The sequence below is a fragment of the Burkholderia sp. S-53 genome (assembly GCF_025560745.1).
Classification (GTDB): Bacteria; Pseudomonadota; Gammaproteobacteria; order Burkholderiales; family Burkholderiaceae; genus Burkholderia; species Burkholderia pyrrocinia.
Genome location: NZ_CP090483.1, coordinates 3,009,941 through 3,462,024, shown reverse-complemented (window position 1 = coordinate 3,462,024; position 452,084 = coordinate 3,009,941). Strand labels below are relative to the sequence as shown.

The following is a 452,084-nucleotide window of genomic DNA, read 5'->3' as shown; positions in this document are numbered from 1 at the left end:
ACTTGCGACGCTGTGAATTTCAACGGTGAGCGTCGGCGCCCGATCGAACCGGATACCGATTGCGGATGTGGACATCCCGGCCCCGACGCCACTCGAAACGCTGTGCATTCGAACGGTGAGCGCGCGAGCCCGATCGGCCGAAGGGCGCGGCATTGTGGACATCCCGCGCTCCCGACCAATCGGAACGCTGTGTATTCCAATGGTGAGGGTGACCGCCTCCAGCCGCCGAAACCCTTGTCGCACGGGGCGCGAGCGCCCACCGGCGCGCCGGCCGGTTGCTTGCGCACCCGCACCGGTGGTTCCGGCAACCCACCCGGCCGTCCCGACACCCCGCCCATCCCGCTCCGCCACCGCGCGCGAAAACTCTCTCAAATCCCGGTAAAAAGCTGCGCAGTTTTTCTCACAGCGGGCCCGTCCGAGCAAGATGAGAAAAAACATTCTCGTCTGCGCGCGAAAAAATAGAGCCATTCGCTGCCGGCGCCCACACGTCGCCCGACGCCCCGCCGCGCAGCCCAGAACAGCACAATCAGGAGACATCCCCCATGACCGCCCGCTTGCCCATCGACGGCACGCCTGCCCTGTCCGACTACCGCCTGACCGACAACCTGACCGCGACGCGCGGCCGGATCTTCCTGACCGGCACGCAAGCGCTGGTCCGCCTGATGCTGATGCAGCGCACGGTCGACACCGAACAGGGTCTCAACACCGCCGGCTTCGTCAGCGGCTACCGCGGCTCGCCGCTCGGCATGGTCGACCAGCAGCTGTGGAAGGCGAAGAAACTGCTCGACGGCAGCGGCGTGCGCTTCCTGCCCGCGATCAACGAGGAACTCGGCGGCACGGCCGTGCTCGGCACGCAGCGTGTCGAGGCCGATCCCGAGCGTACGGTCGAGGGCGTGTATGCGATGTGGTACGGCAAGGGCCCGGGCGTCGATCGCGCCGGCGACGCGCTGAAGCACGGCAACGCCTACGGCTCGTCGCCGCACGGCGGCGTGCTCGTCGTCGCGGGCGACGACCATGGCTGCGTGTCGTCGTCGATGCCGCACCAGAGCGACTTCGCGATGATTGCGTGGCACATGCCGGTCGTGAACCCGGCGAACATCGCCGACATGCTCGAATTCGGCCTGTACGGCTGGGCGCTGTCGCGCTACTCGGGCGCCTGGGTCGGCTTCAAGGCGATCTCGGAAACGGTCGAGTCGGGTTCGACCGTCGATCTCGACGCGCTGCAGACGCAGTGGCCGGCGCCGGCCGGCTTCACGCCGCCGGCGGGCGGGCTGCACAACCGCTGGCCCGACCTGCCGAGCCTCACGATCGAGGCGCGCCTCGCCGCGAAGCTCGACGCGGTGCGCCATTTCGCGCGCACCAACAGCATCGACAAGTGGATCGCGCCGAGCGCGCAGGCGAACGTCGGCATCGTCACGTGCGGCAAGGCGCACCTCGACCTGATGGAAGCGCTGCGCCGTCTCGACCTGACGGTGGCCGACCTCGACGCGGCCGGCGTGCGGATCTACAAGGTCGGCCTGTCGTATCCGCTCGAGATGACGCGCATCGAGACCTTCGTCGACGGGCTCGCCGAAGTGCTCGTGATCGAGGAGAAAGGCCCGGTCATCGAGCAGCAGATCAAGGACTACCTGTACAACCGCACGGAAGGCGCGCGTCCGCGCGTGCTCGGCAAGCACGACGCTGCCGGCGCCTGCCTGCTGTCGGAACTCGGCGAGCTGCGCCCGTCGCGCATCCTGCCGGTGTTCGCCGAATGGCTCGCGCGCCACAAGCCCGCGCTCGACCGCCGCGAGCGCGTCGTCGATCTCGTCGCGCCGCAGATCCTGTCGAACGAGGCCGACGCGGTGAAGCGCACGCCGTATTTCTGCTCGGGCTGCCCGCACAACACGTCGACGAAGGTGCCGGAAGGCTCGATCGCGCAGGCCGGCATCGGCTGCCACTTCATGGCGTCGTGGATGGAGCGCGACACGACGGGGCTGATCCAGATGGGCGGCGAGGGCGTCGACTGGGCCGCGCACGCGATGTTCACGAACACGAAGCACGTGTTCCAGAACCTCGGCGACGGCACCTACTTCCACTCGGGCATCCTCGCGATCCGCCAGGCGGTCGCCGCGAAAACGAACATCACGTACAAGATCCTCTACAACGATGCGGTCGCGATGACGGGCGGCCAGCCGGTCGACGGCAGCATCTCGGTGCCGCAGATCGCGCGGCAGGTCGAGGCGGAAGGCGTGTCGCGCTTCGTCGTCGTGTCGGACGAACCGGAGAAGTACGATGGCCATCACGGGCTGTTCCCGAAGGGCACGACGTTCCATCACCGCAGCGAGCTCGACACGGTGCAGCGCGAGTTGCGCGAGACGCCGGGCGTCACCGTGCTGATCTACGACCAGACCTGCGCGGCCGAGAAGCGCCGCCGCCGCAAGAAGGGCGAATTCCCCGATCCGGACAAGCGCCTGTTCATCAACGACGCGGTGTGCGAAGGCTGCGGCGACTGCGGCGTGCAGTCGAACTGCCTGTCGGTCGAGCCGCTCGAGACGCCGCTCGGCCGCAAGCGCCGCATCGACCAGTCGTCGTGCAACAAGGATTATTCGTGCGTGAACGGCTTCTGCCCGAGCTTCGTGACGGTCGAAGGCGCGGCGCTGAAGAAGGCCGCGGGCGCGGCGTTCGACGAAGCGGCGCTCGCCGCGCGCGTCGACGCGCTGCCGGTGCCCGCGACGCATCTCGATGCGGCGCCGTTCGACATGCTCGTGACGGGCGTCGGCGGCACGGGCGTCGTGACGGTCGGCGCGCTGATCAGCATGGCCGCGCACCTCGAAGGCAAGAGCGCATCGGTGCTCGACTTCATGGGCTTCGCGCAGAAGGGCGGCTCGGTGCTGTCGTTCGTGCGGATCGCCGCGAACGACCGATGGCTGAACCAGGTGCGGATCGACACGCAGCAGGCCGACGTGCTGCTCGCGTGCGACATGGTCGTCGGCGCGAGCGCGGAAGCACTGCAGACGGTGCGTCACGAGCGTTCGCGGATCGTCGTCAACACGCACCGGATCCCGAACGCGTCGTTCGTGCAGAACCCCGATGCGAACCTGCATGCGGACGCGCTGCTCGAGAAGATGCATCACGCGGCCGGCGACGGCTACCTGTCGAGCTGCGACGCGCAGGCGCTCGCCGCGAAGTTCCTCGGCGATTCGATCGGCGCGAACATCCTGATGCTCGGCTACGCGTGGCAGCTCGGCCTCGTGCCGGTGTCGCTCGCCGCGATGATGCGCGCGATCGAGCTGAACAACGTCGCGGTGCCGATGAACAAGCTCGCGTTCTCGATCGGGCGGATGGCGGCCGGCGATGCGGCGGGCCTCGATGCGTTGTGGAACGCGCGTCACGCGGTGGCCACGCACGCCGCGCCGGACACGCTTGCCGAACTGATCGCCGATCGCGAAGCGCGTCTCGACGCGTATGGCGGCGCGCGCTACGTCGAGCGCTACCGTGCGCTCGTGAACGCGGCGGCCGCGAAGGGCGACGATGCGCTGACGCGCGCGGTCGCAACGACGTTCTACCGGCTGCTCGCGGTGAAGGACGAATACGAGGTCGCGCGGCTGTACACGGACGACGCATTCCGCACGGCGCTCGAAGCGCAGTTCGAAGGCGTGCCGGGGCAAGCGTATCGCGTGAAGTTCAACCTCGCGCCGCCGACGGTCGCGAAGGCCGGCCGCGACGGCAGCGTGCCGAAGAAACGCGTGTTCGGTCAGTGGATGTGGCCGGTGTTCGGCATGCTGGCGCGCGTGCGCAGCCTGCGCGGCACGTGGCTCGATCCGTTCGGCCGCACCGTCGAGCGCAAGATGGAACGCGCGCTCGCCGACGACTACGAGACGACGATTGCCCGTGCGCTCGCCGCGACGACGGCCGACAACGCGGCGCAGGTCGCGCAACTGGCCGACCTGCACGCCCGCGTGCGCGGCTTCGGTCACGTGAAGGTGCGCAACCTGGCCGGCGTGAAGCGCGCGGAGCGCGAACTCGCGTTGCAGCTCGGCATCGATGCGGCGACGAGCGCGGCCGTGCAGCACGCGCTCGACGAGATGAAGGGCGCGGGGATGCTGAAGGGGATTCCGGTCGTCGTCGCGAAGTAACGCGAACGCGGGCGGAGGTGAACACGGCGACGCTGCGGCGTCGCCGTTTTGTTATGCGCGGTTGCTTCCGGGCATTGACCGGCCCGTCAGAGAATGCCTTTCTTGCGCGTCGACAGCGCGGTTTCCGACAGGTCGATCTCGCGGATCAGCTTCGTCAGCGTCTCGTCGGAAATCTTGCTGTCGCTGCGCAGCCGGTACAGCACCGAGCGCTCCGCGCGGATCGCGGCGATCCGCATCTGCAGCTCCATCGTCTCGGACTGCTTCGCTTCCGCGCGTGGCGTGGGGCCGTCCTCGGCGAGCGCGGCGAGCCGGCGGCGGTACTGGTCCATCACGCGCGCCGAAATGTCCGCGCAGCGCGCGGCGCCCGATTCGTCGAGATCGGCCGAGATCGCGTCGTGCGACGAGTCGATCGCGCGGATCGCGGCCTGCGCGGCGGTCGCGCGTGCGGTGCGCTCCTCGTCGGCGAGCGGGTTGCGCGACGAGCGCACGCCGCGCAGCAGCAGCGGCAGGCCGATCACCGCGACGACGAGCGAGCCGAGGATCACGGCCGACGCGACGAAGATCGCGGTGTCGCGCCCCGGCAGCGGCGCGCCGTCGGCGAGCGCGACCGGGATCGACAGCACGCCGGCGAGCGTGACCGCGCCGCGCACGCCGCCGACCGTCATCACCGCGATCGTGCGCACGCCGGCCATCGTGCCCGCGAGGCCCTGGCGCGCGGCGCGGCGGCTCGCGATCCAGCGCAGCAGCCAGACCCACAGGAAGCGGATCGCATACAGCGCGAGCATCATCGCGCACACGTTGAAGATCATCCGGCCGACCAGCGCGTCGCTCGTATGGTGCGCGTCGACGAGCGCGCGGCCGATGATGTGCGGCAACTGCAGCCCGAGCATGATGAACACCATGCCGTTGAACACGAACTCGATCATCGCCCACGTGCTTTCGGCGCGCACGCGCGACGCGACGGTGCTTTTGCGCGAGAAGCTCGTGTAATTCATCATCATCCCGGCCGACACGGCCGCGAGCACGCCCGACAGGTCGAGGTGCTCGGCGAACAGGTAGGCCGCGAACGGCACGAGCAGCGTCATCACGATGCCGGGGGCCGGATCGCCTTCCTGCTCTGCGTTCAGGAAACGCGTCGACAGCGTGCTGAACACCCACGACACGATCGCGCCCGTCGCGAGCCCGCCGGCGGCGACGATCACGAACGTGACCGACGCGGCGCGCAGCGAGAACACGCCGGTCAGCGCGGCCGCGATCGCGAACTTCAGCGCGACGAGGCCCGACGCGTCGTTCATCAGCGCCTCGCCTTCGAGGATGTGCATCAGTTGCGGCGGGATCCGGCCCTTGCCGGCGATGCCCGACAGCGCGACCGCGTCGGTCGGCGACAGCACGGCCGCGAGCGCGAACGCGATCGGCAGCGGCAACTCGGGAATCAGCCAATGCGCGAAGTAGCCCACTGCGAGTACCGTCATGAACACGAGCCCGAACGCGAGCATCAGGATCGCGCGGCGCTGCAGGTACAGCTCGCGTTTCGGAATCCGCCAGCCGTCCGCGAACAGCAGCGGCGGAATGAACAGCAGCATGAAGATTTCGGGATCGAACGTGACGTGCAGGTTCAGCTTCGGCCACGCGAGCATCGCGCCGAATACGATCTGCATCAGCGGCAGCGGGAGTTGCAACGGCAGGATGCGTGTGACGGCGCCGGACAGTGCGACGGTCAGCAGCAGGATCAGGACGGTGAAGACGATTTCCATCGATACGGCGAATACGGGGAATGAAACGATCGTACGGAGTGTAGCGTGCTGACGTGACCGCTGCGCTCGAGCGGCCGGTGCGTGCGCACGAAAATGGTGCATCGGGCGCGTGCCATGATGGTGCGGCGGCCCGGCGCACCCGCGCGGCGCATGGGTTGTTCGTGCCTTGCACGGAGCTTGCTTGATGCTGGTCAGCCGTCCGGCACCGACCGGACAACCGAGGGTCCAACCAAGACATTGCACGCGCCGTCCGTTTCGTCGGACGCCGCGTTCGAGTGCTTCACCAGGAGGAAGGCATGACGATCGTGCAACAGGAGCGTCCGGCCGCCGCGTCGCCGTACCGTTTCGAGCGGGAGATGAGCTCCGGCCTCGAACGGCTGGCAACGCAGCATCGCGACCTGACGCTTACGACCGTGTTCCAGCCGATATTCAGCCTGTCGCACCAGCGTGCGGTCGGCTACGAGGCGCTGTTGCGCGCGCACGATGCGCTCGACCGCCCCGTGTCGCCGCTCGACGTGTTCGGCGAAGCCGCGCGCCAGGGCGAACTGCTGCAGCTCGACCGGCTCGCGCAGGCGCTGCATCTCGAGAACTTCGCGCTGCTCGGCGCCGAGCGCGAGTGGCTGTTTCTCAACGTCCATCCGGGCGTGCTCACCGACCCGTTCCAGGCGGCCGCACTGCTCGCGAACCTGAAGCGGCTCGGCATGCCGCCGCGCCGCATCGTGCTCGAGGTGCTCGAACAGCGCGCGGAAGACGTCGAGCGGCTCGCCGAGGCCGTGCGCGAATTCCGCACGCACGGCTTCCTGATCGCGCTCGACGATTTCGGCGCCGGCCACTCGAACCTCGAGCGGATCTGGCAACTGAACCCGGACATCGTGAAGCTCGACCGGATCATGCTGTCGCACGCGGCGCACCGCACGGGGCTCACCGCGATCCTGCACGGGCTCGTGACGCTGCTGCACGAGGCCGGCAAGCTCGTGCTCGTCGAGGGGATCGAGACCGAGCACGAGGCGCAGATTGCGCTGTCGTGCGAGGCCGATTTCGTGCAGGGCTACTACTTCGGCCGCCCGGCGCCGGGGTTGCCCGACAGCGTGACCGCGACGGGTTGCATCGGCGAGCTGACCGAGCGCTTTCGTCTGCAGACCGAAGCGCGCGAGCGGCGCGATGCGCAGCGAATCGCGCCGTACCTGCGCGCGTTCGAGCGCGCGGCCGAGCGTCTCGCGGCCGGCGAGCCGCTCGACGAGGTGTGCTGGAATTTCCTCGCGCTCGACGCCGCCGCGCGCTGCTTCCTGCTCGACGCGCACGGCCGGCAGTCGGGCCGCAACGTCGTGCTGCGCGCCGATCGCGCGCTGAGCGAAGCACGCTTCTCGCCGCTGGCGGATGCGCAGGGTGCGAACTGGCTGCGCCGGCCGTATTTCCGCTCGGCGATCGCCGAGCCGGGGCGCGTGCAGGTCACGCGGCCGTACCTGTCGATCAACGAGGCGCAGCCGTGCGTGACGCTGTCGGTGGCCGTGCGCGTCGGCGATGCGCAGCGCGTGCTGTGCGGCGATATCGACTGGGTCGACGACGAAGCGGACGCCGGCTAGCGCCGCGCGCGCACCGCATGCGGCGATCCGGACGAGCGGGGCGCATCGGCCCGGGCCGGCCGTTGCGTTCCCCGTGTGCTTCCCCGACAATGGCGCGATCGCGGCCGTCGTGACCGCGATCGCGCCGCTCCGGGGGCCACCATGGCGGCGAATAACAGGACAACACAATGAAAAGACCGATTTCGCTGACCATCCTCGCGTGGATCATCATCGTCACCAACGCGATCACGTGCGTCTATACGCCGTTCTCGATCGGCATGCCGACCACCCAGGCGCTGCTGTCGCACTACCTGCTGCCCGTCTGGGCGACGCTCGGCATCAGCGTGATCATCGAAGCCGCGAACGTCGTGATCGGCATCGCGATCCTCAAGGGTCGCGAGTGGTCGCGCAAGGCCTATATCGCGACGTCCGTGCTCGGTTTCGCGTTCTCGTTCGTCAACATGCCGACGTCGATGTTCGCGGTGCTGATTCCCGGCTTCCTGCTGTTCGCGCTGTTCGTCTACCTGCTGTTCCGGCGCCCCGCGACTGCGTATTTCCGCCAGGCACTCGCGTGAGCTTCGTGCGTAACGCGCTGGCGATCGTGCTGTTCGCGATCGCGGGCATCTGCGTGAGCGCCGCGCAGACGGTCACGTTCATGAAAGTCGGCCATGCGGGCGCGACGGCCGCATTCGTCGCCGTGCTGTTCGCGGTGTCGGCCGTGCTCCTCGCCGCGGGCGCGTTTGCCGGCACATTCCGGCCGCGTGCGCGCGGCGCGGGCATCGCGCTGCTCGTCGCGACCGCGACCACCGCGTTCGGGGCGCTCGGCTGGGCGATGCTCGTGCTCACACCGAAGATCGTCGACATGATGCAGCAGAGTGCGTACTTCGACGCACGGATGTTCAGGTTCGCGCCCGGCGCCGCGGTGACGGCGTTGTCCGCACTGGCCGGCGTCTGGCTCGTGCGGCGCGGCTGACGCGTACGGCGGCCGGCCCGCTGGCGCCCGTCGCGCCGCTCGGCTAGGATGCGCGAATTGTCCTGACGAATCGCGAGCCGCCGATGACCCGAAACGCCGCTTCCTCCGTCCTCCTCGAGGTGATCGCCACGACCGTCGGCGATGCGAAGGCCGCCGCCCGCGCGGGCGCCGACCGCCTCGAACTCGTGACCGCGATCACCGAAGGCGGGCTGACGCCGAGTGTTGGCCTGATCGAGGCCGTCGTGGCCGCCGTGCCGATTCCCGTCAACGTGATCGTGCGCCCGCACAGCCGGTCGTTCGTCTACGACGCCGACGACCTGCGCGTGATCGAACGCGACGTGCGCGCGGCCGTCGCGGCCGGCGCGAACGGTGTCGTATTCGGCGCGCTCGACGCGCACGGCGACGTCGATCTCGGCGCACTGGCCCGCATCGCGGCCGCCGCGGATGGCCGCGCGCTGACGTTCCACCGCGCGTTCGACGTGTCGCGCGACCTCAACGCCGCGTTCGACGCGCTGCTGCGCGTGCCGGCCGTCACGTCGGTGCTGACGTCGGGCGGCCACCCGTCGGTGCTCGACGCGGCCGCGACGATCACGCGGATGGTGCGGCACGCGGAAGGGTCGACGTGCACGGTGCTGGCCGGCTCGGGGCTCACCGTCGAGGCGGTGGGCGATTTCGTCCGGGCCACCGGCGTGCGCGCGGTGCATTTCGGCTCGGGCGTGCGGCCGCGCGGCGAGGTGCTGGCACCCGTCGACGAACAACTCGTCGAGCGGGTGCGCGCGGCGCTCGACGGCGCGGCGGCGCACGTGTGACACGCATGTCACGCGCGCGGCGGCCGCCGCACGCGCAGACACGACGCACGAAGACACGACGCACGAAGACACGATTCGAGAGAGAGGGCCACATGACGGACGCAACACACGACCCGCAGGGCGGCGACGATGCCGCGCCGGGCTGGGAAGCGATCGACGATGCGCTCGCGCGCCTCTATCCGGGCCAGGAGCCGAAGCACTACGGCACGCTGGTCAAGTGGCGGCTCGGCGGCCCCGATCCGCTCGACGGAATCAGCGTGTGGAAGCGCGCGGAGCCCGTGCCGCACTGGCATTTCGTCACGTACGGGTTGAGCGAACTGTATGCGAAGGAGTCTGACGATCCGGCCGTCAGCGGCTTCGGTTTCGAGCTGACGATTCGCGTTGCGTGCAGTGCGGACGACGACGAGCCGCCGCGCTGGGCGTTCAGTTTCCTGCAGAACCTCGCGCGCTACGTGTTCCAGAGCGGCAACGCATTCGACGACGGCCACTGGATGACGGCCAACGGCCCGATCGCGCTCGACACCGGCACGGTGCTCTGCTCGATGGGTTTCGCGTTCGATCCGGAACTGCCGGCGATCGACACGCCGCACGGCCGCCTGGCGTTCCTGCAGGTCGTCGGGCTGACGCTCGACGAGGAGCACGCCGCGAAGCGCTGGCGCACGCGCGCGCTGCTCGACACGCTGCTGCCGCACCTGCCGTTGTGGGTGACCGATCTCGGCCGCGCGTCGCTGCTCGAGCGCGCGGACGTGCGCGCACAAGTGGATGAAGGTACGCAGCGCGACGGCTCGTCGAGCGGCTACCTGTTCACCGACGTGCTGGGATGGGAAACGCGCAAGCGGCTGCTGCGCGCGCCGGTCGTCGAGATTACCGTCGGCGCGCGGCAGGTCGAGGAACTCGTCGCGCTGCTGCCGTTGCGACTGCCGTTCGACCGGCCGTTCCGCCTGGTCGGTCACGACGGCGCGGTGCGGTTCGTCCACGGCGACGCGAACGGCGTGACCGACGAGGACGGCACGCTGACGCTGCGGCTCACCGATGCGACGGTGCAGGCCCTGGCGCGCATGCTGAAGCCGCGCGCCGGCGAGTATGCGATCGACGGGCTCGACGGCGTGCGCTGGCGCGTCGAGAAGACCGTGATCCGCGACGCGCACGGTAACGCGGTGCAGACGATCGGGTGAACAAAAGCCGGGGCATGCCCCGGCTTTTTCGTTCGCAGCTCCGGCCCGACGGCCGTTTCGCTTACGCGTTTTCCGACAGTGCGTCGGCCTGGCTCGCGCGGATGCCGAGGCGCTCGAACAGCGCGCGGTCGCGCTGCGTCTGCGGATTGCTCGTCGTCAGCAGCTGGTCGCCGTAGAACATCGAGTTCGCGCCGGCGAGGAAGCACATCGCCTGCATCGCGTCGTCGAGCTGCTCGCGGCCGGCCGACAGGCGCACGACGGCCTTCGGCATCGTGATGCGCGCGACCGCGATCGTGCGCACGAATTCGAACGGGTCGAGCGGCGCGGTGCCTTCGAGCGGCGTGCCTTCGATCGCGACGAGGTTGTTGATCGGCACCGATTCCGGATACGGGTTCAGGTTCGCGAGCTGCGAGATCAGGCCCGCGCGTTCGCGGCGCGATTCGCCCATCCCGATGATGCCGCCGCAGCACACGTTGATGCCCGCGTCGCGCACGCGGTCGAGCGTGTCGAGGCGGTCCTGGTACGTGCGCGTCGAGATCACCTGGCCGTAGAACTCCGGCGACGTGTCGAGGTTGTGGTTGTAGTAGTCGAGGCCCGCGTCGGCGAGCTGCTGCGCCTGTTCGTCCTCGAGCATGCCGAGCGTCATGCAGGTCTCGAGGCCGAGTTCCTTCACGCCGCGCACCATCTCGGTCAGCGCCGGCATGTGGCGTTCCTTCGGGTTGCGCCACGCGGCGCCCATGCAGAAGCGGCTCGCGCCGTTCGCCTTCGCCGCGCGCGCGGCGTCGAGCACCGTGTCGACGTCCATCAGCTTCTCGGCCTTCAGGCCCGTGTCGTGATGCGACGACTGCGAGCAGTAGCCGCAATCTTCCTCGCAACCGCCTGTCTTGATCGACAGCAGCGTCGACAGCTGCACTGCGTTTGCGTCGAAGTGCTCGCGATGCACCTGCTGCGCGCGGAAGATCAGGTCGTTGAACGGCAGTGCGAACAGCGCGACGACGTCGGCGACACGCCAGCGCTGCGGGGCCGGTGCGGCCACGGGAATCGCGTCGGGTTGCACGGCGGCGGTCTGGGCTTGAGTCATTTCGTTTTCCTGTCCTGGGCGGGAGTGGGGATTCGGTTGGGTCAATGCTGCGCGGTGCGCAGCGACTCGACGAGCGCGGCGATGTCGAGCATCGCCGCGGCGGATTCGGGGGCGGCCGGCGTCATGTGCGGAATGCGGCCGATGAGCGGCGCGCGGTGCTCGCGCGCGAGCCAGTCGCGCAGCGTTGCGACGTTTTCGTCCGGATACGACATCGCCGGGTCGACGTGGTTCGCGACCCAGCCCGCGAGCGTGAGGCCGCGTTGGCGAATCGCGTCGGCCGTCAGCAGCGCGTGGCTGATGCAGCCGAGCCGCACGCCGACCACCAGCACGACCGGCACGCCGAGCGCGACCGCGAGATCGGCCATGTCCTGCGTGTCGTTCAGCGGCACGCGAAACCCGCCGGCGCCTTCGACGACGACGATATCCGCGCGCGTCAGCGCCTCGCGGTGGCACGCGACGATCGTGTCGATGTCGAGCGTCACGCCTTCCTGCGCGGCGACGATGTGCGGCGCGGCGGGCGCCTTCAGCAGGAACGGCGTGCGCAGTTCGGGCGGCAGCACGACGTTCGCGGCCGCGTCGAGCTGGTCGGCGTCCTCGTTGTGCCAGACGCCGTCGCGCTCGTATGCGCCGGCCGCGACCGGCTTCAGCGCGGCCGCGCGCAGGCCGAGCCGCGCGAAGCCGTGCAGCATCGCGGCCGACACGAAGGTCTTGCCGATTTCGGTGTCGGTGCCGGTGACGAAGAGCGAAAGGGGCGCGTTCATGCTGCGGCCTCGCTGGCTTCGATCAGCGCGGTTTCGAGCCGTGCGAGATCGTCGAACGAATGCGCGGCCGACAGCGACACGCGCAGCCGCGACGTGCCGGCGGGTACCGTCGGCGGCCGGATCGCGGGCACCCACAGGCCGTGCGCGTCGAGTGCGCGCATCGCCGCGAGCGTCGCGTCGTTGCTGCCGATCACGAGCGGCTGCACGGCCGTGTGCGAATCGACCGGCTGCCAGCGCGTGTTGCGCAGCAGCGCGCGGGTGCGCTCGATCAGCGCGGCGAGGTGCGCGCGGCGCGCGTCGCCTTCGTCGCCCGCGATTACCTTCAGGCTGGCCGATACCGCATGCGCGACGGCCGGCGGCGCGGCCGTCGTGAAGATGTAGCTGCGCGCGCGCTGGATCAGCCATTCGATCACGGTCTCGTGCGCGATGACGAAGGCGCCCGCGACGCCGGCTGCCTTGCCGAGCGTGCCGACGTAGACGAGATGCGGCGAACGCAGCGCGGCGGCCGCGAGTGCGCCGCGGCCCTGCGGGCCGAGCACGCCGAAGCCGTGCGCGTCGTCGACGACGAGCCAGGCGCCGTGGCGTTCGGCCAGCGCGACGAGTTCGGCGAGCGGCGCGAGGTCGCCGTCCATGCTGAACACGGTGTCGCTGACGATCAGTTTCGTTTCGGCATCCGACGCGTCGAGCAGCGCGGCGAGCGCGGCCGTGTCCGCGTGCGGGTAGACCTGCACGTTCGCGCGCGACAGCCGCATGCCGTCGATCAGCGATGCATGGTTCAGCGCGTCGGAGAAAATCGTCGCGCCTTTGCCGGTGAGCGCCGTCATCGCGGCGAGGTTCGCCATGTAGCCGGTGCTGAAGTACAGCGCGCGCGGCGCGTCGGAGAAGCCGCCCGCGAAGCCCGCGAGTTCGTCCTCGAGCGTCGCGTGCGCGCGCGAATGGCCGCCGAGCAGGTGCGAGCCGCCGCTGCCGGAGCCGTAGCGCTGCGCGCCTTCGCCGAATGCGGCGACGAGCGCAGGATGCGCGGCGAGGCCGAGGTAGTCGTTGCTCGCGAAGCCGACGATCTCGCGGCCGTCCACCGTCATGCGCGCGTCGCACGCGGTGTCGGCGATGCGGCGCACGCGGCGCAGCCCTTGCGTGTCGAGATCGGCGAGGCCGCGCTGCAGGGTGTCGAGCAGGGATGTCGTCGTCATGCAATCTCCGCGAGCGTTGCGTCGAGCGTGTCGCGCGTTCGCTGCGCGAGCCACGCGATGTCGTCGTCGCTCATCACGTACGGCGGCATCAGGTACACGGTCGTGCCGATCGGGCGCAGCAGCAGTTCGCGTTCGAGCGCGCGTTCGAAGAAGCGTCGCGAGAAGCCGCGCGCCGCGTCGCCGTCGAGCGCGACGTCGAATGCGAACAGCGTGCCGCGTTCGCGCAGGTGGCGCACCTGCGGGTGCGCATCGAGCGGCGCGAGCGCGGCGCGCATCGCGGCCGACTTGCGCGCGTTTTGCGCGAGCACGTCGTCGCGCGCGAACAGGTCGAGCGTCGCGACCGCGGCGCGGCATGCGAGCGGGTTGCCCGTGTACGAATGCGAGTGCAGGAAGCCGCGCGTCGTGTCGTCGTCGTAGAACGCCGCGAACACGTCGTCGCGCGTGAGCACGAGCGACAGCGGCAGGTAGCCGCCGCTGATGCCTTTCGACAGGCACATGAAATCGGGCCACACGCCGGCCTGCTCGCACGCGAAGAAGGTGCCGGTGCGGCCGCAGCCGACCGCGATCTCGTCGGCGATCAGGTGCACGCCGAATTCGTCGCACAGCGCGCGCAGCCCGCGCACGTACGACGGATCGTGCATCGCCATGCCGGCCGCGCACTGCACGAGCGGCTCGACGATCAGCGCGGCGATCCGGTCGCCGCGCTCGACGAACAGGCGCCGCACGTCCGCGAGCGCGCGGCCCGCGACGTCGGCGGCCGTCTCGCCCGGCAGCGCGCCGCGCGCATCGGGCGACGCGACGACGTGCGCATGGCGGATCAGCGGGTCGTACGCATCCTTGAACAGCGCGACGTCGGTCACGCCGAGCGCGCCGATCGTCTCGCCGTGATAGCTGTTCGCGACGCACACGAATTCCTGCTTGTTCGCGCGGCCGCGGTTGCGCCACGCGTGGAAGCTCATCTTCAGCGCGATCTCGACCGCCGACGCGCCGTCCGACGCGAAGAACGCGTGGCCGAGCGTGCGCGCGGTGAGCGCGTGCAGCCGCTCGGCGAGCTCGATCGCGGGCTCGTGCGTGCAGCCGGCGAGCATCGCGTGCTCGAGCGTGTCGAGCTGGTCCTTCAGCGCCGTGTTGATGTCCGGATTCGCATGGCCGAACAGGTTGACCCACCACGAGCTGATTGCGTCGAAGTAGCGCCGGCCGTCGCGGTCGTACAGCCACACGCCCGCGCCGCGCGCGACCGGGACGAGCGGCAGGCGCTCGTGGTGCTTCATCTGGGTGCAGGGATGCCAGACCGCGCGCAGGCTGCGCGCGACCCAGTCGTCGGTGGCTGGCGTACTCAAGGCAACTCCGAAGGGTAAAACGGCCGCGCGGCATCGACGGGATGCCGCGCGGCAGATTCCAAAACGCGCTGAGATTAGCGTGTTCCGCGACACGTTGCACTAGCGGTTACAAACGCCGCAAAGCCTTGCCGGGCGGGAGTTCGGTGCAGATCGGAGCGGCTCGGAACGGTACGGTTCAGATGCCCGGGAATGCGCGCAGATGACGACGTTCGAGTGAGACCCCCCGACAGAAAAAAATCGCGGGGCGGGGCGCGGCGCGATCGCGAAAAATCGGGGATCGAAGGAGGGCGCGGCGAAGCGGAACGATGCCGGGCGCGAACCGCGGCGGCGGAATGGTCAGCGGAATCCGGGGTGAGAGCGGGCCGCCGGAACGGCAGGAGGTGGCGTGATGGCGTGGCGATGGCGCGAACGCGCCGTATACGACAACGCGCGGCGACGCGCAATGCGATCACGCACGGAAGAAATGGTCGGGAAGCGGGAAGGAAGCGAAACAGGCGCGGCGTACGGCCCGCCGCGCGTCAGCGCGAAGCCAGCGCGCGCGCGTCGGTGTCGTGCGTGTTGGCGTCGCCGTTGTCGGCCGTCTGCGTCGTGTTCGTGTTCCACACGACGCGGTCGTTGACCGCATACAGCCGGCACGCGCCCGCGCCCTGTTTCGCGCAGTTGTCGAGCGCGAGCGCCATCGGGTCGTCGCCGCCTTCGGCCCACGACCACGCGCCTTCCGAGGACACCGCGAACGCGCGGCTCGGATGCTGGTTCAGGAAGCGGCGATAGCCTTCGCGGCCGGCTTCGTCGACATACGGCACGGCGTTGACCGCGTCGATGGCCGCATAGCCGGTGGCCTTCGGCTCGTGCGGGTTCGCGACCGCATAGCGCACCGAGGTCGGCAGGTTCAGCTTCTCGAGGAACGTGTTGACGGCCGGCCACCAGACCGGCACGCCGTCGCGATCGACGATCAGCCGGTGCGCGTCGTCCTTGTAGCGGCCGAAGTCGATGAACTGGGCCTGCGTGCCGTGCGACACGTACGCGTCGTGCATTTGCGCGACGAGCCCGGGCGTCCACACCGAATCGTTGTCGCCGTACAGCCACAGCGACCGCACGGCCGTGCGCGCGCCGTACTGGTCGAATGCGTCGACGAGGTTGCGCTGCCAGCCGTCGCAGAGATCCTGGCGCAGCCCGCCGGAGAAGTTGATGATGCCGCGCACGCCCGGTGCGGCTTCGGTGCCGTACGCGACCGACGCGAGGCCGCCGTGCGACGTGCCGGCGACGACGATGCGCGATGCATCGACGTAAGACTGGCGCGACATGTAGCGCACCGTCGCGTCGACGTCTGCCGCCTGCGCGAGCCCGTTCTTGCCGACGTTGCAACCTTCCTGCTGGTACGTGCCGCCCGAACCGGCGAAGCCCTGGCGGTTCGGCGCGATGACCGCATAGCCGCGGCGCACGAACTCGCGCGCGAACGCGAGCGGCCGGCTGCGCGGCTGCAGATGGAGATCGCCGGTGTTCTTGCCGTGGTTGAAGACGACGAGCGGGAACGGGCCGGGGCCGTCCGGCTTGAAGAGCGTTGCCTCGAGCGTGACGGAGCCCGAAGCATCGGCGGGAATGCGGAGGATTTGCTCGTTGAGGTCGGCCGCGACTTGCGGCAGGTTCGAGTTGCCGTAGTCGAAGCGTTCGGCGTGGGCGAGCGACCCGCTTGCGGGGCCGGTACCCGTATTGGCGTTCGGCAGCGTACCGGCCTGAGCGGCCGACAGCGTACAGGCCGCCATCCATCCCACCAACACCTTGCTGAACGCCATTCGTAAGCCCTGCCATGCAACTTGACCAATCTGACGGCCATCGTAGCCCGACAAAATCGGGTTGTGCAATGCGGGAATTACCCGGCGTCTGACACAGCAACTATTTATCAGCGTTCACTTACTTCGCCGTCGACATAGCGCCAGAAACCGTGCTCGTCGCGCTCGAAACGGCTTGTCTCGTGGAGCCGGTAAGCGCGTCCGCCAACCTTGTAGCGGGCCACGAACTCGACCTCCGCGTGCCGTTCGTCGAGCGGCGCATGACGTTTTACCGCGAGCCCGAGCCAGCGCGGCGCGTCGGGCGCTTCGGGGTCGGTGTCGAGATCGGGCGGGCAGGTGCGCGCCGCCCACGTCGCGCGCAGGTAGCCGGTCGCGCCGAGCACGTACGCGCTGTACCGCGAACGCATCAATTCGAGCGCGGTCGGCGCGGCTTCGCCGCCGTCGATGAAGCGGCCGCAGCAGGCCGCATAGCGCGGGGCCGGCGCTTTGCCGGCGGGAGCAGGGGACGCGCCGCCGCACGGGCACGCGTCAGGTCGGTTCAAAATCATGCGAAACGGGAATTAACGACGCTCGGTTGTTACCGCGGATTACCAGCTCAGCTCGATGCCGTCGTACTGGAAGAAACGGCCGTTCGCCTGCGACACGTCCGCACCGGCTTCGGCGATCACGCGGCGCATGCCGGTCACGCTGGTTTCCGGATCGATCGCGGCCTGCGCGCCGCCCATGTCGGTGCGCACCCAGCCGGGATGCAGCGAGATGCACGCTGCATGGCGCGTCTGCAGCGACGCGATGCGCAGCAGGTCGTTCAGCGCGGCCTTGCTCGCGCGGTACAGCCAGCCGGTCGTGCCGGTCGCCTCGGCGATGCTGCCCATCCGGCTCGACACGACGGCCAGCACGCCGCGCGCATCCTCGACGAGCGGCAGCAGGATCGGCAGCAACTGCATCGGCCCGCGCACGTTCGTGTGCATCACCGCGTCGAAATCCTCGGCGGTGATCGTCTCGACGCCTTCGGTGCGCGGCCCGTAGACGCCCGACACGAGCACGGCCGCATCGAGCCGTTCGCCGTCGAGCTTCCAGCCGAGCGCCGCGATCTGCTCGGGCTGCGCGATGTCGAGCGCATGCGCTTGCGCGCCGAGCGCGCGCAGCGCGGCGAGCGATGCGTCGTCGCGTGCGGTGGCGATCACGTTCCAGCCGTCGCGCCGGTATTGCCGGACGAATTCGCGGCCGAGGCCGCGCGATGCGCCGACGATCAGTACGGTTTTCATGTTCGCCGCTCCTTTGCAGTGCCGTGGTGACGGCGTCAGGTCAGTTCGATGCAGGTTGCCGTTGCGTCGCCGCCGACGCGGAGCGCGTGCTTACTCCGCGTCCGTGCACGGCTTCAGCGTATCGACCACCGCCTGCGCGACTTCGTTCATTTGCGCGGCATCGGCGACGACCATGTCGTTGTCGGGTGCATGCTCGCCGCCTGCGGTGAGCGCGGCGACGCAGCGCTTGTAGGTTTCGTCGAGCGCCTCGAAGTTCGACACGGCCATCCCGAGGTTGCGCATCCGGCCGTCGTGCACGCCGTACACGAGCCCGTGCACGGTGAGCGACTGGCCGCGCGCCCATGCGTCGTTGACGATCGTCGTGCGGCACACGTTGACGACCTGCTCGATCGCGTTCAGCTCGATCAGGCGGCGATAGCGCGCTTCGCCCACCGGCCATTCGTCGAGCAGCGCCGCGTGGCGCTCGCGCACGTCCTGCACGTGATGCAGCCAGTTGTCCGCGAGGCCGACGCGGCGGTTGTGCAGCGCCGCGTTCACGCCCGAGCAGCCGTAGTGGCCGACGACCATGATGTGCTTCACGCGCAGGATGTCGACCGCGAACTGGATCACCGACAGGCAGTTCAGGTCGCTGTGCACGACGACGTTCGCGATGTTGCGGTGGACGAACACTTCGCCCGGCGGCAGGCCGATGATCTGGTTCGCGGGCACGCGCGAATCCGAGCAGCCGATCCACAGATATTCCGGCGCCTGCTGGTCGGCGAGGCGCGTGAAGAATTCGGGATCGTCGGCGAGCTTGCGTTTGACCCACGCGTCGTTGTTGTCGAACAGGTGTGAAAGTGGGTTGTCTTGGGTGTTCATCGGTGTGGATTCCGTGTGCGGAAATCAGGTCGATATCGGATTCGGTGTAACCGGCGTCAGGCGGCGCGCTGCGCGTCGCCTTCGCCGTCGTTCTGGTCCGTCGCGCCGAAGCGCTCCGGGTAGCGCACGCTGAAGCGCAGCGCCGCGTCGTACGGATAAAAATCGGGCAATTCGCCCTGCAGCAGCTTGTCCTTGCTTGCCTGCCACAGCGCGGGATCGAAAAAGTCCGCGTGATGCTTCATGAACACGCCCCGCACGCGCGGGTCGCCGAGCAGGAACGGCCCGTAGGTCTCCGGAAAGATGTCGTGCGGGCCGACGGTATACCACGGTTCGCCGGACAGCTCGTCTTCCTCGTTGCGCGGCGGCGGCACGCGGCGCACGTTGCAGTCGGTCAGGTACTCGATCTCGTCGTAGTCGTAGAACACGACGCGGCCGTGGCGCGTGACGCCGAAGTTCTTGTACAGCATGTCGCCGGGGAAGATGTTCGCCTTCATCAGCTCCTTCACCGCGTTGCCGTACTCCTTCACGCCGTGCTCGATGTCCGCGTCGGTGCCGTTCTGCAGGTACAGGTTCAGCGGCGTCATCCGGCGCTCGATGTACAGGTGCCTGATCACGAGATTGTCGTCCTCGTATTCGAGCAGCGACGGCACTTCCTTCTCGAGCTCGCGCACGAGCGCATGATCGAGCCGCGCGAGCGGCAGCGCGACGCTCGAATACTCGAGCGTGTCGGCCATCCGCCCGAGGCGGTCGTGGCGCTTCACGAGCTGGTACTTCTCCATGATCTGCGCGCGCGTCGTTTCCTTCGGCGGCGGGAACTGATCCTTGATGATCTTGAACACGTACGGGAACGACGGCAGCGTGAACACGAGCATCACGAGGCCCTTGATCCCGGGCGCGATGATGAAGCGGTCGCTCGAATGCGACAGGTGGTGCAGCAGGTCGCGGTAGAACAGGTTCTTGCCCTGCTTCTGCAGGCCGACCGACGTGTAGATCTCCGCCTTCGGCTTGCCGGGCATGATCGTGCACAGGAAGTCCACATACGCGGACGGCACGCCCATGTCGACGAGGAAATACGAGTGCGAGAAGCTGAAGATGATCTGCAGCAGGTCGCGGCGCAGCAGCACGGTGTCGAGCGCGAGCAGGCCCGGGCGCACGTGGCGGATCGGCACCGCGAACGGCAGCACGCGGTCGGCATTGATGATGCGGCCGACGATGTATGCGCTCTTGTTGCGGAAGAACAGCGACGACAGCACGTGGATCTGGAAATTCGGCGCTGCGTCGAAGTGGCCGAACTCGTCGTGGATCGCCTGCATCACGCACGCGATGTCGCGCGAGAGATCCTCGAACGGCGGGTCGAGCTGGAAGTTCGTGACGATGCGTTCGAGCGTGACCGCGAGCCCGTCGGTGCCCGGATAGTACGCACGATAGGTCGGTTTCGCGGCCGGCTCGTCGTTCTCGAGATACTCGGTCGAGATCGCCGGGCGCACGAAGATGAAATCGTTGCTGAAATACGAGCGGTGCAGGATCTTGCAGCACACCGAATTGAAGAACGTCTCCGCGCACTCGGGCTGGCGATGCGACGTGAGCAGGCCGATGTAGTGCAGCTTGATCTGCTGCCAGACCTCGTCGTCGATGTTCTCCGCGTCGTATTCGTCTTCCAGCACCTCGACGCATTCCTGCACGCGATCGTCGTACGACGTGATCCGCTCGCGCGCGAGCCGCTGCAGCCCGTGCCAGTCGGTGTGCTCGAACAGCGTCTTGGCCTCGACGGCCGCTTCGCGGAAGATCCGGTAGTGGCGATCGAAGTATTCGAGCATCGTCTGCGCGACGTCGAAACCGATCTGCGACGACAGCAGTTTGGGAAAGTGATTCATCGCGTGCAGGCTCGTTCAGGAGGGGCTGTAAGCACTCGCCATTTTAGCGCCCAAGCGGGCGGTTCAAAGACTTTGCGGCGACGCGTGGCCGGCCGGCAAGCGGCGGGTTGTCCGTCGTTGGGCGCCGTTCGGTGCTTCTTCGCGTAAAGATACGGGTACGGAACCGATTCTGACACGAACTTTTTTTGACGGACCGATGGCCGCCGGGCACGCGTTTCGCGCGACGGCGATAGAATCGACGCACCGCCTGCCGCGGCTTGCCGCTGGCGCGCATTTGCACAGATAACGACGAGACGCCCCACCGATGAACGCACTGGAACACCAACTCGACTATCCCTTCGCCGACACGCTGCCCGCCGCGGGCGACACGTTCGAGGTCGCGCCCGGCGTGCGCTGGCTGCGCATGCCGCTGCCGTTCTCGCTCGACCACATCAACCTCTGGCTGCTGCGCGACGAGATCGACGGGCAGGCCGGCTGGACGATCGTCGATTGCGGGATCTCGTCGGACGCGATCCGCACGCACTGGGAGCAGATCTTCGACACGCATCTCGACGGCCTGCCGGTGCTGCGCGTGCTCGTCACGCATTGCCACCCCGATCACTTCGGCCTCGCGAACTGGCTGTGCGAGGGCGGCGACAAGGGCCGCTGGAACGTGCGGCTGTGGATGACGCTCGGCGAATACATGTTCGGCTGCCTGATGGCGGCCGGCAACGGCTCGAACGCGGGCGGCGCGGCCGCCGCCGATCATTTCGCGCGCCACGGGCTGACCGATCCCGCCGCGCTCGACAAGCTGCGCAACCGCCGCAGCTACTACTCGGATCTCGTGCCGGCCGTGCCGCCGCGCTACCGGCGCCTGCGCGAAGGCGACGCGGTGACGATCGGCGCGCGCACCTGGCGCGTCGTCACCGGCTACGGCCATTCGCCTGAACATTGCGCGCTGCACAGCGAAGCGGACGGCGTGCTGATCTCCGGCGACATGGTGCTGCCGCGCATCTCGACGAACGTGTCCGTGTTCGACCTCGAGCCGGAAGCGAACCCGCTCGCGCTGTACCTGCAGTCGCTCGGCCGCTACGAGACGATGGCACCCGACACGCTCGTGCTGCCGTCGCACGGCAAGCCGTTCCGCGGCGTGCGCACGCGCATCGTGCAACTGCGCGAACACCATGACGCGCGGCTCGACGAAGTGCGCGTCGCGTGCGCGGAGCAGCCGATGAGCGCGGCCGACATCGTGCCGATCATGTTCCGCCGCCGCGAGCTCGACATCCACCAGATGACGTTCGCGCTCGGCGAGGCGCTCGCGCACCTGAACCTGCTGTGGCTCGCGGGCGAACTCGTGCGCGCGCAGGGCGACGACGGGGTCATTCGCTTCGTGCGGCATTGAACGTGCATGCCGGCGGTAGCGTATCGGGCGCTTTTGTAGAATTCCCGGTATTCGAACTCGATACCCGTCGCGACCCATGCCACGCAATATCTCCCTCGCCGACGTCATCACGCTCGCGGAAATCCGGGCGCTGGCCGATCCGCAATCCTTTGCGCGCGGCAAGGCCTATTTTCACGACGGCGTCGTCTCGAGGCTGACCGAGCGCGGCGGCGTGCTGTCGGCGACCGTGCGCGGTACGTATCGCTATCACGTCGAGTTCGCGGTGAGCGACGACGGCGGGCTGGGCTACGCGTGCAATTGCCCGGTCGGCGACGAAGGGGCGTTCTGCAAGCATGCGGTGGCGGTCGCATTGTCGTGGCTCGAAAACAGCGGCGAGGAGGTCTTTCACGACGAGACGCCCGAACCACCCGCGCGTTCGCGCCGCAAGCGCAAGACCCATGCGGAACTGATTCGTGACTACCTTGAGACGCTCGACGAGGATGCGTTGCGGAATTGGCTGCTCGACGCGGCCGAGCGCGATCGGTCATTGCGCGACAGGCTGCTGTTCGACGCACGTGCCGCGAATGCCGGCGACGCGGCAAGCCTGCGCGCCGCCGTCCGGCAATTGACGCGCGTGTCGCGGCCGCTCGGCTGGGATGAAGCGCACACGTACGGAGAGGCCCTGTTCGAAGTGGCCGACATGCTGCGGCGGCAGTTGGCGGGCCCTCATGCCGCGCAGGTGGTCGAGCTGGCGGAACTGGCGATTGCGGACGCCGAAGCGAGCCTCGAACAGATCGACGACTCGGACGGCAGCGTGGCGCCCGGCATCGAAGAACTGACCGGTGTGCACCTCGATGCGTGCGTCCAGACGCGGCCGGAGCCGATGAAACTGGCCGAACGCCTGTTTCGCCTGCAGGTCGACGGGCAGTGGGATACGTTTCGCGGCGTGCTGCCGGCCTATGCGGAACCGCTGGGCGATGCGGGATTGCGCCGCTATCGGCAACTGGTCGAGCATCAATGGGCCGCGCTGCCCCCGCTGCCGGCCGGGCGGGACGGTCGGCGCTCGTACGATTCGGTGCGCTTGAATCTCGAGCATGCGATGGAATCGCTGGCGAGGCACGACGGCGACGTCGACGCGCTGATTCGCATCTGGTCGAAGGATCTGTCCGCGTCGTACCGATTCGCGCAGATCGCGGAATTGTGCGCGGAGCATGGCCGTTTCGACGAAGGGCTGGCGTGGGCCGAACGCGGGATGCGCGAAACGAAGGATCGGCACGACGATCGCCTGCTGGGCTTCTGTATCGACGAGTATCTGCGTCGCCGTGCATTCGATCGGGCGGGCGAACTCGCGTGGCAACGCTTCGCGCACCATCCGACGGCAGACGCATTCCGTGCGCTGATGAAGGTTGCGAAGGCGACGAAGCGATGCGACGTCGTGAGGGAGCAGGCGGTTTCGCATCTGTTGTCTCTTGCGCGGAAGCAGGAAACGCAGGCGGGGACCCGTACCGCTCGACGATATTGGGAGCCGTCGGCGCGTACCGAACTGGTGAAGCTGCTGCTCGCGGAGCAGGACAACGAAGCGGCGTGGGGCGCGTTTTGCGGCGGACCGGTCTCGACCGCGGTCTGGCCGGCGATGGCGGCGGCGCGTGCGAAGACGCATCCGGACGACGCGATCGCACTCTATCATCGGTTTTTACCGGTTGCGGTCGAGCATGGCGGTGGCAGCGCGCGGTACGACGAGGCGTTCGGCATCGTGCGCGATATTCGCGCTTTGCGGGTCGCGCATCGCCAGCAGGCGGCATTCGACGCGGAGCTCGACGCGATTCGCAAGGATTACCGGGCCAAGCGCAACTTCATCAAGTTGCTTGCGACGCTCGATTCGTGATCCGGCCGGCCGGATCGGAGGACATGGCGATGAATATCGATCTCGGCGCCGTTGACGACGCCGTGCTTGCGCTCCTTTATTTGACCCTGCACGACCGCAATCGCGCCTGGAAAACCTTCGATTGGGCTGCATTGAATCGACTGCATGAGCGCGGCTTGATCGGCGATCCCGTCAACAAGACGAAATCCATCATGCTGACCGATGAGGGCTTGAGAGAATCGGAGCGGCTTTTCATGCGGCTGTTCGTCGATTCCGGCGCTACGCCGACAGGCGACCCACGATGATCTTCAGTTATACGACGGGTTCGTAGCGCCACCCGTCGCGATGCCATTGCATCGTGTGCGTCGGCTCGAGCGCCGCAAGAAACGCGGCGTCGTGCGACGCAACCACGATCGCGCCGGGGAAGCCGGCCAGCGCGCCTTCGATCGCACGCACCGATTCGAGATCGAGGTGATTGGTCGGCTCGTCGAGCAGCAGCAGTTGCGCGGGCGTGCCGCGCCACAACGCGCACGCGAGCGCGGCCTTCAGCCGTTCGCCGCCGCTCAGTTGCCGTGCGGGCTGCGTCGCACGCGTCGCGTCGAGCTGCAACAGCGCGAGACGGCTGCGCAGGTCGCCTTCGGCGAGCGGCGTATCGAGCAGCCCCAGTTGCGCGACGATCGAGCGCCCGGGATCGAGCAGCGCGAGACGCTGATCGAGATACGCGGCGCTCACGTGCGTCGTGCATGTACCTGAACGCGGCGCGAGCTCGCCCGCCAGCATCCGCAGCAACGTCGACTTGCCGCAGCCGTTCGGGCCCGTCAGCGCGATGCGCACGGCGCCGCTCGCCGACCACGTGATCGTGTCGGCGTCGCCCGCGACGCGCCACGGCAATTGTGCGCACTCGAGCGTGAACAACTGGCGGCGCGCGCTGACTTCCGTGCCCGGCAGCGAGACGAGCACCGGCGCGTCGGCTTCGACGCGCGCGGCCGCTTCCTGCACGCGCGTGTCGAGCGTTGCCTTGAAGTCGCTCTGATGACGCCGGACCGTCCCCATGATCGCGCGCGCCGCGCCCTTGCGGCTCTGGCGCGCCATCGACGACAGGTTGGCCGTCTTCGCATCGCGCAGCGATGCGGCCGCATGGCGCTGGATCGTGTCGTGCTCCTGTTCTAGCCTGCGCCTGACGCGGCTGCGCTCGGTGCGTGCGTGATCGAGCGCCGCTTGCGCAGCGTCCCGTTCAGCGTCGCGCTGCGCGCGGTAGAGCGCGTAGTTGCCGCCGTACGAGCGCGCGCCTTGCGGTGTCAGCTCGACGATGCGCTGCACGCCGGCGAGCAGCGCACGGTCGTGGCTCACGATCACGAGCCCGCCGCGCCAGCCGTCAAGCGCCGCACGCAGCCATGCGCGGCCCGGTGCGTCGAGATGGTTGGTCGGTTCGTCGAGCACCAGCAGGCCGGCGCCGGACAGCAGCGCGCCGATCAGCGCGACGCGTGCGAGCTGGCCGCCGCTCAGCGCATGCGCGGGCGTGTCGGGCCGCACGTCGTGCAGGCCGGCCGCGTCGAGCGCCGTGCGCAGGCGTTCCGCGAGATCCCAGCGATCGCCGATCAGGTCGAAGTCGTGCGGCTCCGCGTGACCATTCGCGAGACGCGCAAGCGCGCCGAGCGGTGCATCGAGCGCGGCGAGCTGCGCGACGGTCCGCGAGCCGGCCGCTGCATCGTCGTGCTGCTGCGCGACGTAGGCGATCGGCACATGCCGGTCGATCGTCCCCGAGCTCGGCGCGCAGCGGCCCGCGATCAGTTGCGCGAGCAGGCTCTTGCCGACGCCGTTGCGGCCGACGATGCCCGTCGGCGTGCGATCGATGGAAAGGTCGAGCGAATCGAACAGCGTGAAGCCGTCGTCGAAGCGGAAGGAAACGTGATGAAGCGCGACGAGCGCGCCGGTGGGCGTGGCTGCAGCCATAAGCACCTCCGAAAATGCGTGAAGACCTTCGCGCGGCGTGCGTGGCACGGCGGCGAAAACATTTCGGGAAGGCTTAGTTGTTCACTTTGGCTGGCGTCCGGTATGAGGAATAGGCGCGCAGTGTAGCAAGCGAAGCGCGCGGGCCGCAAGCGAGCGGCGCGAACGCCGTCGCTTGTGCGCCACGGGCGTTGGATCGTCGACGCAGATCACTTGTTGTGCGCGCCGCACCTTGCCAGCGCCTGGGCGAGCGTTTGCCCGTCCGGGCCGAGCGGCCTGTCGAGCGCTACGCGCCGGATCTCTTCGGCCGCCCGCGTGTCGCCGGCATGTGTCGCGAGCAGGTTCTCCGCCAGCGCGGCGGACAGGCAGGAAGCATCGAGCCGTCGCGCAATGGCGACGTTTCGCCGCGCTTCGTCGAAGCGGCCCTCGTGTACGCAAAGCACCGCCAGGCCGCCGTGCGCATCGGCGAAGCCGCGATCCAGTTCCGCTGCACGCTCGAAGCGGATACGCGCGGCGCCCGGGTCGTCGTCGAACAGATGAGCCCACGCGGCGGCGACCCATGCGCCGGCATGAATTTTCAGCAGATCCGCCGCGCGGTCGAGTGTACCGGCGGCGTCGGTGAAGCGTTGCTCCGCGAGATCGACGAGGCCGATGCCGAGCGTGGCGCGCGCGCCACCCGGACTGATTGCGAGTGCGCGGCGGAACAGGGCGCGCGCATCGTCGATCGAGCCCACATCGAGCGCGAGCAAACCGCGAACGGTCAGGCCGTCGGCCGTATCGGCCGACTGTTCGGCGTAGCGTCGCGCGCCGTCGAGATCCGCCGCGTCGAAGAGCGCGGTTGCGAGTGCGCCATACAGTTCCTGGCTCGCTGCGCGACTGTCGGCATGGTGCCGACCGAGCGCAATCGCGTCGTCAAGTTGCCCGAGATGATGCAGCACGCGCAACTTCAGCGGAATGGCGCGAGACTCGCCGCTCAGTGTCGCGTCGTCGAGCAGTTCGACCGCCTTTCCGAAGCGGCCGAGCATCGCATTCGCATAGGCCGCGTTGTAACGGATAGACGCATCGTCGTGTGTCGCGAGCAGCGGTTCGAATGCATGCAGCGCGGCGTCGAACCGATGCTGCGACAGCGCAGCAAGGCCGCGCAGGTTCGCAAGCGCAGCGGGCAGTGGAGCGCGGGCGGCGTGTCGATCGAGCAGTTCGTCGCACAGTGTGAAGCGGCGCGCGTCGAATGCTGCGGCGGCCGCATCGGCGAGCAGGTTGAGATTGCCGGGATCCGCTTCCAGGAACGAAAGCAAGCGCTCGACGCGGTGAGCGCCCGGTGCAGGAGAAACGGACGAGGTTGACGGTCGGGTAGGCATCGTCAAGATTCCTGATCGATGGATGCATTGAATGAGTTAACCACATGGCATTGTGAGCAGCACGCATAGTGGCTGACGTCTTCAGCATAACAGCGCACCGGTGAATTGACCAAATTGCGTGGGTGAGACAATTCCGTCTCGAAATCAGGCGAATAATCCACGCATCGTACTGTTCAGATTGATTCGGATTCGTACGAGCCGGTGGCGTGTCGCGCGTCTGAAGCGGGTGGATTGTCGTTGTGCGGAAAGCAAAAAAGTGAAGCTGAATACGGGCATCAATTTAGTTGCGATTCCTATTTTTTGAGATAAGTAAGGTGCAGTCGATAAAACCGTCGACGAAATCGCTCGAACGCGCAAATCGTTAAACAACCATCGAATTCCCCAGACAACCTGTTCACGGCGTGCCTGTTTCTTCCGGCAGCGCGTCATTCCAATCACGAACGGAATCGAGGGGCACATGGTAGCGATCGTCACGGGTAACGGGTTGGGCTTGCAGTCGTCGTCTGCATTGGGTCTCGGCGCACGCGGCCAGCTCGGCGAAGCGTCGGCTGGTCAGGCGGGCGAGCGGATCTACGTCAATGCGGCCAACGGCAACCTGATCGTCCAGGATCGCGACCTGATGCTGATCGGGCGCGGCGTCGACAGCGCGATCCATCGTGCATACAACAGCCAGGGAAAGTTCGCAGCCGACGGCTGGCGCCCGGGCAGCGCACGCACGGTCGGCGCGTTGTCCGGCAAGCAGAACGAGGCGGGCAGCACGATCACGCGCACCGACTGGGACGGCTCGACGGTCGTCTACGGTTATGACGTCCAGCGGCGGCGCTATGTCGCGACGAGCGGCACCGGTACGCGGGCGACGCTTGCCTATGACGCCGGAACGCGACATTGGACATGGTGGGACGGCGACAAGCGACTGTCCGAAATTTACGACGCGACGCGTGGCGGTCGCCTGGTCTCGGCGACGGATCGTGACGGCAACAAGGTCGGCTACGCCTATGACGGCACGGGCCAGTTGAGTCGCGTGACGACAGCCAGCGGCGAATCGACGTATCTGGACTACACGGCCGGCCGGCTCGCACGGCTGCGCACGGTCTGGATCGGTACGAACGGCGCGCAGCGCACGTCGACCGCGGTGCGCTACGGCTATGATGCGGCCGGCCGCCTGAGCACGGTGACGGTCGATCTGACGCCCGACGACAACAGCATCGCGGACGGCAAGGTGTTCACGACGACCTATCGCTACGACGGCGATAGCGAGCGGGTGGCGTCGATCGCGCAATCGGACGGCGCCGAGGTCGGATTCACTTATGCATTGCTGGGCGGCGAATACCGGGTGACGAGCGTTGCGCAGCGGGCTGACGGCGGCGTCGCGCGGGTCACGCGCCTGGCCTACGATCTCGGGGCGCGCCAAACGACGATTACCGATGCGCTCGGCGCTGCCACCGTACTCGCTTACGACGACGCAGGCCGGCTCGCCGAGATCGTGCCGCCAGTGGGCGGCACGCAGCGGTTTCATTACGACACGGCCGGCAACGTCGTGAAAGTGGAGGAAGCGGGCGGCGGCATCGAATACCGTTACGACGCGCACGGCAACCGGGTTTGGCAACGCGACGCCGCTGGAGGCGTGATCGAGTGGCGCTACGGCGAAAACGATGAACTGCTCGAGCAGACCACCCGCCTCGGTGGCGGCGAATCCACCGTTACCACCTATGTTTATGACGCGCGACGCCATCTCCGCTTCGTTGTCGATGCGGAGAGGCGGGTGACCGAATACCGGTACAACGGGGTTGGGCAGCAGGTTTCGGTGCTGACCTACGCCAGTGCCGGTTACGCGGAGGCGAGCTTCGGCGAAGCCGATCTGGCTCGCTGGGTAGCGGGCCTGGCCGACAAGAGCACCGGCACCCGCACCGACACGGCATACGATTTCCGCGGCAACGTCGCGAGCATCACGCGTTATGGCCGGCTGCTGAAGGACGGCTCGGGCGACGCGCGGGCAGGGGCGGGCGACGTGACGCAGACGCGCTACGTCTACGATCCGGCCGGCCGCCTGCTGCAGCGCTTTGTCGGCGCGCCGGGCAAGCAGCAGGCCGAGCAGTTCGTGTACGACGGTCTGGGGCGAATGTTGTCGGCGCGTCGCGTCGATGGAGCGACGACGCTTTATCGATACGACGACGCGCGGCACCAGACAATCGTCACGTTCAGCAACGGGCTCACGCGTACGTCGACCTTCAATGCTGCCGGAGAACTGGTGGCCGTTGCCGAGTCCGCAGCCGACGTGCTGCTGTCGCAGGTTGGCTATTCCTATGACGCCGCAGGCCGGTTGCGCATGGAAACCGATGCCGTTGGACAACGCACGCATCACCTGTACGATGCGGGCGGCCGCAAGATTGCGCAGGTCGATGCCGAGGGCGGATTGACCGAGTACGTGTACACGCCTGCGGGACAAGTTGCGCGCACGATTCGCTACGCGACGCCGCTTGCGGCCGGCCAACTGGCCAGCCTTGCGGATACTGGAGGACTCGATGGCACGGCCGCGCTCGACCGCGTGCGTTCCGCTGCCCATGCGGCCGACCAGAGCGAATGGCGCGCGTACGACGGCGCAGGCCGCATTGCGCGCAGCGTGACCGGCGACGGGGCGCTGACCGAGTACCGATACGACGATGCGGGGCGGTTGCTGCAGACCATCCAGTATGCAAGCCGCGTCGGCGTGAGTGGGGGCGACCCGGCATCCGGGCGGTTGCCGGCAGTATCGGCGGCCGACCGCACTACACGCTATTTCTACGACGGCACCGGCCTGTTGCGCGGGCAGCTCGATGCGGAAGGCTATCTGACCGAATACCAGTACGACATGGCGGGGCGTCGTATCGCGACGATCCGCTATGCGACCGCGGCGACCGACATCGATCGCGCGTCGACGTCGGTGGCCGATTTCCGTCCCCCGGAGAGCCGCAACGACATTCGCGAGCAGGCGAGCTACGACGCGCGCGGTCTGCTGCGCACGGAAATCGATGGTGAGGGGCACGCGACCGTCTACGAGTACGACGAGTTCGGTAACGTCGCGCAGCGTGTCCGCACCGAGCGGGCTGATCCGAGCGCCGCTCGCAAGTTGCAGACCGTGCGCCTCACGTTCGAGGCAAAGCTGATCCGGCCGAGGCTGGACGGCGTGGTCTTGAAGGTTCGGGTCGATGGCTACGAAGTCGGCAAGGTGGAGGTGATGTCCACGACCGCCCGGCGCTATGTGATCGATGTCGCAAATCTCGTACCGGCGGAGGATCATCGCGTCGAGTTCGTTCTCGCCTTATGGATGGACGAGGTGACGGTCCAGAACGGGATGTTTGGCGAGCGCGCGTTCGCGCAGCCCGGATCGAAGCCGAACGGCCAGCCGTCGAGCGTGTTCGAGAAAGGCCAGAACTATCTTCTCGATGGCGCCGGGACGGAGAAATACTGGCTTGCCGCGTCGATGAAACAGGAGCGGACCACGTACCGATACGATGCGATGGGCCGCCTGCTCGAACGGACGACGAGCGCGATGCGCGGCGCATCCGCGACCCGCTATACATACGACAGCGAAGGACGCGTGACGAGCGAAACAACCGGCGGCCGCACGTCGCGCTATCGATACGACGTGCAGGGCCGGCTGATCGCGCAGCTTTCAGGCGCGGGCAGCGAGGCCTTGGCGGCGCTCGGGGACAAGCCGACCACGGCGCAGGTCGACGCGGTGTGGCGGACCTGGGGCGAGCACTATACGTACGACGTGGCGGGACGGCGGACATCGTCGACGGACGCGAACGGCAATCGCACGATCTACTACTACGATGCGGCCGGGCGCATCACGCATCGGGTCAATGCACTCGGCGAGGTCGCCGAGCAGCGCTACGACGCGCTCGGCAATCTGACGCAAACCATTGCCTATGCGAAGCGCATGTCCGGCGACGTGTCCGGGGCGCTGACCGGAGGCGTGCTGACGGAAGCCGTGCGAAGGGCGGTTTTTGTGCTGGGCGACGGGAGCGTGTCGCGAGCGACGTTCGGTTATGACCGCACAGGCCGTGTTGTGTGGAGTGCCGACGCGCAGGCGTTCGTCACGTGGCGAACGTATGACGTGTTCGGAAACGAGATCTCCGCGCGCCAGGAACTGTCCGCTGGTGCACGGTCGACCCGTACGACCGACTATGACCGGCTCGGTCGCGCGATAAGGACGACCGTCGATCCGGGCGGCCTGAAGCTCGTCACGCATGCGGCGTACGACGCGTTCGGCCGCGAGATCGAATCGACCAACGCAAACGGCGTCGTGCGGCGCCGCGAGTACGACCGCAACGGCAATACGGTCGTTGTAACCGACGGTCTCGGCCGACGGAGCGGGATGACCTACGACGCGTTTGGCAACGTGCTGACGCGTACCGACCGCACCGGTGCGACGACGCGCTACGTCTACGCGCCGGAAAAGCGCCAGTTGACGGTTTCGATGGACGACGGCGTCGAGACCACGACGACTTTCGACGAATTCGGCCAGACGGTTGCGCTGACCGACGGGCGGGGCCAGACGACGCGCTATGCGTATGACCGGGACGGTCGCCTCACCGGCACGACGACGCCAACAGGCGTCACCCGCCAGCGCTTCGATCGCGCCGGCCAGTTGATCGAGACGGTGGACGGCCGCGGCGTGCGGACCACCTGCGCGTACGATGCCGCCGGGCGCGTGCTGACGCGCACGCTCGATCCGGGCGGGTTGAACCTGACGACGTGTTTCGAATACGACGCCAAGGGGCAAGTGGTTCGGACCACGGAACCGTCGGGAACGGTCGTCGTGACCGAATACGATCTGAACGGACGCAAGGTCGTCGTCGTGACGGATGCCGGCGACGGGCGGCTCAACCTGCGCACCACGTTCGAGTACGACGCGTCCGGCAAGGTGCTGACGACGACGGAGGGCACGGGTGCGCGCACGACCCGTCACGAGTACGACGCGGCGAGCCGCCTGATTCACACGGTCGTCGATCCGGATGGCCTCGCGCTCGCGACTCGCTACGAGTACGACGGAAACGGCAACGTAACGCGGATGATCGACGCGGCGGGCGGCGTGACGCGCTACGGTTATGACGCGGAAAACCGGCGGATATGTGAGGTCGGCCCGACAGGCGCGATCGTGCTGAGCCGCCTCGACGCGGAAGGGCGCGTGGTTGCGCGCACCGCGTATGCAATTCCGAACGCCGGCTTGCTCGGTGACGCTGGTGGTCCGCTGTCGGTCGGCGACATGGAGGCGCGCATCGCGGCGTCGCCCGACCGCGACCGGACGGTTCGCCATGTCTACGACGTCAACGGGCGGGTGCGTTACACGTTCGACGCACTCGACGCGTTGACCGAATTCCGCTACGACGAGAACGGCAACGCCGTCTTCATGGCTCGGCATGGCCGGATTATCGACGCAACGCAGTCGTTGACCGAGGCGTCGATCACGAGGCATTTGCGAGGTATCGGTCTCAACGATGACCGGGACGCGAGTCGCGTGACGCGCACCGTTTACGACTCGGCCAACCGGGCCGTCTTCGTCGTCGATCCGCTGGGCTACGTCACGCAGAATCGTTTCGACACCAACGGCAATCTGGTCGAGCGCATCAATTTCTGGTTTAGCGGCTGGAAAGTGATGAGCGGTTTTATCGAACCGAGCGAAAAAGACATGCTCGACTGGGCGAAAACCGGGAAGTTCATGAGCACGCGCGTCACGAACTGGCGTTACGACAATGCTGGCCGGGTGACGGAGAGCATCGACGCGGAAGGCTACCGGACGCGCCACGAATACGATGGCGCACTTCTCCGGAGAACAGTTCGCGATGGCGAGGTAGTCGATCGAGAGCGCGGCAAGCTGGCCGGTGTATTCGAGAAGCTGCTGCCCACGAAACCATCGATTGCCGCGACGGCAGTAACGGAGTATCGGTACGACGGTGCGGGGCGGGTGACCGACGTGATCGACGCGGCTGGCGTCGCCACGCATTACGTGCTGGACGCGTTTGGCCGCGCCGTGGAAACGATTCGCGCAAACGGCACCGATCGACAGGTGTCGACGCACGCGACCTTCGATGCTGCCGGGCGCATGACCCGGGAAGTCCAGGCATCCGGCACGTCGGTTGCCGCTGCCGTCGCCTACCGGTATGACGCGCTTGGCAATCTGGCTGTACGCGTCGATCCGCGCGGCGTCGAACTGGCGGAAACCGACAGCGACTGGGCGCTCGCGCAGCGCAAGGCACTCGGCTACGTCGATGCGCAGGGCCGCGCGCTGGCCGCCGCCGCGCTGACGGCTGCGCAGCGAGAGGAACTGGCCGACCGGTACGCGACACGTTACCGCTACGACGCGGCGGGCAGATTGATGGAGGAGACCGATCCACTCGGTCATGCGGATCGAACCACGTACGACGCGTTCGGCGACGCGGTTGAGCGCGTGACGAAAGGTGTGGCCGCGAAGCTGTTCTACGATGGGCTTGGGCACGTCGTCGCGCAGGTGAATCCGGACGGCGCGGTGATTCAGACCGAATACAGCGCGTCAGGGCAGCCGGTTCGCGTGGCGCGCTTCGCGAAAGGCACGCTCGACTGGATGGCGATTGCCGCGAACGGCAACGCGTCGGCGGTGCTGTCCCGGCTGCAAGGCCAGCCCGAGGCCGTGACGCATCTCGAATACGACAAGCTCGACCGGTTGGTGAAATCGACCGACGCCGAAGGTGGAAGCGAGGTTTATGGGTACAACGGGTTCGGCGACCGTACCAGTTATCAGAACAAGGTCGGCGCGGTGTTCGAGTACGGCTACGACAACCGCGGCCTGCTGATCTCCGAGAGGCTGCCCGTCATGTCGAACGGCAGCACGGTGGAGAACCGCCATCTTTATGATGCGGGCGGCCGCCGCATTGCGACGATCGAGGCGGTGTACTCGCCCGAGCAGCGCACGACGCGTTTCGAATACGACGCGCTCGGTCGTCTGATCCGCCAGACAGGGGATGCGGTAACCGTGCGCACGGCGTCGGGCGACTTGCGCACGGTGGAGCCGGTCGAAACCCGCGGATACGATGCGCGCGGCAACCTGATCCGGCAAACCGACGCGAACGGCAACACGACCACCTGGTATTACGACGCCGCGAATCGCCGGACCGCCGAAGTGAGTGCGACAGGCACGCTGACGCAATGGACCTACGACGCGGCTGGCAACCGGACTGTCGCACGCGTGTTCGCCGATGCTGTCGTGCCGACGGCCGGCGCCGAGCCGCCCGCCCCGATTCATGCGGACCGCGTTCGCGAGACGCGCTATCGCTACGACGAGAACAATCGGCTGATCGAATCGCGCGTGCTCAACGTGGCGACCGGGTATTTCGATCCGTCGGCGGGAGAGACGCAGCGGGGCGAATACTTCATCACGACGGGCAGCGAGCTCGTCACGCGCTATCGCTACGACGGTGCGGGCCGGTTGATCGAGCAGACCGATCCGGCCGGCAACCGTACGCTCAGCCTCTATGACCGCATGGGCAACAAGATGCTCGAGGTCGACGGCGCCGGCTACGGAATTCGCTGGGAGCGCGACGCCGAGGGGCGCGTGCTGACGGAGACGCGTTTCGCGGCACGCTATCCCGATCCGATCGCGCCGAATCCGGCACTGGCCGACACGCTCGCGGCGAACTGGCCGACGAGCGCCGACGATCGGGTAACGCGCTACGTGTGGGACGGCAACGGACGGCTCGTCAGCGAAACGCGGCAAGGTGTGCAGCATGCGGCGGTCGACGCGAACGGGCGGCTCGCGGAACGGATTGCCGACGCGACGACGCGGTACGCCTATGACGCCGAAGGCCATCTGCTTCGCAAGACGGACGCGAACGGAAGCCAGTTCGATTTCACCTACGACGCGCTCGGCCGGCAGACGAGCCAGACGCTGCCGCAGTTCGTCGATCATCTGAACCGTCAGGTGCGGTCCAGTATTTCGTTCGAATACGACGGCTTGAACCAGGTCGTCAAGGAGACGAAGCATGGCGACTCGGCTCAGGTGACGACATATAAGTACGGCGCGGGCGGGCGGTTGGCGTCAAAGACCAACGCACTTGGCGTGGTCACGCAATTCGGCTATGACGCGGCCGGGAACACGGTGCTGGTCAGTTTTCTGCGTGCGGATGCGGATGGGCGGAAGCAGCGCGACGAAACTGCGATCGGCTACGACGCTGCGCATCGTGAGATTTCGCGGATCACGCGCTCGCGCGATCCGGGTAGCAATGCCGTGCTGGCAGGTGGCGTGCTGCGTGAGCAGCGCTACAACACGTTCGGCGAGGTCGTCGGGCGCCGGACGGGCGGCGGCGGGCCGAACGGCGAGTGGCAGGAATATGCGGATTACAACAATGCCGGTTGGGTCGTGCGCTCGAATTTCGGCGACGGCGTGTCGCGGCTGTTCCTGCACGACCGCAACGGCAACGCGACGCTGAAGGTCGAGTCGATGGAGACCGACCTGCGCGGCCATGCGATCGAGACCGGCGACGATCTCGTCGGGCTGCTCAAGCGTGCGGACATGATGCAGACGTATACGCGGTATGACGCGCGCAACCAGGTGATCCAGGTGCGGCAGCCGAAGACGTCGGGCGGGGCGCCAAGGGTGAGTTTCAGTCCGGTGGATATTCCGATTGAGGGGGGGCGGTTCGCGAATACGCAGTTGACGATCAGTGGGTGGTTGCCGAAGGGGCAGAGTGTCGTGGGGCCAGCGCAGCCCATTGAGTCCGGCTCGATTATCGGGAGCGGTACGGCTGGCCTTGGCCCTGCGTCGCTCGCGGTGAATTGGACACCGGGGGACAGGTCGCTGATCAATATGCGCTTTTCCGTCGACTCTATTGAACTGAGGCTCCAGGATATCCCTGGCGACTATAAGCTGGAAGCGCGCGTGTCGTGGGAATTGACGGACAGTAGCGGCGGCTTCCCTCAGGCAGGTAGCCTGACGTCGGTGCTTCCGTCAAACGGTGGGGCCACCAAGATTCCTTTGGGGCTTAAATTTGACCGCAAATCCAGTGCCGGTAGTCTGTTCAAATACAAGCTGGAAATATATGCCACGCCCAGGAGCGGTAGCGGTGGTGCGGAATTGGTCGGGTCAACGGATCAGCAAGGCAAGCTCACGATGCCGGCGAGCGGCAGTTTGCAGGAAAATGCGCCGGCAAGAACAGGGGAGTCGCTCGTCTACCTGCGTGTTCCGACAAGCCCGTTGACTGTCCCTCAGCGTGCGATCGTTGGGTTGAACTGGACGACCAGTTCGCCGGCGAACCCGTTGATGGTCTCTTTTGTCGTCCATTCAATCGATTTGGCATTGCCCGATCTCACGGGGCAGTACGGTGCTTACGACCTCGAGGCACGCGTTTCATGGATAGTAGGTAATCCAGAATATAACCCTCAAACGGGAAATTTGACGGCCGTGTTGCCTTCAGGTGGCGGTTCGGCTGCGATCCAGATCAACCGTGGATTCTGGTGCAACAATCGCTACTCGGACTTCAAATACACGTTGGAGATCTACGCAAGGCCGAAGAGCGGAAACGGTTCGCCTGAACTGATTGTATCGACCACTCAATCTGTGCCGATAATAACTGTCGTTAGCGATCACATGGTCCTAACGTCAAGGAAAGACGGCGAAGCGTTTATCGACCTGAATACCTCGCAAAATCGATTGACGCTTGCGCAGCATTCGCTTCCGGAGGGTGCCCGAGGCGCGCTTTACTACCGATCGGCCGGTTCGAACTTGGCTTTCCAGCAGTTGCCGAAGGCTGCCGACAGCCAACCCAACTCGTTCAGCGTCAATTCAGGGGGGCTGCCCGCTGGCGACTACGAAATGATTTTCATGGCCGTGTCGGACGGAAGCGACGGGCGAGAACCCGGCACGCTGTTGCGTCGAGATGGCTACACAGTGCATATCTCGCGCACGGGCAATTCTCGAATCGAATCGTCGCCGATCGCGCTCGACACAGCCACGGTGCGTCCGTCATTCTTGACGGACACCACTGGCAATTTCGTATGGACCGCGCCACGCACGCTTGACATGTATGCGTTGCGAACCAAGGAAGGCGTGATCGCCGATGCAGTCGATGTGCGAATTCGTCGGGCCGGTTTGGCCGGATATCTGGATGAATGGAGACACATCGAGCGTGATGCCGTCACGGGCGCGTTGCGACTCGATCTGGCGGCGCTAGGAGCCAGCGAATACCAGATAGAGATGCGTCTTCACAAAGGCGGCGCATATCTCGATACACTTCGCAGCCAGGTCCGGATTCCCGACGACGGCCGCGCACCGGAGATTTCGGTCAACTATCTAAGCAACGCGCGCGGTTCGGCGACGTTCCACGCGCAGCCGGCCGACACCGATCACTTGATGGTGTCCTGGGAGCACGGCGGGGCGACCCATTACCGCAAGGTCGAGCGTGTCGGCGGAGATTTCACGTGGGATACGTTGGCCGAGGGGGACCTGCTCCCGTCTGGCACCTACTCGATCAAGTTCACCGCATACGATGCATATGGCCGTCCGCTGTCGATGGGAAAGGGCAATATCCTGATCGGGGGCGAAGGCGTATCGAGCGCGACGCTCGAAGGCAGCGAACTGCCCTGCATCTTCGAATTCAGTCCGCAGGACGACCACGGCAGAAGGCTCGAGAATGCCCAGACGCTGGTTCTCTACTACCGTCCGGCGCCATACACCCAAGCCGATTACGACAAGCCTTTTTCCGAGGCGATCCTCACCCGCGACGGCGCCGGCCGCTTCCTGTTCGACGCGACATCGCTGCCGACCAACGCCGAGTATGAATACCGCTATCTCGCGAAGGACGCGCAAGGCAACGTGCTGACCGAACGTCAGAGCTATTTCCTGACGGGCACGCGAAACAATCCGGTGACCAACGTGGATATCGTCGGCGTGATCGACGAAACCGCGAAGGACATGACGATCGACCGGATGCAATCGCACAACGCGTTCAGCGAAGTGTCGGCGGAGCGCGACGGGCGCGGCAACTGGACCTATTCGTCCTACAACACGATGGGCCGGCTGACGCTGAAAAGCGAGCCGGAGATCGGCGTCACGCTGGCGGACGGCTCGAAAGTTCGCGTCGCTCCGGAAACGCGCTTCCACTATGACCTGACCGGCAACCTCGTCGGCATCAAGGACGCGAACGGCAATCTGTCGACGCACCAATGGAATTACGGATTGGCGCAGCCGGCGGTCGCGCGGTCATGGGATGCGCTCGGCCACGACAAGCGCTTCGCGTACGACGTGCAAGGCAACCTGCGCGTCCAGTACGACGAACTGAACCGCCGCACCGACTTCACCTACGACCTTGGCGACCGATTGATCCGTATCGATCGACCGGCGCTGACGAGCGGCGCGAGCGCGGGGCGGCGCAGCACCGACCGCTACGAATACGACGCGGCCGGCAACCGGATCGCGCACATCGATGCAGTGGGCGGGCGCGAGCGGACCTACTACGACAGCGAGGGTCGGGTCGTTCGAACGGTGAGCGCGGCGGGCCGGACGATGCGGTACGACTACCGTTGGGCGTCGGCGATCGGTACGGCGGGCGGCGGCGCGAGCGGCGGCTGGATGAAGACGACGACCGACGCGAACGGCCGGACGATGACCGACGAGACGGACCTGTTCGGCCGTCTGATGAAGCATACGGATCTTGGCGGACGGGCATTCGACTACACGTACAACCTGGCCGGCCTGCTGACGCGGCAACGCGGCACGAGCGGCCAGGACGTGAGCTACGAGTACTACTCGCACGGGTTGGTGCGAGCGATCCGTGACCGTGGCACGCAGACGGAGTCGTTGTACGAGTACGACGGCGACGGCAACCGGACGGCGGAGTTCTTCCGCTCGATCTCCGGGGCGTATGTGTTCGCGCAATCGTACGTCGAATACGACGCGGCGAACCGCGTCACGGCGATCAAGGACGACGCGTACCAGGTGCGCTACGAATACGACGCGGTGGGCAACCGTCGGCGGATGACGGCGGATTACACGGACCTCGTCGGCTACCACAAGAAGACGCAGGACTACTGGTACGAATACGACGCGTTGAACCGCTTCACGGTGACGATGGGCGTGCTGTCGGACGGCCGGATTATCGCGGGCCCGAAGGGCGGAGACGGCGTGCAACTGGGCTACAACGCGGCGGGCGAGCGCGTGCTGGCGGTGTATGCGTCGGACGGCCGGACCGAGCGCTACGAGTACGACGCGAACGGCTACCTGACGAACCAGTCGATCAACGGCGTGATGGTGCGCGAGCGGGAGAACGACCTGCTGGGCCGGGTGACGGGCTACACGGCATACACGGCGGACCGTTCGAAACGAACGGAGCAGGTGACGCGGCAATACGACGCGGACGGCCTGCAGACGAGCGAACGTGACGTGCTGGAAGGGGCGACGACGCGCTACGTGCGGATGTCGGACGGGACGCTGGAGCGCACGGAGCGTCGCCCGGACAAGGGCGACGGCACGACCGTGACGACGACGCATACATACGAGTGGTGGGACGGCGCGAAGCAGAAGGCGACGGTGTCGCAGGGGACGAACCCGAACGCGCCGGGCTGGAAGCCGGCGTCGAGCTACTACAACTACGACGTGAACGGGAACCTGAAGTCGGTGTACGACGACGGGGGCGGGCAAGGGGGGAAGGCGCGGGCGTTCAGCTACTGGACGGACCTGCGTGGGCAGGTGCAGCGGCGTGACGAACTGGTGGGGGTGTCGATCGCGCCGGACGGGGTGATCACGGGCGCGCAAGGGGACCGCAAGCACAACTATTACTACCTGAATGGCCACCGGGTGGGGAACGTCGGGAACGACGGAGTCGAGAAGGTCGACTACGTGCAGGAACTGGCGGGGAAGCTGGGCAAGGGCAAGGAGAGCCAGTACCGGGTGACGACGCCGGTGAGCGTGGCGGACTTCGACGAGAACTACCTGCGCATCGACGGGACGTATCCGGGGACGAGCCCCGGGACGTGGACGGTGCGCGAGGGTGAAACGCTGAAGTCGATCGCGTCGGCGTTGTGGGGGGACGAGACGCTGTGGTACGTGCTGGCGGACGCGAACGGTCTGAAGAGCACGGACGAGCTGAAGGCTGGGCAGACGCTGACGGTGCCGAACAAGGTGACGAACGTGCACAACACGGCGAGCACGTTCAAGCCGTACGACCCGGGTCAGGCGATCGGGGATACGCAGCCGACGCTGCCGGACCCGCCGCCACCGCCGGGAAGGGGAGGCGGGTGCGGCGGGTTCCTGCCGGTGATCGCGATCGTGGTGGCGGTGGTGGCGACGGTGATGACGGCAGGGGTGGCGGCCTCGGTGATGGCGCCGACGGCGACGGCCGGGATGAGCACGTTTGCGGCGGGAACGGGGGCATTGACCGGCACGTTGGGGGCAGCGGGTGCGGGTGCTGCCGCGATCGGTGGCGCGGTAGGTGCGGTTGCGTCGCAAGGTGTGATGATTGCAGGCGGAGCGCAGAGCGGGCTGGACTGGAAGGGCATCGCGCTGGGAGCGGTGGGTGGGGCTGTGACGGCGGGCGTCGGGAGTGCGCTGGGCTTGGCGAATACGACAGCGTCAGCGGTAATGCAAGGCGCGGCGCGCTCGGTGGCGACGCAGGGCATTGGTGTGGCGACGGGGTTGCAGCATAGCTTCGACTGGAAGGGCGTGGCGGCGAGCGCAATTGCATCCGGGGTAGGATTCGAGGCAGGACGAATGATTGGCTCGTCGATGTCCGGTACGAATCCGGACGTAGGGCGGTTCATAACAAGGGTAGGCTCGGGCGTGGCCGCAGGTGCGGCGAGTACGGTGGTGCGAGGCGGGAGCCTGGGGCGCAATGTCGGGGCAATCGCGATGGATGCGATCGCTTCCACCGTTGGCAATATGGTGGTGGATCAGGTGCAAGCTGGCTCCGTTGGGAAAACCAACACGAAGCCGATGCATCCCGACGACGCTCGATTCTTGGGTGCGCTGACCGGTGCAATTGAGGCGTACAGCAATACGCCGAGCCCGTATGCAGGGGCTCAGTTTGCTGGGCCCGGTGCACTGCCACTTGATGCAATCAATGTAACGGCATCGGGTTCGACAAGCGGTCTGGGCGCACTGTATGGAACTGGTTACGACGGCGCATTTGCGGCGTGGTTGGGTGATACCCGGCTGAATCTGAACGATGCGGTGTTTCGGTCGGCGATGAGTGAAACGGGTACTGGCATCAGGCTCGCGCAAACCGACGGTGGTTTCTGGCGTGGTCTTGCGGGTGGCACGCGCAATGTGTTCGAGACGCCTGCTCCGCTGTCGGAAAAGATTGGCGCTGGCGTGCGGGCGGTGGGCGCGTTCATTGCGGATCCGCTGATTGAATTGGGTAATCAGTATCGGGACGTGTTCTCTGCGGCGGGCGGTGCGACGGGCGGTTGGCGCAGTGGCTTTGCGCAGCAGGTATCGGACGGGAGCTACGGTGGAGCTGCACTGACTGAATTGGGCATGGTTGCCGGCACAGCACCGATGGCCGGAGCAGCGCTGAGAGGGATCAGCTTGGCCGCGCCTGCGGCAGTTGAGACCTTCGGGCCGACGATTAATCGTGCGATGAACAGCTACATGACGCGTAGCGGAATGCAGCTGAATGTCGTAGAAACAGGGTCATCCGGGATAGGTAGAGTTGGCTTGGTTGATCTGTCATCTGGTGATGTTGCGCCCGGTTTCTATCGTGCAGATCCGGCTCAGATTCGGTTTACGCAGTCAGATGCCAGTCCATTTTTCTCGAAGGGCGGTACGATTGACGGCCTAGTTTCGGACCTCCGGTCCGGCAAGGTCACCGCAGACCAAGTCGGCAATCCGCTTCAGGTTGTGATGCACGAGGGCCTTCCGTTCTCAATCGACAATCGTCGCCTTGTTGCGTTCAACTTAGCAGGGGTGAAGGATGTTCCGATCCAGATTGTGACTTTAGATAACCCGGCGGTGGCCGCACGTTTCTTCGATCGATTTGATCCGATTGGAGGAATCGGGAAGAATATCGTTCTTGCTCCGAGTTCTGCGCGAACACCGGCTCAACTACTGCTTAGGGATTCGGGATTGATAAAGGGGGTTCAACTTGGGCACTGATGCGAAAGAGGTTCTTGCTCCGCAAGACTTCGAGACTTGGCCGATTTGGCGTTACGACGATGAAGATGATCTATATCATCCGGTAACGAGCGTTGACCAACTTCCTGAATCGGAGCGAGCGTTGTCTATTCGTGCGAACTTCAAAACACCAGACGGTCGATCGTTCGCTGGCTACGTTGTTGGCATTGAGCGGGTCTTCTCCTTCGGTTTGTTTGGGGGAGGCCGTGTATTCCATGTCAACATGAATCTACCGGATCTCTCTGCTAAGCAACTGAATGCATTCCTCCAGGTGCAGTCACGTGAGTCTGGCCAGACATTCGAATCCCTGTTCCCATTGACGTACGCTTCTTCGATCAACGAAAAGCCGTTCGTGGACTTCAGCGGCCAGTTTGACGGTCTTCCAACGACGAAACATTAGACGAGTTCGTCGCATATAACGAACACGAACGTCCGCTTAAGCGGGCTTCGTTGTTTGTGCGCTCGACGCGTCAGAAGATCTGTTTTGCAACGCGCCGGCGCCCCTCGTCATCGAGGTGCATTACGCGAATTCCGGCAATCGCGTGACGCAGCCAGTCATCGGCAATAGCGCGTGTTCGTCATTCGCGGCGGCCGCTGGCGAGGCCAGCAATTGCCGCATTCCAGCACTGACCGTTGCGCTATCGTCGGTCCCGTTTGCAGCGGAAATATCGTGTTGGTCCAAAACGCACCACTCCCTTGAAATAGCACAGACAAGACACACGCGCCAAAACGCGTGCAAACCGGTCGCTCAGGCAAGCGTGGTAAGGGTTGAGGTGCACCACGTTGCTGAGCGGTGAAACGTTGTCGAGGCGGCCCCGGATCGCGAGGCTTCTCGAGTCTAACGCCAGACTTTTGGTCCTTGGCCCAAGCGAAGGGAGAGATGAGTCAAGCGTTCTTGGAGCGGTCGCAATTGCCCAATGGACAATGGTTTGGTAGCTCAAGTGGTGTTGACTTTCGTTTCTTTCTGCCAACGAATAACGCACCATTGTGGCGCGGTTATCCAATTTTCACACCATGAAAATCGTCGCAGAAGTATTTAAATTGTCAAGTGGCTCCCTGATCCCGCAGTTCTACTGCCACGATGAGAATGGCATTGTAGTAAGGGAGGTAACTGACACGCTCCTCGATTTGGTCGCCGAATCTCTTCCGAATCAGCTCGAGCGGCTGGTGACTATTATGGTCTCAGCGCAGCAGGGGAGATATGAACGCACTGATCCTTTGCTAGCCGATTGGAGCGTGAATGACAAGCTTGTCTGGATTGGACCGCCTCGGGTTGAGTCTGGATTTGTCCTTATTTCGAATGAAAATATCCCTGATTTTTCCATGGGCGACGGAGAGCCTCAGAAGTTCTCAATAGAACAATTCATGGGAGCAGTAGCGCATTGGATTAAATTCTACAAAATGCTTGCTGAATTCGGGAAGGAGGGCTTCGTAGGGAAGCGGTTCGAAGGCGTGATTTGATGCTGTGCACCAGAGTTGCAATACAGGGACGGTCATTTTGCACCGAACCGCTTCACGGTGACGATGGGCGTGCTGTCGGACGGACGAATCGTCGCAGGTCCGAAGGGCGGGGACGGCGTGCAACTGGGCTACAACGCGGCGGGCGAGCGCGTGCTGGCGGTGTACGCGTCGGATGGCCGAACTGAGCGCTACGAGTACGACGCGAACGGCTGCCTGACGAACCAGTCGATCAACGGCGTGGTGGTGCGCGAGCGGGAGAGCGACCTGCTGGGCCGGGTGACGGGCTACACGGCATACACGGCGGATCGTTCGAAGCGAACGGAGCAGGTGACGCGGCAGTACGATGCGGACGGCCTGCAGACGAGCGAGCGCGACGTGCTGGAAGGGGCGACGACGCGCTACGTGCGGATGTCGGACGGGACGCTGGAGCGCACGGAGCGTCGTCCGGACAAGGGCGACGGCACGACCGTGACGACGGCGCATACATACGAGTGGTGGGACGGCGCGAAGCAGAAGGCGACGGTGTCGCAGGGGACGAACCCGAACGCGCCGGGCTGGAAGCCGGCGTCGAGCTACTACAACTACGACGTGAACGGGAACCTGAAGTCGGTGTACGACGACGGGGGCGGGCAAGGGGGCAAGGCGCGCGCGTTCAGCTACTGGACGGACCTGCGCGGTCAGGTGCAGCGGCGTGACGAACTGGTGGGGGTGTCGATATCGTCGGACGGAGCGATCACGGGGGCACAGGGGGACCGCAAGCACAACTACTACTACCTGAATGGCCACCGGGTGGGGAACGTCGGCAACGACGGAGTCGAGAAGGTTGACTACGTGCAGGAACTGGCGGGGAAGCTGGGCAAGGGCAAGGAGAGCCAGTACCGTGTGACGACGCCGGTGAGCGTGGCGGACTTCGACGAGAACTACCTGCGGATCGACGGAACGTATCCGGGGACGAGCCCCGGTACGTGGACGGTGCGGGAAGGGGAGACGCTGAAGTCGATCGCGTCGGCGTTGTGGGGGGACGAGACGCTGTGGTACGTGCTGGCGGACGCGAACGGTCTGAAGAGCACGGACGAGCTGAAGGCTGGGCAGACGCTGACGGTGCCGAACAAGGTGACGAACGTGCACAACACGGCGAGCACGTTCAAGCCGTACGACCCGGGTCAGGCGATCGGGGATACGCAGCCGACGCTGCCGGACCCGCCACCACCGCCGGGAAGGGGAGGCGGGTGCGGCGGGTTCCTGCCGGTGATCGCGATCGTGGTGGCGGTGGTGGCGGTGGTGATGACGTACGGAGCGACGTCGCCCTACATGGCTTCGTTGGCCGGCTCGGCGGGATTGACCGGCGGCGCAGCGTCGACGGCTGCTGCGGTGGGCGCGGGGGCGGTGGCAGGTGCGACGGGCGCGCTGGCAAGCCAAGGGGTGATGATTGCGGGCGGCGCGCAAAGCGGGCTGGACTGGAAGGGCGTGGCGCTGGGGGCGATGGGCGGGGCGGTTGCCGGAGGGGTGACGAGCGCGATGCCGGCCGGGTCGTTCGGCACGGCCGCTGCCCAGGGCGCGGCGCGCTCGGTGGCGACGCAGGGGATTGGTCTGGCAACCGGGTTGCAGGATCGCTTCGACTGGAAGAGTGTGGCGGCGAGCGCGATTGCGTCGGGGGTGGGCTACGCGGCGAATCAAGCGATCGGTCAGCTGCAATACGGTGATGCGTGGAAAGGGATGACGCCGTCGGCGCTGCGGGCGGATACGTTCAACGCGGCGGTGCGCGGATTCGGTGTTGGCATGGCGGCCGGGGCGGCGAGTACGGTGGTGCGGGGCGGGAGCCTGGGGCGCAATGTTGGGGCGATTACAATGGATGCGATCGCTTCCACCGTCGGCAATATGGTGGTGGATCAGGTACAAGCAGCGTCGCTCGACTCGACAACGCGGCGTACGCAGGACGCGATTGCTGCGGTCAACGGACAGATTTTGCCGGGTGGGCTAGGTGGAGTTGGCAGCGGATTCGTGGCACCGGAGTCGACCTACAGTAATGCAGCCTTGCTGTACGGCGCATACGGTGGTCTGGTCGACACGACGCCGACAACCTACAGCAGCGCATCAGTGTTGTATGGCGTTGGAGGAGGCGCTCCGGCGGCTCCTACAGTGCTGGCTGGACAGCCTTTTAGAGCGCAGTTTCCTGATGCTTCGCCGGGCATACAGGTAGCCGATGCCAGCGAATTCTTTGCGAAGCTTGGAAAAGACGCCACCATGCGAACGGACGCCATGTTGGCGCCGTATAAGCTCCCACCTCTCGATCCGCTGGCCGGACAGCCCAAGCTAGTGCCGATGGACGCAGCCGCTTCACGCGCGAGTTCAGGTGCTACGTTCAGGCGTTTTATGGAGACGCAGGGCACGCAGCCGATTGGCGGGCTGATGGCGAATGCGGCGATCCAGGCAACAGGAAACACTGGGTATGCAGTGGCCGTTGCTGATGCAGCGGGGCCTCTGGACGCATTATGGGCACCGGCCGGAGGACGTTTCAATTCAGTCGCGAGCGTGCGTCGCGGACAGCCCGCACTCGAAAGTGTGGGCCCTTCCGCGACTTTGTCACGTATCGAGTCGAGATTTGGAGCTTCTACTAGAGAGGTTGGTTTTATCGTTGATTCCGCTTCCGGAAACATACTGACGGTTGCGAGGCAGTCGTATGGTCAATCAAGTGCAAGTTTCAAGTTTGGGCCTGAACAATGGGCACTGGCGGAAGGGAACTGGATTACTCACAATCATCCGAGTGGTCTGACGTTAGGGATCGAAGATCTTGCCGGCGCGGTCGCATCCGGTGCACGTGGAATTCGCGCTTCGACAGCAATTGGCACATATGAACTAACTTTTGACCGATCGTTTGGTGCTGCATATCGTAGCGATTACGCTGGGGCATATGGCTTCTTGCACGCTCAGACGAACGAAATCGGAAGAGGCATCATGGCAGATATTCGGTCTGGAGCGATGGCGGTTCCACAGGAACTGCAAGGCGCACAGCGTCGAGGATTCCTGGCGGACGAAATGTGGTTCCGATTTTCGTCTCAGATGCCTAACCTTAAGTACAATTTTTATCCGAGGTAATATCAATGGATCGCAAACTTCCGGGAAATCTGGATGCGGCAGCAAAATTTGGGCTCAAGCTTCTCGATGAGAAAAGTAGACGAGAAGTTTCCAAAATTGGGATTTTCAATCCACACATGAAATACGAAACCGATTTTATGATGGTGATTGGAGGTGGCTTGGGAATTGTCGATCGACAGAACATCGATTTGTTGCGTGATATCGAAAATAACCATTCAGATCAACTTCATTTTTTAGAGCTGCAAGAAGGAGAGGTGGACGTCGAGGTCGCGATGAGAATCGTCATGGCGGCAATTTCGCGAGAAGCGCTAAAGAAGGTCTAGGGAAACGCTGATTTAATCGTCCGCACGCCCCGCGAACCCTTGTCGGGCTGTGCTCCGTGACACGCATTTGGCCTTTAATCAGTGTTTCCTTAGCGGAGTTTGCGGCCGGTGCTACAGGGCGTTACGTGACTGCCTATCAAGATGGGCATCTTGGAAACACTCTGTTGAATGACGCTGGCAGCGCGGTGCATGGTGCAGTGATGTCGTCGCCAGTCGGGCTGGTGAATGCTTTGGCTCATAGGAGCGAGTTGGGTGGGTACGAGCGACTTGGTGGTGCAGCGCTCAATGCCGCACTTGTGGCAGGCGGGATCAGCCGATTGGGTGGTATCTCAGAAATAATGGCAATGAATTCCGGTGGAGATCGTCTCATCGGAATGATGGGGGCAGCTCGGATCAACAACTCTCTTGAGTTTAATGCAATTGTTAATGACCTAAAGGCAAAAGGTGTGGATATTAGTTATCGTTCAGGTCAATATGCATACGGACCAGCACCGAGTGGTGGGCGCCCAGGCAACATCATTTTTGATCGAGACGCCTCAATATCAGCTATTCGACATGAGTATGGGCATTTCCTTGATGACGCGGCTCTCGGATTCCCCGGTCAGCGTTTCTACTACGAGAATCCGAGCGCGCGATTGGCCACGGAGCGTCGACAGTATTTGGGAGAGATTCGTACGGCTAGAAGCTTGGGCGATGCTGCTGCTCGCCGTCAGCTTATTGAAGATTACTTGGGCGAGAAAAGGTACCTCATTGATAACTACTACTTCAATCCTTACGGCTTTAGATAATTGGGGGTTGTGATGTTGTTTCCTGAAAATCCAGACAAACGGCCGATCCTTTGGGATGCGCTGGCGAAGCAATTGGTGCAGATCGAAATGTGCTTCGTCATCGAAAGAGGGAGTGGAGATTCTTCTGCAGAAGCGCGGCTGCTAAATGAAGAAATGGCGAGAGAGGCGATCGAACGTTTGAGGAGTTCTCAGATTTGTCGAATTAGTGCCGATCGTGGAATTGCGATGTCGCCTCATTTTTCTGGAACGGTTAATGGTAATTCGATTTTTATAAATGAGATGATCTGCATGCCGGATATTGGGGGGGGCACGATTCGTCTCGATCGACTTCGACATGACATAGAGGTGGTTGTGTTGAATCTGCTGTTTGCTCGCGATGGTGCAAGCAGAGTGACTATTCCCTTGCATTTGAATCCTTGGGGCATGAAGGATGCCGATGTTGTATCGACGGATCAAGGATTGGTATTTGAAAAGAAAGTGTGAATAAAAACTAGACGCCAGAAAATTCTCGGATTGAGCGTCGAAGACATGCGCATTATCAAAGCTCTGAGAGATAAGGGGATTTAAAGTGCGGAGGGGATTTTATATTCGAGATGTCTTTCGCTTGTCGAGCGGTGTGACTGTGCTGGCTTGCGAGGGGGGGGCAATTTGGACGGGGAGATTGCTGGTCGCCGAGCGACACTTCTGGTTAAAGGCGGGATTCGTCAAAAAAATAGTTATAAGGGGGGCGACATATGCTCAATCAATCTGCGAACGTTGACCAACGTGCGTTCGAGACTATCGATGTAGTTGAGCTACGGGACGACGAGATACGTAGCGGAGTTCGGATGGTGCTGTCTGATTAGTTGGTCCCGAAAGTTGAAGGTCGAAGACTGTTTGTTTGCAACCAAGAGAGGGAATTTAATAAATGCAGTTGAAGAAATTGATTCCACTGGGTGTTTCGTTTTTGATTCTGGCAGGCTGCGCATCGGTGCCGATGGGCGATCCACAACGCGATGCCGAGCTGAAGACGTTCAGCGCGCCGCAGGATAAGGCGGCGATTTACGTGTATCGGAACGAAAGCATGGGAGGTGCCGTCAAGATGACGGTGACGCTTGATGGTAAGACTCTGGGCGATACTGCCGCGAAGACTTACCTGTATAGCGAAGTTGAACCCGGTCGCCATCAGTTGGTCTCGAAGGCGGAAAACGATTCGACGCTTGATGTGGATACGGTTGCCGGAAAGATCTATTACGTCTGGCAGGAGGTCAAGATGGGCATCATGTACGCTCGCAGCAAGCTGCAACTCGTTGACGACACGACTGGGCAAGACGGGGTGAAAGAATCGAAGCTGGCAGTTCTGAAATCAGAGCAAAGCGGCGACGCAAAGTGACGTGCTGTTGCTGCTGGCGCCTGCATCGACACCCGCGGATGTGGGCGTCGATGCAGTGTTCAGCCTCTCTCTGCAGTGTCAGCGAAAAGGCTCGTTGACGTGCATCCCTCGGATTCCGTGGAGTCAGACATCATGCGCGTACCAACCCACGTACGAAACAGTCGCTCAGTCAAGTATGGCGTGGGTTTGGGCGCACGACATTGCCAAGCGGAGAGGCGTCGCCGTGGCGGCTGCAGATTTCCTTGTCTATATCAATGGTCAGAGGGCTGATGTTGATAACGCCCTGAATGAGCCCCGATTCGCGATGAAAGACGACCACCAGAACCTCCCGACATCCGTCGACATCCCCGGCGGCAAGCGCACCGATTTTCCCGACGGCAGCCACCTCATCGAGGGGCCCGACGGCGAAAGATACCTCGTCTCCGAATCAGGCGAAATCAACGCGACCGTTCCCGAAATCCGTCGGGTGCAGATCGACGATCTCTCGCTGATCCTTCGGCACGAGATCGCCCACGTGCACGAAACGACGTCCCACACCTTGCACTTCGTCGGAGGCGGGGTCTTTTCCTACCTGCATCAACGCGGCGGCCCCGGCATGTCGATCCATGCAAACCGCATCGTGTTCCGGACGCTACCTGGCGGGGCGATCGTAGTGTGCGGCTCGGCCCCAAGCAATGCACCGGGCAGGGCGCCGAGCGCTACCCGCTAGAAAACACCCGTGGGTTTCACCGCCCTCGACGCGATTGCCCGATCTCGCGCACCACGTCACCCACCAGCGCCGACGCGCTCCTGTCCTCCATGACCCCCTTGCACGCCCAATCCACCATCTCCTGAAACTCGGGTTCGTTGGCGAGCCTCGGGCCGAATTCGTACCGCAGCGCGACGTCGATCACAGCTCGCGACAATCGCGTGGCGTCGTCGATGCCGGCGGCGTGCAGCGCACTGATCCTCTTCTGTAATAGCGTACGCAAGTCCGCAACCGCCGCGCGTGCGTCGATCGGGTTGCCGTCTCGTACAGCCTTCGGGCCTGCCTGCCGACTTGCCGGACGCCGCGTCCGGTCGACGATCTGCTGCCGCAGCAACGCCAAAACTCGATTGATTGTCGAAACGGGATCCATGAACACTCCGATGGTCGTCAATGACGCGTCCGTGACGCGAGATAGCCGGACAACAGAAGGTGCCCGCTCATTGCTTCGTCGTCGACCTTTCGCGTCAGCGTCTCGAGGTGCGCGACGATCGTCTCGATGTATCCATCAATACCCGGATAGCGCTGGTTCACCGCGAGCCCGCGCTTCAACCAGTCCAGCGCGGCATCGAATCGGTCGTCGCACAGCGCCAGCAGTCCCGTCTTGAACAACCACAGCGCATCGTGTTGCGACAGCCTTTCGTCGAGCGTCGCCCAGACGGCCGTTGCCTCGGAAACTTGCCCGTCGAGCAAATCGATCATCCCGAGCATGAAGCGCGCAATGTCGAAATCCGGTGCGAGAGCAATGGTCCGCGTGAAGTCGGCACGCGCTTCGTTGCGGCGCTTCTGCCCGGCGTAGATCGACCCGCGCAGGAACCATAGCCGATGATCACCCGGCCAGTGCGCAAGCGCAGCGTCGAGTTGAACGAGCGCCTCGCGGTCGGGGCCGCTCATCAGACGGGCAATGTCGTCCATCGTATCGTCGTCGCACAGCATGACGTCATCGTGGTTGCGATTCATCGAGATCTCCTTCATCCGATCACATGCAGGTGTTCCGGCTCCCCAAGCCGCTTGCGCAGATCGGTGAGCGCGGCGCGATGCAACTGCGAAATCCTGCCCTTGGTAAGGCCGAGGATATCGGCGATCTGCTCGAATCCAAGGCCGTGAAAATAGTGGTACTGAATGATTTTTCGGGTCCGTTCTGGAAGATGTCCGACCGCGTCGACCAACCGGTCTTTCGTCTGGCGCCACGCAATGCCGCGATAGGCCGCCCCGGGCAGCCGCAGATCGTCAGGGTGCGCGACGTCGTTTGGCGGTGCGACGAGCCCCGTGCCATCGAGCATGAAGCCGAGCGCGAGCCCGGCCGCCAGTGCGCCGAGTGTCTGGAACGTGTCGCGTACTGCCGGTTCGTCGTCGGTCTGGAGCGACGCGACCCGCTCCCGTCGCACACGCCGCGAGAACGAGATCTGCTCCTGGCCATCGGTCAGTTTCTCGACCCCGGTCAGGATCGCGCCCTTCACGCGCGTCGTACAGAACGTTTCGAACGCCACGCCGCGCGCCGGATCGAAGCGGTCGATCGATTCGAGCAGACCGATGCACGCGAGCTGGACGAAATCCCGAAACTCGACGTCGTCGCGATGCCGTCCCGCATAGAGCCGCGCCGCGATGGCGCGCGCATAGGGCAAGTAGTGCGCAAACACGGCTTCGCGGGTGCGTGCGCAACGATCGGCGGCCCACATCCGCCACAGCTCCGCTTCGGGCCGTGCGGTACCGCCGTCGGCTGTTCGCGGATTTCGGTTGCTCGCACCCGCCTGCGTCATCGGAATCCTCCAAGTACCGCTCGCAGCACGAGGCCCCAGCCATCGATCAGCACGAACAGCAGGATCTTGAGCGGCAGCGAGATGGTCGCGGGCGGCACCATCAGCATGCCGAGCGACAGCAGCACGGCCGACACCACGAGATCGATCAGCAGGAACGGCAGCAGCACGACGAAGCCGATCTGGAACGCGACGCGCAGCTCGTTCAGGATGAATGCGGGCGTGAGCTGCAGCAGCCCGACGTCGCGGGCCGTATCGGGCAGCGGCTTGCGCGACAGCTCGTACATCAGCCGCAGTTCATCGTCGCGCACCTGCCGCAGCATGAAATCGCGCAGCGGCGCCGCGCCGGTTTCGAGCGCCCGGTCGATGCCGAGGTGGCCGGACATGAAGGGTTGCAGCGCGTCGTGGTTGAGCGTTTCGAACGTGGGCATCATCACGAACGCGGTCAGGAACAGCGCGAGGCTGATCAGCACGGGCGTCGGCGGCGTTTCGGGCATGCCGAATGCATGCCGGATCATCGACAGCACAATGACGATGCGGATGAAGGCGGTCATCGAAACAACCAGTGCCGGACCGATGCTCAGCAGTGTCAGCATTACCGCGATGCGCACGGCCTCGGATGTCCCCTCGCGATCGAGCGAGAAGGGCGTGCCGGGCGGCGCGGCAATCGCTGCAGCGGCATGCGCGGTCAGTCCGCAGAGCAGTGCGCAGACAAGCAGCAGACGTAGTCCTCGGGACAACGTGGACAGAATGGGCACGCCGGACGAGAGGCGCGGCGTCACGACGTCGTCTCCGGCGCCGGGCGCGAGTGCGCATCGAGCAACGTGATTCCGCTGGCGTCGAGGGCGAGCAGTACATGTCGTTCGTCGTATGCAACGACGTGAAGCGTGACGCGGGGCGCCAGCCGCACCGTGTCGACGATCTTCAGACATTTCTGGCCGGCTGGCGTCCCGACCCCGTCGGCTCGGCCGAACCCGTATCGACGCAGCAGGAAAATCGCGGCGACGCCGAGCACGATGCACAGGACGAGCGCACCGCCGATCCTGTACAGGTCGACACCGTTGGCAAGCATTGGCCCAAGCGCGATCGTGGATGGCGAAGGCGTAGCGGCCACGGTACCGGATGCGGCAGCAGTCGGCATCGGAAGCGATTCCGCGGTCAAGGCGAACCCCGACATTCAGCGCTCCCGGATGACGTCGGTGATCCGGATGCCGAACTGGTCCTCGACCGCGACGATCTCGGCACGCGCAACGGTCCGCCCGTTGAGGTGAACCTCGACACAGTCGTCGATCCGGCGGTCGAGCGTGACGACGGAGCCCGGCTGCAACGCCATCAGATCCTTGATGGAGATATCCGACGAGCCGAGATGGATGTCGAGGGAGACGGTGACGTCGTGGACAAGGTCGAGACCGGGATGAACGGTCGGGCACTCGGTATCGGATTCGGCAGGCGCTTCCTGTTCGGGAAGCTCGACGCGCATGACGGCGGGAAGCGCTGAGGTGGCGTGAAATGTCATGGATGTTCCTTGGGTTCTGAGAGCGAGTGCAGTTGAACGGAAATCTGTTCGCCGACACGACCGAGGCGACCGACGCCGAGCGCCGACCCGCCAGCGTCTCCGGCCTCGAGCGAGATCGAGGGATCGAGTCGTTCGGCGACGACGATGACGTCGCCGGGTGCGAGAGCGAGCAGTTGCGCGATGGGTAGCGCCACACAGCCGATTCGCGCGTGAATGCGCGTCCGGGTCGCTTCGAGGGCCACCGCGCGCGGTGTCAGCACGTCAGGCGGAGCGGCTGGGATGGCTCGGGACGCTTGTCTGGCCCACCAGAACGGCGCGGCGTAGATGATCGATAGCGACGCGTCGGCGGTGCCGAGCGCTAGCCGGACGTGAATGCCGCCGTAGCGAAGTTCGCTTGTCGCCGTCGCATCGAGTGGCGGCAGACGTCGTGCATCGGGGGCGCGCTCGCCAGCGACGGTACGCAGCGCGTCGGCCATCGCATCGGTCATCGATCGTTCGAACGCGCACAGCACGCTGGCGCAGGCATGGGATCCGGTTGCGGCGAACTCATCGGGCAGGTCGAGCGCGCGGCGCACGAGCCGATCGAGCGCGGATGGCTGGATCGCCCACCGGACATGCGGCCCGCATGTCCAGACATGGCTGGCCGGCGGCCAAGGCGGCGGCTGCATGGGCGCGATCTGCTCGACGCTGTCCACGTGAAGCGCATCGTCGCACCATGCCTGCAGCCAGGGTGCAACGGCATGTTCCGACAGCGACCGGGCCTCGGCGAGATCGTGCTCGGCGAGCGGCCGCCAGCGCGGGATCACATCCGTCATCCCTGCCCCCGCATCTGGAACAGTTGCATGATCATCTCGTTCGATGTGCTCACCACTTGCGATGCGGCCTGGAAACCGCGCTGGATGAGGATGAGCTGGCCGAACTCGCCGGACAGGTCGACGTTGGACGCTTCGGTTGCCCCGGCCCGCAGCCGGCCGACAAGCGGATCGCCGCTCTTCGCGTGGCGTGGCGGCGGCAGGTGCGTCGCGTCGAACAGGCCGGCGTTCCGCTGCACGAGGCGCTGCGGGTCGGTGAACCGCGCGAGTGCGACGGCACCCACCTCGGCCGTCTGGCCGTTGGTGTAGCGCAGCGCGAGCTGACCTTCGTCGTCGATGCTCATCGATGCGAGCGTGCCGGCTGCATAGCCGTCCTGTTTCGCTACGCGCAGCGTCGAGGTGGCACCCGACGAGAACGCGGTTACGCCCGTGGAAAAATCCAGCTTGACCGTGAGCCCCGACGACGGCAGCGTGACTTCGATCTTGTCCTGGCCCGGTTCGGGAATACCGCCGTGGAACTGCAGCGTGCCGATCTGCAGCGGCGTGCCGTTGCTATCGGTAACGGTGACTGTCCAGCGTCCCGGCATCACGGCGGCGTCCGGCGCGAATGACACCTTCAACGTGTGCTTCGCTCCGTTCGCGTCGTAGAGATCGACGTCGGAGACGGCGAAGTTGGTCGACCCAGGCGACAGGTTGTCGGTGAACCGGACTACTTGCGTCGCGCGCGGCGGGTCGAGCAGCCGGCCCGCGAGCGAGACGGGCGAGACCGTGCTGGCCGCGTCGAGTGCGGTGAGTTTCAACCCGTTCGAGCGTTCGGTCAGGAAACCGTCGTCGTCGATCTGGAATCGACCGGTTCGAGCGTAGCGGATCGTGTCGCCGTCGCGGAGCGCGAGCAGGCCGTCGCCGTCGATTGCGAGATCAAGCTGTCCCGTGCTGCCGCGCAGTTCGCCCTGCCGAAAGTTCAGCGCGGCCTGTGCATATGCGACGCCGCTGCCGGAGCGCGTCGCCTCTCGCGCGGTCGCGCGGCCGTCGTAGAGATCCTGAAAACACGGAGTCGACGACTTGAAGCCTGGCGTGTTCAGGTTCGCGACGTTGTTGCCGACGGTCTGCAGGCCCTTGGAGTAGGCCGTGAGACCGCTCATGCCGATGTAGAGACTGTCGAGCATCGGCGCCTCCTCAACGGACCGTCAGGATCTGCGACACCGTCGCGTCGGTGAGAAACTGCCCGGCTTCGGACTCGATCGTCAGCTTCGATTCGCCGTCCTTGAACGACAGGCCCTTGACGATGCCGGAAATCGTGCCCGTGTCGCCGCGCACGTCAACCTTGCGCCCGAGCAGGCCAAGCGTCTGCGTGGCCGATTGCACGGACAGCAGATTGTCGATCGTCGATGCAATCTGGCGACTCTGCTCGAGCGACGTAAATTGGGCGAGCTGCGACACGAATTCGTAGTTGTCGACCGGCTTGAGCGGATCCTGATAGGTGAGCTGGGTCACGATGATCCGCAGCAGCGACTGCAGGTCGAGCCCGGTTGGATCGGTTTGTGTGCGGCCGCCGGGCACGGGGCCGAGGGAGTCAATCGCCATGTGTTCCTCCTGGGAATAGGTTCGTCGCGATGAAAAGCCTGCCGTTGATGAAGAGTCGCGCGTCAGGCAGGCCGAGTCGGCGCAGTTCGGCGAACGTTCGCTGTGCGAGCGTCGCGTCGTCGATACCGGCCGCGCGGATCGCGACCGAAATACCGGCCCCGCCCGTCAGCACGCTGAGCGTGCATGGCGGCATGGCGGCGGCTGGTGCGGCTGCGCCAGGTTCCAAGGCGCGCGCACGCTGGCTGGCAACGCGCGCCGGTTGCGGATCAGGAGCCGGCCTTGCCCGGTAGGAGGCGGCTGTGGACGTCGCGTGAAACGGGCGCGCCAAGGTATCGGGCGGCGCATCAGCTCCTGCGGGGCGGGGTGGGTGGCTCGACGTGTGAGCCGGGCGATCGGTGGCCACGGAACCGGGTCGCGCGTGTGTGCGGTGCCCGGTACCCGGTTGCAGTGCCGTCGTTTCGAACGGCGCTCGAATCACCGCTGAAGCATCGGCGGTATGAAGGATGGACGGTGTCGCCGGCGATGACCCGCGCAGCGCAGCGAGCGGGCGCGACATCTGTGCCTTAGGCGTGGGGCCGGCTGCCGCCCCACGCCACATGTCTCGCTCGAGCCGGCGTAGCGTGTGCGCAAATGCCGACGGCGCGCCCTCCCGGCGCGGCGCTGCCGCGGTGTCGGCCGGGACACCGTCGTGCGAGTGTCCGGTGGCGGTCGGCGCAACGCTCACGGACGCCTCCGACAGGTCGACAGCCAGTCTTCGAGCCGCGCGTCGTCCGCCTTGTCGCGCGCGCGTCGCTCGGCGACGCGCGCCTGCGCGACGAGCCGGTCGGCCGCGTCCGCGCATTGATGGTGCCGCTCGAGTGTCGGATGGTGCGCATCGACTTGCGATGTGGCGGCGCGCGCTTGTTCGGCGAACGTCAGCCAGGTACCGTGCGCCGCGTCAATCGCGCCAGCGCGATTGCGCAACAGATCGATAGGCAGGACGGCGCTGGCGAGGCCTGATCGACTCGCCCGCGCGATGGCCGCCATCCGGTTCGCGGCTTCGCGTTCGCTTGCCTGCGCGGCCTCGCGCGCGTCGGCAAGCCGCTTGGCTTCGATGCGCTCGCGCGACAATTGCAGCGCGCGGAGATGGGCGATCCGCGTCGCGGCGGTCAACGGGGCCGTGGATTTCATGCGGCGGTCTCCAACAGGGCGGCGAGCATCGCGATGGCTTGTTTCCGTTCGGTCGGGCGATCAGGGGCCTGCTGCAGGAACGCGAGCAACGCGGGGCGCAGACGCAGTGCGCGATCGAGTGCGGGATGACTGCCGGCCGTGTAGAGCCCGGATTCGACGAGGGGCTTCGACGTCTCGTACAGCGCGAGCTGAGCGATCGCGTCGGCGGCCAGCGCGCGTTCCGCATCGCTCGCGACATACCGGCTGACGCGGCTCACGCTTTTCGGCACTTGAATCGGCGGGAAATGTCCCTGCTCCGAGAGTTCGCGGCTGAGCACGATATGGCCGTCGAGCAGCGCGCGCATCGTCTCCGCCATCGGATCGTCGATCTCGTCGCTTTCGGTCAGCACGGTCATCAGCGCGGTGATCGCGCCGCCGTTCTTCAGCGCGCCGCAGCGTTCGACGATTTTCGGCAGCGCGGCGAACACGCCCGGCGTGTATGCGCGTAGGGTCGGCGGCTCGCCGGCGGCGAGGCCGGTTTCGCGCAGCGCGAGCGCATAGCGGGTAATGGAGTCGATCATCAGCAGGACGTGCGCGCCTTGTGACCGGAAGTATTCGGCGATCGACAGCGCGGCCGGCACGCTGCGCGCCCGCAGCGCGGCGGACTGGTCGGAGGTCGCGACGACGAGTGTCGAGCGCGCTCGCTCGGCTGCGGACAGCGTTCGGTTCCAGCATTCCTCGGCTTCACGGCCGCGTTCGCCGACGAGGCACAGCACGCGGACGTCGGCGCGGACGCCGCGCGTGAGTGAGCCGAGCAGCGTCGTCTTGCCTACGCCGCTGCCCGCGAACAAGCCAACGCGCTGACCGACGCCGAGTGTCAGCAGCGAGTCGAGTGCGCGTACGCCAGTCTCGAGCGGCTGCTCGGGGGACTGCCGCGTGAGCGGTGGAGTCGCGACGCCGGCCAGCGGCCAGGACGCAGTGCAATGACCGAGCGGCCCGCCGCTGTCGAGCGGGCGTCCGAGGGGATCGACGACGCGGCCCAGCCAGGCGTCGCCGACGGGAAGTGTCGCGCCCGTCCGCAGCGCATGGACTTCGTCGCCGATCCGGATCGCGGCGGCGGTCGAGTACGGCGCGAGCGTGACGCGCGTGCGTTCGACGTTGACGATCTCGGCGAGCGTCGGCTCCGCGCGTTCGCCGCCGATCGCGCACAGCGAGCCGAGCGGCGCGCCCGGGCCGTCTGCCTCGACGAACGTCGGCATCACGCGCGTGACGGCGCCGGTGCGTCGCACGGGATCGGTTGCGCGGACCGCTGCGACGTACGCGTGTTCAGGTGGCGTTCGGATCGTCATCGCTGCGTAACGGGTCGAGGGCGGCCAGCAGGCGGCCGCATTGGCGGGGGAGATCGAGCTCGGCGCGGCCGGGTGTGAGGCCGAGCCGGCACGCGCCGGCCGGCAGGTGCGGATGCGCGGTGACGACCGAATCGGGCGCGGCCGTGGCGAGCGGCAGCAATGCGTCGTCGTCGGGAAAGTCGGCGCGCGACACGTCGACAGTCAATACCGTGCCCGCTTGCATGTATGCGACGTGGTGCCGGATCGTTTGCGCGATCAGAGCCGGATAGCATTCGGTCGCACCGAACATCTGTTCCAGCGCGGCCCGGGCGACGTCGAGCGCAAGGCTTTCGAGCGACGCGAACCGCTCCTGTAATGCGGAGCGCGCTTCCTGCAAGCCGCGCGACAGCACATCGATGCGTGCGTCGTCGTCGCGCTTCGCACGGGCATCAGCCGCGCGGCCGCCTTCGTCGACACCTTTCAGGTACGCCGCTTGCTGCGCGCTTTCGAGCGCGGCGCACGCCGCTTCGAGTTCGGTGACCCGGACGGTCAACTCGGCGATTTCGGCCGTGCGCGAGTCCGGCGAGGCCAGCGGCGCGTCCGACGCCGGTCGTGGCGTATGCGCGGTTTCCGCGGCCAGCCGCTTGTGCCCGTTTTCGAGTCGCACGCGATGCGCTTTCAGCAGGGTGCTCATCGGTGTCTCCCCAACCAGCTTCGAAGTCGGACGCGCAGCGGGCCCGGCGTCGGGACCGGTGCCGACGGTGCGGCTTGATTCGTCGCAACAACCGCCAGAGCGGCGTCGCGCAGCGCGTCGGCTGCGCGCGGCGAGAGACGGAATCCGGCGTGTTGCGCGACATGGCCGGCCAGCGCTTGCCGGCGCGCTTCGGTCAAGCGAACGAACACGCCGTCTCGTTCGAGATCGTCGAGCCCGGCCGCAATGCGTGCCGACAGTTCGACCGGCAGCACCGCGAGCGCATCCGTGAGCCGGTCCGCGCGCGTCCGGGCCTCTGCATCGTCGGGCGCAGTTGCGAGCGGCACCGCATGCCCCGTGATCGCGCGCGATGCCTCGTTGAGCAGCGGTCGCAGTCGTTCGCGCTCAGCGATGGACAACATGGTCCAGACCGACTCGACGTCCTCGATCCTGCAGCGGGCGAGTTCCGCCACCGTACGACGCAGCCGGCGCACCTGGTCAACGGGCATCATGCGGATCTCCGAGCGATTCGCCAGGCTCGGCGAGCAATAGCCGCAGGCGCGTCGCGTATTCGGCGCGCTGTGCGTCGTTCAGTTGTCTTGGTCGCGCGTGCCGCGTACGGAGGCTGCGTCGTGTTGCCCAGGCTGCCGCGATGCAGCATCCCGCTGCTGCTGCGAGCAGCGCACCCGCTGGCACGCTACCGATCTCGACGATGTGTCGCCAGAGTGATTCGGCCCGTCGCAGCGCGTTTGCGGGTTCGACGATCGGCCGGCCTTCATCGCGTGAGGTCGATATCGACGCGGGGGACAGGGGGGACGCGATCGGCTCGAGGCGCGTGTCCGCCGACTCGGCCGAGGCTTCGCGCACGAACGTCGCGAGCGTATCGCCGCGCGCGGGATCGAGACCGATCGACGCGGCGATGACGTCGCGCAGGCGGGCGACGCGCTCGGCCGGCATCGCGTTGTCGAGCACGATGCCGACCGACAGTTTGCGTATCGCACCGGGGCTCCGGACGATCTGCTCGACGGTTCGCTCCGAGCGTGCGGTCTCCGGCGCTGCCGGTGCGGCAGGCAGCGGCGGCAGGCTGGTTGCCGGCGACCCGGCGGGCGCGCGATGAGTCGGCAGGCCCGGCGTGCCGTCCGGACCGGCAGACGACTGCGTGAGGCCGGATTCGCGGGTCGTGCGGATCTGGTCGAAGTCGAGCGTCGCGTCGACGCTGAGCGTCGCGCGGTTCGCGCCGACGATGGGGGCGATCTGCGCGAGAATCTTGCGCTCGTAACGCTGCTCGACGGTGGTTTTCAGCGCGAACTTCGGATCGTCGACGTCGATGCCGCGCACATCGGCGGATGCGCCGCGCTGGTCGAGTACCGAGACGTCGGCGGCCGACATTTCGGGCACGGCCGCCGCGACCAGTCGCTGGATTCCTTTGACGACGTCCGGTTCAAGTACGTGGCCATCGCGAACGAACAGCGCGACCGATGCCTTGGGCCGGTTGCGGTCGCGGCGAAACAGTGATGCTTCCGGCAGGCTCAGATGCACGCGTGCGAGCTCGATCGAGTCGAGTGTCGCGATCGTGCGAGCAAGTTCGCCCTGCAGTGCGCGCTGGTAATTCACCTTCTGCGCGAACTCCGTCAGGCCGAAGTCGCTCTGGTTGAAGAGCTCGAAGCCGACAACGCCCTGCAGGCGCAGGTCCGCGCCCGTCAGCTTGACGCGGGCCGCGCGCGCATCGTCAGCCGGTACGAGAATGGCGGCCGTTTGCTCGTCGTAGCGAAACGGTATCTTTTCCTTGTCGAGCTGCGCCGCGACTGCGGCGGCGTCCTGTGGCTTCAGGTCGCGCGCGAGGATCTGATACGACGGGCGCAACGCGAACCAGGCGGCGAGTCCGGCGCAACCGACCACTGCGGTGAGTGCGCCGGCGACCGCGAACTGGCGCATGCGCGAGCCGGTTGCGAAATAGGCGCCGAGGCGCGAGATCGGTCGATTCATATCACAGTTGCATCCGCATCAGTTCCTGGTAGCCCTCGACGAGCCGCGCGCGCACGTTGAGCGCGAATTGCAGCTTGAGCCGCGCGTCCTCGAGCGCGAGCACGACCTGATGCGGCGGCCGATCGTCGCCGAGCGCGAACGCTGCGCCGGCCGCCTCGGCGGTGCGCAGCGCGCGATCGACATTCCGCACCCCGTCCATCAGCAGCGTTTCGAATCCGTCGGTTGCGAGCGAGGAGGGCCCTGCGAGCCGCGGTTCCGCCGCGTATTCGGCGATGGCGTCGACAGGCGTCATGACTGCCCCCCGATGTCGAGTGCACGCAGATACATCGAGCGCGCCGCGTTGAACATCACGACATTCGCTTCGTAGGTGCGCAGAGTCTGGACCAGCAGCGCCATTTCGGCGGCATGATCGAGACCCGGATAGCGAACCAGGCCCTGCGCGTCGGCGTGCGGATGCGCGGGGTCGCGTACTACGCGAGGCGGCATGTCGAGGGTCTCGGCGCCGAGCGCGCGCGTGCCGGCGAGCCGGTCGGCAGGCACGGTGCCGGACGCGTGCCGCAGCGCGTCGGGGAAGGCCGGCGCGACGTTCGGCGCCGATACGAGCCGCAACGGCCGATACGGCTCGGCGGTAGGGGCAAGGGCGACGCCCGCGTTGGCGAAATTCCGGGCGATGAGTTCGAGGCGCTGACGTTCGACGTCGAGCCCCGAACGCGCGATCGCGAAGATCGTGTCCGACATGGTCAGCCTCCACGCACCGCGAGCTGCCTGAGCTGCAGCGTGCGTGCGACCACGCTCGCAAGCAGCGCGTAGCGTGCCGATGTCTGCGACGCGTCGGCGATTTCGCGATCGAGCCGAACCGTGTCCGGCGATACGAGCGTTTGCGGCCGGACGGCCTCGACGCGCGCGTATCGCACCGTGTCCGTATCACCCGGCCGCGCGGCCGCGGCGGCCGACAGCGCCTCCTCGAATGTCACCCGCAGCGGCGAAAAGCCCGCCGAATTTGCGTTCGCGACGTTGTGCGCGATTACGGTCGAGCGCGCGTACAAACCGTCCATCGCCTTGCCGGCGATCGCGGCGACCCATTCCATCGACATCGCTTGTTCCTCCTTCATTGAATGACGAGTTCCGCATACAGTGCGCCTGCCGCCTTGACGGCCTGCAGGATCGCGATGACATCGCGCGTGCCGATGCGCGCTTTCGAAAGCGCATGAACCAGATCGCCGACGGTGCCGCGCGGGAACGAGATGGCGACGGTCTGGCCCGCTTCGTCGACCGACAGTTCGCTATTGGCGATCACGAGGCTGCGCACGTCGCGTCCGGTCAGCGTGACGAAGTTCGGCTGCGATGCCGAGTACTCGGTCGTGACCGATACCCGGATGTCGCCGTGCGAGATCGTGACGGGCGCGATCCGCGTGTCTCCGCCGGCGACCACCGTGCCGGTGCGCTCGTTGACGACGACTCGCGAGCGCTGGTCCGGCGCAACCGACAGCGCTTCGATGCGGGCGACGAACGCGGTGAGCGCGGCGGGATCGGCGGGCGCGTCGATCTCGACGACGTCCGCGCCGATCGCGCGCGCGGCCTGCGTCCCGAGCGTGCCGTTGACACGCTGTGCGATGCGTTGCGCGGTGACAGGATCGGGCTCGCCGAGCACGAAGCGCAGCGTGCCGTCCTGCGCGGCGAGCGCGGCGCGTACAGCGACTTCGACCGTGCCGCCACGCGGCACGATGCCGACCGTCGGGTGGTTCTTCAGCTTCAGGTTGCCGTTCGCGTCGTACCGGTAGCCGCCGACCGACACGGGGCCTTGGGCAAGCGCATAGATCCGCCGGTCCGGCCCGCGCAGCGGCGTCATGATCAGCGTGCCGCCAGCAAGGCTGCGCGCATCGCCTATCGACGTGACGTTGACGTCGATGGCGTCGCCAGGGTGGGCGGCGGGCGGCAGCGCGGCCGTGACCATCGCCATTGCGACGTTGCGGCTCTGGATCTGCTCGTGGCCGACGATGAGGTCGAACTGCGACAGCAGGTTCGCAAGTGCCTGACGGGTTGCCTGGTTGCGCGGCGAATCGCCGGAGCCGGCGAGGCCGGTCACGATGCCGTAGCCGACCAGCATGTTGTCGCGCCAGCCGAGGAAGCGGCCGATGTCCTTGAGCCGCACCTCCGCACTCGTGCGGGCGGTGGCCGGCGGCGCGCAGGCGACGACGAGCGCGAAAGCGATGAGCAACTGCGCGTGGCGCAGCGACAGGAGGAAGCGGGTCACCATAGGCCGAGCCATGCGAGAAAGCGCGGAATGAGCCCGGGCCGCGTGCGGTCGGTGATGAAACCGTCGCCGGTGTAATCGATGCGGGCATCGGCGAGCCGGGTCGACAGCACGGTGTTGCCGGGGCCGATGTCGATCGCGCGCACACGTCCGTTCAGACGGATGCCGGTTTTCTCGCCATTGACGTCGATGCGCTGCTCGCCCGAGACGACGAGGTCGCCGCCCGGCAGCACGTCGACGACGGTGGCGCTCAGTTGTGCGAGCAGGCGGCCGGTGCGCTGGATCTGCCCGCGCCCGCCGTAGTCGTCGCCGGCGCCAACCTGGGCGCGGTTGTTGCCGGCGTAGAGCGTCGAGACGCTGCCGTTGACCGAGAAGCCGGCGCGCGTCGACGTGTCGGCCGTCTGGCTCGCGCTCGACTGCTCGTAGACGAGTACCGTGACGATGTCGCCGATCGCGTTCGCGCGGCGATCGGCGATCAGCGGCCGGAAGTTGTCCGGTTGGTAGAGCGTGTCGGCGCGGGCGGACGGTGCCGTCATCAACGTGATGCAGGCGATCGTCGCAGTCGCGGCGAAGCGGTACGGCCGCGCTGCCGCCGCGCGCGCGGGGCGGCCATTCGTGAGCCGGCTCATCGCTTCAGTCCGTTCGCGATGGCCATCAGTTCATCACCGACCTGCACGAGTTTTGCGCTCGCGGCATACGCGCGCTGGTAGAGCATCAGGCCGGCGAGTTCATCCGCGAGCGCGACGTTCGACGCCTCGCTGAAACGCTGCGCGAGCGTGCCCGTATTGTCTTCGCCGGGACGTGCGCGGATGACGGCCATGCCGTCGCCGGCGAGCCGGTAGGTTCCATCGCCGAGCGCCTGCAATGCGTGCGGATCGGCGGGCTGCACGAGCTCGATCCGGCCGATTTCGAGCGGTGCGGCCTGGTTTGGGAGGACGGCGAGCACTTGTCCGTCCGGCGTGATCTCCAGATGCTCGGCGTCTCGCGGTACCGAGATTGCCGCCTTCAGCGGGACGCCGTTCGACGCGCGCAGATAGCCGTCGTCACCGACGCGCAGCCGGCCGCCGCGCCATAGCGCCGAGTCGCCCTGACCCGCGTCGAGCTCGATGAAGCCGTTGCCGCGGATCGCGACGTCCCAGGCATCGTCCGTTTGCCGCAGCGTGCCCGCCGAGAACACCGGACGCATCGACGCGAACACGCCTGCGCCGTCTGCGCCCGGCCGGGACGCGAACCGCCCGCCCGATGCCAGCAGCGCCGAGAAATCGATCGCGCCGCGCTTGAACGCGGGGGTGTTCAGGTTGGCGATATTGTTGGCCGTCGTGTCGACGGCGGTTTGCTGGGCGACGAGACCTGTCGCGCCGATGTAGAACACATTGTTCATCTCACATGCCTCCGAGGCGTTGCAATACGGTGCCCATCAGGTCGTCATAGGCATGCACGAGCTTTTGTCCGGTTTCGACGCGGCGCATTGCTTCGACGAGCCGCACCATGTCGTCGGCGGCATTGACGTTCGAGGCCTCGACGAAACCTTGGGCGAGCCGCGCCGTGGCGATTTGTGTCCCGTGTGCGCTGTCAGGTGCGTACAGGCCGTCGGCGATACGCCGCAGGCGAGACGGCTCATCGAAGGCCACGACGCGGATCATCGAGGTCGAAACGCCGTGATCGATCACGGTGCCGTCCGGATCGACGCGCCAGCCGTCCGTGCTTACGATGACATCGCCATCCGTGCCTTGCAGTGGCCACCCGCCGGCTCGCGTGACCACGCGGCCATCGGGCGCGCGTCGGAATGTGCCGGCGCGCGTGTAAGCGGGGCCGGCGTCGGTCGCCACCTCGAAAAAGCCGTCGCCTGCGATCGCGAGGTCGAGCGGGTCGGCGGTATGGACGAGCCGGCCAGCCGAAAAGTCGGTGACATGGCGGGGCGGCGGCGCGCCGACAGCATTCGCCAGCATGTCCTGAAAGGCGACTTCGCGTCGGTAGCCGGGCGTCGCCACGTTCGCTAGATTGCGTGTGGCCGTCTCCAGGCGCTGCGTTTCGAGCGAGATCAGGTGCATCGACAACGTCATCAGATCATCCACGGGAACTCCTCGGGAGCAGTGCTGCGTCTAAACGGCGAGAGACGGGGTTGGCGAAGACTGCGGCGAACTGGCGTGCGAAGAAGGAGGTGAAGCGGACGGCGGATCGATGCCGACGGTCGCGAACGCGCGTAGCGCGACGATGTCCGGAACTTCGTTGACCGACAGCACGACGAGTCGCGGCGCGACGCGACGGGAGAAGGTCTTGAGCGAGCGTCGGATATCGGGCCGGCACAGCAGCGTGGGCGTGTGCCCTTGGCGCATCATCGTTTCCACCTGCGCGAGCAGGCAGCCGAGGAAGGGCTCGGCGATCCGCGGGTCGAGCACATGCGCGCCGTGGCCGTCGGCACCGGCAAGATTGCGTGCAATCTCGGCTTCGAGCGCAGGATCGAGCGTCAGGACCGCGAGCGCGTCTCGATCGCCCTGCGCACGCTGGCAGATTGCGTGGCCGAGGCGCTGCCGCACCGCTTCGACGAGTAGCGCCGGGTCCTTCTCGCGACGCCCGACGTCGGCGAGCGTCTGCACGATCAGGTCGATGTCGCGGATCGGAACTTGTTCGGCGAGCAGTGCCTGCAACACCTGCTGCACGTCGCCGACAGCCAGCACGTTCGGCACGATCTCGTCGACGAGGCCGGGCTGGCGTTCGCGCACGCCGTCGAGCAGCGCGATCGTTTCCGTTCGCCCGAACAGGCGCGCCGCGTGAGCCTTGACGAGTTCCGTGACGTGCGTCATGAGCGCGGTGACGGGATCGACGCACGTGTGGCCGAGTGCCTTGGCGCGCTCCTGCAGCCCGTCGTCGATCCAGACAGCCGGCAGGCCGAACGCGGGATCGCGCGTGATGGTGCCGGGCAGCGTGCCGGCGGCGCCGGCGGGATGAATCGCGAGCGTACGATCCGGATACGTGGCGGCTTGTCCGAAGCGGGTGCCGAACAGCCGTACTTCGTATTCGTCGGGGGGCAGATGTGCCGAATCGCGGAACACGACGGCGGGTGCGACGAAGCCGCTGTCGTCCGCGTACTGGTCGCGAAATGTCGCGATGCGCTCGGCAAATTCTGCCTGCATCGGCTGCCAGGCAGCCGTCAGTGCCGCGCCGAACACAACCTCGACGGCGGGTAGCGCTGCGGGGGCGTCGGCACGTGGGAGCGTCGGGGGCGGCGTGCCGTCTTCTTCCGCCGCCGCGCGCCGTTCGCGCGTGCCGGCCCAGACGCCGAACGCGGCGAGCGCGAGTAGCGCGGCAGGCCACTTCGGCATGCCTGGCAGTGCAACGAGCCCTGTCAGCGCCGCTGCGACAAGCAACTGGATCTTCGGGAAGCGCGCGAGCTGGCGCAGCGCCTCGTGGCTCAGCGCGCTGTCGGCGGACGACCGGGTGACGATGATCCCGGTCGCGACCGAGATGATCAGCGCGGGAACCTGCGTGACGATGCCGTCGCCGATCGTGAGCAGCGTAAACGTGCGGACGGCCTCGGGGAACGGCATACCCATCTGGGCGACGCCGACCGCCCATCCGCCGAGAATGTCGATCAGCAGGATGACGATGCCGGCGATCGCGTCGCCCTTGACGAACTTGCTCGCGCCATCCATCGAGCCGTAGAAGCCCGCTTCGCGCTCGAGCGTCTTGCGGCGGCGCTTCGCTTCGTCCTGGTCGATGAGGCCCATGTTGAGATCGGCGTCGATGCTCATCTGCTGGCCGGGCATCGCATCGAGCACGAAGCGCGCGGCGACCTCGGAGACGCGCTGCGCGCCATTGGTGACCACCACGTACTGGACGACGACCAGGATGAAGAACACGATCAGGCCGATCACGTAGTTGCCCTGCACCGCGAATTCACCGATTGCGCTGATCACCTGGCCGGCATTGGCGCCGGACAGGATGAGGCGCGTCGCTGCGACGTTGAGCGACAGGCGGAACAGCGTTGCGATCAGCAGCAGCGAAGGAAACGTCGAGAATTCGACCGGGCGGGTCACATAGAAGGTCAGCAGGAGGATCGTGAATGCGAACGCGAAGTTGATGATGATCAGCAGATCGAGCGCGGCGGCGGGAATCGGCGCGAACAGAATCAGCAGGATCGCGCTCGCCGCGAACACGAGCGCGAGATCGGACTGGCCACGCAGCCGGTGCCCGAGCCAGGTCATCGGGCCTGCTCCCGCGTGCGACGGACGCGCAGATAGACGGCGGCCGTTGCGGAGAACAGCTGGGACGGGATTTCGCGCTCGAGCGCGCCGCGGCGAAACAGCTGACGTGCGAGTGCCGGTGCCTCGACAATTTGTACACGATGGACGAACGCGAGCTTTTTGAGGCGCAACGCGAATTCGCCCGCGCCTTTTGACACGACGGTCGGTGCGGCCATTTCGGCCGGCGCATAGCGGAGGCCGACTGCGTAATGCGTCGGGTTGGTCACGAGCACGTCCGCGCCACGTATGCCGCGCAGGCTGCGGGAGCGTTGCAGCAACTCGCGCTGCAGCTGCTTGCGGCGCTGCTTGATGCGCGGATCGCCCTCTTGCTGCTTGAATTCCTGTCTGACTTCGTGCCGGCTCATCCGCATCTGTTTCGCGAACCGTCGCCGAACGATCGCCTGATCGAGAACTGCGAAGAGCGCGGCAGCGATCAGTAATTGCACGGCGAGCGCGGACCCGGCCGAGCCTAGCGCGCGGGCCAGGCCGGGCACGGTCAGCCCGGCGTGCGTCGCGGCGCGCACTGCATCGGCGATGCACCGCCAGGCGAGCGCGCAGTAGACGACCAGCTTGACGCAGGCCTTCGCGGCGTCGATGACGATCTGCATCGAAAACAGACGCTTGAGGCCGGCGGCCGGATTCAGGCGCGAGAAGTCGGCCTTCAGTGCGTCGGGCGCAAACAGGAAGCCTGCCTGCGCGAGCGCGGCGACGAGCGCGCCGCCTACTGCGGTGGCGATCAGCGGCACGACGATCGCCAGCCATTCCGGCAACAATCCGCCGAACCAGTGCTCGATCGCGCGTCCGTCGGCCGCGATGCCGGGGGCGTCGTTCAACATGCGCGTAGCGAGTGCGGCAAACCGGACTGCCATACGCTCGCCGGACAGCCACAGATAGCCGGCGCAACCCGCGACGGCGAGTACGATGCCAAGCTCCTGGCTACGCGGCAGGAGTCCTTTCTTTCGAGCCCGGGTGAGCTTGTGGCGCGTCGCCTGCTCGGATTTTTCCTGTTCCTGGTCCGCCATCAGCTCTCTCCCGGGACAAGGGGGAATTCGAACGCCGCGCGCAGCAGCCGCAGCGTGACGGGCGCCAGCAGGCCGATCGACAGTGCGGTGACGACGATCGCCGCGATCGCCTTGATCTGCAGACCCAGCATCAACGCATTCATTTGCGGGAGGGTGCGTGACAGGAACGCGATCGACAGGTCGATCAGGAACAGCGCGAGCATGGCGGCAGCGACGGCGGCGATACCGATTCCCATCACGGCGGCGAAATAGCCGATGAATGCGTGCGGCGATGCGATGATGCGCGCGGTGCCGGGCGGCATCCGATCGATTGTGGCGGCGATGAGTCGCAGCAGTTCGAGATGCGCGCCGCTCGCGAAGAAGATCGCGCCGGAGCCGAGCGTGAGGAGCGTGCCGAACAGCGGCGCGCGTTCGCGCGAACCGGGATCGATGATCATGGCGAGGCCGAATCCCGCCTGCACGTCGAGCACGCGTCCGGCGAACGATAGCGCGGCGAATGCCGCCTGAAACGGAAATGCGAGTGCGAATCCCAATGCGAGTTCGGAGATGGCGCATTCGACGAGCGCCACATGATCGTCGCGAAGAGCGGCGGGAAGTGGCGTGGCGAATGCGCCGGCCAGCGCGAGCGCGAGGCAGATACGGATCCGTGCCGGGATGCGAAGCCGGGCAAACGGCGGCGCGAGCACGAGCAACGGCCCGATGCGCAGCGACAGCAGGAGTGCGGCCGTCGACCAACCGACGAAGGATTCGACTGTCATCGCTCAGCGGAGATCGGCGATGCCGGTGAACAATGCGGTGGTGAAGCCTGTCAGGCGACCGAGCATCCACGGGGCGAGCATCACGATGACAACGCCGGCGACGATGAGCTTCGGCACGTAGCTCAGGCTCATCTCCTGCAATTGGGTGACGACCTGAAAGATGCTGACGAGCAGACCGGCAATCAGCGTCGCGGCGAGCACGGGGCCGGCGATCAGGATGCTGTTCCAGACGAGCTGCGCGAGCATCTGTAATGCTTGGCTTTCTGACATCGGCCATCTCCGTTGCTGAATAAGTCTTCGGTTATTAGTTAGTGTTGCGATGTTTCCGAAGCAGCAAAGTGTATAGAGCGATTGGCCAGCGTGATATATGACGAATACTAAATCGACCCCATTCGGAATAGTTCTTTGTTGAATTTCAATAGGTCAATTGATTGGAGTGGCAATTAAATTGAATTAATATGAATTGACGAAGATAAAAAAAGCCCGGCCGCACAATGCGGCCGGGCCGGATGTCCAGGTGAGACAGTGTCGATCGTGCCGGCTTACTGAACGCTCACCGTCGTGAAGTTCTGCCGCCCGAACGGACTCACGTGGTAACCGCTCACGTTCGTGCGCGTAAGCGCCGCCGCGGTCGGGTAGCCGAGCGGGATCCACAGCGCCTGGTCGTGGATGATCTTCTGCGCGGCTTCATACAGCTTCGCGCGCTTGGCCTGGTCGGCGGTCGACTTGCCGTCGGCGATCAGCTTGTCGAGCTGCGCGTCGCAGAAGCGCGCGAAGTTGATGCCCGACTTCACCGCATTGCAGCTGAACAGCGGCGACAGGTAGTTGTCCGGATCGCCGTTGTCGCCGGCCCAGCCCATGAACAGCATGTCGTGCTGGCCGAGCTTCGCCTGCTTGATCAGCTCGCCCCATTCGATCACCTTCACGTCGGCCTTCACGCCGATCTTCGCGAGGTCGGCCTGCAGCAGCTCCGCGCCGACCTTCGGGTTCGGGTTCAGCACGCTGCCGGTCGGGCGCGTCCAGATCGTCGTCGAGAAGCCGTTCGGGAAGCCGGCCTGCGCGAGCAGCTGCTTCGCCTTCGCGGGATCGTACGCATACGGCGAGACGTCCTTCGCATAGCTCCACGTGTTCGGCGGATACGGGTTGTTCGCGGCCGTCGCGGTGTTGTCGAACACGACCTTCAGGTAGGTCGCGCGATCGAACGCGAGGTTCAGCGCCTCGCGCACCTTGTCGTTGTCGAGCGGCTTCTTCTGCGTGTTCAGCGCGACGAACGCGGTCATGAACGCGGGCGTCTGCACGACCTTCAGCGCGCTTTCGCCCTTCGCGGCGAGCACGTCCTGCGGCTTCGGCGACAGCGCGATCTGACATTCGCCGGCCTTCACCTTCTGCAGGCGCACCGACGGGTCGGGCGTGATCGCGTAGATCAGCCGGTCGACCTTCGGCTTCGTGCCCCAGTACGTCGGGTTCACGTCGTAGCGGATCAGCGCGTCCTTCGTGTAGCTCTTCAGCACGAACGGGCCCGTGCCGACCGGCTTCGCGTTCAGGTCGGCCTGCTTGCCGGCCTTCAGCAACTGGTCCGCGTATTCGGCCGAGTAGATCGACGCGAAGCCCATCGTCAGGATCGGCACGAAGGTCGCGTTCGGCTCGTTCAGCACGAACTTCACCGTGCTGTCGTCGACCTTGGTGACCGACTTCACGAGCTTCACGAGGCCCATCGACTGCGCGTGCGGGAAGCCGCTTGCGCCGGCCACCTTGTGCCACGGGTTGGAATCGTCGAGCATCCGCGCGAACGTGAACACGACGTCATCCGCGTCGAGCGCGCGGCCCGGCTTGAAATAGTCGGTGGTCTGGAACGCGACGTTCGGGCGCAGGTGGAACGTGTAGGTGAGGCCGTCGGCGCTCGCCTCCCATTTGTCGGCGAGCGCGGGCACGACCTTTTTCGCGGCTTCGTCGTACGACACGAGCGTGTTGAAGATCACGTCGGCCGATGCGTTGGTCGTGACGAGCGAGTTGTACTGCACGACGTCGAAGCCGTCCGGGCTCGATTCCGTGCAGACGGTGAGCGGCTTGGCGGCGGCGAGGCCGGGGGCGGCGAGTGCGGCGGCGACCGCGGCCGCGGCGAACAGCTTGACCTGCATAGGATCTCCCACGTGGCTTGTGCTTTTTGCTGGGTGACGGGATGCGGGCGCGGCCCGGAAGCGGACGGGGCCGGCGCGGCTGGCGAATAGCATACCGGCAAAGCGCGCGGCGCGTGAAAAAAGGCGCCGGAACGCGGCGAATTGGCCGAAAAACGGCTGCGTTCGCGACGGAACGGGTGTTGATGCGGCGGAACGTGCCGGGGAGGTGGCGGGAGAGGCGGGAGAGGCGGGAAAGGCGGGAAAGGCAGGAAAGGCAGGAAAGGCAGGAAAGGCAGGAAAGGCAGGAAAGGCAGGAAAGGCAGGAAAGGCAGGAAAGGCAGGAAAGGCAGGAAAGGCAGGAAAGGCAGGAAAGGCAGGAAAGGCAGGAAAGGCAGGAAAGGCAGGAAAGGCAGGCGGCGGGGAGGGGAGCGCGGTGCCCGTCAGGGAGCGCGGCGGGAGCGGCGCTGACGCCGCGGGAAGTGCCGCGAAACCGAAGCTTCGATGGGGCGATGCGGCCCGGCGCGTGTCGCGCGGGCCGGCCCGCCGATGCGTCAGTGCGCGCCGGCCTTCGGCTTGCGCGGCGCCTTCTCGAACAGGCGGTCGTACAGCCAGCGCGGCAGCACGTGCAGCACCTTCGCGACGACGCCCATCTGCCACGGAATCACGCGGAACGCGTGCTGCCTTGCGATCGCGCGCGCCGCGCGTGCGGCGAAGCGGTCGGCGTCCATCAGGAACGGCATCCGGTACGGGTTGTGCGCGGTCATCGGCGTGCGGATGTAGCCGGGCGCGATCGTCACGACGCCGACGCCGGCCGGGCGCAGCTCGACGCGCAGCGATTCGAGATACTTGATCGCGGCCGATTTCGACGCGCTGTACGCGCCGGAGCCGGGCAGGCCGCGCACGCCGGCGACGCTCGCGACGCCGACCAGCGTGCCGTGGCGCGCGGCCGTCATCGGGCCGACGAACGGCTCGAACGTCGCGACCATCCCGTAGTAGTTGATGTCCATCACGTTACGGAACGTCTCGAGATCGCCCTGGCCCGTGACGGCGCCCTGGCTGATGCCCGCGTTCGCGATCACGACGTCGGGGCAGCCGTGCGTCGCGATGAACGACGCGGCGGCCGTCGCGAGCGCGTCGGCATCGCGCACGTCGGCGGAATAGACGGAGATGGACAGCTTGGGGAAACGCCGCGCGAACGCATCGAGCGCATCGGTGCGTCGCGCGACGAGCGCGAGCGTGGCGCCCTGGCGGGCGTATTCCTCGGCCATCGCGAGGCCGAGGCCGCTCGACGCGCCGGTGATGAAGACCTTCAGCGGAGTAGTCATGCCGGCGCGCGGGCGGGGATCAGAGCTTCTTGTCCTGAACCTGCTTCACGAGGAAGTCGAGCACCTGGGCGGTACCCGGGATGCTGTTCGTGTAAGCGGGGCCCGTCTTGTACTTGCCCTGGATGACGACCGTCGGCACGCCGTCGATCGCGTAGTCCTTCAGCAGCTTGGCCGACTGGTTCACCTCGCCCTGCACGCTGAACGAGTTGTACGCGTCCATGAACTTCTTCTTGTCGACGCCCTGCGTGGCCAGGAAGTCGGCCTGCGCCTGCGGCGTCAGCAGGTAGTTCTTCTGCTTGTGGATCGCGTTGAAGATCGCCGGCGTGACCTTCTCGGAGATGCCGAGCGCGGACACCGCATAGAACAGCTTCGAGTGCGGGACGAAATCGTCACGGAAGGCGACCGGCACGCGCTTGAAGTCGATGTTGTTGCCCTGCTTCTTTACCCAGGCCTCGATCGTCGGCTCGAATTCGTAGCAGTGCGGGCAGCCGTACCAGAAGAACTCGATCACCTCGACCTTGCCGGCCGGCGCGGACACCGGCTGCGGCGACTTCATCACTTCGAAGTCCTTGCTGGCGACCGGTGCGGCGGGCGTTGCCTGGGCGAAGCCGGCCGCGAGGCCCAGGGACAGAAGGAGCGTGCTAAGCAGTTTTTTCATGTTGTGAACGTCGAATCAGTTGCTCGGGTAACGAAACGTAACGGGTTCTGCGTGGGCTCGACCGGCTGCTCACTGCTTCGTGAAGCGGATCACCGCCGTGTCGACACCTGCATCGGACAGGCGCTGACGGGCCGAGTTCATATCCTCGAACTTCGAGAACGGGCCGACGCGCACGCGGAAATAGGTCACGCCGCTGACGTCGCGCTTCGACACCTTCGACTCGAAGCCTTGGAAGCCGAGGCGCGCGCGCTGCTGCTCGGCGTCGCCTTCCGTCTTGTACGCGCCGACCTGCAGGAAGTAGCCGGTATTCGCGTCGTTCGCGGTCGGCGGCTTCGCTGCCGCGGCGGCGGTGGCCGACGACGTCGGCTTCGGCGTGTTCGCGGCCTGCTGCTGTTGCTGCTGCTTTTGCGCGGCGGCCTGCTGCGCCTGCTTCTGCGCGGCGAAGCGCGCGAGGTCGTCCTCGCCCGCTTGCTGCTGCGGCGGCTGCGGCGTCTTCTTCGGCGGCGTGGTGTCGGCCGGCTTCGGCGCGACGGCGACGCCGTTACCCGACGACGTATTGTTCGACGCGGTCGTGTTGCTCGAGCTGCCGGTGTTGTTCGAGCCGCTCGACCCGTTGGCCGACGGCGGCACTTCGACGATCTGCGGCTCGGGCAACAGGCCGCCCTGGGTCTGGTTCGCGGCCTGGCCGGGCGCGGTATTGGGCGGCGCGGGCTGCGCCGCCTGCGGCACCGGCTGGCCGGGCGTCTTGCCCTGCAGCGCGCGGTTCGGATCGAACTGCTGCGGCTGGCTCGCGGCGTTGTCGGCCGGCGGCGGCGCGACCTTCGACACGAACGGCGACGGCGAACGCGTGATGTAGAGCGCCACCACCACCGCGATCGCGAGGCCGACGATCAGGCCCAGCACGATTCCAAGAAATGTTCCTCCGGCTTGTTTCGATTGCTTCGAAGTGCGGCGTGGTTGTGCCATTGCTTGAGTCACCTGCAAAAAGAATCGTGAAAAGGCCGCGGCGGGCGCTCCTGCCGCGGCCATTCGCTGCCCGGTTCGGGCCGCTTGCGTCCTTACATCTTGGCGGGCGCGGACACGCCGAGTACCGCCAGACCGTTTTCGAGCACCTGCCGGGTCGCGGCGAGGAGCGCGGCGCGCGCATTGCGCGGCGCTTCGTCGTCGACCAGCACGCGCTCCGCATTGTAGAACGAGTGGAATTCGCCAGCGAGATCGCGCAGGTAGAACGCGACGGCGTGCGGTGCCAGCTCGTTCGCGGCGTGCGTGAGCATGTCCGGATACTCGGCGAGCTTCTGCATCAGCGACGCGGCCTGCGCGCTCGTGAGTTGCGACAGGTCGGCGCCCGGCAGCTGCGCGGCGTCGACGTTGTAGCGCGACTTCAGTTCGTTGAGCACCGAGCAGATCCGCGCATGCGCGTACTGGACGTAATAGACCGGGTTTTCGTCGTTCTGTTTCAGCGCGAGGTCGATGTCGAACACGAACTCGGTATCGGCCTTGCGCGAGATCAGGAAGAAACGCACCGCGTCGCGGCCGCGCGTGATGGTCGCCTCGTCGATCAGGTCGGGCGCCGCTTCCTGGCCCGCCGCCGCGCCGCCCGACCATTCGATCAGGTCGCGCACCGTCACGTAGCTGCCCGCGCGCTTCGAGATCTTCACTTCCTGGCCGTCGCGCATCACGGTGACCATCTTGTGCAGCACGTAGTCGGGATAGCCCTTCGGGATCCCGACGTGCAGCCCCTGCAGGCCCGCGCGCACGCGCGCGATCGTGCCGTGGTGGTCCGAGCCCTGGATGTTGATCACCTTCGTGAAGCCGCGCTCCCACTTCGTCACGTGGTACGCGACGTCCGGCACGAAGTACGTGTAGGTGCCGTCCGACTTGCGCATCACGCGATCCTTGTCGTCGCCTTCGTCGGTCGTGCGCAGCCACAGCGCGCCGTCCTGCTCGTAGGTCATGCCGGCCTTGATCAGCGCGTCGACCGTCTTCTCGACGCGGCCTTCGCTGTACAGCGACGACTCGAGGTAGTACTGGTCGAACTTCACGCCGAACGCCTGCAGGTCCATGTCCTGCTCGCGACGCAGGTACGTGACCGCGAACTTGCGGATCGCGTCGAGATCCTCGACGTCGCCCGTGCCCTTGACCGGTTCGCCGTCCGACGCGGCGACCGTTTCGCCGTTCAGGTAGTCGCGTGCGATGTCGGCGATGTATTCGCCGTTGTACGCGGCTTCCGGCCAGCCCGCGTCGCCCGGCTTCAGGCCGCGCGCGCGCGCCTGCGTCGAGATCGCGAGGTTGCCGATCTGCACGCCCGCGTCGTTGTAGTAGAACTCGCGGTGCACCGCGTAGCCCTGGCTCGCGATCACGTTCGCGAGCACGTCGCCGAGCGCGGCCTGGCGGCCGTGGCCGACGTGCAGCGGGCCGGTCGGGTTCGCCGACACGAATTCGAGCAGCACCTGCTTGCCTTTCTCGCGATCGGACGTGCCGAACGCGCGGCCCTGGTCGAACACGGCGGAGATCACGGCCTGCTTGGCGGCGGCCGACAGGCGCAGGTTGATGAAGCCGGGGCCGGCGATTTCGGCGGCTTCGACGAGCCCTTGCGCGGCCGGCTGCGCGGTGAGCGCGGCGACGATCTGCTCGGCGAGCTGGCGCGGGTTCGCGCCGAGCGGCTTGGCGAGCTGCATTGCGACGTTGCACGCGACGTCGCCGTGCGCGGCGACCTTCGGGCGCTCCAGCGTGATGGCCGGGGCGACGAACGCTGCGTCGGCGCCTTTCAGTGCGTGTGCGACCTGCTTGACGCTATCCGCGAGCAGGGCTTCGAGGGTCTGTTTGTGTGCTGGCAGCATGCTGGTAGAAGGCTTCGTTGGTGGCGGCCGGAAACGCCGGCCCGCCGGCGCGCTTTTTAAGCGCGCGTTTCAGGGATCGCAGAATTTTAACAGGTGCTAATATGCCGCTCAGGCGGCCCGCGTCCGCGAGGCCGGACGCCGGTCTGCCGGCGTTCCCCAACTTCGCCGCGCAGGCACAACAAGATGAAAAGGGATTTGTCATGATTACGTTCAAGAGCAAGGCGGCACAGGATCTCGACGTGCTGAAGGATTTCGCCGTGTATGTGCTGGGCCTCGTCGGCAAGCAGCTGGGCGAGCGCGGTGTGATTACGCACGACGAGCTGGACCACGCGATCGCGAAGCTGGAAGGCGCGGTTGCGCAGGCGAAGCAGGAGCGCGCCGAGCACGCCGGCCATTTCCACGAGGACGAAGCCGACCACGCGCACCACGAAGTGCCGCCGAGCCTGGCCCAGCGCGTCGCGCCGTTCCTGACGATGCTGCGCGAGGCGAAAGCCGGCGAAGCCGACGTGCACTGGGGCTTCTGAGCTTCCTTGCCCGGCAGTACGAAAGGTTGAGTATGGCAAGAAAAAGCCCGCTTCCGAGCGGGTTTTTTCTTTTTGTCTGAAGAAAATTGCGCCGGGCGGCGGCGCGCGTCGAATGCGGGGCGGCTGCCCGGTGCCTGCCTTGACCGAAAGGCGAAATTCCTTATAATTCAACGCAAGACTATGTGGAAGCGGGTGCGAAAACATAGCGCCGCCCGAGCAATCGGGTCCCACCTGGAGTGGGTATTTCGTCGAAAGACGGAAAGAGAGTCCCGCATGCGACGGCTGCCGAAAGGCGGCCGTTGGTTTTTCTACGCCCGGATCTTGCGGCCTTCCAGGCTTGCACGCAGCAACGTGCGCAACGCGACCTTCCGGGCCTCCCGCTGGCGTCTGGTCAGGTCGCCATCCAGCATGTAGGCCGACTGGACGCGCAGGATGAGCCGGCGCTTTCTGGTCCGGTCCTTCGAAACCTCGAAGAACACCGCGTACACGCGTTGCGTGCCGTCCGACGAGACTGTCTCCACCGTCACGAAATTGGGTTGCCGTTCGTCCGCGACGACGATCCGGCGCGTCGCCAGCCCGACGATCACGTCGTGCAACAGTCGCCCGACGTGTGATACCGGTCCGCGCAGAGCACGCGTGTCTCGCGGCCGTCATCGCAGATCTCGTCATCCGGAATGGTGTCGCGGGTCCGCCGGTCCCATTTGAAACTGCGCGTGAAGCAGTGACAGGAGAACAGGGCCAGAACCGTCACGTCGAAGCTGGTGTCCAGATCGCATGTGAACGTCAACGGACGCAAATGGCTCAGGTCCCAGCTTTCGCCGCGGTAGCGCGTCGGCGGGAACGGGCTGGCTGCGTCGATCGGTGTCTCGGTGATCCGGATCTCGAAGGTCGGCATGGCGGGGCGAATCTCGGGCGGAGGTCGGGAGGGTTATCCAGGCGCCTTTGTCTGAAAGCTCGGGCTTCTGCGCTCCAGTCGCTGAATATCGAGATTAGGTATCCTGATTGATTCGGGCGTCGTACGACGCGCCCCGTGACTGGGGCGCGTGACGGCGTGGCGCGGCTGGCGCGCCGCGGTCCGATCGGTTAAAGCTGCGGTGCGAGCGCGCGGCGCGCGTCGTCGAGCGACAGCGCCATGCGCCGCGCGTAGTCCTCGAGCTGATCCTGCCCGATTTTGCCCACCGAGAAATAGCGGCTGTCCGGATGCGCGAGGTAGAAGCCCGACACGCTCGCGGCCGGCAGCATCGCCAGCGAGTCGGTCACGCTCATGCCGATCTCGTCCGCATGCAGCACGTCGAACATGTCGCGTTTCACGAGGTGATCGGGGCAGGCCGGATAGCCGGGCGCCGGGCGGATGCCCGCGTACTTTTCGGCGATCAGCGCGTCGTTGTCGAGCGTCTCGCCGCTCGCGTAGCCCCACAGCTCGCGTCGCACGCGTGCATGCATCGCCTCGGCGAACGCTTCCGCGAAGCGGTCGGCGAGCGCTTTCAGCATGATCGCGCTGTAGTCGTCGTGGTCGGCTTCGAACTGCTTTTCCTTCACGTCGACGCCGAGGCCGGCCGTCACCGCGAACATCCCGATGTAGTCGGCGACGCCCGATTCCTTCGGCGCGATGAAGTCGGCCAGCGAGCGGTTCGGCCGCATCACGCCGTCGACCACCGGACGCACGCTCTGCTGGCGCAGGTTGCGCCACGTGAGCAGCACTTCCGAGCGCGACTCGTCGCTGTAGATCTCGATGTCGTCGTCGTTGACGGTGTTCGCCGGCAGCAGCGCGATCACGCCGTTCGCGCTCAGCCAGCGGCCCTGGATCAGGCGCGCGAGCATCGATTTCGCGTCGGAGAACACGCGCCGCGCCGATTCGCCGACGATCTCGTCGTTCAGGATCGCCGGGTACGGGCCTGCCAGGTCCCACGTCTGGAAGAACGGGCCCCAGTCGATGTAGTTCGCGAGCTCGTTCAGGTCGTAGTTCTTGAACACGCGGCGGCCGATGAACTTCGGCTTCACGGGCGCATAGCCGGCCCAGTCGACCTTCGTCCTGTTCGCGCGCGCTTCGGCGAGCGTGACCATCGGCTGCGCCTTGCGGTTCGCGTGCTGGTCGCGGATGCGATCGTAGTCGGACTTCAGCTCGTCGAGGTACTTCGTCGCGCCTTCGTCGGACAGCAGGCTCGACGCGACCGACACCGAACGCGACGCATCGGGCACGTAGACGACCGGGCCCTCGTAGTGCGGCGCGATCTTCACGGCCGTGTGCACGCGCGACGTCGTCGCGCCGCCGATCAGCAGCGGGATCTTCTTCACGCGGAAATAGTCGTCGCGCTGCATTTCGGACGCGACGTAGGCCATTTCCTCGAGGCTCGGCGTGATGAGGCCCGACAGCCCGATGATGTCCGCGCCCTCGACCTTCGCCTTCGCGAGGATCTCGTTGCACGGGACCATCACGCCCATGTTGACCACTTCGAAGTTGTTGCACTGGAGCACGACCGACACGATGTTCTTGCCGATGTCGTGCACGTCGCCCTTCACGGTCGCGATGACGATCTTGCCCTTCGCGCGCACGTCGCCGCCCGCTTCCGCGAGCAGGCGCTTTTCTTCCTCGATGAACGGGATCAGGTGCGCGACGGCCTGCTTCATCACGCGCGCCGATTTCACGACCTGCGGCAGGAACATCTTGCCCTGGCCGAACAGGTCGCCGACGATGTTCATCCCGTCCATCAGCGGGCCTTCGATCACGTTGATCGGGCGACCGCCCGCCGCGTCGATCTTCGCGCGCACTTCTTCGGTATCCTCGACGATGAAGGTCGTGATGCCGTGCACGAGCGCATGCGAGAGCCGTTTCTCGACCGGCTGGTTGCGCCACTCGAGGTTCTCTTCCTTCTTCGCACCGCCGGCCTTGAACTTGTCGGCGATCTCGAGCAGGCGGTCGGTCGAATCCGCGCGGCGGTTCAGGATCACGTCCTCGACGCGCTCGCGCAGCTCGGCGTCGAGGTCGGCATACACGCCGAGCTGGCCGGCGTTCACGATGCCCATGTCCATTCCGGCCTGGATCGCGTGATACAGGAACACGGTGTGGATCGCCTCGCGCACCGGGTCGTTGCCGCGGAACGAGAACGACACGTTCGACACGCCGCCGCTCACCTTCGCGTACGGCAGGTTCTGCTTGATCCAGCGGGTCGCCTCGATGAAGTCGACCGCGTAGTTGTTGTGCTCCTCGATGCCGGTCGCGACCGCGAAGATGTTCGGGTCGAAGATGATGTCTTCCGGCGGGAAGCCGACTTCGTTCACGAGGAAGTCGTACGAGCGCTTGCAGATCTCGGTCTTGCGTTCGTACGTATCGGCCTGGCCGGTTTCGTCGAACGCCATCACGACGGCGGCCGCGCCGTAGCGGCGGATCAGGTTCGCGTGGCGGCGGAACGCTTCCTCGCCTTCCTTCAGCGAGATCGAGTTCACGATCGCCTTGCCCTGCACGCACTTCAGGCCGGCCTCGATCACGTCCCACTTCGACGAGTCGATCATGATCGGCACGCGCGCGATGTCCGGCTCCGACGCGATCAGGTTCAGGAAGCGCACCATCGCCGCCTTCGAATCGAGCATCGCCTCGTCCATGTTGATGTCGATCACCTGCGCGCCGTTCTCGACCTGCTGGCGCGCGACGGCGAGCGCCTCGTCGAACTGGCCGTTGAGGATCATCCGCGCGAACGCCTTCGAGCCGGTGACGTTGGTGCGTTCACCGACGTTGATGAAGAGCGTTCCGGACGTGACGTTGAACGGCTCGAGGCCGGCGAGGCGCATCATGTGATCGGTCATGGCGGTGCGGATTCTGGTGATGAAGGGCGTGGGGCGGTCGGGTCAGGCGTTGTCGCTGTACTGGTTCGGCCAGCGGCGCGGCTTCACGTCGGCGAGCGCCTTCGCGATTTCGGCGATGTGCTCGGGCGTCGTGCCGCAGCAGCCGCCCGCGAGGTTCACGAGCCCGGCCTGCGCGAATTCCTTCAGCAGGCCCGACGTGACGTCCGGCGTTTCGTCGAAGCCGGTGTCGCTCATCGGGTTCGGCAGGCCCGCGTTCGGGTAGCACGACACGTAGGTGTCGCACAGCTTCGCGAGCTCGGCGATGTACGGGCGCATCAGCGCCGCGCCGAGCGCGCAGTTCAGGCCGAACGTGAGCGGCTTCGCGTGGCGCAGCGAATTCCAGAACGCCTCGACCGTCTGGCCCGACAGGATCCGGCCCGACGCATCCGTGACGGTGCCCGAGATCATGATCGGCAGGCGCTCGCCGGTGTCTTCGAACAGCTCGTCGAGCGCGAACAGCGCGGCTTTCGCGTTCAGCGTGTCGAAGATCGTCTCGACGAGGAACAGGTCGACGCCGCCGTCGAGCAGCGCCTTCGCCTGCTGGTAGTACGCATCGCGCAGCTCGTCGAACGTGACGTTGCGCGCGCCCGGATCGTTGACGTCCGGCGAGATGCTCGCCGTCTTCGGCGTCGGCCCGATCGCGCCCGCGACGAAGCGCGGTTTGTCGGGCGTCGCGTATTTCGCGGCCGATTCGCGCGCGAGCTTCGCCGATTCGACGTTCATCTCGACGACGAGATCTTCCATCCCGTAGTCGGCCTGCGCGACCGTCGTCGCGCCGAACGTGTTGGTTTCGACGATGTCGGCGCCGGCCGCGAAGTACTGGTCGTGGATCTCGCGGATGATCTGCGGCTGCGTGAGCGACAGCAGTTCGTTGTTGCCCTTGATGTCGCGCGGGAAATCCTTGAAGCGCGCGCCGCGATACGCGGCTTCGTCGAGCTTGTAGCGCTGGATCATCGTGCCCATCGCGCCGTCGAGGATCAGGATGCGCGATTTCAGCAGCGCGGGCAGTGCGGCGCCGCGCGTGTAGGGCGCGTCGAGCGGGACGGAAGCGGCGAGAGGAGTCGCAGACATGGGCGGAAGACCGGCGAAGACGGGAAAACCGTCATTGTAGCCGGTGCGCCTGGCCGCCGCCCGGCCTCGCGCCGTGCCGGGCGGGCGGCCAAATGAAAACCCCCGCCGGCGAACCGGACGGGGGCATGATCGGAGTGCTCGCGGGCGCCGCGTCGGTGCGCGGCGAATGGCCCGGCCGCGCGAGGCGCCGGGCAGTGGGCCGTCAGTGCAGCACGACGGGCATCATCATCAGGCTGTCGAATTGCCCGAGGAATTCGTCGACTTCGTCGAGCGACGGTTCATCCTCGATCAGCTGCTTCACGTGCGCGCGGAATCGTTCGGCAAGTTCGCCGTCGATGAAGATCTCGCGCTGCGCGTTCTTGTCGACGATCTCGTATCCGCCGGCATTCATCAGATGATGGCCGGCCTGCGGCGCAAATTCGACGACGCAGTAGTTGGGGCTGTTGTAGATCATTTGCATGGCGGCACTCCTCTTCGCAGTGGCATCTGGCCTTGTTGTCCCCTAGGTGGGGCGAGCCTTGCCGGTTTCAAGGGGCTTGCGCTGCACACCCCGGTCCCGTTGCGTGGGGTGTATCGGTTAGAAGCCGATGTCTATGAAACGTTTCTTATTGTCTGCCGGTGTACGGAAATAGTTGTTAAAGAGTGTCATCGGCCATTTCGCGGAAATCTGTAATCGGTCGAAATTGCCGATCCCTGTGCGTTCACTGTGCGACAGGCGACGACGCCGGTGGTGCGGTCGGTTGCGCGGGCGGTTGCATGATGGCAGACGGTGCGGGTTGCGCCGGTTCCGCGGACGGTGCGGCCGATGCATCGGGCGTCGATGTGCCGGCGGGCGCGTTCGTTGCGCCGCCGGTGGGCGCGGCATCGGACGGCGTGGCCGGCGCCGCGAGCCGGCCGTGCCACAGCAGCTCGATCTGCGCGCCGTTCGGTTCGCTCTGCACGAGCCGCGCGGGCAGCCAGCCGAGCGATGGCGCGAGCCACATGTCGATGCGGCGCGTGTCGCCGTCGCGGCGCGGCAGGCGCATGAAGTGCCGCGCGTCGATGATGCCGGCCTGCGTCTGCACCTGCTCGTCGCCGATCACCGTGATCGGCCAGGTCTCGCCGCTGTTGTTGTCGATCACGAAGAACTGCTGCGTGACGCCCGGCTTGTACGCGGACGGGTTGCCGCGCAAGAGCCCCGACAACTGCATCAGCATGCTGAAGCGGTCCTGCACGCCGTCGGGCAGCGGCGCGTTGTTCGGCGTGCGCGTGAACACGACCTGCCGGATCTCGCGGTTGAAGATCGCGATGTCTTCCGGCCGCTTGCCGCGCTTCTCGACGTAACGGTCGGGCGCGACGCCGAACGCGTCGATGCGGCCTTCGCTGCGGTAGGTGAACGGGCCGACGAACGGCACCGGCATCGATACCGACAGGTCGTAGGTGTGCCCGTCGGTGCGCCAGTGGATCGTGCCGATCATGTTCTGCATCCCGTTGTAGAACGTGTCGTACTGCAGGTCGCCGGACGGCGGCGCGGCGAACTTCACGCCGTTGGTCGTGGGGCCCGGTGTCGCGGCGCTGCTGGCGCCCGCGGCCGATGCGGCATGCGCGCCCGATGCATCCGGTACGCCGCTCGCCGCGGACGCGGCAGCCGGCGGCTCGCCGTGCTCGGCCGCCTGCGTCGACGTGAGGACCGGCTCGGGTGACGGTGCGGGCTTCGGTGCAGCGGCCTTGGGTGCGGCCGGCGCGGGGGCGGACGGATGCTCGACCGGCTTCGGCGCGGCAGGAGCGGGCTGGCGCTCGATCGGCTGCGGCTTCAGCAGCTCGATCTGCACGGGGATCTCGGCGGGCGCGGGCGGCGTGAACGATTCGCGATTGCGCATCAGCCAGATCGCTGCGAGCGCGTGCAGCACCAGCACGACGACGAGCGCGACGCCCATGCGCAGCCAGCGGCGGGGCAGGGCGTGACTCGGGCGGATGTCGGCAGGCTGCATGGGCTTCGGAACGGGGTCGGGGTGGTCGCGTGACGTCGGGCGTGCAATGCGTGCCACAGGAATCGGACCGTCGGAGGCGCCACGCGTTCGCGGTGCGTGGCGGGTACCGCGTATCGCGTACCGTGCGCGTCACGCGTCGCGTGCGTCGGGACTATAGCCGAGTTCGTAAGACAGTTTCTGCGCGCACGCGCGCAGGGCGGTGTCGATCTCGCCGCCCCACGCAATATCGAACGAGCCCTCCTGGCCGAGCGCGACGATCGCGAGCGCGAGTTCGCCGACCGCGTCGAACACGGGCATGCAGAACGCGTGGATCGTCGGCAGCAGCATCCCTTCGACGCGCGCGGCCTCGTGCTCGCGCACGTCGGCGAGCACCGCGTCGACCTCGTCGAGCGTGCGCGGGCCGCCGTGATGCGGCGAGCGGCGCGTATCGGCGAGTTCGCGCTCGAGCATCGCGGCGGTCTTGCTGCGCGGCAGGTACGCGGCGAACAGCAGCCCCGTCGCGGAGCCGAGCAGCGGCATCACGTCGCCGAGCTTCAGCGAAGCCTTCGCGGGATGGCTCGATTCCATCCAGTGCACGATCGTCGGCCCCTGGTTGCCCCACACCGCAATGCCGACCGTCTGGTCGAGGCGGTCGCGGAACTCGGTCAGCGCGATCCGCGCGAGCTTCACGCCGTCGACGCGCGCGAGCCGCGCGAGCCCCATCTGCAGCGCGAAGCCGCCGAGCTCGTAGCGGCCCGACACGGGATCCTGCGACACGACGCCGAGCCGCGAGAAGCTGACCAGGTAGCGGTGCGCCTTCGCGGGACTCATGCCCGCGCGCTGCGCGAGGTCGCGCAGCATCATCGCGCGCGGCTCGCTCGTCAGCACGTCGAGCAGGCGGAAGCCGACCTCGATCGACTGGATGCCGGAACGGACCTTCTCGCCGTGCTCGCCGGAAGCGGCGTCGTCGGTGTCGGAGTCGGCGAGATCGTCGTCGGGAAGCGGGCTGGCGGGCATGGGCAACGGGTGCGCGAAGTGCGGCAGGAATCGGGGCGAACGCGGCATGCGCGATCGTCGCGCGCCGCATGGATTCACCATCGTAAAATAGATTCCTTCCATCGTCACTACAACGGCAGAACTCCCTATGAAACTTGCTTCGCTGAAGGACGGCACGCGCGACGGCCAGCTGATCGTCGTGTCGCGCGACCTGCACACCGCGGCGATCGCCGACGCGATCGCGCCGACGCTGCAGCGCGTCCTCGACGACTGGGCGTTCTACGCGCCGCAGCTGCGCGACCTGTACGACGCGCTGAACCAGGGACGCGCGCGCAACGCGTTCGCGTTCGACCCGGCCAACTGCATGGCGCCGCTGCCGCGCGCGTTCCAGTGGGCCGACGGCTCCGCGTACGTGAACCACGTCGAGCTCGTGCGCCGCGCGCGCGGCGCGGAGATGCCGCCCGAGTTCTGGACCGATCCGCTGATGTACCAGGGCGGCAGCGACGATTTCCTGGGGGCCCGCGACGACGTCGTGTGCCCGTCCGAGGAATGGGGCATCGATTTCGAGGCGGAAGTCGCGGTGATCACCGGCGACGTGCCGATGAGCGTTTCGCCCGACGATGCGCTGAAGGCCGTGCGGCTCGTCACGCTCGTGAACGACGTGTCGCTGCGCAACCTGATCCCGGCCGAGCTCGCGAAGGGCTTCGGCTTCTTCCAGAGCAAGCCGGCCACCGCGTTCGCGCCGGTCGCCGTGACGCCCGACGAGCTCGGCGACGAATGGCGCGACGGCCGCGTGCACCGGCCGATGATCGTCCACTGGAACGGCAAGAAGGTCGGCCAGCCCGATGCGGGCACCGACATGGTGTTCCACTTCGGCCAGCTGGTCGCGCACGCGGCGAAGACGCGCAACCTGCGCGCCGGCTCGATCGTCGGTTCGGGCACGGTGTCGAACAAGGACGCGAAGCGCGGCTACTGCTGCATCGCCGAGAAGCGCTGCCTCGAGACGATCGAGCACGGCGCGCCGCAGACCGAATTCATGCGTTACGGCGACACCGTGCGCATCGAGATGTTCGACGCGGCCGGCAAGTCGATCTTCGGCGCGATCGAGCAATCGGTCGCACCGCCCGACGGCGCGGCGTAAGCCACGCAGGGCACGCGACGCCCGCGCGAAACCCGGCCCCGGCCCGCGCGCCGGGTTTCGCCTGATGTTTGCCCGCGCGGGCTTGGCTACACTCGATTCAAGCGCCTCGCAAGGAGCAGCAAATGGCCGATCTCGCCGCGTACGGCGGTTACGAAGCACTGAAGGTGACGCGCCGCGACCATGGCGTGCTCGATATCGTGATGAGCGGCGAGGGTGCGAACCGCAGCGGCCTCGCGACCGCGAACGCGCGCATGCATCGCGAGCTCGCCGACATCTGGCGTGACGTCGACCGCGATCCCGACACGCGCGTCGCGGTGATCCGCGGCGAAGGCAAGGGCTTTTCGGCGGGCGGCGATCTCGCGCTCGTCGAGGACATGGCGAACGACTTCGACGTGCGCGCCCGCGTGTGGCGCGAGGCGCGCGACCTCGTCTACAACGTGATCAACTGCAGCAAGCCGATCGTGTCGGCGATGCACGGCCCGGCCGTCGGCGCGGGGCTCGTCGCCGGGCTGCTCGCCGACATCTCGATCGCCGCGAAGGATGCGCGCATCATCGACGGCCATACGCGGCTCGGCGTCGCGGCCGGCGACCACGCGGCGATCGTGTGGCCGCTGCTGTGCGGGATGGCGAAGGCGAAGTACTACCTGTTGCTGTGCGAGCCCGTGAGCGGCGCGGAGGCCGAGCGGATCGGGCTGGTGTCGCTCGCGGTCGAGCCCGCCGACCTGCTGCCGAAGGCGTACGAAGTGGCCGAGCGGCTCGCGCACGGTTCGCAGTCGGCGATCCGCTGGACCAAGTACGCGCTGAACAACTGGCTGCGCACGGCCGGGCCGACCTTCGACACGTCGCTTGCGCTCGAATTCATGGGCTTCTCGGGCCCCGACGTGCAGGAAGGCATCCGCTCGCTGCGCGAGCGGCGTCCGCCCGACTTCCCCGGCGACGCGCCGTTCTGACGCGCTATGATCGAACCACGCGCGGCTGCGCGACGCATGGCAGCCGCCTCGCTCCCCCAGTCAACCAGGATGCCCGTATGACGACCGATGCCTCCGGCGCCAACCCTTTCGCCGGCTTTGCCGGCTTCAAGCCCGCCGACATGATGGACCGGATGTGGGACATGATGCGGATGTCGCCGTTCGGCGGGATGACGTCGTTTCCGGGCGCCACGCAAGGGCTGCCGCCGTCGCTGTCGAGCATGTCCGACATGATGGCGCCGCTCACGAGCGTCGAGGAACTCGACAAGCGGATCACCGATCTGCGCGCGGTCGAGCAGTGGCTGAAGCTCAATCTCGGGATGCTGCAGTCCGCGATCCAGGCGCTCGAGGTGCAGCGCGCGACGCTGGCGACGCTGCGTGCGTTCGGCGCGTTCGCGCAAAGCTCGATGTCGGCGGCCGAGGAAGCGGCCGTCGCGGCGGCGCAGGCGGCGAAAGCCGCGTCGGCGTCGCCGGGCGATGCGGCGCCGGCGGCGGACGGTGCGGACGCGCCGCCGGCAGGCGACGCCGCACAGCAGACATTCGACCCGGCCGGCTGGTGGAACCTGCTGCAGACGCAGTTCAACCAGCTCGCGAGCCTCGCGATGGCGCAGCCGGGCATGCAGCCCACGGCGCCGGACGACGTGCCGCCGGACGCGGCCGCCCCGCCGGAGCAGGCTGCGAAGCCGGCACGGGCGGCAGCCACGCCGCGCAAGCCCGCCGCGAAGCGCGCGAAGCCGGCCGGTTCGGCCGCGGCGAGCGCGGCGGCCGCTTCGTCGCCCGAAACCCGTCCGCCGAAGCGTTCGACGTGACGGGGCACAGCTAGCAGGTCGATCATGCGGCTCGCGCTCGTTCTGATGGGAGGCGGCGCACGTGCCGCCTATCAGGTCGGCGTGCTCAAAGCGCTGGCCGAGATCGCGCGCGAGGCCGATCCGGACCGGCACACGCTGCCGTTCGCGGTCGTGTGCGGCTCGTCGGCCGGCGCGATCAACGCGACGTCGATCGCGAGCCACGCGGACGACTTCTCCCACGGCGTGCGGCGCCTGCTCGAATTCTGGGAGCCCCTGCGCCCCGACTACGTGTACCGCACCGACTGGCTCGGTATCGCGGCCGCCGGCGCGCGCTGGCTCGCCGCGATGACGTTCGGCTGGGCGGCCCGCCGTTCGCCGCGCGGGCTGCTCGACAACGCGCCGCTCGCGCATCTGCTGCAGCGCGAACTGAGCTTCCACCGGATCGAGCAGATGCTCGAGGCGCGGCTGCTGCACGCGCTCGCGGTGACGGCGCTCAGCTATTCGAGCGGCCGGCACCTCACGTTCTACCAGGCGGCCGAGCCGATCCAGGCATGGCGGCGGGCGCAGCGCACCGCGCGGCTCGTCGACCTGTCGGCGTCGCACCTGCTCGCGTCGTCGGCGATTCCGTTCGTATTCCCGGCCGTGCCGCTCGTGCTCGACGGGCAGATCGAATACTTCGGCGACGGTTCGATCCGGCAGATCGCGCCGCTGTCGCCGGCGATCCACTTCGGCGCGGACCGGATCGTCGTCGTCGGCGCGGCCGACCCGCGGCCCGAGATACCGGCCGCGAACGGCGCCGGGCTGGTGCGCGGCTATCCGACGCTCGCGCAGATCGGCCAGCAGGTGCTGGCGAGCGTGTTCCTCGACTCGATCGGCTCGGACATCGAACGGATCGAGCACATCAACCGGATGATCGAGCACCTGCCGCACCAGGTCGAGGTCGACAGCGGCTGGCGGCACGTCGACGTGCTCGCGATCGCGCCGTCGGAGCGCATCGAGCTGATCGCCGCGAAGCACCTGAAGCAGATGCCGGCGGCGATGCGCGGGCTGCTCGGCGCGGTCGGCGGCAGCCAGCCGGCCGGCGCGTCGTTCGCGAGCTACCTGCTGTTCGAGGAGGCGTTCACGCGCGAACTGATCGAACTCGGCTACGGCGACGGACGTGCCCAGCGCGACACGCTCGCCGACTGGATTGCGCGGGCGGACGGCGGCAGCGGGCCGGCAGCCGGCACGCCGCCGGAAGACGGCCTCGCGACGGGAGAAATACGGGTCTGATGTGCGCGGATGGCGCGAGGTTGTGTTTTTGCGACGGTCGGGCGCGACCGATCGCCGCACCGGGATTGGCGGCGCGCGACCGGGCAGGCGTCTCGGAAGCGTCATACACGCGTGATATCATGGCCGCCGCCGTATACACCACATCGAGCAGCCCGCCGATCCGGCATCCGCACGGGAACCCTATGGGGACCCTTACGGGAGCCCGCCTGGGGCAGGGGACGGGCTCGCCAACGAGCCGGCCAGCGCCGGCCCCCAACTCAGGCAAGCGCGGCCGGTTCCGTTCGGACGGAGCGTGGCTGCGGCGTGCCCAACGGCGGCGGCGCGGCCGCCCGGCTGCCGGACGCGGAATCAGCGTCCGGTCGGTCGGTTTCACGCGTAAAATTACAGTCTTGGCTGCAAAAAGCGCGCTTGGTGCGCCTTTGCGGCAACAGTCACGTTTAGAGAAGTCGCATTGCGCAGAACAGGGGTGGGACCATCATGAACACGATGCTTTATCCGGAACTTTACAGGTCGCTCGAAGCTGTCCGCTGGGACATGGAGAAGGACATTCCGTGGGACAAGTTCGACGCTTCGCTGCTCACCGACGAGCAGGCGAAGACGATCAAGATGAACGCGATCACCGAATGGTCGGCGCTGCCCGCGACGGAAATGTTCCTGCGCGACAACCAGCACGACAGCGACTTTTCCGCGTTCATGAGCGTGTGGTTCTTCGAGGAGCAGAAGCATTCGCTCGTGCTGATGGAATACCTGCGCCGCTTCAAGCCGGAAATGGTGCCGACCGAAGAGGAACTGCACGCGGTGCGCTTCCAGTTCGACCCGGCGCCGCCGCTCGAAACGCTGATGCTGCACTTCTGCGGCGAGATCCGCCTGAACCACTGGTATCGCTGCGCGGCCGACTGGCATACCGAGCCCGTCATCAAGCAGATCTACGAAACGATCTCGCGCGATGAAGCGCGCCATGGCGGCGCGTACCTGCGCTACATGAAGAAGGCGCTGAACAACTGCGGCGACGTCGCGCGTGCCGCGTTCGCGAAGATCGGCGTGCTGATGGCGTCGGCGCGCCGCACCGAGAAGCCGCTGCACCCGACCAACCTGCACGTGAACCAGGCGCTGTTCCCGCGCGACACCGTGCAGTCGCGCCTGCCCGATCCGGAATGGCTCGAGCGCTGGCTCGACGAGCAGATCCGTTTCGACGGCGAGTGGGAAAAGAAGGTCGTCGAGCGCATCCTGCACAACCTGTCGATCCTGTTCGAGCGCACGTTCGCGACCGCGCAGGAACTGAACCGCTATCGCAAGGAAGTCACCGGCCGCCTGCAGGCCGAAAGCGGCCCGTCGTCGGCCGCGCAGCCGGCCTGAGGCCGGCGGGCGCTGCAGCCGGCGTGAGTCGCGCCGGCAGCATTGCGCCGTTTCGCGTCCGTTGCATGAAGCCCGCCCGGCCGGTCCGGCGGGCTTTTTATCTGGCGCCGCCGCTGCGTCCTGCCGTCGGGGCCGCCGCGCGCGCCATCGTTCATTCCGTCCGATCTCCATCATGTCCGCCACCTTCGAACGCAAGCTGATCACCCGCGACGCCCTCGTCGCCCTGCGCGCGTCGCTGCCGTCGCCCGTCGTGTTCACCAACGGCGTATTCGACATCCTGCATCGCGGCCACGTCACGTATCTCGCCGATGCGAAAGCGCTCGGCGCATGCCTGATCGTCGGCGTGAACTGCGACGCGTCGGTGCGCATGCTCGGCAAGGGCGACGACCGGCCGATCAACCGCGAGGACGATCGCGCGGCGCTGCTCGCGGCGCTGGAAAGCGTCGACTGGGTCGTGAAGTTCGAGGAACAGACGCCGGTGTCGCTGATCGAGGCCATCCGTCCGGACATCCTCGTGAAGGGCGGCGACTACGACATGGATGCGCTGCCGGAATCGGCGCTCGTGCGCAGCTGGGGCGGCCGCGCGCTGGCGATTCCGTTCGAGCACGACCGCTCGACCACTGCGTTGCTGAAGAAGGTCCGCGCGCAGCAGCCCTGAGCGCGGACCGGCGCCGTCAGGGCGCGGACGCGGCGAGCGGTGCGGCCGTGACGGCCGGCGACGCGATCGGGCCGCCGACGAGAGCCTGGTCGGACGCGTGCGCCAGCGGCGTCACGCGCAGCGCGTCGGGTTGTACCTGCCGCGACAGCACGCCCGGTTCGCGCGGGCCGGCTGCCGGTAGCGGCCCGAACACGCCGCGCGCCACCACGAACGCAAGCATGTTGGCGAGAAAGAGAACAGCGATCAGCCAGCGCAGCATCGTCGACACTCCTTTTCGTTGTTCAGTCGTTCACTCGGATCGGCCGCATGGCCGGCCTTTTCGTCGTTTCCGTGACTGTTCGCAACAGTCAGGCAACGCAGCTGTGACCTTTGCGGCGCGGCCTGCCGTCTGTATCGCCGCCGCGGCGCGCATCTCCACCGTCATAGCGACGAAGCCCTGCATGGGCATTCGTCGAAACCACCGCCGCGACTGCGACGCCGGCAAATTTCTGTCAATCCTGCGCCGCTTCCGCGGCAATCAGCGCGAGCCCGGACAGGATCAACGCGTCGTGCCGCGTGTGCGGGACCGTCAGCGCACGCGCGACGTCGTCCGCCGCGCCGCCTGCCAGCACGAGCCGCACGGGCGCCTGCCACGCGGCGGCGAGATCGCGCCACGCGCGTTCGATCAGCCCGGCCTGCGCATACAGGCAGCCGGCCGACAGCGAGCGCGGCGTATCGACCTGGAACGGCTCGGCCTGCGCGCCCGCGAGCAGCCCGCTCGCGATGTCGGTAGTCAGCGTCGGCAACTGCGCGGTGTGCGTGCCGAGCGCGCGCATCATCAGCGCCCAGCCCGGCGCGATCAGCCCGCCCGTGAAGCGGCCGTCCGCGCGCAGCGCCTCGAGCGTCGTCGCGGTGCCGAACGTCGCGATCAGCAGGTGCTCGCCCGGAAAGGCCGCGTGTGCGCCGATCAGGCCGGCCCAGCGGTCGCTGCCGAGTTGTTCGGGTGTCGTATAGCCGTTCGTCACGCCGCATTGCGTGTGACGCGAGCGTATCGTCGTGCGCGGCAGTCCCGGCCAGCGGGCGTCGAGCAGTGCGTCGATCCGTGCGGCCACGTCGGCGCCCGCGACGTTCGAGATCCATGCGCCGCGCGGACGCGGCAGGTTCGACCAGTCGGGATCGGCGCCGCCGTCGCGCGCGTGGCCGAACGCGCCCGTGTCGACGAGCGTGCGCTGCGCGTCGGCGAGCGCCCACTTGATCCGGCTGTTGCCGGCGTCGATCAGCAGATGCGGCTCGCTCATTGCGCTTCGCGCAGCGACACGTCGCCGGCCGCGATCGCCTGCACGCCGTTCGGCGTGTCGAGCAGCAACTGACCGGTCGCATCGATGCCGGTCGCGATCCCGCGCGCGCGTTCGACACCCTGTTCGAGCAGCACGACTTCGCGCCCCGCATACGCGTGCAGCGCGTGCCAGCGCGGCAGGAACGGCGCGAGCCCGTCGGCGCCGAACTGCGCGAGCGCGGGCGTGAGCGCGTTCAACGACGCGGCGAGCGTATCGGTGAGGTTGGCCGACGCGCACGCGATCGACAGCGCGGCGGGCTGCAGCCCGCTCGCGAGCGTCGCGTCGCGCGCGCGCAGCGCGTCGACCTGAGCAGCGACGGCTTCCGCACCGCGCACGTTGATGCCGAAGCCGATCACGACGGCGGTCGCGTCGGCGGTGGTCCAGACGGTTTCGATCAGGATCCCGCCGAGCTTGCCGACGATGCGGGGTGTGCCGTCGTCGGTAGCCGTCAGCAACAGATCGTTCGGCCATTTGAGCGCGACGCGCGTGCGGGCGTCGAGCGGTAGCGCGGCCAGCCCTTCGGCGAGCGCGACGCCGATCGCGATGCTGAGGCCGCCGAGCGCGTCGACCGGGCGCGGCACGATGCAGCCGACCGAGCACAGCAGCGCGTTGCCGGGTTGCGCGAACCACGGGCGGCCCTGCCTGCCGCGGCCTGCCGACTGCTCGAACGCAACGCGCACGAGCGGCGCGGGCAACGCGTTCGCACTGCGCGGCAGCGCCTTGAGCCGCGTCGCGACGTCGGCGTTGGTCGAGCCGGTGGCGGCGACGATATCGAGCGGCCACGCACGCGGCGCGGCGTCCAGGTGCGCCTCGAGCCGGTTGCGCGCGATGTGCGCGTCGCCGGAATCGGGCGTGTCGGAGGAGGTGGGGGCGTTCATGGTGACTATTGTAGCGACAGGGGGCGAGGGGCGCGTCGGGATGCGGGGAGGCGTTTGTCGGGGCGCTTGCCTGGATCGTCGCGACGCGTTGGCTCGAATTTCGTTGCCGTCAGGCGAAGATGTCGTTCATTCAAGCGGAAGTGCATCGTCCAGCAAAGTGAAGTCTGGCCCGTTCTCGCCGGATGATGAGGAAAACATAGTCGACCCATATAAATTGATTAGGATTTCGAATTCGTCTGATTGATTCCATTTTGCTGATTGGGCATTTTGGATGCCAGCCATTGACGACGGGGAATCCAGATGAGCAACGGGCAAGAGTCGCCACCATCTTCTTCTACGGTTATCCGCCGGCTTGCTGCGGAAAGCAGCGGGAGTATCTGGGCCGGCAATAAGGCAGTCATCGAATCGGGACCGGTTCGTCCTTATGCGGATACGAAGCGTTCGAGTGCAACGGTTCGAGGCGAGCCTGCATGATTCGTTATTTCCTCGCCAAAGGCGACCGCGGCGGTAACGCCGTGATTACGGAAGGGCTGGAGTCCGTCACATGTTCCAATCCTCCCCCGCGCGTACAGATCGCCACGCTCTACATGAAGACCTACTGCGCAGCTTGCAAACAGGAAGGGTTCATCGCGCCGGAAGGTCCGCGTTTGCCTGGTACGGGGCCCAATGGCAAACCATGGGCATTGAGCGGCGATATCAATGTATGTGGATGCAACCCGCCTCCTGTGTTCTATGCGGAGCGGGGCATGAAAATGATCGTGACCTCCGAAGAGGCGAGGGCGTCCGAGAAAGACAAGCTAGCTCAAACAGCCGATGACAAAGGGGAAGTCGTAGCGACACGAGCGGACGTCGCGCCCTGCTACGACGAACAGGTGCGTGTCGGCATAGGCACCACGTTACCGCAGAACTATCCATATCTGATCGAAATGAGTAACGGGCGCACCTTCGCAGGGTACGTGAATGGTGATGGCGTGTTGCCACGTATCCATTCCGAGACCGCCGACAGTTACACGATCTATTGGGGCGAAGACGCTCTTGTACACAAGGACTGGACGCCATGCCAAACAGCCCTACAACGGTAAGAACGAACACGACGCCCGATTCCATCAAGGGTGTGCAACTGAGGGCGGTAACATTCAAGGAGCTGTGGGACGCCTACCCGTCGGGTAACCCCTATGAGAATCCAGCTTATACCAATCAATGCGCCATTCGCATAAGCGTCACCTTTCATCGAGTTGGCATCGAAATGAAGTCTTTTTCGTCGAAACTGGTTAAGCCGCTTGGTGGTCAGTCGAGCATCGGGCGAATCCTGCTGAATGGAAAAGCAACCGCCACGCGCGCCAATGAACTCGGGGAATGATTGAAGCTGCAGCCTTTTGCGGGCCTGGGGAGGGCGGAAAACGTCACTGGGCCGGACTGGGAGCCGAGGGTCAAGGGCCGCACCGGCATCATTATGTTTGACGGCTACTGGGAGCGCGAGGGAGAAGCTACGGAAAACGCTAGCGGAGGGCACATTGACCTGTGGAATGGGAATCGGCTGACGATAAGCAGTCCATTCAATATATTCGCGACAACTGGTCGCTTGCTCGGACGACATTCGTTTAGACCAGGGCATGCATTCGGTTGGTCGGACTTGAGGAACTCGAGGCGTATCCTGTTTTGGGAAGTTCGATGAGGCGGATCGGATTTGCTGCAACTTTCGCGGCGCTTGGGCTTGCCAGTCTATGGTGGTGGTCCGCCGCCGATGCCGAAATCTGTCGGCGTTTCCCGCAACTTTGTGTTCCAAGTGGTTGCAAGGAGATTGGGGCATGCGCAATCGGTTTTTGGGATGGGGTGGTATTCCTTGCCGCTATCTTTGGGCCGTCGATCGCATTTGGCGTTGTAGCAGTGTTCTTTGCCGGGAAACGGCGCCGCTGGACACAGTGGGCAGTGGTGGCTGGGGGACTTGTCGCGGCGCATTGGTTTGTCATGCTCGTATTCAGACTGATATGAAACACGTTCGTCAAGAGCCGTCGAGACCGATCTGCTCGCAATACTCAGCCTTTTCGTCGATGGGCCGAAATTGTTGAGAACGGTAATTGGGGCAATTGCTGGCGCGATCATAGTCACGCTTGTTTGTTGGGGTGGCTTATATTTGTTTGGCGTATTGGTTCTTCATGGGAAAGGAAGTCTATTCGATGCGAACCCCCAAGTTGCAAACCTGTTTTTTGCTGGTTGGTTTATGTCCGTGGTTGTGGCCTCGGTAATTGGCGGCTGGCGCAGGCATGTATGGGAACGAAGTCGGGCAAGAAAATAGCGGAAGGCGTGACAATTCATGCCGACGTAGGGCTGCCTTGTATTTGATTGGGATGTTCGATCAAGCGGGGGGCTGGACGACGACTTGGCTCGCACAGCAACGCAAGCACTTGCAGTTGGCGTCCTGCATCACCACAACCTCACCACCGCTATCGTTTGCGGAACCCGGTGTCGTGATTGCACCGGCGCCGTCGTCATCTTGATATTCCCGATCGGCGAGGCTACGTTCGATATATCCGCTCCGGCGGCCCGCGCGGCGAGTGCCAGGCATCCTCGTCGTTGCCGCATCGAGGGAAATGGCAATGAACAAGCTTGATTCGTGTTCGAGCCTGTCCAGCCTGTTCGAGCGCTTTCGCCGCAAGACGACCCGGATCTCCGATGCCGTCGAGCCCCCGATGACGCGCGCCTGTCGCCGGCTGATGGACTCGCTCGCGTCGGCAAGGTCGGCGGTGCGCTAAGGTATGTCGCATGCGCACCAGCACTGACGCGGCGGCGGACCGTTTTCAAGGAGGTGGCCATGCAACTCCACATGCATTCGCACCATTTCGCGCGCCGCATTCCGGTGTGGCGAGCCGCCGTGATCGGCGGGTGCTTGGCCGGTGCGGTTTTCCTCGTTATCCAGGTCGTCGCGGCGGCAATCATCGGACACGACGCGTGGGCGCCGCTGCGCATGATCGCGGCCATCTACTTCGGCGACGACGCGCTCGCGCCGTCGACCACCGTCGAAGTTGGGACGCTGCTGGCTGCGCTGGGCGTGCACTTCGCGTTGTCGATCGTATTTGCGCTAATCCTGGCCGTGATCATCGCGTGTTTCAGCCTGGATTCGAGCGTCGGGATGGCCAGCGTGACGGGGGCCGTGTTCGGCGTACTGCTGTACGTCGTCAACTACTACGGTACGACTCAGTTGTTCCCGTGGTTCGCCGACGGGCGAGGCTGGGTGAGCGCGCTCGATCACATCGTCTTCGGACTGATCGTGTCCGACGCGTACATGCGTCTGGAACGACCCGCGCAGAGCGGCGCCGCCTGACGGGATGCCGCGACGGCACCCGGCCAGGCGGCAGGGGCGCATCACGGCGCGACGACCGGGTGCTTCAGCGCATGCGCGGTCTCGATCCACTGCGCGTGGAATTCGTCCGCGTCGGGCTGGAGCCCCAGTTCGCCGTTGCGATAAGCCATCGCGAGTGTCTGCACGGCTTCCGGCAGCTCGTGTTCGGCGGCCCGGCGATACAGCGCGAGCGCGCGCGCCTCGTCGCGCGGCACGCCGCTGCCGTCGCGGTACGCGTTCGCGAGCATGAAGTCCGCGGCCGGGATGTCCGCGCGCGACGCGATGTCGAACCAGTGCGCGGCCTGCACCGGGTCGGCGGCGATGCCGTAGCCGCTGCGATAGATCAGCCCGAGGTAATACGCGGCGGCCGGGTCGCCCTGTTCGGCCGCTTCGCCGAGCAGCGTGCGGGCGCGTGCGTAGTCCTTCGGGATGTCGCCGCTGCCCAGCAGCAACGCTTTGCCGAGCGCGAGCTGCGCGCGCCGCGCGGCCGGCGCGTCGGCCTTGCCGTCGGCCTGCGCGGCGGTTTCCAGCCAGCCGCGCCCCTCGTCGCGCAGCCCCGGTTCGCGCGCGTCGACGAGCGCGATGCCGAGCGCCGCCTGCGCGGCGCCCGACCCGCGACGCGCAAGCGTACGCAATTGCGCGAGCGCATGCGGCTCGACGGCCTGCGTGACCATTGCCTGCCACTCGTCGAGCTGCGCGGCGCTCGGCACGGGGCCGGCGCCGCGCAAGCCGGTCGCAGCGACCACGGCCGCGACGGTCACGGCCGCCGCCGCGAGCAGCGCGGCCGGCGGGAGTTTCGCGCGCAGCAGGCGCCGCGCGGCGGCGGCGAAGCCGGTTTCGGCCGGCCGCATCGTCCGGATCGGTTGCATTGCGTGTCTCATTGCGTGAGGTCGATCTCGTAGGTGGCGAGGTTCTTGCCCGAGCCGTCGTCGGCCGCGATCTGCGTGATGCCGGTCAGGCCGGCCGCGGCCGCATCGCCGAGGCGGTTCGGCGCGGATGCGAACTGCACGTGCGCGACCGAGCTTGCGAGCTTCGTGAAGCGCCAGCTGCGCTGCGCGCCGTCGGCCGCGCGCGTGATCGCGCCGCGCTTCTTGATGAATGCGATCAGCACGTCGCGGTTCGCGTCCGGCGACGCGAAGATCGTCTTGCTGCCGTCGAGGCCCGGGAAGTTGCCGCCGCCGCTCGCGCGATAGTTGTTGGTCGCGACGATGAACTGCGCGTTCGGGTCGATCGGCGCGCCCTTGTACGTCAGGTTCCTGATCCGGCTGCCGGCCGGCTGCGTGACGTCGATTTCGTACGCGAGATCGGCCGACGTGAACATGTCGAAGTTGTAGCCGGGGAAGCTGCTGACGAGCTTCTGCACGGTCGCTTGCGTCGGATCGATCCGGTTGAAGCGTTTCGCGGCGGTTTCGAGCCAGTTCTTCACGTCGGCGCCGCTCACCTTCACCGCGTACACGGTGTTCGGATACAGGTACAGGTCGGCCGCGTTGTTGATCGCGAGTGCGCCCGGCGCGACGTCGGTGTAGTCGCTGCCGCCGCCGAAGCCGCTCTTGAACGGCGCGCTGACCGACAGCACCGGCAGCGACGCGTATTGCGGCAGGTTCGCCTGCACGTAGGTCTTCACGTAGTCGGCCTGCGCCTCGTTGACGATCTGGATCGCGCCCGGGTCGCCAACATCCGCGAAGTACGAGTTCATCCGGTAGTCCGTCGAGCCGATCGGCGTCTTCACGTAGTCGATCGTCGCCTGGTGCTCGGCGGCGATCGCCGCGGATACCGACGGATCGGCCGCGACGTAGGTCTTGTCGGCGTTCTGGATCGGCCGCGCCTCGACGGTCGTCTGCGACTTGTCGACGCTCCACGTCTTGCCGTCGAACTTCAGGCCGAGCTTGATCACGCCGAGGTGCTTGCCCCAGTAGTTGGCCATCACGGTCGGCACGCCGTTGACCGTGCCCTTGACCTTGTCGACGCCCGGCAGGTTGAACTGCGACACGGTGCTGTTCGCGTCCGGGAACACCTGGTGCGAGTGGCCGATCAGCATCGCGTCGATGCCGGCTACCGTCGACAGCCACCAGCTGCCGTTCTCCATCGTCGGCGTATACGCGGAATTGTCGAGGCCGCCGTGCGAGATCGCGACGACGAGATCGGCGCCCTTCGCGCGCATCTCGGGAATGTACTTCTCGGCGGCTTCCTTCAGGCCGGTCGTGTAGACCTTGCCGTCGAGCCAGCGCTTGTCCCAGCTCATGATCGCGGGCGGCGTGAAGCCGATGATGCCGATCTTCACGGGCGCGCTGACCGTCTTGCCGTCCGGCGTTGTCGCCGTCACCGTGCGGGTCAGGATCGTGTACGGCGTGAACAGCGGCGCGTTGGTCTTCGCGCTGATCACGTTCGCGAGCACCTGCGGGAAGTTCGGGCCCGCGCACTTCTTCTGCTGGGCCGGAGCCGGCAGGCCGTCGACCTCGAACGTGTTGCCGGTCACCTGCGACAGGTACGGCAGCCCGTAGTTGAACTCGTGGTTGCCGATCCCGCCGCCGTCGAATTTCGCGGCGTTCATCACCTTGTAGATCGCGAGCGTCTGGTCGCAGCCGATCGGCTTCACGAGCGCCTGGTAGTCCGACAGCGCGGTGCCCTGGATCGTGTCGCCGTTGTCGAGCAGCAGCGTGTTCGGGTACTGCGCGCGCGCCTGCGCGATCAGCGTCGACACGCGCTCGAAGCCGAGCGAATTGTCGGCGGCGAGCTTGAAATAGTCATACGACAGCACGTTGGTGTGCAGGTCGGTCGTCTCGAGCAGCGCGAGCGTGGCCGTCGTGCCGACGGGCGCCTGGGCCTGCGTCTGCGACGACGGCGGGGCGGTGACGTCGTCGCCGCCGCAGCCGGCGAGGGCAAAGGCGAGGCTGGCGAGCGCGGCGGCGGCCGGTACACGGCGGCGGGAAAGCGGGGGGAAACGCATCGGTTGTCCTGTTCGGTGTTCTGTTCTGTTATGGCGAGGTGCGCATCGAAATGGCGGCGCGGGGCGCCGACGGCCTGAGATGCGGCGCGTGAGAGTATCGAAAGGAAACGTGACGGAAGAATGAAAGGTGCTGATGCCGACGGCGAACCGAGGTGGCCTCCGGGCGGACCCGGGCCGCGCGCCCCCGGCCAGGCGCCCCGGCCGGGCGCCCCCAAGGAAATCCTCACGTCGCGGCGGCGGGCGGTTCGCTACAATGGCCGCTGTCATCCTTTTGCAAACAACCTGCCCTTGGACTTCGAGACTCCTCCCGGCCTGTCGGTCGACGCCGGCGGCCAGGGCCGGACGGTGCGCCTGACCGGCCAGTGGACCGCGCTTGCGCTCGCGCGCAATCGCGGCGCGGTCGCGCGCCGCGTCGCGAGCATCGCGTCCGGGCGTGTGAGCGAATGGGATCTGTCCGGCATCGAGCGGCTCGACCACGTCGGCGGCCAGGCGCTGTGGCGCGTGTGGGGCCGCCAGCTGCCGGCCGGCGTCGCGCTGAGCGACACGCAGCGCACGATCTTCGAGCGCATCGAGCGGCTCGACAGCGCGCGCGAGGCGCCCGAGCGCGTCGTGCGTTTCGATCCCGTCACGCGGCTCGGCCGGGCGATCTTCACGTTCGGCGAACACCTGCAGGGCGGCATCGCGATGTTCGGCCTCGTGATCCTCGATGCGCTGTCGGTGCTGCGCCGCCCGAAGACGATGCCGTGGAAGGAGACGTCGGCGAACATCTACAGCGCGGGCGCGCAGGCGCTGCCGATCACCGCGCTCGTCGCGTTCCTGATCGGCATCGTGCTCAGCTACCTGTCCGCGCAGCAGTTGCAGATGTTCGGCGCGAACCGCTACATCGTGAACATCCTCGGGCTGTCGGTGATCCGCGAGCTCGGCCCCGTGCTGTCGGCGATCCTCGTCGCGGGCCGCTCGGGCTCGGCGATCACCGCGCAGATCGGCGTGATGCGCGTGACCGAGGAGCTCGACGCGATGCGCGTGATGGGCATCCCGCACGGGCTGCGGCTGGTCCTGCCGCGCGTGCTCGCGCTCGGCGTCGCGATGCCGCTGCTCGTGATGTGGACCAACATCATCGCGCTGACGGGCGGCGCGCTTGCCGCGAAGCTCGTGCTCGGGATCGACGTCAACTATTTCGTGCGCTCGCTGCCGGGCGTCGTGCCGATCGCGAACCTGTACATCGGCGTCGGCAAGGGCGTCGTGTTCGGCATGCTGATCGCGCTGGTCGCCTGCCATTTCGGCTTCCGGATCAAGGCGAACTCGCAGAGCCTCGGCGAAGGCACGACCACGTCGGTCGTGTCGTCGATCACGGTCGTGATCCTCGCCGACGCGGTGTTCGCGATCCTGTTCCAGAACGTGGGGCTCGGATGAACACATCGAACGATCCGGCGGCCGGTGCCGCGCCCGCCGATGCCGCGGCCGCCCACGCCGCGGCGGTCGGCACGCAGCCGGCCGCAGCAGCGGAGGCCGGCGACCTCGTGATCGAGGTGCGCAACCTGACCAAGCGCTACGGGCGCAACATCATTCACCAGAAGCTCGACTTCGACGTGCGGCGCGGCGAGATCGTGTCGATCGTCGGCGGCTCGGGCTCGGGCAAGACGACGCTCGTGCGGCAGATCCTCGGCCTCGAGCGGCCGACGTCGGGCACGATCAAGGTGTTCGGCGAGGATACGTCGACGATCGACGCCGCGACCGCGCGGATGATGCGCACGCGCTCCGGGATGCTGTTCCAGCAGGGTGCGCTGTTCTCGTCGATGACGGTATTCGACAACGTCGCGCAGCCGCTGCGCGAGCTCGGCCGCGTGCCGCCGGACCTGCTGAACGACATCGTGATGCTGAAGCTCGAGATGGTCGGGCTGCCGTGCAAGCACGCGTCGAAGATGCCGGCCGCGCTGTCGGGCGGGATGGTGAAGCGGGTCGGCATCGCGCGCGCGATTGCGCTCGAGCCCGAGCTGCTGTTTCTCGACGAGCCGACGGCCGGCCTCGATCCGCAGGCGACCGAAGAATTCGTCGAGCTGATCGCGACGCTGCACCGCACGCTCGGGCTGACCGTCGTGATGGTGACGCACGATCTCGACACGATGGTCGCGCTGTCGACGCGCGTCGCGGTGCTGGCCGACCGCAAGGTGCTGGTCGCCGCGCCGGTCGAGGAGGTCGCGAACGTCGACCATCCGTTCATCCACGAATATTTCCTGGGGCTGCGCGGGCGCCGTGCATTGCAGGCGCTGCCGCCCGAGCGGCGCGCGAAGCTGCCGAAGGCGGCCCTCGAACCGGCGCTGTCGAGCGCCGAGCTGTAGCAAGCAGGCAAGGACAAGGACCCCCCTGATGGAAAACAAATCACATGCGTTCTGGGCCGGCCTGTTCACGATCGCGCTGACGCTCGCGATCGCGGGCACCGTGTTCTGGTTCAACGTCGACCGTACCGTGCGCGTGCCGTACGACCTGCTCGCGCGCACCAACGTGACGGGGTTGTTCCCGGACGCGGCCGTGCGTTTTCGCGGTCTCGATGTCGGCAAGGTGCAGTCGATCGGTTTCGATCGCACGCATCCGGGCCAGATCCGGATCCGGATTCTCGTCGACCACGACGCACCGATCACGCAGTCGACCTACGGCAGCCTCGGTTTCCAGGGCGTGACGGGCATCGCGTTCGTGCAGCTCGAGGATACGGGCCGCGATTTGTCGCCGCTGCCGTCGACGGCGAAGAAGATCGCGCAGATCCCGATGCGGCCGAGCCTGTTCGACCAGATCCAGGAGCGCGGCGACGTGCTGCTGCGGCAGCTCGAACTGGCCGCGAAGAGCGCGAACGAGCTGATGTCGCCCGAGATGCGCGAGCAGTTGCGCGCGACGGCCGAAAGCCTGCAGCACGCGGCCGATGGCGTGACGGTACTGTCGAAGGAGCTCGGCCCGGCCGTCACCGCGCTGCCGCAGACGATGCACGAGGTGAACCGCACGATGGCGTCGGCGAACACGCTGCTGCAGCCGAACGGGCCGCTCGTGTCGAACCTGAACAAGGCCGGCACGGCCGCCGAGCAGGTCGGCGTCGCGCTGAACGATCTCAACGCGCGCGTGCAGTACGACACGCTGCCGCGCTTCAATGCGCTGGCCGGCAGCGTCGGCGACGCGTCGCGGCAATTGAAGGACGTCGCCGGTGAACTCGGCCGCAACCCGCGCAGTCTGTTGTTCGGTTCGCCCGGCGCGTCGCCGGGGCCCGGCGAAGCGGGCTTCGTCTGGCCGGGTGCGACGGCCGGGAAGTGAAGCGGGCCGGAAACCCATCGATCGTCCGGCCGGACACGGCCAGGCAGTGACGTCCATCGAAACCGGAAACATCATGCAGGAATACGCCATGCCACGAATCCTTGACCGCGCGCTGCGTCTCGCCGCGACCGCGCTTGCGGTGCTGACGCTCGCGCTTGCGGCCGGCTGCGCCGGCAACAGCGCGGCGCTGTCGAATGTCCGCTACGACCTCGGGCCGGCCGCGTCGGTGGTGACGGCCGGTTCGGGCCCCGCGCTGAAGGTGCTCGACATCGCCGCGCCCGATGCGCTCGATTCGGACAAGTTCGCGTACCGCCTCGCGTACGCGGATGCGCAGCACGTGGCGGTCTATCGCGACAGCCGCTGGACCGCGCCGCCCGCGCAACTGCTCACGCAGCGGCTGCGCGGCGCGCTGTCGTCGCGCGGCGCGGTGCTCGAGGGATCCGACGGCGTGCGCGCGCCGACCCTCAAGGTCGACCTGAACGAATTCGAGCAGGTGTTCGACGGGCAGTCGCAGAGCCACGGCGCGGTCACCGCGCGCGCGACGCTGACGCTGGACGGCAAGGTGCTCGGCCAGCGCACGTTCGTCGCGCGCGCACCGTCGAGCACGCCCGACGCGGCCGGCGGCGCGCGTGCGCTCGCGGCGGCAAGCGACGAGCTCGTGTCGCAGATCGCCGCGTGGGTCGGCATGCAGGCGTACGCGGGCACGCCGTGACGCGCACCGTGCAGCCGCGATGAACGCGACCGGCACGCATCGCACATCGCCGCTCGCGCGGCAGGCCTTTGCCGCTTACGCTGCGCTCATCGTCTACGCGTCGCTGTATCCGTTCGAAGGCTGGGTGTCGCTCGGCATCGGGCCGTTCGACTACCTGTTCGCGCCGATGCAGCGCTATGTGACCGCGTTCGACGTGGTCACGAACGTGCTCGGTTATTTGCCGTTCGGCGCGCTTGGCGTGCTCGCGCTGCACCCGCGCTGGCGCGGGGTGCCTGCGACGCTGATCGCGGGCGCGCTCGGCGTGCTGCTGTCCGGCTCGATGGAGGCGCTGCAGACCTACCTGCCGACGCGCGTCGCGTCGAATCTCGATCTCGCGTCCAACGCGCTCGGCGCGCTGCTGGGCGCGGCGCTCGTCGCGCCGGCCACCGGGGCGCTGCTCGATCGCGGCGCGCTGCGCCGGCTGCGCTTCGCGTGGTTCGAGCCCGACGGCGCGACGCCGCTGCTGCTCGCCGGACTGTGGCCGTTCGCGATCCTGTTTCCGTCGCCGTTCCTGTTCGGCATCGGCGACTGGCCGGCCGCGCTGTGGGAGCGCGCCGACGCGTCGATGCAGGACACGCTGCTCGCGTGGCTGCCGGCCGCGTGGCGCGTGAGCGAATGGCCCGAGCGCGTCGACGGCTGGTTGTCCGACTCCGCGTGGGAGGCCGCGCTCGGCGGGCTGATGCTGTTCGCCGCGCTGGCGATCGCGTCGCTCGCGATGCGGCCGCGCGCGCCGCGCATCCGGCTGCTGATCGCGCTCGTCATCGCGACGCTCGTGCTGAAGGCGGCCGCGACGTTCATGCAGTCGGCCACCGGGCTCGTCGTCGTGTGGGCGACGCCCGGCGCGCGGCTCGGCATCGAGCTCGGTTTCGCGGCCGCGCTCGTCGCGCTGCGCGTGCCGGCGACCTGGCGTGCGACGCTCGCGGCGCTTGCGTTGCTGGCCGGCGTGGCGCTCGTCAACCTGCTGCCGGTCAATCCGTTCTTCGACTTCACGCTGTCGGGCTGGCGGCAGGGCCGCTACGTGCACTTCAACAGCATCGCGCGCTGGCTCGCCTGGATCTGGCCCTACGCGGCGCTGATCTGGCTCGGCCAGCGCGTCGAGCGCGCGTGGCTGCCGGCCGCGGTGCGGCGCTGACGCGGCGATCCGGGCAGGGCCGCCGCCGCGCTATCGCGGCGCGGGCAGCGGCGCGCGCCGGTCGCTATAATCGTCCGCAACATCATCCGTTGCATCGCGCAACGGCAATCGCTCCTCTTTTCGCACGGCATCGCGCCGGGCCGCTCGTCACCATCATGGATTCCTACTACCAGCACCACGTCTTCTTCTGCCTGAACCAGCGCGACCCGGGCGCCGAACGGCCGAGCTGCGCGCAATGCGATGCGCAGACCATGCAGGAATACGCGAAGAAGCGCGTGAAGGAACTCGGCCTCGCGGGGCCCGGCAAGGTTCGCATCAACAAGGCCGGCTGCCTCGACCGCTGCGAGGAAGGGCCCGTGATGGTCGTGTATCCGGAAGGCACGTGGTACACGTACGTCGATCAGGCCGACATCGACGAGATCGTCGAATCGCACCTGCGCGACGGCAAGGTCGTCGATCGCCTGAAGATCTGAGCGGGCCGGCCGAATGAACGTTCATACGCAGAAATCGCTGATCGCGGGCCCGGTCGGGCAGATCGAAATCGCGGTCGACCTGCCCGACGCCGTGCGCGAAGGCGGCGCCGCGCCGCGCGGCATCGCGCTCGTCGCGCATCCGCACCCGCTGTTCGGCGGCACGATGGACAACAAGGTCGCGCAGACCCTGGCACGCACGCTCGTGCAGCTCGACTACGTGGTCTACCGGTCGAACTTCCGCGGCGTCGGCGCGACCGAAGGCGTGCACGACAACGGCACCGGCGAGGCCGACGACCTGCTCGCGGTGCTCGCGCACATGCGCGCGCAGCCCGCGTATGCGGACCTGCCGCTCGTGCTCGCGGGATTCTCGTTCGGCACCTTCGTGCTGTCGCATGTTGCGAAGCGACTGCGCGACGCGGGCGAGTCGATCGAGCGGATGGTGTTCGTCGGCACGGCCGCGAGCCGCTGGCAGGTGGCCGACGTGCCGGAGAACACGCTCGTGATCCACGGCGAAACCGACGACACGGTGCCGATCGCATCGGTGTACGACTGGGCGCGGCCGCAGGAGCTGCCGGTCGTCGTGATCCCCGGCGCCGAGCATTTCCTCCATCGCAAGCTGCATGTGCTGAAGCGCATCATCGTCGACGCATGGCGCTAGCCGGCACGCGGGCGCCGGCGTAACGGCCGGCGGCTCGCGTCGCGTACCCGACATCCGGCACCCGCCGGATGCGCGATCCACCCGCGCGACATCGCGCCGCACCGCGCGGCGCAACCCGACTTGCACCCTACCTGCGCGCGCCTTTCGCGCCGCTTCGAGCGATTTCCCGCAGCGCGCCCGCGCTATCCTCCTGAAGCCTGTGTGCTGCCGTCCTGCGAGCGTGCGGTGTTCGGCGCCGATCGGCACGGGTGTACTGCGCCTTCGCGTCCATGGCGGCGTTGCAAATCCTCGCGATGCGGCTGCTTACCGCTGCGTCTCGCTGCGGTTTGCGCGTTGCCACGAGCACGAATCCTCGGGTACATCGGCACCGTCCGGCACGGGACACGACACCCGGTTCCCGAAAACGCCATTCGCGGCCACGTATAATGGCCGCATTTCGCGTCGCCCGCGGCCCGGCTGGGCCCATGCGGCGCTCGTTTCGCCGCCTGTCCGCCCGCTCGCGACGGTCGCGAACCGATCGCGTCCGCACGAGTCCAACCGGCGCGTTTCGCGTCGCCCGACGATGTCGGGCGAGTGCCCGAAACGCCCGCCGCCTTGCCGTTCAACCCTGCGCGTTTCGCACCGCACTTTCTGCCATCAGCCTGAATCGATCATGCGTCTGTCTCCCCAAGGCCTCAAGTCCCTCGCTTCCTCCATCGCCTTCGGCACCGCCGCGCGCAACGTCGCGCTCGGCGTGATGCTGCCTGTCGCGCTCGCGTCGACGATCGTCGTCGCCGAGGCGAAGCCGGCCGCCAAGGCCAAGGCCGCGCATGCGGCGCCGGCCGCCGCCGAGCAGTTCACCGGCGCGCCCGCGACCTACATGCCGGGCGCGGTGCCGCCGCCGGGCGTGAACGCGCGCTCGTGGGTGCTCGTCGATGCGACGAGCAACACGGTGCTCGCATCGGGCAATGCGGACGAGCGCGTCGAGCCCGCATCGCTGACGAAGCTGATGACGGCCTACCTCGTGTTCGAGGCGCTCGACAAGAAGAAGATCTCGATGGAGCAGATCGTCACGCCGAGCGCTGCGGTGCGCCGCGTCGGCACCGACGAGTCGCGCATGTTCATCGAGGCGGACAAGCCGGTGTCCGTGCACGACCTCGTGTACGGGATGATCATCCAGTCGGGCAACGACGCCGCGATCGCGCTGGCCGAACTCGTCGGCGGCAGCGAAGGGCAGTTCGTCACGCTGATGAACGACGAGGCGCAGCGCCTCGGCATGAAGGGCACGCACTTCGCCGACGTGAACGGCATGCCCGACCCGAACCACTACACGACGGCCGGCGACCTCGCGAAGCTGTCCGCGCACCTGATCCGCGATTTTCCGCAGTACTACAGCATCTTCTCGGAGAAGGAATTCAAGTACAACAACATCCGCCAGGGCAACCGCAACCGTCTGCTGTGGCTCGACCCGACGGTCGACGGCCTGAAGACGGGCCATACGCAGGCGGCCGGCTACTGCCTGATCGCGTCGGCGAAGCGCGCGATCCCGGGCGTCGACGGCCAGCGCCGCCTGGTGTCGGTGATGATGGGCGAGCAGAAGGAAGGCGAGCGCACGCAGGACAGCATGAAGATGCTGAACTACGGCTACAGCGCGTTCGATTCGGTGCGCCTGTTCAAGGGCGGCCAAGCGATCTCGACGCCGCGTATCTACAAGGGCAAGGACAACACCGTGCAGGTCGGCGTGAAGGTCGACCAGTGGGCGACCGTGCCGCGCGGCCTCGGCGACAAGGTCAAGACGGAAGTCGACGTCAACGCGCCGCTGATCGCACCGCTCGCGGCAGGCCAGCAGGTCGGCACCGTGAAGATCGTCGCCGACGGCAAGACGCTGTCCGAATTCCCGGTCGTCGCGCTGCAGGCCGTGCCGGAAGCGGGTATCTTCGGGCGTATCTGGGACTCGATCCTGCTGATGTTCAGCAAGAAGAAGTAAGCACGACGGGCCTTTGTTTTCACGACTTCATCCCCATCTGTCATAGCCATGAGCCAAGCCGAATTCGAACCGATCGTCTACCTCAGCGTCTCGTCGCGGGAGGAGCTGGTGCCGCTGTCCGAAGCCCGTGTCCCGGTGCTCGACCGCGGGTTCATCTTCGGCGATGGCGTGTATGAAGTCGTCCCCGTTTATGCGCACGATGGCGCGCACGTGCCGTTCCGGATCGAGCAGCATCTGGAGCGGCTCGCGCGCAGCCTGAAGAAGATCGGCATCGAGAATCCGCACGACGCGGCCGGCTGGCGCGCGCTGATCGAGCGCGTCGTCGCGGCGAATGCCGAAGGCCTCGGCGACGGCAATGCGCTCGTCTACCTGCAGGTGACGCGCGGCGTCGCGAAGCGCGGCCATGCGTTCCCGGCGAACGTGGTGCCGACGGTGTTCGCGATGACGAGCCCGCTGCGCCTGCCGTCGGAAGAGGAGCGCGCGAACGGCGTGCGCTGCGTGACGGCCGAGGATCGCCGCTGGCTGCATTGCGACATCAAGTCGATCTCGCTGCTCGGCAACGTGCTGATGGCGCAGCATGCGGCGGAACGCGATGCGTTCGAGACGCTGCAACTGCGCGACGGCTACCTGACCGAAGGCTCGTCGTCGAACGTGTGGATCGTGAAGAACGGCGAGCTGCTCGCGCCGCCGCGCAGCAACAAGATCCTCGAGGGGATCCGTTACGCGCTGGTCGAGCAACTTGCCGACGAATGCGGCATTCCGTTCGTCGCGCGCGAGATCAGCGAAACGGAGTTGCGCGCGGCCGACGAAATCATGATCACGTCGGCCACGAAGGAAGTGCTGCCCGTCACGTCGCTCGACGATCTGCCCGTGCAGGGCGGCAAGCCGGGCCCCGTGTTCGCGGCACTGTATGACGCATACCAGCGTGCGAAGGCACGCGAGTTTGAACAGTTTGACCTAACCCGGAGAAAATGATGAGCGAACCGACCAAAACCGTCGAGGTCACCGGCGCGATCGAGACCCGGAAGGAGTCGCTGCTGGAGTTCCCGTGCGATTTCCCGATCAAGATCATGGGCAAGGCGCACCCCGAGTTCAAGGACACGATCTTCAAGGTCGTCGCCGTTCACGACAACGAAATCGATGTCGAGAAGATCGAGGAGCGCGCGTCGAGCGGCGGCAATTACACGGGCCTCACGATCACCGTGCGCGCGACGAGCCAGGAACAACTCGACAACATCTACCGCGCACTGACCGGCCATCCGATGGTCAAGGTCGTACTCTAAGCGCCTCCTTCCTGCGCGTACTCGGCGGGGGTCTTCCCCGCCGCGCGCCGCGCGTCCAGCTCGTCGCACAGCCGTTTGTATTCGGCGACTTCGTCGAGCAGCCAGGTCCTGAACGCCTGCACGCGCGGCGTGTTCAGCAGCGGCGGCGGACACACGAAAAAATAGTGCCACGGGCTCGGCCCGTCGATGTCGAACAGGCGCACGATGCGCCCGTCCAGCAGGTCGTGCACCGCGAGCGAGCGGCGCACGAGCGCGATGCCCTGGCCGTCGATCGCGGCCAGCAGCAGGTTCGACGAATCCTGGTACAGAATCCCCCGCTTCGGCTCGGTCAGCGTATCGAGCCCCGCCGCGTCGAACCACGGCCGCCACAGCTCGTCGTCCGAGCGCAGCAGGTTGTAGTGCACGAGATCGGCGGGCGTCTGCGGCAGCTTGCCGCCGTTCAGCGTCGGTGCGCACGCCGGAAAGAACACCTCCTCGAACAGCGGCTCGACATGCAGCCCCGGATAGCTGCCGAAGCCGAAGCGGATCGCGAGATCGACGTCGTCGCGCGCGAAATCGGTGAGCGAGTTGGTCGACTGCAGCTCGACGTCGATTTCCGGATGGCGCTCGATGAACGTGCCGATGCGCGGCGTGATGAAGCGCGCGGCAAACGACGACAGCATCGACACCACGAGCCGCCGGTCGCGGTCGCTCGCGCGCACGTCGCGCGTCGCGTCGGCGATCACCATCAGCGCGGTGCGGATCTGCTGCGCGTAGCGCATGCCGGCGCCGGTCAGGCACAGCCGCTTGCCGTTGCGCGTGAAAAGCTGCACGCCGAGCTCCTCCTCGAGCGCGCGCACCTGGTGGCTGACCGCGCCGTGCGTGACGTACAGCTCGTCGGCGGCGCGCGAGAAATTCTCGTGACGGGCGGCGGCTTCGAACGCGCGAATCGCGTTCAGCGCAGGCAGCTGGCGGAGGTCCATTTGCTAATTTTCCTCACATCTACGTGAAAATTGGTCGTTTGGTCGGACGCCTTGAAGTGACTACGATTGTAGCCATCGAAGCACTTTTTGGCGGAGTCGATCATGCAAGAAATTTCCTCAAGCATCACGTTCGAAATCCCCGTGGGCGAAACCGTGCCGATGAAGGTGCAACGCAGCACGCGGCTGATCGTCCAGAGCGGGCCGGTCTGGGCCACGCGCAGCAACGACGTCGACGACTACTTCCTGGTCGACGGCGAGACGCTGAAGCTGCGTCGCGGCGAGCGGCTGTGGCTCAGCGCGGAAGGCCAGGAGGGCGCGTGCGTCGCGTTCTCGGTGTCGCGGCCGACCAGGGAGGTCGCGCTCAGCGGGCTGGCACGGCTGCGCGAACGCGTCTCCGCGCTGCTCCACGACGGATGGCGTACTGTCTGACGATCATTTCCTCCGACGGATACTGACAATCCGTCCCTTTCCAAGGCCGGCGAGACCCATGGGTTTTCGGTAAACTACCGCCCATGTCCGTTTCGCCGGTTTCCATCGTGTCCACGCCTGTCGCCGTTTCCGCATCGCCCGCCGAATCGCCGGTTCAGCCGGTCACCGTGCGCTGGCGGGGCGTCGAGACCTACGAAACGAGCTTCGACGCAATGCGCGCGTTCACCGACACGCGCACGGCCGACACCGGCGACGAGATCTGGCTGGTCGAGCATCCGCCGGTCTACACGCTCGGCCAGGCGGGCGACCCGGCCCACCTGCTGGTGGCCGACAGCGGCGTGCCGCTCGTGAAGGTCGACCGCGGCGGGCAAATCACTTATCACGGCCCCGGCCAGATCGTCGCCTACCTGCTGCTGGACCTGCGCCGGCGCAAGCTGATGGTGCGCACGCTGGTCACGAAGATCGAGGAGGCCGTGATCGAAACCCTCGCGGCGTATAATCTCGCTTCGGTCCGCAAGGCGGGCGCGCCCGGGATCTACGTGGCGTCCGGCGTGCACGAAGGCGCGAAAATCGCGGCCCTCGGCCTGAAGATCCGCAACGGCTGCAGCTATCACGGGCTGAGCCTGAACGTGAAGATGGATCTGCGCCCGTTTCTTGCGATCAACCCGTGCGGCTATGCCGGACTGGAAACTGTCGACATGGCGAGCCTCGAGGTTGCCGCCGACTGGAACGACGTCGCCCACACGCTGGTGCGCCGTCTGATCGCCAACCTCGACGGCGCATCCGCGGCCGCCGACAAGCCGCAGGCACTGGAACAATCGAATGACTGACGTTACCGCTTCTCCCGCACCGGCCGATTCGGCCGCGACCCCTGCCTACGATCCGACCGCCAAGCAGAAGGCGCAGGCGAAGACGGCGCGCATCCCGATCAAGGTCATTCCGATCGAGAAGCTGAAGAAGCCCGAGTGGATCCGCGTGAAGGCGGCCACCGGCAGCTCGCGTTTCAACGAGATCAAGACGATCCTGCGCGAGCACAACCTGCACACCGTGTGCGAGGAAGCGAGCTGCCCGAACATCGGCGAATGCTTCGGCAAGGGCACTGCGACGTTCATGATCATGGGCGACAAGTGCACGCGCCGCTGCCCGTTCTGCGACGTCGGCCACGGCCGCCCCGATCCGCTCGACACCGACGAGCCGAAGAACCTCGCGCGCACGATCGCCGCGCTGAAGCTCAAGTACGTGGTGATCACGAGCGTCGACCGCGACGACTTGCGCGACGGCGGCGCCGCCCACTTCGTCGAATGCATCCGCGAAACGCGCGCGCAGTCGCCGGACACGCGCATCGAGATCCTGACGCCGGACTTCCGTGGCCGTCTCGATCGCGCGATCTCGATCCTGAACGCCGCGCCGCCCGACGTGATGAACCACAACCTCGAAACGGTGCCGCGCCTGTACAAGGAAGCGCGCCCGGGTTCGGACTACGCGCACTCGCTGAAGCTGCTGAAGGATTTCAAGGCGCTGCATCCGCACGTCGCGACGAAGTCGGGCCTGATGGTCGGCCTCGGCGAGACGGAAGAGGAAATCCTGCAGGTGATGCGCGACCTGCGCGCGCACGACGTCGACATGCTGACGATCGGCCAGTACCTGCAGCCGTCCGAGCACCACCTGCCGGTGCGTGCGTACGTGCATCCGGATACGTTCAAGATGTACGAGGAAGAGGCGTACAAGATGGGCTTCACGCACGCGGCCGTCGGCGCGATGGTGCGTTCGAGCTATCACGCCGATCTGCAGGCGCATGGGGCCGGGGTGGTCTGAGCGCCGCGTTAGCGTCACTGCAGCCTTCACGCAGTCGAACAAGCCCGCAGCGATGCGGGCTTTTTTGTTGGTGCGGCCGCCGTCCGTGCCCCCGCACGACATTCGCCATCCGACCGGACGCGCGATCCAATCGAGCGTGGAAAGCAAAGCTCGAACGGCATCGATAGCTTCGCAGGATAAGTTCGCTCCCGCCGCGCGCAAAGCTCCTATAGTCGGCTCTCCCGCAGCAATGCCCGCATTCCGAAGGAGAGCCGCATGTCCCGTTTCAGCTTCATCCGCCGCGCCGTCGTCGCGCTGACCGCCCTGGCCGCGTTCGGCGCGGCGCACGCCGAATCGCGCGAAGTCGTGATCGCGTACCAGGACATGGTCGTGCCGTGGCGCTATGCGCAGGCGAGCGGTGAAGTCGAAAAGGCGACCGGCTACAAAGTCACGTTCCGCAAGCTCGACAGCGGCGCCGACGTGATCCGCGCGCTCGCGTCGGGCTCCGTGCAGCTCGGCGAAGCCGGGTCGAGCCCGATCGCGGCCGGCCTGTCGCAGGGGCTCGACATCTCGCTGTTCTGGGTGCTCGACAACATCAACGATGCCGAGGCGCTCGTCGCGCGCAACGGCTCGGGCGTCGCGAACATCGCGGCGCTGAAGGGCAGGAAGATCGGCGTGCCGTTCGTGTCGACGTCGCATTTCCATACGCTCGTCGCGCTGCAGGCCGCGGGCGTCAATCCGAACGACGTGAAGATCGTCAACCTGCGTCCGCCCGAAGTCGCGGCCGCCTGGGCGCGCGGCGACATCGACGCGACCTATATCTGGGATCCCGTGCTGGCGAAGGTCAAGCAATCGGGCACCGTGCTGACGACGTCGGGCCAGGTTGCGAAAGAAAGTGGCAAGGCAACCTTCGACGGTTTCGTCGTGAGCCGCAAGTTCGCGCGCGAGAACCCCGAGTTCGTCACGCGCTTCGTGAAGGTGCTCGCGGCCGCCGATGCCGACTACCGCGCGCATGCGGCTGCGTGGAAAGCCGGGTCGCCGCAGGTCGCGGCGGTGGCGAAGGTGTCCGGCGCGAACGTGCAGGACGTGCCGGCCAGTCTCGCGCTCTACGCATTCCCGACGCCGGCCGAGCAGGCGTCGCCGACGTGGCTCGGCGGCGGTGCGCAATCGGGCGCCGCGAAGTCGCTCGCGGCCACCGCCACGTTCCTCAAATCGCAGGGCACGATCCAGACGGTGCTGGCCGACTATTCGGCCGGCGTCGATCCGCAATTCGTGCAGAAGGCCGCGCGCTGAGCGCGGTGATTTATTGCGGAGCCCTCGATCATGAGCACGCTGGAAGTCCGTCAGGTATCGGTTGCCTATCCGGGCGAGCGCGGACGGCCGACGACGCAGGCGCTCGCGCGCGTCGACCTGCGCATCGATGCCGGTGAGTTCGTCGTCGCGCTCGGCGCGTCCGGGTGCGGAAAGACGACGCTGCTGAACTGCATGGCCGGCTTCGTCGCGCCGACGACCGGCGACGTGCGCGTCGACGGCGTGCCGGTCACGGGCCCCGGTGCCGATCGCGGCGTCGTGTTCCAGAAATACGCGCTGTTGCCGTGGCTCGACGTGCTCGACAACGTCGCGCTCGGGCTGCGTTTCGCAAGCGTGTCGAAGGCCGAGCGCTACGCGCGGGCGCGCGAGATGCTCGCGCTGGTCGGGCTCGACAAGCATGCGCATGCGCGCGTGTACGAACTGTCGGGCGGGATGCAGCAGCGGGTCGGCATCGCGCGCGCACTCGCGAGCGACCCGCGGGTGCTGCTGATGGACGAGCCGATGGGCGCGCTCGACGCGATGACGCGCGGCACGATGCAGGCGCTCGTGCTCGACGTGTGGGCGCGCACCGGCAAGACGGTGTTCTTCATCACGCACGACGTCGAGGAGGCGCTGTTCCTCGCGACGCGTCTCGTCGTGATGACGCCGGGCCCGGGCCGGATCGCCGAGACTTTCGAGTTGCCGTTTGCGCGCCGCTACGTCGAAACGCGCGATGCGCGCGCGGTGAAGTCTTCCTCGGAATTCATCGCGTGGCGAGAGCGGCTGATCGCCTACCTGCATCGCGACGAAGCCGTCGGGGAAGCCGCATGACGAGCGAGCTCGCGCGGCAGGGCGTGGCCGTCGGGCGCGGCCGGAACAGCACTTTGCACAGGCAGGACAGCATGAGCACGCAGGATACGTGGACGGCCGATCCTACGGCCGCTGGTTTCGAGCAGGACGAACACACGACGTGGCGTCCCGCGGCGGCGCGCCGCTACCGCTTGCCGGGGCAGGGCAAGACCGCAGGGCTGAGCGCGGCGACGGTTGCGGCGCTGGCCGTGCTGTGGTGGGTCGCGACGCACCGGCAGTGGCTGCCGCCGCTGTTCCTGCCCGCGCCGGAAGCCGTGTGGACGGCCTTCGTCGACGCGTGGCACGGCCGCATCCAGGGCGGCCTGCCGCTGTCCGAGCATCTGCTGTGGAGCGCCGCGCGCGTGTTCGGCGCGTTCCTGATCGCGACCGCGATCGGCGTGCCGGCCGGCATCCTGATGGGCGTGAGCCGCGTCGCGCGCGGCGTGCTCGATCCGTTGCTGGAGTTCTACCGGCCGCTGCCGCCGCTCGCATACCTGCCGCTCGTCGTGATCTGGTTCGGCATCGACGAAACGGCGAAGCTCGTCGTGATCTTCCTCGCGTGCTTCGCGCCGATCGCGATGGCTGCGCGCGCCGGCGTGCGCGCGGCCACGGTCGAGCAGATCAACGCCGCGTATTCGCTCGGCGGCAGCTTCGCGCAGATCGTGCGCCACGTGGTGCTGCCGGCCGCGCTGCCGGAGATCCTCACGGGGCTGCGGATCGCGATCGGCTTCGGCTGGACGACGCTGGTCGCGGCCGAGATGGTCGCCGCGACGGCCGGGCTCGGGCAGATGGTGCTGAACGCATCGAGCTTCCTGCGTACGGACATCGTCGTGATGGGGATCCTGATCATCGGCGCGATCGCGTGGCTGTTCGACCTCGCGATGCGGTGGGTCGAGCGGCGGGTGGTGCCGTGGAAGGGGAGGGGTTGACGCGACGCGGGCAACGCAGGCGACTCGGGCGACGCACACGCGCCGCCCCGGCCTTCCGCACTCAATCCCCCATCGCGATCCCTTCACGTCGCGGGTCCGCGCCGCCGAACCACACCGTCTGCCCCTGCACGTTCAGCCGCTGGATTCCCTGCAGCCCCGAGTTCATCTCGACGACCTGCACGTCGTGCCCGCGGCCCTTCAGCCCGTCGGCGAGCGCGTCCGACACGCGGCCGCGCTCGAGCTGCGTCGGCCCGTTCATCGACCCGAAGTTCGGCAGCGCGATCGCCTGCTGCATCGTCATCCCCCAGTCGAGCACGCCGACCAGCGTCTTCGCGACGTGATTGATGATCGCGGGGCCGCCGGCCGAGCCGACGATCATCGTCACCTGCTTCGTCTTCTTGTCGAACACGAGTTCCGGCGACATCGCCGAGCGCGGCCGCTTGCCGGGCTGCACGCGGTTTGCGACCGGCCGGCCGTTGTCGTTCGACACGAACGAGAAATCGGTGAGCTGGTTGTTCAGCATGAAGCCGCGCACCATCAGCCGCGAGCCGAACGCATCCTCGATGCTGGTCGTCATCGACAGCGCCTGGCCGTAGCGGTCGACGATCGCGATGTCGGACGTCGACGGCAATTCGGGGCTGCGGTCGTCGGCCATCGCGAGCGTCGCGCCCTGCGGCGTGCCGGCTTGCGCGATGCCCATGCTGCTGTCGCCGATCAGGCGCGCGCGCTGCGCGAGATAGGTCTTGTCGGTGAGGCTCGCCCAGTTGCCGCCCGGCAGCGACACGAACTCGGGATCGGCGACATAGCGTGCGCGGTCCGCATACGCGAGGCGCCCGGCTTCGCTGAACAGGTGCGCGGCGAACGGCGTCGGCTCGTAGCCGACGTCGTTGCGCACCGGCTTCTGCGCGCCGATCTGCTGCCAGTCGGGCATCGCCTCGAGGATGCCGAGAATCTGCGCGATCGCGAGGCCGCCCGACGACGGCGGCGGCATCCCGCAGACGACCGAGCGCCGGTAGTCGGCGCACAGCGGCGCGCGCACCTTCGCCTTGTAGTGCGCGAGATCCTGCAGCGACAGCAGGCCCGGATTGGTCGGGTGCTTGCGCACCTTGGTGACGATGTCGCGCGCGATCGCGCCGGAGTAGAACGCGTTCGCGCCGCGGTCGGCGACCTGGCGCAGCACGGTCGCGAGCGCGGGGTTCTTCAGCACCGTGCCGGCCGCCTTCGGCGTGCCGTCCGGGTTGTAGAAATACGCGCGCGCGGCCGGGTCGTTCTTCAGGTACTGGTCGTTTGCGATCAGCGTCGCGAGCCGCGGGCCGATCGTGAAGCCGTGCTCGGCGAGCCGGATCGCGGGCTGGAACAGCCGGCGCCACGGCAGCTTGCCGTGTGCGCGGTGCGCGGCGTCGAGCATGCGCAGCACGCCCGGGGTGCCGACCGAGCGCCCGCCGACGACGCCTTCGTAGAAGCCCATCGGCTGGCCGGTCGGCCCGTTGAACAGCCGGTCGGTCGCGGCGGCGGGCGCGGTTTCGCGGCCGTCGTATGCCTGCGTCGCCTTGCCGTCGAAGTACAGCATGAACGCGCCGCCGCCGATTCCCGACGATTGCGGTTCGACGAGCGCGAGCACCATCTGCGTCGCGATCGCGGCGTCGATCGCGGTGCCGCCGGCCTTCAGCATCTCGTAGCCGGCCTGCGTCGCCAGCGGGTTCGCGGCCGCGATCATGCTGTGCTGCGACGTCCAGCCCGGCTTGTCGACCCAGCCGGACGACAGCTCGGGCGCATGGAAGCCGGGCAGCGGGACGGCGGCGCCCGAAGCGGGAGCAACCGGAACGACGGCGCCCGACGGTGCGGACGGGGACGTGCAGCCGGCGTTGAACGCGACGAGCGCGATGGCGGCGAGCAGCGTCCAGGGACGCGAATGCGGACGAATCCGGTCGAACATTGAACCCTCGGCAGCAGTGAATTCGAATGAAGCGATGGTGCGGGCGCAACGGGGCTGCGCGCCCCGGCGCGCTATTGTCGCCGCGCGCCCGGCGGATTGTCACCCGACAGGAAACCCTGACGCATCCCGCCGGGCCCGCCCCGGCCGGTCTTCCCGGCCTGTTCGAGGATGAACTCTATGAACGTCGACGTCGCGCGCGTGTGGTGCCGGTTCGGCATGTAGAGCATGTACATGTGCGTGCCGAAGATGCTGAGCCGGTACGCGTCGAGCGACGTGACGACGGCGCCGCGCCGCATGTCGTCCTGCATCACGTAGTCGGGCACGATGCCGACGCCGATCCCGGCGAGGATCGCCTGGCGCAGGAACAGGAAGTTCTCCGAAATCAGCGTGGGTTCGAGCAGCACCTCGTGGCGCTCGTCGCCGAGATACGCGGCGATCCTGAGCTGGCGGCCCATCACCGTCGCGGTGACGACCGGCGCGGCGGCCAGCGCGCCGAGGCTTGCCGGCATCCCGTGCGCGGCCGCGAATGCGGCCGACGCGCACGCGACGTAGCGCACCGCGCCCATGTCGCGCGCGACGAGGTTCTGCGGCGGCTCGGGCATCACGCGCACCGCGATGTCGATCTCGTCGCGCATCAGGTCTTCCACGCGATTCTCGAACACGACGTCGAGCACGATGCCCGGGTGCAGCCGCTTGAACGCGAGCAGCCATTCGGACATCACCATTTGCCCATAGCCGCTCGGCACCGACAGCCGCACGCGGCCCTGCAGGTCCTGGCCGAGCGTCGTCACCGATTCCTCCGCGGCGAGCAGCTCGTTGCGGATGCGCCGGCCGTGCTCGTACAGCTTCAGCCCGATCTCCGTCGGCTCGATGCGCCGCGTCGTGCGCCGCACGAGCTGCTGGCCGATCGAGCGCTCGAGCTGGTTCAGCCGGTAGCTGACGTTCGCGCGGCTCATCTTGAGCCGCTGCGCGGCCTTGCTGAGATTGCCGGCGTCGAGGATCTCGACGAGCAGCGTCAGCGCGTTCAGGTCCATGCGTGTGCTCCTGATCCGGCCCGTTTAACGGTCGGAAAGCATTCAATGTCAAGTCAGACTTGACAGCTTGTAAAGGCGTGCGGGAATTGTCAATGAATCTCGATCAATCGAGAATCGGTGCATGTCTGGCGTCGAGCCGGATCTTCTTGCGGATCGCTTGCGATCGTTGCGGCCTGCCGGACGAACAGGGCCGCAAAGCGTGGGGCCGCAGTCAGCGCTGAAGAGCAGGAGACTTCATGAATTCACCCATCACACCCCAAGCAGGCACGGTCACGCGCGAGCGGCGCGACAAGGTGCTCGTCGTCACGATCGACCACCCGCCCGTCAACGCGCTGTCCGCCAACGTGCGGCGCGGCCTGGCCGATGCGCTCGACGCCGCGCAGGCCGACGACGCGATCCGCGCGGTGCTGATCGTGGGCGCCGGCCGCAACTTCATCGCGGGCGCCGACATCCGCGAATTCGGCAAGCCGCCGGTGCCGCCGTCGCTGCCCGACGTGTGCGAGCGGATCGAGTCGAGCGCGAAGCCGGTCGTGGTCGCGCTGCACGGCGCGACGCTCGGCGGCGGGCTCGAAGTCGCACTCGCCGCTCATTACCGGCTCGCGGTGCCCGGCGCGAAGCTCGGGCTGCCCGAAGTGACGCTCGGCCTGCTGCCCGGTGCGGGCGGCACGCAGCGCGCGCCGCGCCTGATCGGTGCGAAGGCCGCGCTCGACCTGATGCTGACGGGCCGCCACGCGAGTGCGGACGAAGCGCTCGCGCTCGGCCTCGTCGACCGCGTCGCGCACAGCGACGACACGCTCGCCGAAGGCCTCGCGTATGCGCAGGAACTCGTGTCGCTCGGCGCGCCGGTGCGCCGCACGCGCGATGCGCGGGGGCTCGCCGATCGCGCGGCTGCGCAGGCCGCGATCGACGCGGCGCGCGCGGACCTGCCGAAGAAATCGCGCGGGCTGTTCTCGCCGGCGAAGATCGTCGAAGCGGTCGAGGCCGCGCTCACGCAGTCGTTCGACGCGGGGATGAAGCTCGAGCGCAGCCTGTTCCTGCAGTGCATCGACAGCCCGCAGCGCGCGGGCCTCGTGCATGCGTTCTTCGCGGAGCGCGAAGCGGCGAAAGCGCCCGAGGCGCGCCGCGCGAGCGCACGGCCGGTCGAGCGGATCGGCGTGGTCGGCGGCGGCACGATGGGCGCGGGCATCGCGGTCGCGGCGCTCGACGCCGGGCTGCCGGTGACGATGATCGAACGCGACGAAGCGTCGCTTGCACGCGGCCGCGCGCACGTCGAGAAGGTGTACGACGGCCTCGTCGCGAAAGGGCGGATGACGCCGGCCGCGCACGCGGCGCGGCTCGCGCGCTTCAAGGGCAGCACGTCGTACGACGCGCTCGCGCAGGCCGACGTCGTGATCGAGGCCGTGTTCGAGGACATGGCCGTGAAGCAGGCCGTGTTCGCCGAGCTCGCGCGCGTCTGCAAGCCGGGCGCGGTGCTGGCGACCAACACGTCGTATCTCGACATCGACGAACTGGCCGCGAGCATCGACCGGCCTGCCGACGTGATCGGCCTGCATTTCTTCTCGCCGGCCAACGTGATGAAGCTGCTCGAGATCGTCGTGCCGGCGCGCGTGAGCGCGGATGTCGTCGCGACCGCGTTCGCGCTGGCCAAGCAGTTGAAGAAGACGCCGGTGCGCGCGGGCGTATGCGACGGCTTCATCGGCAACCGGATCCTCGCCGTCTATCGCACGGCCGCCGACTACCTGATGGAAGACGGCGCGTCGCCGTACCAGATCGATCGTGCAGTGCGCGCATTCGGCTTCCCGATGGGGCCGTTCCAGGTCGTCGATCTCGCCGGCGGCGACATCGGCTGGGCGACCCGCAAGCGCCGCGCGGCGACGCGCGATCCGCGCGCGCGCTACGTGGAGATTTCCGACCGGCTGTGCGAGCGCGGCTGGTTCGGGCAGAAGACGTCGCGCGGCTACTACCTGTATCCGGACGGCGCGCGCGTCGGCACGCCGGACCCGGAAGTCGAAGCGACCGTCGCGGAAGAACGCGCGAAGAAGGGCGTCACGCCGCGCACGTTCACCGACGACGAGATCCTGCGCCGCTATATGGCCGCGATGATCAACGAAGGCGCGAACGTCGTGCACCAGAAGATCGCGCTGCGCCCGCTCGACGTCGACGCGGTGTTCCTGTACGGCTACGGCTTCCCGCGCTATCGCGGCGGCCCGATGCACTACGCGGACACCATCGGCCTCGCGAACGTGCTCGCCGATATCCGCGCATTCGCGAAGGAAGACCCGCTGTTCTGGAAGCCGTCGCCGCTGCTCGTCGATCTCGTCGCGCGCGGCGCGGATTTCGCGAGCCTGAACCGCATCGACTGAACGCCAACCGCATTCGCAACGGACCGAAGATGGACCTCGATTTCACTCCCGAAGAGGAAGCCTTCCGCACGGAAGTGCAGCGCTTCCTGCAAGCCGAACTGCCCGAGCGCATCGCGCGCCAGGTGAAGGGCGGCCTGCACCTCACGCGCGACGACATGCGCGAATGGCACGCGATCCTCAACGCGCGCGGCTGGCTCGCGAGCCACTGGCCGCGCGAATACGGCGGCCCCGGCTGGAGCGTCGCGCAGAAGTTCCTGTTCGACAACGAATGCGCGCTCGCCGGTGCGCCGCGCATCGTGCCGTTCGGCGTGAACATGCTCGGCCCCGTGCTGATCAAGTACGGCAGCGAAGCGCAAAAGCGCCACTGGCTGCCGCGCATCCTCGACGGCACCGACTGGTGGTGCCAGGGCTACTCGGAGCCAGGCGCCGGTTCCGATCTGGCGGCGGTGAAGACGAGCGCGGTGCGCGGGTTCGACGCGCAGGGCGAGCACTACATCGTGAACGGCCAGAAGACGTGGACCACGCTCGGCCACTACGCGAACATGATCTTCTGCCTCGTGCGTACCGCGACCGACGTGCGCAAGCAGGAGGGCATCAGCTTCCTGCTGATCGACATGAACACGCCGGGCGTCGACGTGCGCCCGATCATCACGCTCGACGGCGAGCACGAGGTGAACGAGGTGTTCTTCACCGACGTGCGCGTGCCGGCGGAAAACCTCGTCGGCGAAGAGAACCGCGGCTGGACCTACGCGAAATACCTGCTCACGTACGAGCGCACCAACATCGCCGGGATCGGCTTCTCGACGGCCGCGCTCGACCGGTTGCGCGCGGTCGCCGCGAAGGTGACGAAGAACGGCAGGCCGCTCGCGGACGATCCGTTCTTCGCAGCACGCGTCGCGCGTGTCGAGATCGAGCTCGAGAACATGCGCACGACCAACCTGCGCGTGCTGGCCGCGGTCGCGGGCGGCGGCGCGCCGGGCGCGGAAAGCTCGATGCTGAAGATCCGCGGCACGCAGATCCGCCAGGAGATCACGTCGCTGATGCGGCGCGCGATGGGGCCGTACGCGCTGCCGTTCGTCGACGCAGCGCTCGATGCCGATTACGCCGGCGAACCGGTCGGCCCGGACGACGCCGCGAGCGCCGCGCAGCAGTACTTCAACAACCGCAAGCTGTCGATCTTCGGCGGCTCGAACGAGATCCAGAAGAACATCATCGCGAAGATGATGCTCGGGCTGTAACGAGGGACGCGACGATGGATTTCCAGCACACAGAAGACCGCCGGATGCTGGCGGACACGTTGAACCGCTTCATCGCCGAACAGTACGCGTTCCCGGTGCGCGATCGCATCGCGCAGTCGGCCGAAGGCTTCGATCGCGCGATGTGGCAGCGCTTTGCCGAGCTCGGCACGGTCGGCGCGCTGTTTGCCGAAGCCGACGGCGGTTTCGGCGGTGCGGGCTTCGATATCGCCGTGGTGTTCGAATGCCTCGGGCGCGGGCTCGTCGTCGAGCCGTTCCTCGGCGCGTTGCTGGCCGGCCGCGCGCTGTCGCTGGCTGGCGGCGACACACATCGCGACAAGCTCGCGGCACTGATCGACGGCAGCGCGAGCGCCGCGTTCGCGCACGACGAGCCGGGCTCGCACTACGAACTGACGACCGTGCGCACGCGCGCCGAACGCTCGGGCGACGGCTGGGTGCTGACGGGCGCGAAGGGTGTCGTCGACCAGGCCGCGCAGGCGGCGTTCTTCGTCGTCAGCGCGCGCACGTCCGGCCACGACGACGATGTGGCCGGCATCGGCCTGTTCGTCGTGCCGGCCGATGCGCCGGGCGTGTCGTTGCGCGACTACAGGAAAATCGACGGCGGCCGTGCGGCCGAGGTGCGCTTCGATCGCGTCGCGCTGCCGGCCGATGCCGCGCTCGGCGTGCCGGGCGGCGATCACGACGGTGAAGCAGGCGCTGCGCTGCTCGAACGCGTGCTCGGCTACGGGCTGCTCGCGCTGTCGGCGGAAGCGCTCGGCGCGATGGACGTTGCGAAGGAGTACACGCTCGAATACCTGCGCACGCGCAAGCAGTTCGGTATCCCGATCGGCAGCTTCCAGGCGCTGCAGCACCGGATGGCCGACCTGCTGCTCGAAGTCGAGCAGGCGCGCTCGGCCGTGATCAACGCGGCCGCGCAGCTCGATGCGCCGCGCGCGGTGCGCGAGCGCGCGCTTGCGGCGGCGAAGGTCAGCATCGGCCGGATCGGCACGCTCGTCGCCGAAGAGAGCATCCAGTTGCACGGCGGGATCGGGATGACGTGGGAGCTGCCGCTGTCGCATTACGCGAAGCGCCTCGTGATGATCGATCACCAGCTCGGCGACGAGGATCACCATCTCGCGCGCTACATCGCGCTGTCGAAACAGTAAAAGCGGACACAGCGAATGGAGGAGACAAGGATGACGAACGAAGCGCGCGCATTGCCGCTGGCCGGCGTGAAGGTGCTCGATTTCTCGCGCGTGCTCGCGGGCCCGTGGTGTGCGATGGTGCTCGCCGATTTCGGTGCGGAAGTGATCAAGGTCGAGCATCCGTCGCGCGGCGACGACACGCGCGACTGGGGGCTGCGGATCGGCGATACCGAGACGACCTATTTCAACAGCGTGAATCGCAGCAAGCGTTCGATCTGCCTGGACCTGCAGACCGAAGCAGGGCAGCGCGTCGCGCGCGAACTGGCCGCGCAGGCCGACGTGCTGGTCCACAACTTCAAGTTCGGCGGCGCGGAAAAGCTCGGCCTCGGCTACGACGCGCTGGCCGAACTGAATCCGCGCCTCGTGCACTGCGCGATCTCCGGCTACGACCGTTCGGGCGCCGAGGCCGCGCGGCCCGGCTACGACCTCGTCGTGCAGGGCGAGGCCGGGCTGATGGCGCTGAACGGCGAGGCCGGCCAGCCGCCGCTGAAGTTCGGCGTCGCGGCGGTCGACCTGTTCACCGGCATGTATTCGGCGCAGGCGATCCTCGCCGCGCTGTACGAGCGCCATGCGACCGGGCGCGGGCGACGCATCGAGATGGCGCTGTTCGACTGCGGGCTGATGATCACCGCGTACTACGGGCTCGACGCGCTGCTGATGGGCGAGGACCCGCCGCGCTACGGCAACGCGCATCCGTCGATCGTGCCGTATGGCGTGTTCGACGCGGCCGACGGCCCGCTCGTGATCACCGTCGGCAACAACACGCAGTTCGCGCGCTTTTGCGACGCGATCGAGCGGCCCGACCTCGCGGCCGACGCGCGCTACAAGACCAACCTTGGCCGCTCTGAAAACCGTGCCGAGTTGCTGCCCGAGCTGCGCCGCGAACTCGCGCGCCGGTCGCGCGCGACGCTGCTTGCGGCGCTCGCCGATGCGGGCATTCCGTGCGGCGAAGTGCTCGGGCTGCACGAAGCGCTGAGGTCCGAGCGCGCGACCCGCGCGGGGCTCGTCACGCGGCAGCCGCATCCGGTCGCGGGTGGCGTCGACGTGCTCGCGCCGCCGTATCGCTTCGACGGCGCACGGCTGCCGGTGCGCGGCGCGCCGCCGGTGCTCGGTGCGGATACGGACGCGGTGCTCGGCGGCTGGCTCGGGATGTCGGCCGACGAGGTCGCGCGGCTGCGTGCGGATCGCATCGTGTAACGCGTTTTTTCCGCCGCGGCGCGGGCGGATCGGTTGACGCGCCGGCCATCTACAAGACAATCCTCGCGAAACGACGAGGCGCCCTGCGGGGATTGGAGGAGGCGTTGAAGCGCTGACTCCAGTCGACCGCGAAGCATGGGACCGGAGTAAGCGCTAAAGCGCTAACCCTGGTCGACACAGGAGACACCATGGAGCTTTCCGTCATCGAATCGGTCACGGCGCGCCGCGACTACCAGCAACTCGTGCGCGCGCGGCGCCGCTTCAGCTTCACGCTGACGGCGCTGATGATCGCGACCTACTACGGCTTCATCCTGCTCGTCGCGCTCGCGCCGCACGTGCTCGCGACGCCGCTGTACCGCGGCGCGACGACGACGGTCGGGATCGCCGCGGGCGTCGCGATCATCCTGGTCGCGATCGGCCTGACCGCGTGCTACGTGCTGCGCGCGAATCGTGCGTTCGACCGCCGGGTCGACGCGATCCTGCAGCGTTCCTGACGGAGGCCGACATGCGACGCACATCGATCGCGCTCGGCGCGCTTGCCGTTCTCGTTTCCTCCGCCGCCCACGCGGTATCCGTCGCGGGCCCGATGCCCGACAAGGTCGAGCTGAACCCGGTCGCGATCGGGATGTTCTTCGCGTTCGTGTTCGCGACGCTCGCGCTCACGCGCTGGGCCGCGCGCCGCACGCGCTCGACACGCGACTTCTACACGGCCGGCGGCGGCATCACCGGGCTGCAGAACGGCCTCGCGATCGCGGGCGACTACATGTCGGCCGCGTCGTTCCTCGGGCTGTCCGGCATGGTGTTCATGTTCGGCTTCGACGGGCTCATCTACTCGATCGGCTTTCTGGTCGGCTGGCCGTTCGTGATGTTCCTGATCGCCGAGCCGCTGCGCAACCTCGGCAAGTTCACGTTCGTCGACGTCGTCGCGTACCGCTTCGCGCAGCGGCCGATCCGGCTGCTGACCTCCGCGAACGCGCTGACGATCGTCGTGCTGTACCTCGTCGTGCAGATGGTCGGCGCGGGCAAGCTGATCCAGCTGCTGTTCGGGCTGTCGTACGGCACGGCGGAGCTGATCGTCGGCGTGCTGATGGTCGTCTACGTGTTCTTCGGCGGGATGACCGCGACCACCTGGGTGCAGGTGATCAAGGCCGTGCTGCTGCTGTGCGGCGCGACGCTGCTCGTGTTGCTCGCGCTCGGCGAATTCGGCTTCAGCATCGACGAGATGTTCCGCCGCGCGGTGGCCGTGCATCCGGGCGCGCTCGGCATCATGGGGCCCGGCAAACTGATCCGCGATCCGGCCAACGCGCTGTCGCTCGGCATCGCGCTGATGTTCGGCACGGCCGGCTTCCCGCACATCCTGATGCGCTTCTTCACGGTGCCGAACGCGAAGGAGGCGCGCAAGTCGGTGCTCTACGCGACCGGCTTCATCGGCTACTTCTACCTGCTGACCTTCGTGATCGGCTTCTCGGCGATCGTGCTGCTCGCGCAGCATCCGGAGTTCTTCAAGCTCGGCGCCGACGGCACGTTCAACCTGACGCACGACCTGCTCGGCGGTTCGAACATGGTCGCGGTGAAGCTTGCGCAGGCGGTCGGCGGGAACTGGTTCTACGGCTTTATCGCGGCCGTCACGTTCGCGACGATCCTCGCGGTGGTCGCGGGCCTGACGCTCGCCGGCGCGACGACGATCTCGCACGACCTGTACGCGCAGATGTGGGCACGCGGCAAGCCCGACGAGCGCCTCGAGATGCGCATCTCGCGCGCGGCGACGATCGTGCTGTCGGCCGTCGCGATCGGGCTGTCGATCCTGTTCGAGCACGTGAACGTCGCGTTCATGGTCGGGCTCGTCGCGGCGGTGGCCGCGAGCGCGAATTTCCCGGTGCTCGCGATGTCGATCTTCTGGCGCGGGATGACGACGCGCGGCGCGGTGCTCGGCGGCGGCCTCGGCCTCGGGTCGGCGGTGGCGCTCACGGTACTGTCGAAGTCGGTGTGGGTCGACGTGCTGCACCACGCGCACGCGCCGGTGTTCCTCGACAACCCGGCGCTCGTGTCGGTGCCGCTCGCGTTCGTCGGGATCGTCGTCGGCTCGCTCGCGGATCGCGGCGAGCGCGCGCGGCGCGAGCGCGACGCGTTCGCGCAGCAGGAGTTCTATGCGCAGACGGGCCTGCTGGCCGGCGAGGCCGTGCAGCACTGATTCGTCTGACTAAAGCGCCCATCCGTCCGGATCGCCGGACGGATATTTTCCGGAAATCCGGAAAGCTGGATTTCCTTGCCTGCCGCATTATGAGAAATACAATGAAAACAACGGCTTGAGGGGCTCCGGAAACCTGGCATCGACCTTGCAATATAAAACGCACGGCCGCCCACTCGGCCTGACTATTAAACCAAGCGTTGCATGGGACCCAAGTAAGCGCTGAAGCGCTAACTCGGGTCGACAGGAGACAATCGATGACCACTGCCTTCCTCCCCCTCCGGATGTCTTGAGGCATCGCTTGTTGCGGCACGGCAGCCGCGCGGGCGAATGCTTTTCCCCTGACATTCGCCCGCGCGCGTGACGCCGTTTCCATCGGCTCATCTACTTCAGCAGGAACCATCGTGAAGAAGAAACCCTTCTACAAAGTCCTCTACGTGCAGGTGATCTTCGCCATCATCGTCGGCGTGATCCTCGGCCACTACTACCCGGCGCTCGCCACCGACATGAAGCCGCTCGGCGACGGGTTCATCAAGCTGATCAAGATGGTGATCGGTCCGATCATCTTCTGTACGGTCGTCACCGGCATCGCCGGCATGGAGGACATGAAGAAGGTGGGCCGCGTCGGCGGCAAGGCGCTGCTGTACTTCGAGATCGTGTCGACCTTCGCGCTGCTGCTCGGCCTCGCGGCCACGCACATCCTGCGTCCGGGCGTCGGCTTCAACATCGATCCGGCGACGCTGAACGGCAAGGAAGTCGCGTCTTACGCGGCGAAGGCGCACGGGCAGTCGACGGTCGACTTCCTGATGCACATCATCCCGAACACGATGGTCGACGCGTTCGCGCAGGGCGAAATCCTGCAGATCCTGCTGATCGCGCTGCTGTTCGGCAGCGTGCTCGCGCACCTCGGCGAGCGTGGCAAGGTCGTCACCGACTTCATCGACGGGCTCACGCGCGTGCTGTTCGGCATCGTGCACATCGTCACGAAGCTGGCGCCGATCGGCGCGTTCGGCGCGATGGCGTTCACGATCGGCAAGTACGGCGTCGGCTCGCTGGTGCCGCTGCTCAAGCTGATCGGCACGTTCTACCTGACGTCGGTCGTGTTCGTGCTCGTCGTGCTCGGCGCGATCGCACGCTTCACGGGCTTCTCGATCATCCGCTTCGTGTCCTACATCAAGGAAGAGCTGCTGATCGTGCTCGGTACGAGCTCGTCGGAAGCCGCGCTGCCGCAGCTGATGGAAAAGCTCGAGAAGGCCGGCTGCTCGCGTTCGGTCGTCGGCCTCGTCGTGCCGACCGGCTATTCGTTCAACCTCGACGGCACCAACATCTACATGACGATGGCCGTGCTGTTCATCGCGCAGGCGACCAACATCGAACTGACGTGGATGCAGCAGCTCACGCTGCTGGCAGTCGCGATGCTGACGTCGAAGGGCGCGAGCGGCGTGACGGGCGCGGGCTTCATCACGCTCGCCGCGACGCTGGCCGTCGTGCCGACGATCCCACTGTCGGGCATGGTGCTGATCCTCGGCATCGACCGCTTCATGAGCGAATGCCGCGCGCTGACCAACATCGTCGGCAACGGCGTCGCGACGGTCGTCGTGTCCGCGTGGGAGAAGGAGCTCGACCGCGACAAGCTGCGCCAGGCGCTGAAGGGCGGCGAGGTTGCGACGACCGAGACGGCCGGCGTCTGACATCATGAAGGAGCAGGCGGCGGCACCGCCCGCCGGCGGCGCGGCACGCGGCGGCCAAGGCGTTGATAGGGAGGCCTATGACACAATAGGCGATCCGCATCGCCAGGAAGCCTCGACCGTGACGCGCCGCCTGCTCATCCTCGTCGTGCTTGCCGCCGCGCTCGTCGCGGCGTGCGCGCTGACGTGGACGATTACCTGGCAGCGCGGCGTCGCGGAGCTGCAGCGCAACGCCGCGGTGCGCGTCGACCGCACCACCAACGCGCTCAAGAGCACGCTCGACCGCTACGAATCGCTGCCTTATCTGCTCGGCAGCCATCCGTATGTGCAGGACCTGCTCGCCGAGCCGAAGCGCGGCGACTACACCGCGCGCGTCAACCGCTATCTCGAAGATCTCAACGAACACGCGCACGCGACCGTCACCTACGTGATCGGCGCGGACGGCCTGTGCGTCGCCGCCAGCAACTGGCGCGCGCCCGACAGCTTCGTCGGGATCGAATACCGTTTCCGCCCGTATTTCCTCGACGCGATGAACGGCCGGGTCGGCCGCTTCTTCGGGATCGGCACGATCTCGCGCGATCCCGGCTACTACATCTCGCAGCCCGTGTGGCGCGACGGCAAGATCGCGGGCGTCGTCGTCGTGAAGCTCAATCTCGAATGGTTCCAGGGCGCCGATGCGTCCGAGCCGCTCGTCGTCGTGGACGATCACGGCGTCGTGTTCCTGTCGTCGGTGCCCGCGTGGAAGTACCACACGCTGCGCCCGTTGACGGGGCCCGTTGCCGCGTCGATCTACGAGACGCGCCAGTACGCGCAGCAGCCCGTCACGCCGCTGCCGCTGCGCGTCGAGCAGACGCTCGGCGCCGATGCGGAGATCGTGCGCCTCGGGCCCGGCCGGCGCGCGCCGCGCTACCTGGCCAGCAAGCGGCGGATCGGCGAGCCCGACTGGCAGCTCGTCACGCTCGCGCCGATCGCGCCCGTCGACACCGATGCGCGCAACGCGACGATCGTCACGGGCTTCGGCTTCGTGTCGGTCGCGCTGCTGGCGTTCTACTGGCGGATGCGCCGCGCGCGCGTGCGCGAAATGATTCGCGGTCGGGCGCTGCTGCAGCAGGCGTATGCGGAGTTGAACCGGCGCGTCGAGGAGCGCACGGCCGACCTGTCGGAAGCGAACGAGCAATTGCAGAAGGAAGTCGGCGACCGGATTCGAGCGGAGCAGGAGTTGCGCGCCGCGCACGACGAACTGATCCAGGCGAGCAAGCTCGCCGCGCTCGGCCAGATGGCGGCCGGCATCACGCATGAACTGAACCAGCCGCTCGCCGCGCTGCGCAGCTTCTCGGACAACACGCGCGTGCTGCTCGATCGTGGCGAGCAGGCGGCCGCGCGCGAGAACCTCGAGGCGATCGCCGCGCTCACCGAGCGGATGGGCAAGATCACGAACCAGTTGAAGCTGTTCGTCGGCCGCGCGAAGCCGCGCAACGAACGGGCGCTCGTCGTGCGTGCGCTGCGCAGCGTGCTGGCGCTGCTCGGCGATCGCCTGCGCGGCGTCGCGCTCACGCTGACGCTGCAGGACGCGACCGTGTCGCCCGCGCAGGACGCGCCGCTCGATCTGGCGCGGGACTATCCCGAGCTCGTCGCGCGTTGCGAGGACCTGCGCCTCGAACAGGTGCTGATCAACCTGCTCGGCAACGCGCTCGACGCGGTCGCGGGCGTCGCGGCGCCTGCGATCGAAGTGACGATCGCGGTGTCGGCCGCGACGCTCGCGGTCGAGGTGCGCGACAACGGCTCCGGCATCGCGCCCGACCTGCTGCCGCGCCTGTTCGAGCCGTTCTTCACGACCAAGGAAATGGGGCGCGGGCTTGGGCTCGGCCTCGCGATTTCGTCGTCGATCGCGAGCGACGCGGGCGGTGCGCTGACCGCGCGCAACGCGCCGTCGGGCGGCGCGCTGTTCGTCTTGACGCTGCGGCGCGCGCGCACGCATCATCCGGACTCCGTGTCCGAGCCGGCGGGCTCGCATTGAGCACGTGTCCGCAGCAGGCCCGGTCGGCGAACGACCGGCATCAACGCCGCCGCGCGCGCGATAGCGCTGCGCGGCCCGTCAGGAGCAAGTGAGTACGATGGCCAACCGGCTGCAAGTGATCTATATCGAAGACGATGCGCTCGTTCGCCGGGCGAGCGTGCAGAGCCTTCAACTGGCGGGCTTCGACGTCGCCGGCTTCGAGTCGGCCGAAGCGGCCGAGAAGGCGATCGTCGCGGACACCGCCGGCGCGATCGTCAGCGATATCCGGCTGCCCGGCGCAAGCGGGCTCGACGTGCTCGCGCAGTGCCGCGAGCGCGTGCCCGACGTGCCGGTGATCCTCGTCACCGGGCACGGCGACATCTCGATGGCCGTGCAGGCGATGCGCGACGGCGCGTACGACTTCATCGAGAAGCCGTTCGCGGCCGAGCGCCTGATCGAGACGGTGCGCCGCGCGCTCGAGCGGCGCGAGCTCGTGCTCGAGAACCATGCGTTGCGGCGCGAGCTGGCCGGGCAGAACGCCGTCGCGCCGCGCATCATCGGCCGCAGCCCCGCGATCGAGCAGGTGCGCAAGCTGATCGCGAATATCGCGCCCACCGACGCGTCGGTGCTGATCAACGGCGACACGGGCGCCGGCAAGGAACTGATCGCGCGCAGCCTGCACGAGCTGTCGCCGCGCCGCGACAAGCCGTTCATCGCGGTGAATTGCGGCGCGCTACCCGAGCCGATGTTCGAGTCGGAGATGTTCGGCTACGAGCCCGGCGCGTTCACCGGCGCCGCGAAGCGGCGCGTCGGCAAGCTCGAATACGCGTCCGGCGGCACGCTGTTCCTCGACGAAATCGAAAGCATGCCGCTCGCGCTGCAGGTGAAGCTGCTGCGCGTGCTGCAGGACGGCGTGCTGGAGCGGCTCGGCTCGAACCAGCCGATCCGCGTGAACTGCCGGGTCGTCGCGGCCGCGAAGGGCGACATGAGCGAACTCGTCGCGGCCGGCACGTTCCGGCGCGACCTGCTGTACCGGCTCAACGTCGTGACGATCGCGCTGCCGCCGCTCGCCGAGCGCCGCGAGGACATCGTGCCGCTGTTCGAGCACTTCATGCTCGATGCGGCCGTGCGCTACGGGCGGCCCGCGCCCGTGCTGACCGACCGGCAGCGCGCGAGCCTGATGCAGCGCGACTGGCCCGGCAACGTGCGCGAGCTGCACAACGCGGCCGACCGCTTCGTGCTCGGCGTGGCCGACATGCCGCAGGAAACGGGCGCGGGCGGCGACGCCGCCGACAACGAGCAGACGCTGAAGGAGCGCATCGAGCAGTTCGAGCGCGCGGTGATCGCCGAGGCGTTGAACCAGACGGGCGGCGCGGTCGCCGCGACGGCCGACCGGCTGCATGTCGGCAAGGCGACGCTGTACGAGAAGATGAAGCGCTACGGGCTGTCGGCGAAAGGCGAAACCGAGCGCTGAAAAGCAAACGGACCGCGGAGCCGGGATAACCGGTCGTGCGGTCCGTCTTGGGAGAAGGGGCGCTGTGCTCGGCCCTTCGATCCGGATTCTGCTGCGCTCAGGCTGCGTTGCTGTCGAGCGCCTTCTTGAGCAGCGCGTCGAGTTCCGCGAACTGCGGTGCGCCGACGTAGCGCTTCAGGATCTTGCCGTTCCTGTCGACGACGAAGGTCGTCGGCGTAAGTTGCACGTTGCCGAACTGCTTCGCGACGCTGCCGTCGTCGAGCGCGACCTTGAACGGCAACTGGCGCGTCTGCGCGTAGTTCGCGACGTACATCGGCGGATCGTAGTTCATCGCGACCGCGACGAATTCCAGCCCCTGACCCTTGAAGCGGTTATAGGTATCGACCATCTGCGGCATTTCCTGCATGCAGGTCGCGCAGCTCGTCGCCCAGAAGTTCACGAGATAGACCTTGCCCTTCAGGTCGCCGGCGGTCGAGACTTTCTGGCCCGACAGCAGCGTGAACGTCGCGTCCGGCACGCTGGACTTGCCGTTGAACGCGAAGAAGCCGGCTACGGCGATGGCCGCGACGACGGCGGCCGCGACGATGTAGCGGACAGGGCCGGCGCTGCGGCGGACGGGAGGCGTGGTGTTCATCTGCGGTGCTCTCGGAGTCGGTCGATGACGCGGGTCGATGCAAAGGACGTCGAAATTCGTCGCTCATTTTAGCGCGAATGCGGTGTGCGCACCGACGGCGGACCCGCATCCCGGTTTTCACGTTCGGCGGATAATGGCCGTTTTGCCTGCCCGGTCCACGCCATGCCGAAGGAAGTCATCGATTCGTTGCGCCCCCTTTTTCGTCCGCTGCGACAGTTCGCCGCGCTCGCCTGCGCGAGCGTCGCGCTGGCCGCGTGCTCGCCGTCGTACGACTGGCGCACGCTGCACAACGACGCCGGCTACACGATCGACCTGCCCGCGAAGCCGACCGTCGAGGAGCAGCCGGTTGCGATCGGCGGCACGTCGATGCCGATGCGGATGCAGGCCGCGCACGTCGACGGCGCGGTGTTCGCGGTCGGCACGCTGACGCTGCCCGACGACCGCGACGACACGCGCCGCGCGGCGCTCGAGTTCCTGCGCGCCGGGCTGTCGCGCAATCTCGAAGGCGCGCCGCAGACGGCTTCGGTGCCCGTGCCGCTCGCGGCCGGCGGCGCGGTGAACGGGCTCGAGCTGCGCATCGCGGGGGCGGCCGCCGGCGGCGATCGCGCGCACAAGACGATCGTCGCGCGGCTCGCGGCGCGCGGCCGGCACGCGTACCAGGCCGTCGTGATCGCCGACGGGCCACTCGCACCGGAGCAGTTCGACCAGTTTTTCGGCTCGTTCAAACTCGACTGATGGCGGCCGGCGAGGGCGCTCAGACACTGTGTGACAACTGAAAGTTCATTCGCAGCTTTCGACGCTAATCGCCGGATTTTGCGAGGGTTTTTCGACTATCCACAGCGCATGTGGATAACTTTGTTGAAAAGTCGGCCGGATGTCCCGCTGAGCCGCGCCGGACGGCCCTCCGGCGCGTTTTTCCGCTTGCTCTCATATTGAGAAAAATCAATAAAAACAAAGGGATACGGATTCTCTGTCGAACAGGTTCCGGCGAGCTGCAATCCGGGGCCGGATTCGCGAAATTGTGCATAAGTCAAGTCTTGACAGCATCTTTTTGTCCTCGGACGGCGTTCAGAGCGTCGTGAGCACGCGCCGATAACGGATCGCCTCGGCGATCTGCGCGGCCGTCGGCAGCGGGTCGCCGGCCAGGTCGGCGATCGTCCGTGCGACCTTCAGCACGCGGAAATACGCACGCGCCGACCAGCCGAAGCGCTCGCCGGCCTCGCGCAGCAGGCGCTCGCCTTCGTCGGTCGGCCGGCACAGGTCGTCGGTCTCGCGGCCGCTCAGCATGTGATTCGTCTTGCCCTGCCGGTCGAGCTGCAGCGCGCGCGCCTGCGCGACCCGCGCGGCGACCGCGGCGCTCGGCTCGCCGGGCGCCGACGCGCGCGACGCGAGTTCGGCCGGTGACAGCGCGGGCAGGTCGATCTGGATGTCGATGCGGTCGACAAGCGGCCCCGACAGCTTGCGCAGGTAGCGTGCGGCGACGTCCGGCGTGCAGCGGCAGCGCCCGGACGGATCGCCGTGCCAGCCGCACGGGCATGGGTTCATCGCGGCGATCAGCTGGCACGCGGCCGGAAAGTCGGCTTGCTGTGCCGCGCGCGAGATCGTGATGCGGCCGGCTTCCAGCGGCTCGCGCAGCATTTCGAGCACGTGCCGGTCGAACTCCGGCAGTTCGTCGAGGAACAGTACGCCGAGGTGTGCGAGCGTGATTTCGCCCGGTTGCGGCGGGTTGCGGCCGCCGACCAGCGCGGCGGCGCTCGACGAGTGATGCGGCGCGCGGAACGGCCGCCGGCGCCACTGCGCGGGAGAGAAGCCGAGGCGGCTCGCGGAAAGGAGCGCGGCCGACGTCAGCGCCTCGTCGTCGGTCAGCGGCGGCAGGAGGCCAGGCAGCCGCGCGGCCAGCATCGACTTGCCGGCACCCGGCGGCCCGACCATCAGCATGTGGTGACCGCCCGCGGCGGCGACTTCCAGCGCGCGCCGGGCGCCGCGCTGGCCGACCACGTCCGCGAGGTCGGGCGCGGCCGGCGCCGGCAGGCCGTCGAGGCAGGGCGCCGCGACCGGCATCAGCCGCCCGTCGGGCGCATCGGCGAGGTGCGCGCACAGCGCGGGCAGGTCGGGCGCGCCGAACACGGTGACGCCCGGCACGAGCGCCGCCTCGGCCGCGCTGCCGAGCGGCAGGTATAGCTCGGGCCGACGCACCGGTGCCGCGGCGCCGGACAGGGCGGCCGAATCCGGGCCTGGGCCGGCAACGAGGCCCGATCCGGTTTCACCCGCGCGCCAGTCCCGCGCCGCGCCGCACGCCATCGCGAACGCGCCGCGCATCGGCCGCAGCGCGCCGGTCAGCGACAGCTCGCCCGCGAATTCGCGGCCGGCCAGCGCGTCGGCCGGGATCTGGCCGTTCGCGGCGAGGATGCCGAGCGCGATCGGCAGGTCGAACCGGCCCGACTCTTTCGGCAGATCGGCCGGCGCGAGGTTGACGGTGATGCGGCGCACGGGGAATTCGAATCCGCAGTTCTGCAGCGCGGCGCGGACGCGCTCGCGGCTTTCGCGGACTTCGAGATCGGGCAGGCCGACGATCGCGAACGACGGCAACCCGTTGGCCAGATGGACTTCGACGGTGACGTCCGGCGCGCGGCCGGATGCGGGCGCGCGACTGCGCACCACGGCGAGCGACATGGCGAGGCTCCTGTAAACAGACGGGCGACGGCCGTTCGGGGCCGCATGCCGCGGGAATCGGAGGAATCGGTGCGCGCTTGCCGGCGTGGCGCGGGGAAAGAACGAGGTGCTGCGGAACGACGAACTGCGAAGAGCGGGGGACTGCGAAGAGCGATGGACAGCGAAGAGCGGGGAGTATGGCGAAGAACGACGGACTACGAAGAACGGCGATACGGCTTCGGGGCGGCGGGCGCGGGCCGCGCGAGGCGGCCCGCGCCCGGACCTTGCGGTCGGGTGGCGGGCGTCAGGCCTGCGGCGCCGCGAGCTTCTGCTCGAGCTCCGCGACGCGCTTTTCGAGTTCCTCGAGGCGCACGCGGGTGCGGGCGAGCACCTGCGCCTGCGTGTCGAATTCCTCGCGCGTGACGAGGTCGAGCTTCGAGAAGCCTTGCGACAGCATGGCCTTCACGTTGCGCTCGACGTCCTTGGCCGGCGAGTTTTTCAGCAGATCGCTGACACGCGACTGCAGATCGTTGAAAACATCGCTGGGTTGTTTCATGTGATTCCCCTTCCTTGCACAAAAAGTGTGCATCTTCAGTTGCGTACGTGCCCATGATGCACGCATGACCGGAAATGGTGCGCCCGGAGCGCGAATTCCGGGCATGGCGCCCGCATGGGTGAATGTCCCGTCGATCCGGGACGTGCGAGCACTCTAGCAACGATCCTTTCGCCGCGCCAGCAAACCGGGCCACGTTGGCCATTCGGCCGGGCTTCTGCACCTTACATCACGCGATGCGACCCCGTTACGGAGCCGTTCGAGACGGTGCTCGGACGAACATGGCATGCGAGTTGCTGAGAAGAGTCCGTTACAACATTCCAACCAATTCGACGGGACAACCCAGCGAGAGGACTTCATGAAACTCATTACCGCAATCATCAAGCCGTTCAAGCTCGATGAGACGCGCGAAGCGCTGTCGGCGCTTGGCGTCTCGGGCATCACGGTGACGGAGGTAAAAGGGTTCGGGCGCCAGAAGGGGCACACCGAGCTGTATCGCGGCGCCGAATACGTGGTCGATTTCCTGCCGAAGATGAAGATCGAGGCGGCCGTGTCCGACGATCTCGTCGACCAGGCGGTCGAGGCGATCGAACGGGCCGCGCGCACCGGCAAGATCGGCGACGGCAAGATCTTCGTCACGCCGATCGAACAAGTGATCCGGATTCGCACCGGGGAGACCGGCGCTGACGCGCTGTAACAGAACAGACAAGACAAGCGACAAGAGGAAATCCAAGATGCGCAAACTTCTGATGTCCCTGCTGATGGCCGGCTCGCTGATCGCGGCCGGTGTCGGCCCCGCGCTCGCCGACGACGCGGCGTCCGCCGCGGCTGCGTCCGCGCCCGCCGCTTCGGCCCCCGACGCATCGGCTGCCGCGGCACCTGCCGCGACCGCGAGCGCCGCACCTGACGCATCCGCCGCTGCCGCCGCACCGGCTTCGGGCGCCGCCGACGCATCGGCCGCCGCTGCCGCATCCGCGCCGGCCGCCCCTGCCGCACCGACCGCGCCGTTCTCGGTCGATTCGTCGAAGATCAATTCGGGCGACACCGCGTGGATGCTGACCTCCACCGCGCTCGTGCTGTTCATGACGATCCCCGGCCTCGCGCTGTTCTATGCGGGCATGGTCCGCAAGAAGAACGTGCTCGCGACCGTGATGCAGAGCTTCGCGATCACCGCGCTGATCACGGTGCTGTGGACGGTGGTCGGCTACAGCCTCGCGTTCACGCCGGGCAACGGCTTCATCGGCGGCCTGTCGCGCGCGTTCCTGCACGGGATGAACTACATCCACGGCGACAAGGCGACGACGCTGACCGTCAGCCACCTGGCGCCGACGATTCCGGAATCGGTCTACTTCGTCTACCAGATGACCTTCGCGATCATCACGCCGGCACTGATCTGCGGCGCGTTCGCCGACCGGATGAAGTTCTCGGCGATGCTCGTGTTCATGACGCTCTGGTCGCTGATCGTCTATGTGCCGATCGCGCACATGGTGTGGGAGCCGACCGGCTGGCTGTCGTCGGACGGCGTGCTCGACTTCGCGGGCGGCACCGTGGTGCACATCAACGCCGGTATCGCGGGCCTGATGTCGTGCCTGGTGCTCGGCAAGCGCGTCGGCTACGGCCGTGAATCGATGGCGCCGCACAACCTCGTGCTGACGATGATCGGCGGCTCGATGCTGTGGTTCGGCTGGTTCGGCTTCAACGCGGGTTCGGCGGTTGCGGCCGACGGCCGTGCCGGTTTCGCGATGCTGACCACGCAAGTGGCGACGGCCTGCGCGGCGCTCGGCTGGATGTTTGCCGAGTGGGTCGCGAAGGGCAAGCCGTCGGTGCTCGGCATCGTGTCGGGCGCGGTCGCGGGTCTGGTGGCGATCACGCCGGCAGCCGGCTTCGTCGGCGTGGCGGGTGCGCTCGTGATCGGCATCGCGGCAGGCGTCGTGTGCTTCTGGTCGGCGACGTGGCTCAAGTCGAAGCTCGGCTACGACGATTCGCTCGATGCGTTCGGCGTGCACGGCGTGGGCGGGATTCTCGGCGCGCTGCTGACGGGCGTGTTCGCGGTCAAGGACATCGGCGGCGCCGACGGCAGCCTGCTGCTGCAGGCCAAGGGCGTGCTGATCACGCTGGTCTACAGCGGCGTGCTGAGCTTCGTGCTGCTGAAGGTGATCGACATGACGATGGGCCTGCGCGTGTCCGAAGAGGAAGAGCGCGAAGGCCTCGACGTGATCCTGCACGGCGAGCATGTCGAATAAGTCATAAGGATGCACGGCGGGCCGCCGCGGAGACGGCGCCCGCCACGAATGAGCGCAGCGACTTCGGCCCGCCCACCCGGCGGGCTTTTTTTCTCCTGCCGCCTGCTGCCGTAGCGCATAACCCTTCGCGCTATCGGGTCAATAGCCGAAAACTTCCTCCAAACCCTTGCGAAGCCGGGAACAATCCCCAAATGGGCAGGGCAATTGCTCTACAATCTTCATTCTCCCGCTCGCGAGTGATTCATGGTTCCCCACCTCGTTACCGCGTTGAACGGTCCGCTGCTCGAACTCGAGCAGAAGATCCTCGACGCGACGCCTGCGATCGAACGCTGGTTCAGGCTCGAATGGCAGGAACATACCCCGCCGTTCTATTGTTCGGTGGACCTGCGCAACGCCGGCTTCAAGCTGGCGCCCGTCGACGCGAACCTGTTCCCCGGCGCGTTCAACAATCTGCCGTCCGAAGTGCTGCCGCTCGCCGTGCAGGCCGCGATGGCCGCGATCGAGAAGATCTGCCCGGACGCGAAGAACCTGCTCGTGATTCCCGAGCTGCCGACCCGCAACGCGTTCTACCTGGAAAATGTCGCGCGCCTCGCGACGATCATGCGCCAGGCCGGCCTGAACGTGCGCTTCGGCTCGCTCGACCCGAGCATCACCGACATGACGCCGATCACGCTGGCCGACGGCCAGAAGATCGTGCTCGAACCGCTCGAGCGTTCGCAGCGCCGCCTCGGCCTGAAGAATTTCGATCCGTGCTCGATCCTGCTGAACAACGACCTGTCGGCCGGCATCCCGGCCGTGCTGGAAAACCTGCACGAGCAGTACCTGCTGCCGCCGCTGCACGCGGGCTGGGCCGTGCGCCGCAAGTCGACGCACTTCGCGTGCTACGACGACGTCGCGAAGAAGTTCGCGAAGATGGTCGGCGTCGATCCGTGGATGGTGAATCCGTATTTCGCGCACGTCGAAGGCGTCGACTGGCAGGGCCATGAAGGCGAGCAGGCGCTCGCCGACGCGATCGACGGCGTGCTGAAGAAGATCGCGCGCAAGTATCGCGAATACGGGATCAGCGAGAAGCCGTACGTCGTCGTGAAGGCCGATGCGGGCACGGCGGGGCGCGGCGTGATGACCGTGCACGACGCGGCCGAGATCGGCCGCATGTCGAAGGCCGAGCGCGCGCAGATGGCCGAGTCGAAGGCCGGCCTCGCGGTGCGCGACGTGATCGTGCAGGAAGGTGTCTATACGTTCGAGCGCGTCGGCGACGAAGTGGCCGAGCCCGTCGTGTACATGATCGACCGCTACGTGGTCGGCGGTTTCTACCGCACGCACGGCGGCCGCGAGCGCGACCAGAACCTGAACGCGCCCGGCATGCACTACGTGCCGCTCGGCTTCGAGCACACCGCGCTGCCGGATGCCGGCGCGAAGCCGGGTGCCGCGCCGCCGAACCGTTTCTACATGTACGGCGTCGTCGCGCGGCTGTCGCTGATCGCGTCGTCGATCGAACTGGAAAAGACCGATCCCGAAGCCATCCAGGTGTAACCGGGCTTCGCTACGTACAGGATTCGCATGGATATTCTCTTTATCGCCGACCCGCTCGAGCATTTCAAGATCTACAAGGATTCGACCTACGCGATGATGGCGGAGGCCGCGCGGCGCGGGCATGCGGTGTACGCGTGCGAGCCGCGCCACCTCGCGTGGACGGGCTCCGCCGTCGAGGCCGACGTGCGGCGCATCACGTTCGTCGGCGAACTCGACGACCTGCAACGCGAGACCTGGTTCGAAGCGGGGCCTGTCGACGCGCGCCGCCTCGAATCGTTCGGCGCGGTGCTGATGCGCAAGGATCCGCCGTTCGACATGGAATACGTGACGTCGACCTGGCTGCTCGAACTGGCCGAGCGCGCGGGCGCACGCGTGTTCAACAACGCGCAGTCGATCCGCGACCATTCGGAGAAGCTGGCGATCGGCGAGTTTCCGCAGTTCGTCGCGCCCACGCTGGTCACGCGCGACGCCAAACGGCTGCGCGCATTCCACGCCGAGCACGGCGACGTGATCCTGAAGCCGCTCGACGGGATGGGCGGGATGGGCGTGTTCCGCGTGAAGCCGGACGGCATGAACCTCGGCTCGATCGTCGAGATGCTGAGCCACGACGGCACGCGCTCGGTGATGGCGCAGAAGTTCATTCCGGAGATCAAGGCCGGCGACAAGCGCATCCTGCTGATCGGCGGCGAGCCGGTGCCGTATTCGCTCGCGCGGATTCCGCAGGGCAGCGAGGTGCGCGGCAATCTCGCCGCGGGCGGGCTCGGCGTCGCGCAGCCGCTGACTGCCCGCGATCGCGAGATCGCCGAAACGCTCGGGCCGGTGCTCGCGTCGCGCGGGCTGCTGCTGGTCGGCCTCGATGCGATCGGCGACTGGCTGACCGAGGTGAACGTCACGAGTCCGACGTGCTTCCGCGAGATCATGGAGCAGACGGGCTTCGACGTCGCCGCGATGTTCATCGACGCGCTGGAGCGTGCGGCCGCGTAGGCCGTCTTTCCGCGCAACCCCGGCGGCGGCCGCGCAGGCCCCCCGTCGCCGGAGCAGCTTGACCGGCCTGCTACAATGCCCGCTTGCCCGGTGCCGTGATCGGCGCACCGAAGGCCCGGCGGTCGGGCCGACACTGTTGCAAGGCTGAACATGAAACGTTCCCCACACTCGCTACGCTCATTGCCCCGCTGCGGGGTATCGGCCCGCCAGGGGCGGCCGGGAGCGATCTGACATGGCCGGGATTCTGATCATCGCGCACGCCCCGCTCGCCACCGCGCTGCGGGATTGCATCGCGCACATCTACGGCGGCGTGCCCGCGCGCATCGGCTGTATCGACGTGACGGCGGACAGCGATCCGACCCAGGTGATGGCGTTCGCGCACGCGGAACTCGCTCGGCTCAAGGAAGAGAACGGCGTGGTCGTGCTGACCGACATGTACGGCGCGACGCCCGCGAACATCGCGGGCCAGCTCGCGAAGATCGACAACGTGCGCGTGCTGGCGGGCGCGAACCTGCCGATGCTCGTGCGGGCCGTCTGCTATCGCACCGTGCCGCTCGACAAGCTCGTCGACAAGGCGCTGTCCGGCGGCGCGAAGGGCGTCCACGAAGTGGCGGCCGGCACGCCGCCGCCGCCGACGGAAGCCGGCTGCGGCCAGTGCGCGCCGATTCCGCCCGAACCGCAACCGCGCACCGAATCGCACTGATCACCGCGTTTTTCGTTTTAGACAGCACCGCCGGCGCGCGCCGCCGGCGGTCCCGACCGACCCGACCGAGAATCATGCTTCAACAAGAAACCACCATCGTCAATAAATTGGGGCTCCATGCGCGCGCATCGGCCAAGCTTACGCAACTGGCCGGCAACTTCCAGTCGGAAGTCTGGATGACACGCAACGGGCGCAAGATCAACGCGAAGAGCATCATGGGCGTGATGATGCTGGCGGCGGGCATCGGCAGCACCGTGACGATCGAGACCGAAGGGGCCGACGAGCGGGAAGCGATGGACGCGCTGCTGAAGCTGATCGCCGACAAATTCGGCGAAGGTCAGTGATCGTCACGCGGAATCGTTGCCGTTTCCAGTCGGAATGCCGCGAATTTCGCGGCATTTTTTTCGTCGGAAGCATTGATGCGGAATCCGCAATGCTGCGGTGCATGCAGTCAGCGGGGAGTCGCGGAATTTATAATCGCTAACCGGGGTCATAAGCGCATCGCAGCAGTGTGCCGCGGCTTTACTTGTACAGAGGAGGTGCGCGTGTCCTTCACGCTGCAAGGCATTCCCGTCTCACGAGGTATCGCGATCGGGCGAGCGTATCTGATCGCGCCGGCGGCGCTCGACGTCGCCCATTACCTGATCGAGGCGAACCAGATCGACGCCGAGGTCGAGCGTTTCCGCACGGCGCTCGAAGTCGTGCATCGCGAACTCGAAGCGTTGCGCGCCGACCTGACCGACGACACCCCGAGCGAAGTGGGCGCATTCATCGACGTCCACATGATGATCCTGAGCGACGCGATGCTCGTGCAGGAAACCATCGACCTGATCCGCACGCGCCGCTACAACGTCGAGTGGGCGCTGACCGAGCAGCTCGAATTGCTCACGCGCCATTTCGACGACATCGAGGACGAATACCTGCGCGAGCGCAAGGCCGACATCGAACAGGTGGTCGAGCGCGTGCTGAAGGCACTCGCGGGTGCGCCGTCCGCGTCGCAGGCACTCGACCGCGCTGCCGCGAACGGCACGAACGAGATGATCGTCGTCGCGCACGACATTGCGCCGGCCGACATGATGCAGTTCAAGACGCAGTCGTTCCAGGCGTTCGTCACCGACCTCGGCGGGCGCACGTCGCACACGGCGATCGTCGCGCGCAGCCTCGGCATTCCGGCCGCGGTCGGCGTGCAGCATGCGAGCGCGCTGATCCGCCAGGACGACCTGATCATCGTCGACGGCGACCAGGGCATCGTGATCGTCGATCCCGCGCCGATCGTCCTCGAGGAATACTCGTACCGCCAGTCCGAGAAGCTGCTCGAGCAACGCAAGCTGCAGCGTCTGAAATTCTCGCCGACGCAGACGTTGTGCGGCACCAAGATCGAGCTGTACGCGAACATCGAGCTGCCCGACGACGCGAAGGCGGCCGTCGAGGCCGGCGCGGTCGGCGTCGGGCTGTTCCGCTCCGAGTTCCTGTTCATGCATCAGAAGGAGATGCCGGAAGAGGAGGAGCAGTTCGCCGCGTACAAGCGGGCCGTCGAGTGGATGAAGGGCATGCCGGTGACGATCCGCACGATCGACGTCGGCGCGGACAAGCCGCTCGAGGCGCTCGACGAGGGCTACGAGACGGCGCCGAACCCGGCGCTCGGCCTGCGCGCGATCCGCTGGAGCCTGTCCGAGCCGCAGATGTTCCTCACGCAGTTGCGCGCGATCCTGCGCGCGTCCGCGTTCGGCCAGGTGAAGATCCTGATCCCGATGCTCGCGCACGCGCAGGAGATCGACCAGACGCTCGACCTGATCCGCGAGGCGAAGCGCCAGCTCGACGACGCGGGGCTCGCGTACGATCCGAACGTGCGTATCGGCGCGATGATCGAGATTCCGGCCGCGGCGATCGCGCTGCCGCTGTTCCTGAAGCGGTTCGATTTCCTGTCGATCGGCACGAACGACCTGATCCAGTACACGCTCGCGATCGACCGCGCGGACAACGCGGTCGCGCACCTGTACGACCCGCTGCATCCGGCCGTGCTGCACCTGATCTCCTATACGCTGCGCGAAGCGAAGCGCGCGGGGGTATCGGTGTCGGTATGCGGGGAGATGGCGGGCGATCCGGCGCTTACGCGCCTGTTGCTCGGGATGGGGCTCACCGAGTTCTCGATGCACCCGAGCCAGTTGCTCGTCGTGAAGCAGGAGATCCTGCGCGCGCATCTGAAGGCGCTCGAGAAGCCGACGGCCGACGTGCTTGCCGCGTTCGAGCCGGAGGAAGTGCAGGCGGCGCTGCAGCGTCTGTCGGTCGCCGAGCCGCGTGCGGACGCGGCCGCTTAGGTCGCTCGGGCTGCTCGGGCGGCCGACAGACGCTAATTGCGATGAAATGTCATGCATGCGCGGCACGCGCATGCCGCTCGCGCGTCAGTGCCGGCCCCCGCATACGGGGCAGTCGGCCTGGCGCGCGATTTTCATCGTCGTCCATTCCATCCGCAGCGAATCGAGCATCATCAGCCGCCCGTTGAGCGTCGTGCCGATTTTGCCGATCACGCGCAGCGCTTCGGCAGCCTGCGTCGCGCCGATGATCCCGACCGTCGGCGCGAACACGCCCATCGTCGCGCACGCGACCTCCTCGAACGGCTGGTCTTCCGGAAACACGCACGCATAGCAGGGCGCGGTCGCGTCGCGGAAATCGAACGTGCTGATCTGGCCGTCGAAGCGCAGCGCGGCGCCCGACACGAGCGGCACGCTGTGCGCGACGCACGCGCGGTTGATCGCGTGCCGTGTCGCGAAGTTGTCGGTGCAGTCGAGCACGACGGTCGCGCGTGGCACGTGGGCGTCGAGCCACGCGTCGTCGACGCGCTCCGCGACCGCGTTCACCTTCACCTCGGGGTTCAGTTGCGCGAGCGCGTCGCGGCCCGATTCGACCTTGCTGCGGCCGACCGATGCCGTCACGTGCAGGATCTGCCGCTGCAGGTTCGTGAGGTCGACCGTATCGGCGTCGACGAGCGTGATCGTGCCGACTCCCGATGCCGCGAGGTACATCGCGGCGGGCGAACCGAGGCCGCCCGCGCCGACGACGATCGCGTGCGCATCGAGAAAGCGCTGCTGCGCCTCGATGCCGATTTCGTCGACCAGGATGTGGCGGGAGTAGCGGAGGAGTTGATCGTCGTTCATGGGGAGATCGGGCGAAGCATGCCGCCGGCGGCGGCGCGGACGTATCTGCGTATTCTAGTGCAGTGTTCGGCGCTAATCGGCACTGATGTGCTGCGCCTTCGCGCCCGTGGCTGCGTTGCAAATCCTCGCGATGCCACTGGGCATCGCTGCGGTTTGCGCCTTGCCACGAGCACGAATCCGCTGGCACATCAGCACCGCTTAGCACCGAACACTACACTGGGCGCACATGAAAAACGGGCCATCGCGGTCTTCCCGCGATGGCCCGTCGGATGCCGGCCGGCGCTTACTTCGGCGCCGACGCAGGCTTCGGTGCGGAAACCGGCTTCACGCTCGTGCCCGATGCCTTCGGGGCCGCGGCAGCCTTGCCGGCCGGGCTCTTGGTCGTGCTCTCGGCGAGCAGCGACTTCGATTCCTGGACGGGCTTGCCTTCGAGCTTGTTGAGCGCCTGCTGCATCATGAAGTCGTCGGTGCTGCCGAACTCGATCGGCTTGCGATCGCGATCCTTCTGGCGTTGCTCCGGCGTCTTCTTGTCGTTCTGCTCTTCGAGGACGCGCAGTTGATCCATCCGGCGCTGCTCGCGATCCTCCTGTTCCTTCTTCTCGTTCGGGTCCTGCGTGTTCGCGAGGTGGTTCGTGTAGTCGACCTCGCGCGTCACGAGCACGTCGTCCGGATCGCCGTCCGCGTACTGATCGACCGGCACGTCGGGCGTGATGCCCTTGTTCTGGATCGAACGGCCGCTCGGCGTGTAGTAGTACGCGGTCGTCAGGCGCAGCGCGGTGTCGGCCGTCATCGGGCGGACCGTCTGCACCGAGCCCTTGCCGAACGTCGTCTTGCCCATGATCTGCGCGCGCTTCGAATCCTGCAGCGCGCCGGCGACGATTTCCGACGCGGACGCCGAATACGCGTTCGTCAGCACGATCATCGGCACGGTCTTGAAGACCGGCGGCAGGTTCTTCAGCGGATCGCCGTCGAAGGAGGGCAGGCGATAGTTGTCGTACGTATCGCGGTAGACCTGCTTCGAATCGGGGATCTGGCCGTTGGTCGACACGACGACGGAGTCGGGCGGCAGGAACGCGCCGGCCACGCCGACCGCGCTCTGCAGCAGGCCGCCGCCGTTGTTGCGCAGGTCGAGGACGAGGCCCTTCAGGTTCGGCTGCTGGCGCGCGATGTCCTGCAGCTTCTGCGCGAGATCGGGCGTCGTGCGCTCCTGGAAGCTCGTGATGCGGATATACGCGTAGCCCGGATCGAGGATCTTCATCTTCACGCTCTGGACCTTGATGATCGCGCGCGTGACCGTGACCGGGAACGTGCGGTCGTCGCTCTTGCGGAAGATCGTCAGCGTGACCTTGGTGCCCGGCTCGCCGCGCATCTGCTTGACGGCCTTGTCGAGCGTCATGCCGCGCACCGGCTTGTCGTTGATGCGCGTGATCAGGTCGCCCGGACGGATGCCGGCGCGGAACGCGGGGGTGTCCTCGATCGGCGAGATCACCTTGACGAGGCCGTCTTCCTGCGAGATCTCGATGCCGAGACCCGCGAAGCGGCCCTTCGTCTGCTCCTGCAGCTCGTCATAGTCGGTCTTGTCGAGGAACGACGAGTGCGGGTCGAGGCTCGACACCATGCCCTTGATCGCCGCCGTCAGCAGCTTCTTGTCGTCGACCGGTTCGACGTACTCGCGCTTGATCTGGCCGAATACTTCCGCGAACAGGCGGAGCTGGTCGAGGGGAAGCGGCGCCGTGGCGGTCTGCTCGGCCGACGCGGAAATCTGCAGCGTGGCGAACACGCCCGTGGCAAGGCCCGCGGCAATCAGGCCGATGTTCTTCAATTTCATTCGCATAGAGAGTCTGGTGCGGTCGGGAAGCGCGTGGCGGTAGCGGGGATATAGCGGACAAGTATAACTGTTCGTCCGATGACTCAGTGGAACGCCGCGAAAAGCTGCGAACAGGTGCTGTAAACCAGGCCCGGAGAAGGCCCGGCGGGGCGCCGCCGACGTGCCGAGGGTTCGAAAGCGGATTCGACAGCAGCGGGGCCGCGAAGGTTCGCGCGGCGTGCCGGGCCGGCCGGGCACGCCGCGCCGGACGCGGCCCGCCCGGCGCGACGGGCGTCAGCCCGCCTTGCCCTGCTTCGCGACGGCGGCCTGCGCCTGCGCGATCGCTTCCTGGTCGCCGAGGTAATAGTGCGTGATCGGCTTCAGGTTCTCGTCGAGCTCATACACGAGCGGCACGCCGTTCGGGATGTTCAGGCCGACGATGTCGCTGTCCGAGATGCCGTCGAGGTACTTGATCAGCGCGCGCAGCGAGTTGCCGTGCGCGGCGATCAGCACCTGCTTGCCGGCGCGGACCGCCGGCGCGATCGATTCGTTCCACAGCGGCAGTACGCGCGCGACCGTGTCCTTCAGGCACTCGGTGAGCGGCAACTGCTCGCGCGGCACCTTCGCATAGCGCGGGTCGTCGAACGGCGCGCGCTCGTCGGTCGGCTCGAGCGCGGGCGGCGGCGTGTCGTAGCTGCGGCGCCAGACGAGCACCTGCTCGTCGCCGAACTTCGCGGCCGTTTCCGCCTTGTTCAGCCCCGACAGCGCGCCGTAGTGGCGCTCGTTCAGGCGCCACGAATGGACGACCGGCAGGTACATCTGGTCCATCCGGTCCTGCACGTGCCACAGCGTGCGGATCGCGCGCTTGAGCACCGACGTGTACGCGATGTCGAACGTGTAGCCGGCCTCCTTGAGCAATTCGCCGGCCTGGTAGGCCTCGTTGCGACCCTGTTCGGTCAGGTCGACGTCGACCCAGCCGGTGAAGCGGTTTTCCTTGTTCCACGTCGATTCGCCGTGGCGGATGAGAACGAGTTTGTACATGGATCTTGCGGTCGGTAGTGAAGGAAGCGGTGCGCGTTGCGCGGCACCCGACCCGGGCCCGCCATCGCGCAAGACGGTTATTTTATAATGGCGGGATTGTCCTCATCCGATTTCTCTTTTTCCGGCGGAATTCCGTGACGTTCTTTACCGATTACACGAACCTGGCCCTCATCGCGATCCTGCTGGTATCCGGCGGCCTGCTGGCGTGGCCCGCGCTGCGCCGCGGCCGCGGCGGCCTGTCGGCTGCAGAGGCCACCCAACTCATCAACCGCCGCAACGCGGTCGTGATCGACGTGCGCGCCGCGTCCGATTTTGCCGCCGGCCACCTGCCGTCGGCGCGTCAGGTCGCGGCGGGCGAGATCGGCGCGAAGATCGCGCAGGTCGCGAAGAACAAGAGCACGCCGGTGCTGCTCGTCTGCCAGAATGGCCAGCAGTCGCAGAAGGCGGCGCGCGAGGTCGAGGCGGCGGGCTACGCCGAGGTGCACGTGCTCGAGGGCGGCGTGGCCGCCTGGCAGCAGGCCGGGATGCCGGTCGTCAAACAAGGAGTGGCGAAGTGAGCAAGGTTTTGATGTACAGCACGCAGGTGTGTCCGTATTGCATCCAGGCCGAGCGCCTGCTGAAGCTGCGCGGTGTCGAGCAGATCGAAAAGGTGCTGATCGACCGCGATCCGGCACGCCGCGAAGAAATGATGACGCGCACGGGGCGCCGCACGGTGCCGCAGATCTATATCGGCGACACGCATGTCGGCGGTTACGACGATCTGTCGAAGCTCGACCGCGAAGGCGGGCTCGCACCGCTTCTGCAAGCGGCCTGATTAGGGCAGAATGGCCGCCGGCCGCGCCGCGGCTTGGGCGCGCAGGATTCATCCGTGGCGGCCGGCGAGAAGCCGGGCCGCTCCGTCACCACTTTTAGGGAAACACCATGTCCGACGTCGAAAACCAACCGTTCTTCAACATCCAGCGCGTCTACCTGAAGGATATGTCGCTCGAACAGCCGAATTCGCCGGCGATCTTCCTCGAGCAGGACATGCCGTCGGTTGAAGTCGAAGTCGACGTCAAGGCCGACCGCCTCGCGGAAAGCGTGTTCGAAGTCGTCGTGTCGGGTACCGTCACCGCGAAGGTGAAGGACAAGGTCGCGTTCCTGATCGAAGCGAAGCAGGCCGGCATTTTCGACATTCGCAACATTCCGGACGAACAGCTCGACCCGCTCGTCGGCATCGCTTGCCCGACGATCCTGTTCCCGTACCTGCGCTCGAACATCGCCGACGCGATCACGCGTGCGGGCTTCCCGCCGATCCACCTGGCGGAAATCAACTTCCAGGCGCTGTACGAGCAGCGTCTCGCGCAGCTTCAGCAGCAGCACGCCGGCGCCGAAGGCGCGCCGAACGGCACGACGCTGAACTGACGTTTCACTCGGACCGGTGCTGGGTATGAAAGTAGCCGTTCTCGGCGCCGGTGCCTGGGGCACCGCGCTCGCGGGCCATCTGGCCGCGCGGCACGATACGCTTCTGTGGGCGCGCGACGCCGCGCTCATCGCCGGGCTGCAGGCCCGGCACGAAAATTCCCGCTATCTGGACGGCATCGCGCTGCCTGACGCATTGCGCTACGACGCCGATCTCGGCGCCGCGCTCGCGCATGGCGCCGCGGACGACGCGCTGTGCGTGATCGCGGCGCCCGTGGCCGGGCTGCGCACGCTGTGCCACGCGATGCGCGACTCAGGCTGCGTGCCTGCGCATATCGTCTGGGTCTGCAAGGGGTTCGAGGCCGATACGCATCTGCTGCCGCATCAGGTGATCGCGGCCGAGCTGCCCGAACAGCGCAGCAACGGCGTGCTGTCGGGGCCGAGCTTTGCGCGCGAGGTCGGGCAGTCGCTGCCCGTCGCGCTGACGGTGGCGAGCGCGTCCGCCGATTGCCGCGAGCGCACGCTCGCCGCGTTCCATCACGGCGCGATGCGGATCTATACGGGCGACGACGTGGTCGGCGTCGAGGTCGGCGGTGCGGTGAAGAACGTGCTGGCGATCGCGACCGGCATTTCCGACGGCCTCGGCCTCGGGCTGAACGCGCGCGCCGCGCTGATCACGCGCGGCCTCGCCGAAATGTCGCGGCTCGGCGTCGCGCTCGGCGGCCGTGCGGAAACCTTCACGGGCCTCACGGGCCTCGGCGACCTGATCCTCACCGCGACGGGCGACCTGTCGCGCAACCGCACGGTCGGCCTGCAACTGGCGGCCGGCCGCACGCTGAACGACATCCTCGGTGCGCTCGGCCACGTGGCCGAAGGCGTGCGCTGCGCGCAGGCCGTGCTCGCGATCGCGCGCGCGCAATCGATCGAGATGCCGATCACCGAAGCCGTGTGCGGCGTGCTGTTCGACGGCATCGCGCCGCGCGACGCCGTCAGCGGCCTGCTGCGGCGCGACGCGCGCGCCGAGTAGCGCGGACGGGCGCCGCCCGGCGCGCTCGCGCCAAGCGCGCGGCGCCAAAGCGCACTACGCTTGAACAGTCTCCGGCGTTCCGGGAGGTTGTCATGCTGCAGATCCATTCCACCACGCTCGACGCGCAGCTCGTCGACATCACGACGCTCGAGGTCGACGTGATCGTCAACGCGGCGAACGGCTCGCTGCTCGGCGGGGGCGGCGTCGACGGCGCGATCCACCGCGCGGCCGGCCCCGGCCTGCTCGCCGAGTGCCGCACGCTCGGCGGCTGCGATACGGGCGACGCGAAGCTCACGCGCGGCCACGGGCTGCCGGCGCGCTACGTGATCCATGCGGTCGGCCCCGTGTGGCACGGCGGCGATCGCGGCGAGCCCGACCTGCTCGCATCGTGCTACCGGCGCGCGATCGAACTGGCCGAGGAGGTTGCCGCGACGTCGATCGCGTTTCCGGCGATCAGTTGCGGCATCTACCGCTATCCGGCGGGCGATGCCGTCGACATTGCAGTCGGCACCGTCGCCGAAATGCTGCCGCAGGCGCCGAACCTTGCGCGCGTGGTGTTCGCGTGCTTTTCTTCCGACATCTACGACCTGTATCGCGCACGGCTCGCGCGGGCCTGACGCTGCCCGCGCCGCGCACGCGTCAGGCGCCGCCTTCGAAGCCGGCCTGGCGCCACGCCTCGAACACGACTACCGCGACCGTGTTCGACAGGTTCAGGCTGCGGTTGTCCGGCCGCATCGGCAGGCGCACGCGCTGTTCGTTCGCGAAGCGTTCGAGCAGCTCGGCGGGCAGGCCGCGCGTCTCCGAGCCGAACACGAACCAGTCGCCCGGCAGGAACGCATGATCGTGGAAGCGGCCCGAGCCGCGCGTCGTGAACGCGAACATCCGCGCGGGATCGGGCGATTCGGCCGCGACGAACGCGTCCCAGTCGCGGTGCACGCGCATCTGCGCATATTCGTGGTAGTCGAGGCCGGCGCGGCGCATCCTTGCGTCGTCGAGCGGGAAGCCGAGCGGCTCGATCAGGTGCAGGTGTGCGCCGGTGTTGGCGCACAGGCGGATCACGTTGCCGGTGTTCGGCGGAATTTCGGGGGCGACGAGGACGACGTTGAACATGTTTCGGTTTGGCTGGGCCGGCCGGGGCGGGGCAACATGTGCTCCGCCCCGGCCGGCCGGTTCGTGACGGCTACGGCCGCGTGCAGGCGGCCGGCCTCCCTATCTAATTAATCCCTGGCGGTGCGCAGCGCAACCAGATTCGTCACGCGCGCGGCGCCCGCCGCCTTCAGTGCGTGCGCGGCCGCCGCGAGCGTCGCGCCGGACGTCATCACGTCGTCGACGAGCGCGATGTGGCGGCCCGCGACGTCGCCCACCACAGCGAACGCCGCCATCATGTTGTCGCGCCGCGCGCGCAGCGCGAGCCGCGACTGCGGCGCGGTGTCGGCGACCCGCGCGAGCAGCGCCGCATCCGCGTGCACGCCGAGCCGGCGCGCGAGCGGACGCGCGATCGCCCATGCCTGGTTGTAGCCGCGTGCGACGAGCCGCCGATGCGACAGCGGCACCGGCGCGACCAGGTCGAAGCCGCCGGTGCGTTGCGTATCGTCGACCAGCCGGGCGAGCCGGGCCGCGAATTCGGCGCCGAGCGCGAGCCGCGCATGAAACTTCAGGCCGCGCGCGAGCCCGTCGAGCGGCGCGCGGTAATCCGCGAGCGCGAGCGTCGCATCGAACGGCGGCGGCGCGGTGCGGCACGCGTCGCAGCGGTACGCGGCCGCGCGGCCGGCGCCGGTGTGCCCGCCGCGGAGCGGGCGCGAACGCAGTTGGCCGATGCCCAGCGGCAGTGCGCAGGCGTCGCAGCGCAGCCGCGCTTCATTCCAGTACGCGGCGTCGCAGGCAACGCAAATCACGGCGTGTGACAAATTGCCGCACAGCGCGCAGCGATTCGGCAGCGCGACTGCGGCGACGCGCACCGCCAGCGCGCGAGCCTGCGACAAAACGACGCGCATCGTGCGCGGAGCGGAACTGCGGATCATCGCGAACACTCCTGGCGGCCCCGTCTCGATGAAGCCTGCGGGGCGAGCGAGTATACTTCGGGCTCTTCGCCAGTGTGCCCGACATGTCCCCAGCTTCGACTTCAACCGGCCGTCCGGCCAATGACGCCAGGCGCCTGCGGCGGATCTTCGATCGCCGTGCCGCCACGTTCGACGCGGTCGCGTTCCTGCCGCGCGAGATCGCGCAACGGATGAACGAGCGCCTCGAATACATCAAGGTGAGCCCCACGGCCGTGCTCGATGCGGGCTGCGGCCCGGGCGACGACCTGCCGGCGCTGCGCGCGCGTTTTCCGGAGGCGCCCGTATTCGGCGTCGACCTGTCCGGCGCGATGCTCGCGCGGGCCGGTCAGCGCGAGGTCGAGCAGACCAACTGGCGCCGCTGGCTGCCGGCTTCGCTCGGCCGGGCGCTGGGCCAGCGCGGCCCGCGCGTCGCGCAGGCCGATTTCGCCGCGCTGCCGTTCCCGGGCAGCGCGTTCGACCTGATCTGGTCGAATCTCGCACTCCACTGGCATTCGCGTCCCGACGCGGTGCTGCCTGAATGGCAGCGCGTGCTGCGCGTGAACGGCTTGCTGATGTTCAGCACGCTCGGCCCCGACACGCTGCGCGAGCTGCGCGCGGCCTGCGCGGACGCCGAAGCGGCGCTCGGCATTGCGCTGCCCGCCGCGCGCGTGATCGATTTCGTCGACATGCACGACCTCGGCGACATGCTCGTCGAGAGCGGCTTCGAGATTCCCGTGATGGACCAGGAAGTGCTGACCGTCACCTACAAATCCCCCGACTCCCTGCTGGCCGACGTGCGCCGCTGGGGCGCCTATCCGTTCGAGCGGGCGGCGCCGCAGCACGCGACGCGGCGCTTTCGCGCGGCGCTCTGCGATGCGCTGGAAGCGCGCCGGCGCGCGGACGGCACGATTCCGCTGACCTTCGAAGTGATCTACGGCCATGCGTGGAAGGCCGTGCCGCGCACGACCGCCGAAGGGCACGGGATCGTGCGCATCGAGGACATCGGAAAGGGGCGTCCGAAGAATCGGTAAAGCGGTAAAGAGGGGTTTTGTTATGTCTGAAATTAGCGGCGCAAAGCGGGGTCGAAATGGCGCCAAAAATGGCCGGAAAGCTTGTCGCGCTTGGCTTGCGGGGCGATAGGCGCTTGCTTGTGGATGCCATTGAACCCGCCTATAATGCGTCAGCTTGTCGTCCCGGGGTCCCCGCAATACGGGGCGACGAGTCCGATGCAGGCATGCATCGCATGCCATTCGCGTGAGGCGGCGATGGAAGCAGCGAGGGTTTTGGCGGAGACGACGAACGGCGAGCCGGTCCTCGAAGACTGGCTGATGAAACGCAACTGTTCGGCGTCGCCACGCCAGTTCGTGCTGTTTTACGCGTCGCTCGCAGGCTTCTCGCTGGTGATCGCGGGGCTGCTGATGTGGTGGGGGGCTTGGCTCGTCATGCCTTTCACCGGAATCGAGTTGCTGGCTGTGGGTGTCGCATTTGCGATCTATGCTCGCCATGCGGTCGATTACGAACGCATCAGGCTGTTTCCGCACCGGCTCGTGATCGAGCGGATGGATGCGGAGCGGCTCACGCAGATCGAATTCAACCCGCGCTGGGTGCGGGTCGAGCCGGGTGCGACGCCACGCGATCCGATTCGACTGGTATCGCGCGGGCAGACCGTCGTAATCGGGCAGCATCTCGCGCAGTACAAGCGTGCGCAGTTCGCCGATGAACTGCGCGTGTCGCTCAGGCGCTGCGGCTGACGAGGCGCGGGCACCGGCCGGGAACAGGCCGGCGGCTTGCGACGGGGGAGGGTTTGAATGGAAATTTTGGGTAAGGATGCTATGAAAACAATCAAGCGAGCCCTCGCGGGCGTGCTGGCATGCAGCGGTTTGCTCTTTGCCGGTGCCGCCCTGGCGGTCGGTGATAGCCCGGGCGGCCCCCGTGTCAACGAGATCAACTTTCAGCCGCCTGTCACGAAGATCGCCGAGGAGCTCTACGATCTCCACACGATGATGCTGATCCTGTGTACGGTGATCTTCGTCGGCGTGTTCGGCGTGATGTTCTATTCGATCTTCGCGCACCGCAAATCCAAAGGCCACAAGGCCGCCAATTTCCATGAAAGCACGACCGTCGAGATCATCTGGACGATCGTGCCGTTCGTCATCGTCGTGCTGATGGCGCTGCCGGCGACGAAGGCCGTCGTCGCGATGAAGGACACGACGAACGCCGATCTCACGATCAAGGTCACCGGCTACCAGTGGAAGTGGGGCTACGACTACGTGAAGGGCCCGGGCGAGGGCATCGGCTTCCTGTCGACGCTGACCACCCCGCGCGACGAAGTGATGGGCAAGAAGCCGATCACCGACACCTATCTGCAGGAAGTCGACAACCCGCTCGTCGTGCCGGTCAACAAGAAGATCCGCATCATCACGACCGCGAACGACGTCGTCCACTCGTGGTACGTGCCCGCGTTCGGCGTGAAGCAGGATGCGATTCCCGGCTTCGTGCGCGACACGTGGTTCAAGGCCGACAAGGTCGGTACCTTCCGCGGTTTCTGTACCGAGCTGTGCGGCAAGGAACACGCGTACATGCCGGTCGTGGTCGAAGTGCTGTCGGAAGACGACTACGCGAAGTGGGTCACCGCGCAGAAGGCCAAGATGGCCAGCGCGTCGGTCGATCCGAACAAGGTCTACACGATGGCTGAACTCGTCGCGCACGGCGAGGAAGTCTACAAGGCGAACTGCGCAGCCTGCCACCAGGTGAGCGGCAAGGGCCTCGGCGCGTTCCCGGCGATGGACGGCAGCCCGATCGTGAACGGCCCGATCGCCGGCCACGTCGAGCGCGTGCTGCACGGCAAGGGTGCCATGCCGTCGTGGGCGTCGCTGTCGGACCTCGACATCGCATCGGTCATCACGTACGAGCGCAATTCGTGGGGCAACCACAAGAACGACCTGCTGCAGCCGAAGCAAGTGGCCGACGCACGCAACGGCAAGATGCCGGCAGACACGGCAGGCGCAGCGGCGCCGGCCGAAGCGGCTTCGGCACCGACGCAAGCCGCGTCGGGCGCAGCCGAGCAGCCGGCGGCAGCGTCGGCATCGGCCGCACTGTCGACGATCTACTTCGAGACGGGCAAGAGCGTGCTGCCGGCCGACGCGAAAGCGGCGATCGCCGCCGCGGCCGACTATGCGAAGGCGCATCCGGACGCGAAGCTCGCGCTGTCGGGCTTCACCGACAAGACGGGCTCGGCCGACGCGAACGCCGAACTGGCGAAGCAGCGCGCACAGGCCGTGCGCGACGCGCTGAAGGCAGCAGGCGTGGCGGAAGACCACATTATTCTCAAAAAGCCGGAAACGATCACGGGCGGGGCTGACGCCAAGGAAGCCCGGCGTGTCGAGATCGGGCCGGCGGCTTGACGTGTCGCTGAGTTAGTCGACGTATTCGCATTAGGAGATTCTCATGTCTAGCATCGGGCACGACGTAGCCGCGGACCACGCGCACGACGACCACGCGCACGAAATGCCGCACGGCTGGCGGCGCTGGCTGTATGCCACCAACCACAAGGACATCGGTACGCTGTACCTGCTGTTCTCGTTCATCATGTTCCTGTCGGGCGGCGTGATGGCACTCGGCATCCGTGCCGAGCTGTTCGAGCCGGGCCTGCAGATCATGCGTCCGGAGTTCTTCAACGAACTCACGACGATGCACGGCCTGATCATGGTGTTCGGCGCGATCATGCCTGCGTTCGTCGGCTTCGCGAACTGGATGATTCCGCTGCAGATCGGCGCGTCCGACATGGCGTTCGCGCGGATGAACAACTTCAGCTTCTGGCTGCTGCCGGTCGCGGCCGTGCTGCTGGTCGGCTCGTTCTTCGCGCCGGGCGGCGCGACGGCCGCCGGCTGGACGCTGTACGCGCCGCTGTCGACGCAGATGGGCCCGGGCATGGACTTCGCGATCTTCGCGGTCCACATCATGGGCGCGTCGTCGATCATGGGCGGGATCAACATCGTCGTGACGATCCTGAACATGCGCGCACCGGGCATGACGCTGATGAAGATGCCGATGTTCGCATGGACGTGGCTGATCACGGCCTACCTGCTGATCGCCGTGATGCCGGTCCTGGCAGGCGCGATCACGATGGTGCTGTTCGACCGCCACTTCGGCACGTCGTTCTTCAACGCGGCAGGCGGCGGCGACCCGGTGATGTACCAGCACATCTTCTGGTTCTTCGGCCACCCCGAGGTGTACATCATGATTCTGCCGGCGTTCGGGATCGTGTCGCAGGTGATCCCGGCGTTCGCACGCAAGACGCTGTTCGGCTATAGCTCGATGGTGTATGCGACGGCCTCGATCGCGATCCTGTCGTTCATGGTCTGGGCGCACCACATGTTCGCCACGGGCATGCCGGTCACCGGCCAGCTGTTCTTCATGTACGCGACGATGCTGATCGCGGTGCCGACGGGCGTGAAGGTGTTCAACTGGCTCGCGACGATGTGGCGCGGTTCGATGACCTTCGAAACCCCGATGCTGTTCGCGATCGGCTTCCTGTTCGTGTTCACGTTCGGCGGCCTGACGGGCCTGATGCTCGCGATGGCGCCGCTCGACATCCAGTATCACGGCACCTACTTCGTGGTCGCGCACTTCCACTACGTGCTGGTGGCAGGCTCGTTGTTCGCGCTGTTCTCGGGCTGGTACTACTGGGCACCGAAGTGGACGGGCTGGATGTACAACGAGACGCGCGGCAAGATCCACTTCTGGGCGTCGATGATCTTCTTCAACCTGACGTTCTTCCCGATGCACTTCGTCGGTCTCGCTGGCATGCCGCGTCGCTATGCGGACTACCCGGCGCAGTTCACGGACTTCAACCAGGTGGCGACGATCGGCGCATTCGGCTTCGGCCTCGCGCAGGTGTACTTCCTGTTCGCAGTCGCGCTGCCGGCCTACCGTGGCGGCGGCGAGCTGGAAAAGGCGTCGGACAAGCCGTGGGATGGCGCGACGGGCCTCGAGTGGACGGTGCCGAGCCCGGCTCCGTTCCACACGTTCGAGCAACCGCCGCACGTCGAGTAAGTTTCACCGTGCGTTCCGCCGCTGCCTGCCGCGCAGGCAGGCGCGGCGGGCGCCGAACCGAAGTTTCAGATGAACCGGAATCCACCAGAAAGACGAACGCCCGAGCAGATTCGCGCGGGCAACAAGCGGCTCGGCCTCATCCTGCTCGTCATCGCCGCCGTTTTTTTTGTGGGTGTCGTGATCAAGCAGTGGTGGCTGTCCACTCACTGATGCAGTAACTGACGCAGTAGCGAGGAAGTTGTCGTATGTCGAAGCCGGAAGACGGCGCCGTCGATCGCGCGTTCAATCGTTCGATGCTGGTGAAGCTCTTTGTCGTGGCCGGGCTGATGTTCGGTTTCGGCTTCGCGCTGATCCCGATGTATCGGGCGATCTGCCAGATCACCGGCATCAACAACCTGGTGCAGCGCGACGTCAGCGAGCGCGAGGTGAAGAACTCGCAGGTCGACACCAGCCGCACGGTGTCGGTCGAGTTCGATGCGAACGCGCGCGGCCCGCTCGGTTTCAAGCCGGAGCACAACAGCCTCGACGTGCACCCGGGCGAATTGACGACGATCGTGTACGACGTGACGAACGGGCAGGGCCGGCCGGTCGTTGCACAGGCGATTCCGAGCTACGCGCCGAAGCAGGCGACGGAGTTCTTCAAGAAGATCGAGTGCTTTTGCTTCACGCAGCAAACATTGGCCGCGAACGAGTCGCGCAAGATGCCGGTGGTGTTCGTGATCGATCCGAAACTGCCGAAGGACGTGAAGACGATCACGCTGTCGTACACGTTCTTCGAGCTGAATACGCCGGCTGCACCGGCGCCGGCGACGCGCAGTACCGCGGCGCAGGGCGCGGCGAAGCCGGACGCATGACGACGGAGGCGGGGCGATGACGGAGGTCAAGCGGGGCGGGTCGTTCGGCCAGGCGGTGAAAGCGGTGCTGTGGTCGTTCTTCGGGGTGCGCAAGCGGCGCGACCTGGAGGCCGACGCAACGCAGCTCAATCCGCTGCACGTGCTGATCGTCGCGTTGATCGCGGCCGGTGTGTTCATCGGCGTGCTGATCCTGATCGTGCGTGCCGTCGTGGGCTGAGGCCCGCGGCCACGAAAGAATGCAGTGCGCGGCGCCACGGCGCGGCGTGCAGGAACGAGCGGTGGCGGTCGCGCCGCGCAAGAAATAAAGCCGGAGCGGTTTCCGGTACACAAATTGGACTGAAGTGGAGAATCAAGCATGAGCGGTCAAAACCAGACCCCGTACTATTTCGTGCCGCATCCGTCGCACCATCCGATCAGTGCGGCCATCGGGCTGCTGGTCATGCTCGGATCGACGGCGCTGTGGATCAACGGTCACGACTGGGCGCCGTTTACGGCGCTGCTCGGCCTGCTGTGGTTGCTCTTCACTTTGTATCACTGGTTCGGCGACGCGATCGCCGAATCGGAAGGCGGTCAATACGGCAAGAACGTCGACAAGTCGTACCGCTGGAGCATGAGCTGGTTCATCTTCTCCGAAGTCATGTTCTTCGGCGCGTTCTTCGGCGCGCTGTTCTATGCACGTGAAATCGCGCTGCACCAGCTCGGCAGCCTCGACTACAAGCTGATCTGGCCGGACTTCTCCGCCGTGTGGCCGAACGAAGGCCCCGCCGCGCTCGCCGGTCACTTCAAGACGATGGGCCCGTGGCCGATCCCGACGCTGAACACGGCATTCCTGCTGTCGTCGGGCGTGACGCTGACGATCTCGCACCACGCGCTGCGCGACGATCATCGCAACAAGGCGATCGCATGGCTGGCCGCGACGCTCGCGTTCGGTATCTGCTTCCTGTTCCTGCAGGGTTTCGAGTACTACCACGCGTACAACGAACTGAACCTGACGCTGAACTCGGGCGTGTACGGTTCGACGTTCTTCCTGCTGACCGGCTTCCACGGTTTCCACGTGTTCCTCGGCGGCACGATGCTCGCGGTGGTGCTGGTGCGGATGATCCGCGGCCACTTCAAGCCCGATCACCACTTCGCATTCGAAGGCGCCGCGTGGTACTGGCACTTCGTCGACGTCGTCTGGCTCGGCCTGTACGTCGTCGTCTACTGGCTGTAAATGGAACAACGGCCCGCGCAGCAATGCGCGGGCCGTTTTCATTGGTGTTGGCGCGGCAGCGGCTGGCTGCGTGTCGACACCACCCTGGCGCCGCCGCGACTCAGTCAGGCGGCGCTTTTGCTTGGTGGCGCGGCCGTGCGGCGAAATGTCACAGCGGTTGCAGCGGTCGCATCGGTTGCAGCGGGCCGCGGCGATAAATGCGTCAACGCCCGATCGGCAGGCCGGTCGAATGGATCCAGCCCATCCAGTTCGCGAGCAGGATGAACAGGAACAGCGAGACCGACAGCCCGACGCGGGTGGCGAGCGACCAGACCATGCGTTTCGTGTGGCCGCGGTCGTGCATCATGAAGTAGAGCGCCGAGCCCATGCTGGCAATGATGAGGACGAAGGCGATGGGAACGAGTATGTGCATGACACGAACCGGACGACGGCAATTCGAAAGGAAGAGGATAATTATCGCACTTCGTTTTCGCGAATGTGCCCGGCGGGTCGCATGATGAAGATCCGCTGGCTGCCTGCGCTGCTGATTCTCGTCGTCGTCGCGGTCACGATCCGTCTCGGCTTCTGGCAGCGCGACCGCGCGCATCAGAAGGAAGCGCTGCAGGCGAGCATCGAGCGCTTCGAGCATGCGGCGCCCGTCGAGGTCGGTGCGCAGCCGATTCCGCTCGCGTCGATCGAGTTTCATCGCGTGCGGGCGAAGGGCCGCTTCGTGCCCGAGCAAGCCGTGTTCCTCGACAATCGGCCGTATAACGACCAGCCGGGTTTTTACGTCGTGATGCCGTTTAAACTCACGGGCGGCGGCGTGGTGCTCGTGAACCGCGGCTGGCTGCCGCGCAACATCGCCGATCGCACGGCGATCGAGTCGTTCGCGACGCCCGCGGGCGACGTCGAGATCGTGGGCATCGCGCGCGCCGACGCGTCGCGTGCGTTCGAACTCGGCGAAGGCGGGTCGGCGGCGCACCAGAAGATCCGGCAGAACCTGGACGTTGCCGCGTATGCGAAGGAAACGGGGCTGCCGCTGCAGCCGTTCGTGATCCAGCAGACGAGCGACGACGGCGACAAGCTCGTGCGCGACTGGCCGGCGGCGACGACCGGCGTCGAGCGCAATTACGGTTACATGTTTCAGTGGTGGGCGATGGCGGCGGCCGCGCTCGGCTTCGGCCTGTACGCCGCGCGGCGTGCGGCGAAGAAGTCGGCCGGCGCGTGAGCGCCATGCCAGGACGCGGCGCAGGTGCCGCGGGTTCGTTTCGAGAGGTCTGATTTGTCCATGCAATCTTCCCGTCAGGGTCCGGCCGCTGCGCCGATCTCGCCTGCGGCCCGCAAGCGCGGCCGCTGGATGCTCGTGCTGCTGGGTCTCGTGTGCGCGGCGCCGATGCTCGCGTCGTACTTCACCTATTACGTGATCAAGCCGAAGGGCGGTTCGACGAACTACGGCACGCTGATCGAGCCGCAGCGCCCGATCCCGGCGGATCTTCAGGTCACCGACGAAACCGGCAAGACGGTGCCGCTGTCGTCGCTGCGCGGCGTGTGGCTGTTCGTGATGACCGACCGCAGCGTGTGCGACGACGCCTGCGCGCAGAAGCTCTATTTCATGCGCCAGATCCGCGTCACGCAGGCGGGCGAACGGCACCGGATCACGATGGTGTGGCTGCGCAGCGATGCGGGCGCGATGCCGCAGAAGGTGCTGGAGGCCTATCCGGACACGCGCCGGCTCGTCGCCGATCCGGCCGCGGTGGCCGCGTGGCTGCCGGCCGACGCCGGCACGAAGGACAGCGACCATATCTACATGGTCGACCCGAACGGCAACCTGATGATGCGTTTCCCGAAAGACCCGAATCCCAGCAAGATCAAGTCGGACGTCACGAAGCTGCTGAAGTGGTCGAGCATCGGCTAAGGCAATACAACGAGGCACCATTCCGATGTCGTATCTACTGCAACTCGGCCTGATCGGCCTCTGCATCGCGCTGCTGCCGCTGTCGTACGTGTGGGTGAAGGCCGACGACGACAAGTTCCGCAAGCTCGTGTGGATCACCACGTTCCTGACCCTCGACCTGGTGATGTTCGGCGGCTTCACGCGGCTGACCGATTCGGGGCTCGGCTGCCCGGACTGGCCCGGCTGCTATGGCACGTCGTCGCCGTTCATCGCGCACGCCGCGATCACGGCCGCGCACCAGGCGATGCCGACAGGCCCCGTCAGCATGACGAAGGCGTGGATCGAGATGATCCACCGTTATTTCGCGATGGCGATCGGCGTGCTGATCATCGCGCAGGTCGTGATCGCGTGGGCCGCGCGGCTGCGCCGCCGCCCGCTGCACGTGTCGCCGTGGTGGCCGACGAGCCTGCTGCTGCTGATTCTCGTGCAGGGCGCGTTCGGCGCGTGGACGGTCACGATGAAGCTGCAGCCCGTGATCGTCACGATCCACCTGCTGCTCGGCCTCACGCTGCTCGGCACGCTCGGCTGGCTCGCCGCGCGGCAGACGCCGCTGCCGTCTCATGACCCGGAGGCCGGCCGCTACCGCGCGGCCGCGCTCGCGGCGCTCGTGCTGCTGGTCGTGCAGATCGCGCTCGGCGGCTGGGTGAGCACCAACTACGCGGTGCTCGCGTGCACCGATTTCCCGACCTGCAACGGCCAGTGGATCCCGCCGATGGACTTCCAGCACGGCTTCCACCTGTGGCGCGCGCTCGGGATGACGAAGGACGGCGACGCGATCACGCAGGATGCGCTGGTCGCGATCCACTGGACGCACCGCACGTTCGCGTTCGTCGTGGTCGCGTACCTGGTCGCGTTCGCACTGAAGATGCGCCGCTTCGAATCGCTGCGGCGGCCCGCGAACGGCGTGCTGCTGGTCGTCCTGCTGCAGTTCGTGTCGGGCCTGACCAACATCGTGCTGCAGTGGCCGCTGCCGGTCGCCGTCGCGCACAACGGCGGTGCCGCGATCCTGCTGCTGCTCGTCGTCATGTTAAACTTTCGCATCCTTTCAAGCCGCCCCGGCCGTGTCGCGCAGCCTGCGCGCGACGCCGCCCCGGCGTGACCGCCCCCATGCAAAGCACCCTCTCCCAATCGCCCGGTAGCCGCTTTTCCCAGTACATGGCGCTGACGAAGCCGCGTGTCACGCAGCTCGCGGTGTTCTGCGCGGTGATCGGCATGTTCCTCGCGACGCCGGGCATGGTGCCGTGGCGTGTGCTGATCGGCGGCACGATCGGCATCTGGCTGCTGGCCGGCGCCGCGTTCGCGATCAACTGCCTCGTCGAACAGAAGATCGACGCGATGATGCGCCGTACCGCATGGCGCCCGTCCGCGCGCGGCGAGATCACGACGCCGCAGATCCTGGTGTTCTCGGCCGTGCTCGGCAGCGCCGGCGCATGGACGCTCTATACGTTCACGAACCCGCTGACGATGTGGCTGACGATCGCGACGTTCGTCGGCTACGCGGTGATCTACACGCTGCTGCTCAAGCCGATGACGCCGCAGAACATCGTGATCGGCGGCGCGTCGGGCGCGATGCCGCCGGCGCTCGGGTGGGCCGCGGTCACCGGCGCGGTGCCCGGCGACGCGTGGATCCTCGTGCTGATCATCTTCGTATGGACGCCGCCGCATTTCTGGGTGCTCGCGCTTTATCGCCGCAAGGATTACGAGAGCGCGGGGCTGCCGATGCTGCCCGTCACGCATGGCGAGAAGTTCACGCGGCTGCACATCCTGCTGTACACGGTGATCCTGTTCGCGGTCACGCTGATGCCGTTCATCTCCGGGATGAGCGGGGCTGTCTACCTGACGAGCGCAGTGCTGCTCGGCGCGGTGTTCCTCGCGTATGCGTGGAAGATCTACCGCGACTATTCGGACGAACTCGCCCGCAAGGCCTTCCGCTACTCGATCGTCTATCTGTCGCTGCTGTTCGCTGCGCTGCTCGTCGATCACTATGCACGCCCGCTGCTCGGCGTGTAACCGCACGGTTTGAACGCAATGCTCCATTCACGGTTCGGGCGCCGCGCGCGCCAAGGCTGGATGGTCGCGTGTGCATTCGCGGCAGCGCTGCTGCTCGCCGGATGCGACAACGCGCCGAAATTCCAGAATCTCGACATCACCGGCAACACGCAGTTCGGCAACGACTTCTCGCTGCCCGATACCGCCGGCAAGGTGCGCACGCTCGCCGACTTCAAGGGCAAGGCAGTCGTGATGTTCTTCGGCTATACGCACTGCCCGGACGTGTGCCCGACCACGATGGCCGAGCTGTCCGAGGCGCTGAAGCAACTCGGGCCCGATGCCGCGAAGCGCGTGCAGGTGCTGTTCGTCACCATCGATCCGGAGCGCGACACGCCGGCGCTGCTCGGCCAGTACGTGCCCGCGTTCGATCCGTCGTTCATCGGCCTGCGGGCGGCCGACGAAGCGGCGCTGAAGAAGGTCACGAAGGATTTCCGCGTGTACTACGCGAAGGTGCCCGGCAAGACGCCCGGCAGCTACACGATGGATCACACCGCCGCGAGCTATGTGTTCGATCGCGACGGCAAGCTGCGCCTGTTCGTGCGCGACGGCCAGGGCCCCGGCCCGTGGGTCCACGACCTGAAGCTGCTGGTCGGCTGACCGGCAGCCGTCGGGCGCCCGGCCCGGCGTTTCGCGTGACGGCCGTGTTGCGCCGTCACGTAGTCTCTCTTTCCCTTGTCGTTTGCACGCGCTGCCCGCCGGGCGGCGCGTCGGCACGCGCGTGCGTGCCGCGCAGGTGCCGCGTTACGGCAGCGCCGGCACGTTGAAGCCGGATGCGGCGCGCGTGATCCGGAATTCCGTCACGCGATACGTGGCGAGCCCCTCGGTGACGAACGGGTCGGTCTTCAGGATCGCGTCGAGTTCGTCGCGATCGATGCGGGCCGCGAGGATCACGCCGCCTTCGCGCGGTACCTTCGGCCCCGCCGCGATGAAGATGCCCTTGTCGAACAGCGGCTGCAGATACGCACGGTGGCGTTCGAGCGCGTCGTCGATGCGCTCGAGCGACGCGGTGTAGTGGATGTCGATGACGTACATGGATGGCCCTGGAATGGCGCCGGCGCTTCGCGCGCCGGCCAGCCGGTCTTTTTAGCACAGCGGATGCGGGCTGTCGCGCCGGGGCGCGCGTTGCGGGGTGGCGGCTGCGTGTCGGCCGCCGGTTCGTCGCACCGGCGCGTATTCAAGTTGTAAGTCTCGTTGCCGTAAATAGAAAGGCAACCGTTTGCGCGCGGCAGGCCGTTCGTGCGCATCGTGTGCATCGACATCGACAAAGGCACGCAGATGAGCAGAATGAGTTTGAATCGCAAGCTGTGGCTCGCGCTTGCGCTGGTATGGATCGGTCTCCTGGGCGTCGGCGCCTGGAGCGCCTACGAGACGCGCGCGACGATGCTCGCCGAACGCAAGGCCGGCATCGCGAACCTGGTCGACTCGGCGGCCGGCATCGTGAAGTCGTATCACGCGCTCGCACAAGGCGGCGCGCTGCCCGAGGCCGACGCGAAGCGCGACGCGCTCGCGAGCCTTGCCGCGATGCGCTACGGCGATTCGGGCTACGTGTTCGTGATGGACTCGACGCCGGTCGTACTGATGCATCCGACGCTGCCGAAGCTGGTCGGCACGCAGGTCGGCGACTATCTCGATCCGGACGGCAAGCCGCTGTTCGTCACGATCCTGAACGCCGCGAAGGCGACCGGCAGCGGCTTCGCCGAATATCGCGGGCGGCTGCCGCACAGCGAGACCGCCGTGCCGAAGATCAGCTACGTCACGCGGTTCGCGCCGTGGGACTGGAACATCTCGAGCGGCGTGTTCCTGAAGGACATCGACACCCTCTACTACCGGACGCTGCTCGGCCACCTCGCGGTCGTGTTCGTGATCGGCTTCGTGATCAGCGCGGCGATGCTGGTGATCATCCGCAACGTGCGCGCCAGCCTCGGCGGCGAACCCGACGAAGCGGCCGCGCTCGCGACGCGCATCGCGCAGGGCGACCTGACGCAGCCGGTGCCCGTGCGCGCGGGCGACCGCACGAGCATGATGGCCGCGATGCGCGACATGCAGGCGCGGCTGCAGGCGACGATCGGCGGGATTCGCCAGTCGGCCGAATCGATCGCGTCGGCGAGCCGCGAGATCTCGGCCGGCAACGACGACCTGTCGCAACGCACCGAGGAGCAGGCCGCGTCGCTGGAAGAAACGGCCGCGAGCATGGAGCAGCTGACCGCGACGGTGAAGCAGAACGCCGACAACGCGCGGCAGGCGAGCGGGCTCGCGAACAACGCATCGGACATCGCGCGCACGGGCAGCGACGTCGTGAACCGCGTGATCGGCACGATGGGCGAGATCGACGACAGCTCGCGCAAGATCGCCGACATCATCGGCGTGATCGAGGGCATCGCGTTCCAGACCAACATCCTCGCGCTGAACGCGGCGGTCGAGGCCGCGCGTGCGGGCGAGCAGGGCCGCGGCTTCGCGGTGGTCGCGGGCGAAGTGCGCTCGCTCGCGCAGCGCAGCGCGACGGCCTCGAAGGAAATCCGCGAGTTGATCGTCGCGTCGGTCGAGCGCGTGCGCAACGGTTCGGCGCTGGTCGGCCAGGCCGGCACGACGATGGGCGAGATCCTGCAGGCCGTCGCGCGCGTGACCGACATCATGGGCGAGATCGCGGCCGCGTCCGAGGAGCAGGCGAGCGGCATCACGCAGGTCGGGCGCGCGGTCACGCAGATGGACCAGGTGACGCAGCAGAACGCGGCGCTCGTCGAGGAGGCCACCGCGGCCGCCGCGTCGCTGCAGGAACAGGCTGCGCGGCTGCGCGACGCGATCGGCGCGTTCCGGGTCGGCGACGCCGGCGGCGTGTCGTCGCGCCGGGCAAGCGAACGGGCGATCGAGCCCGCGTTCGGCACGAAGGCGGCCGACGAGGCGGCGGTGGCGTGACGCGTACGGCCGAGGCCGATGCGCGATTAGCTCAAACGCAACTAACGGCCGAGTCGCGCGTCCACCGCCAGCACCGCTGCGGTGCATACCCATATGAGCGGGATGTATTTCACTTCCCGTCGATCCTGTGACACCATTTGCGCCTTCCTGCGAGTCCGGGCTTACCCGTATCGCGCCCTATTTCCAGTAAGCAAGAAAGCGAGAAACAGATGAAGCGTCGCAGTCTCCTGAAGGTATTTTCCGTGCTGGCCACCGGTGCAGCGCTGACGCTGTCGGCGGGCGCGCACGCCGAGGACAAGGTGATCAAGGTCGGCACGGTCGCCGGCCCGGATTCGGAAGTGTGGCAGCTCGTGCAGAAGGTCGCGAAGGAGAAGGAAGGCCTGAACGTGAAGGTCATCGAGTTCAACGACTACGTGCAGCCGAACGCGGCGCTCGACTCGGGCGACCTCGACGCGAACAGCTTCCAGCACCAGCCCTACCTCGACAGCCAGGTGAAGCAGCGCGGCTACAAGATCGTCAGCGCGGGCCTGACCTACATCTCGCCGATCGGCGTGTACTCGAAGAAGTTCAAGTCGCTGAAGGACCTGCCGCAAGGCGCGAAGCTGGCGGTGCCGAACGATCCGTCGAACGAGAACCGCGCGCTGCTGCTGTTGCAGACGCAAGGCGTGATCAAGCTGAAGGCAGGTGCAGGCACGGGCGGCAACAACGCGACGGTGCTCGACATCGCCGAGAACCCGAAGAAGCTGAAGATCTCCGAACTCGATGCCGCGCAACTGCCGCGCGTGCTGTCGGACGTCGACGCGGCCGTGATCAACACGAACTACGCGCTGGCCGCGAACCTGCAGCCGACCAAGGACGCGATCGCGCTCGAAGCGCTGACGAGCCCCTACGCGAACCTGATCGCCGTGCGCGCGAAGGACAAGGACCAGCCGTGGGTGAAGAAGCTGGTCAAGGCTTACCAGTCGCCGGAAGTGAAGGAATTCATCAAGAAGCAGTTCAAGGGCTCGATGGTCGCGTCGTTCTGAACGCCGCACACCGGTCGGACCGCTGAACGAAAAGGGCCTGCATCGTGTGAGCTGACCCCGTAAAGTTGGACGGGTAAATTAGGCCGCCAAGGGCTGAGTTCTGTATTGCACGGGACTCAGCCCTTTTAGCTTGAGCTTGATGCGGTCGTGATTGTAATAGCGGATGTAGTCGGCAATGGCGCGACGCAATTGCTGCACGTCTGCGAAGTGTTTCAACCGGAAGCACTCGGATTTGAGTGTGCCGAAGAAGCTTTCCATCGCGGCGTTATCCAAGCAGTTGCCCTTGCGTGACATGCTCTGCGGCATGCCTCGCTCAGCAAGCTGTTCGCAGTATTCTCGCATTTGATAAGCCCAGCCTTGATCCGAATGCAGCATCGGTGCCTCATCAGGTGCCAGTCGCTTGAATGCCTTGTCCAGCATGGCTTTGATCATGGCGAAGTCAGGGCGCTCGCTCATTTGCCAGGCAATGATCTCGCCGTTGTACAAATCCAGAACCGGCGACAGATATAGCTTCTTGCCGCCGACATTGAATTCGGTCACGTCCGTCACCCACTTCTCGTTGGGCCTATTGGCTTCGAATTGGCGGTTGAGTAGATTCGGCGCTATGCGCCCACGCTCTCCCCGATAGGACCGATATTTCTTGGGCCGAACGAGCGACTTCAGACGCAGCACTGACATCAGTCGCTGCACCGTCTTGCGGTTGACCCAAGTGCCCGCTCGACGCAATGCAAGCGTGATCCGGCGATAGCCGTAACGCCCCTTATGCTGGGCGAAGACATCGGCGATCTTCGCCTTGAGCTCGGCGTGACGATCTCCCGCCTTGGTCGCTGCCACTTGGTAATAGAACGTACTACGAGCCAGGCCTGAAACCTTGAGCAAGACGCTTAACGAATGATGCTCACGCAAGGCGTTCACGATTTGCGCGGTTTCTTTGGCTTTGCTTGCTCCTTGGCTCGGAGCAGTTCGTCCAACTTTTTTAGGTACGCCACCTCCGCGCGCAGATACTCATTCTCTTTAAGAAGGTCTTCGCGTGAGCGCTCGTCTGCGGGCACGGCAGTAGGCTGGGCAGGCTGTTTGGGCTTTGACATCTTGGGTGGCCGGCCTTTGCGGCGCGGCATGAGAGCTTCGAAACCACCCTCATGATACTGGCGCTCCCAGCGACTCACGCAGTTGGCTTCGCGCAAATCGAATACCGCGCATGTGCGCTGGTATGACAGCTCATGGCGCCACATGTGTTGCAGCACCGACATCTTGAAGTCAGCGCTGTACGTCTCGTGCTTCTTGCGCAACCCATGCTTTGCCATGCACCCGGAAAGCGCTCACCCAACGCCGCAGTGTTGAATACCCAACTCCGTGCTTCTGGCCGAGCGACTCGCAACTGCCTTCGTCGCTCAGATACGCCTTAACCAACTGTTGCTTGAACGACTGGTCATACTTCGTCATGAAAAAACCCCCAAGGGTTGGAGTGGTGTCCAACTCTTGGGGGTCAATTCATCGAGCAGGCCCTTTTTCATTGGCGCGGCCGATCGGCAGCCGCGTGGCGCCCGGCGGTCAGCGTTCGCTCACAAGTCGCCGCGCCGCGAGCAGATCGCCATGATCTGCTGGATCGCGTAGTTGTCGCGCACGCCCGGCAGCGACTGCACGACACACTCGTGAAAACGGCGCTCGCGCGGCAGCAGCATCGCGTTGTTGCGGTACAGCGCGTCGCAGGAGCGCTGGATCAGCTGGGCCGCCGCGCCGTTGCGGCTTTCGCGCAGCGCGCCGAGCATGCAGTCGTCGTATTGCGCATAACCGTCGGTCAGCGCGAATGCCGCGCCCGGCAGCGCCAGCGCGACGGCCGCGAATGCGATTGCACGGACTCCCCGTTTCATGTGCTCTCCGATGGAGTGGATTGGGTCGGCCGACAGCATAACGTAAAGCCGTCAACGCGGCTGACGCGTTGCGCCGATGCCGGCCGGAACCGCTGCTGGCCGGGCTTCGCGCGCGGTTGCGAGACTCCGGCGGGCGGTGCAATCCGGCGCGCCGGGCGAAAGCGCGGAGTCAGGCGGTGGTCTGCGGAAATGGTATCCTCGTGCGTTCGCCGCTGCGCGCCTTCCCGGGGTGTGCGCGGGCCGGTCGCCGCCGGGTTTTACGCGCGACGGTGCCCGCCTGACGGCGGCGGGAATCCATCATCCAGAACCGACACAATACGGGGGAGACTCACCCATGAAGCGATTCAAGACTTTCGCGATCCGTTCGATCACGGCCGGCGTGGCCGCATTCGCGCTGGCAGGCGCCGCGCACGCACAGACCGTCAAGGTGCTGTCGATCGTCGACCATCCGGCGCTCGACGCGATCCGCGACGGCGTGCGCGCCGAACTGAAGGCGGAAGGCTACGGCGACGACAAGCTCAAGTGGGAATACCAGAGCGCGCAGGGCAACACGGGCACGGCCGCGCAGATCGCGCGCAAGTTCGTCGGCGACAAGCCCGACGTGATCGTCGCGATCGCGACGCCGGCCGCGCAGTCGGTCGTCGCGGCGACGAAGAGCGTGCCGGTCGTCTATTCGGGCGTCACCGATCCGGTCGCCGCGCAGCTCGTGAAGGGCTGGGGCCCGTCGGGTACCAACGTGACGGGCGTGTCCGACAAGCTGCCGCTCGATCGCCAGGTCGCGCTGATCAAGCGCGTCGTGCCGAATGCGAAGACGGTCGGCATGGTCTACAACCCGGGCGAGGCGAATTCGGTCGTCGTCGTGAAGGAGCTCAAGGAGATCCTCGCGAAGCAGGGGATGACGCTGAAGGAAGCGGCCGCACCGCGCACCGTCGACATCGGCCCGGCCGCGAAGAGCCTGATCGGCAAGGTCGACGTGATCTACACGAACACCGACAACAACGTCGTGTCCGCGTACGAAGCGCTCGTGAAGGTCGCGAACGAAGCGAAGATCCCGCTCGTCGCCGGCGACACCGACAGCGTGAAGCGCGGCGGCATCGCGGCGCTCGGCATCAACTACGGCGACCTCGGCCGCCAGACGGGCAAGATCGTCGCGCGCATCCTGAAGGGCGAGAAGCCGGGCGCGATCGCGTCGGAGACGAGCAGCAACCTCGAGCTGTTCGCGAACACGGGCGCGGCCGCGAAGCAGGGCGTCGCGCTGTCGCCGGATCTCGTGAAGGAAGCGAAGACGGTCATCAAGTAAGCCGCGGCCCGACCGCCGCGCTTGCGGGCCCGATCCGGGCCTGAACGACACCGCGGGACGGGCGGCTCCCACCCGGGGCCGCCCGTTCGCTTCGCCCGGCCGTACACGTCCGGCCGGGAAGCAACAGGATTTCCCCATCATGTCTCTGTTCTCGTTTCTGGGCGCGCTGGAGATCGGCCTGATCTTCAGTCTCGTCGCCCTCGGGGTGCTGATCTCGTTTCGCATCCTCAACTTCCCCGACCTCACCGTCGACGGCAGTTTTCCGCTCGGCGGCGCCGTCGCCGCGACGCTGATCTCGGCCGGCTACGATCCGTTCTCCGCGACGGCGTTCGCGATCGTCGCGGGCGCGGTGGCCGGCTTCATCACGGGCTGGCTCAACGTGCGCCTGAAGATCATGGATCTGCTCGCCAGCATCCTGATGATGATCGCGCTGTATTCGGTGAACCTGCGGATCATGGGCCGGCCGAACGTGCCGCTGATCACCGAGCCGACGCTGTTTACCGTGCTGCAGCCCGACTGGATGCCCGACTACGTGCTGCGCCCGGCGCTGCTCGCGATCGTCGTCGTGGTCGCGAAGCTCGGCCTCGACTGGTTCTTCTCGTCGCAGCTCGGCCTCGCGATGCGCGCGACCGGCGCGAACCCGCGGATGGCGCGCGCGCAGGGCATCGCGACCGGCCGCGCGACGCTCGCCGGGATGGCGCTGTCGAACGCGCTCGTCGCGCTCGCCGGCGCGCTGTTCGCGCAGACGCAGGGCGGCGCGGACATCTCGATGGGGATCGGCACGATCGTGATCGGGCTGGCCGCGGTGATCATCGGCGAGACGCTGCTGCCCGCGCGCCGGCTGGTGCTGACGACGCTCGCCGTCGTGCTCGGCGCGATCGTCTACCGTTTCTTCATCGCGCTCGCGCTGAACAGCGAATTCATCGGCCTGAAGGCGCAGGATCTGAACCTCGTGACGGCCGCGCTCGTCACGATCGCGCTGGTGCTGCCGGCGACGCGCAAGAAGCTGTTTGCGCGCAAGAACGGAGGGGCATGACATGCTGTCCGCACAAGACCTGAAACTCACGTTCAATCCCGGCACGCCGATCGAGACGCGCGCGCTGCGCGGGCTGTCGCTCGAGATTCCCGACGGCCAGTTCGTCGCGGTGATCGGCTCGAACGGCGCCGGCAAGTCGACCTTCCTCAATGCGGTCAGCGGCGACCAGCGCGTCGATTCGGGGCGCATCGCGATCGACGGCGCGGACGTCACGCGCCAGCCCGCGTGGGACCGCGCGCACCTCGTCGCGCGCGTGTTCCAGGATCCGATGGCCGGCACCTGCGAGGCGCTGACGATCGAGGAGAACATGGCGCTCGCGACGGCGCGCGGCGTGCGGCGCGGCTTTCGGGCCGCGCTCGACCGTCCGTCGCGCGAGCTGTTCCGCGACAAGCTGCGGCTCTTGAACCTCGGTCTCGAGAACCGGCTGACCGACCGGATCGGGCTGCTGTCGGGCGGCCAGCGGCAGGCCGTGAGCCTGCTGATGGCGTCGCTGCGGCCATCGCGGATCCTGCTGCTCGACGAGCACACGGCCGCGCTCGATCCGAAGACGGCCGCGTTCGTGCTGGAGCTGACCGCGCGCATCGTCGCCGAGAGCAAGCTGACGACGATGATGGTCACGCACAGCATGCGGCAGGCGCTCGACTACGGCGATCGCACGGTGATGCTGCACCAGGGGCAGGTCGTGCTCGACGTGTCGGGCGACGCACGCAAGGGGCTCGATGTGCCGGACCTGCTGCAGATGTTCGAGCGGGTGCGGCACGAGCAGCTCGACGACGACGCGTTGCTGCTCGGCTGACGGGCGGCAGGCGGGCCGGTGCGATGCGGGGTGCGGCATCGTGCCGGTTTGCGTGAGGGTTGGCATGCCGGTCCGGCCGGACGATCCGGCGCGCCGTAACATGACGGGCGCGCCGGCTTTCCCCTGCTTTTCCTCTGACAAGAACCGGTTTCGCACCGGCGCTGTGCGACGCGAGCGCATTGCCATATACTGTATATCCATACAGTTGTGGGTGGCGTCATGCTCGCATCCTCCATTTCTCCCGAATCCCTTCATCCATCGCTCTGGCGTGGCTCGCAGCTCGCGCGCGGCGGTCCGCGCACGATCGATACCGGTTTCGCGCCGTTGTCCGCCGAGCTGCCGGGCGGCGGCTGGCCGGTCGGCGGGCTCGTCGAGCTGCTGGCCGCGCAGCCGGGCTGCGGCGAGATGCGGCTGCTCGCGCCCGCACTCGCGCGCACCGTCAGCGCCCGGCGTCCGCTCGCGCTCGTCGCGCCGCCGCAATCGCCGCATGCGACCGCGCTCGCCAGTCTCGGCGTGCCGGCCGACGCGCTGCTGTGGCTGCGCGCCGGCAACCGCACGGACGCGTTATGGGCCGCCGAGCAGGCGCTCAAGACCGGCTGTTGCGGCGCGCTGCTGCTCTGGCAGGACCCGCGGCCCGATGCGCTGCGGCGCCTGCATCTCGCGGCCGCGCGCACGGGCGACACGCTGTTCGTGATGCTGCGCCCGCTGTCGGCCGCGCGGCAGCCGTCGCCGGCCGTGCTGCGCGTCGCGCTGTATCCCGTGCCGGGCGGCGTGTCGCTCGATATCGTCAAGCGTCGCGGGCCTGCGCGCGGCGAGCCGCTCGTGCTCGACCTGCCGTCGCCCATCGTGGAGAGTCGTTATGCGCGTCTTGCTCGGCATCCATCTGCCGCGCCTGCCGCTCGACGTGTGCGCCCCGCAGCCGTCTGACGCAGCGGCCGGCGGCGCCGGCTGCGCGGTGCTCGAGCAAGGCGTCGTGCTGATTGCCGATGCGGCCGCGCGCCGGCAAGGCGTGCGCGCGGGCATGAAGCGCGGCGGCGTGCTGACGCTCGCGCCCGAGACGCAGCTCGTCGAACGCGATCCCGCACGCGAGGCCGATGCGTTGCGCGCGGTCGCGCTCGCGTTGCTGCGCTTCTCGCCATGCGTCGCGCTCGACGACGAAGCCACGCTGATCGTCGACGTCGGCCCGAGCCTGCGCCTGTTCGGCGGCCTGCCGTCGCTGTGCCGCCAGGTGCGTGCGACGCTCGCGGCGCTCGGCTATGCGGCGCGCCTGTCCGCCGCGCCGACCGGGCGCGGTGCGTGGCTGCTCGCGCGTGTCTCGGCCCGCGCGCGGATCCGGCGCCGGGTGGCCGCTCCTGCGTCGCTGGTTCGCGCGCTCGATGGGCTGCCGTGCGTGCTGTTGCCCGATGCGCGTCCGTATGCGGGCTGGTTCGACGGCCTCGGTTGCCGCACGCTCGCCGATCTGCGCCGCCTGCCGCGCGCGGGGCTGCAGCGCCGCTGCGGTCCCGCGCTGCTGGCCGCGCTCGATCGCGCGTACGGCGATGCGGTCGAGCCGCTTGCGTGGATGGCGGTGCCGCCCGTGTTCGACGTGCGGCTCGAATTGCCGGAGCGCGTCGAATATGCGGAAGCCGTGCTGTTCGCCGCGCGGCGGCTCGTCGTGCAGCTCTGCGGCTGGCTGGCCGCGCGGCAATTGTCGCTGGCTGCGATGACGTTCGATCTCGAGCACGAGCGCGGCCGCCAGGCCGTGCCGCCGACACCGCTCGAACTCGCGTTCGCCGCACCCGTGCGCGATGAGGCGCACTTCATGCGGCTGCTCGGCGAGCGGCTCGCGCGCGTCGAGTTGCCGGCCGCGGTCATTGCGGTGCGTCTGAAGGCCACGCGCGTCGAATCGGTCGCGCCGCCGGCCGACGATCTGTTTCCCGAGCCGGGCGGCACGCGCGAGACGCGCGCGCGGCTGTTCGAGCTGCTGGTCGCGCGCCTCGGCGCGGAGAACGTGCTGCGCGCGGCGCCTGTCGCCGATCATCGGCCCGAGGCCGCGAACCGCTGGCTGCCGCTCGATGCGCAGGCCGGCAAGCCGGCCGGTGGTCCGCCGGCCGTGCCGCCGCGTCCCGCGTGGCTGCTGGCCGAGCCGCTGCCGTTGTTGATGCGCGGGGAGCGGCCGGTATTTCATACGCCGCTCAGGATGATGTCGTCGGTGGAGCGGATCGAGGCAGGGTGGTTCGATGGTCAGCTTGCCGCGCGCGATTACTGCGTCGCACAGGATGAAGCCGGCGCGTGCTACTGGGTATTCAAGGAGCGGGCGGGGAGCGAGTCCGAGCCGCGCTGGTTCCTGCACGGCCTGTTCGGGTGAACGGTGATGGTTGCGGAATTCAGCTGGTTGCCCGATTACGCGGAGTTGTTCTGCCGCTCGAACTTCTCGTTCCTGCATGGTGCGTCGCATGCGGAAGAACTGGTCGAGCGCGCGTCCGAACTCGGCTATCGCGGGATCGCGATTACCGACGAGTGCTCGCTCGCCGGCGCGCCGCGCATGCATGTCGCGGCGAAGGCGAAAGGGCTGCCGCTCGTCATCGGTTCGTATTTCGACGTCACGCCCGATGCAGTCGCACCGGGCCACGATCCGGGCCCCGGCGCGTTCGGGCTCGTGCTGCTCGCGCAGAACCGCGAGGGCTACGGCAACCTGTCCGAGCTGATCTCGTGGCGGCGAATGGAGGCACCGAAGGGCACCTACACGCTGACGTCGCGGATGCTGTCGGCGCCAACCGAGAAGTTCGCGCACTTGCGCGGCATGCCCGACTGCTTCGCGATTCTCGTGACCACGTATCCGGTGCGTGCGGACGTACTCGATGCGCAGGTCGCGTGGTTTCGCGCGACGTTCGGCGAGCGTGCGCGGCTCGGGCTCGTGCAGTTGCAGCGCGCGCTGGACGGTGCGCAGCGCGAGGAGCTTCGTGCGGCCGGTGAGCGGCGCGGCGTGCGGATCGTCGCGCTCGGCGACGTGACGATGCACCGGCGCTCGTGCAAGCCACTACAGGACGTGATGACGGCGATCCGCGTCGGGATGCCGGTTTCGGAATGCGGCTATGCGCTCGCGCCGAACGCGGAACAGCACCTGCGATCGCGACAGCGGATCGGGCAACTGTACTCGCCGGACGAGATCGCTCAGACGTGCGCGATTCTCGATGGCTGCAATTTCTCCCTCGATGACTTGAAGTATGAATACCCGCTCGAACTCGTACCGCGCGGGCATACGCCGACGAGCTACCTGAAGCAGGAGACGTGGGCGGGTGTGGCGCGGCGTTACTGGAATGGTGTGCCGGAGAAAGTAGCAAAGCAGATCCGGCATGAACTCGCCCTGATCGCGAAACTGAATTACGAGCCGTTCTTCCTGACCGTCTACGACATCGTCAAATACGCGCGCAGCCAGAACATTCTGTGCCAGGGCAGAGGCTCGGCAGCGAACTCGGTGGTCTGCTACTGCCTAGGCATCACCGAGGTGAATCCCGAGCAGAGCACGATGCTGTTCGAACGCTTCATCAGCGAGGAGCGCGGCGAGCGGCCCGACATCGACGTCGATTTCGAACATCAGCGCCGGGAAGAGGTGATCCAGCATATCTACAGAAAATACGGACACGATCGCGCCGCGCTCGCGGCCGCCGTATCGACCTACCGTCCGCGTGGCGTGCTGCGCGAAACCGGCAAGGCGCTCGGCGTCGATCCGATGCTGATCGACCGCGTCGCGAAAGGGCACCGCTGGTTCGACGGCAGCGGCGATCTGCTTCAGAAATTCGCCACGGTCGGGCTCGATCCTAATACGCCGCTGATCCAGGCATGGGCCGAGCTCGCGGCGCGGTTGCTCAATTTTCCGCGTCACCTGTCGCAGCACTCCGGCGGCTTCGTGATCAGCCGAGGCAAGCTCACGCGGCTCGTGCCGGTCGAAAACGCCGCGATGGATGGGCGGCGCGTGATCCAGTGGGACAAGGACGATCTCGAGGCACTCGGGCTGATGAAGGTCGACGTGCTCGCGCTCGGCATGCTGTCGGCGCTGCATCGCGCGTTCGACATGCGCACCGCATGGCGAGGCCCGCCGAAGGCAGACGGCAAGCCGTTCACGTTGAAACACATTCCGCAGGATGACGAAGCAACTTACGACATGATCTGCCGTGCCGACACGGTCGGCGTGTTCCAGATCGAATCGCGCGCGCAGATGTCGATGCTGCCGCGCTTGCGGCCGCGCACGTATTACGACCTGGTGATCGAGGTGGCGATCGTGCGGCCGGGGCCGATCCAGGGCGGCGCGGTGCATCCCTATCTGAAACGGCGTCAGGGGATCGAAAAGGTCAGTTACCCGAAGGAGGATCTGAAGCCGGCGCTCGAACGCACGCAGGGCGTGCCGATCTTCCAGGAGCAGGTGATGCAGATCGCGATGATCGCGGCCGGCTTCACGGCCGGTGAGGCCGACCAGTTGCGTCGCGCGATGGCCGCGTGGAAGCGTAAGGGCAATCTGGAGCAATATCACAGCAAGATCGTCGACGGGATGCGCAAGCGCGACTATCCACCCGAGTTCGCCGAGCAGATCTTCGAGCAGATCAAAGGCTTCGGCGATTACGGTTTCCCCGAGAGCCACGCGGCGAGCTTCGCGAAGCTCGCCTACGCCAGCAGCTGGCTCAAATGCCACGAACCGGCGATCTTCCTCGCCGCATTGCTGAACAGCCAGCCGATGGGTTTCTACCCGCCGTCGCAACTCGTGCAGGACGCGAAGCGCCACGGTGTGCAGGTCCTGCCGATCGATGTCACGCAAAGCGGCTGGGAGGCGGCGCTCGAAGCGCTGCCCGGTCAGCCGCCTCCGCATGGCCAGCCGGCCGTTCGGCTCGGGCTGTCGCTCGTGAGCGGTCTGGGAGAGGCCGCTGTCCGCCGCATCGAGGCCGCACGCGCAGCGGGCCCCTTCGAGAACGTCGACACCCTCGCGCGTCGCGCGCAGCTCGAACGCCGCGACCTCGAAGCGCTCGCCGCCGCGAACGCGCTCGCGACGCTCGCCGGCCATCGCCGCGATGCACTGTGGCAGGCCGTCGCCGCGGCGCCGGAGCGCGACCTGCTCGCCGCCGCGCCGATCGACGAAGCGGAGAAGCCGGTGCTCGGCGCGCCGTCGGAGGGTGACGACATCCTTGCCGACTATCACACCACCGGCCTCACGCTGAACCGCCACCCGGTCGCGCTGCTGCGGCCCGCGCTGCGCGCGCGGCGGCTGTCGTCCGCGGCCGAACTGCACGACCGCCCCGACGGCCGGCTCGCCCGCGCGTGCGGGCTCGTGACCGCGCGGCAGATGCCGGGTACCGCGAAAGGCGTGATGTTCATGACGCTCGAGGACGAAACGGGCTGCGTGAACGTGATCGTCCGGCCCGAACTGCTCGCGCGGCAGCGCCGCGAAACCCTCGATTCGCGGCTGCTCGCGGCGTCCGGCGTGTGGCAGGTCGCGAGCGACGTGAGGCACCTCGTCGCGCAGCATTTCGAGGATCTGACGCCGCTGCTCGGCGGCCTGCGTACGCCGAGCCGCGAATTCCACTGACGCCACTGACGCCACCGACGCCACCGACGCATGCCGCCGGCCAGCACGGCGCTTCGCGAGCCAATGCATACCAGTCGGCTCAACTGGTTCTATTCCGGTCTTATATTCGTACCCGAAACCTGGCTGGGACGTGCACGGGAACTGTCCCCTTGCATACCACTCCGGGTAAATCCCTATCCCGCACTGCGTTGTAAACAAAGGATTTCCCGGTACTAAAACGCTTGCGCAGCAAGGCTCCCGGCGATTTTTACTCATCTAATACCAGTTCGTTGACTGGTATTATGGTGGTTATATAATGCGTTCACTTTCGACGGCCCGAGGTCGTCGTCCGACACCCGGAGGCACATGGAAACCGGCTGGTCCGAACTGGCGCCCGATCCCCTCAGCGACACGCCGCTCTATCTGCAGCTCGCCCGCAACCTGGCGAGCGCGATTCACGGCGGCGCGTGGCGGGCCGGCGAGGCGCTGCCGTCGGAGCGGCTGCTGTCGGTGTCGGTCGGCGTATCGCGGATCACGGCCCGCCGCGCACTCGCGCTGCTGGTCGAGCAGGGGCTGATCACGCGGGCGCGCGGTGCGGGCAGCTTCATCACGCCGCGCGTTGCCGATCCGCTGTCGCGTCTCGTCGGTTTCACCGCGAAGATGCAGCAGCGCGGCTTCATGCCCGATTCGGTGTGGCTGTCGCGCAGGCTGCGCGCCGCGAGCCGCGACGAGATCGTGCATCTCGGCCTCGCGCCGGGCGCGACGGTTGCGCGGCTCGAACGGCTGCGCCGCGCGGACGGCATCGTGATGGCCGTCGAGCATTCGACGCTGCCGGCCGCGGTGGTGCCCGATCCGCAGGCGCTCGGTGCGTCGCTGTACGAATACCTGGAAGCGCGCGGCATGGTCGTCGTGCGCGCGCTGCAGCACTTTCGCGCGGTGAACGCGACGCGCGAGATCGCGAAATGGATGGCGGTGAAGCCGGGCGCGGCGCTCCTCGTGATCACGCGCATCGGCTATGGCGCCGACCAGCGCGCGATCGAAGTGACCGAATCGTATTGCCGCGACGACTATTACGACTTCGTCGCCGAACTGAAACGCTGACGCGCGGGACTGCCCGCGCGCGACATGCGCGAAGCAACGACACGGATTTGCAAATCACGACGCGGATGCCCGCGTCACCAGATCATCAAGAGAACGTCATGCTGACTGGAAACATCCTCACCCCCGCCGGCTGGATTCACGGTTCGCTCGATAGCGAGAACGGCCGCATCACCACGCTCGACGGCACGCCCGCCGATCCCGCAAAGAACGACGCGCCGTACATCCTGCCCGGCTTCATCGACCTGCACGTGCACGGCGGCGGCGGCGCCGACGTGATGGAAGGCGGCGACGCGATCGAGACGATCGCCCGCACGCACGCGCAGTTCGGCACGACGAGCCTGCTCGCGACGACGATGACCGCGCCGCGCGACGAACTGATGAAGGTCGTCGGCAACCTCGGCAGCGTCGCGCGCACCCGCACGCCGGGCGGCGCGCGCGTGCTCGGCGTGCACCTCGAAGGGCCGTACATCAACCCCGGCAAGCTCGGCGCGCAGCCCGACGCGGCCGTGTCGGCCGTGCTCGACGAAGTGCTGAAGTACCTGTCGATCGCGCCGATCCGCGTCGTCACGCTCGCACCGGAAATCGCCGGCCACATCGAGATCATCGGCGAGATGGCCGCGCGCGGCGTGCGCGTGCAGCTCGGCCACTCGCTCGCGACCTACGACGATGCCGTCGCCGCGCTCAAGCACGGCGCATGCGGCTTCACGCACCTGTTCAACGCGATGTCGCCGCTGCATCACCGCAACCCGGGCCTGGTGGGCGCGGCGCTCGCGCATGCCGAATACGCGGAAATCATTCCCGACCTGCTGCACGTGCACCCGGGTGCGATTCGCGCTGCGCTGCGCGCGATCCCGCGCCTGTACGTCGTGACCGACAGCACGTCCGCCACCGGCATGCCCGACGGCGAATACCGGCTCGGCAGCCAGCACGTGACGAAGTGCCTCGGCGGCGTGCGGCTCGCCGACGGCACGCTCGCCGGCAGCACGCTGACGATGGACCAGGCGCTGCGCAACCTCGTGTCGCTCGGCCTGCCGATCGCCGACGTGTCGAACCGGATGTCGCGCTATGCGGCCGACTACCTCGGCATCGCCGATCGCGGCCGCCTCGAGCGCGGCGCATGGGCCGACCTCGCGGTGTTCGATCGCGACCTGAACCTCACCGCGACCTATGTCGAAGGAGAATCGATTGTCGAATATGCTTAAGGAAGCGCGCGAGTCCGCCCAGGTCGTCGCCGCGCAAATCGCCGACACCACGCGCGTCGAAGCGCTCGCCGGCCAATTGCTCGATCACCCGCCGGCCGTCGCGCTGACGGTCGCGCGCGGCAGCTCGGATCACGCCGCGAGCTATTTCGCGAGCCTGACGATGAGCCGCCTCGGCGTGCCGGTCGCGTCGCTGCCGATGTCGGTCGCGACACTGCAGCAGGCGCCGCTGAAGGTGCAGGACCAACTCGCGATCGCCTTCTCCCAGTCGGGCAAGAGCCCCGACCTCGTCAACACGATGGCCGCGCTGCGCGAAGCCGGCGCGCGCACCGTGGCCGCCGTCAACGTGCTGCCGTCGCCGCTCGCCGATGCGTGCGAGCACCAGTTGCCGCTGCTTGCCGGCCCCGAATTGTCGGTTGCCGCGACGAAGAGCTATATCGCGATGCTGTCGCTGTCCGCGCAGATCGTCGCCTACTGGCAGCGCGACGCCGCGCTGATCACCGCGCTGCGCGGCCTGCCCGACGTACTCGCGCAGGCCGGCCGGCTCGACTGGTCGCAGGCCGTCGCCGCGCTCGCGGGTGTCGAGCGGATGATCGTCATCGGCCGCGGCCTCGGTCTCGCGATTGCGCAGGAAGCCGCGCTGAAGCTGAAGGAAACGTCCGGCATCCAGGCCGAGGCGTTCTCGAGCGCCGAAGTCCGTCATGGCCCGATGGAGCTGATCGATCGCGACTATCCGCTGCTCGTGTTCGCGCCGCCGGGGCCCGAGCAGGCCGGCCTGCTGCAACTCGCGGACGACATGCGCGCACGCGGCGCCGCCGTGCTGCTCGCGGCGCCTGCCGGCACGCCCGGCGCGACGCTGCCGCTCGCGCAGTCCGCCCATCCGGCGCTCGACCCGATCGCCGCCATTCTTTCGTTCTACGTGATGGCGGCGGATCTCGCCGTCGCACGCGGCCGCAATCCCGATACGCCGCGCCATCTGAACAAAGTCACCGAAACGCACTGATAGCCGAGACAGCCGATGAGACGCGCCGAGGAGTCCCAGTTGAAGAGCCCCACCCACGATCAGATCGTCCTGCTTGCTCCGTTGACGGGGCCGATCGTTCCGCTGGCCGACGTGCCCGATCCGGTGTTCTCCGGCGGGATGTTCGGCGACGGCATCGGCATCGACCCGCTTGCGGGCAAGCTCGTCGCGCCGTGCGCGGGCATCGTGTCGCATCTCGCGCGCACGGGCCACGCGGTGACGATCACGACGCCGCAAGGCGCAGAAGTGCTGCTGCACATCGGCATCGACACCGTCGAGCTGAACGGGCAGGGCTTCGCCGCCCACGTCGAGGCTGGCGCGCGCGTCGAAGCGGGCGATCTGCTGATCGAGTTCGACCAGGACGCGGTCGCGCGCAGCGCGCACTCGCTCGTGTCGGTGATCGCGATCGCGAACTCCGACGCGTTCGACGTCGTCGACCGCGCAAGCGGTTTCGCGACGGCCGGCGAGACGCCGCTGCTCGCGCTGCGCGGCAAGGGCGAAGCGGCCGCGCAAGCGGCGCAGGCCGGCGCGGCGGCGCACCACGAAGTGCGCCGCGAAATCGTGCTGGCGCAGCCGGGCGGCCTGCATGCGCGGCCGGCCGCGCGTGCGCGTGAAGCCGTGCGCGGGTTCGATGCGAGCGTCGACGTGCTGTTCGACGGCCGCAAGGCATCGATCGCAAGCGTCGTCGGCCTGCTCGGCCTCGGCGCCGGCGAAGGCGCGACGGTCGAACTGGTCGGCCGCGGCGCGCATGCGCAGCAGGCCGTCGATGCGGTCGAGCACGAGCTGCTGCGCGAAGCGCACGGCGAAGTCGAGGAAAAGCCGGCGCGGCTGAGGTCGCCCGCGCCGCAGACGGTCGCGCGCAAGGTCGGCGCTTCGATTGATCCGAACACGCTCGCGGGCGTATGCGCGGCGCCGGGCATCGCAGTCGGCACGCTGGTGCGTCTCGACGATGCGGAAATCGTCCCGCCCGAACCGGCATCCGGCACGCCGGCCGCGGAAAGCCGCCAGCTCGACCAGGCGCTGAAGGCCGTCGACGGCGAACTCGACGAAACGGTGCGCAACGCATCGGCGCGCGGCGCGGTCGGCGAAGCGGGCATCTTCGCGGTGCATCGTGTGCTGCTGGAGGACCCGACGCTGATCGACGCGGCGCGCGACCTGATCAGCCTCGGCAAGAGCGCGGGCTTCGCGTGGCGCGCGACGATCCGCACGCAGATCGACACGCTGTCGAAGCTCGACGACGCGCTGCTCGCCGAACGCGCGGCCGACCTGCGCGACATCGAGAAGCGCGTGCTGCGCGCGCTCGGTCACACGAACGGCGCGGCGCGTGCGCTGCCCGACGAGGCGGTGCTCGCGGCCGAGGAATTCACGCCGTCGGACCTGTCGTCGCTCGATCGCCAGCGCGTGACCGCGCTCGTGATGGCGCGCGGCGGCGCGACGTCGCACGCGGCGATCATCGCGCGGCAGCTCGGCATCCCGGCGCTCGTCGCGGTCGGCGATGCGCTGTATGCGATTCCGGACGGCACGCAGGTCGTCGTCGATGCGAGCGCGGGCCGTCTCGAACACGCGCCGACCGCACTCGACGTCGAACGCGCGCGGCACGAGCGCCAGCGCCTGGACGGCGTGCGCGAGGCGAACCGGCAGTTGGCGGGCGTTGCCGCCACGACGGCCGACGGCCGCGCGATCGAGGTCGCTGCGAACATCGCGACGCTCGACGACGCGAACACCGCGGTCGACAACGGCGCAGACGCGGTCGGCCTGCTGCGCACCGAACTGATGTTCATCCATCGCCAGGCCGCGCCGACGGTCGTCGAGCACCAGCAGAGCTACCAGTCGATCGTCGACGCGCTGCAGGGTCGCACGGCGATCATCCGTACGCTCGATGTCGGCGCCGACAAGGAAGTCGACTACCTGACGCTGCCGCCCGAACCGAACCCGGCGCTCGGCCTGCGCGGCATCCGCCTCGCGCAGGTGCGCCCCGATCTGCTCGACGATCAGTTGCAGGGCCTGCTCGCGGTGAAGCCGTTCGGCGCGGTGCGCATCCTGCTGCCGATGGTCACCGACGCGGGCGAGCTCGTGCGGCTGAGAAAGCGCATCGACGAGTTCGCGCGCACGCAGGGCCGCACCGAGCCGATCGAGGTCGGCGTGATGATCGAGGTGCCGTCGGCCGCGCTGCTGGCCGACCAGCTCGCGCAACACGCGGATTTCCTGTCGATCGGCACCAACGACCTGACGCAGTACACGCTCGCGATGGACCGCTGCCAGGCCGACCTGGCCGCGCAATCGGACGGCCTGCATCCGGCCGTGCTGCGCCTGATCGACATCGCGGTGCGCGGCGCCGCGAAGCACGGCAAGTGGGTCGGCGTGTGCGGCGCGCTCGGCGGCGATCCGCTCGCGGTGCCGATCCTGGTCGGCCTCGGCGTGACCGAACTGTCGGTCGACCCGGTAGCGGTGCCGGGCATCAAGGCGCGGGTGCGCCGTCTCGATTACCAGTTGTGCCGTCAACGTGCGCAGGATCTGCTCGCGCTCGATTCGGCGCAGGCGGTAAGGGCAGCAAGCCGCGAGGTCTGGCCGCTCGACTGAACGTCGACGGCAGGCTCGCGACCCGTTTCACTACGAAAGCAATTAGGTCAACGACGCTTAACGACGAGACAAGGATTGGAGGACTGAATGAACGGGAATCCGTTTCTGAAAATACAGGGCCTGGGACGGGCGCTGATGCTGCCGATCGCGGTACTGCCGGTTGCCGGCATTCTGCTGCGACTCGGCCAGCCCGACGTGTTCAACATCAAGATGATCGCCGACGCCGGCGGTGCGATCTTCGACAACCTGCCGCTGCTGTTTGCAATCGGCGTGGCGGTCGGCTTCGCGAAGGACAACAACGGTGTTGCTGCGCTCGCGGGCGCGATCGGCTACCTGATCGAAACCGCGATCATGAAGGACATCGATCCCAAGCTGAACATGGGCGTGCTGTCCGGGATCATCGCGGGTGTCGTCGCGGGCTTGCTGTACAACCGCTACAAGGACATCAAGCTGCCGGACTACCTCGCGTTCTTCGGCGGGAAACGGTTCGTGCCGATCATCACGGGGCTGGTCTGCGTGGTACTCGGCATCGTGTTCGGGTATGTGTGGCAGCCGGTCCAGCATGTGATCGACGCGGCCGGCCAGTGGCTGACGACGGCGGGCGCGATCGGTGCGTTCGTGTTCGGGTTCCTGAACCGCCTGCTGCTCGTCACGGGCCTGCACCACATCATCAACTCGCTCGCGTGGTTCGTGTTCGGCAACTTCACGCCGGCCGCCGGCGGCGACATCGTGCACGGCGACCTGCACCGCTTCTTCGCGGGCGACCCGACCGCGGGCACCTTCATGGCCGGCTTCTTCCCGATCATGATGTTCGGCCTGCCGGCAGCGTGTCTGGCCATGCTGCACGAAGCGCCGAAGGAGCGCCGCGCGATGGTCGGCGGCCTGCTGTTCTCGATGGCGCTGACGTCGTTCCTGACCGGCGTGACCGAGCCGATCGAATTCAGCTTCATGTTCCTCGCGCCGGTGCTGTACGTGATCCACGCGGTGCTGACCGGGCTGTCGCTCGCGATCTGCCAGATCCTCGGCGTGAAGCTCGGCTTCACGTTTTCGGCCGGCGCGATCGACTACGTGCTGAACTACGGGCTGTCGACGAAGGGCTGGATCGCGATTCCGCTCGGCATCGCGTACGGCGCCGCGTACTACGGGCTGTTCCGCTTCTTCATCCGCAAGTTCAACATGGCGACGCCGGGCCGCGAGCCGGCATCGGCCGATGCGGCGGCGGAATCGTACGCATCGGGCGGCTTCGTCGCGCCGGCCGCGGGCGCTGCTGCGGCTGCGCCGCGCGCGCAGCGCTACATCGCCGCGCTCGGCGGTGCGGGCAACCTGACGGTCGTCGACGCCTGCACGACGCGCCTGCGCCTGACCGTCGTCGATCCGGAGAAGGTATCGGAGCCGGAACTGAAGTCGATCGGCGCGCGCGGCGTGCTCAAGCGCGGCGGCAACAGCGTGCAGGTGATCATCGGGCCCGAGGCCGACATCATTGCCGACGAGATGCGTACCGCGATCGGCAGCGGCGCGACCGGCGCGGCATCGACGGCGACGGCCGCCGCGGCGCAGCCCGTCACGGGCGCGGCCGCCGGCCCGCTCGATCCGGAACCGGCCCGCTGGCTCGCGGTGTTCGGCGGGGCGACCAACGTCGCGTCGCTCGACGCGATCGCGACCACGCGCCTGCGCGTCGTCGTGCGCGATCCGTCGGCAGTCGATCGCGATCGCCTCGGTGCGCTCGACGTCGCGTGGGTGTCGCTCGACACGTTCCACATCGTCTGCGGCAACGCGGCGGCACGCTATGCCGAGCAACTCGGCGCACGTCTGCCGCCGGCGGGCGGCGGGGCGGCTGCGCAACCGGCATGACGCAATAAGGCCGGCCGGATCCGCGCTGCGGGTTCGGGCCGGTCGGCAGAAACGAAAACGGCTTGCGATGCGTCGCAAGCCGTTTTTCTTGTGCGCCCAGCATGGGCGCACTCTTGTGGGTGCAAGTCCCACCGTAAGTTGATCACAGCGAGCGAAGCGAAGCGCAACTGCGAGAGGGTGACCGATCGTGGGGAGGAAGCGTGGAGCGAAACTGCGAGCCGATGAACAAGAACCGGATAGAAGGCGGCACCGACCAGGGCGAGCGGGCAGGAAACCGCAAAGCTCTTGTGATCAAGGAGCGGTGGCGTAAATCCGGCGGCTGTGCAGTGAAGGAGTGCGTTCTTACCTGGGGAGATCTCGCCTCATGCCTGAAAGGGCAGCGGCGTCGAGCCGGAGCGAGAAGTCAGCAGAGGCCGTAGTAGTCACAGGACAGGCCGGTGAGGCTGAAGCTGGTGACGAAGGGCCAAACGGGAAGGAGTGTTCAGCGTCATGTCGATGCGGCAGGCATTGCGTCAGATGTCCGTGCAAACGGGGCGAGCGGGAAAAGCGCGCGGTGAAGCTGCGCGTGCATCTGCTAGCGACGAAGCTTGCGGCCCGCGGCATGAATCCGGGGACACGGGGTCAGCGCTGCTGGAAGCGGCGCTGACGAGAGGGAACCTGAAGCAGGCGTTCAAACGGGTGCGGGCTAACAGGGGCGCCGCTGGCGTAGACGGCCTGGACATTAACCAGACTGCGCGTCATCTGGTGACGGCGTGGCCTGTGATTCGTGAACAGTTGCTGAAGGGGACGTACCGGCCCAGTCCGGTACGACGGGTAACGATTCCGAAACCGGATGGGGGCGAGCGCGAGCTGGGCATCCCGACGGTAACGGACCGGCTGATCCAGCAGGCGCTGCTACAGGTGCTACAGCCAGTTCTGGACCCTACCTTCAGCGAGTACAGCTACGGCTTCCGTCCGGGACGGCGTGCGCATGACGCGGTGTTAGCCGCGCAATCGTACGTGCAGTCAGGCCGGCGAACCGTGGTGGACGTTGATCTGGAGAAGTTCTTCGACCGGGTCAACCACGACATTCTGATCGATCGTGTACAGAAACGCATTGGCGACGCCGGAGTGATCCGGCTGATCCGGGCGTATCTGAACAGCGGCATCATGGATGACGGAGTGGTCCAGCAGCGGGGTCAGGGCACGCCGCAGGGCGGGCCGCTATCCCCACTGCTGGCCAACGTGCTGCTCGATGAGGTGGACAAGGAACTGGAGCGGCGGGGTCACTGCTTCGTGCGCTACGCCGACGATGCGAATGTTTATGTTCGCAGCCGTCGGGCGGGCGAGCGGGTGATGGCTCTGCTGCGACGCCTGTATGGTCGGCTGCGCCTGAAGGTCAACGAGACCAAGAGCGCAGTGGCGAGTGTGTTTGGACGCAAGTTTCTGGGCTACAGCCTGTGGGTGGCCCCGGGCGGTGTCGTGAAGCGCAAGGTGGCGGCCAAACCGCTACTGGCGTTCAAACACCGCGTTCGTGAACTGACCCGTCGATCTGGCGGGCGGAGTCTGCCAGAGGTGGTGGAACGACTACGGACCTATGTGCAAGGGTGGAAAGCGTACTTCCGGCTCGCGCAAACGCCCCGTGTCTGGTTGGAACTGGACAAGTGGCTGCGGCACCGGTTGCGAGCGATCCAGCTAAAACACTGGCGTCGTGGCACGACCATTTACCGGGAGCTGTGTGCGCTGGGGGCATCGGATGACGTTGCGCGACAGGTGGCGGCCAACAGTCGCTGCTGGTGGCGCAATAGCGACCGGCTGCTCAACAGCGTGCTGACCATCGCATACTTCGACCGGCTGGGTGTACCCCGACTCTCATAACCTCAACTTCCTGAACCGCCCGGTGCGGACCCGCAGGCCGGGTGGTGTGGCAGGGGCACGGCCTTATGGCCGTCCCCTATGCCGATTGGTGCGGGAGATTGCGCGATGCATTCGTCCGCATCGCGCATTGCTCAACCGCTCGATCGTTCAACCGCTCGACCGTTCAACCGTTCAACCGTTCACGGGTTCGTCAGCGTGAAGGTCGGCTTCCGGTAGCCGATGCCTGCGCGGTCGAGCTTCGGCAACTCGCGCTGCGTGAGCAGCGTCGCGAAACCGGCCCAGTCGCGCTGCAGCGCGGCCGTGTCGACGTGATGCGTATCGCCGCGCTTGTAGCGCACGCCGGCCGCGTACGGCAGCTCCCAGTCGGCCCGGTGCCACGCGCGCTCGGCGAGCGCGAGCAGCCGCGGATAGGCCATGTATTCGAGGAAGGTGTCGTTGCGCATCACCTCGCCCCACGCCTGCCCCTGCATGCCTTCGAGACGCGGCGCGGGGCCCGTGCCGGTTACTTCGAACGCGTTGCCGTTACGGTCGCCCATCACCTCGGCGTTCTGCGGCAGGTTCTCCGGCGCGAGCGAGAACACCTTGTACTCGTCCGTCGCGTGCGAGCCCCAGTAGTAGCCGCGCTCGCGCGGGTTGAGCGTGTACGGGAAGTCGAAGTACAGGTAGTCGGGCAGCGCCAGCACCGTCAGGTAGCCCTTGCCGCTCAGGTCGCGCGCGCTGTCCGACGCGCCCCAGAAGATCGTGTCCCACAGCGACACCATCACGTGACGCGTGCTGAAGTCCTGCGGCCCGTTCGCATGCTTGATGCCGTCCTGCCACGCGGCCATCGTGTCGATCCCGTTCGCGTTGACCGCTGCGCTCACCTGTTGCGCGAAACGCGTCGGCAGTTCGTCGATCGACTTGATCTCGCCGCGCTGGAGCAGCGCCGTGCACGCGGGCGAACGCGCCCACGGCTTGTCCTGCGCGGCGAGATCGACGCGGCCCTTGTTCGGGTCGGTGCCGTTCAGCGGCTGGAAGCCCCCGCCGAGCAGGATGTTCTTCGCCTCGTCGCCGCCGTAGTGCCAGGTGTGCAGCGGCGCCTGCGCGTCCGCATGCATCGCCGCGATCTCGCGGATCACCTTCGACGCGAAATTGAGCGCGCCCGGCACGCACGGGTTCAGGTCGCTGCGCCGGTCGTAGAACTGCACCGTCAGCAGGTTCGACGTGTCCTGCGGATCGAGCAGCCGGTACGCGTTCGCTTCCTGCTCGCGGCCGGCCGCATGCAGCCGGCGGTAGCGCGCCTCCATGGTCACGACGGCCGCGCGCGCATGCGCGGGCATGTCGATCTCGGGGATGATCTCGACGAAACGCGCGGCCGCGTAGCGCACGAGCGCCACGTAGTCGTCGCGCGTCAGGTAACCGCCGCCCGAGCGGTTGTCCGGGCCGGAGCCGAGCTGAGGCAGCAGGCAGCGCGTCTCGCTCGGGTCGTGGCAGCGGCGCGAGCCGATCTCGGTCAGCTCGGGCAGGCCGGGAATCTCGATGCGCCAGCCTTCGTCGTCGGACAGATGCAGGTGCAGGCGGTTGAGCTTGTACGCGCTCATCTGGTCGATCAAGCGGCGCAGCGTCGCCGGGTGCTTGAAGTTGCGCGCGAGGTCGACGTGCATTCCGCGATGCGTGAAGCGCGGCGCATCCTCGACGAGCATCGCCGGGATCGGGCCGCCGCCGGCCGGCGCGAGCGAGAAGAGCGTCTGCACGCCGTAGTAGAGGCCCGCGCGATCGTAGGCTTCGATGAACACGCCGCGCGGCCCGATCGCGAGCCGGTAGCCGCCCGGCGTCGCGATGTCGGCCGGCAGCCGGCGCGGCGCGACCGCGCCCCACACCGGCACGCGCGCGCCGTCGAGCCCGAGGGTCGTCGCGCGCTCGCGCAGCGTCGCGACCTGGGCGTCCGGCAGGTTGGGCAGTGCGAGTTCGACGCCGCGCAGGTCGAGCGTGCCCGGCAGCGGCTGCTCGCGCTTCACGCTCGGCAGCGCACGGGTTGCGTCGGGCCGTGCGGCCACGGGCGGCGCATTGCCGGTCGAGTTGTTCTGCGCGTCGGCCGGCAGCGATTCGACGTAGCGCAGTTCGTCGTCGGTGTCGTTGTAGCGGAGCACGGCGGGCGGCGCACCGTCGACGACGACGTATGGGCGCGGAATCACGTCGCTATAGCGCAGCAGCCAGTATTCGGCGACGAACGGCAGCTCGATGCGCTCGCCGGGCGCAAGCCGCACGGAGCCCGGCTGCGGCGTCAGTTCGTACAGGTCGCCCGTGAGCCGCCGCAGCGCGAAGCCCGGACGATCGATCCGCAGCAGGCGGCGGATGCTGTGCAGATAGAGCTTCCAGCCGCCGTCGGCGATCGCCTGGTGGCCGCGGTTCTGCAGGATCAGTCGGCCTGTCGCGCACGCCGCGCCGTCGGCGCCGAGATCGGCGCACGGCACGCCGGCCGCGGCCGCGTGGTTGTTGTCGACGGCGACGCGCAATGCGAGGCCGTTCGACAGCAGCGCCGCGAGATTGGCCGCTTGCGCGGTGGGTTGCGCGGTGCCCGCGGTCGCGCCGGATGCGGTCGACGCCGGCGTGGCGGAGAGCGCGGCCGGCGACAGCGCCGCGATCAACACGCCGGCAAAGAGGGATGGCAAGGTACGCTTCATTCGAACTCCTGAGAAAAAAGGGGGCGTAGCGGCGTCGTGGGGCGACGTCGCTGCGATCGGGCTTTCAATGGAGCTGCGGGAGATACTCGCGCGCAGGGCGATGCAGCCGCACCGCGCGCATTCGGCACGCGGGCGCGTGCGTTACGGAACGGGAGGCGGGCAGGCGTGCCGATCGGATCGGCGGGGCGGCGTACGCGCGTTCATCGGCGGCGCGCGGCAACGGCCGCCATGGCGAAGCGGTCGCAGTCGGCTACGGTCGTCCGGCCGCGCACGACGGCGACAACCGGCGCCGCCGAACGGCAACCGGGTGCCGCCCGGCGACACGGCGCGCAGGCGCGCGCCACACTCGGGATTCGCATGTCTCCCCCACCCAGAAGGATTCGGCCTGTCAGCGGCCGTGTCCAAAGATCTTATGAAACCTTTTATTGGTATTCAAGTGGTATCAATCTGGCGCTAAATTGGCATCGATTGGTTGAGCCTGCCCGGACGGCCGGGACGAAAAAAAACCTCGCGTGTAGCGAGGTTCTTTCCGGACGGCGGCGGTGCGATCCGCCGCGCGCGTCACGCGTCAGTCGCGGCGCACGCGCGCGGGCGCTTCCTGCGTCTTCTGCCGCGCTTCGAGCCACATCGCATTGACGATGCCGAACGACAGCGCGACGCCGATACCGAGAATCCAGCTGAAATACCACATGATCCGACTCCTTGCGAAACGGTGGACGGGGGCGCCGGCGCGCCCCGGCCCGGTTCAATACATCGAGTGCTTGTTCTCTTCGAGCGTCTGGTGCGTGACCTTGCCGCGCATCACGCGATACACCCAGCCCGTGTAGAGCAGGACGATCGGCAGGAACACGATCACCGCGAACAGCATCACCTGCAGCGTCATATGGCTTGACGTCGAATCCCACACGGTCAGGCTGCTGCGCGGGTCGAGCGACGACGGCATGATGAACGGGAACATCGAGAAGCCCGCGGTCAGGATCACGCCGGTGATCATCAGGCCCGTGCAGAAGAACGCCGTTTTCTCCTGCTTCGAGCCCGCGAGCAGCAGCGCGAGCAGGCCGCCCGCGATCCCGACGACGGGCGCCGCGATCATCCACGGAAACTCGCTGTAGTTCGCGAGCCACAGGCCCGAGCCGGCGGCGACGTCCTTGAGCAGCGGGTTCGCGACCGTATCGGTCGGCGCGGCATTCGTGATGTGGAAGCCGCCGATGGTCGACGCGACCAGCACGCCGGCCAGCACGAACAGCACGACCGCGAGGAACGACGCCACACGCAGCGCGATCGATGCGCGGCGCGCGATCACGCCGTCGGTCTTCATCTTGATGAACGCGGCGCCGTGCGCGACGAGCATCGTGAGGCTGACGAGCCCGCACAGCAGCGCGAACGGGTTCAGCAGTGCCCAGAAGCTGCCGTAGTAGGTCACGCGCAGGTCGCTGTCGAACTTGAACGGCACGCCTTGCAGCAGGTTGCCGAACGCGACGCCGAACACCAGTGCCGGTACGAAGCCGCCGGCGAACAGGCCCCAGTCCCAGCCGGCACGCCAGCGCGGGTCCGGCCGCTTGCTGCGGTAGTCGAAGCCCACCGGCCGGAAGAACAGCGCGAACAGCACGAGCAGCATCGCGAAGTAGAAGCCGGAGAACGACGCCGCGTAGACGAGCGGCCAGGCCGCGAACATCGCGCCGCCGGCCGTGATCAGCCACACCTGGTTGCCTTCCCACGTCGCGCCGACCGTGTTGACGATGATGCGGCGCTCGTCGTCGGTCTTGCCGAGGAACGGCAGCAGCGCGGTCGCGCCCATGTCGAAGCCGTCGGTGACGGCGAAGCCGATCAGCAGCACGCCGACGAGCAGCCACCAGATCAGCTTGAGAGTTGCATAGTCCATAGCGATTCCTTGTTCCGTTTCAGGTGCGTGCTCAGGCCGGGGCGCGCTCGCTGGCCGCCGCGAGTTCGTGGTGATAACGACCGGTATGCAGCGACGACGGGCCGAGGCGCGCGTACTTGAACATCAGCTTGATCTCGATGACGAACAGCGCGGTGTAGAACAGGATGAAGCCCGCGAGACTCAGGTACAGGTCGGTCGGCGTCAGGCTCGACGCGGACAGGTGCGTCGGCAGCACGCCGGCGATCGTCCACGGCTGGCGGCCGAGCTCGGCGACGATCCAGCCGAATTCGATCGCGATCCACGGCAGCGGGATCGCCCACACCGCATAGCGCAGGAACCAGCGGCGGTTGTCCTGCAGCAGTTCGCGGCGCGCGCAGAACCAGAACGCGGCAATGAACGTCGCGACGAACAGGAAGCCGAGGAACACCATGATCCGGAACGAGAAGAACACGGGGGCGACCGGCGGGATCGTCTTCTTCGCGGCGGCCTGGATCTGCTCGGGCGTCGCGTCGGTCACGTTCGGCGTGAACTGCTTGAGCATCAGCCCGTAGCCGAGATACTGCTTGTGCTGGTCGAACAGTTCGCGCGTCGCGGCGCTCGTGTCGCCCTGCTTGAGCTTCTGCAGCGCGCCGTACGCGATCATCCCGCTCTGGATGTGCTCCTCGCTGCGCTTCGCGAGATCGCGCAGGCCGATCACCGGTTCGTCGATCGAGCGCGTCGCGATCAGGCCGAGCGCATACGGGATCTTGATCGCGTAGTCGGTACGCTGTTCTTCCTGGTTCGGAATGCCGATCAGCGTGAACGACGCGGGCGCCGGCTGCGTTTCCCATTCGGATTCGATCGCGGCGAGCTTCATCTTCTGCACTTCGCCGGTCGTATAGCCCGATTCGTCGCCGAGCACGATCACGCAGAGCGTCGCCGCGAGGCCGAAGCCGGCCGCAACCGCGAACGAGCGCAGCGCGAAGTCGATGTCGCGCTTCTTCAGCAGGTACCACGACGACACGCCGAGCACGAACATCGCGGCCGACACATAGCCGGCCGACACCGTGTGCACGAACTTCACCTGCGCGACCGGATTGAACAGCACGTCGAACAGGCTCGTCATCTCCATGCGCATCGTCTGGTAGTTGAACTCGGCGCCGACCGGGTTGTTCATCCAGCCGTTCGCGACGAGGATCCACAGCGCGGACAGGTTCGAGCCGAGCGCGACGAGGAACGTGACGATCAGGTGCTTGACCTTCGACAGGCGGTTCCAGCCGAAGAAGAACAGGCCGACGAACGTCGATTCGAGGAAGAACGCCATCAGGCCTTCGACGGCGAGCGGCACGCCGAAGATGTCGCCGACATAGTGCGAGTAGTACGACCAGTTCGTGCCGAACTGGAATTCGAGCGTGATGCCGGTCGTCACGCCCATCGCGAAGTTGATCCCGAACAGCTTGCCCCAGAACTGGGTCATGTCCTTGTAGACCTGTTTGCCGGTCATCACGTAGACGGCTTCCATGATGACGAGCAGCCAGGACAGGCCGAGCGTCAGCGGCACGAACAGGAAGTGGTAGAGCGCCGTGATGCCGAACTGCAGACGTGACAGATCGACGACTTCACTACTTATCATGGTGGTCTCCCTCGGTAGATGCAGGCGCCGGTACCGAAAGCAGCTTCTCGGCGACGGCGGCAGGCGGAAGCGACATGTGCTCGGCCTGCGGATGATTGAAGAATGCGTATTTGAGCGACATCAGGAGGATCAGCTTGACGATCAGCACCAGGGTGATGTCGCGGGCGAGGGTGGGGCCGCGAGCCCACGCGGCGATGCGTGCGCGCCAGCCGATCATGCCGGCCGGCCGCGGGGGAGAGGGCGGCGCAGGCTCTTTATTGATCGAGATCAAGGCGATTATCCTGAATCGATTTAGGTCGGATTGGGGGCGACTTTACGTCGGATTTATGACGGCCGTGAAGCTGTTTTAATCCTTTTGCGCCTGACATGCCAATTTTAAAAGGACGGCTTTCCGATGCCGAGTGCTGCGCTGCGGCAGACCGTCGCGAACCGCGGGCCAAAACTTGAGGCAGATCAAGGTTAAGCGGAAGGGGGGCGAAAATTGCCTATTACCTGATGAATCAGGTCAATTAATCGGCGAAGAAACGAGCGAAGAAACAGCTGAAAAGCAGCGGAAAAAGCAGACGAAAAAAAACCGCTGCCGGTCGGGCAGCGGTTTTCGATGAAGCGCTCTAAATCGCCGGGCTTTACGCGTATTCGGCGAGGGCGGTGCGCATCTTTTTCATTGCGCTCGCCTCGATCTGGCGAATGCGTTCCGCGGACACGCCGAACTCGGCGGCGAGATCGTGCAGCGTCGAACCGCCCGAGCCGTCGTCGTCGACGTGCAGCCAGCGCGCCTCGATGATGCGGCGGCTGCGCGCGTCGAGCGCGTCGAGCGCCTGCGCGATGCCGTCCGTCTGCAGCATGTCGCGCTGACGCGCGGCGAGCACGGCGGTCGGCTCGTTGTGCGAGTCGGCCAGGTAGGCGATCGGCGCGTACGACTCCTCGCCGTCTTCCACCTGCCCTTCGAGCGCGATGTCGCCGCCCGACAGGCGCGTTTCCATCTCGGACACGTCTTCGCGCTTGACGTTGAGCTCCTGCGCGAGGCCGTCGATTTCCTCGGGCGTCATCGCCTGCATGCTCTTCTTGTGGCTGCGCAGGTTGAAGAACAGCTTGCGCTGCGCCTTCGTCGTCGCGACCTTCACCATGCGCCAGTTGCGCAGGATGTACTCGTGGATCTCGGCCTTGATCCAGTGGATCGCGTACGACACGAGACGCACGTTCTGCGCCGGATCGAAGCGCTTCACGGCCTTCATCAGGCCGATGTTGCCTTCCTGGATCAGGTCGCCGTGCGGCAGGCCGTAACCGAGATAGTTGCGCGCGATCGACACGACGAGCCGCAGGTGCGACAGCACGAGGCGGCGCGCCGAGTCGAGGTTGTTGTTCTCACGGAACTCGGTTGCGTACTGGCGTTCCTCTTCGGCCGTCAGCAGCGGAATGCGATTGACGGCCTGGATATACGAATCGATGTTGCCAAGCTGGCCCGGCAACATCGATTGAGCTGCGAGCACCAGCGAGCCTGCCGATTCGGCCTTGGCCGGCGTCGGGCTCAGGGTGTTCGGAAGGGTCAGGGCGTTGCTCACTAAAAAACTCCTTTGGAATCAGGGACAAACCCTGGGTCTCGGATGAGATTCCGGGGCCAATCTTAGCACTCCCGCAAACCGAGTGCTAATTCCTTAGAGCGGGCGTGGGCATCTGAGTTCCCGATTTTTCTATCGAGGTAGTCGAGTCGATAGTCTAATCTGCGACCAAGGCGGCGCATCGAAGTTCCGTAAACCATTGTTTCTGATAGGAATCAGTAGACGATTTCTATTTTTGTCGTTTTGGAAGCAAGCCATTTCGCTTCGTGATGCCGATCCGAAAAGTCCTTTACCATACCATTCAGTTCGCTCGGGCCAAGCCGTCGCGGCAGGCCCCATTCAACCCAAAAAGTTGGAGTGTCTGATGAACAATAAGAAGAATCGCCGGCCCCGCAGCCGGTTTGCGCTGCATGCCATGCTGGCGGCGTCCCTTCTGGGTGGATCGGGTGCGGCGTTCGCGGATCGATGGGGTATTCAGGCGGGCGGCGGGTTCTCGGATCGTCACGGGATCGACAAGGCCGATCTCGGCGTGGTGTGGGATCCGGGCTGGAACTGGTGGGAAATCGGCGGCTGGCACTTCGCGTTCGTGATGGAAGGCCACGTCGGTTACTGGCACACGGGCGGCAATGTCCACAGCAGCCTCGGCGAGTTCGGCGCGACGCCGATGTTCCGCTTCATCAAGAGCGCGGGCCAGGTGCGCCCGTTCGTCGAGGCCGGCGCCGGCATCCGGTTCCTGACTTCCCCGACGATCTCCACCTATCTTTCGCTCGGCACGTCGTTCCAGTTCGTGGACGTCGTCGGCGTCGGCGCACAGTTCGGAGAACGCCAACAGTATCAGGTCGGTTACCGTTTTCAACATGTGTCTAACGCGGGTATCAAAGAGCCGAATCCTGGTATAAATTTCCACCAGTTCTACGTGCAGTACAACTTCTGATCCGCATGCCCGCGCACGGCGTGCGCGTTGCCGAGGAGTCAGGCGATGGCGAAGGTGGTCGATGCGATCCGCGCGCTCGAGCGCGATCGGTTCCGGGCGATGGTGGACGGGGACGGCGAGGCGCTCGACGCGCTGCTGTCGGACAAGGTGTTCTTCGTACACACCAACGGCAAACGTGAAACCAAGCAGCAGTTCATCGACGCCATCGTCGCCGGTCGCCGCCGCTATCGTCAGATCGAAATCCAGTCGCAGGACGTGCTGCCCGTCGGCAGCGAAACCTGCGTCGTCACCGGGCGCGCGTTGATCGAGATGGAGACGAACAACGGCGGCCTGGTCTTCCCGATCGCCTATACGTCCGTCCACACCGAGGAGCAGGGCCGCTGGTGCCTGCTCGCCTGGCAGGCGACGCGGTGCGCAACCGAGACATGAGCGCGCGTGGCGCTCCTTTTCATGTCCCACCGAAGCGGCCTTCTGGGCCGCTTCTTGCTGGCCCGTGCGGCGCGGATCGCGCGGCGCACGGGCGGTTACGTGCCGCTCGCTGACGGTCGAACCCTGAGCGTCAGGCCGCTGCGCGGCGATCCGCGCAATGCCATGCCGAACGGTTGATTGCACTGACGATTGCATCGAGCGCGGCGTTTGCCGCATCGGCGTGCAGGCCGACGCCGTGCCGCAGCGGCGCATCGCCGACCCGGCAGCCGACCGATACCGCGATCCGGCCGTCCGTCGTGCGAGCGTGTTCGCACGACGCGATGTCGATCGTGGCGCCGGCGGCCGTCGCGAATGCCGCGGCCAAACGTCGCACGGCATCCTCGGGCGTCGCGTCGGCCGCAGGCGCTGCCGCGATCTCGCGGTTCTGCCAGCGTGCGCTGTCGCCGTGCCGCGCGGCCGGGCCGTCGGTCTCGAAGAATTCGCGGGCGAACAGCGCGCAGATCGCGTCGCCCGTCACTTCCTCGCCGGATGCGTCGGCGAGCGTCTGCACCGCGTGGCTGAATTCGATCTGCACGCGGCGCGTCGGCGTGAAGCCCATCCCGCGTTCGAGCAGGAACGTCGCGCCGCCCTTGCCGGACTGGCTGTTCACGCGGATCACCGCGTCGTAGCTGCGGCCGAGGTCGGCCGGGTCGATCGGCAGGTACGGCACTTCCCAGACCGCGTCGGGGCGCTGCTGCGCGAAGCCCTTGCGGATCGCGTCCTGGTGCGAGCCCGAGAACGCGGTGAACACGAGGTCGCCCGCGTACGGATGGCGCGGATGCACGGGAATCTGGTTGCAGCGTTCGACGACGCGGCGCACCGCGTCGATGTCGGAGAAATCGAGGCCCGGGTCGATGCCCTGCGTATAGAGGTTCAGCGCGAGCGTGACGAGATCGACGTTGCCGGTGCGTTCGCCGTTGCCGAACAGGCAGCCCTCGATGCGGTCGGCGCCCGCGAGCAGCGCGAGCTCGGCCGCCGCGACCGCGGTGCCGCGATCGTTGTGCGGATGCACGGACAGCACGATGCTGTCGCGATACGCGAGGTTGCGGTCCATCCATTCGATCTGGTCGGCGAACACGTTCGGGCTCGCGGCCTCGACGGTGGCCGGCAGGTTGACGATCATCTTGTGATCGCGGGTCGGCCGCCAGGTTTGCGCGACCGCGTCGCAGACTTCGCGCGCGAACGTCAGCTCGGTCATGCTGAAGGTTTCCGGCGAGTACTGGAAGGTCCAGTGCGTGTCGGGGCGCGCGGCGGCGTGCTCCTTGATGATGCGCGTGCCGTCGACCGCGAGCGCCTTCACGTCGTGCTTCGACATCCCGAACACGATGCGGCGGAACGACGGGCAGACCGCGTTGTACAGGTGCACGATCGCGCGCGGCACGCCTTCGAGCGCGTCGAACGTGCGGGCGATCAGGTCTTCGCGCGACTGCACGAGCACCTCGATCGTCACGTCGTCGGGAATCCGCTTGTCGTCGATCAGCTTGCGGACGAAATCGAAGTCGGTTTGCGACGCCGACGGAAAACCGACTTCGATCTCCTTGAAACCGATCGCGACCAGCATCTCGAAGAACTCGAGCTTCTGCTCGATGCTCATCGGCTCGATCAGCGACTGGTTGCCGTCGCGCAGGTCGGTGCTCATCCAGACGGGCGCGCGCTCGATGGTGCGGGTCGGCCAGCGGCGACCATTGATGCGGACGGGCTCGAACGGACGGTACTTGTCTTGCGGATTGCGCTTCATCTTCGGGACCTCGGGTCTCAAGTCGCGAGCGAAGACGGGCGGCAGGGGCGACGGTTGGCGCTGCCTCGCACCGCCGCGCGCGATCGCGCTGCGGATGCGGATGATCTTCGCGAATCGACCGACGGATAGACGGACGAATGCTGACGACTTCGGGTTGTAAAAACTGCGAGAGGGGTACTGCGAGGAACTGCTGGGAGGGACCGTGCGGACAGCACACGGCGCTACGACAGCCTTAGGCTAGTCGTAGCGATAGCGGCCGCGCTAGGCGGCCGGAGGTAATTCGGAGGGTGTTCGGAAAGGAACGCATGACGGCCACTCTATGCCAGGATGCGGGCGCGTGTCAAATGGTCGGGGCGCGGGGTCGGGCCGCCGCCGCGCCGTCAGCGCGCGATGCGGGCGATCTGCACGATCGTTGCGACCTGCCGCGCAACCGTGTCGGGCACCGGCAACTCGCCGCGCAACACGGCGTCCGTCCATGCGGCCGTCGCCTCCGCGTCGCGCGATTCGGGTAGCGTGACGGGCGGCGTATCGCTCGACGAACGTTCGGCCTCGATCAGCGTGTCGCACACGCCGTCGTGCAGCCAGTCGACCTGCACCTGGCGCCGCGTATCGGCGACGGCTTCGCCTTCGGTGCCGCGCGCGAGCAGCGCGCCGCCGAGCGCGGCGTCCGGGTGGTCGCGGAACAGTTGAGCGAGGCTGTCGCGGTACGGCGGGTGCGTGTAGTTGACGAGCCGCAGGCCGGCCGGCGCGAACGGCTGCAGGATCTTCACGAGCGTGTGCGTCGAGTTGCGCACGCCGAGGACGCGGCGCATCGACAGCAGGTGCGCGATGCGCGGCGCCAGCGCTTCGATCGGCGCGAACGCGACGCGGCGCTCGGCGAGCATGTCCTCGATCGCATCGTGCGACGTCGACGGCGCGAGCGACAGCGCAGAGAAGATCTCGGCGCTCGTCACGCGGCCCGGGTCGCGCTCGACACCGTGCACGAGCACCGGCACGCCTTCGCGCGCGAGCAGCAGCGCGAGCAGCGGCACGAGATTCGGCTGCTTGCGCGCGCCGTTGTAGCTCGGGATCGACACGGGGCGGAACGCGGCGTCCTGCACGTGCACCGGCTCGAACGACGCCTGGGCGGCGGCGAGCATCGCGGCCAGCTCGTCGGCGGTTTCGCCCTTCAGCCGATAGGCGATCAGGATCGCGCCGAGCTCGACGTCCGACACGCGTGCTTCGAGCATGGCGCGATAGAGCTCGAACGTGTCCTCGGCGGACAGCGCGCGCGCGCCGTGCGGGCCGCGGCCGATCTCCTTGATGAAGCGGGCGCAAGGGAACGGAACGGCGGCGGGATCGTGGGAAGCGGTCATCGGGGCGTGGGGCGGGCGGCCGGCATCGGGCCGCGCGGTGAGCGGTGAGGAATGCCCCGAGTATCGCACGGGTGCGGCCGGCGCAAGCGCAGCCGCGCATCGCGTCGCGCTACACTCCGGTTACCGGCGGTGGGCGCGCCGGCTGCGCCGCGCCTGTGCCGTTGCCGGCCGAATACGACTACGAGAGACATCCCATGAAGCTCTACAGCTATTTCCGCAGTTCCGCGTCGTACCGCGTGCGGATCGCCCTGAACCTGAAGCAGCTGCCGTTCGACTATGTCCCCGTGCACATGCTGCGCAACGGCGGCGAGCAACTGAAGGACGAGTACCGCGCGCTGAATCCGGATGCGGTCGTGCCGACGCTGACCGACGGCGATGCGACGCTGCAGCAGTCGCTCGCGATCATCGAATATCTCGAAGAAACCCATCCCGAGCCGGCGTTGCTGCCGAAGCAGCCGGTCGACCGCGCGTATGTGCGCGCGATCGCGCTGCAGATCGCGTGTGAAATCCATCCGCTCAACAACCTGCGCGTGCTCAAGTACCTGAAGCACATGCTGCAGGTGCCCGAAGAGGCGAAGAACGCGTGGTACCGGCACTGGATCGAGGCGGGCTTCGAAACGCTCGAGACGCGCCTCGCGAACGATCCGCGCACCGGCAAGCTGTGCTTCGGCGACACGCCGACGCTGGCCGACGTGTGCCTCGTGCCGCAGGTGTTCAACGCGAACCGCTTCTCGGTCGACACGACGCGCTATCCGACGATCCAGCGGATCGCCGACCATGCATCGACGCTCGACGCGTTCAAGGCCGCCGAGCCCGGCGCGCAGCCGGACGCCGAATGAGCGCGGCGTGCCCGGTGGTCGGGCACGCATGAGCATGAAAAAGGGCGCCCGAAGGCGCCCCGTGCGATGCGTGCCGGCGGCGTTCAGCCGAGCAGCGCGTCCGCGAATTCCACGGCGCTGAACGGCTGCAGGTCCTCGACCTTCTCGCCGACGCCGATGAAGTAGACGGGCACCGGCCGTTGCCGCGCGATCGCGGCGAGAATCCCGCCCTTCGCGGTGCCGTCGAGCTTCGTGACGATGAGGCCCGTGAGGCCGAGCGCGTCGTCGAATGCCTTCACCTGCGTGAGCGCGTTCTGGCCGGTATTCGCGTCGATCACCAGCAGCACCTCGTGCGGCGAGCCGTCGTGCGCCTTCGAGATCACGCGCTTCACCTTCTTCAGCTCTTCCATCAGGTGGAGCTGCGTCGGCAGGCGGCCGGCCGTGTCGGCCATCATCACGTCGATCTTGCGCGCGCGCGCGGCGCTGACCGCATCGAAGATCACCGCGGCCGGATCGCCGCTTTCCTGCTGCACGACCGTCACGTTGTTGCGCTCGCCCCAGACCGCCAGCTGTTCGCGCGCGGCCGCGCGGAACGTGTCGCCGGCGGCCAGCAGCACCGACTGGTCGAAGCTCTGCAGATGCTTCGCGAGCTTGCCGATGCTGGTCGTCTTGCCCGCGCCGTTCACGCCGGTGATCATCATCACGAGCGGCTGCGCGCGGCCGAGCATCAGCGATTTCTCGAGCGGCTTCAGCAACTCGACGAGCAGGTCGTGCAGCGCACCCTTCACCTGCTGCGGGTCGGTCAGCCGGCCCGTGCGCACCTTTTCGCGTAGCGCATCGAGCAGGTACTCGGTCGCGTCGACGCCCGCGTCGGACATCAGCAGCGCGGTTTCGAGCTCCTCGTACAGATCCTCGTCGATCTTCGTGTTGACGAATACGCCGGTGATGCTGGAGCCCGTTTTCGCGAGCCCCGTTTTCAGGCGCTCAAGCCACGACTTCTTCGCGGATGCGTCCTGCAGCGGCGGCGGGACGATCTCGACCGTCTCGACGACTTCGTCGCGGCCGTCGTTGGTCGGCGTGACCGTCATCACGATGGCCGGCGCGGCCGGTTGCACGGGCGCCTGCGGCACGTCGGCCGCGGGTGGAGCGTCGACCGCGGGCGCATCGGACGGCTCGTCCGTTTGCGACGCGTCGGCCGATTGCGATTCCGCGGGATCGGGCTCCTGCGTTTTCTTGAATCGTTTGAAGAAGCTGAACATGGTCTGACGTCGGGAAGAGGGCGGGCCGCCGCCAGAGGCGGGGCGCCGGAGGGGCCGTTCTGCGTTCGCGCGGGCGCGGCGCACGATGGCCGAAACCGTGCATTTTATCAGTGCGGCGTGGCGCTCGCGTCAGTGTGCGCCGCCGCTGTGGTAACGTGCGCCTGTTTGGCGGTGCGCCCCTGCGCGCGCCCGGTCCCTCCGTTGTCTATATTCCGTATGTCCCGTTCCTCTTCCGGCCGCCCGGCGGCCCCTCCCGGCCGCGGCAAGCCGCACACGATCCGCATCATCGGCGGCGACTGGAAACGCACGCCGCTCGCGGTGCTCGATCTCGACGGCCTGCGGCCGACGCCCGATCGCGTGCGCGAGACGCTGTTCAACTGGCTCGGCCAGGATCTCGAAGGCCGGCGCTGCCTCGACCTGTTCGCGGGCACCGGCGCGCTCGGTTTCGAGGCCGCGTCGCGCGGCGCGGCGAGCGTCGTGATGGTCGAGCGCCATCCGCGTGCCGCGCAGCAACTGCGTGCGATCAAGGACAAGCTCGGCGCCCGCTCGGTCGAGGTCGCCGAAGCCGATGCGCTGCGGCTCGCGGCCGGGCTCACGCCGGGCGCGTTCGACGTCGTGTTCCTCGATCCGCCGTTCGACGATGCCGCTGCGCTCGAGCGCGCGATCGCGCTGTCGGCGCCGCTCGTCGCGGCGGACGGCGCGCTGTACGTCGAGACGGGGGCGGAACTCGATCCGGCCGCGCACGACGCGCTCGCGGGCTGGCAGGTCGTGAAGCACGGCAAGGCGGGTGCGGTTCACTATCATTTGCTGCGGCGCGAAAATGATGAATAATGCGCGTTCGATACGAGGCGGCGCGCCGCAAAGGCGACGCATGCCCATCCCGGCAGCTGCGTGCGCATCGCACGGCTGCCATCCCGTTTGCGTGATGACAGGAGGAGCGACATGGTAGTCGCCGTGTATCCCGGTACGTTCGATCCGCTGACGCGCGGGCACGAAGACCTCGTGCGGCGTGCGTCGAGCATTTTTGATACGCTGGTGGTCGGTGTCGCCGACAGCCGCGCAAAAAAGCCGTTCTTCTCGCTCGAAGAACGTCTGACGATTGCGAACGAGGTGCTCGGCCATTATCCGAACGTGAAGGTGATGAGTTTCACCGGTCTCCTGAAGGACTTTGTCCGTACCAACAACGCACGCGTGATCGTGCGCGGCCTGCGCGCCGTGTCCGATTTCGAATATGAGTTCCAGATGGCAGGGATGAACCGTTATCTGCTGCCCGACGTCGAGACGATGTTCATGACGCCGTCCGATCAGTACCAGTTCATCTCGGGGACGATCGTGCGCGAAATCGCGCAGTTGGGCGGCGATGTCAGCAAGTTCGTGTTTCCGTCCGTCGAGAAGTGGCTGACCGAGAAAGTCACTGCGATGGGAGGCCCTGCCGCGTGACGCGGCGCCGGCCGGTTTCGTTGCGAAGCCGGCCGCCGGCCTGAAGAAGTGAGATCAGTATGGCTTTGATGATTACCGACGAGTGCATCAATTGCGACGTGTGCGAGCCCGAGTGCCCGAACGGCGCGATTTCGATGGGCCCGGACATCTACGTGATCGACCCGAACAAGTGCACCGAGTGCGTCGGCCATTTCGACGAACCGCAGTGCCAGCAGGTGTGTCCGGTCGAATGCATTCCGCGCGATCCGCAGCACGACGAATCGCACGCGCAATTGATGGAGAAGTATCACGCGTTGATCGCCGTGAAAGGCGACGACGCGTCGTGACCCTGCGGTGACGCGCGCGTTTCAGGCTATCGGCGCACGCGTCACGCTACCCGAGCGGCGCCGTCCGGCGCCGGTTCTTCCGTTTCAGGCAAGCAGCTCGCGCAGCGCCGCGACGAGCGCGTCGCATTCGGCGTCGGTGCCGACGGTGATGCGCAGATGCTGGTCGATCCGCGGCAGCCGGAAGTGCCGCACGAAAATTTCCCGTTCCTTCAGCTTTGCCGCGATCGCACCCGCATCGTGCGCGGGATGGCGCGCGAATACGAAATTCGCGGCCGACGGCACGATGTCGAAGCCGAGCGCGTCGAGTGCGTGCGTGAGCCGCGTGCGGCTGTCGATCACGCGCCGGCAGGTTGCGCCGAAATAATCGGTGTCTTCGTACGCGGCCTGCGCGGCAACCTGCGCGAGCCGGTCGAGCGGATAGGAGTTGAAGCTGTCCTTCACGCGGTTCAGCGCGTCGATCAGCGCCGCATCGCCGAACGCGAAGCCGACGCGCATGCCCGCGAGCGAGCGCGCCTTCGACGTCGTGTGCACGACGAGCAGGTTCGGATGGCGGTCGATCAGCGTAATCGCCGACTGCGCGCCGAAATCGACATAGGCCTCGTCGATCACGACGACCGACGACGGGTTCGCGGCCGCGATCCGCTCGACGTCCGCGAGCGGCAGCGCGCGCCCGGTCGGCGCGTTCGGGTTCGGAAACAGCACGCCGCCGGCGTCGTCGAGATAGTCGTCGACGCGGATCGAGAAATCGTCCGCCAGCGGCACGACCGTGGTCTCGACGCCGTACAGGCGCGCATAGGTCGGATAGAAGCTGTACGTGATGTCGGGAAAGCGCAGCGGCCGGTCGTGCTTCAGCAGCGCCTGGAACGTGTGCGCGAGCACTTCGTCGGAGCCGTTGCCGACGAATACCTGTTCCGGCTTGATGCGGTGATGGGCCGCGACCGTCTCGCGCAGCGCGCGCGCGACCGGATCCGGATAACGACGCAGCGTGTCGCCGGTCTCGCCGAGTTCGCGTGCGATCGCCGCGACGACGCGCGGCGACGGCGGATAGGGATTCTCGTTGGTGTTCAGCTTGACGGGGTGCGCGAGCGCGGGCTGCTCGCCCGGCACGTAAGGCACGAGTTGCTGAACGACGTCGCTCCAGTAACGGCTCACCGCTGGCTCCTGTAGGGCAAAACGACGAGATTACCGCATGTGCGCGTCGCGGTGGGGAGGGCGGTACGGCCCTGCGACGCCCGACGGCCCGATGCACCGGGCCGGTGCGACGCGATCAGTTGCGATGCAGCTGCATCGTCGCGCGGTCGAGTTCGCCCTTGACGACCATCGGCATCACGGCGAGCGCACGTTCGATCGACGCGTCGATCACGTCCTGTTCCTCGCGGCGCGGCGGCTTCAGCACGAAGTTCGCGACGTCGGGCTTCGCGCCGGCGCGTGCGCTTTCCGGAATCAGGTCGCGCGGATGGCCGATGCCGATCCGCAGCCGCCAGTAGTGCTGGGTCGACAGGTGCGCGGAGATGTCCTTGAGGCCGTTGTGGCCGCCGCTGCCGCCGCCGAGCTTCAGCTTCACGGTGCCGGGCGGCAGGTCGAGCTCGTCGTGCGCGACGAGGATCTGGTCGGGCAGGATCTTGAAGAATTGCGCGAGCGCGACGACCGACTGGCCGGAGCGGTTCATGTAGGTCTGCGGCTCGAGCAGGTGCACTTCCTCGCCATGCAGGCGCGCTTTCGCGTAGAAGCCGTGGAAGCGGCGCTCGTCGCGCAGCGTCGTGCCGGCTTCGCGGGCGAGCTGGTCGATCAGCCAGAAGCCTGCGTTATGGCGCGTCGCGGTGTATTCCGCCCCGGGATTGCCGAGGCCGACGATCAGTTTGATCATGACGTTTCGAAGGCGGCGGCTGCCGCCTGGGCGCAGAAAAAGAAAAACCCGCCGGGCAAGCCGCGGCGGGTTGCGTCGACCGTTTCGTGAAACGGATCGATGGGGCGCGTAGGCAGCCGCTTAGGCAGCCGGCGTTTCGCCTTCGCCTGCTGCGTCCGACACGGCACCAGCCGGGACCGTCGCCGAGGCGACAACCGGGTTTTCCGCATCGATGTGCGCGACCAGCGCGACGCCGTTCGGCAGCGTGATGTCCTTCGCGTGCAGCGACTGACCGGCTTCGATCTTCGACAGGTCGACTTCGAGGAACTCCGGCAGGGCAGCCGGCAGGCACTCGATTTCGATTTCCGTCGCGACGTGCGAAACGATCGCGCTCGACAGCTTCACGGCCGGGCTGATTTCAGCGTTCAGGAAGTGCAGCGGCACCTTCGTGTGCAGCTTCTTCGATGCGTCAACGCGCTGGAAGTCCACGTGCAGCACCAGTTGCTTGAACGGGTGGTATTGCACGTCGCGCAGCAGAACCTGTTGCGACTGGCCGGCCACTTCGAGCTCGAGGATCGACGAGTGGAAAGCTTCCTTCTTCAGGGCGTGCCACAGGGCGTTGTGATCGAGTTCGATCTTTTGCGGGGCAGCTTCGCCACCGTAAACGATACCCGTGGTCTTACCGGCGTTGCGCAGGCGGCGGCTCGCACCCGTACCTTGCTGTTGGCGCTCGAAAGCGACGACTTTCATGTGATTCTCCAATGGCTGCCCGCGACCAGGCAGTAAAACGGGGCCGTCAAACGGCGGCCCCCGATGAAACGGCCGGGGTTTCGTCTATCCCGTCCGATTGTGCAAAAAGCGAAGCGTTGCCGCTTCGCTTTCTGCGCATGCTTTGTTGCGTCGATTCGCGATCAGGATTCCGCGAACAGCGACATCACCGAATCGCCGCGGCGGATCCGCGAGAACGTCTCGGCCAGCAGGCTCGCGCTCGTCAGCGAGCGGATCTTCGAGCACGCCAGCGATTCGGCCGACAGCGGGATCGTATCGGTGACGACCAGCTCGTCGAGTGCCGATGCGGCGATGCGGTCGGCGGCGCCGCCCGACAGCACGGGGTGCGTCGCGTACGCGAACACCTGCTTCGCACCGCGATCCTTCAGCACTTGCGCGGCCTTGCAGAGCGTGCCGGCCGTATCGACCATGTCGTCCATGATCACGCAGGTGCGGCCTTCGACTTCACCGATGATGTTCATCACTTCGGCGACGTTCGCCTTCGGGCGACGCTTGTCGATGATCGCGAGATCGCAGTTGAGCTGCTTCGCGAGTGCCCGGGCACGCACCACGCCGCCGACGTCCGGCGACACGACGAGCAGATCCGAGTAGTTCTGCTTGCGCAGGTCACCCAGCAGGATCGGCGTTGCGTAGATGTTGTCGACCGGGATGTCGAAGAAGCCCTGAATCTGGTCGGCGTGCAGATCCATCGTGATGATCCGCTCGACGCCGGCGATTTCCAGCATGTTCGCGACGACCTTCGCCGAGATCGCAACGCGCGCCGAACGCGGGCGGCGATCCTGACGGGCGTAGCCGAAGTAGGGGATGGCTGCAGTGATCCGGCCGGCGGATGCGCGCTTGAGCGCATCGACCATGATCATCAGTTCCATCAGGTTGTCGTTCGCCGGAGCGCACGTGGATTGCAGGACGAAGACGTCCTTGCCACGCACGTTTTCCTGGATCTCGACCTGGATCTCGCCGTCGGAGAAACGGCTGACCATCGCTTTGCCGAGGGGAATTCCAAGAATGTTGACGACTTCCTGGGCGAGCGCGGGATTCGCGTTGCCAGTAAAAACCATCAGGCCGTCATGGCTGCTCATCGTGCACCTGCTTCAGGCTTAGGCGGGAAATGCGGGAAAATTTTTGGCAGGGGAGGAAGGACTCGAACCCTCGCATGCCGGAATCAAAATCCGGTGCCTTGACCAACTTGGCGACTCCCCTACACTTAACTGATAACTTCACTGGACTTGTGTAGGCCGTCCGGCAAAGTAAAACTTCATGACGCGAAAGCGAAGAGCGGATGCTCGTTCAGGCTCTCGGCAACTGCGCCGTTCCAACTGGCGGGCAGCTTGGCTTTCGCCGCTTCTGCCTCGTGCTTGCTGTGAAACGCTGCAAACACGCTTGCTCCGGAGCCGGTCATCCTCGCGGGGGTCACATCATACAACCATTTGACCACCTGCGCAACTTCCGCGTACTTACTTGTCACAACTTGCTGCATATCGTTCCGGCCGAAGCTGTCTGGCCATCCCGCATCGCTGTTTTGCTGTGCAAGAAAGTCAGCAATTGTGACGGGCTTCGAATCTCTTGTCAACAACTCATCTGAAAATATTTCAGCGGTCGGGACATGAACGCGTGGCGTCACAACCAAGAACCAGCGAGTCGGCAATTCTACCTCAGCTAATTCTTCTCCGATACCCTCTGCGAACGCATTTTTTCCAAAAATAAAAAACGGGACGTCTGCGCCGAGTTTTACCGCGAGCGACTGGAGCTCCGTGCGCGGCAGGTCGAGTTGCCACAGCCGGTTCAGCGCGAGCAGCGTCGTCGCCGCGTCGGAGCTGCCGCCGCCGAGGCCGGCGCCCATCGGCAGGCACTTGTCGATCTCGATGTCGACACCGAATGCGGTGCCCGTGTGCGCCTTCAGCAGGTTGGCCGCGCGTACGACGAGGTCGCTTTCCTCGGGCACGCCGGGCACGTCGGTGACGCGCGCGACGCGGCCGTCGTCACGCAGCGTGAAGTGCAGCGTGTCGCCCCAGTTCAGCAATTGGAACACGCTCTGCAGATCGTGATAGCCGTTCGGGCGGCGGCCGGTGATGTGCAGGAACAGGTTGAGTTTCGCGGGCGCAAGGCAGTTGCGCAGCGAGCGGGTCGAATCGGTCATGCGTATGTCGAGGCTAGGCGCGCGTGCTCACTGATCGAGCACGAGCTTGATATCGAGCGGCGGTGTCGCACGCACGAGGTTGACGCGTTTGACGCCCGTGGCCGGGGCATCCGCGTAGGCAAGGTAGTCGATCGTCCAGCCGTCCTGGCGGATCTGCTTGACGCGCGTGCCGTCGGCCGGATCGCGTAGCGTCGCCGCGGGCGTCGCGGGCGCAGGCGTCGGCAGCAGCCAGTAGCGCAGGCCCGCGAGCGGCAGTGCGAAGCCGAGCGTTCGCTGCATCAGGTCGCCGACGTCTGCCGCATATTGCGTCGGACGGTTCGGCAGCTCGAGCGACGCTGCCTGCGGCGTCGATTTCACGACCGCGAGCGTCTGGCCGAGCGGGCTACGCAGTTCGAGCGCTACGTCGTCGCCGTGCTCCTGCCAGTCGAAGTTGCCGTACACGTTCTGTTGTCTGCCGAGACGGTCGTCGTACTGCACCGCGAAGCGGCCATGGTAAGCGTGCGTCGCCGTGGTCTGCTGCACCGCGCCGGTCGGCGCGCTTGCCGATGGCGGCGTGCTCGCGCAGCCGGCGAGCGCGAGCGCTGCGCCGGCCGCGGCCAGCGTGCGCCGCGCGCGGGAGGACAGGGAAAGCATCGGGAACATCTGCATCAGAGGCCGTTGATCTGCAGGCGTTTCAGCGTCTGCACGAGCGTTTCGTTGTCGGGCTCGAGCTTCTGCGCGGCACGCCACGCGGAGCGTGCGTCGTCCTGCGCGCCGCTCTTCCACAGCACTTCGCCGAGATGCGCGCCGATTTCGGCGTTCGGCTGCAGTTCGTACGCGCGCTGCAGGACCTTCGCCGCGCCGGCCGTGTCGCCCATCCGGTACTTCACCCAGCCGAGGCTGTCCATGATGTAGGCATCGTTCGGCGCGAGCGTCATCGCCTTGTCGATCAGCTTGCTGGCTTCCGGCAGGCGCTGGTTGCGGTCGGCGAGCGAATAACCGAGCGCGTTGTACGCCTGCGGGTTGTCGGGCTGCGTGCGGATCAGCTCGCGCAACTGCTTTTCCATCGTCGTGTAGTGGCCGGTCTTTTCGGCCGCCATCGCGTAGTCGTAGCGCAGGTCGGGATCGTCGGGGAAGTCCTGGACCGCCTGCCCGAGCCGTGCCTCGGCTTCCGGATAGCGTTTCGCGGTGAACAGGATCGACGCGTCGGTGCGCGCGACCACGGCCGCGTCGCGCGGATCGGTGATCGGCAGGTCGTCGAGCACCTTGCGCGCCTCGTCGGTCTTGCCCTGTTTCTGCAGCAACTGCGCGCGCGTGATCTGCGCGGGGAGATAGTGCTGGCTCGTCTGGTCGACCTTGTCGAGCCATTGCGACGCCTGCGCGTCGTTGTCCTGGTCGATCGCGATCTGCGCGAGGTAGATGTAGCCCTGGCCGACGTCGAGGTTCGGCTGCTTGTCGCCGAGCTGCACGTACTGTTTCAGGTAGGCGGTCGCTTCGTCGAGTTTCTTCAGCTGGATCTTGATCAGCGCGAGCGCCATCAGCGGCGTCGGATCCTTCGAGTCGAGCTTGCGCATCGTCTCGAACTGCTTCTGCGCGTCGTCGAGGCGATCGTCGGCGAGATAGAGCTGCGACAGCGCGAGCCGCGCGTCGCGCGACCTCGGATTCTGCTGAACATATTTCTCGAACGACGCGATGCCCGCCGCGCGCTCCGCCGGCCCCATCTGCGACAGCATCAGGGCTGCCGGCAGGTAGTCGGGGCGGAGCTGCAGCGCCTGCTTCAGCGACTGCGCGGCGCCGTCCTTGTCGTCGACCGCGAGCTGTTGCCGCGCGATCGCGAGCTGCGCCTCGGGCCGGCTCATGTCGTTCTTCAGCATGTCCTTCAGCACCGCGAGGCCGCCGACGCGGTCGGAGCCGCGCACGAGCAGCGCCTGCAGCGCGAGGATCGCGGGGCCGCGCGTTTCGCCGGTCGCGCGGGCCAGCTCGCGCGCGAGCATCGGCTGCGCGTCGGCCGGCTTGCCGGCGAGCACCAGCAGCGCGGCGTCGACCTGCGACGCCCGGTTCGAGTCCGGCGCGTACTGGCGCCACAGATTCGCGGCTGACAGCGCATCGGCCGGGCTCTGTGCGCCGAGCGCGATCTCGGTCGCACGCTGCGCCATGCGCGGATCGCGCGTGTCGCGGGCGAGTGCGAGGTAGGTCTGGTACGCCGGCGCAGGCTGGTTGCGCTGGAGCGCGACCTCGGCCGCGAGCACCTGGTAGACGATCTGGCTCGTCAGCGGGACGCCGGGAAGATTCTTCTGCTCGTCCGGCATCACATGCTCGAACGCACCCTGCGGCTCCGCGTCGTCCGATGCCGGATCCTGCGCGTGAGCCGGGAAGGCGGTGAGGGTCCAGGCGGCAAACAGCGCGGCGCCGAGTGCACGACGGACCGGGAAGGCGCGCACGCCGCGCGCGGCGGCGGGGCGCTTCTGAAGCAGCTTCGAGGGCAGAGTCATGGAAATCCGTTCGATGTTTCAACCGATTGTAACGCGCTCGCTACAATACACGCACGATCGTGAATCGAGTCTCAGACCCGTAAAACATGCCAGAGTTGCCAGAAGTCGAAGTCACGCGCCGGGGCATCGAGCCCTTTGTCGCGGGCCGCCGCGTCGAGCGTGTCGACGTCCGTACCGCGATGCTGCGCTGGCCCGTGCCGGCGGGGCTCGCCGAGCAATTGCGCGCGCGCGAGGTGCTCGCCGTCGAGCGGCGCGGCAAGTACCTGCTGTTCGAGGTCGACGCGGGCTGGTTCATCGTCCATCTCGGCATGACGGGCACGCTGCGCGTGCTGCCCGCGGCCGGCGTGCCGGTCGCCGCGAAGCACGACCACATCGACTGGATCTTCGACGAATTCGTGCTGCGGTTCCGCGATCCGCGCCGCTTCGGCGCGGTGCTGTGGCACCCGCGCGAGGCGGGCGACGTGCATGCGCATCCGCTTCTCGCGAGCCTCGGCGTCGAGCCGTTTTCGCCGGCGTTCACCGGCGCGCTGCTGCACGCGCGCACGCGCGGCCGCACGGTGTCGGTCAAGCAGGCGCTGCTCGCGGGCGACATGGTCGTCGGCGTCGGCAACATCTATGCGTCGGAGAGCCTGTTTCGCGCCGGCATCCGGCCGACGACGGCCGCGGGCAAGGTGTCGCTGCCGCGCTACGAGCGGCTGGCCGACGCGGTGCGCGCGACGCTCGCCGATGCGATCGAGCGCGGCGGCAGCACGTTGCGCGACTTTGTCGGCAGCAACGGCGAAAGCGGCTATTTCCAGCTCGACTGCTTCGTCTACGACCGTGCCGGCCAGCCTTGCCGCGTATGCGGCACGCCGATCCGCCAGATCGTGCAGGGCCAGCGGTCGACCTATTTCTGCCCGACCTGCCAGCGTTGAAACCTTTTTCCGCGATTAGATAACTTGAAGCCGCCCCGCATCGCCCCCGCTCCGTTCCCCGTCACGCCGCTGCACCTCACGTTCGCCCCGCGCCTGGTCGCGTGGCAGCGCGAACACGGCCGCCACGACCTGCCATGGCAGAACACCCGCGATCCGTACCGGATCTGGCTGTCGGAAATCATGCTGCAGCAGACGCAGGTGTCGACCGTCATCCCGTATTACGCGCGCTTTCTCGAACGCTACCCGGACGTCGCCGCGCTCGCGGCCGCGCCGATCGACGACGTGATGGCGCTGTGGGCGGGGCTCGGCTACTACTCGCGCGCGCGCAACCTGTACCGCTGCGCGCAGGTCGTCGTCGCCGAGCACGGCGGCGCGTTTCCGGCGACGCCCGACGCGCTGGCCGAACTGCCTGGCATCGGCCGCTCGACGGCCGCGGCGATCGCGTCGTTCGCGTACGGCGCGCGCGCGACGATCCTCGACGGCAACGTGAAGCGCGTGCTCGCGCGGGTGTTCGGCGTCGAGGGTTTTCCGGGCGAGAAGCGCGTCGAGAACGACATGTGGGCGCTCGCCGAATCGCTGCTGCCCGACGCCGCGAACGCGGCGGACGTGAGCGCCTATACGCAGGGCCTGATGGATCTCGGCGCGACGCTGTGCGTGCGCGGCAAGCCCGATTGCGCGCGTTGCCCGTTCGCGGGCGACTGCGTCGCGCAATCGACGGGCCGCCAGCGCGAACTGCCGGCCGCACGGCCGAAGAAGGCCGTGCCGACGCGCAAGACCTGGATGCTCGTGCTGCGCGATGGCGACGCCGTGCTGCTCGAGCGGCGGCCGCCGGCCGGCATCTGGGGCGGCCTGTGGAGCCTGCCGCAAGCGGACGGGGACGCCGCGCTCGCGGAGCTTGCGCACGGCTTCGGCGGCGGCGGTCCGGTGCCGCTTGCGCCGTTCACGCACACGTTCACGCATTTCCGGCTCGAGATCGAGCCGCGGCTGAGCGACATGGCGGACGGCGGCGGCTTGCCGTCGCATGCGCGGGACGCGGAGACCGCATGGGTGCCGCTGAGCCGGCTCGATGCGTACGGCGTGCCGGCGCCCGTGCGCAAGCTGCTCGATGCACTGAGCGGGCCGCTGCTTTGACGAACAGGGAAGGGCGCGGGCCGCGCGCTCAAGAAAACGCCGGGCCGTCCCAGGTTTTCCGCGCGGAAGGAAATCCCGTTGGGGCATGACTCCTTCGGCGGAGGGCCTGGCGTGAAGCGACAGGTTCGTGGGCGCTCAAGAAAACGCCGGGCCGCCCCAAGTTTTCTTGCCCCCCTCGGGGGGGCTGGCGCGAAGCGACAGGTTTGGGGGGCCTCACAGCCAGCCGTGCCGGCCGAGCACGTGATGCACGGCGTCGATGCGTGCGCCGACGTCCGGAAACTCCATCAGCTTTTGCCGCGCGCGCAGGTCGAGCGGCAGCAGTTCCGACAGGCGGTTCGACACCCAGCTCGGATCGTCTAGGCGGAACGGTTCGCCGAACGGCAGCTTGCCCGGCTCGGATTTCTTCAGCGCGTCGATGATGCGCTCGAGCACCTCGGCGCACGAGCCGAACTGCGCGAGTGCCTGCTCGCCTTCGAGCGGGATGTCGTCGGGCAGCGGCTCCGCGATGCCGACCAGCAGCCCGTTGCCTTCGACGCGATACGACAGCAGTTCGAAACGCTGCGTGCCGACCGCCTGCAGGAACAGCATCCCGAATTCGCCGGTATCGCACTCGGTGATGCGCGCCATGCAGCCGATGGTCTCGGGCACCGACACGGCGCCGTCCTGTGCGACTTCGGGCCCGCTCTTCAGCAGGCACACGCCGAATGGCGCGTCGTCGCGCAGGCACGCGCGGGACATGTCGAGATAGCGCGCCTCGAACACCTTGAGCGGGAGCAGGCCCCCAGGAAACAGCACCGTGTGCAGCGGAAACAGCGGCAGGTCGATCAGGGTGGTCGATAGAGAGGACATGGCGCGCTGGCGAAGGGGCGGGTGTCGCTAGGGTCGGTCGACCTCGGAGACGAGCCGCGACGACGCGTCGACATCCACTGGCGCGTCACGATGCCGCACGATCACGTTCGCCTCGTGCGCGAGGCGCGCGGCGAGCGTTTCCGCAATGAACACCGAGCGATGCTGGCCGCCCGTGCAGCCGATGGCGACGGTCAGGTAGCTGCGGTTGTCATCGCGGAAGTGCGGCAGCCATTTCATCAGGAACGCATGGATGTCGTCGATCATCTGGTGGACGATCGGCAGTGCGTCGAGAAAGGCGATGACCGGCTGGTCGAGCCCGGTGAGCGGGCGCAACTCGTGGTCGTAGTACGGATTCGGCAGCGCGCGCACGTCGAACATCAGGTCGGCGTCGAGCGGCACGCCGCGCTTGAAGCCGAACGATTCGAACATCACCATCAGGTCGTTGTTCTTCTGCTCGATGAAGCGCTTGACCCACGTGCGCAGTACGTTCGCGCGCAGCGTGCTCGTATCGATCTGGTGGCCGAACTCGGCGAGCGGCGCGACGAGGTCGCGTTCGCGCTCGATCGCTTCCTCGAGCGACGACAGCAGGCCGACGTCCGCATCGTGCGACATCGAGCCGGACAGCGGATGGCGGCGGCGCGTTTCGGAGAAGCGCTGGATCAGCGCCTGGGTACTCGCGTTGAGGAACAGCACGCGGACGTCGTGCTCGCGCGACAGCTCGCGGATCAGGCCGGGCATTTCATCGAGCGATGCGCTCGAGCGCGCGTCGATCGCGACCGCGAGCCGGCGCTGACCGTCCTGGGCGAGGTAGCGGGCGAGTTCGGGGAGCACATGCGGCGGCAGGTTGTCGACGCAGTAATAGCCTGCGTCTTCGAGCGCGTTCAGCGCGACGGACTTGCCTGAGCCGGAGATGCCGGTGATTAGGACGATGCGCATGGGAAGCAGAGAATCCTGACGTTTCATCATAGCACCGGCTCGACGCGTCGGCGTTGCGCGGCCGGCGCGTGCGGGTTACACCAGTTTGCCGGGGAACTGACTGTCGGGATCTTGCATCGCGAGTCGTTGCCGATCCATGAAATCGCGCAACGTGTCGATTCCGCGCAACTGCAGGATCGTGTTCCGGACGGCAGCCTCGACGAGCACCGCGAGGTTGCGGCCGGCCGCAACCTGGATCGTGACCTTGCTGATCGGCAAACCGAGCACGTCGACGGTCTGGCTTTCGAGCGGCAGGCGCTGGAATTCGCCGTCGGGGCGCCGCACCAGCTGGACGATCAGCTTCAGCTTCATTTTCCGCCGTACGGCGGTTTCACCGAAAATCGTCTTGATGTCGAGCAGGCCGAGGCCGCGCACTTCGAGCAGGTTCTGCAGCAGCGGCGGGCAGCGCCCTTCGACGAAATCGGGGCCAAGACGGACGAAATCGACCGCGTCGTCGGCGACGAGGCCGTGCCCGCGGCTGATCAGCTCGAGGCCGAGTTCGCTTTTGCCGAGGCCCGAATCGCCGGTCAGCAGCACGCCCATCCCGAGGATGTCGAGGAACACGCCGTGCAGCGTCGCGCGCGGCGCGAGGATGCGCGACATGTAGAGCCGCAGGCTGTCGATTACCGCGGCGGCCGACATCGGCGTCGTGAACAGCGGGGTCGACGAGCGCGTGCAGCGCAGCACGAGTTCGGGCGGCGCCGCGGCGCCGCCGGCGACGACGAGGAACGGCGGTTCGAGCGCGATCAGCTCGGCCATGTGGCGCGAGCGGTCTTCGTCGGTCTGGCGCTGGTAGTAGTCGATTTCGGCTTCGCCCAGCACCTGGATCCGGTTCGGGTGGATCAGGTTCAGGTGGCCGACGAGGTCGGCGCTCGACGTCGCGTTGCCGACCGTGTCGGCGGAGAAGCCGCGTTCCCAGCCTTCATGCCCCGTCAGCCAGCTCAGTTTCAGCGTGGCCGCGTTGTCGTCGAAGATGCTCTGGGCGTTGATGCTGGACGTATCCATGACTCTCGTCACTCCAATGGGCCGGTGCATGCGCGCGGCGACGGACGTCGCCATGCCGGGCCGGCGCCGGGCGGCCCTGGACGGCGGCGCATGCCGCCTCGTACGGGAAAATATTCCGCCCGGATCAACTCAAGGTTGCCACTGACTGAGCAGGCGATGCAACTCGGCGATATCCGTTTCGTTATGCAGACGCTCGCGCGCGTCGCGATCGGACAGCAGTTGCGCGATTTCCGACAGGATTTCGAGGTGCTGCTGGGTGGCTTGCTCGGGCACGAGCAGGAAGATCAGGAGGCCGACCGGCTGGCCGTCGGGTGCCTCGAACGGGATCGCGTCGGCGAGCCGGACAAACGCGGCGAGCGGGTGCTTGAGACCCTTGATGCGCCCGTGCGGAATCGCGACGCCTTCGCCGAGCCCGGTCGAGCCGAGGCGCTCGCGCGCGAACAGGTTGTCCGTGACGGTGCTGCGGGCGATGCCGTTCTGATTCTCGAACATCAGCCCGGCTTGTTCGAACACGCGTTTCTTGCTGGTGACCGAGAGGTCGATGACGACGTTCTCTATGGGCAGGATTTTGGCTAGGCGATTCATGTTGGCAGGCGATTGGGCGGCCTGGGGTCTCCTTGCGGCGGCAGACTGATTTTCCATGTTCGGCGATATCAAGGCATTTGGCATCGGCAACCTGCAACGCAGCTACCGCACCCAACGCCCCCCGGCGATAACCGGAACATTATAGAGCACAGCCGCGTGCGTGGCGCAGCATGGACGGACCGGTCGCACCACGGCGAGGAGTCGCAAAAAAAACGCCCGGCGAACCGGGCGGCGTGCGTGTTGCGGGGACGGTTACTGCGGCGGCAGTTCGATCTGGTCGATCGACGGTTGAAGCTTGATCGGATCGTGCGCGTGCGTTTGCAGGCGCTCCATGTGCTTGACGACCTGGCGATCCAGCTTGTCGATCAACAGATCGATCGCGGCGTACAGGTTGCCGTTCGCGCTTTCGACGAAGATGTCCTTGCCCTTCAGGTGCAGGTTGATTTCCGCGCGCTGCTGCTTGTCCTTTTCCTTGTGATTGTCGACCGAGAGGATCACAGTGCCATCGATCACCTGATCGCTATGCCGTAGCACCCTGTCCAGCTTGGTGATCACGTATTCGCGAATTGCAGGCGTGACTTCGAGATGATGTCCACTGATCTTCAGGTTCATAGTGCTTCTCCAAGCGAGTGACCACCCGGCCGCATCGAGGCGGCGCTCCGGTCGACTTGCCCGTGCCGCGCGAGGCGGTGTATCGCGGACAGGTCGCCCGGCCTGTTCCCCGTGTGCGCGGTGGCCGGAACACGCCTGCCGCCGGGCAGGCAGCAGGCTAAAGAGACTTGCGTAGATTCACTGCCGGGATCTTGAGGGCTTCGCGATATTTGGCAACCGTGCGGCGCGCGACCACGAAACCCTGTTCTGCCAGCAGCTCGGCAATGCGGCTGTCCGAAAGTGGCGATTTTGGGTCTTCAGCTCCTATCAGTTGCTTGATCAGGGCTCGGATGGCGGTCGACGAGGCGGCGCCACCGGTGTCGGTTGAAACGTGTGATCCGAAGAAGTACTTAAATTCAAGCGTCCCGAACGGGGTCAGCATGTACTTGCCTGTTGTCACACGGCTGACAGTCGACTCGTGTAGGCCCAGCGTATCAGCTATTTCCCGCAAAACCAAGGGGCGCATGGCAATTTCACCGTGCGCAAAGAAATTCTTCTGACGTTCGACAATAGCCTGCGCGACACGCAGGATCGTGTCGAAACGCTGCTGGATGTTCTTGATCAGCCAGCGTGCTTCCTGGAGCTGCTGCTTCAGCGAACCGGCCGACGGATCGCCGCGGCTGTTGCGCAGGATGTTCGCGTAGAGGTTGTTGATCCGCAGGCGCGGCACGACCTCCGGATTGAGTTCCGCGAGCCATCCCTGACCGGCCTTCTTCACGATGATGTCGGGCACGACGTAGTCGGCCTCGGCCTTGCCGTACGCGGCGCCGGGGAACGGCTCCAGCGAGCGGATCAGCGCGTGCGCGTCGCGCAGCGCGTCGTCGCTCGCCTTCAGGTGCTTGCGCAACCGCGTGAAGTCGCGTGCGGCGAGCAGTTCGAGATGCTGCGACACGATCTCGAGCGCGAGCGTGCGCGTCGGGGACGGATCGAGGCGCAGCAACTGCAGCTTCAGGCATTCGGATGCCGAGCGGGCACCGACCCCGGCCGGGTCGAAGCTGTGCAGCAGCGCGAGCGCCGCGTTCAGTTCGTCGCAGTCGATCTCCAGCTCGGACGGCAGGTCGGCGAGCACTTCGTCGAGCGTGGCGGTCAGGTAGCCGTCGTCGTCGAGCGATTCGATCAGGAACATCACGAGCGCGCGATCGCGCGGGCCGGCCTGCGTGACACGCAACTGCGCGGACAGGTGGTCGCGCAGCGACGTCGCGGCTTCCTGCACCTGCAGCGGCGGGAGGTCGTCGTCGTCGGACGCGCCGCTCGAGCGGCCGAATTCGTCGAGATTCCATTGCGGGCCGTCGTTACCGTCGCCGGACCCATAACCTTCGTACTCGTCGGCGCCGGCCGGCTCGTCGCGCTCCGCGCGATCGCCCGACGTGCTGCCGCTGCTGTTTGACGGGGCCGGCTCGGTGTTCTGGCCGGGAGGTGTCTGCGCGATCAGCGATCCGTCCGCGGCGACGCGCAGCGGGCTTACGATCCATTCGTCGTCGTTCTCGAGCAGCGGGTTCTGCGCGACGGCCATCGCGACTTCCTGTTGCAATTCGAGCGTCGACAACTGCAGGAGCCGGATCGACTGCTGTAGCTGGGGCGTCAGCGCCAGATGTTGCGACAGGCGGAGTTGAAGGCTGGCTTTCATGGCGAGGAGGGAGTCATACCGGCAGTGTGCCACGACCCAGGCGCGTTGAGCCATCCGCGATTACGCGCGGCGCGCCGCCCGGTCGCGGGCATGGCCGCGAAGCGGGGCGCGGCCCCGCGCGGCGGTGCCGGGCGGGGTGCAGCCAGCCACGAGGAGGAAGTTACATGCGGAAGTGTTCGCCGAGGTACACGCGGCGCACGCTTTCGTTTTCGATGATGTCGCTCGGCGCGCCGGCGGCGAGCACCGAGCCGTCGCTGATGATATAGGCGTGGTCGCAGATGCCGAGCGTTTCGCGGACGTTGTGATCGGTAATCAGCACGCCGATGTTGCGCTGCTTCAGGAACTTGACGATCTTCTGGATCTCGAGCACCGCGATCGGATCGACGCCGGCGAACGGTTCGTCGAGCAGGATAAAGCTCGGGTTGGTCGCGAGCGCGCGGGCGATTTCGACACGGCGTCGTTCGCCGCCCGACAGCGACAGCGCGGGGTTCTCGCGCAGGTGGCCGATCTGCAGCTCGTCGAGCAGCGCTTCGGTGCGCGACGAGATCGCGTCCTTCGACAGCCGCTTGCCGTCTTCGCCGTATTGCAGCTCGAGCACCGCGCGGATGTTTTCCTCGACCGTCAGCTTGCGGAACACGGACGCTTCCTGCGGCAGGTACGACAGGCCGAGCGAAGCGCGCTTGTGGATCGGCAGCAGGCTGATCGAGCTGCCGTTCAGCGAGATCTCGCCCGCGTCGAGCGGCACGAGGCCGACGATCATGTAGAACGACGTGGTCTTGCCGGCGCCGTTCGGGCCGAGCAGCCCGACGACTTCGCCGCTCTTCACGTCGAGCGACACGTCCTTGACGACCGTGCGCGAGCCGTAGCGCTTCTTCAGGTTGCGGACGACGAGCGAGCTCGTGGTGCCGGCCGGCTGGCGGTTCGGTAGCGCGTTCATTGGCCCGGCGCTCCCTGGATCGTGGTCGACGGCGACAGCTTCGCCGGCGCGCCGTTCAGCGGCGCAGGGCCGCCGTTCTTCGGCGACAGCATCGCGCGCACGCGGCCGTTCGGGTTGCCCGGCGCCGCGACGTCCTTGCCGCCCTTCGCGGTGTAGAAGTCGCGCTGGCCGTCGTACGTGACCACGCTGCCGTGCACGGTGTCGGCGATCGTCGACGTGCCCTGCAGGCGGCGTACGGTCGCGGCGGTCGTCAGCGTGGTCAGGTCCTGCTTGCCGTCGTAGTCGATGCGCTCGGCGTCGCCGTCGATGTATTCGTCGAGGCCTTCGCGCTTCTGGCGGAACGTCGCGTGCTTCTTGCCGCTGCCGAACGACGTCGCATACTGATAGCCTTCCGGATCCTGGCGCACTTCGACGCGATCACCCTTGATGATGATCGTGCCCTTCGTGATCACGACGTTGCCGGTCGCGACCGTGACCTGCTTCAGGTCGTCGTAGGTCAGGTTGTCGGCTTCGACGTTGATCGGCTTGCTCTGGTCGGCCTTCTCGGCATGGGCGAGCGGCGCCAGCCCGACCAGCGGGAGCGCCACGAGCGTCGCGGCGAGCGCGGCGCGGACGGCGCGCGCAGCGCCGCCGGAATTCTGTCGAGGGAACGGTTCGTTCATGCAGTCACGTGAGGGAAGCGTCACTTGGGTTGACCTTTCGAGCCGCCGGACGTGTCCGCCGCGGCGATCGTGCCGCGCACGTTGCCGTAAAGCTCGATGACCCGGGTGACGTTGTTGTACTTCATGCCGTCGGTCGCGTTGACGAGCGACAGGCCGCGCTGAAGTTTAACCGGCTTTTCGGTCTGGATCACATCGTCATTGACGAAGATCCGGAAATGCTGGGAATCGGCCTGCATCTGCGGATCGCCGCCGCCGGCCGCGCGCAGGATGCGAGCGTCGTCGTACAAATCGACGATCGACACGTCGCCGTTGACGGTGCCGCGCTTCGCGGTGGTCGTCACGACCGGCTTGCCGGGCTGGAATGCGCGCATGGCCGGATCGGTCAGGTCGCTGCTTTCGGTGTCTTCGTAATGGATCAGCTTCGCGGCCGTCAACCGGTACTGCGTCGTGCCGGACTGGTCGAGTTCGGTGACCGAGAAGTTGTCCGCGAAATAGTCGGGCGTATGGCGCTTCGGCTGCACGGTGCCTTCGCCCGGCGGCGGCAGCGTTGCCTGCAGCAGCCACCAGGTGATGCCCGCGAGCGCGGCGACCGCGGCGAGCGGCAGCAACTGGGTCCAGCGGAAATGCGTATTCATCCGTCAGGCTCCGCAGGCGGCTGCGAGCAGCGCGTCGTAGCGGTGCTGCGCGCGCAGGATCGTGTCGCAGGCTTCGCGCACGGCGCCTTGGCCGCCGCGGGCCTCGGCCACCCAGTGCGCGCGGGCGATCACCTCGGGGTGCGCGTTCGCGGGCGCGGTCGCGAAGCCGCAGCGCAGCATCACCGGCAGGTCGGGCCAGTCGTCGCCCATGTAGCCGCAGGCGTCGGCGGTGAGGCCGAGCGATGCGATCAGGTCGGCGAACACCGTGAGCTTGTTCTCGACGCCCTGGAACAGGTGCGCGATCTTCATTTCCTTCGCGCGTGCCGCGACGATCTCCGAGCGGCGGCCCGTGATGATCGCGGTCGCGATGCCGGCTTCGCCAAGCAGCTTCACGCCGTGGCCGTCGAGCGAATTGAACGACTTCATCGCGTCGCCGGCCGCGGTAAACAGCAGGCCGCCGTCGGTCAGTACGCCGTCGACGTCGAAAATCATCAGCTTCACGCGGCTTGCGCGTTCGGCCGCAGTCAGCGCTGCGCTCATCAGATCACCTTCTTCGAAAACAGGTCGTGCATGTTCAGCGCGCCGATCAGCGCGCCTTCGGCATCGACTACGAGCATCTGGTTGATCCGGTGGCGCTCCATCAGTTCCACAGCCTCGACCGCCAGGTGATCCGGTGCGATCGTGCGCGGGTTGCGCGTCATCACGTCGGTGATCGGCAGCGTGCGGAAGTCGCCGTCGCGCGCGAGCACGCGGCGCAGGTCGCCGTCCGTGAAGATGCCCGCGACCTTGCCGTCGGCGTCGACGACGGCCGTCATGCCCAGGCGTTTCGCGGTGATCTGGAACAGTGCATCCGACAGCGTCGCGTCGAGCCCGACGGACGGGACGTCGTCGCCCGAGCGCATCACGTCGCGCACGTAGGTGAGCAGGCGCCGGCCGAGCGCGCCGCCCGGGTGCGAGCGCGCGAAATCTTCCGAACCGAAGCCGCGCGCGTCGAGCACGGCGACGGCGAGCGCGTCGCCGAGCGCGAGCGCGGCGGTCGTGCTCGCGGTGGGCGCAAGGTTCAGCGGGCACGCTTCCTTCGAGACCGCGGCGTTCAGGTTCACGTCGGCGAGCGTGCCGAGGCTCGACTCCGCACGGCCCGTGATCGCGATCAGCTTCGCGCCGATCCGCTTGACGAGCGGCAGGATCGCGACGAGCTCTTCCGATTCGCCGGAATAGGAGATGCCGATGAAGACGTCGTCGGAGGTGACCATCCCGAGGTCGCCGTGGCTGGCCTCGGCAGGGTGGACGAAGAAGGCCGGCGTGCCGGTGCTGGCCAGCGTTGCTGCGATCTTGCGGGCGATATGCCCGGATTTGCCGATACCGGACACCACCACGCGGCCCCGGCAGCCGAGCAGCAGCGCGACGGCCTGGATGAAGTCGCCGTCGAGCTGGTCGCGCAGCGCACGCACGGCGTCCGCCTCGATGTCGAGCACGTCGCGGGCGAGCGCGAGCGCGCGGTTGTCATTGATTTTCGCTATCATGCGCGGAGTATAGCAAAGGCGTTTGTTCGCCGCGCCGGGCCTTCGGACTCGTCCGAAGTCGCCTATCCCACGCTACGCCATCGTGCCCGCTTTGCGGTGGCCCCGACGAACGAGGACGCTTTGCCCGTGATTTCCCCGCTCGAAATGACGCTCATGCTGCTGCTGGCTTCGGTAGTGGGCGTCGTCGTGTTCCGTTCGCTGAACCTCCCGCCGATGCTCGGCTACCTGACCGTCGGTATCCTGGTCGGCCCGCACGCGCTCGGGATCGCGGCGGATCTCGAGCGCGCCGAGCATCTCGCGGAATTCGGCGTGGTGTTCCTGATGTTCTCGATCGGCCTCGAATTCTCGCTCGCGAAACTGAGGTCGATGCAGCGGCTCGTGTTCGGCCTCGGGCTGTTGCAGGTCGTCGCGACGCTTTTGCTCGCGCTCTTGCTCGGCGCGCTGTTCGAGCGCTGGGTGCACATCACGTGGCAGGGCGCCGTCGCGCTCGGCGGCGCGCTCGCGATGTCGTCGACGGCGATCGTGTCGAAGATGCTCGCCGAGCGGCTCGAGATCGAGACCGAGCACGGCCGCAACATCTTCGGCGTGCTGCTGTTCCAGGATCTTGCGGTCGTGCCGCTGCTGATCGTGATCGCCGCGTTCGGCGCCGAAACGTCAAAGGATCTCGCGCTGACGCTCGGTTTCGCGGCGGTCAAGATCGTGATCGCGCTCACGCTGCTGCTGGTCATCGGGCAGCGCTTCATGACGCGCTGGCTCAACGTCGTCGCGCGGCGCCGTTCGCAGGAACTGTTCGTGCTGAACCTGCTGCTCGTCACGCTCGGTGCCGCGTTCATCACCGACAAGTTCGGCCTGTCGCTTGCGCTCGGCGCGTTCATCGCGGGGATGCTGATTTCCGAGACGCCGTTCCGCCATCAGGTTGAAGAGGACATCAAGCCGTTCCGCGACGTGCTGCTCGGCCTGTTCTTCGTGACGACCGGGATGCTGCTCGATCCGCGCGTGATCTGGGAGCACCCGTTGCTCGTGCTCGGCTTCTTCGTCGGCCAGGTGCTGTTCAAGGCCACGATGATCACGGGGCTCGCGCGGCTGTTCGGCGCGACGCCGGGCGTCGCGATGCGCACGGGCATCGGCCTCGCGCAGGCCGGCGAATTCGGCTTCGTGCTGCTGAACCTGATCCTCGACCGCCATCTCGTCGATTCGACGCTGCTGCAGGCGATCCTTGCGTCGATGCTGCTGTCGATGCTTGCCGCGCCGTTCCTGATCCAGAACGCGGACCGGATCGTGATGCGGCTGTCGTCGACCGAATGGATGCAGCAGTCGCTGCAGATGACGCGGATCGCGACGCAAAGCCTGAAGCAGCGCGGCCACGTGATCATCTGCGGCTACGGCCGCGCGGGCCAGAACCTGGCGCGCATGCTCGAACAGGAAGGCATTTCGTATGTCGCGCTCGACCTCGACCCGGACCGCGTGAGCGCGGCCGGGGCGGCCGGCGAATCGGTCGTGTTCGGCGACGCGGCGCGCCGCGAGTCGCTGCTCGCGGCCGGTATCCACCGCGCGGCGGCCGTCGCGATCACCTATGCGAACACGCCGTCCGCGCTGCGCGTGCTGCATCACGTGCACGAGCTCGAACCGACGCTGCCGGCGATCGTGCGTACCGTCGACGATGCCGATCTCGAGAAGCTGCTCGCGGCCGGCGCGACCGAGGTGATTCCGGAGATCGTCGAGGGCAGCCTGATGCTCGCGTCGCACACGCTGGTGCTGGTCGGCGTGCCGATGCGCAAGGTCGTGCGGCGCGTCGAGGAGATGCGCGACGAGCGCTACAGCCTGCTGCGCGGCTATTTCCGCGGCGCGGACGACGCGGACGACGACGACCACGAGCAGGTGCGGCTACAATCGGTGCCGGTCGATGCGCGCGCGGACGCGGTCGGGCGCTCGCTGGAGGAACTCGGGCTGTATGCGCTCGGGCTGGAAGTCACGGCGATCCGCCGGCACGGCATCCGCGGCGTCGAACCCGATCCGCAGACCAAGCTGCGCGCGAGCGACATCGTCGTGCTGCGCGGGCTGCCCGAGGCGCTCGCGCTCGCGGAGGAGCGGCTGTCGCGCCATCGGCGCGATCCGCCGGCCGCGGCCGCGTGAGTCGCACTCAATAACCTGACCCGTATTTATTCGAAACGGTGCCCGATCTTCGCGCACCGTTTTTTTCGGAGAGTTTCATGCCGCATTCGTCGTCGGGCGCGCCGCTCGATCCGGTCGCCTTCATCCACAGCCAGATCCGCACGGTGCCCGACTGGCCGCAGCCGGGCGTGATGTTCCGCGACATCACGACGCTGCTGCAGAGCCCGAAGGCGCTGCGCATCCTCGTCGACCTGTTCGTCGAACGCTATGTCGATGCGAAGCTCGATTACGTCGCGGGCCTCGACGCGCGCGGCTTCATCATCGCGCCGATCGTCGCGTACGAGCTGAGCGTCGGCTTCGTGCCGATCCGCAAGGTCGGCAAGCTGCCGTACAAGACGCGCTCGGAATCGTACGACCTCGAATACGGCAGCGCGACGGTCGAGATCCACGAGGACGCGTGCCGCCCCGGCGACCGCGTGATCATCATGGACGACCTGATCGCGACCGGCGGCACGATGATGGCGGGGCGCAACCTGCTGCAGCGGCTCGGCGCGGTGGTCGTCGAAGGCGCGGCGATCATCGACCTGCCCGATCTCGGCGGCTCGGCGCTGCTGCGCAACGCGGGATTGCCCGTCTATACCGTCACCGAATTCGCCGGCCACTGAAACCCGGCTGAACCGCGAGGTCACGATGCCCAACTTCATGCTGTTTCTCGCCACGTCGATCGCGATTACGTTCGCGCCGGGTCCCGACAACCTGCAGGTGCTCGCGCGCGGGATCTCGCAGGGCCGCGCGGCCGGCTTCGTCGCCGCGCTCGGCTTCACGGCCGGGATCCTGTTCCACACGACGCTCGCGGCGCTCGGCGTCGCGGCCGTGCTGCGTTCGTCGCCGGTCGCGTTCGAGATCCTGAAGCTCGCGGGCGCTGCGTACCTCGTGTGGATCGGCATCAAGGCGCTGCGCAGCCAGGGCCTCGCGAATGCGCACGCGCGCCCGCCGCAGCCGCTCGGAACGATCTTCCGGCAGAGCGTGATCGGCAACCTGATGAACCCGAAGGTCACGTTGTTCTTCGTCGTGTTCCTGCCGCAGTTCGTCGATCCGCACGGTGCGCAGAGCGTGACGCTGCAGATGTTCGAGCTCGGCGCGCTGTTCATGCTGCAGACGGCCGCGATCTTCTCGCTGTTCGGCGTCGGCGCCGGGATGATCGGCGCATGGCTGAAGCGCCGCCCGAAGGCCGGCGTGTGGCTCGACCGGATCGCCGGCGCGACGTTCATCGCGATCGGCATCCGCGTCGCACTGAAGGACTGACGGCGATGACGTTTCCGTGCATTGCGGCCGCGCGCCGCTTCGATCCGGCCGCGCACCTGCGCTTCGAGATCGCCGGCCAGGCGGTCGGCTGGGTGCGCCGCCAGGACGTCGCGAAGCTCGCGCGCTGGCCCGACGTGTTCGAGCTGACCGGCGAGCGCGTCGTGCTGTCGGCGCGCTACGACTCGGTCGACGCGCGCAGCATGGCGCTGGCGAGCGCGATCGGCGCACTCGCGGCAGAAGGCGCGATTCCTGGCTGGCGCGACGAGATCTACGCGATCCGCAACCGCTTCGACGACCCGCCGCTCGCGTACATCGAGCGCGCCGCGTCGCGGTTCTTCGGGACGCAGACTTATGCGGTGCACCTGAACGGCATCGTAGAATATGCAGTTACGCCGGGCGAGGCGCCCGCCGCGGCCGTGCCGCAGATGTGGCTCGGCCGCCGCAGCGCGACCAAGGCAACCGACCCCGGCATGCTCGACAACGTCGTCGCGGGCGGCATCGGCTGGGGCCTGGGCGTTCACGAGACGCTCGCGAAGGAGTGCTGGGAAGAAGCCGGCATTCCGGCCGAACTCGCGGTGCGTGCGATCGCGGGCCGCGCGGTGCAGGTGCTGTGCTCGCTGCCGGAAGGCACGCAGTCCGAACTGATCTTCGTGTACGACCTGCCGCTGCCGCACGACTTCGCGCCGCGCAACCAGGACGGGGAAGTGGCCGAGCACCTGCTGGCCGGCGTGCCCGAGGTGATCGGCTGGCTGCGCGAAGGCCGCGCGACAATGGATGCGAGCCTCGCGACGCTCGATACGCTGCTGCGCCACCGCTGGCTTTCCGCGACCGACGCGGCGGGCATCGACGCGCTGTTCGCACCGGCCGCGTGACGCGCGCCGCGACGCGCAGTCCGGCGGCGCGAACGGGCAATTTGACGAATACGGAAACAAAGGGAGTCGCGGTCATGTCGACCGATCACAGCTTTATCTTGAAACTGTCGTGCCCCGACCGGCACGGCATCGTCCACGCGGTCTCGGGCTTCCTGTTCGAGCGCAACAACAACATCCTCGATTCGGCGCAGTTCGGCGACAGCCGTACCAGCGAATTCTTCATGCGCGTGCACTTCGAGCAGGATGGCAACGGCGCGGATGTCGCGTCGGCGCTCGACACGCTTCGCAAGGAATTCGCACCGCTCGCGGAACAGTTCTCGATGCGCTGGGAACTGCACGACGCGGCCGTGAAGCCGCGCGTCGTGATCATGGTGTCGAAGATCGGCCACTGCCTGAACGACCTGCTGTTCCGCTATCGCACCGGCCAACTGCCGATCGAGATTCCGGCGATCGTGTCGAACCACAAGGAGTTCTACCAGCTCGCCGCGAGCTACAACATCCCGTTCCATCACTTCCCGCTGATCGGCGGTTCGTCCGATGCCGCGAAGGCCGCGCAGGAAGCGCGCGTGCTGGAAGTGATCGACGAGCACCAGGCCGACCTCGTCGTGCTCGCGCGCTACATGCAGATCCTGTCGCCGAACATGTGCGAGCAGCTCGCCGGGCGCGCGATCAACATCCACCATTCGTTCCTGCCGAGCTTCAAGGGTGCGAAGCCGTACTACCAGGCGTTCGACCGTGGCGTGAAGCTGATCGGCGCAACTGCGCACTACGTGACGACCGATCTCGACGAAGGCCCGATCATCGAGCAGGAAGTCGAGCGTGTCGACCACAGCATGACGCCCGACCAGTTGACCGCGATCGGCCGCGACGTCGAGTGCGTGACGCTCGCGCGCGCGGTGAAGTGGCACGTCGAGCACCGGATCGTGCTGAACGGGACGAAGACGGTCGTGTTCCGCTGATCGGCCAGCCGCGTTCGTCGGCCTGCCCGTACAAACAAAAACGCCGCGCCCTTCACGGGGTGCGGCGTTTTTTTTACGCCTGATGCGCGGGCGTCAGATCAGCCGCAGCAGGTACAGCTCGCGTTTCAGGTACGCATAGAAGATCGGCGCGGCGATCACGCCCGGCAGCCCGAACGCGGCCTCCATCACCAGCATCGCGAGCAGCAGCTCCCACGCGCGCGACTCGATCTGGCCGCCGATGATCTTCGCGTTCAGGAAGTATTCGAGCTTGTGGATGATCACGAGGAACGCGAGCGACGCGATCGCGGTACCCATGCTGACCGACAGCGACACGGCGACGATCAGCGTGTTCGAGATCAGGTTGCCGATGACGGGCAGCAGGCCGACGATGAACGTGACGAGCACGAGCGTTTTCGACAGCGGCAGCCGCTCGTGGAACATCGGCAGCGCGACGAGCAGGTAGATGCCCGTGAACGTCGCGTTGATCGCCGAGATCTTGATCTGCGCGAACACGATCCGGCGGAACGCGTCGGAGAAGCGCGACACGCGCGTGACGAGCGCGGTCGACAGCGGCCGGCGTGCCTTGCCGTGCTCGACGCCGATCGCGATCATCGCGCCGATGATCATCCCGAACAGCACGTGGCCGAAGCCGCGCGCGACGCTCTTGCCGCTCTGCTGGAGCTCTTCCATGTGCGCGTGCATCAGCACGGCTGCCTTCGTCTTCATCTGCTCGACGTCGACGGGTAGCAGGTTCGCGATCCACGCCGGCGTGCGCGCGCGGGTTTGCTCGACGATCTGCATCAACTGGTCGAGCAGGCTCTGCAGGTTCGGCACCGTGCGCTCGAAATGCTCGATGATGCCGATCGTCAGGCCCGTGAGCGCGCCGACGATCGCGATCGCCAGCAGCACGACGGCGACCCAGCGCGCGCGCATGCTGGTCGTGTGGCGTTCGATCACGGGCGCGATCGTGTGGATCAGCTGGTAGACGAGCAGGCCGGCCAGCAGCCCGCCGAGCAGCTTGAGCTCGAGGACGAGCCACATCATGACGATCGTGAAGAGATAGCTGCCGATCTCGAGTGCCGACAGCTTCGGCAGGCTGAAGTCGCTCGTCAGCCGCACGCTGCGCAAGTGCGGCTCGCGGTTCTGCGCATCGCGCGACGAGTCTGGTTGCTTCTCCATCGTGGATTCCTGTCGTTCGTGTGTCATGCCGCGCAATGAGCGACAGAGCGGTGCCCGCCCGGGCTGCACCGGATTGGTGCCGATGGCGAACCTTACGACCGTAAAGTATAGCCGCCATTATGGTCCGCAATCGGGCCGTTTGGCGCATGGTGTAAACGCAGAAGGGAAAACGAGGGGGCGGGCGGCGTACCGCCAACGGTCGCGCGCGGCCGGGCGGCCGCGCGCGGGAAGGGTGGCGCAAGCGCGACGGGCGTCAGCCGGCCGCGACCTTGCGGGTCGAACGCTTGAGCAGCGGCGCGAGGTACTTGCCGGTGAAGCTCGCCTTCGTCTTCGCGACCTGCTCGGGCGTGCCCTGCGCGATGATCTGGCCGCCGCCGGCGCCGCCTTCGGGGCCGAGATCGATCACCCAGTCGGCCGTCTTGATCACGTCGAGGTTGTGCTCGATGATCACGACCGTGTTGCCCTGGTCGCGCAGCCGGTGGATCACCTCGAGCAGCAGCGCGATGTCGTGGAAGTGCAGGCCGGTGGTCGGCTCGTCGAGGATGTACAGCGTGCGGCCGGTGTCGCGCTTCGACAGCTCCAGCGACAGCTTCACGCGCTGCGCCTCGCCGCCCGACAGCGTCGTGGCCGACTGGCCGAGGCGGATGTAGCCGAGGCCGACGTCGAGCAGCGTCTTCAGCTTGCGCGCGATGACCGGCACCGCGCTGAAGAATTCGTACGCATGCTCGACCGTCATGTCGAGCACTTCGCTGATGTTCTTGCCCTTGTACTGCACTTCGAGCGTTTCGCGGTTGTAGCGCTTGCCGTGGCACACGTCGCACGGCACGTAGACGTCCGGCAGGAAGTGCATCTCGACCTTCAGCACGCCGTCGCCCTGGCACGATTCGCAGCGGCCGCCCTTCACGTTGAACGAGAAGCGGCCCGGATCGTAGCCGCGCTCCTTCGAGGTCGGCACGCCCGAGAACAGCTCGCGGATCGGCGTGAACAGGCCCGTGTACGTGGCCGGGTTCGAGCGCGGCGTGCGGCCGATCGGCGACTGGTCGACGTTGATCACCTTGTCGAAGTGCTCGAGGCCCTCGATCGCCTCGTGCGGCGCCGGCTCGGCCGACGAGCCGTACAGGTGGCGCGCGACCGCGTGATACAGCGTGTCGTTGATCAGCGTCGACTTGCCGGAGCCCGACACGCCGGTGATGCAGGTCAACAGGCCGACCGGCAGCTCGAGATCGACGTGCTTCAGGTTGTTGCCGTGCGCGTCGACGATGCGCAGCATCCGCTCCGCGTCGGGTGCGAGCCGCTCGTCCGGATACTCGATCGTGCGCTTGCCGAGCAGGTACTGGCCCGTCAGCGACTGCGGGTTCGACTGCACCTGCTTCGGCGTGCCTTCGGCCACCACCACGCCGCCGTGCTCGCCCGCGCCGGGGCCCATGTCGACGACGTAGTCGGCCGTGCGGATCATGTCCTCGTCGTGCTCGACGACGATCACCGAGTTGCCGAGGTCGCGCAGGTGCTTGAGCGTCCCGATCAGGCGGTCGTTGTCGCGCTGGTGCAGGCCGATCGACGGCTCGTCGAGCACGTACATCACGCCCGTGAGGCCCGAGCCGATCTGCGACGCGAGCCGGATCCGCTGCGCCTCGCCGCCCGACAGCGTTTCGGCGCTGCGCTCGAGCGACAGGTAGTCGAGGCCGACGTTGTTCAGGAACGTCAGGCGCGCGACGATTTCCTTGATCACCTTGTCGGCGATCTCGCGCTTCGCGCCTTCGAGCGTCAGCCCGTCGAAATAGCCGAGCGCGTCGCGCAGCGGCCAGCCGCTGATTTCATAGATGCCGCGCGCGTAGTCGCCGGTGCCGATCCGCACGTGGCGCGCCTCGCGACGCAGGCGCGTGCCTTCGCACGACGGGCACGGCTGGTTGTTCTGGTACTTCGACAGTTCCTCGCGCACCGCGACCGAATCGGTCTCGCGGTAGCGGCGCTCGAGGTTCGGGATGATCCCTTCGAACACGTGCTCGCGGATCGTCGTGCGGCCGCGCTCGTTGATGTACGAGAACGGGATCGTCTGCTTGCCCGAGCCGAACAGCAGCACCTTCCGGATCTTTTCCGGCAGATCCTCGAACGCGGCGTCGATGTCGAACTCGTAGAACGCCGCGAGGCTCTGCAGCATCTGGAAGTAGAACTGGTTGCGGCGGTCCCAGCCCTTCACGGCGCCCGCAGCGAGCGACAGCGACGGGTGCGCGACGACCCGCTTCGGGTCGAAGAACGTGATCTGGCCGAGGCCGTCGCATTCCGGGCACGCGCCCATCGGGTTGTTGAACGAGAACAGGCGCGGCTCGAGCTCCTGCAGCGAGTACGAGCAGATCGGGCACGCGAACTTCGAGCTGAACAGGTGTTCCTTGTCGGTGTCCATTTCCAGCGCGATCGCGCGGCCGTCGGCGAGGCGCAGCGCCGTCTCGAACGATTCGGCGAGGCGCTGCTTCATGTCCGGGCGCACCTTCAGGCGATCGACGACGACGTCGATCGTGTGCTTGTCGTTTTTCTTGAGCTTCGGCAGCGACTCGACCTCGTAGATCTTCGCGACGCCTTCGTTCGCGGTGCCGCCGCCCGAGCGCACGCGAAAGCGCACGAAGCCCTGCGCCTGCATCTCCTCGAACAGCTCGGCGTGCTCGCCCTTGCGGTTCGCGACGACGGGCGCGAGGATCATCAGCTTGGTTTCCTCGGGCAGCGCGAGCGCCGCGTCGACCATCTGCGACACGCTCTGCGCCTCGAGCGGGATATCGTGGTCGGGGCAGTACGGCGTGCCGACACGTGCGTACAAAAGTCGCAGGTAGTCGTGGATTTCCGTGACCGTGCCGACGGTCGAACGCGGGTTGTGGGATGTCGCCTTCTGCTCGATCGAGATCGCGGGCGACAGGCCCTCGATCAGGTCGACGTCCGGTTTCTCCATCAGCTGCAGGAACTGGCGGGCATACGCGGACAGGCTTTCGACATAGCGGCGCTGGCCCTCGGCATAAAGGGTATCGAACGCGAGCGACGACTTGCCCGACCCTGACAACCCGGTAATCACGATCAGCTTGTGGCGCGGCAGGTCGAGATTGACGTTTTTCAGGTTGTGGGTGCGTGCCCCACGGATACGGATCTGTTCCATGAACCTGGCCAAAATGGAGGAAACCAAACCTGCTACTATAACGGCTTTTCGAGACCGTCGTTTGGGGTCCCCAGCCTTTACAGCAGGTGGCAGCAAGGCGGCGCCTGCGCCGGGGAAAGCGGTCGCGCCGCGCGGTTCCGGGCGGCCTGCAGGCTGCCGAATCCTGCCCCGACGCGTTGCCCGCCGGGCCTCCCGGGCCGCCGGTCCTGATCTTCCGCCGCCCGCTGCCGGGCGGACATTCCGATCATTCGAAATTCATTCCCGATGTCCAATCCGTCCGCCACGTCTTCCCGCATGACCGCGCCCGAGCTGCGCGCGACCACGTCGCTCGCGGCGATCTTCGCGCTGCGCATGCTCGGCCTGTTCATGATCATGCCGGTGTTCTCGGTCTACGCGAAAACCATTCCCGGCGGCGACAACGTGCTGCTCGTCGGCATCGCGCTCGGGGCCTACGGCGTCACTCAGTCGCTGTTCTACATCTTCTACGGCTGGGCGTCCGACAAGTTCGGCCGCAAGCCGGTGATCGCCGCGGGCCTCGTGATCTTCGCGCTCGGCAGCTTCGTCGCCGCGTTTGCGCACGACATCACGTGGATCATCGTCGGCCGCGTGATCCAGGGGATGGGCGCCGTGTCGTCCGCGGTGCTCGCGTTCATCGCCGACCTGACTTCCGAGCAGAACCGCACGAAGGCGATGGCGATGGTCGGCGGCTCGATCGGCGTGTCGTTCGCGGTCGCGATCGTCGGCGCGCCGATCGTGTTCCACTGGGTCGGGATGAGCGGGCTGTTCACGATCGTCGGCGTACTGTCGATCCTCGCGATCGGCGTCGTGGTGTGGATCGTTCCCGACGCGGCGAAGCCCGTGCACGTGCCCGCGCCGTTCGCCGAGGTGCTGCATAACGTCGAGCTGTTGCGCCTGAATTTCGGGGTGCTGGTGCTGCATGCGACGCAGACGGCGCTGTTCCTCGTCGTGCCGCGCCTGCTCGTCGACGGCGGGCTGCCGGTCGCCGCGCACTGGAAGGTCTACCTGCCGGTGATGGGGCTCGCGTTCGTGATGATGGTCCCGGCGATCATCGTCGCGGAAAAACGGGGCAAGATGAAGCCGGTGCTGCTGGGCGGCATTCTGGCTATCCTGATCGGCCAATTGCTGCTGGGCAGCGCGCCGCATACCATCCTGATTGTGGCGGCGATCCTGTTCGTCTACTTCCTCGGGTTCAACATCCTGGAAGCGTCGCAGCCGTCGCTCGTGTCGAAGCTCGCGCCGGGTTCGCGCAAGGGTGCGGCCACGGGCGTCTACAACACCACGCAGTCGATCGGGCTCGCGCTCGGCGGCATCGCGGGCGGCTGGCTGCTGAAGCACGGGGGTGCAAACACCGTGTTCTACGCGTGTTCGGGGCTCGTTGCCGCGTGGCTTATAATCGCGGCCAGCATGAAAGCGCCGCCGCGCAAGGCCTGAACCTGATTTTCGGGCAGGCACCGGCGGCGTTCGCCGGCTTGACCGGCGGGCCGCTCCGACGCGGCCCGGCATCGAATTTACTGGAGAAACACATGGCATCCGTCAACAAGGTCATCCTCGTCGGCAATCTCGGCGCCGATCCTGAAGTCCGTTACCTGCCGAGCGGCGACGCGGTTGCGAACATCCGTCTCGCGACGACCGACCGCTACAAGGACAAGGCAAGCGGCGATTTCAAGGAAATGACCGAGTGGCATCGCGTCGCGTTCTTCGGCCGTCTGGCGGAGATCGTCAGCGAATACCTGAAGAAAGGCTCGTCGGTCTATATCGAAGGCCGCATCCGCACGCGCAAGTGGCAAGGCCAGGACGGCCAGGATCGTTACTCGACCGAAATCGTCGCCGACCAGATGCAGATGCTCGGCGGCCGCGGCGGTGCGGGCGGCGGCGGCGGTGGCGGTGACGAAGGCGGTTACGGCGGCGGCTACGGTGGTGGTGGCGGCGGCCGCGGCGAGCAGGCGGAACGCGGCGGTGGCGGCGGCGGTCGTGCCGGCGGCGCGGCGCGTGGCGGTGCTGGCGGCGGCGCGCAGAGCCGTCCGAGTGCACCGGCAGGTGGCGGCTTCGACGAGATGGACGACGATATTCCGTTCTGACGGCCAAGTCGGCATCCCGCATCGCGATGGGCCCGAATGTCCGAGTCAAGCCGGTTGCTTGGCGCGGGTCTTCGGGCCTTGCTTCGTTTACGTCGCTGTACCTCGCACTGCTGACGAACCGTGGCTGACGAACTCCCCGACCTCATCGCTGCGCATCTCGACGTGCTGTTCTGCGGGATCAACCCCGGCATGACCGCCGCCGCGACCGGGCATCACTTCGCGGGGAGAAGCAACCGCTTCTGGCGCGTGATTCATCTCGCGGGTTTCACGCCAACGGAAATTCCTCCGAACGACGATCGCGCCATACTCCGGTACGGCTGCGGCCTGACGGCGGTAGTGAAGCGACCGACCGCGAGTGCCGATCAGCTTTCGCGCGCGGAATTCATCGCCGCGGCGGCGGAGTTCGAGCAGAAGGTAGCGCGTTATGGGCCGCGCTTCGTCGCCTTTCTCGGCAAGGCGGCGTATTCGGCGCTTGCGGGGCAACGCGAAGTCGCGTGGGGATTGCAGCCGGCGCGCATGCAACGCGCGAGCGTCTGGGTGCTGCCCAATCCGAGCGGGAGAAATCTTGCGTTCGGCCTCGACGATCTGGTCGACGCGTACCGTCAGCTTTATCTGCAGGCGAAGACCGTTGCCGGTCGTCAACCGGAGGGGCAGCCGGATGCGGCGCAGTAAGACGGCATCCCCATGGCCGGGCACCGTGTTGCCGCGGGCGTTCTTCGATCGCATCGCCACCGACGTCGCACCGCAACTGCTCAACAAGATCCTCGCGGCAGCCGACGGCCGCGCCGGCCGCATCGTCGAAGTGGAGGCCTATGCCGGCGCGATCGACCCGGCGGCGCATACCTATCGCGGCAAGACACTGCGTAACTCGACGATGTTCGGGCCGCCCGGGCACCTGTACGTCTATTTCACGTACGGCATGCACTGGTGCTGCAATTGCGTGTGCGGTCCGGATGGTACGGGAACGGGCGTGCTGATCCGTGCGCTGGAACCGCTGCATGGGCTCGAACAGATGCGTGCGGCACGGCCGCCGCTGACGCGCGATCGCGACCTGTGCCGCGGGCCGGCTCGGCTGACCCAGGCGATGGGGATCGATGGAGCCCAGGATGGCGTCGATCTGGTTGGCGCGCGAGAAGGGTTTGCGGTCGTGGACGACGGCATGGCGCCGCCCGCGGATCTGGCGGGCGAGCCGCGCATCGGCATTCGCGTCGGCAAGGATCTTCCGTGGCGGTGGAGCGTGCCCGGCAATCGCCATGTATCGGGGGCGCTGCCGCGCACCTGATGCGTGCCGCGCACAATCGCGCGTAAATCGATCTGCGTCACGCGGCCGCCATTATTGACCGGCTAAGCTGGTCCTTTCGACGTTCGATCGAGGGGGACACAATGCGGCGGGTCGTATTCAACCAGAAGGGCGGCGTGGGCAAATCGACGATCGTCTGCAACCTGGCGGCGATCAGCGCGAGCGAAGGGCTGCGCACGCTCGTCATCGACCTCGATGCGCAGGCGAACTCCACGCGCTACCTGCTCGGCGACGCCGCAGCCGACGCGCAACCGGGGGTCGCCGGTTTCTTCGAAACCGCGCTGACCTTCAACTTCCGTCCGGTCGACGTCGCGTCGTTCATCCATCCGACCCCGTTCGAAGGGCTCGACGTGATGCCCGCGCATCCGGACCTCGACACGCTGCACGGCAAGCTCGAATCGCGCTACAAGATCTACAAGCTGCGCGACGCGCTGAACGAGCTCGACACCTACGACGCCGTGTACATCGACACGCCGCCCGCGCTGAATTTCTATACGCGCTCGGCGCTGATCGCGGTCGAGCGCTGCCTGATCCCGTTCGACTGCGACGATTTCTCGCGCCGCGCGCTGTACACGCTGCTCGAGAACGTGAAGGAAATCCAGCAGGACCACAACGCGGCGCTCGAGGTCGAAGGGATCGTCATCAACCAGTTCCAGCCGCGCGCGAGCCTGCCGCAACGGCTGGTCGACGAGCTCGTCGACGAAGGGCTGCCGGTGCTCGCATCGAAGCTGTCGGCGTCGGTGAAGATCCGCGAGTCGCATCAGCAGTCCAAGCCCGTGATCCATCTCGAACCCGGGCACAAGCTCGCGCAGGAATTCCTCGCGTTGCATCGCGAACTGGCCGGCTGACCGCCCGCACGCAGGAACCGACCGTGGCCGCTTCATGCGGCCGCACCGGTATTTTCATTGCGACCCGCAATTCATCCGATCATTGATTCCGGCATTAATAATCCCGGAAACGATTTCATAATCAATCCAGAAAAAACGATTACATAAGCGGCCGCTCCATTTTCAATCGGCGCCGGTTTTCTAATAAACGGAATAATGAATTGGTAAATGTTGCGCAACGTCACGGCGCGCTATGCTGTAAAAAGGTAAAAAGACATTGCGGGACAGAGTGCTGCGATGTCTTTCTCCGCGATGTCGATGTGTCGCGGGCTCCAGCAGCTGCTCGAAGAGAAGTAAGGGTTTACACCTATCATTAATGCCATTTAATTGACAATTAATCGATCTAGAATGGCCTCCTTCAACTTCCCGTACTTAAATAAGTGACGGGTTGTCAATAAGGTGGCCGGCTGTCGATCTGGCTTCCATTTTTCTTTACGTCGTCTCTCGCATTGCCAACAGGAGCGTGCCCGATGTCCGTATTTGCCCCCGAAAAACTTACCGCCGATTATCAAACCGGAATCGCTGCGTGGTTTGCGATCGCCCGTCCGGCGATCCAGGGTTTCGAGGCTGTCGTCGAACTCAACCTGCAAGCGGCCCGGACGGCGCTCGAGGAATACGAAGACAAGCTGAAGAACGCCTTCAACAGCAGCAATCCGGCCGCGGGTTTCGCGCAGCAGGTGGCCGCACCGCAGGAAGCGGCCGGCAAGGTCGTGTCGTACGGCCGCCATCTGTTCGACATCGCGGTGTCGACGCAATCCGAATGGGCGAAGGTCGCGCAGGCGCAATACGAACAGAACGACAAGCGCCTGAAGGACGTGCTCGGCGAGCTGTCGAAGCATGCGCCGGCTGGCTCGGCACCGGTGGTGGCCGCGCTGAATTCGGCGCTGTCCGCGGCGACGGCCGCGGCTGACTCCGTGCGCGCAGCGACGGGGCAGGCGATCGAAGCCGCCCAGAGCGGCTTCGATGCGGTCAGCGAAACGGCCACGCGTGGCGCCAAGCAGACGGCTGCCGCACGCAAGGACGCAGCGGCCGCGCGCGAATCGGCCGCGTAACGATGCGAGCGTGTCGCGCGCAGGCGCGACACGATTGATCGGCGCCGGATGGCGCCGTGCACTGCGTGTGCCGCGCGGTGCACGGCGACCGTTCGGCTTGCCGCAAGGCGCCGGTGCATGTGCGGGCCGTGCCGGTGCGACCGGATGCTGCTCGCGGTGCGTCGGCGTGCGACCGTTGTCGCGCCGGATGGCCCGACGTGCGCCATCGCCAGTTGCAGCCGGCGCGTGCCGGCGTCAGAACGACGAACTGATTTCGATGCAGGAACTGAACATGACGGATGTAGTGATCGTATCGGCCGCGCGGACCGCGGTCGGCAAATTCGGCGGCTCGCTTGCGAAGATTGCGGCGCCCGAGCTGGGCGCGACGGTGATCCGCGCGGTGCTGGAGCGTGCGGGCGTGAAGCCGGAGCAGGTCAGCGAAGTGATCATGGGCCAGGTGCTGACGGCCGGCTCGGGGCAGAACCCGGCGCGGCAGTCGCTGATCAAGGCCGGGCTGCCGGCGGCAGTGCCGGGGATGACGATCAACAAGGTGTGCGGCTCGGGCCTGAAGGCCGTGATGCTGGCGGCGAACGCGATCGTCGCGGGCGACGCGGAGATCGTGATCGCGGGCGGCCAGGAGAACATGAGCGCGTCGCCGCACGTGCTGCCGGGCTCGCGCGACGGGTTCCGGATGGGCGACGCGAAGCTGGTCGACACGATGATCGTCGACGGCCTGTGGGACGTGTACAACCAGTACCACATGGGCATCACGGCGGAGAACGTCGCGAAGGAATACGGGATCACGCGCGAAGAGCAGGACGCGTTCGCGGCGCTGTCGCAGAACAAGGCGGAAGCCGCGCAGAAGGCCGGGCGCTTCAGCGACGAGATCGTGCCGGTGTCGATTCCGCAACGCAAGGGCGAGCCGCTGCAATTCGCGACCGACGAGTTCGTGCGTCACGGCGTGACGGCGGAATCGCTGGCGGGGCTGAAGCCGGCATTCTCGAAGGACGGTTCGGTGACGGCGGCGAACGCGTCGGGCCTGAACGACGGCGCGGCGGCGGTGCTGGTGATGTCCGCGCAGAAGGCGGCGGCGCTCGGCCTGACGCCGCTCGCGCGGATCAAGGCGTACGCGAACGCGGGCGTGGATCCGAGCGTGATGGGGATGGGCCCGGTGCCGGCTTCGCGCCGCTGCCTGGAACGCGCGGGCTGGACGCCGGGCGACCTGGACCTGATGGAAATCAACGAGGCATTCGCGGCGCAGGCGCTGGCGGTGCACAAGCAGATGGGCTGGGACACGTCGAAGGTGAACGTGAACGGCGGCGCGATCGCGATCGGTCACCCGATCGGTGCGTCGGGTTGCCGGATCCTGGTGACACTGCTGCACGAGATGGCCAAGCGCGATGCGAAGCGCGGGCTGGCGTCGCTGTGTATCGGCGGCGGGATGGGCGTCGCGCTCGCGGTCGAGCGAGTCTGAGCAGGGTCTGAAAACAGGGCCCGCAGGCGGCGCCGGCCAGCGTCGCCAGTGGGCGAAGTGTCTTCGCGCACGACAAGCAGCCAACAACAAGCGCGATGTTCCGGTGCGTGCCGCACCCGCGACGCGGGCGGCTGCGCATCGAAGCGGTGGGGCGGCAGCATGTGCGATGCCGCCGCCCCGCATTCATCGATTACTTTTTTGTCGGTAATTTATAGGATGACTAAGCGAATTGCAGTTGTGACAGGTGGAATGGGCGGTCTTGGCGAAGCGGTCAGCATCAGGTTGAACGACGCGGGCCACCGGGTAGTCGTCACGTATTCGCCGAACAACACCGGCGCCGATCGCTGGCTGACCGAGATGCACGCGGCCGGTCGCGAGTTTCATGCGTATCCGGTGGACGTGGCCGATCACGATTCGTGCCAGCAATGCATCGAGAAGATCGTGCGGGACGTCGGCCCGGTCGACATTCTCGTGAACAACGCGGGCATCACGCGCGACATGACGCTGCGCAAGCTCGACAAGGTGAACTGGGATGCCGTGATCCGCACGAACCTCGATTCCGTGTTCAACATGACGAAGCCTGTCTGCGAAGGCATGGTCGAGCGCGGCTGGGGTCGCATCGTCAACATCTCGTCGGTGAACGGCTCGAAGGGTTCGGTCGGCCAGACCAACTACGCGGCCGCGAAGGCCGGCATGCACGGCTTCACGAAATCGCTCGCGCTGGAAGTCGCGCGCAAGGGCGTGACGGTGAACACGGTGTCGCCGGGTTACCTCGCGACGAAGATGGTCACGGCGATCCCGCAGGACATCCTCGACACGAAGATCCTCCCGCAGATTCCGGCGGGCCGGCTCGGCAAGCCCGAGGAGGTCGCGGCGCTGGTCGCTTATCTGTGCTCGGAGGAGGCCGGCTTCGTGACGGGCTCCAACATCGCGATCAACGGCGGCCAGCACATGCACTGACGCGCGGCGGCCCGGACGGTGTTTGCACGCGTTTCGGGCCGCGCTCCGCTATATCCAGTGCCGGCGCGGCGGCAGGTACGCCGCTTCGGCCTCGCATTCCGGAGAAGGCATGGGCGACATCTGGATGGGACTCGCGATCGGCGGCTCGGCACTGGCCGTCGCGCTGACGATGGCGATCGTGCTCTACTGGCTCGAGCGGCGCCGCGCGCGGTTGCTGCGGAACTTCGATCATCGCGATTGCTGGCTCGTCGCGTACGGCAAGTGCTTCGCGCGCCGGCCGGCGAGGCCGGCACGCCGCATGCGCGGCGCGCGTTGATGCCGGCGACGTCGTGCTAGCGCGGCGTCACGACTGGTGAATGGTCACGCATCGCGCGCATTCAGCTGGTGATGCGCGCGATGCGCTTGATCAATTGCTCTTTTCGCTCTTTCCACCCGACGCGCCCGAGTCGTTCTTGTGGAAGACCCGCTTTGTCGTGCGTTTGGTGGCATCCCAGCCTTCGCGCGACGCGTGTGCGACCCCGTGCCCGACCGCCTTCGCGGCGCTCGCGGTCGCGTGGCCGAAGCTGCGTGCAGCTTCGCCGGTCTTGTGCGCGGCTTCCTTCGAATCGCGCTTGATGTCCTGCTTCACTTCCGACATGTCCGCATGCGCGATCGGGCTGATCAGCGCGAGAACGAGCGCGGTGCCAATGAACTGACGAACTTTCACGACGTGGTTTCCTTGAGTAAGCCTCTTCATCGAGGATTCGAATTGCCGGCTGCCGACGCGTCGAGCATCACCGCGGCGCGGCCGGACAGCAGCACGCGATCGCCGCAGCGCAGCGCGAAGCCGTACAGCACCGAGCGGCCGTCGCCGCTCACGCGTTCCGCATCGACGGTGAGCGGCTCGTCGAACGTGTCGAGCCGGTCGACGAACGCGTCGACATTGCGCACGCTCGCCAGATAGCCGACGCGCGGACGTTCTTCGTGCGCACCGAGCAGCGCGCCGTGCACGGCCATCGCCTGCGCCGCGTATTCGATGCCGCAGACCGATGCGAGCCTGCCGTGCGAGCGCAGCGGGTTGTGCGGATCGCGGTGGCTCGTCGCGGTGCAGCGGATGCGTTCGGCGTCCCATGCATCGACCGTATCGAGTACGCACATCGTGCCGCCGTGCGGAATGTGTGCGGCGATCCACGCGTGGTCGAGCGGTGGCGTCAACGGGGGCGTCGCAGTCATCACGCGCGCTCCGCAAAGGTATCCGGCATTGCGATGTCGACCTGCACGCGTGTATCGGCGAGGTAGTCGAGCACGACGCTCGCCGAGCGCCGCGCGGCGAGCGCATCGAGCAGCGGCAGCACGCGTGCGGCCGGATTGCCGGTGCGCAGTGCGTCGAGTTCGGCGTTCGCGAGCGTCGTGGCGGGCGCGTCGGTGAGCTGCACGTCGATGCGGGCGAGCGCACGCCCGCTTGCTTCCGGCGCGAGCACGAGCGCGACGCCGAATGCGTCGTCGATCGGCCGCATGGTGCGCAGCGGTTCCGGATAGTCGGTGTCGTACGCGATCAGCAGGGTCGGCAAGCGATCGACCGCAACCTGGCACAGGCTCTCGAGCAGGCCCGCGACAAAGCTGCCGTCGTGCGCGCACAGCACGTTCGACGTCGCCATTGCGCGGGTCGCGATGCTCCAGTAACCGGCCGGCGCGTTGTGCACGGAGTTGTGGAAGCGCGTCGGCGACAGCTGCCGATCGTCGCCGGCGAGGGTTTCGCAGATCGCGTGGCAGTTCTGGCCGTCGCCGCCGGACGCGCTGAACACGGTCGCGAGCGTGGCCGCATCGCGTCCGCTCGCGGCGACCGCTTCGTGCCCGACCGCGAGCGCGACGCGCACGACGGGGCCCGTGCGGCGCCGCTCGGCCGACGGCAGGCCGGCCGGCGGCGGCAGCACGGTGCGTGCGCTCGCATAGGCCGCGCGGCCCGCGAGCACGTCGGCCGCGTGCGGCCAGTCGTTCAATCCGGGCCCGACGAGGCCGATGCTTTCGATGAAGGCGGTGAGCGTCATGTCGGGCCTCAACGGCGTACGTGGTCGGCGCGGCCGAGGATCAGGCTGCAGTTCGTGCCGCCGAAGCCGAACGAATTGGAGAGCACGGCGCGCACGCGCGTCGCGCGGCTCGCGAGCACGTAGTCGGCGGCGAGCGCCGGGTCCGGTTGCGTCGTGTTGACGCCGGCCGGCACGAACTGCTCGCGCAGCGCGAGCGCGGCGACCACCGCTTCGAGCGCGCCGGCCGCGCCGAGCGTGTGGCCGGTCGCGCCCTTCGTCGAGCTGCACGGCGTGCTCGCAAACAGTGCGCCGACCGCGCGGCTTTCGGCCGCGTCGTTGCTCGGCGTCGCGGTGCCGTGCAGGTTCACGTAGTCGATGTCGTTCGCACCGAGGCCGGCGGACGAAAGTGCCTGCTCGATCGCGACGCGTGCGCCGAGCCCGTCCGGATGCGGCGACGACATATGGTGCGCATCGCTCGATTCGCCGATGCCGAGCAGCAGGATCGCGTTGCCGTCGAGTGCGGCGGGCGGTTCGGGCACGCGTTCGACGAGCGCGAACGCGGCCGCCTCACCGATCGAGATGCCGTCGCGCGCGACGTCGAACGGCCGGCACGGCCGGCGCGACAGCAGTTCGAGCGAATTGAAGCCGTACAGCGTCGTCAGGCACAGCGAATCGACACCGCCGACGACGGCCGCGTCGATCAACCCGGCTTCGATCATGCGGCGCGCGGAGCCGAACACCTTCGCGCCGGACGAGCACGCGGACGAGATCGCCATCGCCGGCCCGCGCAGCGCGAAATATGCGCGCACGAACGCGGCCGGCGAATACGTGTTGTGCGTGTGCGCATAGTGGAAGTCGGCGGGCAGTGCGCCGCTCGCCGGATCTCGATGCTGGTACGCGCGTTCGGTCTCGAGGATGCCGGCCGTGCTCGTGCCGACGAACACGCCGACGCGCGCCGCGCCGTAGCGCGCCACGGCCGCCGCGACGCTCGCGTCGAAACCGTCCTGCGTGAGGGCGAGCTGTGCGAGGCGGTTGTTGCGGCATTCGAAGTCGGCGAGATCGGCGCGCACCGGTTGCGCATCGACGCCGTCGACCGCGCCGATCCACGTGTCGAGATCCGCGCGCTCGAAGTCGCACGGCGCGAGCCCGCCGCGGGCGTCGCGCAGCGCGCCGAGGGTCGCATCGAGGCCGCGGCCGATGCAGCTGGTGGCGGTGAAGTGCGAGAGCAGGAGAGGTTTCACGAGGGTCGCATCCGGTGGCCGGAACGGGCGCCGCAGCAGGGCTGGCAGGCGCGCCGTTCGAGGTCAGATTTTATCAAACGGGGGCGCAGGAATGCCCGGCTGGCCGGGCGGTTCGGGCGCGAGCGCCGCGCGCAACGTGGTCCAGTGCAGTTGCGCATCGGCGGCCGCGCGCAGCACCGCTTGCAGTACGTCGAGCACGACCGGTTCGCCGCGCGCGTCGCGTGCCGCGTGACCATCGTGCACGAGCAGGATGTCGCGCGGTTCGAGGCCGTGCAGCAGGCGGCGCGTGACGGTCGCCGCGTCGTGCGCGCGCGTGTCGAAGCCGCGCCGCGTCCAGCTCGCAAGCTGCAGGCCGAGTTCGCACAGCACCGGTTCGAGAAACGGATTGCGCAGGCCGGCCGGCGCGCGGAAGAACAGCGGGCGCGTGCCGGCGATCTCGGTCAGCGTCTGCTGCGCGGCCGCGATCTCGCGCCGCAGCGCGGCGGGCCCCGACAGCGAGAACGTATGCCGGTGCCGCTGGCTGTGGTTCTCGACCGCGTGACCGCGTGCGACGATCGTCTCGATCCACCGCGGATGACGGCGCGCCAGATCGCCGATGCAGAAGAACGTCGCGCGCGCGTCGTAACGGTCGAGCAGGTCGAGTACGCGCGGCGTGACATCCGGGTCCGGGCCGTCGTCGATCGTCAGCGCGATCCGGCGGCCGGCGCCGGCCGGCAGGCGCGTCCAGTTCGGACCGAGCAGCGTGCTGCGCGGCCACAGGCCGGCGGCCGTCAGCGCGAGATGCGACGCGACCACGCCGCCGACGGCCCACGGCCACGCGGCCGGTTGCGCAACGACGGCGGCGGCCGCGCCCGCGTGCACCACGGCCGTGCCCGCGATCAGCGGCGTCGGCTTCCAGCGGCGTGCGCCGGATTGGCCGGCCTGGCGCGGCGGAACGGACGACGGTGCGTTCATGCCGTACTCCGTTGACGACGATGGCCGGTAGCCGCGGCGCGCGGCGCGAGAATCGCCGCGAACGCGAGCGCGAGCATCGCGCCGGGGCCGACGGTCAGCCCGAAGGTTTCGAGCAGCGGTACGCGCGACAGCGCCAGCAGCCCGAAGCCGGCAACCGTCGCGAGGTTCGCGACCAGCAGCGACACGAGCGTGTACGGCGTGACGGGCTGCGCATCGTCGCGCTTGCAGAAGAACAGCGCATAGTTCGAGCCGACCGCGACGATCAGCAACATGCCGACGAGGTGCAGGATCGTCAGCTGCACGCCGGCGAGCGCGAAGCCGGCCGTCACGACCAGCACGGCCGCGACGAGCGGCGCGAGCGCGCGCACGGCACGGCGCGGCGAACGCAGTGCGATCAGCAGCAGTACGGCGATCGCCGCGAAACCCGCGAGCGACAGCCGGATGTCCTCGTGCACGTAGCTCACGTAAAGGCGATCGGCTTCGGCCTTCATGTCGACGAACAGCGCATCGGGCACGCCCGCGCGCGCGACGGCCGCGCGTATCGGCGTTGCGTCGAGCCCTTGCGCCGCTTGCGCTGCGCGTGCGGCGTCCGGCGCGCGCAGCGACAGCATCGCATTCCAGCGGCCGTCGCGTTCGGTCAGCAGCGCATCGACCGCGAGCGCCATCGACGTGCCGCGCAAGTCCGCGCGCGTCAGCAGCGGTGCGCGGCGGGCAGCCTCGACATCGGCGACGAACGGCACGAACAGGTCGGGTTTCACCGCGATCGGCTGGTTCGCGACGGCGTCGCGCATCCGCGCGGCGAGCACGTCCGCATCCGGCAGGCTCGCCTGGCGCGTGCGCTGCGCGGCATCGCTCGGCAGGTAGCGCGCGGGGCTTTCGAAACCCGCAAGCATGCGTTGGTCGACCAGCGGCTGCAGTTGTGCGGCAACCTTTTCGGACCCTTCGAGCGCCGCCTGTTCGGTCGGCGCGGAAATCACGACGAGGTAGCGCACGTCGGGCGCACCGACATCGGCGCGCAGCCGTGCGTCGAGCGCCTGCGCGTGCGCCGGCACGGGGCTGAGCGCGGCGAGCTCGCGGCTCCACAGGCCGTCGCGATGCAGCAGGAGCGTTGCGCACGCGGCGACCACGAGCATGGCGAGCGGCCAGCGCAGCCGCGGCGCGGCGTCGGCCGCGCGCGCGAGCACGGCGCCGACGCGCGACACGTCGCGGATCGCGACATGCTCGCCGCGCAGGTGCGGCAGCACGAAGCGCGTGACGAGCGCGGCGGCCGTCAGCCCGACGATCGAATACAGCCCGAGCTGCACGAGGCCCGGGAATCCCGAGAACAGCATCGACGCGAAACCGCATACGGACGTCAGCACGCCGAGCCGGATCGTCGGCCAGTACGCGGCGAGCCATGCGCGCGTTGCGTCGGCCGGGCGCGCGGTGCCGCGCGCGCCGGCCTGCGCCGATTGCACGAACAGGTAGATCGAATAGTCGACGGCTTCGCCGATCAGCGTCGTGCCGAAGCCGAGCGTCAGCCCGTGGACCGTGCCGAACGCGACGCTGACCGCCGCGATCCCGGCCGCGACGCCCGTCAGCACCGGCAGCAACCCGAGCGCGAGCGTGCGCGGCGAGCGGTACAGCGTCAGCAACAGCGCGACGATCAGCACGACGCTCGCGGTCGACAGCCGCTCGACGTCGCGGCGGATCGTGTCGCGCATGTCGACCGAGAACACGCCGGGGCCCGTCATCGCGAGCGTGGTCGCGGCCGCGTTCGGCACGGCCTGCGTCGCGGCGGCGAATGCGCGGCGCACCGTGTCGATCGCGCGTGCCTGAGCGTCGGTATCGGAGCCGGCCGCGGCCGTTTGCACGACGAGCACCGCGCGCGTGCCGTCGCGCGACGCCCACACGCCGTCGCGGCTCGCCGGTTGCGCAGCGCTGTCGAGCTGGTCGACGAGCGCGGCGACTTCGCCGGTCGGATCGCGCGGCAGCATCGCCTTGGCCATGAGGCCGGCCGACGAGCTCAGCAGGTCGAGGCTGTCGCCGAGCGCCTGGTGCAGGCCGTCGGCGCTGAAGCGCTGCGGCGTGACGGCCGGGCTCAGCAGGTAGCGATGATCGAAGATGAACTGCCGGTCGCGCGCGTCGTTCGCCGCTTCGCCGTTGTGAACCGCCGCGAACTGCGGATCGGCGCGCAGCGCGCCGGCGACGCGCCGCGACAGCGCGGCGCGCGTGGTGGCGTCGCCGCCGTCGATCGCGACGAGGATCAGCCGCGACACGATGCCGTCGCGCAACTGGTCGACGAGCACGCGCTGCCCGGCGCTGGGCGAGCTTGGCAGGAACGCGGACAGGTCGGCCGTGAAGTGCGCGCGCCCGATCGCGACGCCGCACGCGACGAGCGCGAGCAGCCACACGAGCACCGCGCGCTGCCGCAACGCGTGCAGGCGGTGGCTGACGGGCGAGGGCCGGATGCGTTCGTCCATCAGTTCGGGGTCGCCGGAACGGGTTGCAGGCGCATCACCGAATGATCGCCGTCGGCCTGCCGGATCGCGACGCTGCGCAACACGTCGCGCGTGCCGTCGAGCGTGATCGTGCTGACGACTTTCAGCATCCGCGAGTCGAGCGGCGTAAGCGTCAGCGTCCAGTCGTCGCCGCGCCCGGCCAGCGCGACCTTGTACACCTGCTCGAGCGCGAAGCGGTTGCCGGCGAGCGTCGCGCGAATGCTGTCGATGAACGCACCGAGCTCCGGATAGCGCGCGAGCGCGAGCGTGTACTTGCGGTTGTTGCGCTCGACGGTGAGCATGTCGCCGTCGACGACGAGGTGTTCGGGCTTCGGGCTCAGCGTGTGCTTTTCCAGATGATCGGGCGCGACGAACACGAGTTCGCCGGACGACTCGACCGGCTGCGTGGCGATCGACAGGTACTTCGTCTCGGTGAACGTCGCGCGCCCCGACTTGTGCTGCGCGAGCGTCGACATCAGCCGGTCGAGATTCCAGGCCGAGGCCGTGTCGGCCGCCTGCGCGGGCGCTGCCAGCGCGATCGCGGCGGCGGTGGCGGCGAGCAGGCGGGCGACGCGGTGAAACGCGAACGGGAGCGGGGGCAGGAAGCGGCGAACGGCGGTCATGCGTCGGAATCCCTCGTGGCGGGCAAGTCGGCAGCGGCGGGCGCAACGGCGCGGCGCGCGGTGGCGGCAGCGTCGCCGACTTGCCAGAAATCGAAATAGTTGAACCAGTTGTACGGCGCCGCGCGGCAGTACTTGTCGAGCAGCGCGACGTAGCGTGCGAGTGCCGCGTCGACGGCCGCCGCGCGCGCGTCGCGCCGCACGTCGGAGAAATCGGCGAGCGTCTCGAAGTGCACATCGTAGCGATTGCCGTCGCGATAGAGGCCCGTCATGAAGATCACCGGGCGTCGCAGCATCGCGGCCATGTACAGCGGGCCGAGCGGGAACGCGGCCGGCGCGCCGAGCAGCGGCAGCCGGCGTAGCGACGAGGCTGCATCGTCGAGCAGCGTGCGATCGGCGAGCATGCCGACCATGCAGTTCGCGTCGAGGCGCTCGCGCACCTTCAGCATCGAGTCGACCTGCCCGAGCGGGATGACTTCCGGCGTCGCGGCCGGATTTACCGCGGCGAGCGTCGCGTTGATCTTGCGCGCGTTCTTCTCGTACATCGTGACGACGACGCGCAGGTCCGGGTGCGTGCGGCCGATCGCGCGCACGACCTCGAAGCTGCCGAGGTGCGCGCCCATCAGGAACGCGCCGCGTCCGCCCGCGAGCGCAGCATCGACCAGCGTTTCGCCGTGCAGCCGGATGTCGAACAGGTCGAAGCGTCCGTTCATCAGGTAGACGCGGTCGTGGATCGTCGCCGCGAACGTGAACACGTGCCGGTACACGTCGCGCCAGCGCGCGGGGCGGCCGAGCACGCGGTGCAGGTAGTCGCGCGACGCCGCGCAGGCGACCGGCGAGAACAGCACGAAATATGTCGCGATCAGGTGCAGCACGATGCGCGCGCGCTGCCGGCCGAAACGCAGCGAGATCCACGTCATCGCGCGCAGCAATCCCGCGTTGCTGCGCTCCTGGCGTTCGGCCCACGCGGTGCGCTTCATGGTTGTGCACCGTCCAGCGCGGCCGGCGGCGCGGACAGCACGCCGGTCGCGACGTCGCGCGACCCGGCGCGCAGCGTGAAGCGGATCGCGCCGCTCGCTGCGGCGTCGAACGCGAGATCGAGCGGTTCGCCGGGCGCGACCGGGCTGAGGAATTTCGCGGAACCGAGCCGCCACGCATGCAGCGGGCGGTTCAGCGCTGCGCCGATCGCGTGGATCGCATGATCGAGCAGCACGACGCCCGGCACGACCGGATGGCCGGGGAAATGGCCGGGCAGCGCCGGATGGTCGGCGGGAATCGTGAACGCGAGCGCGGGCGTGCCGGTCGCGGCGCGTGCGGCCGTCGGCGCGGTCGCGGCTCGCGCGTGTCGCGCAACGAGTGCGGCCAGCACGTCGCGCGGCAGCTTGCCCGTTTCGTTGCGCGGCAGCGCATCGACGAACACGAGCGGGCGCGGCATGAACGCGGGATCGATCCGCTCGCGTAGCGCGCGCTGCAGATCGGCGGCCGCGAGCGTCGGCGCGACGACGAGCGCGACGATGCGCGTGACCGGTTCGAGGCCCGCGTCGCCGTGCGCCGGCGCGGTTTCGTCGGGCATGAAGAATACGCCGTCGACCACCTCCGGAATCGCGTTGAGCTGATGGTTCAGGTACGCGAGCGACGTGCGCTTGCCGGCGATGTTGACGAGGTCGGCCTTGCGGCCGTGCAGCAGGAAGCGGCCGTCGCCGAGCAGTTCGAGCGCATCGCCCATCGGCACGGGCGCCTCGACGTGCCCGCCCGATACCCACACGGTCGGCCCGCCGTCGTTGCCCGCGCCGTCGCTTGCCGGCGCGTCGCGCGCGTCGAGCCGGATGCCCGGGAACAGCGCCCATGCCGCGCCTTGCGACGTGCGACGGGTTGCGATCTGGCCGGTCTCGGTGCTGCCGTAGATCTCGACGAGCGGCGCGTCGAGTGCGGCCTCGGCTTCGCACGCGAGCTTTTCCGACAGCGGCGCGGTGGCCGACAGCACGAGCGCCGCACGCGGCAGCGCATGGCCGGCGGACAGCAGCGCGCGCAGGTGGATCGGCGACGTGACGAGCACGCGTGGCTGCGGGATCGCGTCGAGTTCGTCGCGAATGTCGACCGGGTAGAACGGCTGGCGGTTGCTGAACGCGAGGCCGCCGATCAGCGCGAGCAGCACCGTCGACTCGAAGCCGTACATGTGCTGCGCGGGCACCGTGCCGATCAGCGTGGCCGCACGGCCGTCGAGCAGCCCGAGGCGGTCGGCCGCCGCGCGCACGCAGCCGACCAGGAAGCCCCAGGTCTTGCGGTGCGGCACCGGCGCGCCGGTCGAGCCGGACGTGAACACATACGCCATGATCCGCGTCGCATCGATCCGGGGCACCGCGAACGGCGCATCGTTCGCGAGGTCGCCGGGCGCAGCATCGGGGTACGCGAAGCGCGGCAGATCGATCGCACAGTCGGGCGCGTCGTGCAGGCAGAACGCGTCGGGAGCGAACGACGCGAGCTGGCGGACCATTTCCGGCGTGTGCGTCGACGGCAGCAGGCTGACCTTGCCGGCGACGAGCGCCGCGCACAGGCTGACCGCGAAGCGGTAGCGGTCGCGGCACACGTTGAACACGTGGCCGCCGTCGGGCAGCGCCGCTGCGACGCGCGCGACGTCGGCGACGAACGCGCGCACGGTGACGGGCGCACCGTCGCGCCAGGCGATCGTCTGGTCCGGCGAGGAATGGAATACCAGCGGGTAAGTCGGCATAAATCGGTAAAAACGGGAGCGAAGGCCGGCGCGGTCGCGCGCCGGCCGTGGATTCATCGTGACGCCTGCGACGCGTGGGTCGTCGTGCGATACGCGCGCACCGCGTCGACCATTCGCGACCGCGGCTCGTGCGGCAGCGCGAAGCGCCGGCACGCATGCTCGGCGGCAAACATCACGGCGACGAGCGGCAGCGACAGGTAGTTCGCGAACGTCGACCACGTGACGATCGGCGCGGTCGCGAACAGCAGCGTCGACACGGCGGCGATCGCGACGAAGAACAGTGTCCACGCGAGCGTGATCTGCCGCGTATAGCGGGCGACGGCCGGCGTGACGTTGCCGCGGATCTTCGCCGCGAAGCGCGTGCACAGCGGCACCTCGCCGGCGGCGAGCGTGCGGCCGAACAGCAGCGCCATCGCGACGTTGAAGCTCGCGTGTTCCAGATACAGGCCCCATTCGAAGTGCTGCGCGAGCGGCGCGCGCGCGGCCCACAGCGCGGCGGCGGCCAGCAGCCACGCCGGCACCAGCCATGCGCGATGCGGCGAGCGCAGCGCCACGCCGAGCGCGAGCAGCAGCGGCGGCACGAGCGCCATCGCGAGGCCGAAGCCGTGCGCGCCGGGCGTCGCGGCCGCGTAGTGCGCGCCGGCCTGGTAGGCCGCCACGGCGCCGACCGCGGCGACGCCGCGCACGACAGGCAGCAGCCGGCTCATCGGCGGCCTCCGGGCGTACGGCGTGCGCATCCGCGTCCGGCTGCAGCTGCGGTGCAGCGGCTGACGGGCGGGGGGACCGGAACGGAGCGGAAGGACGGACGCGGCATGACTGGAGACATCGGGCGGATCGTGGCCGGACGCAATGGTCGGACCGGCAAACATCATATGAATGGCGGCCGGGACGCGGGTCCGGGCCGGTGGTCGGGCACGCTCATTTTAGGGCCGCGGCACGGCGTGTTCGGGGCGGGGGCGTGCGGGTTTTGTAACCGATTGTATGGCACCGGACGAACGGTTTCGCGGGGTCGGTCCATTTCCATCCAAAGCGGCTCAAGCGTCTCGTGCATTCGCGTTCCGAAACGGGCCGCGGCGCCGGCGCGCCAGTCTGTAACCATTCCCCGTATACGGCCCGATACCCATCGTCTAGAATCCGCGTAACTTTTACAAACGATCCCCAAATAACGCAGGCGGGGACGCCGGTAGACGCCGGAGGGACGGAGATTTGCACGCGCCGGGCGTGCACGACGGTTGCCGTTTCCGGGCGCCTCCCGCTGCCATTGGCCGCCTGCTCGCACGCATGATGAACGCACTGGAACAAGAGCTCGCCACGCTGATCATCGGCGAACTGAATCTCGAAGACGTCCCGCTCGAAACAGTGACGGACGAGACCCCGCTGTATGGCGAAGGTTTCGGGCTCGACTCCATCGACATCCTGGAAATCGCGCTGCTGATCTCGAAGAAATACGGCTTCGAACTGCGCTCGGACAATCCGGATAACCAGAAGATCTTTGCGACGCTCGGTGCGCTGGCCGCGTACGTCGCCGCGCATCGCACGAAATGACGGCGTCGCGCACGGGCGCGGCGCGCAGGTGAAGACGGCACGCGGCGGCGATCGGCAGACGATGCGCGGCCGCGTCGATCAAGGTGGAACGCGATGAACGGAGCAATTCGATGCGGGCGCTCGTGACGGGCGGCAGCGGCGCACTCGGGCAGGCAATCTGCACGGCGCTCGCGCAGGCCGGCCATGAAGTGTGGGTCCATGCGAACCGCCATCTCGCGCAGGCGGAGGCCGTCGCGCAGCAGATCGTCGCGGCCGGCGGCACCGCGCGCGCGATCGCGTTCGACGTGACCGACGCCGACGCGACGCTCGCCGTGCTGGCGCCGCTCGCCGACGAGTCGCCGGTGCAGATCCTGGTCAACAACGCGGGCATTCACGACGACGCGCCGATGGCCGGCATGTCGCGCCATCAGTGGCACAGCGTGATCGACGTGACGCTCAACGGTTTTTTCAACGTCACGCAGCCGCTGCTGCTGCCGATGATCCGCACGCGGCGCGGGCGGATCGTCAACATCGCATCGGTGGCCGCCGTGACCGGCAACCGCGGGCAGGTCAATTACGCGGCCGCGAAGGCGGGGCTGATCGGCGCGACCAAGTCGCTGTCGCTGGAGCTCGCGTCGCGCGGCATCACCGTGAACGCGGTCGCGCCCGGCATCATCGAATCGCCGATGGCCGAACAGGCGTTTCCCGCCGAACGGATCAAGCAGCTCGTGCCCGCGCAGCGCGCGGGCCGGCCCGACGAAGTCGCGGCGATGGTCGCGTATCTGGTGTCCGACGCCGCGGCCTACGTGACGGGGCAGGTGATGTCCGTCAACGGCGGGCTCGCATGACGAAACGCGCGGCGTCGGCCTGACGTCGCGCAACGCGATGCTGGCCGCGATGTCGCGCGGCCTGCGCCGCACAGTGAGGAAATCGAAGTGTCCGTGCATCCAGTCGACGCCGAACGGCGCCCGTGTTCCCTTTCGTCAGCCACCGCGCCGGTTGCGCGCGGGCAGTCGGCGGCCGGATCGGACGCATTGCGATCGGGCGCGCGGCTCGCGCACGGCGGCGACCGCGCACTGCAGCTCGTCCAGATGAGTCATGCGCGGCTTGCCGCGTCGCTGCGCGATGCGCGCATGCGCGGCGAAGGATTCGACCGCGCGTTTCCGGGCGCGTTGGGCGCGGTGTGTATCGGCGCGGCCGGGTTGCAGCACGCATCGTACGCAGAATCGCAGACTGAAACGCACGCCGATGCGGCAGCGCGGATGCTGGCCGATGCCGCCTCCGATCTGCCGGTCGCACCGGTGCAGATGGCGCTGCTCGGCGCCGGCGTCGCACCGGACGACGCCGTCTGCGAAATCTGGCAATGCAATGCGCGCGACCTGCGCAGCGAACGGCGCGGCGCGCTGCACTATCGCTACAGCGAAGCGGCAGGGCTCGTGTTCGGCAGCGTCGTCGTGCCGGAAACACCCGGCGCGCTGCGCGACCGCGGCACGCCGCTCGAACGCGCGACGCACGACGCATACCGCGCGCTGTTCGACGTGCTCGATACGCTCGGCATGCCGCATCCGCTGCGCATCTGGAACACCGTGCCGGCCATCAATGCCGTGCAGTTCGGGATCGAACGCTATCGTCAGTTCAATATCGGCCGTCAGCACGCCTTCGACGCATGCCGCCGCGCACTGACGGGCGGCGTGCCGGCCGCGTGCGCGCTCGGGTCGGTCGTGCCGGTCGCGGGCGACGCATCGCCGGCCGCGCCGCTCGCGATCCATTTTCTTGCGAGCCGCACGCCGGCCGATCCGGTCGAGAACCCGCGCCAGGTGAGCGCGTATCACTATCCGGCGCAGTACGGCCCGCGTGCGCCGACGTTCGCGCGCGCAGCCGCCTGGGCGGATCGCGACGCCGCGCCGGTGCTGTTCGTATCGGGCACCGCGAGCATCGTCGGGCACCGTACCGTGCATCCCGGCGACGTCGTCGCGCAAACGCGCGAGACGGTCGCGAACCTCGCGGCCGTGCTCGAGCAGGCCGCACGGCAGGGGCACGGCCCGTTCTCGCTCGCCGACCTGACCTATCGCGTCTACGTGCGCGATGCCGGCGATGCCGCCGCGCTTGCCGCGATCGATCGTGTGCTGCGCGATGCGGCCGGCCCCGGCGTGCGGCCGCTGTTCGTCCATGCGGACGTCTGCCGCGACGACCTGCTGGTCGAGATCGAAGCCAGCGCGGGTCATGTGATGGAGTGGCTGTCATGAAGCGGGAGAACCTTACGATCCGGCAACCGGCGGGCGTCGACGAAGCCTGCCGCCATTCGTCGGCAAGTCATAAACTTTTGTCAGGATCCCCGTCTTCGCATCCGGCCGTTCCCATGTCCAAGCTGCACGCTTCATCCACCCATCTCGTGCTGATCCCGAGCTACAACCCGGGCGCCAAGGTCGACACGACCGTGCGCAATGCCCGCGCGCAGTGGAATCCGGTGTGGGTCGTCGTCGACGGCAGCACCGACGGCAGCGCCGAGCGGCTCCAGGCGATGGCCGAGCACGATCCCGGGTTGCGCGTGATCGTGCTGCCGGAGAACCGCGGCAAGGGCGCCGCGGTGCTCGCGGGGCTCGACGCGGCTGCCGCGAGCGGCTTCACGCACGTGCTGACGATGGATTCCGACGGCCAGCATCCGGCCGACCTGATTCCCGCTTTCATGGCCGCGTCGCAGGCCGCGCCCGATGCGATGGTGCTCGGTGTGCCGAAGTTCGACGCGAGCGCGCCACAGTTGCGCGTGCAGGGGCGCCGGCTGTCGAACGCATGGGCCGACCTCGAGACGTTGTGGGCCGGGATCGGCGATTCGCTGTACGGCTTTCGCGTGTATCCGGTCGCGCCGCTCGCCGCGATCATGCGGCGCCAGCCGTGGATGCGCGGCTTCGACTTCGATCCGGAAGCGGCCGTGCGGCTGTGCTGGGCCGGCGTGCGTCCGATCCGCATCGACGCGCCGGTGCGCTACTTCGGCCGGCATGAGGGCGGCGTGTCGCATTTCCACTACGGCCGCGACAACGCGCTGCTCGCGTGGATGCACCTGCGGCTTTTCATCGGTTTCGTGGTGCGACTGCCGATGCTGGTCGCGCGGCGGCTGACGCGACGCCGCGACCAGGCGGCCTGAGCGGCGCGCCCGTTTTCCATCCCGATCGTCGCCCGCTCACGGGCGATTGATTCGTTTTTGCTCGTCAATTCCGCCGAAAATCGCCGCTTCGTACCAATCCTATGGGTAATGAAGGTGTCATAGGATGTAAACATCTGGTAATTTCCTGCCGGATTATGCAAAATCGCCGCTCCCAAATACAACTATCGAGGGATCCGGGATGCAACTCAAGAAAGCGGTGGCAGCGTGTGGCGTGGCGTTCCTGTTGAGCGCATGCGGCGGGGTACAGAGCCTCGACGCGAACAGCCTGACGTCGGCGGGGACGAACCTGTACAAGGCAGCGACGCTGTCGGATGCAGACATCGCCGCGCTGTCGAACGACTCGTGCAAGTCCAGCGACGCCGAATCGAAGATCGCGCCGGCGAACAGCGCGTATTCGAAGCGCCTGACGAAGGTGATGAAGGGCTTCGGCGACATGACGCTGAACGGCCAGAAGATCAACTACAAGGTCTACATGACCAAGGACGTCAACGCGTGGGCGATGGGCAACGGCTGCGTGCGCGTGTACAGCGGCCTGATGGACATGATGAACGACGACGAGCTGCGCGGCGTGATCGGCCATGAAATGGGCCACGTCGCACTGGGTCACTCGAAGAAGGCGATGCAGACGGCGTACGCGGTGAGCGCGGCGCGCAGCGCGGCCGGCGCGGCATCGCCGGGCGTGGCGGCGCTGACGAGCTCGCAGCTCGGCGACATCACCGAGAAGTTCATCAACGCGCAGTTCTCGCAGACGCAGGAGAGCGCGGCGGACGACTACTCGTTCGACCTGATGAAGCAGAAGGGCATGACCCAGAAGGGCCTCGTCACCGCGTTCCAGAAGCTCGCGAAGCTCGATGGCGGCCAGAGCTCGATGATGAGCTCGCACCCGTCGTCGGCGAGCCGTGCGCAGCACATCGAGGACCGCATCGCGAAGGGCAGCTGATCGCGCAGGCGATCGCCGGCCAGCGCCGGCGATCGGCAGGCGAACAGAAAAACCCCACGCTCTTCCGGGCGTGGGGTTTTGTTTTTTGGGGACGGCGTGCCGCTTACGGCACCATTCCCGGCAACACGTAAGCCTGTACGAGCGTGATCAACCCGACGATCACCGCGAACAGCAGGCTGTGCCGCACCGTGAAGCGGAACAGGTCCGACTCCTTGCCGACCAGGCCGGTCGCCGCGCACGCGACCGCGATCGACTGCGGCGAGATCATCTTCGCGGTCACGCCGCCCGTCGTGTTCGCGGCCACCGCGAGCGTTTCGGGCAAGCCGAGCTGATGCGCCGTGGCCTGCTGCAACGAGCAGAAGAGGGCGTTCGACGACGTGTCCGAGCCGGTCAGGAACACGCCGAGCCAGCCGAGGAACGGCGAGAAGAACGGGAACGCGGCGCCGGTCGCGGCCAGCATCAGCGCGAGCGTCGACGACATCCCCGAGTAGTTCGCGACGAACGCGAATGCAAGCACGAGGCCGATCGACAGGATCGGGCGCGTCAGCTCCTTCAGCGTCTCGCCGAACGTGACGAGCGTGTCGCGCGGCTTCATCCGCAACAGCGCCATCGAGATCAGCGCGGTCACGAGGATCGCGCTGCCCACCGCCGACACGAGATCGATCTTCAGCACGGCGTCGAGCGCCTTCGGCGTCGCGGCGATCGGCGCGGTCTTCACGACGAGCTGGTCGAGCCCCGCCACGTGAAACTTCAGCACGGTCGACGCGAGCGCGCCGTGCGCGGCGAACAGCGCCTTGAACGGCGCGATGCTCCACACGGTGACGACGGCCGTCAGGATCAGGAACGGCGACCACGCGCGCACGGTCTGCGCGAGCGTGTACGGTGACGCCTGCCGGCTCGTGCCGGTGCCGCCCGCGTTGAACCTGCCCGCACCGAACCCGGCCAGCGCCGCGCCGCCGCCGGACGCGACGAGGCCGCCGGCCGGCTGCTTCGCGGTGCGCGGCTGCCACACCTTCAGGAACGCCGCGAGCGCGACGAGGCTGACGAGCGATGACGTGATGTCCGGCAGTTCGGGCCCGATGTGGTTCGACGTGAAGTACTGCGTGACTGCGAAGCTGCCGCCCGCGACGAGCGCGGCCGGCCAGGTCTGCCGCACGCCGCGCAGCCCGTCCATCATGAACACGAGCCAGAACGGCACCGCGAGCGACAGCAGCGGCAACTGGCGGCCGGCCATCGCGCCGATATGGAACGGGTCGATGCCCGTCACCTGCCCGGCGACGATGATCGGGATGCCCATCGCGCCGAACGCGACCGGTGCCGTGTTCGCGATCAGGCACAGCCCGGCCGCGTGCAGCGGCCTGAAACCGAGGCCGACGAGCAGCGCGGCCGTGATCGCGACGGGCGCGCCGAAGCCGGCCGCCCCTTCGAGGAACGCGCCGAACGAGAAGCCGATCAGCAGCATCTGCAGGCGCTGGTCGTCGGTGATCGACAGCACGGACGCGCGGATGATGTCGAACTGGCCGGTCTTCACGACGATCCTGTACAGGAACACGGCCGCGACGATGATCCATGCGATCGGCCACAGGCCGTATGCGAAGCCGAAGCCGGCCGCCGCGAGCGCCTGCGGCACGGGCATCCCGTACGCGAGGATCGCGACGCCGAGCGACAGCAGCAGCGTGATCGCGGCCGCGACGTGGCCCTTCATCCGCAGCGCGGCCAGCGCGACGAAAAAGAAGATGATCGGGATCGCGGCGACGAACGCCGATAGCCCGAGGCTGCCGAGCGGGGTGTAGATCTGATGCCAAACCTGCATGGGTGTCTCCTCCATCTGTGTCTGTATCTCTATGGGTACGGTCAGGAAAGCGGTGTGCTATTCGGGCTGGCCGCGTGCGCGCAGCAGGTCGGACAGGCTGCGCGGCGCCGGTTCGAGCGGCGTGCGGTGCTGGGTCCAGCCCAGCTGTTTCGCGGGTGTCAGCGCACGCAGGCGCGTTGCGGTCCAGCGGAACGCGCGGTACGCGCGCGGATGCGCGAACGCGCCCGACCAGAAGCGCCACACGAGGTCTTCCGCGCGGTTGTAGTTCGCGCCCTGGCCGCGCAGCGGATGCGCGACGGGTTCGTCGGGCTTGCGGTTCGCCTCGGTGCGCAGCCGCACGAGCAGTTGCGGGATCGGGATCCGGACCGGGCACACCTCGCCGCATGCGCCGCACAGCGTCGACGCGGTCGGCAGGTCGGCCGTCGCGTCGAGGCCGAGCAGGTGCGGCGAGATGATCTTGCCGATCGGCCCCGGGTAGGTTGTCCCGTACGCGTGGCCGCCGATGCGCGTATAGACGGGGCAGTGGTTCATGCACGCGCCGCAGCGGATGCACTGCAGCGTCGCGCGCAGTTGTTCGTCCGCGTACGCCTGCGTGCGCCCGTTGTCGAGCAGCACGAGATGCAGTTCGCGCGGGCCGTCGCGCTCGCCATCGCGGCGCGGGCTCGAGATCAGGTTGAAGTAGGTCGTGATCGCCTGTCCGGTGGCCGAGCGCGTGAGCAGGCTCGACAGCGGCACGATGTGCTCGAGCTTCTCGACGACCTTCTCGATCCCCATGATCGCGACGTGCGTGTCGGGCACCGTCGTCGACAGGCGGCCGTTGCCTTCGTTCTCGACGAGCCACAGCGTGCCCGTGTCGGCCGCCGCGAAGTTCACGCCGGACAGGCCGATGTCCGCGTCGGCGAACGCGCGGCGCAGCGCGCGCCGGCCGGTCTGGATCAGTTCGTCGACGTCCTCCGTGTAGCGCGTGCCGGGGATGTGTTCCGCGAACAGTTCGGCGATGTCGGCGCGCGTCTTGTGGATCGCCGGCATCACGATGTGCGACGGTTTTTCGCCCGCGAGCTGCACGATGAATTCGCCCATGTCGGACTCGATGCAGTCGACGCCGTGATCCGCGAGGTAATGGTTCAGCTCGATTTCCTCGCTCGCCATCGACTTGCCCTTGATTACGCGACGCGCCTTGTTCGCCTGCGCGATGCCGAGCACGATCGCGTTCGCGTCGACGGCCGTCTCGGCCCAGTGCACGTGCACGCCGGCTTCGGTGAGCTTGGCCTCCAGCCGTTCGAGCAGCGCGGGCAGTTGCGCGAGCGCGTGCTGTCGCACGGCTTCGCCGAGATCGCGCAACTGCTGCAGCTCGGCGTCGTCGGGGAATTGTGTCGCGCGCTTGCCCTGCAGGAAATCCATCGCGCCGCGAAAGCTCTGGCGCAGTGCGGGATCGTCGAGCGCGGCGCGCGCGCGGGCCTTGAAGTCGCCGGGGGCGACGAATTGCAGCGTGTGGTCGCTCATCGCGGCAGGTCCTCGCAAGCGGTTGCGGCCGTATCCGCGGGCGAATCGGTGACGATCACGACCCACAGGCGGCGCGGGCCATGTGCGCCATAGGCGAGCGTCTGCTGGATGTCGGACGTCTTCGACGGCCCCGACACCAGCACGAGATTGGTCGGCATGCCGGCGTGCCAGCGCTCCGCGTGCACGGCTGCGTGCAGGTCCGCATGCAGCGTGCTCGCATGGACGAGCGCGACATGCAGCGGCGGCACCAGCGACACCGTGCGCGGTGTGCCGGCATCGGGCGCGAGCACGACGGTGCCGGTTGCCGCGATGCCCGAGCGTGCGACGGTGAAGCCCGCGTCGATCGTGTCGAACAGTTCGGTCTTCCACGCATCGATCGGCCGGTCGAACGGCACGGGCGCGACCGCGTCGGGCAGCGCGCGGGCGAGCGCCGCGGATTCGGCGCGGGCCGGGTCGAGCAGCAGGCGGCGCACGCCGGCGTCGGCAAGACGCGCCGCAAGCTGGGCGGGCCATTCGTTGTCGGTCGCGCACCAGACGTCCGCGTGCGATGCGGCGAGCGCGGACTGCATCGCCTGTAAGAGCGGGTGCCGATCGCGCGCGGCCGATGCGCGGCGCGTGTCGTAATGCGTGTCGATGCGTGCATCGAGCGCGGGGGCGGCCGTCGCGGCGACGCCCGGGGCGGCGGCGCGCAGGCGCGCGAGAATCGCGGCGCGCGCGCTCATCGCTTGTCTCCGCGCAGCGATGCGGCGCCGGCCGTGCGCCGCCACAGGAAGCTCGCGAGATGTTCGACCGGCAGCGGCGCACCGGCCTTGGTCGCAGCGTGGCCGATGTTCAGCAGGCAGCCGCAGTCCGCGGACACGAGCCGGTCGCAGCCGGTCGCGCAGGCCGACGCGACCTTGTCGCGCACCATCGCGCCGGAGATGTCGGGATGCTTCAGCGAGAACGTGCCGCCGAAGCCGCAGCATTCGGATTCGCGTTCGTGTTCGATCCGCGTCACGCCCGGCAGCGCATCGACGAGCGCGACGCCGTGCACGCGCGTGCCCATCTCGCGGCGCGCCGCACACGACGTGTGAAGCACGACGCGCTCGTCGGGCCCGGCGTTTGCCGCGGCTGCGTCGAGTTGCACGTCGAGCACATGGACGAGGAATTCGGCGAGTTCGTAGGTCCGGTCCGCGATCGCGCGCGCCTTCGGGCCGTGGACGGGGTCGTCGGCGAACAGCGCCGGCCAGTGGTGCCGGATCATGCCCGCACACGAGCCGGACGGCACGATCACGGGCCACGGTTCGGCGAACAGGTCGAGCTGCGCGGCCGCGACGCGGCGCGCTTCGTCGGGATTGCCGCTGCTGTAGGCCGGCTGCCCGCAGCAGCTCTGGCCGCGCGGATAGTGGACGGTCAGGCCTTCGCGTTCCAGCAGGCGGACCGCGTCGAGCCCCGCTTCGGGGACGAACAGGTCGACCAGGCAGGTCGCGAACAGATAGACGTGCGCGGGGGCGGCTGGGTACTGCCTTTCGTTCATGTCTCGCTCCAGTGGCGACGGCCCGGCATGCGGATGCGGGACGACGATTTCGCTGCATAATTCCCGCGACGGCGCCGCAGCTCAAATTGGTTGGGCCAATCGGCACGGCGGGCAATCCGGAGGGAGACGCGACGATGGCAGCGATGACGGCACGGGGCCGGACCGAAGTGGTGATGCGCAAGATCGAGACGGCGCTGCTCGACGGCACCTGGCCGGCCGGTGCGCGCCTGCCGGCCGAGCGTCTGCTCGCGCAGCAGTACGGCGTCGCGCGCAATACGGTGCGCGAGGCGACCCAGCGGCTCGTCGCGCGCGGGCTGCTGCAGAGCCGGCGCGGCGCGGGTGTCTACGTGACGGACCAGTTGCGCGCGGGCATCGCGTCGCCGTGGGGCCAGCTGGTGGCCGATCATCCGGCGCTGCGCGACGACATCCTCGAATTCCGCCGCGTGCTCGAAGGCGCGACCGCGTATTTCGCCGCGCTGCGGGCCGACGCGAACGACCGGCACCGGATCCGCACGCTGCTGCGCGAACTCGAAACCGCGCATGCGAACGACGACGCGACCGTCGAAGCCGCGACCGACGCGAAGCTGCACGAGGCGATCGCGCTCGCATCGCACAACACGATGTTCCTGCACTTGCACGCGAGCGTGATCGGAATGCTGCGCGAGCACATCACGATCAACGCCGCGGGCATGACGACGCACGACGAGCAGGCGTCCGAGCTGCTGTTGCGGCAGCACCGCGTCGTGTGCGACGCGATTTGCGCGCACCGGCCCGAAGAGGCGCGCACAGCGATGCAGACGCATATCGACTACGTGCGCAGCCATTTCGAGCGCAGCGGCGACGGGGCATGAGATTGGTCGGACCGCTTCGGTGCGCGGGCCGCCCGGCGGGCGGATCCGGGGCGGTCGGACCTCGGCGCGCGGCGGGCGGCCGAATCCCGGCTGTCTGCGCCGACCGATGCTGCGGCGTGGCAGCGCACGCGCCCGCCGCGCGATTGACCGGTTCATCGGGCGCCCACTAGAATCGGCCGGAACCGCCCGCCAGCCGCGCGCCGCGGCGAATGCGGACCGTTGCTCCGCCAGTCGAGGAAGTTTTCGTGCACAGGTCTTTCATCCGGCGCGCGCCGGCCGCGCCGTCGTGGCGTGCCGCATGCGGCACGGCCCGTGCGCTGGCCGTCTGCGTGCTGTTGTCGCTTGTCGCCGCGTGCGCGACGCATCCGCCCGCCACCACGCTCGATCGCCCGGTTTCCCATGCATTGCCGCCCGATACCGCGACGCCGCTGCGCGACGCGCTGGCCGCGTCCGAGGCCGCGCATCCGGGCGAGTCGGGTTTCCGGCTGCTGGCCGACGGCGCCGAGGCGCTGCAGATGCGCATCGCGCTCGCGCGTGCCGCGACGAAGACGCTCGACATGCAGTACTACATCGCGACCGAGGACACGACCGGCAAGCTGCTGCTCGCCGCGGCGCTGTATGCGGCCGATCGCGGCGTGCGCGTGCGGATGCTGGTCGACGACCTGAACTTCCGCGACATCGATCGCATCATGGCGGCGCTGAACACGCACCCGAACATCGAGATACGCGTGTTCAACCCGTTCGGCGCGTCGCGGCAGCGCATGGTCGAGCGCACGACCGACTTCTTCACGCGTATCGACAGCTTCACGCGCCGGATGCACAACAAGGCGATGATCGCGGACAACCGGATCGCGATCGTCGGCGGCCGCAATCTCGGCGACGAATACTTCAGCGCGAGCCCGACGCTGCAGTTCCGCGATCTCGACGTGCTCGCCGCGGGCCCCGTGACGAACGACATCTCGGCGAGCTTCGACACCTACTGGGCGAGCGCCAGCAGCTATCCGCTGCGCGTGCTGAATCACCAGTCGTTCGATCCGAAGGATCTCGACGCGATGCGCGACGAGCTGCGCGGCCACTGGCGCCAGAACGCCGATCCGTACAACGCGAAACCGCTGAACGCGACGCCGCTCGCGCAGCAGATCGCGCGCGACGAGCTCGCGCTCGTGTGGGCGCCGGCCGAATTCAAGGCCGACGTGCCGGACAAGGTCGCGCAGCCGACCGACGCGTACGTGAGCCCGCCGATGCAGCGCCTCGTCGAACTGACGCGCGGCGCGCAGCAGGAATTCCTCGGGTTCTCGCCGTACTTCGTGCCGCACGATGCGGGCGTGAAGATCCTTGGCGACGCGGCCGCGCGCGGCGTGCGCGTCGCGATCCTGACCAATTCGCTCGCCGCGACCGACGCGGTTGCCGTGCAGGCCGGCTACGGGCCGTACCGCGTGCCGCTGCTGCAGCACGGCGTCGAGTTGTACGAGTTCAAGGCGCAGCCCGGCCGGCAGCGCCCTCGCGTGTTCGGGTCGCGCTCGCGCGCGAGCCTGCACGCGAAGGCGTACGTGATCGACCGGAAGATCCTGGTGATCGGCTCGATGAACCTCGATCCGCGTTCCGCGCACCTGAATACCGAACTCGCGCTCGTGATCCACAGCCCGGCGCTCGCGCAGCAGGTCGCGACGGTCTTCGCGCGCGTGACGCAGCCGGACGACAGCTATCGCGTGAGCCTCGCGACGCAGTCGGGCGGCGGCGCGCCCGAACTCGAGTGGACGGGCACGGACAACGGCCGGCCGACCACCTATCACGTCGATCCGCACGCGGGGTTGCTGCGCAACCTGATGACCGGCATCTTCATGCTGCTGCCGGTCGACGACCAGCTTTAAGGGCCTGTTCCTGTTAATAGCGGGCTTGCGCTGGCCCCCAGAAGGGCCGAGCGCAAGGAATGCGACGAAGCGAATACTCGACGTAGTCGCGAGGAGCATGACGCAGCGATCGGCCCTTCTGGGGGCCAGCCCCACGAATGAATTTTCCAGGAACAGGGGGAACGTGCGTTATTAGCGGGAACAGTCCCTAAGGGACGGAAGCGCTCCGGCTAAACCCGCGTTACCGGTGCCCCGGGAAAGGTGATATGGTTGTGCGCGCAACTATCGTGGCAGCGTGACGGTGCCGCCGGACGGCCCGCGCCACGCGCACCGCCCACACCCGCAACCGGAGTTCCCCATGCAACGTGTACCGAACCAGCCGTTCACACGTCCCGCCCGCTTCTCCGAAGCCGAATGGCAGGCGCGCGTGCAGCTCGCGGCGGCCTACCGCATCTTCGATCATCTGGGCTGGACCGAGCTGATCTACAACCATATCTCGCTGCGCGTGCCGGGCGAGGACGGGCATTTCCTGATCAATCCGTTCGGGCTCCATTACCGCGAGGTATGCGCGTCGAACCTCGTGAAGATCGACATCGACGGCAATGTGATCGGCCATTCCGACTGGCCGATCAATCCGGCCGGCTTCACGTTCCACAGCGCGATTCATGCGGCGCTGCCCGATGCACACTGCGTGATGCACGTGCACACGACGCCCACGATGGCCGTGTGCTGTTCGCGCGACGGGCTGTCGTTCTCGAATTTCTATTCCGCGCAGCTGTACGGAAAGATCGCGTATCACGACTTCGAGGGCATCACCGTGCATCTGGAAGAGGGGCGGCGCATCGTCGAGAGTGCCGGCGGGCGGCCCGTGCTGCTGCTGCGCAACCACGGGCCGGTGACGATCGGCGCGACGCTCGCGCAGACGTTCTCGCTGATGTGGCTGCTCAACCGCGCATGCGAGGTGCAGGTTGCCACGCACGCGATCGGCGACGTGCTGCCGATCGCGCCGCCCGTGCTCGAAGGGTGCGTGCGCGATTCGCTGAATTTCGATCCGAAGCATGGCGCGGGGCAAGACGCGTTCGACGCGTTGCAGCGCATTGTCGATCGCATCGATCCTGGCTATCGCGCGTGACGCGAAGTGCTGTTGTGCCGTGAGCGGCAGCACAATCGCTTCGTCATGCTTGAGACGGCGCGAACCGGATCCGGCCGCGCACGCAAAAAAAACGCGGCCGGGTGGCCGCGTGAATACTCGCAGACTCCTTCGGACGAAGGAAACAAGCAACTGTGAGACGAAGTGTAGCGAAAGGCCGCGCGCGGATTCAGCCGTCAGGCTGCAAAGGTCCGTTCCAGCCTGAGGCAGACTGACGCGGCGTACGCCGCGCGAGATGGCCGGCCATGCGCGGCGCGCAGACGGGCGGTGCGGCGATTCGCTGCATGGCCGTTCGGCGGGCTGCCGGATCGGCGGCGATCGACTACCATCACGTGTAGCGTCCCCGTTTGGGCGGCGTACAACGTCGTACGAGGAGAGTCCATGCGTAAGCTGCGTTTGCTGCAGGTCGCGTTACTCGCGGGTGTGCTGGCCGCCGGCAGCGCCGCCGCCGAAACGGTGCGCCTGTCCGCCAATCTGCAGCCGTCGAGCGAAGTGCCGCCGACGGCGACCAAGGGCTCGGGCGCCGTCGACGCCACCTACGACACGGCCACGCACATGCTGCAGTGGACGGTCACCTACGAACACCTCACGGGGCCGGCCACCGCCGCGCATTTCCACGGGCCCGCGCCGGTCGGCCAGAACGCCAGCGTGCAGGTGCCGATTCCGAAGGACGAGCTGGCGAGCCCGATCAAGGGTTCGAAGGAACTCACCGACGCGCAGGTCACCGACCTGATGGGCGGCAAGTGGTACTTCAACGTCCACACGAAGGAGCACCCGTCCGGCGAGATCCGCGGCCAGGTGATGCCGGCGAGCTGAGCGCCGGCGTTTGATATAGAGGCTCCGTTCGAGCGGCGCGGGAACGATCGCACGTACCATCGTCACACTGCGATTACGGAGTGCGTCCGATGAGTTGGCAAAGCAAGTTCGCCTGCTGGCTGCTGCGCCGGCAGTTCCGTCCCGAGACCACGCGCGAGGTGCTCGATCCGGCCCGCGCACGGCGCTTTACGGACCTGCGGATGGTCGTGCCGCACCGCGCGCCGTCGGGCTACCGGCTGCACCAGTGCTACGGCGCGGGCGACGCGCCGTTGCGCGGCGAATGGCTCGAACGCACCGACGCGGGCGCGGGTCGCGGGCCCGGCCGCACGCTGCTGTATTTCCACGGCGGCGGCTATTACTTCTGTTCGACGAAGACCCACCGGCCGCTCGTGTTCGGCCTGACGAAGCGCGCAGGCGTGCGCTCGTTCTCGCTCGACTACCGGCTTGCACCCGAAAACCGCTTCCCGGCCGCGCTCGACGATGCGCTGGCCGCGTACCGGCAACTGCTGGCGCTCGGCACGCCGCCCGAGTCGATCGTGCTCGGCGGCGATTCGGCGGGCGGCGGCCTCGCGCTCGCGACGCTCGTCGCGCTGCGTGACCGCGGCGAGCCGCTGCCGGCCGGCGCGATCCTGTTCTCGCCGTGGACCGATCTCGCGGCCACCGGCGACACGCTGCGCACGAACGACGGCGCCGATCCGATGTTCGCCGGCGCGGCGCTGCCCAAGGCCGCGAAGCTGTACCTCGGCGACGCGCCGGCGACGAATCCGTACGCATCGCCGCTCTATGCGGATTTCGCTGGCCTGCCGCCGCTGTACATCCAGGTCGGCAGCACCGAGGTGCTGCTCGACGATTCGCGCCGCGTCGCCGACAAGGCGAAGGCGGCCGGCGTGCCGGTGGAGATCGAGGTGTGGCCGGACATGCCGCACGTGTGGCAGCTTTACACGCCGATGGTGCCGGAAGCGCGCGATGCGCTCGACCGCGCGGCCGCGTTCCTGCGCCGCGTCGCGGTCGAACGCGCGGTTCAGCGCGTCGGCGAGGCGTCGATCGCCTGATAGGCGGCCTTGACGGCCGTCGAGCCGTACTTGCGCTCGAGCCGGCGCACGGTGAAGTGGCCGTGCGCCATCTGCTGGAAGTGGTCGATGAACAGCGTGTTGACGGTCGCGCCGAGCACGGCGCCGATCGCCGGGATCGACTTCGCGGCCATCTGCTCGGTCACCTGCACCGAGAAGCGCGATGCCACCGTCTGCACCAGCTTGAACACGGCGGCCGAGCTGTGCGCGGCGATGCCTTTCGTCGTGATGTCCGACGACGCCTTCGAGATCGCCTGCGCGAGCGCGCCGCGCAGCACGAAATAGCCGAGATCGGCGTCCTCTTCCTGCTTGTCCGGGTTGCCGCCCATGCCGAGCACGGCCAGGCATTGCAACTGCGTATCGACCGACGTCAGGTCCTCGCCTTCGCTGCGCGCGATGTCGCACACCGAGCGGAAGATCAGCGTGGTCGTCACCGGCAGCTCGACCGGTAGCGCGAGAAAACCGAATGCGCCGCCCGCCGCGCCGGTCGTCGCGACCGCGAGCTTGTGCAGCAGGTTGCTCGGCTTGTCGGGCTCGGCGTCCGGCGCCGGCGGCTTGCCGAGCGTGCGCAGCGCAATGTTCAGGCACTTGCGCAGCGCGAGCTGCGTCGCATCGTTGATCTTGCCGGTCGCGAAATCGGGCAGCCGGGCGATCATCTTCTCGACCGGAGCGCCGAGCACGCCCGTCAGCTTCATCGTCAGCGACGGGCTTTCCAGCACCTGCTTCGCGCGCCGCAGCGCGTCCCGATCCTCCTGCGCCAGCGTCGTCGCGGGGGTGATTGAAATCGGTTCCATCATTCTCCTTGGCGGCCGGGGCCGGTTTGACCGTCGCCGGCCTAGATTACTCCGGCGTGCTAGAATTTTAAGATTGTTTGACTCGTCAAAAGTTGCATCAACAAAAAATGGCCGTCCATACTGCCGCCCACCATTCGAGCGGGCAAGTGTTGCCATTCCGCGAATCGCTGCTGGCGATGATCGGGATCTCGTTCGTCACGATGCTCGTCGCGCTCGACCAGACCGTCGTCGGCACCGCGCTGCCGACCATCGTCGCCGAGTTGAGGGGCTTCGACCTGTACGCGTGGGTCGCGACCTCGTATCTGCTCAGTTCCGTGATCACGGTGCCGATCTTCGGCCGCCTCGGCGACTATTACGGGCGCAAGCCGTTCGTGATCGTGTCGATCGTCGTGTTTACCGGCGCGTCCGTGCTGTGCGGGATGGCCAACGACATGCTGACCCTCGTCCTCGCGCGCGGGCTGCAGGGGATCGGCGGCGGGATGCTGGTCGGCACCGCGTTCGCATGCATTCCCGACCTGTTCCCCGATTCCGTCGTGCGGCTGCGCTGGCAGGTGCTGATGAGCTCCGCGTTCGGCATCGCGAACGCGGTCGGCCCGTCGCTCGGCGGCGTGCTGACCCAGTCGTTCGGCTGGCGCTCGGTGTTCTACGTGAACCTGCCGGTCGGCCTGCTGTCGCTGCTGTTCGTGTGGCGCTACCTGCCGCACCTGCGCCACGTCGAGCACGATCGCAAGATGCGGCTCGACTGGCCGGGCGCGCTGCTGATCGCGCTGTCGCTCGGCGCGCTGCAACTGTTCGTCGAATGGCTGCCGAAGTACGGCGTCGCGAGCTGGGCGTCGCTGCTGCTCGTCGTCGCGGTCGGGGCCGGCGTTGCGCTGTGGCACTGGGAGAAGCGCGCCGCGCAGCCGATTCTGCCGTTCGACATGTTCGGCAACCGCGCACTGTCGGCGCTGTTCGTGCTCGCGATCCTCGCCGGCTTCTCGATGTTCTCGCTGCTGTTCTACGCGCCGCTGCTGTTCCAGGGCGGCTTCGGGATGTCGCCGAAGGAGGCCGGGCTCGTGATCACGCCGCTCGTCGTGTTCATCACGATCGGCAGCATCATGAACGGCCGCGTCGTCACGCGCATCCGCAATCCGAACGCAATGCTGCACGTCGGCTTCGTGCTGTTCGCGATCGCGTGCGCGGGCATCGTCGTGTCGACGCACATGACGCCGCAATGGATGCTGATGGCGCTGATGGTCGCGGGCGGCATCGGCCTCGGCTTCGTGTTGCCGAACCTCACCGTGTTCGCGCAGCAGGCGGCCGGCCGCGAGCACCTCGGCATCGCGACGGCGCTGCTGCAGTCGCTGCGGATGGTCGGCGGGATGATCGGCACCGCGCTGACGGGCACGCTCGTCAACCAGATGTATTCGGGCGGCGTGCGCAATGCGCTGTCGGCCGACCATGCGATGCAGTGGCATGCGCAGCTCGCCGATCCGCAGATCCTGATCGACCGCGCAGCGCAGGGCGGTCTCGTCGCCGAGCTGACGCGTGCCGGGCATAATGGCGCGCTGCTGCTGGAAGCGGCCCGCGAATCGCTCGTCAGTGCGATTCACCTGGGCGTCGCGATGGCGGCCGTCGTCGCCGTGGTGTCGGTGTGGCAGTGCCGCCGCGTGCCGCCGATCACGCTGCGGCGCAAGATCGAGCCGCACGTCGCGGCCGATTGAACGAATCAACGATTCACCGGAAACGAAATCAGCGCATGGAAGAACAGGACCGCGTCGCGATATTGCAGCAATTCGGACGCACGTATCGCGCGTTCATGACCGCGTTCGAAGCGCACGTCGGGCAGCCGATGCCGCGCTGGCGCATCATGGTCGCGTTGCACACGATGGGCGGGCATTCGTCGCAGAAGAAGCTCGTCGAAGTGCTGCGCATCGATCCGGGCGCGCTCACGCGCCAGTTGAAGTCGCTCGACGCGCTCGGCTGGATCGAGCGCGAATCCGATGCACGCGACAACCGCGTGACCAACGTGACGCTGACGGACGACGGCCGCGCCGCGTTCGACGCGTGCCTGCCGCGCCGCAAGGTGTTTCTCGAACAGACGATGGCGCAGTTGCCGGACGACGTGCTGAATGCGCTGTCGGGCGCGCTGGCGATGCTGGAATCGCGGATCGCGGACGTCGGTTCGACGCCGGTCGCGCGCTGAAGCGCGGCGCGGGAACGCGCATGCGCGCCGCGGTCGGGGCCGATCGCGGCCGGCAGGCGGGCCCGATATCCCGCCGCTGCCGACCGGCACTTCAATTCATCTCAAATCACTTCACGTTCATAGCTCGATGCGCGTTCCCAGCAGCGCGAGGAACTGCGCGAGCCATGCCGGATGCGCGGGCCATGCGGGCGCGGTGACGAACGGCGCGTCGGTCACGGCCGCGTCGACCGGGATGTCCGCGTATTCGCCGCCCGCGAGCTTCACCTCGGGCGCGCAGGCCGGGTAGGCCGAGATGCGCTTGCCGCGGATCACGTCGGCGGCCGCGAGCAGTTGCGCCGCGTGGCAGATCGCGGCGATCGGCTTGCCGGCTTCGGCGAACTCGCGCACGAGCGAGATCACCTTCGGGTCGAGTCGCAGGTATTCGGGCGCGCGGCCGCCCGCGATCGCGAGCGCGTCGTAGCGCGATGCGTCGACGTCGTCGAACGCCGCGTTCAGCGTGAACTGGTGGCCGGGCTTCTCGGTGTAGGTCTGGTCGCCTTCGAAATCGTGGATCGCGGTCTTGATCTTGTCGCCCGCGCGCTTGCCCGGGCAGACTGCGTCGACGTGATGGCCGACGGCCTGCAGCGCCTGGAACGGCACCATCGTTTCGTAGTCTTCGGCGAAATCGCCGGTCAGGAACAGGATCTTCTTCGCGGCCATGGCTTTCTCCAGTGAAGCAGCGTTGAGGGCCCGTTCGCGCCGTGCGCGGCAGACGAGCGCAACGGCCTCGAGGGGCCCCGAGGACGAAAGCGCAGTGTACTCCGGCAGATTGAAGCGCGCGTGACGGCCGCCCCGCGCGAGCGGCGGGGCGGCGCGCGCAATGTGCGTCAGAAGAACGTCTCGACCACTTCCGTCACGCGGAACTGCGGATCGAGCACGAGCACCTGGCGCCACTTGTCGAACGTCAGGCACGGGTGCGAGATGTCGAACGCGACCATGTCGCCGACCTTCACGTCGGCGCCCGGCGGGATCTGCAGGTACGCGTGCTGGTCCATCATCCCGGTCACGGCCCAGCCTTCGGTGGCGGCGACGTCGCGCGGCGCGGTGTCGCGGCCCGGGCGGAAGTGGCGCGCCGGCTCGGGCAGGCCCGCGTCGAATGCCGCGTCGCGCTTGCCGAGCGCGACGATCGCGCGATCGGCTTCCGGCACCGACTGCACGTACGCCCACAGCTGCAGCGCGGGCAGCAGCCCTTCGCCCATCGTGCGTGCGATCGGGTTGCGCGCGAACACGTCGGTCTGCGCCTTCTTGTAGATGCCGACATCGTGCGTCAGGTAGCAGCCCGGACGCAGTACGACTTCAGCGAAGCCCGCGTTGGACGCCTTCGCGAATTCTTCCGCGACCACGTCGTACCACGCCGAACCGGCGCCGGACAGGATCGCCGGCGTACGCGCGAAGCGGCCCGCGTCGGCCAGCTCGCGCGTGAGCGCGACCGCGCCTTGCAGGAACGCGCGGATCTCGCCTTCCTCCTTCAGCACGCCTTCGTAGAGTTCGATGCCGGCCAGCTTCAGCGTGTCCGGATAGCGCGCGAGCGCGGCGAGCACCGCCTCGCGCTGCGCGGCATCGCGCACGCCCGCGCGGCCGCCCGGCACGCCGAGCTCGAGCAGCACGTTCAGCGATTTTTTCGCGTCGCCGAAGAAGCGGCCGAGCTGGTCGACGCTCTCGGCGGAATCGACGAGGCAGAAGAATTCGAAGTCGGGATCGGATAGCAGCCCGGCGATGATCGTCATGTTCTGGCGGCCGACGAGCTGGTTCGCGAGCAGCACGCGCCGCACGCCGCCGTGATACGCGGCCTGCGTCTGGTGCGCGGTCGCGAGCGTGATGCCCCATGCGCCGGCGTCGAGCTGGCGGCGGAACAGTTGCGGCGCCATCGTCGTCTTGCCGTGCGGCGCGAACTTGACGCCATACTGCCGGACGAACGCCTGCATCCAGTTCAGGTTGTGCTCGATGCGGTCCTCGTAAAGCACGGCGGCCGGCAGGCTGACGTCTTCCGCGAGCAGGTTCCACTCGAGCCGGCCCGCGTCGCCGAGCGGCACGCTGGCGCTCGGCAGGTTGCCGAGGCCCTTGCCGAAAGGATCGATCGTCGCTTCCTGATAGTTTGTAACTTTCATGTCATCCCGCTCCATCATCACTATGCATTGCACTGAAGTTGACATGCCGATGGTACAGAAAGTAGCATCGGCGCGGTGATGTTATTTAGTAACATCAAGCTTCGCACCCCTTTCCGCAGATGAATACGCCCGTCACCCCGTCCGCTCCGCTCGCGGCCGAGCCCCATCCGGCTCCGGCCGCCCCGCCGGTCCTCGACATCGTCGCGCGGATCGCCGAATGCGCGCCCGAACTTCGCGATGCCGAGCGCAAGGTCGCCACGTTCATCCTCGCCGATCTCGCGCGCGCCGCGCATGCGAGCATCGGCGCGCTCGCGCGCGACGCGGAGGTCAGCGTTGCGACGGTCACACGTTTCGCGAAGGCCGTCGGTTGCCGCGACGTGCGCGAACTGAAGGTGCTCGTCGCGCAGGCGGCGGCCGTCGGCCAGCGCTTTCTGGTGCCGTCCGACGGTGCGCCGGCCGACGACACAAGCCCCGCGTCGGTCGTCTACGACGAGATCCGCGTGGCGCTCGCGCACAACCACCAGCTGCTGCGCAACACGTCGTTCGACGCGGCGGCCGACCTGCTCGCCGGCACGAAGATGATCTACGTGTACGGGCAGGGCGGCGGCTCGACCGCGCTCGCCGACGAGTTGCGCTTCCGGCTCGTGCGCTTCGGCCGGCCGGTCGCGACCTACCAGGACAGTCTGCTGCAGCGGATGGTGTCCGCGACGCTGTCGCGTGACGCGGTCGTCGTCGCGCTGTCGGTGAGCGGGCGCGTGCCCGAGCTGCTCGAGAGCTGCCGGCTCGCGAAGCGCTACGGCGCGAAACTGATCGCGATCACCGCGCCGGCTTCGCCGCTCGCGAAGCTCGCCGACCACCTGATCCCGGTCGTCGCGTTCGAAACCGATTTCATTTACAAGCCGTCGACATCGCGCTACGCGATGATGATGGCGATCGACGTGCTCGTCACCGGAGTCGCGCTGCGGCTCGGCGATGCGGGCCGAGAATCGCTGCGCCGCATCAAGCATGCGCTCGATGCGCATCGCGGCGGCGGAGACCGTCAACCGGTAGGAGACTGACCATGCACTCGCATCCCGAAGCCGCCGATACGCTGATCGTCGGCGCGCAGCTGTACGACGGCACCGGCGCACCGCCCGTCACGCGCGACGTCGCGATCCGCAACGGCGTGATCGCGGCGATCGGCAACCTGTCGAACTGGCTCGCCGAAACCGTCGTCGATGCGGACGGCCGCGCACTCGCGCCGGGCTTCGTCGACGTGCACACGCACGACGACACGCACGTGATCCGCGCGCCGCAGATGCTGCCGAAGATCTCGCAGGGCGTGACGACCGTGATCGTCGGCAACTGCGGGATCAGCGCGTCGCCGGTGACGCTCGCGGGCGATCCGCCCGACCCGATGAACCTGCTCGGCGAGCGCGGCGCGTTCCAGTACCCGACCTTCGCCGCCTACGTTGCAGCCGTGAACGATGCGCGTCCGGCCGTGAACGTCGCGGCGCTCGTCGGCCACACGGCGCTGCGCAACAACCAGATGGACCGCCTCGACCGCGCGGCGACCGACGGCGAGATCGCCGCGATGCGCGCGCAGCTCGAGGAGGCGCTCGCGAACGGCGCGCTCGGCTTGTCGTCGGGCCTCGCGTACGGCTCCGCGTTCGCAGCACCGGCCGAGGAAGTGATGGCGCTCGCCGAGCCGCTCGCGAACGCGGGCGCGCTGTACACGACGCACATGCGCACCGAGTTCGACGCGATCCTCGACGCAATGGACGAGGCGTATCGCGTCGGCCGCCATGCGCAGGTGCCGGTCGTGATCTCGCACCTGAAGTGCGCGGGGCCGTCGAACTGGGGGCGCAGCACCGAAGTGCTCGCGTCGCTCGAAGGCGCGCGCCGCTACCAGCCGGTCGGCTGCGACTGCTATCCGTACAGCCGCAGCTCGTCGACGCTCGACCTGAAGCAGGTGACGGGCGACATCGACATCACGATCACGTGGTCGGAGCCGCACCCGGAAGTCGCGGGCAAGCTGCTGAAGGCGATCGCGGCCGACTGGGGCGTGACCGAGCAGGAAGCCGCGCAGCGGATCCGTCCGGCGGGCGCCGTGTACCACAACATGTCCGAGGACGACGTGCGGCGGATCCTGTCGCACCCCGCGACGATGGTCGGCTCGGACGGCCTGCCGAACGATCCGCTGCCGCACCCGCGGCTGTGGGGCGCGTTCCCGCGCGTGCTCGGCCATTACGTGCGCGACACGAACCTGCTGCCGCTCGAGGAGGCGATCCGCAAGATGACGTCGCTGTCCGCGCGCCGCTACGGGATCGCGCGGCGCGGCGAAGTGCATGTCGGCTACCACGCGGATCTCGTGCTGTTCGATCCGGCGCGCGTGATCGACGCCGCGACGTTCGAGAAGCCGCAGCAGCCCGCACACGGGATCGATGCGGTGTGGGTGAACGGCGTGCTGACCTACGAGAACGGCCAGCCGACCGGCGAGCGCGCCGGCGGTTTCGTCGCGCGCGGCGAGCGCGTGCCGGCGGGTGCAGAGGCTGCGTTCTGAGTCCGGACGCGGCTGATGTTCCGATCTTCCCGCGTGTGCCGCTGCCGGCGCGCGCATCCGCAACCGTGTGTTGCATGGGATCCGGGGCGGTGCTGAAGCGCCTGCCCGGGTCGACGAAACAAGGAGTGAAACGATGAAGCGATATGGCGTAGGCGAAGCGAAGGGTACCGGCGGCCAGGTGATGCCGTTTGCACGCGCGGTCGAGGCCGACGGCTGGCTGTACGTGTCGGGCCAGACGCCGATGGTGAACGGCGAGGTCGTCGAAGGCGGGATCGTCACGCAGTCGAAGCAGACGATCGAGAACGTGATCGCGATCCTGAAGGAAGCCGGCTACGGCCTCGAGCACGTCGTGCGCTGCGGCGTGTGGCTCGACGACGCGCGCGATTTCGCGTCGTTCAACAAGGTGTTCGTGTCGTACTTCGGCGAGCATCCGCCGGCACGCGCGTGCGTGCAGTCGAGCATGGTCATCGATTGCAAGGTCGAGGTCGACTGCATCGCGTACAAGGCGCCGGCGAAGTAACGCGGCCGCGCTTCCCCGCGCACAGGAAAACAGCCCGTTCGGCGCGAGCCGGACGGGCTGTTTCGTTTGGGCGATGGAGCTACGGCCTGCGGCGACCGCCTGACGCGGTCACTGCCGTGCAGTACGCGCGTTGTCCGGCATCGGCTGGTTGTAGTTCGTGCGGAACGGGTTGATGTCGAGCCCGCCGCGGCGCGTGTAACGCGCATACACCGCGAGCTTCACCGGTTTGCACGCATGCAGGATGTCGAGGAAGATCCGCTCGACGCACTGCTCGTGAAAGCCCGTGTGATTGCGGAACGAGATGATGTAGCGCAGCAGGCCGGCATGATCGATCTGCGGCCCGACGTAGTGGATCTGCACGCTGCCCCAGTCGGGCTGGCCGGTGACCGGGCAGTTCGAGCGCAGCAGGTCGGACACGAGCGTCTCCTCGACCGGCGCTTCATCCTCGGCGTCGGCGGCCGACAGCAGCGACGGATCGGGTTCGTACACGTCGGTGTCGAGATCGAGCCGGTCGAGCGACAGCCCGTCGAGCTCTTCCATCTCGAGCTTGCCGAAATCGTGCGCCGACACGAGCTGCACGGAGACGTTCGCGCCGCATGCGGCCGAGACGTCGCGCTTCAGCGTGTCGCGCACCGCGTCGATCGAGTCGAACTTCGACTGCGCGAACGAGCCGAGATACAGCTTGAACGACTTCGATTCGACGATGTTCGGCGATTCGGCCGGCACGTAGAAGGTCGCGACCGCGACCTGCGGCTTGCCGCGCGTGTTGAGCCACGACAGCTCGTACGCGTTCCAGATGTCGGTGCCGAAGAACGGCAGCGCCGACGTGATGCCGAGTTGCTCGCGCGCGCCGGCGCGCGGGATCGGGAACAGCAGCGACGCGTCGTACCGGGCTGCGTAGACGGTGGCCTTGCCGAGCGGGGAATGTTCGGGATTCATTGCGTGACGCCTTTACGACAGGAAGAGGCGGTAAGCCGGGTTGGCGCTCTCTTCGACATACGGATAGCCGAGTGCCGCGAGGAAGCCCTCGAACTCGGCGCGATCGGCCTGCGGCACCTGCAGCCCGACGAGGATCGAGCTGTAGTCCGCGCCCTGGTTGCGGTAGTGGAACAGGCTGATGTTCCAGTCCGGCGCCATCGACGACAGGAACTTCATCAGCGCGCCCGGGCGCTCCGGGAATTCGAAGCGGAACAGGCGCTCGTCGAGCGCGAGCGGCGAGCGGCCGCCGACCATGTAGCGGATATGTTCCTTCGACAGTTCGTCGTGCGTCAGGTCGACCGACTTGAAGCCGTGCGACTCGAAGTTCGCGGCGATCTCCGCCGATTCGCCGCGGCGGCGGATCTGCACGCCGACGAAGATGTGCGCGGACTGCGCATCGGCGATCCGGTAGTTGAACTCGGTGACGTTGCGGTCGCCGACGAGCGAGCAGAAGCGCTTGAAGCTGCCGCGCTCCTCGGGGATCGTGACCGCGAACACGGCTTCGCGCGCCTCGCCGACCTCCGCGCGCTCGGCGACGAAGCGCATCCGGTCGAAGTTCATGTTCGCGCCGGACGTGACCGCGACGAGCGTCTGGTTCTCGATGCCTTCGCGTTCCGCGTACAGCTTCGCGCCCGCGACCGCGAGCGCGCCGGACGGCTCGAGCACGCTGCGGGTATCCTGGAACACGTCCTTGATCGCCGCGCACAGTGCATCGGTGTCGACGGTCACGACGCCGTCCAGGTATTCGCGGCACAACCGGAAGGTTTCCTCGCCGACGAGCTTCACTGCGGTGCCGTCCGCGAACAGGCCGACCTCGGTCAGCTCGACGCGTTCACCGGCCTTCAGCGACTGCGCCATCGCGCACGAATCCTCGGCCTGCACGCCGATCACCTTGATCTCCGGGCGCACGGCCTTCACGTACGCGGCGACGCCGGACGCGAGACCGCCGCCGCCGATCGGCACGAAGATCGCGTGAATCGGGCCCTGGTGCTGGCGCAGGATCTCCATCGCGATGGTGCCCTGGCCGGCGATCACGTAAGGATCGTCGAACGGGTGGACGAACGTGAGGCCACGCTCTTCCTGCACCTTGACCGCATGCGCGTACGCGTCGCTGTACGACTCGCCGGCCTGGATCACCTCGACGCTCGGGCCGCCGTGCGCGCGCACCGCGTCCACTTTCACCTGCGGCGTCGTGATGGGCACGACGATCACCGCCTTGACGCCCATCCGGGCCGCCGAGAACGCGACGCCCTGCGCGTGGTTGCCGGCCGACGCGGTAATCACGCCGCGCGCGAGCGCGTCCGCCGGAATGTGCGCCATCTTGTTGTACGCGCCGCGCAGCTTGAACGAGAACACCGGCTGGTTGTCCTCGCGCTTCAGGTACACGGGGTTGTGCAGCCGGGCCGACAGGTTGCGGGCGGGTTCGAGTTCCGTCTCGATCGCGACGTCGTAGACGCGCGCGGTGAGGATTTTCTTCAGGTAATCGTGGGGTGCCATGGGCGCTCGCGTGCAGTGCGGAAGCAGACGGTAAAGGATCAATGATAGCGCCAAGGGTCCGCCCGCATGCAAGCGGCATGCCGGGCGCGCGGTCGCGGGGTAGCGCGGGCGGCACATTCGCGGCGCCGGGCGTCCCGCTTTTACCGGTTTAACCGCATGGTTACCGACCGGACGGACGGCGAATGATCGCACGAAACCGCGCGGAACCAGGCCTGGCGCGGCTTGCGGCGATAGCCCCACGACCTGTCCGGCGTGTCACGCATGGCCCGATCATGGGTTAGAATTCCGTTTTGAATCAAGGATCGGAAGATGCAGAGGCACCCTCGGATCGCCCCGTTGAAGCCGACGCCGCGCGCAGCCAGCCCCGCGGCGGAACGGCATGCGCGCCGCGCGCGATCGTGCTGATGGTTCCGAGTGCCGCCAGGCCCTGTCGCCGGCCAGGAGGGGCGAGTCAACGCCCGCTCCGGCCCCATGAAGGACAGCCGCGCGCCTGGTAACAGAACAGATTTCCCCAAGATTGCGCCCACGCGCTTGCCGACGCCCGTGCACGGGGTATCGGCCCTCCGAGTCGTCCGAACATGAACGCACCACAAGTTTTCGATCCGAATGGCGCGGCCGCCGCCGTCGCCGCCGACCCCGCGCCCCGGTTGCGCGAGATTCCCTACAACTACACGTCCTTCTCGGATCGCGAGATCGTGATCCGCCTGCTCGGCGAAGAGGCGTGGTCGGTGCTCGACGAACTGCGCGCCGAACGCCGTACGGGTCGCTCGGCGCGGATGCTGTACGAAGTGCTCGGTGACATCTGGGTCGTGCGCCGCAATCCGTACCTGCAGGACGACCTGCTCGACAACCCGAAGCGCCGCGCGCTGCTGATCGAGGCGCTGAACCACCGCCTGACCGAGATCGGCAAGCGCCGCAGCGCGGATCTCACCGCGCACCGCGACGACGCGGGCCGCGAGCGCGCGCTGCGCGTCGAGATGCTCGAAGCCGCCGCGCAGCGCGCGGTCAACGAGTTCGCCGACGAATTCGAGAAATTGGCCGACCTGCGCCGCCGTGCGACCAAGGCGCTCGGCCGCTGCACGCAGAAGGACAACATCCGCTTCGACGGGCTGTCGCGCGTGTCGCACGTCACCGACGCGACCGACTGGCGCGTCGAATACCCGTTCGTCGTGCTGACGCCCGACACCGAAGCCGAGATCGCGGCACTGATCAAGGCCTGCTTCGAGCTCGGCCTGACCGTGATCCCGCGCGGCGGCGGCACCGGCTACACGGGCGGCGCGGTGCCGCTCACGCCGTTCGCCGCGGTGATCAACACCGAGAAGCTCGAACAGCTCGGCGCGGTCGAACTGACCGAGTTGCCGGGCGTCGCGCACAAGGTGCCGACGATCTTCTCCGGCGCGGGCGTCGTCACGCGCCGCGTGACCGAGGCGGCCGAGGCGGCCGGCTACGTGTTCGCGGTCGATCCGACGTCGCTCGACGCATCGTGCATCGGCGGCAACGTCGCGATGAACGCGGGCGGCAAGAAGGCCGTGCTGTGGGGCACCGCGCTCGACAACCTGGCCTGGTGGCGGATGGTCGACCCGGACGGCAACTGGCTCGAAGTCACGCGCCACGAGCACAACCAGGGCAAGATCCACGACATCGCGGTCGCGCGTTTCGAGCTGAAGTGGTTCGACGGCGCATACGCGCCGGGCGAGAAGCTGCTGCGCACCGAGATGCTCGAGATCGAAGGCCGCCGGTTCCGCAAGGAAGGGCTCGGCAAGGACGTGACCGACAAGTTCCTCGCCGGCCTGCCGGGCGTGCAGAAGGAAGGCTGCGACGGGCTCATCACGTCCGCGCGCTGGGTGCTGCACAAGATGCCCGCGCACACGCGCACCGTCTGCCTCGAATTCTTCGGCCAGGCGCGCGAGGCGATCCCGAGCATCGTCGAGATCAAGGACTACCTGTTCGAAACGTCGAAGCAGGGCGGCGCGATCCTCGCGGGCCTCGAGCACCTCGACGAGCGCTACCTGCGCGCGGTCGGCTACGCGACCAAGAGCAAGCGCAATTCATTCCCGAAGATGGTGCTGATCGGCGACATCGTCGGCGACGATGCCGACGCCGTGGCGCACGCGACGTCCGAAGTGATCCGGATGGCGAACGGCAAGAGCGGCGAAGGCTTCGTCGCGGTCAGCGCGGAGGCGCGCAAGCGCTTCTGGCTCGACCGCAGCCGCACGGCCGCGATCGCGAAGCACACGAACGCGTTCAAGATCAACGAGGACGTCGTCATCCCGCTGAACCGGATGGGCGAGTACACCGACGGCATCGAGCGAATCAACATCGAGCTGTCGCTGAAGAACAAGCTGCAGCTCGTCGACGCGCTCGAAGCGTTCTTCCGCGGCGGCAACCTGCCGCTCGGCAAGACCGACGACGCGAGCGAGATCCCGAGCGCCGAGCTGCTCGAAGACCGTGTCCAGCAGGCGCTGGAGCTGCTCAAGCGCGTGCGCGCGCGCTGGGAATTCGTGCGCGACCGGCTCGACCAGCCGTTGCGCGAGGCGCAGCACTACCTCGTGCAACTCGGCTACGAGGCGCTGGCCGAGAAGTTCGCGGATCGCGCGGACGAGCAGCCGGGCGCGACCGTGTTCCACATCACGCAGGACCGCACGGTGCGCATCTCGTGGAAGCAGGAGATCCGCGCGGAACTGCGCGCGATCTTCAACGGCGGCGCGTTCAAGCAGATCCTCGACGAGGCGCAGGCGATCCACAAGCAGGTGCTGCGCGGCCGCGTGTTCGTCGCGCTGCACATGCACGCGGGCGACGGCAACGTCCACACCAACCTGCCGGTCAACTCCGACAACTACGAGATGCTGCAGGATGCGCACGCGGCGGTTGCGCGCATCATGAAGCTCGCGCGCTCGCTCGACGGCGTGATCTCCGGCGAGCACGGGATCGGCATCACGAAGCTCGAGTTCCTGACCGACGACGAGATCGCCGAATTCCGCGCGTACAAGCAGCGCGTCGACCCGAACGGCCGCTTCAACAAGGGCAAGCTGCTCGACGGCGCGGATCTTCGCAACGCGTACACGCCGAGCTTCGGGCTGATGGGGTACGAGTCGCTGATCATGCAGCAGTCCGACATCGGCGCGATCGCCGATTCGGTGAAGGACTGCCTGCGCTGCGGCAAGTGCAAGCCGGTGTGCGCGACGCACGTGCCGCGTGCGAACCTGCTGTACAGCCCGCGCAACAAGATCCTCGCGACGTCGCTGCTGGTCGAGGCGTTCCTGTACGAGGAACAGACGCGCCGCGGCGTGTCGATCAAGCACTGGGACGAGTTCAACGACGTGGCCGACCACTGCACGGTGTGCCACAAGTGCGCGACGCCGTGCCCGGTGAAGATCGACTTCGGCGACGTCACGATGAACATGCGCAACCTGTTGCGCAAGATGGGCAAGAAGAAGTTCAACGCCGGCAATGCGGCGGGCATGTTCTTCCTGAACGCGACCAACCCGCAGACGATCAACATCGCGCGCAGCGTGATGATGGGCGCCGGCTACAAGGTGCAGCGCTTCGCGAACGACATGCTGAAGAAGGTTGTGACGAAGCAGACGCAGCACCCGCCCGCGACCACCGGCAAGCCGCCCGTCGTCGAGCAGGTGATCCACTTCGTCAACAAGAAGATGCCGGGCAACCTGCCGAAGAAGACGGCGCGCGCGCTGCTCGACATCGAGGACAACAAGATCGTGCCGATCATCCGCAACCCGAAGTCGACGACCGTCGATTCGGAAGCGGTGTTCTACTTCCCGGGCTGCGGCTCCGAGCGCCTGTTCTCGCAGGTCGGTCTGGCGACGCAGGCGATGCTGTGGGAAGCCGGCGTGCAGACCGTGCTGCCGCCCGGCTACCTGTGCTGCGGTTATCCTCAGCGCGGCTCCGGCCAGTACGACAAGGCCGAGAAGATCGTCACCGACAACCGCGTGCTGTTCCACCGCGTCGCGAACACGCTGAACTACCTCGACATCAAGACGGTGGTCGTGTCGTGCGGCACCTGCTACGACCAGCTCGCCGGCTACGAATTCGACAAGATCTTCCCTGGCTGCCGGATCATCGACATCCACGAGTTCCTGCTCGAGAAGGGGATGAAGCTCGACGGCGTGACGGGCACGCGCTACATGTATCACGACCCGTGCCACACGCCGATCAAGACGATGGACCCGGTGAAGCTCGTCAACGAGCTGATGGGCACGGAGAAGGACGGCTACAAGATCGAGAAGAACGACCGTTGCTGCGGCGAATCGGGCACGCTCGCGGTCACGCGCCCGGACGTGTCGACGCAGGTCCGCTTCCGCAAGGAGGAGGAGATCCGCAAGGGGGCTGCGAAGCTGCGCAGCATCCCGGTCGTGGCCGGCGATGCGAGCGCACCGGCGCCGGCCGCAGCGGCCGCGAACGGTCCGGACGTGAAGATCCTGACGAGCTGCCCGTCGTGCCTGCAGGGCCTGTCGCGCTACAACGAGGATGCGAACATCGAGGCCGACTACATCGTGGTCGAGATCGCGCGCCAGGTGCTCGGCGAGAACTGGATGGCCGATTATGTCGCACGTGCGAACCATGGCGGGATCGAGCGCGTGCTGGTCTAATGCGGGCATGACGATCGCCCGACCGGGCTAGGGATGAGCGGGCGCCGGCGCTGATGCGCGGGCGCCCGTCCACATGGGAGCGACGATGGAATGCGTGTTTTGCCGTGAAGACGGCGGCGAGCTGCTCTGGCGGGACGACGCGCTGCGCGTCGTGCTGGCGACGGGCGAGCACGACTACCCGGGCTTCTGCCGGGTGATCTGGGGCGCGCACGTGGCCGAGTTCTCCGATCTCGGCGAGCCCGAGCGGGCCCACCTGATGCGCGTGGTCTATGCGGTCGAGCGGGCGGTGCGCCGCGTGATGCAGCCGAACAAGGTGAATCTCGCGAGCCTCGGCAACATGGTGCCGCACGTGCACTGGCACGTGATCCCGCGCTTCTCGAACGACGCCCATTTCCCGCAGCCCGTGTGGGCGCCGCGCCAGCGCGGCGTGTCCGAGGCGCTGCTGCGCACGCGCGCCGCGCAGGCCTCGCTGCTGCACAATGCGGTGCGCGAGGAAATTCAACGAACGACCGATTCGAGGCAGCCATGAGCGGTTTGACTTCCACGACGCCGATTCCGTCCGGCGTCGTCGTGCACGCGGTGTCGCGCGTGCTCGAATTGCAGTACCCGAACGGCGACAGCTACCGGATTCCGTTCGAGCTGATGCGCGTCTATTCGCCGTCGGCCGAGGTGCGCGGCCACGGGCCCGGCCAGGAGACGCTGCAGACTGGCAAGCGCGAGGTGACGATCACCGCGCTCGAAGGCGTCGGCAACTATGCGCTGCAGCCGACGTTCTCCGACGGCCATTCGACCGGCATCTACTCGTGGGACCTGCTGTACGAACTGGCGACGCAGCAGGACGCGCTGTGGCGCGACTATTTCGACAAACTGAAGGCGGCGGGCGCCGATCGCGACGCCCCGATGCAGGCGGCCGCGGCGCCGCATGGCCACTGCCACTGAAATCGACGGCGCCCGCTCGGCGCCGTCTTGCCATTTACTGAGGATCAACGCGATGAGCAAAACCCACTTCGGCTTCGAAAGCGTCGAGGAAAACGAAAAAGCGAAGAAAGTGGCGGGTGTGTTCCATTCGGTCGCGAGCAACTACGATCTGATGAACGACCTGATGTCGGCGGGCATGCACCGCGCGTGGAAGGCGTTCACGATCGCGCAGGCGAACGTGCGCCCCGGCTTCAAGGTGCTCGATATCGCGGCCGGCACCGGCGACCTGACCAAGTCGTTCGCGAAGGCGGCCGGGCCGACGGGTCAAGTCTGGCACACCGACATCAACGAATCGATGCTGCGCGTCGGTCGCGACCGGCTGCTCGACAAGGGCATCGTGACGCCGTCGCTGCTGTGCGACGCCGAGAAAATTCCCTTTCCGGACAACTACTTCGATGTCGTCACGGTCGCGTTCGGGCTGCGCAACATGACGCACAAGGACGCCGCGCTGGCCGAAATGCGCCGCGTGACGAAGCCCGGCGGCCGCGTGATGGTGCTGGAATTCTCGAAAGTCTGGGATCCGCTGAAAAAAGCGTACGATCTGTATTCTTTCAAAGTATTACCGTGGCTTGGCGACAAGTTCGCGAAAGATGCTGAAAGTTACCGGTATCTTGCTGAATCTATCCGGATGCACCCCGATCAGGACACGCTGAAGACGATGATGGAACAAGCGGGCCTCGATGCCGTCAAATATTACAATTTGTCAGGTGGCGTGGTAGCTTTACACATGGGAACCAAGTACTAAGGGGTTCTTCCCATACATTTGTCTTACATCTGGAGAAAGTGATGTCCGAATCGCGTTCGTTGTTCAACCGTAGCAAGCCGTCGAAGCCGTGGGCTCGACGGGTCGGCACGCTGCTGATGGTCGGCCTGCTCACGGCCGGCACGTTCGCATCGCTCGACGCCGAAGCCAAGCGCATGGGCGGCGGGCGCAGCATCGGCCGCCAGAACTCCACCGTCACACAGCGCCAGGCCACGCCGCCTGCGCAGCAGCCGATGCAGCAGGCCGCGCCGTCGCAGGCGCAGCGTGCGAACCCGGCCGCGCCCGCACCGGCCGCGCAACCCAACCGCTCGCGCTGGCTCGGGCCGATCGCCGGCCTCGCGGCCGGTCTCGGCATCGCGGCGCTGCTGTCGCACTTCGGTCTCGGCGAGGCGTTCGCCGGCATGATGTCGAACATCATCGTGATCGCGCTGCTCGCGATGGTCGGCATCTGGCTGGTGCGCAAGTTCATGAACCGCCGTCGCCCGCAGGAGCCGTCGTATTCGGTCGGCGGCTCGGCATCGTCGTCGGGCGGCTACTCGCAAAGCCCGACGTTCCAGCAGGGCAACACCGGCAGCAACTATGCGGGCAGCGGCAGCAGCTACGCGAACGAAGCGCAAGGCGTGTTCGGCGGCGGTGCCGCGGCTGCCGGCGCGGCAGCGGGTGCGATGGCTTCGGCCGCACCGCTCCAGGTGCCGGCCGGCTTCGACACCGAAGCGTTCCTGCGCAGCGCGAAGGTCTATTTCGTGCGCCTGCAGGCCGCGTGGGACCAGGGCAACCTGGCCGACATCCGCGAGTTCACGACGCCCGAAATGTTCGCCGAGATCAAGATCGACCTCGATTCGCGCGGCAACGAGTCGAACCAGACCGACGTCGTGCAGCTCGACGCGGAACTGGTCGCGATCGAGGATCGCGGTATCGAGCAGTCGGCGAGCGTGCGCTTCCACGGCCTGATCCGCGAATCGGCGAGTGCGTCGGCCGCGCCGTTCGACGAAGTGTGGAACCTGTCGAAGTCGGGCAGTCAGGGCTGGCTGCTCGCGGGCATCCAGCAGCTCAACACGCACTGAGCGTGACCGGCGGCCCGCGCCGCCGGATGCCCGGGCGACGGCCGCCGCACTGCGACCGCTTGCCGCCCGGGTGTACGGTCGGGCACGGTCTGCCGACGATCCGACGTTACAATAGAAACCCGCGTGGGCGCCCGGCCTGCGCGGGTTTTTTCTTTCCCAGCCCGATGACCTTTGCCGCCAAGCCTTTTGCTGCTGCTGTCAATCACCTGCTCGCGCGCGAATCGTGGGCGCGCGACCGCCTGATTCCGTATGCGGGCAAGACTGCCCGGATCGACGTGCCCCCCGTCACGCTCACGCTGCTGGTGCAGCCCGATGGTTATCTGTCGGCAGTCGACGCGCACGATGCGCAACAGGTCGACGTGTCGATCGCACTCGCGGGCGACACGGTCGCCGCATTCCTGCAGGGCGGCCAGGCGGCCGTGATGAAGCACGTGAAGATCGAAGGCGATGCGGAGTTCGCGACGCAGATCGCGAAGCTGGCCGAGCACCTGCGCTGGGAACCGGAAGAAGATCTCGCGAAGCTGGTCGGCGACGCTGCGGCACACCGGATCGCGACGGTCGTGCGCGATGCCGGCGCGCGTGCGCGACGTACCGGCCGCAACGTGCTCGATTCCGTCGCCGAGTACTGGCTCGACGAAAACCCGCAAGTCGTCCGGCGCGCGTCGCTCGGCGGCTTCGACTCCGAACTGGCGCGCGCACGCGATGCGCTCGCGCGGGTCGAGAAGCGGGTCGAGCGACTCGAACAAAAAATCGGCGCGCGCACGGGTTCCGGCCCGCGCGGCGCGCACTGAGGGCCGCAGGGCATGCGCATTTTCCGTTTCATCAAGATTGTCTACACCGTCATCCGCTTTGGTCTCGACGAAGTGATGCTGTCCCGGATCGACGACCGGCGCGTGAAGCTGCTGCTGCGGATCACGACGATCGGCCGCCGCTATTCCGATTCGCCCGCCGTGCGGCTGCGTCACGCGCTGGAAAGCCTCGGCCCGATCTTCGTGAAGTTCGGCCAGGTGCTGTCGACGCGCCGCGACCTGCTGTCGGTCGATTTCGCGAACGAACTCGCGAAGCTTCAGGACCAGGTGCCGCCGTTCGATTCGGCGGTCGCGATCGCGATCATCGAGAAGTCGCTCGGTGCGCCGGTCGACGAGCTGTTCGACGAATTCGAGCGCGAGCCCGTGGCGAGCGCGTCGATCGCGCAGGTGCATTTCGCGAAGCTCAAGCAGGGCGTGCACGCGGGCAAGGCCGTCGCCGTCAAGGTGCTGCGGCCGAACATGCTGTCCGTGATCGATTCGGATCTCGCGCTGATGCGCGACATCGCGATCTGGACCGAGCGGATGTGGGCCGACGGCCGGCGCCTGAAGCCGCGCGAGGTCGTCGCCGAATTCGACAAGTACCTGCACGACGAGCTCGACCTGATGCGCGAGGCCGCGAACGGCAGCCAGTTGCGCCGCAATTTCGCGGGCCTCGACCTGCTGCTCGTGCCCGAGATGTTCTGGGATTTCTCGACGTCGCAGGTGCTCGTGATGGAGCGCATGACCGGCGTGCCGATCAGCCAGGTCGAGACGCTGCGCTCGGCCGGCGTCGACATCAAGAAGCTCGCGCGCGAAGGCGTCGAGATCTTCTTCACGCAGGTGTTCCGCGACGGTTTCTTCCATGCGGACATGCACCCCGGCAACATCCAGGTGAGCCTCGACCCGAGCACATTCGGCCGCTACATCGCGCTCGATTTCGGGATCGTCGGCGCGTTGTCCGATTTCGACAAGAACTACCTCGCGCAGAACTTCCTCGCGTTCTTCAAGCGCGACTACCACCGCGTCGCGACGCTTCACCTCGAATCGGGCTGGGTGCCGCCCGAGACGCGCGTCGAGGAGCTCGAAAGCGCGATCCGCGCGGTGTGCGAGCCGTATTTCGACCGCGCACTGAAGGACATTTCGCTCGGCCAGGTGCTGATGCGCCTGTTCTCGACGTCGCGCCGCTTCAACGTCGAGATCCAGCCGCAACTCGTGCTGCTGCAGAAGACGATGCTGAACGTCGAAGGGCTCGGCCGCTCGCTCGACCCCGAACTCGACCTGTGGAAGACCGCGAAGCCGTACCTCGAGCGCTGGATGACCGAGCAGATCGGCCTGCGCGGCTGGTACGAGCGCTTCAAGGTCGAGGCGCCGCAGTGGAGCAAGACGCTGCCGCAATTGCCGCGCCTGATCCACCACGCGATGGCGGCACGCCATGACGCGCCGCGCGCCGCGAGCGAGGACCTGATGCGCCAGATCCTCATCGAGCAGAAACGTACCAACCGGCTGATGCAGGCGCTGCTGATCTTCGGCCTTGCCGTCGGCGTCGGGGCGCTCGTCGCGCGCGTGCTGCTCGCGCTCGCGTACGGCGCATGACCGAAAGGAGCAGGGCGATGTCCGATCCGAAACGACCGGCCGCACCGACGGCCGCCGATTTCGCGACGCGCGACCCCGGCAACGCGTCGTTCTGGGACGAGCGTTTCGAGCGCGGCGTGACGCCGTGGGAATTCGGCGGCGTGCCGGACGGCTTTCGCGTGTTCGCGCGCCGGCTCGAACCGTGTGCGGTGCTGATCCCCGGCTGCGGCAGTGCGCAGGAGGCCGGGTGGCTCGCGCAGGCCGGCTGGCCCGTGCGTGCGATCGATTTCGCCGCGCAGGCGGTGGTTGTCGCGAAGGCGCAGCTCGGCACGCATGCGGACGTCGTCGAGCAGGCCGATTTCTTCGCCTACCGGCCGCCGTTCGGCGTGCAGTGGGTGTATGAGCGCGCGTTCCTGTGCGCGCTGCCGCCGAGCCTGCGTGCCGACTATGCGGCACGGATGGCCGAGCTGCTGCCGGCGGGCGGATTGCTGGCCGGCTATTTCTTCGTGACGGCGAAACCGAAGGGGCCACCGTTCGGGATCGAGCGTGCCGAACTCGACGCGCTGCTCGCGCCGCACTTCGAACTGGTCGACGATTTGCCCGTCACCGATTCGCTGGCCGTGTTCGAAGGGCACGAGCGCTGGCTCACGTGGCGCCGCCGCTGATGCCCGGGTATCGCGGCCGTTGCCGGAGTGCGCCAGGGTTTCAGCTATAATTCAAGGTTTTGCAAGCCGTTTCCAGTTTCCGCGGGAAAAATATCATGCCGATCTACGCCTATCGATGCGAAGCGTGTGGTTTCGCGAAGGACGTGCTCCAGAAGATGAGCGACGCGCCGCTGTCGCAGTGCCCGGAATGCGGGAAGGATGCGTTTCGCAAGCAGGTGACTGCCGCGGGTTTCCAGCTGAAGGGCTCGGGTTGGTATGTCACCGATTTCCGCGGCGGCTCGGGCGGCGCAAGCGCACCGGCGACCGCGTCGGGCGATGCGGCGCCGGCAGCTGCGTCGGCCGCGCCTGCAGCGGACGCGCCGGCTGCATCGAGCAGTTCCGAAAGCACGACGACGACGAGCGCTGCGCCGGCCCCGGCTGCAGCGCCCGCCGCCGCCAGCAGTTGACCGTCGCGGCCCGGCCGGGTCGCGACCACCCCGCGCCGCCGGCGCGGTTCATTGACGGCAGATGATGAAAAAGACGACCCTGAAATCGGTGTTTCTGACCGGCCTGCTGGTTCTCGTCCCGCTCGCGATCACGCTGTGGGTGCTCGGTCTCATCATCGGCACGATGGACCAGACGCTGCTCCTGCTGCCCGAATCGTGGCAGCCCGAGCGGCTGCTCGGTTTCCACCTGCCGGGGATCGGCGCGGTGCTGACGCTCGCGTTCATCTTCGTCGTCGGTCTGGCCACGCGGAATTTCGTCGGCCAGAAGCTCGTCACGTGGTGGAACGCGGTCGTACGTCACATCCCGGTCGTCGGGCCGATCTACACGAGCGTCAAGCAGGTGTCGGACACGCTGCTGTCGAGCAGCGGCAACGCGTTTCGCAAGGCGCTGCTGATCGAATACCCGCGCCGCGGCTCGTATACGATCGCGTTTCTGACCGGCACGCCGGGCGGCGACGTGCTGAATCATCTGACGGAAGAATACGTGAGCGTGTATATCCCGACGACGCCGAACCCGACGTCGGGCTTCTTCCTGATGCTGCCGAAAAGCGAAGTCATCGAACTCGACATGTCGGTCGATGCCGCGCTGAAGTACATCGTCTCGATGGGCGTCGTGGCGCCCCCGGCGCCGGCTCCGGCGCCCGCCCGCCGCCCCGTCGAGCCGCCGCTGTAAGTAAAGAATCATCGCCCGGGCCGCGCGTTGCGGCACCCGTTGATCAAACCGAACGAAAGCAAACATCATGTCGATGCGTACTGAATACTGCGGTCTCGTGACCGAACACCTGCTGGGCCAAACCGTGTCGCTGTGCGGCTGGGTGCAGCGCCGCCGCGATCACGGCGGTGTGATCTTCATCGACCTGCGCGATCGTGAAGGCCTCGTGCAGGTGGTGTGCGACCCGGATCGCGCGGAGATGTTCGCGACCGCCGAAGGCGTGCGCAACGAGTTCTGCGTGCAGATCAAGGGCCTCGTGCGCAACCGTCCGGACGGCACGGTCAACGCCGGCCTGAAGAGCGGCAAGATCGAAGTGCTGTGCCACGAACTGAACGTGCTGAACGCGTCGGTCACGCCGCCGTTCCAGCTCGACGACGACAACCTGTCGGAAACGACGCGTCTCACGCACCGCGTGCTCGACCTGCGCCGTCCGCAGATGCAGCACAACCTGCGCCTGCGCTACCGCGTCGCGATCGAGGCGCGCAAGTACCTCGACGAGCAGGGCTTCATCGACATCGAAACGCCGATGCTGACGAAGAGCACGCCGGAAGGCGCGCGCGACTACCTTGTGCCGTCGCGCGTGAACGCGGGCCAGTTCTTCGCGCTGCCGCAGTCGCCGCAGCTGTTCAAGCAACTGCTGATGGTCGCGAACTTCGACCGTTACTACCAGATCACCAAGTGCTTCCGCGACGAAGATCTCCGTGCCGACCGTCAGCCGGAATTCACGCAGATCGACTGCGAGACGTCGTTCCTCGGCGAGCAGGAAATCCGTGACCTGTTCGAAGACATGATCCGTCACATCTTCAAGACGACGATCGACGTCGAACTCGACGCGACCTTCCCGGTGATGCCGTACTCGGAAGCGATGGCGCGTTTCGGTTCGGACAAGCCGGACCTGCGCGTGCAGCTCGAATTCACCGAGCTGACCGATGCGATGAAGGACGTCGACTTCAAGGTGTTCAGCACGCCGGCCAACGCGAAGGACGGCCGTGTCGCGGCGCTGCGCGTGCCGAAGGGCGGCGAGCTGTCGCGCGGCGACATCGACGGCTACACGGAATTCGTGCGCATCTACGGCGCGAAGGGCCTCGCATGGATCAAGGTCAACGAGAAGGCGAAGGGCCGCGACGGCCTGCAGAGCCCGATCGTCAAGAACCTGCATGACGCATCGATTGCAGCGATTCTCGAGCGCACCGGCGCCGAAGACGGCGACATCATCTTCTTCGCGGCAGATCGCGCGAAGGTCGTCAACGACAGCCTCGGCGCGCTGCGCCTGAAGATCGGCCATTCGGAATTCGGCAAGGCGAACGGCCTCGTCCAGGCCGGCTGGAAGCCGCTGTGGGTCGTCGACTTCCCGATGTTCGAATACGACGACGAAGATGCGCGCTACGTCGCCGCGCACCACCCGTTCACGAGCCCGAAGGACGAGCACCTCGAGTACCTCGAGACCGACCCGGGCCGCTGCCTCGCGAAGGCCTACGACATGGTGCTGAACGGCTGGGAAATCGGCGGCGGCTCGGTGCGTATCCACCGCGAGGAAGTGCAGAGCAAGGTGTTCCGCGCGCTGAAGATCGGCGCGGAAGAGGCGCAGCTGAAGTTCGGCTTCCTGCTGGACGCACTGCAGTACGGCGCGCCGCCGCACGGCGGTATCGCGTTCGGCCTCGACCGCATCGTCACGATGATGGCCGGCGCCGACTCGATCCGCGACGTGATCGCGTTCCCGAAGACGCAGCGTGCGCAGGACCTGCTCACGCAGGCGCCGAGCCCGGTCGACGAGCGTCAGCTGCGCGAGCTGCACATCCGTCTGCGTCAGCCGGAACAGCCGAAGGCGTAACGCGCTTCTCGCAGGTCGTGTGGGCGGCGACGCGCACACGACGCAACTGAAAAAGGCGCAGCGATGCGCCTTTTTCATTTTTTGCGGTACAGTCGCAGCACTTGCCGCACGTTCGGAGCACATGCCCGGCGCGCGGCCCTGTGCCGCATGAAGCAAAAATGACGAAGCCGCCGAAAATCCCCGAATCCGTTCTCGTCGTGATCTACACGCCCGACCTCGATGTGCTGGTGATCAAGCGTGCCGACCAGCCCGATTTCTGGCAATCGGTGACCGGATCGAAGGACACGCTCGACGAGCCGCTCGCGGTCACCGCCGCGCGCGAAGTGGCCGAGGAAACCGGCATCTCGGTCGGCACGCCGGACGTGCCGGCCGCCGCGCTGGTCGACTGGCGCCACCGGATCGAATATTCGATCTATCCGCAATACCTGCACCGCTACGCGCCGGGCGTCACGCGCAACACCGAGCACTGGTTCGGCCTGTGCGTGCCGCATCGCGTCGACGTGACGCTGTCGCCGCGCGAGCATGTCGATCACGCATGGCTGCCGTTCCGCGAGGCGGCCGCGCGCTGCTTCTCGCCGTCGAACGCCGAGGCGATCCTGCAATTGCCCGTGCGCGTCGCACTTGCGCGCACGCCGCACGGCTCGTCCGCATGAATGCGGAGACCCGCAAGCGCTTCGCGCAATTGCGGCAGATGTTCCTGCAGGAACGCGGCTCCGCGTCGCGGCTCGCGTTCACGGCGGGCAACACGGTGCGGCTGTGCGAGGGCGGCGGCGCATTCTTCCGGGCACTGATCGAACGGATCGATGCCGCGCGCGAGCAGGTGATGCTCGAAACCTATATCTTCTGCGACGACGCGGCCGGCCGGCCGGTGTCGGACGCGCTGATCCGCGCGGCGCAGCGCGGCGTGCGCGTGCGCGTGATCACCGACGGCATCGGCACCGCACGCCTGCCGCTGTTCGACACATGGGCGCAATCCGGCGTCGAGCACTGCATCTACAACCGCTTCCTGTTCGGCCGCTTCGGCTTTTCGCGCACGCACCGCAAGCTCGCGGTGATCGATCATGCGACCGCGTTCTGCGGCGGCATCAACATCGTCGACGACTATGCGCAAAACGGCACGACGCTGCCGTTTCCGCGCTGGGATTTCGCAGTCGAGATAGCGGGGCCCGCGGTGTCCGACGTTCGCGCCGCGTTCGAGCTGCAGTGGCACCGGATCCAGTTCGGTCACAAACCGTATGCGCAGTACGCGGCCGGGCTGAATGGCGGCGAAGCGTTCCCCGACATGTTCCGGCGCTGGATGCGCAGCCACCGGTGGATCAAGGCCGGCGCGCTGCGGGTCGTGACGGAGCCGAGCGTCGCGTTCGTCGCGCGCGACAACGTCGTGAACCGCCGCGCGATCGAGAAGGCCTATCTCGCGGCGATCGGCCAGGCGCGCCAGCAGATCCTGCTCGCGAATCCGTACTTCATGCCGGGCCGCAAGTTGCGCCGCGCGCTGACGGGCGCCGCGCGGCGCGGCGTCGACGTGCGGATCCTGATCGGCCGCAAGGAGTTCGCGGCGCTCGATACCGCCGTGCCGTTCCTCTATCACACGCTGCTGCGCGCGGGCGTGCGCGTGGCCGAATACGACAAGACGATGCTGCACGGCAAGGTGGCCGTGATCGACGACAACTGGGCGACGGTCGGTTCGTCGAATCTGGACGCGCTGAGCCTGATGCTGAACAATGAGGCGAACGTCGTGCTGGTGCGCTACGATGCGGTCACGAACGAACTGCGCGATGCGATCGCGGCCGCGTTCGCCGATGGCCGGGAGATCGACCCCGCGCGCTTCGCCGCGCGCCCGCGCATCGAGCGTATCCTGAACTGGCTCGCCTATAGCGCGTATCGCGTCGTGATGAAGGCGCTGACGGTCGGCAGCTACGACTGACGCAGACTAAGCATCCGCTTCAAAAAATCTGTCCGCACGTTCGTGCGGAAAAGCCGCTCCGGTCCCGCCGGAATCGCGCAAAATAGCGGCTCGGTTAGACACCGGTTTCTAATAATTTCCTTGTTTCGCGAGCGGCTGCACTCAATAATAGTACGGCCGTTCGATTTTATTCGAACCCCCGAACGGTTACAGAAATAGCTATGCGAAAAGGCGAACAGACGCGTGCCGCGATACTTGAAGCTGCTTTGGACCTCGCCAGCCGAGACGGGCTGGAGGGGCTGACGATCGGCCTGCTGGCCGAGCGCATGCAGATGAGCAAGAGCGGTGTGTTCGCGCACTTCGGATCGCGCGAGGACCTGCAGGTCGAGGTCGTCCGCGAGTATCACCATCGTTTCGAAAACGAGGTGTTCTTTCCGAGCCTGCGCGAAGCGCGAGGTCTGCCGCGTCTGCGGGCGATGCTGGCGCGCTGGATCGAGAAACGCATCCAGGAGGTGACGACCGGGTGCATCTACATCAGCGGCGCAGTGGAGTACGACGACCGGCCGGACAGCCCCGTGCGCGAGCAGTTGATCGCGAGCGTGACGGCCTGGCGTGCCGCGTTGCTGCGCGCCATTTCGCAGGCGATGGAAGAGGGGCATCTGCGCACGGATACCGATCCGGACCTGATGCTCTTCGAGTTGTACAGCTTCACGCTCGGCCTGCATCACGACGCACGCTTCCTGCATTCGCCGGACGCCGTGCGCCTCACGTGGGCCGCGCTGGAAAAGACGATTGTTTCGTATCAGAGCGAGAGCCGTTAGCGGCGCGTCAACCGCCCGCCAGGAGCTCGAGCCGTTTTGCCCACCTTTGGAGAGAGTCATGGGACAGTACGCCGCGCCGCTGCGCGACATGCAATTCGTGTTGCACGAGCTTCTGAACGTCGAAGCCGAAGTCAAGCAAATGCCCAAGCATGCGGACCTCGACGCCGACACGATCAACCAGGTCCTCGAAGAAGCGGGCAAGTTCTGCTCCGAGGTGCTGTTCCCGCTGAACCAGGTCGGCGACCGCGAAGGCTGCACGTATGAAGGCGACGGCGTCGTGAAGACCCCGACCGGCTTCAAGGAGGCGTACCAGCAATACGTCGAGGCCGGCTGGCCGGCACTCGGCTGCGATCCGGACTACGGCGGCCAGGGCCTGCCCGCGTTCGTGAACAACGCGCTGTACGAAATGATGAACTCGGCGAACCAGGCATGGACGATGTATCCGGGCCTGTCGCACGGCGCGTACGAATGCCTGCACGCGCACGGCGCGCCGGAACTGCAGAAGGCCTACCTGCCGAAGCTCGTGACGGGCGAATGGACCGGCACGATGTGCCTGACCGAGCCGCACTGCGGCACCGACCTCGGCATCCTGCGCACCAAGGCCGAACCGAACGGCGACGGCTCCTACTCGATCAGCGGCACGAAGATCTTCATCTCGAGCGGCGAACACGACATGGCGGAGAACATCGTCCACCTCGTGCTCGCACGCCTGCCGGAAGCGCCGCAGGGCACGAAGGGCATCTCGCTGTTCATCGTGCCGAAGTTCATTCCCGACGCGTCGGGCGCACCGGGCGAGCGCAACGGCATCAAGTGCGGCTCGATCGAGCACAAGATGGGCATCCACGGCAACTCGACGTGCGTGATGAACCTCGACAACGCGAAGGGCTGGATGGTCGGCGAGCCGAACAAGGGCTTGAACGCGATGTTCGTGATGATGAACGCGGCCCGCCTCGGCGTTGGCGCGCAAGGCCTCGGCCTCACGGAAGTCGCGTATCAGAATTCGCTCACGTATGCGAAGGAGCGCCTGCAGATGCGCTCGCTGACGGGCCCGAAGGCACCGGACAAGCCGGCCGACCCGATCATCGTGCACCCGGACGTGCGCCGCATGCTGCTCACGCAGAAGGCGTATGCGGAAGGCGCGCGCGCGTTCACGTACTGGTCCGCGCTGCAGATCGACAAGGAGCTGTCGCACGCCGATGAAGCAGTGCGCAAGGAAGCGGCCGACCTCGTCGCGCTGCTCACGCCGATCATCAAGGCGTTCCTGACCGACAACGCGTTCGAGTGCACGAACCACGCGATGCAGATCTACGGCGGCCACGGCTTCATCTCCGAGTGGGGCATGGAGCAGTACGTGCGCGACGCGCGGATCAACATGATCTACGAAGGCACGAACTCGATCCAGTCGCTCGACCTGCTGGGCCGCAAGGTGCTCGGCGACATGGGCGCGAAGCTGAAGAAGTTCGGCAAGCTCGTCACGGAATTCGCGGAAGCCGAAGGCGTGAAGCCGGAAATGGCCGAGTTCATCAACCCGCTCGCCGACATCGGCGACAAGGTGCAGAAGCTGACGATGGAAATCGGCATGAAGGCGATGCAGAACCCCGACGAAGTCGGCGCTGCCGCCGTGCCGTACCTGCGCACCGTCGGCCACCTGGTGTTCTCGTACTTCTGGGCGCGGATGGCGCGCCTCGCACTCGACAACGAAGCATCGGGCGATCCGTTCTACAAGTCGAAGCTCGCGACGGCCCGCTTCTACTTCGCGCGCCTGCTGCCCGAGACGGCGTCGACGATCCGCGCCGCGCGCGCCGGCTCGAAGACGCTGATGGAAGTCGACGAATCGCTGTTCTGACGCGAGTCCGGGCGGTGCGCGATGCGTGCCGCCCGAACGCAACGGTTCCTGGTACTCACTTCGCCGTGCAGCCCTCATATCCCGCGCTGCACGACACTATCCGGAGACATCCCGTGAGCAATTTCCTGATTCGCAAGGTCGCCGTGCTGGGCGCCGGCGTGATGGGCGCGCAGATCGCCGCGCACCTCATCAACGCACGCGTGCCGGTGCTGCTGTTCGACCTGCCGGCCAAGGAAGGCCCGAAAAACGCGATCGCGCTGAAGGCGATCGAGAACCTGAAGAAGCTGTCGCCCGCGCCGTTCGGCGTGAAGGACGACGCGAAGTACCTCGAAGCGGCGAACTACGAAGACGACATCGCGAAGCTGGCCGAATGCGACGTCGTGATCGAGGCGATCGCCGAGCGGATGGACTGGAAGCACGACCTGTACAAGAAGGTCGCGCCGCACATCGCGCCGAACGCGATCTTCGCGACCAACACGTCGGGCCTGTCGATCACGAAGCTGTCCGAAGGGTTCTCGGACGAGCTGAAGTCGCGCTTCTGCGGCGTGCACTTCTTCAACCCGCCGCGCTACATGCACCTCGTCGAGCTGATCCCGACCGCGCATACGCGCCCGGAAATCCTCGACCAGCTCGAGACGTTCCTGACGAGCATCGTCGGCAAGGGCGTCGTGCGCGCGAAGGACACGCCGAACTTCATCGCGAACCGCGTCGGCATCTTCTCGATCCTCGCGGTGATCACCGAGGCCGCGAAGTTCGGCCTGCGCTTCGACGAAGTCGACGACCTGACCGGCAGCCGCCTCGGCCGCGCGAAGTCGGCGACGTTCCGCACCGCGGACGTGGTCGGCCTCGACACGATGGCGCACGTGATCAAGACGATGCAGGACAACCTCGCCGACGATCCGTTCTTCCCGGTCTACCAGACGCCTGCCGTGCTCGCCGAACTGGTGAAGCAGGGTGCGCTCGGCCAGAAGACGGGCGGCGGGTTCTACAAGAAGGAAGGCAAGGCGATCAAGGTGCTCGACGCGAAGACGGGCACCTACGTCGATTCGGGCGCGAAGGCTGACGAAACCGTCGGCCGCATCCTGAAGCGTCCGCCGGCCGAGCGCCTGAAGCTGCTGCGCGAGACGGACCATCCGCATGCGCAGTTCCTGTGGTCGATCTTCCGCGACGTGTTCCACTACATCGGCGTGCATCTCGAGTCGATCGCCGACAACGCGCGCGACGTCGACCTCGCGATCCGCTGGGGCTTCGGCTGGAGCGAAGGCCCGTTCGAAGGCTGGCAGGCTGCCGGCTGGAAGCAGGTCGCCGAGTGGGTGCAGGAAGACATCGCGGCCGGCAAGGCGCTCGCGAACGTGCCGCTGCCGTCGTGGGTGCTCGAAGGCACGGTTGCCGAGCAGGGCGGCGTGCACACGGCCGAAGGCTCGTGGGCGCCGGCCGCGCAGCGCTTCGTGCCGCGCTCGGACCTCGCGGTCTACGGCAAGCAGGTGTTCCGCGCGCCGCTGCTCGGCGAATCGGGCGCCGATCCGAAGAGCTATGGCAAGACGCTGTTCGAAACCGACGCGGTGCGCGCATGGGTCGACGACCGTGCGGGCGAGGACGACGTCGTGATCGTGTCGTTCAAGTCGAAGATGAACACGATCGGACCGAGCGTGATCGACGGCCTCGTGCAGGCGATCGAACTCGCGGAGAAGGACTACAAGGGCGTGGTGATCTGGCAGCCGACGTCGCTGAAGCTCGGCACGCCGGGCGGCCCGTTCTCGGCCGGCGCGAACCTCGAAGAGGCGATGCCCGCGTTCATGATGGGCGGCGCGAAGGGCATCGAGCCGTTCGTGAAGAAGTTCCAGGAAGGCATGCTGCGCGTGAAGTACGCGAACGTGCCGGTCGTTGCAGCCGTGTCGGGCATCGCGCTCGGCGGCGGGTGCGAGCTGATGCTGCACAGCGCGAAGCGCGTCGTGCACGTCGAAAGCTACATCGGTCTCGTCGAAGTGGGCGTCGGCCTCGTGCCGGCGGGCGGCGGCCTGAAGGAAGCGGCCCTGCGCGCAGCCGAAGCCGCAACGGCCGCGAACGCGACCACCGACATCCTGAAGTTCGTCACGAAGTCGTTCGAGAACGCGGCGATGGCGAAGGTGTCGGCGTCCGCGCACGACGCACGTGCGATGGGCTACCTGAAGCCGTCCGACACGATCATCTTCAACGTGTTCGAACTGCTCGACACCGCGAAGAAGGAAGCGCGCGCGCTGGCCGCCACCGGCTACCGCGCACCGCTGCGGGCGAAGGACGTGCCGGTCGCGGGTCGCTCGGCGATCGCGACGATCAAGGCATCGCTCGTCAACATGCGTGACGGCCGCTTCATCAGCGACCACGATTACCTGATCGCGAGCCGCATCGCCGAAGCCGTGTGCGGCGGCGACGTCGAAGCCGGCAGCCTCGTCGACGAGCAGTGGCTGCTCGCGCTCGAGCGCCGCGCGTTCGTCGAGCTGCTCGGCACGCAGAAGACGCAGGAACGGATCATGGGCATGTTGCAGACCGGCAAGCCGGTGCGTAACTGAGCGAGCGGACAGAGCGGACAAGGAGTCTGAAATGAGCAAACAATTGCAAGACGCATACATCGTCGCCGCCAGCCGCACGCCGATCGGCAAGGCCCCGCGCGGTGTATTCAAGAACACGCGCCCGGACGAGCTGCTGGTCCACGCGATCAAGTCGGCGGTCGCGCAAGTGCCCGGCTTCGACACGAAGCTGATCGAGGACGCGATCATCGGCTGCGCGATTCCGGAAGCCGAGCAGGGCCTGAACGTCGCGCGGATGGGCGCGCTGCTCGCGGGCCTGCCGCAGACGGTCGGCGGCGTGACGGTCAACCGCTTCTGCGCGTCGGGCATCACGGCGCTCGCGATGGCGGCCGACCGCATCCGCGTCGGCGAGTCGGATGCGCTGTTCGCGGGCGGCTGCGAATCGATGAGCATGGTGCCGATGATGGGCAACAAGCCGTCGATGTCGCCGCACATCTTCGATCGCAACGAAGACTTCGGCATCGCGTACGGGATGGGCCTGACGGCCGAGCGCGTCGCCGATCAATGGAAGGTGAGCCGCGAAGACCAGGACGCGTTCTCGGTCGAGTCGCACCGGAAGGCGCTCGCCGCGCAGCAGGCCGGCGAGTTCAACGACGAGATTGCCGCGTACACGCTCACCGAGCGTTTCCCGAACCTCGCGACCGGCGAAGTCGACGTGAAGACGCGCGAGATCGCGCTCGACGAAGGTCCGCGCGCGGACACGTCGATCGAAGGCCTCGCGAAGCTGCGCGCGGTGTTCGCGAACAAGGGTTCGGTCACGGCCGGCAACAGCTCGCAGACGTCGGACGGCGCCGGTGCGCTGCTCGTCGTGTCGGAGAAGGTGCTCAAGGAGTTCAACCTGACGCCGCTCGCGCGCTTCGTGAGCTTCGCGGTGCGCGGCGTGCCGCCGGAAATCATGGGCATCGGTCCGAAGGAAGCGATTCCGGCCGCGCTGAAGGCTGCGGGCCTGAAGCAGGACGATCTCGACTGGATCGAGCTGAACGAAGCGTTCGCCGCGCAATCGCTGGCGGTGATCCGCGATCTCGGCCTCGACCCGTCGAAGGTCAACCCGCTGGGCGGCGCGATCGCACTCGGCCACCCGCTCGGCGCGACCGGCGCGATTCGCGCGGCGACCGTCGTGCACGGCCTGCGCCGCCGCAACCTGAAATACGGGATGGTCACGATGTGCGTCGGCACCGGCATGGGCGCGGCGGGCATCATCGAACGCCTGTAAGCGGGACGCGACGAAAAGCGACGACGGTGCGCGGGCCACGAGCTCGCGCACCGTTTTTTCATTCCGATAGAGGAAAGTCAAAGGAGACGGTTGTGGCCGAAATTCAAGTGGAACGCGCCGACGGCGTAATGACGATCACGATCGCGCGCCCGGCGAAGAAGAACGCGCTGACGGCGGCGATGTACCAGACGATGGCCGATGCGCTCGCCGAAGCGCAGGAAGACAAGGCGGTCCGCGTGATCCTGCTGCGAGGCAGCGACGGCAATTTCAGCGCGGGGAACGATCTCGAGGATTTCCTGAAGTCGCCGCCGAAGGACGAGAACGCGTCCGTGTTCCAGTTTCTCGCGCGGATCAGCAGCGCGCAGAAGCCGATCGTTGCCGCGGTGCCGGGCATCGCGGTCGGCGTCGGCGTGACGATGCTGCTGCACTGCGATCTGGTCTACGCGGCCGACACCGCTGCGTTCTCGCTGCCGTTCGCGCAGCTCGGGCTGTGCCCGGAAGCCGCATCGAGCGTGCTGTTGCCGCGCCTGGCCGGCCATCAGGTCGCCGCGGAGAAGCTGCTGCTCGGCGAGGCGTTCGATGCGCTGGAAGCGCACCGGATCGGCATCGTCAACCGCGTGCTGCCGGCTGCCGAGCTCGATGCGTTCGCGGCGAAGCAGGCGGCGAAGCTCGCCGCGCTGCCGGCGTCGTCGCTGCGCGTGACGAAGGCGCTGCTGAAGGATACGGGCGGCGTGGCGACCGCCGCGCGGATGGCCGAAGAGGCGGGCCACTTCTCCGCGATGCTGCGCGCGCCGGAAGCGCGCGAGGCGATGACGGCGTTCTTCGAGAAGCGCAAGCCGGATTTCCGTCAGTTCGACTGACACCGGGCACACGTGCTTTGCCGCCTCGGCGTCCTTCGCCGTCCGAGGCGGCAACGCTCGCCCCCGCAAGCCGCCGACCGCGCGGCTTGCGTGCGGTCTTCACGGCCGATGCGTCGATCGACGCGTCGGCCCGAGCATGCGTCGCTGCGCGTTCGCGTGGCGTTCCGCGTTCCCCTGCGCCGTTCTGCGGCTGCACTGCGCTCGCAACGCGCGTCGGTGTCGACGACGGCGTGGCGTGATGCCGCACCCGGCTTCTCTCATGTCGCGCTGCGGCGCCGTCATGTTTCCCGTTCCGTCATTGCCGCCCGCCATCCGCGGTGCTCGAGCGACGGCCCCCTATCCGTTGCGCCATAGGCCATCGCCGGCAATCGTGCGTGGGTGCCGGCATCCCGACTCGCCCCGCTAGGGGCGGTTCCGGCTCACCCTTCCAAAGCTTGTCCGCCGTCAAGTTGCACTGCGGCAATTTTCCGTACAGTTCGCGCACAGGTCGCCGCGGCCGGATGCGTCGCGCGATGGCGACGCATGGCCAGCAGTGCTTCTCAACGACAATCAGGCGAACGAACAATGATCGGACGAATCACCGGCGGAGCGCGTGCGGCGCCCGTCATCGGGCTGCTGGCGGCACTCGCCGGATGCAGCGACCTTCACGTGCTCGATCCGAAGGGCGCGGTGGGCGTCGCCGAGAAGTCGCTGATTGCGACGGCGACGTGGGCGATGCTGATCGTCGTCGTGCCAGTGATCCTGCTGACGCTTTACTTCGCGTGGCGCTACCGCGCGTCGAACCGCAACGCAACCTACGCGCCGAACTGGTCGCACTCGACCGCGATCGAAGTCGTGATCTGGACGGTGCCGACGCTGATCATCCTGTTCCTCGGCATCCTCACGTGGCGGACGACGCACGAACTCGACCCGTACAAGCCGCTCGAATCGTCGGTCAAGCCGATCAATGTCGACGTTGTCGCGCTCGACTGGAAGTGGCTGTTCATCTATCCCGAGCTTGGCATCGCGTCGGTCAACCAGCTCGCGATCCCGGTCGGCACGCCGGTGAATTTCCGCATCACGTCGGACTCGGTGATGAATTCGTTCTTCATCCCGCAGCTTGGCAGCCAGGTCTATGCGATGGCCGGCATGCAGACGCGCCTGCACCTGATCGCCGACGAGGCGGGCAGCTACGCGGGCGTGTCCGCCAACTACAGCGGCCGCGGCTTCTCCGACATGAAGTTCCGCACGCTCGCCGAGCCGCGCGAGCAGTTCGACGCATGGGTGCAGAAGGTGAAGGCGTCGTCCGACCGGCTCGACATGACCGCCTACGGCGCGGTCGCGCAGCCGAGCGAGAAGGCGCCGGTGCGCTACTTCTCGTCGGTCGATCCGAAGCTCTTTCACAACATCATCGCGAAATACAACAACGGCCACGTCCTCGACCCGAAGGACGCCGCCTGCACGACGAAGGGGTAACGCATGTTCGGCAAACTGACACTTTCGGCGATCCCGTTCGATCAGCCCATCATCATGGGGGCGAGCGCCTTCATGGGGCTCGTCGTGCTGGGCATCGTCGCCGCACTGACGGTCACCCGTCGATGGAAATGGCTGTGGAGCGAATGGCTGACGTCGGTCGACCACAAGAAGATCGGCGTGATGTACCTGGTCGTCGCGGTGCTGATGCTGCTGCGCGGCTTCGCGGACGCCGTGATGATGCGCGTGCAGCTCGCGCTCGCGTACAACGGCCCCGGCTACCTGCCGCCGCATCATTACGACCAGATCTTCACCGCGCACGGCGTGATCATGATCTTCTTCATGGCGATGGCGCTGCTGGTCGCGTTCTTCAACCTGATCGTGCCGCTGCAGATCGGCGCGCGCGACGTCGCGTTCCCGTTCCTGAACTCGCTGAGCTTCTGGATGACGGCGATGGCCGCGATCCTGATGAACATCTCGCTCGTGATCGGCGAATTCGCGCAGACGGGCTGGCTCGCGTATCCGCCGCTGTCGGAGCTGCAGTTCAGCCCGGGCGTCGGCGTCGACTACTACCTGTGGGCGCTGCAGATCTCGGGCGTCGGCACGCTGATCACGGCGATCAACTTTTTCGTGACGATCGTCAAGATGCGCGCGCCGGGCATGACGCTGATGAGGATGCCGGTGTTCACGTGGACGGCGCTGTGCTCGAACGTGCTGATCATGGCCACGTTCCCGATCCTGACGGTCGCGCTCGCGCTGCTGGGCCTCGACCGCTACCTCGACATGCACTTCTTCACGAACGATGGCGGCGGCAATGCGATGCTGTACCTGAACCTGATCTGGGCATGGGGGCATCCGGAGGTGTACATCCTCGTGCTGCCCGCGTTCGGCATCTATTCGGAAGTCATCGCCACGTTCGCGAAGAAGCCGCTGTTCGGCTACAGGACGATGGTCTATGCATCGTGCGTGATCATGGTGCTCGCGTTCCTCGTGTGGCTGCACCACTTCTTCACGATGGGTTCCGGTGCGAACGTCAACGCGTTTTTCGGCATCATGACGATGGTCATCGCGATTCCGACCGGCGTGAAGATCTTCAACTGGCTGTTTACGATGTACCGCGGACGCATCGAATTCACGGCGCCCGTGCTGTGGACGATCGGCTTCATGGTCACGTTCACGCTCGGCGGCATGACCGGCGTGATGATGGCGATTCCCGGCGCGGACTTCGTGCTGCACAACAGCCTGTTCCTGATCGCGCACTTCCACAACGCGATCATCGGCGGCGTCGTGTTCGGCTACTTCGCGGGCGTGCATTACTGGTTCCCGAAGGTGTTCGGTTTCCGGCTCGACGAGAAGTTCGGCAAGCGCGCGTTCTGGTGCTGGTTCCTCGGCTTCTACGCGTCGTTCGTGCCGCTGTACGTGCTCGGCTTCATGGGCATGACGCGTCGCCTGAACCACTACGACAACCCGGCCTGGCATCCGTGGCTGGTCGCCGCCGCGTTCGGCGTCGCGTTGATCGCGATCGGCGTGCTGTGTCAGGTCGCGTCGGTGTGGGTCGGCTGGCGCAATCGCAACCAGCCGCGATATCGCGACGCGACGGGCGATCCGTGGAACGGCCGCACGCTCGAATGGGCGACGAGTTCGCCGCCCGCCGCCTACAACTTCGCGGTGATCCCGAACGTTCATGAACTCGACGAACTCGCGTATCGCAAGGCGAAGGGCCTTGGGCTCGGCCTCGGCAAGAACGTCCGGTACCAGGACATCCACATGCCGTCGAACACGAGTGCGGGCTTCTTCGTCGGCCTCTTCAGCCTGATGCTCGGCTTCGCACTCGTCTGGCACATCTGGTGGCTCGCGATCGCCGCGCTCGTCGGCATCGTCGCGACGGTGGTGCTGTACAGCGCACAGGACAACGACGGCTATTACATTCCGGCGGATACCGTCCGCACGATCGAGGAACAACACGCGGGCGTGCGGATCGGCACACCGGCGCCGCAAGCCGAACTGGAGGCGAACTGATGTCGTATCAATCTCTCGCGGGCGCCGGCCATCAACCAGCGGCGCACCATCATCCGCCGTCGCATTCGGTGTTCGGCTTCTGGCTGTACCTGATGACCGACTGCGTGATCTTCGCGTCGCTGTTTGCGACGTACGCGGTGCTCGGCCACCAGTTTGCGGGCGGGCCGACCGCGAAGGACCTGTTCGATATCCCGGGCGTCGCGCTCGAGACCGCCGCGCTGCTGCTGTCCAGCATCACGTACGGCTTCGCGATGCTCGGCGCGCAACGCCGCCGGCGCGGCACCGTGTTCGTCTGGCTCGCGGTGACGTTCGTGCTCGGCGCGGCGTTTCTCGCGATGGAACTGCGCGAGTTCTCGCACCTGATCGCGCAAGGCGCGGGCCCGCAGCGCAGCGCGTTCCTGTCGGCGTTCTTCGCGCTGGTCGGCACGCACGGATTGCACGTGGCGGTGGGCCTGTTGTGGATGGTCGTGCTCGTGGTGCAGATCGCGCGTGGCCCCGGCATGACGGAACGCGACTTCCGGCGCCTCACCTGCCTGAGCCTCTTCTGGCACTTCCTCGACATCGTCTGGATCTGCGTGTTCTCCTTCGTTTATCTCGCGAGCGTGATCTAAATGGCTCATTCGGAACTCATCCACCACGATGAAGCGCACGGCACGGCCGGCGGCTACATCGTCGGTTTCGTGTTGTCGGTGCTGCTGACGGCCGCGTCGTTCGGCCTCGTGATGGGCGGCGTGCTGGCGCCGAAGGCGGCGCTTATCGCGCTCGCCGTGCTCGCGTTCGTGCAGATTCTCGTGCACCTCGTGTGCTTCCTGCAGATGAACGCGTCGTCCAGCCAGCGCTGGAACGTGATGGCGTTCAGCTACACGGTGCTCACCGCGCTGATCCTGATCTTCGGGACGCTGTGGGTGATGCACAACGTCAGCATGAACATGATGTCGCGCTAACCGGCCCGGGCCGTGGTTTGGCCGGCCCTCCTGCGCCGTGCCTGCCGCACGGCTTGTTTCCTTTTCGGGCGTGCGGTTCGCGCGCCTTTCTGCATCATGGCCAACAACGATTCCCAGACACCGGTTCGTGCCGACGAGCCGATCCCGCATCGCAAGGTCATCCGCGCATGGCTCGTGCCGTTCGCCGCGCGCGAGTTCGTGCGCCCGATCGTGCTGCTCGTGCTCGACTACCTGCTGCTGTTCGCGACGTTCGCCGGCGCGCTGCTGATTCCGTCGATCGTCGCCAAGATCGTCTGCGGGATGGCCGCCGGCTTCATCACCGGGCGGCTCTTCATCATCGGGCACGACGCGTGTCACCAGAGCCTGACGCCCGATCGCCGGCTGAACCGCTGGCTCGGCCGCATCGCATTCCTGCCGTCGCTGACGCCATACAGCCTGTGGGAAGTCGGGCACAACGTCGTGCACCACGGCTATACGAACCTGAAGGGCTTTGACTTCGTGTGGGCGCCCCATACCCCGGCGGAATACGCTGCGCTATCGCCGGTGCGCCGCTTGCTGGATCGCGTCTACCGAAGCGGCTGGGCGCCGGGGCTTTACTATCTCGTCGAGATCTGGTGGCTGCGGATGTATTTCCCGACCAGGAGCTATATCGGCGCGTCGAGGCCCGTGTTCCGGCGCGACTGCCTGCTGGTGACGGGCTTCGCGGCCGTGTGGATCGCCGCCGTCGTGTGGGTGGCGATCGCGACAGGGCAGCCCGTCGCGCTGCTGCTCGCAACCGGTGTGCTCGTGCCGTTCCTGTTCTGGTGCTCGATGATCGGCTTCGTCGTGTATGTCCACCACACCGATCCGCGCATCGCGTGGCACGCGAACCGCGCGGAATGGTCGAATGCCGCGCCGTTCGTGTCGACCACGTTGCACCTGACGTTCTCGTTCGGTATCGGCGGCCTGCTGCACCACATCATGGAGCACACCGCACATCACGTCGACATGAGCGTGCCGCTGTACCGGCTCAAGCCCGCGCAGGCGAAACTGGAGGACATGCTGCCCGGGCGGATCGTCGTGCAGCGCTTCAGCTGGCGCTGGTACTTCGACACGGCTCGCCGCTGCAAGCTCTATGACACCGACCGCGGGCTCTGGATGGACTACCTCGGAAACCGGACGAGCGACGCGGCATGCGAAGCGCTCCCGCCGGCCGCCGCGGACGAACCGCCGGACGCGGTTCGCGAACCGGCGGGCAAGGCGCCCGCCGCGAGTGCTCACGCGGTGCCGTAATCCACGTGGCCGGTTTCGCGGCAGAAGCTGACGAGCCGGAGGCCGGCCGCCTTCGCGATCCCGATCGCGAGCGACGACGGCGCGGAGATGGTCGCGACCATCGGGATGCCGACCCGTGCGGCCTTGCGCACGAGCTCGTAGCTCGCGCGGCTCGACAGGAACACGAAGCCGTCGGTCGTATCGGCGCGCGACAGCACGAGCGAGCCGATCAGCTTGTCCAGCGCGTTGTGGCGGCCGACGTCCTCGAACGCGATCCGGATCGCGCCTGTTGCGTCGCACCACGCGGCCGCATGCAGGCCGCCCGTGAGCTGCGTGAGCGCCTGGTGGGCCGGCAGCCCGTGCGCCGCGCGCGCCAGTGCGTCGGGCGCGAGGCGCGCGAGAAAGCCCGTGTCGGGCACGCGTTCGGGCGCGAGGTCGAGCAGGTCGATGCTTTCGATCCCGCACACGCCGCAGCCGGTGCGCCCCGCGAGCGCGCGGCGCCGGTCCTTCAGCGCGGCGAACGCCTGCTGGACGACTTCCAGGTGCACTTCCGCGTACGGCAGCGGCGCGTCGGCATGCAGGATCACCTCGATGTCCTTGATGTCGCTGCCGCGCGCGACAATCCCTTCCGAGATCGCGAAGCCGACCGCGAACGCCTCGAGGTCGCACGGCGTGCACATCATCACCGCGTGCGAGATGCCGTTGAATACGAGTGCGACGGGCCATTCCTGGCCCACGTAGTCGTGCGCGGTTTCGACCGCGCCGCCGCGCGTGCGGCTCACGGACAGTTCGATCGCGCCGCGCGGCTCGGCGTGCAGTTCGTCGCGCAGTTCGTCGGATTGGGTCGGATTCACGAGCACTCCCGTTGATTCGAGGCACGGCCGGCGACAATCGTGTCCGCCGCCCGCGCGCAGAGGTTCTAAAATACCTCAGGCAGGCCGGCCGCGCCGGCATTCGCCACGTCAGGTAACGACCATGGGACTCAGCGACGCTCCGTTGCTATTCAACTTCGAACACGATTCGTCGGAAAACTTCACGTACATCCCGATGATCGTGCGTTTCAACCTCGACCGCTTCGGTCTGCGGATTTCGCTCGAGCAGTGGCAACTGCTGCCACTCGAGGATCGCAAGCTGCTCGCGCGCTTTCCGGCCGACGACGACACCGCGATCGAGCCCAACTTCGATCATGCGCTGTTCGAAATGCTGCGCACGCACGCCGATCTGGAACCGTCGTGGTTCCAGCCGGACGAACAGCCGACCTGGCGCGCCACCGACACGGTGCCGGAGTCGCTCGTGCAGCAGAGCGCGCTGGCCGGGCTGTCGGCGCCGGCGCTCGCGCAGTGGCAGCGGCTCGCGCCGTTCCAGCGTTATGTGCTGGTGAAGCTGTCGCGCAAGCCGAAGCTGAATCACGATTTCCTGCCCGCGATGCGGGAGTTCGGGCTGACGGCCACGCACTGACGGGCCGCGTGCCGCGCCGCAGCGCGGCGCTTGCCCGTCAGAGCGGCGGCAGTTGCCGCGGCTTGCGGTCCGGGCCGGTCGCGACGTACGTGAGCGTCGCTTCGGTGACCTTCACGATTTCGCCCATCAGGCGCATGCGCTGCGCGTACACCTCGACGTCGACCGTGATCGACGTGTTGCCGGTGCGCGTGATGGTCGCGTAGAAGCTCAGAAGATCGCCGACGAACACCGGCTGCTTGAACACGAACGAGTTGACCGCGACCGTCGCGACGCGCCCATTTGCGCGCTGGCTCGCGAGGATCGAGCCGGCGATGTCGACCTGCGACATGATCCAGCCGCCGAACACGTCGCCGTGGACGTTTGCGTCGTGCGGTTGCGGGACGACGCGCAGTGCGGGCTGTTTTTGCGGGAGTTCGAGGGTCGAATCGGTCATGGCGGGGGCTTTCATCCTGTAATAAATTCACCGCCGCGCGCAGGCTGGCCGGCGAGGCCGCCGGCAGCGGCGCGAAGCGGCTTCTGCGACAATACAACGTCCGCAAATTGTACGAGAAAGCGGGCGAGCCGGCCGCCGATGAAAGCGTCCGGCACCGCCGCCGATCCTTCCCCCCATGCGCCGATTTCCTGCTTCCGGCGAGCCCGCGCCGGCTTCGACCGGGCCCCGCAACGACTGGCAGACCATCCGGTCGCTGCTGCCGTACCTGACCACCTACAAATGGCGCGTCGCGCTCGCGCTCGCCTGCCTGATCGGCGCGAAGGTCGCGAACCTCGGCGTGCCGGTCGTGATGAAGCGCATCGTCGACCACCTGTCCTACGTGCAGCAGATCACCGCGCTCGGCCGCGCCGAACAGTCGGCCGGCATCGTGCTCGCGGGCGGCGTCGGGCTGCTGGTCGTCGCGTATGCGTTCGTGCGGCTGTCGACGTCGCTGTTTACCGAGCTGCGCGAGATCCTGTTCTCGAAGGTCACCGAGAGCGCGGTGCGCCAGCTCGCGCTGCAGGTGTTCCGGCACCTGCACGGGCTGTCGCTGCGGTTTCACCTGGAGCGCCAGACGGGCGGCATGTCGCGCGACATCGAGCGCGGCACGCGCGGCATCCAGCAACTGATTTCGTATTCGCTGTACAGCATCCTGCCGACGCTCGTCGAGGTCGGGCTCGTGCTCGGTTTCTTCGTGGTCAAGTACGAGGCCTATTACGCGTACGTGACGTTCGCGGCGCTGGTCACGTACATCGTGTTCACCGTGAAGGTCACCAACTGGCGCACGCACTTTCGCCGCACGATGAACGAACTCGATTCGCGCGCGAATTCGCGCGCGATCGATTCGCTGATCAACTACGAGACGGTGAAGTACTTCGGCAACGAGGAGTGGGAAGCGCAGCGCTACGACGAGAACCTGAAGCGCTACCGCAAGGCCGCGATCCGCTCGCAGAACTCGTTGTCGGTGCTGAACTTCGGCCAGCAGGCGATCATCGGCACGGGGCTCGTGTTCATCCTGTGGCGCGCGACGCAGGGCGTGCTCGCGGGCAAGCTGACGCTCGGCGATCTCGTGCTGATCAACACGTTCATGCTGCAGCTTTATATCCCGCTGAACTTTCTCGGCGTCGTCTATCGCGAGCTGAAGCAGAGCCTCACCGACATGGACCGGATGTTCGGGCTGCTGTCGTCCGCGAAGGAAGTCGCGGACTTGCCCGATGCGCGGCCGCTCGCGGTGGCCGGCGCGCAGGTGCGCTTCGAGCACGTGAACTTCGCGTACGAGCCGGCGCGGTCGATCCTGCACGACGTGACGTTCACGATCGACGCGGGCACGACGACCGCGGTGGTCGGTCACAGCGGGTCCGGGAAGTCGACGCTGTCGCGCCTGCTGTTCCGTTTCTACGATCTCGACCGGCAGGCGGGCGGCGCGATCAGGATCGACGGCCAGGACATCCGCGACGTCACGCAGGATTCGCTGCGCGCATCGATCGGGATCGTGCCGCAGGACACCGTGCTGTTCAACGATTCGATCTACTACAACATCGCGTACGGCCGGCCGACCGCGACCCGCGACGAGGTGGTCGCGGCCGCGCGCGCCGCGCACATCCACGATTTCATCGAAAGCTTGCCGAAGGGTTATGACACGCCGGTCGGCGAGCGCGGGCTGAAGCTGTCGGGCGGCGAGAAGCAGCGCGTCGCGATCGCGCGCACGCTGCTGAAGGATCCGCCGGTGCTGCTGTTCGACGAAGCGACGTCGGCGCTCGATTCGCGCTCGGAGCGCGCGATCCAGCACGAACTCGACCAGATCGCACGGCATCGCACGACGCTCGTGATCGCACACCGGCTGTCGACGGTCGTGCATGCGCAACAGATCCTCGTGATGGATCACGGACGGATCGTCGAGCGCGGCACGCACGACGAACTCGTGCGCGCGGACGGGCTGTATGCGCAGATGTGGGCGCTGCAGCAGCAGCGCGCGGCGGCGGGCGGGGAAGAGGCCGAGGCCGCGTGAGCGGCGGTGCTGCGCGCGGAGGCGCGCAGCGGGCAGGATGGCGGTCTGCCGGAAGGGTGCGTGCGCGGCGTAGCGGCACGACGCGGCGCTGGTTCGTCCGTCGCCCGGTCAGCCCGCGGCGCGCAGCCGCGCGTCGAGCTCGCCGAGCTGCGCGGGCGTGCCGACGTTCTCCCAGATGCCTTCGTACAGTTCGCCGCTCGCGCGGCCGGCTTCGATCGTCGCGCGGAAATACGGCGTCAGTGCGCGTCGCGTGCCGGGCGCGAGATCGCGGAACATCCGCGTGTCGTACAGGCCGATGCTGCCGAACGTGACGCGGTCGCCACCGTCGAGCGACAGGCGCCCGTCGCCACCGAGTACGAAGTCGCCGGACGGATGGAATGGCGGATTCGGCACCATCACGAGATGCATCGCGGGTGCGTCGAGCGCCGACATGCGCGCGGCAGGGGCGGCGAGCGTCCGGTAATCGAACTCGGCGAACACGTCGCCGGCCACCGCGACGAACACCGTCGGCCGCCCGTCGCGCTCGAGCAGCGGCAGCGCCTGCGCGATGCCGCCGGCGGTTTCCAGCGCGTCGCCTTCGGCCGAATACGCGAGCCGTACGCCCCAGCGCGAACCGTCGCCGAGCGCGGTCTCGATCCGTTCGCCGAGCCACGCATGGTTGATCACGATCGTCTCGATGCCGGCGCGGGCGAGCGCTTCGATCTGCCATACGATCAGCGGCTTGCCGCCCGCTTCGAGCAGCGGCTTCGGGCGGGTGTCGGTCAGCGGGCGCATCCGTTCGCCGCGCCCGGCGGCGAAGATCATCGCCGTGGTCAGGGTGTCGCTCATGTTCGGCCGGGTTTCAGGACAGTCAGAACGTATAGCCCACGTCGGCCGGCGCGTTGCCCTCGAGTTCGTCGAGCAGCTTCGCGAACGGCACGAGCGGGCGGTAGCGCAGCGCGACCTTGCGCGCATACGCGAGGAAGCGCGGCAGGTCGTTCAGGTAGTGCGGCTTGCCGTCGCGGTAATTGATGCGTGCGAACAGGCCGAGGATCTTGATATGGCGCTGCAGCCCCATCCATTCGAGCTGGCGGTAGAACTCGCCGAAATCCGGATCGACCGGCAGGCCAGCCTTTTTCGCCTTTTCCCAGTAGTACGCGAAGCAGTCGAGCTCGAACTCCTCGTCCCAGCTGATGAAGGCGTCGCGCAGCAGCGACACGACGTCGTACGTCAGCGGCCCGTAGACGGCGTCCTGGAAGTCGAGCACGCCCGGATTCGGCTCGCAGACCATCAGGTTGCGCGGCATGAAGTCGCGCAGCATGAAGCCCTGCGGCTGCGCGTGCGCGCTGGCGACCAGCAGCGCGAAGGTACGGTCGAGCGTGCCGCGCATCGCGTCGGTGACCGGCTTGCCGAGGTGGCGGCCGACGAACCATTCGGGCAGCAGCTCCATTTCGCGGCGCAGGAACGCTTCGTCGAACGGCGGCAGCACGTCGGGCTTCGACGTGAGCTGGAAGCGGATCAGTGCGTCGAGCGCGTCGCGCATCAGCGGCTTCGCGGCGGCCGGGTCGGCCGGATCGAGCACCGAGATGTACGACGTGCGGCCGAGGTCCGTCACGAGCATGAAGCCCGCGTCGAAATCGTGGGCCAGCACGTCCGGCACGTGGTCGCCGGCCGCGGCGAGCAACTGCGCGACCTGGACGAACTCGCGGCACTTCTCGGGCGGCGGCGCGTCGACGGCGATCAGCGCGCCGCCGGCGCTCGTGGCCGATGTGACACGGAAATAGCGGCGGAAACTGGCGTCGGACGATGCCGGCGCGAGGGTCGACAGGTCGAGCGCGTAGCGCCCGGCGAGCGGGTGCAGCCACGCGGCGAGTGCGTCGAGGCGGGCGTCGGGCTGGGATGCGGCGGATGGGGGCGTCATGAAACTCGCGGGAGGGGGGAACGTCTTGCCATATAATACCCCACGACTTTTTTGACGCGCCCCGCGTCAGCTTCCGCCGTGCAGGCCCGCTGCCTGTCGCGCCGTCCGCCCGATCGACTCCCCGGTTTGCGCTCAGCCGCAGTCGCGGTTCGACGGCGCGGCCCGCCGTGCGCGAGTGTGCCCTGCAGGCGCGGTTGACAAGGGGCGATTCGCCAAACGATAGATGCCGCCCAAACCGCTATTCCCGAATGTTTTCCCCGGTGACGGGGCGCCGCGCAAACGGCGGCTCGCGCTCGCGCTCCTGGCCGTGCCCGGCCTCGTGCCGGCCGTGTCGTACGCGCAGCTGTCGGGCGCGGCTGCGCAGCCGCAGCCGCTCGACTCGCCGTGGGATCTGCGTCTCGCACCCCAGCTCGAGGATCATCCGTTGAAGGACGGCACGAAGCCCGCCGCCTTCGTGATCGCCGACCACACGAGCGGCACGGCCGACCAGGACCTGGCCGCGAAGGGTTCGGCCGAACTGCGGCGCGGCGACGCCGTCGTGAAGGCCGACGCGATCCACTACGATCAGGATACCGACATGGCCGATGCGTACGGCCAGGTCAAGGTGGTCAATGGCGGCACGTCGTTCGCGGGCCCCGAGGCGCATCTGAAGATCGAGGCGAACCAGGGCTTCATGACGGCGCCGAAGTACCACTTCAACGTGACGGGCGGGTCGGGCAGCGCGGAGCGCGTCGACATGGTCGACAACGAGCGCTCGGTGTTCGTCAACGGCACGTACACGGCGTGCCAGTGCTCGACGAACCCCGCGTGGTACATCAAGGGCAGCCGCTTCGACTTCGATACGGGCGCCGACGAAGGCACCGCGCGCAACGGCGTGCTGTTCTTCCAGGGCGTGCCGATCTTCGCGAGCCCGTGGATGACGTTCCCGCTGTCGGGCGAGCGGCGCAGCGGCCTGCTGCCGCCGACGTTCTCGGTGAACTCGAGCAACGGCTTCGAGCTGACGCTGCCGTACTACTTCAACATCGCGCCGAACCGCGACCTGACGCTCACGCCGCGCATCATCTCGCGGCGCGGCGTGATGGCCGAAGGGACGTTCCGCTACCTGTCGCCGTCGTATTCGGGCACTTTTACGGCCAATTACCTGCCGAATGACCGGCTCGCGCACCGCGACCGCTACGCGATCTACTGGCAGCACCAGCAGAACTTCGGCGGCGGTTTCGGCGGCTACGTCTACTACAACAAGGTCTCGGACAACACGTATCCCGAAGATCTCGGTTCGTCGAACCAGTTCGTCAACGGGACGCAGACGCTGTACCAGCAGGAAGCCGGCCTCACGTACAACAACGGCCCGTGGTCGGTGCTTGCGCGTTACCAGCACTGGCAGACGCTGCCGCCGTCGATCGCGCCGTACAGCCGCGAGCCGCAGTTGAACGTGAAGTACACGAAGTACAACGTCGGCGGCTTCGACTTCGGCGCGGAAGCCGACTATTCGCGGTTCCGCATCACGACCGCCGATGCGACCGAAGGCGACCGGATCGTCTTCAACCCGTACATCGCGTACGGCGTGTACGGCCCCGGCTATTTCGTCGTGCCGAAGGTCCAGTACCATTTCGCGTCGTACGACCTGAACCACCTGTCCGCGAGCACGCCGAACAATCCGAAGCGCTTCACCGAGTCGATCCCGACCGTGACCTTCGACTCGGGCCTGATCTTCGACCGCTCGGTGCGCCTGTTCGGGCAGGACTTCATCCAGACCCTCGAGCCGCGCCTGTACTACGTGTACACGCCGTATCGCAACCAGTCGAACGCACCGCTGTTCGACACCGCGGAATCGGATTTCGGCCTCGCGGAGATCTACCAGCCGAACACGTTCGTCGGCAACGACCGGATCGCCGATGCGAACCGGATCACGGCCGGCCTCACGTCGCGTTTCATCGATCCGCGCACCGGCGACGAGCGTGCGCGCTTCGTGATCGCGCAGCAGTACTACTTCGCCGATCAGCGCGTCACGCTGAATTCCGCGCAGGCCGCTGCGCAGGCGCGCCACTCGGACCTGATCGTCGGCGCCGCGCTGAAGCTCGGCTCGGGCTTCATGTCGGAGACGGCGTTCCAGTACAACCAGAACAACAACCAGCTCGTGAAGTCGAGCATCGGTTTCGGCTACAGCCCGGGCGAGCGTCGCGTGATCAACGTTGGTTATCGCTACACGCGCGCGAACACGACGCTCGACGGCCAGCCGATCAACCAGTTCCTGGTGTCCGCGCAATGGCCGCTCACGCGCCGCCTGTATGCGATCGGCCGCTTCAACTACGATCTCGCCGGCGATCGCGTGGTCGACGGTCTGCTCGGCTTACAATACGACGCGGATTGCTGGGCGCTCGGGGTCGGTGTGCAGCGGGCTGCGAACGGCATCAATTCGTCGGGACAGCAGAATTCGTCGACGCGCTTCATGATGCAACTGACGCTCAAGGGCTTGTCGACCGTCGACAACGGCCTCGTGTCCGCATTCCGCGCCGGGGTGCCGGGCTACACGCCGCTGCCGCCGCCGCCGCCGCCGATGTCCCGCTTCAGCAACTACGAGTAACGCCGGCTTGTCTGCACCGGTCAGCACGATTTCAATGGAGTATCAGTGGCAATGAAGAAAACCCTTCGTTTCGCGGCAGTCGTGTCCAGCCTCGCCGCGTCCGCCGCGCTGCTCGCCGCCGCGCCGGCCGCGGCGCAGGCGCTCGGTTCGCATGGTGCGCAACTCGCCGACGAAGTCGTCGCGGTCGTCAACAACGACGTGATCACGGGCCGCGAACTCGACCAGCGCGTCGGCCTGATCGCGCGCCGGCTGCAGCAGCAGAACGCGCCGGTGCCGCCGGTCGACCAGTTGCGCGCGCAGGTGCTGAACCAGATGGTGCTCGAGCGGATCCAGGTGCAGAAGGCCAAGGACGACGGGATCCGCATCGACGACGCGACCGTGCAGGCGACGCTGCAGCGTCTCGCGCAAGCGAACGGGATGACGCTCGAACAGTACCGCGCGCGTCTGGAGTCGCAAGGCGTGCCCTGGAGCATCTTCACGAGCGATGCGCGTACCGAGCTGATGCTGTCGAAGCTGCGCGAGCGCGAGGTCGACGGCAAGATCACCGTGTCGGACGCCGAAGTCGCGAACTACATCGCGAGCCAGCGCGGGCCGAACGCGGCGCAGCAGCAGGACCTGCGGTTCCAGCACATCTTCATCAAGGCGCCGACCAACGCGCCGCAGGCCGACATCGAAGTCGCGCAGAAGAAGGCCGACGCGCTGTTGCAGGAAGCGAAGTCGGGTGCCGATTTCGAGCGGCTCGCGAAGAACAACTCCGAAGCGAACGACGCGAAGAAGGGCGGCGACCTCGGCTTCAAGGCACCGAGCGCGCTGCCGGCCGAAGTCGTCGACGCCGCATCGAAGCTGCGCCCGGGCCAGGTCAACCCGACGCTGATCCGCGTGCCGGACGGCTTCGAGATCGTGCGTCTCGTCGACCGCCGCCCGAGCCAGGGCGCAACCGCCGCGGCGCCGAAGATCGTCCAGACGCACGTGCGCCACATCCTGCTGCGCGTGGGCGAAGGCAAGTCGGAAGGCCAGGCGCGCCAGCAACTGGCCGACATCCGCAACCAGGTCGAGGCCGGCGGCGATTTCGCGAAGTTCGCGCGCACCTACTCGCAGGACGGTTCGGCGTCGCAGGGCGGCGACCTCGGCTGGATCAGCCCGGGCGAAACCGTGCCGGAATTCGAGCGTGCGATGAACAACCTGCAGGACGGCCAGATCAGCCAGCCGATTCGTACCGAGTACGGCTACCACCTGATTCAGGTGCTGAACCGCCGCGAGGCGGAAGGCTCGGTGCAGCAGCAGATGGACATCGCGCGTCAGGCGATCGGCCAGCGCAAGGCCGAGCAGGCGTATGCCGACTGGCTGCGCGAACTGCGCGACTCGTCGTACGTGCAGTACAAGATCGGCGGCGCCGGCCCGGCGAACTGAACGAGCTTCCGATGACCACGCCCGCGCTGCAGATCGCGATCACGACCGGCGAACCCGCGGGCGTCGGCCCGGAGCTGACCGTGCAGGCGCTGCGTGATGCCGCGCAGCGCTGGCCCGACGCGCATTTCACCGTGCTCGGCGATGCGGCGCTGCTCGACGCGCGCGCGGCGGCGGTCGGCGCCGATCCGGCAACGCTTGCCGGCGGGCAGGTATCGGTCGCGCATCGCGCGCTCGCCGTTCCCGCGCAGGCGGGCAAGCTGGACGCCGCGAACGGCCGCTACGTGCTCGACTTGCTCGACGCGGCGATCGACGGCGCGCTGGCAGGCCGGTACGACGCGATCGTCACCGCGCCGCTGCAGAAGAGCACGATCAACGATGCGGGCGTGCCGTTCACCGGCCATACCGAATACCTGGCCGAGCGCACGCATACGCCGCGTGTCGTGATGATGCTGGCGGGCACCGGCGACAAGCCGCTGCGCGTGGCACTCGCGACCACGCACCTGCCGCTGAAGGACGTGTCGGCCGCGCTGACGATCGACGGGCTCGTCGAGACGCTCGCGATCATCGATCGCGACCTGCGGCGCGACTTCGGTCTCGCCGCGCCGCGCATCCTCGTGACGGGCCTGAACCCGCACGCGGGCGAGAACGGTTATCTCGGCCGCGAAGAGATCGACGTGATCTCGCCGGCGCTGGCTCGCGCGAACGCGCAGGGCATCGACGCGCGCGGCCCGTATCCCGCCGACACGCTGTTCCAGCCGCGTCATCTGGCCGATGCCGATTGCGTGCTCGCGATGTTCCATGACCAGGGGTTGCCCGTGCTGAAGTATGCGACGTTCGGCGAGGGCATCAACGTGACGCTCGGGCTGCCGATCATCCGCACGTCGGTCGATCACGGCACCGCGCTCGATCTGGCCGGCACGGGCCGCGCCGATCCGGGCAGCATGGTTGCCGCGCTCGATACGGCCGTCACGATGGCGCGCCATCGCCGCGCGGCCTGACGCGGCCCGACCTCACCCCATTCGTCGTATTTTTCGTTTTACTCAGTCGATGTCGAACAGCAGACAGCACCAAGGCCACTTCGCGCGCAAGCGCTTCGGGCAGAACTTCCTCGTCGATCACGGCGTGATCGACTCGATCGTGTCGACGATCGGCCCCGCGCGCGGCCAGCGCATGGTCGAGATCGGCCCCGGGCTCGGCGCGCTGACCGGGCCGCTGATCGAGCGTCTGTCGACGCCCGAGTCGCCGCTGCATGCGGTCGAGCTCGACCGCGACCTGATCGGGCGCCTGCAACAGCGCTTCGGCGCGCTGCTCGAACTGCACGCGGGCGACGCGCTCGCGTTCGACTTCGGTTCGCTCGCGGCGCCCGGCGACAAGCCGTCGCTGCGGATCGTCGGCAACCTGCCGTACAACATTTCCAGCCCGCTGCTGTTTCACCTGATGACGTTCGCCGGCGTGGTCATCGACCAGCATTTCATGCTGCAGAACGAAGTCGTCGAGCGGATGGTCGCGGAGCCGGGCACGAAGGCGTTTTCGCGGCTGTCGGTGATGCTGCAGTACCGCTACGTGATGGAAAAGATGCTCGACGTGCCGCCGGAATCGTTCCAGCCGCCGCCGAAGGTCGATTCGGCGATCGTCCGGATGATTCCGTACGAACCGCACGAACTGCCGGACGTCGATCCGGTGCTGCTCGGCGAAATCGTCACCGCTGCGTTCTCGCAGCGCCGCAAGATGCTGCGCAATACGCTCGGCGACTATCGCGAGACGATCGACTTCGATGCGCTCGGCTTCGATCTCGCGCGCCGTGCGGAGGACGTGAGCGTGGCCGAATACGTCGGCGTCGCGCAGGCGCTCGCGGCGGTGCGCAAGGCCGGGTAACGCGCGTAGCGCGAGCCGGACCGGATGGCGCGACGAGGCTGCCCCGCGGGGCAGCTTTTTTATTGCGCGGGCATGTTGCGCGTGTCTGGTTGCCGCCCGCCGTCACGCCCGCCTGCGCGGCGGCGCGTTGACGAGCGCGATGCCGGTCAGCACGAGCGCGGCCGCGGACATGAAGCGCCAGCCGACCGATTCGCCGAGCAGCAGCACGCCGAACGCGACGCCGAACAGCGGCGACAGGAACGTGAAGACGGACAGCCGCGACGCGCTGTAGCGCGTCAGCAGCCAGAACCACGACAGGTAGCTGACGAACGCGACGATCACCGACTGGTACGCGAGGCTCGCCACCGCGAGCGGCGTGACGTGCGCGAACGACAACTGCCCGACCAGCGCGGCGAGCGCGACCAGTATGACCGCCGACACCGCGAGCTGGTAGAACAGCGTCTTGCTCGCACTGGCGCGCGCGAGCGCCGTCGAGCGCACGACGACCGTCGTCGCGGCCCACATCGCGCCGCCGAGAATGCCGAGCGCGTCGCCGGCCAGCCCGGCCAGAACCGATGCGCCCGGCGCGCGCGGCTTCAGGAAGCCGTCCGCGAACGCGAGCGCGATGCCGGCGAACGCGAGGCCGACGCCGGCCCACTGCGTGCGCTGCAACCGTTCGCCCGGCGCGAACAGGTGCAGGCCGAGCGCGGTGAAGCAGGGCGCCGTGTACAGGAAGATCGCCATATGCGACGCGCTCGTCAGCGTCAGCCCGAAGAACACGCAGACGAATTCGCCGGCGAACAGCGCGCCGGCCGCGAGGCCCGCGCCGAACGTGCCGTCCGCGCGGAACAGCGGCGTGCCGCGCGCGCGGGCCCAGCCCCACAGCAGCACCGCGGCGATCACCGAACGCAGCCCGGCCTGGAACATCGGCGCGATGGCGGCGTTCGTGCTCTTGATCGCGACTTGCTGGAAGCCCCAGATCGCGCACAGCAGCAGCATCAGGCCGACGGCGCGCAGGTCGAGCGCGCGGCGTACGGGTGTGGCGGCAAGCGAGGTCATCGGCGGGCCTCGCTGATTCGATACGGTGGCAACGAGATCAGGCGGGTGGCGCGTCCGGCGCGCTCGAATCGGCGGTTTCGCACGGCAATGTGGCTGGTTGGGAGGGTGGTCGCGTTCGGGTGGCGGGACGCATGCCCGCTTTTGGTGCGAAGTGGAAGGATGTTACCCGATCGGCCGGCCCGAAGGGGGCGCGTCGAGCGCGGCCGGTACTGCCGGCGTACCCGCGCGCTCGCGCGAATCTGGTCGATGCTCCGTATCGGCCACCCCGGCTGGGCGTCCCCGACGAGTTTCACCCGACTCTGGTAGAGTTTCCGGTTCTGGAAAGTCCCCACAGGAGTACACGACATGCGTTTGCTGCATACGATGCTGCGAGTCGGCGATCTCGACCGCTCGATCAAGTTCTACACCGAATTGCTCGGCATGAAGCTGCTGCGTCGCGACGATTATCCGGAAGGCAAGTTCACGCTCGCGTTCGTCGGCTACGAAGACGAAAGCACGGGCACCGTGATCGAGCTGACCCACAACTGGGATACGCCGTCCTACGATCTCGGCAACGGCTTCGGCCATCTGGCGGTGGCGGTCGAGGATGCCTACGCGGCCTGCGACAAGATCAAGGCGCAAGGCGGCAAGGTCACGCGCGAAGCGGGCCCGATGAAGCACGGCACGACCGTGATCGCGTTCGTCGAGGATCCGGACGGCTACAAGATCGAGTTCATCCAGAAGAAGGCGCACTGAGCGCCGGATGAACGGGCCGCGGCGCGCGATGCGCGCGGCGGCGGAGCGAACGGGCGGTGCGGGGCGACCCGCATCGCCCGTTTGCGTTGACGAACGACGGCCGCGTGCGTTACAGCGACGGCAGCAGCTCGGGCGGGTGATGCTTGAGCGTGTGCCGCGCTTCGCGGAACTCGGGGAAGATCGATTCGACGGTCTGCCAGAAGGCCGGGCTGTGGTTCATCTCGCGCAGGTGCGACAGTTCGTGCGCGACGACGTAGTCGACGATCGACATCGGGAAATGGATCAGCCGCCAGTTCAGCCGGATCTTGCCGTCGCTCGAGCAACTGCCCCAGCGCGTCGCGGCCGACGACAGCGCGTACATCGAATACGTGACGCCGAGCTTTTCCGCGTAGACCGCGAGGCGTTCGCCGAAGATCCGCTTCGCCTCGCCCTGCAGCCAGCCCTGCACGCGATCCTTGATCTGCTGCATGTCGGCCTGCGCGGGCAGCGGCAACGAGAGCCGCAGCGCATCGGCGTCGAACCCGACGGCGCCCGCGCCGAGCGCGATCGTCACTGTCTTGCCGAGATACGGAAGCTGCGCGCCGTCGCGCCAGTCGATCTGCGGCAGCGCGCGCTGCTCGGTGCGCGTCTTCCACTCCGCGAGCTTCGCGAAGATCCAGCGTTGTTTCTCGGAGATCGCGGCCTCGATGTCGGCGAGCGTGACCCAGCGCGGCGCGGTGATCGACAATCCGCTGCCGTCGATCGTGAAGCCGATCGTGCGACGCGCCGAGCGCTTCAGGCGGTATTCGAGCACGCGGCTGTCGAGTGCGAAGGTGCGCACGCGCGAGCGGTCGGGCGCCGGGCCCGGATCGAGCGGTGCGGCGGGCGCCGCTTCAGGCGGCGCCGGCGGCGTGGCGGGCGCCGACGGTGCGGCGGCCGGCCCGTCGAAGAGCGGCAGATCCATCTGGCGATGATCGAGAGCCACGACGGCTGGCCGTGGCCGCGGACGCTGTTTCATCAGTTCGCTTCTTTTTGTCGTGCGCAACGGCTGCAACCCGGGGGATTCAGACGCGCGCGGCATCGCGCGTGCCGGCATTGCCCGCCTGGCGATAGGAATCGGGATCGATGCGGCGCATTTCCGCTTCGATCCATGCTTCGACCTGCGAGTTCAATGCATCGGGTGTGAGGCCGGTCGAATCGATCGGCTTGCCGATCGACACCGTCACCACGCCCGGGAATTTCATGAACGAGTTGCGCGGCCACACCCGTCCTGCATTGTGCGCGATCGGCACGACGGGCGTGCCGGTTTCGATCGCGAAGCGCGCGCCGCCCGTCTTGTACTTGCCCTGCTTGCCGACCGGCGTGCGCGTGCCTTCGGGGAACATGATCATCCATGCGCCTTCCGACAGCCGCTTCTTGCCCTGGCGGATCACCGAATTGAACGCGTTCTTGCCTTCCTTCCGGTTGATGTTGACCATGTGCAGCAGCCCGAGCGCCCAGCCGAAGAACGGCACGTACAGCAGCTCGCGCTTGAACACGTAGCAGAGCGGCTTCGGCATCAGCGCCGGAAACGCGAGCGTCTCCCACGCGGACTGGTGCTTCGATAGCAGCACGGCCGGGCCGTCGGGCAGGTTGTCCATCCCTTCGATCCGGTAGCGGATGCCATTCAGCCAGCGCACGACCCACAGCGTCGACTTGCACCAGCCGGCCGCCATCCAGTAGCGCGCGTCGGGACGCATGAACGGGAAGGCGATGAAGCACGCGGTGGCGTATGGCACCGTGTACAGGATGAAGTAGATCAGCAGCAGCAGGGAGCGGACGAAGCGCATCGGCGTGAGTCTGGCGTTAGGGAGGATGCGCGCGGCAGCCGCATCACTCGTGTTCGTGTGAAAGGAAATCGAGCGCAAACGCGCGCAGGTCGTCGTGGACCTTCGTGCCGGGCGGCAAATTGCCCGCGGCGAGCGTTTTCTTGCCCTTGCCGGTCAGCACGAGGTGCGGCTGGAAGCCGACCGCGACACCGGCCTGCAGGTCGCGCAGCGAATCGCCGACGACCGGCGTGTGAGCGGGATCGATTTCGAAGCGCTCGGCGATCATCTGCATCATGCCGGGTTTCGGCTTGCGGCAGTCGCAGTGATCCTCGGCCGTGTGCGGGCAGAAGAACACCGCGTCGATGCGTGCGCCGACCGCGGCCGCCGCGCGATGCATCTTCAGGTGCATCGCGTTGAGCGCGGCCATGTCGAACAGCCCGCGACCGATGCCGGACTGGTTGGTCGCGACGACCACGCGATAGCCCGCGTGGTTGAGCCGGGCGATCGCCTCGAAGCTGCCGGGCAGCGCGATCCATTCGTCGGGCGTCTTGATGAACGCATCCGAATCGACGTTGATCACGCCGTCCCGGTCGAGGACGACGAGCTTTCGGTTGGGGCTGGTCGGCATCGTGCGGCCCTTATGCGGCGAGCTTCGAGATATCGGCGACGCAGTTCATCTGCAGGTGCAGCGCCGACAGCAGCGCGAGGCGGTTCGCGCGCAGCGCGGGATCGTCCACGTTGACCATCACGTCGTTGAAGAACGTGTCGACCGGCGCGCGCAGCGCGGCGAGCGCCGACAGCGCGCCCGTGTACGCACGCGCCTCGAGCTGCGACTGCACGTGCGGCGTCACGGCCGCGAGCTGTTCGTGCAGCGCCTTCTCGGCGGCTTCGACGAGCAGCGCAGGCTGCACCGCGCCGTTCACGCCGCCTTCCGACTTCTTCAGGATGTTCGAGATCCGCTTGTTCGCGGCCGCGAGCGCTTCGGCTTCCGCGAGGTGCGTGAATTCGCGCACCGCGTCGAGGCGTGCGACGAGATCGTCGACGCGCGTCGGGTTCAGGCTCAGCACCGCGTCGATTTCGCCGGCCGAATAGCCGCGCTCGCGCAGCAGGCCGCGCAGGCGATCCATGAAGAACGCGAAGATCGCATCGGTCGATTCGGCGACGCCCGGCACGCCTTCGAAGCGCGCGTGGGCCGTGCGCAGCAGCGAGACGAGATCGAGCGGCAACTGTTTCTCGAGCATCAGGCGCAGCACGCCGAGCGCGTGACGGCGCAGCGCGAACGGATCCTTCTCGCCGGTCGGCGCGAGGCCGATGCCCCAGATGCCGACGATCGTCTCGAGCTTGTCGGCGAGCGCGACGGCGGTCGATACGGGCGTGGTCGGCAGCGCGTCGCCGGAGAAGCGCGGCTGGTAGTGCTCGGCGCACGCGAGCGCGACGTCGTCGGCTTCGCCGTCGTGGCGCGCGTAGTACGTGCCCATCGTGCCCTGCAGTTCCGGGAATTCGCCGACCATGTCGGTCAGCAGGTCGGCCTTCGCGAGACGCGCGGCGCGCTTCGCATGTGCGGCGTCGGCGCCGATCGCGGGTGCGATCTCGCCGGCCAGCGCCTCGAGGCGCTCGACGCGCGCGAGCGCCGAACCGAGCTTGTTGTGATAGACGACGTTCGCGAGCTGCGGCACGCGATCGGCGAGCGGCTTCTTCTTGTCCTGCTCGAAGAAGAACTTCGCGTCGGCGAGGCGCGGGCGCACGACGCGCTCGTTGCCTTCGATGATCTCGCCCGGCGTCTTGGTCGCGATGTTCGACACGATCAGGAAGCGCGAGCGCAGCTTGCCTTCGACGTCGGTCAGCGCGAAATACTTCTGGTTCGTCTGCATCGTCAGGATCAGGCATTCCTGCGGCACCTGCAGGAATTCGTCCTCGAAGCGGCACGGATAGACGACCGGCCATTCGACCAGCGACGTCACTTCGTCGAGCAGCGATTCGGGCATCACGACCGTGTCGCCGTTCGCGTGTTCGTTCAGTTGCGTGCGGATCGTTTCGCGGCGATCGGCGAAGTGCGCGATCACGCGGCCCTTGTCGCGCAGCGTGTCGGCGTACGCGCGCGCATGCTGGATCGCGACGAGGCCGTCGGACAGGAAGCGGTGGCCGAGCGTGGTGTCGCCGGCGTCGATGCCGAACGCGGTGACGGGCACGATGCGATCGTCGTGCAGCACCGTCAGGCGATGCACCGGGCGCACGAACTGCACGTCGGAGCCGTCCGGGCGCTGATACGTCATCACCTTCGGGATCGGCAGCTTGGCGAGCGTCTCGTCGAGCGCGGCCTGCAGGCCGTCGGCGAGCGTCGCGCCGGCTGCCGAATAGTTGATGAAGAACGCTTCGGCCTTGCCGTCCTGCGCGCGCTCGAGATCGGCGATCGACAGGTTCGGATGGCCGAGCGCCGCGAGCTTCTTCGCGAGCGGGGCCGTCGGCTTGCCGTCGGCGTCGAGCGCGACCGACACGGGCAGGACCTTTTCGCGGACCTGCTTGTCAGGCGCGACGGCGCGCACGTTCTGCACGACGACGGCGAGGCGGCGCGGCGTGGCGTAGCGTTCGAACACGAGTTCGCCTTCGACGAGGTCGCGCGCCGCGAGGCGTTGCGCGAGACCTTCGGCGAATGCGTCGCCGAGGCGCGCGAGGGCCTTCGGCGGCAGCTCTTCGGTCAGCAGTTCGACGAGCAGGGGGGCGGGATGATTGTGCGTCATGTTTGGAAGAAATCTCGTCTCGTCAGACCTGGTCGATCTTGCGTTCGACCTTGAGCGGCGGCGCCCATGCCGGCTGCGCGGCGTCCTGGGCGTCGGTGGTGAGGCCCGGCACGCCCGGCGGGTTGCCGAGCATCGGGAAGCCGAGCTTCTCGCGCGAGTCGTAGTAAGCCTGCGCGACGAGACGCGACAGCGCGCGGATGCGGCCGATGTACGCTGCGCGCTCGGTCACCGAGATCGCGCCGCGCGCATCGAGCAGGTTGAACGTGTGGCCGGCCTTCAGCACGAGTTCGTATGCGGGCAGCGCGAGCTGCGCGTCGATCATCCGCTTCGCTTCCGCTTCGTAGCTGTTGAAGAACGTGAACAGCAGGTCGACGTTCGCGTGCTCGAAGTTGTAGGTCGACTGCTCGACTTCATTCTGGTGGTAGACGTCGCCATACGACAGGCGGCGCAGCTCGGGGCCGTTCGGGCCTTGCTCTTCCCACTCGGTCCACACGAGGTCGTACACGTTCTCGACCTTCTGCAGGTACATCGCGAGGCGCTCGAGGCCGTACGTGATTTCGCCGAGCACGGGCTTGCAGTCGAGGCCGCCGACCTGCTGGAAATACGTGAACTGCGTGACTTCCATCCCGTTCAGCCACACTTCCCAGCCGAGGCCCCATGCGCCGAGCGTCGGGTTTTCCCAGTCGTCCTCGACGAAGCGCACGTCGTTCTGCTGCAGGTCGAAGCCGAGCGCTTCGAGCGAGCCGAGGTACAGGTCGAGGATGTTCTCCGGCGCCGGCTTGAGCACGACCTGGTACTGGTAGTAGTGCTGCAGGCGGTTCGGGTTCTCGCCGTAGCGGCCGTCCTTCGGGCGGCGCGACGGCTGCACGTACGCGGCGCGCCACGGCTCGGGGCCGACCGCGCGCAGGAACGTGTGGACGTGCGACGTACCCGCGCCGACTTCCATGTCGATCGGCTGGAGCAGGGCGCAACCCTGCTTGTCCCAATAGGACTGCAGCGTCAGGATGATTTGCTGAAACGTAAGCATGAAGAGCCTTCGTGGCGCTGGCGCTCCGTTGCGGGCGGCGCTCCGGGCGGGGCCCGGAGGGTCGGCTCGCGCGGCGGCGCGGCTTGTTAGTGTGCTGAAACGCGTAATTTTACCGGATCGGCGACCGGATGCGGCCGGAACGCGGGCAAGGGCGCCGCCGGCCCGCTTCCTGCGGCCTGCGCACGCGTGGCCCGTGCGCTCCGCGCGGCCGCGTGCGGCCCGTCGCGACGCGTGTGCCGCGACGCTTCGCACGGGCGTTAAGATGCGCGTATTGCGGCGCGCGACGCGTGCCGCGTCACCGCTTGCCGACTCCGATTGCATGGACGATTCGACCGATATCCTCATTCCGCTGCTGCCGCCGTTCCTCGCGCTGCTCGGGCAGGCCGCCGACGCGCAGGCGCGCGGCGCGCGCGCCGCGTACGATCTGTGGCTCGCCGCAGCCGCCCATCTGCATGCGGTCGACGCCGATGCGCTCGCGCAACTGACGGCGACGCTCGTCGCGCGGCAGCGCACGGCCGACGCGCTCGCGCTCGCCGAATGCGCGGCGCGCGTGCGGCCGGGCGCGGCCGCGTACTTCAATCACGGCTACGCGCTGCAGATGGCCGGCCGTCACGCGGACGCCGTCGCGCCGTACCGCGCGGCGCTGGCGGCCGATGCCGGCTGGCCGTCGCTGCGCAACAACCTCGCGATCGCGCTGCGGCTGTCGGGCGGCGACCGCGCTGAAGAGATCGCGCTGCTCGACGCGGCCGTGAACGCCGACCCGCGCGACGTGCAGGCATGGATCAACCTCGTTGTCGCGCGGCTTGCGACGCAGGATCTCGACGGTGCGCTCGCGGGTGCCGCACGGCTCGCCGACCTCGCACCCGACAACGCGCTCGCGATGAACAACATCGCGATGGCGATGAAGGAGGCGCAGCGCTGGGACGACGCCGAGCGTTACGCGTCGCGCGCGTGCGAGCTGGCGCCCGACGACGCGTCGTTCCGTTTCAACCTCGCGATCATCCAGCTCGTGCGCGGCAACTACGCGGCCGGCTGGCGCGGCCACGAGGCGCGCTGGGACGGCGCGGGCGAGCTGCGCGGCCGCCGGCCGGCGCTGCCCGGCCCGCGCTGGCAGGGCGAGCCGCTCGCAGGCAAGACGCTGCTCGTGTGGGGCGAGCAGGGGCTCGGCGACGTGCTGCAGTTCTGCCGCTACGTCACGCCGCTCGCCGAGCGCGTGCATCGCGAGGGCGGCCGGCTCGCCTGGAATACGTTCCCGCAGGTGGGCACGCTGATGCAGCGCAGCCTGGGCGCGCAGGCCGATGTGTTCAGCGCGGGCGGCGGTGTCGACGCGTTGCCTGCATTCGATTACGAAGTGCCGCTGATCGGCCTGCCGCTGATGCTCGACCTGGGAGCGTCGACGCTCGCGTCGTCGGTGCCGTACCTGCGGGCCGATCCGGATGCGCGCGATGCATGGCGCACGCGGCTCGCGGGCGACCGCCGGCTGAAGGTCGGGCTCGTGTGGACGGGCAGCGCGGGCCACCAGCGCAATCCGTTCCGGCGCGTCGGGCTCGAGCGCTATGCGGACGCGTTCCGCGGGATCGACGCCGCGTTTTGTTCGCTGCAACCGGGCGCGAACGCGGAGGTCGCGGCGGCGCGCGCAGCCGGCTTCGCGATCGAGGACTTCACGGCGGAACTGAAGAGCTTCGACGATACGGCCGCGTTCATCGGCGCGCTGGATCTCGTGATCACCGTGTGCACGTCGGTCGCGCACCTGTCGGGGGCGCTCGGCGCGCGCACCTGGGTGCTGCTCGACGTGAATCCGCACTGGCCGTGGCTGCTCGAACGCAGTGACAGCCCGTGGTATCCGACCGCGACGCTGTACCGGCAGCGGACGTTCGGCGCGTGGGAGCAGGTGATGGAGGAGGTGAGCAGCGATCTGCGGAGCCTGGCCGCGCGGCCGGCTCATCCGGATCAATCGGCCCGGCAGGCCTGAGCGGCCGACCGCATTGCGGTCACGGGCCGCGTCGCGCAGCGGCGGCCTCCACGCAGCGCGCGGCGGCCGCCTGGCGCGTCATGCGTGCCGGTCGTCGTCGGGCTTCGCGCCGTTGCGCCGGCGCAGCCCCGGCCCGAACGTGAAGCCGAACGCGAGCAGCACGAACGACACCGCGAGCACGATGTTGTTGCCGCTCGTCACGTACGGCGTGAAGCCGCTCGTGCCTTCGATCCGCACGTCGAGCGAGCCGATCGTGAACGGCTTCAGCTGGCCGAGCACGCGCCCGTGCGCGTCGATCGCGGCCGTCATCCCGGTGTTGGTCGAGCGCAGCATCGGCCGGCCCGTTTCGAGCGAGCGCATCCGCGCGATCTGCAAGTGCTGGTCGAGCGCGATCGTGTCGCCGAACCACGCGAGGTTCGTCACGTTGACGAGCACGCCCGGCGGTTGCGGGTTGTCGCGGATCGTCGCGGCGATTTCCTCGCCGAACAAGTCCTCGTAGCAGATGTCGGCCATCACCGGCTGGTTGTGCACGAGGAACGGTTTCTGCACGGGCGCGCCGCGCGCGAAGTCGCCGAGCGGCATCTTCATCAGGTCGACGAACCACCGGAAGCCCCACGGGATGAATTCGCCGAAGGGCACGAGGTGGTGCTTGTCGTAGTGATAGATGTCGCGCGAGTTCGGCGTCACGCCGTACAGGCTGTTCGTATAGTCGACGTAGCGGCCGTCCTCGGTCACCGACGCGCCGACCGCGCCGAACAGCACGGCCGAGCCGGTCGTGTCGCTGAACTTGCGGATCGCGGCGGCGAACGGTTCGGGCAATTCCTGGATCATCACCGCGATCGCGGTCTCGGGCGTGACGATAAGGTCGGCCGGCTTCTCGACGATCATCTGCTGGTACATCTTGATCGCCGCGTCGATGCCTTCCTGCTCGAACTTGATGTCCTGCTTCACGTTGCCCTGCAGCAGCCGCACGGTGAGCGGCGCGTTCGCGGGCACGGTCCACGTGACCTGCGACAGCCCGAGGCCGATCGCGACGAGTGCGATGGCGACGCCGGCTGGCGCGGCGATACGCACGCGCGCGTTGCCACCGGCGCTGCCTTCACGCGCGGGCGACGGGCGTGCGGCGGCGAGCGCCTGCACGACCAGCGCGGCGAACAGCGCGAGCACCCACGCGATCCCGTACACGCCGACCACCGGCGCGAAGCCCGCGAACGGGCCGTCGACCTGCGGGTAGCCGCTCGCGAGCCACGGAAAACCGGTGAACAGCGTGCCGCGCAGCCATTCGCCGCAGGCCCACGCGCTCGCGAACGCGAACGCGCCGTGCCAGGTCGGCGAGAACGGTCGCGGGTCGGGCGCGCGGCGATGCCACGCATGGCCCGCGCAGAACGACCACAGCCCGGCCGAGAACGCCGGGTACAGCGACAGGTACAGCGAGAACAGCACGAGCGCGCCGCCCGCGAGCGGCGCGGCCATCTCGCCGTACACGTGCATGCTGATGTAGAGCCACCAGATGCCGCTGATGAAGTTGCCGAAGCCGAACGCGCCGCCCGTGAGCGCGGCGCCGCGCCAGCTCGACGTGCGCGTCAGTTGCGCGAAAAACCAGACGAATACGACGAGCTGCAGCCAGCCGCCGTGCGGGGTCGGTGCGAAGCTGAGCGTATTGGCCGCGCCGGCGAGCAGCGCGGCCGGGTAGTGCCAGCGCGGCAGCGCGCGGCCGGGGGCTGGCGCGAGAAGGCCGCCAGCCGGGCGGGACAGGATCGGATCGTCCATGTGAAGCGGAAGTGGGCGAGCGGTTGAAGGAGACGCGGCTGGCGCGGGACGCTCAGTCCTCGTGCGAGGTTTCGGCGCGACGGCTGGCGAGCGGATTGCGGCGCACCAGCAGCACATGAACCTGGCGCGCATCGCCGCGCTGGATCTCGAACACGAGGTTGCCGAGCTGCAGCTTCTCGCCGCGGTGCGGCACGCGCCCGAAATGATGGGTGATCAGGCCGCCGATCGTGTCGACTTCGTCGTCGGGGAAATCGGTGCCGAACGCCTCGTTGAACTGTTCGATCTCGGTGAGCGCGCGCACGCGGTAGCGGCCGTCCGGCCCCGCGATGATGTTGCCGGCTTCCTCGTCGAAGTCGTATTCGTCCTCGATGTCGCCGACGATCTGTTCGAGCACGTCCTCGATCGTGATCAGGCCCGCGACGCCGCCGTATTCGTCGACGACGATCGCGAGGTGGTTGCGGTTCACGCGGAAGTCGTGCAGCAGCACGTTCAGGCGCTTCGATTCGGGAATGAACACGGCCGGGCGCAGCATCCCGCGCACGTCGAACTCTTCTTCCGCGTAGAAGCGCAGCAGATCCTTCGCGAGCAGCACGCCGATCACGTTGTCGCGGTTGTCCTCGAACACGGGGTAGCGCGAGTGCGCCTTTTCGAGGACGAACGGGATGAAATCTTCGGGTTTGTCGGCGATGTTGATCGCGTCCATCTGCGCGCGCGGGACCATGATGTCGCGGGCGCACAGGTCGGATACCTGGAACACGCCTTCGATCATCGACAGCGAATCGGCGTCGATCAGGTTGCGTTCGTGGGCGTCCTGGAGGATTTCCAGCAGCTCGCCGCGGGATTCGGGCTCGGGCGAGATGAAGTCGGTCAGGCGCTCGAGGAGCGAGCGCTTTTCTTGCGGTTTGTCGGTTGGCTTACGACTGGGATACGAATCGTTCATGGTGGTGCGCCCGGGTCATGCCGGGGCGCGCTGTCACGGAGTAGGCAAGGATACACCAAGGGCACGACGCGACCGTGTCACCCCGGCCGCCCGGCCAGGGTGCGCGTCCGCGCGAGCCCCGCTCGCGGACGGCCGCGCCGGGCGCGACAACGTCCTCGCATCCATCCTATCTCATAAAAGGCCGACGGCGCACCAGCGGCAAAAAACGGGTATGGAAAGGGCGTGCAGGCGGGAAGCGGAAAGGCGACCGGCCGGCCGGTCGATGTCGGCGGCAATCCGCCGCACGTGATCGCGCCCGGCGCGCGGCTCAGAACCGCATGCCGGCCGAGCAGCCGCCGGCTGCCCCGCCGTTGCTCGCGGCGCCGCCGCAGCCGAATATCCCGCAGCCGGACAGCGCGACGCTCGCGGCGACGAGCAGTGCGGCGAGCTTGCAGCGCGACCAGCGTGAAGGTTTCATCGGTAGCGTCCTCGTTCGAATCAGCGGGCGGCGCGGCTTCGCGTGGCGGCAAGCCGGGCGTCGCGTTGCGTCACCGGCATCGCGCGAGCAGCCCTTCCAGCGCGCGATCGGGAATGCCGCTCGCGCGCAGCGCGTCGACCGTGCGGCTTACGTAATCGAGCGTCGTGCCGTAGCGGCCGGCCGCGCAACTGAACACTTCCTTCACGACGGGGTCGGACAGCTTGCCCGTATAGGTCGGCACGTCGCGGCGCATCACGAACGCGAGCGCGTTCACGCGTTCGCCGTTCTCGAGCGAGCACGGCAGCCACGCGGGCCGGTACGACCCCATCGGCATCTCGCGCTTCCACAGCGTCTCGAGGTGCGGCTGCGCGGTCGGGCCCGCGAGCCGGAACGCGATGCCCGAGCACGAGCCGCCGCGATCGAGCGCGAGCACGAGGCCTGGACGTTCGGGCGTGCCGCGATTCACGCGCGACCACAGGTAGAGCCCGCGATGGTAGCCGTGCACCTTGCCGCGCACGGCGGCGACGGTCGGCAACCCCGGGTTCCAGATCAGCGAGCCATAGCCGAACAGCCAGAGGTCCTGCCGGCCGTCCCAGTCGCGCATCGTGTGCGCGAGCGACGCCGCGAGCTCGTCTTCCGTCAGCAACCGCCCGTCGCCGATCGACGGCGGGTAGGCGGGCGGGAGCATCACGGCGTTGCGCATCGTGCGGCAGACTTACTGGTACGGGTTCGGGAAGCCCAGCTTCGCGAGGATGTCGACTTCGAGCGCTTCCATTTCGGCCGCGTCCTCGTCGCTCGTCTCGTGGTCGTAGCCCTGCGCGTGCAGCGCGCCGTGCACCAGCAGGTGCGCGTAATGGGCCGTGAGCGGCTTGCCCTGATCGTGCGCTTCCTTCTCGACGACCGGGCAGCACAGCACCAGATCGCCGATCACGGTGCCGTCAGGCGCCGCGTCGTACGCGAAGGTCAGCACGTTGGTCGGGTAGTCCTTGTGGCGGTAGCCGGCGTTCAGCGTGCGGCCTTCGTTTTCGCCGACGAAGCGCACGGTGAGCTGCGCGCTGGCGAACAGCGCCGGCTCGATCCATTCGGCGATCAGCTTGCGCTTGGGCAGCGCCTTGCGTACATCGCTCGTGATTTCGTCGCCGTACTGCACGGACAGGTCGAGTTCCGGCTCACGCAGCGCATCTTCGATTTCGTCTTCGCGCGGCGCGGGCTCGGCGCCCACGTGCAGCGTCACGCTGTCGTAGTGCTCGGGCTGCAGCGCGAGCTTCGCGCGCATCGCCGGATCGTTGTGCTGCGCGACGATCGCGACGGCCGCTTCCCCCGAGCTGCCCGACAGGTCGAACATCAGGCTGCGGCCGTCCGGGAAGTCGATGCGTAGCCCCTGCGCGTTGACGCTGCGGGCCTTGCCTTTCGCGTCGAACAGCGAAAGACGGGGGGATTCGGGGGCGGCCGGCTGGGCGCCCCCGGACTTGCGAGAACGGGAGGATTTCATGACGCGTGCGGCGATTGGAACGCGTTGAGGATACACCAAACGGCCGATCGCACCCGAATTCGCGCGGGCGAAAAAAAGCCCGGCGCGCCGTCTGGCGGGCCGGGCCGGCAGGCCGGGGCAGCGCGCGGGCGCGGCCGGCCGGTCAGCCGTCCTGGTGCTGCGCGTGGAACTCGTCGTACGCCTCGACGATGCGCGCGACGAGCGGATGGCGGACGACGTCCGCGCTCGTGAAACGCGTGAGCGCGATGCCGCGCACGCCGCCGAGCACCTGCTGCGCCTCGACGAGGCCGCTCTTGTGGCCGCGCGGCAGGTCGACCTGGCTCGTGTCGCCGGTCACGACCGCCTTCGAGCCGAAGCCGATCCGCGTGAGGAACATCTTCATCTGCTCGGGCGTCGTGTTCTGCGCCTCGTCGAGGATGATGAACGCGTGGTTCAGCGTACGGCCGCGCATGTACGCGAGCGGCGCGATCTCGATCATCTGGCGCTCGAACATCTTGGCCGTCTTGTCGAAGCCGAGCAGGTCGTACAGCGCGTCGTATAGCGGACGCAGGTACGGGTCGACCTTCTGCGCGAGGTCGCCCGGCAGGAAGCCGAGCCGCTCGCCGGCCTCGACGGCCGGGCGCGTCAGCACGATCCGCTTGACCTGGTCGCGCTCGAGCGCGTCGACCGCGCACGCGACCGCGAGGTAGGTCTTGCCGGTGCCGGCCGGCCCGATGCCGAGCGTGACGTCGTGCGACAGGATCTGCTTCAGGTATTCGCGCTGCGCGGGCGTGCGGCCGCGCAGGTCGGCGCGCCGCGTGTAGAGCTTCGGTCCCTGCTCTTCGAGCGCCTCGTCGTCGAGCTGCACGACAGGCTCGTCGAACGGATGGTCGGGGTCGCCGCGGAAGCGCACGTCGAGCGTGTTCTCGCGGCCGTTGCCGGCGGTGTGGCGCACTTCGACCAGCGCGAGCTGGATGTCGTCGACGGACAGCGGATCGCGCGCGCGATTGTAGAAGTTGTCGAGCGCGGCGAGCGCGAGCTTGGCGCCGCGCCCGCGGATCGTGATCCGGTGGCCGCGCCGCGCGAGCGTGACGTCGAGCGCCTGTTCGATCTGCCGCAGGTTTTCGTCGAGCGGGCCGCAGAGATTGGCAAGGCGCGCGTTGTCGTCGCGCGGCGCGATGAATTCCAGGGGTTGGGCGGGCTTCAAAGTGGCGTCGGGCTCCGGTGATGCGTCGGTCAGTGGGTGGCCGCGCTCGCGTCGTCGCTGACGAGCACGAGCTCGCCGCGCAGCGAATGCGGGTACGCATGGTTGATCTTCACGTCGATCATCTGGCCGATCAGGCGCGGGTGCGACGCGAGCGGCGCCGGGAAATTCACGACCCGGTTGTTCTCGGTGCGGCCCGCGAGTTCGTTCGGATCCTTGCGCGACGGGCCCTCGACGAGGATCCGCTCGACCTTCCCGACCATCGACTGGCTGATGCGCGCGACGTTTTCCTCGATGGTCGCCTGCAGATGTTGCAGGCGTTTGAGTTTCACTTCGCGCGGCGTGTCGTCGTGGAGGTTCGCGGCCGGCGTGCCGGGGCGTGGGCTGTAGATGAACGAGAAACTCGTGTCGTAGCTCATCTCGTGCACGAGCGCCATCATCTTGTCGAAATCTTCTTCGGTCTCGCCGGGGAAGCCGACGATCATGTCGGTCGACAGCGACAGGTCGGGGCGGATCGCACGCAGCTTGCGGATCACCGATTTGTATTCGAGCACCGTATAGCCGCGCTTCATCGCCATCAGGATGCGGTCGGAACCGTGCTGCACGGGCAGGTGGAGGTGGCTCACGAGCTTCGGCACCTTCGCGTAGGTGTCGATCAGGCGCTGCGTGAATTCCTTCGGGTGCGACGTCGTGTAGCGGATCCGCTCGATGCCGGGGATGTCGGCGACGTATTCGATCAGCGTCGCGAAATCGGCGATCTCGGCCGCGCCGGCCGTCAGCGCGCCGCGATACGCGTTCACGTTCTGGCCGAGCAGCGTGACTTCGCGCACGCCCTGGTCGGCGAGGCCGGCCACTTCGGTCAGCACGTCGTCGAGCGGGCGCGATACTTCGTCGCCGCGCGTGTACGGCACCACGCAGTAGCTGCAGTACTTCGAGCAGCCTTCCATGATCGAGACGAACGCGCTCGGCCCCTCGACGCGGGCGGGCGGCAGGTGGTCGAACTTCTCGATCTCGGGGAACGTGATGTCGACCTGCGCGCGGCCGCTCGCGCGGCGCGCGTCGATCATCTGCGGCAGGCGGTGCAGCGTCTGCGGGCCGAACACGAGGTCGACGTACGGCGCGCGCGACACGATCGACGCGCCTTCCTGGCTCGCGACGCAGCCGCCGACGCCGATCAGCAGGCCGGGTTTCGCTTCCTTCAGCTCGCGCACGCGGCCGAGATCGGAGAACACCTTCTCCTGCGCCTTTTCACGCACCGAGCACGTGTTGAACAGGATGATGTCCGCGTCTTCGGGCGTGTCGGTCTTTTCGAGGCCTTCGGCGGCATTGAGCACGTCCACCATCTTGTCCGAGTCGTACTCGTTCATCTGGCAGCCGAAGGTCTTTACGTAAACTTTCTTGGTCATGGGGATTCGCCGTTCGCAGTGGTTGACCTGGGGGCGTCGTCAAGAGTGAATCGGGACGGCCGTGCGCTGCACGCAGGTTGCGCGCATCGAGCATGAAAAGCCGTCGGGAAAGCTTTCCATTATAGCTTTTCGCGCTGCCCCGGACGGGCGGCGGGTTGCGGCCGCGCGACGTCGCACGTCAGGTTCCGACCCTTGAACGGCGGCGCACCGGCCGTCAGCGGCACGCGTTCAGCAGGTCGTCGAGCGCGGCTTCCTCGCGCGCGAAGCGTTCGGCGAGAAAGTCGAGCAGCACGCGCACGCGCGGCGCCATGTAGCGCTTGCTGTGATAGATCGCGTGAAGCGGCGCGTCCTGGTGGCGCCAGTCGGGCAGCAGCACGCGCAGCCGGCCCGCGCGGACGTCGTCGGCGATGTCCCACAGCGATTTCAGCGCAATGCCGTGACCGCGCAGCGTCCATTCGCGCGTGAGGCCGCCGTCGTTGGTCTCGAACGCGGTCGCGACCGGCACCCGGTGGATCTGCACCTCGTCGCCGCGCGTGAAGTGCCAGACGTTCATCGGCCCGGACGCGATCGTGATCACGTTGCACGGAAAGCGGGCCAGATCGTGCGGGTCGGCCGGCATGCCGTGGCGCTCGACGAACGACGGCGCCGCGCACAGCACGCGCCGGTTCGTCGCGAGCCGCCGGGCGATCAGCGCGCCGTCGGGCGGCGCGGCGAAGCGGATCGCGAGGTCGATCTCGTCCTGCCACAGATTCGACGACGAATCGGACGCCGTCAGCGAGAACGTAACGTCCGGATGGCGCGTCGTGAATTCGTCGAGCCAGTCGAGCAGCTGGTTGCGGCCGAAATCGGACGTCGACGACAGCCGTACCTTGCCGCCGACGACGTTGCGGCCTTCCTGCAGCATCGCGTCCGCATCGTCGAGCGCCTGCAGCGCCTGCCGGCAGCAGTTCAGGTACAGCCGGCCCTCGTCGGTGAGCCGCAACTGCCGCGTCGAGCGTTCGAAGAGCCGCGTCGCGGTCTTCGCCTCGAGCTTCGCGAGGCGCGCGCTCGCGGCGGCCGGCGTGAGGTTCAGCTTGCGCCCGGCCGCGGACAGGCTGCCCAGTTCCGCCGCCTCGACGAACAACCGGATATCGCCCAGACGATCCATTCGATTTTCCAGAGTTTTTTGAAAATGGTTCAAATGCCACGCCAATTATCAAATATCGGCGTCTTCGCGACAATGCGCGCACATCCCGCTTCTTGTGCGGTGCGGCACCGACCGGGCGCCGCGTCCGCCGCCTTCCGGAGAACGTCATGCCCATTCCGTTACTGGCGCTCGCGATCAGCGCGTTCGCCATCGGCACCACCGAATTCATCATCATGGGCCTGCTGCCCGAAGTCGCGCACGATCTCGCCGTATCGCTGCCGTTGGCCGGCCTGCTCGTCACGGGTTACGCGCTCGGCGTCGCGGTCGGCGCGCCGCTGCTCGCGGTGCTGACGAGCCGTATGCCGCGCAAGGCCGCGCTGCAGTTGCTGATGGCGATCTTCATCGTCGGCAACGTGCTGTGCGCGACCGCGTCCGGCTACGCGATGCTGATGGTCGCGCGCGTCGTCACGTCGTTCGCGCACGGGTCGTTCTTCGGGATCGGCGCGGTGGTCGCCGCGTCGCTCGTGCCGGCCGACAAGCGGGCGAGCGCGATCGCGCTGATGTTCACGGGGCTCACGCTGTCGAACGTGCTCGGCGTGCCGTTCGGCACCTTCGTCGGCCAGTTGCTCGGCTGGCGCGCGTCGTTCTGGATCGTTGCGGCGCTCGGCGTGCTGGCGCTCGGCGGCGTCGCCGCGCTCGTGCCGAACCGCCATGACGGCGGGCCCGTCGGCCTCGGCCATGAGGTGCGCGTGCTGAAGGAGCCGCAGGTGTGGCTCGCGCTGCTGATGACGGTGCTCGGCTTCGGCGGCGTGTTCGTCGTGTTCACGTACATCGCGCCGATTCTCGAAACCGTGTCGGGCTACGCGCCGCGCGCGGTCGCGCTGATCCTCGTGCTGTTCGGCGCGGGGCTGACGATCGGCAACACGCTCGGCGGCAAGCTCGCCGACCGCGCGCTGATGCCGTCGCTGATCGCGATCCTCGTCGCGCTGATGGCCGTGATGGCCGTGTTCGCGAAGACGAGCCACCTGCCGGTCGCGGCTGCCGTCACCGTATTCGTGTGGGGGATCGCCGCGTTCGCGACGGTGCCGCCGCTGCAGGCGCGCGTGGTCGAGAAGGCCGCGAGCGCGCCGCATCTCGCGTCGACGCTCAATATCGGCGCGTTCAATGTCGGCAATGCGGGCGGCGCGTGGCTCGGCGGCCTCGCGCTGGAACACGGCTTCACGCTCGATGCGCTGCCGTGGGTCGCCGTCGCGGTGACGTTCGCGGCGCTCGTCGTGACGTGGTTCGCGATGCGGCTCGACGCGCGGGCGCCGGCACGCGGCGCGGCGCACGCGGCGCAATGAGCGGCGCAACGACGACGTATTCGCGACGTCATGGCGACGCCATAGCGGCAGGAAAAGGTTCGCGAGAAACGCATTCCTCCGCGATGCTGATAACGGTGTGAAGATAACTTCGTTTGCCCGCGCAAGACCGGGTGATAGCGTCTCGATACGCGCCGTTGCTGGCGCAACCCGATTCCGATCCCGGCTTACCCCATACGCAGGGCCGCGCAGCGGCCCGGAGGCAATGCTATGTCTTCACCCCTGGCGCTGGTGCGCGACGTGTCCTCCTTCGAGTCCGGCGATGCCGCCGACGCGCGGACGTCCGCGTCGCTCGACCTCCTCGAGCAGGTCGTCGGCGTGAACCTCGCGCGCTTGCGCGCCGAGCGGCAACTGTCGCTCGATGCGCTCGCGCGGCTGTCCGGCGTGTCGCGCGCGATGCTCGCGCAGATCGAGTCGGCGCGCAGCGTGCCGTCGATCAAGGTGCTCTGCAAGATCGCCGCGGCGCTGAAGGTGTCGGTCGCCGCATTCCTGCGCCGCCATGCGGTGAACGGCTTCGAGCACCTGGCGGCCGAGCGCGCGTCGCGCGTCGTCAGCTCGAGCGGCCGTTTCTCGGCACGTGCGCTCTACCCGGAAGGCGAGCCGGCCGCGGCCGAATTCCACGAGCTGCGGATCGCGCCGCTGCATACGGAGCCCGGCACGCGCCGCGCGCCCGGCACGACGGTCAACCTCGTCGTCAGCGAGGGCACGCTCGAAGTCAGCGTGCATGACCGCCGCCAGTTGCTCGCGACCGGCGACGCGATCGTGTTCGACGCCGACCAGCCGTACAGCCTGCGCAACCCGGGCGACAGCGAAGCGCGCGCGTTCCGCGTGACGGTGAGCCCCGAAGTGCCGCCGCGCTGGCTCGTGCCCGACGCGGCGCACGCGGCCGGCTGATCGTGCGGGCCGCTCGGAGCGGTTGCCGTCCCCATATCGGGCGGGATCGCAGTGCGACCGTCGGCCGTTTGGACGATGCCGTTAGACCGAGTCGTCAGTAAGGTTTCAGGTGTGGTTCGCTGCGCCGCGCGCGCGGCTGTTGTATGCTTGGCCCGCCGACGATGGGCAGTCCCCATCCGGCAATCAGTGCGTCTTCAGGGCGGGGCGAAATTCCCCACCGGCGGTAGGCTGGCGTAAGCCGGCGAGCCCGCGAGCGCCCGCGCAACCGCGCGGGGTCAGCAGATCTGGTCGAATGCCAGAGCCGACGGTCACAGTCCGGATGAGAGAAGATGTGCAGATAGTCATGTCCGTCAGGGCCGCTTCGCCGTGCGTGCGAAGCGGGTTGTCGTTCTGTCTGTTTGCAATGCCCTGAAACGTTTTTCGCCCAAATCGTATTTGCGAGGAGCGTTTCACATGTCCTTGATGTCCGTTTCGTCGGCTCCCGCCGACGCCTTTGCCGATCTCCCGTTGCTGGATTCCGAACCGGTGCCGCCGCGCATCGCCGCTGCGCTCGAAGCAATGCGCGCAGGCCGCGCGGTCGTGCTGCAGGATGATCACGACCGCGAGAACGAGGCCGACCTGATCGTCGCCGCCGAGCGCATCACGCCCGAGACGATGGCGCTGCTGATCCGCGAGTGCAGCGGCATCGTCTGCTTGTGCCTGACCGACGACACGGTGCGTGCGCTCGAGCTGCCGCCGATGGTGCAGACCAACGAGAGCCGCAATGGCACCGCGTTCACCGTGTCGATCGAGGCGCGCGAAGGCGTGCATACGGGTGTGTCGGCGGCCGACCGCGTGACGACGATCCGCGCGGCGATCGCCGACGGCGCGAAGCCGCACGACATCGTGCGCCCCGGCCACGTGTTTCCGTTGCGTGCGCAACCGGGCGGCGTGCTGGCACGCCGCGGTCACACCGAAGGCACGGTCGACCTGTCGATCCTCGCGGGCCTGAAGCCGGCCGGCGTGCTGTGCGAGCTGATGAATCCGGACGGCACGATGACGCGCGGCGACGACGTCGAGCGTTTCGCGCAACGGCACGGGCTGCCGATGCTGACGATCGCGGAACTCGTCGAATTCCGCGAGGCGCTGGCGGCCGCGCGCGAGGGCTGCCTGAGCGAAGCCTGACCGGATGGTCGCGCGGGCTCCGAAATCTGGAGATTCGGCGATATTCGGCTTCCGGAGCGCTACCTATACTCGACCGGGCTCGACGGCATCGCGAACCGACAGTCCGGTTCGTGGTGCCGTGCTTGCACGGGAACCCGTGGCGATCGCGCACGGGTGTCGATCACGAATCAACAGAGGTAGGGAAATCATGCGAACAATCAACGTGACGGAACGCGGGTGCGTCGGTGGCGGGGCAGGCGGCCAGCACACGAGTCAGTTGCCGGAGGGCCGCAACGATACGGCAATGCGTACCATTTCGTCAGGGACGGCGGTTGTCGGCTCGCGCGGCCGCTATTTTATCTACAAGTTCCCGGACGGCTACACCCCGCCGGAGATTCCGCGCGAATGGCTGCGTTAAGCGCTGACCGCCCGGCGTGTCCTTGCAGATCAAGCCGGGCAACGGGCTGGCCGGCTTCCGTTACTGCGGAATTCCGCTGGCCTTGCTGCGCTGAACGGCGCACCCCGTTCACGACGGCGGATCGTCCAGCGCTGCCGTCGCGCTTCGTTCAGGACTGCACGTCGCCGAATTCGCCGCGCACGCCGGCTTCGACGAGCGCCGGCAGTTCGTCCATCCTGCGCATGATCCGCGTGATGCCCATCGAGCGCAGCGCGTCCGCGTAGTTGTCGGGGATGTGGCTCGCACCGACGAATGCGATCGTCTTCATCCCTGCCGCGCGTGCGGCATTCAGCCCCGACACGCTGTCCTCGACGACGATGCAGCGCTCCGGCGCCACGCCGAGCGTTTGCGCCGCATGCAGGTAGACGTCGGGGTAGGGCTTCGGTCGCGACACCTGCTCGGAACTGAACACGCGCTCGCCGAAGATCTCGGTGAGCGACGCGCGCTTCAGCGAGTTGCGCACGCGCACGAGCCGGCTGTTCGACACGACGGCGGCCGGCAGGCTGACTTTCAGCAGCGCGTCGCGCACGCCGGTGATCGGCGCGAGCGATTGCGCCAGCGCGATCTCGATGTTGTGCTCGATGGTCTCGATGAAGTTGGCAGGCATCTCGACCCCGAAACGGGATTCGAGCCCCGACAGGAAACGCGACGTCTGCTGGCCGAACGCCGACTTCGCGGCGGCTTCGAAATCGATGTGCGGGAAGGTGGCGGTCAGCGTTTCAAGCAGCACGCGGTCGGCAATGACTTCGCTGTCGACGAGCACGCCGTCGCAGTCGCAGATGAGGTGATCGAGCATGATGGTGAAAAAGCGGGATATCGGCGACGCCGATCGATTCGCCATCATACGTGCTTTCCTGCGCTTGCCGCGCGCCGTTTCGGCAAATTTGCCCGATGCGGTCGCGGCGTCGCAGCCTGTCGTACCGGTGTGCCGCCACCGATCGTGCGACGATGGCGGCCCGCTTGCACGGGCCGCCATGGTTTGCGTCATACCTCGATCACGCGCCCCGTTTTCCACGACGTCATCGCGGCCTCGGCCAGCTCGAGCGCGGCGAGCCCGTCGTCGATCGTCGTCCTGACCGGCGTGCCGTCGCGCAGCGCGTCGACGAAGTGCGCGATCTCGGCCGCGTACGCATGCCGGTAGCGCTCGAGGAAGAACGGCTCCGGCACGTCCGCCGCGATGCCGCCGGCCAGCCACGCGCTGACCTCGGTCGGCCGCACGTTGCCGGCCTGCAGCATCCCGTTGCTGCCGAGCAGCTCGAAGCGCTGGTCGTAGCCGTAGGCCGCGCGGCGCGACGTGTTGATCTGGCACAGCAGCCCGCGCCGCGTGCGGATCGTCACGGCGGTCGAATCGATGTCGCCGGCATCGAGCACGGCCGGGTCGGTCAGGCAGCTGCCGGTCGCGTGCAGCGTCTGCGCTTCGTCGCCGAGGATCCAGCGGAACACGTCGAAGTCGTGGATCAGCATGTCCTTGAAGATGCCGCCGGAGCTGCGGATATAGTCGACGGGCGGCGCACCCGGGTCGCGGCTCGTGACGACCAGCATCTCCGGCGCGCCGATCTCGCCGCGCTCGACGCGTGCCTTCAGCGCGGCGAACGTCGGGTCGAAGCGGCGCTGGAAGCCGATCATGCAGGTCACGCCGGTGCGCCGCACGACGTCCGCGCATTCGCGCGAGCGCTCGACGGTCAGGTCGACCGGCTTCTCGCAGAACACGGCCTTGCCCGCGTTCGCCGCCGCGACGATCAGGTCCGCATGCGTGTCGGTGCTCGACGCGATCACGACCGCCTGCACGGCGGAGTCGCCGAGCGCTCGCTCGATGTCGGCGACCTGCGCGCAGTGCGCGTGCGCGAGCGCGTCGGCCGAAGGCGCATGCCGGTCGATCACGTACTTCAGCTTCGCGCCCGGGTGGCGCGCCAGATTCGCCGCATGGATCTTGCCGATTCTTCCCGCGCCGAACAAAGCGAATTCGATCATCCTGTTCTCCTGTTGAGTCCGTTGTCTTCCGATCGGGCGCGGCACGCACTGGCCGCGGCCCGCGTTGCACGTCAAAACGAATGGTTGATGCCGATGTTCACACCGGTCTGCGAGCGGCCCGGCAGCGGATTCGCGAGATTGTCGTTGTCCGTGCCGGGGTTGTTGTTCGCGACCGAGAAATTCGAGCCGCTTGCGTTGCGCACATGCGCGACGGTCGCGTAGAGCAGCGTGCGCTTCGACAGGCTGTATGCGGTGCCGAGCGCGAACATCGACGCATGGCCGGACGGATCGTGCGTCGCGTCCCCCGCGCCCGATCCGACGTGCACGTAGTACGCGGCGCCACCGAGGGCGAGTGCGGGCGTCACGCGATACTGCGCACCGATCCAGTAGTGGTCCGCATTGCGCGCGAGGCCGGCCGGCGTATCGGGTGCGTTCAGGTGCGTGTACGCGGCCTGCAAGGTCAGCGCGCGCCAATAGAGGTTCGCGCCGGCAAAGACTTCGCGCGAGCTCGTGAACACGTTGCTCATCCGGCCGTTCGCGTCGCGCAATTCGTCATACATGGCGCGCAGCATCACGAAGTCGTTGCGGTACGTGAGCTGGATCCCGTCGCTGCGGCCGAACTCGTTCGCCGCGCCGAGATTGAAGCCACCGGCCTGATTGCCGAGCGCGTATTGCGCATGCACGCTGAAGCCGTTCCACGACGGCGACCGGTATTCGATGTTGTTGCTGGTGATCGGCACGTTGCGGCTGCGTACCAGCGCGGTCGCCGAATACGCCTGCTGCAACAGCGGGTCCATGTCCCACTGGTCGTTCGCGATGAACAGGTTGCGGCCGAACGTCAGCGTGCCGAGCCGGTCGTTGCGCACGCCGACGAGCGCCTTGCGGCTGAACAGGCGGCCGTTGCCGTCGCCCGCGGTGCCCGACATCAGGTTGGTGCCCGATTCAAGGTTGAAGATCACGCGATAGCCGCCGCCGATGTCTTCCTGGCCGAGCAGCCCGAACCGGCTCGCGCCCCAGTCGCTGCTTTGCGCGCGCAGCCGCGACGCGGTGGTGCCGTTACCGGTCTGCACCTGGCTCACGTAGTCGAGGCCCGCGTCGGCGACGCCGTACAGCGTGACCGACGTCTGCGCAAAAGCGCCGTAACAACAGAGGATTCCTGAGCATCCTAGCGCGGTTAGCGCGATTCGTTTCATGTCGTCTCCAGACCAGTCGTCGTTTTCTTGTAGATTGCCTGCTTGCCTGCATCGCGCTCGTGCGCATCATTGTGCGCGGCGCGACGCGCGGCGGTTGCCGCGGCGGCGTGCGCCGCCGCGATGCTCAGTGCGTGGCCAGTTCGCCGCGCACGTAGTCGATGCTCGCGCGCAGCCGGTCTTCGATGTCGTCGGCCTCGGCGATTTCGTTCGCGAACGGCTCGAACGAGAATGCGCCGCGGTAGCCGCGCGCGAGCAGTTCGCGCAACTGCCGGATGTTGCCGAGCCGGTCGGCGCCGCCGACCAGCACGCGATGACCGTCGCGCATCCGGTCGACCGGCAGGTCGTCTTCGTCGACGCCCGAGATGTGCACGAGGCCCGTCAGGTTCGGGAAGAAGATGTCCTCGCCCGACAGGTGATGGTGGAACGTGTCGTGCACGAGCCGGAAGACCTGTTCGCCGGCCGCGTCGTAGATGCCTTTCACCGCGTCCGACTTGCGGCGCAGCGCGCATTCCTCGAAGCCGAGCGGCTCGATGAAGCCGAGCAGGCCGCGCGCTTCGAGGATCGGTTTGAGCGCCTTCAGCGCCTTCACGAGATCCGCATGGCGCACGTCCGCGCCGCGTGCGTCGCCGCGGCTGTTGGTCGGGCACAGCACCAGCGCGCGTGCGCCGCATTGCGCCGCGTAGTCGGCCAGCACCGTCGCTTCGTCCGCACGCTCGGCGTTCCATTGCTCGAAGCGCTGCAGCGCGTTGATCGTCAGGATCGTCACGCCGCCGGCTTCGGCCGTTGCGCGCACGGCGGCGGCCGGCGTGCCGTCGGCGATCTCGACGCCGTCGAGATCGTTGCGGATCTCGATCGTGTCGATGCCGAGGCGCCGGCACAGTGCGACATAGCGGTCGAGCGGCAGGCGCGGCGCGCTCATCCGGTTCAGCGAAAAGTGAAATGCTTGCGTCATCGTTCTGTCCTTGCGCGTCGAGTGGGGGTGGGTTCGAATCAGGTGCTGGTGCGAGCGGTGCCGCCGGCCGGCAGGTTTGCAGGCGGCGCGGCGAGTGTGTGCCACGTGTCGCGCAGCCAGTGCGCGCACGCGACGTTGTTGTCGAAGATCGAATAGCGTGCGCCGCCGCCGTAGTCGGGAAACGGGATGAACTCGCAACTGATCTGTTCGAGCCGTGCCGGCCGCGCGTGAACCTGCGACTGCAGCAACTGGTGCAGCGCGGTCTTCCACGTGTCGAGCGCTGTCGCGTGCCAATCGCCGTGGTAAGCACCCGGCGCCGGCGCGACGAACGGGTACTGGATGCCGCGGCCGGGCCGGCCGTCCGCGCGGCGCATCCAGCGATTCTCCGGGTTGTTCGGCATCACGCTGCGCGCATGGGCATGCCGGACCCAGCCGCGCGCGATCCAGTCGGCGTAGAAGGTCTCGGGCGACGCAGGGTCGAGCATCAGGCTGCCGCTGTCGGCCGATTCGCGAATGCCCGACGCGTCGAGTTCGGCGCGATTGCCGATCTTGAACAGCAGGTGCGAATGATCGAGCGTGATCCGGAACGGCGCACCGGCCTGCTCGACATGCTGCGCGACACGTGCGACGCGCGTGAAATCCTCGCTCCACATGTCGACGTGCACTTCGAGGCTCGGCAGGCAGCCGACCGGCTCGCCGCGTTCGTAGGTACGCAGGTAGAAATCGGCGACTTCGCGGTCCGACAGCGGATGGCCGTCCGCGTGATGCGCGTAGAGCTGGCAGTTGAGCACCGTGCTGCCGAACCGCGCGCCGGCGTCGACGATTTCGGCGACATGCGGTTCGTCACGGCCCGCGTGCCAGATGCCGCCGATCACGCGGATCGGCAGCGCGTGGCGTTCGACCAGCGCGAAATACGGCGACAGATCTTCGCCGCGCGCCGGGTTCTTTTCGACATAGTCGAACACGCCGGCGCCGGCGACCATCCGGAAGCGTTCGGCGGGCGCGGGCACCGGCAGGCCGTCGTGTTCGAGCACGCCGTCGAGGTTCACGCCGATGAGGATCGGTTCAGCCATCGTCTCCTGTCCGTTGTTGTGCTGGGGATGGCTGTCCAATGTACGGATGCGCCGCGCGGGCTGCATGACAAACGTTGACGAAAAATCGCCAATGCGGCGGTCGATTTTTTCGCGTCGCCGCGATGCGCGGCGCCATTCAGGGCTGCAGGTAGGCGCTCGTCCTCACGTTCGCCGCGCAGAACACGCGGAATTCGACCGGGTCGCCGGGCGGCGGCTGTTCGACGATCCCGCACGCATGCAGCACGTGCTGCAGCGCGGAAATCGCCTGTCCGTCCGGATCCTGGTCGATCGCGAGATCCATCGCACCGGCTTCGATGAAGGTGCGGTGCTCGTCGAGCATCTCGTGCCCGATCCAGACGATGCGCCCGGCCGCGCCGGCCTTGCGCAGCGCCGCTTCGATGCCGGCCGAGCCGGCGCCGCTGTTGTAGATCGCGACCACGTCGTCGCGCGCCTGCAGCGCCTTCGCGACCGCGCGGTAGCAGCGGTCGTCCTGGTCGAGCGTCTCGACCGGCTCGTCGTCGCAGCGCAGCGCGGCGAACGCGTCGGCGAGCTGGTCGCGGCAGCCGGCTATCCGGTCGGCGTGCGCGCGGTAGCCCATGCGCCCGCCGAGCAGCAGCACGCGGCCGGGGCGTGTCGCCAGGCGGCCGATGTAGTAGCCGGCCGTGCGCCCGGCGCGGTAGTTGTCGATGCCCGCGTAGTGCACGCGGTCGACGCCGCCGATGTCGGTGACCATCGTGACGACGGTCTCGCCGCGCGCGATCGCGCCGGCCAGCGCGTCGCGCACGCGGGCGGTGTCGCGTGCGGTGACGATCAGCGCCGCGCGCCGGTATGCGGGCCGTTCGATCAGCGCGGCGGCGCGTTCGTCGTCCGCGGCGGGCAGGATCGTCCGGTGCACGACCACGCGCCGGTCGAGCATCTGCAGCGAGCGCTGCAGCGCCTGCTGCAGCCGCCGGAAGAACGGCGCGTCGGTGTCCGGCAGCAGCACGTCGACGTGGATCAGCCCGTGCCGCGTGTCGGGAAGCTGCCGCGGCACGCCGAGCTGCCGCGCCGCCGCGACCACGCGTTCGCGTGCCTGCGCCGATACGCTGCCGCGCTCGTTCAGCACGCGGTCGACGGTGGTCGTGCTGACGCCGGCGAGCGCCGCGATCTCGTCGAAACGCGCGGTGCGCTTGCGCCAGCGCGGCCCGGATTCACCTGCCATGGTCGTCTCCATCGTCGTGGTCGCCATCATCGGGTGCGTGGCGCTGTCGGGAACGCTAAAGCGATGGCGAAATTTCGTCAACGTTTCGATTGAGCGGGGGCGGCCGGTCGCCTAATTTTGGTTCCATGCAGAAGCGCTTGCCGCGCTTCCCACGCACAAGCAAACCAGGAGACAGGAGTGGCTCATACCGACGACCAGGCGCGCGATCGCACGGCGGCGCGCCGTCAGGAATACCGAATGATCGGCGGCGCCGGCGAGCGAGCCCACGCGGCGGGGCTCGTCAATGCCGAGTGGTACCGGTGCGCGGTGCCGCGGCCGCTGATGAAGCAACTGATGCAGCGCGGCGACGCGCGTGCGATCCGCGACACGCTGATCTGGTACGCGGCGATCGCGGCCAGCGGCGTGCTCGCGTGGCTTGCCTGGCGCGCGCATTCCGCGTGGGCCATTCCCGCGTTCTTCGTGTACGGCACGCTCTACTGCAGCCCGGCCGACTCGCGCTGGCACGAATGCGGGCACGGCACGGCGTTTCGCACGCGCTGGATGAACGACGCGCTGTACCAGGTCGCGTCGTTCCAGGTGTTCCGCCGCGCGACGGCGTGGCGCTGGAGCCATGCGCGCCATCACACCGACACGCTGGTCGTCGGGCGCGATCCGGAAATCGCCGCGCCGAAGCCGACCGACTGGCTCGCGCTCGTGCTGAACGTCGTCGCGCTGAAGCATGTGGCCGGCGAGCTGCGCAAGATGATCGCCGTCGCGTTGACCGGCCGGCTCGACGACGAGGAGCGCACCTACGTGCCCGCATCGGAATGGCCGAAGGTGGTGCGCGAGTCACGCATCCATCTGGCGGTCTACGCGCTCGCGGCCGGCGCGTCGCTGTACTGGCACACGATCCTGCCGCTGCTCTACATCGGGCTGCCGAGCCTCTACGGCGCGTGGCTGTACCTGTATTTCGGCCTCACGCAGCACGCTGGCATGCCCGAGAACGTGCTCGATCACCGGCGCAATTGCCGCACCGTGATGATGAATCCGGTGTTCCGCTTCCTGTACTGGAACATGAACTACCACGTCGAGCACCACATGTTTCCGATGGTGCCGTTCCACGCGCTGCCGAAGCTGCACGAAGCGGTGAAGGCCGACATGCCGCCGCCGTACCGCAGCACGCTCGCCGCGTATGCGGAGATCGTGCCGGCGCTGGTCCGGCAGACGCGCGACCCGTCCCATTACGTCGTGCGGCCCGTGCCGGACACGGCGCGTGCGTAACCGGCATCGAACAACCATTCAAGGAGACACGCATCATGACGCAATGGATCGACACTGGCGCGCTCGACGACATCGACGATGAAGACGTCGCGCGTTTCGACCACGCAGGCCATACGTACGCGATCTATCGGATCGACGGCCAGGTCTATGCGAGCGATGGCCTGTGCACGCACGAGCGCGTGCATCTCGCGGACGGGCTCGTGATGGACCATGTGATCGAATGCCCGAAGCACAACGGGCGCTTCGACGTGCGCGACGGCCGGCCGTTGTCCGCGCCCGCGTGCGAGAAGCTGCGCACGTACCGCGCGAAGATCGAGGGCGGCCGGATCCTGATCGAGGTGTGACGCGATGACCAACGAGCGTGTGATGGCGATCGTCGGCGCGGGCCATGCGGGCGGCCGCGCGGCGCAGGTGCTGCGCGAGTCCGGCTGGCGCGGGCGCATCGTGCTGATCGGTGCGGAGGCGCACCTGCCGTACGAGCGGCCGCCGCTGTCGAAGGGCGTGCTGACGGGCGAGCGCAGTGCGGCGCAGTGCCGGTTGCGCGAGCCGCACGCATGGGCTGCCGACGGCATCGAGCCGATCGTCGCGACGGTCGAGCACATCGATCCGCACGAGCGTGAAGTGCACGTGTCCGGCGCGCGGGTGTTCGGCTACGACGCGTTGCTGCTTGCGACCGGCGCTCGCGCGCGCCGCCTCGCGATTCCGGGCGCGGCGCTCGACGGCGTGTTTGCATTGCGCACGCTCGACGACGCGGCGGCGCTCGGTACGCGGCTCGTGCCCGATGCACGGATCGTGCTGATCGGCGGCGGTTTCATCGGTCTCGAAGTCGCGGCGTCGGCGCGGCTGCGCGGCTGCCGCGTCACCGTGCTCGACGCCGCGCCGCGCTTGCTTGGGCGCGCGGTACCGGAGTCGATCGCGGCGCGCGTGCACGCGCTTCACGAGGAGCAGGGCGTGGCGATCCGCGTGAACCGCAAACCCGTTGCGATCGAGCGGACGCCGAGCGGCGCGCTGGCCGTCGTGCTCGACGACGGCGACACGCTGATCGCCGATACGGTCGTGGCCGGCATCGGCATCGAACCGGCCGACGAACTGGCGCGAGACGCGGGCCTCGCGGTCGATCGCGGCATCGTCGTGAACGCGCGGCTCGAGACGTCGGCGCGCGGCATCTATGCGGCCGGCGACGTCGCGGTGTTTCCGAGCGGGTTGTCGGGGCGACCGGTCCGGCAGGAGACGTGGCACGGCGCGGAAACCCAGGCGCGCGCCGCCGCGCGCAACATGCTCGGCGCCGATGAGCCGTATCGCGAGCTGCCGTGGTTCTGGTCCGATCAATACGACGCGCAGTTGCAGGTGGCCGGGGAGCCGGCGCTCGGCGAGCAGGCGATCGCGCGCAGGCTCGACGGCGACGCCGAGATCCATTTCCATTTCGATGGCGGCGGACGGCTCGTCGCGGCGAGCGGCTTCGGCCGCGCGTCCGGATTCGTCAAGGAGATGAAGCTGGCGAGGACGCTGGTCGAACGCGGCGCCGCGGTGGCGCCCGCGGCGGTCGCCGACGCGAACGTGAAACTGAAGTCGCTGTTGCCGACTGCCGGCGCGCACGCGGCAACGCGCGACGCGCAATGAAAAACAGCCCGCGGCCTTCCGGCACGCGGGCTGTGTTGCTTTGTCGATGCGACGGGCCGCGTCAGTGCGGCACGTGCAGTTGCAGGTAGAGCACGGCTGCGAGCGAACCGCCGATCAGCGGGCCGACCACCGGAATCCATGCATAGCGCCAGTCGCTGTCGCGCTTGCCGGGAATCGGCAGCAGCGCATGCATGAGGCGCGGCCCGAGGTCGCGCGCCGGGCTCATCGCGTAGCCGGTCGGGCCGCCGAGGGAGATGCCGATGCCGAGCACGAGCAGGCCGACGGGCAGCGCGTCGAGCGCGCCGAGGCCGACCTGCGGCGACGCGAGATACAGCACGCCGAGGATCAGCACGAACGTGCAGATCGCCTCGGTCAGCACGTTGTGCCGGACGCTGCGGATCGCGGGCGCCGTGCAGAACACCGCGAGCTTGAGGTCCGCATCGGCTTCCTTCGCGAAGTGCTGGCGATACGTGAGCCACACGAGCAGTGCGCCCGCCATCCCGCCGAGCATCTGCGCGAGGATGTAGCCGCCGACTTTCGACCACGCGAACTTGCCCGCGAGCGCGAGGCTGATCGTGACGATCGGGTTCAGGTGCGCGCCGCTGAACGACGCGGTCACGTAGACGGCGACGAATACGGCCATCGCCCAGCCCCACACGATCACGATCAGGTCCGCGCCCTTGCCCTTGGTCTTCGCAAGCAGCACGTTTGCGACCGCGCCGTTGCCGAGCAGCACGAGGATCGCTGTGCCGATGAATTCTGCAATATAAGGTGACATGGTTGTCTCTCGTATGTCACGGCGGACTCGCGCGCTGCGCGGTCCGCCGGTGTTGTTGTATTTCGTATGGATGGCTGACGATTACTGGGTGTCGTCGGCCCACGCCTTCGCAGCGCGCACCGCACGCTGCCAGCCCGCCATGCAGCGTTCGACCTGCTCCTTCGGCATCGACGGCGAGAAGCGGCGGTCGAGCTGCCACTGGTCGCGCACTTCGTCGAGGTTCTTCCAGTAGCCGATCGCGAGGCCCGCGAGGTAGGCCGCGCCGAGCGCGGTCGTCTCGGTGATCTGCGGACGCACCGCGTCGACGCCGAGCAGGTCGGCCTGGAACTGCATCAGCAGGTTGTTCGCGCTCGCGCCGCCGTCGACGCGCAGCTCGCCGATGCTGATGCCCGAATCGGCTTCCATCGCGGCCAGCACGTCGAGCGACTGGTAGGCGATCGCATCGAGCGCCGCACGCGCGAGGTGCGCGGACGTCGTGCCGCGCGTGACGCCGAACACCGAGCCGCGCGCCCGCGCGTTCCAGTGCGGTGCGCCGAGGCCGGCGAACGCGGGCACGAGATAGACGCCGTCGGTGTGCGGCACGCTCGCGGCGAGCGCTTCGATTTCCGCGGCCGTCTTGATGATGCCGACGCCGTCGCGCAGCCACTGCACGACCGCGCCCGCGATGAAGATGCTGCCTTCGAGCGCGTACTGCACGTCGTCGCCGATCTGCCATGCGATCGTCGTGACGAGGTTGTTCTTCGACTCGATCGGCTTGTTGCCGGTGTTCATCATCAGGAAGCAGCCGGTGCCGTAGGTGTTCTTCACCATGCCCGACGTCGTGCACATCTGGCCGAACAGGGCGGCCTGCTGGTCGCCCGCGATGCCCGCGAGCGGGATCTTCGATGCGAACACGGTCGTTTTCGTGTAGCCGTAGATTTCCGACGACGCCTTCACTTCCGGCAGCATGCTGCGCGGGATGTCGAGCAGTTCGAGCAGCTCGCTGTCCCACTCGCGCGTATGGATGTTGAACAGCATCGTGCGCGACGCGTTCGTCACGTCGGTCACGTGCAGTTCGTGCTTCGTGAAGTTCCACACGAGCCAGCTGTCGACGGTGCCGAACGCGAGCTTGCCCTGGCGTGCCTTGTCGCGCGCGCCCGGCACGTTGTCGAGGATCCAGCGGATCTTCGTCGCGGAGAAGTACGAGTCGATCGGCAGGCCGGTCTTCGCGCGCACCTTCGCCTCGAGGCCCTGCTGCTTCAGCGAGTCGCAGAAGTCGGCCGTGCGGCGATCCTGCCAGACGATCGCGTTGTAGACGGGCTGGCCCGTCTCGCGATCCCAGACGATCGTCGTCTCGCGCTGGTTGGTGATGCCGATCGCCGCGATCGACGTGCCGTTCAGGCCCGTGCGCGTGACGGCTTCCGCAGCGACGCCGGCTTGCGTCGACCAGATTTCCTGCGGGTCGTGCTCGACCCAGCCGGGTTGCGGGTAGATCTGTTCGAATTCCTTCTGGGCGATCGATACGATATTGCCCTGGCGATCGAACAGCATCGCGCGGGAACTCGTGGTGCCCTGGTCAAGCGCGAGGATGTACTGTTCCTGCATGTCTCTCATCTCCATCCGTGGATTGGCTTAGTTGTGATGCGCGCCGCATGGTGGGCGGCGCGTCGGTGAGTCAACGTCGGTAAGACAACTGCAACTGCATTCGGATCAGGCGTGCGGCGCGTGCGCGGCGGCGAACCATGCGTCGACCGCGGCCGTCACGGCATCGAGCGTGCCCGGCGTGACGTGCAGGCCGAGCTTCGAGCGGCGCCACAGCACGTCCTGCGCGCAGGTCGCCCATTCGGCGTCGCGCAGGTAGCGCAGTTCGGCGTCGTAGATGCCCGGCGCGATTTCGGTGCCGAGATCGGCGAGCGACTTCGCGCCGTCGACCACGCGCTCCGCGCGCGTGCCGTAGGCGCGTGCGTAGCGGCGGGCGAGTGCGGCGGGCAGCCACGGGTGACGTTTTGCGAACGTGTCGGCGAATGCGTCGAACTTCGCGTTCGCGATGTCGCCGCCCGGCAGCGCGACGCCGGCCGTCCAGGTTTTCGCATCGCTGCCGAGCGCGCGGCACAGCATGTCGCCGGCTTCTTCCGCGAGCTTGCGGAACGTCGTGATCTTGCCGCCGAACACCGACAGCAGCGGCGCGCCCGCGCCGTCGTCCAGCTCGAGGCGGTAGTCGCGCGTGACGGCCGATGCGTTCGCCGCGTTCTCGTCTTCCAGCAGCGGGCGCACGCCCGAATAGGTCCAGTGCACGTCGGCCGGCGAGATCTTGCGCTTGAAGTAGCGGTTGATCGAATCGCACAGGTACTGCGTTTCGTCGCGATCGATCGCGACCTTCGCGGGATCGTTCGTGTATTCGACGTCGGTCGTGCCGATCAGCGTGAAGTCGTGTTCGTACGGAATCGCGAAGATGATCCGCTTGTCCGGGTTCTGGAAGATGTACGCGTGATCGTGATCGAACAGGCGGCGCGTGATGATGTGGCTGCCCTTCACGAGCCGCACGCTGTGCTGCGCGCCGCGGCCGAGCGCACCGTGCAGCACGTCGCCGACCCACGGGCCGGCCGCGTTCGCGATCGCACGCGCATGCACGACGCGGATCGAACCGTCGGCGTGCTGCAGCCGCGCTTCCCATTCGTCGCCGCGGCGTTCGGCGGATACCAGCTTCGTGCGCGTCAGGATTTCGGCGCCGCGCTCCTTCGCATCCATTGCGTTCAGCACGACGAGGCGTGCGTCGTCGACCCAGCCGTCCGAATACACGAAGCCGCGCTTGATCGAGTCGATCAGCGGCGCGCCGGCCGCATGGCGGCGCATGTCGATGCCGCGCGAGCCGGGCAGCAGTTCGCGTTTCGCGAGGTGATCGTAGAGGAACAGGCCGATGCGGATCAGCCAGGCCGGGCGCAGGTTCGGCATGTGCGGCATCACGAAGCGCAGCGGCCACATGATGTGCGGCGCCGCGCGCAGTAGCGTCTCGCGCTCCTGCAGCGCCTTGCGCACGAGCCCGAACTCGTTGTACTCGAGATAGCGCAGGCCGCCGTGAATCAGCTTCGTGCTGGACGACGACGTGTGCGACGCGAGATCGTCCTGCTCGCAGAGCATGACCGACAGGCCGCGGCCGGCCGCATCGCGCGCGATCCCCGCGCCGTTGATGCCGCCGCCGACGACGAGCAGATCGTAGCGATTCGGTTGGGTCACCTGCTGTCCTTATCGTCTGATGGAAATGGTTGAACACAAAATGTTCGAATTCGAAATTTAACGAACGAAATCGAAAAAGTAAAGTTCGATAAAGCGGGGCCAGTAGCGCGCGGCACGATCCCGGACGATACTGGCGGAATCGACCGTTTCGCGAGGTGAATCATGCGTATTGGGATGTGGGCCGGCGTATGCGCCGCCCTTCTGGCGGGGTGCAGCGCCGGCACGCCGCCGCTCGCCGGCAACTGGCGGGCGCCGTCGTTCGCCGACCTGCAGACGTCGTGCGGTGGCACCGCGCGCGACTGGGGCGCGGACGCGCAGCCGGTCTACTCGACGCTGTATGACGCGTACGTGGCGAAACGGTATCGCGGGCTGACCGAAGCGAACTATTGCACGTTCGTAAACGAACTTTCGACGCACTATGCGGCGCCCGACGCGGCGACGCGCGCCGGCTGGATCGCTTATTTCAACGGCGCGCGCGCGCAGGCGATCAGCTGGCGGGCGGCGGTCGATCCGACGCTGCGCGGCGGTTGAAGCCGGCTGCGGCGAACGGGTGGGGAAGCGGAAACGACCGCGCGGCCTTCCGGCCGCGCGGTCAAGTCAGGAACAACGGGCCGGATTTCCGGCCGCGCTCAAGTCACGAACAACGCGGGCCGGGAATCCGGCCGCGTGGTCAGGTCAGGGAACAGCGGGGTTTCAGGAATAGCGGTACTTGATGGATCGAAGCGCGGCGTCGCCGGTCTCGGTCACGCAGTATTTGCGCCCCGAGCCGAGCCCTTCCAGGCGGACGAGCTGCTGTTCGAGCAGGATGTCCAGTTCATCCCGATCCATGTCGCGCTGATCAGGCGCGTCCTTCACAAGCAATAGCGTGGCGAATTCATGCGGACTCAGCATCGTTCTCTCCATGGCATCCGGTCTGCCCGCGCGGCCGGCGCAAACGCCGACGCACGATACCCCGGGGGGTATGGCTTGGGGGGAAAGCTGTATTCGCCGGCCCTGAAGTTCGCTCACGCCCTGGCACAGGCGGTCGGGCAAACGGACCGGGGAACTGGAGTCTAGTCGAGCACGCAGGCAACGACAAATCGTGCCCCGTTAATTTTCCGTTTGACAGAAGAATGCACCGCAAGCGGTCCGCTCGCGGCGCCAACTTCTTGATTTCACTTGAAGTTTCGGGTGCGGTGCAGCATCGCGAGCGTCATTCCGCGACGTACACCTGGGTGCCGGCGGCCGCCACCGTGTCGGCCATCTCCGGCGGCAGCGGCTTGTCGGTGAAGAGCGCATGCACCTGGCTCAGGTGGCCCTGGCGCACCAGCGCGGGGCGGCCGACTTTCGAATGGTCGGTCACGAGGTAAACCGTGCGTGCGTGCTGCATGATCGCCTCGGCGACGCGCACCTCGCGCGTGTCGAAGTCGCGCAGCGTGCCGTCGGCCTCGATCGCCGACGTGCCGATGATCGCGTAGTCGACCTTGAACTGTCGGATGAAGTCGATCGCGAGCTCGCCGACGATGCCCTTGTCCCACGGCCGCACGATGCCGCCCGTGATCAGCACTTCGCAGTCGGGGTAGCCGCTCATCATCGACGCGACGTTCAGGTTGTTCGTGATCACGTGCAGCCCGTGGTGGCGGTTCAGCGCGCGAGCCACTTCCTCGGTCGTCGTGCCGAGGTTGATGAACAGCGACGCCTGGTCGGGGATGTGCGATGCCGCGAGCGCCGCGATGCGCCGCTTCTCGTCGTGGAACATCCGCTGGCGCGCCGTGTACGACACGTTCTCCGAGCTGGTCGGCAGGCTCGCGCCGCCGTGGTAGCGGCGCAGCAGGTTCAGGTCGGCGAGCCAGTTCACGTCGCGGCGGATCGTCTGCGGCGTCACCGCGAAGTGCGCGGCGAGATCGTCGACGGTCACGAAGCCGTCGCGCTGCACCCATTCGAGCAGTTCCTGCTGGCGCGCGTTGAGGGTGAGGCGGGGATCTCGGGTCATGGCTCGATGGTCGTGTCGTGAGACGGAGCGGGTATTGTAAGGGCGGCAACGGCGTTCGGCCGGCATGGCGGGCGCGGTTGCCGGTTATTCATGCGGAAATTGCATGGATTCATGTGACAAATGAATTTGTGCGATTGCGCTGATCGCGCTGCAATGGCGGACTGCCCGCGCACGCGGGCGCGCGTTCGGCGCGTTCATTCAGCTTTCGACGAGGTGGCACCGATGACTGGCTTCAACTGGCACAACCCGTATCCGACGACCCGCATCCCGGTATTCGCGCGCAACGTCGTGTCGACGTCGCACCCGCTTGCCGCGCAGGCCGGGCTGCGGATGCTGTGGAAAGGCGGCAACGCGGTCGACGCGGCGCTGGCCGCCGCCGCTGCGATTACCGTCGTCGAGCCCGTGTCGTGCGGGCTCGGCGGCGACGCGTTCGCGCTCGTGTGGGACGGCGAGCGGCTGTCCGGGCTGAACGCGTCGGGCGTCGCGCCGGCCGCGTGGAACGTCGACTACTTCCGCAAGCGCCACGGCGAGGATGCGCACGGCATTGCGAACAAGCCGACGCGCGGCTGGGATACCGTCACCGTGCCCGGCGTGATAGCGGGCTGGGAAGCGCTGCACGCGAAGTTCGGCTCGCTGCCGTTCGCGGACCTGCTCGAGCCGGCCATCGAGATCGCGGAGCGCGGTTATGCGGTGCCGCCGATCGTCGCGCACAAGTGGGCGGCGGCGGTACCCGCGCTGCAGGGCCTGCCGGGTTTCGCGGAGACGTTCATGCCGCGCGGTCGTGCGCCGCTCGTCGGCGAACGCATGTGCCTGCCGGGCCATGCGCAGACGCTGCGCACGCTCGCGAAGGAGGGCGCCCGTGCGTTCTATGAAGGCGCGCTCGCCGAGCGCATCGCCGCGTTCGCCCGCGAAGGCGGCGGCGCGCTGACCGAAGCCGACCTGCGTGCATACCGGCCGGAATGGGTCGAGCCGATCGGCAAGCGCTTCGGCCGTCACACGATTCACGAGATTCCGCCGAACGGGCAGGGCATCGCCGCGCTGATCGCGCTCGGGATCGCCGAGCATGCGGGCGTGACCGAGTGGCCGCTCGATTCGGTCGACTCGCAGCATCTGCAGATCGAGGCGATGAAGCTCGCATTCGCGGACGTCTATCGCTACGTCGCCGATCCGCGCGCGATGGAAGTCACGCCCGAGCAGATGCTCGACGATGCGTATCTCGCCGAACGCGCGAAGCAGATCGATCCCGCGCGCGCGACGCACTTCGGTGCGGGCCGGCCGCATTCGGGCGGCACGATCTACCTGTCGGCCGCCGACGAGCGCGGGATGATGGTGAGCTTCATCCAGTCGAACTACATGGGCTTCGGTTCGGGGCTCGTGGTGCCCGGCACCGGCATTGCGCTGCAGAACCGCGGGCACGGCTTCTCGATGGATCCGGCTTCGCCGAACGTCGTCGCGGGCGGCAAGCGGCCGTTCCACACGATCATCCCGGCGTTCGTCACCGAGGAGGTCGACGGCCGCACCGAGGCCGTGATGAGCTTCGGCGTGATGGGCGGCGACATGCAGCCGCAGGGCCACCTGCAGACCGTCGTGCGGATGCTCGGCTACGGGCAGCAGCCGCAGGCCGCATGCGATGCGCCGCGCTGGAAGGTCAACCGCGACTTCACGCTCGATGTCGAAGCGACGATGAATCGCGCGACCGTCGACGCGCTGGCCGCACGCGGCCATACGATCAAGTCGATCGACGATCCTTACATGGATTTCGGTTCGGGGCAGTTCATCTGGCGTCTCGATCGCGACGATCGCGAGCGCGGCTACGTGGCGGCGAGCGACAGCCGGCGCGATGGTCTGGCGGCCGGTTTTTGACGGTTCGCCGCCATTCCATGCGCTCGACGGGCGGCCGAACGGCCGCCCGTTTCGTTTGGTGCGGCCCGTACCATCGAACGGCTGCAAGCAGTTCGAAGGACTCGTCTAACGAACGGCAACAGACCGCGTGGAACTGCGCTTGCCGGCCATGGTCAGTGCTCTGGAGCACGAACATCAAAGTCCGGCTAAGATGCCAGGATGGTTCGGCCGGACCGACTCACTATAAACGCAAGTAAAACGCCGCCTGCGGGACGGCTGGCGCCTGTGCCGAAGGCATGGGCCGGCCCCCGTGCGACGACTGGGAGCGCACCACCATGGACACCAAAACGACGCATGTGATGCCGTGGCGAATCGAGGACATCGACCTGAACCGGATCGATCGTCAGCGTGCCGCCGCGAACGAGGATCTGCTGCTGCTGCTGTGCGCGTCGTCGTTCATCGAAAGCGGCTCGGATCTCTACACGAGCAATCTGAGCCAGTTCTTCAACGACGATCCTGAAGTATCCGCGTGGCTCAACAATGCGTGGGAGCACGAAGAATTGCAGCACGGCCGCGCGCTGAAGGCGTACATCGCGCACGTGTGGCCCGAGTTCGACTGGGATACCGCGTTCGCGAATTTCTTCGCCGAGTATTCGAAGACCTGCAAGGTCGAGGCGTTCGAGAAGACCCGCGCGCTCGAGATGGTCGCGCGCTGCGTCGTCGAGACGGGCACGGCCACGCTCTACCGCGCGATCAACGAATGCTCCGACGAGCCCGTGCTGAAGGAAATCACCGACAACATCCGCACGGACGAAGTGCGTCACTACAAGCACTTCTTCAAGTTCTTCAAGAAGTACAACAAGCTCGAAGGCAATGGCCGGCTCGCGGTGCTCGGCGCGCTGATGCGCCGCGTGATGGAAATCAAGAACGAGGATTCCGAGATTGCGCTGCGCCACGTGTTCGCGGTCCGCTATCCGGATCGCGTCGGCGACAGCCAGTACAACCGCGAGCGCGCGGCGCGCATCAGTACGCTCGTGCGGCGCAACCTGTCGGCCGACATGTGCGTGAAGATGCTGCTCAAGCCGCTCGACCTGCCCGCGAAGATCCAGCCGGGCGTCCACTATCCGCTCACGAAGATCACGCGGCACGTATTCTTGCGCTGATCGCCGCGGCCCGGCCGGTCGAGCGTATGCTTGCCGCATCGTCTCCGATCTGCAGCAGGGCCACGCCACCATGACCGATACCCATCGCCACGCGCTCGAACAATGGACGTTCGACGCGTGGCCGCCGGCCGTCGTATCGCTGTTCGACGGCTCCGCGCTCGAGCGTCATGCCGACATCGCCGCATCGCTGATTGTCGCGACCGACGACGGCCAGTTGCGCACGACACTGCTCGGCGTCGGCGAGATCTATGCGCACGATGCGCGCACGCTGCTGCTGGCGTTATGGCCGCAATCGCGTGCGGCGCGCGCGCTCGCGCAACGGCGCGCGGCCGCGCTGACGCTCGTCGCGGACGGCGCGTTCTTTCAGGCGCAATTGAGGATCGAGCCGCTCGAAGGCGACTTCGGCGGACTGGCCGGATTCGCTGCGACGATCGCGCACGGCGATGCGCAGCGGGTCGGTTATGCGCGTCTCGCGACAGGCGTCACGTTCACGCTGGAAGGGGAGCGCGCCGCGGTGCTCGCGCGCTGGCAACGCCAGGTCGAGCACCTGCGGCGCGCGGCCGCGCGGCTTCAGTGACCGCGCTGGCCGCTGCGCGACGAACGGTTGCGGTTCGGGTGCGCGGCGTTGCCGTTCGCGGGGCGGGCGCTGTTGCCGCCGCCCGCCGGGCGTCCGCCGGTGCCGCCGGCGCCGCCTTGCGTGCGCGGCTTCGCGGCCTTCTGCTGCGACGCTTTCGGTTGTGCGTTGCCGTCGCGCTTCGCGGCCGGCTGGCCTGAGCCGCCTGCGCGCGGCTGGCGATTGCCGCCGCCACCACCACCGCCACCGCTGCGCGGCTGTTGCTGCCCGCGGCGCTGCTGGATCGGCTCCGGCTTCGCATTCGGATCGGGTTCGAAGCCCGCGATCACTTCCTGCGGAATCTCGCGCTTGATCAGCCGCTCGATGTCGCGCAGCAGCAGCTTCTCGTCGACGCACACGAGCGACACGGCTTCACCGGTCGCGCCCGCGCGGCCCGTGCGGCCGATCCGGTGCACGTAATCCTCGGGCACGTTCGGCAGGTCGAAGTTGACGACGTGCGGCAACTGGTCGATGTCGATCCCGCGCGCGGCGATATCGGTCGCGACGAGCACCTGCAGCGTGCTGTTCTTGAACTCCGCGAGCGCGCGCGTTCGTGCCGACTGGCTCTTGTTGCCATGGATCGCCATCGCGCTGATGCCGTCCTTCGTCAACTGTTCGGCGAGCCGGTTCGCGCCGTGCTTGGTGCGCGTGAACACGAGCACCTGGAACCAGTTGTGTTCGCGGATCAGGTGCGTGAGCAGCTCGCGCTTGCGGTCGCGGTCGACCGGGTGGATCTTCTGCGCGACGCTTTCGGCGGTCGTGTTGCGGCGCGCGACTTCGATCAGCGCGGGCGAGTCGAGCAGGCTGTCGGCGAGCGCCTTGATCTCGTCGGAGAAGGTCGCCGAGAACAGCAGGTTCTGGCGCTGCGGCGGCAGCTTCGCGAGCACGCGCTTGATGTCGTGGATGAAGCCCATGTCGAGCATCCGGTCGGCTTCGTCGAGCACGAGGATGTCGAGATCCGACAGGTCGATCGTCTTCTGCTGCATGTGATCGAGCAGGCGCCCCGGCGTCGCGACGACGATGTCGACGCCGCGCTTGAGCGCATCGATCTGCGGATTGATGCTGACGCCGCCGAACATCACGGTCGAGCGCAGCTTCAGGTACTTGCTGTACGCACGGACGCTTTCCTCGACCTGTGCGGCGAGTTCGCGCGTCGGCGTGAGGATCAGCGCGCGCACCGCGCGCTTCGCGCCGCGATGCTCGGCGTAGTACGTGTGCAGGCGCTGCAGGATTGGCAGCGTGAAGCCGGCGGTCTTGCCGGTGCCCGTTTGTGCGCCGGCGAGCAGGTCGCCGCCGCCGAGGACGGCAGGGATCGCCTGCTGCTGGATCGGAGTCGGCGACGTGTAGCCGAGCTCGTTGACCGCCTTGACAAGCGGTTCGGCCAGGCCGAGAGATTCGAAAGACATAGATACCACTCTTGAGTTTTATGATCGGCGACACCTCGCGCGGCCCGCGCGGGGACTGGCGTCGCAAAAAGCAAAGGGGCGCGGCTGCGGTTTCCCGCAGCCGCGCCCCGTTTGCGTCACGCGTTATTTAGTCAAGCGGCGCGGAACGCAGGTCGCTCACCTGTTGCGGCGAGATCGGCGTACCGTTGTTGCCCCACGACATCCGGATATACGTTACAACGGCTGCGACTTCCTGGTTCGACAGCGACTGCGCGAACGGCGGCATGCCGTACGGACGCGGATTCTTGAACGTGCTCGGCGGATAGCCACCATTCAGCACCATGCGGATCGGGTTGACCGCCGATTCCATCATGATCGAGTGGTTGCCCGCGAGCGGCGGGTATGCCGGCGGCTTGCCCGCGCCGGTTTCGGCGTGGCAGGTCGCGCAGTTGTCGGCGTAGATCTTCTTGCCCTGATCGAACAGCGCATTGCCGAACTGCTTCGACGGCTCGTACTGCATGTTCTTCGGCGCTTCAGCCTTCTGCGGGATCGACTTCAGGTACGTCGACATCGCGCGCGTATCTTCGTCGGTCATGTACTGCAGGCTGTTGTGGACCACGTCCGCCATCGGGCCGAACACCGCGCCCTTCTGCGACACGCCGGCCTGCAGCAGGTCGGACAGCTCCTGCACGTGCCAGTCGCCGAGGCCGAGTTCCTTGTCGTTCGTCAGCGACGGCGCATACCAGTTCTGCAGCGGGATCAGGCCGCCTGCGAACGCCGACGAGCTCACCGGGCCGCCCATCATGTTGATCGACGTGTGGCACATCGAGCAGTGGCCGAGGCCTTCGACGAGGTAGGCGCCGCGGTTCCATTCGACCGACTTCGTCGGATCCGGCTTGTACTCGCCTTCCTTGAAGAACAGCGTGCGCCAGCCGATCAGCAGGTTGCGGTTGTTGAACGGGAACTTCAGTTCGTGCGGACGGCTCGGCACCGACACCGGCGCGACCGAGCGCAGGTACGCGAAGATCGCGTCCGAATCCGCGCGCGTGACCTTCGTGTAGCTCGCGAACGGGAAGCCCGGGTAGAGCAGGCTGCCGTCCTTCGAGCGACCCGTGTGCATCGCGCGGTAGAAGTCGTCCGACGTCCACTTGCCGATGCCATCCTTGTCGTCCGGCGTGATGTTCGGCGTGTACATCGTGCCGAACGGCGTCGCCATCGGCAGGCCGCCCGCGAACGACTTGCCGCCGCGCACGGTGTGGCACGCGATACAGTCGCCGACGCGCGCGAGGTATTCGCCCTTCTTGATCAGCGCGGCCTGGTCGGCCGGCGTGGCCGCGACGGCGGCAGCGCCGTGCAGCGTGTCGTTGCCCGGCCACAGGACCGGCACGAGGGCGGCGGCCGCGACGATCGCGACGGCCGAGAGTGCAAACAGGGACTTGCGTTTCATTGTGTCTGTCTCCCTTGCCTTATTGCGGTTCGCTGCCGCAGGCGAGCGGAGTCTTCATCGAGCGCGCCGGGGCCGGCACGGGGTTGGCGGGCGCCGGTTGCGCGGCCAGCCATGCGGTCACGGCCGTCACGTCTTCGTCGGAAAGCTTCGCTGCGATGTCGTGCATGCAATCCGGTGCCTTCGCGTGGCGGTTGCCCGAGCGCCATGCGCCGAGCTGCGCGCTCAGGTAATCGGCGTGCAGGCCGACGAGGCCCGGGATCGCCGGCTGCATGCCGGTCAGCGTCGCGCCGTGGCAGGCCACGCAGGCCGGCAGCTTGTGCGACGGGTCGCCTTGCGTGACGAGCTGCTTGCCGCGCGCGAGCGTCGCGGCCGGCAGCGTCGGCTTCGCCGGCGTCGGGTACGGCGGGCGTTCGGCCGAGAAGTGCTCGGCGATTTCGCGCAGGTAGTCGTCGTTCAGGTACGTCAGCAGGTAGTTCATCGGCGGGTACTTGCGCCGACCGTCACGGAAGTTGACGAGCTGGTTGTACAGGTACTCGGCCGGCTTGCCGGCAAGACGCGGGAAGTAGTCGTTGTCCGTGCCCTGGCCGTGGACGCCATGGCATGCGGTACAGCCGCGCACACGCTCGGCCATCGTATCGGGTGCCTTGAGCGGCGCCTGCTGGGCGTGCGCTTGCTCCGTGGGCTTGGTCTGCGCTTGGGCAGCGCTCATAAGGCCCGCTCCGCCGATCAACAGAACGGCGAGCAGCGGACGGAAGAGGCGTCTTGAAGACACACGAGACTCCATGATTATTCGTCGGGGACCTTGTCCGGGCTACGATCGGCTCGGCGCATGGACGGCAGGACAGCCGGGCTGCTGCGACGCGGCATTCTATCATCGATGGGTAATGACGGCTATTTGGCAAAAGGACATCGGTTCCTGTCTGTTTGCGACTTGCGACAATTTGACGCGTATTGCACAGCAGCGAAGTGAACCGGCGTGCGCTTTCACCATCGAAGACCGTACACTCGCGGGTCGCGCGGCGCCGCCTCCGCCGCAGGTCCAGTCATTTCTCCCGTTTCCGGATTCATCGATGACGCTTTCTACCGTGCCGTTGCCTCGTTCCCGCTGTCTGTCCCGTTGCCGCCGCGCTGCCGGCCGGCCGTTTCCGGGAGGGTGCGCGCAATGAAGTTCGACAGCTTGTGGATCGGGCAGGTCGCGCTCGCGGCGCTGATGGACGCCGCGTTCGCGATGGCGGTCGGCTCGGCGCTGATCAAGGCGTGGCTCGGCAAGGACGGCGCGCGGCCGGTCGTCTCGCCTTCGCATCCCGCGTGGCTGCGCGCGCAACATTCGCTGGTCGCGGCGGCGCTGGCGCTCGTGCTCGCGGATCTCGGCTGGCTGGTCTACGAGGCCGCGACGATGACCGGCGCGGGGCTCGGCGGCGCGTTCGCCGCGATTCCCGTCGTGCTGATGCAGACGCACGCGGGCTTCGCGTGGAGCGTCGCGTTCGCCGGCGCGCTGGTGCTCGCGATCGTCGCGCTCGGCAAGCCGGACGGCCCGGTCGCGCACGCAGTGCTGTGGCTTGCGGTGATCGTGGTCGCGGCCGGCAAGGCATCGCTCGGCCATGCGGCCGATACGGGCGCGCTGTCCGCGGCGGTCGGCGTGCAGACGCTGCACCTGCTCGCGACGGCCGTGTGGGGCGGCCTCGTGCTCGCGGGCGGGCTCGCGGTGCTGCCGGTGCTCGGTTCGTCGGTCGCGCGCGGCGCGCTGATCCGCATCGGCCAGCAACTGTCGCGTACGTCGATCATCGCGGTCGTATTCGTGCTCGGGGCGGGCGTGCTCAATGCGCTGCGCGGGCTCGGCGGTTCGCTCGCGCCGCTCGACGGCAGCACGTGGGGGCGCGTGTTGCTGCTGAAGCTGCTGCTCGTCGCGCTCGCGCTCGTGCTCGGCGGCCTGAACCGCTTCTCGGCGCTGCCGCGCCTGCGCCGCACCGCGTCGACCGAGGATGCGCACACGTTCCGCAACATCCTGCATCTCGAGGCGATGACGATGATCGGCGTGTTCGTCGCGGCCGCCGTGCTGTCGTCCAGCGTGCCGGGATTCGCGGCGCTCGGCTGACGGCGGGTTTCGCGCGGCGCGACGCAAGGTCGCCGGCGCGTGCCCGGCACGTGCCCCTCGTCGCGCCGCTCACGCAAAAACGGCCGCCTGTCGGGCGGCCGCGCTGAAGTCGATGCGTACCGCGCGGGCCGCAGCCGCGCGCGATGCGCATCGCGCTCACCACTCGGCGACGCTGCCGTCCGCGTGGCGCCACACCGGGTTGCGCCAGCGATGGCCCGTCTTCGCCATCTCGCGCACCTTCTCCTCGTTGACGTCGATGCCGAGCCCCGGGCCTTGCGGGATCGCGACGAAGCCGTCCTCGTAGCGGAACACGTCGGGGTTGTGCAGGTAGTCGAGCAGGTCGTTGCCCTGGTTGTAGTGGATGCCGAGGCTCTGCTCCTGGATGAACGCGTTGTAGCTGACCGCATCGAGCTGCAGGCACGCGGCGAGCGCGATCGGGCCGAGCGGGCAGTGCAGCGCGAGCGCGACGTCGTAGCTTTCCGCGAGCGTCGCGATCTTGCGGCACTCGGTGATGCCGCCCGCGTGCGATGCATCGGGCTGGATGATGTCCACGTAACCGCCCGCGAGGATGTGCTTGAAGTCCCAGCGCGAGTACAGCCGTTCGCCGAGCGCGATCGGCGTGTTGGTCTGGTTGACGATGTCGCGCAGCGCCTCGGCGTTCTCCGACAGCACGGGCTCCTCGATGAACATCAGCTTGTACGGGTCGAGCTCCTTCGCGAGCACCTTCGCCATCGGCTTGTGCACGCGGCCGTGGAAGTCGACGCCGATCCCGACATGCGGGCCGACCGCGTCGCGCACCGCCGCGACGTTCGCGATCACCTGCTCGACCTTGTCGTAGGTGTCGACGATCTGCAGCTCCTCGGAGCCGTTCATCTTCACGGCCTTGAAGCCGCGCTCGACGACCGCGCGCGCATTGTTCGCGACGTCGCTCGGCCGGTCGCCGCCGATCCACGAATACACCTTGATGCGATCGCGCACCTGGCCGCCCAGCAGCGCGTGCACGGGCACGCCGTGATGCTTGCCCTTGATGTCCCACAGCGCCTGGTCGACGCCCGCGATCGCGCTCATCATGATCGGGCCGCCGCGGTAGAAGCCCGCGCGGTACATCACCTGCCAGTGATCCTCGATCAGCAGCGGGTCGCGGCCGACGAGGTAGTCGGCCAGCTCCTGCACCGCGGCCTCGACCGTGTGCGCGCGGCCTTCGACGATCGGCTCGCCCCAGCCGACGATGCCCTCGTCGGTTTCGATCTTGAGGAACAGCCAGCGCGGCGGGACGACGAAAGTTTCGAGGCGGGTGATTTTCACGATGCGAGTCTCCATGGTTGACCGGCGCGCTCACTCGGGCGCGGCGCACGGTCGCGTGCTTTCACTGTTATCCTAGCGTAGCCCGATAAAAAATAGTATTAATAGCACTATTGTGCAGATAGTGGGCAGCCGGCACGCCGGCCCAACGGAGAACGATCATTCAACACGACCTGCATGGACAGACGGCCTTCCGGCTTGCGACGGCGATCCTGCGTGGCGACTATCCGCCCGAATCGCTGCTGCCGAGGGAACCCGACCTGATGGAGATGTACGGCGTGAGCCGCACGGTGATGCGCGAGGCGCTGCGCACGCTGACGTCGAAGGGGCTGGTCGAATCGCGGCCGAAGGTCGGCACGCGCGTGCGGCCGCGCGACGCGTGGAACCTGCTCGACGCCGACCTGCTCGACTGGTACGCGCGCGTCGCGCCGCCGCTCGCGTTCGCGCTGAAGCTGCAGGAGATGCGCGAGATGATCGAGCCGTACGCGGCCGCGCTTGCCGCGCGCGCGCATACGCCGGAAGCGTTCGACGTGATCGACGACGCGGCGCGCGCGATGGCCGCCGCGCGCAACGTCGACGAATGGGTGCGCGCCGACCTGCGCTTTCACCTGAGCGTGCTCGCGGCCGGCGGCAACGAACTGCTGGTGCCGCTCGGCGCGCTGATCGATCGCACGCTCGAGGCGCAACTGCATCTGAATGCGCGCCGCGCGGACGTGTACAACGCGTCGCTTGCCGAGCACACGGCCGTCAGCGATGCGATCCGCGTGCGCGACGAGGACGGCGCGCGCCGTGCAATGGCGGCGTTGCTCGCGGTGACGCGCGCGCGGATCGAGATGTCGTGACGGGAAGGGGCGGGCGGTGCGGCGTCGTCACGCGTTCGCGCAGCCGCCCGGCTTGTGGATGCGTTCCGTCGACGCCGGGTACTTCGCGAGCAGGCTCGCCGGCCGCCGCGGGCGCACGACCAGGTCGCCGCCGCAGTTCGGGCAGCGGCCTTTCAGCACGTCGTCGGCGCAGGTCGCGCAAAACGTGCATTCGAACGTGCAGATGCGCGCATCCGCCGAATCGGGCGGCAGGTCCTTGTCGCAGCATTCGCAGCCGGGGCGCAGTTCGAGCATGACGGTTTTCCTTGGTTGCGTAGGGTCGGGACGGGCGCCGCCGGACATTGCGTGCGGCGCATGTGCGCGCTACTGTACCCGCTTGAATCGGCCTGGCCAACGGTGTCCCGTCCGGGCGCCGCCGATGCGCGCGGGCCGCACCGGGAGACGACCATGCTTTATCGCGGAAGCTGTCACTGCCGAGACGTGAAGTTCGAGGCGGAAGGCGACCTGCAGGGCGTGATGGCGTGCAACTGCTCGATCTGCCAGCGCAAGGGCGCGCTGATGTGGTTCGTGCCGCGCGACCACATGACGCTCCTCACGCCCGACGAGAACCTCGCGACCTACCTGTTCAACAAGCACTTGATCAGGCATCGCTTCTGCAAGCGCTGCGGGATGCATCCGTTCGCCGAGGGCGTTCATCCGAACGGCACCGCGATGGCCGCGATCAACGTGCGCTGCCTCGAGGATGTCGACCTCGACGCGCTGCCGGTCACGCACTACGACGGCCGCTCGCACTGAGCGGCGTGCATCGATTGAACATACGCGCCGCGCTCAGGACGGTTGTCCCGCGGCGGCGCCCGGTGCGGGTGCTTCTGCCTGCGGCGCGGGGCCCGCGGTGCGCGTGCCGGTGCCGGCCGGGCGTTCGATCAGCGGCGCGAGCGCCGGCGCCATCGACTTCAGCAACTGCACGGCCATTGCGCTCGTGAAGTCGTAGCGCGCCGCATACGGTTCGTGCGCGGTCGCCGTCAGGACCCCGAAGAACCGATCGCCGAGCACGAACACGAACGTGCCGCTGCGGTTCACCTTGCGCGACTCGATCAGCCGCGCGCCGCGCGCGTAGACGTTGAAGCGCTGGTCGCCCGTCCCCGTCTTGCCGTATACGTCGAGCGTCTTGCCGTCGGGCAGCGTGAAGCCGCCTGCGAGGCGGCGCGCGGTGCCGCTGAGCACGACGTCGCGCAGCAGCGTGCGCGCGACGTTGACGATCTCCGGCGACAGCATCGGCTGCGGCTGCGCGGCCGCGCGCACGAAGCGCGTCTCGTACGGCGTGCCCTTCGCGAAGTCGAGCCGCGTGATCGTCTCGGTCGGCGCTTTCTGGCCGCCGTTCGCGATCAGCCCGATCAGTTTCGCGAGCGCGTCGGGCTGGTCGCCCGATGCGCCGATCGCCGCCGCATAGGACGGCGTGACTTCCGCGAACGGGTAGCCGAGCGCGCGCCACGACTTCGTGATCTCCGCGTACGCGCGCAGCTCGACCATGCGGCGGATGCGTCGGTCCTGGGTCCCGTGGTAGCGCGTCTTGTACAGCCACGAGTACGTGTAGAAACGCGCATCGCGGCTGTCGCGCTGGACATCGCCGAGCGACGCGGTCGGATGCGCGCGCAGGTAGTTGAGCGTCCACAGCGCGAGCGGGTGCACGCTCGCGATATAGCCGCGATCGTTGAGGTTGAAGCGGTCGATCGCGTACTTCGCGTAGAGCGCGGCGAGATCGTCGTCGGACAGCGTCGCGGCCGGCGTGCCCTTCAGTTGCGCGCGCATGTGCGCATCGAACCACGCGAGCGATTCGTTCGGCGCGACGCTGCGCAGCACCGTCGCGATCTTCGGCGGCGACTTGCGCACGTCCTTCAGCATCAGCGCGAGCGCGTCGTCGGGCGCCTTGCCCGCATAGCGCGTGTAGTAGCGCTTCACGTAGACCTGGCTTTCGCCGTCGACGAACTGCTGCAGGTAATGCCGGCGTTGCTCGGGATCGCCGAGCCACGACGACGACGGGCCGGCCACCTGCAGCGTCTCGTAGTGGACGATGTCGCGCATCAGCCGCACGAACACGAGGTTGACCGAATGCTCGAACGCCGCGTGCAGCGTCAGGATGCGGCCGTTGTCCGACTTCTCGAAGTTCGAGAACACCTGCGCGCCGCCGCCCGTGTAGAACACGTCCGGGCTGGCCGAGTACTTGCGTTCGACGGCCGCGTCGAGCATCGCCTGCAGCGAGCGGTCGCGCGTATGCGACAGATAGTCGAGCGCCCAGTGCGACAGCCCGTCGACTGGATCGGGCTTCACGCGGGCAAGCTCCGCGTTCGACAGGTTCGCATAGCGCGCATGCAGGTCGGAAACGATCTGCAGGTACGTGATCAGCGTGCGCAGTTTCGCGGTCGAGCCGAGGTTGATGCGGCCGCCGCGATTCACGTCGAACGGCTCGTTCACGCTGTCGGTCTGCACGCGCAGCAGGTTCGCGCCGTTGCGGCGTTCGTACAGCGTGAAGCTGTACGTGAGATGCGACGGGTCGTCCTTCGGTGCGAGCATCTCGTAGCCGTACAGGCCGGCGGCCTGCGCGCCATCGCGCGTCGACGCCTTCGCGAGCCGTTCGGCGACGGCCCGCTGCACGCCGTTGTCGAGCGTGCTGGTCGCCTCCAGGTCGAACTGGTCGAGCTGGTACACGTCGCTGATGCCGAGGGCCGACAGCAGCGACGCGCGCGCGGACGTCACGGCCTTGCGCGACACGAACGACTGCACCTGCGCGGCGGCCGGCGGCGCGCTGCGTTCGATCTGCGCGGACAGCGCGGCGTCGCGCAGCGCGGGCGAGATCACGCCGCCGTTCGACAGCAGCCGCAGGTAGCTGTCGGTCAGCCGCTGCAGTGCCGGATAGCCGTGGTTCAGGAAGTACGACGGCGCGCGCTGCGCGATCATCAGCGACAGCACCTCGCGGAACGTCCTGCCCTGTTCGTCGACGTTGTCGCCGGTCGTCGGCGCGGACAGGATCCGGTTCACGTCGTTGAAGTCGCGGCCGTACCAGGCGGCGAGACCGTCGCCGATGCCGGTGATCTCGCCGATATGCGGCCGCGCGGCGAGCGGCACCGAGTTCAGGTAGTGCACGACGATCGTGCGGCGCGCGAGCATCGTCTGCGGGCCGTTCAGGTATGCGCGGATCGACGCCGATGCGATCTGCCGCAGCTTCTCGGGCGGCGTCGCGGTGCGGCCCTCCGGCGAATGGCGGAACTTCTCGATCTGCGTCGCGAGCGTGCTGCCGCCCGGGCGCGCCTGGTGACGGTTGACGACGTGCAGCGCCTGGTCGGCGACCGCGCGGCCGAAGCGCCCCCAGTCGATCGCCGGGTTGCGGTTCGGTTCGTTCGCGTCGAGCAGGTAGCGATCCTCGATGAACAGCAGCGAATCGGTGATCACGCGCGGCACCGTGTCGAAGTCGGCGTAGACGCGCTGCGGGAACGCCGTCGAAAACAGCGGCGCGCCGGTCGAGTCGAACAGCGTCAGGCCCGCCTGGTCCTTTTCTTCGTAAGGGAGGAACAATCCGCGATCGCCGAGCGACAGCATCCGCTGCGAATCGCGCGCCTGCTTGCCGACGACGAAGCCGCGTGCGAGCAGCCGCTCCTGGAACGACGGAATCATCGCGTAGCCGAAGCGCTGGTCGTACGGGCCGTTCGCGGGAAAGCGGATGTGGTCGCTCGGCCCCGTTTCGACCGTGTAGCCGACATCGCGGGTGAGCTCGGACAAATAGTGCGCCTGCAGCCGGGACGTTTCGATCTCGGTCTGCACGAGTCGCGCAACGATCGCCACCGCGATCACCAGCGCGGCCAGCAAGGACCACTTGATCCACGTCCAGACCGATGCAAGACCGGTCACACGCGGCAGGATACGATTCAGCGGCCGATTCATGGCGGCGTCTCCCTGAAGGCGCGGGCTCCGGCCGCACCCCATTAAGAATTAGTGTAGTCCTCAACCGCGGGCTGCCAAGGGTGGTTCACTACCGAGATGCGCCGACGCAACGCACGTGCCGGTGACGCGCGGCAAGCGGCGTTGCGGTGCGGCGGCGCGCACCGTCGCGGGCCAACGTTTGCGCGTTCCGCGCCGAGGCGTCCGCGTGACAAGGGTGTCGGCGCGCAGGCTCGGGCGGCCGGGCAGGCAGTCGATGCACCGGTTTCGTGCGCTGCGGTATCGCGGCAATTCGGGCCGGATCCTGTTCGTGAAATCGCGGGCGGCGCGCGACGACGCTACGGTTTTCCGCGCTAGCCGCGCGCGCCGGCCGCGGGTACGATCGCCGAATCTGCGGTGCATTTCCGCTTTCGCCGGGAGTCCCATGCCGATCCATCCCGTCGCACTCGTGTGCACGGCCATCCTCGGGCTGCTGCTGTTCGGGCTCGGGCTCGTCGTGTCCGTCACGCGCTTTCGGTGCACCACCGGGTCCGGGTGTGCGCCCGATCCGACCGACGGGTTGCACAAGATCGTGCGCGCGCACGGCAACACGGCCGAATACGCGCCGTTTCTCGCGGTGCTGTTTCTCTATTTCGGCGCGCACGATCCGTCGCGCGTGATCCTGTCGCTGATCGTCGCGGCGACCGCATGCCGCTGCCTGCTCGTGATCGGATTGCTCGCGTGGCCGACGATGGCCAGGCCGAATCCCGTGCGTTTCATCGGCGCGCTCGGCACGTATCTGTGCGGCGCCGCACTGTGCATCGCGCTGTTCGTCTGATGCAGGTGCGATAGCAGGCCGGGTTCGGCGTGCCGCAGGCTTGCCGCGCGATCGAATCCATGCGCGTGGTCGACGCGTTCGCTCAAAGCAGCAGTTCGAAATGATCGAACAGCCGCCGGTTTTCCGGTGCGGCGGAGCGGCTGCGCCTGCGGATCGTTTGCGACAGGCTGTCGACGAAGCACTGGCTCGCCTGGCTGCGCATCGCGTTGTGCAGGCCGATGACGGCGACGCGGCCGACGTCGAAGCGCTCGGCGAGCTTGAGCGGCTGTGCCCAATCGCGCATCGCGTCGGTGAGAAGCAGCGGCTCGGGGCAATGGCTGAGCATGTCGTTGCGGCGGACGAGTTCCAGCATCAGCGCGCTGGAATGGGCGCAATGCAGGCGGGAGCGATCGATGGCGGCGCCGTGCTGCCAGAAGATGTTGTGCATCGTCGCGTCGTAGCTGGTCGCCGTGTAGTTGACCGCCCAGTCCTGCTCGAGCAGGTCGTGAATCGAATGCCGGTTCGCGAGCGGGTGCCCGCGCCGTGCCACCACGCACGACTGATAGGAGAACAGCGGCTCGTGATCGAATTCCCGGCTCGACACGACCGACGTCAGCGGCACGACCGACAGGTCCAGCGTGCCCTCCCGAAGCCGCGGCAACGCGACGGCCGTCAGGCCCTCGAAGATCTCCAACTGCACCTTCGGCATCTGCTTGCGGAACAGCGTGATCGCTTCCGTCATGAACGTCAGCATCACGAGCGGCGTGACTGCAATCGTGAGCTTGCCGGTCTGATCGCCGCGCAGCCGGGCGAGATCGTCGTTCGCGCGTTCGAACTGCCCGATGATCAGCCGCGCATGACCCAGTAGCGTATGCCCGGCGTCGGTGAGGCTGACGCCGCTCGAGCTGCGCGAGAGCAGCGTCAGTTTCTGCTCCTGCTCGAGTTCGCGCAGCGCCTTCGTCACGGCGGCCTGCGATACGCCGAGCAGCCTTGCCGCCGCCCGGATGCTGCCCGCGTCGGCGACCGCGACCAATGCATGGATCTGATGGTTTTTCATACGATAGGCGTGCCGTGCACCGTGATAACCGTTGGTTGTCAATATAACCAAATTGCGGCTTCCGGGGACGAATTGCGCTGCTTATGATCGGCTCCGCCTCGGTTGTCAGACCCACACGGAAGCCTCTACATGTCCAGCTCGTCCAACGAATTCGTGCCGCAAGGCATGCGCGATATCGAACGCGAGATGATCGCGCTGCGTCGGCAGATTCATGCCGATCCGGAGCTGAGCTTCCAGGAATACGCGACGAGCGCGCTGGTCGCGGAACGTCTTGCGCGGTGGGGCTACGACGTGCATTGCGGGCTCGGCGATACCGGTGTCGTCGGGACGCTGGCCAACGGCGCCGGACGCACGATCGGACTCCGGGCGGACATGGATGCGTTGCCGATCGTCGAGGCAACCGGGTTGCCGTATGCGAGCACGAACCCTGGGGTCATGCATGCCTGCGGTCACGACGGACATACGGCGATGCTGCTCGCCGCCGCGCGGTATCTGGCGGAGAACCGGTGCTTTTCGGGCACCGTGCGCGTGATCTTCCAGCCTGCGGAAGAAAGCGGCGGCGGCGCGCTGCGGATGCTCGAAGAGGGCTTGCTCGAGCGATTCCCGTGCGATGCCGTATTCGCGATGCACAACATGCCGGGCTTGCCGGCCGGTCAATTCGGATTCCGGAGCGGTGCGTTCATGGCATCCGCCGACTCGGTCACGATTCGCATCGTCGGTTACGGCGGGCACGGCGCGATCCCGCACAAGACGGTCGACCCGGTCGTCGCGAGCGCGTCGCTCGTCATGGCGCTGCAAACGGTGGTGGCACGCAACGTCGATCCGCTCGAAACGGCCATCGTGACGGTCGGATCGATTCACGCGGGCAGTGCGTCCAACATCGTTCCCGATGCCGCCGTCATCGGCCTGTCGGTGCGTGCGCTCGATCCCGGCGTGCGCGACCTGCTGCAAGCGCGGATCACCGCGCTTGCGCACGCTCACGCGGAGGGCTTCGGCGCGCACGCGGAGGTCGAGTACGAGCGTGGTTATCCGGTGCTGATCAATCATCCCGACGAGACCCGGCTTGCCGAATCCGTCGCCCGCGACTGGCTCGGCGACGGCGGACTCGTCCGCGACATGAAGCCGATCACGAACAGCGAGGATTTTGCGTATGTGCTCGAGCGTTGCCCCGGCTGTTACCTGCTGATCGGCAACGGTGAGGGCAAGGGCGGATGCATGGTCCACAACCCCGGTTACGACTTCAACGACGACGTCTTGCTGACCGGCGCGAGTTACTGGGTCCGGCTGGTCGAACGCTTCCTTGCGTAACGCGGCTCCGCTTCACCCGGAGCAGACAGGAGCCGTCGCCTGCCTGCCGTTCGAACAAACATCGACGGCAATGCGTTCGCGTCGCTTGCGAACGTGCTTTCTCATCCTGGCTTGGAGACACCATGAAACGCGTTGTCCGCTCTAGTCTGTTCGCGCTCTGCGCGATTCCGCTGCTCGCCTTCGCGGGTGAACCGCAAACCCTTCGCTTCGGCATCGATCCGACCTATCCGCCGTTCGAATCGAAGCTGCCCGACGGTTCGTTCGTCGGCTTCGACGTCGATCTCGGCAATGCGATCTGCGCGAACCTGCGTATGCGCTGCGTATGGGTGGAGCAGGGCTTCGACGCGATCATTCCCGCGCTGAAGGCGCGCAAGTTCGACGCGATCCTGTCCGCGATGACGGCCACGCCGGCGCGCCGGCAGCAGATCGATTTCACCGAGCGTCTCTATTCGGGTGCGCCGCGCCTGATCGCCCGGGCGGGCTCCACGTTGCAGCCGACCGCGGAATCGTTGAAGGGGCGCCGGATCGGCGTTCAGCAAGGGTCGGTGCAGGAGACTTATGCGCGGGCCGAATGGGCATCGAAAGGCGTGGAGGTCGTGTCGTATCCGGGCACCGACCAGATCTATCAGGACCTCACGACCGGCCGCCTCGACGCGTCGTTCCAGACGGCGATCCAGGCCGACGTCGGCTTCCTGCGCACGCCGCGGGGCAAGGCGTTTGCGTTTGCCGGCGCCGAGATCAAGGACAAGCGCGCAGCGGGCGAAGGTGTCGCGATCGGGATCCGCAAGGATGACACGCAGCTCGCGGCGAAGATCAATCAGGCGATCGCATCCCTTCGCAAGAGCGGCGAGTACGACAAGCTCGCGCGCAAGTATTTCACGTTCGATATCTACGGCGAGTAAGCGTGACGGCCCGGGTTCCCCGGGCGTCCGTGGCGGGATCGACGGATTCGCGACATCCACCGACGCATGCCGGGGACGGCGCGCGCCTGCAACGGGCGCGTCGCGCGCGCTCGCGGTCATGCGTCCCGCCTGTTCGGCAAATCGGAGGAGACTGAAACATGAAGAAGCAGATGATCGGCCTGTTGCTGGCCGGCGGCGCGGTAGCGTCCGCACACGCACAAAGCAGCGTCACGCTGTACGGATTGATCGACGAAGGCGTGAACTACACGAGCAACGTGAACGGCCACTCGGCGTGGCAAATGTCGAGCGGCATCCTGCAGGGCAGCCGCTGGGGGATGAGGGGCGGCGAGGATCTCGGCGGTGGGTTCAAGGCCGTGTTCAAGCTCGAGAACGGTTTCGACGTCAACACCGGCCGGCTCAACCAGGGGGGCCGCGAATTCGGCCGCCAGGCTTATGTCGGTGTGTCGAAGGACGGGGTGGGGGCGCTGACGTTCGGCCGCCAGTACGACTCGCTGGTCGAATTCCTCGGGCCGTTGACCGCGAACGGCAGTTGGGGTGGCTTCATCTTCGATCACCCGTACGGCAACGACAACACGGACAACTTCTTCCGGCTCGACAACGCGGTGCAGTTCTACAGCGCCGATCTGTCGGGCTTCCAGATGAGCGCGACCTACGCGTTCTCGAACAGCGCGGGCCAGTTTTCGCTGAACAATGCGCAGAGCGTCGGCGCAGGTTATTCGAACGGTCCGTTGACGGTCGGCGTCGGTTACCTGAACGTCAACCGCGGCGGCGCCAACGCGGCCGGCGCGGTGACCCCGGGCGACGCGGGCTTCCTCGCGGAGCGCCAGCGCGTGTTCGGTGCGGGCATCAACTATCAGCTCGGCAACGCGATGCTCGGCTTCGTCTACACGCACAGCGACATGAAGAAGCCGACGTCGTTCCAGTACATCAGCGGCTCAATCGTGCCCGCGGGACAGACCGTGTCGCGCCTGAAGTTCGACAACTATGAAGTCGACGCGACGTACCAGGTGACGCCGGCGCTGCTGCTCGGCGCGATGTATTACTACACGCAAGGGTCGCTCGACGCGTCCGGCGGAAAATCCCGGCCGCATTGGCAGACGGTCGGACTGATGGCGGACTACAACCTGTCGAAGCGGACCGACGTGTATATCCAGGGCAGCTACATGAAGGTGAGCGGATCGACGGGGACGGCGTTGGACAATGCCTACAATCCCGCCTCCGACGATTCGTCGTCGAACAACCGTCAACTGATGGCGCGCATCGGAATTCGCCACAAGTTCTGACGGGTGCGGTCGCGGCGACCGGCAGGCGGCCGCCGCGAGCGGTGATATGCTCGCGGGACGCCCGCGACCGACGGGCGGATTCCGATTGCCCGTGCGCGGCCAGGCTGCCGCGTGGCGCGGCGTTTCCGAGGGAAGAACCGACATCATGAGCCGCAAATTCATTCTGAAGGGCGACACGACCGACCACGGTGGCGTGGTGCTCGAAGGGATCGCCAATTCGTCGTTCGACGGACGTGAACTCGCTTATCTCGGCGCGCCCGTGTTCTGCGCGGCATGCAAGACGACGGGCGTGATCGTGTCGGACGGCGGCGAGCGGACGATGACCGTGATGGGCAAGATCGTCGCGCTCGAACACGACCTGTGCCAGTGCCTGTGCACGCCGCAGCCGAAACTGATCCCGTCGCAGGGCACGGGGACGATCTCGGGGTAAAACCTGCCGTGCGGATGCGGTTTCCATCCGCACGGCATTGGCGCAAGGCCGCCCGTCGTCAGACGCTGCCTTCCGCCTCGATCACGAGGATGCGCGCTTCGCCGAGCGGATGCGCGACGTGCTCGGTGCCGACTGTCGCGTGGAATACATCACCGGTTTCGAGCACGATTGCGTGCTCGACGCCTGCTACGCGGTAGCGCATCTCGACGCGGCCGTCGAGCACCGCGAATACTTCCTCGCCGTCGTTCACATGCCATTGATACGGCTGGTCGGCCCAGTGCAGCCGGACCGTGATGCCGTTCAGGTTCGCGACGTCGAGCGCGCCCCACGGGCGTTCCGCGGTGAATGCGGCGCTGCGGATGATGTTCATCGATAGGTTCTCCGGCGCGAATGCGCGTCGTCTTCTGGTCAATTTTTTCTCGCCCGCACCTCAGTGCGGATTCAGCGCGACATCGCGCGCAACGCCTGCTCGATTATCTGCTTGCGCTTCGCGAAGCCGGCCGCCGAACGTTCGGTGACACGCTTAACGACCGATGCCGGCGCGGTGTCGGGCGAGCCGGCGTCGAACGGCGGCGCCGGCGCATATTCGAGCTGAAGCTGGATCGCCTGCGCTTCTTCATCGCCGGCCAGTTCCGCGGCGATCGTCAGCGCGAAGTCGATGCCGGCCGTCACGCCGCCGCCCGTGATCAGGTTGCCGTCGCGCACGACACGCTCGCGCACGGGCACCGCACCCAGCGGTTCGAGCAGCGCGTGGAACGCCCAGTGCGTCGTCGCGCGGCGCCCGCGCAGCAGGCCGGCCACGCCGAGCAGCAGCGCGCCCGTGCAGACCGACGTCACGTAGCGGGCAGTGGCCGCGCGCTGCTGCACGAACGCGATCGTTTCGGCATCGAGCAGCAGGTCGTTGATCCCGATGCCGCCGGGAACGCAGATCACGTCGAGCGGCGGGCAGTCGTCGAACGTGCAGGTTGGCGCGAGCGCGAGGCCACTGCTCGACGCGACGGCGTCGCGCGACTTCCAGACCAGGTGGACGGTTGCGTCGGGCAGCGACGCGAGCACGTCGTGCGGGCCGGTGAGATCGAGTTGCTGGACGCCGGGAAACACGAGAAGGCCGATATGCAGGGTCATGCGAGGACTCCGGGTGGAAGAGGAGCGCGCCGTTGCCGGCACACGATGGACAGATCGATTCTAGGCGCGTAGTGTTTGGCGAAATTGCCATATCGCCCACGTTTTCAGCCAATCGCCATGCCTGCCGCCCCGCGCTCGATCCTGATCCTCGCGTTCCCCCGCGCGCAATTGCTCGACGTATCGGGGCCGCTGCAGGTGTTCGCGTCCGTCAACGAACTCGCGCTGGAGCGCGGGCAGCCGGCGCCGTATGCGCCACGAGTCGTCGCGGCCGATGCCGGGCCCATCGAGACGTCGTCGGGCCTCGTCGTGATGGCCGAGTCGCTGCGCTCGGCCGCGCGCCGTCCCGATACGGTGATCGTCGCTGGCGGCAAGGGCGTACACGCGGCATCGCAGGATCCGCGACTGGTGCGCTGGGTGCGGCAGCAGGCGGAGCGCGCGCGGCGCGTTGCGTCGGTCTGCACCGGCGCGTTCATGCTCGCCGAGGCCGGCCTGCTCGACGGGCGGCGCGCGGTCACGCACTGGGCGCGCTGCGACGAATTCGCGGCACGCTACCCGAAGGTGCGCGTCGAAGCCGATCCGATCTTCATCCGCGAAGGCGCGCTGTGGACGTCGGCCGGCGTGACGGCCGGCATCGATCTCGCGCTCGCGCTGGTCGAGGAGGATCTCGGCCGCGCGACCGCGCTCGACGCCGCGCGCGAACTCGTCGTGTTCCTGAAGCGTCCGGGCGGACAGGCGCAGTTCAGCGCGATGTTGTCGATGCAGCGCACCGACGACCGCTTCGGCGAACTGCATGCGTGGATGGCCGAGCACCTGGCGGCAGACCTGTCGGTGCCGGCGCTGGCCGAACGCGTGCGCATGAGCGAGCGCAGCTTCGTGCGCCACTATCGCGCGGGAACCGGCCGCACACCCGCGCGCGCGGTCGAGCAGATCCGCGTCGAGGCCGCGCAGCGCCTGCTCGGCGAAACGACCTGGCCCGTCAAGCGGATCGCCGCGCGATGCGGATTCGGTTCGGAGGAGACGTTGCGGCGCAGCTTCGTGCGGGTGCTGGGCGTGTCGCCGCAGGGGTATCGCGAGCGGTTCGTGCGGTGATACACGGGGTTCGGCTCGGGGCCGGAGCGGATATCGTCCGGTACTGCACGAAAATCGATCGCTTTCCAGTGCGAAATGCCGAAACTATTCAGGACGATAGAACAATAGGTGGGGGCTTGTGCCGTGCCCGCTGCGCGCTCTATTCTGTTCCGTTGGTGATTCGAAGGGGAGCAGCATGGACCGAATCCAGGCAATGGAAGTTTTTACCCGCGTGGTCGACGCGAACAGCTTCACGCGCGCGGCCGACACGCTCGCGATGCCGCGCGCGTCGGTGACGACCATCATCCAGAATCTCGAGGCGCTGCTCGGCGTACGCCTGATGCACCGGACGACGCGCCGGCTGTCGCTGACGCCGGAAGGCGCCGCGTACTACGAGCATTGCACGAAGATCATCTCGGAGATCGCGGAAGCCGACGCGAGTTTCCAGGTCGGCAACCGCAAGCCGAGCGGCGTGCTGCGCGTCCACATGCCGAGTTCGCTCGGGCGGCGCGTCGTGTTGCCGTCGCTGTCGATTTTCCGGCAGAGCTATCCGGACATCACGCTCGAACTCGGGCTTTCCGACCGCTACGTGGATCCGGTCGAGGAGGGCATCGACTGCATGATCCGGGTCGGGCCGCTCGAGGATTCGTCGATGGTCGCGCGGCGGATCGGGATGCTCAAGCGTGTGACCTGCGCGTCGCCCGACTACCTCGCGCGTCACGGCGAGCCGCACGAGATTGCCGATCTCGCCGAACATCATGCGGTGAATTTTCGTGCGAGCCACGGCGCGCGTGTGATTCCGTGGGTGTTCATGATCGACGGCAAGCCGGTCGAGGTACGGATGAACGGTGACGTCACGGTCAACGATTCGGATGCCTACGTGACGTGCGGGCTCGAAGGGTTCGGGATGATCCAGCCGACACTGTTCATGGTGCTGCCGAACCTGCTCGACGGATCGCTGGTCGAGGTGCTGCCGGACTGCAATCCGAAGCCGAAGCCGATCTCGATCGTCTACCCGCACAACCGGCATCTGTCGCAGAAGGTGCGCGTGTTCGCCGACTGGATCGCGGAGCTGTTCGAGTCGACGCCGTCGCTGGAAGGCGGGGAGAACTGGCGCGGGCGGGTGCATGCGCGTGCGGCGAAGCTGGAGAGGGGGTCGGTGGCGGCGTGATGAGAGCGGCGAGGCCTGGTTGTCGGCTGCGCCGGTTTCATTGGAATCATCAAACGCTGTCGATTGGTTTGCCTTACGGCAGAAGCGCTGTGAGTTCCGTGTCCGGCATTTCCGGGGCTCCGCTGTCTTTGACGCGCCGTAGGTCTCCGATTCATGAGAATCGCTGAGGGACGCCGTACGATGCCTCCCGTGACCGGGAGCGTTTTTGCGGGGCGAGAAGTACGTTGTGAGGAGCAAAGAAAAAGGGCCCAGCTTGCGCTGGGCCCTTTTTGCATTTGGTGGCGAATCAGGGATTCGAACCCCGGACCTGCGGATTATGATTCCGTCGCTCTAACCGACTGAGCTAATTCGCCGAAGAAATAAATTATGCCGATGAGGCGTTTTGCTGTCAACACCTTTTTTCATCTTGCGTGAAAAAAGTTGCCTCCGGCCCGTGTCGGCCTCGTCGCGGGGCGGGTTGCCGTTCGCCGGAACGCATCCGGCAATCGCCGCCCGCCCGCGCGTCGGCATCAATCCTGCGCGTAGATGTTCGAGTCCTTCGTCTCCTTGACGAACAGCAGGCCGATCACGAACGTGCCCAGCGCGATAATGATCGGATACCAGAGCCCCGAGTAGATGTTGCCCTTCGCCGCGACGATCGCGAACGCGGTTGCCGGCAGGAAGCCGCCGAACCAGCCGTTGCCGATGTGATATGGCAGCGACATCGACGTATAGCGGATCCGCGTCGGGAACATCTCGACCAGCATCGCGGCGATCGGCCCGTAGACCATCGTCACGTAGATCACGAGGATCGTCAGGATCACGATCGTCATCGGCCAGTTGAGCTGCGCGGGGTCGGCCTTTGCCGGATAGCCCGCCGACTTCAGCGTGGTCGCGAGCGTCTTGTCGAACGCCGCCCCCTTCGCCTTCGCGTCGGTCCCCTTGGCGTCGTACGCGTCGATCACGGTGTCGCCCACCTTGATCTGCGCGGTCGTGCCGGCCGGTGCCGCGACGTTCTCGTAGTTCAGGCCGGCCTTCGCGAGCGCGCTCTTCGCGATGTCGCACGAGTCGGTGAACTTCGACGTGCCGACCGGGTTGAACTGGAACGAGCAGGTGGCCGGATCGGCGACGACGGTGATCGGCGCCTTCTGCGTGGCGATCTCGAGCTGCGGGTTCGCGTAGTGCGTGAGCGCCTTGAACAGCGGGAAGTAGGTCAGCGCCGCGATCAGGCAGCCCGCGAGGATGATCGGCTTGCGGCCGATCTTGTCCGACAGCGAACCGAAGAACAGGAAGAACGGCGTGCCGATCAGGAGCGCGATCGCGATCAGGATGTTCGCGCTTGCACCGTCGACCTTCAGCGTCTGCGTGAGGAAGAACAGCGCGTAGAACTGGCCCGTGTACCACACGACGGCCTGGCCGGCCGTCAGGCCGACGAGCGCGATGATCACGATCTTCAGGTTCTTCCACTGGCCGAACGCTTCGGTCAGCGGCGCCTTCGACGTCTTGCCTTCCGCCTTGATGCGCAGGAACACCGGCGATTCGTTCAGTTGCAGCCGGATCCACACCGACACCGCGAGCAGCGCGATCGATGCGACGAACGGAATGCGCCAGCCCCAGCTGCCGAACGCTTCCTCGCCGATGAACGTGCGCACGCCGAGGATCACGAGCAGCGACAGGAACAGCCCGAGCGTCGCGGTCGTCTGGATCCACGCGGTGTAGAAGCCGCGCCGGTTCGCCGGCGCATGCTCGGCGACGTAGGTCGCCGCACCGCCGTACTCGCCACCGAGCGCGAGGCCCTGCAACAGCCGCATCGCGATGAAGATCACGGGCGCGGCGATGCCGATCGACGCGTAGCCGGGCAGGAAGCCGACCACGAACGTCGAGAGGCCCATGATCACGATCGTCACGAGGAACGTGTGCTTGCGTCCGACCATGTCGCCGAGCCGGCCGAACACGATCGCGCCGAACGGCCGCACCGCGAAGCCGGCCGCGAAGCCGAGCAGCGTGAAGATGAATGCGGCGGTCGGATTGACGCCGGAGAAGAAGCTCTTGCTGATGTAGGCCGCGAGCGAGCCGGCCAGGTAGAAGTCGTACCACTCGAACACGGTCCCGAGCGACGATGCGAAGATCACCTTCTTTTCTTCGCCCGTCATCGGCGCGTGCGAAATTTGCCCGCCTAACGTTGCCATGAATCGTCTCCAAGTCCCTTGATATAGATGTGCGGCCGCCTTGGGTGGGCGGGCCTGTCGACGATTATTGGCACGGAAACTTACGGCGCACTGACTTGCGCGGATAAAACGACTGCGTGTTAACCCGTGGCGAATCGGGTGCTTCGCGCGTGGATTGTGGCGTGAACGTCCGGTAAATCGCCGGTTTCGGCGCGATTGCGGCAGCGTTGCTGCGGTGCGTGTCAGGGTAAATCCGGGGCGGCTTCCGCCAGCGGCAGGCTGATGCGCACGAGCGTGCCGGCGAGGCGGGGCGCCTGCTGGTAGACGTGATCGTCGAGCGTCAGCGTGCCGCCGTGCTGCGTGGCGATCTCGCGCACGATCGCGAGCCCGAGGCCGCTGCCGTCGCCTTCGCGGCCGAGGATCCGGTAGAAGCGCTCGACGACGCGCTCGCGCTCGGCGGCCGGGATGCCGGGGCCCGTGTCCTCGACTTCGAGATGCACGAGCCGCGCCGCGGGCTCGGCACGCACGCGCACCGTGATGCGGCCGCCCTCCGGCGTGTAGCGGATCGCGTTGTCGATCAGGTTGCCGAGCATCTCGCGCAGCATCACCGGGTTGCCGTCGACGTCGAGCGGCGCGTCGTCCGGCGGGCCTTCGTAACCGAGATCCATCCGCTTCGCGAGCGCGGCCTGCACCCAGTCGCGCACCGCGCGCCGTGCGAGCGCGGCGATCTCGACCGGTTCGAACGTGAGCCCGCTCGCGCGGTTCTCGGCACGCGCGAGCGCAAGCAGTTGCGTGACGAGCCGCGCGGCCTGCTCGGAGCTCGTCGCGATCTGTTCGAGCGAGCGCTGCACGTCGGGCGGGACGGGGTGGCGCAGCGCGAACTCGGCCTGCGTGCGCAGGCCCGCAAGCGGCGTCTTCATTTGGTGCGCGGCATCGGCGATGAAGCGCTTCTGCAGCGCCATGTTCTGTTCGAGACGCGCGAGCAGGTCGTTGAACGACGTGACGAGCGGTTCGATCTCGGGCGGCGCGCGTTGCGCCTCGACGGGCGACAGGTCGTCGGGCCGCCGCGCGCGAATGTGCGCCTGCAGCGCGTTGAGCGGCGCGAGCCCGCGCGACAGCCCGAACCAGACGAGCAGGATCGCGAGCGGCAGGATCACGAATTGCGGCAGGATCACGCCCTTGATGATGTCGTTCGCGAGCGCGTTGCGCTTGTCGAGCGTCTCGCCGACCTGCACGAGCACGGGCTGCATGCCGCTCGCTTGTGGCAGCTCGACCGTCGTATACGCGACGCGCACGTCGTTGCCGCGCAGCAGGTCGTCGCGAAACACGACGACGCCCGGCGGCGGGCGGTCCTCGTCGCGCGGCAGCGGCATGTCGGCTTCGCCCGCGACCAGCTCGCCGCGCGTGCCGAGCACCTGGAAGTAAACGCTGTCGACATTGTCCGCGCGCAGGAAGTCGCGTGTCTGCTCCGGCAGCGTCAGCTCGGCGACGCCGTTCACCGGGTGGATCTGCCGCGCGAGCACGTATGCGTTGGTTTCGAGCGTGCGGTCGAACGGGCTGTTCGCGATCGTCTTCGCGACGAGATAGGTGACGGCGATGCTCATCGGCCACAGCAGCAGCAATGGCGCGAGCATCCAGTCGAGGATTTCGCCGAACAGCGAGCGCGGGCGCCGCGCCTCGGGCGCATCGGCTTCGTCGGGCGGCGCGAACGGGTTCTCGTAACGCGCGTCGCGCGCCTCGTCGGCGGCCGACGACGGCGCGCCGGTCGGGTGGCGGGAATGGGCCGGCGTGGCCATCGCGGCGACGCCCGGCTTCAGCGCAGCGGCGTGCCGGCCACCGCGGGCTGGGGCGCTGTCGTGTCGGCCGGCGCGGCGGGCGCGACCTTTTCGAGGCAATAGCCGAGGCCGCGCACGGTCGAGATCCGGACGCCGCTCGGCTCGATCTTCTTGCGCAGCCGGTGCACGTAGACTTCGATCGCGTTGTTGCTGACTTCCTCGCCCCATTCGCACAGATGGTCGACGAGCTGCTCCTTCGATACGAGCCGGCCGATCCGCTGCAGCAGCACCTCGAGCAGGCCGAGCTCGCGCGCGGACAAGTCGAGCACGCGCTCGTTCGCATACGCGATGCGGCCGACCTGGTCGAACGCGAGCGAGCCGTGTCGCACGACGGTCGGGCCGCCGCCCGCGCCGCGCCGGGTCAGCGCGCGCACGCGCGCCTCGAGTTCGTTGAGTGCGAACGGCTTGGCCATGTAATCGTCCGCGCCGAGGTCGAGACCTTTCACGCGCTCGTCGACGCTGTCGGCGGCGGTCAGGATCAGCACGGGGAGGTTGGAGTTGCGGGCGCGCAGGCGCTTGAGCACGTCGAGCCCGGACATTTTCGGCAGCCCGAGATCGAGGATCAGCAGGTCGAATGCCTGCATCGACAGCGCGGTATCGGCGTCGACGCCGCTCTTCACGTGGTCGACCGCATAGCCCGATTGGCGGAGTGACCGGGTGAGGCCGTCCGCGAGTATGCTGTCGTCTTCGGCGATGAGAATTCGCATGTTGCTGACCGATGGCCGGCAGGGCGTTCGCGCCGGCGCGGCTGTCTCCGAAGTTATTCGTGTACAACGCAGCCCGAATTGCGGGCTTGCATAAAACACTGTTTTTTTATACAGTGTCTGCATTCGTGGGCGGCGCTTGAAAGCGGGCGCGCCTTTCACAGACGCTGCTCATCATAGCAAAGGACGATTCATGGAAGAAAGCAAGAAGGGCTCCGGGATGACCGCCGAGAAGAGCAAGGCGCTGGCGGCCGCACTCGCGCAGATCGAGAAGCAGTTCGGCAAAGGGTCGATCATGCGGATGGGCGACGGCGAGGCGGCCGAGGACATCCAGGTCGTCTCCACGGGTTCGCTGGGTCTCGACATCGCGCTCGGCGTCGGCGGCCTGCCGCGCGGCCGGGTGGTCGAGATCTACGGTCCGGAATCGTCCGGTAAAACCACGCTCACGCTGCAGGTGATCGCCGAGCTGCAGAAGATCGGCGGCACGGCCGCGTTCATCGACGCCGAGCACGCGCTCGACGTTCAATACGCGTCGAAGCTCGGCGTGAACGTGCCGGAACTGCTGATCTCGCAGCCGGACACCGGCGAGCAGGCACTGGAAATCACCGATGCGCTGGTGCGCTCGGGTTCGGTCGACATGATCGTCATCGACTCGGTCGCGGCGCTCGTGCCGAAGGCCGAAATCGAAGGCGAGATGGGCGATTCGCTGCCGGGCCTGCAGGCCCGCCTGATGTCGCAGGCGCTGCGCAAGCTGACCGGCACGATCAAGCGCACGAACTGCCTGGTGATCTTCATCAACCAGATTCGTATGAAGATCGGCGTGATGTTCGGCAACCCGGAAACCACGACGGGCGGCAACGCGCTGAAGTTCTATGCGTCGGTGCGTCTCGACATCCGCCGGATCGGCTCGATCAAGAAGAACGACGAGGTGATCGGCAACGAAACCCGCGTGAAGGTCGTCAAGAACAAGGTATCGCCGCCGTTCCGCGAAGCGATCTTCGACATCCTGTATGGCGAAGGCATTTCGCGCCAGGGCGAGATCATCGATCTCGGCGTGCAGGCGAAGATCGTCGACAAGGCAGGCGCCTGGTACAGCTACAACGGCGAGAAGATCGGCCAGGGCAAGGACAACGCGCGTGAATTCCTGCGCGAGAATCCGGAAATCGCGCGCGAGATCGAGAACCGCATCCGCGAATCGCTCGGCGTCGTCGCAATGCCCGATGGTGCAGGCAACGAAGCCGAGGCGGTGGACGAAGAAGAGTGATGGTCGGGCGCCGAGGTCAGGCTGGCGAGCCGGAGGAGAGCGACGTGCCCGAAACGGCGGGTCGCTCCGGCCGGCGAGCCGGATCCTCGGGCGCCGATCGGCGGGTCGCCGGCAGCAATGCCGCGAACCGCACCGCGACGAGGGCATCCGACGATGCCCTCGTTTCGTTTGAGATTGCCGCGCCGGACGATCCGTTCGACGACGATGAATCGTTCGACGCGCACGACCGGTCGCGCCGTCGCGTGTCCGGCGTCAGCTTCCCGGGCGAGCGCGCAGCCGATGCGCCGGCGCCTGCGAAGGAAGATGTCTATACGCGCAGCAGCCAGCATCCGCGCCGCACGCGCCGTGCGTCGGGCGCTTCTTCAAGCGCTGCTTCCAGCGGCGATCCGGGCGCCGGCGAGCGCAAGTCGTCGAAGCCGCCGCGTTCGTTGAAAGGCCGTGCGCTCGGCTATCTGTCGAGGCGCGAATACAGCCGCACGGAACTCGCGCGCAAGCTCGCGCCGTATGTCGGCGAAGACGAGTCCGTCGAGCCGGTGCTCGATGCGCTGGAAAAGGATGGCTGGCTGTCCGACGCGCGCTTCGCCGAGAGTCTCGTGCATCGCCGCGCGTCGCGCGTCGGTGCCGCACGCATCGTCAGCGAGCTGAAGCGCCATGCGGTTGGCGACACCCTCGTCGAGGAAGTGAACGCGCAGTTGCGCGAGACCGAATGGGCGCGCGCGCAGGCTGTCTGGCGCAAGAAATTCGGTGCACTGCCGCAAACACCGGCCGAGCGTGCGAAGCAGGCGCGCTTTCTCGCCGCGCGCGGCTTCTCGAGCGCGACCATCGTGAAGTTGCTGAAGGTCGGCGACGATTTCCCGATCGACGATTGATCGCGCAGTCGCGCGCGTGGCGCGCGATTTTGCTGCAATGCAACCGCTTCCGGACAGGCGGGAATACCCGCCGTCGCGTCAAACTGTCTCAAATACCCAATATGCTAAAATCCATGGGTTTTCCTCTTCGGCCTCAACCTCCAGCATGCCGCTATCCGAGCCCGTGCCCCGTCAGTTGCGACATCGACGCGCAATCCGAGCGGAAGCTTACGAGCGCGGCGACGGCTTGTGGGACATCGAAGCCTGCCTGACCGACCACAAGCCGCGCGATGTCGCGCTTGCGTCGGGCATCCGGCCCCAAGGCCTGCCGATCCACGAACTCTGGCTGCGCGTGACTATCGATCGTGAACTCAATGTCGTCGACGCCGAAGCGTCTTCGGAATGGGTGCCCTATCCCGGTCAGTGTCAATCCGCCCCTCCCGCCTATCGGGCCCTCATCGGGCTCAATCTCTTCCGCCACTTCCGCCGCGATGCGAACCGACTTTTGTCCGGTGTCGCAGGCTGCTCCCATCTCACCGAACTGTGCGCCGTGCTGCCGACGGCAGCGATCCAGGCGTTCGCCGGTGACGTGTGGAACGTGCGCGAGGAGGGCGGCGAAGGGCCGGATCACGACGGCGTGCGCGACGAACCGCCTTTCCAGCTCGGCCGCTGCCGTGCGCTGCGGTTCGACGGCGAGGTCGTGCGGCAGTACTACCCGCGCTGGTATGGCGCGGAGCGGTCGAACGTGCCCGGTGAAGGCAGCACGAAGGAATGAACGGAAATCATTCGAAGAAGCGTCTTAAGCGACTTTTCATCCAACTCTCAGACTGAAGGGAATCACGCATGAAGATTCACGAGTACCAGGGTAAGGAAATCCTGCGGAAATTCGGAGTCGCGGTACCGCGCGGCAAGCCGGCGTTCTCGGTGGACGAGGCCGTCAAGGTGGCGGAAGAGCTCGGCGGCCCGGTGTGGGTCGTGAAGGCTCAGATTCACGCGGGTGGCCGTGGCAAGGGCGGCGGCGTGAAGGTGGCGAAGTCGATCGAGCAGGTTCGCGAATACGCGAACCAGATCCTCGGCATGCAGCTCGTCACGCACCAGACCGGTCCGGAAGGCCAGAAGGTCAACCGTCTGATGGTCGAAGAAGGCGCCGACATCAAGCAGGAACTGTATGTCAGCCTCGTCGTTGATCGTGTGACGCAAAAGATCGTTCTGATGGGTTCGAGCGAAGGCGGCATGGACATCGAGGAAGTTGCCGAAAAGCACCCGGAACTGATCCACAAGGTCATCGTCGAGCCGTCGACCGGCTTGCTCGACGCCCAGGCCGACGACCTCGCCGCGAAGATCGGCGTGCCGGCTGCTTCGATTCCGCAAGCACGTGCGATCCTGCAAGGCCTGTACAAGGCATTCTGGGAAACCGACGCGTCGCTGGCTGAAATCAACCCGCTGAACGTCTCCGGCGACGGCAAGGTCATCGCACTCGACGCGAAGTTCAACTTCGACTCGAACGCGCTGTTCCGTCATCCGGAAATCGTCGCGTACCGCGATCTGGACGAAGAAGATCCGGCTGAAATCGAAGCGTCGAAGTTCGACCTCGCGTACATCTCGCTCGACGGCAACATCGGCTGTCTCGTGAACGGCGCAGGCCTGGCGATGGCGACGATGGACACCATCAAGCTGTTCGGCGGCGAGCCGGCGAACTTCCTGGACGTCGGCGGAGGAGCTACGACCGAGAAGGTCACGGAAGCGTTCAAGCTGATGCTGAAGAACCCGGACCTGAAGGCGATCCTCGTGAACATCTTCGGCGGCATCATGCGCTGCGACGTGATCGCGGAAGGCGTGATCGCCGGTTCGAAGGCCGTGAACCTGAAGGTGCCGCTCGTCGTGCGCATGAAGGGCACGAACGAGGACCTCGGCAAGAAGATGCTGGCCGACTCGGGCCTGCCGATCATCTCGGCGGACAGCATGGAAGAAGCCGCGCAGAAGGTCGTCACGGCTGCCGAAGGCAAGTAACGCTATCGAATACGCATGGCGGCGCGGCAGATACGCGACGCCAATCGAACAGAGGTCAAAATACATGTCGATTCTGATCAACAAGGACACGAAGGTCATCACGCAGGGCATTACCGGCAAAACCGGTCAGTTCCATACGCGCGCCTGCCGTGAATATGCAAACGGCCGCGAAGCATTCGTCGCGGGCGTGAACCCGAAGAAGGCCGGCGAAGATTTCGAAGGCATTCCGATCTACGCAAGCGTCAAGGAAGCGAAGGAAGAAACCGGCGCGACCGTGTCGGTCATCTACGTTCCGCCGGCAGGCGCTGCCGCTGCGATCTGGGAAGCGGTCGAAGCCGATCTGGATCTCGCGATCTGCATCACGGAAGGCATCCCCGTCCGCGACATGATCGAAGTGAAGGACCGCATGCGCCGCGAAGGCCGCAAGACGCTGCTGCTCGGGCCGAACTGCCCGGGCACGATCACGCCGGACGAACTGAAGATCGGCATCATGCCGGGTCACATCCACCGCAAGGGCCGCATCGGCGTCGTGTCGCGTTCGGGCACGCTGACGTATGAAGCCGTTGCACAGCTGACGGCACTCGGCCTCGGCCAGTCGTCGGCAGTCGGTATCGGCGGCGACCCGATCAACGGTCTGAAGCACATCGACGTAATGAAGATGTTCAACGACGATCCGGATACGGACGCGGTCGTGATGATCGGCGAAATCGGCGGTCCGGACGAAGCCAATGCGGCCGAGTGGATCAAGGCCAACATGAAGAAGCCGGTCGTCGGCTTCATCGCGGGTGTCACGGCGCCTCCGGGCAAGCGCATGGGCCACGCCGGCGCGCTGATCTCGGGCGGTGCGGATACGGCCGAAGCGAAGCTGGAAATCATGGAAGCGTGCGGCATCACCGTCACGCGCAACCCGTCGGAAATGGGCCGCCTGCTGAAGGCCGCGCTGTAATATTTCCGCCTGGGTTCGTCCTGCAGAAAACGCCGGCTTTGCCGGCGTTTTTTGTTATGCTCGCGCAATGAATTCGTAAGCACCGGGCATGCGTCGCGCATGTGCCGGCGATGAACCGGGCCGCCCGCCGGGTGGCCATATCCTGCACATCACCCCCATGCTCGAATTCCTGACATCGTTGCACTGGGGCGCCGTTCTCCAGATCGTCATCATCGATATCCTGCTCGGCGGCGACAACGCGGTCGTGATCGCGCTCGCCTGCCGCGACCTGCCGGCGAACCAGCGACTGCGCGGTGTCGTCTGGGGCACCGCGGGGGCGATCCTGCTGCGCGTCGCGCTGATCACGTTCGCGGTCGCGCTCCTCGACGTGCCGTTCCTGAAGATCGGCGGCGGGTTGCTGCTGCTGTGGATCGGCGTCAAGCTGATGGCGCCGGCCGCCGATGCGCACGATCACATCAAGCCGGCCGACCGGCTGTGGGACGCCGTGAAGACGATCGTGATCGCCGATGCGGTGATGAGCCTCGACAACGTGATCGCGATCGCCGGCGCGGCCGAGCAGGCCGACCCGTCGCACCGCATCGCGCTCGTGATCTTCGGGCTCGTCGTCAGCGTGCCGATCATCGTGTGGGGCAGTACGCTGGTGCTGAAACTGCTCGACCGCTTCCCCATCGTCGTCACGCTCGGCGCCGCGCTGCTCGGCTGGATCGCGGGCGGGCTGATCGTGAACGACCCGGTCGGCGACCGCTGGCCGGTGCTCGATACGGCACCCGCGATCTACGGTGCGAGCCTGGCCGGCGCACTGTTCGTCGTGGCGGCCGGCTACGCGCTCAGGAGGCGCCGCGGCGCACCGCACGCGCACTGACGTTGGCCGTCCGGCCGACTGCCGGGTTCGCGGCCCGCTGGCTACGATCGAGACGCCTGCCTTTCCCGGCAGGCGTTTTTCGTTTCCGGAGCCTGCCATGTTCGAAGCCTTTTCCGTTTCCCTGTTCCGTCGCGTGGCCGCCGATCTGCGGCGCGCGAACCGGCCGTCGCCGCGCTGGCGGCCGGCCGGCTTCACGCTGATCGAGTTGATGATCGTGCTGGCGATCGTCGGCGTCGTCGCCGCTTATGCGATTCCCGCGTATCAGGATTACCTCGCGCGTTCGCGCGTCGGCGAGGGGCTCGCGCTCGCGTCGTCCGCACGGCTGGCGGTCGCCGACAACGCGGCGAGCGGCGCGAGCCTCGATGGCGGCTACAGCCCGCCGGCCGCGACCCGCAACGTCGAATCGGTTGCCATCGACGGCGAGACCGGCCAGATCACGGTCGCGTTCACGACCCGCGTCGCCGCGGCCGGCACGAATACGCTGGTGCTCGTGCCATCCGCGCCGGACAAGGCCGATACCCCCACCGCGCGCGTGGCGCTCAAAAAGGGCGCGATGCAAGCCGGTTCGATCGCGTGGGAGTGCTTCGCCGCCGGCAAGGATGCGTCGTCGCTGCCGGCGCCGGGGGCCGGGCCGCTGCCGGGCGTCGCCGCGACGCTGCCGGCGAAATATGCGCCGGCGGAATGCCGCGCGTAGCGCCTGCGGAGGAGAAGGGCGGCACGCCTGCCGCCGCTTCGGCAGGCCGGGCCGGTCCTACGGCGTTGGGTGGCCGCGCGACGGCCCCGCACAGAGAGGGGAAAGTTTTGTATAGTGCGCCGGTTGCTGACATCCGGTTCGCTCATGCCTTCTACTTTTTCCCGTTCGTTGTCGCTCGTTGCGCTGGCTGTCGCCCTGATCGTGCCGTACGCGATCACGAATCACACGTATCCGATCCCGACCTTCTATTCCGAGTTTTCCGCGCTGGTGCTGTATCTGCTGGTGGGGCTGTCGGTCGTCCTGCTCGCGCGGACGGGCCGTGCGGCCGAGCCGTTTGCCGCGCCGGCCGCGTTCGTCGTGCCGCTCGGGTTCGCCGTGGTGCTGATCGCGCAGGTTGCGCTGATGCCGCTCAAGGTGCCGTCGATGAACTGGCTGGCGCTCGGCTATCTCGCCGCTGCGCTGGTCGCGATGCAGGCCGGCTACGCGCTCGCGCGCGACGGGTTGGCCGAAACCGTCTCGCAAATGATGGCCGGTGCGCTGCTCGTCGGCGGCGTGTTCGCGGTCGGAACGCAGATCGTGCAGTTGTTCCACCTCGAGTCGGCGGTGTCGCCGTTCGTCGTGATGTACAACGTCGCGGTCGATCGCCGCCCGTACGGCAACATGGCGCAGGCGAACCATCTGGCCAGCTATATCGCGTTCGCGCTCGCGGGCGCGCTGTATCTGGTGCAGACGCGCAGGCTTGCAGTGTGGGCGTGGTTCGTGCTGTCGATCGTGCTGTCGGTCGGTCTCGCGCTGACGGTGTCACGCGGGCCGTGGCTGCAGGTCGCGGTGATGGTCGTCGCGGGCTTCTGGATGGCATGGCTCGAATCGCGCCGCGCGCCGGGCAATGCGCGTGCGTGGCTGATGCCGGTCGTGCTCGCGGTTGCGTTCATCGCGGTGAACGTCGCGGTGCGCTGGGCCAACGTGCACTATCACCTGAATCTCGCGGAGTCGGCGGCTGACCGGATGCGCGACGCGGGGCAGATCGCGCCGCGCCTCGCACTGTGGAAGTACGGGCTCGCGATGTTCCGCGAGCATCCGCTGCTCGGCGTCGGCTGGGGCGAATTCCCGTCGCACCAGTTTGCCCTCGTGCGCACGATGGGGGGCGTCGAGATCGCGAACAACTCGCACGACATCTTCATCGACCTGCTCGCGAAATCCGGTCTCGCCGGCCTTGGCGTGCTCGTCGTCACGCTCGTGACGTGGTTCGTGCGTGCGCTGCGCGCGCCGCAGTCGAGCACGCGCGTGTTCGGCTTCGCGCTGATCGGCATCCTGCTGATGCATGCGCTCGTCGAGTATCCGCAACAGTACATGTTCTTCCTGCTGCCGGCGATGTTCGTGATCGGGCTGCTCGACGTGAAGCCGCTGCGCATCCTGCCGGGCCGCGCGGCATTCGGGCTGTTCGTGGTGCTGTCGTTCGGCGGTGTGCTGGCGGCGGTGCCCGTGCTGCGCGACTACCAGCGCGCGGAAGTGCTGTATTACGGCAACGACCCGGCCGCGCAGTATCGCGACGCGCCGTCGCTGCTGTTCGGTGCGTGGGGCGATTACGGCGCGGCGACGCTGCTGACGATTTCGCCGGACGACCTGCCGGCCAAGCTCGTCGCGCATGAGCGCGCGATCGCGCTGCTGCCCGGCGAGACGGTACTGCGCCGTTATGCGGCGCTGCAGGCGCTGGATGGCCGCGAAGCCGACGCGCTCGATACCGTCGCGCGCCTGCACGTGTTCGCAAAAGAGCTGAAGGACTGGCCGCAACAGCTGGCCTCGTTGTACAAGCTGTGCGACCAGCAGCCGGCGCTGAAGGCGTTCAAGGCGGCCGTCGTCGCGAAGTACGGGGAAGTGCCGGCCGATGCGGCCGACGATTCGGACGACGACGACTCGGATTGAAACGCGCAGCGGCCGCCGGAACGGGGAATTCCGGCGTTTGCCGCGCAGCGATGCGCGACCGGGCCAGCCGTCGCGCAGATCGGCCCGGCGTGAACCGCGTGACTTCGGCCGGGCATCGATTACCTCATGAAATGCGCGGATTCCGGCCCGACGCGCGTCGATTCGCGTCAACCATTGTCAAATCGGCGCCGCTGGCCGGGCGGCGCGTGCACAATGCGCGCAAGCGCTTGCATGCCGGCCCGCGTGGGGCCCGGGGCCGACGCGAACAGTTGCCGCACCCCGGCTCGCCGGGAAGCCCGCCAGGCAGGATCGCGGCCGGGCATCGATCGGCCGTGCGGCCGTAACGGGGCGCCGGTCCGATGGCCGCGGCGCAGTGCGACGCGCGTGATGCGGAGGCGAGGTCTTCCGGTGGGCGGCGCGTTCGTCCAGAACAGTGCTGAAGAACGATATTCGACCATGGCTATTCGCTCGACCTACCTGATCCTGCCCGCCGTCGCGATGCTGTTTTCCGGCTGCGCGATGCTGTCGTCGTCGCAGGAAAGCAAGCTGACCTGCCACATTCCGCGTGCCGTCTATCCGGACACCGCTAAGCCGCTCACGCGTCCGGCGACCGTGCTCGTGCGCGCGCTGATGACGACGTCCGGCGAAGCGCAGAACGTTACCGTGACGACGAGCAGCCGCAATGCGGCCGCCGATCGCGCGGCCGTCGACGCGATGACGCACGCGACCTGCGCGCAGACGGGCGCGACCGCGAATCCGTTCCTGCTGACCCAGCCGTTCGTGTTCGAGCCGCGACGCGGCGAGTGACGCGCGGATGGCGCGCCCTGCGCGCCGCTTTCCGTCCGGTGTTGTCTCTGTCCGGCCGCGCCGTTTCGCGCGGCCGTCGAAAATCGATACGCGCGGTCATCGCGACGCGCGTGCCCGACGTTCAGTGTTGCGGCATCAGGTTCGCGCCGCGGCAGGCCGGCTCGGCCGAATTGCGCAGCCCGAGCATCGTGAATCCGTTGCGCTCCTGGCGAATCAGCGCATAGCGCCGCGCGACGGTTTCCCCGCTCTTGCCCGTCAGATCCAGTTCGACCTGAAAGCGATCCTTGCTGTCCGAACAGCCGCGCACGGGGCCGTACGCAAAGCCGGTATCGGGCGCCTTGCTTTCCGCGTTGAACGCCTGCCGGGCTTTCAGCGCGGCCGCCGCGGCGGCGGGTTCGCTCCATTCGCGCGCAAGCGCATCGTCCACCTTCAGCCATTCGTCGACGAAATCGCGGCCGTTGAGCGCCGCGGGCTGCACGCGTTGCACGGTGTCGCCGTCGACGCGGTAGCGGAAGATGCCCGGCCGAGTCATGACTTCGCTGTCGAGCGAGCCGACCGTCGTGCGCAGTTCGAAGCCGTCCGGGCGCATCTTGAACCGGATCGCGTCGTCGTCGATCACGTAGCCGTGTTCGGTATGGAACAGCGTGCGTTGCGCGGTCGGGCCGTTTGCCGGTGCAAGAACGTCCGCGCCGAACCGGCTCCAGCGCGACGAGCACCATGGCGTGCCGTGCACGACCGCGACCTGGCCGCCGGGCAGCGCCGAGAACCAGAAGCCGCCGCCGTAGGCGCCGCCGATGTCCTTGTAATCGTCGGCCTGCCAGCGCAGCACGCGCCGCCAGCTGCCGTTTTCCCAAGCGTACGCCGTGAGCAGGTTGTCGTCGCCGCACGCGATGTCGAAGCCGGCGCGCACGAAGAGGAGCGGGCCGGACGTGCCGCCGCGTTCGACGTCGACGTCCGGATTGCGGCCGAACGCCGATTCGCCGTTTTTCGGCGCGGCCGATTGGTTCGATTGGCCCGATTGAGCCGGCACGCCGAGCGCGGCCGCGAGCGTGCGTTTCAGTGCAGCCGGTTCGACGTGTTCGTCGCTGCACGCGAGCCGCGCATCGATCGCGCCGACGAGCGCCTGTTTGTATGCGCGAAGCGCGTCGCGCAGCGGCGGCGAGATATCGACGTTGCCGCCACCGTCGCCTTGTGGATTGCGGACCTGCTGGACGCGGTGCTGCGCGTCGATGGCCGCACGCGCGGCGGTGTCGGCGGCGGGGCAGGTGCCGGCGGCCGATGCGATTGCCGGCAGCAGGGAAAGCGCGCACAGCAGCGGCGCGGCGTACTTCAGCGTGTTGTTCTTCATCGATGACTTGTTGTTCTGATTCTCTATCGTTCGAACGGGGAATCGTTACGGCCGACGATTCTCCGTGATCCGCGCGCACGTGCACAGCGGCGGGCGTTTCAACCCGCGACGTCTTCCGCCTTCCAGTCCCCCGACTTGCCGCCACGCTTCTCCCGCACGCTCACGTCGGTGATCACCATCCCGCGATCGACGGCCTTGCACATGTCGTAGACGGTCAGCAGCCCGACCTGCACGGCGGTCAGCGCTTCCATCTCGACGCCGGTTCGGCCGAACGTCTCGACCTGCACGACGCAGTGCACGCCCGGCAGTGCATCGTCGAGTTCGAAGTCGACGGCCACGCGCGTCAGCGCAAGCGGGTGGCACAGCGGAATGAGGTCGGCCGTGCGCTTTGCGCCCTGGATGGCCGCGATGCGCGCGACGCCGAGCACGTCGCCTTTCTTCGCCTTGCCGTCGCGGATCAGCGCGAACGTGGCCGGCAGCATCCGGATCGTGCCGCGCGCGATCGCGATGCGCCGGGTTTCCTGCTTGCCGCCGACATCGACCATGTGCGCGTGGCCGGCGGCATCGAAATGGGTGAGTCCTGACATGTCTTGCTCCGTCTCAACGGGCGCTTATCATAGCAGTGGCGTTCGCGTCGCCGGGGGCGCAGATGGCGCATGCGCGGCACGAGACAGCCGCGGCGCCGCCGGTACAATGACCCGAATATTCAGACCAAACGCCGCGATGCGCGCCCGGCGCGCGGGACGGCGTCGTTTTCATCCTGCCATGCGTGTCAAACAGATGCTTGCCGTGTCGCTGTCGGTCGCGCTCGCGTTGCCGCCGAGCGGCCATGCGCAGAGCGCGTCCGCGCCGCCGCTCGAGCCGGCGGCCGGCGATTCCCCGTCGATTTCCACCGTGCCGTCCGGCATCGCGACCGGCGTGTTCGGTACGTACGGCGGCGCAGAGAGCCGGTTTGCGGACACGGGCGGCGCGTTGGCGCCAGCCGCGAGCCTGCGCGCGCCGTTGCGCGCACTCGAGCTGCCCGACCTCGGCGACGGCTCCGGCGGTTCGCTGACGCCGCGGGCCGAGCGCCGGCTCGGCGAGCGCGTGATGCGCGAAGTGCGGCGCGACCCCGACTATCTCGACGACTGGCTCGTGCGCGACTACCTGAACGCAATGGCGGCGCGCCTCGCGGCCGCGGCGGCCGCACGCTACATCGGCGGCTACATGCCGGACTTCGACCTGTTCCCGGTGCGCGATTCGCAGATCAACGCATTCTCGATGCCGGGCGGTTTCATCGGGATCAACAGCGGGCTCGTCGTGACGACGCAGACGGAATCGGAACTCGCGTCGGTGGTCGGCCACGAGATGGGCCACGTGCTGCAGCGGCACATCGCGCGGATGATCGGCGCGAGCGAGAAGACCGGCTACACGGCGCTCGCGACGATGCTGCTCGGCGTGCTGGCCGGCGTGCTCGCGCGAAGCGGCGACCTCGGCAGCGCGATCGCGGTGGGCGGGCAGGCGTACGCGGTCGACAACCAGTTGCGCTTCTCGCGTTCGGCCGAGCGCGAGGCCGATCGCGTCGGCTTCCAGTTGCTCACCGGCGCGGGCTACGACCCGTACGGGATGCCCGGCTTCTTCGAACGGCTCGACCGCGCGTCGATGGGCGATGCGGGCGTGCCGGCCTATGCGCGCACGCACCCGCTGACCGGCGAGCGGATCGCCGACATGGAGGATCGCGCGCGCCGCGCGCCGTACCGGCAGCCGCGCCAGTCGGCCGAATACGGATTCGTGCGCGCGCGGCTGCGCGTCCTGCAGAACCGTGCGCCCACCGACATTTCAGCCGAGGCGCGCCGGATGCAGCTCGAGATCGACGATCGCACGGCACCGAACGTCGCGGCGAACTGGTACGGCATCGCGCTCGCGAACACGCTGCTCGGCCAGTACGACGCAGCGGACAAGGCGCTCGCATCGGCGCGCGGCGCGTTCGATGCGCGCGAGCGGCGCGACGGCGACCCGGCGACCAGTTCGCCGAGCCTCGACGTGCTGGCCGCCGACATCGCGCGGCGCGCGGGCCGAAACGACGACGCGGTGCGGCTCGCGGCGCTGGCGCAGCGGCGCTGGCCGGCGTCGCACGCGGCGATCGTCGCGCACCTGCAGGCGCTGATCGCCGCGCGCCGCTTCGCCGACGCGCAGGCGCTTGCACGCGCGCAGGCGAAGGCCGATCCCGAGCAGCCGGACTGGTGGGACTACCTTGCAAAGGCGAGCGACGGCAAGGGCGACGTGCTCGCGCGGCGCCGCGCGCTCGCCGAGAAATTCGCGCTCGACGGCGCATGGCCGTCGGCGATCCGCCAGTTGAAGGAAGCGCGCGATGCGAAGGACGTGTCGTTTTACGAGCAGTCGATCATCGGCGCGCGGCTGCTGGAATTCGAGGCACGCTACAAGGAAGAGCGCGAGGACGAGAAGAACGGCCGCGGGTAGCGGCCGGCGCGCAGCGAACGCGGGCGGGGCGGCTGCGGGTCAGTTGCCGCTGTCGGCCGCGTCGCGTGCCTGTCGCGCCGGACTCGCGACGTAGCCGAATCGCGCGGGCACGTCCGCGCACACGATGTGGCCGAGCGGCAGCGCGCGGCCGTCGCGCCAGCGCAGCACGGGCGGCGCGGCGTCGAAGTCCGCGTGATCGGCGAACAGCCCGAGGTCGTGATCGTGCAGCGCCGCGACGCGCGGCGGGGTGCGCGCATCGCGAAACAGCACGCCGCCGCCATCGTCGAGCCAGACTTCGTCCGGTTCGAACGGTGCGCCTGTCTGGTCGGCGAGCGTGAGCTGCCCGTCGCGCTCGGCGAGGCGGACGACCCACGGCGTATAGGCGAGCTCGACGTACACGCGCTGCGGCCCGTTCTGGAAGAACCACTGGCCCTGCGCGTCGCATTCGTAGTTGCGGCCGATGAACGCGTTCAGCGCCGCATGCCGGATCGGCGAGCCGAGCTCGCCGGCCGCCTGCGCTGCGTCGTCGCGCAGCCGCCATTCGCCGCGCCGGTCGAGCAGCAGCCAGCCGGTGCAGTGCGGCACGTTCGGCCATTTGGCGAGCGCCTGCCTGACGATGTCATCCATGGTCGACGAATTTCGAGCAATAGCCGAACACCCGCGCCGACAGCCAGTCGAGGCGGCCGGGGAACGGCCCGGTCATGAATCCCGCGTGCCCGCCGGCCGCGGGCTGGTCGAGCTCGACGGCCGGCGATACGTCGGCCGGGCCCGGTAGCGCCGATTCGGGCAGGAACGGGTCGTTGCGGGCGTTGAGGATCAACGTGGGCACGTCGATCGCGGGCAGCAGCGGCCGCGTCGTCGCCTTCGTCCAGTAGTCGTCGGCGTCCGCGAAACCGTGCAGCGGCGCGGTCACGACCTCGTCGAAGTCGCGCATCGTCACGGCCTCCAGCATCGCGTCGCGGTCGAACAAGCCCGGATACTGGTCGAGCTTCGCGAGCGCCTTGCGCTTGAGCGTCTTCAGGAAGCTGCGCGTATAGATCATCGCGAACCCCTGCGACAGCGCGCGGCCGCCCGCATGCACGTCGATCGGCGTCGAGATCGCGGCGGCGGCCCGCAGGATCGACGTGTCGCTGCGATGCTCGCCGAGCCAGCGCAGCAGCACGTTGCCGCCGAGCGACACGCCGGCCGCGACCAGCGGCCCGCGATGCTGCGCGGCGAGCCGGCGCAGGATCCAGTCGACCTCGGCGCTGTCGGCGAGATGGTAGAAGCGCGGCTGGCGGTTGATCTCGCCGCTGCAGCTGCGAAAGTGCGGCACGACGGCGTGCCAGCCCTTCGCGCGCGCGGCGGCCATCATCGCGAGCGCGTAGTGCGAGCCGGAGCTGCCTTCGAGGCCGTGGAACAGCACGAACAGCGGTGCATCGGGCGGCGGCGCCGCGCTGTCGAGATGCGCGACCCAGTCGAGATCGATGAAGTCGTGATCGGGGGTTTCCCATCGCTCGCGCCGGTATGCGACGGCCGGTCGTCGCGCGAACAGCGCGGGCACGATGGTTTGCGCATGGCTGTTCGGCAGCCAGCGTGGCGCTTGATAGCGCAGTGTGTCGTCGTCTGGGGCCGAGGCCCCGGTCAGCGGCGAGGTGGGCGGAGAAGCCGTACTCATGATCGCCCCGCGTATGCGTTGCTTCGTCTTTTCGTCAGTGCAGCGGGCCCTGCCCATGACGGATCTTCGCGGCGAACTGCCCGGCCGCTTGTTCGGGAATCGGGCTCGCGTGGATGTGCGCGATGCGCCACTCGCCGCGTTCGTGGATCATCACGTACGTCGCGAAAACCATGTCGGGTTCGGCCGTCAGGTCGGCCTGCTGATGCGCTTCGGCGATCGTGTAGACGACCGTGCCGAGGCTGTCGTAGACGCGGATGTCGAGCGGTTCGATCGTCACCGGGCGCGTCGCGAGCCGGTTGGCGAGCCCGCTGCGGATCTGGTCGAGGCCGTGCAGATGCTCGCCGTCCGCCCATACGCAGCTGGCGAAATCCTCGTCGATCCACAACGCCAGCAGCGCGTCGAGATTGGCATCGGCGACGGCCTGGTAGTAGGCGTTCAGCGTATCGGCAGCGGCTTCGAAGAGGCGGGCAAAACGTGGCATCGGGGTTGTCTCTCGCGCGCGTCGCGCGCCGTATTCAGCACGGCGGCCCGGATGGGGCCGCCGCACACCGGTGAATCGGATTGCCCGGCGCGCCGTGCGACGCTGCCGGCCAGGGTCAGCGTTGCCCGACGAGCATGCCGCGCAAATCGCCGAATACCTGCTCGGGACCGAGTTCGCGCAGGCACTTGAGGTGGCCGAGCGGGCACTCGCGTTCGAAGCAGGGACTGCATTCGAGATGCAGCCATTGTACCTTCGCCAGGTCCGACAGCGGAGGGGTGTGGCGCGGATCGGTCGATCCGTACAGCGCGACGAGCGGCCGGCGCAGCGCGGCGGCGACGTGCATCAGCCCCGAATCGTTGGTGACGACCGCGTTCGCGCGCGCGATCAGCGCGCATGCCTCGGACAGCGACGTCTGCCCGCACAGGTTGCGCACGTTCGGCGCGTGGTCGGCGATCGCCTGCGCGGCCGCGGCGTCCTTCTGCGAGCCGAGCGCGACGATCTGCGTGTACGGGAACGACTGGTGCACGATCGTCGCGAGCGTCGCGAAGTGCTCGGGCGGCCAGCGCTTGGCCGGGCCGTATTCGGCGCCAGGGCAGAACACGACGAGCGGCTTGCGCGTATCGAGATTGAAGCGCGCGGACACGCGGGCCGTCTCGTTCAGGTCGGCGTCGAGGCGCGGCGCGGGCAGCGTCTTCATCGATTCGGGCAGCTTCGCGCCCGGCGCGTACGCGAGCGCCGCGTAGTGCGTCGTCATCGGCGGCCGCTCGCCCGACTTGGTCGGATTCGCGTGCCGCACGTTCAGCAGCCCGTAGCGGTGCTCGCCCGTGTAGCCGATCCGCAGCGGGATGTTCGCGAGCCACGGGGTCACCGCGGACTTCAGCGAATTCGGCAGCACGTACGCCGCGTCGTAGCCGACGTCGCGCAGGTCGCTCGCGAGCTGCCAGCGGCGCAGCAACTGCAGCTTGCCATGCGCGAGATCGGTCGCGTAGACATCGTGGATCTCGGGCATCCGCTCGAGCACGGGCGCGACCCACGACGGCGCGACGGCATCGATCGCGATGCGGGGATGGAGCTTCTTCAGCAGCGCAAAAAGCGGCTGCGCCATCAATGCGTCACCGATCCAGTTCGGTGCGATAACCAGCGCTCGACGCATCAGGTGGACTTCCGATGTCGTAATGAAGCACGGCGCGCGGGCGCCGCGTTCGGGTTGCCAGAATGGGGAACGGCGGCGCGCCGGGCATCCGGCGGCGCCGCCTCGCGAGTGGCGGGCCCGCGGGCCCGTCCGCCCGGGCTCAGTGGCCCTTGACGACCTCGCCGTCGCGCAGCTTGTAGCGCGTGCCGCAGTACGGGCAGCGTGCCTCGCCGTGCGAGACGTCGATGAAGACGCGCGGGTGCGCGCTCCAGCGCGCCATGGCCGGGTTCGGGCAGTAGGCGGGAAGATCCTTGGCCGTCAGTTCGACCAGCGGCATTTCCTTGATTTCACTCATGAGACTTTCTCTTATCACTCTTTTGTGGGGCGGTCGGGGCGCGGCGCGCTCAGACCTTCGTCAGCCAGTGCGCGTACTTCGCGTTCTTGCCGGACACGATATCGAAAAACGCCGACTGGAGCTTTTCCGTGACGGGGCCGCGCGCGCCGCTGCCGATCGTGCGGTTGTCGAGCTCGCGGATCGGCGTGACTTCGGCGGCCGTGCCGGTGAAGAACGCTTCGTCGGCCGTGTAGACCTCGTCGCGCGTGATGCGCTTCTCGATCACCTCGATGCCGGCGTCCTTCGCGAGCGTGATGACCGTGTCGCGCGTGATGCCGTCGAGGCACGACGACAGGTCGGGCGTGTACAGCTTGCCGTTGTTCACGAGGAAGAAGTTCTCGCCGGAGCCTTCCGACACGTAGCCGTCGACGTCGAGCAGCAGCGCCTCGTCGTAGCCGTCGGCCGTCGCTTCCTGGTTCGCGAGGATCGAGTTCACGTACCAGCCCGACGCCTTCGCGCGCACCATCGACACGTTCACGTGGTGACGCGTGAACGACGACGTCTTCACGCGGATGCCCTTCGCGAGGCCTTCCTCGCCGAGGTACGCGCCCCAAGGCCATGCGGCGATCGCGACGTGGATCGTGTTGCCCTTCGCCGACACGCCGAGCTTTTCCGAGCCGACCCAGATGATCGGGCGCAGGTAGCACGACTCGAGCTTGTTCTCGCGCACGACGTCGAGTTGCGCGGCTTCGAGCGTTTCCCGGTCGAACGGCACGTCCATCTGGAAGATCTTCGCGGAATTCAGCAGACGTTTCGTGTGCTCGCGCAGGCGGAAGATCGCGGTGCTGCCGTCGGCCGTCTGGTACGCGCGCACGCCCTCGAAGACGCCCATGCCGTAGTGCAGCGTATGGGTCAGGACGTGGATCTTGGCGTCGCGCCAGTCGATCAGCTTGCCGTCCATCCAGATCTTGCCGTCGCGGTCGGCCATTGACATAGGATTCTCCTGGGATGCGGTTGTGTGCAGCGTTGAGCCGGAAAGACGCTTATTTTAGCGTCATTTGGCGACGATCCGGTCGGCCGGCACAGGGGCGGCGCTATAATCGCCCGGTACCGATTCCAATAACGATGGGGCGTACCGGCAGGAGGCGCCGGCGTCCCGACGAACCGCCCGCTGCGGCCCGCTTTCCCATGCTCGCTCGATTGTCCGCCACCGACCGCTTCGCGCTGATCCAGGGCGCGCGCGACTATTCCCCGACGCTGATGGCGATCCTGTCCTGGGGGCTCGTCACCGGCATCGCGATGAGCAAGTCGGTCATGACGCTCGGGCAGGCGAGCGCGATGTCGCTGCTCGTCTACGCGGGCTCGTCGCAGCTCGCGGTGCTGCCGCTCCTCGCCGCGAAGCTGCCGATCTGGACCGTGCTGCTCACGGCCGCGATGGTCAACACGCGTTTCGTGATCTTCAGCGCCGGGCTTGCTCCCCATTTTTCCTACCTGCCGCTGTGGCGGCGCCTCGCGATCGGCTATTTCAACGGCGACGTGATCTACCTGCTGTTCCAGAAACAGGGCTTCGCCAACGGCCACGTGCCGGGCAAGGAGGCGTATTTCTGGGGGATGGCGCTCGCGAGCTGGGTGTCGTGGCAGGTGTCGTCGCTCGCCGGCATTCTGCTCGCGAGCTTCTTTCCCGCGAGCTGGGGGCTGGAACTGGCCGGCACGCTCGCGCTGATCCCGATCATGGTGTCGGCGGTCGCGAACCGCTCGACGCTCGCGGCCGTCGCGGTCGCGGGCATCGTGTCGCTCGTCGCGTTCGACCTGCCGTACCGTCTTGCGTTGCCGCTCGCGGTGCTCGCCGCGCTCGCGGCCGGCAGCATGGCCGATTTCTTCGTCGAACGGGCCGACTGGCGACGCATCCGCACCGAAACCGTGCACGAAAAGGAAATCGAATGAGTGCGACCGAGATCTGGATCGTCATCGTCGGGATGACGATCGTCACGGCCGTCACGCGCGCGCTGTTCCTGATCGGCGGCGAGCGCACCGTGCTGCCCGAACGCGTGCAGCGCGCGCTGCGCTATGCGCCGGCGGCCGCGCTCGTCGCCGTCGTGCTGCCCGACGTGCTCGAAACGCCGGCCGGGCTGTCGTTCGCGCTGTCCAACCATCCGTTCTACGCGGCGCTCGCCGGCCTCGGCTGGTTCTTGTGGCGGCGCAGCATGCTCGGCACGATCGTCGTCGGGATGCTCGTGTTCACCGCGCTGCGCCTGATCTTCTGATGGGCCGCCGTTCCGGCCCGCCGGGCGCCGGCCGCGTGCGAGCGGGTATTGCTGCGCCGCAGCAATGAGTCCGTTCCCGCTCGCGATCCCAAATAGGCGGAATTCGCCGCCGCACGGGTCAGTCTGCCGGGTGGATCGGCTAGAATGCCCGTTCGAGATTTTTTACCCGTGCGCGTCATGCGAACCGCCAGCCACGGCCGCATCCGGCGCCCTTTCGCGGCAGCCCGCGCACGTCCAGCGTGAACCCCCTTTCCCCATCCACTACTTCAATCTGTTCAACATGAGCCAAGTCAAGCGTCTTACCGACCTGATCGCCGCCGGCCAGCTCGCCGGCAAGCGGGTGTTCATCCGCGCCGACCTGAACGTCCCGCAGGACGACCAGGGCAACATCACCGAGGACACGCGCGTGCGCGCGTCCGTGCCGGCCATCCAGGCCGCGCTCGACGCAGGCGCGGCCGTGATGGTCACGTCGCACCTCGGCCGTCCGACCGAAGGCGAATTCAAGCCGGAAGACTCGCTCGCGCCGGTCGCGAAGCGCCTCGCCGAACTGCTTGGCCGCGACGTGCCGCTCGTGTCGAACTGGGTCGAGAACGGCGTGAACGTCGCGCCGGGGCAGGTCGTGCTGCTCGAGAACTGCCGCGTGAACAAGGGCGAGAAGAAGAATTCGGACGAGCTCGCGCAAAAGATGGCGAAGCTCTGCGACGTGTACGTGAACGACGCGTTCGGCACCGCGCACCGCGCGGAAGCGACCACGCACGGGATCGCGAAGTACGCGCCGGTCGCGTGCGCGGGCCCGCTGCTGGCCGCCGAACTCGACGCGCTCGGCAAGGCGCTCGGCAACCCGGCGCGTCCGCTGGTGGCGATCGTCGCCGGCTCGAAGGTGTCGACCAAGCTGACGATCCTGAAGTCGCTGGCCGAGAAGGTCGACCAGCTGATCGTCGGCGGCGGCATCGCGAACACGTTCATGCTCGCGGCCGGTCTGCCGATCGGCAAGTCGCTCGCGGAAACCGACCTCGTCGGCGACGCGAAGGCGATCATCGACGAAGCGCGCAAGCGCGGCGCGTCGGTGCCGATCCCGACCGACGTCGTAACGGCCAAGGAATTCTCGCCGACGGCTGCGGCCACGGTGAAGCAGGTCGCCGACATCGAAGCGGACGACATGATCCTCGACATCGGCCCGGATACCGCCAAGGCGCTCGCGAGCCAGCTCGAGAAGGCCGGCACGATCGTGTGGAACGGCCCGGTCGGCGTGTTCGAGTTCGACCAGTTCGGCAACGGCACCAAGACGCTCGCCGAAGCGATCGCCAAATCGTCCGCGTTCTCGATCGCGGGCGGCGGCGACACGCTCGCGGCCATCGCGAAGTACGGCATCCACGACCAGGTCAGCTACATCTCGACGGGCGGCGGCGCCTTCCTCGAGTTCCTCGAGGGGAAGAAGCTGCCGGCGGTGGAAGTGCTCGAAACGCGGGCGGCCTGAGCGTGGCGGCGCGCGCAGGGGTGACGAAGGCCGCGCGCTCCGCGAAAGCGGAGCAGCCGGCCGGCGCGGGCAAGCGCAAACGCGCGCCCGCGCGGGCGAACTCCGCCCCGCGCGCACCGGCGGCCGCCGGCGACGCGGCCGTGCAGCACCACGAGATTCAGAACAAAGCGATGCCGGGCGCAAGCACCGGCACGCCCCCCGGAACGGCCGCCGCTGGGCCCGCCGTTTCCGGCTCTCGCAGCGTTTCACCCAGCGCATCCACCTTGATCCAGATGAGGAGTTTCATGCAGCGCGCCACCAAGATAGTCGCCACGATCGGCCCGGCTTCCAGTTCGCCGGAGATTCTGCTGCAGATGATGCAGGCGGGCCTCGACGTCGTGCGGCTCAATTTTTCGCACGGCACGGCCGACGATCACCGCCAGCGCGCCGAGATGGTGCGCGAGGCCGCCCGCAAGGTTGGCCGCGAGATCGCGATCATGGCCGACCTCCAGGGCCCGAAGATCCGCGTCGGCAAGTTCGAGAACGGCAAGACGACGCTCGTGCCGGGTCAGCCGTTCATCCTCGACGCGGCTTGCGAGCTCGGCAACGACGAGCGGGTCGGCCTCGACTACAAGGAACTGCCGCGTGACCTGAAGCCGGGCGACCTGCTGCTGCTGAACGACGGCCTGATCGTGCTGACCGTCGAGCGCGTGCTCGGCGACGAGATCCACACGATCGTCAAGGTGGGCGGCGAGCTGTCGAACAACAAGGGGATCAACCGCCAGGGCGGCGGCCTGTCGGCGCCCGCGCTGACCGCGAAGGACATGGAAGACATCCGCACCGCGATGTCGCTCGGCGCGGACCTGGTGGCGGTGTCGTTCCCGAAGAACGCGACCGACATGGAAATGGCGCGCCAGCTCGCGAACATCGCGGGCGCGCCGTACGGCATCAAGCCGAAGATGATCGCGAAGATCGAGCGCGCGGAAGCGATTCCGGCGCTGCAGAGCATTCTCGACGCGTCCGACGGCATCATGGTCGCGCGCGGCGACCTCGCGGTGGAAGTGGGCAACGCGGCCGTGCCGGCGCTGCAGAAGCGGATGATCCGGATGGCGCGCGAGTCGAACAAGCTCGTGATCACCGCGACGCAGATGATGGAATCGATGATCCATGCGCCGGTGCCGACCCGCGCGGAAGTGTCGGACGTCGCGAACGCGGTGCTCGACGGCACCGACGCGGTGATGCTGTCGGCCGAGACGGCCGCCGGCAAGTACCCGGTCGTCACGATCGAGACGATGGCGGCCGTGTGCGTCGAGGCGGAAAAGTCGGAACACGTCGAGCTGGACAAGGATTTCCTCGACCGCACGTTCACGCGGATCGACCAGTCGATCGCGATGGGCGCGCTGTTCACCGCGTATCACCTGGGCGCGAAGGCGATCATCGCGCTGACCGAATCGGGCGCGACCGCGCTGTGGATGTCGCGTCACTACACGCACGTGCCGATCTTCGCGCTGACGCCGCGCGTCGGCAGCGAGCGCACGATGGCGCTGTACCGCAACGTGACGCCGCTGCACGTCGAATTCAACAGCGACCGCGACTCGGCGCTGCAGGCGGCGCTGGAGATCGTCGTCAAGCAGGGCTACGTACAGCATGGCGACATGGTCGTGCTGACCGTCGGCGAACCGATGGGGCAGGCGGGCGGCACCAACACGCTGAAGATCGTGCGGGTCGGCGAGCACTATTGAGTCGAGCGTTCGCCGGGCACCTGGCCCGCCTGCGGGCCGGCGGCCCGGATCGATCGAATTTGATCCGTCACCGTTTTTCACGCGAAAGCCGCGCGGGGTCCGAAGCCCCGCGCGGCTTTTTTTCTCTTTTTTGCCCGCATTGTGCCGTGCGAACGTAACAAATTGCGAGTGGGCGCCACCGGGCGGTCGGAATCGGAGGCGCTTCGCGATAAAATGCCGCTATTCGACGCTCAGCCGCGCCGCGCCACCCCGGTTCGACCGGGGGCGGGTGCCGCGCCGGCGTCAGGGCGCACCGGTTTTCATTCCAAGGAGTTCCACAATGCCTCTCGTATCAATGCGTCAATTGCTGGACCACGCGGCAGAGCACGGTTACGGCCTGCCGGCCTTCAACGTGAACAACCTGGAGCAGGTCCAGGCGATCATGGCGGCAGCGGACCAGGTCGGCGCGCCCGTGATCATGCAGGCATCGGCCGGCGCGCGTAAGTACGCGGGCGAGCCGTTCCTGCGTCACCTGATCGAAGCGGCAGTCGAGTCCTACCCGCACATCCCGGTCGTGATGCACCAGGATCACGGCCAGTCGCCGGCGGTCTGCATGGGCGCGATCCGCAGCGGCTTCACGAGCGTGATGATGGACGGTTCGCTCGAAGCCGACGGCAAGACGGTCGCGTCGTACGAGTACAACGTCGACGTGTCGCGCAAGGTCGTCGAGATGGCGCACTCGATCGGCGTGACGGTCGAAGCCGAACTCGGCGTGCTCGGCTCGCTCGAGACGATGAAGGGCGACAAGGAAGACGGCCACGGCGCGGAAGGCACGATGACCCGCGAGCAGCTGCTGACCGATCCGGAGCAGGCGGCCGACTTCGTGAAGCTCACGCAGTGCGATGCGCTCGCGATCGCGATCGGCACGTCGCACGGCGCGTACAAGTTCTCGAAGAAGCCGACGGGCGACATCCTGTCGATCCAGCGCATCAAGGAAATCCACGCGCGCATTCCGAACACGCACCTCGTGATGCACGGTTCGTCGTCGGTGCCGCAGGAACTGCTGGCCGAGATCCGCGAATTCGGCGGCGACATGAAGGAAACCTACGGCGTGCCGGTCGAGGAAATCCAGGAAGGCATCAAGCACGGCGTGCGCAAGATCAACATCGACACCGACCTGCGTCTCGCGATCACCGGCGCGATCCGTCGTTACCTGTTCGAGAACCCGGGCAAGTTCGATCCGCGCGACTACCTGAAGCCCGCGCGCGAAGCGGCGAAGCAGGTCTGCGTCGACCGCTACCTCGCGTTCGGCTGCGAAGGCCAGGCCGGCAAGATCAAGCCGGTGTCGCTCGACAAGATCGCCGAGCAGTACAAGTCCGGCGCGCTCGCGCAGGTCGTGCGCTGAGACTGTAGTACGATTGCCCCGCCCGATTCTGTCGCTTGGCAGGGGCAGGCTGCCCGGCCGGACCTGATCCGGCCCCAGGCAGCCGTTCCGTCCGGCCGAACGAGGGCCGGCCGGCAACCGTCCGGGCCCGTGCGCCCGGCCGGTTCGCCGACGTATTGCAAGACCGCCGTTCCCGCCTGCCGCGGGGAACGGCGTTTCCCTTTTTGTTTGGCTCCTTATCTGCGAAAAGACGATGTCTACCCTTTACGAATCCACGCTCCGCTCGCTGCCGCTCCTCGGTCGCGGCAAGGTCCGCGATAACTACGCGGTCGGCAACGACAAGCTCCTGATCGTCACGACCGACCGCCTGTCGGCATTCGACGTGGTGATGGGCGAGCCGATTCCGAACAAGGGCCGCGTGCTGAACCAGATGGCGAACTTCTGGTTCGACAAGCTCGCGCACATCGTGCCGAACCACCTGACGGGCGACGCGCCGGAAGCGGTCGTCGCGGCGGATGAAGTCGAGCAGGTGCAGGGCCGCGGCGTGGTCGTCAAGCGCCTCGAGCCGATCATGATCGAAGCGGTCGTGCGCGGCTACCTGGCCGGCAGCGGCTGGAAGGAGTACCAGGCATCGGGCGCCGTGTGCGGCGTGCAGCTGCCGGAAGGCCTGCAGAACGCGCAGAAGCTGCCCGAGCCGATCTTCACGCCGGCCGCGAAGGCCGAGATGGGCGAGCACGACGAGAACATCACGTTCGAGGAAACCGAGCGCCGCATCGGCACCGAGCTGGCCGCGACGATCCGCGACATCTCGATCCGCCTGTACAAGGAAGCGGCCGACTACGCGGCGACGCGCGGCATCATCATCGCCGATACGAAGTTCGAATTCGGCCTCGACAACCACGGCAAGCTGTACCTGATGGACGAAGTGCTGACGGCCGATTCGTCGCGCTTCTGGCCGGCCGACCAGTACGAAGTCGGCACGAACCCGCCGTCGTTCGACAAACAGTTCGTGCGCGACTGGCTCGAGGCGCAGCCGTGGGGCAAGACGGCGCCGGCGCCGGCGCTGCCGGCCGACGTCGTCGAGAAGACGGCCGCGAAGTACCAGGAAGCGCTCGAGCGCATCACGGGCCAGTCGCTCGCCTGAGCGAGCTTTGCATGGGACCGGAGTAAGCGCTGAAGCGCCAACTCCGGTCGACCGCTTTGCATGGGACCGGAGTAAGTGCTGAAGCACTAACTCCGGTCGACAGGAAATCCACGAAATGAGTGAAATCCAGACCGCCCACACGCACAGCGCGCCGCTCATCGGCGTGCTGATGGGTTCGAGTTCCGACTGGGACGTGATGAAGCACGCAGTAGCGATCCTGCAGGAATTCGGCGTGCCGTACGAAGCGAAGGTCGTGTCCGCGCACCGGATGCCCGACGAGATGTTCGACTATGCGGAGAAGGCGCGCGAGCGCGGGCTGCGCGCGATCATCGCGGGCGCCGGCGGCGCCGCGCACCTGCCCGGCATGCTGGCCGCGAAAACCACGGTGCCGGTGCTCGGCGTGCCGGTCGCGAGCAAGTATCTGAAGGGTGTCGATTCGCTGCACTCGATCGTGCAGATGCCGAAGGGCGTGCCCGTCGCGACGTTCGCGATCGGCGAGGCCGGTGCCGCGAATGCCGCGCTGTTCGCGGTGTCGATCCTGTCCGGCACGTCGGTCGACTACGCGAACCGGCTCGCCGCGTTCCGCGTGCGCCAGAACGAAGCCGCGCACGCAATGGTGCTGCCGCCGCTGGAATGACGGCGCACCGGCGGCCGCGCGTCGCGGCTGCCTGACCTCCCCACTGCGGCGGGCAGCGCCCGCCGCGACCGACCACTGACATGACCGCAACTCCTGATTCCGTTTCCCCGATCCTGCCCGGCGCGTGGCTGGGCATGGTCGGCGGTGGCCAGCTCGGCCGCATGTTCTGCTTTGCCGCCCAGGCGATGGGCTATCGCGTCGCCGTGCTCGATCCCGATCCGACGAGCCCCGCCGGCGCGGTCGCCGACCGCCACCTGCGCGCGGCCTACGACGACGAAGCCGCGCTCGCCGAGCTGGCCGATCTGTGCGACGCGGTGTCGACGGAGTTCGAGAACGTGCCGGCCGCGAGCCTCGATTTTCTCGCGCGCACGACGTTCGTCGCACCGGCCGGCCGCTGCGTCGCGGTCGCGCAGGACCGGATCGCGGAGAAGCGCTTCATCGAGGCGTCGGGCGTACCGGTCGCGCCGCACGTCGTGATCGAATCGTCGGCGGCGCTCGCCGCGCTCGACGATGCCGCGCTCGACGCGGTGCTGCCGGGCATCCTGAAGACGGCGCGCCTCGGCTACGATGGCAAGGGCCAGGTGCGCGTGGGCACCGCGCAGGAAGCGCGCGACGCGCATGCGGCGCTCGGCGGCGTGCCGTGCGTGCTCGAGAAGCGCCTGCCGCTGAAATACGAAGTGTCGGCGCTGATCGCGCGCGGCGCGGACGGCCGCTCGGCCGCGTTCCCGCTCGCGCAGAACGCGCACCACAACGGCATCCTCGCGCTGACGGTGGTGCCCGCGCCGGCCGCCGATGCCGCGCGCGTCGCAGAGGCGCAGCAGGCGGCGGTACGGATCGCCGATACGCTCGGCTACGTCGGCGTGCTGTGCGTCGAGTTCTTCGTGCTGGAAGACGGCTCGTTCGTCGCGAACGAGATGGCGCCGCGCCCGCACAACTCCGGCCACTACACGGTCGATGCGTGCGTAACGAGCCAGTTCGAGCAGCAGGTGCGCGCGATGACGCGCATGCCGCTCGGCAACCCGCGCCAGCATTCGCCGGCCGCGATGCTGAACATCCTCGGCGACGTGTGGTTCCCGAACGGCGCGGCGGCCGATGCCGTCACGCCGCCGTGGGACACGGTCGCGGCGATGCCGACTGCGCACCTGCACCTGTACGGCAAGGAAGACGCGCGTGTCGGCCGCAAGATGGGCCACGTGAACTTCACGGCCCAGACGCGCGACGAAGCCGTCGCCGCGGCCACCGCGTGCGCGCAGTTGCTGCGCGTGCCGCTCGACTGAGGCACCAGCCGATGTCGATCGATCTTCCGAACTCGGTGACGCCCGCGCAGATCGACGCGGCCGCCGCGCTGCTCGACGCGGGGCAACTCGTCGCGTTCCCGACCGAAACCGTCTACGGGCTCGGCGGCGACGCGGCGAATCCCGAGGCCGTCGCGCGCATCTACGCGGCGAAGGGGCGGCCCGCGAACCATCCGGTGATCGTGCACCTGCCGCCCGGCGGCGATCCCGGCTACTGGGCCGACGCACTGCCGGCCGATGCGCAGGCGCTGATCGATGCGTTCTGGCCGGGCCCGCTGACGCTGATCCTGAAGCGCCATGCGCGCATTCCGGACGCCGTGAGCGGCGGGCAGGATTCGGTCGGGCTGCGCTGCCCGTCGCATCCGGTCGCGCAGGCGCTGCTGGCCGCGTTCAGCACGCGGCGCGGCGGGCACGGCGGCGTTGCCGCGCCGTCCGCGAACCGGTTCGGCCATGTGAGCCCGACGACCGCACAGCACGTGCGCGACGAATTCGGCGACACCGTGCACGTGCTCGACGGCGGCGCATCCGAAGTCGGCATCGAATCGACGATTCTCGACCTGTCGCGCGGTTTCCCGGCGCTGCTGCGCCCGGGCCACGTGACGCCGCAGCAGATCGCCGACGTGCTTGGCCGCGCGCCGCGGCTGCCGGACGGCAGCGACGCGACCGCGCCGCGCGCGTCGGGCACGCTGAAGGCGCATTACGCGCCGCGTACGCCGCTCGCGCTGCTGCCGTTCGATGCACTCGAGCTGCTGCTCGCGGCCGCGCAAACCGACGGCGAGCGCGTCGCGCTCGTCGCACGCGCGTCGCGCGCGGGACGCTGGGCGCAGGCCGACGGCGTTCATTTCATCGCGGCGCCGGAAGATCCGCAGGCCTACGCACGCGACCTGTACGGGATGCTGCGTGCGCTCGACCGCGCGCAGGTCGCGCGCATTCTCGTCGAGAAGCTGCCCGAGACCGTCGAATGGATCGCAGTCAACGACCGGCTCGGCCGCGCCGCGGCCGCGTTCGAAGCGCAGGGGTGAGCGCGGCAGTGACGCACGTGTCGACGCCGTAGGTCGCTCGCCGACGAGCATGCATGGTGCGACGCGTCGGGATCGGAAAAACAAACGCCCGACCGGTGAACCCGGTCGGGCGTTTTCGCTTGTGTTCGCGTTCGCAGGCGCGAAGCATCCGCCGTCCGGTCCGCGGCAGCTGCGCGGACCGGACGCGGTGCTTACTTGCCGACGCCGGTCGCCGCGATCTGCTTCTCGACGAACTGCGCGATCAGCTGACCCATGTGCGTCGACGGGTGGACCGTGTCGGCGAACATGTAGGTCTGGTCCGCGTTCGCGGTCGTGTAGGTCTGCGGCGAGCAGAACAGCGACGAGCCGAATGCGGTCGGCATCGGCGCGCCGAACGCCTTCGCCGCGTTGATCATCGCCTGCAGGTTGCACGCGGTGCCGGTGTTCGACACCGTGAAGCCGTTCGCCTGGAAATTGGCCGTGATGCCATCCTGCCACGTGAAAATGTCGAGCAGCGCGTACTTGGTCGTGTCGACCTTGAGCGCCTGCAGCGTCCCGACGAGTGTCTGATTGAACAGCCCCGACAGCTGCGTGAACACCGCCTGCGTGCCGCCTGCCACTGCCAGCGGCGTGCCGCCGATGTCCGGCATGTTCGACACGAACACGTGCGTGCCGCCTGCCGCGACGATCTGCTGGACGATGCCTGCGTACTGCTGCGCGGCGAGCCCGATCGCCTGGGCCGCCGCGAGCTGCGCGGCCGGCGTGTTGCCTTGCGCCTGCGCGACCGCCGCCTGATAGAAGATGTCGTTCGCGCCGCCGTTGAGCAGCACGATCTGGCCCGCGTTGAAGCTGCCGTGCTGCGTCAGGTACTGCTTGACCTGGTCGGCGATCGGCATCGTCGTCGCCTGCGCGTAGTCGGAATTCGGCACGCTCGCGTCCGCGTGGCCGATGCCCGGCTGCAGCGTCACGCGCGAGCCGCCCTGCGCGTAGCCGAGGCCGCCGGTGGCCTGCAGCGGAATGCCGAAGCCACCCTGGTTCGCGGGCTGCAGCGTGTCGCCGTAGTAGGTCGCGACGAGCTGCGTCCACACCTGCCCCGGGTTGGTCGTGAAGCGGCCGCCGCCGAAGCCGAGCTTGATCTGCGAATAGGTGCCTGCGTCGGACAGGCTGTCGCCGAACGACACGATCTGCATCTTCACGCCCGACGGCGGCGGGTTCGACGCGCTGCTGTTGTTGTCGTCGCCGCCGCCGCACGCGGCGAGCAGCGCGAGCGCGGCGCCCGCGATCGCGACCTGCGCGGTGCGCAGCAGGCGTTGCCGGGTCTGCGACGGGAATTGTTGTTGTGACTGCATCGTTCGATCTCCTCGTAGATATGGCCTGATGTGTTTCTCATCTGCCGCGTGCCTGCTCGGAACCGGGCTGCGCGGCGGCCGTTGGCTGAAACGGTTATTGGTCTCGCGCAGTCGCAAGCGGCACGGTGCGCGGATCCTGGTTGGCGGCCTCGGCGATCTGCGCATGATAAGCGCTCGCCCACTCGGGCGGGCCGAAAATCGCGCGCAGCTTGTTGCGCCATCCGTCGACGCGCAACGCGTCGGCCGCCATCGACACCCACTCGTGGAACGTCGCGACGAGCGGGTTGTTCGAGCCGAGGCTCTCGACGATCCCGTACTGCGGCGGGTCGTCCGGCGTTTCCTCGACATAGCTGCCGAACAGGCGATCCCAGATCACCAGGACACCTGCGTAATTGCGGTCGATGTAGCGCGGGTTGCGCGCATGGTGCGCACGGTGGATCGACGGCGTGTTGAGCACGTACTCGAGCCAGCCGAGCTTGCCGATCGCCTGCGTGTGCACGAAGAACTGGAACGCGAGGTTGATCAGCACGATGCCGACGACCTGTTGCGGCGGGAAGCCGGCGACCGCGAGCGGCAGCCAGAACACCCACATGCCCGCGACCGGGTACATCAGGCTCTGGCGGAACGCGGTCGAGAAATTCATCCGCTCGGACGAGTGGTGCACGACGTGCGCGGCCCACAGCCAGCGCACGCGATGGCTCGCGCGATGGAACACGTAGTAGAGGAAGTCCTGCGCGACGAACAGCACCGCGAACGACAGCCAGCCGTCGTGCCACGTGAACAGGCGATAGTGTTGGTAGCAGTAAGCGTAGACGGGGATCACGAAGAGCCACGCGATCTTGTCCGCGCCCTGGTGCATCAGCGCGAGCGCCGCATTGCACAGCGTGTCGCGCCACGCATAGACGTGGTCCTGCGCACGTGTGCGGGCGAGGTGCCAGGCCTCCCACGCGATGCAGAGCAGGAAGACGGGCGCCAGCGCGAGCAGAAGCAATTCGACGTCGAATCGCATGGGCGTGTCTCCTCCTTTCCCCTGCAGGCCGTGAGGCCGGGCGTGCAGCCCGTTGTAGATATCGGTCAGGCCAACAGCCTACGCAATCGCCACGCGCTAGGCGAGGGGGCAGCGTAGAGGGTTCCCTCTGAGGACAGGGTTTCTACGGAAACCGTGCGGCGCGGGGCCGGGCGGTGCGGCCCCGTTTTACGTGCATGGCTGGCGTGCGGCGCATCGCGCGCCGGTGACGGCGGCCGTTTCAAATCGCGAAGGGCGGGATTCCGTGTGCGGGGCGGCGGCAGGTCGCGCGGGCCGCCCGCCGGGGGCCGCGGGATGCGCGATGCCGTCCCGTGGCCGGCGCACGCCGACCGACGGGCGGGGATGCGCCGCGGCGCGGCGCGCGAGGCGTCAGTGCGCGCCCGCGTAGATCCATTCGAGCAGCGAGTCGTGCGCGGCGCGCGCGCCTTCCGCGTGATCGTTGTTGATGAAGCTGACGACGATGTAGCTCTGGCCGTCGGCGCCGGCGACGTAGCCGGCGATCGCGCGCACGTCGCGCAGCGTGCCGGTCTTGATGTGCGCGTTGCCGAGCACGCCGGCGTTGGTGAGGCGGTTCTTCATCGTGCCGTCGATGCCGGCGATCGGCAGCGAATCGACGAACGCCTGTGCGACGGGGCTCGCGTTCGCGGCCTGCAGCAGCGCGGCGAGCGACAGCGCGCTCACGTGTTCTTCGCGCGACAGCCCCGAGCCGTTTTCGAGCACGAGGTCCGGCATCGCGATGCCGTTCTTCTGCAGGAACGCCTGGATCGCGCGGCTCGACTGCTCGGGCGTCGCGGGCGGCTTGCCGCTGACCGCGCCGATCGTCAGGAACAGGTTGCGCGCCATCACGTTGTTGCTGAACTTGTTGATGTCGTAGACGATGCTGCCGAGCACCGGGCTGTGATGCACGGCGACGGGCCGCGCGGTGGTCGGCACCTTGCCTTCGGTCACGGGCCCCGCGATCGTGCCGCCGTCCTGCTGCCACAGCGCCAGGAAGCCGCGCGCGAAGAACGTCGTGTGATCGAGGATCGCGAGGTTGGTGGTGTGCGCGCCGCAGCGCAGCGGATAGTCGCCGGCGAACGATGCGGTCATCATTCCGGCGCCGGCCGTCAGCGTCGGGCGCGCGGCCGCGGCGGCGGCGCTGCACGAGCCCGTGCCTTCGACCAGCTGGTTGTCGATCGACAGGTCCGCGAGCGGCGGCAGCACGTCGACGGCCACCTTGCCGTCGTCGCCCGGCGTGACCGTGAACGACACGGCCTTGAACGCGTACAGCAGCGGATCGGGGCCGACGTTGTACGGCGCGCTGACGTCGTCGTCGAACGACGGCAGGTCGCGCGTCGATGCCGCGAAATAGCTCTTGTCGAGCACGAGGCCGCCGGCCACGCGCTTGATGCCGGCCTTGCGGATCTTGTCGACGAGGTCGATCAGCTCTTCCGGCACGAGCTTCGGATCGCCGGTGCCCTTGATGTACAGGTTGCCCTGCAGCGTGCCGTCGGGGTCGACCGTGCCGTCCGTGTAGGCGGTCGTGCGCCAGCGGAAGTCGGGGCCGAGGATCGACAGGCCCGAGAAGGTCGTGACGAGCTTCATCGTCGACGCCGGCATCATCGGCCGGCTCGCATTCCACGCGATCAGCGGTTCCGGGTCGCCGACGCGCTCGACGACGACGCTCATCGCCGACGCCGGCACCTTCGCGCGCTGCAGCGAGACGAGCACGGATGCCGGCAGGCCGGCCGCACGCGCGGCGGGCGACACGACGGCGGTCTTGCGCGCTTCCTTGTGGGATTTCTTGCGGGCTTGCGCGGGCGGCGCGAAGGCCAGGGCCGTGCAGGTGGCGATGACGGCGGCTGCGCGCAGGCAGGCACGGGTGCGGGGGGCGAACCGGGCGGAAAGGGTGGAAATCGGCATGAACGAATACGGGTAAGCAGGGGCTCGGGCGGCGCGTGCGTCGCGCGCAAGCGCACATTGTAGAGACAAGTGGGCAAATGCCCGCTGAAATCGCGCGTCGTGCCGCATGGCGGCATCACTTTGCCGCGGGCATGCCGCGCATGCGATTCGCGGCGCTACAATGGTCGGCGTGTTTCACCCGACCCATGGATGCCTGTCCCGATGCGGATTCTGCTTGTCGAAGACGACCGAATGATTGCCGAGGGCGTGCGCAAGGCGCTGCGCTCGGACGGCTTTGCGGTCGACTGGGTGCAGGACGGCGACGCGGCGCTCACGGCGCTCGGCGGCGAGACGTACGACCTGCTGCTGCTCGACCTCGGCCTGCCGAAGCGCGACGGCATCGACGTGCTGCGCACACTGCGCGCGCGCGGGCTGGCGCTGCCGGTGCTGATCGTCACCGCGCGTGATGCCATCGCCGATCGCGTGAAGGGCCTCGACGCGGGCGCCGACGACTACCTCGTCAAGCCGTTCGACCTCGACGAGCTGGGCGCACGGATGCGCGCGCTGATCCGCCGCCAGGCCGGGCGCAGCGAATCGCTGATCCGTCATGGCGCGCTGACGCTCGATCCCGCTTCGCACCAGGTGACGCTCGACGGCGCGCCCGTCGCGCTGTCCGCGCGCGAGTTCGCGCTGCTCGAGGCGCTGCTCGCGCGGCCCGGCGCGGTGCTGTCGAAGAGCCAGCTCGAGGAAAAGATGTACGGCTGGGGCGAGGAGATCGGCAGCAATACGGTCGAGGTCTACATCCACGCGCTGCGCAAGAAGCTCGGCTCGGACCTGATCCGCAACGTGCGCGGGCTCGGCTACATGGTCGTCAAGGAAAGCTGACGCGTGAGGTCGATTCGTCATCAATTGCTGATCTGGCTGCTCGCGATCGTCGTCGCGGGCGTGGGCCTCGCCGGGTGGCTGATCTACCGGCAGGCGCTCGCCGAGGCGAACGAGCTGTTCGACTACCAGTTGCAGGAAATCGCCGCGGCACTGCCGTCCGAGCCGTTCTCGCAGGTGTTCGGTTCGCGCACCAACGGCGACGAAGGCATCGTGATCCAGATCTGGAACCGCAACGGCGTGCTGATGTACTTCTCGCATCCGCGCGCGCCGATCGCGCCCCGGGCGGAGCTCGGCTTCTCGACCGAGCGCACCGATCGCGGCGAATGGCGCGTGTACGGCGCGATCGTCGGCGACAACGTCGTGCAGCTCGCGCAGCCGCTGTCGGTGCGCAACCGGCTTGCGGCGAACGTCGCGCTGCGCACGCTGTGGCCGCTGATCGTGCTGCTGCCGTTCCTCGGCGCGGCCGTGTGGGTGATCGTCGGGCGCGGGCTGGCGCCGCTCGGCCGCGTGACGCGCGCGGTCGAGGCGCGCCGGCCGGAAGCGCTCGATCCGCTGCCCGACGAGCGCCTGCCGCTCGAAGTGCAGCCGCTCGTGCGCGCGCTGAACGGGCTGCTCGCGCGGCTGTCGGCCGCGCTCGACACGCAGAAGGCGTTCGTGGCCGACGCCGCGCACGAACTGCGCACGCCGCTCGCGGCCGTGCAGATCCAGGCGCAGCTCGTCGCCCGCGCGAAGGACGATGCGTCGCGTCGCGAGGCGGTCGCGGATCTCCAGGACGGCGTCACGCGCGCGACGCGCCTCGCGGAGCAGTTGCTTGCGCTCGCACGCGCCGAGCCGGACGGCGCGACGATGCGCGAACCGGTCGACCTGCAGGCGCTGCTGGCCGAATGCGTGGCCGCCCATGCGCCGCTCGCGCAGCGGCGCGACATCGATCTCGGTTTCGAGGAGACGCGCGCGGCGAGCGTCGTCGCGGACGTCGGCGCGCTGCGCGTGATGTTCGGCAACCTGCTCGACAACGCAGTGAAGTACACGCCGGACGGCGGCCGCATCGACGTGTCGCTGACCTCCGACGCGGCCGGCCGCGCGTGCGTCCAGATCGGCGACAGCGGGCCCGGCATCCCGGCCGACGAGCGCGAGCGCGTGTTCGACCGCTTCTACCGCGACAGCTCCGCGCGGGCGCGCGCCGACTTGTCGGGCAGCGGGCTCGGGCTGGCGATCGTCAAGCGCGTGGCGGCGCAGCAGGGCGCGACGGTGTCGCTCGGCGACGCGGCCGCGGGCGGCCTGCTCGTCAGCGTCGTGTTCCGCGACGCCGAGATGCCGGCCGAGGCGCCGCGGCAGTCCGAATCCGTGTGAGGATCGGCGCCGGATGGGCCCTGGCCCCCAATTAAGGCTGATTAAGCCTCCTTTAAGTCAGGGTCGTTACGCTGCGTCCTAACAAAGAGGAGGTCCTACGATGAACACCCGATTCCTTGCGCGCGGCGCCGTCGCGGTCGCCGTGGCGGCCGCCCTGTCGGCCGGTTACTTTGCCGGCACCCGCCGCGCCGATCCGCAGATCATCACGCCCGCGCAGGCGGCCGCGCTGATGCCGGCCGAAGCGGCCGCGAAGACCGGCATTCCCGATTTCTCCGGGCTCGTCGAGACCTACGGCCCGGCGGTCGTGAACATCAGCGCGAAGCACGTCGTGAAGCAGGTGTCGCGGCGCGTGCCGCAGCCGCAACTGCCGATCGACCCGAGCGATCCGTTCTACCAGTTCTTCAAGCACTTCTACGGCCAGGTGCCGGGCATGGGCGGCGATGCGCAGCCGGACGACCAGCCGAGCGCGAGCCTCGGTTCCGGGTTCGTCGTCAGTTCCGACGGGTACATCCTCACCAATGCGCACGTGATCGACGGCGCGAACGTCGTCACGGTCAGGCTGACCGACAAGCGCGAATACAAGGCGAAGGTCGTCGGCTCGGACAAGCAGTCCGACGTCGCGGTGCTGAAGATCGACGCGAGCGGCCTGCCGACCGTGAAGATCGGCGATCCGGCGCAGAGCAAGGTCGGCCAATGGGTCGTCGCGATCGGTTCGCCGTACGGCTTCGACAACACGGTCACGTCGGGCATCATCAGCGCGAAGTCGCGTGCGCTGCCGGACGAGAACTACACGCCGTTCATCCAGACCGACGTGCCGGTGAACCCCGGCAACTCGGGCGGCCCGCTGTTCAACCTGCAGGGCGAGGTGATCGGCATCAACTCGATGATCTATTCGCAGACGGGCGGCTTCCAGGGCCTGTCGTTCGCGATCCCGATCAACGAGGCGATCAAGGTGAAGGACGAGCTCGTGAAGACGGGCCACGTGAGTCGCGGCCGCCTCGGCGTCGCCGTGCAGGGGCTGAACCAGACGCTCGCGAGTTCGTTCGGGCTGCAGAAGCCGGACGGCGCGCTCGTCAGCTCGGTCGACCCGAACGGCCCGGCCGCGAAGGCGGGCCTGCAGCCGGGCGACGTGATCCTGTCGGTCAACGGCTCGCCGGTCGCCGATTCGACGTCGCTGCCTGCGCAGATCGCGAACCTGAAGCCGGGTTCGAAGGCCGACCTGCAGATCTGGCGCGACAAGTCGAAGAAGTCGATCAGCGTGACGCTCGGCGCGATGGCCGATGCGAAACTCGCGTCGAACGACAACGGGCCGATCGAGCAGGGCCGCCTGGGCGTCGCGGTGCGTCCGCTGTCGCCGCAGGAGCGCAGTGCCGACAACCTGTCGCACGGGCTGATCGTGCAGCAGGCCGGCGGGCCGGCCGCCAACGCGGGCATCCAGCCCGGCGACGTGATCCTCGCGGTCAACGGCCGCCCGGTCACGAGCCCCGAGCAGTTGCGCGACGCGGTGAAGGGCGCGGGCAACAGTCTGGCCCTGCTGATCCAGCGCGATAATGCACAGATCTTCGTGCCGGTCGACCTGAGCTGACCGGCGACGACCGACGGCCGGCCAGGCCGGCCGCGGCGGGCGCCGCCGCCGTCCGACCCCGTGGCGTGGCGCCCCGTATGTGTTCCGACCCAAAGGAGAGAGCCATGCAATATCTACGCAACGTGTCCCGATTTGCCGTCGCCGTGGCGTTGGCCGCCGGCTTCGCAGCCGGCGCGACCGGCGCGTATGCGCAGTCGGACGGCTTGCCCGCCGCGCGCCAGCAGGGCGACGTCACCTTCGTGTCCGGCGGCGTCGGGCAGGACGAATCGACGGCGTTCCAGCGCAACGAGGCGAAGTGGCCGCTGGCGCTGCGCTTCACCGGCAAGGGCGGCGAGTTCCTGGCCGACGTCCATGTGCGGATCGTCGACGGCAACGGTGCCGAAGTGCTGAAAACCGACGCGCGCGGGCCGTACATGCTCGTGCAGGTACCGCCGGGTCGCTATACGGTGCATGCGACGTACCAGGGCAACGATGAATCCCATGCCGTTACGGTCGGCGCGAAGGGCGGCGCGAAAACCGCGTTCCAGTGGAGCGCGCAGTAGCCCACCGCGCGCGGTCCCGGCCCGGGTCGCGCATTCGGACGAAGTTTCGCCCATAATGAAAGCCACGGCACGCGTGCCGTGGCTTTTTTCGTTTCCTGCCACCGGCCTGCCTGCCGGGCCGCCCGAAGGAGAAACGATGTCCGATGCCGCCGACCCTCACCTTGAAATCGTGCCGAACCGCCATCGCGTGCGCGTGATTCATCACGGCATCACGTATGCCGATTCGCACGGCGTGCTGACCGTGCGCGAAACGGGGCGGCCGGACGTCCATTACCTGCCGCGCCGCGACGTCAACATGCGCAGGCTCGTGAAATCGGGCGTCACGACGGCCTGCCCGTTCAGGGGGCAGGCGGTGCATTTCGACTTGCAGACGGAAGACGGCGTGATCGAGAACGCCGCATGGAGTTACGAGGAACCGAAGGAGGCGGCCGCCGCGCTCGCGCACTACGTCGCCTTCGATGTCGCACGGATCGACAGTCTCGTCGAGACGTCCTGATGCGGCGCGCGTTCATCGGGGAGGCATCATGGAACTGAACGACACGTTACGCGTCCCGCTCGCGCCGCCTGTCGTGCGGGAAGCCTTCGAGGATCCCGCATTGCTGCGGGCGAGCTTCGACCATTGCGAATCGTTCGTGAAGCTCGCGCACGGCGAGTTCGCGCTGACGATCACGGTGCCGCTCGGCCCGCTGCGTGCGCACTACGACGTGCGTGCGCATGCGGCCGCCGAGCAGGGCGACGCGGAAGGGCAGCCGCGCCGCGTGATCAATTTCAAGGCACGGGCCGACGGCCTCGGCGCGCTGCGCGGCCAGGTCGAACTCGTGTTGCTGCCCGACGACGATGCGAACGCCACGTGCATCGAATACGTGGTCTGGGCGACGGCGAGCGGGCCGCTCGCCGAATTGCCGGCGCGGCAGATCGAGAATGCGCTGCGCGAGTGGACCGACGATTTCTTCCGCGAGTTCTGCGCGGTCGTGCAGGCGAAGCACGGGCTCGCACCGAATCGCGCGAACCCGGCCGCGCCGCGGCGCCAGCACGTGTTCCTGCGGTCGGCGTCGTTGATGGCCGCGACGAAGCGTCCGCTGCCGCCGCACCTCGGCGGCGCGCTGACCGGGCGTGCTGCCAGCGCGCTTCATCATCGCGGTTCCGGCACGGTACCCGTCTGGGCATGGGTGGCGATGATCGTGTTCGTCGCGCTGCTGCTTTATGCGGCGCGCTGGATCAACGGCGGCTGAGCAGCAGAGCGGCCGAACCTCGCCGGTTTCGCTTCATGGCCCGCCCGCTGCGCACGCGGCGGGCATTACTGCGCCGCATCGGCACCGGCTCCGGCTCCGGCGCCGCGAAATTCCCTTCGATACGCAGACGGCGACGTGCCGAGCGCGCCCGCGAAATGCTGGCGCAGCGACACGCTCGACCCATAGCCGGACGCCTGCGCGATCGCGTCGATCGATTGCCCGGTGGTTTCCAGCAGATGCTGCGCGCGCGCGAGCCGCTCGGCCTGCAGCCACGCGGTAACGGTCGTGCCGGTCGCCTGGCGGAAGTGGCGCGTGAACGTGCGCCGGCTCATCAGCACGCGTTCGGCGAGCGAATCGACGCTGTGCGCGGCGTCGAGGTGCGCGCGCACCCAGTCGAGCAGGCCCGCGAGCCGCGCATCGCGCGGGTGCGCGGCGACGGGCTGCGGCACGTACTGGGCTTGCCCGCCCTGGCGGTGCGGCGGGATCACGAGGCGGCGCGCGATCTGGTTCGCGGCGTCCGAGCCGAAGCGCCGCCGCACGACGTGCAGGCAGCAGTCGAGCCCCGCGGCCGTGCCGGCCGACGTCATCAGGTTGCCGTCGTCGACGTACAGCACGTCGGGATCGAGCTTCACGCGCGGAAAGCGTTGTGCGAAGTCGTCGGCCCACGCCCAGTGCGTGGTGGCCGGGCGGCCGTCGAGCAGGCCGGCCGCGGCAAGCACGTATGCGCCGAGGCACAGCCCGACGAGCTGCGCGCCGCGTGCGGCGACCGCGCGCACCGCGTCGAGCAGTTCGTCGGGCGGCGCTTCGTCCGGGTCGCGCCATGCCGGCACGATGACGATGTCCGCGTCGTCGAGTGCGTCGAGCCCGTACGGCGCAATGATCGTGAAGCCGCCCGTCGTCGCGAGCGGGCCGCGCTCGGCCGAGCAGACGCGGAACTCGAACGCGGGCGATGCGGCCGCGTCGCGTTCCTTGCCGAACACGACGGACGGCACCGACAGGTGGAACGGGCTGATGCCGTCGTATGCGATCACGGCGACGACGGTCGGGGCGGGCGACGCGGGTGACGCGGCGGCGGTCATGGCGGGCTCCGGAATGGCGATGGCCCGATTCTATCGAAGAATGGCTATCGGGCCACTATCTGCGGCGGCGATGCGGCCCGACAATGCATCGCATCGCGCCGCTGGCCGTCCCGTTCCGGGGCGGGGCCGCGCGTCAGGACAGGAGCCCGTCATGTCGAACACCGCCGCGCATGCCACTTCCGATCGCGCTTCCCGCCGCGCGCTGATCGTGATCGACGTCCAGAACGAATACGTGACGGGCAACCTGCCGATCGAGTATCCGCCGATCGACGTGTCGCTCGCGAACATCGGCCGTGCGATCGATGCCGCGCATGCGGCCGGCGTGCCCGTGATCGTCGTCCGGCACGTCGCGCCGGCCGGCGCGCCGATCTTCGCGCCCGGCACCGACGGCGCTGCGCTGCACGCGGTCGTCGCCGGCCGGCCGTACGCGCACCTGATCGAGAAGGCGCAGGCGAGTTCGTTTGCCGGGACCGATCTTGCCGCATGGCTCGACGCGCACGGGATCGACACGCTCGCGGTGGCCGGCTACATGACGCACAACTGCAATGCGTCGACGGTCTATCACGCGGCGCATGCGGGGCTGAACGTCGAGTACCTGGACGATGCGACCGGCGCGTTGCCGTACGAAAACGAAGCGGGCGCGGCGAGCGCCGAAGAGATTCACCGCGCGTACTCGGTGGTGTTCCAGTCGAATTTCGCGGCCGTGATGTCGACCGACGCGTGGATCGCGGGACTGGCCGGCGCACCGATGCCCAAGCGCGATTCGGTGGCCGCGTCGAATCGGCGGGCCCGCACGCATCGCGCGAAGGCGGCCTGAGCCGGTCGGGGAGGCGGGGGTGGCGGGCAGCGCGTGGCCGCGGCCGCCGTGCGGCCCGGCTCGACCATCGATGAAAATGACACGGCGCGCGGGCGGCCGCCGCGCCGTCAGTCGCCGTCCTTCAGCATCGCCGGGCTGTAGCGCAGCATGTCGAAGCAGCCGTCGACGAGCTTTTCCGCATGCTTCTCGGCGTCGATCTCGTCGGGCAGCATCAGCATGTCGCGCACGAAGCCGCTGACGAGCGTGTGCAGCATCAGGGTCGCGCGCCAGGTGTCGAGCCGATCGGGCAGCAGCTTCTGCCGGACGGCCACCGCGAGATCGGCGTCGATCGCGTGCAGCGCCTCGCTCATCCCTGCGCGGTTGCGTTGCAGCAGCGGCTCCATGTCCGCGACGTATTCGCACTTCATGAACAGGATGCTGAACACGCGCCGCAACTGCGAGTCGCGCTGCACGCCGAGCAGGCACCAGATCAGGATCTTGCGGATCTTCTCGAGCGGATTGCCGCCCGGCGCGTCGAGCGGCATCCGCTTCAGCTCGTCGATCGGCAGAAACACGCGGTCGAACATCGCGTCGAACAGCTCGCTCTTGTTCGCGAAATGCCAGTAGATCGCGCCGCGCGTGACGCCCGCGTGCTGGGCGATGTCCGCGAGCGACGTGTGCGACACGCCCTTCTCGAAGAACACGTGTTCGGCGGCATCGAGAATGCGATTGCGCGTCTCGAGCGCCTCCTCCTTGGTACGTCTGACCATGTGCAGGCCTGATTGGATCGATCGTAGGTGAATATAGGGTCTGCAACCCTCGCCGCCATCATGCGGACGGGCTATGCTCGCGATTGGTAATAATTCGTAAGACTAGACAGTCGTCGCGGCACAAACGGGCTTTTTACATACATTCGTGAATGTATATACAATACCACCCTACGATCGAATGACCCAAGTGGCAATCAGTTAATATCCCACTCTGCTGATTCCCGCCCTAGTACCTGTCCGCAGTTCGCAGCATCCCGTCGGCATGGAGGTTTCGTGCCGACGTGCTGTATCCAGCAGTCCAGTAATTCAGGTGTTCGATCTGCGCCGCGAGGCGCATCCGTGTTGCGCTCCCGTCGGGTGCTGCACTTATTCCATTGGTTACACACAGAGGTCGCTCCATGCGCGTCGAACGGGTTCCATACCGCTTGATCACTGTCGCGGCAGCCGCGGTTTTCCTGGCTGCATGCGGAAAAAAAGAATCGGCACCGCCGCCGCAAACGCCGGAAGTCGGCGTCGTCACCGTCCAGCCGCAAGCCGTACCGGTCTTCAGCGAGCTGCCGGGCCGCACCAGCGCGTTCCTCGTTGCGCAGGTCCGCGCGCGGGTCGACGGCATCGTGCTGCGTCGTGAATTCACCGAAGGCACCGACGTCAAGGCTGGGCAGCGTCTCTACAAGATCGATCCGGCCCCGTATGTCGCCGCGTTGAACAGCGCGAAGGCGACGCTCGCGAAGGCGCAGGCGAACCTCGCCACGCAGAACGCGCTGGTCGCACGCTACAAGGTGCTGGTGGCAGCGAACGCGGTCAGCAAGCAGGACTACGACAACGCGGTGGCCACGCAAGGGCAGGCCGCGGCGGACGTGGCGGCCGGCAAGGCGGCGGTCGACACCGCGCAGATCAACCTCGGCTACACCGACGTGGTTTCGCCGATCACGGGCCGCGTCGGCATTTCGCAAGTGACGCCGGGCGCGTACGTGCAGGCGAGCCAGGCGACGCTGATGTCGACGGTGCAGCAGCTCGACCCCGTGTACGTGGACCTCACGCAATCGAGCCTCGAAGGCCTGAAGCTGCGCCAGGACGTGCAGAGCGGCCGCTTGAAGACGTCCGGCCCGGGCGCGGCGAAGGTGTCGCTGATCCTCGAGGACGGCAAGACCTATGCGGAGCCGGGCAAGCTGCAGTTCTCGGACGTGACCGTCGACCAGGCCACCGGCTCGGTGACGATCCGTGCGGTCTTCCCGAACTCGGGCCGCGTGCTGCTGCCGGGGATGTTCGTGCGCGCGCGGATCGAGGAAGGCGTGAACGAGAACGCGTTCCTGGTGCCGCAGATCGGCGTGACGCATGACCAGAAGGGCCAGGCGATCGCGATGGTGGTGAACGCGAGCAACAAGGTCGAGCCGCGTCCGCTGAAGACGACGGGCATGCAGGGCCCGAACTGGATCGTCGAAGGCGGTCTGCAGGCGGGCGATCACGTGATCGTGCATGGCGTCGAGAAGGTGCGCCCGGGTGCGACCGTGAAGTCGGTGCCGGCGCAGCTCGCACCGGCGGCCGGTGCCGCATCGGGCGCCGCCGCCGCAATCGCCGCACCGGCTGCCGCCGGTTCCGGCGCCGCTGCTGCTTCCGGTGCCGCCGCATCGGGCGCCGCGCCGGCGAGCGCTGCCGCTGCTTCGAGCGCGCAATAACAGGGAGCCTGTTTCATGGCAAAGTTTTTTATCGATCGCCCGATCTTTGCGTGGGTGATCGCCATCATCCTGATGCTGGCCGGGGTCGCGGCGATCTTCACGCTGCCGATCTCGCAGTATCCGACGATCGCGCCGCCATCGATCCAGATCACCGCGAACTACCCGGGCGCTTCCGCGAAGACGGTGGAAGACACGGTGACGCAGGTGATCGAGCAGCAGATGAGCGGTCTCGACAACTTCCTGTACATGTCGTCGACGAGTGACGAGTCGGGCAACGCGACCATCACGCTGACGTTCGCGCCGGGCACCAACGCCGACATCGCGCAGGTCCAGGTGCAGAACAAGCTGTCGCTCGCGACGCCGGTTCTGCCGCAGGTCGTGCAGCAGCTCGGCCTGTCGGTGACGAAGTCGAGCAGCAGCTTCCTGCTGGTGCTCGCCTTCAACTCCGAAGACGGCAGCATGAACAAGTACGACCTCGCGAACTTCGTGGCGTCGCACGTGAAGGATCCGATCAGCCGGTTGAACGGCGTCGGTACCGTCACGCTGTTCGGCTCGCAGTATGCGATGCGGATCTGGCTCGACCCGACCCGCCTGACGAACTACGGCCTCACGCCGGTCGACGTGACCTCGGCGATCACCGCGCAGAACGTGCAGGTCGCGGGCGGCCAGCTCGGCGGCACGCCGGCCAAGCCGGGCACCGTGCTGCAGGCGACGATCACCGAATCGACGCTGCTGCAGACACCCGAGCAGTTCGGCAACATCCTGCTGAAGGTCAACCAGGACGGCTCGCGGGTGCGCCTGAAGGACGTCTCGAAGATCGAACTCGGCGGCGAAAACTACAGCTTCGACACGAAGTACAACGGTCAGCCGACCGCGGCGCTCGGTATCCAGCTCGCGACCAACTCGAACGCGCTGGCGACCGCGAAGGCCGTACGCGCGAAGATCGACGAGCTGGCGCCGTACTTCCCGCATGGTCTCGTCGTGAAGTACCCGTACGACACGACGCCGTTCGTGAAGCTGTCGATCGAGGAAGTGGTCAAGACGCTGCTCGAAGGCATCGTGCTGGTGTTCCTCGTGATGTATCTGTTCCTGCAGAACCTGCGGGCGACGATCATCCCGACGATCGCGGTGCCGGTCGTGCTGCTCGGCACGTTCGCGGTCATGTCGCTGGTGGGCTTCTCGATCAACACGCTGTCGATGTTCGGCCTCGTGCTCGCGATCGGCCTGCTGGTCGACGACGCGATCGTGGTGGTGGAGAACGTCGAACGCGTGATGGCGGAAGAGGGCTTGTCGCCGAAGGAGGCGACCCGCAAGGCGATGGGCCAGATCACCGGCGCGCTGGTGGGCATTGCGCTCGTGCTGTCGGCCGTGTTCGTGCCGGTCGCGTTCTCCGGCGGGTCGGTCGGCGCGATCTATCGCCAGTTCTCGCTGACGATCGTGACGGCGATGGTGCTGTCGGTGCTCGTCGCGTTGATTCTGACGCCGGCGCTGTGCGCGACGATCCTGAAGCCGATCCCGCAAGGGCATCACGAAGAGAAGAAGGGCTTCTTCGGCTGGTTCAACCGCACGTTCAACAACAGCCGCGACAAGTACCACGTCGGCGTGCACCACGTGATCAAGCGTTCGGGCCGCTGGCTCATCATCTACCTGGCCGTGATCGTCGGGGTCGGGCTGCTGTTCGTGCGCCTGCCGAAGTCGTTCCTGCCCGATGAAGACCAGGGCCTGATGTTCGTGATCGTGCAGACGCCGTCGGGTTCGACGCAGGAAACGACCGCGAAGACGCTCGCGAACATTTCCGACTACCTGCTGAACGACGAGAAGGAAATCGTCGAATCGGCGTTCACGGTGAACGGCTTCAGCTTCGCGGGTCGCGGCCAGAACTCCGGTCTTGTGTTCGTGCGCCTGAAGGACTACTCGCAGCGTCAGCATGCGAACCAGAAGGTGCAGGCACTGATCGGCCGGATGTTCGGGCGCTACGCGGGCTACAAGGACGCGATGGTGATCCCGTTCAACCCGCCGTCGATTCCCGAACTCGGTACGGCCGCCGGCTTCGACTTCGAGCTGACGGACAACGCCGGTCTCGGCCACGACGCGCTGATGGCCGCGCGTAACCAGTTGCTCGGGATGGCCTCGAAGGATCCGACGCTGCAGGGCGTGCGCCCGAACGGCCTGAACGACACGCCGCAGTACAAGGTCGACATTGACCGCGAGAAGGCGAATGCGCTCGGCGTGACGGCGGATGCGATCGACCAGACGTTCTCGATCGCGTGGGCGTCGAAGTACGTGAACAACTTCCTCGACACCGACGGCCGGATCAAGAAGGTGTACGTGCAGGCCGACGCGCCGTTCCGGATGACGCCGGAAGACATGAACATCTGGTACGTGCGCAACGGGGCGGGCGGGATGGTGCCGTTCGGCGCGTTCGCGAGCGGTCACTGGACCTACGGTTCGCCGAAGCTCGAGCGCTACAACGGTGTCTCGGCGATGGAAATCCAGGGTCAGGCCGCGCCGGGCAAGTCGACGGGGCAGGCGATGACCGCGATGGAAGGGCTCGCGAAGAAGCTGCCGGTCGGTATCGGCTATTCGTGGACCGGCCTGTCGTTCCAGGAAATCCAGTCCGGTTCGCAGGCACCGATCCTGTACGCGATCTCGATCCTCGTCGTGTTCCTGTGTCTCGCGGCACTGTATGAAAGCTGGTCGATCCCGTTCTCGGTGATCATGGTGGTGCCGCTCGGCGTGATCGGTGCGCTGCTCGCGGCGACGATGCGCGGCCTCGAGAACGACGTGTTCTTCCAGGTCGGCCTGCTGACCACCGTGGGCCTGTCCGCGAAGAACGCGATCCTGATCGTCGAGTTCGCGCGCGAGTTGCAGGTGACGGAGAAGATGGGGCCGGTCGAGGCCGCGCTGGAAGCGGCGCGCCAGCGGCTGCGCCCGATCCTGATGACGTCGATGGCGTTCATTCTCGGCGTGATGCCGCTCGCGATCAGCAACGGCGCGGGTTCGGCGAGCCAGCACGCGATCGGTACCGGCGTGATCGGCGGGATGATCACGGCGACGTTCCTCGCGATCTTCATGATCCCGATGTTCTTCGTGAAGATCCGCGCGATCTTCAGCGGCGAGAAGGAAGACGTCGACGAGGCGCTGCGTCTTGCGCAGGATCACATGCACGACGCGGAGAAGGGCGGCCACGGCGACGACGAGAAGAAGGGGCAGTGATGATGCAAAAACATGCTTTGACTGCAATCGCGGTTGCGCTCTTTGCCACGGGCTGCACGATGGCGCCGCACTACACGCGGCCCGACGCACCCGTCGCACAGGCGTACCCGGCCGGCGGCGTCTACGCGACGCAGCCGGGCGCTGCCGGCGCGCGCAGCGCGAACGGCCAGGCGGCGACCGCCATCGGCTGGCGCGAATTCTTCGTCGATCCGCGCCTGCAGCGGTTGATCGAGATCGCGCTGAACAACAACCGCGACCTGCGCGTGTCGGTGCTGAACATCGAGGCGGCGCGCGCGCAGTACCAGATCACGCGCGCGGGCCTGTTCCCGACGCTCGACGGCACGGGCACCGGCAGCATCCAGCGCGTACCGCGGGGCTTGTCGACGACCGGTGCGCCGTACATCTCGCGCGCCTACAACGTCGGGCTTTCGGCGTCGTGGGAGCTCGACCTGTTCGGCCGCGTGCAGAGCCTGAAGGACCAGGCGCTCGCGCAGTACCTGTCGACCTCGTACGCACGGCAGGCGCAGGAAATCTCGCTGGTGTCGCAGGTGGCTGACCAGTACCTGACGCTGTTGTCGACCGACGACCTGCTGCAGGTCACGGAGAACACGCTGAAGACTGCACAGGCATCGTACGACCTGACGAAGCTGCAGTTCGACAACGGCACGGGCTCCGAGCTCGACCTGCGTCAGGCGCAGACCGTCGTCGAGACGGCGCTTGCGGACCAGCAGGCACAGGCGCGTGCGCGTGCGCAGGCGCTGAACGCGCTGGTGCTGTTGATCGGCGAGCCGCTGCCGGACGATCTGCCGCCGGGCATGCCGCTCGACTCGCAGAACCTGCTGACGGACGTACCGGCCGGGTTGCCGTCGGACCTGCTGACGCGTCGTCCGGACGTGATGCAGGCCGAGCAGACGCTGCTGGCCGCGAACGCGAACATCGGCGCGGCACGCGCGGCGTTCTTCCCGAAGATCTCGCTGACGGGCGCGTTCGGCACCGGGAGCCCGACGCTCGGCGGCCTGTTCAAGGCCGGCACGGCGGCGTGGTCGTTTGCGCCGCAGATCACGATGCCGATCTTCGAAGGCGGCCAGAACATCGCGAACCTGAACCTCGCGCACGTGCAGAAGCGCATCGAGATCGCCAACTACGAGAAGGCGATCCAGTCGGCATTCCGCGAAGTGTCGGACGGGCTGGCCGCACGCGGCACGTACGACCAGCAGATCGCCGCGCTCGAGCGCAACGAGCACGCGCAGCAGCGCCGCTTCGACCTGTCGGACCTGCGTTACAGGAACGGCGTCGACAGCTACCTGTCGGTGCTGACCGCGCAGACGGGCCTGTACACGGCGCAGTTGACGCTGATCAATGCGCGTCTGGCACGCTGGACGAACCTCGTCACGCTGTACCGCGCACTGGGCGGCGGCTGGGTCCAGCGGGCCGGCGAGACGCCGCGCGCGCCGGACGCGCCGGTCGACTACGACAAGGCGGCCGCCCCGGCGCCCGCGTCGGCAGCGGCAACCAACGGGTAAGCGAAGCGGGGCGGGAGCGGGCGACCGCTGCTGTCCGTCGAACCGGCGGTATGCGCACACGACAACGCCACGGACGAAAGTCCGTGGCGTTTTTTGTGCCCGAGCCGACGCGCCGGTCGATGTGTTTCATCGCATCGGCTTCCCGGCAAACATGCCCGGTGTGGCGCGTCGAGTCACGCAGTTCGTTCCGCGACCTCGATCGGTGCCGCTCAACGCACGCAGGTACACTCGCTGCATGAAAACGACCCGAATCATCCTGCTCAACGGCGTGGGAAGCTCAGGCAAGACGTCTCTCGCGCATGCGCTCCAGGCCATGCTGGACCTCCCGTTCCTGCATGTCCAGATGGATGCGTTTCTCGGAATGCTGCCCGCGCGTTACCTGAACGATGCGGACGGATTCGTTTTTTCGTCGTCCATCGAGGACGGCAAGGATGTCGTATCGATATCCAGCGGGCCTGTTGCGCGGCGGGCGATGCAGGGGATGCGACATGCCATCGTCGCGCTGGCTAACCAGGGGAACCATCTGATCGTCGACGACGTTCTGCTGGGCGACGAGAAAGCGGAATACGCCCGTTTGCTGGCGCCGTTTACGGTCAGCATGGTCGGCGTCCACTGTCCGCTGGAGGTCCTCGAGGAAAGGGAGCGGCAACGGGGCGATCGTATCGCGGGGCTGGCGCGCTGGCAGTACGACAAGGTGCACGCCGGCATCACCTATGACGTTACTGTCGACACCAGCAAGGCCACGCCGGAAGCGTGCGCGCGAAAGGTCGCGCTGGCGCTGGCGCTGCACGGGAGTTGATGGCCCGTTTCTCCGTGAGAAACCTGCCCGCGGCGTGAAGGGCGCCCTTGCCACGATGGTCCCGCCAAGCAAAACGCCACGGCATGCCGTGGCGTTTTTTCGTTACCGCGTTGCGCCGTCGTCCGGCGCGGGGCGATCAGTGGTGCACGTCGGCGGGACGCCCGTCGAAGTCGTGTCCGGCGCGGCGGATGTCGCAGCGCGCATCCTTTTCGCCTTTCACGCCGTTGAACACGATGTTCAGGACCACGGACGTTACCGATGCCAGCAGGATGCCGCTGTGCAGGATCGGTGCGAGCGCGGGCGGCAGCTTCGAGAAGAAGTGCGGCGACACGACCGGCACGAGGCCCATGCCGATGCTCACGGCGACGATGAACAGGTTGTGGCTGTTGTTCACGAAGTCGACCTTCGACAGCACCTTGATGCCGTTCGCGGCCACCATCCCGAACATCACGATGCCTGCGCCGCCGAGCACGAACGGCGGCACCGACGCGACGACCTGCGCCATCTTCGGGAACAGGCCGAGCATCACGAGGATCACGCCGCCCGTCGCGCACACGAACCGGCTCTTCACGCCCGTCACGCCGATCAGGCCGACGTTCTGCGAGAACGACGTATGCGGGAACGAGTTGAAGATGCCGCCGATCAGCGTGCCGAGGCCGTCGACGCGCAGGCCGCGCACGAGGCGATCCTGGTCGACCGGGCGATCGACCATGTCGCCGACTGCGAGGAACATGCCGGTCGATTCGATGAACGTGACGAACATCACGGTGACCATCGTCGCGATCGACAGCGGGTCGAAGTGCGGCCAGCCGAAGTGGAACGGCATCACGAAGCCGACCCACGGCGCGAGCGACACGCCTTCCGTGTTCACGCGGCCGATGGAGAACGCGATCGCGAAGCCGGCGACGATGCCGAGCAGCACCGAGATGTTCGCGATGAAGCCGCGGCCGAACTTGTTGATCAGCAGGATCAGCGTGAGCACGAGCAGCGACAGGCCGAGATAGACGGGGCTGCCGTATTCGGGGTTGCCGACGCCGCCGGCGGCCCAGTTGATGCCGACCTCCATCAGCGACAGCCCGATCACGGCAATCACGGTGCCGACCACGACCGGCGGGAAGAACCGCAACAGCTTGCCGATCATCGGCGCCAGCACGATGCCGATGATGCCGGCCGCGATGGTCGAGCCGAAGATGTCGAGAATGCCGAGGCCGGGGTTCGTGCCGATCGCGATCATCGGGCCGACTGCCGCGAACGTGCAGCCCATGATGACGGGCAGGCGGATCCCGAAGATCCACAGGCCCAGCGTCTGGATCAGCGTCGCGATGCCGCACGAAAACAGATCGGCGCTGATCAGGAACGCGATCTGGTCTTTCGGCAGCTTGAGCGCGCCGCCAACGATAAGCGGCACGGCGACAGCGCCGGCGTACATGACGAGGACGTGTTGCAGGCCAAGCGTTACCAGCTTGCCGGTCGGCAGCACTTCATCGCACGGATGGACCGTGTTCGATTGCATCTGTCTCACTCCATGATCTTGTTTTCGGGGTGATACGAAGTTATGCGGAATGAATCCGCGCAACAAGAGCGCTGGGTACTATTCCGTTCTTTGCTGGTTCGATATGCCGATTCGGCATGCAACAGGGTGTCGATCATCGGGAAACTGCCGCAGGAGTGAGGTTCCCCGGTTTTATAGCCCTTCAAAATAGCGCCGGCCCCCGTGCCAAATATCGGCCGCTTTATGGTGTGTATCGGGAAGGGCGCATAGTGGCAAAAAGGACCGGTGAAAAATCGTGCCGGGTTAACCCGCGAACGGCCGCTTTTGCACGCAAGGTGCAGCCCGGTGAAACCCGGCCGCCGACCGCGCTTTCGGCGAGTCGCGGCGGTCGCGAAAATCGGGGCGCACATCGCGATCCCGTTATCATCGGCATCCGTTCATTCGAATTCATCCTCCCGTCATGCGCCTGCTCGGAATCGACCTCGGCACCGGCTCCGTCAAACTCGTCACGCTCGATGCCGATGGCGTCGAGCGCGCGGTCGCGAGCGAACCCTATGCGTTGTCGTCGCCGCAGCCCGGCTGGGCCGAGATCGCGCCCGACGCGTGGTGGCAGGCGCTCGTGCGCGCGGCCGCGCGGCTGCCGGCCGGCGAGCGCGCGCAGGTCGCGGCGATCGGCTTCTCCGGCCAGATGCATGGCGTCGTGCTGATCGACGCGGACGGGCAGCCGGTGCGGCCCGCGCTGCTGTGGCCCGACACGCGCGCGGTGCGCGAAGCGGACGCGGCCGGCTGGCCCGCCGCCGGAATGCCCGTCGCGGGAGCGCCCGTCGCGGGAGCGCCCGCCGCTCCGAACCCGGTCGCGCCGGGCATGGCGGGCCCGCTGTTGCGCTGGCTGGCCGCGCACGAACCCGATGCGCTGCGCGCCGCGCGCTGGGCCGTGCAGCCGAAGGACTGGTTGCGCATCGCGCTCGGCGGCGACGTCGCGGCCGATCCGAGCGATGCGTGCGCGACCGCGCTCGCGACGCCCGACGGCGCATGGGATGCGGCAACGATCGACGCGCTCGGCCTGCCGGCCGACCGGTTTGCGCCGGTCCTTGCGTCGACAGCGCGCTGCGGCGTGCTCGGCGCGCAGGCGGCCGCGGCGCTCGGCCTGCCTGCCGGCGTGCCGCTGGCGACGGGCGCGGCCGACACCGCGTGCGCGGCGCTCGGCAGCGGGCTCGTCGCGGCCGGCGACGCGCTGCTGACGACGGGCAGCGGCGGCCAGATCGTCGTGCTCGCGGATGCGCTGCCGCCCGCGCGGCGCGGGCTGCATCGCTATCGCGCGGCGGCCGGCGGCGGTTATTACACGATGGCCGCGATGCAGAACGTCGGGCTCGCGCTCGAAGCCGTGCGCGGCTGGCTCGGCTATTCGGAATGGGCTCACGCGTATGACGATGCGTTCGCGCAGCCGGCGTCGGAACGGCTGTGCTTCCTGCCGTACCTGACCGGCGAGCGTTCGCCGTGGATGAACCCCGATGCGCGCGGCGGCTGGCTCGGCCTCGGGCTCGGCGACACGCGCGGCGCGATGATGCGTGCCGCGTTCGAAGGCGTCGCGTTCGCGTTGCGCGCGGGGCTCGATGCGATCCGCGATGCGGATCGGCGCGACCCGGTGACGATGCTGCGTCTCGCGGGCGGCGGCTCGGTCGATCCGCGCTGGCGCCAGTTGCTTGCCGATGCGCTCGGCGCGTCGCTGCATGCGATCGATTGCCCGAATGCCGCGACGCGCGGGGCCGCGCTGCTCGCGGGCGTCGCGATCGGACACTGGCGCGAAGATGCGCTGCACGCGCTGGCGCCAGCCGCGTCGCCGGTCGCCGCGCCGCGCGACGATCGCCTGCTGGCCGCGCGCCACGCCCGCTTCGTCGATCTGTATGCGCGCACGGATGCATGGTTCACGACGGGCGTTTAAACTCGGACACTTGTTCTTTTGCGTCAGCGATGACGCATCGTGGCAAGCCGGCGACCGATTCCCGCACGCGGGGTGACGCGGGAGCGGCCATCATGGCGAGCACGAGATGCTTTTGCCGTGTCGCGCGCGATGTCGCGCGGCATGGTTTCGACCGCTTTGAGCGGGGCCCGGTGCGAAGCATGGGACCGGATGCAACGCGTGGGGCCGGAGTCGGTGCCGAAGCGCCGGCTCCGGCCGACACCCGTGTTGAAGCACTGACCCCGGGCGACACAGGCGCTGCAGCGCCGCCCCGGGGCGACCTTATTGACAGACAGGAGTGACACGATGAAAACGAAAGCCGCGATTGCATGGAAGGCGGGTGCGCCGCTGACGATCGAGGAAGTCGATCTCGAAGGGCCGCGCGCAGGCGAAGTGCTGATCGAAGTGAAGGCGACGGGCATCTGCCACACCGACTACTACACGCTGTCGGGTGCCGATCCGGAAGGCATCTTCCCGGCGATCCTCGGCCATGAAGGCGCGGGCGTGGTGGTCGACGTCGGCCCCGGCGTCGGCACCGTGAGGAAGGGCGACCACGTGATTCCGCTCTACACGCCCGAATGCCGCGAGTGCAAGTTCTGCCTGTCGCGCAAGACCAACCTGTGCCAGAAGATCCGCGCGACGCAGGGCAAGGGCCTGATGCCCGACGCGACGTCGCGCTTCTCGCTCGACGGCAAGCCGCTGTTCCACTACATGGGCACGTCGACGTTCTCGAACTACATCGTCGTGCCGGAGATCGCGGTCGCGAAGGTGCGCGAGGACGCGCCGTTCGACAAGATCTGCTACATCGGCTGCGGCGTGACGACGGGCGTCGGCGCGGTCGTCTACTCGGCGAAGGTCGAGGCCGGTGCGAACGTCGTCGTGTTCGGCCTCGGCGGGATCGGCCTGAACGTGATCCAGGGCGCGAAGATGGTCGGCGCGGACAAGATCATCGGCGTCGACATCAACCCGAAGCGCGTCGAGCTCGCGAAGAAGTTCGGGATGACGCACTTCATCAACCCGAACGAAGTCGAGAACGTCGTCGACCACATCGTGCAGCTGACCGACGGCGGCGCCGACTACTCGTTCGAATGCGTCGGCAACGTGAAGCTGATGCGCCAGGCGCTCGAGTGCACGCACAAGGGCTGGGGCCAGTCGTTCATCATCGGCGTGGCGGCAGCCGGCGAGGAAATCAGCACGCGTCCGTTCCAGCTGGTGACGGGCCGCGAGTGGAAGGGCTCGGCGTTCGGCGGCGCGCGCGGCCGCACCGACGTGCCGAAGATCGTCGACTGGTACATGGAAGGCAAGATCAACATCGACGACCTGATCACGCACACGCTGCCGCTCGAGCGGATCAACGAAGGCTTCGACCTGATGAAAGCCGGCGAGTCGATCCGTTCGGTCGTGCTGTACTGACCGGGAGCGCACCGTCATGCTCGAACTCGTTTCCTCGCATGCGTGCCACGGCGGCGAGCAGCGCTTCTACCGTCACGATTCGGCGGTGATCGGGCTGCCGATGAAGTTCTCGGTGTACCTGCCGCCGCAGGCGGCGCACGGCCGCGTGCCGGCGCTGTTCTACCTCGCGGGCCTCACCTGCACCGACGAGACGTTTGCGATCAAGGCCGGCGCGCAGCAATACGCGGCGCAGCACGGCGTCGCGCTCGTGATGCCCGATACGAGCCCGCGCGGCGCGGGCGTGCCGGGCGAGACCGATGCGTGGGACTTTGGCGTCGGCGCGGGCTTCTATGTCGATGCGACCGAGGCGCCGTGGTCCGCGCATTACCGGATGGAATCGTACGTGACGGGCGAGCTGCGCGAGCTCGTCGCGGCCGAGCTGCCGATCGACGGCGCGCGGCTCGGGATCTTCGGGCACTCGATGGGCGGCCACGGCGCGCTGACGCTCGCGCTGCGTCATCCCGGCCTGTACCGGTCGGTGTCGGCGTTCGCGCCGATCGCCGCGCCGACGCGCTGCCCGTGGGGCGAGAAGGCGTTCTCGGGATATCTCGGCGACGATCGCGACGCGTGGAAGGCACACGACGCGAGCGAGCTCGTCGCGCGTGCAGATGCGCCGAAGTTCGCGGACGGCATCCTGGTCGACCAGGGCCTCGCCGATCAATTCCTCGCGAACCAGCTGAACCCCGACGTGTTCGAAGCCGCGTGCGCGAAGGCCGGCCAGCCGCTGACGCTGCGCCGCCATGCGGGCTACGACCACGGGTATTACTTCATTTCGACGTTCATCGCCGATCACATCGCGCATCACGCGCGTGTGCTTACGCGTTGAGCGGGGTGCCAAGCAGGTAACGCACGCATCGCCGCGCGCGATTGCGGGCGCATGAAAAAACGCCGGCGCTGCCCTCGGGCACGCCGGCGTTTTCTTTTGGCAGCGATTGGCGATCAGTGGCGCCGCAACAGGCTCGCGCCGTACACGAGCGCCGACAGCGCGGTGATCCAGAAGCTCGTCGGCCAGTCGGTGTGATACGCGAGCGTGATGCCGGCCCACGCTTCGAACAGCGCGAACAGCGCGGCGAGCAGCACGCCCGTCGACAGCCGCGTCGACACGTTCTGCGCGGCCGCGGCCGGCCCGACCAGCAGTGTGAACACGAGCAGCACGCCGACGATCTGCGTCGCCGCGGCCACCGCGAGCGCACACACCGCGAGGAACAGCATCGACACCGTGCGCAGCGACACGCCCTTGGCTTCGGCCAGTTCGGGCTGCAGCGACGCGAACAGCAGCGGTCGCGCGATCAGCGCGAGCGCGACGAGGCTCACGGCACCGATGCCGGCCAGCACCGCGAGCGTGTCGTGGTTGACCGCGAGCACGTTGCCGAACAGCAGCGCGGTCACCTGCGTTGCGAACGACGTGTAGAAATGCAGGAACAGCAGGCCGAAGCCGAGCGCGCCCGACAGGATCACGCCGATCGCGACGTCGCGGCCCGCGAGCCGTTCGCCGAGCGCGCCCATCCCGATCCCGGCCGCGAGCGTGAAGCCGACCATTCCCCAGATCGGCGAGATGCCGAGCAGCACCGCGCCCGTCGCGCCGGTGAAGCCGACGTGCGACAGCGCATGGCCAGCGAAAGTCTGCCCGCGCAGCACCAGGAAGTAGCCGACGATGCCCGCGAGCACCGCGACGATTCCCGACGCCGCGAAGGCGTTGATCATGAAGTCGTATTCAAACATCGTGCGAATGCCCGGGATGAGCGTGTCCGTGGTGGTGATGGCCGTGTCCGCCGCCGCCGCCGTGCGAGTGGCCGTCGTCGTCCTCGTGTTCGTGGTCGTGCTTCTCGATCTCGACGTCGCCCGACATCACGAAGATCTTGCCGTTCACGCGCATCACGTCGATCGGCGATCCGTAGAGCCGCGACAGCACGGGCTTCGTGATCACCTCGTCGACGGTGCCGAGCGCCGCGACGCCGTTGCCGAGATACAGCACGCGGTCGAGTGCGTTCAGCAGCGGGTTCAGTTCGTGCGCGGAGAACAACACCGTGATGCCGAGCTCGCGCTGCACGTTGCGCACGAGTTCGACCACGCCGCGCTGGTGGTTCGGATCGAGGCTGATCAGCGGTTCGTCGAGCAGCAGCAGCTTCGGGCTGCCGAGCAGACACTGCGCGAGCAGCAGGCGCTGCCGCTCGCCGCCCGACAGTTCCGACAGCGGCCGGCGCGCGAGCGTCGGGCCGCCGACCAGGTCGAGCACGCGGTCGACGTCGCGGCGCGTCGCCGCGTTCGTGTGCGGCAGCCCCCAGCGGTGGCCGTCGGCGGCCATCGCGACGAAGTCGTAGCCGCGCATCCGGCGGTTCGCGAGGCCGCTCCTGATCTGTGGCATGTAGCCGATCGACGCGTTGCCGCGCACGACCGGCACGCCGCCGACCGACAGCGTGCCGGCCGAGACGGGCACGAGGCCGAGCACCGCGCGCATCAGCGTCGTCTTGCCCGCGCCGTTCGGCCCGAGCACGCCGACGAATTCGCCGGGTTCGATCGAGAAGCTGACGTCGCGCAGGATCGTGCGTCCGCCCAGTTCGAGCGTGACGCGATCGACTGCGAGTGCGTGGGGAGTGGCGGTCATGTCGTTACGGTCGTTTATTTCTTGCCGGCGGAAAGCGCGGCGGAGAGCGCGTCGAGCTGGCCGGCCATCCATTGCTGGAAGGTCTTGCCGGCCGGCTGCGTCTCGGTGACGCTGACGGCAGGCACGCCGCCGTCGCGCGCGATCTTCAGCATGCGCTTGGTCATCGGCGCTTCGGCCTGGCTGTTGTAGATCAGCACGCGCACCTGCTTCTTGCGCAGGTCGTTCTCGAACGCGGCGACGTCCTGCGCGCTCGCCTCGGTGTCGTTCATCGTCGCGAGCTGGAAGCGCTGGTTGCGCATGTCGAGCCCGATCGCGTCGGACATGTAGCCGAACACGGGCTCGGTGGCCGTTACCGGCACGCCCTTGTACTGCGCGCGCAGTGCAGCGACCTTGTCGTCGACGGGCTTCAGCGATGCGACGAACTTCTGCAGGTTCGCGTCGTAGTCGGCCTTGTTCGCCGGGTCGGCGCGGCCGAGCTCGGCCGCGATCGCGCGCGCGGCGGCCGGCATCGTCGCCGGGTCGTACCACAGGTGCGGGTTGTCGCCGGCCTTCTTGCCGACGAGATCGGCGACGACGATCGTCGCGCGCTTCGCCTGCTTCGATGCGCCGAGCAGCTTGCCCATCCACGGATCGTAGTCGGCGCCGTTGTAGATCACGACCTGCGCGTGCTGGAGCGCGCGGGCGGTCTTCGGGCTCGCTTCGAACAGGTGCGGATCCTGGTCGGGATTGCTGAGGATGCTGGTTACCGCGACATGGCGGCCGCCGATCTGCGACGCGACGTCGCCGTAGAAATTCTCGGCGGCGACGACGTTGACGGTCGCGGCCTGCGCGAACGCGGGCGCCGCGAGCGACAGCGCGGCGGCAGCGGCGGCAAGCCAGCGGACAGGCGACAGGGCACGCCGCGGCGCGCGCTTCAAGGCAATGGACATGAAACTCCTCGTTGAAAGGGGCGGCGCATGCGCCGCGCGATGCGGCGTCAGCGTTGTGCGGGCTTGCGCTTGCAATGCCCGCACAGGCCGCTCAGCTCGACGACCTGGTGGTGGACTTCGAAACCGTGCGCCGGCTCGCTCGCGGACAGCTGCTTCGCGAGGTCGCCGCCGGGAATCTCGACGGTGTCGCCGCACGAATCGCAGATCAGGAACTGGCCTTCATGCGGCACGCCGATCTCGCAGCACGCGAAGAACGCGTTCTTCGATTCGATCCGGTGGATGAAGCCGTGTTCGACGAGGAAATCCAGCGCGCGATAGACGGTCGTGGGCGGCACGCGGCCGCGCTGCGGTTCGAGTTCGGCAAGCAGGTCGTACGCGCCGATCGGGCGCTGCGCGGCCAGCACGCGCTCGTAGACCTGGCGGCGCAGCGGCGTCCACGCGAGCCCGTGCTCGGCGGCGAATGCGTCGGCCCGGGACAGCCGGGCGTCAATGGACGATGAGGTAGCCATGGCATGAAGCAGGCAGGAAAACGGAGTATCGCGATGATATAACGTATCGCCGTGCCGTGCAGCGCGAATTCCCCGCTCCGTCCACGCTCCGTCCCCTTCATCGCCGATCCGGCCGCACCGCACCGCGCGCGCCGCGCCTTGCCGGGCGTGCGCTACCGACCGTTGCGATGCGCCGTTGTGCCGCAGCGCGTCATAGAAAGCCGTCACGTCGCCTTGACAGCGCGAATCGCGTATCCGATCATTCGATCAACAACAGAGCAATTGATCGGTCGGCGAGCGTTCGCTCACCTCGCGACCGTCGTACGGCAGAACGAACCGGAGACAGCCAGTGAGACTGGAAGACAAGGTCGCGATCCTGACGGGCGCCGCAAGCGGCATCGGCGAGGCGGTCGCGCAACGCTATCTGGACGAGGGCGCGCGCTGCGTGCTCGTCGACGTGAAGCCGGCAGGCGGCTCGCTTGCGCGGCTGATCGAGGCGAACCCCGGCCGCGCGGTGGCCGTCACCGCGGACGTCACGCGCCGCGACGACATCGAGCGGATCGTCGTGACCGCCGTCGAGCGTTTCGGCGGCGTCGACATCCTGTTCAACAACGCGGCGCTGTTCGACATGCGCCCGATCCTCGACGAATCGTGGGACGTGTTCGACCGGCTGTTCGCGGTCAACGTGAAAGGGCTGTTCTTCCTGATGCAGGCCGTCGCGCAGCGGATGGTCGAGCAGGGGCGCGGCGGCAAGATCGTCAACATGTCGTCGCAGGCCGGCCGTCGCGGCGAGGCGCTCGTTTCGCACTACTGCGCGACCAAGGCCGCGGTGATCAGCTACACGCAGTCGGCCGCGCTTGCGCTCGCGCCGCACCGGATCAACGTGAACGGCATTGCGCCGGGCGTCGTCGACACGCCGATGTGGGAGCAGGTCGACGCGCTGTTCGCGCGCTACGAGAACCGGCCGCTCGGCGAGAAGAAGCGGCTCGTGGGCGAAGCCGTGCCGCTCGGCCGCATGGGCGTGCCGGGCGACCTGACGGGCGCCGCGCTGTTCCTCGCGTCGGCCGACGCCGACTACATCACCGCCCAGACGCTGAACGTCGACGGCGGCAACTGGATGAGCTGACGTGGCGCCGCTCGCACGCGCAACCAGCCTGCCGGCCCGCGACGACGCGGTTTCGCCGCACGCCGCCGCCGCCGAACGAGGAGGGCAGGCCTGATGGCCGCGATCGTCGTTGCCGGCGAACTGCTCGCCGAATTCGTCGCCGCCGAGCGCGGCCAGGGTTTCGACGCGCCGGGCCTGTTCGCCGGACCGTTCCCGAGCGGCGCACCCGCGATCTTTGCCGATCAGGCCGCCCGGCTCGGCGCGCGCGTCGCATATGCGGGCTGCGTCGGTCGCGACGCGTTCGGCGACGCGATCGTCACGCGGCTCGAACGCGACGGCGTCGATGTCGCGCGCATCCGCCGCGTCGCGCGCCCGACCGGCACCGCGTTCGTCGCGTATCGCGACGACGGTTCGCGCAGCTTCGTCTTCAATCTTTCCACCAGCGCGGCCGCATGCGTCGATGCGTCCGACGTCGATACGGCGATGTTCGACGGCTGCCGTTATTTCCATGTGATGGGCTCGTCGCTGACGAGCGAATCGGCGATCGCGGCGGTCCAGCGCGGCGTGATCGAGGCCGCGCGCGCCGGCGCGAAGGTGTCGTTCGATCCGAACGTGCGCCCCGAGATGCTGAGCTTCCGCCCGATGCGCGCGGCGCTCGACCAGATGCTCGCCGCCTGCCACCTGTTCCTGCCGAGCGAAGCCGACCTGCCGTTTTTCTGCGGGCCGCAGCCGGCCGAGCGCGCGATTGCGGGCCTGCTCGCGACGCATCCGCTGCTCGAGCGTGTCGTGCTGAAGCGCGGCGCCGCGGGCAGCGTCGCGTTCGACCGCGCGAGCCGCATCGAGGCTGGGGCTTACGCGGTCGACGAAATCGACCCGACCGGCGCCGGCGACTGCTTCGGCGGCACGCTGGTCGCGAGTCTCGTCGCGGGCATGCCGATCGATGTCGCGCTGCGCCGCGCGAATGCGGCAGGCGCGATCGCGGTCACGCGGCGCGGCCCGATGGAGGGCAACAGCAGCGCGGCCGAGATCGACCGTTTCCTGACCGAACGAGGTATTGCATGTCCGGCCTGACGACCCTCGCGGAACGCCCGCGCACCGCGCACGCGGATGCCGTGCTGCGGATGATCTTCGACGCGAACCGCGCGGACGCGCAACGCGGCATCTATTCGATCTGCAGCGCGCACCGGCTGGTGCTGGAGGCCGCATGCGAAGCCGCGCGCGCGGACGGCTCGCCGCTCCTGATCGAGGCGACCTGCAACCAGGTGAACCATCTCGGCGGCTATACGGGCATGACGCCCGCCGATTTCCGCCGCGACGTCGATGCGATCGCCGCGCGCTGCGGGCTCGCGCAATCGGCGCTCGTGCTCGGCGGCGATCATCTCGGCCCGAACCCGTGGCGGCATCGCCGCGCGGCCGATGCGATGCGCGAGGCCGGCGCGATGGTCGCCGCGTATGTCGAAGCCGGCTTCGAAAAGATCCACCTCGATGCGAGCATGGCGTGCGCGGACGATCCGGCGCGGCTCGACGACCGCACGATCGCCGCCCGCGCAGCCGAGCTGTGCCGCGTGGCGGAAGACGCGGCGTCGCGCGCCGGTGTCGCGCCCGTCTACGTGATCGGCACCGAGGTGCCGACGCCGGGCGGCGAAGTCAGCGGCAATACGGGCGATGCGAACGGTGCGGCGATCGCGCAGATCGCGGTCACGCGCAGCGACAGCATCGCCGCGACGCTCGACGCGCACCGCCGCGCATTCGCGGCGGCCGGGCTCGACGACGCGTGGACGCGCGTCGTCGCGATCGTCGCGCAGCCGGGTGTCGACTTCGACGATCGCCACGTGCTCGACTACGACAGCACGAAGGCGGCCTCGCTCGGCGCGAGTATCCTGCATACACCGCGCCTCGTGTTCGAGGCGCATTCGACCGATTACCAGACCGAGGGTGCGCTCGCGGCGCTCGTGCGCGACCACTTCGCGGTGCTGAAGGTCGGCCCCGCGCTGACGTTCGCGCTGCGTGAGGCGCTGTTCGCGCTGACGTTCATCGAGGATGCGCTGATCGACGACGTCGCGCAGCGCTCGCGGTTGCGCGACGTCGTCGACGCCGCGATGCGCGCGCAGCCCGAGCACTGGGCGCCGTACTACCGCGGCGACGAAACCGAGCAGCGGCTCGCGCGCCAGTTCAGCTACAGCGACCGCATCCGCTACTACTGGCTGCAGCCGGCCGTCGCGGCCGCGGTCGAGCAACTGTTCGGCAACCTCGCGCGGCAGCCGGTGCCCGAGACGCTCGTCGCGCAGTGGCTGCCGGATGTCTACGCGGCGTGCCGCGCGGGCGGGCTCGCGAAGGAGCCGCGCGCGTGGGTGCGCCACCGGATACGCGACGTGATCGCGCACTATGCGCGCGCGTGCGGAATGCAGCGGCCGGCATGACGGGCCGCGAAGGAAACGACGCAAGACACTTCGAACAACACAGGAGACATGCCATGCAACGAAAGATGCTCGACGCCGCCGCACGCTGCTTCGCCGGAGCCGCGCTCGCGACGGCCGCCTGCGCCGCGTCCGCGGGCACGCTGACGATCGCGACGCTGAACAACCCCGACATGATCGAGCTGAAGAAACTGTCGCCGGCGTTCGAGAAAGCGAACCCCGACATCAAGCTGAACTGGGTGATCCTCGAGGAAAACGTGCTGCGCCAGCGCGCGACGACCGACATCACGACCGGCAGCGGCCAGTTCGACGTGATGGCGATCGGCACCTACGAGACGCCGCAGTGGGGCAAGCGCGGCTGGCTCGCGCCGATGACGGGCCTGCCCGCCGACTATGACCTGAACGACATCGTGAAGACCGCGCGCGACAGCCTGTCGTACAACGGCCAGCTCTATGCGCTGCCGTTCTACGTCGAAAGCTCGATGACGTTCTACCGCAAGGACCTGTTCGCGGCGAAGGGGCTGAAGATGCCCGACCAGCCGACCTACGACCAGATCGCCGAGTTCGCGGACAAGCTCACCGACAAGTCGAAGGGCACCTACGGGATCTGCCTGCGCGGCAAGGCCGGCTGGGGCGAGAACATGGCGTTCGTGTCGACGGTCGTGAACACGTTCGGCGGGCGCTGGTTCGACGAGAACTGGAACGCGCAGCTCACGTCGCCGGAATGGAAGAAGGCGATCACGTTCTACGTGAACCTGCTGAAGAAGGACGGGCCGCCGGGAGCGAGCTCGAACGGCTTCAACGAGAACCTGACGCTGACCGCGTCGGGCAAGTGCGCGATGTGGATCGACGCGACGGTCGCGGCCGGGATGCTCTACAACAAGCAGCAGTCGCAGGTCGCCGACAAGATCGGCTTTGCGCCCGCGCCGGTCGCCGTCACGCCGAAGGGCTCGCACTGGCTGTGGGCGTGGGCGCTGGCCGTGCCGAAGACGTCGAAGCAGCAGGACGCCGCGCGCAAGTTCATCGCGTGGGCGACGTCGAAGCAGTACATCGAGATGGCCGGCAAGGACGAGGGCTGGGCGTCGGTGCCGCCGGGCACGCGCACGTCGACCTATCAGCGCCCCGAGTACAAGGCCGCCGCGCCGTTCTCGGACTTCGTGCTGAAGGCGATCGAGACGGCCGACCCGAACGATCCGTCGCTGAAGAAGGTGCCGTACACGGGCGTGCAGTACGTCGGGATTCCTGAATTCCAGTCGTTCGGCACGGTGGTCGGCCAGTCGATCGCGGGTGCGGTTGCCGGCCAGATGACGGTCGACCAGGCGCTCGCCGCCGGTCAGGCCGCCGCCGACCGCGCGGTACGGCAGGCCGGCTACAAGAAGTAACGCGGCCCCGCACCGTGTGCCGTCGGGCACGGTGCGGGTCGCCCATGCTGAAAGGCGGGCTGGCCGTTCGCGCCCGCGCATCAACCGGAGGGACCCCGATCATGCGTCACCTGCGTCTTCCCCTGAGTCACGCGCCGTCGGTCGGCGACGCGTCGTCGCCGCCGGGCGCGCCGCGCCGCGCGCGCGGCGGCGCGAGCTGGCTCGTCTCGCCGTCCGTCGCGGTGCTGCTGCTGTGGATGTCGATCCCGCTCGCGATGACGATCTGGTATTCGTTCTCGCGCTACAACCTGCTGAACCCGGACGTGAAGGGTTTCGCGGGGCTCGACAACTACCGCTTCCTCGCGACCGATCCATCGTTCCTGCCCGCGATCTGGCACACGCTCGTGCTGATCGGCGCGGTGCTCGCGATCACGGTGATCGGCGGCGTGCTGATGTCCGTGCTGTTCGACCGCAAGTTCTACGGGCAGGGCATCGCACGGCTGCTCGCGATCGCGCCGTTCTTCGTGATGCCGACGGTATCCGCGCTGATCTGGAAGAACATGATCCTGCACCCGGTGTACGGGCTCGTCGCGAACGCGATGCGCGCGCTCGGGATGACGCCGATCGACTGGTTCGCCGATTACCCGCTCACCGCCGTGATCATCATCGTCGCATGGCAGTGGCTGCCGTTCGCGTTCCTGATCCTGTTCACCGCGATCCAGTCGCTCGACCAGGAGCAGAAGGAAGCCGCGCGTATCGACGGCGCGGGCCCGATCGCGATGTTCTTCTACATCACGCTGCCGCACCTGAAGAGGGCGATCGCCGTGGTCGTGATGATGGAGACGATTTTCCTGCTGTCGATCTTCGCGGAGATCTACACGACGACCGGTGGCGGCCCGGGCAACGCGACGACCAACCTGTCGTACCTGATCTACGCGCTCGGCCTGCAGCAGTTCGACGTCGGCCTCGCATCCGCCGGCGGCATCATCGCCGTGGTGGTCGCGAATGTCGTGTCGTTCTTCCTCGTGCGGATGCTCGCGCGCAACCTGAAGGGAGAATACGAGAAATGAGCGACCTGACCTTCGAACGCCGGCGCGTGCCGGCCGTGTTCGACCTCGTGCGGCGCGCGCTGCCCGGCGCGCTCGCGTGGCTGATCGCGCTGCTGCTGTTCTTCCCGATCTTCTGGATGGCGATCACCGCGTTCAAGACCGAGCAGCAGGCGTATGCATCGACGTTGTTCTTCATGCCGACGCTCGACAGCTTCCGCGAGGTGTTCGCGCGCAGCAACTACTTCTCGTTCGCGTGGAATTCGGTGCTGATCTCGGCGGGCGTCACGGTGATCTCGCTGCTGTTCGCGGTGCCGGCCGCGTATGCGATGGCGTTCTTCCCGAACCACCGCACGCAGAAGGTGCTGCTGTGGATGCTGTCGACGAAGATGATGCCGTCGGTCGGCGTGCTCGTGCCGATCTACCTGCTGTGGAAGAACGCGGGGCTGCTCGATACGGTGTCGGGCCTCGTGATCGTCTACACGCTGATCAACCTGCCGATCGCGGTGTGGATGACCTTCACGTACTTCAACGAGATCCCGAAGGACATCCTCGAAGCCGGGCGCATCGACGGCGCATCGACGTGGCAGGAGATCGTCTACCTGCTGATGCCGATGGCGCTGCCGGGGCTCGCGTCCACCGCGCTGCTGCTCGTGATCCTGTCGTGGAACGAGGCGTTCTGGAGCATCAACCTGTCGAGCTCGAACGCGGCGCCGCTGACCGTGTTCATCGCGTCGTACTCGAGCCCCGAGGGGCTGTTCTGGGCGAAGCTGTCCGCGGCTTCGCTGCTCGCGGTCGCGCCGATCCTGATCGTCGGCTGGCTGTCGCAGAAGCAGCTCGTGCGCGGGCTCACGTTCGGAGCGGTCAAATGAACGGGGCCGGTCAAGGTGCGAATGTACTGATCTGCGATTGCGACGGCGTGCTGATCGACAGCGAGGCGGTTGCCGCCGACGTGATCGTGCGCGAACTCGATGCGCGCTGGCCGGGCGTCGATGCGCGGCCGGCCGTGATGCCGCTGCTCGGGCTGCGCATCGAACGCGTGCTGGCGGGTGCGGGCGACGCTGTCGGCCGCACGCTGTCGGCCGGCGACGTCGACGCGATCCGCCGCGCGGTCGAGGCGGCGGCCGTCAATGCGCCGATGGTCGAAGGCATCGACGCGGCGCTCGACGCGATTCGACTGACGACGGCCTGCGCGAGCAACAGCTACCGTGCCTACGTCGAGGCGGCGCTCGCGCGCACGGGCCTCGCGCGCTTCTTCGGCGACCGGCTGTTCTGCGCGGATTCCGTCGCGCGGCCGAAGCCGGCGCCGGATGTGTATCTCGCGGCCGCGCGCACGCTCGGCGTCGCGCCCGCGCAGTGCCTCGTCGTCGAGGACAGCGTGACCGGCATCACCGCGGCGGCCGCGGCCGGCATGACCGTGCTCGGCTTCGTCGGCGGCGGGCATGCGTCGGCCGCACAGATCGACGCGCTGCGCGGGATCGGCGCGCGTCACGTATTCGACGACATGCACGAGCTGCCCGGTTACGTCGCGCGCTGGCAGGCGACGGGCGCGGTGCTGCCGAACTAGCAACGATTGCGCGCCGCGTGCCACGCGGCGCATCACGAACGAACGGAGACAGATCATGGCAAGCGTGCTCCTGCGCAACATCGCGAAGCGCTACGACGAAACCGAAGTGCTGCGCAACGTGAACCTCGACATCGCCGACGGCGAATTCGTCGTGTTCGTCGGCCCGAGCGGCTGCGGCAAATCCACGCTGATGCGGATGATCGCGGGCCTCGAGGATATTTCGAGCGGCGACCTGCTGATCGACGGCGCGAAGGTCAACGACGTGCCGAGCGCGAAGCGCGGCATCGCGATGGTGTTCCAGTCGTATGCGCTGTACCCGCACATGACGCTGTACGACAACATGGCGTTCGGCCTCAAGCTCGCGGGCGCGAAGAAGCCCGAGATCGACCAGGCGGTGAAGAACGCGGCGAAGATCCTGCACATCGATCACCTGCTCGACCGCAAGCCGAAGCAGCTGTCGGGCGGGCAGCGGCAGCGCGTCGCGATCGGCCGCGCGATCACGCGCAAGCCGAAGGTGTTCCTGTTCGACGAGCCGTTGTCGAACCTCGACGCCGCGCTGCGCGTGAAGATGCGGCTGGAGTTCGCGCGGCTGCACGACGAGCTGAAGACGACGATGATCTACGTGACGCACGACCAGGTCGAGGCGATGACGCTCGCCGACAAGATCGTCGTGCTGTCGGGCGGCGCGGTGCAGCAGGTCGGCACGCCGAACGAGCTGTATCACGCGCCGGCGAACCTGTTCGTCGCAGGCTTCATCGGTTCGCCGAAGATGAACTTCCTGAAAGGCACGGTCGAGTCGGTCGATGCGGGCGGCGTGCTGGTGCGCTTCGACAGCGGCGAGACGCAGCGCGTCGCGGTCGAAGCGGCCGGGCTGCAGCGCGGTGCGGCGGTGACGGTCGGCGTGCGGCCCGAGCACCTGCTGGTGGGCACGGCGGCCGCGGGCGTTGCCGCGCGGACGATGGCCGTCGAGTCGCTCGGCGATGCCGCGTATCTGTACGCGGAGTCGGCGGTCGCGCCGGACGGGCTGATCGCGCGGATTCCGCCGCTCGATACGTATCGCACCGGCGAGGCGCTGCACGTGCATGCGCAGGCCGAGCACTGCCATCTGTTCGACGAGCAGGGGCAGGCGTTCCGGCGGCTCAGCGCGCATGCGAAGGCTGCGTGAGCGTATGTCAGGATTGCAGGTACTACGTGATGTAATCGATGAACGCGCGCGGCTTTGGCGTCGCGCATTCATCGGCATCGCATTGACGGTGCGTGGATCGGGTGCGGACTGCCCCAGCTGACGTTTAGGATCATCTTGCTGTTCGGCGTGTTCCGAACAACGGCGGTCCCGCGACGTATGCCGTATCCGAAACGGCCAGACGAATTGAAGTTTTGAGTTGCATTCGTCATCCTTTGCCGACCTGTGGCACGGGATGGTATTGCGGGGATATTTAATAATTGAACGGCATCGGCCGGATTCAACTTCCGATACAGGCGGTTGATGTTGTCGGCGATGCAACTTCAGCTCACGTTCTCAATGTGGCAAAAGGCGATCGAAGACGCCACATAGTCCTGCCGCCACGACGAACAGGATGAGCCAGGCGGCCAATCTTGATGGAAGCATGCGTGGCGCGAGGTGCGATAACACGACGATTCCAACCACGATTGACAGGAACAACGTACTAGCCGTCGCCATCTTCAGAGTTTCCGGTCAATTCGTGACAAACTAGTCCGCCAACAATCGTACCGAGAACCGCAACGTTGTTGGCACCGGATCCGGACTTGGTAAGGAGTGCGCCAAGAATCCAGCCGGCGCCAGTGAAACCGGCAACGCACTGTGCTTCCGTGACTCCGCCGGATATGACTTTCATTGATTCGATATCCAGTATTCTCATAGGGTGGTTTGAATTTAGATTAGATAATGAATTTGTCTCGGATCATTCTTGTGATGTCCATTAAAAGAAGATGTTTCGCGAGATCGAAGGGCGGGTTTGATGTTTTGGTTGATTCGTATGATTCTCTCCTGTTGGTTGATGAGGTGGCCTGGGGTATTGGTAATTTCGTGTCGTTAGGTAGTTGAATGGATATTCCGTTGATGACCGAATTGGAATCTAAGTAATTAGTGTTGTATGGGGAATTTACGCAGTAGTCTGCGTCAGGCATCGCATTTTGTTTCGGGCTGGAAAGGAGCGCGAGATTGAATTCGGAGTTTGTGCGATCGCGGTCAATGATCGATCTTTTGAATAGTTCGAAATTTGAAGTGTCGGCAATGGATTTGATGATCGAGTTCTCTGCCTCTTGCATGAGCGCGGAATTGCACTCGCTCAATTTGATACTTCTCCTGCATTCGACGTGGTCAGTGGCGGCTCGAACGCAGGACCATGCCGCGTAGTCTACAAATTTGACCGTATGGATCCCGACAGCGGCGTGAAAAGTCTCTTCGCCTTGCAGTGGCACTGCCTCGTGCCACCAGCCTCGCGGCAGGTAGAGCACGTCGCCAGCTTCCAGGATTTCGTCGAAGACTGGTTCGGTCGGACACTCGGCCTTGTGTTCCTTGCTAGTCTGATGGGGCATCGGAAGTGGAACGGTCGGCTCGAAGACCCGCCAGCGTTTGCGTCCGATCAATTGAACAGCAAAAACGTCGTGAGTGTCCCAGTGTTTTGCGAATGTGCCATTTCCACCGAACGCGACATAACCGTTTGATACGGCTTTTTCTCCGACAAATCGAGCAATCTCCATGGTGAGTGCATAGATCGCCGGCGATTTCATGTCGAGCCGGTTGAGAACGAGTGTGGCCCCATTCTTGAGGAGGTCGTAAAATACGTCCTTGATTATCCGGATTCACGTGAGATCGAGATCGATAAATTTTTCAGTATAGCGATCGAGTGATATCGGGCCGTCCTGATAGAGTCGAATAAGTCCATCGCTCGGATCCCAAGAGAACAGCGCCACATCGAGATCGCTCCACCGAATGATGTCGTCACGAATCGCGTGCCTGGCGACGCAGTATTTTTTCTCGAAATGGTCTTGAATGAATCGATTTCTGTCCGAGAAGAAACTAAAGGTCGAGGTGGTCATCTGCGCACTCCGTAACCGGGTGTGTCAGATTGTGTGTCGTATTGATTTCCGTGCACATAGTATTTGATCCATTTTTTGCGCGAGCCGCGGACGTGATGGATAGCCATGGGCGCGAGTGACACGCAGTGATCGCAGTGGATTTGCCGGTGCAGGTGCAGGCAGGCTACCGAGCGCGGTGGATGATCGGGCGAACGGTTGCGTTCTTTGATTGCCGCTCGGTAACGCTCAAGCCGGGGGGATCGGCATCAGTAGCACTGCTTCGTTGGCCGGATCGTTTGGCTGGAGGGTGCAGGGCGACGCGTAGTTCCGCCATGGGCGCGATTACGCGTCGAGCGCCGCCCGCGCGCAGGTTTCGTCGGTGACGAGCCCCGACAGCCAGCCGCCGCGCAGCGCGGCGATCACCGCGTCGCGTTTCTTCGGGCCGCCGGCGAACGCGATCGTCGGGCGGTTCGGCGGCGCGGCGAGCGACACGCTCGTCACGCGCGCGCTGGTCGACACGTCGATCATCTTGCCGTGCGCGTCGATCGGCATGCCGAGCAGTTCGGCCACCGCGCCGAGCGAGGTCATCTCGTCGAGCTCCTGCTCGGTGATGAAGCCGTCTTCGTAGAGCGGGCAATGCGGGCCGGTGTTGCCGATCCCGACGAACGCGACGTCGGCCTTGCCCGACAGCGCCTCGACGATCCGGTACAGCCGGTGGTTGCACCACTGCGCGCGCTCGGTCGCGCTGTCGGCGAACAGCGGCGCGGGCAGCAGGAAGTGCTTGCTGCCGGTCTTCTCGGAGATGTACTGCGCGACGTCGTAGCGGTTCGACGAACCGTCGGCCGCGATCGCGCCGACCATCGACACGAGCCGGTGCTGCGGGCGGTCGATCTGTGCGATCTGCGCGACGGCGGCCTTCAGCGTCCGGCCGCTGCTGACCGCGATCACCATCGGCCGCGTCTCGCCCAGGTAGCGCTCCATCACCTGCGCGCCGGCAACCGCGAGCTTGCGGTCGATCGCGTCGGGTGCATCGGCATCGACGGGCACGACTTCGCACATCGCGAGGCCGTAGCGCTTCGACAGTTGCGCGCCGAGATCGAGGCAGTCGGCGAGCTGGTGGTCGACGCGCACGCGGATCAGGTTCTTCTCGACCGCGAACGCGACGAGGCGCTGCGCGACCGGGCGCGACACCTGCAGCTTTTCGGCGATTTCGTTCTGCGTGTCGCCCGCGACGTAGTAGAGCCACGCGGCACGCGTGGCGAGATCGAGTTTTTCTGAGGACTTGGACACGATAGCGATTCGGTTCGGATCTGGGCAGGCCGGCGGGCCGCACGACGGCATCCACTGTACCGCATGTCTTGCGCGCGGCCGACGGCCGATCGGCGCGCCGCGGCGGCGCTTACGCGAGCCGCGCGCGCGACGGTTCGTACAGCGGGCGCACGTGGCGATACAGCGCGCGGAACGCGTCGAGGCGTTCGCACAGCCGCGCATGGCGGGCGGCGTCCGGTGTGTATTCGGCGCGCACCGGCGGCTTGGTCAGCACCGTATGCGGATCGCCGCCGACGGCCAGCCAGCCGAGCCGGGCCGCGCCGAGCGCCGCGCCCGTTTCGCCGCCGCCGATCTGGCGCGTGCGCACGTTCAGCGCATCGGCGATCAGTTGCGCCCAGAACGCGCTGCGCGCGCCGCCGCCGATCAGCGACAGCTGGTCGGTTTCGACGCCGGCCGCATGCAGCGCGTCGAGGCCGTCGGCGAGGCCGAGCGTCACGCCTTCGAGCACCGCATAGCCGAGATGTGCGCGTTCGGTCGCGTGCGTCATCCCGAAGAACACGCCCTGCGCATACGGATCGTTGTGCGGCGTGCGTTCGCCGGACAGGTAGGGCAGGAACAGCGGCGCCGTCGCGAGCGCGTCGGCGTCGAGCGCCTCGACTTCGGCGAGCAGCGCGGGCTCGTCGGTGCCCGTCAGCTTGCAGACCCAGCGCAGGCAGCTCGCGGCCGACAGCACGACGCTCATCAATTGCCAGCGATCGGGAATCGCATGGCAGAACGCGTGCACGGCCGACGAAGGATTCGGCATGAAGCGATCGCCGACCACGCTCAGCACGCCCGACGTACCCAGAGACACGAAGCCGTCGCCCGCGTGGATCGCGCCGATGCCGAGCGCGCTCGTCGCGTTGTCGCCGCCGCCGCCCGCCACCACGACGGCCTCCGACAGCCCGAGTTCGCGTGCGATATCGGCGCGCAGCGTGCCCGACGGCGCGTTGCCCTCGACGATGCGCGGCATCTGGTCGCGCGTCATCCCGCATGCGGCGAGCAGCGCATCGGACCAGTCGCGGCGCGCGACGTCGAGCCACAGCGTGCCGGCCGCGTCCGACGGGTCGGACACCTTCGCGCCGGTCAGCCGGAACCGCAGGTAGTCCTTCGGCATCAGCACGCACGCGGTCGCCGCGAACACGTCGGGTTCGTGCTTCGCGACCCACAGCAGTTTCGGCGCGGTGAAACCCGGCATCGCGAGATTGCCGGCGAGGGCGTGGAGATCGGGCGCGCGTTCGGTGAGCAGCGCGCATTCGTCGGCGCTGCGCATGTCGTTCCACAGGATCGCGGGGCGCAGCACGCGGTCGTCGCGGCCGAGCATCACGGCGCCGTGCATCTGGCCCGACAGGCCGATGCCGCGCACGGCCGCGAACGCTTGCGGATGCCGTTCGCGCAGCGCCGCGAGCGCGGCGAGCGTGCCTTGCCACCAGTCGTCCGGATGCTGTTCGGCCCAGCGCGGATGCGGCCGCGACACGGTAAACGGCGAGCCGGCGGTGCCGACGACCGCACCGTCCGGGGCGAGCAGCAGCACCTTCACTTCCGAAGTGCCGAGGTCGATGCCGAGATACATGAACGATCCGTTCCGTCAGAGAGGAGCCGCTACTTTAGCCGTGCCGCATGGCATGTGCCAAGCGGGTTTGCCCGGCTGCGCGGCCGGGCGCCGGCTCGCGCGCGTCAGCGTTGCGCGAGCCATGCGTCGACGCGCGCGAGCGCGGCGCGCAGCGCCTCGAACAGCGCGGCGTTGCCGGCGAGCGAGCCCCACAGCTGGCGGTTCGCGCACAGCGCGACGACCGGATGGCCGGCCCCCGGGTCGTCGGCCCCGACGATCGCCCGCGCGGCGGCTTCGTCCATCACGCCGTCCTGGTACGCGTACGGCAGCGTGCCGCGCGCCCAGCGTTCGAGAAAGCGCAGGAACAGCGCGGGCAGCACCGCGGTGGCGACCGGCGCCGCGCCGCGCGCGAACGATTCGACGAGCGTCGGCGCGATGAAGCCGGGGATCTTCGAGAAGCCGTCGGCCGCGACGCGCTGGTTCGTGTCGAGCACGTACGGGTTGCCGAAGCGCTCGAGCACGACATCGCGGTAGCGTGCGAGATCGAGCGGGCTCGGCGTCAGGCACGGGATCACGTCCTGCGTCACGTAGTCGTGCGCGAAGCGGCGGATCGCCGCGTCGTGCGTGCCTTCGTGGATATAGGTGTAGCCCGCGAGCGTGCCGGCCCACGCGATGCAGCTGTGCGTCGCATTGAGGATGCGAATCTTCGCTTCCTCGTACGGGTGCACGTCGTCGACCAGCTCCGCGCCGGCCAGCTCCCAGCGCGGCCGGCCCGCCGCGAAGCGGTCCTCGATCACCCACTGGATGAACGATTCGCCCATCACCGGGCATGCGTCGTCGATGCCGGTGGCCGCCAGCACGCGTTCGCGCACGTCGGCGGTCGGGCGCGGCGTGATGCGGTCGACCATCGCGCTCGGCGTCGCGACGTTCGCGTCGAACCACGCGAGCAGCGCGGCTGCGCCGCGCCGTTCGAGGAATTCGCGCATCCCCGCGCGAAAGCGCGCGCCGTTGTTGCGCAGGTTGTCGCAGCTCTGCAGCGTGAGCGGGCCCGCGTCGCGCTGCATGCGTTCGGCGAGCAGCGCCGCGAGCGCGCCGTACAGCGTCGTGCGCGCGCCCTGCAGGTCGGCCGCGAGATCGGCATTCGCGATGTCGAGCCGGTTGTGTTCGTCGAGGTAGTAGCCGCCTTCGGTGACGGTGAACGACACGATCCGGCAGGCCGGGTCGGCGCCGGCGTCGATCAGCGCGGCGAGGTCGATCGACCAGGGCAGCACGCGCGTAATCGCGCGGATCGTCTCGTACGCGCGTTCGCCTTGCGGCGTGACCGTTTCGAGCGTGTATTCGCCGTGCTGCGCGGCGAGCGCGTCCATCGTCGCGCGCATGTCGTCGCGGATGTTGCCGACGGTCAGCGACCAGCGTTCGTCGGCCGGCACGGCCGCGTTCACGCGATGCAGATACCACGCCTGGTGCGCGCGGTGAAACGAGCCCGCGCCGATGTGCAGCAGCACGGGCGCGCGGGCGGAGGGCGATTCGCTCATCCGGTGTCTCCTGTTCGTGCCAGTCTTTCCTGTTGACTAGATCATTTGCTCGTCATGTGAGCGAATGATCGTATTCGGCCGAGCGAAAGTCAAGGCGGGGAGACGGCATTTCGATGGTGCGCTGCGGCGGCGTGCGGACCGCGCGGGAAAGGGCGCGAACGGGCGCGAACGGGCGGCCGGTCGGGAACGGGTGTCAGCGCCCTTCGCGCGTGAGCGTGACGAGTTCGTCGAGCAGCTTGCCGGCCGGCCCCGGCAGGATCCCGTGGCGGCGCCGGAATGCGGTGAGCGTGCGCACCGCGACGACCTCGCGCACCGGCAGCGTGTCGATCGTGCCGGCGGCCTGTTCGGCGCCGTACATCGGCTCGGCCATCCAGCTCAGGAAACCGGCATGCGCGACGAGGCTCTTCAGCGTCGTGACCGAGCGCGTTT

At 67.4% G+C, this 452,084-nt stretch carries 406 protein-coding genes, 2 tRNA genes, 2 pseudogenes and 1 riboswitch (1 of these 411 cut by a window edge); of the genes and pseudogenes, 224 read left to right on the top strand and 186 right to left on the bottom strand.

Going from position 1 to position 452,084, the window contains the following annotated elements; genetic code table 11:
• Positions 1 to 542 precede the first annotated feature (542 nt).
• Positions 543 to 4,115 carry an indolepyruvate ferredoxin oxidoreductase family protein gene (locus LXM88_RS21050; protein WP_262537380.1) on the top strand — a complete coding sequence of 1,191 codons (3,573 nt, stop codon included), beginning with the start codon at positions 543 to 545 and terminating at the stop codon, positions 4,113 to 4,115.
• 86 nt (positions 4,116 to 4,201) lie between these two features.
• Here the strand turns inward: LXM88_RS21050 and LXM88_RS21045 are convergent, their stop codons facing one another.
• Positions 4,202 to 5,869 (bottom strand): Na+/H+ antiporter, encoded by a 1,668-nt coding sequence (locus tag LXM88_RS21045; RefSeq protein WP_262537378.1) that lies wholly within the window; start codon positions 5,867 to 5,869, stop codon positions 4,202 to 4,204.
• A gap of 296 nt (positions 5,870 to 6,165) precedes the next feature.
• Between LXM88_RS21045 and LXM88_RS21040 the strand changes: the two genes are divergently transcribed.
• The 5 genes from LXM88_RS21040 to LXM88_RS21020 all read left to right on the top strand — a co-directional run bounded on the left by LXM88_RS21040 (position 6,166) and on the right by LXM88_RS21020 (position 10,388).
• Positions 6,166 to 7,452, top strand: coding sequence for a sensor domain-containing phosphodiesterase (locus LXM88_RS21040; protein WP_262537376.1), 1,287 nt, complete (start codon positions 6,166 to 6,168; stop codon positions 7,450 to 7,452).
• Positions 7,453 to 7,619: 167 nt separating this feature from the next.
• Entirely contained in the window at positions 7,620 to 8,006 is a 387-nt protein-coding gene (locus tag LXM88_RS21035) for a hypothetical protein (RefSeq protein WP_262537375.1), read from the top strand.
• Entirely contained in the window at positions 8,003 to 8,404 is a 402-nt protein-coding gene (locus LXM88_RS21030; protein WP_262537372.1) for a hypothetical protein, read from the top strand. Before LXM88_RS21035 ends, LXM88_RS21030 begins: the two co-directional genes overlap by 4 nt.
• 83 nt (positions 8,405 to 8,487) lie before the next feature.
• Positions 8,488 to 9,213 carry a copper homeostasis protein CutC gene (locus tag LXM88_RS21025; RefSeq protein WP_262537369.1) on the top strand — a complete coding sequence of 242 codons (726 nt, stop codon included), beginning with the start codon at positions 8,488 to 8,490 and terminating at the stop codon, positions 9,211 to 9,213.
• Positions 9,214 to 9,305: 92 nt separating this feature from the next.
• Positions 9,306 to 10,388, top strand: a complete 1,083-nt coding sequence (locus LXM88_RS21020; protein WP_262537367.1) for a suppressor of fused domain protein — start codon at positions 9,306 to 9,308, stop codon at positions 10,386 to 10,388.
• Positions 10,389 to 10,449: 61 nt separating this feature from the next.
• Here the strand turns inward: LXM88_RS21020 and bioB are convergent, their stop codons facing one another.
• From bioB to aceK, 9 genes are all read right to left on the bottom strand, one after another.
• The gene (gene bioB, locus LXM88_RS21015; protein WP_047899165.1) at positions 10,450 to 11,469 is read right to left on the bottom strand and encodes a biotin synthase BioB; all 1,020 of its coding nucleotides are present in this window, start codon (positions 11,467 to 11,469) and stop codon (positions 10,450 to 10,452) included.
• Between the two features lie 41 nt (positions 11,470 to 11,510).
• Positions 11,511 to 12,230 (bottom strand): dethiobiotin synthase, encoded by a 720-nt coding sequence (bioD, locus tag LXM88_RS21010; RefSeq protein ID WP_262537364.1) that lies wholly within the window; start codon positions 12,228 to 12,230, stop codon positions 11,511 to 11,513.
• Positions 12,227 to 13,420, bottom strand: a complete 1,194-nt coding sequence (bioF, locus tag LXM88_RS21005; RefSeq protein ID WP_262537362.1) for an 8-amino-7-oxononanoate synthase — start codon at positions 13,418 to 13,420, stop codon at positions 12,227 to 12,229. Before bioF ends, bioD begins: the two co-directional genes overlap by 4 nt.
• Complete coding sequence (bioA, locus tag LXM88_RS21000; protein WP_262537359.1) at positions 13,417 to 14,760, bottom strand: adenosylmethionine--8-amino-7-oxononanoate transaminase; 1,344 nt, start codon at positions 14,758 to 14,760, stop codon at positions 13,417 to 13,419. Before bioA ends, bioF begins: the two co-directional genes overlap by 4 nt.
• Before the next feature lie 518 nt (positions 14,761 to 15,278).
• Positions 15,279 to 16,553 carry a dienelactone hydrolase family protein gene (locus LXM88_RS20995; protein ID WP_262537356.1) on the bottom strand — a complete coding sequence of 425 codons (1,275 nt, stop codon included), beginning with the start codon at positions 16,551 to 16,553 and terminating at the stop codon, positions 15,279 to 15,281.
• Positions 16,554 to 16,660: 107 nt separating this feature from the next.
• Positions 16,661 to 17,098, bottom strand: a complete 438-nt coding sequence (locus LXM88_RS20990; RefSeq protein WP_174382646.1) for a YchJ family protein — start codon at positions 17,096 to 17,098, stop codon at positions 16,661 to 16,663.
• A gap of 39 nt (positions 17,099 to 17,137) precedes the next feature.
• The gene (locus LXM88_RS20985) at positions 17,138 to 17,815 is read right to left on the bottom strand and encodes an SDR family oxidoreductase (protein WP_262537352.1); all 678 of its coding nucleotides are present in this window, start codon (positions 17,813 to 17,815) and stop codon (positions 17,138 to 17,140) included.
• 90 nt (positions 17,816 to 17,905) lie between these two features.
• Positions 17,906 to 18,673, bottom strand: coding sequence for a carbonate dehydratase (can, locus tag LXM88_RS20980; RefSeq protein WP_262537349.1), 768 nt, complete (start codon positions 18,671 to 18,673; stop codon positions 17,906 to 17,908).
• A 56-nt stretch (positions 18,674 to 18,729) separates the two neighbouring features.
• Positions 18,730 to 20,547 carry a bifunctional isocitrate dehydrogenase kinase/phosphatase gene (gene aceK, locus LXM88_RS20975; RefSeq protein WP_262537347.1) on the bottom strand — a complete coding sequence of 606 codons (1,818 nt, stop codon included), beginning with the start codon at positions 20,545 to 20,547 and terminating at the stop codon, positions 18,730 to 18,732.
• A 304-nt stretch (positions 20,548 to 20,851) separates the two neighbouring features.
• Between aceK and LXM88_RS20970 the strand changes: the two genes are divergently transcribed.
• The 3 genes from LXM88_RS20970 (at position 20,852) to LXM88_RS20960 (ending at position 24,076) form a co-directional block, all read left to right on the top strand.
• On the top strand, positions 20,852 to 21,928 hold the full coding sequence (locus tag LXM88_RS20970) for an MBL fold metallo-hydrolase (RefSeq protein WP_262537345.1): 1,077 nt from the start codon (positions 20,852 to 20,854) through the stop codon (positions 21,926 to 21,928).
• A 76-nt stretch (positions 21,929 to 22,004) separates the two neighbouring features.
• A complete protein-coding gene (locus tag LXM88_RS20965; protein ID WP_262537343.1) occupies positions 22,005 to 23,792 on the top strand; it encodes an SWIM zinc finger family protein in 1,788 nt (595 codons plus the stop codon).
• Positions 23,793 to 23,821: 29 nt separating this feature from the next.
• On the top strand, positions 23,822 to 24,076 hold the full coding sequence (locus LXM88_RS20960; protein ID WP_262537340.1) for a DUF6429 family protein: 255 nt from the start codon (positions 23,822 to 23,824) through the stop codon (positions 24,074 to 24,076).
• 7 nt (positions 24,077 to 24,083) lie between these two features.
• On the opposite strand, the gene LXM88_RS20955 is transcribed toward LXM88_RS20960, so the two are convergent.
• Together LXM88_RS20955 and LXM88_RS20950 are read right to left on the bottom strand one after the other, a co-directional pair.
• Positions 24,084 to 25,724, bottom strand: a complete 1,641-nt coding sequence (locus LXM88_RS20955; protein ID WP_262537337.1) for an ABC-F family ATP-binding cassette domain-containing protein — start codon at positions 25,722 to 25,724, stop codon at positions 24,084 to 24,086.
• 206 nt (positions 25,725 to 25,930) lie between these two features.
• Positions 25,931 to 27,079, bottom strand: a complete 1,149-nt coding sequence (locus LXM88_RS20950) for a tetratricopeptide repeat protein (protein WP_262537333.1) — start codon at positions 27,077 to 27,079, stop codon at positions 25,931 to 25,933.
• Positions 27,080 to 27,536: 457 nt separating this feature from the next.
• Between LXM88_RS20950 and LXM88_RS20945 the strand changes: the two genes are divergently transcribed.
• The 9 genes from LXM88_RS20945 (at position 27,537) to LXM88_RS20905 (ending at position 49,949) form a co-directional block, all read left to right on the top strand.
• Positions 27,537 to 42,182 carry a LysM peptidoglycan-binding domain-containing protein gene (locus LXM88_RS20945; RefSeq protein WP_262537330.1) on the top strand — a complete coding sequence of 4,882 codons (14,646 nt, stop codon included), beginning with the start codon at positions 27,537 to 27,539 and terminating at the stop codon, positions 42,180 to 42,182.
• The gene (locus LXM88_RS20940) at positions 42,172 to 42,600 is read left to right on the top strand and encodes a hypothetical protein (protein ID WP_262537327.1); all 429 of its coding nucleotides are present in this window, start codon (positions 42,172 to 42,174) and stop codon (positions 42,598 to 42,600) included. Before LXM88_RS20945 ends, LXM88_RS20940 begins: the two co-directional genes overlap by 11 nt.
• A gap of 614 nt (positions 42,601 to 43,214) precedes the next feature.
• Positions 43,215 to 43,661 (top strand): hypothetical protein, encoded by a 447-nt coding sequence (locus tag LXM88_RS20935; protein WP_262537324.1) that lies wholly within the window; start codon positions 43,215 to 43,217, stop codon positions 43,659 to 43,661.
• A 15-nt stretch (positions 43,662 to 43,676) separates the two neighbouring features.
• The gene (locus LXM88_RS20930) at positions 43,677 to 46,757 is read left to right on the top strand and encodes a LysM peptidoglycan-binding domain-containing protein (protein ID WP_262537321.1); all 3,081 of its coding nucleotides are present in this window, start codon (positions 43,677 to 43,679) and stop codon (positions 46,755 to 46,757) included.
• Positions 46,758 to 46,762: 5 nt separating this feature from the next.
• Positions 46,763 to 47,080: a hypothetical protein gene (locus LXM88_RS20925; protein ID WP_262537318.1), complete on the top strand. Its 318-nt coding sequence runs from the start codon at positions 46,763 to 46,765 to the stop codon at positions 47,078 to 47,080.
• Between the two features lie 125 nt (positions 47,081 to 47,205).
• A complete protein-coding gene (locus tag LXM88_RS20920) occupies positions 47,206 to 47,868 on the top strand; it encodes a hypothetical protein (RefSeq protein WP_262537315.1) in 663 nt (220 codons plus the stop codon).
• Between the two features lie 12 nt (positions 47,869 to 47,880).
• Positions 47,881 to 48,351 (top strand): hypothetical protein, encoded by a 471-nt coding sequence (locus tag LXM88_RS20915; protein WP_262537313.1) that lies wholly within the window; start codon positions 47,881 to 47,883, stop codon positions 48,349 to 48,351.
• 424 nt (positions 48,352 to 48,775) lie between these two features.
• On the top strand, positions 48,776 to 49,240 hold the full coding sequence (locus tag LXM88_RS20910; RefSeq protein WP_262537309.1) for a DUF2846 domain-containing protein: 465 nt from the start codon (positions 48,776 to 48,778) through the stop codon (positions 49,238 to 49,240).
• Positions 49,241 to 49,463: 223 nt separating this feature from the next.
• Positions 49,464 to 49,949, top strand: coding sequence for a hypothetical protein (locus LXM88_RS20905; protein ID WP_262537306.1), 486 nt, complete (start codon positions 49,464 to 49,466; stop codon positions 49,947 to 49,949).
• 16 nt (positions 49,950 to 49,965) lie between these two features.
• On the opposite strand, the gene LXM88_RS20900 is transcribed toward LXM88_RS20905, so the two are convergent.
• The 31 genes from LXM88_RS20900 to argS all read right to left on the bottom strand — a co-directional run bounded on the left by LXM88_RS20900 (position 49,966) and on the right by argS (position 76,026).
• A complete protein-coding gene (locus tag LXM88_RS20900; protein WP_262537303.1) occupies positions 49,966 to 50,358 on the bottom strand; it encodes a hypothetical protein in 393 nt (130 codons plus the stop codon).
• Between the two features lie 17 nt (positions 50,359 to 50,375).
• Entirely contained in the window at positions 50,376 to 50,945 is a 570-nt protein-coding gene (locus LXM88_RS20895; RefSeq protein ID WP_262537301.1) for a tetratricopeptide repeat protein, read from the bottom strand.
• A gap of 11 nt (positions 50,946 to 50,956) precedes the next feature.
• Entirely contained in the window at positions 50,957 to 51,745 is a 789-nt protein-coding gene (locus tag LXM88_RS20890) for a sigma-70 family RNA polymerase sigma factor (protein WP_262537298.1), read from the bottom strand.
• Entirely contained in the window at positions 51,742 to 52,524 is a 783-nt protein-coding gene (gene fliP / locus LXM88_RS20885) for a flagellar type III secretion system pore protein FliP (protein WP_262537296.1), read from the bottom strand. The genes LXM88_RS20890 and fliP overlap by 4 nt, the downstream gene beginning before the upstream one ends.
• Positions 52,521 to 52,919 carry a flagellar biosynthetic protein FliO gene (locus tag LXM88_RS20880; RefSeq protein ID WP_262537293.1) on the bottom strand — a complete coding sequence of 133 codons (399 nt, stop codon included), beginning with the start codon at positions 52,917 to 52,919 and terminating at the stop codon, positions 52,521 to 52,523. The genes fliP and LXM88_RS20880 overlap by 4 nt, the downstream gene beginning before the upstream one ends.
• On the bottom strand, positions 52,920 to 53,258 hold the full coding sequence (gene fliN, locus LXM88_RS20875; protein ID WP_262537291.1) for a flagellar motor switch protein FliN: 339 nt from the start codon (positions 53,256 to 53,258) through the stop codon (positions 52,920 to 52,922). It abuts the gene before it with no gap.
• On the bottom strand, positions 53,255 to 54,073 hold the full coding sequence (locus LXM88_RS20870) for a FliM/FliN family flagellar motor C-terminal domain-containing protein (protein WP_262537289.1): 819 nt from the start codon (positions 54,071 to 54,073) through the stop codon (positions 53,255 to 53,257). Before LXM88_RS20870 ends, fliN begins: the two co-directional genes overlap by 4 nt.
• The gene (locus LXM88_RS20865; RefSeq protein WP_262537286.1) at positions 54,070 to 55,236 is read right to left on the bottom strand and encodes a flagellar hook protein FlgE; all 1,167 of its coding nucleotides are present in this window, start codon (positions 55,234 to 55,236) and stop codon (positions 54,070 to 54,072) included. The genes LXM88_RS20870 and LXM88_RS20865 overlap by 4 nt, the downstream gene beginning before the upstream one ends.
• Before the next feature lie 10 nt (positions 55,237 to 55,246).
• A complete protein-coding gene (locus tag LXM88_RS20860; protein WP_262537283.1) occupies positions 55,247 to 55,654 on the bottom strand; it encodes a flagellar hook capping FlgD N-terminal domain-containing protein in 408 nt (135 codons plus the stop codon).
• On the bottom strand, positions 55,644 to 55,847 hold the full coding sequence (locus LXM88_RS20855) for a hypothetical protein (protein WP_262537280.1): 204 nt from the start codon (positions 55,845 to 55,847) through the stop codon (positions 55,644 to 55,646). The genes LXM88_RS20860 and LXM88_RS20855 overlap by 11 nt, the downstream gene beginning before the upstream one ends.
• 527 nt (positions 55,848 to 56,374) lie before the next feature.
• Positions 56,375 to 56,806: a hypothetical protein gene (locus tag LXM88_RS20850; protein ID WP_262537277.1), complete on the bottom strand. Its 432-nt coding sequence runs from the start codon at positions 56,804 to 56,806 to the stop codon at positions 56,375 to 56,377.
• A gap of 14 nt (positions 56,807 to 56,820) precedes the next feature.
• A complete protein-coding gene (locus tag LXM88_RS20845; RefSeq protein WP_262537275.1) occupies positions 56,821 to 58,152 on the bottom strand; it encodes a FliI/YscN family ATPase in 1,332 nt (443 codons plus the stop codon).
• Positions 58,130 to 58,825: a FliH/SctL family protein gene (locus LXM88_RS20840; RefSeq protein WP_262537272.1), complete on the bottom strand. Its 696-nt coding sequence runs from the start codon at positions 58,823 to 58,825 to the stop codon at positions 58,130 to 58,132. Before LXM88_RS20840 ends, LXM88_RS20845 begins: the two co-directional genes overlap by 23 nt.
• The gene (locus tag LXM88_RS20835) at positions 58,822 to 59,331 is read right to left on the bottom strand and encodes a hypothetical protein (protein WP_262537269.1); all 510 of its coding nucleotides are present in this window, start codon (positions 59,329 to 59,331) and stop codon (positions 58,822 to 58,824) included. Before LXM88_RS20835 ends, LXM88_RS20840 begins: the two co-directional genes overlap by 4 nt.
• A complete protein-coding gene (gene fliF, locus LXM88_RS20830; RefSeq protein ID WP_262537266.1) occupies positions 59,321 to 60,808 on the bottom strand; it encodes a flagellar basal-body MS-ring/collar protein FliF in 1,488 nt (495 codons plus the stop codon). The genes LXM88_RS20835 and fliF overlap by 11 nt, the downstream gene beginning before the upstream one ends.
• A gap of 1 nt (position 60,809) precedes the next feature.
• Positions 60,810 to 61,100 carry a flagellar hook-basal body complex protein FliE gene (locus tag LXM88_RS20825; protein WP_262537264.1) on the bottom strand — a complete coding sequence of 97 codons (291 nt, stop codon included), beginning with the start codon at positions 61,098 to 61,100 and terminating at the stop codon, positions 60,810 to 60,812.
• Positions 61,097 to 61,546 (bottom strand): flagellar basal body rod protein FlgC, encoded by a 450-nt coding sequence (locus LXM88_RS20820; protein WP_262537261.1) that lies wholly within the window; start codon positions 61,544 to 61,546, stop codon positions 61,097 to 61,099. Before LXM88_RS20820 ends, LXM88_RS20825 begins: the two co-directional genes overlap by 4 nt.
• 2 nt (positions 61,547 to 61,548) lie before the next feature.
• Complete coding sequence (locus LXM88_RS20815) at positions 61,549 to 61,920, bottom strand: flagellar basal body rod protein FlgB (RefSeq protein ID WP_262537260.1); 372 nt, start codon at positions 61,918 to 61,920, stop codon at positions 61,549 to 61,551.
• The gene (locus LXM88_RS20810) at positions 61,917 to 63,065 is read right to left on the bottom strand and encodes a flagellar basal body P-ring protein FlgI (protein ID WP_262537258.1); all 1,149 of its coding nucleotides are present in this window, start codon (positions 63,063 to 63,065) and stop codon (positions 61,917 to 61,919) included. Before LXM88_RS20810 ends, LXM88_RS20815 begins: the two co-directional genes overlap by 4 nt.
• Entirely contained in the window at positions 63,059 to 63,691 is a 633-nt protein-coding gene (locus LXM88_RS20805) for a flagellar basal body L-ring protein FlgH (RefSeq protein WP_262537255.1), read from the bottom strand. Before LXM88_RS20805 ends, LXM88_RS20810 begins: the two co-directional genes overlap by 7 nt.
• A complete protein-coding gene (locus tag LXM88_RS20800; RefSeq protein ID WP_262537252.1) occupies positions 63,688 to 64,443 on the bottom strand; it encodes a flagellar hook-basal body protein in 756 nt (251 codons plus the stop codon). Before LXM88_RS20800 ends, LXM88_RS20805 begins: the two co-directional genes overlap by 4 nt.
• Before the next feature lies 1 nt (position 64,444).
• Positions 64,445 to 65,137 carry a flagellar hook-basal body protein gene (locus LXM88_RS20795; RefSeq protein WP_262537249.1) on the bottom strand — a complete coding sequence of 231 codons (693 nt, stop codon included), beginning with the start codon at positions 65,135 to 65,137 and terminating at the stop codon, positions 64,445 to 64,447.
• A gap of 27 nt (positions 65,138 to 65,164) precedes the next feature.
• Positions 65,165 to 67,267: a flagellar biosynthesis protein FlhA gene (locus LXM88_RS20790; RefSeq protein WP_262537246.1), complete on the bottom strand. Its 2,103-nt coding sequence runs from the start codon at positions 67,265 to 67,267 to the stop codon at positions 65,165 to 65,167.
• Positions 67,264 to 68,328 (bottom strand): EscU/YscU/HrcU family type III secretion system export apparatus switch protein, encoded by a 1,065-nt coding sequence (locus LXM88_RS20785; protein WP_262537244.1) that lies wholly within the window; start codon positions 68,326 to 68,328, stop codon positions 67,264 to 67,266. Before LXM88_RS20785 ends, LXM88_RS20790 begins: the two co-directional genes overlap by 4 nt.
• Positions 68,328 to 69,086: a flagellar biosynthetic protein FliR gene (locus tag LXM88_RS20780; protein WP_262537242.1), complete on the bottom strand. Its 759-nt coding sequence runs from the start codon at positions 69,084 to 69,086 to the stop codon at positions 68,328 to 68,330. The genes LXM88_RS20785 and LXM88_RS20780 overlap by 1 nt, the downstream gene beginning before the upstream one ends.
• Positions 69,087 to 69,089: 3 nt before the next feature.
• Positions 69,090 to 69,332 carry a flagellar biosynthetic protein FliQ gene (locus LXM88_RS20775; RefSeq protein ID WP_262537240.1) on the bottom strand — a complete coding sequence of 81 codons (243 nt, stop codon included), beginning with the start codon at positions 69,330 to 69,332 and terminating at the stop codon, positions 69,090 to 69,092.
• A 296-nt stretch (positions 69,333 to 69,628) separates the two neighbouring features.
• Complete coding sequence (locus LXM88_RS20770) at positions 69,629 to 71,224, bottom strand: ABC transporter substrate-binding protein (RefSeq protein WP_262537236.1); 1,596 nt, start codon at positions 71,222 to 71,224, stop codon at positions 69,629 to 69,631.
• 530 nt (positions 71,225 to 71,754) lie between these two features.
• Positions 71,755 to 72,528 carry an SDR family oxidoreductase gene (locus LXM88_RS20765; RefSeq protein ID WP_262537234.1) on the bottom strand — a complete coding sequence of 258 codons (774 nt, stop codon included), beginning with the start codon at positions 72,526 to 72,528 and terminating at the stop codon, positions 71,755 to 71,757.
• Between the two features lie 19 nt (positions 72,529 to 72,547).
• A complete protein-coding gene (locus LXM88_RS20760; protein ID WP_262537232.1) occupies positions 72,548 to 73,186 on the bottom strand; it encodes a thiol:disulfide interchange protein DsbA/DsbL in 639 nt (212 codons plus the stop codon).
• Positions 73,187 to 73,255: 69 nt separating this feature from the next.
• Positions 73,256 to 74,152, bottom strand: a complete 897-nt coding sequence (locus tag LXM88_RS20755; RefSeq protein ID WP_262537231.1) for an SPOR domain-containing protein — start codon at positions 74,150 to 74,152, stop codon at positions 73,256 to 73,258.
• 92 nt (positions 74,153 to 74,244) lie between these two features.
• Positions 74,245 to 76,026, bottom strand: a complete 1,782-nt coding sequence (gene argS, locus LXM88_RS20750) for an arginine--tRNA ligase (RefSeq protein WP_262537229.1) — start codon at positions 76,024 to 76,026, stop codon at positions 74,245 to 74,247.
• Between the two features lie 200 nt (positions 76,027 to 76,226).
• Here argS and LXM88_RS20745 point away from each other — a divergent pair, with 200 nt between their 5' ends.
• Positions 76,227 to 76,550: a DUF1840 domain-containing protein gene (locus LXM88_RS20745; protein ID WP_011353361.1), complete on the top strand. Its 324-nt coding sequence runs from the start codon at positions 76,227 to 76,229 to the stop codon at positions 76,548 to 76,550.
• A 308-nt stretch (positions 76,551 to 76,858) separates the two neighbouring features.
• Here the strand turns inward: LXM88_RS20745 and LXM88_RS20740 are convergent, their stop codons facing one another.
• From LXM88_RS20740 to LXM88_RS20710, 7 genes are all read right to left on the bottom strand, one after another.
• Entirely contained in the window at positions 76,859 to 77,146 is a 288-nt protein-coding gene (locus tag LXM88_RS20740) for a hypothetical protein (RefSeq protein WP_262537223.1), read from the bottom strand.
• Positions 77,134 to 77,445 carry a hypothetical protein gene (locus LXM88_RS20735; RefSeq protein WP_262537221.1) on the bottom strand — a complete coding sequence of 104 codons (312 nt, stop codon included), beginning with the start codon at positions 77,443 to 77,445 and terminating at the stop codon, positions 77,134 to 77,136. The genes LXM88_RS20740 and LXM88_RS20735 overlap by 13 nt, the downstream gene beginning before the upstream one ends.
• A 188-nt stretch (positions 77,446 to 77,633) precedes the next feature.
• Entirely contained in the window at positions 77,634 to 80,351 is a 2,718-nt protein-coding gene (gene metH / locus LXM88_RS20730) for a methionine synthase (protein WP_262537219.1), read from the bottom strand.
• A 42-nt stretch (positions 80,352 to 80,393) separates the two neighbouring features.
• Positions 80,394 to 81,461 carry a homocysteine S-methyltransferase family protein gene (locus LXM88_RS20725; protein WP_262537216.1) on the bottom strand — a complete coding sequence of 356 codons (1,068 nt, stop codon included), beginning with the start codon at positions 81,459 to 81,461 and terminating at the stop codon, positions 80,394 to 80,396.
• A gap of 202 nt (positions 81,462 to 81,663) precedes the next feature.
• Positions 81,664 to 81,921: a BTH_I0359 family protein gene (locus LXM88_RS20720; protein WP_006477667.1), complete on the bottom strand. Its 258-nt coding sequence runs from the start codon at positions 81,919 to 81,921 to the stop codon at positions 81,664 to 81,666.
• A 241-nt stretch (positions 81,922 to 82,162) separates the two neighbouring features.
• On the bottom strand, positions 82,163 to 83,431 hold the full coding sequence (locus tag LXM88_RS20715) for a DUF3108 domain-containing protein (protein WP_262537098.1): 1,269 nt from the start codon (positions 83,429 to 83,431) through the stop codon (positions 82,163 to 82,165).
• A gap of 129 nt (positions 83,432 to 83,560) precedes the next feature.
• Entirely contained in the window at positions 83,561 to 84,427 is an 867-nt protein-coding gene (locus LXM88_RS20710) for an IclR family transcriptional regulator (RefSeq protein ID WP_262542889.1), read from the bottom strand.
• Positions 84,428 to 84,554: 127 nt separating this feature from the next.
• Here LXM88_RS20710 and LXM88_RS20705 point away from each other — a divergent pair, with 127 nt between their 5' ends.
• The 6 genes from LXM88_RS20705 (at position 84,555) to rfaE2 (ending at position 90,589) form a co-directional block, all read left to right on the top strand.
• Positions 84,555 to 85,547, top strand: a complete 993-nt coding sequence (locus tag LXM88_RS20705; protein ID WP_262537096.1) for a fumarylacetoacetate hydrolase family protein — start codon at positions 84,555 to 84,557, stop codon at positions 85,545 to 85,547.
• A gap of 122 nt (positions 85,548 to 85,669) precedes the next feature.
• The gene (locus LXM88_RS20700) at positions 85,670 to 86,497 is read left to right on the top strand and encodes an enoyl-CoA hydratase/isomerase family protein (RefSeq protein WP_047899145.1); all 828 of its coding nucleotides are present in this window, start codon (positions 85,670 to 85,672) and stop codon (positions 86,495 to 86,497) included.
• Between the two features lie 77 nt (positions 86,498 to 86,574).
• On the top strand, positions 86,575 to 87,324 hold the full coding sequence (locus LXM88_RS20695) for a PhaM family polyhydroxyalkanoate granule multifunctional regulatory protein (RefSeq protein WP_262537093.1): 750 nt from the start codon (positions 86,575 to 86,577) through the stop codon (positions 87,322 to 87,324).
• A gap of 24 nt (positions 87,325 to 87,348) precedes the next feature.
• Positions 87,349 to 88,575 carry a patatin-like phospholipase family protein gene (locus LXM88_RS20690; protein WP_262537091.1) on the top strand — a complete coding sequence of 409 codons (1,227 nt, stop codon included), beginning with the start codon at positions 87,349 to 87,351 and terminating at the stop codon, positions 88,573 to 88,575.
• Between the two features lie 477 nt (positions 88,576 to 89,052).
• Positions 89,053 to 89,931, top strand: a complete 879-nt coding sequence (locus LXM88_RS20685; protein ID WP_011353352.1) for a diiron oxygenase — start codon at positions 89,053 to 89,055, stop codon at positions 89,929 to 89,931.
• Positions 89,932 to 90,103: 172 nt separating this feature from the next.
• Positions 90,104 to 90,589, top strand: a complete 486-nt coding sequence (gene rfaE2, locus LXM88_RS20680) for a D-glycero-beta-D-manno-heptose 1-phosphate adenylyltransferase (protein WP_262537077.1) — start codon at positions 90,104 to 90,106, stop codon at positions 90,587 to 90,589.
• A gap of 16 nt (positions 90,590 to 90,605) precedes the next feature.
• Here rfaE2 and LXM88_RS20675 read toward each other — a convergent pair whose 3' ends face one another.
• From LXM88_RS20675 to LXM88_RS20665, 3 genes are all read right to left on the bottom strand, one after another.
• Positions 90,606 to 90,848 (bottom strand): hypothetical protein, encoded by a 243-nt coding sequence (locus LXM88_RS20675; RefSeq protein WP_262537075.1) that lies wholly within the window; start codon positions 90,846 to 90,848, stop codon positions 90,606 to 90,608.
• A gap of 232 nt (positions 90,849 to 91,080) precedes the next feature.
• Entirely contained in the window at positions 91,081 to 91,866 is a 786-nt protein-coding gene (locus LXM88_RS20670; protein WP_262537072.1) for a type III pantothenate kinase, read from the bottom strand.
• Entirely contained in the window at positions 91,863 to 92,783 is a 921-nt protein-coding gene (locus LXM88_RS20665) for a biotin--[acetyl-CoA-carboxylase] ligase (protein ID WP_262537071.1), read from the bottom strand. The genes LXM88_RS20670 and LXM88_RS20665 overlap by 4 nt, the downstream gene beginning before the upstream one ends.
• A 470-nt stretch (positions 92,784 to 93,253) precedes the next feature.
• On the opposite strand from LXM88_RS20665, the gene LXM88_RS20660 reads away from it, so the two are divergent.
• The 4 genes and pseudogenes from LXM88_RS20660 to LXM88_RS20645 all read left to right on the top strand — a co-directional run bounded on the left by LXM88_RS20660 (position 93,254) and on the right by LXM88_RS20645 (position 96,105).
• Positions 93,254 to 93,865: a hypothetical protein gene (locus LXM88_RS20660; RefSeq protein WP_262537070.1), complete on the top strand. Its 612-nt coding sequence runs from the start codon at positions 93,254 to 93,256 to the stop codon at positions 93,863 to 93,865.
• A pseudogene (locus LXM88_RS20655) lies at positions 93,841 to 94,458 on the top strand (type VI secretion system amidase effector protein Tae4). The gene LXM88_RS20660 and the pseudogene LXM88_RS20655 overlap by 25 nt, the downstream one beginning before the upstream one ends.
• Before the next feature lie 922 nt (positions 94,459 to 95,380).
• Positions 95,381 to 95,536 carry a hypothetical protein gene (locus LXM88_RS20650; RefSeq protein ID WP_262537068.1) on the top strand — a complete coding sequence of 52 codons (156 nt, stop codon included), beginning with the start codon at positions 95,381 to 95,383 and terminating at the stop codon, positions 95,534 to 95,536.
• Between the two features lie 59 nt (positions 95,537 to 95,595).
• Positions 95,596 to 96,105: a hypothetical protein gene (locus tag LXM88_RS20645; RefSeq protein ID WP_262537065.1), complete on the top strand. Its 510-nt coding sequence runs from the start codon at positions 95,596 to 95,598 to the stop codon at positions 96,103 to 96,105.
• Between the two features lie 41 nt (positions 96,106 to 96,146).
• Here the strand turns inward: LXM88_RS20645 and LXM88_RS20640 are convergent, their stop codons facing one another.
• Both LXM88_RS20640 and LXM88_RS20635 read right to left on the bottom strand, forming a co-directional pair.
• Entirely contained in the window at positions 96,147 to 96,992 is an 846-nt protein-coding gene (locus LXM88_RS20640) for a tetratricopeptide repeat protein (protein WP_262537062.1), read from the bottom strand.
• A gap of 8 nt (positions 96,993 to 97,000) precedes the next feature.
• Positions 97,001 to 99,070, bottom strand: a complete 2,070-nt coding sequence (locus LXM88_RS20635; protein WP_262537059.1) for a bifunctional 2',3'-cyclic-nucleotide 2'-phosphodiesterase/3'-nucleotidase — start codon at positions 99,068 to 99,070, stop codon at positions 97,001 to 97,003.
• A 288-nt stretch (positions 99,071 to 99,358) separates the two neighbouring features.
• On the opposite strand from LXM88_RS20635, the gene LXM88_RS20630 reads away from it, so the two are divergent.
• The 10 genes from LXM88_RS20630 to LXM88_RS20585 all read left to right on the top strand — a co-directional run bounded on the left by LXM88_RS20630 (position 99,359) and on the right by LXM88_RS20585 (position 108,630).
• Positions 99,359 to 100,483 (top strand): MlaE family ABC transporter permease, encoded by a 1,125-nt coding sequence (locus tag LXM88_RS20630; protein ID WP_262537057.1) that lies wholly within the window; start codon positions 99,359 to 99,361, stop codon positions 100,481 to 100,483.
• The gene (locus tag LXM88_RS20625; RefSeq protein WP_262537055.1) at positions 100,480 to 101,409 is read left to right on the top strand and encodes an ABC transporter ATP-binding protein; all 930 of its coding nucleotides are present in this window, start codon (positions 100,480 to 100,482) and stop codon (positions 101,407 to 101,409) included. The genes LXM88_RS20630 and LXM88_RS20625 overlap by 4 nt, the downstream gene beginning before the upstream one ends.
• A gap of 28 nt (positions 101,410 to 101,437) precedes the next feature.
• Positions 101,438 to 102,367: an MlaD family protein gene (locus LXM88_RS20620; protein WP_262537053.1), complete on the top strand. Its 930-nt coding sequence runs from the start codon at positions 101,438 to 101,440 to the stop codon at positions 102,365 to 102,367.
• 88 nt (positions 102,368 to 102,455) lie between these two features.
• Positions 102,456 to 103,079 carry an ABC-type transport auxiliary lipoprotein family protein gene (locus LXM88_RS20615; RefSeq protein ID WP_262537051.1) on the top strand — a complete coding sequence of 208 codons (624 nt, stop codon included), beginning with the start codon at positions 102,456 to 102,458 and terminating at the stop codon, positions 103,077 to 103,079.
• Between the two features lie 19 nt (positions 103,080 to 103,098).
• A complete protein-coding gene (locus LXM88_RS20610; RefSeq protein WP_262537048.1) occupies positions 103,099 to 104,250 on the top strand; it encodes a VanZ family protein in 1,152 nt (383 codons plus the stop codon).
• Positions 104,251 to 104,405: 155 nt separating this feature from the next.
• The gene (locus LXM88_RS20605; protein ID WP_006485233.1) at positions 104,406 to 104,723 is read left to right on the top strand and encodes a (2Fe-2S) ferredoxin domain-containing protein; all 318 of its coding nucleotides are present in this window, start codon (positions 104,406 to 104,408) and stop codon (positions 104,721 to 104,723) included.
• A gap of 13 nt (positions 104,724 to 104,736) precedes the next feature.
• Complete coding sequence (locus tag LXM88_RS20600) at positions 104,737 to 105,381, top strand: alpha/beta hydrolase (protein WP_047899129.1); 645 nt, start codon at positions 104,737 to 104,739, stop codon at positions 105,379 to 105,381.
• A 652-nt stretch (positions 105,382 to 106,033) separates the two neighbouring features.
• The gene (locus LXM88_RS20595) at positions 106,034 to 107,347 is read left to right on the top strand and encodes a D-alanyl-D-alanine carboxypeptidase family protein (RefSeq protein ID WP_262537034.1); all 1,314 of its coding nucleotides are present in this window, start codon (positions 106,034 to 106,036) and stop codon (positions 107,345 to 107,347) included.
• 48 nt (positions 107,348 to 107,395) lie between these two features.
• Positions 107,396 to 108,322: a D-amino acid aminotransferase gene (locus tag LXM88_RS20590; protein WP_262537032.1), complete on the top strand. Its 927-nt coding sequence runs from the start codon at positions 107,396 to 107,398 to the stop codon at positions 108,320 to 108,322.
• Entirely contained in the window at positions 108,322 to 108,630 is a 309-nt protein-coding gene (locus LXM88_RS20585; protein ID WP_011546305.1) for an HP0495 family protein, read from the top strand. Before LXM88_RS20590 ends, LXM88_RS20585 begins: the two co-directional genes overlap by 1 nt.
• On the opposite strand, the gene LXM88_RS20580 is transcribed toward LXM88_RS20585, so the two are convergent.
• Positions 108,627 to 109,592: a transcriptional regulator GcvA gene (locus tag LXM88_RS20580; RefSeq protein WP_262537014.1), complete on the bottom strand. Its 966-nt coding sequence runs from the start codon at positions 109,590 to 109,592 to the stop codon at positions 108,627 to 108,629. The two genes, LXM88_RS20585 and LXM88_RS20580, sit on opposite strands and share 4 nt — an antisense overlap.
• A 102-nt stretch (positions 109,593 to 109,694) precedes the next feature.
• Here LXM88_RS20580 and LXM88_RS20575 point away from each other — a divergent pair, with 102 nt between their 5' ends.
• The 6 genes from LXM88_RS20575 to LXM88_RS20550 all read left to right on the top strand — a co-directional run bounded on the left by LXM88_RS20575 (position 109,695) and on the right by LXM88_RS20550 (position 114,883).
• A complete protein-coding gene (locus tag LXM88_RS20575; protein WP_262537013.1) occupies positions 109,695 to 110,021 on the top strand; it encodes a DUF2917 domain-containing protein in 327 nt (108 codons plus the stop codon).
• An 83-nt stretch (positions 110,022 to 110,104) separates the two neighbouring features.
• Positions 110,105 to 110,851 carry a lipoyl(octanoyl) transferase LipB gene (lipB, locus tag LXM88_RS20570; protein WP_262537011.1) on the top strand — a complete coding sequence of 249 codons (747 nt, stop codon included), beginning with the start codon at positions 110,105 to 110,107 and terminating at the stop codon, positions 110,849 to 110,851.
• Entirely contained in the window at positions 110,844 to 111,836 is a 993-nt protein-coding gene (lipA, locus tag LXM88_RS20565; RefSeq protein WP_047899124.1) for a lipoyl synthase, read from the top strand. The genes lipB and lipA overlap by 8 nt, the downstream gene beginning before the upstream one ends.
• Before the next feature lie 255 nt (positions 111,837 to 112,091).
• Positions 112,092 to 113,108: a taurine ABC transporter substrate-binding protein gene (gene tauA / locus LXM88_RS20560; RefSeq protein WP_262537006.1), complete on the top strand. Its 1,017-nt coding sequence runs from the start codon at positions 112,092 to 112,094 to the stop codon at positions 113,106 to 113,108.
• Positions 113,109 to 113,138: 30 nt separating this feature from the next.
• Positions 113,139 to 113,936, top strand: coding sequence for a taurine ABC transporter ATP-binding protein (locus LXM88_RS20555; RefSeq protein ID WP_262537003.1), 798 nt, complete (start codon positions 113,139 to 113,141; stop codon positions 113,934 to 113,936).
• Positions 113,933 to 114,883 (top strand): ABC transporter permease subunit, encoded by a 951-nt coding sequence (locus tag LXM88_RS20550; RefSeq protein WP_262537002.1) that lies wholly within the window; start codon positions 113,933 to 113,935, stop codon positions 114,881 to 114,883. Before LXM88_RS20555 ends, LXM88_RS20550 begins: the two co-directional genes overlap by 4 nt.
• A 61-nt stretch (positions 114,884 to 114,944) precedes the next feature.
• Here the strand turns inward: LXM88_RS20550 and ggt are convergent, their stop codons facing one another.
• Both ggt and LXM88_RS20540 read right to left on the bottom strand, forming a co-directional pair.
• On the bottom strand, positions 114,945 to 116,819 hold the full coding sequence (ggt, locus tag LXM88_RS20545; RefSeq protein ID WP_262537000.1) for a gamma-glutamyltransferase: 1,875 nt from the start codon (positions 116,817 to 116,819) through the stop codon (positions 114,945 to 114,947).
• A gap of 71 nt (positions 116,820 to 116,890) precedes the next feature.
• Positions 116,891 to 117,853 (bottom strand): LysR family transcriptional regulator, encoded by a 963-nt coding sequence (locus LXM88_RS20540; RefSeq protein ID WP_262536998.1) that lies wholly within the window; start codon positions 117,851 to 117,853, stop codon positions 116,891 to 116,893.
• 236 nt (positions 117,854 to 118,089) lie between these two features.
• Here LXM88_RS20540 and LXM88_RS20535 point away from each other — a divergent pair, with 236 nt between their 5' ends.
• From LXM88_RS20535 to LXM88_RS20495, 9 genes are all read left to right on the top strand, one after another.
• Positions 118,090 to 120,216 carry a 3-hydroxyacyl-CoA dehydrogenase NAD-binding domain-containing protein gene (locus LXM88_RS20535; protein WP_262536996.1) on the top strand — a complete coding sequence of 709 codons (2,127 nt, stop codon included), beginning with the start codon at positions 118,090 to 118,092 and terminating at the stop codon, positions 120,214 to 120,216.
• 29 nt (positions 120,217 to 120,245) lie between these two features.
• Complete coding sequence (locus LXM88_RS20530) at positions 120,246 to 121,454, top strand: acyl-CoA dehydrogenase family protein (RefSeq protein ID WP_262536994.1); 1,209 nt, start codon at positions 120,246 to 120,248, stop codon at positions 121,452 to 121,454.
• A 14-nt stretch (positions 121,455 to 121,468) separates the two neighbouring features.
• Positions 121,469 to 122,617, top strand: a complete 1,149-nt coding sequence (locus LXM88_RS20525) for an acyl-CoA dehydrogenase family protein (RefSeq protein ID WP_262536991.1) — start codon at positions 121,469 to 121,471, stop codon at positions 122,615 to 122,617.
• Positions 122,618 to 122,647: 30 nt separating this feature from the next.
• On the top strand, positions 122,648 to 123,853 hold the full coding sequence (locus LXM88_RS20520) for a CaiB/BaiF CoA transferase family protein (protein WP_262536988.1): 1,206 nt from the start codon (positions 122,648 to 122,650) through the stop codon (positions 123,851 to 123,853).
• Between the two features lie 188 nt (positions 123,854 to 124,041).
• Positions 124,042 to 124,347, top strand: a complete 306-nt coding sequence (locus LXM88_RS20515) for a DUF485 domain-containing protein (protein WP_262536986.1) — start codon at positions 124,042 to 124,044, stop codon at positions 124,345 to 124,347.
• An 11-nt stretch (positions 124,348 to 124,358) separates the two neighbouring features.
• Entirely contained in the window at positions 124,359 to 126,044 is a 1,686-nt protein-coding gene (locus LXM88_RS20510; RefSeq protein WP_262536983.1) for a cation acetate symporter, read from the top strand.
• A 401-nt stretch (positions 126,045 to 126,445) separates the two neighbouring features.
• Entirely contained in the window at positions 126,446 to 127,732 is a 1,287-nt protein-coding gene (locus tag LXM88_RS20505; protein WP_047899112.1) for a dicarboxylate/amino acid:cation symporter, read from the top strand.
• Positions 127,733 to 127,736: 4 nt separating this feature from the next.
• On the top strand, positions 127,737 to 129,746 hold the full coding sequence (locus tag LXM88_RS20500; RefSeq protein ID WP_262536980.1) for a sensor histidine kinase: 2,010 nt from the start codon (positions 127,737 to 127,739) through the stop codon (positions 129,744 to 129,746).
• Positions 129,747 to 129,843: 97 nt separating this feature from the next.
• Positions 129,844 to 131,199 carry a sigma-54-dependent transcriptional regulator gene (locus LXM88_RS20495; protein WP_262542888.1) on the top strand — a complete coding sequence of 452 codons (1,356 nt, stop codon included), beginning with the start codon at positions 129,844 to 129,846 and terminating at the stop codon, positions 131,197 to 131,199.
• Between the two features lie 97 nt (positions 131,200 to 131,296).
• Here LXM88_RS20495 and LXM88_RS20490 read toward each other — a convergent pair whose 3' ends face one another.
• The gene (locus LXM88_RS20490; RefSeq protein ID WP_262536977.1) at positions 131,297 to 131,833 is read right to left on the bottom strand and encodes a TlpA disulfide reductase family protein; all 537 of its coding nucleotides are present in this window, start codon (positions 131,831 to 131,833) and stop codon (positions 131,297 to 131,299) included.
• Positions 131,834 to 131,995: 162 nt separating this feature from the next.
• Between LXM88_RS20490 and LXM88_RS20485 the strand changes: the two genes are divergently transcribed.
• Positions 131,996 to 132,568 carry a hypothetical protein gene (locus LXM88_RS20485; RefSeq protein WP_262536975.1) on the top strand — a complete coding sequence of 191 codons (573 nt, stop codon included), beginning with the start codon at positions 131,996 to 131,998 and terminating at the stop codon, positions 132,566 to 132,568.
• 333 nt (positions 132,569 to 132,901) lie between these two features.
• On the opposite strand, the gene LXM88_RS20480 is transcribed toward LXM88_RS20485, so the two are convergent.
• Entirely contained in the window at positions 132,902 to 134,506 is a 1,605-nt protein-coding gene (locus tag LXM88_RS20480) for a YifB family Mg chelatase-like AAA ATPase (protein WP_262536972.1), read from the bottom strand.
• Between the two features lie 283 nt (positions 134,507 to 134,789).
• Positions 134,790 to 135,041 (bottom strand): accessory factor UbiK family protein, encoded by a 252-nt coding sequence (locus LXM88_RS20475; protein ID WP_006489451.1) that lies wholly within the window; start codon positions 135,039 to 135,041, stop codon positions 134,790 to 134,792.
• Positions 135,042 to 135,396: 355 nt separating this feature from the next.
• On the opposite strand from LXM88_RS20475, the gene LXM88_RS20470 reads away from it, so the two are divergent.
• The 7 genes from LXM88_RS20470 (at position 135,397) to ptsP (LXM88_RS20440) (ending at position 142,819) form a co-directional block, all read left to right on the top strand.
• On the top strand, positions 135,397 to 135,735 hold the full coding sequence (locus LXM88_RS20470) for a P-II family nitrogen regulator (RefSeq protein ID WP_006398175.1): 339 nt from the start codon (positions 135,397 to 135,399) through the stop codon (positions 135,733 to 135,735).
• A 37-nt stretch (positions 135,736 to 135,772) separates the two neighbouring features.
• Positions 135,773 to 137,281, top strand: a complete 1,509-nt coding sequence (locus tag LXM88_RS20465) for an ammonium transporter (protein WP_262536655.1) — start codon at positions 135,773 to 135,775, stop codon at positions 137,279 to 137,281.
• A gap of 243 nt (positions 137,282 to 137,524) precedes the next feature.
• Positions 137,525 to 138,814, top strand: coding sequence for a glutamate--cysteine ligase (gene gshA, locus LXM88_RS20460; RefSeq protein ID WP_262536653.1), 1,290 nt, complete (start codon positions 137,525 to 137,527; stop codon positions 138,812 to 138,814).
• Positions 138,815 to 138,841: 27 nt separating this feature from the next.
• Positions 138,842 to 139,798 carry a glutathione synthase gene (gene gshB / locus LXM88_RS20455; RefSeq protein ID WP_262536651.1) on the top strand — a complete coding sequence of 319 codons (957 nt, stop codon included), beginning with the start codon at positions 138,842 to 138,844 and terminating at the stop codon, positions 139,796 to 139,798.
• Positions 139,799 to 140,030: 232 nt separating this feature from the next.
• Positions 140,031 to 140,501 (top strand): PTS sugar transporter subunit IIA, encoded by a 471-nt coding sequence (locus tag LXM88_RS20450; protein WP_047899103.1) that lies wholly within the window; start codon positions 140,031 to 140,033, stop codon positions 140,499 to 140,501.
• 74 nt (positions 140,502 to 140,575) lie between these two features.
• A complete protein-coding gene (locus LXM88_RS20445) occupies positions 140,576 to 140,845 on the top strand; it encodes an HPr family phosphocarrier protein (RefSeq protein WP_072437289.1) in 270 nt (89 codons plus the stop codon).
• A 201-nt stretch (positions 140,846 to 141,046) separates the two neighbouring features.
• On the top strand, positions 141,047 to 142,819 hold the full coding sequence (gene ptsP, locus LXM88_RS20440; RefSeq protein ID WP_262536645.1) for a phosphoenolpyruvate--protein phosphotransferase: 1,773 nt from the start codon (positions 141,047 to 141,049) through the stop codon (positions 142,817 to 142,819).
• A gap of 84 nt (positions 142,820 to 142,903) precedes the next feature.
• On the opposite strand, the gene LXM88_RS20435 is transcribed toward ptsP (LXM88_RS20440), so the two are convergent.
• The 3 genes from LXM88_RS20435 to gpmA form a co-directional block, all read right to left on the bottom strand.
• A complete protein-coding gene (locus tag LXM88_RS20435; protein ID WP_262536644.1) occupies positions 142,904 to 143,656 on the bottom strand; it encodes a HesA/MoeB/ThiF family protein in 753 nt (250 codons plus the stop codon).
• A gap of 283 nt (positions 143,657 to 143,939) precedes the next feature.
• Positions 143,940 to 145,490 (bottom strand): S41 family peptidase, encoded by a 1,551-nt coding sequence (locus LXM88_RS20430; protein WP_262536643.1) that lies wholly within the window; start codon positions 145,488 to 145,490, stop codon positions 143,940 to 143,942.
• 267 nt (positions 145,491 to 145,757) lie between these two features.
• Positions 145,758 to 146,504 carry a 2,3-diphosphoglycerate-dependent phosphoglycerate mutase gene (gene gpmA / locus LXM88_RS20425; RefSeq protein ID WP_262536642.1) on the bottom strand — a complete coding sequence of 249 codons (747 nt, stop codon included), beginning with the start codon at positions 146,502 to 146,504 and terminating at the stop codon, positions 145,758 to 145,760.
• Between the two features lie 134 nt (positions 146,505 to 146,638).
• On the opposite strand from gpmA, the gene LXM88_RS20420 reads away from it, so the two are divergent.
• The 5 genes from LXM88_RS20420 (at position 146,639) to LXM88_RS20400 (ending at position 149,549) form a co-directional block, all read left to right on the top strand.
• Positions 146,639 to 147,061 carry a rhodanese-like domain-containing protein gene (locus LXM88_RS20420; RefSeq protein ID WP_034179117.1) on the top strand — a complete coding sequence of 141 codons (423 nt, stop codon included), beginning with the start codon at positions 146,639 to 146,641 and terminating at the stop codon, positions 147,059 to 147,061.
• The gene (gene grxC / locus LXM88_RS20415) at positions 147,058 to 147,318 is read left to right on the top strand and encodes a glutaredoxin 3 (protein WP_124615792.1); all 261 of its coding nucleotides are present in this window, start codon (positions 147,058 to 147,060) and stop codon (positions 147,316 to 147,318) included. The genes LXM88_RS20420 and grxC overlap by 4 nt, the downstream gene beginning before the upstream one ends.
• 107 nt (positions 147,319 to 147,425) lie before the next feature.
• A complete protein-coding gene (gene secB, locus LXM88_RS20410) occupies positions 147,426 to 147,908 on the top strand; it encodes a protein-export chaperone SecB (protein WP_047899099.1) in 483 nt (160 codons plus the stop codon).
• A gap of 25 nt (positions 147,909 to 147,933) precedes the next feature.
• Positions 147,934 to 148,932 carry an NAD(P)H-dependent glycerol-3-phosphate dehydrogenase gene (locus LXM88_RS20405; protein WP_262536641.1) on the top strand — a complete coding sequence of 333 codons (999 nt, stop codon included), beginning with the start codon at positions 147,934 to 147,936 and terminating at the stop codon, positions 148,930 to 148,932.
• Between the two features lie 92 nt (positions 148,933 to 149,024).
• Positions 149,025 to 149,549, top strand: a complete 525-nt coding sequence (locus tag LXM88_RS20400; RefSeq protein WP_262536640.1) for an O-acetyl-ADP-ribose deacetylase — start codon at positions 149,025 to 149,027, stop codon at positions 149,547 to 149,549.
• A gap of 22 nt (positions 149,550 to 149,571) precedes the next feature.
• Here the strand turns inward: LXM88_RS20400 and trmL are convergent, their stop codons facing one another.
• Positions 149,572 to 150,042, bottom strand: a complete 471-nt coding sequence (gene trmL / locus LXM88_RS20395; RefSeq protein WP_262536639.1) for a tRNA (uridine(34)/cytosine(34)/5-carboxymethylaminomethyluridine(34)-2'-O)-methyltransferase TrmL — start codon at positions 150,040 to 150,042, stop codon at positions 149,572 to 149,574.
• Between the two features lie 107 nt (positions 150,043 to 150,149).
• Entirely contained in the window at positions 150,150 to 150,953 is an 804-nt protein-coding gene (locus LXM88_RS20390; RefSeq protein WP_262536638.1) for a ComF family protein, read from the bottom strand.
• 83 nt (positions 150,954 to 151,036) lie between these two features.
• On the opposite strand from LXM88_RS20390, the gene LXM88_RS20385 reads away from it, so the two are divergent.
• The 8 genes from LXM88_RS20385 to LXM88_RS20350 all read left to right on the top strand — a co-directional run bounded on the left by LXM88_RS20385 (position 151,037) and on the right by LXM88_RS20350 (position 158,093).
• The gene (locus LXM88_RS20385; protein WP_262536637.1) at positions 151,037 to 152,002 is read left to right on the top strand and encodes a methyltransferase domain-containing protein; all 966 of its coding nucleotides are present in this window, start codon (positions 151,037 to 151,039) and stop codon (positions 152,000 to 152,002) included.
• A gap of 195 nt (positions 152,003 to 152,197) precedes the next feature.
• Entirely contained in the window at positions 152,198 to 152,722 is a 525-nt protein-coding gene (locus LXM88_RS20380) for a DUF2244 domain-containing protein (RefSeq protein WP_262542887.1), read from the top strand.
• Positions 152,723 to 152,779: 57 nt separating this feature from the next.
• Positions 152,780 to 154,375 (top strand): cytochrome c oxidase subunit II, encoded by a 1,596-nt coding sequence (gene coxB, locus LXM88_RS20375; RefSeq protein ID WP_262536636.1) that lies wholly within the window; start codon positions 152,780 to 152,782, stop codon positions 154,373 to 154,375.
• A 43-nt stretch (positions 154,376 to 154,418) separates the two neighbouring features.
• Complete coding sequence (gene ctaD / locus LXM88_RS20370; RefSeq protein WP_262536635.1) at positions 154,419 to 156,026, top strand: cytochrome c oxidase subunit I; 1,608 nt, start codon at positions 154,419 to 154,421, stop codon at positions 156,024 to 156,026.
• Positions 156,027 to 156,095: 69 nt separating this feature from the next.
• Positions 156,096 to 156,236 carry a cytochrome oxidase small assembly protein gene (locus LXM88_RS20365; RefSeq protein ID WP_165765633.1) on the top strand — a complete coding sequence of 47 codons (141 nt, stop codon included), beginning with the start codon at positions 156,096 to 156,098 and terminating at the stop codon, positions 156,234 to 156,236.
• Positions 156,237 to 156,271: 35 nt separating this feature from the next.
• Positions 156,272 to 156,880 carry a cytochrome c oxidase assembly protein gene (locus LXM88_RS20360; RefSeq protein WP_262536634.1) on the top strand — a complete coding sequence of 203 codons (609 nt, stop codon included), beginning with the start codon at positions 156,272 to 156,274 and terminating at the stop codon, positions 156,878 to 156,880.
• A 16-nt stretch (positions 156,881 to 156,896) separates the two neighbouring features.
• Positions 156,897 to 157,097, top strand: coding sequence for a DUF2970 domain-containing protein (locus LXM88_RS20355; protein WP_096471841.1), 201 nt, complete (start codon positions 156,897 to 156,899; stop codon positions 157,095 to 157,097).
• Between the two features lie 138 nt (positions 157,098 to 157,235).
• On the top strand, positions 157,236 to 158,093 hold the full coding sequence (locus LXM88_RS20350; RefSeq protein ID WP_262536633.1) for a cytochrome c oxidase subunit 3: 858 nt from the start codon (positions 157,236 to 157,238) through the stop codon (positions 158,091 to 158,093).
• Positions 158,094 to 158,295: 202 nt separating this feature from the next.
• Here LXM88_RS20350 and LXM88_RS20345 read toward each other — a convergent pair whose 3' ends face one another.
• Complete coding sequence (locus LXM88_RS20345; protein ID WP_034179103.1) at positions 158,296 to 158,505, bottom strand: twin transmembrane helix small protein; 210 nt, start codon at positions 158,503 to 158,505, stop codon at positions 158,296 to 158,298.
• Between the two features lie 84 nt (positions 158,506 to 158,589).
• Between LXM88_RS20345 and LXM88_RS20340 the strand changes: the two genes are divergently transcribed.
• The 5 genes from LXM88_RS20340 to LXM88_RS20320 are packed head-to-tail and all read left to right on the top strand — an operon-like array spanning position 158,590 to position 162,672.
• Entirely contained in the window at positions 158,590 to 159,300 is a 711-nt protein-coding gene (locus LXM88_RS20340) for an SURF1 family protein (protein ID WP_262542886.1), read from the top strand.
• A 60-nt stretch (positions 159,301 to 159,360) separates the two neighbouring features.
• Positions 159,361 to 159,987, top strand: coding sequence for an SCO family protein (locus LXM88_RS20335; RefSeq protein WP_262536632.1), 627 nt, complete (start codon positions 159,361 to 159,363; stop codon positions 159,985 to 159,987).
• A gap of 25 nt (positions 159,988 to 160,012) precedes the next feature.
• Positions 160,013 to 161,125 carry a COX15/CtaA family protein gene (locus tag LXM88_RS20330; protein WP_262536631.1) on the top strand — a complete coding sequence of 371 codons (1,113 nt, stop codon included), beginning with the start codon at positions 160,013 to 160,015 and terminating at the stop codon, positions 161,123 to 161,125.
• An 8-nt stretch (positions 161,126 to 161,133) separates the two neighbouring features.
• Positions 161,134 to 162,036, top strand: a complete 903-nt coding sequence (cyoE, locus tag LXM88_RS20325; protein ID WP_262536630.1) for a heme o synthase — start codon at positions 161,134 to 161,136, stop codon at positions 162,034 to 162,036.
• Positions 162,037 to 162,054: 18 nt separating this feature from the next.
• Entirely contained in the window at positions 162,055 to 162,672 is a 618-nt protein-coding gene (locus LXM88_RS20320; protein WP_262536629.1) for an SCO family protein, read from the top strand.
• Positions 162,673 to 162,816: 144 nt separating this feature from the next.
• Here the strand turns inward: LXM88_RS20320 and LXM88_RS20315 are convergent, their stop codons facing one another.
• Entirely contained in the window at positions 162,817 to 163,107 is a 291-nt protein-coding gene (locus tag LXM88_RS20315) for a YciI family protein (protein ID WP_034179097.1), read from the bottom strand.
• Between the two features lie 243 nt (positions 163,108 to 163,350).
• Between LXM88_RS20315 and LXM88_RS20310 the strand changes: the two genes are divergently transcribed.
• Both LXM88_RS20310 and LXM88_RS20305 read left to right on the top strand, forming a co-directional pair.
• Positions 163,351 to 164,988 carry a methyl-accepting chemotaxis protein gene (locus LXM88_RS20310; protein WP_262536628.1) on the top strand — a complete coding sequence of 546 codons (1,638 nt, stop codon included), beginning with the start codon at positions 163,351 to 163,353 and terminating at the stop codon, positions 164,986 to 164,988.
• A 209-nt stretch (positions 164,989 to 165,197) separates the two neighbouring features.
• On the top strand, positions 165,198 to 166,013 hold the full coding sequence (locus LXM88_RS20305; RefSeq protein WP_262536627.1) for a MetQ/NlpA family ABC transporter substrate-binding protein: 816 nt from the start codon (positions 165,198 to 165,200) through the stop codon (positions 166,011 to 166,013).
• Positions 166,014 to 166,091: 78 nt separating this feature from the next.
• Here the strand turns inward: LXM88_RS20305 and LXM88_RS20300 are convergent.
• Positions 166,092 to 167,456 (bottom strand): annotated as a pseudogene (locus LXM88_RS20300) (IS3 family transposase).
• 119 nt (positions 167,457 to 167,575) lie between these two features.
• Complete coding sequence (locus LXM88_RS20295; protein WP_262536626.1) at positions 167,576 to 167,884, bottom strand: VF_A0006 family four-cysteine protein; 309 nt, start codon at positions 167,882 to 167,884, stop codon at positions 167,576 to 167,578.
• Between the two features lie 334 nt (positions 167,885 to 168,218).
• Between LXM88_RS20295 and LXM88_RS20290 the strand changes: the two genes are divergently transcribed.
• The 12 genes from LXM88_RS20290 to ltrA all read left to right on the top strand — a co-directional run bounded on the left by LXM88_RS20290 (position 168,219) and on the right by ltrA (position 186,161).
• Complete coding sequence (locus LXM88_RS20290; RefSeq protein ID WP_262536625.1) at positions 168,219 to 169,184, top strand: ABC transporter substrate-binding protein; 966 nt, start codon at positions 168,219 to 168,221, stop codon at positions 169,182 to 169,184.
• A gap of 139 nt (positions 169,185 to 169,323) precedes the next feature.
• The gene (locus tag LXM88_RS20285; RefSeq protein WP_205978857.1) at positions 169,324 to 170,220 is read left to right on the top strand and encodes an ABC transporter permease; all 897 of its coding nucleotides are present in this window, start codon (positions 169,324 to 169,326) and stop codon (positions 170,218 to 170,220) included.
• Position 170,221: 1 nt separating this feature from the next.
• Positions 170,222 to 171,016: an ABC transporter ATP-binding protein gene (locus LXM88_RS20280; protein WP_262536624.1), complete on the top strand. Its 795-nt coding sequence runs from the start codon at positions 170,222 to 170,224 to the stop codon at positions 171,014 to 171,016.
• A gap of 219 nt (positions 171,017 to 171,235) precedes the next feature.
• The gene (gene imuA / locus LXM88_RS20275; RefSeq protein WP_262536623.1) at positions 171,236 to 171,943 is read left to right on the top strand and encodes a translesion DNA synthesis-associated protein ImuA; all 708 of its coding nucleotides are present in this window, start codon (positions 171,236 to 171,238) and stop codon (positions 171,941 to 171,943) included.
• Positions 171,876 to 173,363, top strand: coding sequence for a Y-family DNA polymerase (locus LXM88_RS20270; RefSeq protein ID WP_262536622.1), 1,488 nt, complete (start codon positions 171,876 to 171,878; stop codon positions 173,361 to 173,363). Before imuA ends, LXM88_RS20270 begins: the two co-directional genes overlap by 68 nt.
• 6 nt (positions 173,364 to 173,369) lie before the next feature.
• On the top strand, positions 173,370 to 176,573 hold the full coding sequence (locus LXM88_RS20265; protein ID WP_262536621.1) for an error-prone DNA polymerase: 3,204 nt from the start codon (positions 173,370 to 173,372) through the stop codon (positions 176,571 to 176,573).
• A 345-nt stretch (positions 176,574 to 176,918) separates the two neighbouring features.
• Complete coding sequence (locus LXM88_RS20260) at positions 176,919 to 177,653, top strand: GntR family transcriptional regulator (RefSeq protein ID WP_175963632.1); 735 nt, start codon at positions 176,919 to 176,921, stop codon at positions 177,651 to 177,653.
• Between the two features lie 98 nt (positions 177,654 to 177,751).
• Complete coding sequence (gene nagA / locus LXM88_RS20255; protein WP_262536620.1) at positions 177,752 to 178,855, top strand: N-acetylglucosamine-6-phosphate deacetylase; 1,104 nt, start codon at positions 177,752 to 177,754, stop codon at positions 178,853 to 178,855.
• The gene (locus tag LXM88_RS20250) at positions 178,848 to 179,855 is read left to right on the top strand and encodes an SIS domain-containing protein (RefSeq protein WP_262542885.1); all 1,008 of its coding nucleotides are present in this window, start codon (positions 178,848 to 178,850) and stop codon (positions 179,853 to 179,855) included. The genes nagA and LXM88_RS20250 overlap by 8 nt, the downstream gene beginning before the upstream one ends.
• A gap of 15 nt (positions 179,856 to 179,870) precedes the next feature.
• A complete protein-coding gene (gene ptsP / locus LXM88_RS20245; RefSeq protein WP_262536619.1) occupies positions 179,871 to 182,453 on the top strand; it encodes a phosphoenolpyruvate--protein phosphotransferase in 2,583 nt (860 codons plus the stop codon).
• Positions 182,454 to 182,540: 87 nt separating this feature from the next.
• The gene (gene nagE, locus LXM88_RS20240) at positions 182,541 to 184,304 is read left to right on the top strand and encodes an N-acetylglucosamine-specific PTS transporter subunit IIBC (RefSeq protein ID WP_262536618.1); all 1,764 of its coding nucleotides are present in this window, start codon (positions 182,541 to 182,543) and stop codon (positions 184,302 to 184,304) included.
• Between the two features lie 489 nt (positions 184,305 to 184,793).
• On the top strand, positions 184,794 to 186,161 hold the full coding sequence (gene ltrA, locus LXM88_RS20235; protein WP_262536617.1) for a group II intron reverse transcriptase/maturase: 1,368 nt from the start codon (positions 184,794 to 184,796) through the stop codon (positions 186,159 to 186,161).
• 179 nt (positions 186,162 to 186,340) lie between these two features.
• On the opposite strand, the gene LXM88_RS20230 is transcribed toward ltrA, so the two are convergent.
• The 6 genes from LXM88_RS20230 to rpoH all read right to left on the bottom strand — a co-directional run bounded on the left by LXM88_RS20230 (position 186,341) and on the right by rpoH (position 193,880).
• Positions 186,341 to 188,824: a family 20 glycosylhydrolase gene (locus LXM88_RS20230; protein WP_262536616.1), complete on the bottom strand. Its 2,484-nt coding sequence runs from the start codon at positions 188,822 to 188,824 to the stop codon at positions 186,341 to 186,343.
• Positions 188,825 to 189,392: 568 nt separating this feature from the next.
• A complete protein-coding gene (gene cydX / locus LXM88_RS20225; RefSeq protein WP_034179083.1) occupies positions 189,393 to 189,515 on the bottom strand; it encodes a cytochrome bd-I oxidase subunit CydX in 123 nt (40 codons plus the stop codon).
• Between the two features lie 54 nt (positions 189,516 to 189,569).
• Positions 189,570 to 190,706, bottom strand: coding sequence for a cytochrome d ubiquinol oxidase subunit II (gene cydB, locus LXM88_RS20220; RefSeq protein ID WP_262536615.1), 1,137 nt, complete (start codon positions 190,704 to 190,706; stop codon positions 189,570 to 189,572).
• A gap of 31 nt (positions 190,707 to 190,737) precedes the next feature.
• Entirely contained in the window at positions 190,738 to 192,318 is a 1,581-nt protein-coding gene (locus LXM88_RS20215) for a cytochrome ubiquinol oxidase subunit I (protein ID WP_262536614.1), read from the bottom strand.
• Complete coding sequence (cydP, locus tag LXM88_RS20210) at positions 192,308 to 192,589, bottom strand: cytochrome oxidase putative small subunit CydP (protein WP_412524117.1); 282 nt, start codon at positions 192,587 to 192,589, stop codon at positions 192,308 to 192,310. The genes LXM88_RS20215 and cydP overlap by 11 nt, the downstream gene beginning before the upstream one ends.
• Before the next feature lie 355 nt (positions 192,590 to 192,944).
• Positions 192,945 to 193,880 (bottom strand): RNA polymerase sigma factor RpoH, encoded by a 936-nt coding sequence (gene rpoH / locus LXM88_RS20205; protein WP_262536613.1) that lies wholly within the window; start codon positions 193,878 to 193,880, stop codon positions 192,945 to 192,947.
• A gap of 361 nt (positions 193,881 to 194,241) precedes the next feature.
• Here rpoH and LXM88_RS20200 point away from each other — a divergent pair, with 361 nt between their 5' ends.
• Both LXM88_RS20200 and LXM88_RS20195 read left to right on the top strand, forming a co-directional pair.
• Positions 194,242 to 194,811, top strand: a complete 570-nt coding sequence (locus LXM88_RS20200) for an acyloxyacyl hydrolase (protein WP_262536612.1) — start codon at positions 194,242 to 194,244, stop codon at positions 194,809 to 194,811.
• Between the two features lie 45 nt (positions 194,812 to 194,856).
• Positions 194,857 to 195,240, top strand: coding sequence for a nuclear transport factor 2 family protein (locus LXM88_RS20195; RefSeq protein ID WP_262536611.1), 384 nt, complete (start codon positions 194,857 to 194,859; stop codon positions 195,238 to 195,240).
• Positions 195,241 to 195,370: 130 nt separating this feature from the next.
• On the opposite strand, the gene leuA is transcribed toward LXM88_RS20195, so the two are convergent.
• Together leuA and ybiB are read right to left on the bottom strand one after the other, a co-directional pair.
• Positions 195,371 to 197,017, bottom strand: coding sequence for a 2-isopropylmalate synthase (gene leuA, locus LXM88_RS20190; RefSeq protein ID WP_262536610.1), 1,647 nt, complete (start codon positions 197,015 to 197,017; stop codon positions 195,371 to 195,373).
• A 380-nt stretch (positions 197,018 to 197,397) separates the two neighbouring features.
• On the bottom strand, positions 197,398 to 198,372 hold the full coding sequence (gene ybiB / locus LXM88_RS20185) for a DNA-binding protein YbiB (RefSeq protein WP_262536609.1): 975 nt from the start codon (positions 198,370 to 198,372) through the stop codon (positions 197,398 to 197,400).
• A 194-nt stretch (positions 198,373 to 198,566) separates the two neighbouring features.
• Here ybiB and maiA point away from each other — a divergent pair, with 194 nt between their 5' ends.
• The gene (gene maiA, locus LXM88_RS20180) at positions 198,567 to 199,211 is read left to right on the top strand and encodes a maleylacetoacetate isomerase (protein WP_262536608.1); all 645 of its coding nucleotides are present in this window, start codon (positions 198,567 to 198,569) and stop codon (positions 199,209 to 199,211) included.
• 83 nt (positions 199,212 to 199,294) lie between these two features.
• Here maiA and ftsY read toward each other — a convergent pair whose 3' ends face one another.
• The gene (ftsY, locus tag LXM88_RS20175; RefSeq protein ID WP_262536607.1) at positions 199,295 to 200,449 is read right to left on the bottom strand and encodes a signal recognition particle-docking protein FtsY; all 1,155 of its coding nucleotides are present in this window, start codon (positions 200,447 to 200,449) and stop codon (positions 199,295 to 199,297) included.
• Between the two features lie 216 nt (positions 200,450 to 200,665).
• Between ftsY and rsmD the strand changes: the two genes are divergently transcribed.
• The 3 genes from rsmD (at position 200,666) to LXM88_RS20160 (ending at position 202,215) form a co-directional block, all read left to right on the top strand.
• On the top strand, positions 200,666 to 201,280 hold the full coding sequence (rsmD, locus tag LXM88_RS20170; RefSeq protein WP_262536606.1) for a 16S rRNA (guanine(966)-N(2))-methyltransferase RsmD: 615 nt from the start codon (positions 200,666 to 200,668) through the stop codon (positions 201,278 to 201,280).
• Positions 201,281 to 201,391: 111 nt separating this feature from the next.
• Positions 201,392 to 201,889, top strand: coding sequence for a pantetheine-phosphate adenylyltransferase (gene coaD, locus LXM88_RS20165; RefSeq protein WP_021163047.1), 498 nt, complete (start codon positions 201,392 to 201,394; stop codon positions 201,887 to 201,889).
• 59 nt (positions 201,890 to 201,948) lie between these two features.
• Positions 201,949 to 202,215, top strand: coding sequence for a YfhL family 4Fe-4S dicluster ferredoxin (locus LXM88_RS20160; RefSeq protein WP_006477774.1), 267 nt, complete (start codon positions 201,949 to 201,951; stop codon positions 202,213 to 202,215).
• A gap of 84 nt (positions 202,216 to 202,299) precedes the next feature.
• Here LXM88_RS20160 and hisC read toward each other — a convergent pair whose 3' ends face one another.
• From hisC to LXM88_RS20120, 8 genes are all read right to left on the bottom strand, one after another.
• The gene (hisC, locus tag LXM88_RS20155; protein WP_262536605.1) at positions 202,300 to 203,367 is read right to left on the bottom strand and encodes a histidinol-phosphate transaminase; all 1,068 of its coding nucleotides are present in this window, start codon (positions 203,365 to 203,367) and stop codon (positions 202,300 to 202,302) included.
• 115 nt (positions 203,368 to 203,482) lie between these two features.
• Positions 203,483 to 204,082: an aminoacyl-tRNA hydrolase gene (gene pth / locus LXM88_RS20150; RefSeq protein WP_034179071.1), complete on the bottom strand. Its 600-nt coding sequence runs from the start codon at positions 204,080 to 204,082 to the stop codon at positions 203,483 to 203,485.
• A gap of 120 nt (positions 204,083 to 204,202) precedes the next feature.
• Positions 204,203 to 204,811 carry a 50S ribosomal protein L25/general stress protein Ctc gene (locus tag LXM88_RS20145; protein ID WP_262536604.1) on the bottom strand — a complete coding sequence of 203 codons (609 nt, stop codon included), beginning with the start codon at positions 204,809 to 204,811 and terminating at the stop codon, positions 204,203 to 204,205.
• Positions 204,812 to 204,972: 161 nt separating this feature from the next.
• Complete coding sequence (locus LXM88_RS20140) at positions 204,973 to 205,929, bottom strand: ribose-phosphate pyrophosphokinase (RefSeq protein WP_034179069.1); 957 nt, start codon at positions 205,927 to 205,929, stop codon at positions 204,973 to 204,975.
• Positions 205,930 to 205,973: 44 nt separating this feature from the next.
• A tRNA-Gln gene (locus LXM88_RS20135) sits at positions 205,974 to 206,050 on the bottom strand.
• Positions 206,051 to 206,105: 55 nt separating this feature from the next.
• Positions 206,106 to 206,987, bottom strand: a complete 882-nt coding sequence (gene ispE / locus LXM88_RS20130; protein WP_262536603.1) for a 4-(cytidine 5'-diphospho)-2-C-methyl-D-erythritol kinase — start codon at positions 206,985 to 206,987, stop codon at positions 206,106 to 206,108.
• A 27-nt stretch (positions 206,988 to 207,014) separates the two neighbouring features.
• Positions 207,015 to 207,635, bottom strand: coding sequence for a lipoprotein insertase outer membrane protein LolB (lolB, locus tag LXM88_RS20125; protein ID WP_262536602.1), 621 nt, complete (start codon positions 207,633 to 207,635; stop codon positions 207,015 to 207,017).
• A complete protein-coding gene (locus LXM88_RS20120; protein WP_262536601.1) occupies positions 207,635 to 209,458 on the bottom strand; it encodes a tetratricopeptide repeat protein in 1,824 nt (607 codons plus the stop codon). The genes lolB and LXM88_RS20120 overlap by 1 nt, the downstream gene beginning before the upstream one ends.
• Before the next feature lie 86 nt (positions 209,459 to 209,544).
• On the opposite strand from LXM88_RS20120, the gene mutM reads away from it, so the two are divergent.
• Positions 209,545 to 210,372 (top strand): bifunctional DNA-formamidopyrimidine glycosylase/DNA-(apurinic or apyrimidinic site) lyase, encoded by an 828-nt coding sequence (gene mutM / locus LXM88_RS20115; RefSeq protein ID WP_048246970.1) that lies wholly within the window; start codon positions 209,545 to 209,547, stop codon positions 210,370 to 210,372.
• A gap of 24 nt (positions 210,373 to 210,396) precedes the next feature.
• A complete protein-coding gene (gene mutY, locus LXM88_RS20110) occupies positions 210,397 to 211,503 on the top strand; it encodes an A/G-specific adenine glycosylase (protein ID WP_262536596.1) in 1,107 nt (368 codons plus the stop codon).
• A 213-nt stretch (positions 211,504 to 211,716) separates the two neighbouring features.
• Here mutY and LXM88_RS20105 read toward each other — a convergent pair whose 3' ends face one another.
• The 11 genes from LXM88_RS20105 to kdsD all read right to left on the bottom strand — a co-directional run bounded on the left by LXM88_RS20105 (position 211,717) and on the right by kdsD (position 220,952).
• Positions 211,717 to 212,352, bottom strand: coding sequence for an LON peptidase substrate-binding domain-containing protein (locus LXM88_RS20105; RefSeq protein ID WP_047899051.1), 636 nt, complete (start codon positions 212,350 to 212,352; stop codon positions 211,717 to 211,719).
• 27 nt (positions 212,353 to 212,379) lie between these two features.
• Positions 212,380 to 213,288 (bottom strand): RNase adapter RapZ, encoded by a 909-nt coding sequence (rapZ, locus tag LXM88_RS20100; RefSeq protein ID WP_262536593.1) that lies wholly within the window; start codon positions 213,286 to 213,288, stop codon positions 212,380 to 212,382.
• 75 nt (positions 213,289 to 213,363) lie between these two features.
• Positions 213,364 to 214,332: an HPr(Ser) kinase/phosphatase gene (hprK, locus tag LXM88_RS20095; protein WP_006483133.1), complete on the bottom strand. Its 969-nt coding sequence runs from the start codon at positions 214,330 to 214,332 to the stop codon at positions 213,364 to 213,366.
• A gap of 129 nt (positions 214,333 to 214,461) precedes the next feature.
• Entirely contained in the window at positions 214,462 to 215,001 is a 540-nt protein-coding gene (locus LXM88_RS20090) for a PTS sugar transporter subunit IIA (RefSeq protein WP_262536579.1), read from the bottom strand.
• 168 nt (positions 215,002 to 215,169) lie between these two features.
• The gene (hpf, locus tag LXM88_RS20085) at positions 215,170 to 215,529 is read right to left on the bottom strand and encodes a ribosome hibernation-promoting factor, HPF/YfiA family (RefSeq protein WP_006477786.1); all 360 of its coding nucleotides are present in this window, start codon (positions 215,527 to 215,529) and stop codon (positions 215,170 to 215,172) included.
• Positions 215,530 to 215,686: 157 nt separating this feature from the next.
• Entirely contained in the window at positions 215,687 to 217,195 is a 1,509-nt protein-coding gene (locus LXM88_RS20080; RefSeq protein ID WP_262536511.1) for an RNA polymerase factor sigma-54, read from the bottom strand.
• A gap of 160 nt (positions 217,196 to 217,355) precedes the next feature.
• The gene (gene lptB / locus LXM88_RS20075) at positions 217,356 to 218,132 is read right to left on the bottom strand and encodes an LPS export ABC transporter ATP-binding protein (protein WP_096471805.1); all 777 of its coding nucleotides are present in this window, start codon (positions 218,130 to 218,132) and stop codon (positions 217,356 to 217,358) included.
• Entirely contained in the window at positions 218,129 to 218,794 is a 666-nt protein-coding gene (lptA, locus tag LXM88_RS20070; RefSeq protein ID WP_262536509.1) for a lipopolysaccharide transport periplasmic protein LptA, read from the bottom strand. Before lptA ends, lptB begins: the two co-directional genes overlap by 4 nt.
• A gap of 20 nt (positions 218,795 to 218,814) precedes the next feature.
• A complete protein-coding gene (lptC, locus tag LXM88_RS20065) occupies positions 218,815 to 219,429 on the bottom strand; it encodes an LPS export ABC transporter periplasmic protein LptC (protein ID WP_262536507.1) in 615 nt (204 codons plus the stop codon).
• A gap of 3 nt (positions 219,430 to 219,432) precedes the next feature.
• Positions 219,433 to 219,969 carry a KdsC family phosphatase gene (locus tag LXM88_RS20060; RefSeq protein WP_262536505.1) on the bottom strand — a complete coding sequence of 179 codons (537 nt, stop codon included), beginning with the start codon at positions 219,967 to 219,969 and terminating at the stop codon, positions 219,433 to 219,435.
• Positions 219,969 to 220,952 (bottom strand): arabinose 5-phosphate isomerase KdsD, encoded by a 984-nt coding sequence (kdsD, locus tag LXM88_RS20055; protein ID WP_262536503.1) that lies wholly within the window; start codon positions 220,950 to 220,952, stop codon positions 219,969 to 219,971. The genes LXM88_RS20060 and kdsD overlap by 1 nt, the downstream gene beginning before the upstream one ends.
• Before the next feature lie 126 nt (positions 220,953 to 221,078).
• On the opposite strand from kdsD, the gene LXM88_RS20050 reads away from it, so the two are divergent.
• The 5 genes from LXM88_RS20050 (at position 221,079) to purU (ending at position 226,200) form a co-directional block, all read left to right on the top strand.
• Entirely contained in the window at positions 221,079 to 223,085 is a 2,007-nt protein-coding gene (locus LXM88_RS20050; RefSeq protein WP_262536502.1) for a monovalent cation:proton antiporter family protein, read from the top strand.
• Positions 223,086 to 223,162: 77 nt separating this feature from the next.
• A complete protein-coding gene (locus LXM88_RS20045; protein ID WP_040141994.1) occupies positions 223,163 to 223,729 on the top strand; it encodes an adenine phosphoribosyltransferase in 567 nt (188 codons plus the stop codon).
• A gap of 25 nt (positions 223,730 to 223,754) precedes the next feature.
• Positions 223,755 to 224,369: a LysE family translocator gene (locus tag LXM88_RS20040; protein ID WP_204424573.1), complete on the top strand. Its 615-nt coding sequence runs from the start codon at positions 223,755 to 223,757 to the stop codon at positions 224,367 to 224,369.
• Between the two features lie 5 nt (positions 224,370 to 224,374).
• Positions 224,375 to 225,241, top strand: coding sequence for an NUDIX hydrolase (locus LXM88_RS20035; RefSeq protein ID WP_262536495.1), 867 nt, complete (start codon positions 224,375 to 224,377; stop codon positions 225,239 to 225,241).
• A 74-nt stretch (positions 225,242 to 225,315) separates the two neighbouring features.
• A complete protein-coding gene (gene purU / locus LXM88_RS20030) occupies positions 225,316 to 226,200 on the top strand; it encodes a formyltetrahydrofolate deformylase (RefSeq protein ID WP_262536493.1) in 885 nt (294 codons plus the stop codon).
• A gap of 93 nt (positions 226,201 to 226,293) precedes the next feature.
• Here the strand turns inward: purU and LXM88_RS20025 are convergent, their stop codons facing one another.
• Positions 226,294 to 227,379, bottom strand: coding sequence for an AI-2E family transporter (locus LXM88_RS20025; RefSeq protein WP_262536492.1), 1,086 nt, complete (start codon positions 227,377 to 227,379; stop codon positions 226,294 to 226,296).
• A gap of 253 nt (positions 227,380 to 227,632) precedes the next feature.
• The gene (uvrA, locus tag LXM88_RS20020; RefSeq protein WP_262536491.1) at positions 227,633 to 230,518 is read right to left on the bottom strand and encodes an excinuclease ABC subunit UvrA; all 2,886 of its coding nucleotides are present in this window, start codon (positions 230,516 to 230,518) and stop codon (positions 227,633 to 227,635) included.
• Positions 230,519 to 230,782: 264 nt separating this feature from the next.
• On the opposite strand from uvrA, the gene LXM88_RS20015 reads away from it, so the two are divergent.
• The 9 genes from LXM88_RS20015 to LXM88_RS19975 all read left to right on the top strand — a co-directional run bounded on the left by LXM88_RS20015 (position 230,783) and on the right by LXM88_RS19975 (position 238,585).
• Positions 230,783 to 231,970, top strand: coding sequence for an MFS transporter (locus tag LXM88_RS20015; protein ID WP_034179048.1), 1,188 nt, complete (start codon positions 230,783 to 230,785; stop codon positions 231,968 to 231,970).
• Positions 231,971 to 232,062: 92 nt separating this feature from the next.
• Positions 232,063 to 232,617: a single-stranded DNA-binding protein gene (locus LXM88_RS20010; RefSeq protein ID WP_096471798.1), complete on the top strand. Its 555-nt coding sequence runs from the start codon at positions 232,063 to 232,065 to the stop codon at positions 232,615 to 232,617.
• Between the two features lie 120 nt (positions 232,618 to 232,737).
• Positions 232,738 to 233,289 (top strand): G/U mismatch-specific DNA glycosylase, encoded by a 552-nt coding sequence (mug, locus tag LXM88_RS20005; protein WP_262536488.1) that lies wholly within the window; start codon positions 232,738 to 232,740, stop codon positions 233,287 to 233,289.
• Positions 233,276 to 233,899, top strand: coding sequence for a DNA-3-methyladenine glycosylase (locus LXM88_RS20000; RefSeq protein ID WP_262542883.1), 624 nt, complete (start codon positions 233,276 to 233,278; stop codon positions 233,897 to 233,899). Before mug ends, LXM88_RS20000 begins: the two co-directional genes overlap by 14 nt.
• Positions 233,900 to 234,000: 101 nt before the next feature.
• Complete coding sequence (locus tag LXM88_RS19995) at positions 234,001 to 234,765, top strand: ParA family protein (RefSeq protein ID WP_047899036.1); 765 nt, start codon at positions 234,001 to 234,003, stop codon at positions 234,763 to 234,765.
• Between the two features lie 509 nt (positions 234,766 to 235,274).
• Positions 235,275 to 235,856: a TIGR01841 family phasin gene (phaP, locus tag LXM88_RS19990; protein WP_262536483.1), complete on the top strand. Its 582-nt coding sequence runs from the start codon at positions 235,275 to 235,277 to the stop codon at positions 235,854 to 235,856.
• Positions 235,857 to 236,127: 271 nt separating this feature from the next.
• Positions 236,128 to 237,309 carry an acetyl-CoA C-acetyltransferase gene (locus LXM88_RS19985; RefSeq protein ID WP_262536481.1) on the top strand — a complete coding sequence of 394 codons (1,182 nt, stop codon included), beginning with the start codon at positions 236,128 to 236,130 and terminating at the stop codon, positions 237,307 to 237,309.
• A gap of 216 nt (positions 237,310 to 237,525) precedes the next feature.
• Complete coding sequence (gene phbB, locus LXM88_RS19980; protein ID WP_262536479.1) at positions 237,526 to 238,269, top strand: acetoacetyl-CoA reductase; 744 nt, start codon at positions 237,526 to 237,528, stop codon at positions 238,267 to 238,269.
• Positions 238,270 to 238,378: 109 nt separating this feature from the next.
• Positions 238,379 to 238,585 (top strand): hypothetical protein, encoded by a 207-nt coding sequence (locus LXM88_RS19975; protein ID WP_262536477.1) that lies wholly within the window; start codon positions 238,379 to 238,381, stop codon positions 238,583 to 238,585.
• A gap of 90 nt (positions 238,586 to 238,675) precedes the next feature.
• On the opposite strand, the gene LXM88_RS19970 is transcribed toward LXM88_RS19975, so the two are convergent.
• The 10 genes from LXM88_RS19970 to LXM88_RS19925 form a co-directional block, all read right to left on the bottom strand.
• Entirely contained in the window at positions 238,676 to 239,005 is a 330-nt protein-coding gene (locus LXM88_RS19970) for a hypothetical protein (protein WP_262536475.1), read from the bottom strand.
• The gene (locus tag LXM88_RS19965) at positions 239,002 to 239,481 is read right to left on the bottom strand and encodes a hotdog family protein (RefSeq protein ID WP_262536473.1); all 480 of its coding nucleotides are present in this window, start codon (positions 239,479 to 239,481) and stop codon (positions 239,002 to 239,004) included. Before LXM88_RS19965 ends, LXM88_RS19970 begins: the two co-directional genes overlap by 4 nt.
• Complete coding sequence (locus LXM88_RS19960; protein ID WP_262536471.1) at positions 239,481 to 240,296, bottom strand: beta-ketoacyl synthase chain length factor; 816 nt, start codon at positions 240,294 to 240,296, stop codon at positions 239,481 to 239,483. Before LXM88_RS19960 ends, LXM88_RS19965 begins: the two co-directional genes overlap by 1 nt.
• 8 nt (positions 240,297 to 240,304) lie before the next feature.
• Positions 240,305 to 241,516, bottom strand: a complete 1,212-nt coding sequence (locus LXM88_RS19955; protein ID WP_262536469.1) for a beta-ketoacyl-[acyl-carrier-protein] synthase family protein — start codon at positions 241,514 to 241,516, stop codon at positions 240,305 to 240,307.
• A gap of 63 nt (positions 241,517 to 241,579) precedes the next feature.
• On the bottom strand, positions 241,580 to 242,470 hold the full coding sequence (locus LXM88_RS19950) for a polysaccharide deacetylase family protein (RefSeq protein ID WP_262536466.1): 891 nt from the start codon (positions 242,468 to 242,470) through the stop codon (positions 241,580 to 241,582).
• Entirely contained in the window at positions 242,467 to 244,932 is a 2,466-nt protein-coding gene (locus LXM88_RS19945; protein ID WP_262536464.1) for an MMPL family transporter, read from the bottom strand. The genes LXM88_RS19950 and LXM88_RS19945 overlap by 4 nt, the downstream gene beginning before the upstream one ends.
• Complete coding sequence (locus tag LXM88_RS19940) at positions 244,932 to 245,573, bottom strand: outer membrane lipoprotein carrier protein LolA (RefSeq protein WP_262536463.1); 642 nt, start codon at positions 245,571 to 245,573, stop codon at positions 244,932 to 244,934. The genes LXM88_RS19945 and LXM88_RS19940 overlap by 1 nt, the downstream gene beginning before the upstream one ends.
• On the bottom strand, positions 245,570 to 246,550 hold the full coding sequence (locus LXM88_RS19935; RefSeq protein ID WP_262536461.1) for an LpxL/LpxP family acyltransferase: 981 nt from the start codon (positions 246,548 to 246,550) through the stop codon (positions 245,570 to 245,572). The genes LXM88_RS19940 and LXM88_RS19935 overlap by 4 nt, the downstream gene beginning before the upstream one ends.
• The gene (locus LXM88_RS19930; protein ID WP_262536459.1) at positions 246,547 to 248,301 is read right to left on the bottom strand and encodes an acyl-CoA synthetase family protein; all 1,755 of its coding nucleotides are present in this window, start codon (positions 248,299 to 248,301) and stop codon (positions 246,547 to 246,549) included. Before LXM88_RS19930 ends, LXM88_RS19935 begins: the two co-directional genes overlap by 4 nt.
• Before the next feature lie 53 nt (positions 248,302 to 248,354).
• On the bottom strand, positions 248,355 to 249,008 hold the full coding sequence (locus LXM88_RS19925; protein WP_262536457.1) for a hypothetical protein: 654 nt from the start codon (positions 249,006 to 249,008) through the stop codon (positions 248,355 to 248,357).
• A gap of 577 nt (positions 249,009 to 249,585) precedes the next feature.
• Between LXM88_RS19925 and LXM88_RS19920 the strand changes: the two genes are divergently transcribed.
• The 5 genes from LXM88_RS19920 to LXM88_RS19900 all read left to right on the top strand — a co-directional run bounded on the left by LXM88_RS19920 (position 249,586) and on the right by LXM88_RS19900 (position 253,928).
• A complete protein-coding gene (locus LXM88_RS19920) occupies positions 249,586 to 249,846 on the top strand; it encodes a phosphopantetheine-binding protein (protein WP_047901067.1) in 261 nt (86 codons plus the stop codon).
• Between the two features lie 110 nt (positions 249,847 to 249,956).
• The gene (fabG, locus tag LXM88_RS19915) at positions 249,957 to 250,673 is read left to right on the top strand and encodes a 3-oxoacyl-ACP reductase FabG (protein WP_262536454.1); all 717 of its coding nucleotides are present in this window, start codon (positions 249,957 to 249,959) and stop codon (positions 250,671 to 250,673) included.
• A gap of 87 nt (positions 250,674 to 250,760) precedes the next feature.
• Positions 250,761 to 252,071, top strand: a complete 1,311-nt coding sequence (locus LXM88_RS19910) for a chorismate transformation enzyme, FkbO/Hyg5 family (RefSeq protein ID WP_262536453.1) — start codon at positions 250,761 to 250,763, stop codon at positions 252,069 to 252,071.
• Between the two features lie 113 nt (positions 252,072 to 252,184).
• Complete coding sequence (locus tag LXM88_RS19905; protein ID WP_262536452.1) at positions 252,185 to 252,967, top strand: glycosyltransferase family 2 protein; 783 nt, start codon at positions 252,185 to 252,187, stop codon at positions 252,965 to 252,967.
• 199 nt (positions 252,968 to 253,166) lie between these two features.
• Positions 253,167 to 253,928, top strand: coding sequence for a M48 family metalloprotease (locus LXM88_RS19900; protein WP_262536451.1), 762 nt, complete (start codon positions 253,167 to 253,169; stop codon positions 253,926 to 253,928).
• 103 nt (positions 253,929 to 254,031) lie between these two features.
• On the opposite strand, the gene LXM88_RS19895 is transcribed toward LXM88_RS19900, so the two are convergent.
• The 4 genes from LXM88_RS19895 to LXM88_RS19880 are packed head-to-tail and all read right to left on the bottom strand — an operon-like array spanning position 254,032 to position 258,760.
• Entirely contained in the window at positions 254,032 to 255,741 is a 1,710-nt protein-coding gene (locus LXM88_RS19895) for a lactate permease LctP family transporter (RefSeq protein WP_262536448.1), read from the bottom strand.
• Positions 255,742 to 255,798: 57 nt separating this feature from the next.
• A complete protein-coding gene (locus LXM88_RS19890) occupies positions 255,799 to 257,244 on the bottom strand; it encodes a LutB/LldF family L-lactate oxidation iron-sulfur protein (protein WP_262536447.1) in 1,446 nt (481 codons plus the stop codon).
• On the bottom strand, positions 257,241 to 257,966 hold the full coding sequence (locus tag LXM88_RS19885; protein WP_262536445.1) for a LutC/YkgG family protein: 726 nt from the start codon (positions 257,964 to 257,966) through the stop codon (positions 257,241 to 257,243). The genes LXM88_RS19890 and LXM88_RS19885 overlap by 4 nt, the downstream gene beginning before the upstream one ends.
• Entirely contained in the window at positions 257,963 to 258,760 is a 798-nt protein-coding gene (locus LXM88_RS19880) for a (Fe-S)-binding protein (RefSeq protein WP_262536444.1), read from the bottom strand. Before LXM88_RS19880 ends, LXM88_RS19885 begins: the two co-directional genes overlap by 4 nt.
• A gap of 134 nt (positions 258,761 to 258,894) precedes the next feature.
• Here LXM88_RS19880 and LXM88_RS19875 point away from each other — a divergent pair, with 134 nt between their 5' ends.
• From LXM88_RS19875 to LXM88_RS19855, 5 genes are all read left to right on the top strand, one after another.
• Positions 258,895 to 259,611, top strand: a complete 717-nt coding sequence (locus LXM88_RS19875; protein WP_262536443.1) for a FadR/GntR family transcriptional regulator — start codon at positions 258,895 to 258,897, stop codon at positions 259,609 to 259,611.
• Positions 259,612 to 259,820: 209 nt separating this feature from the next.
• The gene (locus tag LXM88_RS19870; protein ID WP_412524116.1) at positions 259,821 to 261,482 is read left to right on the top strand and encodes a phospholipase D family protein; all 1,662 of its coding nucleotides are present in this window, start codon (positions 259,821 to 259,823) and stop codon (positions 261,480 to 261,482) included.
• Between the two features lie 337 nt (positions 261,483 to 261,819).
• The gene (locus LXM88_RS19865; protein ID WP_262536439.1) at positions 261,820 to 262,593 is read left to right on the top strand and encodes a class II aldolase/adducin family protein; all 774 of its coding nucleotides are present in this window, start codon (positions 261,820 to 261,822) and stop codon (positions 262,591 to 262,593) included.
• A gap of 399 nt (positions 262,594 to 262,992) precedes the next feature.
• Positions 262,993 to 263,427, top strand: coding sequence for a CHRD domain-containing protein (locus LXM88_RS19860; protein ID WP_262536437.1), 435 nt, complete (start codon positions 262,993 to 262,995; stop codon positions 263,425 to 263,427).
• 89 nt (positions 263,428 to 263,516) lie between these two features.
• The gene (locus LXM88_RS19855; RefSeq protein ID WP_262536435.1) at positions 263,517 to 264,479 is read left to right on the top strand and encodes an alpha/beta hydrolase; all 963 of its coding nucleotides are present in this window, start codon (positions 263,517 to 263,519) and stop codon (positions 264,477 to 264,479) included.
• Here LXM88_RS19855 and LXM88_RS19850 read toward each other — a convergent pair.
• Positions 264,449 to 265,291 (bottom strand): EcsC family protein, encoded by an 843-nt coding sequence (locus tag LXM88_RS19850; RefSeq protein WP_262536433.1) that lies wholly within the window; start codon positions 265,289 to 265,291, stop codon positions 264,449 to 264,451. The genes LXM88_RS19855 and LXM88_RS19850 overlap by 31 nt on opposite strands.
• Before the next feature lie 107 nt (positions 265,292 to 265,398).
• Here LXM88_RS19850 and LXM88_RS19845 point away from each other — a divergent pair, with 107 nt between their 5' ends.
• On the top strand, positions 265,399 to 266,994 hold the full coding sequence (locus tag LXM88_RS19845) for an MDR family MFS transporter (RefSeq protein WP_262536432.1): 1,596 nt from the start codon (positions 265,399 to 265,401) through the stop codon (positions 266,992 to 266,994).
• 35 nt (positions 266,995 to 267,029) lie between these two features.
• Positions 267,030 to 267,476 carry a MarR family winged helix-turn-helix transcriptional regulator gene (locus tag LXM88_RS19840; protein ID WP_262536431.1) on the top strand — a complete coding sequence of 149 codons (447 nt, stop codon included), beginning with the start codon at positions 267,030 to 267,032 and terminating at the stop codon, positions 267,474 to 267,476.
• Between the two features lie 117 nt (positions 267,477 to 267,593).
• On the opposite strand, the gene LXM88_RS19835 is transcribed toward LXM88_RS19840, so the two are convergent.
• On the bottom strand, positions 267,594 to 268,175 hold the full coding sequence (locus LXM88_RS19835; protein ID WP_021161332.1) for a DJ-1/PfpI family protein: 582 nt from the start codon (positions 268,173 to 268,175) through the stop codon (positions 267,594 to 267,596).
• A gap of 167 nt (positions 268,176 to 268,342) precedes the next feature.
• Positions 268,343 to 269,623 carry an amino acid deaminase gene (locus LXM88_RS19830; protein ID WP_262536424.1) on the bottom strand — a complete coding sequence of 427 codons (1,281 nt, stop codon included), beginning with the start codon at positions 269,621 to 269,623 and terminating at the stop codon, positions 268,343 to 268,345.
• 119 nt (positions 269,624 to 269,742) lie between these two features.
• On the opposite strand from LXM88_RS19830, the gene LXM88_RS19825 reads away from it, so the two are divergent.
• The 3 genes from LXM88_RS19825 (at position 269,743) to LXM88_RS19815 (ending at position 272,685) form a co-directional block, all read left to right on the top strand.
• The gene (locus LXM88_RS19825; protein ID WP_262536422.1) at positions 269,743 to 270,681 is read left to right on the top strand and encodes a MurR/RpiR family transcriptional regulator; all 939 of its coding nucleotides are present in this window, start codon (positions 269,743 to 269,745) and stop codon (positions 270,679 to 270,681) included.
• 2 nt (positions 270,682 to 270,683) lie between these two features.
• Positions 270,684 to 272,165: an N-acyl-D-amino-acid deacylase family protein gene (locus LXM88_RS19820; protein ID WP_262536420.1), complete on the top strand. Its 1,482-nt coding sequence runs from the start codon at positions 270,684 to 270,686 to the stop codon at positions 272,163 to 272,165.
• 133 nt (positions 272,166 to 272,298) lie between these two features.
• A complete protein-coding gene (locus tag LXM88_RS19815; protein WP_006751946.1) occupies positions 272,299 to 272,685 on the top strand; it encodes a RidA family protein in 387 nt (128 codons plus the stop codon).
• A 108-nt stretch (positions 272,686 to 272,793) separates the two neighbouring features.
• On the opposite strand, the gene queF is transcribed toward LXM88_RS19815, so the two are convergent.
• Both queF and ilvA read right to left on the bottom strand, forming a co-directional pair.
• Positions 272,794 to 273,624: an NADPH-dependent 7-cyano-7-deazaguanine reductase QueF gene (gene queF, locus LXM88_RS19810; RefSeq protein WP_262536401.1), complete on the bottom strand. Its 831-nt coding sequence runs from the start codon at positions 273,622 to 273,624 to the stop codon at positions 272,794 to 272,796.
• A 12-nt stretch (positions 273,625 to 273,636) separates the two neighbouring features.
• Positions 273,637 to 275,160 carry a threonine ammonia-lyase, biosynthetic gene (gene ilvA, locus LXM88_RS19805; protein WP_262536400.1) on the bottom strand — a complete coding sequence of 508 codons (1,524 nt, stop codon included), beginning with the start codon at positions 275,158 to 275,160 and terminating at the stop codon, positions 273,637 to 273,639.
• Between the two features lie 578 nt (positions 275,161 to 275,738).
• Here ilvA and LXM88_RS19800 point away from each other — a divergent pair.
• The 23 genes from LXM88_RS19800 to LXM88_RS19690 all read left to right on the top strand — a co-directional run bounded on the left by LXM88_RS19800 (position 275,739) and on the right by LXM88_RS19690 (position 303,525).
• Complete coding sequence (locus LXM88_RS19800) at positions 275,739 to 279,770, top strand: DUF3683 domain-containing protein (protein WP_262536399.1); 4,032 nt, start codon at positions 275,739 to 275,741, stop codon at positions 279,768 to 279,770.
• 85 nt (positions 279,771 to 279,855) lie between these two features.
• Positions 279,856 to 280,299, top strand: a complete 444-nt coding sequence (locus LXM88_RS19795) for an HIT family protein (RefSeq protein WP_034179010.1) — start codon at positions 279,856 to 279,858, stop codon at positions 280,297 to 280,299.
• Positions 280,296 to 280,709 carry a gamma-butyrobetaine hydroxylase-like domain-containing protein gene (locus LXM88_RS19790; RefSeq protein ID WP_034179009.1) on the top strand — a complete coding sequence of 138 codons (414 nt, stop codon included), beginning with the start codon at positions 280,296 to 280,298 and terminating at the stop codon, positions 280,707 to 280,709. The genes LXM88_RS19795 and LXM88_RS19790 overlap by 4 nt, the downstream gene beginning before the upstream one ends.
• Positions 280,710 to 280,761: 52 nt before the next feature.
• A complete protein-coding gene (ubiE, locus tag LXM88_RS19785; RefSeq protein WP_262542882.1) occupies positions 280,762 to 281,493 on the top strand; it encodes a bifunctional demethylmenaquinone methyltransferase/2-methoxy-6-polyprenyl-1,4-benzoquinol methylase UbiE in 732 nt (243 codons plus the stop codon).
• 41 nt (positions 281,494 to 281,534) lie between these two features.
• Positions 281,535 to 282,575 (top strand): Tim44 domain-containing protein, encoded by a 1,041-nt coding sequence (locus LXM88_RS19780; protein WP_262536398.1) that lies wholly within the window; start codon positions 281,535 to 281,537, stop codon positions 282,573 to 282,575.
• Positions 282,576 to 282,739: 164 nt separating this feature from the next.
• Positions 282,740 to 283,366 (top strand): ubiquinone biosynthesis accessory factor UbiJ, encoded by a 627-nt coding sequence (locus LXM88_RS19775; RefSeq protein WP_262536396.1) that lies wholly within the window; start codon positions 282,740 to 282,742, stop codon positions 283,364 to 283,366.
• Positions 283,367 to 283,378: 12 nt separating this feature from the next.
• Entirely contained in the window at positions 283,379 to 284,956 is a 1,578-nt protein-coding gene (ubiB, locus tag LXM88_RS19770) for a ubiquinone biosynthesis regulatory protein kinase UbiB (RefSeq protein ID WP_262536395.1), read from the top strand.
• 17 nt (positions 284,957 to 284,973) lie between these two features.
• Positions 284,974 to 285,600 carry a TPMT family class I SAM-dependent methyltransferase gene (locus LXM88_RS19765; RefSeq protein WP_262536393.1) on the top strand — a complete coding sequence of 209 codons (627 nt, stop codon included), beginning with the start codon at positions 284,974 to 284,976 and terminating at the stop codon, positions 285,598 to 285,600.
• A gap of 95 nt (positions 285,601 to 285,695) precedes the next feature.
• A complete protein-coding gene (locus LXM88_RS19760; RefSeq protein ID WP_262536391.1) occupies positions 285,696 to 286,046 on the top strand; it encodes an FmdB family zinc ribbon protein in 351 nt (116 codons plus the stop codon).
• Between the two features lie 61 nt (positions 286,047 to 286,107).
• Positions 286,108 to 286,758, top strand: coding sequence for a DUF502 domain-containing protein (locus tag LXM88_RS19755; RefSeq protein WP_262536390.1), 651 nt, complete (start codon positions 286,108 to 286,110; stop codon positions 286,756 to 286,758).
• A gap of 67 nt (positions 286,759 to 286,825) precedes the next feature.
• A complete protein-coding gene (aspS, locus tag LXM88_RS19750) occupies positions 286,826 to 288,628 on the top strand; it encodes an aspartate--tRNA ligase (RefSeq protein ID WP_034179002.1) in 1,803 nt (600 codons plus the stop codon).
• Positions 288,629 to 288,786: 158 nt separating this feature from the next.
• Positions 288,787 to 289,281 carry a dihydroneopterin triphosphate diphosphatase gene (gene nudB, locus LXM88_RS19745; RefSeq protein ID WP_262536388.1) on the top strand — a complete coding sequence of 165 codons (495 nt, stop codon included), beginning with the start codon at positions 288,787 to 288,789 and terminating at the stop codon, positions 289,279 to 289,281.
• On the top strand, positions 289,278 to 290,552 hold the full coding sequence (gene clsB / locus LXM88_RS19740; protein ID WP_262536387.1) for a cardiolipin synthase ClsB: 1,275 nt from the start codon (positions 289,278 to 289,280) through the stop codon (positions 290,550 to 290,552). Before nudB ends, clsB begins: the two co-directional genes overlap by 4 nt.
• A gap of 200 nt (positions 290,553 to 290,752) precedes the next feature.
• Positions 290,753 to 291,352: a TetR/AcrR family transcriptional regulator gene (locus LXM88_RS19735; protein WP_034179000.1), complete on the top strand. Its 600-nt coding sequence runs from the start codon at positions 290,753 to 290,755 to the stop codon at positions 291,350 to 291,352.
• Positions 291,353 to 291,410: 58 nt separating this feature from the next.
• Positions 291,411 to 293,198, top strand: coding sequence for an acyl-CoA dehydrogenase C-terminal domain-containing protein (locus LXM88_RS19730; RefSeq protein WP_262536386.1), 1,788 nt, complete (start codon positions 291,411 to 291,413; stop codon positions 293,196 to 293,198).
• Between the two features lie 113 nt (positions 293,199 to 293,311).
• Positions 293,312 to 295,747, top strand: a complete 2,436-nt coding sequence (locus LXM88_RS19725) for a 3-hydroxyacyl-CoA dehydrogenase/enoyl-CoA hydratase family protein (protein WP_262536384.1) — start codon at positions 293,312 to 293,314, stop codon at positions 295,745 to 295,747.
• A gap of 31 nt (positions 295,748 to 295,778) precedes the next feature.
• Complete coding sequence (locus LXM88_RS19720) at positions 295,779 to 296,978, top strand: acetyl-CoA C-acyltransferase (RefSeq protein ID WP_262536382.1); 1,200 nt, start codon at positions 295,779 to 295,781, stop codon at positions 296,976 to 296,978.
• 92 nt (positions 296,979 to 297,070) lie between these two features.
• Complete coding sequence (locus LXM88_RS19715) at positions 297,071 to 297,838, top strand: enoyl-CoA hydratase (protein ID WP_262536381.1); 768 nt, start codon at positions 297,071 to 297,073, stop codon at positions 297,836 to 297,838.
• A 564-nt stretch (positions 297,839 to 298,402) separates the two neighbouring features.
• Complete coding sequence (gene cyoA, locus LXM88_RS19710; RefSeq protein ID WP_262536379.1) at positions 298,403 to 299,293, top strand: ubiquinol oxidase subunit II; 891 nt, start codon at positions 298,403 to 298,405, stop codon at positions 299,291 to 299,293.
• 3 nt (positions 299,294 to 299,296) lie between these two features.
• Positions 299,297 to 301,309, top strand: coding sequence for a cytochrome o ubiquinol oxidase subunit I (gene cyoB, locus LXM88_RS19705; RefSeq protein WP_262536377.1), 2,013 nt, complete (start codon positions 299,297 to 299,299; stop codon positions 301,307 to 301,309).
• Entirely contained in the window at positions 301,309 to 301,920 is a 612-nt protein-coding gene (gene cyoC, locus LXM88_RS19700) for a cytochrome o ubiquinol oxidase subunit III (RefSeq protein WP_262536376.1), read from the top strand. The genes cyoB and cyoC overlap by 1 nt, the downstream gene beginning before the upstream one ends.
• Positions 301,921 to 302,253, top strand: a complete 333-nt coding sequence (gene cyoD / locus LXM88_RS19695; RefSeq protein ID WP_262536375.1) for a cytochrome o ubiquinol oxidase subunit IV — start codon at positions 301,921 to 301,923, stop codon at positions 302,251 to 302,253.
• A 96-nt stretch (positions 302,254 to 302,349) separates the two neighbouring features.
• Positions 302,350 to 303,525, top strand: a complete 1,176-nt coding sequence (locus tag LXM88_RS19690; RefSeq protein ID WP_262536373.1) for a fatty acid desaturase — start codon at positions 302,350 to 302,352, stop codon at positions 303,523 to 303,525.
• On the opposite strand, the gene fdhD is transcribed toward LXM88_RS19690, so the two are convergent.
• Positions 303,510 to 304,364 (bottom strand): formate dehydrogenase accessory sulfurtransferase FdhD, encoded by an 855-nt coding sequence (gene fdhD, locus LXM88_RS19685; protein WP_262536372.1) that lies wholly within the window; start codon positions 304,362 to 304,364, stop codon positions 303,510 to 303,512. The two genes, LXM88_RS19690 and fdhD, sit on opposite strands and share 16 nt — an antisense overlap.
• A 115-nt stretch (positions 304,365 to 304,479) precedes the next feature.
• Here fdhD and LXM88_RS19680 point away from each other — a divergent pair, with 115 nt between their 5' ends.
• Entirely contained in the window at positions 304,480 to 304,962 is a 483-nt protein-coding gene (locus tag LXM88_RS19680; protein ID WP_047898989.1) for a nitrate reductase associated protein, read from the top strand.
• A 37-nt stretch (positions 304,963 to 304,999) separates the two neighbouring features.
• Here LXM88_RS19680 and LXM88_RS19675 read toward each other — a convergent pair whose 3' ends face one another.
• Positions 305,000 to 305,395, bottom strand: a complete 396-nt coding sequence (locus LXM88_RS19675; RefSeq protein ID WP_262536370.1) for an acyl-CoA thioesterase — start codon at positions 305,393 to 305,395, stop codon at positions 305,000 to 305,002.
• 175 nt (positions 305,396 to 305,570) lie between these two features.
• Between LXM88_RS19675 and LXM88_RS19670 the strand changes: the two genes are divergently transcribed.
• Positions 305,571 to 307,442, top strand: coding sequence for an ABCB family ABC transporter ATP-binding protein/permease (locus LXM88_RS19670; RefSeq protein ID WP_262536369.1), 1,872 nt, complete (start codon positions 305,571 to 305,573; stop codon positions 307,440 to 307,442).
• A gap of 108 nt (positions 307,443 to 307,550) precedes the next feature.
• Here LXM88_RS19670 and murU read toward each other — a convergent pair whose 3' ends face one another.
• Positions 307,551 to 308,270 (bottom strand): N-acetylmuramate alpha-1-phosphate uridylyltransferase MurU, encoded by a 720-nt coding sequence (gene murU, locus LXM88_RS19665; RefSeq protein ID WP_262536368.1) that lies wholly within the window; start codon positions 308,268 to 308,270, stop codon positions 307,551 to 307,553.
• Between the two features lie 22 nt (positions 308,271 to 308,292).
• Positions 308,293 to 309,342: an aminoglycoside phosphotransferase family protein gene (locus LXM88_RS19660; protein ID WP_262536367.1), complete on the bottom strand. Its 1,050-nt coding sequence runs from the start codon at positions 309,340 to 309,342 to the stop codon at positions 308,293 to 308,295.
• 223 nt (positions 309,343 to 309,565) lie between these two features.
• Between LXM88_RS19660 and LXM88_RS19655 the strand changes: the two genes are divergently transcribed.
• From LXM88_RS19655 to rsmA, 4 genes are read left to right on the top strand one after another with little or no spacing between them, the layout of a single operon-like run.
• Entirely contained in the window at positions 309,566 to 311,926 is a 2,361-nt protein-coding gene (locus LXM88_RS19655) for an LPS-assembly protein LptD (RefSeq protein WP_262536365.1), read from the top strand.
• Between the two features lie 51 nt (positions 311,927 to 311,977).
• Positions 311,978 to 313,336: a peptidylprolyl isomerase gene (locus LXM88_RS19650; RefSeq protein ID WP_262536364.1), complete on the top strand. Its 1,359-nt coding sequence runs from the start codon at positions 311,978 to 311,980 to the stop codon at positions 313,334 to 313,336.
• 11 nt (positions 313,337 to 313,347) lie between these two features.
• Positions 313,348 to 314,334, top strand: coding sequence for a 4-hydroxythreonine-4-phosphate dehydrogenase PdxA (gene pdxA / locus LXM88_RS19645; protein ID WP_047898983.1), 987 nt, complete (start codon positions 313,348 to 313,350; stop codon positions 314,332 to 314,334).
• A 49-nt stretch (positions 314,335 to 314,383) separates the two neighbouring features.
• Positions 314,384 to 315,211 carry a 16S rRNA (adenine(1518)-N(6)/adenine(1519)-N(6))-dimethyltransferase RsmA gene (gene rsmA, locus LXM88_RS19640; RefSeq protein ID WP_096471738.1) on the top strand — a complete coding sequence of 276 codons (828 nt, stop codon included), beginning with the start codon at positions 314,384 to 314,386 and terminating at the stop codon, positions 315,209 to 315,211.
• 102 nt (positions 315,212 to 315,313) lie between these two features.
• Here the strand turns inward: rsmA and LXM88_RS19635 are convergent, their stop codons facing one another.
• The gene (locus tag LXM88_RS19635) at positions 315,314 to 316,249 is read right to left on the bottom strand and encodes a DMT family transporter (RefSeq protein ID WP_262536362.1); all 936 of its coding nucleotides are present in this window, start codon (positions 316,247 to 316,249) and stop codon (positions 315,314 to 315,316) included.
• Positions 316,250 to 316,594: 345 nt separating this feature from the next.
• Between LXM88_RS19635 and gloA the strand changes: the two genes are divergently transcribed.
• On the top strand, positions 316,595 to 316,984 hold the full coding sequence (gene gloA / locus LXM88_RS19630; protein ID WP_065499218.1) for a lactoylglutathione lyase: 390 nt from the start codon (positions 316,595 to 316,597) through the stop codon (positions 316,982 to 316,984).
• 109 nt (positions 316,985 to 317,093) lie between these two features.
• Here the strand turns inward: gloA and LXM88_RS19625 are convergent, their stop codons facing one another.
• Genes LXM88_RS19625 through glyQ form a run of 5 tightly spaced genes read right to left on the bottom strand, consistent with a single transcriptional unit; the run spans position 317,094 to position 322,536 of the window.
• On the bottom strand, positions 317,094 to 317,981 hold the full coding sequence (locus LXM88_RS19625) for a M48 family metallopeptidase (RefSeq protein WP_034179426.1): 888 nt from the start codon (positions 317,979 to 317,981) through the stop codon (positions 317,094 to 317,096).
• Positions 317,982 to 318,027: 46 nt separating this feature from the next.
• A complete protein-coding gene (locus tag LXM88_RS19620; RefSeq protein WP_262536359.1) occupies positions 318,028 to 318,792 on the bottom strand; it encodes a lysophospholipid acyltransferase family protein in 765 nt (254 codons plus the stop codon).
• A 43-nt stretch (positions 318,793 to 318,835) separates the two neighbouring features.
• The gene (gmhB, locus tag LXM88_RS19615) at positions 318,836 to 319,399 is read right to left on the bottom strand and encodes a D-glycero-beta-D-manno-heptose 1,7-bisphosphate 7-phosphatase (protein ID WP_047898978.1); all 564 of its coding nucleotides are present in this window, start codon (positions 319,397 to 319,399) and stop codon (positions 318,836 to 318,838) included.
• Positions 319,400 to 319,409: 10 nt separating this feature from the next.
• Positions 319,410 to 321,509, bottom strand: coding sequence for a glycine--tRNA ligase subunit beta (gene glyS / locus LXM88_RS19610; protein WP_262536356.1), 2,100 nt, complete (start codon positions 321,507 to 321,509; stop codon positions 319,410 to 319,412).
• 22 nt (positions 321,510 to 321,531) lie between these two features.
• A complete protein-coding gene (gene glyQ / locus LXM88_RS19605; RefSeq protein ID WP_262536355.1) occupies positions 321,532 to 322,536 on the bottom strand; it encodes a glycine--tRNA ligase subunit alpha in 1,005 nt (334 codons plus the stop codon).
• Between the two features lie 319 nt (positions 322,537 to 322,855).
• On the opposite strand from glyQ, the gene LXM88_RS19600 reads away from it, so the two are divergent.
• Positions 322,856 to 324,508, top strand: coding sequence for a hypothetical protein (locus tag LXM88_RS19600; protein WP_262536353.1), 1,653 nt, complete (start codon positions 322,856 to 322,858; stop codon positions 324,506 to 324,508).
• Between the two features lie 78 nt (positions 324,509 to 324,586).
• Here the strand turns inward: LXM88_RS19600 and lnt are convergent, their stop codons facing one another.
• The 8 genes from lnt to LXM88_RS19560 form a co-directional block, all read right to left on the bottom strand.
• Positions 324,587 to 326,278 (bottom strand): apolipoprotein N-acyltransferase, encoded by a 1,692-nt coding sequence (gene lnt, locus LXM88_RS19595; protein WP_262536351.1) that lies wholly within the window; start codon positions 326,276 to 326,278, stop codon positions 324,587 to 324,589.
• Between the two features lie 52 nt (positions 326,279 to 326,330).
• Entirely contained in the window at positions 326,331 to 327,218 is an 888-nt protein-coding gene (locus LXM88_RS19590) for an HlyC/CorC family transporter (RefSeq protein WP_262536350.1), read from the bottom strand.
• Positions 327,219 to 327,525: 307 nt separating this feature from the next.
• On the bottom strand, positions 327,526 to 327,675 hold the full coding sequence (locus LXM88_RS19585; protein ID WP_167347841.1) for a hypothetical protein: 150 nt from the start codon (positions 327,673 to 327,675) through the stop codon (positions 327,526 to 327,528).
• Positions 327,676 to 327,745: 70 nt separating this feature from the next.
• Entirely contained in the window at positions 327,746 to 328,378 is a 633-nt protein-coding gene (locus LXM88_RS19580) for a gamma-glutamylcyclotransferase (RefSeq protein WP_262536346.1), read from the bottom strand.
• Between the two features lie 12 nt (positions 328,379 to 328,390).
• Positions 328,391 to 329,167, bottom strand: a complete 777-nt coding sequence (gene ybeY, locus LXM88_RS19575) for an rRNA maturation RNase YbeY (protein WP_262536344.1) — start codon at positions 329,165 to 329,167, stop codon at positions 328,391 to 328,393.
• Between the two features lie 142 nt (positions 329,168 to 329,309).
• Positions 329,310 to 330,353 carry a PhoH family protein gene (locus LXM88_RS19570; RefSeq protein WP_262536342.1) on the bottom strand — a complete coding sequence of 348 codons (1,044 nt, stop codon included), beginning with the start codon at positions 330,351 to 330,353 and terminating at the stop codon, positions 329,310 to 329,312.
• Positions 330,354 to 330,382: 29 nt separating this feature from the next.
• Positions 330,383 to 331,756, bottom strand: a complete 1,374-nt coding sequence (gene miaB, locus LXM88_RS19565) for a tRNA (N6-isopentenyl adenosine(37)-C2)-methylthiotransferase MiaB (protein WP_047898970.1) — start codon at positions 331,754 to 331,756, stop codon at positions 330,383 to 330,385.
• A 214-nt stretch (positions 331,757 to 331,970) separates the two neighbouring features.
• Positions 331,971 to 332,903, bottom strand: a complete 933-nt coding sequence (locus LXM88_RS19560; RefSeq protein WP_262536339.1) for a LysR family transcriptional regulator — start codon at positions 332,901 to 332,903, stop codon at positions 331,971 to 331,973.
• A gap of 146 nt (positions 332,904 to 333,049) precedes the next feature.
• On the opposite strand from LXM88_RS19560, the gene LXM88_RS19555 reads away from it, so the two are divergent.
• The 4 genes from LXM88_RS19555 (at position 333,050) to LXM88_RS19540 (ending at position 336,698) form a co-directional block, all read left to right on the top strand.
• A complete protein-coding gene (locus LXM88_RS19555) occupies positions 333,050 to 334,225 on the top strand; it encodes an MFS transporter (RefSeq protein ID WP_262536337.1) in 1,176 nt (391 codons plus the stop codon).
• A 228-nt stretch (positions 334,226 to 334,453) separates the two neighbouring features.
• Positions 334,454 to 335,137: a helix-turn-helix domain-containing protein gene (locus LXM88_RS19550; protein ID WP_262536335.1), complete on the top strand. Its 684-nt coding sequence runs from the start codon at positions 334,454 to 334,456 to the stop codon at positions 335,135 to 335,137.
• 186 nt (positions 335,138 to 335,323) lie between these two features.
• Positions 335,324 to 335,472: riboswitch (FMN riboswitch) on the top strand.
• A 118-nt stretch (positions 335,473 to 335,590) separates the two neighbouring features.
• A complete protein-coding gene (ribB, locus tag LXM88_RS19545; RefSeq protein ID WP_262536333.1) occupies positions 335,591 to 336,301 on the top strand; it encodes a 3,4-dihydroxy-2-butanone-4-phosphate synthase in 711 nt (236 codons plus the stop codon).
• A gap of 187 nt (positions 336,302 to 336,488) precedes the next feature.
• The gene (locus LXM88_RS19540) at positions 336,489 to 336,698 is read left to right on the top strand and encodes a hypothetical protein (RefSeq protein ID WP_262536331.1); all 210 of its coding nucleotides are present in this window, start codon (positions 336,489 to 336,491) and stop codon (positions 336,696 to 336,698) included.
• Between the two features lie 148 nt (positions 336,699 to 336,846).
• Here the strand turns inward: LXM88_RS19540 and LXM88_RS19535 are convergent, their stop codons facing one another.
• The 6 genes from LXM88_RS19535 to LXM88_RS19510 form a co-directional block, all read right to left on the bottom strand.
• Positions 336,847 to 337,533, bottom strand: a complete 687-nt coding sequence (locus tag LXM88_RS19535; RefSeq protein WP_262542881.1) for an HAD family hydrolase — start codon at positions 337,531 to 337,533, stop codon at positions 336,847 to 336,849.
• A gap of 188 nt (positions 337,534 to 337,721) precedes the next feature.
• A complete protein-coding gene (iolG, locus tag LXM88_RS19530) occupies positions 337,722 to 338,708 on the bottom strand; it encodes an inositol 2-dehydrogenase (protein ID WP_262536330.1) in 987 nt (328 codons plus the stop codon).
• A 71-nt stretch (positions 338,709 to 338,779) separates the two neighbouring features.
• Complete coding sequence (locus LXM88_RS19525; protein ID WP_262536328.1) at positions 338,780 to 339,901, bottom strand: porin; 1,122 nt, start codon at positions 339,899 to 339,901, stop codon at positions 338,780 to 338,782.
• A gap of 124 nt (positions 339,902 to 340,025) precedes the next feature.
• On the bottom strand, positions 340,026 to 340,853 hold the full coding sequence (locus LXM88_RS19520; protein ID WP_262536326.1) for a TIM barrel protein: 828 nt from the start codon (positions 340,851 to 340,853) through the stop codon (positions 340,026 to 340,028).
• Positions 340,854 to 340,891: 38 nt separating this feature from the next.
• A complete protein-coding gene (locus LXM88_RS19515; RefSeq protein WP_262536324.1) occupies positions 340,892 to 341,926 on the bottom strand; it encodes a xylose isomerase in 1,035 nt (344 codons plus the stop codon).
• 136 nt (positions 341,927 to 342,062) lie between these two features.
• Positions 342,063 to 343,127, bottom strand: a complete 1,065-nt coding sequence (locus LXM88_RS19510; RefSeq protein WP_262536323.1) for a LacI family DNA-binding transcriptional regulator — start codon at positions 343,125 to 343,127, stop codon at positions 342,063 to 342,065.
• Between the two features lie 177 nt (positions 343,128 to 343,304).
• Between LXM88_RS19510 and LXM88_RS19505 the strand changes: the two genes are divergently transcribed.
• From LXM88_RS19505 to LXM88_RS19495, 3 genes are read left to right on the top strand one after another with little or no spacing between them, the layout of a single operon-like run.
• The gene (locus LXM88_RS19505; protein WP_262536322.1) at positions 343,305 to 344,387 is read left to right on the top strand and encodes a fatty acid desaturase family protein; all 1,083 of its coding nucleotides are present in this window, start codon (positions 343,305 to 343,307) and stop codon (positions 344,385 to 344,387) included.
• Positions 344,388 to 344,422: 35 nt separating this feature from the next.
• Positions 344,423 to 344,731 (top strand): non-heme iron oxygenase ferredoxin subunit, encoded by a 309-nt coding sequence (locus LXM88_RS19500; protein WP_262536321.1) that lies wholly within the window; start codon positions 344,423 to 344,425, stop codon positions 344,729 to 344,731.
• 4 nt (positions 344,732 to 344,735) lie between these two features.
• Complete coding sequence (locus tag LXM88_RS19495; protein WP_262536320.1) at positions 344,736 to 346,007, top strand: NAD(P)/FAD-dependent oxidoreductase; 1,272 nt, start codon at positions 344,736 to 344,738, stop codon at positions 346,005 to 346,007.
• A 61-nt stretch (positions 346,008 to 346,068) separates the two neighbouring features.
• Here the strand turns inward: LXM88_RS19495 and LXM88_RS19490 are convergent, their stop codons facing one another.
• The 3 genes from LXM88_RS19490 to glpD all read right to left on the bottom strand — a co-directional run bounded on the left by LXM88_RS19490 (position 346,069) and on the right by glpD (position 349,998).
• On the bottom strand, positions 346,069 to 346,785 hold the full coding sequence (locus tag LXM88_RS19490) for an MIP/aquaporin family protein (protein WP_047898960.1): 717 nt from the start codon (positions 346,783 to 346,785) through the stop codon (positions 346,069 to 346,071).
• 81 nt (positions 346,786 to 346,866) lie between these two features.
• Positions 346,867 to 348,369 carry a glycerol kinase GlpK gene (gene glpK, locus LXM88_RS19485; RefSeq protein ID WP_262536318.1) on the bottom strand — a complete coding sequence of 501 codons (1,503 nt, stop codon included), beginning with the start codon at positions 348,367 to 348,369 and terminating at the stop codon, positions 346,867 to 346,869.
• Positions 348,370 to 348,474: 105 nt separating this feature from the next.
• Complete coding sequence (gene glpD, locus LXM88_RS19480) at positions 348,475 to 349,998, bottom strand: glycerol-3-phosphate dehydrogenase (protein WP_262536317.1); 1,524 nt, start codon at positions 349,996 to 349,998, stop codon at positions 348,475 to 348,477.
• 174 nt (positions 349,999 to 350,172) lie between these two features.
• Here glpD and LXM88_RS19475 point away from each other — a divergent pair, with 174 nt between their 5' ends.
• Positions 350,173 to 350,529 (top strand): hypothetical protein, encoded by a 357-nt coding sequence (locus LXM88_RS19475; RefSeq protein WP_412524142.1) that lies wholly within the window; start codon positions 350,173 to 350,175, stop codon positions 350,527 to 350,529.
• Between the two features lie 162 nt (positions 350,530 to 350,691).
• On the opposite strand, the gene LXM88_RS19470 is transcribed toward LXM88_RS19475, so the two are convergent.
• Positions 350,692 to 350,889 (bottom strand): hypothetical protein, encoded by a 198-nt coding sequence (locus LXM88_RS19470; RefSeq protein WP_006477892.1) that lies wholly within the window; start codon positions 350,887 to 350,889, stop codon positions 350,692 to 350,694.
• Between the two features lie 301 nt (positions 350,890 to 351,190).
• On the bottom strand, positions 351,191 to 351,970 hold the full coding sequence (locus LXM88_RS19465; RefSeq protein ID WP_006493999.1) for a DeoR/GlpR family DNA-binding transcription regulator: 780 nt from the start codon (positions 351,968 to 351,970) through the stop codon (positions 351,191 to 351,193).
• 222 nt (positions 351,971 to 352,192) lie between these two features.
• Here LXM88_RS19465 and LXM88_RS19460 point away from each other — a divergent pair, with 222 nt between their 5' ends.
• The 3 genes from LXM88_RS19460 (at position 352,193) to LXM88_RS19450 (ending at position 355,552) form a co-directional block, all read left to right on the top strand.
• Positions 352,193 to 353,833 carry a gamma-glutamyltransferase family protein gene (locus LXM88_RS19460; RefSeq protein ID WP_262536288.1) on the top strand — a complete coding sequence of 547 codons (1,641 nt, stop codon included), beginning with the start codon at positions 352,193 to 352,195 and terminating at the stop codon, positions 353,831 to 353,833.
• 314 nt (positions 353,834 to 354,147) lie between these two features.
• The gene (locus tag LXM88_RS19455; RefSeq protein ID WP_262536286.1) at positions 354,148 to 354,975 is read left to right on the top strand and encodes a ferritin-like domain-containing protein; all 828 of its coding nucleotides are present in this window, start codon (positions 354,148 to 354,150) and stop codon (positions 354,973 to 354,975) included.
• 70 nt (positions 354,976 to 355,045) lie between these two features.
• Positions 355,046 to 355,552: a hypothetical protein gene (locus LXM88_RS19450; RefSeq protein WP_262536285.1), complete on the top strand. Its 507-nt coding sequence runs from the start codon at positions 355,046 to 355,048 to the stop codon at positions 355,550 to 355,552.
• On the opposite strand, the gene LXM88_RS19445 is transcribed toward LXM88_RS19450, so the two are convergent.
• The 3 genes from LXM88_RS19445 to LXM88_RS19435 form a co-directional block, all read right to left on the bottom strand.
• Complete coding sequence (locus LXM88_RS19445) at positions 355,546 to 356,994, bottom strand: DEAD/DEAH box helicase (protein ID WP_262536284.1); 1,449 nt, start codon at positions 356,992 to 356,994, stop codon at positions 355,546 to 355,548. The genes LXM88_RS19450 and LXM88_RS19445 overlap by 7 nt on opposite strands.
• Before the next feature lie 127 nt (positions 356,995 to 357,121).
• Positions 357,122 to 358,420 (bottom strand): c-type cytochrome, encoded by a 1,299-nt coding sequence (locus LXM88_RS19440; RefSeq protein WP_047898952.1) that lies wholly within the window; start codon positions 358,418 to 358,420, stop codon positions 357,122 to 357,124.
• 19 nt (positions 358,421 to 358,439) lie between these two features.
• Entirely contained in the window at positions 358,440 to 359,204 is a 765-nt protein-coding gene (locus LXM88_RS19435) for a c-type cytochrome (protein ID WP_262536281.1), read from the bottom strand.
• A 378-nt stretch (positions 359,205 to 359,582) separates the two neighbouring features.
• Here LXM88_RS19435 and LXM88_RS19430 point away from each other — a divergent pair, with 378 nt between their 5' ends.
• Entirely contained in the window at positions 359,583 to 360,515 is a 933-nt protein-coding gene (locus LXM88_RS19430; protein ID WP_262536279.1) for a CopD family protein, read from the top strand.
• A gap of 156 nt (positions 360,516 to 360,671) precedes the next feature.
• Here LXM88_RS19430 and dgoD read toward each other — a convergent pair whose 3' ends face one another.
• Complete coding sequence (gene dgoD / locus LXM88_RS19425) at positions 360,672 to 361,820, bottom strand: galactonate dehydratase (RefSeq protein ID WP_047901054.1); 1,149 nt, start codon at positions 361,818 to 361,820, stop codon at positions 360,672 to 360,674.
• Positions 361,821 to 361,975: 155 nt separating this feature from the next.
• Between dgoD and LXM88_RS19420 the strand changes: the two genes are divergently transcribed.
• Positions 361,976 to 362,659 (top strand): FadR/GntR family transcriptional regulator, encoded by a 684-nt coding sequence (locus LXM88_RS19420; protein ID WP_262542880.1) that lies wholly within the window; start codon positions 361,976 to 361,978, stop codon positions 362,657 to 362,659.
• A 27-nt stretch (positions 362,660 to 362,686) separates the two neighbouring features.
• On the opposite strand, the gene LXM88_RS19415 is transcribed toward LXM88_RS19420, so the two are convergent.
• Positions 362,687 to 362,932, bottom strand: coding sequence for a DUF1272 domain-containing protein (locus LXM88_RS19415; RefSeq protein WP_069248784.1), 246 nt, complete (start codon positions 362,930 to 362,932; stop codon positions 362,687 to 362,689).
• Positions 362,933 to 363,085: 153 nt separating this feature from the next.
• On the opposite strand from LXM88_RS19415, the gene LXM88_RS19410 reads away from it, so the two are divergent.
• Positions 363,086 to 363,433: a GFA family protein gene (locus LXM88_RS19410; protein ID WP_262536275.1), complete on the top strand. Its 348-nt coding sequence runs from the start codon at positions 363,086 to 363,088 to the stop codon at positions 363,431 to 363,433.
• A 33-nt stretch (positions 363,434 to 363,466) separates the two neighbouring features.
• Here LXM88_RS19410 and LXM88_RS19405 read toward each other — a convergent pair whose 3' ends face one another.
• Positions 363,467 to 366,574: a transglycosylase domain-containing protein gene (locus tag LXM88_RS19405; RefSeq protein WP_262536273.1), complete on the bottom strand. Its 3,108-nt coding sequence runs from the start codon at positions 366,572 to 366,574 to the stop codon at positions 363,467 to 363,469.
• A gap of 421 nt (positions 366,575 to 366,995) precedes the next feature.
• On the opposite strand from LXM88_RS19405, the gene LXM88_RS19400 reads away from it, so the two are divergent.
• On the top strand, positions 366,996 to 367,388 hold the full coding sequence (locus LXM88_RS19400) for an MAPEG family protein (RefSeq protein WP_262536272.1): 393 nt from the start codon (positions 366,996 to 366,998) through the stop codon (positions 367,386 to 367,388).
• Positions 367,389 to 367,470: 82 nt separating this feature from the next.
• Here LXM88_RS19400 and LXM88_RS19395 read toward each other — a convergent pair whose 3' ends face one another.
• Positions 367,471 to 368,424 (bottom strand): LysR family transcriptional regulator, encoded by a 954-nt coding sequence (locus LXM88_RS19395; RefSeq protein WP_262536271.1) that lies wholly within the window; start codon positions 368,422 to 368,424, stop codon positions 367,471 to 367,473.
• Between the two features lie 129 nt (positions 368,425 to 368,553).
• Between LXM88_RS19395 and LXM88_RS19390 the strand changes: the two genes are divergently transcribed.
• The 4 genes from LXM88_RS19390 to LXM88_RS19375 all read left to right on the top strand — a co-directional run bounded on the left by LXM88_RS19390 (position 368,554) and on the right by LXM88_RS19375 (position 372,368).
• Positions 368,554 to 369,732: a M20 aminoacylase family protein gene (locus tag LXM88_RS19390; protein WP_262536269.1), complete on the top strand. Its 1,179-nt coding sequence runs from the start codon at positions 368,554 to 368,556 to the stop codon at positions 369,730 to 369,732.
• A 122-nt stretch (positions 369,733 to 369,854) separates the two neighbouring features.
• Positions 369,855 to 370,634, top strand: a complete 780-nt coding sequence (locus LXM88_RS19385) for an ABC transporter substrate-binding protein (protein WP_262536267.1) — start codon at positions 369,855 to 369,857, stop codon at positions 370,632 to 370,634.
• Between the two features lie 158 nt (positions 370,635 to 370,792).
• On the top strand, positions 370,793 to 371,938 hold the full coding sequence (locus LXM88_RS19380) for a porin (protein ID WP_262536265.1): 1,146 nt from the start codon (positions 370,793 to 370,795) through the stop codon (positions 371,936 to 371,938).
• A 145-nt stretch (positions 371,939 to 372,083) separates the two neighbouring features.
• Positions 372,084 to 372,368: a PAAR domain-containing protein gene (locus LXM88_RS19375; protein ID WP_262536264.1), complete on the top strand. Its 285-nt coding sequence runs from the start codon at positions 372,084 to 372,086 to the stop codon at positions 372,366 to 372,368.
• Between the two features lie 58 nt (positions 372,369 to 372,426).
• Here the strand turns inward: LXM88_RS19375 and LXM88_RS19370 are convergent, their stop codons facing one another.
• The gene (locus tag LXM88_RS19370) at positions 372,427 to 372,738 is read right to left on the bottom strand and encodes a cupin (protein WP_262536263.1); all 312 of its coding nucleotides are present in this window, start codon (positions 372,736 to 372,738) and stop codon (positions 372,427 to 372,429) included.
• 71 nt (positions 372,739 to 372,809) lie between these two features.
• Complete coding sequence (locus LXM88_RS19365; protein WP_105390020.1) at positions 372,810 to 373,493, bottom strand: DJ-1/PfpI family protein; 684 nt, start codon at positions 373,491 to 373,493, stop codon at positions 372,810 to 372,812.
• Positions 373,494 to 373,610: 117 nt separating this feature from the next.
• Here LXM88_RS19365 and LXM88_RS19360 point away from each other — a divergent pair, with 117 nt between their 5' ends.
• Positions 373,611 to 374,582, top strand: coding sequence for a GlxA family transcriptional regulator (locus LXM88_RS19360; RefSeq protein WP_262536260.1), 972 nt, complete (start codon positions 373,611 to 373,613; stop codon positions 374,580 to 374,582).
• Between the two features lie 175 nt (positions 374,583 to 374,757).
• Complete coding sequence (locus LXM88_RS19355; RefSeq protein ID WP_262536259.1) at positions 374,758 to 375,732, top strand: LysR family transcriptional regulator; 975 nt, start codon at positions 374,758 to 374,760, stop codon at positions 375,730 to 375,732.
• Positions 375,733 to 376,008: 276 nt separating this feature from the next.
• On the opposite strand, the gene LXM88_RS19350 is transcribed toward LXM88_RS19355, so the two are convergent.
• The 4 genes from LXM88_RS19350 to LXM88_RS19335 form a co-directional block, all read right to left on the bottom strand.
• A tRNA-Met gene (locus LXM88_RS19350) sits at positions 376,009 to 376,085 on the bottom strand.
• A 156-nt stretch (positions 376,086 to 376,241) separates the two neighbouring features.
• Positions 376,242 to 377,900 carry an MFS transporter gene (locus LXM88_RS19345; RefSeq protein ID WP_262536257.1) on the bottom strand — a complete coding sequence of 553 codons (1,659 nt, stop codon included), beginning with the start codon at positions 377,898 to 377,900 and terminating at the stop codon, positions 376,242 to 376,244.
• A 221-nt stretch (positions 377,901 to 378,121) separates the two neighbouring features.
• The gene (locus LXM88_RS19340) at positions 378,122 to 379,675 is read right to left on the bottom strand and encodes a sensor histidine kinase (protein WP_262536256.1); all 1,554 of its coding nucleotides are present in this window, start codon (positions 379,673 to 379,675) and stop codon (positions 378,122 to 378,124) included.
• A 17-nt stretch (positions 379,676 to 379,692) separates the two neighbouring features.
• On the bottom strand, positions 379,693 to 380,421 hold the full coding sequence (locus LXM88_RS19335; RefSeq protein WP_262536255.1) for a response regulator transcription factor: 729 nt from the start codon (positions 380,419 to 380,421) through the stop codon (positions 379,693 to 379,695).
• 190 nt (positions 380,422 to 380,611) lie between these two features.
• Here LXM88_RS19335 and recA point away from each other — a divergent pair, with 190 nt between their 5' ends.
• The 9 genes from recA to LXM88_RS19290 all read left to right on the top strand — a co-directional run bounded on the left by recA (position 380,612) and on the right by LXM88_RS19290 (position 389,772).
• On the top strand, positions 380,612 to 381,682 hold the full coding sequence (gene recA / locus LXM88_RS19330) for a recombinase RecA (RefSeq protein ID WP_047898939.1): 1,071 nt from the start codon (positions 380,612 to 380,614) through the stop codon (positions 381,680 to 381,682).
• Positions 381,682 to 382,551, top strand: a complete 870-nt coding sequence (gene recX, locus LXM88_RS19325) for a recombination regulator RecX (RefSeq protein ID WP_262536254.1) — start codon at positions 381,682 to 381,684, stop codon at positions 382,549 to 382,551. Before recA ends, recX begins: the two co-directional genes overlap by 1 nt.
• A 145-nt stretch (positions 382,552 to 382,696) precedes the next feature.
• Positions 382,697 to 383,305, top strand: a complete 609-nt coding sequence (locus LXM88_RS19320; RefSeq protein WP_318654680.1) for a DUF2889 domain-containing protein — start codon at positions 382,697 to 382,699, stop codon at positions 383,303 to 383,305.
• A gap of 68 nt (positions 383,306 to 383,373) precedes the next feature.
• Entirely contained in the window at positions 383,374 to 384,540 is a 1,167-nt protein-coding gene (gene sucC, locus LXM88_RS19315) for an ADP-forming succinate--CoA ligase subunit beta (RefSeq protein WP_096471695.1), read from the top strand.
• Positions 384,541 to 384,604: 64 nt separating this feature from the next.
• A complete protein-coding gene (gene sucD, locus LXM88_RS19310; protein WP_034178933.1) occupies positions 384,605 to 385,486 on the top strand; it encodes a succinate--CoA ligase subunit alpha in 882 nt (293 codons plus the stop codon).
• A gap of 157 nt (positions 385,487 to 385,643) precedes the next feature.
• Complete coding sequence (locus LXM88_RS19305; RefSeq protein ID WP_262536250.1) at positions 385,644 to 386,348, top strand: TerC family protein; 705 nt, start codon at positions 385,644 to 385,646, stop codon at positions 386,346 to 386,348.
• Between the two features lie 97 nt (positions 386,349 to 386,445).
• Entirely contained in the window at positions 386,446 to 387,042 is a 597-nt protein-coding gene (locus tag LXM88_RS19300; protein ID WP_318654679.1) for a pilin, read from the top strand.
• 144 nt (positions 387,043 to 387,186) lie between these two features.
• On the top strand, positions 387,187 to 388,965 hold the full coding sequence (locus tag LXM88_RS19295) for a PglL family O-oligosaccharyltransferase (RefSeq protein ID WP_262536248.1): 1,779 nt from the start codon (positions 387,187 to 387,189) through the stop codon (positions 388,963 to 388,965).
• Between the two features lie 456 nt (positions 388,966 to 389,421).
• A complete protein-coding gene (locus LXM88_RS19290; protein WP_034178929.1) occupies positions 389,422 to 389,772 on the top strand; it encodes a TonB family protein in 351 nt (116 codons plus the stop codon).
• Between the two features lie 121 nt (positions 389,773 to 389,893).
• On the opposite strand, the gene LXM88_RS19285 is transcribed toward LXM88_RS19290, so the two are convergent.
• Positions 389,894 to 391,120: a hypothetical protein gene (locus tag LXM88_RS19285; RefSeq protein WP_262536246.1), complete on the bottom strand. Its 1,227-nt coding sequence runs from the start codon at positions 391,118 to 391,120 to the stop codon at positions 389,894 to 389,896.
• A gap of 98 nt (positions 391,121 to 391,218) precedes the next feature.
• On the bottom strand, positions 391,219 to 391,707 hold the full coding sequence (moaC, locus tag LXM88_RS19280) for a cyclic pyranopterin monophosphate synthase MoaC (protein ID WP_174419830.1): 489 nt from the start codon (positions 391,705 to 391,707) through the stop codon (positions 391,219 to 391,221).
• A gap of 178 nt (positions 391,708 to 391,885) precedes the next feature.
• On the opposite strand from moaC, the gene LXM88_RS19275 reads away from it, so the two are divergent.
• Positions 391,886 to 393,580, top strand: coding sequence for a M48 family metalloprotease (locus LXM88_RS19275; protein ID WP_262536243.1), 1,695 nt, complete (start codon positions 391,886 to 391,888; stop codon positions 393,578 to 393,580).
• 39 nt (positions 393,581 to 393,619) lie between these two features.
• Here the strand turns inward: LXM88_RS19275 and LXM88_RS19270 are convergent, their stop codons facing one another.
• From LXM88_RS19270 to LXM88_RS19245, 6 genes are all read right to left on the bottom strand, one after another.
• Positions 393,620 to 394,207: a DUF2946 family protein gene (locus LXM88_RS19270; RefSeq protein ID WP_262536241.1), complete on the bottom strand. Its 588-nt coding sequence runs from the start codon at positions 394,205 to 394,207 to the stop codon at positions 393,620 to 393,622.
• On the bottom strand, positions 394,200 to 395,237 hold the full coding sequence (locus LXM88_RS19265) for a hydrolase (protein WP_262536240.1): 1,038 nt from the start codon (positions 395,235 to 395,237) through the stop codon (positions 394,200 to 394,202). Before LXM88_RS19265 ends, LXM88_RS19270 begins: the two co-directional genes overlap by 8 nt.
• A 34-nt stretch (positions 395,238 to 395,271) precedes the next feature.
• On the bottom strand, positions 395,272 to 395,718 hold the full coding sequence (locus LXM88_RS19260) for a nuclear transport factor 2 family protein (RefSeq protein WP_034178922.1): 447 nt from the start codon (positions 395,716 to 395,718) through the stop codon (positions 395,272 to 395,274).
• A gap of 115 nt (positions 395,719 to 395,833) precedes the next feature.
• Positions 395,834 to 396,871 carry a lipopolysaccharide heptosyltransferase II gene (waaF, locus tag LXM88_RS19255; protein WP_262536239.1) on the bottom strand — a complete coding sequence of 346 codons (1,038 nt, stop codon included), beginning with the start codon at positions 396,869 to 396,871 and terminating at the stop codon, positions 395,834 to 395,836.
• A 139-nt stretch (positions 396,872 to 397,010) separates the two neighbouring features.
• Positions 397,011 to 397,205 carry a zinc-finger domain-containing protein gene (locus tag LXM88_RS19250; RefSeq protein ID WP_006749970.1) on the bottom strand — a complete coding sequence of 65 codons (195 nt, stop codon included), beginning with the start codon at positions 397,203 to 397,205 and terminating at the stop codon, positions 397,011 to 397,013.
• 49 nt (positions 397,206 to 397,254) lie between these two features.
• A complete protein-coding gene (locus LXM88_RS19245) occupies positions 397,255 to 398,178 on the bottom strand; it encodes a branched-chain amino acid transaminase (RefSeq protein ID WP_262536172.1) in 924 nt (307 codons plus the stop codon).
• 194 nt (positions 398,179 to 398,372) lie between these two features.
• Between LXM88_RS19245 and LXM88_RS19240 the strand changes: the two genes are divergently transcribed.
• From LXM88_RS19240 to LXM88_RS19230, 3 genes are all read left to right on the top strand, one after another.
• Entirely contained in the window at positions 398,373 to 399,128 is a 756-nt protein-coding gene (locus LXM88_RS19240) for an AzlC family ABC transporter permease (RefSeq protein WP_258281138.1), read from the top strand.
• On the top strand, positions 399,125 to 399,448 hold the full coding sequence (locus tag LXM88_RS19235) for an AzlD domain-containing protein (protein ID WP_262536170.1): 324 nt from the start codon (positions 399,125 to 399,127) through the stop codon (positions 399,446 to 399,448). The genes LXM88_RS19240 and LXM88_RS19235 overlap by 4 nt, the downstream gene beginning before the upstream one ends.
• A 280-nt stretch (positions 399,449 to 399,728) precedes the next feature.
• Positions 399,729 to 400,925 (top strand): phosphoglycerate kinase, encoded by a 1,197-nt coding sequence (locus LXM88_RS19230; protein WP_262536168.1) that lies wholly within the window; start codon positions 399,729 to 399,731, stop codon positions 400,923 to 400,925.
• A 157-nt stretch (positions 400,926 to 401,082) separates the two neighbouring features.
• Here LXM88_RS19230 and LXM88_RS19225 read toward each other — a convergent pair whose 3' ends face one another.
• A complete protein-coding gene (locus tag LXM88_RS19225; RefSeq protein ID WP_260865387.1) occupies positions 401,083 to 401,211 on the bottom strand; it encodes a hypothetical protein in 129 nt (42 codons plus the stop codon).
• Between LXM88_RS19225 and pyk the strand changes: the two genes are divergently transcribed.
• From pyk to LXM88_RS19195, 6 genes are all read left to right on the top strand, one after another.
• Positions 401,210 to 402,646, top strand: a complete 1,437-nt coding sequence (pyk, locus tag LXM88_RS19220; protein WP_262536164.1) for a pyruvate kinase — start codon at positions 401,210 to 401,212, stop codon at positions 402,644 to 402,646. The genes LXM88_RS19225 and pyk overlap by 2 nt on opposite strands.
• Positions 402,647 to 402,965: 319 nt before the next feature.
• Positions 402,966 to 404,030 carry a class II fructose-bisphosphate aldolase gene (gene fba / locus LXM88_RS19215; RefSeq protein ID WP_047898922.1) on the top strand — a complete coding sequence of 355 codons (1,065 nt, stop codon included), beginning with the start codon at positions 402,966 to 402,968 and terminating at the stop codon, positions 404,028 to 404,030.
• 232 nt (positions 404,031 to 404,262) lie between these two features.
• A complete protein-coding gene (locus LXM88_RS19210) occupies positions 404,263 to 405,153 on the top strand; it encodes a phosphoribosylaminoimidazolesuccinocarboxamide synthase (protein ID WP_258281140.1) in 891 nt (296 codons plus the stop codon).
• A gap of 115 nt (positions 405,154 to 405,268) precedes the next feature.
• The gene (gene purE / locus LXM88_RS19205; protein WP_152863131.1) at positions 405,269 to 405,790 is read left to right on the top strand and encodes a 5-(carboxyamino)imidazole ribonucleotide mutase; all 522 of its coding nucleotides are present in this window, start codon (positions 405,269 to 405,271) and stop codon (positions 405,788 to 405,790) included.
• Between the two features lie 80 nt (positions 405,791 to 405,870).
• Complete coding sequence (locus LXM88_RS19200; RefSeq protein ID WP_262536158.1) at positions 405,871 to 407,067, top strand: 5-(carboxyamino)imidazole ribonucleotide synthase; 1,197 nt, start codon at positions 405,871 to 405,873, stop codon at positions 407,065 to 407,067.
• Positions 407,068 to 407,078: 11 nt separating this feature from the next.
• Positions 407,079 to 408,107: an L-threonylcarbamoyladenylate synthase gene (locus tag LXM88_RS19195; protein ID WP_262536156.1), complete on the top strand. Its 1,029-nt coding sequence runs from the start codon at positions 407,079 to 407,081 to the stop codon at positions 408,105 to 408,107.
• A 191-nt stretch (positions 408,108 to 408,298) separates the two neighbouring features.
• On the opposite strand, the gene LXM88_RS19190 is transcribed toward LXM88_RS19195, so the two are convergent.
• The 3 genes from LXM88_RS19190 to dacB all read right to left on the bottom strand — a co-directional run bounded on the left by LXM88_RS19190 (position 408,299) and on the right by dacB (position 412,364).
• Positions 408,299 to 409,435 carry an SGNH/GDSL hydrolase family protein gene (locus LXM88_RS19190; protein WP_262536154.1) on the bottom strand — a complete coding sequence of 379 codons (1,137 nt, stop codon included), beginning with the start codon at positions 409,433 to 409,435 and terminating at the stop codon, positions 408,299 to 408,301.
• Positions 409,436 to 409,529: 94 nt separating this feature from the next.
• Entirely contained in the window at positions 409,530 to 410,444 is a 915-nt protein-coding gene (locus tag LXM88_RS19185) for a sterol desaturase family protein (RefSeq protein ID WP_262536152.1), read from the bottom strand.
• A 387-nt stretch (positions 410,445 to 410,831) separates the two neighbouring features.
• Positions 410,832 to 412,364: a D-alanyl-D-alanine carboxypeptidase/D-alanyl-D-alanine endopeptidase gene (gene dacB, locus LXM88_RS19180; protein ID WP_262536150.1), complete on the bottom strand. Its 1,533-nt coding sequence runs from the start codon at positions 412,362 to 412,364 to the stop codon at positions 410,832 to 410,834.
• 201 nt (positions 412,365 to 412,565) lie between these two features.
• Here dacB and LXM88_RS19175 point away from each other — a divergent pair, with 201 nt between their 5' ends.
• From LXM88_RS19175 to LXM88_RS19150, 6 genes are all read left to right on the top strand, one after another.
• On the top strand, positions 412,566 to 413,228 hold the full coding sequence (locus tag LXM88_RS19175) for a response regulator (protein ID WP_047898916.1): 663 nt from the start codon (positions 412,566 to 412,568) through the stop codon (positions 413,226 to 413,228).
• A 3-nt stretch (positions 413,229 to 413,231) separates the two neighbouring features.
• A complete protein-coding gene (locus LXM88_RS19170) occupies positions 413,232 to 414,578 on the top strand; it encodes an ATP-binding protein (protein WP_072442766.1) in 1,347 nt (448 codons plus the stop codon).
• Between the two features lie 100 nt (positions 414,579 to 414,678).
• Complete coding sequence (locus LXM88_RS19165; RefSeq protein WP_262536130.1) at positions 414,679 to 416,163, top strand: DegQ family serine endoprotease; 1,485 nt, start codon at positions 414,679 to 414,681, stop codon at positions 416,161 to 416,163.
• Positions 416,164 to 416,267: 104 nt separating this feature from the next.
• Entirely contained in the window at positions 416,268 to 416,705 is a 438-nt protein-coding gene (locus LXM88_RS19160) for a carboxypeptidase-like regulatory domain-containing protein (protein WP_262536128.1), read from the top strand.
• Between the two features lie 136 nt (positions 416,706 to 416,841).
• Positions 416,842 to 417,201, top strand: a complete 360-nt coding sequence (locus LXM88_RS19155) for a DUF427 domain-containing protein (RefSeq protein WP_047901050.1) — start codon at positions 416,842 to 416,844, stop codon at positions 417,199 to 417,201.
• Between the two features lie 28 nt (positions 417,202 to 417,229).
• Entirely contained in the window at positions 417,230 to 417,937 is a 708-nt protein-coding gene (locus LXM88_RS19150; RefSeq protein WP_262536126.1) for a CoxG family protein, read from the top strand.
• 65 nt (positions 417,938 to 418,002) lie between these two features.
• Here LXM88_RS19150 and LXM88_RS19145 read toward each other — a convergent pair whose 3' ends face one another.
• Positions 418,003 to 419,016: a helix-turn-helix domain-containing protein gene (locus tag LXM88_RS19145; RefSeq protein WP_262536125.1), complete on the bottom strand. Its 1,014-nt coding sequence runs from the start codon at positions 419,014 to 419,016 to the stop codon at positions 418,003 to 418,005.
• A 151-nt stretch (positions 419,017 to 419,167) separates the two neighbouring features.
• On the opposite strand from LXM88_RS19145, the gene LXM88_RS19140 reads away from it, so the two are divergent.
• Positions 419,168 to 419,833, top strand: coding sequence for a cysteine hydrolase family protein (locus tag LXM88_RS19140; protein WP_262536123.1), 666 nt, complete (start codon positions 419,168 to 419,170; stop codon positions 419,831 to 419,833).
• A gap of 107 nt (positions 419,834 to 419,940) precedes the next feature.
• Here LXM88_RS19140 and LXM88_RS19135 read toward each other — a convergent pair whose 3' ends face one another.
• The gene (locus tag LXM88_RS19135) at positions 419,941 to 420,582 is read right to left on the bottom strand and encodes a TetR family transcriptional regulator (RefSeq protein WP_262536122.1); all 642 of its coding nucleotides are present in this window, start codon (positions 420,580 to 420,582) and stop codon (positions 419,941 to 419,943) included.
• Between the two features lie 398 nt (positions 420,583 to 420,980).
• Here LXM88_RS19135 and LXM88_RS19130 point away from each other — a divergent pair, with 398 nt between their 5' ends.
• The 4 genes from LXM88_RS19130 (at position 420,981) to LXM88_RS19115 (ending at position 427,796) form a co-directional block, all read left to right on the top strand.
• Entirely contained in the window at positions 420,981 to 422,258 is a 1,278-nt protein-coding gene (locus tag LXM88_RS19130; RefSeq protein WP_262536120.1) for an efflux RND transporter periplasmic adaptor subunit, read from the top strand.
• Positions 422,259 to 422,273: 15 nt separating this feature from the next.
• On the top strand, positions 422,274 to 425,474 hold the full coding sequence (locus tag LXM88_RS19125) for an efflux RND transporter permease subunit (protein ID WP_262536118.1): 3,201 nt from the start codon (positions 422,274 to 422,276) through the stop codon (positions 425,472 to 425,474).
• Positions 425,474 to 426,997, top strand: a complete 1,524-nt coding sequence (locus LXM88_RS19120) for an efflux transporter outer membrane subunit (RefSeq protein ID WP_262536116.1) — start codon at positions 425,474 to 425,476, stop codon at positions 426,995 to 426,997. The genes LXM88_RS19125 and LXM88_RS19120 overlap by 1 nt, the downstream gene beginning before the upstream one ends.
• Positions 426,998 to 427,232: 235 nt before the next feature.
• Positions 427,233 to 427,796, top strand: coding sequence for a chloramphenicol phosphotransferase CPT family protein (locus LXM88_RS19115; RefSeq protein WP_262536114.1), 564 nt, complete (start codon positions 427,233 to 427,235; stop codon positions 427,794 to 427,796).
• A gap of 136 nt (positions 427,797 to 427,932) precedes the next feature.
• Here the strand turns inward: LXM88_RS19115 and LXM88_RS19110 are convergent, their stop codons facing one another.
• Positions 427,933 to 429,309: a nucleobase:cation symporter-2 family protein gene (locus LXM88_RS19110; protein WP_262536112.1), complete on the bottom strand. Its 1,377-nt coding sequence runs from the start codon at positions 429,307 to 429,309 to the stop codon at positions 427,933 to 427,935.
• A 439-nt stretch (positions 429,310 to 429,748) separates the two neighbouring features.
• Between LXM88_RS19110 and LXM88_RS19105 the strand changes: the two genes are divergently transcribed.
• The 3 genes from LXM88_RS19105 (at position 429,749) to fghA (ending at position 433,526) form a co-directional block, all read left to right on the top strand.
• Positions 429,749 to 431,230 carry a xylulokinase gene (locus tag LXM88_RS19105; RefSeq protein ID WP_262536111.1) on the top strand — a complete coding sequence of 494 codons (1,482 nt, stop codon included), beginning with the start codon at positions 429,749 to 429,751 and terminating at the stop codon, positions 431,228 to 431,230.
• A 324-nt stretch (positions 431,231 to 431,554) separates the two neighbouring features.
• Positions 431,555 to 432,661, top strand: coding sequence for an S-(hydroxymethyl)glutathione dehydrogenase/class III alcohol dehydrogenase (locus LXM88_RS19100; RefSeq protein WP_006483756.1), 1,107 nt, complete (start codon positions 431,555 to 431,557; stop codon positions 432,659 to 432,661).
• Between the two features lie 16 nt (positions 432,662 to 432,677).
• Positions 432,678 to 433,526, top strand: coding sequence for an S-formylglutathione hydrolase (fghA, locus tag LXM88_RS19095; RefSeq protein ID WP_262536094.1), 849 nt, complete (start codon positions 432,678 to 432,680; stop codon positions 433,524 to 433,526).
• A 113-nt stretch (positions 433,527 to 433,639) separates the two neighbouring features.
• Here the strand turns inward: fghA and LXM88_RS19090 are convergent, their stop codons facing one another.
• From LXM88_RS19090 to LXM88_RS19075, 4 genes are read right to left on the bottom strand one after another with little or no spacing between them, the layout of a single operon-like run.
• Complete coding sequence (locus tag LXM88_RS19090; protein ID WP_096471641.1) at positions 433,640 to 434,422, bottom strand: metal ABC transporter permease; 783 nt, start codon at positions 434,420 to 434,422, stop codon at positions 433,640 to 433,642.
• Entirely contained in the window at positions 434,415 to 435,305 is an 891-nt protein-coding gene (locus LXM88_RS19085) for an ABC transporter ATP-binding protein (RefSeq protein WP_096471640.1), read from the bottom strand. The genes LXM88_RS19090 and LXM88_RS19085 overlap by 8 nt, the downstream gene beginning before the upstream one ends.
• A gap of 14 nt (positions 435,306 to 435,319) precedes the next feature.
• Positions 435,320 to 436,234, bottom strand: a complete 915-nt coding sequence (locus LXM88_RS19080) for a metal ABC transporter solute-binding protein (protein ID WP_262536091.1) — start codon at positions 436,232 to 436,234, stop codon at positions 435,320 to 435,322.
• 47 nt (positions 436,235 to 436,281) lie between these two features.
• A complete protein-coding gene (locus LXM88_RS19075; protein WP_011546084.1) occupies positions 436,282 to 436,743 on the bottom strand; it encodes a Fur family transcriptional regulator in 462 nt (153 codons plus the stop codon).
• A 328-nt stretch (positions 436,744 to 437,071) separates the two neighbouring features.
• On the opposite strand from LXM88_RS19075, the gene LXM88_RS19070 reads away from it, so the two are divergent.
• The 8 genes from LXM88_RS19070 to LXM88_RS19035 all read left to right on the top strand — a co-directional run bounded on the left by LXM88_RS19070 (position 437,072) and on the right by LXM88_RS19035 (position 445,383).
• Positions 437,072 to 437,848, top strand: coding sequence for an L-iditol 2-dehydrogenase (locus LXM88_RS19070; protein WP_262536085.1), 777 nt, complete (start codon positions 437,072 to 437,074; stop codon positions 437,846 to 437,848).
• Positions 437,849 to 437,941: 93 nt separating this feature from the next.
• Positions 437,942 to 438,898, top strand: coding sequence for a sugar kinase (locus LXM88_RS19065; RefSeq protein WP_262536083.1), 957 nt, complete (start codon positions 437,942 to 437,944; stop codon positions 438,896 to 438,898).
• The gene (locus LXM88_RS19060; protein ID WP_262536081.1) at positions 438,886 to 440,247 is read left to right on the top strand and encodes a D-tagatose-bisphosphate aldolase, class II, non-catalytic subunit; all 1,362 of its coding nucleotides are present in this window, start codon (positions 438,886 to 438,888) and stop codon (positions 440,245 to 440,247) included. The genes LXM88_RS19065 and LXM88_RS19060 overlap by 13 nt, the downstream gene beginning before the upstream one ends.
• Positions 440,248 to 440,300: 53 nt before the next feature.
• Positions 440,301 to 441,626, top strand: coding sequence for an ABC transporter substrate-binding protein (locus LXM88_RS19055; protein WP_047898896.1), 1,326 nt, complete (start codon positions 440,301 to 440,303; stop codon positions 441,624 to 441,626).
• A gap of 101 nt (positions 441,627 to 441,727) precedes the next feature.
• Entirely contained in the window at positions 441,728 to 442,675 is a 948-nt protein-coding gene (locus tag LXM88_RS19050; protein ID WP_047898895.1) for a carbohydrate ABC transporter permease, read from the top strand.
• Entirely contained in the window at positions 442,672 to 443,523 is an 852-nt protein-coding gene (locus LXM88_RS19045) for a carbohydrate ABC transporter permease (protein ID WP_262536079.1), read from the top strand. The genes LXM88_RS19050 and LXM88_RS19045 overlap by 4 nt, the downstream gene beginning before the upstream one ends.
• A complete protein-coding gene (locus LXM88_RS19040; RefSeq protein WP_262536077.1) occupies positions 443,520 to 444,218 on the top strand; it encodes an HAD family hydrolase in 699 nt (232 codons plus the stop codon). Before LXM88_RS19045 ends, LXM88_RS19040 begins: the two co-directional genes overlap by 4 nt.
• Positions 444,219 to 444,273: 55 nt before the next feature.
• A complete protein-coding gene (locus LXM88_RS19035) occupies positions 444,274 to 445,383 on the top strand; it encodes an ABC transporter ATP-binding protein (RefSeq protein WP_262536076.1) in 1,110 nt (369 codons plus the stop codon).
• 734 nt (positions 445,384 to 446,117) lie between these two features.
• On the opposite strand, the gene LXM88_RS19030 is transcribed toward LXM88_RS19035, so the two are convergent.
• The 6 genes from LXM88_RS19030 to LXM88_RS19005 form a co-directional block, all read right to left on the bottom strand.
• Entirely contained in the window at positions 446,118 to 446,972 is an 855-nt protein-coding gene (locus LXM88_RS19030; protein WP_262536074.1) for a cupin domain-containing protein, read from the bottom strand.
• A gap of 72 nt (positions 446,973 to 447,044) precedes the next feature.
• The gene (locus LXM88_RS19025; protein ID WP_262536073.1) at positions 447,045 to 447,281 is read right to left on the bottom strand and encodes a hypothetical protein; all 237 of its coding nucleotides are present in this window, start codon (positions 447,279 to 447,281) and stop codon (positions 447,045 to 447,047) included.
• 321 nt (positions 447,282 to 447,602) lie between these two features.
• A complete protein-coding gene (locus tag LXM88_RS19020) occupies positions 447,603 to 448,601 on the bottom strand; it encodes a sugar-binding transcriptional regulator (RefSeq protein ID WP_262536071.1) in 999 nt (332 codons plus the stop codon).
• Between the two features lie 58 nt (positions 448,602 to 448,659).
• On the bottom strand, positions 448,660 to 450,141 hold the full coding sequence (gene xylB, locus LXM88_RS19015) for a xylulokinase (RefSeq protein ID WP_262536070.1): 1,482 nt from the start codon (positions 450,139 to 450,141) through the stop codon (positions 448,660 to 448,662).
• 104 nt (positions 450,142 to 450,245) lie between these two features.
• Positions 450,246 to 451,655 carry a D-arabinitol 4-dehydrogenase gene (dalD, locus tag LXM88_RS19010; RefSeq protein WP_262536068.1) on the bottom strand — a complete coding sequence of 470 codons (1,410 nt, stop codon included), beginning with the start codon at positions 451,653 to 451,655 and terminating at the stop codon, positions 450,246 to 450,248.
• Positions 451,656 to 451,848: 193 nt separating this feature from the next.
• A protein-coding gene (locus LXM88_RS19005; protein ID WP_262536067.1) for a LysR family transcriptional regulator crosses the window boundary here: on the bottom strand, positions 451,849 to 452,084 show its end. It continues 676 nt past the right edge of the window; the window shows 236 of its 912 coding nt (coding positions 677-912); its start codon lies beyond the right edge, outside the window; its stop codon occupies positions 451,849 to 451,851.

What these genes read in the sequence shown, in the direction of transcription:
- LXM88_RS21050 (WP_262537380.1), top strand. Translation starts at nt 543, where the DNA reads ATGACCGCCCGCTTGCCCATCGACGGCACGCCTGCCCTGTCCGACTAC.
- LXM88_RS21045 (WP_262537378.1), bottom strand. Translation starts at nt 5,869, where the DNA reads ATGGAAATCGTCTTCACCGTCCTGATCCTGCTGCTGACCGTCGCACTG.
- LXM88_RS21040 (WP_262537376.1), top strand. Translation starts at nt 6,166, where the DNA reads ATGACGATCGTGCAACAGGAGCGTCCGGCCGCCGCGTCGCCGTACCGT.
- LXM88_RS21035 (WP_262537375.1), top strand. Translation starts at nt 7,620, where the DNA reads ATGAAAAGACCGATTTCGCTGACCATCCTCGCGTGGATCATCATCGTC.
- LXM88_RS21025 (WP_262537369.1), top strand. Translation starts at nt 8,488, where the DNA reads ATGACCCGAAACGCCGCTTCCTCCGTCCTCCTCGAGGTGATCGCCACG.
- LXM88_RS21020 (WP_262537367.1), top strand. Translation starts at nt 9,306, where the DNA reads ATGACGGACGCAACACACGACCCGCAGGGCGGCGACGATGCCGCGCCG.
- bioB (WP_047899165.1), bottom strand. Translation starts at nt 11,469, where the DNA reads ATGACTCAAGCCCAGACCGCCGCCGTGCAACCCGACGCGATTCCCGTG.
- bioD (WP_262537364.1), bottom strand. Translation starts at nt 12,230, where the DNA reads ATGAACGCGCCCCTTTCGCTCTTCGTCACCGGCACCGACACCGAAATC.
- bioF (WP_262537362.1), bottom strand. Translation starts at nt 13,420, where the DNA reads ATGACGACGACATCCCTGCTCGACACCCTGCAGCGCGGCCTCGCCGAT.
- LXM88_RS20995 (WP_262537356.1), bottom strand. Translation starts at nt 16,553, where the DNA reads ATGGCGTTCAGCAAGGTGTTGGTGGGATGGATGGCGGCCTGTACGCTG.
- LXM88_RS20990 (WP_174382646.1), bottom strand. Translation starts at nt 17,098, where the DNA reads ATGATTTTGAACCGACCTGACGCGTGCCCGTGCGGCGGCGCGTCCCCT.
- LXM88_RS20985 (WP_262537352.1), bottom strand. Translation starts at nt 17,815, where the DNA reads ATGAAAACCGTACTGATCGTCGGCGCATCGCGCGGCCTCGGCCGCGAA.
- can (WP_262537349.1), bottom strand. Translation starts at nt 18,673, where the DNA reads ATGAACACCCAAGACAACCCACTTTCACACCTGTTCGACAACAACGAC.
- aceK (WP_262537347.1), bottom strand. Translation starts at nt 20,547, where the DNA reads ATGAATCACTTTCCCAAACTGCTGTCGTCGCAGATCGGTTTCGACGTC.
- LXM88_RS20970 (WP_262537345.1), top strand. Translation starts at nt 20,852, where the DNA reads ATGAACGCACTGGAACACCAACTCGACTATCCCTTCGCCGACACGCTG.
- LXM88_RS20965 (WP_262537343.1), top strand. Translation starts at nt 22,005, where the DNA reads ATGCCACGCAATATCTCCCTCGCCGACGTCATCACGCTCGCGGAAATC.
- LXM88_RS20960 (WP_262537340.1), top strand. Translation starts at nt 23,822, where the DNA reads ATGAATATCGATCTCGGCGCCGTTGACGACGCCGTGCTTGCGCTCCTT.
- LXM88_RS20955 (WP_262537337.1), bottom strand. Translation starts at nt 25,724, where the DNA reads ATGGCTGCAGCCACGCCCACCGGCGCGCTCGTCGCGCTTCATCACGTT.
- LXM88_RS20950 (WP_262537333.1), bottom strand. Translation starts at nt 27,079, where the DNA reads ATGCCTACCCGACCGTCAACCTCGTCCGTTTCTCCTGCACCGGGCGCT.
- LXM88_RS20945 (WP_262537330.1), top strand. Translation starts at nt 27,537, where the DNA reads ATGGTAGCGATCGTCACGGGTAACGGGTTGGGCTTGCAGTCGTCGTCT.
- LXM88_RS20935 (WP_262537324.1), top strand. Translation starts at nt 43,215, where the DNA reads ATGAAAATCGTCGCAGAAGTATTTAAATTGTCAAGTGGCTCCCTGATC.
- LXM88_RS20925 (WP_262537318.1), top strand. Translation starts at nt 46,763, where the DNA reads ATGGATCGCAAACTTCCGGGAAATCTGGATGCGGCAGCAAAATTTGGG.
- LXM88_RS20915 (WP_262537313.1), top strand. Translation starts at nt 47,881, where the DNA reads ATGTTGTTTCCTGAAAATCCAGACAAACGGCCGATCCTTTGGGATGCG.
- LXM88_RS20910 (WP_262537309.1), top strand. Translation starts at nt 48,776, where the DNA reads ATGCAGTTGAAGAAATTGATTCCACTGGGTGTTTCGTTTTTGATTCTG.
- LXM88_RS20900 (WP_262537303.1), bottom strand. Translation starts at nt 50,358, where the DNA reads ATGGATCCCGTTTCGACAATCAATCGAGTTTTGGCGTTGCTGCGGCAG.
- LXM88_RS20895 (WP_262537301.1), bottom strand. Translation starts at nt 50,945, where the DNA reads ATGAATCGCAACCACGATGACGTCATGCTGTGCGACGACGATACGATG.
- LXM88_RS20890 (WP_262537298.1), bottom strand. Translation starts at nt 51,745, where the DNA reads ATGACGCAGGCGGGTGCGAGCAACCGAAATCCGCGAACAGCCGACGGC.
- LXM88_RS20880 (WP_262537293.1), bottom strand. Translation starts at nt 52,919, where the DNA reads ATGTCGGGGTTCGCCTTGACCGCGGAATCGCTTCCGATGCCGACTGCT.
- fliN (WP_262537291.1), bottom strand. Translation starts at nt 53,258, where the DNA reads ATGACATTTCACGCCACCTCAGCGCTTCCCGCCGTCATGCGCGTCGAG.
- LXM88_RS20870 (WP_262537289.1), bottom strand. Translation starts at nt 54,073, where the DNA reads ATGACGGATGTGATCCCGCGCTGGCGGCCGCTCGCCGAGCACGATCTC.
- LXM88_RS20865 (WP_262537286.1), bottom strand. Translation starts at nt 55,236, where the DNA reads ATGCTCGACAGTCTCTACATCGGCATGAGCGGTCTCACGGCCTACTCC.
- LXM88_RS20860 (WP_262537283.1), bottom strand. Translation starts at nt 55,654, where the DNA reads ATGGCGATTGACTCCCTCGGCCCCGTGCCCGGCGGCCGCACACAAACC.
- LXM88_RS20855 (WP_262537280.1), bottom strand. Translation starts at nt 55,847, where the DNA reads ATGCCGCCATGCACGCTCAGCGTGCTGACGGGCGGGGCCGGTATTTCG.
- LXM88_RS20845 (WP_262537275.1), bottom strand. Translation starts at nt 58,152, where the DNA reads ATGACGATCCGAACGCCACCTGAACACGCGTACGTCGCAGCGGTCCGC.
- LXM88_RS20840 (WP_262537272.1), bottom strand. Translation starts at nt 58,825, where the DNA reads ATGAGCACCCTGCTGAAAGCGCATCGCGTGCGACTCGAAAACGGGCAC.
- LXM88_RS20835 (WP_262537269.1), bottom strand. Translation starts at nt 59,331, where the DNA reads ATGCCCGTTGACCAGGTGCGCCGGCTGCGTCGTACGGTGGCGGAACTC.
- fliF (WP_262537266.1), bottom strand. Translation starts at nt 60,808, where the DNA reads ATGAATCGACCGATCTCGCGCCTCGGCGCCTATTTCGCAACCGGCTCG.
- LXM88_RS20825 (WP_262537264.1), bottom strand. Translation starts at nt 61,100, where the DNA reads ATGACGCCTGTCGACGCCATCGCCGAATACGCGGCGGAACCGCGGCTC.
- LXM88_RS20820 (WP_262537261.1), bottom strand. Translation starts at nt 61,546, where the DNA reads ATGTCGGACACGATCTTCGCGATCGCGCGTTCGGGGCTCGACGTCGAA.
- LXM88_RS20815 (WP_262537260.1), bottom strand. Translation starts at nt 61,920, where the DNA reads ATGAAGGAGGAACAAGCGATGTCGATGGAATGGGTCGCCGCGATCGCC.
- LXM88_RS20810 (WP_262537258.1), bottom strand. Translation starts at nt 63,065, where the DNA reads ATGGTGACCCGCTTCCTCCTGTCGCTGCGCCACGCGCAGTTGCTCATC.
- LXM88_RS20805 (WP_262537255.1), bottom strand. Translation starts at nt 63,691, where the DNA reads ATGAGCCGGCTCACGAATGGCCGCCCCGCGCGCGCGGCGGCAGCGCGG.
- LXM88_RS20800 (WP_262537252.1), bottom strand. Translation starts at nt 64,443, where the DNA reads ATGAACAATGTGTTCTACATCGGCGCGACAGGTCTCGTCGCCCAGCAA.
- LXM88_RS20790 (WP_262537246.1), bottom strand. Translation starts at nt 67,267, where the DNA reads ATGACCTGGCTCGGGCACCGGCTGCGTGGCCAGTCCGATCTCGCGCTC.
- LXM88_RS20785 (WP_262537244.1), bottom strand. Translation starts at nt 68,328, where the DNA reads ATGGCGGACCAGGAACAGGAAAAATCCGAGCAGGCGACGCGCCACAAG.
- LXM88_RS20780 (WP_262537242.1), bottom strand. Translation starts at nt 69,086, where the DNA reads ATGACAGTCGAATCCTTCGTCGGTTGGTCGACGGCCGCACTCCTGCTG.
- LXM88_RS20775 (WP_262537240.1), bottom strand. Translation starts at nt 69,332, where the DNA reads ATGCTCGCGCAGCTCGTCTGGAACAGCATCCTGATCGCCGGCCCCGTG.
- LXM88_RS20770 (WP_262537236.1), bottom strand. Translation starts at nt 71,224, where the DNA reads ATGCAGGTCAAGCTGTTCGCCGCGGCCGCGGTCGCCGCCGCACTCGCC.
- LXM88_RS20765 (WP_262537234.1), bottom strand. Translation starts at nt 72,528, where the DNA reads ATGACTACTCCGCTGAAGGTCTTCATCACCGGCGCGTCGAGCGGCCTC.
- LXM88_RS20760 (WP_262537232.1), bottom strand. Translation starts at nt 73,186, where the DNA reads ATGAAAAAACTGCTTAGCACGCTCCTTCTGTCCCTGGGCCTCGCGGCC.
- LXM88_RS20755 (WP_262537231.1), bottom strand. Translation starts at nt 74,152, where the DNA reads ATGGCACAACCACGCCGCACTTCGAAGCAATCGAAACAAGCCGGAGGA.
- argS (WP_262537229.1), bottom strand. Translation starts at nt 76,026, where the DNA reads ATGCTGCCAGCACACAAACAGACCCTCGAAGCCCTGCTCGCGGATAGC.
- LXM88_RS20745 (WP_011353361.1), top strand. Translation starts at nt 76,227, where the DNA reads ATGATTACGTTCAAGAGCAAGGCGGCACAGGATCTCGACGTGCTGAAG.
- LXM88_RS20735 (WP_262537221.1), bottom strand. Translation starts at nt 77,445, where the DNA reads ATGCCGACCTTCGAGATCCGGATCACCGAGACACCGATCGACGCAGCC.
- metH (WP_262537219.1), bottom strand. Translation starts at nt 80,351, where the DNA reads ATGACCGATCACATGATGCGCCTCGCCGGCCTCGAGCCGTTCAACGTC.
- LXM88_RS20725 (WP_262537216.1), bottom strand. Translation starts at nt 81,461, where the DNA reads ATGTCTGCGACTCCTCTCGCCGCTTCCGTCCCGCTCGACGCGCCCTAC.
- LXM88_RS20720 (WP_006477667.1), bottom strand. Translation starts at nt 81,921, where the DNA reads ATGCAAATGATCTACAACAGCCCCAACTACTGCGTCGTCGAATTTGCG.
- LXM88_RS20715 (WP_262537098.1), bottom strand. Translation starts at nt 83,431, where the DNA reads ATGCAGCCTGCCGACATCCGCCCGAGTCACGCCCTGCCCCGCCGCTGG.
- LXM88_RS20710 (WP_262542889.1), bottom strand. Translation starts at nt 84,427, where the DNA reads ATGCCCGCCAGCCCGCTTCCCGACGACGATCTCGCCGACTCCGACACC.
- LXM88_RS20705 (WP_262537096.1), top strand. Translation starts at nt 84,555, where the DNA reads ATGAAACTTGCTTCGCTGAAGGACGGCACGCGCGACGGCCAGCTGATC.
- LXM88_RS20700 (WP_047899145.1), top strand. Translation starts at nt 85,670, where the DNA reads ATGGCCGATCTCGCCGCGTACGGCGGTTACGAAGCACTGAAGGTGACG.
- LXM88_RS20695 (WP_262537093.1), top strand. Translation starts at nt 86,575, where the DNA reads ATGACGACCGATGCCTCCGGCGCCAACCCTTTCGCCGGCTTTGCCGGC.
- LXM88_RS20690 (WP_262537091.1), top strand. Translation starts at nt 87,349, where the DNA reads ATGCGGCTCGCGCTCGTTCTGATGGGAGGCGGCGCACGTGCCGCCTAT.
- LXM88_RS20685 (WP_011353352.1), top strand. Translation starts at nt 89,053, where the DNA reads ATGAACACGATGCTTTATCCGGAACTTTACAGGTCGCTCGAAGCTGTC.
- rfaE2 (WP_262537077.1), top strand. Translation starts at nt 90,104, where the DNA reads ATGTCCGCCACCTTCGAACGCAAGCTGATCACCCGCGACGCCCTCGTC.
- LXM88_RS20675 (WP_262537075.1), bottom strand. Translation starts at nt 90,848, where the DNA reads ATGCTGCGCTGGCTGATCGCTGTTCTCTTTCTCGCCAACATGCTTGCG.
- LXM88_RS20670 (WP_262537072.1), bottom strand. Translation starts at nt 91,866, where the DNA reads ATGAGCGAGCCGCATCTGCTGATCGACGCCGGCAACAGCCGGATCAAG.
- LXM88_RS20665 (WP_262537071.1), bottom strand. Translation starts at nt 92,783, where the DNA reads ATGAACGCCCCCACCTCCTCCGACACGCCCGATTCCGGCGACGCGCAC.
- LXM88_RS20660 (WP_262537070.1), top strand. Translation starts at nt 93,254, where the DNA reads ATGATTCGTTATTTCCTCGCCAAAGGCGACCGCGGCGGTAACGCCGTG.
- LXM88_RS20650 (WP_262537068.1), top strand. Translation starts at nt 95,381, where the DNA reads ATGAACAAGCTTGATTCGTGTTCGAGCCTGTCCAGCCTGTTCGAGCGC.
- LXM88_RS20645 (WP_262537065.1), top strand. Translation starts at nt 95,596, where the DNA reads ATGCAACTCCACATGCATTCGCACCATTTCGCGCGCCGCATTCCGGTG.
- LXM88_RS20640 (WP_262537062.1), bottom strand. Translation starts at nt 96,992, where the DNA reads ATGCAACCGATCCGGACGATGCGGCCGGCCGAAACCGGCTTCGCCGCC.
- LXM88_RS20635 (WP_262537059.1), bottom strand. Translation starts at nt 99,070, where the DNA reads ATGCGTTTCCCCCCGCTTTCCCGCCGCCGTGTACCGGCCGCCGCCGCG.
- LXM88_RS20625 (WP_262537055.1), top strand. Translation starts at nt 100,480, where the DNA reads ATGAACACATCGAACGATCCGGCGGCCGGTGCCGCGCCCGCCGATGCC.
- LXM88_RS20620 (WP_262537053.1), top strand. Translation starts at nt 101,438, where the DNA reads ATGGAAAACAAATCACATGCGTTCTGGGCCGGCCTGTTCACGATCGCG.
- LXM88_RS20615 (WP_262537051.1), top strand. Translation starts at nt 102,456, where the DNA reads ATGCCACGAATCCTTGACCGCGCGCTGCGTCTCGCCGCGACCGCGCTT.
- LXM88_RS20610 (WP_262537048.1), top strand. Translation starts at nt 103,099, where the DNA reads ATGAACGCGACCGGCACGCATCGCACATCGCCGCTCGCGCGGCAGGCC.
- LXM88_RS20605 (WP_006485233.1), top strand. Translation starts at nt 104,406, where the DNA reads ATGGATTCCTACTACCAGCACCACGTCTTCTTCTGCCTGAACCAGCGC.
- LXM88_RS20600 (WP_047899129.1), top strand. Translation starts at nt 104,737, where the DNA reads ATGAACGTTCATACGCAGAAATCGCTGATCGCGGGCCCGGTCGGGCAG.
- LXM88_RS20595 (WP_262537034.1), top strand. Translation starts at nt 106,034, where the DNA reads ATGCGTCTGTCTCCCCAAGGCCTCAAGTCCCTCGCTTCCTCCATCGCC.
- LXM88_RS20590 (WP_262537032.1), top strand. Translation starts at nt 107,396, where the DNA reads ATGAGCCAAGCCGAATTCGAACCGATCGTCTACCTCAGCGTCTCGTCG.
- LXM88_RS20585 (WP_011546305.1), top strand. Translation starts at nt 108,322, where the DNA reads ATGAGCGAACCGACCAAAACCGTCGAGGTCACCGGCGCGATCGAGACC.
- LXM88_RS20580 (WP_262537014.1), bottom strand. Translation starts at nt 109,592, where the DNA reads ATGGACCTCCGCCAGCTGCCTGCGCTGAACGCGATTCGCGCGTTCGAA.
- LXM88_RS20575 (WP_262537013.1), top strand. Translation starts at nt 109,695, where the DNA reads ATGCAAGAAATTTCCTCAAGCATCACGTTCGAAATCCCCGTGGGCGAA.
- lipB (WP_262537011.1), top strand. Translation starts at nt 110,105, where the DNA reads ATGTCCGTTTCGCCGGTTTCCATCGTGTCCACGCCTGTCGCCGTTTCC.
- lipA (WP_047899124.1), top strand. Translation starts at nt 110,844, where the DNA reads ATGACTGACGTTACCGCTTCTCCCGCACCGGCCGATTCGGCCGCGACC.
- tauA (WP_262537006.1), top strand. Translation starts at nt 112,092, where the DNA reads ATGTCCCGTTTCAGCTTCATCCGCCGCGCCGTCGTCGCGCTGACCGCC.
- LXM88_RS20555 (WP_262537003.1), top strand. Translation starts at nt 113,139, where the DNA reads ATGAGCACGCTGGAAGTCCGTCAGGTATCGGTTGCCTATCCGGGCGAG.
- LXM88_RS20550 (WP_262537002.1), top strand. Translation starts at nt 113,933, where the DNA reads ATGACGAGCGAGCTCGCGCGGCAGGGCGTGGCCGTCGGGCGCGGCCGG.
- ggt (WP_262537000.1), bottom strand. Translation starts at nt 116,819, where the DNA reads ATGTTCGACCGGATTCGTCCGCATTCGCGTCCCTGGACGCTGCTCGCC.
- LXM88_RS20540 (WP_262536998.1), bottom strand. Translation starts at nt 117,853, where the DNA reads ATGGACCTGAACGCGCTGACGCTGCTCGTCGAGATCCTCGACGCCGGC.
- LXM88_RS20535 (WP_262536996.1), top strand. Translation starts at nt 118,090, where the DNA reads ATGAATTCACCCATCACACCCCAAGCAGGCACGGTCACGCGCGAGCGG.
- LXM88_RS20530 (WP_262536994.1), top strand. Translation starts at nt 120,246, where the DNA reads ATGGACCTCGATTTCACTCCCGAAGAGGAAGCCTTCCGCACGGAAGTG.
- LXM88_RS20525 (WP_262536991.1), top strand. Translation starts at nt 121,469, where the DNA reads ATGGATTTCCAGCACACAGAAGACCGCCGGATGCTGGCGGACACGTTG.
- LXM88_RS20520 (WP_262536988.1), top strand. Translation starts at nt 122,648, where the DNA reads ATGACGAACGAAGCGCGCGCATTGCCGCTGGCCGGCGTGAAGGTGCTC.
- LXM88_RS20515 (WP_262536986.1), top strand. Translation starts at nt 124,042, where the DNA reads ATGGAGCTTTCCGTCATCGAATCGGTCACGGCGCGCCGCGACTACCAG.
- LXM88_RS20510 (WP_262536983.1), top strand. Translation starts at nt 124,359, where the DNA reads ATGCGACGCACATCGATCGCGCTCGGCGCGCTTGCCGTTCTCGTTTCC.
- LXM88_RS20500 (WP_262536980.1), top strand. Translation starts at nt 127,737, where the DNA reads ATGAAGGAGCAGGCGGCGGCACCGCCCGCCGGCGGCGCGGCACGCGGC.
- LXM88_RS20495 (WP_262542888.1), top strand. Translation starts at nt 129,844, where the DNA reads ATGGCCAACCGGCTGCAAGTGATCTATATCGAAGACGATGCGCTCGTT.
- LXM88_RS20490 (WP_262536977.1), bottom strand. Translation starts at nt 131,833, where the DNA reads ATGAACACCACGCCTCCCGTCCGCCGCAGCGCCGGCCCTGTCCGCTAC.
- LXM88_RS20485 (WP_262536975.1), top strand. Translation starts at nt 131,996, where the DNA reads ATGCCGAAGGAAGTCATCGATTCGTTGCGCCCCCTTTTTCGTCCGCTG.
- LXM88_RS20480 (WP_262536972.1), bottom strand. Translation starts at nt 134,506, where the DNA reads ATGTCGCTCGCCGTGGTGCGCAGTCGCGCGCCCGCATCCGGCCGCGCG.
- LXM88_RS20475 (WP_006489451.1), bottom strand. Translation starts at nt 135,041, where the DNA reads ATGAAACAACCCAGCGATGTTTTCAACGATCTGCAGTCGCGTGTCAGC.
- LXM88_RS20470 (WP_006398175.1), top strand. Translation starts at nt 135,397, where the DNA reads ATGAAACTCATTACCGCAATCATCAAGCCGTTCAAGCTCGATGAGACG.
- LXM88_RS20465 (WP_262536655.1), top strand. Translation starts at nt 135,773, where the DNA reads ATGCGCAAACTTCTGATGTCCCTGCTGATGGCCGGCTCGCTGATCGCG.
- gshA (WP_262536653.1), top strand. Translation starts at nt 137,525, where the DNA reads ATGGTTCCCCACCTCGTTACCGCGTTGAACGGTCCGCTGCTCGAACTC.
- gshB (WP_262536651.1), top strand. Translation starts at nt 138,842, where the DNA reads ATGGATATTCTCTTTATCGCCGACCCGCTCGAGCATTTCAAGATCTAC.
- LXM88_RS20450 (WP_047899103.1), top strand. Translation starts at nt 140,031, where the DNA reads ATGGCCGGGATTCTGATCATCGCGCACGCCCCGCTCGCCACCGCGCTG.
- LXM88_RS20445 (WP_072437289.1), top strand. Translation starts at nt 140,576, where the DNA reads ATGCTTCAACAAGAAACCACCATCGTCAATAAATTGGGGCTCCATGCG.
- LXM88_RS20435 (WP_262536644.1), bottom strand. Translation starts at nt 143,656, where the DNA reads ATGAACGACGATCAACTCCTCCGCTACTCCCGCCACATCCTGGTCGAC.
- LXM88_RS20430 (WP_262536643.1), bottom strand. Translation starts at nt 145,490, where the DNA reads ATGCGAATGAAATTGAAGAACATCGGCCTGATTGCCGCGGGCCTTGCC.
- gpmA (WP_262536642.1), bottom strand. Translation starts at nt 146,504, where the DNA reads ATGTACAAACTCGTTCTCATCCGCCACGGCGAATCGACGTGGAACAAG.
- secB (WP_047899099.1), top strand. Translation starts at nt 147,426, where the DNA reads ATGTCCGACGTCGAAAACCAACCGTTCTTCAACATCCAGCGCGTCTAC.
- LXM88_RS20405 (WP_262536641.1), top strand. Translation starts at nt 147,934, where the DNA reads ATGAAAGTAGCCGTTCTCGGCGCCGGTGCCTGGGGCACCGCGCTCGCG.
- LXM88_RS20400 (WP_262536640.1), top strand. Translation starts at nt 149,025, where the DNA reads ATGCTGCAGATCCATTCCACCACGCTCGACGCGCAGCTCGTCGACATC.
- trmL (WP_262536639.1), bottom strand. Translation starts at nt 150,042, where the DNA reads ATGTTCAACGTCGTCCTCGTCGCCCCCGAAATTCCGCCGAACACCGGC.
- LXM88_RS20390 (WP_262536638.1), bottom strand. Translation starts at nt 150,953, where the DNA reads ATGATCCGCAGTTCCGCTCCGCGCACGATGCGCGTCGTTTTGTCGCAG.
- LXM88_RS20385 (WP_262536637.1), top strand. Translation starts at nt 151,037, where the DNA reads ATGTCCCCAGCTTCGACTTCAACCGGCCGTCCGGCCAATGACGCCAGG.
- LXM88_RS20380 (WP_262542887.1), top strand. Translation starts at nt 152,198, where the DNA reads ATGCAGGCATGCATCGCATGCCATTCGCGTGAGGCGGCGATGGAAGCA.
- coxB (WP_262536636.1), top strand. Translation starts at nt 152,780, where the DNA reads ATGGAAATTTTGGGTAAGGATGCTATGAAAACAATCAAGCGAGCCCTC.
- ctaD (WP_262536635.1), top strand. Translation starts at nt 154,419, where the DNA reads ATGTCTAGCATCGGGCACGACGTAGCCGCGGACCACGCGCACGACGAC.
- LXM88_RS20365 (WP_165765633.1), top strand. Translation starts at nt 156,096, where the DNA reads ATGAACCGGAATCCACCAGAAAGACGAACGCCCGAGCAGATTCGCGCG.
- LXM88_RS20360 (WP_262536634.1), top strand. Translation starts at nt 156,272, where the DNA reads ATGTCGAAGCCGGAAGACGGCGCCGTCGATCGCGCGTTCAATCGTTCG.
- LXM88_RS20355 (WP_096471841.1), top strand. Translation starts at nt 156,897, where the DNA reads ATGACGGAGGTCAAGCGGGGCGGGTCGTTCGGCCAGGCGGTGAAAGCG.
- LXM88_RS20350 (WP_262536633.1), top strand. Translation starts at nt 157,236, where the DNA reads ATGAGCGGTCAAAACCAGACCCCGTACTATTTCGTGCCGCATCCGTCG.
- LXM88_RS20345 (WP_034179103.1), bottom strand. Translation starts at nt 158,505, where the DNA reads ATGCACATACTCGTTCCCATCGCCTTCGTCCTCATCATTGCCAGCATG.
- LXM88_RS20340 (WP_262542886.1), top strand. Translation starts at nt 158,590, where the DNA reads ATGAAGATCCGCTGGCTGCCTGCGCTGCTGATTCTCGTCGTCGTCGCG.
- LXM88_RS20335 (WP_262536632.1), top strand. Translation starts at nt 159,361, where the DNA reads ATGCAATCTTCCCGTCAGGGTCCGGCCGCTGCGCCGATCTCGCCTGCG.
- LXM88_RS20330 (WP_262536631.1), top strand. Translation starts at nt 160,013, where the DNA reads ATGTCGTATCTACTGCAACTCGGCCTGATCGGCCTCTGCATCGCGCTG.
- cyoE (WP_262536630.1), top strand. Translation starts at nt 161,134, where the DNA reads ATGCAAAGCACCCTCTCCCAATCGCCCGGTAGCCGCTTTTCCCAGTAC.
- LXM88_RS20320 (WP_262536629.1), top strand. Translation starts at nt 162,055, where the DNA reads ATGCTCCATTCACGGTTCGGGCGCCGCGCGCGCCAAGGCTGGATGGTC.
- LXM88_RS20315 (WP_034179097.1), bottom strand. Translation starts at nt 163,107, where the DNA reads ATGTACGTCATCGACATCCACTACACCGCGTCGCTCGAGCGCATCGAC.
- LXM88_RS20310 (WP_262536628.1), top strand. Translation starts at nt 163,351, where the DNA reads ATGAGCAGAATGAGTTTGAATCGCAAGCTGTGGCTCGCGCTTGCGCTG.
- LXM88_RS20305 (WP_262536627.1), top strand. Translation starts at nt 165,198, where the DNA reads ATGAAGCGTCGCAGTCTCCTGAAGGTATTTTCCGTGCTGGCCACCGGT.
- LXM88_RS20295 (WP_262536626.1), bottom strand. Translation starts at nt 167,884, where the DNA reads ATGAAACGGGGAGTCCGTGCAATCGCATTCGCGGCCGTCGCGCTGGCG.
- LXM88_RS20290 (WP_262536625.1), top strand. Translation starts at nt 168,219, where the DNA reads ATGAAGCGATTCAAGACTTTCGCGATCCGTTCGATCACGGCCGGCGTG.
- LXM88_RS20285 (WP_205978857.1), top strand. Translation starts at nt 169,324, where the DNA reads ATGTCTCTGTTCTCGTTTCTGGGCGCGCTGGAGATCGGCCTGATCTTC.
- LXM88_RS20280 (WP_262536624.1), top strand. Translation starts at nt 170,222, where the DNA reads ATGCTGTCCGCACAAGACCTGAAACTCACGTTCAATCCCGGCACGCCG.
- imuA (WP_262536623.1), top strand. Translation starts at nt 171,236, where the DNA reads ATGCTCGCATCCTCCATTTCTCCCGAATCCCTTCATCCATCGCTCTGG.
- LXM88_RS20270 (WP_262536622.1), top strand. Translation starts at nt 171,876, where the DNA reads ATGCGCGTCTTGCTCGGCATCCATCTGCCGCGCCTGCCGCTCGACGTG.
- LXM88_RS20265 (WP_262536621.1), top strand. Translation starts at nt 173,370, where the DNA reads ATGGTTGCGGAATTCAGCTGGTTGCCCGATTACGCGGAGTTGTTCTGC.
- LXM88_RS20260 (WP_175963632.1), top strand. Translation starts at nt 176,919, where the DNA reads ATGGAAACCGGCTGGTCCGAACTGGCGCCCGATCCCCTCAGCGACACG.
- nagA (WP_262536620.1), top strand. Translation starts at nt 177,752, where the DNA reads ATGCTGACTGGAAACATCCTCACCCCCGCCGGCTGGATTCACGGTTCG.
- LXM88_RS20250 (WP_262542885.1), top strand. Translation starts at nt 178,848, where the DNA reads ATGCTTAAGGAAGCGCGCGAGTCCGCCCAGGTCGTCGCCGCGCAAATC.
- ptsP (WP_262536619.1), top strand. Translation starts at nt 179,871, where the DNA reads ATGAGACGCGCCGAGGAGTCCCAGTTGAAGAGCCCCACCCACGATCAG.
- nagE (WP_262536618.1), top strand. Translation starts at nt 182,541, where the DNA reads ATGAACGGGAATCCGTTTCTGAAAATACAGGGCCTGGGACGGGCGCTG.
- ltrA (WP_262536617.1), top strand. Translation starts at nt 184,794, where the DNA reads ATGTCGATGCGGCAGGCATTGCGTCAGATGTCCGTGCAAACGGGGCGA.
- LXM88_RS20230 (WP_262536616.1), bottom strand. Translation starts at nt 188,824, where the DNA reads ATGAAGCGTACCTTGCCATCCCTCTTTGCCGGCGTGTTGATCGCGGCG.
- cydX (WP_034179083.1), bottom strand. Translation starts at nt 189,515, where the DNA reads ATGTGGTATTTCAGCTGGATTCTCGGTATCGGCGTCGCGCTGTCGTTC.
- cydB (WP_262536615.1), bottom strand. Translation starts at nt 190,706, where the DNA reads ATGGACTATGCAACTCTCAAGCTGATCTGGTGGCTGCTCGTCGGCGTG.
- LXM88_RS20215 (WP_262536614.1), bottom strand. Translation starts at nt 192,318, where the DNA reads ATGATAAGTAGTGAAGTCGTCGATCTGTCACGTCTGCAGTTCGGCATC.
- LXM88_RS20200 (WP_262536612.1), top strand. Translation starts at nt 194,242, where the DNA reads ATGAACAATAAGAAGAATCGCCGGCCCCGCAGCCGGTTTGCGCTGCAT.
- LXM88_RS20195 (WP_262536611.1), top strand. Translation starts at nt 194,857, where the DNA reads ATGGCGAAGGTGGTCGATGCGATCCGCGCGCTCGAGCGCGATCGGTTC.
- leuA (WP_262536610.1), bottom strand. Translation starts at nt 197,017, where the DNA reads ATGAAGCGCAATCCGCAAGACAAGTACCGTCCGTTCGAGCCCGTCCGC.
- ybiB (WP_262536609.1), bottom strand. Translation starts at nt 198,372, where the DNA reads ATGACCGCTTCCCACGATCCCGCCGCCGTTCCGTTCCCTTGCGCCCGC.
- maiA (WP_262536608.1), top strand. Translation starts at nt 198,567, where the DNA reads ATGAAGCTCTACAGCTATTTCCGCAGTTCCGCGTCGTACCGCGTGCGG.
- ftsY (WP_262536607.1), bottom strand. Translation starts at nt 200,449, where the DNA reads ATGTTCAGCTTCTTCAAACGATTCAAGAAAACGCAGGAGCCCGATCCC.
- rsmD (WP_262536606.1), top strand. Translation starts at nt 200,666, where the DNA reads ATGTCCCGTTCCTCTTCCGGCCGCCCGGCGGCCCCTCCCGGCCGCGGC.
- coaD (WP_021163047.1), top strand. Translation starts at nt 201,392, where the DNA reads ATGGTAGTCGCCGTGTATCCCGGTACGTTCGATCCGCTGACGCGCGGG.
- LXM88_RS20160 (WP_006477774.1), top strand. Translation starts at nt 201,949, where the DNA reads ATGGCTTTGATGATTACCGACGAGTGCATCAATTGCGACGTGTGCGAG.
- pth (WP_034179071.1), bottom strand. Translation starts at nt 204,082, where the DNA reads ATGATCAAACTGATCGTCGGCCTCGGCAATCCCGGGGCGGAATACACC.
- LXM88_RS20145 (WP_262536604.1), bottom strand. Translation starts at nt 204,811, where the DNA reads ATGAAAGTCGTCGCTTTCGAGCGCCAACAGCAAGGTACGGGTGCGAGC.
- LXM88_RS20140 (WP_034179069.1), bottom strand. Translation starts at nt 205,929, where the DNA reads ATGAGCAGCCATGACGGCCTGATGGTTTTTACTGGCAACGCGAATCCC.
- ispE (WP_262536603.1), bottom strand. Translation starts at nt 206,987, where the DNA reads ATGACCGATTCGACCCGCTCGCTGCGCAACTGCCTTGCGCCCGCGAAA.
- lolB (WP_262536602.1), bottom strand. Translation starts at nt 207,635, where the DNA reads ATGCAGATGTTCCCGATGCTTTCCCTGTCCTCCCGCGCGCGGCGCACG.
- LXM88_RS20120 (WP_262536601.1), bottom strand. Translation starts at nt 209,458, where the DNA reads ATGACTCTGCCCTCGAAGCTGCTTCAGAAGCGCCCCGCCGCCGCGCGC.
- mutM (WP_048246970.1), top strand. Translation starts at nt 209,545, where the DNA reads ATGCCAGAGTTGCCAGAAGTCGAAGTCACGCGCCGGGGCATCGAGCCC.
- LXM88_RS20105 (WP_047899051.1), bottom strand. Translation starts at nt 212,352, where the DNA reads ATGTCCTCTCTATCGACCACCCTGATCGACCTGCCGCTGTTTCCGCTG.
- rapZ (WP_262536593.1), bottom strand. Translation starts at nt 213,288, where the DNA reads ATGCGCATCGTCCTAATCACCGGCATCTCCGGCTCAGGCAAGTCCGTC.
- hprK (WP_006483133.1), bottom strand. Translation starts at nt 214,332, where the DNA reads ATGGATACGTCCAGCATCAACGCCCAGAGCATCTTCGACGACAACGCG.
- LXM88_RS20090 (WP_262536579.1), bottom strand. Translation starts at nt 215,001, where the DNA reads ATGCCAAATGCCTTGATATCGCCGAACATGGAAAATCAGTCTGCCGCC.
- hpf (WP_006477786.1), bottom strand. Translation starts at nt 215,529, where the DNA reads ATGAACCTGAAGATCAGTGGACATCATCTCGAAGTCACGCCTGCAATT.
- LXM88_RS20080 (WP_262536511.1), bottom strand. Translation starts at nt 217,195, where the DNA reads ATGAAAGCCAGCCTTCAACTCCGCCTGTCGCAACATCTGGCGCTGACG.
- lptB (WP_096471805.1), bottom strand. Translation starts at nt 218,132, where the DNA reads ATGAACGCGCTACCGAACCGCCAGCCGGCCGGCACCACGAGCTCGCTC.
- lptA (WP_262536509.1), bottom strand. Translation starts at nt 218,794, where the DNA reads ATGAACGAACCGTTCCCTCGACAGAATTCCGGCGGCGCTGCGCGCGCC.
- lptC (WP_262536507.1), bottom strand. Translation starts at nt 219,429, where the DNA reads ATGAATACGCATTTCCGCTGGACCCAGTTGCTGCCGCTCGCCGCGGTC.
- LXM88_RS20060 (WP_262536505.1), bottom strand. Translation starts at nt 219,969, where the DNA reads ATGAGCGCAGCGCTGACTGCGGCCGAACGCGCAAGCCGCGTGAAGCTG.
- kdsD (WP_262536503.1), bottom strand. Translation starts at nt 220,952, where the DNA reads ATGATAGCGAAAATCAATGACAACCGCGCGCTCGCGCTCGCCCGCGAC.
- LXM88_RS20045 (WP_040141994.1), top strand. Translation starts at nt 223,163, where the DNA reads ATGCCGCATTCGTCGTCGGGCGCGCCGCTCGATCCGGTCGCCTTCATC.
- LXM88_RS20040 (WP_204424573.1), top strand. Translation starts at nt 223,755, where the DNA reads ATGCCCAACTTCATGCTGTTTCTCGCCACGTCGATCGCGATTACGTTC.
- LXM88_RS20035 (WP_262536495.1), top strand. Translation starts at nt 224,375, where the DNA reads ATGACGTTTCCGTGCATTGCGGCCGCGCGCCGCTTCGATCCGGCCGCG.
- purU (WP_262536493.1), top strand. Translation starts at nt 225,316, where the DNA reads ATGTCGACCGATCACAGCTTTATCTTGAAACTGTCGTGCCCCGACCGG.
- LXM88_RS20025 (WP_262536492.1), bottom strand. Translation starts at nt 227,379, where the DNA reads ATGGAGAAGCAACCAGACTCGTCGCGCGATGCGCAGAACCGCGAGCCG.
- uvrA (WP_262536491.1), bottom strand. Translation starts at nt 230,518, where the DNA reads ATGGAACAGATCCGTATCCGTGGGGCACGCACCCACAACCTGAAAAAC.
- LXM88_RS20015 (WP_034179048.1), top strand. Translation starts at nt 230,783, where the DNA reads ATGTCCAATCCGTCCGCCACGTCTTCCCGCATGACCGCGCCCGAGCTG.
- LXM88_RS20010 (WP_096471798.1), top strand. Translation starts at nt 232,063, where the DNA reads ATGGCATCCGTCAACAAGGTCATCCTCGTCGGCAATCTCGGCGCCGAT.
- LXM88_RS20000 (WP_262542883.1), top strand. Translation starts at nt 233,276, where the DNA reads ATGCGGCGCAGTAAGACGGCATCCCCATGGCCGGGCACCGTGTTGCCG.
- LXM88_RS19995 (WP_047899036.1), top strand. Translation starts at nt 234,001, where the DNA reads ATGCGGCGGGTCGTATTCAACCAGAAGGGCGGCGTGGGCAAATCGACG.
- phaP (WP_262536483.1), top strand. Translation starts at nt 235,275, where the DNA reads ATGTCCGTATTTGCCCCCGAAAAACTTACCGCCGATTATCAAACCGGA.
- LXM88_RS19985 (WP_262536481.1), top strand. Translation starts at nt 236,128, where the DNA reads ATGACGGATGTAGTGATCGTATCGGCCGCGCGGACCGCGGTCGGCAAA.
- phbB (WP_262536479.1), top strand. Translation starts at nt 237,526, where the DNA reads ATGACTAAGCGAATTGCAGTTGTGACAGGTGGAATGGGCGGTCTTGGC.
- LXM88_RS19975 (WP_262536477.1), top strand. Translation starts at nt 238,379, where the DNA reads ATGGGCGACATCTGGATGGGACTCGCGATCGGCGGCTCGGCACTGGCC.
- LXM88_RS19970 (WP_262536475.1), bottom strand. Translation starts at nt 239,005, where the DNA reads ATGAAGAGGCTTACTCAAGGAAACCACGTCGTGAAAGTTCGTCAGTTC.
- LXM88_RS19965 (WP_262536473.1), bottom strand. Translation starts at nt 239,481, where the DNA reads ATGACTGCGACGCCCCCGTTGACGCCACCGCTCGACCACGCGTGGATC.
- LXM88_RS19960 (WP_262536471.1), bottom strand. Translation starts at nt 240,296, where the DNA reads ATGACGCTCACCGCCTTCATCGAAAGCATCGGCCTCGTCGGGCCCGGA.
- LXM88_RS19950 (WP_262536466.1), bottom strand. Translation starts at nt 242,470, where the DNA reads ATGAACGCACCGTCGTCCGTTCCGCCGCGCCAGGCCGGCCAATCCGGC.
- LXM88_RS19945 (WP_262536464.1), bottom strand. Translation starts at nt 244,932, where the DNA reads ATGGACGAACGCATCCGGCCCTCGCCCGTCAGCCACCGCCTGCACGCG.
- LXM88_RS19940 (WP_262536463.1), bottom strand. Translation starts at nt 245,573, where the DNA reads ATGACCGCCGTTCGCCGCTTCCTGCCCCCGCTCCCGTTCGCGTTTCAC.
- LXM88_RS19935 (WP_262536461.1), bottom strand. Translation starts at nt 246,550, where the DNA reads ATGAAGCGCACCGCGTGGGCCGAACGCCAGGAGCGCAGCAACGCGGGA.
- LXM88_RS19930 (WP_262536459.1), bottom strand. Translation starts at nt 248,301, where the DNA reads ATGCCGACTTACCCGCTGGTATTCCATTCCTCGCCGGACCAGACGATC.
- LXM88_RS19925 (WP_262536457.1), bottom strand. Translation starts at nt 249,008, where the DNA reads ATGAGCCGGCTGCTGCCTGTCGTGCGCGGCGTCGCCGCGGTCGGCGCC.
- LXM88_RS19920 (WP_047901067.1), top strand. Translation starts at nt 249,586, where the DNA reads ATGAACGCACTGGAACAAGAGCTCGCCACGCTGATCATCGGCGAACTG.
- fabG (WP_262536454.1), top strand. Translation starts at nt 249,957, where the DNA reads ATGCGGGCGCTCGTGACGGGCGGCAGCGGCGCACTCGGGCAGGCAATC.
- LXM88_RS19905 (WP_262536452.1), top strand. Translation starts at nt 252,185, where the DNA reads ATGTCCAAGCTGCACGCTTCATCCACCCATCTCGTGCTGATCCCGAGC.
- LXM88_RS19900 (WP_262536451.1), top strand. Translation starts at nt 253,167, where the DNA reads ATGCAACTCAAGAAAGCGGTGGCAGCGTGTGGCGTGGCGTTCCTGTTG.
- LXM88_RS19895 (WP_262536448.1), bottom strand. Translation starts at nt 255,741, where the DNA reads ATGCAGGTTTGGCATCAGATCTACACCCCGCTCGGCAGCCTCGGGCTA.
- LXM88_RS19890 (WP_262536447.1), bottom strand. Translation starts at nt 257,244, where the DNA reads ATGAGCGACCACACGCTGCAATTCGTCGCCCCCGGCGACTTCAAGGCC.
- LXM88_RS19885 (WP_262536445.1), bottom strand. Translation starts at nt 257,966, where the DNA reads ATGAGCGCGCGCGCCGCGATTCTCGCGCGCCTGCGCGCCGCCGCCCCG.
- LXM88_RS19880 (WP_262536444.1), bottom strand. Translation starts at nt 258,760, where the DNA reads ATGAACGAAAGGCAGTACCCAGCCGCCCCCGCGCACGTCTATCTGTTC.
- LXM88_RS19875 (WP_262536443.1), top strand. Translation starts at nt 258,895, where the DNA reads ATGGCAGCGATGACGGCACGGGGCCGGACCGAAGTGGTGATGCGCAAG.
- LXM88_RS19870 (WP_412524116.1), top strand. Translation starts at nt 259,821, where the DNA reads ATGCGGACCGTTGCTCCGCCAGTCGAGGAAGTTTTCGTGCACAGGTCT.
- LXM88_RS19865 (WP_262536439.1), top strand. Translation starts at nt 261,820, where the DNA reads ATGCAACGTGTACCGAACCAGCCGTTCACACGTCCCGCCCGCTTCTCC.
- LXM88_RS19860 (WP_262536437.1), top strand. Translation starts at nt 262,993, where the DNA reads ATGCGTAAGCTGCGTTTGCTGCAGGTCGCGTTACTCGCGGGTGTGCTG.
- LXM88_RS19855 (WP_262536435.1), top strand. Translation starts at nt 263,517, where the DNA reads ATGAGTTGGCAAAGCAAGTTCGCCTGCTGGCTGCTGCGCCGGCAGTTC.
- LXM88_RS19850 (WP_262536433.1), bottom strand. Translation starts at nt 265,291, where the DNA reads ATGGAACCGATTTCAATCACCCCCGCGACGACGCTGGCGCAGGAGGAT.
- LXM88_RS19845 (WP_262536432.1), top strand. Translation starts at nt 265,399, where the DNA reads ATGGCCGTCCATACTGCCGCCCACCATTCGAGCGGGCAAGTGTTGCCA.
- LXM88_RS19840 (WP_262536431.1), top strand. Translation starts at nt 267,030, where the DNA reads ATGGAAGAACAGGACCGCGTCGCGATATTGCAGCAATTCGGACGCACG.
- LXM88_RS19835 (WP_021161332.1), bottom strand. Translation starts at nt 268,175, where the DNA reads ATGGCCGCGAAGAAGATCCTGTTCCTGACCGGCGATTTCGCCGAAGAC.
- LXM88_RS19830 (WP_262536424.1), bottom strand. Translation starts at nt 269,623, where the DNA reads ATGAAAGTTACAAACTATCAGGAAGCGACGATCGATCCTTTCGGCAAG.
- LXM88_RS19825 (WP_262536422.1), top strand. Translation starts at nt 269,743, where the DNA reads ATGAATACGCCCGTCACCCCGTCCGCTCCGCTCGCGGCCGAGCCCCAT.
- LXM88_RS19820 (WP_262536420.1), top strand. Translation starts at nt 270,684, where the DNA reads ATGCACTCGCATCCCGAAGCCGCCGATACGCTGATCGTCGGCGCGCAG.
- LXM88_RS19815 (WP_006751946.1), top strand. Translation starts at nt 272,299, where the DNA reads ATGAAGCGATATGGCGTAGGCGAAGCGAAGGGTACCGGCGGCCAGGTG.
- queF (WP_262536401.1), bottom strand. Translation starts at nt 273,624, where the DNA reads ATGAATCCCGAACATTCCCCGCTCGGCAAGGCCACCGTCTACGCAGCC.
- ilvA (WP_262536400.1), bottom strand. Translation starts at nt 275,160, where the DNA reads ATGGCACCCCACGATTACCTGAAGAAAATCCTCACCGCGCGCGTCTAC.
- LXM88_RS19800 (WP_262536399.1), top strand. Translation starts at nt 275,739, where the DNA reads ATGAACGCACCACAAGTTTTCGATCCGAATGGCGCGGCCGCCGCCGTC.
- LXM88_RS19795 (WP_034179010.1), top strand. Translation starts at nt 279,856, where the DNA reads ATGGAATGCGTGTTTTGCCGTGAAGACGGCGGCGAGCTGCTCTGGCGG.
- LXM88_RS19790 (WP_034179009.1), top strand. Translation starts at nt 280,296, where the DNA reads ATGAGCGGTTTGACTTCCACGACGCCGATTCCGTCCGGCGTCGTCGTG.
- ubiE (WP_262542882.1), top strand. Translation starts at nt 280,762, where the DNA reads ATGAGCAAAACCCACTTCGGCTTCGAAAGCGTCGAGGAAAACGAAAAA.
- LXM88_RS19780 (WP_262536398.1), top strand. Translation starts at nt 281,535, where the DNA reads ATGTCCGAATCGCGTTCGTTGTTCAACCGTAGCAAGCCGTCGAAGCCG.
- LXM88_RS19775 (WP_262536396.1), top strand. Translation starts at nt 282,740, where the DNA reads ATGACCTTTGCCGCCAAGCCTTTTGCTGCTGCTGTCAATCACCTGCTC.
- ubiB (WP_262536395.1), top strand. Translation starts at nt 283,379, where the DNA reads ATGCGCATTTTCCGTTTCATCAAGATTGTCTACACCGTCATCCGCTTT.
- LXM88_RS19765 (WP_262536393.1), top strand. Translation starts at nt 284,974, where the DNA reads ATGTCCGATCCGAAACGACCGGCCGCACCGACGGCCGCCGATTTCGCG.
- LXM88_RS19760 (WP_262536391.1), top strand. Translation starts at nt 285,696, where the DNA reads ATGCCGATCTACGCCTATCGATGCGAAGCGTGTGGTTTCGCGAAGGAC.
- LXM88_RS19755 (WP_262536390.1), top strand. Translation starts at nt 286,108, where the DNA reads ATGATGAAAAAGACGACCCTGAAATCGGTGTTTCTGACCGGCCTGCTG.
- aspS (WP_034179002.1), top strand. Translation starts at nt 286,826, where the DNA reads ATGTCGATGCGTACTGAATACTGCGGTCTCGTGACCGAACACCTGCTG.
- nudB (WP_262536388.1), top strand. Translation starts at nt 288,787, where the DNA reads ATGACGAAGCCGCCGAAAATCCCCGAATCCGTTCTCGTCGTGATCTAC.
- clsB (WP_262536387.1), top strand. Translation starts at nt 289,278, where the DNA reads ATGAATGCGGAGACCCGCAAGCGCTTCGCGCAATTGCGGCAGATGTTC.
- LXM88_RS19735 (WP_034179000.1), top strand. Translation starts at nt 290,753, where the DNA reads ATGCGAAAAGGCGAACAGACGCGTGCCGCGATACTTGAAGCTGCTTTG.
- LXM88_RS19730 (WP_262536386.1), top strand. Translation starts at nt 291,411, where the DNA reads ATGGGACAGTACGCCGCGCCGCTGCGCGACATGCAATTCGTGTTGCAC.
- LXM88_RS19720 (WP_262536382.1), top strand. Translation starts at nt 295,779, where the DNA reads ATGAGCAAACAATTGCAAGACGCATACATCGTCGCCGCCAGCCGCACG.
- cyoA (WP_262536379.1), top strand. Translation starts at nt 298,403, where the DNA reads ATGATCGGACGAATCACCGGCGGAGCGCGTGCGGCGCCCGTCATCGGG.
- cyoB (WP_262536377.1), top strand. Translation starts at nt 299,297, where the DNA reads ATGTTCGGCAAACTGACACTTTCGGCGATCCCGTTCGATCAGCCCATC.
- cyoC (WP_262536376.1), top strand. Translation starts at nt 301,309, where the DNA reads ATGTCGTATCAATCTCTCGCGGGCGCCGGCCATCAACCAGCGGCGCAC.
- cyoD (WP_262536375.1), top strand. Translation starts at nt 301,921, where the DNA reads ATGGCTCATTCGGAACTCATCCACCACGATGAAGCGCACGGCACGGCC.
- LXM88_RS19690 (WP_262536373.1), top strand. Translation starts at nt 302,350, where the DNA reads ATGGCCAACAACGATTCCCAGACACCGGTTCGTGCCGACGAGCCGATC.
- LXM88_RS19680 (WP_047898989.1), top strand. Translation starts at nt 304,480, where the DNA reads ATGGGACTCAGCGACGCTCCGTTGCTATTCAACTTCGAACACGATTCG.
- LXM88_RS19675 (WP_262536370.1), bottom strand. Translation starts at nt 305,395, where the DNA reads ATGACCGATTCGACCCTCGAACTCCCGCAAAAACAGCCCGCACTGCGC.
- LXM88_RS19670 (WP_262536369.1), top strand. Translation starts at nt 305,571, where the DNA reads ATGCGCCGATTTCCTGCTTCCGGCGAGCCCGCGCCGGCTTCGACCGGG.
- murU (WP_262536368.1), bottom strand. Translation starts at nt 308,270, where the DNA reads ATGAGCGACACCCTGACCACGGCGATGATCTTCGCCGCCGGGCGCGGC.
- LXM88_RS19660 (WP_262536367.1), bottom strand. Translation starts at nt 309,342, where the DNA reads ATGACGCCCCCATCCGCCGCATCCCAGCCCGACGCCCGCCTCGACGCA.
- LXM88_RS19655 (WP_262536365.1), top strand. Translation starts at nt 309,566, where the DNA reads ATGCCGCCCAAACCGCTATTCCCGAATGTTTTCCCCGGTGACGGGGCG.
- LXM88_RS19650 (WP_262536364.1), top strand. Translation starts at nt 311,978, where the DNA reads ATGAAGAAAACCCTTCGTTTCGCGGCAGTCGTGTCCAGCCTCGCCGCG.
- pdxA (WP_047898983.1), top strand. Translation starts at nt 313,348, where the DNA reads ATGACCACGCCCGCGCTGCAGATCGCGATCACGACCGGCGAACCCGCG.
- rsmA (WP_096471738.1), top strand. Translation starts at nt 314,384, where the DNA reads ATGTCGAACAGCAGACAGCACCAAGGCCACTTCGCGCGCAAGCGCTTC.
- LXM88_RS19635 (WP_262536362.1), bottom strand. Translation starts at nt 316,249, where the DNA reads ATGACCTCGCTTGCCGCCACACCCGTACGCCGCGCGCTCGACCTGCGC.
- gloA (WP_065499218.1), top strand. Translation starts at nt 316,595, where the DNA reads ATGCGTTTGCTGCATACGATGCTGCGAGTCGGCGATCTCGACCGCTCG.
- LXM88_RS19625 (WP_034179426.1), bottom strand. Translation starts at nt 317,981, where the DNA reads ATGAAACAGCGTCCGCGGCCACGGCCAGCCGTCGTGGCTCTCGATCAT.
- LXM88_RS19620 (WP_262536359.1), bottom strand. Translation starts at nt 318,792, where the DNA reads ATGCGCTTCGTCCGCTCCCTGCTGCTGCTGATCTACTTCATCCTGTAC.
- gmhB (WP_047898978.1), bottom strand. Translation starts at nt 319,399, where the DNA reads ATGCCGACCAGCCCCAACCGAAAGCTCGTCGTCCTCGACCGGGACGGC.
- glyS (WP_262536356.1), bottom strand. Translation starts at nt 321,509, where the DNA reads ATGACGCACAATCATCCCGCCCCCCTGCTCGTCGAACTGCTGACCGAA.
- glyQ (WP_262536355.1), bottom strand. Translation starts at nt 322,536, where the DNA reads ATGCTTACGTTTCAGCAAATCATCCTGACGCTGCAGTCCTATTGGGAC.
- LXM88_RS19600 (WP_262536353.1), top strand. Translation starts at nt 322,856, where the DNA reads ATGGACGATTCGACCGATATCCTCATTCCGCTGCTGCCGCCGTTCCTC.
- lnt (WP_262536351.1), bottom strand. Translation starts at nt 326,278, where the DNA reads ATGGACGATCCGATCCTGTCCCGCCCGGCTGGCGGCCTTCTCGCGCCA.
- LXM88_RS19590 (WP_262536350.1), bottom strand. Translation starts at nt 327,218, where the DNA reads ATGAACGATTCGTATCCCAGTCGTAAGCCAACCGACAAACCGCAAGAA.
- LXM88_RS19585 (WP_167347841.1), bottom strand. Translation starts at nt 327,675, where the DNA reads ATGAAACCTTCACGCTGGTCGCGCTGCAAGCTCGCCGCACTGCTCGTC.
- LXM88_RS19580 (WP_262536346.1), bottom strand. Translation starts at nt 328,378, where the DNA reads ATGCGCAACGCCGTGATGCTCCCGCCCGCCTACCCGCCGTCGATCGGC.
- ybeY (WP_262536344.1), bottom strand. Translation starts at nt 329,167, where the DNA reads ATGAAATCCTCCCGTTCTCGCAAGTCCGGGGGCGCCCAGCCGGCCGCC.
- miaB (WP_047898970.1), bottom strand. Translation starts at nt 331,756, where the DNA reads ATGACCAAGAAAGTTTACGTAAAGACCTTCGGCTGCCAGATGAACGAG.
- LXM88_RS19560 (WP_262536339.1), bottom strand. Translation starts at nt 332,903, where the DNA reads ATGGATCGTCTGGGCGATATCCGGTTGTTCGTCGAGGCGGCGGAACTG.
- LXM88_RS19555 (WP_262536337.1), top strand. Translation starts at nt 333,050, where the DNA reads ATGCCCATTCCGTTACTGGCGCTCGCGATCAGCGCGTTCGCCATCGGC.
- LXM88_RS19550 (WP_262536335.1), top strand. Translation starts at nt 334,454, where the DNA reads ATGTCTTCACCCCTGGCGCTGGTGCGCGACGTGTCCTCCTTCGAGTCC.
- ribB (WP_262536333.1), top strand. Translation starts at nt 335,591, where the DNA reads ATGTCCTTGATGTCCGTTTCGTCGGCTCCCGCCGACGCCTTTGCCGAT.
- LXM88_RS19540 (WP_262536331.1), top strand. Translation starts at nt 336,489, where the DNA reads ATGCGAACAATCAACGTGACGGAACGCGGGTGCGTCGGTGGCGGGGCA.
- LXM88_RS19535 (WP_262542881.1), bottom strand. Translation starts at nt 337,533, where the DNA reads ATGCTCGATCACCTCATCTGCGACTGCGACGGCGTGCTCGTCGACAGC.
- iolG (WP_262536330.1), bottom strand. Translation starts at nt 338,708, where the DNA reads ATGATCGAATTCGCTTTGTTCGGCGCGGGAAGAATCGGCAAGATCCAT.
- LXM88_RS19525 (WP_262536328.1), bottom strand. Translation starts at nt 339,901, where the DNA reads ATGAAACGAATCGCGCTAACCGCGCTAGGATGCTCAGGAATCCTCTGT.
- LXM88_RS19520 (WP_262536326.1), bottom strand. Translation starts at nt 340,853, where the DNA reads ATGACGCAAGCATTTCACTTTTCGCTGAACCGGATGAGCGCGCCGCGC.
- LXM88_RS19515 (WP_262536324.1), bottom strand. Translation starts at nt 341,926, where the DNA reads ATGGCTGAACCGATCCTCATCGGCGTGAACCTCGACGGCGTGCTCGAA.
- LXM88_RS19510 (WP_262536323.1), bottom strand. Translation starts at nt 343,127, where the DNA reads ATGGCAGGTGAATCCGGGCCGCGCTGGCGCAAGCGCACCGCGCGTTTC.
- LXM88_RS19500 (WP_262536321.1), top strand. Translation starts at nt 344,423, where the DNA reads ATGACGCAATGGATCGACACTGGCGCGCTCGACGACATCGACGATGAA.
- LXM88_RS19495 (WP_262536320.1), top strand. Translation starts at nt 344,736, where the DNA reads ATGACCAACGAGCGTGTGATGGCGATCGTCGGCGCGGGCCATGCGGGC.
- LXM88_RS19490 (WP_047898960.1), bottom strand. Translation starts at nt 346,785, where the DNA reads ATGTCACCTTATATTGCAGAATTCATCGGCACAGCGATCCTCGTGCTG.
- glpK (WP_262536318.1), bottom strand. Translation starts at nt 348,369, where the DNA reads ATGCAGGAACAGTACATCCTCGCGCTTGACCAGGGCACCACGAGTTCC.
- LXM88_RS19475 (WP_412524142.1), top strand. Translation starts at nt 350,173, where the DNA reads ATGTGGGCCGGCGTATGCGCCGCCCTTCTGGCGGGGTGCAGCGCCGGC.
- LXM88_RS19470 (WP_006477892.1), bottom strand. Translation starts at nt 350,889, where the DNA reads ATGCTGAGTCCGCATGAATTCGCCACGCTATTGCTTGTGAAGGACGCG.
- LXM88_RS19465 (WP_006493999.1), bottom strand. Translation starts at nt 351,970, where the DNA reads ATGACCCGAGATCCCCGCCTCACCCTCAACGCGCGCCAGCAGGAACTG.
- LXM88_RS19460 (WP_262536288.1), top strand. Translation starts at nt 352,193, where the DNA reads ATGACTGGCTTCAACTGGCACAACCCGTATCCGACGACCCGCATCCCG.
- LXM88_RS19455 (WP_262536286.1), top strand. Translation starts at nt 354,148, where the DNA reads ATGGACACCAAAACGACGCATGTGATGCCGTGGCGAATCGAGGACATC.
- LXM88_RS19450 (WP_262536285.1), top strand. Translation starts at nt 355,046, where the DNA reads ATGACCGATACCCATCGCCACGCGCTCGAACAATGGACGTTCGACGCG.
- LXM88_RS19445 (WP_262536284.1), bottom strand. Translation starts at nt 356,994, where the DNA reads ATGTCTTTCGAATCTCTCGGCCTGGCCGAACCGCTTGTCAAGGCGGTC.
- LXM88_RS19440 (WP_047898952.1), bottom strand. Translation starts at nt 358,420, where the DNA reads ATGAAACGCAAGTCCCTGTTTGCACTCTCGGCCGTCGCGATCGTCGCG.
- LXM88_RS19435 (WP_262536281.1), bottom strand. Translation starts at nt 359,204, where the DNA reads ATGGAGTCTCGTGTGTCTTCAAGACGCCTCTTCCGTCCGCTGCTCGCC.
- LXM88_RS19430 (WP_262536279.1), top strand. Translation starts at nt 359,583, where the DNA reads ATGAAGTTCGACAGCTTGTGGATCGGGCAGGTCGCGCTCGCGGCGCTG.
- LXM88_RS19415 (WP_069248784.1), bottom strand. Translation starts at nt 362,932, where the DNA reads ATGCTCGAACTGCGCCCCGGCTGCGAATGCTGCGACAAGGACCTGCCG.
- LXM88_RS19410 (WP_262536275.1), top strand. Translation starts at nt 363,086, where the DNA reads ATGCTTTATCGCGGAAGCTGTCACTGCCGAGACGTGAAGTTCGAGGCG.
- LXM88_RS19405 (WP_262536273.1), bottom strand. Translation starts at nt 366,574, where the DNA reads ATGAATCGGCCGCTGAATCGTATCCTGCCGCGTGTGACCGGTCTTGCA.
- LXM88_RS19400 (WP_262536272.1), top strand. Translation starts at nt 366,996, where the DNA reads ATGCCGATCCATCCCGTCGCACTCGTGTGCACGGCCATCCTCGGGCTG.
- LXM88_RS19395 (WP_262536271.1), bottom strand. Translation starts at nt 368,424, where the DNA reads ATGAAAAACCATCAGATCCATGCATTGGTCGCGGTCGCCGACGCGGGC.
- LXM88_RS19390 (WP_262536269.1), top strand. Translation starts at nt 368,554, where the DNA reads ATGTCCAGCTCGTCCAACGAATTCGTGCCGCAAGGCATGCGCGATATC.
- LXM88_RS19385 (WP_262536267.1), top strand. Translation starts at nt 369,855, where the DNA reads ATGAAACGCGTTGTCCGCTCTAGTCTGTTCGCGCTCTGCGCGATTCCG.
- LXM88_RS19380 (WP_262536265.1), top strand. Translation starts at nt 370,793, where the DNA reads ATGAAGAAGCAGATGATCGGCCTGTTGCTGGCCGGCGGCGCGGTAGCG.
- LXM88_RS19375 (WP_262536264.1), top strand. Translation starts at nt 372,084, where the DNA reads ATGAGCCGCAAATTCATTCTGAAGGGCGACACGACCGACCACGGTGGC.
- LXM88_RS19370 (WP_262536263.1), bottom strand. Translation starts at nt 372,738, where the DNA reads ATGAACATCATCCGCAGCGCCGCATTCACCGCGGAACGCCCGTGGGGC.
- LXM88_RS19365 (WP_105390020.1), bottom strand. Translation starts at nt 373,493, where the DNA reads ATGACCCTGCATATCGGCCTTCTCGTGTTTCCCGGCGTCCAGCAACTC.
- LXM88_RS19360 (WP_262536260.1), top strand. Translation starts at nt 373,611, where the DNA reads ATGCCTGCCGCCCCGCGCTCGATCCTGATCCTCGCGTTCCCCCGCGCG.
- LXM88_RS19355 (WP_262536259.1), top strand. Translation starts at nt 374,758, where the DNA reads ATGGACCGAATCCAGGCAATGGAAGTTTTTACCCGCGTGGTCGACGCG.
- LXM88_RS19345 (WP_262536257.1), bottom strand. Translation starts at nt 377,900, where the DNA reads ATGGCAACGTTAGGCGGGCAAATTTCGCACGCGCCGATGACGGGCGAA.
- LXM88_RS19340 (WP_262536256.1), bottom strand. Translation starts at nt 379,675, where the DNA reads ATGGCCACGCCGGCCCATTCCCGCCACCCGACCGGCGCGCCGTCGTCG.
- LXM88_RS19335 (WP_262536255.1), bottom strand. Translation starts at nt 380,421, where the DNA reads ATGCGAATTCTCATCGCCGAAGACGACAGCATACTCGCGGACGGCCTC.
- recA (WP_047898939.1), top strand. Translation starts at nt 380,612, where the DNA reads ATGGAAGAAAGCAAGAAGGGCTCCGGGATGACCGCCGAGAAGAGCAAG.
- recX (WP_262536254.1), top strand. Translation starts at nt 381,682, where the DNA reads ATGGTCGGGCGCCGAGGTCAGGCTGGCGAGCCGGAGGAGAGCGACGTG.
- LXM88_RS19320 (WP_318654680.1), top strand. Translation starts at nt 382,697, where the DNA reads ATGCCGCTATCCGAGCCCGTGCCCCGTCAGTTGCGACATCGACGCGCA.
- sucC (WP_096471695.1), top strand. Translation starts at nt 383,374, where the DNA reads ATGAAGATTCACGAGTACCAGGGTAAGGAAATCCTGCGGAAATTCGGA.
- sucD (WP_034178933.1), top strand. Translation starts at nt 384,605, where the DNA reads ATGTCGATTCTGATCAACAAGGACACGAAGGTCATCACGCAGGGCATT.
- LXM88_RS19305 (WP_262536250.1), top strand. Translation starts at nt 385,644, where the DNA reads ATGCTCGAATTCCTGACATCGTTGCACTGGGGCGCCGTTCTCCAGATC.
- LXM88_RS19300 (WP_318654679.1), top strand. Translation starts at nt 386,446, where the DNA reads ATGTTCGAAGCCTTTTCCGTTTCCCTGTTCCGTCGCGTGGCCGCCGAT.
- LXM88_RS19295 (WP_262536248.1), top strand. Translation starts at nt 387,187, where the DNA reads ATGCCTTCTACTTTTTCCCGTTCGTTGTCGCTCGTTGCGCTGGCTGTC.
- LXM88_RS19290 (WP_034178929.1), top strand. Translation starts at nt 389,422, where the DNA reads ATGGCTATTCGCTCGACCTACCTGATCCTGCCCGCCGTCGCGATGCTG.
- LXM88_RS19285 (WP_262536246.1), bottom strand. Translation starts at nt 391,120, where the DNA reads ATGAAGAACAACACGCTGAAGTACGCCGCGCCGCTGCTGTGCGCGCTT.
- moaC (WP_174419830.1), bottom strand. Translation starts at nt 391,707, where the DNA reads ATGTCAGGACTCACCCATTTCGATGCCGCCGGCCACGCGCACATGGTC.
- LXM88_RS19275 (WP_262536243.1), top strand. Translation starts at nt 391,886, where the DNA reads ATGCGTGTCAAACAGATGCTTGCCGTGTCGCTGTCGGTCGCGCTCGCG.
- LXM88_RS19270 (WP_262536241.1), bottom strand. Translation starts at nt 394,207, where the DNA reads ATGGATGACATCGTCAGGCAGGCGCTCGCCAAATGGCCGAACGTGCCG.
- LXM88_RS19265 (WP_262536240.1), bottom strand. Translation starts at nt 395,237, where the DNA reads ATGAGTACGGCTTCTCCGCCCACCTCGCCGCTGACCGGGGCCTCGGCC.
- LXM88_RS19260 (WP_034178922.1), bottom strand. Translation starts at nt 395,718, where the DNA reads ATGCCACGTTTTGCCCGCCTCTTCGAAGCCGCTGCCGATACGCTGAAC.
- waaF (WP_262536239.1), bottom strand. Translation starts at nt 396,871, where the DNA reads ATGCGTCGAGCGCTGGTTATCGCACCGAACTGGATCGGTGACGCATTG.
- LXM88_RS19250 (WP_006749970.1), bottom strand. Translation starts at nt 397,205, where the DNA reads ATGAGTGAAATCAAGGAAATGCCGCTGGTCGAACTGACGGCCAAGGAT.
- LXM88_RS19245 (WP_262536172.1), bottom strand. Translation starts at nt 398,178, where the DNA reads ATGTCAATGGCCGACCGCGACGGCAAGATCTGGATGGACGGCAAGCTG.
- LXM88_RS19240 (WP_258281138.1), top strand. Translation starts at nt 398,373, where the DNA reads ATGCTCGCTCGATTGTCCGCCACCGACCGCTTCGCGCTGATCCAGGGC.
- LXM88_RS19235 (WP_262536170.1), top strand. Translation starts at nt 399,125, where the DNA reads ATGAGTGCGACCGAGATCTGGATCGTCATCGTCGGGATGACGATCGTC.
- LXM88_RS19230 (WP_262536168.1), top strand. Translation starts at nt 399,729, where the DNA reads ATGAGCCAAGTCAAGCGTCTTACCGACCTGATCGCCGCCGGCCAGCTC.
- pyk (WP_262536164.1), top strand. Translation starts at nt 401,210, where the DNA reads ATGCAGCGCGCCACCAAGATAGTCGCCACGATCGGCCCGGCTTCCAGT.
- LXM88_RS19225 (WP_260865387.1), bottom strand. Translation starts at nt 401,211, where the DNA reads ATGAAACTCCTCATCTGGATCAAGGTGGATGCGCTGGGTGAAACGCTG.
- fba (WP_047898922.1), top strand. Translation starts at nt 402,966, where the DNA reads ATGCCTCTCGTATCAATGCGTCAATTGCTGGACCACGCGGCAGAGCAC.
- LXM88_RS19210 (WP_258281140.1), top strand. Translation starts at nt 404,263, where the DNA reads ATGTCTACCCTTTACGAATCCACGCTCCGCTCGCTGCCGCTCCTCGGT.
- purE (WP_152863131.1), top strand. Translation starts at nt 405,269, where the DNA reads ATGAGTGAAATCCAGACCGCCCACACGCACAGCGCGCCGCTCATCGGC.
- LXM88_RS19200 (WP_262536158.1), top strand. Translation starts at nt 405,871, where the DNA reads ATGACCGCAACTCCTGATTCCGTTTCCCCGATCCTGCCCGGCGCGTGG.
- LXM88_RS19195 (WP_262536156.1), top strand. Translation starts at nt 407,079, where the DNA reads ATGTCGATCGATCTTCCGAACTCGGTGACGCCCGCGCAGATCGACGCG.
- LXM88_RS19190 (WP_262536154.1), bottom strand. Translation starts at nt 409,435, where the DNA reads ATGCAGTCACAACAACAATTCCCGTCGCAGACCCGGCAACGCCTGCTG.
- LXM88_RS19185 (WP_262536152.1), bottom strand. Translation starts at nt 410,444, where the DNA reads ATGCGATTCGACGTCGAATTGCTTCTGCTCGCGCTGGCGCCCGTCTTC.
- dacB (WP_262536150.1), bottom strand. Translation starts at nt 412,364, where the DNA reads ATGCCGATTTCCACCCTTTCCGCCCGGTTCGCCCCCCGCACCCGTGCC.
- LXM88_RS19175 (WP_047898916.1), top strand. Translation starts at nt 412,566, where the DNA reads ATGCGGATTCTGCTTGTCGAAGACGACCGAATGATTGCCGAGGGCGTG.
- LXM88_RS19165 (WP_262536130.1), top strand. Translation starts at nt 414,679, where the DNA reads ATGAACACCCGATTCCTTGCGCGCGGCGCCGTCGCGGTCGCCGTGGCG.
- LXM88_RS19160 (WP_262536128.1), top strand. Translation starts at nt 416,268, where the DNA reads ATGCAATATCTACGCAACGTGTCCCGATTTGCCGTCGCCGTGGCGTTG.
- LXM88_RS19155 (WP_047901050.1), top strand. Translation starts at nt 416,842, where the DNA reads ATGTCCGATGCCGCCGACCCTCACCTTGAAATCGTGCCGAACCGCCAT.
- LXM88_RS19150 (WP_262536126.1), top strand. Translation starts at nt 417,230, where the DNA reads ATGGAACTGAACGACACGTTACGCGTCCCGCTCGCGCCGCCTGTCGTG.
- LXM88_RS19145 (WP_262536125.1), bottom strand. Translation starts at nt 419,016, where the DNA reads ATGACCGCCGCCGCGTCACCCGCGTCGCCCGCCCCGACCGTCGTCGCC.
- LXM88_RS19140 (WP_262536123.1), top strand. Translation starts at nt 419,168, where the DNA reads ATGTCGAACACCGCCGCGCATGCCACTTCCGATCGCGCTTCCCGCCGC.
- LXM88_RS19135 (WP_262536122.1), bottom strand. Translation starts at nt 420,582, where the DNA reads ATGGTCAGACGTACCAAGGAGGAGGCGCTCGAGACGCGCAATCGCATT.
- LXM88_RS19130 (WP_262536120.1), top strand. Translation starts at nt 420,981, where the DNA reads ATGCGCGTCGAACGGGTTCCATACCGCTTGATCACTGTCGCGGCAGCC.
- LXM88_RS19125 (WP_262536118.1), top strand. Translation starts at nt 422,274, where the DNA reads ATGGCAAAGTTTTTTATCGATCGCCCGATCTTTGCGTGGGTGATCGCC.
- LXM88_RS19120 (WP_262536116.1), top strand. Translation starts at nt 425,474, where the DNA reads ATGATGCAAAAACATGCTTTGACTGCAATCGCGGTTGCGCTCTTTGCC.
- LXM88_RS19115 (WP_262536114.1), top strand. Translation starts at nt 427,233, where the DNA reads ATGAAAACGACCCGAATCATCCTGCTCAACGGCGTGGGAAGCTCAGGC.
- LXM88_RS19110 (WP_262536112.1), bottom strand. Translation starts at nt 429,309, where the DNA reads ATGCAATCGAACACGGTCCATCCGTGCGATGAAGTGCTGCCGACCGGC.
- LXM88_RS19105 (WP_262536111.1), top strand. Translation starts at nt 429,749, where the DNA reads ATGCGCCTGCTCGGAATCGACCTCGGCACCGGCTCCGTCAAACTCGTC.
- LXM88_RS19100 (WP_006483756.1), top strand. Translation starts at nt 431,555, where the DNA reads ATGAAAACGAAAGCCGCGATTGCATGGAAGGCGGGTGCGCCGCTGACG.
- fghA (WP_262536094.1), top strand. Translation starts at nt 432,678, where the DNA reads ATGCTCGAACTCGTTTCCTCGCATGCGTGCCACGGCGGCGAGCAGCGC.
- LXM88_RS19090 (WP_096471641.1), bottom strand. Translation starts at nt 434,422, where the DNA reads ATGTTTGAATACGACTTCATGATCAACGCCTTCGCGGCGTCGGGAATC.
- LXM88_RS19085 (WP_096471640.1), bottom strand. Translation starts at nt 435,305, where the DNA reads ATGACCGCCACTCCCCACGCACTCGCAGTCGATCGCGTCACGCTCGAA.
- LXM88_RS19080 (WP_262536091.1), bottom strand. Translation starts at nt 436,234, where the DNA reads ATGTCCATTGCCTTGAAGCGCGCGCCGCGGCGTGCCCTGTCGCCTGTC.
- LXM88_RS19075 (WP_011546084.1), bottom strand. Translation starts at nt 436,743, where the DNA reads ATGGCTACCTCATCGTCCATTGACGCCCGGCTGTCCCGGGCCGACGCA.
- LXM88_RS19065 (WP_262536083.1), top strand. Translation starts at nt 437,942, where the DNA reads ATGGCCGCGATCGTCGTTGCCGGCGAACTGCTCGCCGAATTCGTCGCC.
- LXM88_RS19060 (WP_262536081.1), top strand. Translation starts at nt 438,886, where the DNA reads ATGTCCGGCCTGACGACCCTCGCGGAACGCCCGCGCACCGCGCACGCG.
- LXM88_RS19055 (WP_047898896.1), top strand. Translation starts at nt 440,301, where the DNA reads ATGCAACGAAAGATGCTCGACGCCGCCGCACGCTGCTTCGCCGGAGCC.
- LXM88_RS19050 (WP_047898895.1), top strand. Translation starts at nt 441,728, where the DNA reads ATGCGTCACCTGCGTCTTCCCCTGAGTCACGCGCCGTCGGTCGGCGAC.
- LXM88_RS19045 (WP_262536079.1), top strand. Translation starts at nt 442,672, where the DNA reads ATGAGCGACCTGACCTTCGAACGCCGGCGCGTGCCGGCCGTGTTCGAC.
- LXM88_RS19040 (WP_262536077.1), top strand. Translation starts at nt 443,520, where the DNA reads ATGAACGGGGCCGGTCAAGGTGCGAATGTACTGATCTGCGATTGCGAC.
- LXM88_RS19035 (WP_262536076.1), top strand. Translation starts at nt 444,274, where the DNA reads ATGGCAAGCGTGCTCCTGCGCAACATCGCGAAGCGCTACGACGAAACC.
- LXM88_RS19030 (WP_262536074.1), bottom strand. Translation starts at nt 446,972, where the DNA reads ATGAAATCGCCGGCGATCTATGCACTCACCATGGAGATTGCTCGATTT.
- LXM88_RS19025 (WP_262536073.1), bottom strand. Translation starts at nt 447,281, where the DNA reads ATGACCACCTCGACCTTTAGTTTCTTCTCGGACAGAAATCGATTCATT.
- LXM88_RS19020 (WP_262536071.1), bottom strand. Translation starts at nt 448,601, where the DNA reads ATGCCGTCGTGCGGCCCGCCGGCCTGCCCAGATCCGAACCGAATCGCT.
- xylB (WP_262536070.1), bottom strand. Translation starts at nt 450,141, where the DNA reads ATGTATCTCGGCATCGACCTCGGCACTTCGGAAGTGAAGGTGCTGCTG.
- dalD (WP_262536068.1), bottom strand. Translation starts at nt 451,655, where the DNA reads ATGAGCGAATCGCCCTCCGCCCGCGCGCCCGTGCTGCTGCACATCGGC.